The organism is Pseudomonas sp. LB1P83 (assembly GCF_054897885.1).
This window is the reverse complement of sequence record NZ_CM142709.1, coordinates 1828301-2278720: the sequence shown is the minus strand read 5'-3', so window position 1 is coordinate 2278720 and position 450420 is coordinate 1828301. Positions and strand designations below refer to the sequence as shown.

The 450420-nt window shown below is 58.5% G+C and carries 444 protein-coding genes, 10 tRNA genes and 8 pseudogenes (2 of these 462 only partly in view); 228 read left to right on the top strand and 234 right to left on the bottom strand.

The features are described 5' to 3' along the window. On the bottom strand, nt 1-183 hold the 5' portion of the coding sequence (locus ACYZTY_RS10625) for a DUF4287 domain-containing protein (protein WP_461958430.1). It extends 33 nt beyond the left edge of the window; the window shows 183 of its 216 coding nt (coding positions 1-183); it begins with the start codon at nt 181-183; the stop codon falls past the left edge of the window. Between the two features lie 226 nt (nt 184-409). Between ACYZTY_RS10625 and ACYZTY_RS10620 the strand changes: the two genes are divergently transcribed. After that, the gene (locus ACYZTY_RS10620) at nt 410-808 is read left to right on the top strand and encodes a carbohydrate-binding module family 20 domain-containing protein (protein WP_461958429.1); all 399 of its coding nucleotides are present in this window, start codon (nt 410-412) and stop codon (nt 806-808) included. Between the two features lie 98 nt (nt 809-906). On the opposite strand, the gene ACYZTY_RS10615 is transcribed toward ACYZTY_RS10620, so the two are convergent. Then, nucleotides 907-1797: a LysR family transcriptional regulator gene (locus ACYZTY_RS10615; protein WP_461958428.1), complete on the bottom strand. Its 891-nt coding sequence runs from the start codon at nt 1795-1797 to the stop codon at nt 907-909. A gap of 133 nt (nt 1798-1930) precedes the next feature. On the opposite strand from ACYZTY_RS10615, the gene ACYZTY_RS10610 reads away from it, so the two are divergent. The 3 genes from ACYZTY_RS10610 (at nt 1931) to lldD (ending at nt 6786) form a co-directional block, all read left to right on the top strand. After that, entirely contained in the window at nt 1931-3577 is a 1647-nt protein-coding gene (locus ACYZTY_RS10610; protein ID WP_461958427.1) for a GMC family oxidoreductase, read from the top strand. Between the two features lie 203 nt (nt 3578-3780). Then, nucleotides 3781-5403, top strand: a complete 1623-nt coding sequence (locus ACYZTY_RS10605; protein ID WP_461958426.1) for an MFS transporter — start codon at nt 3781-3783, stop codon at nt 5401-5403. 234 nt (nt 5404-5637) lie between these two features. Then, nucleotides 5638-6786, top strand: a complete 1149-nt coding sequence (gene lldD, locus ACYZTY_RS10600) for an FMN-dependent L-lactate dehydrogenase LldD (protein WP_461958425.1) — start codon at nt 5638-5640, stop codon at nt 6784-6786. 159 nt (nt 6787-6945) lie between these two features. On the opposite strand, the gene ACYZTY_RS10595 is transcribed toward lldD, so the two are convergent. Continuing rightward, the gene (locus ACYZTY_RS10595; protein WP_461958424.1) at nt 6946-7314 is read right to left on the bottom strand and encodes a DUF427 domain-containing protein; all 369 of its coding nucleotides are present in this window, start codon (nt 7312-7314) and stop codon (nt 6946-6948) included. Between the two features lie 282 nt (nt 7315-7596). On the opposite strand from ACYZTY_RS10595, the gene ACYZTY_RS10590 reads away from it, so the two are divergent. From ACYZTY_RS10590 to ACYZTY_RS10570, 5 genes are all read left to right on the top strand, one after another. Beyond that, a complete protein-coding gene (locus ACYZTY_RS10590; protein ID WP_461958423.1) occupies nt 7597-9546 on the top strand; it encodes a DNA topoisomerase III in 1950 nt (649 codons plus the stop codon). A gap of 116 nt (nt 9547-9662) precedes the next feature. After that, nucleotides 9663-10292 carry a glutathione S-transferase family protein gene (locus ACYZTY_RS10585; protein ID WP_461958422.1) on the top strand — a complete coding sequence of 210 codons (630 nt, stop codon included), beginning with the start codon at nt 9663-9665 and terminating at the stop codon, nt 10290-10292. A 49-nt stretch (nt 10293-10341) separates the two neighbouring features. Then, entirely contained in the window at nt 10342-10845 is a 504-nt protein-coding gene (locus tag ACYZTY_RS10580; protein ID WP_461958421.1) for a GNAT family N-acetyltransferase, read from the top strand. Between the two features lie 517 nt (nt 10846-11362). Further along, complete coding sequence (locus ACYZTY_RS10575; RefSeq protein WP_461958420.1) at nt 11363-11692, top strand: hypothetical protein; 330 nt, start codon at nt 11363-11365, stop codon at nt 11690-11692. 132 nt (nt 11693-11824) lie between these two features. After that, nucleotides 11825-12127 carry a hypothetical protein gene (locus ACYZTY_RS10570; protein ID WP_461958419.1) on the top strand — a complete coding sequence of 101 codons (303 nt, stop codon included), beginning with the start codon at nt 11825-11827 and terminating at the stop codon, nt 12125-12127. On the opposite strand, the gene cynR is transcribed toward ACYZTY_RS10570, so the two are convergent. Continuing rightward, on the bottom strand, nt 12113-13009 hold the full coding sequence (cynR, locus tag ACYZTY_RS10565) for a transcriptional regulator CynR (protein ID WP_461958418.1): 897 nt from the start codon (nt 13007-13009) through the stop codon (nt 12113-12115). The two genes, ACYZTY_RS10570 and cynR, sit on opposite strands and share 15 nt — an antisense overlap. A 122-nt stretch (nt 13010-13131) precedes the next feature. Here cynR and cynS point away from each other — a divergent pair, with 122 nt between their 5' ends. Continuing rightward, nucleotides 13132-13599, top strand: coding sequence for a cyanase (gene cynS / locus ACYZTY_RS10560; RefSeq protein ID WP_461958417.1), 468 nt, complete (start codon nt 13132-13134; stop codon nt 13597-13599). A 180-nt stretch (nt 13600-13779) separates the two neighbouring features. Further along, on the top strand, nt 13780-14439 hold the full coding sequence (locus ACYZTY_RS10555) for a carbonic anhydrase (RefSeq protein WP_461958416.1): 660 nt from the start codon (nt 13780-13782) through the stop codon (nt 14437-14439). A gap of 12 nt (nt 14440-14451) precedes the next feature. On the opposite strand, the gene ACYZTY_RS10550 is transcribed toward ACYZTY_RS10555, so the two are convergent. From ACYZTY_RS10550 to glsB, 5 genes are all read right to left on the bottom strand, one after another. After that, nucleotides 14452-16515, bottom strand: a complete 2064-nt coding sequence (locus ACYZTY_RS10550) for a 2Fe-2S iron-sulfur cluster-binding protein (protein ID WP_461958415.1) — start codon at nt 16513-16515, stop codon at nt 14452-14454. A 143-nt stretch (nt 16516-16658) separates the two neighbouring features. Further along, entirely contained in the window at nt 16659-17282 is a 624-nt protein-coding gene (locus tag ACYZTY_RS10545; RefSeq protein ID WP_461958414.1) for a DJ-1/PfpI family protein, read from the bottom strand. A gap of 151 nt (nt 17283-17433) precedes the next feature. Further along, entirely contained in the window at nt 17434-17781 is a 348-nt protein-coding gene (locus ACYZTY_RS10540; protein ID WP_461958413.1) for a BON domain-containing protein, read from the bottom strand. Between the two features lie 75 nt (nt 17782-17856). Next, nucleotides 17857-19359 (bottom strand): aldehyde dehydrogenase family protein, encoded by a 1503-nt coding sequence (locus tag ACYZTY_RS10535; RefSeq protein ID WP_461958412.1) that lies wholly within the window; start codon nt 19357-19359, stop codon nt 17857-17859. Between the two features lie 84 nt (nt 19360-19443). After that, the gene (gene glsB, locus ACYZTY_RS10530; protein ID WP_010459549.1) at nt 19444-20352 is read right to left on the bottom strand and encodes a glutaminase B; all 909 of its coding nucleotides are present in this window, start codon (nt 20350-20352) and stop codon (nt 19444-19446) included. Between the two features lie 364 nt (nt 20353-20716). On the opposite strand from glsB, the gene ACYZTY_RS10525 reads away from it, so the two are divergent. The 4 genes from ACYZTY_RS10525 to ACYZTY_RS10510 are packed head-to-tail and all read left to right on the top strand — an operon-like array spanning nt 20717 to nt 22901. Further along, nucleotides 20717-20920 (top strand): HvfA family oxazolone/thioamide-modified RiPP metallophore, encoded by a 204-nt coding sequence (locus tag ACYZTY_RS10525; RefSeq protein ID WP_461958411.1) that lies wholly within the window; start codon nt 20717-20719, stop codon nt 20918-20920. A gap of 53 nt (nt 20921-20973) precedes the next feature. Continuing rightward, the gene (locus ACYZTY_RS10520) at nt 20974-21489 is read left to right on the top strand and encodes an HvfX family Cu-binding RiPP maturation protein (RefSeq protein ID WP_461958410.1); all 516 of its coding nucleotides are present in this window, start codon (nt 20974-20976) and stop codon (nt 21487-21489) included. Nucleotides 21490-21542: 53 nt separating this feature from the next. Continuing rightward, on the top strand, nt 21543-22166 hold the full coding sequence (locus tag ACYZTY_RS10515) for a glutathione S-transferase family protein (RefSeq protein WP_403096981.1): 624 nt from the start codon (nt 21543-21545) through the stop codon (nt 22164-22166). A gap of 36 nt (nt 22167-22202) precedes the next feature. After that, on the top strand, nt 22203-22901 hold the full coding sequence (locus ACYZTY_RS10510; RefSeq protein ID WP_461958409.1) for a dienelactone hydrolase family protein: 699 nt from the start codon (nt 22203-22205) through the stop codon (nt 22899-22901). 120 nt (nt 22902-23021) lie between these two features. Here ACYZTY_RS10510 and ACYZTY_RS10505 read toward each other — a convergent pair whose 3' ends face one another. The 4 genes and pseudogenes from ACYZTY_RS10505 to ACYZTY_RS10490 all read right to left on the bottom strand — a co-directional run bounded on the left by ACYZTY_RS10505 (nt 23022) and on the right by ACYZTY_RS10490 (nt 25812). Continuing rightward, nucleotides 23022-24272 (bottom strand): NHL repeat-containing protein, encoded by a 1251-nt coding sequence (locus ACYZTY_RS10505; RefSeq protein ID WP_461958408.1) that lies wholly within the window; start codon nt 24270-24272, stop codon nt 23022-23024. A 182-nt stretch (nt 24273-24454) separates the two neighbouring features. Then, a complete protein-coding gene (locus ACYZTY_RS10500) occupies nt 24455-24739 on the bottom strand; it encodes a hypothetical protein (protein WP_461958407.1) in 285 nt (94 codons plus the stop codon). 2 nt (nt 24740-24741) lie between these two features. Next, nucleotides 24742-25158: pseudogene (locus ACYZTY_RS10495) on the bottom strand (nitrilase-related carbon-nitrogen hydrolase); the annotation flags it as partial. A 33-nt stretch (nt 25159-25191) separates the two neighbouring features. Continuing rightward, a complete protein-coding gene (locus tag ACYZTY_RS10490) occupies nt 25192-25812 on the bottom strand; it encodes a cell wall hydrolase (RefSeq protein WP_461958406.1) in 621 nt (206 codons plus the stop codon). A 141-nt stretch (nt 25813-25953) separates the two neighbouring features. On the opposite strand from ACYZTY_RS10490, the gene ACYZTY_RS10485 reads away from it, so the two are divergent. After that, nucleotides 25954-26805, top strand: a complete 852-nt coding sequence (locus tag ACYZTY_RS10485) for a CAP domain-containing protein (protein WP_461958405.1) — start codon at nt 25954-25956, stop codon at nt 26803-26805. 31 nt (nt 26806-26836) lie between these two features. Here ACYZTY_RS10485 and ACYZTY_RS10480 read toward each other — a convergent pair whose 3' ends face one another. Continuing rightward, nucleotides 26837-27073, bottom strand: a complete 237-nt coding sequence (locus ACYZTY_RS10480) for a hypothetical protein (protein WP_461958404.1) — start codon at nt 27071-27073, stop codon at nt 26837-26839. Nucleotides 27074-27590: 517 nt separating this feature from the next. Here ACYZTY_RS10480 and ACYZTY_RS10475 point away from each other — a divergent pair. Next, nucleotides 27591-29354, top strand: a complete 1764-nt coding sequence (locus tag ACYZTY_RS10475) for an L-lactate permease (RefSeq protein WP_461958403.1) — start codon at nt 27591-27593, stop codon at nt 29352-29354. 57 nt (nt 29355-29411) lie between these two features. On the opposite strand, the gene ACYZTY_RS10470 is transcribed toward ACYZTY_RS10475, so the two are convergent. After that, nucleotides 29412-30092, bottom strand: a complete 681-nt coding sequence (locus ACYZTY_RS10470; RefSeq protein WP_461958402.1) for a LysR substrate-binding domain-containing protein — start codon at nt 30090-30092, stop codon at nt 29412-29414. On the opposite strand from ACYZTY_RS10470, the gene ACYZTY_RS10465 reads away from it, so the two are divergent. Together ACYZTY_RS10465 and yghX are read left to right on the top strand one after the other, a co-directional pair. Beyond that, a complete protein-coding gene (locus tag ACYZTY_RS10465) occupies nt 30054-30446 on the top strand; it encodes a LysR substrate-binding domain-containing protein (RefSeq protein ID WP_461958401.1) in 393 nt (130 codons plus the stop codon). The two genes, ACYZTY_RS10470 and ACYZTY_RS10465, sit on opposite strands and share 39 nt — an antisense overlap. Before the next feature lie 59 nt (nt 30447-30505). After that, the gene (yghX, locus tag ACYZTY_RS10460) at nt 30506-31393 is read left to right on the top strand and encodes a YghX family hydrolase (RefSeq protein ID WP_461958400.1); all 888 of its coding nucleotides are present in this window, start codon (nt 30506-30508) and stop codon (nt 31391-31393) included. A gap of 299 nt (nt 31394-31692) precedes the next feature. Here the strand turns inward: yghX and ACYZTY_RS10455 are convergent, their stop codons facing one another. Next, a complete protein-coding gene (locus ACYZTY_RS10455) occupies nt 31693-32481 on the bottom strand; it encodes a DeoR/GlpR family DNA-binding transcription regulator (RefSeq protein ID WP_461958399.1) in 789 nt (262 codons plus the stop codon). Nucleotides 32482-32596: 115 nt separating this feature from the next. On the opposite strand from ACYZTY_RS10455, the gene ACYZTY_RS10450 reads away from it, so the two are divergent. Beyond that, complete coding sequence (locus ACYZTY_RS10450) at nt 32597-33478, top strand: serine hydrolase domain-containing protein (RefSeq protein ID WP_461959293.1); 882 nt, start codon at nt 32597-32599, stop codon at nt 33476-33478. 278 nt (nt 33479-33756) lie between these two features. On the opposite strand, the gene ACYZTY_RS10445 is transcribed toward ACYZTY_RS10450, so the two are convergent. Further along, entirely contained in the window at nt 33757-34425 is a 669-nt protein-coding gene (locus ACYZTY_RS10445; protein WP_461958398.1) for an ATPase, read from the bottom strand. Nucleotides 34426-34749: 324 nt separating this feature from the next. Here ACYZTY_RS10445 and ACYZTY_RS10440 point away from each other — a divergent pair, with 324 nt between their 5' ends. The 4 genes from ACYZTY_RS10440 (at nt 34750) to ACYZTY_RS10425 (ending at nt 39102) form a co-directional block, all read left to right on the top strand. Beyond that, a complete protein-coding gene (locus ACYZTY_RS10440) occupies nt 34750-36426 on the top strand; it encodes an MFS transporter (RefSeq protein ID WP_461958397.1) in 1677 nt (558 codons plus the stop codon). A 116-nt stretch (nt 36427-36542) separates the two neighbouring features. Then, the gene (locus ACYZTY_RS10435; RefSeq protein ID WP_461958396.1) at nt 36543-37448 is read left to right on the top strand and encodes an alpha/beta fold hydrolase; all 906 of its coding nucleotides are present in this window, start codon (nt 36543-36545) and stop codon (nt 37446-37448) included. Nucleotides 37449-37855: 407 nt separating this feature from the next. Further along, nucleotides 37856-38104, top strand: a complete 249-nt coding sequence (locus ACYZTY_RS10430) for a hypothetical protein (RefSeq protein WP_461958395.1) — start codon at nt 37856-37858, stop codon at nt 38102-38104. A gap of 254 nt (nt 38105-38358) precedes the next feature. Beyond that, nucleotides 38359-39102 (top strand): hypothetical protein, encoded by a 744-nt coding sequence (locus ACYZTY_RS10425; RefSeq protein WP_461958394.1) that lies wholly within the window; start codon nt 38359-38361, stop codon nt 39100-39102. A gap of 40 nt (nt 39103-39142) precedes the next feature. Here the strand turns inward: ACYZTY_RS10425 and ACYZTY_RS10420 are convergent, their stop codons facing one another. Together ACYZTY_RS10420 and ACYZTY_RS10415 are read right to left on the bottom strand one after the other, a co-directional pair. Then, the gene (locus ACYZTY_RS10420; RefSeq protein ID WP_461958393.1) at nt 39143-39949 is read right to left on the bottom strand and encodes a hypothetical protein; all 807 of its coding nucleotides are present in this window, start codon (nt 39947-39949) and stop codon (nt 39143-39145) included. 182 nt (nt 39950-40131) lie between these two features. After that, the gene (locus tag ACYZTY_RS10415) at nt 40132-40332 is read right to left on the bottom strand and encodes a YbdD/YjiX family protein (protein WP_131060128.1); all 201 of its coding nucleotides are present in this window, start codon (nt 40330-40332) and stop codon (nt 40132-40134) included. A 241-nt stretch (nt 40333-40573) separates the two neighbouring features. On the opposite strand from ACYZTY_RS10415, the gene ACYZTY_RS10410 reads away from it, so the two are divergent. The 3 genes from ACYZTY_RS10410 (at nt 40574) to ACYZTY_RS10400 (ending at nt 43314) form a co-directional block, all read left to right on the top strand. Beyond that, nucleotides 40574-41632 (top strand): IS110 family RNA-guided transposase, encoded by a 1059-nt coding sequence (locus ACYZTY_RS10410; protein ID WP_461959292.1) that lies wholly within the window; start codon nt 40574-40576, stop codon nt 41630-41632. 588 nt (nt 41633-42220) lie between these two features. After that, entirely contained in the window at nt 42221-42826 is a 606-nt protein-coding gene (locus tag ACYZTY_RS10405; protein WP_109629716.1) for an SCO family protein, read from the top strand. Further along, nucleotides 42826-43314, top strand: a complete 489-nt coding sequence (locus ACYZTY_RS10400) for a copper chaperone PCu(A)C (RefSeq protein WP_461958392.1) — start codon at nt 42826-42828, stop codon at nt 43312-43314. The genes ACYZTY_RS10405 and ACYZTY_RS10400 overlap by 1 nt, the downstream gene beginning before the upstream one ends. A gap of 28 nt (nt 43315-43342) precedes the next feature. On the opposite strand, the gene ACYZTY_RS10395 is transcribed toward ACYZTY_RS10400, so the two are convergent. Then, on the bottom strand, nt 43343-44326 hold the full coding sequence (locus ACYZTY_RS10395; RefSeq protein WP_461958391.1) for a GlxA family transcriptional regulator: 984 nt from the start codon (nt 44324-44326) through the stop codon (nt 43343-43345). Nucleotides 44327-44604: 278 nt separating this feature from the next. Here ACYZTY_RS10395 and ACYZTY_RS10390 point away from each other — a divergent pair, with 278 nt between their 5' ends. The 7 genes from ACYZTY_RS10390 (at nt 44605) to ACYZTY_RS10360 (ending at nt 51536) form a co-directional block, all read left to right on the top strand. Further along, entirely contained in the window at nt 44605-45915 is a 1311-nt protein-coding gene (locus tag ACYZTY_RS10390) for a flavin-containing monooxygenase (RefSeq protein ID WP_461958390.1), read from the top strand. Between the two features lie 24 nt (nt 45916-45939). Then, nucleotides 45940-46356, top strand: coding sequence for a RidA family protein (locus ACYZTY_RS10385; RefSeq protein WP_461958389.1), 417 nt, complete (start codon nt 45940-45942; stop codon nt 46354-46356). A 157-nt stretch (nt 46357-46513) separates the two neighbouring features. Continuing rightward, a complete protein-coding gene (locus ACYZTY_RS10380) occupies nt 46514-47191 on the top strand; it encodes a DUF1028 domain-containing protein (RefSeq protein ID WP_461958388.1) in 678 nt (225 codons plus the stop codon). After that, the gene (argE, locus tag ACYZTY_RS10375; RefSeq protein ID WP_461958387.1) at nt 47188-48339 is read left to right on the top strand and encodes an acetylornithine deacetylase; all 1152 of its coding nucleotides are present in this window, start codon (nt 47188-47190) and stop codon (nt 48337-48339) included. The genes ACYZTY_RS10380 and argE overlap by 4 nt, the downstream gene beginning before the upstream one ends. 421 nt (nt 48340-48760) lie before the next feature. Beyond that, nucleotides 48761-50176, top strand: a complete 1416-nt coding sequence (locus ACYZTY_RS10370; protein ID WP_461958386.1) for a purine-cytosine permease family protein — start codon at nt 48761-48763, stop codon at nt 50174-50176. Between the two features lie 173 nt (nt 50177-50349). Further along, nucleotides 50350-50568, top strand: a complete 219-nt coding sequence (locus ACYZTY_RS10365) for a PLD nuclease N-terminal domain-containing protein (protein ID WP_131062273.1) — start codon at nt 50350-50352, stop codon at nt 50566-50568. Nucleotides 50569-51245: 677 nt separating this feature from the next. Next, a complete protein-coding gene (locus ACYZTY_RS10360) occupies nt 51246-51536 on the top strand; it encodes a fructose-bisphosphate aldolase (protein WP_461958385.1) in 291 nt (96 codons plus the stop codon). Between the two features lie 188 nt (nt 51537-51724). Here ACYZTY_RS10360 and ACYZTY_RS10355 read toward each other — a convergent pair whose 3' ends face one another. Further along, nucleotides 51725-52090: a hypothetical protein gene (locus ACYZTY_RS10355; RefSeq protein WP_461958384.1), complete on the bottom strand. Its 366-nt coding sequence runs from the start codon at nt 52088-52090 to the stop codon at nt 51725-51727. A 543-nt stretch (nt 52091-52633) separates the two neighbouring features. Further along, entirely contained in the window at nt 52634-52882 is a 249-nt protein-coding gene (locus ACYZTY_RS10350) for a hypothetical protein (protein ID WP_461958383.1), read from the bottom strand. A gap of 443 nt (nt 52883-53325) precedes the next feature. On the opposite strand from ACYZTY_RS10350, the gene ACYZTY_RS10345 reads away from it, so the two are divergent. The 3 genes from ACYZTY_RS10345 (at nt 53326) to ACYZTY_RS10335 (ending at nt 54802) form a co-directional block, all read left to right on the top strand. Further along, on the top strand, nt 53326-53676 hold the full coding sequence (locus ACYZTY_RS10345) for a DUF6152 family protein (RefSeq protein WP_461958382.1): 351 nt from the start codon (nt 53326-53328) through the stop codon (nt 53674-53676). Beyond that, nucleotides 53676-54188, top strand: a complete 513-nt coding sequence (locus tag ACYZTY_RS10340) for a DUF6644 family protein (RefSeq protein ID WP_461958381.1) — start codon at nt 53676-53678, stop codon at nt 54186-54188. The genes ACYZTY_RS10345 and ACYZTY_RS10340 overlap by 1 nt, the downstream gene beginning before the upstream one ends. Before the next feature lie 95 nt (nt 54189-54283). Then, on the top strand, nt 54284-54802 hold the full coding sequence (locus ACYZTY_RS10335; protein WP_461958380.1) for a hypothetical protein: 519 nt from the start codon (nt 54284-54286) through the stop codon (nt 54800-54802). A 154-nt stretch (nt 54803-54956) separates the two neighbouring features. Here ACYZTY_RS10335 and ACYZTY_RS10330 read toward each other — a convergent pair whose 3' ends face one another. The 5 genes from ACYZTY_RS10330 to ACYZTY_RS10310 all read right to left on the bottom strand — a co-directional run bounded on the left by ACYZTY_RS10330 (nt 54957) and on the right by ACYZTY_RS10310 (nt 60934). Then, nucleotides 54957-55403: an NUDIX hydrolase gene (locus ACYZTY_RS10330; RefSeq protein WP_461958379.1), complete on the bottom strand. Its 447-nt coding sequence runs from the start codon at nt 55401-55403 to the stop codon at nt 54957-54959. Nucleotides 55404-55517: 114 nt separating this feature from the next. Continuing rightward, entirely contained in the window at nt 55518-56066 is a 549-nt protein-coding gene (locus ACYZTY_RS10325) for a cupin domain-containing protein (RefSeq protein ID WP_007946335.1), read from the bottom strand. Between the two features lie 463 nt (nt 56067-56529). Beyond that, complete coding sequence (locus ACYZTY_RS10320; RefSeq protein ID WP_461958378.1) at nt 56530-57813, bottom strand: NAD(P)/FAD-dependent oxidoreductase; 1284 nt, start codon at nt 57811-57813, stop codon at nt 56530-56532. A 52-nt stretch (nt 57814-57865) separates the two neighbouring features. Continuing rightward, nucleotides 57866-59356: an aldehyde dehydrogenase gene (locus tag ACYZTY_RS10315; RefSeq protein ID WP_461958377.1), complete on the bottom strand. Its 1491-nt coding sequence runs from the start codon at nt 59354-59356 to the stop codon at nt 57866-57868. Between the two features lie 201 nt (nt 59357-59557). Further along, a complete protein-coding gene (locus ACYZTY_RS10310) occupies nt 59558-60934 on the bottom strand; it encodes a glutamine synthetase family protein (RefSeq protein WP_461958376.1) in 1377 nt (458 codons plus the stop codon). 280 nt (nt 60935-61214) lie between these two features. Between ACYZTY_RS10310 and ACYZTY_RS10305 the strand changes: the two genes are divergently transcribed. The 5 genes from ACYZTY_RS10305 (at nt 61215) to ACYZTY_RS10285 (ending at nt 66573) form a co-directional block, all read left to right on the top strand. Beyond that, nucleotides 61215-61976, top strand: a complete 762-nt coding sequence (locus tag ACYZTY_RS10305) for a gamma-glutamyl-gamma-aminobutyrate hydrolase family protein (RefSeq protein WP_461958375.1) — start codon at nt 61215-61217, stop codon at nt 61974-61976. A gap of 347 nt (nt 61977-62323) precedes the next feature. Beyond that, nucleotides 62324-63466 carry a polyamine ABC transporter ATP-binding protein gene (gene potA, locus ACYZTY_RS10300; RefSeq protein WP_131062288.1) on the top strand — a complete coding sequence of 381 codons (1143 nt, stop codon included), beginning with the start codon at nt 62324-62326 and terminating at the stop codon, nt 63464-63466. Between the two features lie 29 nt (nt 63467-63495). Next, nucleotides 63496-64377 carry an ABC transporter permease subunit gene (locus ACYZTY_RS10295; RefSeq protein WP_461959291.1) on the top strand — a complete coding sequence of 294 codons (882 nt, stop codon included), beginning with the start codon at nt 63496-63498 and terminating at the stop codon, nt 64375-64377. After that, a complete protein-coding gene (locus ACYZTY_RS10290; protein ID WP_461958374.1) occupies nt 64374-65258 on the top strand; it encodes an ABC transporter permease subunit in 885 nt (294 codons plus the stop codon). Before ACYZTY_RS10295 ends, ACYZTY_RS10290 begins: the two co-directional genes overlap by 4 nt. A 217-nt stretch (nt 65259-65475) precedes the next feature. Next, on the top strand, nt 65476-66573 hold the full coding sequence (locus tag ACYZTY_RS10285) for a polyamine ABC transporter substrate-binding protein (protein ID WP_461958373.1): 1098 nt from the start codon (nt 65476-65478) through the stop codon (nt 66571-66573). Nucleotides 66574-66826: 253 nt separating this feature from the next. Here ACYZTY_RS10285 and thpR read toward each other — a convergent pair whose 3' ends face one another. After that, a complete protein-coding gene (gene thpR / locus ACYZTY_RS10280) occupies nt 66827-67366 on the bottom strand; it encodes an RNA 2',3'-cyclic phosphodiesterase (RefSeq protein WP_461958372.1) in 540 nt (179 codons plus the stop codon). A gap of 61 nt (nt 67367-67427) precedes the next feature. Here thpR and ACYZTY_RS10275 point away from each other — a divergent pair, with 61 nt between their 5' ends. After that, nucleotides 67428-67622: a hypothetical protein gene (locus ACYZTY_RS10275; RefSeq protein ID WP_131062293.1), complete on the top strand. Its 195-nt coding sequence runs from the start codon at nt 67428-67430 to the stop codon at nt 67620-67622. Between the two features lie 14 nt (nt 67623-67636). On the opposite strand, the gene ACYZTY_RS10270 is transcribed toward ACYZTY_RS10275, so the two are convergent. After that, nucleotides 67637-67990: a DUF1428 domain-containing protein gene (locus ACYZTY_RS10270; RefSeq protein ID WP_461958371.1), complete on the bottom strand. Its 354-nt coding sequence runs from the start codon at nt 67988-67990 to the stop codon at nt 67637-67639. 16 nt (nt 67991-68006) lie between these two features. Then, entirely contained in the window at nt 68007-69074 is a 1068-nt protein-coding gene (locus tag ACYZTY_RS10265) for a hypothetical protein (protein WP_461958370.1), read from the bottom strand. Nucleotides 69075-69477: 403 nt separating this feature from the next. Between ACYZTY_RS10265 and ACYZTY_RS10260 the strand changes: the two genes are divergently transcribed. Beyond that, entirely contained in the window at nt 69478-69747 is a 270-nt protein-coding gene (locus tag ACYZTY_RS10260; protein WP_461958369.1) for a hypothetical protein, read from the top strand. Here the strand turns inward: ACYZTY_RS10260 and ACYZTY_RS10255 are convergent. The 3 genes from ACYZTY_RS10255 to ACYZTY_RS10245 form a co-directional block, all read right to left on the bottom strand. Beyond that, complete coding sequence (locus ACYZTY_RS10255; RefSeq protein WP_461958368.1) at nt 69744-70382, bottom strand: Vgb family protein; 639 nt, start codon at nt 70380-70382, stop codon at nt 69744-69746. The genes ACYZTY_RS10260 and ACYZTY_RS10255 overlap by 4 nt on opposite strands. Before the next feature lie 35 nt (nt 70383-70417). Continuing rightward, nucleotides 70418-71644 (bottom strand): helix-turn-helix domain-containing protein, encoded by a 1227-nt coding sequence (locus tag ACYZTY_RS10250; protein WP_461958367.1) that lies wholly within the window; start codon nt 71642-71644, stop codon nt 70418-70420. A gap of 212 nt (nt 71645-71856) precedes the next feature. After that, the gene (locus tag ACYZTY_RS10245; protein ID WP_461958366.1) at nt 71857-72687 is read right to left on the bottom strand and encodes an AraC family transcriptional regulator; all 831 of its coding nucleotides are present in this window, start codon (nt 72685-72687) and stop codon (nt 71857-71859) included. A 135-nt stretch (nt 72688-72822) separates the two neighbouring features. Here ACYZTY_RS10245 and ACYZTY_RS10240 point away from each other — a divergent pair, with 135 nt between their 5' ends. The 3 genes from ACYZTY_RS10240 to ACYZTY_RS10230 all read left to right on the top strand — a co-directional run bounded on the left by ACYZTY_RS10240 (nt 72823) and on the right by ACYZTY_RS10230 (nt 74202). After that, on the top strand, nt 72823-73341 hold the full coding sequence (locus ACYZTY_RS10240) for a carboxymuconolactone decarboxylase family protein (protein ID WP_461958365.1): 519 nt from the start codon (nt 72823-72825) through the stop codon (nt 73339-73341). A gap of 30 nt (nt 73342-73371) precedes the next feature. Next, entirely contained in the window at nt 73372-73623 is a 252-nt protein-coding gene (gene grxC, locus ACYZTY_RS10235; protein WP_461958364.1) for a glutaredoxin 3, read from the top strand. 147 nt (nt 73624-73770) lie between these two features. Next, nucleotides 73771-74202, top strand: coding sequence for a nuclear transport factor 2 family protein (locus ACYZTY_RS10230; protein WP_461958363.1), 432 nt, complete (start codon nt 73771-73773; stop codon nt 74200-74202). Nucleotides 74203-74255: 53 nt separating this feature from the next. On the opposite strand, the gene ACYZTY_RS10225 is transcribed toward ACYZTY_RS10230, so the two are convergent. Beyond that, on the bottom strand, nt 74256-75458 hold the full coding sequence (locus ACYZTY_RS10225; RefSeq protein ID WP_461958362.1) for an NAD(P)/FAD-dependent oxidoreductase: 1203 nt from the start codon (nt 75456-75458) through the stop codon (nt 74256-74258). A gap of 245 nt (nt 75459-75703) precedes the next feature. On the opposite strand from ACYZTY_RS10225, the gene ACYZTY_RS10220 reads away from it, so the two are divergent. The 5 genes from ACYZTY_RS10220 (at nt 75704) to ACYZTY_RS10200 (ending at nt 78589) form a co-directional block, all read left to right on the top strand. Further along, a complete protein-coding gene (locus ACYZTY_RS10220; RefSeq protein WP_461958361.1) occupies nt 75704-76273 on the top strand; it encodes an RrF2 family transcriptional regulator in 570 nt (189 codons plus the stop codon). A 33-nt stretch (nt 76274-76306) separates the two neighbouring features. Continuing rightward, nucleotides 76307-76708 carry a hypothetical protein gene (locus ACYZTY_RS10215; RefSeq protein ID WP_461958360.1) on the top strand — a complete coding sequence of 134 codons (402 nt, stop codon included), beginning with the start codon at nt 76307-76309 and terminating at the stop codon, nt 76706-76708. A 10-nt stretch (nt 76709-76718) separates the two neighbouring features. Then, a complete protein-coding gene (locus ACYZTY_RS10210) occupies nt 76719-77258 on the top strand; it encodes an HD domain-containing protein (RefSeq protein WP_461958359.1) in 540 nt (179 codons plus the stop codon). A gap of 193 nt (nt 77259-77451) precedes the next feature. Further along, entirely contained in the window at nt 77452-77730 is a 279-nt protein-coding gene (locus tag ACYZTY_RS10205; protein ID WP_461958358.1) for a DUF3303 domain-containing protein, read from the top strand. A 184-nt stretch (nt 77731-77914) separates the two neighbouring features. After that, a complete protein-coding gene (locus ACYZTY_RS10200; protein ID WP_461958357.1) occupies nt 77915-78589 on the top strand; it encodes a DUF3313 domain-containing protein in 675 nt (224 codons plus the stop codon). 216 nt (nt 78590-78805) lie between these two features. Here ACYZTY_RS10200 and ligD read toward each other — a convergent pair whose 3' ends face one another. Genes ligD through ACYZTY_RS10185 form a run of 3 tightly spaced genes read right to left on the bottom strand, consistent with a single transcriptional unit; the run spans nt 78806 to nt 83790 of the window. Further along, on the bottom strand, nt 78806-81406 hold the full coding sequence (gene ligD / locus ACYZTY_RS10195) for a DNA ligase D (protein ID WP_461958356.1): 2601 nt from the start codon (nt 81404-81406) through the stop codon (nt 78806-78808). Beyond that, nucleotides 81403-82395, bottom strand: coding sequence for a methyltransferase (locus tag ACYZTY_RS10190; protein WP_461958355.1), 993 nt, complete (start codon nt 82393-82395; stop codon nt 81403-81405). The genes ligD and ACYZTY_RS10190 overlap by 4 nt, the downstream gene beginning before the upstream one ends. A 9-nt stretch (nt 82396-82404) precedes the next feature. After that, nucleotides 82405-83790, bottom strand: coding sequence for an iron-containing redox enzyme family protein (locus ACYZTY_RS10185; RefSeq protein ID WP_461958354.1), 1386 nt, complete (start codon nt 83788-83790; stop codon nt 82405-82407). Between the two features lie 192 nt (nt 83791-83982). Here ACYZTY_RS10185 and ACYZTY_RS10180 point away from each other — a divergent pair, with 192 nt between their 5' ends. After that, nucleotides 83983-84429 carry a cupin domain-containing protein gene (locus ACYZTY_RS10180; protein WP_461958353.1) on the top strand — a complete coding sequence of 149 codons (447 nt, stop codon included), beginning with the start codon at nt 83983-83985 and terminating at the stop codon, nt 84427-84429. 156 nt (nt 84430-84585) lie between these two features. On the opposite strand, the gene ACYZTY_RS10175 is transcribed toward ACYZTY_RS10180, so the two are convergent. Further along, on the bottom strand, nt 84586-85305 hold the full coding sequence (locus ACYZTY_RS10175; RefSeq protein ID WP_461958352.1) for a tellurite resistance TerB family protein: 720 nt from the start codon (nt 85303-85305) through the stop codon (nt 84586-84588). Nucleotides 85306-85574: 269 nt separating this feature from the next. On the opposite strand from ACYZTY_RS10175, the gene pcsA reads away from it, so the two are divergent. The 5 genes and pseudogenes from pcsA to ACYZTY_RS10150 all read left to right on the top strand — a co-directional run bounded on the left by pcsA (nt 85575) and on the right by ACYZTY_RS10150 (nt 89319). Next, on the top strand, nt 85575-86297 hold the full coding sequence (pcsA, locus tag ACYZTY_RS10170) for a phosphatidylcholine synthase (protein ID WP_094471814.1): 723 nt from the start codon (nt 85575-85577) through the stop codon (nt 86295-86297). Between the two features lie 6 nt (nt 86298-86303). Further along, nucleotides 86304-86690: a DUF488 domain-containing protein gene (locus tag ACYZTY_RS10165; protein WP_461958351.1), complete on the top strand. Its 387-nt coding sequence runs from the start codon at nt 86304-86306 to the stop codon at nt 86688-86690. Nucleotides 86691-86925: 235 nt separating this feature from the next. Next, nucleotides 86926-87549, top strand: a complete 624-nt coding sequence (locus tag ACYZTY_RS10160; protein ID WP_461958350.1) for a GTP-binding protein — start codon at nt 86926-86928, stop codon at nt 87547-87549. Nucleotides 87550-88018: 469 nt separating this feature from the next. Next, a pseudogene (locus ACYZTY_RS10155) lies at nt 88019-88342 on the top strand (GNAT family N-acetyltransferase); the annotation flags it as partial. Between the two features lie 50 nt (nt 88343-88392). Further along, on the top strand, nt 88393-89319 hold the full coding sequence (locus ACYZTY_RS10150) for a universal stress protein (RefSeq protein WP_461958349.1): 927 nt from the start codon (nt 88393-88395) through the stop codon (nt 89317-89319). A gap of 135 nt (nt 89320-89454) precedes the next feature. On the opposite strand, the gene ACYZTY_RS10145 is transcribed toward ACYZTY_RS10150, so the two are convergent. Together ACYZTY_RS10145 and ACYZTY_RS10140 are read right to left on the bottom strand one after the other, a co-directional pair. Then, the gene (locus tag ACYZTY_RS10145) at nt 89455-90267 is read right to left on the bottom strand and encodes a class I SAM-dependent methyltransferase (RefSeq protein WP_461958348.1); all 813 of its coding nucleotides are present in this window, start codon (nt 90265-90267) and stop codon (nt 89455-89457) included. Between the two features lie 36 nt (nt 90268-90303). Continuing rightward, on the bottom strand, nt 90304-90573 hold the full coding sequence (locus ACYZTY_RS10140; RefSeq protein ID WP_461958347.1) for a DUF4242 domain-containing protein: 270 nt from the start codon (nt 90571-90573) through the stop codon (nt 90304-90306). A 179-nt stretch (nt 90574-90752) separates the two neighbouring features. On the opposite strand from ACYZTY_RS10140, the gene ACYZTY_RS10135 reads away from it, so the two are divergent. Further along, nucleotides 90753-91745 (top strand): AraC family transcriptional regulator, encoded by a 993-nt coding sequence (locus ACYZTY_RS10135; RefSeq protein WP_461958346.1) that lies wholly within the window; start codon nt 90753-90755, stop codon nt 91743-91745. Between the two features lie 9 nt (nt 91746-91754). Here the strand turns inward: ACYZTY_RS10135 and ACYZTY_RS10130 are convergent, their stop codons facing one another. The 3 genes from ACYZTY_RS10130 to ACYZTY_RS10120 form a co-directional block, all read right to left on the bottom strand. Beyond that, entirely contained in the window at nt 91755-92963 is a 1209-nt protein-coding gene (locus tag ACYZTY_RS10130; RefSeq protein ID WP_461958345.1) for a cytochrome c biogenesis protein DipZ, read from the bottom strand. Nucleotides 92964-93133: 170 nt separating this feature from the next. Continuing rightward, nucleotides 93134-93346 (bottom strand): hypothetical protein, encoded by a 213-nt coding sequence (locus ACYZTY_RS10125; RefSeq protein WP_461958344.1) that lies wholly within the window; start codon nt 93344-93346, stop codon nt 93134-93136. A 48-nt stretch (nt 93347-93394) separates the two neighbouring features. Next, nucleotides 93395-93661 (bottom strand): DUF2790 domain-containing protein, encoded by a 267-nt coding sequence (locus tag ACYZTY_RS10120; protein ID WP_461958343.1) that lies wholly within the window; start codon nt 93659-93661, stop codon nt 93395-93397. A gap of 307 nt (nt 93662-93968) precedes the next feature. Here ACYZTY_RS10120 and ACYZTY_RS10115 point away from each other — a divergent pair, with 307 nt between their 5' ends. From ACYZTY_RS10115 to ACYZTY_RS10095, 5 genes are all read left to right on the top strand, one after another. After that, on the top strand, nt 93969-94709 hold the full coding sequence (locus ACYZTY_RS10115) for a response regulator (RefSeq protein WP_461958342.1): 741 nt from the start codon (nt 93969-93971) through the stop codon (nt 94707-94709). After that, entirely contained in the window at nt 94706-96001 is a 1296-nt protein-coding gene (locus tag ACYZTY_RS10110; RefSeq protein ID WP_461958341.1) for an ATP-binding protein, read from the top strand. The genes ACYZTY_RS10115 and ACYZTY_RS10110 overlap by 4 nt, the downstream gene beginning before the upstream one ends. Nucleotides 96002-96199: 198 nt before the next feature. Next, a complete protein-coding gene (locus ACYZTY_RS10105; RefSeq protein WP_461958340.1) occupies nt 96200-96832 on the top strand; it encodes a CDP-alcohol phosphatidyltransferase family protein in 633 nt (210 codons plus the stop codon). Continuing rightward, nucleotides 96819-97418, top strand: coding sequence for a lysophospholipid acyltransferase family protein (locus ACYZTY_RS10100; protein WP_461958339.1), 600 nt, complete (start codon nt 96819-96821; stop codon nt 97416-97418). Before ACYZTY_RS10105 ends, ACYZTY_RS10100 begins: the two co-directional genes overlap by 14 nt. Then, on the top strand, nt 97415-98362 hold the full coding sequence (locus tag ACYZTY_RS10095) for a phosphatidate cytidylyltransferase (RefSeq protein WP_461958338.1): 948 nt from the start codon (nt 97415-97417) through the stop codon (nt 98360-98362). The genes ACYZTY_RS10100 and ACYZTY_RS10095 overlap by 4 nt, the downstream gene beginning before the upstream one ends. A 136-nt stretch (nt 98363-98498) precedes the next feature. On the opposite strand, the gene ACYZTY_RS10090 is transcribed toward ACYZTY_RS10095, so the two are convergent. The 3 genes from ACYZTY_RS10090 to ACYZTY_RS10080 form a co-directional block, all read right to left on the bottom strand. Next, on the bottom strand, nt 98499-99257 hold the full coding sequence (locus ACYZTY_RS10090) for an HvfC family RiPP maturation protein (protein ID WP_461958337.1): 759 nt from the start codon (nt 99255-99257) through the stop codon (nt 98499-98501). Further along, nucleotides 99250-100089 carry an HvfB family MNIO-type RiPP peptide maturase gene (locus tag ACYZTY_RS10085; protein WP_461958336.1) on the bottom strand — a complete coding sequence of 280 codons (840 nt, stop codon included), beginning with the start codon at nt 100087-100089 and terminating at the stop codon, nt 99250-99252. The genes ACYZTY_RS10090 and ACYZTY_RS10085 overlap by 8 nt, the downstream gene beginning before the upstream one ends. Before the next feature lie 144 nt (nt 100090-100233). Further along, the gene (locus tag ACYZTY_RS10080; RefSeq protein ID WP_461958335.1) at nt 100234-101568 is read right to left on the bottom strand and encodes an acetamidase/formamidase family protein; all 1335 of its coding nucleotides are present in this window, start codon (nt 101566-101568) and stop codon (nt 100234-100236) included. Nucleotides 101569-102047: 479 nt separating this feature from the next. Here ACYZTY_RS10080 and ACYZTY_RS10075 point away from each other — a divergent pair, with 479 nt between their 5' ends. Both ACYZTY_RS10075 and ACYZTY_RS10070 read left to right on the top strand, forming a co-directional pair. Next, nucleotides 102048-103094 (top strand): class I SAM-dependent methyltransferase, encoded by a 1047-nt coding sequence (locus tag ACYZTY_RS10075; RefSeq protein ID WP_461958334.1) that lies wholly within the window; start codon nt 102048-102050, stop codon nt 103092-103094. 131 nt (nt 103095-103225) lie between these two features. Beyond that, nucleotides 103226-104056, top strand: a complete 831-nt coding sequence (locus ACYZTY_RS10070; protein WP_461958333.1) for an NAD-dependent protein deacetylase — start codon at nt 103226-103228, stop codon at nt 104054-104056. 115 nt (nt 104057-104171) lie between these two features. Here ACYZTY_RS10070 and ACYZTY_RS10065 read toward each other — a convergent pair whose 3' ends face one another. Next, on the bottom strand, nt 104172-105074 hold the full coding sequence (locus tag ACYZTY_RS10065; protein ID WP_461958332.1) for a LysR substrate-binding domain-containing protein: 903 nt from the start codon (nt 105072-105074) through the stop codon (nt 104172-104174). Nucleotides 105075-105362: 288 nt separating this feature from the next. Here ACYZTY_RS10065 and ACYZTY_RS10060 point away from each other — a divergent pair, with 288 nt between their 5' ends. From ACYZTY_RS10060 to ACYZTY_RS10050, 3 genes are read left to right on the top strand one after another with little or no spacing between them, the layout of a single operon-like run. Next, nucleotides 105363-106061, top strand: coding sequence for a CoA transferase subunit A (locus tag ACYZTY_RS10060; protein ID WP_131063187.1), 699 nt, complete (start codon nt 105363-105365; stop codon nt 106059-106061). Between the two features lie 33 nt (nt 106062-106094). After that, nucleotides 106095-106760 (top strand): CoA transferase subunit B, encoded by a 666-nt coding sequence (locus tag ACYZTY_RS10055; RefSeq protein ID WP_461958331.1) that lies wholly within the window; start codon nt 106095-106097, stop codon nt 106758-106760. An 11-nt stretch (nt 106761-106771) separates the two neighbouring features. Then, the gene (locus tag ACYZTY_RS10050; protein ID WP_461958330.1) at nt 106772-107953 is read left to right on the top strand and encodes an acetyl-CoA C-acetyltransferase; all 1182 of its coding nucleotides are present in this window, start codon (nt 106772-106774) and stop codon (nt 107951-107953) included. Between the two features lie 263 nt (nt 107954-108216). Here ACYZTY_RS10050 and ACYZTY_RS10045 read toward each other — a convergent pair whose 3' ends face one another. Then, complete coding sequence (locus ACYZTY_RS10045) at nt 108217-108819, bottom strand: NADPH-dependent F420 reductase (RefSeq protein WP_461958329.1); 603 nt, start codon at nt 108817-108819, stop codon at nt 108217-108219. Between the two features lie 113 nt (nt 108820-108932). Between ACYZTY_RS10045 and ACYZTY_RS10040 the strand changes: the two genes are divergently transcribed. Beyond that, entirely contained in the window at nt 108933-109826 is an 894-nt protein-coding gene (locus ACYZTY_RS10040; RefSeq protein WP_461958328.1) for a LysR family transcriptional regulator, read from the top strand. Nucleotides 109827-109941: 115 nt separating this feature from the next. On the opposite strand, the gene ACYZTY_RS10035 is transcribed toward ACYZTY_RS10040, so the two are convergent. The 3 genes from ACYZTY_RS10035 to ACYZTY_RS10025 all read right to left on the bottom strand — a co-directional run bounded on the left by ACYZTY_RS10035 (nt 109942) and on the right by ACYZTY_RS10025 (nt 112408). Next, nucleotides 109942-111261, bottom strand: coding sequence for an Nramp family divalent metal transporter (locus ACYZTY_RS10035; protein WP_461958327.1), 1320 nt, complete (start codon nt 111259-111261; stop codon nt 109942-109944). A 78-nt stretch (nt 111262-111339) separates the two neighbouring features. Continuing rightward, nucleotides 111340-111864 carry a DUF3833 domain-containing protein gene (locus ACYZTY_RS10030; protein ID WP_461958326.1) on the bottom strand — a complete coding sequence of 175 codons (525 nt, stop codon included), beginning with the start codon at nt 111862-111864 and terminating at the stop codon, nt 111340-111342. 10 nt (nt 111865-111874) lie between these two features. After that, nucleotides 111875-112408 carry a chalcone isomerase family protein gene (locus ACYZTY_RS10025; protein WP_461958325.1) on the bottom strand — a complete coding sequence of 178 codons (534 nt, stop codon included), beginning with the start codon at nt 112406-112408 and terminating at the stop codon, nt 111875-111877. 163 nt (nt 112409-112571) lie between these two features. On the opposite strand from ACYZTY_RS10025, the gene ACYZTY_RS10020 reads away from it, so the two are divergent. The 4 genes from ACYZTY_RS10020 to ACYZTY_RS10005 all read left to right on the top strand — a co-directional run bounded on the left by ACYZTY_RS10020 (nt 112572) and on the right by ACYZTY_RS10005 (nt 115925). Continuing rightward, a complete protein-coding gene (locus ACYZTY_RS10020) occupies nt 112572-113366 on the top strand; it encodes a hypothetical protein (RefSeq protein ID WP_461958324.1) in 795 nt (264 codons plus the stop codon). A 56-nt stretch (nt 113367-113422) separates the two neighbouring features. Next, a complete protein-coding gene (gene yddG / locus ACYZTY_RS10015) occupies nt 113423-114346 on the top strand; it encodes an aromatic amino acid exporter YddG (protein ID WP_461958323.1) in 924 nt (307 codons plus the stop codon). 81 nt (nt 114347-114427) lie between these two features. Next, on the top strand, nt 114428-115099 hold the full coding sequence (locus ACYZTY_RS10010) for a glutathione S-transferase family protein (RefSeq protein ID WP_461958322.1): 672 nt from the start codon (nt 114428-114430) through the stop codon (nt 115097-115099). Between the two features lie 238 nt (nt 115100-115337). Continuing rightward, nucleotides 115338-115925, top strand: coding sequence for a DcrB/PsbP domain-containing protein (locus tag ACYZTY_RS10005; protein WP_461958321.1), 588 nt, complete (start codon nt 115338-115340; stop codon nt 115923-115925). A gap of 3 nt (nt 115926-115928) precedes the next feature. Here ACYZTY_RS10005 and ACYZTY_RS10000 read toward each other — a convergent pair whose 3' ends face one another. The 3 genes from ACYZTY_RS10000 to ACYZTY_RS09990 all read right to left on the bottom strand — a co-directional run bounded on the left by ACYZTY_RS10000 (nt 115929) and on the right by ACYZTY_RS09990 (nt 118936). After that, nucleotides 115929-116645, bottom strand: a complete 717-nt coding sequence (locus tag ACYZTY_RS10000; protein WP_461958320.1) for an alpha/beta hydrolase — start codon at nt 116643-116645, stop codon at nt 115929-115931. Between the two features lie 194 nt (nt 116646-116839). Further along, a complete protein-coding gene (locus ACYZTY_RS09995) occupies nt 116840-117952 on the bottom strand; it encodes a succinylglutamate desuccinylase/aspartoacylase family protein (RefSeq protein ID WP_461958319.1) in 1113 nt (370 codons plus the stop codon). A 204-nt stretch (nt 117953-118156) separates the two neighbouring features. Next, complete coding sequence (locus tag ACYZTY_RS09990) at nt 118157-118936, bottom strand: ABC transporter substrate-binding protein (protein ID WP_461958318.1); 780 nt, start codon at nt 118934-118936, stop codon at nt 118157-118159. Nucleotides 118937-119182: 246 nt separating this feature from the next. On the opposite strand from ACYZTY_RS09990, the gene ACYZTY_RS09985 reads away from it, so the two are divergent. Then, entirely contained in the window at nt 119183-119818 is a 636-nt protein-coding gene (locus ACYZTY_RS09985) for a type 1 glutamine amidotransferase (RefSeq protein WP_461958317.1), read from the top strand. A 104-nt stretch (nt 119819-119922) separates the two neighbouring features. On the opposite strand, the gene ACYZTY_RS09980 is transcribed toward ACYZTY_RS09985, so the two are convergent. Then, complete coding sequence (locus ACYZTY_RS09980; RefSeq protein WP_461958316.1) at nt 119923-120357, bottom strand: rhodanese-like domain-containing protein; 435 nt, start codon at nt 120355-120357, stop codon at nt 119923-119925. A gap of 102 nt (nt 120358-120459) precedes the next feature. Between ACYZTY_RS09980 and ftrA the strand changes: the two genes are divergently transcribed. Beyond that, nucleotides 120460-121434: a transcriptional regulator FtrA gene (gene ftrA, locus ACYZTY_RS09975; RefSeq protein ID WP_461958315.1), complete on the top strand. Its 975-nt coding sequence runs from the start codon at nt 120460-120462 to the stop codon at nt 121432-121434. A gap of 136 nt (nt 121435-121570) precedes the next feature. Here the strand turns inward: ftrA and cobF are convergent, their stop codons facing one another. Continuing rightward, entirely contained in the window at nt 121571-122326 is a 756-nt protein-coding gene (gene cobF, locus ACYZTY_RS09970; RefSeq protein WP_461958314.1) for a precorrin-6A synthase (deacetylating), read from the bottom strand. Beyond that, the gene (locus tag ACYZTY_RS09965) at nt 122326-122886 is read right to left on the bottom strand and encodes a histidine phosphatase family protein (protein WP_461958313.1); all 561 of its coding nucleotides are present in this window, start codon (nt 122884-122886) and stop codon (nt 122326-122328) included. Before ACYZTY_RS09965 ends, cobF begins: the two co-directional genes overlap by 1 nt. 341 nt (nt 122887-123227) lie before the next feature. On the opposite strand from ACYZTY_RS09965, the gene ACYZTY_RS09960 reads away from it, so the two are divergent. The 8 genes from ACYZTY_RS09960 to ACYZTY_RS09925 all read left to right on the top strand — a co-directional run bounded on the left by ACYZTY_RS09960 (nt 123228) and on the right by ACYZTY_RS09925 (nt 131663). Beyond that, nucleotides 123228-124082: a MurR/RpiR family transcriptional regulator gene (locus tag ACYZTY_RS09960; RefSeq protein ID WP_461958312.1), complete on the top strand. Its 855-nt coding sequence runs from the start codon at nt 123228-123230 to the stop codon at nt 124080-124082. 2 nt (nt 124083-124084) lie between these two features. After that, nucleotides 124085-124729 (top strand): cysteine hydrolase family protein, encoded by a 645-nt coding sequence (locus ACYZTY_RS09955; protein WP_461958311.1) that lies wholly within the window; start codon nt 124085-124087, stop codon nt 124727-124729. Further along, nucleotides 124726-126057 carry a glutamine synthetase family protein gene (locus ACYZTY_RS09950; protein ID WP_461958310.1) on the top strand — a complete coding sequence of 444 codons (1332 nt, stop codon included), beginning with the start codon at nt 124726-124728 and terminating at the stop codon, nt 126055-126057. The genes ACYZTY_RS09955 and ACYZTY_RS09950 overlap by 4 nt, the downstream gene beginning before the upstream one ends. Continuing rightward, nucleotides 126041-126793 (top strand): N-formylglutamate amidohydrolase, encoded by a 753-nt coding sequence (locus tag ACYZTY_RS09945; RefSeq protein ID WP_461958309.1) that lies wholly within the window; start codon nt 126041-126043, stop codon nt 126791-126793. The genes ACYZTY_RS09950 and ACYZTY_RS09945 overlap by 17 nt, the downstream gene beginning before the upstream one ends. A gap of 57 nt (nt 126794-126850) precedes the next feature. Further along, nucleotides 126851-128200: an APC family permease gene (locus ACYZTY_RS09940; RefSeq protein WP_461958308.1), complete on the top strand. Its 1350-nt coding sequence runs from the start codon at nt 126851-126853 to the stop codon at nt 128198-128200. Nucleotides 128201-128319: 119 nt separating this feature from the next. Next, nucleotides 128320-129336: an arginine N-succinyltransferase gene (locus ACYZTY_RS09935; protein ID WP_461958307.1), complete on the top strand. Its 1017-nt coding sequence runs from the start codon at nt 128320-128322 to the stop codon at nt 129334-129336. Nucleotides 129337-129397: 61 nt separating this feature from the next. Beyond that, nucleotides 129398-130432: an arginine N-succinyltransferase gene (gene astA / locus ACYZTY_RS09930; RefSeq protein WP_461958306.1), complete on the top strand. Its 1035-nt coding sequence runs from the start codon at nt 129398-129400 to the stop codon at nt 130430-130432. A gap of 361 nt (nt 130433-130793) precedes the next feature. Beyond that, nucleotides 130794-131663, top strand: coding sequence for an isocitrate lyase/PEP mutase family protein (locus ACYZTY_RS09925; protein ID WP_461958305.1), 870 nt, complete (start codon nt 130794-130796; stop codon nt 131661-131663). Nucleotides 131664-131826: 163 nt separating this feature from the next. Here the strand turns inward: ACYZTY_RS09925 and ACYZTY_RS09920 are convergent, their stop codons facing one another. Together ACYZTY_RS09920 and ACYZTY_RS09915 are read right to left on the bottom strand one after the other, a co-directional pair. Further along, complete coding sequence (locus tag ACYZTY_RS09920; RefSeq protein WP_461958304.1) at nt 131827-132129, bottom strand: hypothetical protein; 303 nt, start codon at nt 132127-132129, stop codon at nt 131827-131829. A gap of 561 nt (nt 132130-132690) precedes the next feature. After that, entirely contained in the window at nt 132691-133764 is a 1074-nt protein-coding gene (locus ACYZTY_RS09915) for a diguanylate cyclase (protein ID WP_461958303.1), read from the bottom strand. Between the two features lie 280 nt (nt 133765-134044). Between ACYZTY_RS09915 and ACYZTY_RS09910 the strand changes: the two genes are divergently transcribed. From ACYZTY_RS09910 to hglS, 3 genes are all read left to right on the top strand, one after another. Further along, nucleotides 134045-135499: a flavin-containing monooxygenase gene (locus ACYZTY_RS09910; protein WP_461958302.1), complete on the top strand. Its 1455-nt coding sequence runs from the start codon at nt 134045-134047 to the stop codon at nt 135497-135499. 22 nt (nt 135500-135521) lie between these two features. Further along, nucleotides 135522-136469 carry an alpha/beta fold hydrolase gene (locus ACYZTY_RS09905; RefSeq protein WP_461958301.1) on the top strand — a complete coding sequence of 316 codons (948 nt, stop codon included), beginning with the start codon at nt 135522-135524 and terminating at the stop codon, nt 136467-136469. A gap of 221 nt (nt 136470-136690) precedes the next feature. Further along, nucleotides 136691-138076: a 2-oxoadipate dioxygenase/decarboxylase HglS gene (gene hglS / locus ACYZTY_RS09900; RefSeq protein WP_461958300.1), complete on the top strand. Its 1386-nt coding sequence runs from the start codon at nt 136691-136693 to the stop codon at nt 138074-138076. A gap of 172 nt (nt 138077-138248) precedes the next feature. Here hglS and ACYZTY_RS09895 read toward each other — a convergent pair whose 3' ends face one another. Beyond that, nucleotides 138249-138926 carry a type 1 glutamine amidotransferase domain-containing protein gene (locus ACYZTY_RS09895; RefSeq protein WP_461958299.1) on the bottom strand — a complete coding sequence of 226 codons (678 nt, stop codon included), beginning with the start codon at nt 138924-138926 and terminating at the stop codon, nt 138249-138251. Nucleotides 138927-139340: 414 nt separating this feature from the next. On the opposite strand from ACYZTY_RS09895, the gene ACYZTY_RS09890 reads away from it, so the two are divergent. From ACYZTY_RS09890 to ACYZTY_RS09845, 10 genes are all read left to right on the top strand, one after another. Further along, nucleotides 139341-139856, top strand: a complete 516-nt coding sequence (locus ACYZTY_RS09890; RefSeq protein WP_033058787.1) for an Hcp family type VI secretion system effector — start codon at nt 139341-139343, stop codon at nt 139854-139856. A 131-nt stretch (nt 139857-139987) separates the two neighbouring features. Continuing rightward, nucleotides 139988-142030 (top strand): type VI secretion system Vgr family protein, encoded by a 2043-nt coding sequence (locus ACYZTY_RS09885; protein WP_461958298.1) that lies wholly within the window; start codon nt 139988-139990, stop codon nt 142028-142030. After that, complete coding sequence (locus ACYZTY_RS09880) at nt 141975-142760, top strand: DUF4123 domain-containing protein (protein WP_461958297.1); 786 nt, start codon at nt 141975-141977, stop codon at nt 142758-142760. Before ACYZTY_RS09885 ends, ACYZTY_RS09880 begins: the two co-directional genes overlap by 56 nt. Further along, nucleotides 142757-147736, top strand: coding sequence for an RHS repeat-associated core domain-containing protein (locus ACYZTY_RS09875; protein ID WP_461958296.1), 4980 nt, complete (start codon nt 142757-142759; stop codon nt 147734-147736). Before ACYZTY_RS09880 ends, ACYZTY_RS09875 begins: the two co-directional genes overlap by 4 nt. Next, the gene (locus ACYZTY_RS09870; protein WP_461958295.1) at nt 147733-148203 is read left to right on the top strand and encodes a hypothetical protein; all 471 of its coding nucleotides are present in this window, start codon (nt 147733-147735) and stop codon (nt 148201-148203) included. Before ACYZTY_RS09875 ends, ACYZTY_RS09870 begins: the two co-directional genes overlap by 4 nt. Before the next feature lie 165 nt (nt 148204-148368). Next, on the top strand, nt 148369-148839 hold the full coding sequence (locus tag ACYZTY_RS09865) for a hypothetical protein (RefSeq protein WP_461958294.1): 471 nt from the start codon (nt 148369-148371) through the stop codon (nt 148837-148839). A gap of 82 nt (nt 148840-148921) precedes the next feature. After that, entirely contained in the window at nt 148922-149392 is a 471-nt protein-coding gene (locus ACYZTY_RS09860) for a hypothetical protein (protein ID WP_461958293.1), read from the top strand. Nucleotides 149393-149450: 58 nt separating this feature from the next. Continuing rightward, the gene (locus ACYZTY_RS09855) at nt 149451-150053 is read left to right on the top strand and encodes a hypothetical protein (protein WP_461958292.1); all 603 of its coding nucleotides are present in this window, start codon (nt 149451-149453) and stop codon (nt 150051-150053) included. Nucleotides 150054-150460: 407 nt separating this feature from the next. Then, nucleotides 150461-150838: a DUF6124 family protein gene (locus ACYZTY_RS09850; protein WP_461958291.1), complete on the top strand. Its 378-nt coding sequence runs from the start codon at nt 150461-150463 to the stop codon at nt 150836-150838. A 17-nt stretch (nt 150839-150855) separates the two neighbouring features. Next, a complete protein-coding gene (locus tag ACYZTY_RS09845; protein ID WP_461958290.1) occupies nt 150856-151122 on the top strand; it encodes a hypothetical protein in 267 nt (88 codons plus the stop codon). Nucleotides 151123-151161: 39 nt separating this feature from the next. On the opposite strand, the pseudogene ACYZTY_RS09840 reads toward ACYZTY_RS09845, so the two are convergent. The 9 genes and pseudogenes from ACYZTY_RS09840 to ACYZTY_RS09800 form a co-directional block, all read right to left on the bottom strand. Beyond that, nucleotides 151162-151983 (bottom strand): annotated as a pseudogene (locus ACYZTY_RS09840) (VanW family protein). A gap of 351 nt (nt 151984-152334) precedes the next feature. Further along, nucleotides 152335-152919 (bottom strand): hypothetical protein, encoded by a 585-nt coding sequence (locus ACYZTY_RS09835; protein ID WP_461958289.1) that lies wholly within the window; start codon nt 152917-152919, stop codon nt 152335-152337. Nucleotides 152920-153006: 87 nt separating this feature from the next. Beyond that, nucleotides 153007-153180, bottom strand: coding sequence for a hypothetical protein (locus ACYZTY_RS09830; protein WP_461958288.1), 174 nt, complete (start codon nt 153178-153180; stop codon nt 153007-153009). A gap of 11 nt (nt 153181-153191) precedes the next feature. Beyond that, entirely contained in the window at nt 153192-153434 is a 243-nt protein-coding gene (locus ACYZTY_RS09825; protein WP_109632873.1) for a hypothetical protein, read from the bottom strand. A 125-nt stretch (nt 153435-153559) separates the two neighbouring features. Then, a complete protein-coding gene (locus ACYZTY_RS09820) occupies nt 153560-154615 on the bottom strand; it encodes a lipocalin-like domain-containing protein (protein ID WP_461958287.1) in 1056 nt (351 codons plus the stop codon). Next, nucleotides 154605-157076 carry an FtsX-like permease family protein gene (locus ACYZTY_RS09815; protein WP_461958286.1) on the bottom strand — a complete coding sequence of 824 codons (2472 nt, stop codon included), beginning with the start codon at nt 157074-157076 and terminating at the stop codon, nt 154605-154607. The genes ACYZTY_RS09820 and ACYZTY_RS09815 overlap by 11 nt, the downstream gene beginning before the upstream one ends. 1 nt (nt 157077) lies before the next feature. After that, a complete protein-coding gene (locus ACYZTY_RS09810; RefSeq protein ID WP_461958285.1) occupies nt 157078-157746 on the bottom strand; it encodes an ABC transporter ATP-binding protein in 669 nt (222 codons plus the stop codon). A 166-nt stretch (nt 157747-157912) separates the two neighbouring features. Next, a complete protein-coding gene (locus ACYZTY_RS09805; protein ID WP_461958284.1) occupies nt 157913-159355 on the bottom strand; it encodes an alpha/beta hydrolase family protein in 1443 nt (480 codons plus the stop codon). Between the two features lie 44 nt (nt 159356-159399). Beyond that, complete coding sequence (locus tag ACYZTY_RS09800) at nt 159400-161103, bottom strand: sulfatase-like hydrolase/transferase (RefSeq protein ID WP_461958283.1); 1704 nt, start codon at nt 161101-161103, stop codon at nt 159400-159402. A 388-nt stretch (nt 161104-161491) separates the two neighbouring features. Between ACYZTY_RS09800 and ACYZTY_RS09795 the strand changes: the two genes are divergently transcribed. The 17 genes from ACYZTY_RS09795 (at nt 161492) to ACYZTY_RS09715 (ending at nt 180292) form a co-directional block, all read left to right on the top strand. Beyond that, nucleotides 161492-162844 (top strand): UDP-glucose dehydrogenase family protein, encoded by a 1353-nt coding sequence (locus tag ACYZTY_RS09795; protein WP_461958282.1) that lies wholly within the window; start codon nt 161492-161494, stop codon nt 162842-162844. Beyond that, nucleotides 162841-163899, top strand: coding sequence for an NAD-dependent epimerase (locus ACYZTY_RS09790; RefSeq protein WP_461958281.1), 1059 nt, complete (start codon nt 162841-162843; stop codon nt 163897-163899). Before ACYZTY_RS09795 ends, ACYZTY_RS09790 begins: the two co-directional genes overlap by 4 nt. Next, nucleotides 163896-164642, top strand: coding sequence for a sugar transferase (locus tag ACYZTY_RS09785; RefSeq protein WP_461958280.1), 747 nt, complete (start codon nt 163896-163898; stop codon nt 164640-164642). The genes ACYZTY_RS09790 and ACYZTY_RS09785 overlap by 4 nt, the downstream gene beginning before the upstream one ends. Beyond that, nucleotides 164643-165290, top strand: coding sequence for a CpsD/CapB family tyrosine-protein kinase (locus ACYZTY_RS09780; protein WP_461958279.1), 648 nt, complete (start codon nt 164643-164645; stop codon nt 165288-165290). It begins immediately after the preceding gene. A 22-nt stretch (nt 165291-165312) separates the two neighbouring features. Next, entirely contained in the window at nt 165313-166338 is a 1026-nt protein-coding gene (locus ACYZTY_RS09775; RefSeq protein ID WP_461958278.1) for a polysaccharide biosynthesis/export family protein, read from the top strand. A gap of 17 nt (nt 166339-166355) precedes the next feature. Continuing rightward, nucleotides 166356-167948, top strand: a complete 1593-nt coding sequence (locus tag ACYZTY_RS09770) for a GumC family protein (protein ID WP_461958277.1) — start codon at nt 166356-166358, stop codon at nt 167946-167948. Continuing rightward, nucleotides 167945-169033, top strand: a complete 1089-nt coding sequence (locus tag ACYZTY_RS09765; RefSeq protein ID WP_461958276.1) for a glycosyltransferase family 4 protein — start codon at nt 167945-167947, stop codon at nt 169031-169033. The genes ACYZTY_RS09770 and ACYZTY_RS09765 overlap by 4 nt, the downstream gene beginning before the upstream one ends. Then, nucleotides 169030-170397, top strand: coding sequence for an O-antigen ligase family protein (locus ACYZTY_RS09760; RefSeq protein ID WP_461958275.1), 1368 nt, complete (start codon nt 169030-169032; stop codon nt 170395-170397). Before ACYZTY_RS09765 ends, ACYZTY_RS09760 begins: the two co-directional genes overlap by 4 nt. Then, complete coding sequence (locus ACYZTY_RS09755) at nt 170394-171362, top strand: glycosyltransferase family 2 protein (RefSeq protein WP_461958274.1); 969 nt, start codon at nt 170394-170396, stop codon at nt 171360-171362. Before ACYZTY_RS09760 ends, ACYZTY_RS09755 begins: the two co-directional genes overlap by 4 nt. Further along, the gene (locus ACYZTY_RS09750; RefSeq protein WP_461958273.1) at nt 171355-172491 is read left to right on the top strand and encodes a glycosyltransferase; all 1137 of its coding nucleotides are present in this window, start codon (nt 171355-171357) and stop codon (nt 172489-172491) included. The genes ACYZTY_RS09755 and ACYZTY_RS09750 overlap by 8 nt, the downstream gene beginning before the upstream one ends. A 12-nt stretch (nt 172492-172503) precedes the next feature. Continuing rightward, entirely contained in the window at nt 172504-173505 is a 1002-nt protein-coding gene (locus ACYZTY_RS09745; RefSeq protein ID WP_461958272.1) for a polysaccharide deacetylase family protein, read from the top strand. Continuing rightward, the gene (locus ACYZTY_RS09740) at nt 173502-174806 is read left to right on the top strand and encodes a lipopolysaccharide biosynthesis protein (RefSeq protein ID WP_461958271.1); all 1305 of its coding nucleotides are present in this window, start codon (nt 173502-173504) and stop codon (nt 174804-174806) included. The genes ACYZTY_RS09745 and ACYZTY_RS09740 overlap by 4 nt, the downstream gene beginning before the upstream one ends. Further along, nucleotides 174803-176722, top strand: a complete 1920-nt coding sequence (locus ACYZTY_RS09735) for a hypothetical protein (protein ID WP_461958270.1) — start codon at nt 174803-174805, stop codon at nt 176720-176722. Before ACYZTY_RS09740 ends, ACYZTY_RS09735 begins: the two co-directional genes overlap by 4 nt. 86 nt (nt 176723-176808) lie before the next feature. Further along, complete coding sequence (locus ACYZTY_RS09730) at nt 176809-177498, top strand: N-acetyltransferase (protein ID WP_461958269.1); 690 nt, start codon at nt 176809-176811, stop codon at nt 177496-177498. Nucleotides 177499-177502: 4 nt separating this feature from the next. Continuing rightward, entirely contained in the window at nt 177503-178720 is a 1218-nt protein-coding gene (locus ACYZTY_RS09725) for a GNAT family N-acetyltransferase (RefSeq protein WP_461958268.1), read from the top strand. Then, nucleotides 178692-179483, top strand: coding sequence for a ChbG/HpnK family deacetylase (locus tag ACYZTY_RS09720; RefSeq protein ID WP_461958267.1), 792 nt, complete (start codon nt 178692-178694; stop codon nt 179481-179483). Before ACYZTY_RS09725 ends, ACYZTY_RS09720 begins: the two co-directional genes overlap by 29 nt. A gap of 116 nt (nt 179484-179599) precedes the next feature. Continuing rightward, entirely contained in the window at nt 179600-180292 is a 693-nt protein-coding gene (locus ACYZTY_RS09715) for a GNAT family N-acetyltransferase (protein ID WP_461958266.1), read from the top strand. A 698-nt stretch (nt 180293-180990) separates the two neighbouring features. Here ACYZTY_RS09715 and ACYZTY_RS09710 read toward each other — a convergent pair. Further along, complete coding sequence (locus tag ACYZTY_RS09710; RefSeq protein ID WP_461958265.1) at nt 180991-181797, bottom strand: class I SAM-dependent methyltransferase; 807 nt, start codon at nt 181795-181797, stop codon at nt 180991-180993. Nucleotides 181798-181976: 179 nt separating this feature from the next. Here ACYZTY_RS09710 and ACYZTY_RS09705 point away from each other — a divergent pair, with 179 nt between their 5' ends. Next, on the top strand, nt 181977-182363 hold the full coding sequence (locus ACYZTY_RS09705; protein WP_461958264.1) for a hypothetical protein: 387 nt from the start codon (nt 181977-181979) through the stop codon (nt 182361-182363). 3 nt (nt 182364-182366) lie between these two features. Here ACYZTY_RS09705 and ACYZTY_RS09700 read toward each other — a convergent pair whose 3' ends face one another. The 5 genes and pseudogenes from ACYZTY_RS09700 to ACYZTY_RS09680 all read right to left on the bottom strand — a co-directional run bounded on the left by ACYZTY_RS09700 (nt 182367) and on the right by ACYZTY_RS09680 (nt 188280). Further along, nucleotides 182367-183794: a sigma-54-dependent transcriptional regulator gene (locus ACYZTY_RS09700; RefSeq protein WP_461958263.1), complete on the bottom strand. Its 1428-nt coding sequence runs from the start codon at nt 183792-183794 to the stop codon at nt 182367-182369. Next, nucleotides 183763-185256, bottom strand: a complete 1494-nt coding sequence (locus tag ACYZTY_RS09695; protein ID WP_461958262.1) for a sensor histidine kinase — start codon at nt 185254-185256, stop codon at nt 183763-183765. The genes ACYZTY_RS09700 and ACYZTY_RS09695 overlap by 32 nt, the downstream gene beginning before the upstream one ends. A 102-nt stretch (nt 185257-185358) precedes the next feature. Next, complete coding sequence (locus tag ACYZTY_RS09690) at nt 185359-186390, bottom strand: SCO family protein (protein ID WP_461958261.1); 1032 nt, start codon at nt 186388-186390, stop codon at nt 185359-185361. A 23-nt stretch (nt 186391-186413) separates the two neighbouring features. Further along, nucleotides 186414-186602: pseudogene (locus ACYZTY_RS09685) on the bottom strand (hypothetical protein); the annotation flags it as partial. Nucleotides 186603-186831: 229 nt separating this feature from the next. After that, a complete protein-coding gene (locus tag ACYZTY_RS09680) occupies nt 186832-188280 on the bottom strand; it encodes an ATP-binding protein (RefSeq protein WP_461958260.1) in 1449 nt (482 codons plus the stop codon). Between the two features lie 292 nt (nt 188281-188572). On the opposite strand from ACYZTY_RS09680, the gene ACYZTY_RS09675 reads away from it, so the two are divergent. The 6 genes from ACYZTY_RS09675 to ACYZTY_RS09650 all read left to right on the top strand — a co-directional run bounded on the left by ACYZTY_RS09675 (nt 188573) and on the right by ACYZTY_RS09650 (nt 196387). Continuing rightward, nucleotides 188573-189919, top strand: a complete 1347-nt coding sequence (locus tag ACYZTY_RS09675) for a hypothetical protein (RefSeq protein ID WP_461958259.1) — start codon at nt 188573-188575, stop codon at nt 189917-189919. Nucleotides 189920-189954: 35 nt separating this feature from the next. Continuing rightward, nucleotides 189955-192201 (top strand): Ig-like domain-containing protein, encoded by a 2247-nt coding sequence (locus ACYZTY_RS09670; protein ID WP_461958258.1) that lies wholly within the window; start codon nt 189955-189957, stop codon nt 192199-192201. Nucleotides 192202-192261: 60 nt separating this feature from the next. After that, nucleotides 192262-192723, top strand: a complete 462-nt coding sequence (locus ACYZTY_RS09665; protein WP_461958257.1) for a curlin — start codon at nt 192262-192264, stop codon at nt 192721-192723. A gap of 27 nt (nt 192724-192750) precedes the next feature. Beyond that, nucleotides 192751-194199, top strand: a complete 1449-nt coding sequence (locus ACYZTY_RS09660) for a curlin (protein ID WP_461958256.1) — start codon at nt 192751-192753, stop codon at nt 194197-194199. A 470-nt stretch (nt 194200-194669) separates the two neighbouring features. Beyond that, a complete protein-coding gene (locus ACYZTY_RS09655) occupies nt 194670-196010 on the top strand; it encodes a hypothetical protein (RefSeq protein WP_461958255.1) in 1341 nt (446 codons plus the stop codon). Beyond that, nucleotides 196007-196387 (top strand): hypothetical protein, encoded by a 381-nt coding sequence (locus tag ACYZTY_RS09650; RefSeq protein WP_461958254.1) that lies wholly within the window; start codon nt 196007-196009, stop codon nt 196385-196387. The genes ACYZTY_RS09655 and ACYZTY_RS09650 overlap by 4 nt, the downstream gene beginning before the upstream one ends. Before the next feature lie 732 nt (nt 196388-197119). On the opposite strand, the gene ACYZTY_RS09645 is transcribed toward ACYZTY_RS09650, so the two are convergent. The 20 genes from ACYZTY_RS09645 to ACYZTY_RS09550 all read right to left on the bottom strand — a co-directional run bounded on the left by ACYZTY_RS09645 (nt 197120) and on the right by ACYZTY_RS09550 (nt 219767). Then, the gene (locus tag ACYZTY_RS09645) at nt 197120-197986 is read right to left on the bottom strand and encodes a CsgG/HfaB family protein (RefSeq protein WP_461958253.1); all 867 of its coding nucleotides are present in this window, start codon (nt 197984-197986) and stop codon (nt 197120-197122) included. A 31-nt stretch (nt 197987-198017) separates the two neighbouring features. Continuing rightward, nucleotides 198018-198437: a curli assembly protein CsgF gene (locus ACYZTY_RS09640; protein WP_461958252.1), complete on the bottom strand. Its 420-nt coding sequence runs from the start codon at nt 198435-198437 to the stop codon at nt 198018-198020. Further along, the gene (csgE, locus tag ACYZTY_RS09635; protein ID WP_461959290.1) at nt 198434-198781 is read right to left on the bottom strand and encodes a curli production assembly/transport protein CsgE; all 348 of its coding nucleotides are present in this window, start codon (nt 198779-198781) and stop codon (nt 198434-198436) included. The genes ACYZTY_RS09640 and csgE overlap by 4 nt, the downstream gene beginning before the upstream one ends. Nucleotides 198782-198825: 44 nt before the next feature. Then, a complete protein-coding gene (locus ACYZTY_RS09630) occupies nt 198826-199365 on the bottom strand; it encodes a type II secretion system protein (protein WP_461958251.1) in 540 nt (179 codons plus the stop codon). Then, nucleotides 199340-199714 (bottom strand): type II secretion system protein, encoded by a 375-nt coding sequence (locus ACYZTY_RS09625; RefSeq protein ID WP_042932745.1) that lies wholly within the window; start codon nt 199712-199714, stop codon nt 199340-199342. Before ACYZTY_RS09625 ends, ACYZTY_RS09630 begins: the two co-directional genes overlap by 26 nt. A 4-nt stretch (nt 199715-199718) precedes the next feature. Then, on the bottom strand, nt 199719-200192 hold the full coding sequence (locus ACYZTY_RS09620; RefSeq protein WP_461958250.1) for a type II secretion system protein: 474 nt from the start codon (nt 200190-200192) through the stop codon (nt 199719-199721). A 2-nt stretch (nt 200193-200194) separates the two neighbouring features. Beyond that, the gene (locus ACYZTY_RS09615) at nt 200195-202045 is read right to left on the bottom strand and encodes a secretin N-terminal domain-containing protein (RefSeq protein WP_461958249.1); all 1851 of its coding nucleotides are present in this window, start codon (nt 202043-202045) and stop codon (nt 200195-200197) included. Further along, the gene (locus ACYZTY_RS09610) at nt 202042-202560 is read right to left on the bottom strand and encodes a hypothetical protein (protein WP_461959289.1); all 519 of its coding nucleotides are present in this window, start codon (nt 202558-202560) and stop codon (nt 202042-202044) included. The genes ACYZTY_RS09615 and ACYZTY_RS09610 overlap by 4 nt, the downstream gene beginning before the upstream one ends. Next, the gene (locus ACYZTY_RS09605; protein ID WP_461958248.1) at nt 202560-203108 is read right to left on the bottom strand and encodes a GspMb/PilO family protein; all 549 of its coding nucleotides are present in this window, start codon (nt 203106-203108) and stop codon (nt 202560-202562) included. Before ACYZTY_RS09605 ends, ACYZTY_RS09610 begins: the two co-directional genes overlap by 1 nt. Then, entirely contained in the window at nt 203095-203640 is a 546-nt protein-coding gene (locus ACYZTY_RS09600) for a PilN domain-containing protein (RefSeq protein ID WP_461958247.1), read from the bottom strand. The genes ACYZTY_RS09605 and ACYZTY_RS09600 overlap by 14 nt, the downstream gene beginning before the upstream one ends. A gap of 1 nt (nt 203641) precedes the next feature. Next, nucleotides 203642-204445, bottom strand: coding sequence for a hypothetical protein (locus ACYZTY_RS09595; RefSeq protein WP_461958246.1), 804 nt, complete (start codon nt 204443-204445; stop codon nt 203642-203644). Next, nucleotides 204426-206132, bottom strand: coding sequence for a GspE/PulE family protein (locus ACYZTY_RS09590; RefSeq protein ID WP_461958245.1), 1707 nt, complete (start codon nt 206130-206132; stop codon nt 204426-204428). Before ACYZTY_RS09590 ends, ACYZTY_RS09595 begins: the two co-directional genes overlap by 20 nt. A gap of 84 nt (nt 206133-206216) precedes the next feature. Then, nucleotides 206217-206750 (bottom strand): response regulator, encoded by a 534-nt coding sequence (locus tag ACYZTY_RS09585; protein ID WP_461958244.1) that lies wholly within the window; start codon nt 206748-206750, stop codon nt 206217-206219. 218 nt (nt 206751-206968) lie between these two features. Then, nucleotides 206969-207922, bottom strand: a complete 954-nt coding sequence (locus ACYZTY_RS09580; protein ID WP_461958243.1) for a peptidylprolyl isomerase — start codon at nt 207920-207922, stop codon at nt 206969-206971. A gap of 14 nt (nt 207923-207936) precedes the next feature. Continuing rightward, a complete protein-coding gene (locus tag ACYZTY_RS09575; RefSeq protein ID WP_461958242.1) occupies nt 207937-209505 on the bottom strand; it encodes a cytochrome c/ABC transporter substrate-binding protein in 1569 nt (522 codons plus the stop codon). A 9-nt stretch (nt 209506-209514) separates the two neighbouring features. Continuing rightward, nucleotides 209515-210135 carry an SCO family protein gene (locus tag ACYZTY_RS09570; RefSeq protein WP_461958241.1) on the bottom strand — a complete coding sequence of 207 codons (621 nt, stop codon included), beginning with the start codon at nt 210133-210135 and terminating at the stop codon, nt 209515-209517. Continuing rightward, nucleotides 210132-210788 carry an SCO family protein gene (locus ACYZTY_RS09565; protein WP_461958240.1) on the bottom strand — a complete coding sequence of 219 codons (657 nt, stop codon included), beginning with the start codon at nt 210786-210788 and terminating at the stop codon, nt 210132-210134. Before ACYZTY_RS09565 ends, ACYZTY_RS09570 begins: the two co-directional genes overlap by 4 nt. A 13-nt stretch (nt 210789-210801) precedes the next feature. After that, the gene (locus ACYZTY_RS09560; RefSeq protein WP_461958239.1) at nt 210802-212754 is read right to left on the bottom strand and encodes a cytochrome D1 domain-containing protein; all 1953 of its coding nucleotides are present in this window, start codon (nt 212752-212754) and stop codon (nt 210802-210804) included. Between the two features lie 196 nt (nt 212755-212950). Continuing rightward, entirely contained in the window at nt 212951-218785 is a 5835-nt protein-coding gene (gene mnxG, locus ACYZTY_RS09555; RefSeq protein ID WP_461958238.1) for a manganese-oxidizing multicopper oxidase MnxG, read from the bottom strand. 373 nt (nt 218786-219158) lie between these two features. Beyond that, nucleotides 219159-219767 carry a lytic transglycosylase domain-containing protein gene (locus ACYZTY_RS09550; RefSeq protein ID WP_461958237.1) on the bottom strand — a complete coding sequence of 203 codons (609 nt, stop codon included), beginning with the start codon at nt 219765-219767 and terminating at the stop codon, nt 219159-219161. Nucleotides 219768-219961: 194 nt separating this feature from the next. Here ACYZTY_RS09550 and gspG point away from each other — a divergent pair, with 194 nt between their 5' ends. The 3 genes from gspG (at nt 219962) to ACYZTY_RS09535 (ending at nt 222425) form a co-directional block, all read left to right on the top strand. Beyond that, a complete protein-coding gene (gspG, locus tag ACYZTY_RS09545; RefSeq protein WP_094471703.1) occupies nt 219962-220396 on the top strand; it encodes a type II secretion system major pseudopilin GspG in 435 nt (144 codons plus the stop codon). A gap of 14 nt (nt 220397-220410) precedes the next feature. Further along, nucleotides 220411-221598, top strand: coding sequence for a type II secretion system F family protein (locus ACYZTY_RS09540; protein ID WP_461958236.1), 1188 nt, complete (start codon nt 220411-220413; stop codon nt 221596-221598). Between the two features lie 149 nt (nt 221599-221747). Beyond that, nucleotides 221748-222425 carry a hypothetical protein gene (locus tag ACYZTY_RS09535; protein WP_461958235.1) on the top strand — a complete coding sequence of 226 codons (678 nt, stop codon included), beginning with the start codon at nt 221748-221750 and terminating at the stop codon, nt 222423-222425. A 137-nt stretch (nt 222426-222562) separates the two neighbouring features. Here ACYZTY_RS09535 and ACYZTY_RS09530 read toward each other — a convergent pair whose 3' ends face one another. Beyond that, nucleotides 222563-223459 (bottom strand): LysR family transcriptional regulator, encoded by an 897-nt coding sequence (locus ACYZTY_RS09530; protein ID WP_461958234.1) that lies wholly within the window; start codon nt 223457-223459, stop codon nt 222563-222565. 264 nt (nt 223460-223723) lie between these two features. On the opposite strand from ACYZTY_RS09530, the gene ACYZTY_RS09525 reads away from it, so the two are divergent. After that, nucleotides 223724-224743, top strand: a complete 1020-nt coding sequence (locus tag ACYZTY_RS09525) for an alpha/beta hydrolase (RefSeq protein WP_461958233.1) — start codon at nt 223724-223726, stop codon at nt 224741-224743. 232 nt (nt 224744-224975) lie between these two features. Further along, nucleotides 224976-226409 (top strand): mechanosensitive ion channel domain-containing protein, encoded by a 1434-nt coding sequence (locus ACYZTY_RS09520; RefSeq protein ID WP_461958232.1) that lies wholly within the window; start codon nt 224976-224978, stop codon nt 226407-226409. Between the two features lie 160 nt (nt 226410-226569). Here ACYZTY_RS09520 and ycaC read toward each other — a convergent pair whose 3' ends face one another. From ycaC to ACYZTY_RS09480, 8 genes and pseudogenes are all read right to left on the bottom strand, one after another. After that, nucleotides 226570-227196: an isochorismate family cysteine hydrolase YcaC gene (gene ycaC / locus ACYZTY_RS09515; RefSeq protein WP_461958231.1), complete on the bottom strand. Its 627-nt coding sequence runs from the start codon at nt 227194-227196 to the stop codon at nt 226570-226572. Nucleotides 227197-227264: 68 nt separating this feature from the next. Further along, nucleotides 227265-229103 (bottom strand): amidohydrolase, encoded by a 1839-nt coding sequence (locus tag ACYZTY_RS09510; RefSeq protein ID WP_461958230.1) that lies wholly within the window; start codon nt 229101-229103, stop codon nt 227265-227267. After that, nucleotides 229100-229693, bottom strand: coding sequence for an antibiotic biosynthesis monooxygenase (locus ACYZTY_RS09505; protein ID WP_461958229.1), 594 nt, complete (start codon nt 229691-229693; stop codon nt 229100-229102). Before ACYZTY_RS09505 ends, ACYZTY_RS09510 begins: the two co-directional genes overlap by 4 nt. Then, the gene (locus tag ACYZTY_RS09500; RefSeq protein ID WP_461958228.1) at nt 229686-230102 is read right to left on the bottom strand and encodes a DoxX family protein; all 417 of its coding nucleotides are present in this window, start codon (nt 230100-230102) and stop codon (nt 229686-229688) included. Before ACYZTY_RS09500 ends, ACYZTY_RS09505 begins: the two co-directional genes overlap by 8 nt. Nucleotides 230103-230437: 335 nt before the next feature. After that, nucleotides 230438-232189 carry a hypothetical protein gene (locus ACYZTY_RS09495; protein ID WP_461958227.1) on the bottom strand — a complete coding sequence of 584 codons (1752 nt, stop codon included), beginning with the start codon at nt 232187-232189 and terminating at the stop codon, nt 230438-230440. 177 nt (nt 232190-232366) lie between these two features. Then, a complete protein-coding gene (locus ACYZTY_RS09490; protein WP_461958226.1) occupies nt 232367-232726 on the bottom strand; it encodes a DUF6124 family protein in 360 nt (119 codons plus the stop codon). A gap of 1480 nt (nt 232727-234206) precedes the next feature. Continuing rightward, on the bottom strand, nt 234207-235127 hold the full coding sequence (locus ACYZTY_RS09485; protein WP_438661716.1) for a LysR family transcriptional regulator: 921 nt from the start codon (nt 235125-235127) through the stop codon (nt 234207-234209). A gap of 34 nt (nt 235128-235161) precedes the next feature. Continuing rightward, nucleotides 235162-235341 (bottom strand): annotated as a pseudogene (locus ACYZTY_RS09480) (MBL fold metallo-hydrolase); the annotation flags it as partial. A gap of 241 nt (nt 235342-235582) precedes the next feature. Here ACYZTY_RS09480 and ACYZTY_RS09475 point away from each other — a divergent pair. Then, nucleotides 235583-236020, top strand: coding sequence for a helix-turn-helix domain-containing protein (locus ACYZTY_RS09475; protein ID WP_461958225.1), 438 nt, complete (start codon nt 235583-235585; stop codon nt 236018-236020). Between the two features lie 300 nt (nt 236021-236320). On the opposite strand, the gene ACYZTY_RS09470 is transcribed toward ACYZTY_RS09475, so the two are convergent. The 3 genes from ACYZTY_RS09470 to ACYZTY_RS09460 all read right to left on the bottom strand — a co-directional run bounded on the left by ACYZTY_RS09470 (nt 236321) and on the right by ACYZTY_RS09460 (nt 239270). Continuing rightward, nucleotides 236321-237763 (bottom strand): catalase, encoded by a 1443-nt coding sequence (locus tag ACYZTY_RS09470; protein WP_461958224.1) that lies wholly within the window; start codon nt 237761-237763, stop codon nt 236321-236323. A 75-nt stretch (nt 237764-237838) separates the two neighbouring features. After that, nucleotides 237839-238663 (bottom strand): alpha/beta fold hydrolase, encoded by an 825-nt coding sequence (locus ACYZTY_RS09465; protein ID WP_461958223.1) that lies wholly within the window; start codon nt 238661-238663, stop codon nt 237839-237841. Nucleotides 238664-238694: 31 nt separating this feature from the next. After that, complete coding sequence (locus ACYZTY_RS09460) at nt 238695-239270, bottom strand: flavodoxin family protein (RefSeq protein ID WP_461958222.1); 576 nt, start codon at nt 239268-239270, stop codon at nt 238695-238697. Between the two features lie 476 nt (nt 239271-239746). Between ACYZTY_RS09460 and ACYZTY_RS09455 the strand changes: the two genes are divergently transcribed. Beyond that, nucleotides 239747-242551: an ATP-binding protein gene (locus ACYZTY_RS09455; RefSeq protein WP_461958221.1), complete on the top strand. Its 2805-nt coding sequence runs from the start codon at nt 239747-239749 to the stop codon at nt 242549-242551. On the opposite strand, the gene ACYZTY_RS09450 is transcribed toward ACYZTY_RS09455, so the two are convergent. Together ACYZTY_RS09450 and ACYZTY_RS09445 are read right to left on the bottom strand one after the other, a co-directional pair. After that, on the bottom strand, nt 242516-243997 hold the full coding sequence (locus ACYZTY_RS09450) for an ATP-binding protein (RefSeq protein ID WP_461958220.1): 1482 nt from the start codon (nt 243995-243997) through the stop codon (nt 242516-242518). The two genes, ACYZTY_RS09455 and ACYZTY_RS09450, sit on opposite strands and share 36 nt — an antisense overlap. 185 nt (nt 243998-244182) lie before the next feature. After that, the gene (locus ACYZTY_RS09445; RefSeq protein WP_461958219.1) at nt 244183-245133 is read right to left on the bottom strand and encodes a GlxA family transcriptional regulator; all 951 of its coding nucleotides are present in this window, start codon (nt 245131-245133) and stop codon (nt 244183-244185) included. Between the two features lie 351 nt (nt 245134-245484). Between ACYZTY_RS09445 and ACYZTY_RS09440 the strand changes: the two genes are divergently transcribed. Together ACYZTY_RS09440 and ACYZTY_RS09435 are read left to right on the top strand one after the other, a co-directional pair. After that, nucleotides 245485-246207: a pirin family protein gene (locus ACYZTY_RS09440; RefSeq protein WP_461958218.1), complete on the top strand. Its 723-nt coding sequence runs from the start codon at nt 245485-245487 to the stop codon at nt 246205-246207. 284 nt (nt 246208-246491) lie between these two features. Further along, nucleotides 246492-247445 carry an alpha/beta hydrolase gene (locus ACYZTY_RS09435; protein ID WP_461958217.1) on the top strand — a complete coding sequence of 318 codons (954 nt, stop codon included), beginning with the start codon at nt 246492-246494 and terminating at the stop codon, nt 247443-247445. On the opposite strand, the gene ACYZTY_RS09430 is transcribed toward ACYZTY_RS09435, so the two are convergent. Both ACYZTY_RS09430 and ACYZTY_RS09425 read right to left on the bottom strand, forming a co-directional pair. Beyond that, complete coding sequence (locus ACYZTY_RS09430; RefSeq protein WP_461958216.1) at nt 247417-249231, bottom strand: ABC transporter ATP-binding protein; 1815 nt, start codon at nt 249229-249231, stop codon at nt 247417-247419. The two genes, ACYZTY_RS09435 and ACYZTY_RS09430, sit on opposite strands and share 29 nt — an antisense overlap. A 166-nt stretch (nt 249232-249397) precedes the next feature. Next, entirely contained in the window at nt 249398-249682 is a 285-nt protein-coding gene (locus ACYZTY_RS09425; protein WP_461958215.1) for a DUF6124 family protein, read from the bottom strand. Nucleotides 249683-249877: 195 nt separating this feature from the next. On the opposite strand from ACYZTY_RS09425, the gene ACYZTY_RS09420 reads away from it, so the two are divergent. Together ACYZTY_RS09420 and ACYZTY_RS09415 are read left to right on the top strand one after the other, a co-directional pair. Continuing rightward, a complete protein-coding gene (locus ACYZTY_RS09420) occupies nt 249878-250228 on the top strand; it encodes a hypothetical protein (protein WP_461958214.1) in 351 nt (116 codons plus the stop codon). Between the two features lie 789 nt (nt 250229-251017). Then, complete coding sequence (locus ACYZTY_RS09415) at nt 251018-251380, top strand: DUF6124 family protein (protein ID WP_461958213.1); 363 nt, start codon at nt 251018-251020, stop codon at nt 251378-251380. A 77-nt stretch (nt 251381-251457) separates the two neighbouring features. Here ACYZTY_RS09415 and ACYZTY_RS09410 read toward each other — a convergent pair whose 3' ends face one another. Then, on the bottom strand, nt 251458-252489 hold the full coding sequence (locus ACYZTY_RS09410) for an AraC family transcriptional regulator (protein ID WP_461958212.1): 1032 nt from the start codon (nt 252487-252489) through the stop codon (nt 251458-251460). A gap of 165 nt (nt 252490-252654) precedes the next feature. Between ACYZTY_RS09410 and ACYZTY_RS09405 the strand changes: the two genes are divergently transcribed. The 6 genes from ACYZTY_RS09405 to ACYZTY_RS09380 all read left to right on the top strand — a co-directional run bounded on the left by ACYZTY_RS09405 (nt 252655) and on the right by ACYZTY_RS09380 (nt 257387). Continuing rightward, complete coding sequence (locus ACYZTY_RS09405) at nt 252655-253506, top strand: 3-hydroxybutyryl-CoA dehydrogenase (protein ID WP_461958211.1); 852 nt, start codon at nt 252655-252657, stop codon at nt 253504-253506. Continuing rightward, on the top strand, nt 253493-254098 hold the full coding sequence (locus tag ACYZTY_RS09400; protein WP_461958210.1) for a TetR/AcrR family transcriptional regulator: 606 nt from the start codon (nt 253493-253495) through the stop codon (nt 254096-254098). The genes ACYZTY_RS09405 and ACYZTY_RS09400 overlap by 14 nt, the downstream gene beginning before the upstream one ends. 335 nt (nt 254099-254433) lie before the next feature. Next, nucleotides 254434-255225 carry a HipA family kinase gene (locus tag ACYZTY_RS09395; RefSeq protein ID WP_461958209.1) on the top strand — a complete coding sequence of 264 codons (792 nt, stop codon included), beginning with the start codon at nt 254434-254436 and terminating at the stop codon, nt 255223-255225. 4 nt (nt 255226-255229) lie between these two features. Beyond that, nucleotides 255230-256114, top strand: coding sequence for a hypothetical protein (locus tag ACYZTY_RS09390; protein ID WP_461958208.1), 885 nt, complete (start codon nt 255230-255232; stop codon nt 256112-256114). Between the two features lie 311 nt (nt 256115-256425). Continuing rightward, on the top strand, nt 256426-256839 hold the full coding sequence (locus tag ACYZTY_RS09385; protein WP_461958207.1) for a VOC family protein: 414 nt from the start codon (nt 256426-256428) through the stop codon (nt 256837-256839). 119 nt (nt 256840-256958) lie between these two features. Then, on the top strand, nt 256959-257387 hold the full coding sequence (locus ACYZTY_RS09380) for a hypothetical protein (RefSeq protein ID WP_461958206.1): 429 nt from the start codon (nt 256959-256961) through the stop codon (nt 257385-257387). 104 nt (nt 257388-257491) lie between these two features. Here ACYZTY_RS09380 and ACYZTY_RS09375 read toward each other — a convergent pair whose 3' ends face one another. From ACYZTY_RS09375 to ACYZTY_RS09365, 3 genes are all read right to left on the bottom strand, one after another. Further along, a complete protein-coding gene (locus tag ACYZTY_RS09375) occupies nt 257492-258718 on the bottom strand; it encodes an RtcB family protein (protein WP_461959288.1) in 1227 nt (408 codons plus the stop codon). Nucleotides 258719-258734: 16 nt separating this feature from the next. Then, the gene (locus ACYZTY_RS09370) at nt 258735-259754 is read right to left on the bottom strand and encodes an ABC transporter substrate-binding protein (RefSeq protein WP_461958205.1); all 1020 of its coding nucleotides are present in this window, start codon (nt 259752-259754) and stop codon (nt 258735-258737) included. A gap of 245 nt (nt 259755-259999) precedes the next feature. Beyond that, the gene (locus tag ACYZTY_RS09365) at nt 260000-260215 is read right to left on the bottom strand and encodes a TOBE domain-containing protein (protein ID WP_008145745.1); all 216 of its coding nucleotides are present in this window, start codon (nt 260213-260215) and stop codon (nt 260000-260002) included. 287 nt (nt 260216-260502) lie between these two features. Between ACYZTY_RS09365 and ACYZTY_RS09360 the strand changes: the two genes are divergently transcribed. Together ACYZTY_RS09360 and ACYZTY_RS09355 are read left to right on the top strand one after the other, a co-directional pair. Further along, a complete protein-coding gene (locus ACYZTY_RS09360) occupies nt 260503-260664 on the top strand; it encodes a hypothetical protein (RefSeq protein WP_461958204.1) in 162 nt (53 codons plus the stop codon). Between the two features lie 53 nt (nt 260665-260717). Next, complete coding sequence (locus ACYZTY_RS09355) at nt 260718-261308, top strand: helix-turn-helix domain-containing protein (RefSeq protein WP_461959287.1); 591 nt, start codon at nt 260718-260720, stop codon at nt 261306-261308. A 179-nt stretch (nt 261309-261487) separates the two neighbouring features. Here the strand turns inward: ACYZTY_RS09355 and ACYZTY_RS09350 are convergent, their stop codons facing one another. From ACYZTY_RS09350 to ACYZTY_RS09340, 3 genes are all read right to left on the bottom strand, one after another. Beyond that, nucleotides 261488-261997, bottom strand: coding sequence for a hypothetical protein (locus ACYZTY_RS09350; protein ID WP_461958203.1), 510 nt, complete (start codon nt 261995-261997; stop codon nt 261488-261490). A gap of 276 nt (nt 261998-262273) precedes the next feature. After that, nucleotides 262274-263680, bottom strand: coding sequence for a ComEC/Rec2 family competence protein (locus ACYZTY_RS09345; RefSeq protein WP_461958202.1), 1407 nt, complete (start codon nt 263678-263680; stop codon nt 262274-262276). Between the two features lie 43 nt (nt 263681-263723). After that, on the bottom strand, nt 263724-265679 hold the full coding sequence (locus ACYZTY_RS09340; protein WP_461958201.1) for a hypothetical protein: 1956 nt from the start codon (nt 265677-265679) through the stop codon (nt 263724-263726). 259 nt (nt 265680-265938) lie between these two features. On the opposite strand from ACYZTY_RS09340, the gene ACYZTY_RS09335 reads away from it, so the two are divergent. The 3 genes from ACYZTY_RS09335 (at nt 265939) to ACYZTY_RS09325 (ending at nt 267536) form a co-directional block, all read left to right on the top strand. Next, entirely contained in the window at nt 265939-266139 is a 201-nt protein-coding gene (locus ACYZTY_RS09335; protein ID WP_461958200.1) for a hypothetical protein, read from the top strand. Nucleotides 266140-266303: 164 nt separating this feature from the next. Further along, on the top strand, nt 266304-267011 hold the full coding sequence (locus tag ACYZTY_RS09330; RefSeq protein WP_461958199.1) for a metallophosphoesterase: 708 nt from the start codon (nt 266304-266306) through the stop codon (nt 267009-267011). Nucleotides 267012-267185: 174 nt separating this feature from the next. After that, nucleotides 267186-267536, top strand: coding sequence for a hypothetical protein (locus ACYZTY_RS09325; protein WP_461958198.1), 351 nt, complete (start codon nt 267186-267188; stop codon nt 267534-267536). A gap of 60 nt (nt 267537-267596) precedes the next feature. Here ACYZTY_RS09325 and ACYZTY_RS09320 read toward each other — a convergent pair whose 3' ends face one another. Continuing rightward, entirely contained in the window at nt 267597-267803 is a 207-nt protein-coding gene (locus ACYZTY_RS09320; RefSeq protein WP_461959286.1) for a hypothetical protein, read from the bottom strand. A 300-nt stretch (nt 267804-268103) separates the two neighbouring features. Next, the gene (locus tag ACYZTY_RS09315) at nt 268104-268526 is read right to left on the bottom strand and encodes an RDD family protein (protein ID WP_461958197.1); all 423 of its coding nucleotides are present in this window, start codon (nt 268524-268526) and stop codon (nt 268104-268106) included. 231 nt (nt 268527-268757) lie between these two features. Here ACYZTY_RS09315 and ACYZTY_RS09310 point away from each other — a divergent pair. Then, a pseudogene (locus ACYZTY_RS09310) lies at nt 268758-268996 on the top strand (tyrosine-type recombinase/integrase); the annotation flags it as partial. 241 nt (nt 268997-269237) lie between these two features. Here ACYZTY_RS09310 and ACYZTY_RS09305 read toward each other — a convergent pair. The 4 genes from ACYZTY_RS09305 to ACYZTY_RS09290 form a co-directional block, all read right to left on the bottom strand. Next, the gene (locus tag ACYZTY_RS09305; RefSeq protein ID WP_461958196.1) at nt 269238-269612 is read right to left on the bottom strand and encodes a hypothetical protein; all 375 of its coding nucleotides are present in this window, start codon (nt 269610-269612) and stop codon (nt 269238-269240) included. A 179-nt stretch (nt 269613-269791) separates the two neighbouring features. Next, nucleotides 269792-270046: a hypothetical protein gene (locus tag ACYZTY_RS09300; protein ID WP_461958195.1), complete on the bottom strand. Its 255-nt coding sequence runs from the start codon at nt 270044-270046 to the stop codon at nt 269792-269794. 76 nt (nt 270047-270122) lie between these two features. After that, a complete protein-coding gene (locus tag ACYZTY_RS09295; protein WP_461958194.1) occupies nt 270123-270305 on the bottom strand; it encodes a hypothetical protein in 183 nt (60 codons plus the stop codon). Nucleotides 270306-270378: 73 nt separating this feature from the next. Continuing rightward, a complete protein-coding gene (locus ACYZTY_RS09290; protein ID WP_461958193.1) occupies nt 270379-270960 on the bottom strand; it encodes a hypothetical protein in 582 nt (193 codons plus the stop codon). 383 nt (nt 270961-271343) lie between these two features. Between ACYZTY_RS09290 and ACYZTY_RS09285 the strand changes: the two are divergent. Continuing rightward, nucleotides 271344-271549, top strand: a pseudogene (locus ACYZTY_RS09285) (tyrosine-type recombinase/integrase); the annotation flags it as partial. Between the two features lie 899 nt (nt 271550-272448). After that, nucleotides 272449-272838 carry a hypothetical protein gene (locus ACYZTY_RS09280; protein ID WP_461958192.1) on the top strand — a complete coding sequence of 130 codons (390 nt, stop codon included), beginning with the start codon at nt 272449-272451 and terminating at the stop codon, nt 272836-272838. On the opposite strand, the gene ACYZTY_RS09275 is transcribed toward ACYZTY_RS09280, so the two are convergent. Genes ACYZTY_RS09275 through ACYZTY_RS09265 form a run of 3 tightly spaced genes read right to left on the bottom strand, consistent with a single transcriptional unit; the run spans nt 272814 to nt 273930 of the window. Continuing rightward, nucleotides 272814-273326 (bottom strand): lysis protein, encoded by a 513-nt coding sequence (locus tag ACYZTY_RS09275; RefSeq protein ID WP_461958191.1) that lies wholly within the window; start codon nt 273324-273326, stop codon nt 272814-272816. The genes ACYZTY_RS09280 and ACYZTY_RS09275 overlap by 25 nt on opposite strands. Next, complete coding sequence (locus ACYZTY_RS09270) at nt 273323-273721, bottom strand: cell wall hydrolase (RefSeq protein ID WP_461959285.1); 399 nt, start codon at nt 273719-273721, stop codon at nt 273323-273325. The genes ACYZTY_RS09275 and ACYZTY_RS09270 overlap by 4 nt, the downstream gene beginning before the upstream one ends. Before the next feature lie 26 nt (nt 273722-273747). Beyond that, on the bottom strand, nt 273748-273930 hold the full coding sequence (locus ACYZTY_RS09265) for a hypothetical protein (RefSeq protein WP_461958190.1): 183 nt from the start codon (nt 273928-273930) through the stop codon (nt 273748-273750). Nucleotides 273931-273943: 13 nt separating this feature from the next. Between ACYZTY_RS09265 and ACYZTY_RS09260 the strand changes: the two genes are divergently transcribed. Continuing rightward, the gene (locus tag ACYZTY_RS09260; protein WP_461958189.1) at nt 273944-275878 is read left to right on the top strand and encodes an acyltransferase family protein; all 1935 of its coding nucleotides are present in this window, start codon (nt 273944-273946) and stop codon (nt 275876-275878) included. 16 nt (nt 275879-275894) lie between these two features. Here ACYZTY_RS09260 and ACYZTY_RS09255 read toward each other — a convergent pair whose 3' ends face one another. From ACYZTY_RS09255 to ACYZTY_RS09245, 3 genes are all read right to left on the bottom strand, one after another. Next, entirely contained in the window at nt 275895-276365 is a 471-nt protein-coding gene (locus tag ACYZTY_RS09255; RefSeq protein WP_461958188.1) for a tail fiber assembly protein, read from the bottom strand. 905 nt (nt 276366-277270) lie between these two features. After that, entirely contained in the window at nt 277271-277861 is a 591-nt protein-coding gene (locus ACYZTY_RS09250) for a YmfQ family protein (protein WP_461958187.1), read from the bottom strand. Nucleotides 277862-277869: 8 nt separating this feature from the next. Then, nucleotides 277870-278370, bottom strand: a complete 501-nt coding sequence (locus ACYZTY_RS09245) for a baseplate J/gp47 family protein (protein WP_461958186.1) — start codon at nt 278368-278370, stop codon at nt 277870-277872. Here ACYZTY_RS09245 and ACYZTY_RS09240 point away from each other — a divergent pair. Genes ACYZTY_RS09240 through ACYZTY_RS09220 form a run of 5 tightly spaced genes read left to right on the top strand, consistent with a single transcriptional unit; the run spans nt 278337 to nt 281130 of the window. Continuing rightward, entirely contained in the window at nt 278337-279242 is a 906-nt protein-coding gene (locus ACYZTY_RS09240) for a DNA-methyltransferase (RefSeq protein ID WP_461959284.1), read from the top strand. The genes ACYZTY_RS09245 and ACYZTY_RS09240 overlap by 34 nt on opposite strands. Nucleotides 279243-279297: 55 nt before the next feature. Beyond that, complete coding sequence (locus ACYZTY_RS09235; protein ID WP_461958185.1) at nt 279298-279543, top strand: hypothetical protein; 246 nt, start codon at nt 279298-279300, stop codon at nt 279541-279543. A 37-nt stretch (nt 279544-279580) separates the two neighbouring features. Beyond that, entirely contained in the window at nt 279581-279787 is a 207-nt protein-coding gene (locus ACYZTY_RS09230) for a hypothetical protein (RefSeq protein WP_461958184.1), read from the top strand. Between the two features lie 18 nt (nt 279788-279805). Further along, on the top strand, nt 279806-280018 hold the full coding sequence (locus ACYZTY_RS09225; RefSeq protein WP_461958183.1) for a hypothetical protein: 213 nt from the start codon (nt 279806-279808) through the stop codon (nt 280016-280018). Continuing rightward, nucleotides 280018-281130, top strand: a complete 1113-nt coding sequence (locus tag ACYZTY_RS09220) for a phage integrase Arm DNA-binding domain-containing protein (RefSeq protein ID WP_461959283.1) — start codon at nt 280018-280020, stop codon at nt 281128-281130. Before ACYZTY_RS09225 ends, ACYZTY_RS09220 begins: the two co-directional genes overlap by 1 nt. Nucleotides 281131-281208: 78 nt before the next feature. Here ACYZTY_RS09220 and ACYZTY_RS09215 read toward each other — a convergent pair. The 9 genes from ACYZTY_RS09215 to thrS all read right to left on the bottom strand — a co-directional run bounded on the left by ACYZTY_RS09215 (nt 281209) and on the right by thrS (nt 288664). Beyond that, nucleotides 281209-281285: transfer RNA gene (locus ACYZTY_RS09215), tRNA-Pro, on the bottom strand. Between the two features lie 89 nt (nt 281286-281374). Continuing rightward, nucleotides 281375-281731, bottom strand: coding sequence for a MerR family transcriptional regulator (locus ACYZTY_RS09210; protein ID WP_003179985.1), 357 nt, complete (start codon nt 281729-281731; stop codon nt 281375-281377). After that, nucleotides 281712-282014 carry an integration host factor subunit alpha gene (gene ihfA / locus ACYZTY_RS09205; RefSeq protein ID WP_002553164.1) on the bottom strand — a complete coding sequence of 101 codons (303 nt, stop codon included), beginning with the start codon at nt 282012-282014 and terminating at the stop codon, nt 281712-281714. The genes ACYZTY_RS09210 and ihfA overlap by 20 nt, the downstream gene beginning before the upstream one ends. 3 nt (nt 282015-282017) lie before the next feature. Beyond that, on the bottom strand, nt 282018-284399 hold the full coding sequence (pheT, locus tag ACYZTY_RS09200; protein WP_461958182.1) for a phenylalanine--tRNA ligase subunit beta: 2382 nt from the start codon (nt 284397-284399) through the stop codon (nt 282018-282020). A gap of 26 nt (nt 284400-284425) precedes the next feature. Further along, nucleotides 284426-285442: a phenylalanine--tRNA ligase subunit alpha gene (pheS, locus tag ACYZTY_RS09195; RefSeq protein WP_007905876.1), complete on the bottom strand. Its 1017-nt coding sequence runs from the start codon at nt 285440-285442 to the stop codon at nt 284426-284428. Nucleotides 285443-285551: 109 nt separating this feature from the next. Further along, nucleotides 285552-285908 (bottom strand): 50S ribosomal protein L20, encoded by a 357-nt coding sequence (gene rplT / locus ACYZTY_RS09190; protein WP_007905879.1) that lies wholly within the window; start codon nt 285906-285908, stop codon nt 285552-285554. Nucleotides 285909-285935: 27 nt separating this feature from the next. Next, nucleotides 285936-286130 carry a 50S ribosomal protein L35 gene (gene rpmI, locus ACYZTY_RS09185; protein ID WP_008145659.1) on the bottom strand — a complete coding sequence of 65 codons (195 nt, stop codon included), beginning with the start codon at nt 286128-286130 and terminating at the stop codon, nt 285936-285938. Nucleotides 286131-286190: 60 nt separating this feature from the next. Beyond that, nucleotides 286191-286742 (bottom strand): translation initiation factor IF-3, encoded by a 552-nt coding sequence (gene infC / locus ACYZTY_RS09180; RefSeq protein WP_176469887.1) that lies wholly within the window; start codon nt 286740-286742, stop codon nt 286191-286193. Next, nucleotides 286742-288664 (bottom strand): threonine--tRNA ligase, encoded by a 1923-nt coding sequence (thrS, locus tag ACYZTY_RS09175; protein ID WP_010455934.1) that lies wholly within the window; start codon nt 288662-288664, stop codon nt 286742-286744. Before thrS ends, infC begins: the two co-directional genes overlap by 1 nt. Nucleotides 288665-289037: 373 nt before the next feature. On the opposite strand from thrS, the gene ACYZTY_RS09170 reads away from it, so the two are divergent. Together ACYZTY_RS09170 and ACYZTY_RS09165 are read left to right on the top strand one after the other, a co-directional pair. Next, entirely contained in the window at nt 289038-289340 is a 303-nt protein-coding gene (locus ACYZTY_RS09170) for a hypothetical protein (protein WP_461958181.1), read from the top strand. A 292-nt stretch (nt 289341-289632) separates the two neighbouring features. After that, on the top strand, nt 289633-289845 hold the full coding sequence (locus ACYZTY_RS09165; RefSeq protein WP_007905882.1) for a cold-shock protein: 213 nt from the start codon (nt 289633-289635) through the stop codon (nt 289843-289845). Nucleotides 289846-289917: 72 nt separating this feature from the next. On the opposite strand, the gene ACYZTY_RS09160 is transcribed toward ACYZTY_RS09165, so the two are convergent. After that, a complete protein-coding gene (locus ACYZTY_RS09160; protein ID WP_461958180.1) occupies nt 289918-290238 on the bottom strand; it encodes an I78 family peptidase inhibitor in 321 nt (106 codons plus the stop codon). 167 nt (nt 290239-290405) lie between these two features. Beyond that, the gene (locus ACYZTY_RS09155) at nt 290406-290711 is read right to left on the bottom strand and encodes a hypothetical protein (RefSeq protein WP_461958179.1); all 306 of its coding nucleotides are present in this window, start codon (nt 290709-290711) and stop codon (nt 290406-290408) included. Between the two features lie 133 nt (nt 290712-290844). Here ACYZTY_RS09155 and ACYZTY_RS09150 point away from each other — a divergent pair, with 133 nt between their 5' ends. Further along, a complete protein-coding gene (locus ACYZTY_RS09150) occupies nt 290845-291054 on the top strand; it encodes a hypothetical protein (protein ID WP_461958178.1) in 210 nt (69 codons plus the stop codon). Between the two features lie 36 nt (nt 291055-291090). On the opposite strand, the gene ACYZTY_RS09145 is transcribed toward ACYZTY_RS09150, so the two are convergent. From ACYZTY_RS09145 to ACYZTY_RS09110, 8 genes are all read right to left on the bottom strand, one after another. Continuing rightward, nucleotides 291091-292119 (bottom strand): nucleoside hydrolase, encoded by a 1029-nt coding sequence (locus ACYZTY_RS09145; protein WP_461958177.1) that lies wholly within the window; start codon nt 292117-292119, stop codon nt 291091-291093. A gap of 44 nt (nt 292120-292163) precedes the next feature. Further along, nucleotides 292164-292568, bottom strand: a complete 405-nt coding sequence (gene rbsD / locus ACYZTY_RS09140; RefSeq protein ID WP_461958176.1) for a D-ribose pyranase — start codon at nt 292566-292568, stop codon at nt 292164-292166. Continuing rightward, nucleotides 292565-293482 (bottom strand): ribokinase, encoded by a 918-nt coding sequence (gene rbsK / locus ACYZTY_RS09135; RefSeq protein ID WP_461958175.1) that lies wholly within the window; start codon nt 293480-293482, stop codon nt 292565-292567. The genes rbsD and rbsK overlap by 4 nt, the downstream gene beginning before the upstream one ends. 24 nt (nt 293483-293506) lie before the next feature. Continuing rightward, the gene (locus tag ACYZTY_RS09130) at nt 293507-294526 is read right to left on the bottom strand and encodes a LacI family DNA-binding transcriptional regulator (protein WP_461958174.1); all 1020 of its coding nucleotides are present in this window, start codon (nt 294524-294526) and stop codon (nt 293507-293509) included. 3 nt (nt 294527-294529) lie between these two features. Beyond that, on the bottom strand, nt 294530-295507 hold the full coding sequence (locus ACYZTY_RS09125) for an ABC transporter permease (RefSeq protein ID WP_010455954.1): 978 nt from the start codon (nt 295505-295507) through the stop codon (nt 294530-294532). Beyond that, nucleotides 295504-297057, bottom strand: a complete 1554-nt coding sequence (locus ACYZTY_RS09120) for a sugar ABC transporter ATP-binding protein (RefSeq protein WP_461958173.1) — start codon at nt 297055-297057, stop codon at nt 295504-295506. Before ACYZTY_RS09120 ends, ACYZTY_RS09125 begins: the two co-directional genes overlap by 4 nt. Before the next feature lie 55 nt (nt 297058-297112). Further along, nucleotides 297113-298069 carry a substrate-binding domain-containing protein gene (locus tag ACYZTY_RS09115; protein ID WP_461958172.1) on the bottom strand — a complete coding sequence of 319 codons (957 nt, stop codon included), beginning with the start codon at nt 298067-298069 and terminating at the stop codon, nt 297113-297115. Between the two features lie 188 nt (nt 298070-298257). Further along, on the bottom strand, nt 298258-298707 hold the full coding sequence (locus ACYZTY_RS09110) for a hypothetical protein (protein WP_461958171.1): 450 nt from the start codon (nt 298705-298707) through the stop codon (nt 298258-298260). A gap of 345 nt (nt 298708-299052) precedes the next feature. Here ACYZTY_RS09110 and ACYZTY_RS09105 point away from each other — a divergent pair, with 345 nt between their 5' ends. The 3 genes from ACYZTY_RS09105 (at nt 299053) to ACYZTY_RS09095 (ending at nt 301294) form a co-directional block, all read left to right on the top strand. After that, the gene (locus ACYZTY_RS09105) at nt 299053-300141 is read left to right on the top strand and encodes an asparaginase (protein WP_461958170.1); all 1089 of its coding nucleotides are present in this window, start codon (nt 299053-299055) and stop codon (nt 300139-300141) included. Nucleotides 300142-300309: 168 nt separating this feature from the next. After that, nucleotides 300310-300600, top strand: coding sequence for a DUF1654 domain-containing protein (locus ACYZTY_RS09100; protein WP_461958169.1), 291 nt, complete (start codon nt 300310-300312; stop codon nt 300598-300600). A 4-nt stretch (nt 300601-300604) separates the two neighbouring features. Continuing rightward, the gene (locus tag ACYZTY_RS09095) at nt 300605-301294 is read left to right on the top strand and encodes an endonuclease (protein WP_461958168.1); all 690 of its coding nucleotides are present in this window, start codon (nt 300605-300607) and stop codon (nt 301292-301294) included. A 56-nt stretch (nt 301295-301350) separates the two neighbouring features. Here ACYZTY_RS09095 and ACYZTY_RS09090 read toward each other — a convergent pair whose 3' ends face one another. Further along, nucleotides 301351-302262, bottom strand: coding sequence for a siderophore-interacting protein (locus ACYZTY_RS09090; RefSeq protein ID WP_461958167.1), 912 nt, complete (start codon nt 302260-302262; stop codon nt 301351-301353). A 100-nt stretch (nt 302263-302362) separates the two neighbouring features. Further along, nucleotides 302363-302728, bottom strand: coding sequence for an SPOR domain-containing protein (locus tag ACYZTY_RS09085; RefSeq protein ID WP_461958166.1), 366 nt, complete (start codon nt 302726-302728; stop codon nt 302363-302365). A 250-nt stretch (nt 302729-302978) separates the two neighbouring features. Between ACYZTY_RS09085 and csrA the strand changes: the two genes are divergently transcribed. Beyond that, nucleotides 302979-303173 carry a carbon storage regulator CsrA gene (csrA, locus tag ACYZTY_RS09080; RefSeq protein ID WP_007938114.1) on the top strand — a complete coding sequence of 65 codons (195 nt, stop codon included), beginning with the start codon at nt 302979-302981 and terminating at the stop codon, nt 303171-303173. Nucleotides 303174-303367: 194 nt separating this feature from the next. Here csrA and ACYZTY_RS09075 read toward each other — a convergent pair whose 3' ends face one another. From ACYZTY_RS09075 to ACYZTY_RS09060, 4 genes are all read right to left on the bottom strand, one after another. After that, nucleotides 303368-303823, bottom strand: a complete 456-nt coding sequence (locus ACYZTY_RS09075; RefSeq protein WP_461958165.1) for a DUF2214 family protein — start codon at nt 303821-303823, stop codon at nt 303368-303370. A gap of 648 nt (nt 303824-304471) precedes the next feature. After that, nucleotides 304472-304666 (bottom strand): hypothetical protein, encoded by a 195-nt coding sequence (locus ACYZTY_RS09070; RefSeq protein ID WP_461958164.1) that lies wholly within the window; start codon nt 304664-304666, stop codon nt 304472-304474. Nucleotides 304667-304806: 140 nt separating this feature from the next. Next, nucleotides 304807-305187 carry a hypothetical protein gene (locus ACYZTY_RS09065; protein WP_461958163.1) on the bottom strand — a complete coding sequence of 127 codons (381 nt, stop codon included), beginning with the start codon at nt 305185-305187 and terminating at the stop codon, nt 304807-304809. 262 nt (nt 305188-305449) lie between these two features. Continuing rightward, nucleotides 305450-305526: transfer RNA gene (locus ACYZTY_RS09060), tRNA-Val, on the bottom strand. A gap of 183 nt (nt 305527-305709) precedes the next feature. On the opposite strand from ACYZTY_RS09060, the gene ACYZTY_RS09055 reads away from it, so the two are divergent. Further along, the gene (locus ACYZTY_RS09055; protein WP_461958162.1) at nt 305710-306993 is read left to right on the top strand and encodes an NAD(P)/FAD-dependent oxidoreductase; all 1284 of its coding nucleotides are present in this window, start codon (nt 305710-305712) and stop codon (nt 306991-306993) included. Nucleotides 306994-307308: 315 nt separating this feature from the next. On the opposite strand, the gene ACYZTY_RS09050 is transcribed toward ACYZTY_RS09055, so the two are convergent. The 22 genes from ACYZTY_RS09050 to leuC all read right to left on the bottom strand — a co-directional run bounded on the left by ACYZTY_RS09050 (nt 307309) and on the right by leuC (nt 330915). Continuing rightward, complete coding sequence (locus ACYZTY_RS09050; protein ID WP_461958161.1) at nt 307309-309732, bottom strand: TonB-dependent siderophore receptor; 2424 nt, start codon at nt 309730-309732, stop codon at nt 307309-307311. Between the two features lie 67 nt (nt 309733-309799). After that, complete coding sequence (locus tag ACYZTY_RS09045) at nt 309800-310750, bottom strand: FecR domain-containing protein (protein ID WP_461958160.1); 951 nt, start codon at nt 310748-310750, stop codon at nt 309800-309802. Next, nucleotides 310747-311256 (bottom strand): sigma-70 family RNA polymerase sigma factor, encoded by a 510-nt coding sequence (locus ACYZTY_RS09040; RefSeq protein WP_461958159.1) that lies wholly within the window; start codon nt 311254-311256, stop codon nt 310747-310749. Before ACYZTY_RS09040 ends, ACYZTY_RS09045 begins: the two co-directional genes overlap by 4 nt. Nucleotides 311257-311504: 248 nt before the next feature. Next, nucleotides 311505-311581, bottom strand: a tRNA-Asp gene (locus ACYZTY_RS09035). A 105-nt stretch (nt 311582-311686) separates the two neighbouring features. Beyond that, nucleotides 311687-311763, bottom strand: a tRNA-Asp gene (locus tag ACYZTY_RS09030). A 55-nt stretch (nt 311764-311818) separates the two neighbouring features. After that, a tRNA-Val gene (locus tag ACYZTY_RS09025) sits at nt 311819-311894 on the bottom strand. A gap of 179 nt (nt 311895-312073) precedes the next feature. Then, nucleotides 312074-312847 (bottom strand): SDR family oxidoreductase, encoded by a 774-nt coding sequence (locus ACYZTY_RS09020; protein ID WP_461958158.1) that lies wholly within the window; start codon nt 312845-312847, stop codon nt 312074-312076. Continuing rightward, entirely contained in the window at nt 312844-314055 is a 1212-nt protein-coding gene (locus ACYZTY_RS09015) for an O-succinylhomoserine sulfhydrylase (protein WP_461958157.1), read from the bottom strand. Before ACYZTY_RS09015 ends, ACYZTY_RS09020 begins: the two co-directional genes overlap by 4 nt. 176 nt (nt 314056-314231) lie before the next feature. Beyond that, the gene (purF, locus tag ACYZTY_RS09010; RefSeq protein WP_007935163.1) at nt 314232-315737 is read right to left on the bottom strand and encodes an amidophosphoribosyltransferase; all 1506 of its coding nucleotides are present in this window, start codon (nt 315735-315737) and stop codon (nt 314232-314234) included. A 41-nt stretch (nt 315738-315778) separates the two neighbouring features. Next, complete coding sequence (locus tag ACYZTY_RS09005; RefSeq protein WP_109633196.1) at nt 315779-316339, bottom strand: CvpA family protein; 561 nt, start codon at nt 316337-316339, stop codon at nt 315779-315781. Nucleotides 316340-316613: 274 nt separating this feature from the next. Further along, on the bottom strand, nt 316614-317303 hold the full coding sequence (locus ACYZTY_RS09000; RefSeq protein ID WP_461958156.1) for an SPOR domain-containing protein: 690 nt from the start codon (nt 317301-317303) through the stop codon (nt 316614-316616). Next, complete coding sequence (gene folC, locus ACYZTY_RS08995) at nt 317287-318594, bottom strand: bifunctional tetrahydrofolate synthase/dihydrofolate synthase (RefSeq protein WP_461958155.1); 1308 nt, start codon at nt 318592-318594, stop codon at nt 317287-317289. Before folC ends, ACYZTY_RS09000 begins: the two co-directional genes overlap by 17 nt. Then, a complete protein-coding gene (gene accD, locus ACYZTY_RS08990; RefSeq protein ID WP_461958154.1) occupies nt 318591-319511 on the bottom strand; it encodes an acetyl-CoA carboxylase, carboxyltransferase subunit beta in 921 nt (306 codons plus the stop codon). The genes folC and accD overlap by 4 nt, the downstream gene beginning before the upstream one ends. A 209-nt stretch (nt 319512-319720) precedes the next feature. After that, on the bottom strand, nt 319721-320344 hold the full coding sequence (locus ACYZTY_RS08985) for a phosphoribosylanthranilate isomerase (RefSeq protein WP_461958153.1): 624 nt from the start codon (nt 320342-320344) through the stop codon (nt 319721-319723). Nucleotides 320345-320407: 63 nt separating this feature from the next. Then, entirely contained in the window at nt 320408-321262 is an 855-nt protein-coding gene (truA, locus tag ACYZTY_RS08980) for a tRNA pseudouridine(38-40) synthase TruA (protein ID WP_461958152.1), read from the bottom strand. A 221-nt stretch (nt 321263-321483) separates the two neighbouring features. Further along, entirely contained in the window at nt 321484-324126 is a 2643-nt protein-coding gene (locus tag ACYZTY_RS08975) for a FimV/HubP family polar landmark protein (RefSeq protein WP_461958151.1), read from the bottom strand. Between the two features lie 208 nt (nt 324127-324334). Next, entirely contained in the window at nt 324335-325345 is a 1011-nt protein-coding gene (locus tag ACYZTY_RS08970; protein WP_461958150.1) for an aspartate-semialdehyde dehydrogenase, read from the bottom strand. A gap of 250 nt (nt 325346-325595) precedes the next feature. Next, the gene (asd, locus tag ACYZTY_RS08965) at nt 325596-326708 is read right to left on the bottom strand and encodes an aspartate-semialdehyde dehydrogenase (protein ID WP_461958149.1); all 1113 of its coding nucleotides are present in this window, start codon (nt 326706-326708) and stop codon (nt 325596-325598) included. Nucleotides 326709-326777: 69 nt separating this feature from the next. Next, complete coding sequence (leuB, locus tag ACYZTY_RS08960) at nt 326778-327860, bottom strand: 3-isopropylmalate dehydrogenase (RefSeq protein ID WP_461958148.1); 1083 nt, start codon at nt 327858-327860, stop codon at nt 326778-326780. A 51-nt stretch (nt 327861-327911) separates the two neighbouring features. After that, nucleotides 327912-328679 carry a class I SAM-dependent methyltransferase gene (locus ACYZTY_RS08955; protein WP_461958147.1) on the bottom strand — a complete coding sequence of 256 codons (768 nt, stop codon included), beginning with the start codon at nt 328677-328679 and terminating at the stop codon, nt 327912-327914. Nucleotides 328680-328840: 161 nt separating this feature from the next. Then, on the bottom strand, nt 328841-329485 hold the full coding sequence (gene leuD, locus ACYZTY_RS08950; protein ID WP_461958146.1) for a 3-isopropylmalate dehydratase small subunit: 645 nt from the start codon (nt 329483-329485) through the stop codon (nt 328841-328843). Nucleotides 329486-329496: 11 nt separating this feature from the next. After that, the gene (gene leuC / locus ACYZTY_RS08945) at nt 329497-330915 is read right to left on the bottom strand and encodes a 3-isopropylmalate dehydratase large subunit (protein WP_461958145.1); all 1419 of its coding nucleotides are present in this window, start codon (nt 330913-330915) and stop codon (nt 329497-329499) included. Between the two features lie 148 nt (nt 330916-331063). Between leuC and ACYZTY_RS08940 the strand changes: the two genes are divergently transcribed. Together ACYZTY_RS08940 and ACYZTY_RS08935 are read left to right on the top strand one after the other, a co-directional pair. Beyond that, a complete protein-coding gene (locus tag ACYZTY_RS08940) occupies nt 331064-331954 on the top strand; it encodes a LysR family transcriptional regulator (RefSeq protein ID WP_131059534.1) in 891 nt (296 codons plus the stop codon). 69 nt (nt 331955-332023) lie between these two features. Then, a complete protein-coding gene (locus ACYZTY_RS08935) occupies nt 332024-335302 on the top strand; it encodes a PAS domain S-box protein (protein ID WP_461958144.1) in 3279 nt (1092 codons plus the stop codon). Nucleotides 335303-335534: 232 nt separating this feature from the next. On the opposite strand, the gene ACYZTY_RS08930 is transcribed toward ACYZTY_RS08935, so the two are convergent. The 10 genes from ACYZTY_RS08930 to gltX form a co-directional block, all read right to left on the bottom strand. Beyond that, a complete protein-coding gene (locus ACYZTY_RS08930; RefSeq protein WP_131059532.1) occupies nt 335535-335978 on the bottom strand; it encodes an Hsp20 family protein in 444 nt (147 codons plus the stop codon). A gap of 120 nt (nt 335979-336098) precedes the next feature. Then, nucleotides 336099-337058 (bottom strand): tRNA dihydrouridine synthase, encoded by a 960-nt coding sequence (locus tag ACYZTY_RS08925; RefSeq protein ID WP_461958143.1) that lies wholly within the window; start codon nt 337056-337058, stop codon nt 336099-336101. A gap of 196 nt (nt 337059-337254) precedes the next feature. After that, complete coding sequence (locus tag ACYZTY_RS08920; RefSeq protein WP_461958142.1) at nt 337255-337692, bottom strand: acyl-CoA thioesterase; 438 nt, start codon at nt 337690-337692, stop codon at nt 337255-337257. A gap of 48 nt (nt 337693-337740) precedes the next feature. Beyond that, nucleotides 337741-338574 (bottom strand): alpha/beta fold hydrolase, encoded by an 834-nt coding sequence (locus ACYZTY_RS08915; RefSeq protein WP_461958141.1) that lies wholly within the window; start codon nt 338572-338574, stop codon nt 337741-337743. Between the two features lie 31 nt (nt 338575-338605). Next, nucleotides 338606-339145, bottom strand: coding sequence for a TetR/AcrR family transcriptional regulator (locus ACYZTY_RS08910; protein ID WP_008028313.1), 540 nt, complete (start codon nt 339143-339145; stop codon nt 338606-338608). Nucleotides 339146-339328: 183 nt separating this feature from the next. Beyond that, a tRNA-Glu gene (locus ACYZTY_RS08905) sits at nt 339329-339404 on the bottom strand. Between the two features lie 80 nt (nt 339405-339484). Beyond that, nucleotides 339485-339560: transfer RNA gene (locus ACYZTY_RS08900), tRNA-Ala, on the bottom strand. A 53-nt stretch (nt 339561-339613) separates the two neighbouring features. Next, a tRNA-Glu gene (locus ACYZTY_RS08895) sits at nt 339614-339689 on the bottom strand. 79 nt (nt 339690-339768) lie between these two features. Then, nucleotides 339769-339844: transfer RNA gene (locus ACYZTY_RS08890), tRNA-Ala, on the bottom strand. Nucleotides 339845-340083: 239 nt separating this feature from the next. Then, nucleotides 340084-341565, bottom strand: coding sequence for a glutamate--tRNA ligase (gene gltX, locus ACYZTY_RS08885; RefSeq protein WP_109633228.1), 1482 nt, complete (start codon nt 341563-341565; stop codon nt 340084-340086). A gap of 220 nt (nt 341566-341785) precedes the next feature. Here gltX and ACYZTY_RS08880 point away from each other — a divergent pair, with 220 nt between their 5' ends. Together ACYZTY_RS08880 and ACYZTY_RS08875 are read left to right on the top strand one after the other, a co-directional pair. Beyond that, nucleotides 341786-342835: an HlyD family secretion protein gene (locus ACYZTY_RS08880; protein ID WP_461958140.1), complete on the top strand. Its 1050-nt coding sequence runs from the start codon at nt 341786-341788 to the stop codon at nt 342833-342835. After that, the gene (locus ACYZTY_RS08875; RefSeq protein ID WP_461958139.1) at nt 342825-344375 is read left to right on the top strand and encodes an MDR family MFS transporter; all 1551 of its coding nucleotides are present in this window, start codon (nt 342825-342827) and stop codon (nt 344373-344375) included. Before ACYZTY_RS08880 ends, ACYZTY_RS08875 begins: the two co-directional genes overlap by 11 nt. 131 nt (nt 344376-344506) lie before the next feature. Here ACYZTY_RS08875 and uvrB read toward each other — a convergent pair whose 3' ends face one another. Then, on the bottom strand, nt 344507-346522 hold the full coding sequence (uvrB, locus tag ACYZTY_RS08870) for an excinuclease ABC subunit UvrB (protein ID WP_461958138.1): 2016 nt from the start codon (nt 346520-346522) through the stop codon (nt 344507-344509). Between the two features lie 351 nt (nt 346523-346873). On the opposite strand from uvrB, the gene ACYZTY_RS08865 reads away from it, so the two are divergent. After that, entirely contained in the window at nt 346874-348070 is a 1197-nt protein-coding gene (locus tag ACYZTY_RS08865; RefSeq protein ID WP_461958137.1) for an amino acid aminotransferase, read from the top strand. 130 nt (nt 348071-348200) lie between these two features. On the opposite strand, the gene ACYZTY_RS08860 is transcribed toward ACYZTY_RS08865, so the two are convergent. Continuing rightward, nucleotides 348201-349196, bottom strand: a complete 996-nt coding sequence (locus ACYZTY_RS08860; RefSeq protein WP_461954766.1) for an IS110 family RNA-guided transposase — start codon at nt 349194-349196, stop codon at nt 348201-348203. A gap of 389 nt (nt 349197-349585) precedes the next feature. Here ACYZTY_RS08860 and ACYZTY_RS08855 point away from each other — a divergent pair, with 389 nt between their 5' ends. Beyond that, nucleotides 349586-349795, top strand: coding sequence for a hypothetical protein (locus ACYZTY_RS08855; protein ID WP_461958136.1), 210 nt, complete (start codon nt 349586-349588; stop codon nt 349793-349795). Here ACYZTY_RS08855 and ACYZTY_RS08850 read toward each other — a convergent pair. Beyond that, entirely contained in the window at nt 349792-350022 is a 231-nt protein-coding gene (locus ACYZTY_RS08850; protein WP_461958135.1) for a hypothetical protein, read from the bottom strand. The genes ACYZTY_RS08855 and ACYZTY_RS08850 overlap by 4 nt on opposite strands. Nucleotides 350023-350249: 227 nt before the next feature. Between ACYZTY_RS08850 and ACYZTY_RS08845 the strand changes: the two genes are divergently transcribed. Next, nucleotides 350250-350325: transfer RNA gene (locus ACYZTY_RS08845), tRNA-Asn, on the top strand. A 138-nt stretch (nt 350326-350463) separates the two neighbouring features. Further along, nucleotides 350464-350892: pseudogene (locus tag ACYZTY_RS08840) on the top strand (transposase); the annotation flags it as partial. Nucleotides 350893-350920: 28 nt separating this feature from the next. Here the strand turns inward: ACYZTY_RS08840 and ACYZTY_RS08835 are convergent. Then, the gene (locus ACYZTY_RS08835; RefSeq protein ID WP_461958134.1) at nt 350921-351664 is read right to left on the bottom strand and encodes a YkgJ family cysteine cluster protein; all 744 of its coding nucleotides are present in this window, start codon (nt 351662-351664) and stop codon (nt 350921-350923) included. A 338-nt stretch (nt 351665-352002) separates the two neighbouring features. Next, nucleotides 352003-353121 (bottom strand): NADH:flavin oxidoreductase, encoded by a 1119-nt coding sequence (locus ACYZTY_RS08830; protein WP_461958133.1) that lies wholly within the window; start codon nt 353119-353121, stop codon nt 352003-352005. Between the two features lie 102 nt (nt 353122-353223). Between ACYZTY_RS08830 and ACYZTY_RS08825 the strand changes: the two genes are divergently transcribed. After that, nucleotides 353224-353595 carry a winged helix-turn-helix transcriptional regulator gene (locus ACYZTY_RS08825; RefSeq protein ID WP_461958132.1) on the top strand — a complete coding sequence of 124 codons (372 nt, stop codon included), beginning with the start codon at nt 353224-353226 and terminating at the stop codon, nt 353593-353595. A 118-nt stretch (nt 353596-353713) separates the two neighbouring features. Here ACYZTY_RS08825 and ACYZTY_RS08820 read toward each other — a convergent pair whose 3' ends face one another. The 4 genes from ACYZTY_RS08820 to ACYZTY_RS08805 all read right to left on the bottom strand — a co-directional run bounded on the left by ACYZTY_RS08820 (nt 353714) and on the right by ACYZTY_RS08805 (nt 359229). Continuing rightward, a complete protein-coding gene (locus tag ACYZTY_RS08820) occupies nt 353714-356800 on the bottom strand; it encodes an efflux RND transporter permease subunit (protein WP_461958131.1) in 3087 nt (1028 codons plus the stop codon). Beyond that, on the bottom strand, nt 356797-357918 hold the full coding sequence (locus ACYZTY_RS08815; protein ID WP_461958130.1) for an efflux RND transporter periplasmic adaptor subunit: 1122 nt from the start codon (nt 357916-357918) through the stop codon (nt 356797-356799). Before ACYZTY_RS08815 ends, ACYZTY_RS08820 begins: the two co-directional genes overlap by 4 nt. A gap of 177 nt (nt 357919-358095) precedes the next feature. Next, entirely contained in the window at nt 358096-358716 is a 621-nt protein-coding gene (locus tag ACYZTY_RS08810) for a TetR/AcrR family transcriptional regulator (RefSeq protein WP_461958129.1), read from the bottom strand. A 129-nt stretch (nt 358717-358845) separates the two neighbouring features. After that, nucleotides 358846-359229: a winged helix-turn-helix transcriptional regulator gene (locus ACYZTY_RS08805; protein WP_461959282.1), complete on the bottom strand. Its 384-nt coding sequence runs from the start codon at nt 359227-359229 to the stop codon at nt 358846-358848. Nucleotides 359230-359330: 101 nt separating this feature from the next. Here ACYZTY_RS08805 and ACYZTY_RS08800 point away from each other — a divergent pair, with 101 nt between their 5' ends. Beyond that, nucleotides 359331-360080: an NADPH-dependent F420 reductase gene (locus ACYZTY_RS08800; protein ID WP_461958128.1), complete on the top strand. Its 750-nt coding sequence runs from the start codon at nt 359331-359333 to the stop codon at nt 360078-360080. Between the two features lie 134 nt (nt 360081-360214). Here ACYZTY_RS08800 and ACYZTY_RS08795 read toward each other — a convergent pair whose 3' ends face one another. Next, the gene (locus tag ACYZTY_RS08795) at nt 360215-361735 is read right to left on the bottom strand and encodes a nucleobase:cation symporter-2 family protein (protein ID WP_461958127.1); all 1521 of its coding nucleotides are present in this window, start codon (nt 361733-361735) and stop codon (nt 360215-360217) included. A gap of 255 nt (nt 361736-361990) precedes the next feature. Here ACYZTY_RS08795 and ACYZTY_RS08790 point away from each other — a divergent pair, with 255 nt between their 5' ends. Further along, the gene (locus ACYZTY_RS08790; protein ID WP_461958126.1) at nt 361991-362272 is read left to right on the top strand and encodes a BrnT family toxin; all 282 of its coding nucleotides are present in this window, start codon (nt 361991-361993) and stop codon (nt 362270-362272) included. A 3-nt stretch (nt 362273-362275) separates the two neighbouring features. After that, a complete protein-coding gene (locus tag ACYZTY_RS08785) occupies nt 362276-362608 on the top strand; it encodes a BrnA antitoxin family protein (RefSeq protein ID WP_461958125.1) in 333 nt (110 codons plus the stop codon). An 81-nt stretch (nt 362609-362689) separates the two neighbouring features. Here the strand turns inward: ACYZTY_RS08785 and ACYZTY_RS08780 are convergent, their stop codons facing one another. The 3 genes from ACYZTY_RS08780 to ACYZTY_RS08770 all read right to left on the bottom strand — a co-directional run bounded on the left by ACYZTY_RS08780 (nt 362690) and on the right by ACYZTY_RS08770 (nt 367094). Further along, the gene (locus tag ACYZTY_RS08780) at nt 362690-363517 is read right to left on the bottom strand and encodes an arylamine N-acetyltransferase family protein (protein WP_461958124.1); all 828 of its coding nucleotides are present in this window, start codon (nt 363515-363517) and stop codon (nt 362690-362692) included. A 112-nt stretch (nt 363518-363629) separates the two neighbouring features. Next, nucleotides 363630-364424 carry an exodeoxyribonuclease III gene (locus tag ACYZTY_RS08775; RefSeq protein WP_461958123.1) on the bottom strand — a complete coding sequence of 265 codons (795 nt, stop codon included), beginning with the start codon at nt 364422-364424 and terminating at the stop codon, nt 363630-363632. A gap of 99 nt (nt 364425-364523) precedes the next feature. Continuing rightward, complete coding sequence (locus tag ACYZTY_RS08770; RefSeq protein WP_461958122.1) at nt 364524-367094, bottom strand: bifunctional diguanylate cyclase/phosphodiesterase; 2571 nt, start codon at nt 367092-367094, stop codon at nt 364524-364526. 169 nt (nt 367095-367263) lie between these two features. Here ACYZTY_RS08770 and ACYZTY_RS08765 point away from each other — a divergent pair, with 169 nt between their 5' ends. Further along, nucleotides 367264-367848, top strand: coding sequence for a GNAT family N-acetyltransferase (locus ACYZTY_RS08765; RefSeq protein ID WP_461959281.1), 585 nt, complete (start codon nt 367264-367266; stop codon nt 367846-367848). 231 nt (nt 367849-368079) lie between these two features. Beyond that, nucleotides 368080-368418: a hypothetical protein gene (locus ACYZTY_RS08760; RefSeq protein WP_461959280.1), complete on the top strand. Its 339-nt coding sequence runs from the start codon at nt 368080-368082 to the stop codon at nt 368416-368418. Nucleotides 368419-368485: 67 nt separating this feature from the next. On the opposite strand, the gene ACYZTY_RS08755 is transcribed toward ACYZTY_RS08760, so the two are convergent. The 4 genes from ACYZTY_RS08755 to ACYZTY_RS08740 form a co-directional block, all read right to left on the bottom strand. Beyond that, nucleotides 368486-369049, bottom strand: a complete 564-nt coding sequence (locus ACYZTY_RS08755) for a DUF1254 domain-containing protein (RefSeq protein WP_461958121.1) — start codon at nt 369047-369049, stop codon at nt 368486-368488. A gap of 150 nt (nt 369050-369199) precedes the next feature. Beyond that, nucleotides 369200-370771, bottom strand: coding sequence for a sensor domain-containing diguanylate cyclase (locus tag ACYZTY_RS08750; RefSeq protein WP_461958120.1), 1572 nt, complete (start codon nt 370769-370771; stop codon nt 369200-369202). Nucleotides 370772-370831: 60 nt separating this feature from the next. Continuing rightward, nucleotides 370832-371629, bottom strand: a complete 798-nt coding sequence (locus ACYZTY_RS08745) for an aldolase (RefSeq protein WP_461958119.1) — start codon at nt 371627-371629, stop codon at nt 370832-370834. 19 nt (nt 371630-371648) lie between these two features. Beyond that, complete coding sequence (locus tag ACYZTY_RS08740) at nt 371649-372353, bottom strand: haloacid dehalogenase type II (RefSeq protein ID WP_461958118.1); 705 nt, start codon at nt 372351-372353, stop codon at nt 371649-371651. 108 nt (nt 372354-372461) lie between these two features. On the opposite strand from ACYZTY_RS08740, the gene ACYZTY_RS08735 reads away from it, so the two are divergent. Further along, entirely contained in the window at nt 372462-373310 is an 849-nt protein-coding gene (locus ACYZTY_RS08735; protein WP_461958117.1) for a LysR substrate-binding domain-containing protein, read from the top strand. 111 nt (nt 373311-373421) lie between these two features. After that, the gene (locus tag ACYZTY_RS08730; RefSeq protein ID WP_461958116.1) at nt 373422-373889 is read left to right on the top strand and encodes a hypothetical protein; all 468 of its coding nucleotides are present in this window, start codon (nt 373422-373424) and stop codon (nt 373887-373889) included. A gap of 57 nt (nt 373890-373946) precedes the next feature. Here ACYZTY_RS08730 and ACYZTY_RS08725 read toward each other — a convergent pair whose 3' ends face one another. Next, entirely contained in the window at nt 373947-375698 is a 1752-nt protein-coding gene (locus ACYZTY_RS08725; RefSeq protein ID WP_461958115.1) for a L,D-transpeptidase family protein, read from the bottom strand. Between the two features lie 81 nt (nt 375699-375779). On the opposite strand from ACYZTY_RS08725, the gene ACYZTY_RS08720 reads away from it, so the two are divergent. The 5 genes from ACYZTY_RS08720 (at nt 375780) to ACYZTY_RS08700 (ending at nt 380656) form a co-directional block, all read left to right on the top strand. Then, nucleotides 375780-376484 carry a murein L,D-transpeptidase catalytic domain family protein gene (locus tag ACYZTY_RS08720; RefSeq protein ID WP_461958114.1) on the top strand — a complete coding sequence of 235 codons (705 nt, stop codon included), beginning with the start codon at nt 375780-375782 and terminating at the stop codon, nt 376482-376484. A gap of 145 nt (nt 376485-376629) precedes the next feature. Further along, nucleotides 376630-377448: an alpha/beta fold hydrolase gene (locus ACYZTY_RS08715; RefSeq protein ID WP_461958113.1), complete on the top strand. Its 819-nt coding sequence runs from the start codon at nt 376630-376632 to the stop codon at nt 377446-377448. Continuing rightward, nucleotides 377435-378616 carry a PAS domain-containing sensor histidine kinase gene (locus tag ACYZTY_RS08710; RefSeq protein WP_461958112.1) on the top strand — a complete coding sequence of 394 codons (1182 nt, stop codon included), beginning with the start codon at nt 377435-377437 and terminating at the stop codon, nt 378614-378616. Before ACYZTY_RS08715 ends, ACYZTY_RS08710 begins: the two co-directional genes overlap by 14 nt. Before the next feature lie 47 nt (nt 378617-378663). After that, on the top strand, nt 378664-379449 hold the full coding sequence (locus tag ACYZTY_RS08705; protein ID WP_461958111.1) for a transporter substrate-binding domain-containing protein: 786 nt from the start codon (nt 378664-378666) through the stop codon (nt 379447-379449). Nucleotides 379450-379597: 148 nt separating this feature from the next. Further along, on the top strand, nt 379598-380656 hold the full coding sequence (locus ACYZTY_RS08700; protein WP_461959279.1) for an IS110 family RNA-guided transposase: 1059 nt from the start codon (nt 379598-379600) through the stop codon (nt 380654-380656). A gap of 366 nt (nt 380657-381022) precedes the next feature. Here ACYZTY_RS08700 and ACYZTY_RS08695 read toward each other — a convergent pair whose 3' ends face one another. Further along, nucleotides 381023-381223 (bottom strand): hypothetical protein, encoded by a 201-nt coding sequence (locus ACYZTY_RS08695; RefSeq protein ID WP_461958110.1) that lies wholly within the window; start codon nt 381221-381223, stop codon nt 381023-381025. Between the two features lie 477 nt (nt 381224-381700). Between ACYZTY_RS08695 and ACYZTY_RS08690 the strand changes: the two genes are divergently transcribed. From ACYZTY_RS08690 to ACYZTY_RS08675, 4 genes are all read left to right on the top strand, one after another. Next, nucleotides 381701-381970, top strand: a complete 270-nt coding sequence (locus ACYZTY_RS08690) for a hypothetical protein (RefSeq protein WP_008151340.1) — start codon at nt 381701-381703, stop codon at nt 381968-381970. 563 nt (nt 381971-382533) lie between these two features. After that, nucleotides 382534-382740 carry a hypothetical protein gene (locus ACYZTY_RS08685; protein WP_461958109.1) on the top strand — a complete coding sequence of 69 codons (207 nt, stop codon included), beginning with the start codon at nt 382534-382536 and terminating at the stop codon, nt 382738-382740. A gap of 133 nt (nt 382741-382873) precedes the next feature. Further along, nucleotides 382874-383809 (top strand): hypothetical protein, encoded by a 936-nt coding sequence (locus ACYZTY_RS08680; RefSeq protein WP_461958108.1) that lies wholly within the window; start codon nt 382874-382876, stop codon nt 383807-383809. A 166-nt stretch (nt 383810-383975) separates the two neighbouring features. Then, nucleotides 383976-384854, top strand: coding sequence for a hypothetical protein (locus tag ACYZTY_RS08675; protein WP_461958107.1), 879 nt, complete (start codon nt 383976-383978; stop codon nt 384852-384854). A 463-nt stretch (nt 384855-385317) separates the two neighbouring features. On the opposite strand, the gene ACYZTY_RS08670 is transcribed toward ACYZTY_RS08675, so the two are convergent. Both ACYZTY_RS08670 and ACYZTY_RS08665 read right to left on the bottom strand, forming a co-directional pair. Then, entirely contained in the window at nt 385318-386040 is a 723-nt protein-coding gene (locus ACYZTY_RS08670) for a hypothetical protein (RefSeq protein ID WP_461958106.1), read from the bottom strand. A gap of 48 nt (nt 386041-386088) precedes the next feature. Continuing rightward, nucleotides 386089-386952 (bottom strand): DUF7946 domain-containing protein, encoded by an 864-nt coding sequence (locus ACYZTY_RS08665; protein ID WP_461958105.1) that lies wholly within the window; start codon nt 386950-386952, stop codon nt 386089-386091. A gap of 1087 nt (nt 386953-388039) precedes the next feature. On the opposite strand from ACYZTY_RS08665, the gene ACYZTY_RS08660 reads away from it, so the two are divergent. Both ACYZTY_RS08660 and ACYZTY_RS08655 read left to right on the top strand, forming a co-directional pair. Beyond that, the gene (locus ACYZTY_RS08660; protein ID WP_461958104.1) at nt 388040-388633 is read left to right on the top strand and encodes a hypothetical protein; all 594 of its coding nucleotides are present in this window, start codon (nt 388040-388042) and stop codon (nt 388631-388633) included. Nucleotides 388634-388638: 5 nt separating this feature from the next. Beyond that, entirely contained in the window at nt 388639-389754 is a 1116-nt protein-coding gene (locus ACYZTY_RS08655) for a helix-turn-helix domain-containing protein (protein WP_461958103.1), read from the top strand. Between the two features lie 64 nt (nt 389755-389818). Here ACYZTY_RS08655 and ACYZTY_RS08650 read toward each other — a convergent pair whose 3' ends face one another. Both ACYZTY_RS08650 and ACYZTY_RS08645 read right to left on the bottom strand, forming a co-directional pair. Continuing rightward, a complete protein-coding gene (locus tag ACYZTY_RS08650) occupies nt 389819-390781 on the bottom strand; it encodes a phage portal protein (RefSeq protein WP_461959278.1) in 963 nt (320 codons plus the stop codon). Between the two features lie 65 nt (nt 390782-390846). After that, nucleotides 390847-392604, bottom strand: coding sequence for a terminase ATPase subunit family protein (locus ACYZTY_RS08645; RefSeq protein ID WP_461959277.1), 1758 nt, complete (start codon nt 392602-392604; stop codon nt 390847-390849). A gap of 140 nt (nt 392605-392744) precedes the next feature. Here ACYZTY_RS08645 and ACYZTY_RS08640 point away from each other — a divergent pair, with 140 nt between their 5' ends. The 10 genes from ACYZTY_RS08640 to ACYZTY_RS08595 all read left to right on the top strand — a co-directional run bounded on the left by ACYZTY_RS08640 (nt 392745) and on the right by ACYZTY_RS08595 (nt 399402). Next, nucleotides 392745-393575: a GPO family capsid scaffolding protein gene (locus ACYZTY_RS08640; RefSeq protein ID WP_461958102.1), complete on the top strand. Its 831-nt coding sequence runs from the start codon at nt 392745-392747 to the stop codon at nt 393573-393575. A 30-nt stretch (nt 393576-393605) separates the two neighbouring features. Further along, nucleotides 393606-394616: a phage major capsid protein, P2 family gene (locus ACYZTY_RS08635; protein WP_461958101.1), complete on the top strand. Its 1011-nt coding sequence runs from the start codon at nt 393606-393608 to the stop codon at nt 394614-394616. Between the two features lie 11 nt (nt 394617-394627). Then, nucleotides 394628-395326, top strand: coding sequence for a phage terminase small subunit (locus tag ACYZTY_RS08630; protein WP_461958100.1), 699 nt, complete (start codon nt 394628-394630; stop codon nt 395324-395326). A gap of 103 nt (nt 395327-395429) precedes the next feature. Beyond that, nucleotides 395430-395891, top strand: a complete 462-nt coding sequence (locus ACYZTY_RS08625; RefSeq protein ID WP_461958099.1) for a head completion/stabilization protein — start codon at nt 395430-395432, stop codon at nt 395889-395891. After that, entirely contained in the window at nt 395891-396103 is a 213-nt protein-coding gene (locus ACYZTY_RS08620; protein ID WP_461958098.1) for a tail protein X, read from the top strand. The genes ACYZTY_RS08625 and ACYZTY_RS08620 overlap by 1 nt, the downstream gene beginning before the upstream one ends. 50 nt (nt 396104-396153) lie before the next feature. Next, a complete protein-coding gene (locus ACYZTY_RS08615; protein ID WP_461958097.1) occupies nt 396154-396468 on the top strand; it encodes a phage holin, lambda family in 315 nt (104 codons plus the stop codon). Next, nucleotides 396465-397307, top strand: a complete 843-nt coding sequence (locus ACYZTY_RS08610; RefSeq protein WP_461958096.1) for an N-acetylmuramidase domain-containing protein — start codon at nt 396465-396467, stop codon at nt 397305-397307. The genes ACYZTY_RS08615 and ACYZTY_RS08610 overlap by 4 nt, the downstream gene beginning before the upstream one ends. Before the next feature lie 45 nt (nt 397308-397352). Then, nucleotides 397353-397829 carry a phage tail protein gene (locus ACYZTY_RS08605; protein WP_461958095.1) on the top strand — a complete coding sequence of 159 codons (477 nt, stop codon included), beginning with the start codon at nt 397353-397355 and terminating at the stop codon, nt 397827-397829. Further along, the gene (locus ACYZTY_RS08600) at nt 397826-398284 is read left to right on the top strand and encodes a phage virion morphogenesis protein (RefSeq protein ID WP_461958094.1); all 459 of its coding nucleotides are present in this window, start codon (nt 397826-397828) and stop codon (nt 398282-398284) included. Before ACYZTY_RS08605 ends, ACYZTY_RS08600 begins: the two co-directional genes overlap by 4 nt. Nucleotides 398285-398355: 71 nt before the next feature. Continuing rightward, nucleotides 398356-399402, top strand: a complete 1047-nt coding sequence (locus ACYZTY_RS08595) for a restriction endonuclease (protein ID WP_461958093.1) — start codon at nt 398356-398358, stop codon at nt 399400-399402. A gap of 119 nt (nt 399403-399521) precedes the next feature. On the opposite strand, the gene ACYZTY_RS08590 is transcribed toward ACYZTY_RS08595, so the two are convergent. Beyond that, the gene (locus ACYZTY_RS08590) at nt 399522-400220 is read right to left on the bottom strand and encodes a DUF2971 domain-containing protein (RefSeq protein ID WP_461958092.1); all 699 of its coding nucleotides are present in this window, start codon (nt 400218-400220) and stop codon (nt 399522-399524) included. A gap of 113 nt (nt 400221-400333) precedes the next feature. On the opposite strand from ACYZTY_RS08590, the gene ACYZTY_RS08585 reads away from it, so the two are divergent. From ACYZTY_RS08585 to ACYZTY_RS08525, 13 genes are all read left to right on the top strand, one after another. Further along, nucleotides 400334-400906 (top strand): phage baseplate assembly protein V, encoded by a 573-nt coding sequence (locus ACYZTY_RS08585; RefSeq protein ID WP_461958091.1) that lies wholly within the window; start codon nt 400334-400336, stop codon nt 400904-400906. Continuing rightward, the gene (locus ACYZTY_RS08580; RefSeq protein WP_461958090.1) at nt 400903-401247 is read left to right on the top strand and encodes a GPW/gp25 family protein; all 345 of its coding nucleotides are present in this window, start codon (nt 400903-400905) and stop codon (nt 401245-401247) included. The genes ACYZTY_RS08585 and ACYZTY_RS08580 overlap by 4 nt, the downstream gene beginning before the upstream one ends. Beyond that, nucleotides 401244-402161, top strand: a complete 918-nt coding sequence (locus ACYZTY_RS08575; protein ID WP_461958089.1) for a baseplate assembly protein — start codon at nt 401244-401246, stop codon at nt 402159-402161. The genes ACYZTY_RS08580 and ACYZTY_RS08575 overlap by 4 nt, the downstream gene beginning before the upstream one ends. Further along, the gene (locus ACYZTY_RS08570; protein WP_461958088.1) at nt 402154-402777 is read left to right on the top strand and encodes a phage tail protein I; all 624 of its coding nucleotides are present in this window, start codon (nt 402154-402156) and stop codon (nt 402775-402777) included. Before ACYZTY_RS08575 ends, ACYZTY_RS08570 begins: the two co-directional genes overlap by 8 nt. After that, nucleotides 402770-404269: a phage tail protein gene (locus ACYZTY_RS08565; RefSeq protein WP_461958087.1), complete on the top strand. Its 1500-nt coding sequence runs from the start codon at nt 402770-402772 to the stop codon at nt 404267-404269. The genes ACYZTY_RS08570 and ACYZTY_RS08565 overlap by 8 nt, the downstream gene beginning before the upstream one ends. A 7-nt stretch (nt 404270-404276) precedes the next feature. Then, nucleotides 404277-404840 (top strand): tail fiber assembly protein, encoded by a 564-nt coding sequence (locus tag ACYZTY_RS08560; protein WP_461959276.1) that lies wholly within the window; start codon nt 404277-404279, stop codon nt 404838-404840. 103 nt (nt 404841-404943) lie between these two features. Next, on the top strand, nt 404944-406113 hold the full coding sequence (locus tag ACYZTY_RS08555) for a phage tail sheath protein (RefSeq protein ID WP_461958086.1): 1170 nt from the start codon (nt 404944-404946) through the stop codon (nt 406111-406113). A gap of 15 nt (nt 406114-406128) precedes the next feature. Beyond that, nucleotides 406129-406644, top strand: a complete 516-nt coding sequence (locus ACYZTY_RS08550; protein ID WP_461958085.1) for a phage major tail tube protein — start codon at nt 406129-406131, stop codon at nt 406642-406644. A gap of 27 nt (nt 406645-406671) precedes the next feature. Then, on the top strand, nt 406672-407001 hold the full coding sequence (locus ACYZTY_RS08545) for a phage tail assembly protein (protein ID WP_461958084.1): 330 nt from the start codon (nt 406672-406674) through the stop codon (nt 406999-407001). An 8-nt stretch (nt 407002-407009) separates the two neighbouring features. Then, nucleotides 407010-407129 carry a GpE family phage tail protein gene (locus tag ACYZTY_RS08540; protein WP_111450164.1) on the top strand — a complete coding sequence of 40 codons (120 nt, stop codon included), beginning with the start codon at nt 407010-407012 and terminating at the stop codon, nt 407127-407129. Continuing rightward, nucleotides 407119-410037 carry a phage tail tape measure protein gene (locus ACYZTY_RS08535; RefSeq protein ID WP_461958083.1) on the top strand — a complete coding sequence of 973 codons (2919 nt, stop codon included), beginning with the start codon at nt 407119-407121 and terminating at the stop codon, nt 410035-410037. The genes ACYZTY_RS08540 and ACYZTY_RS08535 overlap by 11 nt, the downstream gene beginning before the upstream one ends. A 5-nt stretch (nt 410038-410042) precedes the next feature. Next, complete coding sequence (locus ACYZTY_RS08530) at nt 410043-410483, top strand: phage tail protein (protein ID WP_461958082.1); 441 nt, start codon at nt 410043-410045, stop codon at nt 410481-410483. Further along, a complete protein-coding gene (locus ACYZTY_RS08525; protein ID WP_461958081.1) occupies nt 410480-411760 on the top strand; it encodes a phage late control D family protein in 1281 nt (426 codons plus the stop codon). The genes ACYZTY_RS08530 and ACYZTY_RS08525 overlap by 4 nt, the downstream gene beginning before the upstream one ends. Nucleotides 411761-412054: 294 nt before the next feature. Here ACYZTY_RS08525 and ACYZTY_RS08520 read toward each other — a convergent pair whose 3' ends face one another. Then, entirely contained in the window at nt 412055-412264 is a 210-nt protein-coding gene (locus ACYZTY_RS08520) for an RNA-binding protein (RefSeq protein ID WP_461958080.1), read from the bottom strand. Nucleotides 412265-412405: 141 nt separating this feature from the next. On the opposite strand from ACYZTY_RS08520, the gene ACYZTY_RS08515 reads away from it, so the two are divergent. After that, nucleotides 412406-412606 carry a Com family DNA-binding transcriptional regulator gene (locus tag ACYZTY_RS08515; RefSeq protein WP_258667936.1) on the top strand — a complete coding sequence of 67 codons (201 nt, stop codon included), beginning with the start codon at nt 412406-412408 and terminating at the stop codon, nt 412604-412606. Further along, entirely contained in the window at nt 412567-413418 is an 852-nt protein-coding gene (locus ACYZTY_RS08510; RefSeq protein WP_461958079.1) for a DNA cytosine methyltransferase, read from the top strand. The genes ACYZTY_RS08515 and ACYZTY_RS08510 overlap by 40 nt, the downstream gene beginning before the upstream one ends. 618 nt (nt 413419-414036) lie before the next feature. Here the strand turns inward: ACYZTY_RS08510 and ACYZTY_RS08505 are convergent. The 3 genes from ACYZTY_RS08505 to ACYZTY_RS08495 all read right to left on the bottom strand — a co-directional run bounded on the left by ACYZTY_RS08505 (nt 414037) and on the right by ACYZTY_RS08495 (nt 415934). Further along, entirely contained in the window at nt 414037-415161 is a 1125-nt protein-coding gene (locus ACYZTY_RS08505) for a hypothetical protein (protein ID WP_461958078.1), read from the bottom strand. A 215-nt stretch (nt 415162-415376) separates the two neighbouring features. Next, nucleotides 415377-415673, bottom strand: a complete 297-nt coding sequence (locus tag ACYZTY_RS08500) for a hypothetical protein (RefSeq protein WP_461958077.1) — start codon at nt 415671-415673, stop codon at nt 415377-415379. Nucleotides 415674-415682: 9 nt separating this feature from the next. Continuing rightward, a complete protein-coding gene (locus ACYZTY_RS08495) occupies nt 415683-415934 on the bottom strand; it encodes a hypothetical protein (protein WP_461958076.1) in 252 nt (83 codons plus the stop codon). Between the two features lie 1856 nt (nt 415935-417790). On the opposite strand from ACYZTY_RS08495, the gene ACYZTY_RS08490 reads away from it, so the two are divergent. After that, the gene (locus ACYZTY_RS08490; protein WP_461958075.1) at nt 417791-418084 is read left to right on the top strand and encodes a DUF3077 domain-containing protein; all 294 of its coding nucleotides are present in this window, start codon (nt 417791-417793) and stop codon (nt 418082-418084) included. A 107-nt stretch (nt 418085-418191) separates the two neighbouring features. Here ACYZTY_RS08490 and ACYZTY_RS08485 read toward each other — a convergent pair whose 3' ends face one another. Together ACYZTY_RS08485 and ACYZTY_RS08480 are read right to left on the bottom strand one after the other, a co-directional pair. After that, the gene (locus ACYZTY_RS08485; RefSeq protein WP_461958074.1) at nt 418192-418356 is read right to left on the bottom strand and encodes a hypothetical protein; all 165 of its coding nucleotides are present in this window, start codon (nt 418354-418356) and stop codon (nt 418192-418194) included. Nucleotides 418357-418456: 100 nt separating this feature from the next. Beyond that, the gene (locus ACYZTY_RS08480; RefSeq protein ID WP_461958073.1) at nt 418457-418804 is read right to left on the bottom strand and encodes a helix-turn-helix domain-containing protein; all 348 of its coding nucleotides are present in this window, start codon (nt 418802-418804) and stop codon (nt 418457-418459) included. A gap of 103 nt (nt 418805-418907) precedes the next feature. Between ACYZTY_RS08480 and ACYZTY_RS08475 the strand changes: the two genes are divergently transcribed. The 6 genes from ACYZTY_RS08475 (at nt 418908) to ACYZTY_RS08450 (ending at nt 423007) form a co-directional block, all read left to right on the top strand. Beyond that, nucleotides 418908-419105, top strand: a complete 198-nt coding sequence (locus ACYZTY_RS08475) for a DNA-binding protein (protein WP_258668307.1) — start codon at nt 418908-418910, stop codon at nt 419103-419105. A 49-nt stretch (nt 419106-419154) separates the two neighbouring features. Beyond that, nucleotides 419155-419445 carry an Ogr/Delta-like zinc finger protein gene (locus ACYZTY_RS08470; protein ID WP_461958072.1) on the top strand — a complete coding sequence of 97 codons (291 nt, stop codon included), beginning with the start codon at nt 419155-419157 and terminating at the stop codon, nt 419443-419445. After that, complete coding sequence (locus ACYZTY_RS08465; protein WP_461958071.1) at nt 419442-419657, top strand: hypothetical protein; 216 nt, start codon at nt 419442-419444, stop codon at nt 419655-419657. Before ACYZTY_RS08470 ends, ACYZTY_RS08465 begins: the two co-directional genes overlap by 4 nt. An 85-nt stretch (nt 419658-419742) precedes the next feature. Continuing rightward, nucleotides 419743-419976, top strand: a complete 234-nt coding sequence (locus tag ACYZTY_RS08460) for a hypothetical protein (protein WP_461958070.1) — start codon at nt 419743-419745, stop codon at nt 419974-419976. 2 nt (nt 419977-419978) lie between these two features. Next, a complete protein-coding gene (locus tag ACYZTY_RS08455) occupies nt 419979-422702 on the top strand; it encodes a toprim domain-containing protein (RefSeq protein WP_461958069.1) in 2724 nt (907 codons plus the stop codon). Between the two features lie 29 nt (nt 422703-422731). Continuing rightward, nucleotides 422732-423007 (top strand): pyocin activator PrtN family protein, encoded by a 276-nt coding sequence (locus tag ACYZTY_RS08450; RefSeq protein WP_461958068.1) that lies wholly within the window; start codon nt 422732-422734, stop codon nt 423005-423007. A gap of 1 nt (nt 423008) precedes the next feature. Here ACYZTY_RS08450 and ACYZTY_RS08445 read toward each other — a convergent pair whose 3' ends face one another. Continuing rightward, the gene (locus ACYZTY_RS08445; RefSeq protein ID WP_461959275.1) at nt 423009-424133 is read right to left on the bottom strand and encodes a site-specific integrase; all 1125 of its coding nucleotides are present in this window, start codon (nt 424131-424133) and stop codon (nt 423009-423011) included. Nucleotides 424134-424234: 101 nt separating this feature from the next. Between ACYZTY_RS08445 and dusA the strand changes: the two genes are divergently transcribed. Beyond that, nucleotides 424235-425245: a tRNA dihydrouridine(20/20a) synthase DusA gene (gene dusA, locus ACYZTY_RS08440; RefSeq protein ID WP_461958067.1), complete on the top strand. Its 1011-nt coding sequence runs from the start codon at nt 424235-424237 to the stop codon at nt 425243-425245. A gap of 59 nt (nt 425246-425304) precedes the next feature. On the opposite strand, the gene ACYZTY_RS08435 is transcribed toward dusA, so the two are convergent. Further along, nucleotides 425305-426138 (bottom strand): undecaprenyl-diphosphate phosphatase, encoded by an 834-nt coding sequence (locus ACYZTY_RS08435; RefSeq protein ID WP_461958066.1) that lies wholly within the window; start codon nt 426136-426138, stop codon nt 425305-425307. A gap of 502 nt (nt 426139-426640) precedes the next feature. Here ACYZTY_RS08435 and ACYZTY_RS08430 point away from each other — a divergent pair. The 4 genes from ACYZTY_RS08430 (at nt 426641) to ACYZTY_RS08415 (ending at nt 430638) form a co-directional block, all read left to right on the top strand. After that, nucleotides 426641-427381: a winged helix-turn-helix domain-containing protein gene (locus ACYZTY_RS08430; protein WP_461958065.1), complete on the top strand. Its 741-nt coding sequence runs from the start codon at nt 426641-426643 to the stop codon at nt 427379-427381. Between the two features lie 28 nt (nt 427382-427409). Next, complete coding sequence (locus tag ACYZTY_RS08425) at nt 427410-428162, top strand: EAL domain-containing protein (protein WP_461958064.1); 753 nt, start codon at nt 427410-427412, stop codon at nt 428160-428162. Between the two features lie 32 nt (nt 428163-428194). Further along, nucleotides 428195-428887, top strand: coding sequence for a winged helix-turn-helix domain-containing protein (locus ACYZTY_RS08420; protein WP_461958063.1), 693 nt, complete (start codon nt 428195-428197; stop codon nt 428885-428887). Between the two features lie 356 nt (nt 428888-429243). Continuing rightward, on the top strand, nt 429244-430638 hold the full coding sequence (locus ACYZTY_RS08415; RefSeq protein ID WP_461958062.1) for an undecaprenyl-phosphate glucose phosphotransferase: 1395 nt from the start codon (nt 429244-429246) through the stop codon (nt 430636-430638). Nucleotides 430639-430908: 270 nt separating this feature from the next. Here ACYZTY_RS08415 and ACYZTY_RS08410 read toward each other — a convergent pair whose 3' ends face one another. The 6 genes from ACYZTY_RS08410 to galE all read right to left on the bottom strand — a co-directional run bounded on the left by ACYZTY_RS08410 (nt 430909) and on the right by galE (nt 437020). Beyond that, nucleotides 430909-432987, bottom strand: coding sequence for a YjbH domain-containing protein (locus ACYZTY_RS08410; protein ID WP_461958061.1), 2079 nt, complete (start codon nt 432985-432987; stop codon nt 430909-430911). Beyond that, nucleotides 432984-433745: a capsule biosynthesis GfcC family protein gene (locus ACYZTY_RS08405; protein ID WP_461958060.1), complete on the bottom strand. Its 762-nt coding sequence runs from the start codon at nt 433743-433745 to the stop codon at nt 432984-432986. Before ACYZTY_RS08405 ends, ACYZTY_RS08410 begins: the two co-directional genes overlap by 4 nt. Next, nucleotides 433742-434407, bottom strand: a complete 666-nt coding sequence (locus tag ACYZTY_RS08400; RefSeq protein ID WP_461958059.1) for a YjbF family lipoprotein — start codon at nt 434405-434407, stop codon at nt 433742-433744. Before ACYZTY_RS08400 ends, ACYZTY_RS08405 begins: the two co-directional genes overlap by 4 nt. A 14-nt stretch (nt 434408-434421) precedes the next feature. Further along, nucleotides 434422-435531, bottom strand: a complete 1110-nt coding sequence (locus ACYZTY_RS08395; RefSeq protein WP_461958058.1) for a polysaccharide biosynthesis/export family protein — start codon at nt 435529-435531, stop codon at nt 434422-434424. Nucleotides 435532-435618: 87 nt separating this feature from the next. Beyond that, nucleotides 435619-435861 carry a hypothetical protein gene (locus ACYZTY_RS08390; protein WP_461958057.1) on the bottom strand — a complete coding sequence of 81 codons (243 nt, stop codon included), beginning with the start codon at nt 435859-435861 and terminating at the stop codon, nt 435619-435621. A gap of 142 nt (nt 435862-436003) precedes the next feature. Further along, on the bottom strand, nt 436004-437020 hold the full coding sequence (galE, locus tag ACYZTY_RS08385; protein WP_461958056.1) for a UDP-glucose 4-epimerase GalE: 1017 nt from the start codon (nt 437018-437020) through the stop codon (nt 436004-436006). A 304-nt stretch (nt 437021-437324) separates the two neighbouring features. On the opposite strand from galE, the gene galU reads away from it, so the two are divergent. Continuing rightward, a complete protein-coding gene (gene galU / locus ACYZTY_RS08380) occupies nt 437325-438158 on the top strand; it encodes a UTP--glucose-1-phosphate uridylyltransferase GalU (RefSeq protein ID WP_090182155.1) in 834 nt (277 codons plus the stop codon). Nucleotides 438159-438186: 28 nt separating this feature from the next. Next, nucleotides 438187-438594: a mannose-1-phosphate guanylyltransferase gene (locus ACYZTY_RS08375; protein ID WP_461958055.1), complete on the top strand. Its 408-nt coding sequence runs from the start codon at nt 438187-438189 to the stop codon at nt 438592-438594. 4 nt (nt 438595-438598) lie between these two features. Here ACYZTY_RS08375 and ACYZTY_RS08370 read toward each other — a convergent pair whose 3' ends face one another. The 8 genes from ACYZTY_RS08370 to ACYZTY_RS08335 form a co-directional block, all read right to left on the bottom strand. Continuing rightward, nucleotides 438599-439750 (bottom strand): SGNH/GDSL hydrolase family protein, encoded by a 1152-nt coding sequence (locus ACYZTY_RS08370; protein WP_461958054.1) that lies wholly within the window; start codon nt 439748-439750, stop codon nt 438599-438601. A 43-nt stretch (nt 439751-439793) separates the two neighbouring features. Then, nucleotides 439794-440831 carry an acyltransferase family protein gene (locus ACYZTY_RS08365; RefSeq protein ID WP_461958053.1) on the bottom strand — a complete coding sequence of 346 codons (1038 nt, stop codon included), beginning with the start codon at nt 440829-440831 and terminating at the stop codon, nt 439794-439796. A gap of 12 nt (nt 440832-440843) precedes the next feature. Further along, nucleotides 440844-441947, bottom strand: coding sequence for a hypothetical protein (locus ACYZTY_RS08360; protein ID WP_461959274.1), 1104 nt, complete (start codon nt 441945-441947; stop codon nt 440844-440846). Beyond that, nucleotides 441947-443167, bottom strand: coding sequence for an MATE family efflux transporter (locus ACYZTY_RS08355; protein ID WP_461958052.1), 1221 nt, complete (start codon nt 443165-443167; stop codon nt 441947-441949). The genes ACYZTY_RS08360 and ACYZTY_RS08355 overlap by 1 nt, the downstream gene beginning before the upstream one ends. Then, the gene (locus ACYZTY_RS08350; RefSeq protein WP_461958051.1) at nt 443164-444276 is read right to left on the bottom strand and encodes a polysaccharide pyruvyl transferase family protein; all 1113 of its coding nucleotides are present in this window, start codon (nt 444274-444276) and stop codon (nt 443164-443166) included. Before ACYZTY_RS08350 ends, ACYZTY_RS08355 begins: the two co-directional genes overlap by 4 nt. A gap of 14 nt (nt 444277-444290) precedes the next feature. Beyond that, the gene (locus tag ACYZTY_RS08345) at nt 444291-445373 is read right to left on the bottom strand and encodes a glycosyltransferase (RefSeq protein ID WP_461958050.1); all 1083 of its coding nucleotides are present in this window, start codon (nt 445371-445373) and stop codon (nt 444291-444293) included. 105 nt (nt 445374-445478) lie between these two features. Further along, nucleotides 445479-447707 (bottom strand): polysaccharide biosynthesis tyrosine autokinase, encoded by a 2229-nt coding sequence (locus ACYZTY_RS08340; protein WP_461959273.1) that lies wholly within the window; start codon nt 447705-447707, stop codon nt 445479-445481. 44 nt (nt 447708-447751) lie between these two features. Then, a complete protein-coding gene (locus ACYZTY_RS08335; RefSeq protein ID WP_461958049.1) occupies nt 447752-448192 on the bottom strand; it encodes a low molecular weight protein-tyrosine-phosphatase in 441 nt (146 codons plus the stop codon). A gap of 316 nt (nt 448193-448508) precedes the next feature. On the opposite strand from ACYZTY_RS08335, the gene ACYZTY_RS08330 reads away from it, so the two are divergent. Next, a complete protein-coding gene (locus tag ACYZTY_RS08330; RefSeq protein ID WP_461958048.1) occupies nt 448509-449465 on the top strand; it encodes a glycosyl hydrolase family 5 in 957 nt (318 codons plus the stop codon). An 8-nt stretch (nt 449466-449473) separates the two neighbouring features. Here ACYZTY_RS08330 and ACYZTY_RS08325 read toward each other — a convergent pair whose 3' ends face one another. Then, nucleotides 449474-449857 carry a hypothetical protein gene (locus ACYZTY_RS08325; protein ID WP_461958047.1) on the bottom strand — a complete coding sequence of 128 codons (384 nt, stop codon included), beginning with the start codon at nt 449855-449857 and terminating at the stop codon, nt 449474-449476. Between the two features lie 340 nt (nt 449858-450197). On the opposite strand from ACYZTY_RS08325, the gene tal reads away from it, so the two are divergent. Further along, nucleotides 450198-450420, top strand: partial view of a transaldolase gene (tal, locus tag ACYZTY_RS08320; protein WP_461958046.1) — the 5' end (the start) only. The gene runs 704 nt beyond the window's last position; 223 of the gene's 927 nt are visible here — the first part of the coding sequence; it begins with the start codon at nt 450198-450200; its stop codon lies off the right edge, out of view.

Here is a 450420-nt window from a genome sequence, read left to right as displayed (position 1 = left end):
CAACGCATTCGCATGCCCATGCCCCATACCGTGCTCAACCTTCAGCAAAGCCACCATTTCCATATGCTTCTTGCCGCTCACTGTCCCGAGCAGATCCAGCCAGTGGCTGATGGGCTGGCCATACTTTGTCTCGATTGACGGGAAATACGACGCCGGGCCTTTCACTTTTGTCTCTTCGCTCATGCTGCAAGCTCCCTTGTTCGCGACGAAGTGTCGGTGGACGCTCCTTGTCTTCACCCAACGATTGAAGGTCAGGACGGCTGTGTAGTCCAGTGGGAACAAGCGCTCGGTTAACAAGCAACGATGGAAGCTATCGCGAAGTGCTCTAACGAACTGTCAGTTCTTACAGGTCACTTTCAGTTTGGCTGCAGATACGCTGCGTCCACTGGAATGAATTGAGGTGTTCATCATGTGTCGTAATCGTTATTTATTGCCGCTGGGCGTTAGCTTGTTGGTGATGCTGCCGGTGTTCCGCGATGCCCAAGGTGTCCAGTGGACGCCCTTAACGGACGAAGTGAACTTTCAGTGCGACAACGGCATCACGACGAAGGGTTACAGCGTGTACGTTGTCGGCAACCATCCGAAGCTAGGGAACTGGGATCCGGCCAAGGCTGTGAAGCTCGATCCTGTTGCGTACCCTACATGGACCGGCAGGGTAGAGTTCCCAGGCGCGGACGACGGCAAAGATGTGGAGTGGAAGTGTATTGTGCGCAACGAGAACATACCGACCGATGTGCAGAAGTGGCAGGGCAATCCCAACAACATTGTTAAGTTGACTTTCAGAACAACGAGTATCGGCATGCTCTGAGACGTGAGCGGCCGGGAACCTATGAAGAGCAAGCGCAAGATCAAAAGATCGCAGCCTCGTTTCACTCGACAGCTCCTACAGGGGATTGCGTAGACCGGTTAGGTTGGGCCTAGCAGTAAGGTTTGCTCGCGCTCACACAACTCCACCACGTAATCCCACATCACCCGCAGCCTTACCGACTTGTGCAGCTCCCGCCGCGTGCTGATCCAGTAACTGCGCTCGATGCTCTCATCGGGAAACAACGGCACCAGCTCCGGATCGGCGCTGGCCATGTAGCACGGCAGCACCGCGATCCCCAACCCCGAACGCGCCGCTTGTTGCTGGGCGATGACGCTGGTGCTGTGGAACACCACTTGCGGGTTGCGGCAGAAGCTGTTGAGGAACATCAGTTCCTGGCTGAACAGCAAGTCGTCGACGTAGCCGATCCAGGCGTGGCGGCCGAGGTCTTCGCGGCTGTGCAGCGGGGGTGCCTTGTCGAGGTAGGCCTGGCTGGCGTAGAGCGCCAGTCGATAGTCGGTGAGTTTGCGTGTGACCAGCATGTCAGCGGCCGGGCGTTCGAGGTGGATGCTGATTTCGGCTTCGCGGTTGAGGATGCTGACGAAGCGCGGCACGGCCACCAGTTCCACTTCCAGTCCCGGGTAGCGCTCGAACAGACCATTCATGCGGCTGGCGAGGAACATGATGCCCAGCCCTTCGGTGACGCCGACGCGGATTTTGCCCAGTGGCGCGGTAGATTGGGTGATTTCTTCCTGCGCCAGCAACGCGACGTTTTCCATGGCTTCGGCGTGTTTGAGCAGCGCTTCGCCGGCCGGGGTCAGTTCGTAGCCCTGGGCGTGCTGGACGAATAGCGCAGTGCCGAGGCTCTTTTCGATGGCCTCGATGTGCCGGGCGACGGTGGCGTGGGTGGTGTTCAAACGGCGCGCGGCGGTGAGCAAACGCCCGCTGCGCTGCAACTCGAGAAAAAACCGCAGGTCATTCCAGTCGAACATGAGTCGTCCTTGGGTCTACGCTGGGTGAGGCGCTGTCTGAAAACGCACAGCGGCTGCGCAAAAACTAACATTCTTTTGACGAAAGCTAACAACTAGGATGACCGACAACAAGAACAACAATACGAGGTCAGGGATGCAGACTTCCCTTGATGAATTCGACTACATCGTGGTCGGCGCCGGGCCGGCCGGTTGTTTGCTGGCCAATCGGCTGTCGGCCAACCCGCAACACCGCGTATTGCTGCTCGAAGCCGGCGGCCGCGATAACTATGCGTGGATTCACATCCCCGTGGGTTACCTGTTCTGCATCGGCAACCCGCGCACCGACTGGTGCTTCAAGACCGAAGCGCAACCCGGCCTGCAAGGTCGCGCGTTGAGTTATCCGCGCGGCAAAGTGCTGGGCGGCTGTTCCTCAATCAACGGCATGATCTACATGCGTGGCCAGGCCGGCGACTTTGACGGCTGGGCCGCCGACGGCAATCCAGGCTGGAGCTGGAACGACGTCCTGCCGCTGTTCAAGAAAAGCGAAAACCATTTTGCCGGCGACTCGGAGTTTCACGGCGCCGCAGGGGAATGGCGGATCGAGCGTCAACGGCTGTCGTGGCCGATTCTGGATGCGTTTCGCAGCGCTGCCGAGCAAAGCGGCATCGCCAGCATCGATGATTTCAACCAGGGCGATAACGAAGGCTGCGGCTATTTCCAGGTCAATCAGAAGGCCGGGATTCGCTGGAACGCGGCCAAGGCGTTTCTCAAACCGATCCGCAATCGCGCCAATCTCACCGTGCTGACCGATGTCGAAGTGGACCGCGTGCTGCTGGAAAACGGCCGCGCATCGGCGGTCAGCACGCGATATCAAGGTCAGGCGAAAACCTTCAAGGCGCGCAAGGAAATCGTGTTGTGCGCAGGCTCCGTCGGTTCGCCGAGCATCCTGCAACGCTCCGGGATCGGCCCTCGCCCGCTGCTTGAGAAACTGGGCATCGGTGTGGCCCATGAGCTGCCCGGTGTGGGCGGTAATCTGCAGGATCACCTGCAACTGCGGCTGATCTACAAACTGGAAAACGCGCGCACCCTCAACCAGATCGCCGGCAGCGTGTGGGGCAAGATGGGCATGGGCCTGCGTTATCTGTATGACCGTAGCGGCCCGCTGTCGATGGCGCCGAGTCAGCTCGGGGCGTTTGCCCGGTCAGGTCCGGAACAGACCTCGGCCAATCTTGAATACCACGTGCAGCCGTTGTCGCTGGAACGCTTCGGCGAACCGCTGCACGCCTTCCCTGCTTTTACGGCGTCGGTTTGCGATCTGAGACCACAGAGCCGTGGTCGCGTGGAAATCCGTTCTGCTGATCCGCAGGAAGCGCCGTTGATTCAGCCCAATTACTTGAGTCATCCGGAGGATTTGCGGGTAGCCGCTGATGCCATTCGCCTGACCCGACGCATCGTTGCAGCGCCGGCCTTGCAAGCGTTCAAACCGGTCGAGTATTTGCCCGGTGACAGCTTGCAGAGTGAAGAGGAACTGCACGAAGCCGCGGCGCGGATTGGCACGACGATTTTCCATCCGGTGGGGACCTGTCGGATGGGCAATGATGTGGATGCGGTGGTGGATGCCGAGTTGTGTGTTCACGGGATTCCTGGTCTGCGCGTTGCTGATGCTTCGATCATGCCGCGCATTACCTCGGGCAATACGTGTTCGCCTACGCTGATGATTGCCGAAAAAGCTGCACAACTGATCCTCAACCCCAACACAAGGAACATCACCCCGGAGAAGGAACTGCTGACTAACGCCTGAATCACACCCGTAGGAGCGAACGGTGCGGCGATCCGACTTGCCCGCGAAGAACGATGACGCGGTGTATCAGGTCTGACGCCTTCGCGAGCAAGCTTCGCTCCTACAGATTGATATTCACCCCGCTTTATGGATGCGCGGCACCCGCCTACAAGGCCGGCGCCGACAGTGGAACAACAAAAACAATCACTGTGAGGGATACCGATATGTCAGAACATGTTCAGCCGCTGGATGCCGCGCGCAGCGTCGACACCAGCCCAGACACCCGCAAAGTCATCTTCGCGTCGTCACTCGGGACAGTTTTCGAGTGGTACGACTTTTTCCTCTACGGCGCCCTCGCGGCGGTGATCAGCAAACAGTTTTTCGCCGGGGTCAACGACACCACGGCGTTCATCTTTGCGCTGATGGCCTTCGCTGCCGGTTTCATCGTGAGGCCATTCGGCGCGTTGGTGTTCGGACGGCTGGGAGACATGATCGGGCGTAAATACACCTTCCTCGCGACCATCGTCCTCATGGGCGTGGCGACCTTTTGCGTCGGGCTACTACCGACTTACGCAAGCATCGGCATCGCCGCGCCGATCATCCTCGTGGTGCTTCGCATGCTGCAGGGCCTGGCCCTGGGCGGTGAGTACGGCGGCGCCGCGACGTATGTCGCCGAACACGCGCCGATGGGTAAACGCGGCTTCCACACCAGCTGGATTCAGTCCACTGCGACCCTCGGCCTGTTGCTGTCGCTGCTGGTCGTACTGGGTTGCCGCTACTTCACCGGTGACCAGTTTGAAGTCTGGGGCTGGCGGATTCCGTTCCTGTTTTCGATCGTTCTGCTGGGCATCTCGACCTGGATTCGCCTGAGCCTGCACGAGTCGCCGGCCTTCGTGAAAATGAAAGAGGAAGGCAAGCTCTGCAAGTCGCCACTGCGTGATTCCTTCGGCAAATGGGAAAACCTCAAAGTCGTACTGATTGCGCTGTTCAGCATCAACGCCGGGCAAGCCGTCACCTTCTATGCGGCGCAGTTCTACGTGCTGTTTTTTCTCACCCAGTTCCTGAAGATGGACCCGGCGCTGGCCAACAGTCTGCTGATTGTCAGCGTGATTATCGGCGCGCCGTTCTTCATCTTTTTTGGCTGGCTGTCGGACAAGATCGGGCGCAAACCGATACTGATGATTGGCCTGCTGCTGGCCACCGCGCTGTACTTCCCGATTTTCAAATCCATCGCCCACTACGCCAACCCGGCCATCGACCAAGCCAGCCGTCAGGCACCGATCACCGTGCTGGCGGACCCGGCCACTTGCACGTTCCAGTTCGATCCGGTGGGCAAGGCGAAATTTGACAGCCCGTGCGACAAGGTCAAAACCTTCCTGGTCAAACAGGGCCTGCCTTACAGCAGCGAAGCCGCGCCGGCCGGTAGCGGCGTGCAGGTCAGCGTCGGTGACGTGAAGCTTGATGGCTTCGACGAAGCGGCCCTGCGCGGTGCGGTGACCCTGGCGGGGTATCCGTCACAAGCCGATACGCAACAGGTCAACAAGGCCATGATCGTAGCGCTGATGGTGGTGCTGATCATCATTTCCGCCATGTGCTACGGCCCGCTGGCGGCGCTGATGGTCGAACTGTTCCCGACCCGCATCCGCTACACCTCAATGTCCCTGCCCTACCACATCGGCAACGGCTGGTTCGGCGGCTTCCTGCCGACGGTGTCGTTTGCATTGGTGGTGTATACCGGGGACATCTTCTATGGGCTGTGGTACCCGGTGGTGATTACCGCGGTGAGTCTGGTGGTGGGGATGATCTGTTTGCGTGAGACGAAAAACGTGGATCTCGATAAAAACTGAGCCCACCACAATCCCCTGAGACCTCTGTGGCCTCTGTGGCCTCTGTGGCCTCTGTGGCGAGGGAGCTTGCTCCCGCTGGGTGGCGAAGTCACCCCAATCCAGCCAACTCGATTGATCTGACACACCGAGGCGGCTGTTTTGGGCCTGCTGCGCAGGCCAGCGGGAGCAAGCTCCCTCGCCACAGGTTAAGCTCAACGACATCGGCAGCCCCGCCATTTCACAGACCGAGGCACCATGATCATTTCATCCGCATCCGACTACCGCGAGGCAGCACGTCGCAAACTCCCGCGTTTTTTGTTCGATTACATCGATGGCGGCGCTTATGCAGAGCATACGCTGAGGGCCAACAGCGCCGATCTCGCAGGCATCAGCCTGCGTCAGCGCATTCTGAAAAACGTCGAAACCCTTAGCCTGGAAACCACCCTCTTCGATCAACCGCTTTCAATGCCCGTCATCCTGGCGCCAGTCGGCCTGACGGGCATGTTCGCCCGCCGAGGTGAAGTGCAGGCGGTCAAGGCAGCGCAAAACAAAGGCATTCCCCTGTGCCTTTCAACCGTGTCGGTGTGTTCGATCGAGGAAGTCGCGGCGCAGAGCCAGCAATCCATCTGGTTTCAGCTGTACGTGCTCAAAGACCGGGGCTTCATGAAAAACGCCCTGGAGCGTGCGAAGGCCGCCGGGGTAAAAAACCTGGTGTTCACCGTCGACATGCCCACGCCCGGCGCCCGATACCGGGACGCGCATTCCGGCATGTCAGGTCCTTTTGCATCTTCGCGGCGAATGCTTCAGGCCATGACCCGGCCCGACTGGGCGTTCAATGTCGGCGTCATGGGCCGTCCACACGACCTGGGCAACATCTCGAAGTACCTGGGCAAAGCCGTCACGCTCGAAGATTACATGGGCTGGCTGGCCAATAATTTCGACCCTTCGATCAGCTGGAGCGATCTGGAGTGGATTCGTGATTTCTGGAAAGGCCCGATGATCATCAAAGGCATCCTCGACCCTCAGGATGCCAGGGACGCAGTCAGCTTTGGCGCGGATGGCATCGTGGTGTCGAACCACGGCGGGCGGCAGCTCGACGGCGTACTCTCCACCGCCAAGGCCTTGCCGCCGATCATGCAGGCGGTGGGAAATGATCTGACGGTGCTGGTCGACTCGGGTATTCGCTCGGGGCTTGATGTCGTGCGGATGCTGGCGCTCGGTGCGAAAGGCGTATTGCTGGGGCGATCCATGGCCTATGCACTGGCGGCCGATGGTCAACGCGGAGTTGAGAATATGCTGGATATTTTCGCCAAGGAAATGCGCGTGGCCATGACGCTGACCGGAGTGACTTCGATTGGCCAGATTGATGAATCGACGCTGATCGAAGCGGTACGAATGGGCTGAATACTGACGCTGAAAACGCCCCTATTCCCTGTAGGAGCTGTCGAGTGAAACGAGGCTGCGATCTTTTGATCTTGTTTTTACAAAAGCAAAGTCAAAAGATCGCAGCCTCGTTTCACTCGACAGCTGCTACAGGGGGCCGCCGTGGCATTTTCGCGGGCCTCACTCAACGTCTTTGAGCACCTCAAACGTGACTTGATCGGGATAGTACGCCACATAGCCGCGTATCTGATCGACCGACACTTTAGGCTTTTCATAGCGCCACACCGCGTTAGCGCCCTCATGCCCCGGGATTTGCAGACTGTAATAAGTGGCGTCGCCCTTGTACGGGCAATAGGTCGTGTGATCGGTACGGGCATAATACTGTTCGGCAATGTCCTCCCATGGAACGTAGTAGACCGGAGGATAATTGGCCTCGAGCAGCACCAGTGCGCGCGAGGATGCAGCCACCTGAATACCGTGAAACTTCACCAGCAGGATGCCTGGCTGCTCCGCGATGGTGATGACAGGACTGGGACCGTTGCTTTTCATGGAATACGTTCCTCATGACGGTGATGGACCTGTGGGAGCGTGCGGCGCGGCGATCCGACTTGCCCGCGATGGGTCGCGCAGCAGCCCCAAAACCTGAGACCACGACTGTCAGGTATAACCCAAAATTCGCCGACACGACGGCCCCGCAGCCGAACGGGCCGTTTTACCTGCCGCAAACAAACGCAACAGCTTTGCTGTACATCCATACAGATAAAGATTGATCCATTGCTCAGCACCGGCCATTCTGTGCACCTCTTGCACATTTGATGAACGACGGTGGTTATGCAGCTGTACCTCTGTGAAAAACCTTCCCAGGCCAAAGACATCGCGGCAGTACTCGGCGCCAAGCGTCGGGGCGACGGTTGCTGGCTGGGAACGGATGTCACGGTGACCTGGTGCATCGGCCATCTGCTGGAAACCGCACCGCCGGATGCCTATGACGCGCGCTACAAGCGCTGGGTGCTGGCGGATCTGCCGATCATTCCGGAAAAATGGAAGATGACGGTCAAACCGCGCACGGCCAGCCAGTACAAGGCGGTCAAACGCTTGCTCGGCGAGGCGGATGAGCTGGTGATTGCCACCGACGCCGACCGTGAGGGCGAGATGATTGCCCGGGAATTGGTCGAGCATTGCCGCTATCGCGGGCCGATCCGGCGACTGTGGCTGTCGGCGCTGGATGATGCGTCGATCCGCAAGGCGCTGGCGGCGCTCAAACCGGGTGTCGAGACCTTCAGCCTCTATCATTCGGCGCTGGGACGCTCCCGGGCCGACTGGTTGATCGGAATGAACATGAGTCGGCTGTTCACGCTGCTGGGGCGACAGTCCGGCTATCAGGGCGTGTTGCCGGTGGGCCGGGTGCAGACACCGACCTTGCGGCTGGTGGTGGATCGCGACCGCAGCATTGCCGACTTCGTGCCGGTCGCGTATTGGGCCATCGACGTGCAACTGTTGCACGACGGCACGGCGTTCACCGCCCAGTGGCGCGCGGTATCCGACGTCTGTGACGATCAGGATCGCTGCCTGAATCAGGCGCTGGCCCAGCAAGCGGCCGCCGCCATCAGCAGCGCGGCGAGTGCCCGGGTGATCAAGCTGCGCACCGAGCGGATGCGTGAAGTCGCGCCGTTGCCGTTCGACTTGGGCACTTTGCAGGAAGTCTGCTCGAAGAAGCTCGGGCTCGGCGCCCAGGAAACCCTCGACATCGCCCAGGCGCTCTACGAAACCCACAAGGTCATCACCTACCCGCGCAGCGATTGCGGTTTCCTGCCGTTGAGTCAGCACAGCGAAGCCCCGGGCATTCTCGCCGCGCTCCGGCAGGCCGATCCATCGCTGAACGCCTTGAACGATCACCTGGAGCCACAGCGCCGCTCACGCGCCTGGAACGATGCCAAGGTCACGGCTCACCACGGCATCATCCCGACGGCGGCGGCCAAGCATCTTGATCGACTGGTGGGCAAGCAGCGCGCGGTCTACACCCTGATCCGCGCGCGCTATCTGGCGCAGTTTCTGCCCAACCATGAATACGACCGAACCCAGGCTGACTTCGATTGCGCCGGTGAAGCCTTGCGTGCCGTCGGCAAGCAGATCGTCGAGCCCGGCTGGAAACGTGCCCTGCCCGAAGCGCTCGCCCCGGCGAAGGGTCGCGAGGCACCGGCACCGCAAACACTGCCGGCATTGGCCGAAGGGTGTGACTGCAAGGTGGCCGATGTAAAGCTCAAGGACCTCTGGACTCAACCGCCCAAGCCGTTCACGGAAGGCGACCTGATCAAAGCGATGAAGAACGTCGCCAAACTGGTGGAAGACCCGCTGCTCAAACAGAAGCTCAAGGACACCACCGGCATTGGCACCGAAGCCACCCGCGCCTCGATCATCCAGGGCCTGCTCGACCGCGGTTATCTGATCAAGAACGGCAAAGCCCTGGCTGCGACCCCGGCCGCCTTCAGCCTGATCGATGCAGTGCCGCGCGCCATTGCCGACCCCGGCACCACGGCCATCTGGGAACAGGCGCTGGACATGGTGCAAAGTGGCGACATGAGCCTGGAAGAATTCGTCACAAAACAGGCCGCGTGGATGAGCAAACAAGTTGCCCGTTGCGCCGGTCTGAGCCTGACCATCAGTGGGCCAGCGAGCCCGGCCGGTCGGGGTGCTGCACCATGGAAAAACAAACGAAAGCCGGCCAAGCGCAAGCCGTCGACGGGCGTCAAACGCGCCGCAAAACCGGCAAGCAAAGCTTGATGGCACTTCGAATGGGCAGTGATGGTCTAGTGTTCTTCAAGCTTGGCGATGGCCCCATTCTCTGAAAAGACAACGCAGCCTCGTTTCACTCGACAGCTGCTACAGGAATCTTGTTTATGATTATCGTGCACCACCTGAACAACTCCCGCTCCCAACGGATTCTCTGGCTGCTTGAAGAGCTGGCAATTCCTTATGAACTGAAACGCTATCAGCGCGACCCGAAAACCAATCTTGCACCGCCGGAATTGAAAGCGATCAACGCCCTGGGCAAATCGCCGGTCATTGAGGATGGCGCGCAGAAACTGATCGAGTCCTCCGCGATCATCGACTACCTGATCCGCCGCCATGGCCAGGGGCGCCTGCAACCCGATCCGTCGACCCCCGCCTACGACGAATACGTCCAGTGGCTGCACTTCGCCGAAGGCTCGGCCATGCTGCCGCTGATGTTGAACCTGTACGTCGGGCGTCTGGGTGAGGCCGGTGCACCGCTGCATCCGCGCATCAACTCGGAAGTGGCGAACTACCTCGGCTACCTCGACACGGCATTGAGTCAATCCGATTACCTGCTCGGTGATGAATTCAGCGCTGCGGATATCCAGATGAGCTTTATCGGCGAGATCGCCCGGGCTCAGGGCAAACTGGGCAACTACCCTCATGTAGCGGCCTGGGTACAACGCTTTCAGGCACGCCCTGCTTACGCTGCTGCGTTGAAGACAGGTGGGACGTACGACTTCGCGCCCCACTGAGTGATCCCGAAAGGGCCACGGATGGCCCTGCGATCTGGAGCGAGCCAGCATGCCTTCGATAGAACTGCACGTCGCACACCGCGATGAACTGGAAACGATCGAAAACCTGATGCAGTTCTACATGCACGACTTCAGCGAGTGGCTGCCACTGAAACTCGACGAGAACGGGTTCTACAATATCCAGCCAAAACTGGATTACTGGCGCAACCCCGCGACCCGCCCGTTTCTGATCAAGGTGGAGGGTGAGCTCGCGGGATTCGTGACCGTGGACGGCGACGTTCATATCGAGGGTGCCGAGCACAACATCGGCTACTTGTTTATCAGTCGGCGCTTTCGTGGCCAAGGTGTCGCGAAGTTTGTCGTTTCCACCCTCTTGAGCCGGTTCCCCGGTCAATGGCAGATTTTCCACATCGACGCGAACCCGCCTGCACGGCGGTTCTGGGCCAGGGTGATGCCCCAGCTCGCGGGTGATGAATTCACCCTGCATCAGCGACCGGTAGATGGTTATCCCTGCACCTTTTACCGCTTCCAAAGCCCGCAGCCATCGTCCTGACTGGCACGTTGTGGCTCCTCTTTTTAATTCCAAAGCGCTTTGTCCGACAATATGTAGTGACTGAAAATAATCACTACATAACGGTTGACGCCTCCGATTTGCCCTTGCATGATGCAGACATCTCCCCGATCGGGAGTACAGCAACATGTTTGAGCAAGCTCGTCTGACCGCCGAGCTGTTTTCCCGGATACACGCTGCCCACAAGGCAGATTGAAGAAGCTGACCTGGCCCGAACGTCCAGTACAAGGACGAGAAGCGCTGGCGATCAATCCTCATGAAGCTTGTGGCCGACCCTCAAAAGTCGGCGGTGGCCTCCAGGTTTTCGCTGCTTCTCTTCGTTGTGACGCTATTGCGTAGCAGTTATTCAACACGACTACATGCAACAGACGCGAGACCCCGTTGAATTGACGGCCGACCGCTGACGTCCTGGTTTCGGTGCCAGGGATCAACTAACCGATGGGCTACCTGTATTAGCGAATCAACTTTGAAAGATCACCAAATGGTCAAGGGGCATATTATGAATCTGAACAATCAACCTACTATCGATGAACTGGCTGGTATCTTCGCTGCGCAAAAAGACAGCCATGACAGCCACATTCTGTGGATCAGCAAGTCGGGTCAGGTGCATATGGACTGCCTGTCGCCGCACGCCCACGAAACCGAGTTCGACCAGAACAACCAGAACCTGCTTGCCCGACTGAAGATGTACCGTCGCGGCCAGGGCTACGTCGGCAAGAAAGCCGCGGCCGACAAGGACTTCATTGGTCATGTTCTGCAAACGCTGAAACAGGCGTGGGCCTCGATGCAGAACCAGAATGAAGTTCGGGTGATTGACCGGTTCTACTGATACCCCCGCGGCTAATCAATAAAAAAAAGGCCCCGCTCGTAGTATCGAGCGGGGCCTTTTTTTGTTTGTCTCGTGCCCAGCAAATACAGCTATTGTTAAGCGTATTCGCTGCTGTGCCCATGGAGACTTGCGATGAACAATACCCTGACATTCCTGCTGTTACTGGCCACCGCAAATATTGCTCAAGCAAACAGTGTCGAAGGCGTTCCTTCATTCGATGTGGAATGCCCCGGGAAAATCATCATTCACGCGGATCAGGACGGTCCGGTGTTGATCAACAACAAAGAAGCCGACACCAAAGCCATCAGCGAACGCCGCTTCGAAGCCAAGGGATCAGGCGTGACGATTTCAATCGTTCTCGCCGATGACGACTCAGTGACCGTGAGTTCCACGGGCAAGGCCCCCTATGGCGTCTGCCAATCACTGGACGACTGACTCCGTCGCCCCCGTGCCCAACACCAGATTCATGAACGCCACAGACGCCGCGCTGTGATAGTTGTTCTTGCGCCGAAGCAGCGCCGCCCCGCGCGTAGGCGCTTCCCCCAGCAATGGAATTTTGCGCAGTGCCCGGTCCTGGGTGGCGATGGGCTCCGGAAGGATCGTGGCGATGGCCGTATGCCGAATCACCTCCAGCAACGTGCTCACCGAGTTCACCTCGATCACCACCTTCGGCGTGATCTGCTCCTGAGCAAAATACTCATTGATGCGCGTGCGGGTGACGAAGTCCGCGGCCAGCAGCGCAAAATCCAGTTGCGCCACCTCTTCAGCGGACAGCGCGACCTTGCGTTCATATAGCGGGTGATCCCGCCCCACCATCACCCCCAGGGTTTCGGTAAACGCCGGGATCGACTCAATGTCGGCATTTCTGACCTGGGTAAACGCGATGGCGATGTCCAGCGAGTCATCCGCCAGCCCCGCCTCGATGTCATCCATCGACAACTCGAAAATTTGCAGGTGGATGTTGGGAAACCGCGCCACGTAGTCGCGCACCAACGGCCCTACCAGATACGCCATGAACGTCGGTGTCATGGCCAGGCGCAAGGAGCCGCGCGACAAGTCCTTCACGTCATGCAGCGCCCGCTTGCCGGCTTCCAGTTCCACCAATACTCGACGTGCGCACTCGATGTAGGCCTCGCCCGCATCGGTCGGTTTGACCGTGCGCGAAGTGCGGTCGAACAGGCTCACGCCCAGGGTTTCTTCCAACTGGCGGATTTGCTGGGACAGGGTCGGTTGTGAAACGTGCAGCGCCTCGGCGGCGCGGGTGAAGCCGCCGTGGTCGGCAACCGCCAGCAGATAACGCAGATGTCGCAGCAGCATGGGGCACACCATCTATAGGCAGGACTTATGCTCAGCATTGTATATCGGTCTTGGACGCTATGGATCAATCGGCAGAAGATTGCTTCACACCCAAGCAACACAACCCCGACAGGAGAAAAACCATGCAACAGTCCCACGCTTACAACGACCCAAGTCTGGCCCTGACCACGTCGATTCTCGATGCCAAGGCCCGCAAAAATCTTTCCTGGCAGGACCTGACTGACGGCACCGGCCTGGGCCTGGCCTACGTCACCGCCGCCCTGCTCGGCCAGCATCCGCTGCCGGAATCCGCCGCCAAAGTGATTGGCGAAAAACTGGACCTGGACGCCGACGCCGTGGCCCGCCTGCAAATCATCCCGCTGCGCGGCAGCCTCTCGGGTGTACCAACCGATCCGACCATCTACCGTTTCTACGAGATGATCCAAATCTACGGCACCACCTTGAAAGCCCTGGTTCATGAGCAGTTTGGTGACGGCATCATCAGCGCGATCAACTTCAAGCTCGACATGAAGAAAGTCGAGGATCCAGAAGGCGGCCACCGCGCTGTGATCACCCTTGATGGCAAGTTCCTGCCACTGCGTCCTTTCTAACCGATCTGAACACGCGCAATTCCCTGTAGCAGCTGTTGAGCAACGCGAGGCAGCGTCCGAGCCGGGGTCGCGCTCGACCGAAGTCTTCGCAGCCCCATGCGACTGCTCCGCAGTCGGACGCAGCCTCGCGTTGCTCGACAGCTGCTACAGGGCAACCATCCGATTCAAGAGGACATCACCATGAAAGCGCTCATCGAAGGTTTTTTGAAGTTCCAGAAAGAAGCGTTCCCGCAACGCACCGATCTGTTCAAACACCTGGCCACCACCCAACATCCCGGCACGTTGTTCATCACCTGCTCTGACAGTCGCGTAGTGCCTGAACTACTGACCCAGCAAGAGCCCGGTGAATTGTTTGTGATCCGCAACGCCGGCAATATCGTGCCCTCCTACAGTCCCCACCCGGGCGGCGTCTCGGCCACGGTCGAATACGCGGTCGCGGTACTGGGCGTCACGGACATTGTGATCTGCGGCCACTCGGATTGCGGCGCCATGACCGCCGTCGCCAAGTGCAAATGCATGGATCACCTGCCGGCCGTCAGCGGCTGGTTGCAACACGCCGAATCGGCCAAGGTCATCAACGAGTCCCGCCCTCACGCCGATGACGCGGCGAAGGTGAGTTCGATGGTCCGCGAGAACGTCATCGCGCAACTGGCCAATATCCAGACGCACCCGAGCGTGCGCCTGGCCCAGGAAAAAGGTCAGCTGAACCTGCATGGCTGGGTCTACGACATTGAGACCGGTTCGGTCGACGCCCTGGAGGCCGGCAGCCGCGCGTTCGTGTCGCTCGCCGAACACCCGACCACCTGCGCCGTTTACGGCAAAGCCGTTGAAGCCGCTTGATGGGTGACAGCACTAGATCTCCAACACCAAGGGCTCATCACCCTTGGCCGGCACCGCGCAGCAGATCAATACTTCCCCTGGCGCCGGCAGCTCGGCGGGCATGTTCAGATAATGCACTTGTCCGCTGAGCAACCGGGTCCGGCACGTCCCGCACGAGCCGCCACGGCAACTGAAGTCCGGATTCAAGCCACGGCTTTCAGCCAGTTCCAGCAAACTCCCGCCACCCGGCTCCCAGCGTGCCTCCTTGGCCGACGCTGAAAACACCACTTTCACCGAACTGTCCGCTGCCGGTACTTGTGCCGGCGCAGGGCTCAGTTGGTCGCGCAGACGCACCAGCGTGGAAGGACCGAATGTCTCCGCATGAATGCGCTCATCTCCGATGCGCAGGGCCCGCAAGCTGTCGTAAATCCCTTGAGTAAAAGCACCGGGCCCGCACAGGTAGAAATCGTAATCGTCCAGCGGCAGCAACGCCTTGAGCAACTCGATGTCGACTCGCCCCGCCACCTCGAAATCCTCACCTTCCCGGGCATGGTCCTCGGGTTGGCTGAGCAGACGCAGCGCCCGTACCGAGTCCTTGGCACGGGTGGCCAGTTCGTATAACTCCTCGCGAAACCCAAGCTCAGCAAGGCTGCGGGCACTTTGAATAAACCAGGTCGGTCGAGTGCGGCGGATGCGTTCGCCTTCGTAGATCACCTCGCGCAGCATCGACAACAAGGGCGTCACGCCGACACCCGCGGCCAGCAGCACCAGCGGCCGACGCTCATCCGCTTTCACCGTGAACCGACCCTGTGGCGCGCGGGCTTCGATCAGATCGCCCTCGCGGACACGCTCGTGCAGATGCGATGAAATCAGCCCGTCACGCTTGACGCTGATGCGGAAAAAACTGTCCGACGGCGCGCTCGACAGGCTGTAAGTGCGCACCAACGGCGCCTGCCCCTCGGCCAGGCAAAAACGCACGGGCAAATGCTGCCCGGCCTCGAAGCGCGGCAAGCCGGCGTCGTCGGTTGGCTCCAGGTAAAACGAACGGATGCTGGTGCTTTCTTCAACGATACGGGCCACACGCAGCAATCGCCATTGATCGCGCAGGGCATCGGCCTGCAATCGACCCTCAGCCTGCTGCCAACTGCCGGTCATCAGGCTGTTGGGGGAGAATCCTTCAAATTGCCAGCGCAGCGACAGCACGCCGGCGCGACGCACGACATGCTCCACCGTCATTCGCCAAAGCCGTTCGGCGCCCTGGAACGCCGCTATTTCAGGACCCTCCAGGATAATCTCGGTGCGCCCCGCGACTTGCAGCACATCACCCGACTCGAAGTCGACAAACAGCAGCCCGACCCGTGGATTGAGCAGCAGATTGCCCAAGGTATTGAAGTGCAGATTGCCGGCGAAATCCGGGATCGTCAGCACGTTGCCCTCGACTCGCACGAAGCCTGCGTTGCCGCCTCGATGCGAGACATCCACCGAGCGCTTTTTCGGGTCGCCATCGAGGTCTACGTAGCTGGTAAGGAAAAAGGTATCGGCGTTGCCAATGGTCGTCCGGGCGGCATCGTCCAGTTCATCGAAACGCTCGACGGCCACAGCAGATGAAGGGCGGCCCAACGTGCCAGGGTCGACGGCACGTAGCTGAATGTATTGTGGGCAATTGCCAAAGGCGTGCTCGACGGCAACCGCAAAACCGCCTTGGGTGGCGGTGCTGATGCGGCCATTCATTCGGTTGCGGCGGCGGGTTTTCAGATCGATACCGAGCAGCCCCACCGAGGCGCCCGCCGTGAGCGCGGGCCTGACGGGATCGCCCTCGGCGGGCAGGCGTTCGAGTTGCAACTGGTGGGGATCCGGCGAATGCGCAAATCCGGGCGGCCCTTCAATCAGGGTCGCCCACGGCACGCCTTGCTCATCAACGGCGCCCACCAACAGATACGGCAGTTGCGCGTAGAACAGTTGATGCTGCTCGGGCAGATAATCGCGCACCACCTTGCGCCCGAAGACTTCCATGCGCTCGGCCACACCGACGCTTTCCTGTAGCTGCCGCTCGCCCGCATGCCAAGGTGACGCGCCCTGCTCTTGCGACTGATTCATGACGACCTCTACGCCTTGGTAAACAGGTGTCTTTCGCCCGCAAGCCTGCGCTGGCTTTTGTGGCTCAGGCGTTGAAGCGTAGTTCGCCGTGTCGGACTATGGCGGTTCGTCGGATGTACGGAGCAGATGAAGGGTGTGCCGGATCAAGGTACTTGCGGCGTTTCATACCACTGGCGAGACGGGGTCGGAAAACGCATTTTCTGGCGGATATTGGCTGCGTTCGACGCGCTGGTCAGGTGTTCCAGCAGCACGAAGGCGACTTCCGTAGCAGTGCCGGGGCCACTTGAGGTGATGATGCGGCCATCAACCACCACGGGCCAGTCGACAAAACGGGCACCGGATTCAACCAGCTGGTTTTTGCGCTTGCCACCCACCTGGTGATAGGTCGTCGCGTCTTTGCCTTTCAGCACCCCGGCAACGCCCAGGCACACCGACGACACGCAGACACTGGCGACGATTTTATCGGCCGCGACAAAGTGCCGGATGACCTCCAGAAATGGCTCGCTCAAGGCCTCTTCATAAAAGCCCGATGGTTCAAATCCGCCGGGCAAGGCCAAGGCATCGAAGCTGCCCAGGTCAACTTCGCTCAACAAATGAGCCGGATTGAGGGACAGCCCGAAGGTCGTCATGATCTGCGGCCGAAGGCCGGCATTGATCAATTCCACGGGTTGGTCGCCAAGCAGATTGGCCCAACCGAGCACATCGGTGAAAGCCGCCATTTCCAGCGGCTCGACACCGTTGGCCAACAACATGAGGACGCGTTTCATCGGGTAAACCTCTCAGGGATCGGCAGATAGTCCGCCTTTGCTTCACATGAGAGAACACCCAAAAAACGCAATCCATTGTTGCTTGAGCTGAAATGCCCGCGTCGAGGCGCTCCCGGTGGACGGGAGCGCCATACTCACAAGGTCGCCCTGATCAATGGTCGTCCTGGTCAGACGATGATGGCCGACGTTCGGAGGTTTCTTCGGCGTTGGGAGGAACTGGATTACTGCCAGGCGTGAACACGTGGGTCAGCAATTCCCGGGCATCGATTTCGACGACACCCGGCACCGAGCGGGCCAGCGCAACCGCCTGCTCGCACTGCTTATGGGTGTTGACTCGCCCGCTCAATGCCACCGTACCCGCCAGGGTTTTGACATGGATTTGCAGGCCGAGGGTGGTGTCGGCCAATGCCAGGGCCGACTTCACCCTGGCGGTAATCCACGTGTCGTGCGCGACCATTTCCAGATCGTGGGAGTAATGCTGAAAAGAATGAAGTTTCATGGCGCAGCCCTCACTCAAAACACAGACGCAAACACACCTTAATTATAGTGCGCTCGCTGCCTGTGTCCGGAATGCTCAGCGTTTGACCGACAGGTCCGTCTGGGTCATGCGACTGCGAACGGTAAACACCCCGTCTCCCGACAGAATGGCGCTGCGGGCAAACAGCCGACCGCTCTCCCAGTTCGAAAGCCCCAGTTCCGGCTTGTTCAGCGCGTACTGTCCATCGACCCAGCGGGTAATCCCGTTACCCACAAACGGTGCGTTGACCGCGTTGTAGAAACGTTCGTGCGCCGCCCCGTCTTCACTGATCAGCGACACGGTGAACTGCGGGCTGTAGCGATTGAACAAGGCGATGGCGCTGTCCAGGTCATCGACGATTTTGAGGCTGACTTCCGGGGTTTCTTCCCATTCCCACTCGCGGCCCAACTGATCCTCGGGCAACGGTTCGGCCAGCGCCTCGGTCTGGTAGCCTTCAGCGCGATAAACCTCAACGCTGCCGGTTTGCCATTCACTCGGCAACCACGGCTCGCTGCCCTCGACGATGTGCAATTTGCAGCCTTGGCCCCGAGCGGTGCCGGCCTGTTGCAGTGCGTCGAGAAACAGCGGCACCAGTTCAGCGGCGCGGTCGCGCTGGATCAGGCAGACGTTCAGGGTGTTGCAGACTTTGCGGTCCAGCGAATTGCGCACCACGGCGGCGAAGCGCTTGGCGTCGGCATCCTTGTCGGCGATCAGCCAGGCGCCACCGGTGCCGTGCAGGCTGACGGCGGTGCCAGCCTGTTGGGCGATGCTGCCCAGTTGGCTGACCGCACGGCCCGAACCACGGGCCACGGCCAGGGACAAACGGCGGTCGGCGAACATCGCCCAGCCGGCGGCGTGATTGACGCTTTCCACCAAAGACACGGCGCCGGTCGGCAATCCGGCGTCGTTAAGCGCCGGGTTCAGTGCGTGAGTGACGATGGCCTGAGCGGTGCCCAACGCATCGCTGCCGATGCGCAGCACGGCGGTGTTCCCGGTGCGCAATACACCGGCGGCGTCGGCGAACACATTCGGCCGGCCTTCGAACACGAACGCGACGATGCCCAGTGGTGACACCACTTGCTCGACTTTCCAGCCGTCGTGTTCGACGCAACTGATGACCTTGCCGCGAGTCGCCGCCGCATCACGCCAGGCTCGCAGGCCGGCGATCATGTCGCGGCGCATGCGTTCATCGGCCAACAGTCGTGTGGTCGAACGCCCGCGGGCCTTGGCGCGCTCAATGTCAGCCAGGTTGGCGGCTTCAATCAAGGCCCAGCACTCAGCGTTTTCCAAACGCTGGGCAAAGAGATCGAAGAAGGCGCTGATCGCCTGGTCCGAGACGCTGGACAGCGCGGTGAACGCCGCTTCGGCGCGTTCGATGGCGACGGCCGCCGCTTGCTGGTCAGCCACCGGGATCAGCAACAACTCGCCGCTGACCTGCTCCACCAGCAAATGGTCCCCGGGCTGAAAGCGCGCGGCCAGTTCGGGGCTGACGACAGTGACACGATTACCGGCAAAAGGGATCGGCGTGCCAGCGACTAGACGTTCGAGCGCAAGAGACATGAAGCGGTTTCACCATGCAGGGGGCGGCTGGAAAATGTATAGGAAAATCCAGGGAGCGTCATTAACCGCGCGGGGTTGAACGCCTTAGAACACCGACCAGCCAATCCGCTGACTCAACAATTCCAGCGCCGCCATCCCGGCCAGGGAGTTACCGGCGGCATTCAATTCCGGGGACCAGACGCACACCGTGAACTGCCCCGGCACCACCGCGACAATCCCTCCGCCGACGCCGCTCTTGCCCGGCAAACCGACGCGATAGGCAAAATTGCCGGCTTCGTCGTACAGGCCGCTGGTGGCCATGATCGAGTTGACCTGCTGGGTCTGGCGGGCGGTGAGGATCTGTTCGCCGCTGTGTTTGCAGAACCCGTCGTTGGCCAGGAAGCAGAACGCCCGCGCCAGGTCCACGCAATTCATGCGCACCGCACAGTGGCTGAAGTAGCTGCGCAACACGGCTTCGACGTCGTTGTGAAAGTTGCCGAACGACTGCATCAGGTACGCCATGGCCGCGTTACGCGCGCGGTGCTGATATTCGGATTCGGCGACCTTGCCGTCCACCATGACCTGCGGGTTGCCGGACAGCCGACGGACAAAATCGCGCATCGACAACGCGGGCGCGGCAAAGCGTGACTGATTGATGTCGCAGATCACCAGGGCTCCGGCGTTGATGAACGGATTGCGCGGGCGGCCGCGCTCGAATTCCAGTTGCACCAGCGAGTTGAACGGTTGACCGGAAGGCTCGTGACCGAGGCGCTCCCAGATCGCTTCGCCAGAATGATCGATGGCCTGCACCAGGCTGAACACCTTGGAAATGCTCTGCACCGAGAACGGCGTGTCGGCATCGCCCGCGCAATACAACTCGCCGTCGTTGCCATACACGGCAATGCCCAACTGATTGGCCGGCACCGTGCCGAGGGCCGGAATGTAGTCAGCCACCTTGCCCTGACCGATCAGCGGCCGGACGGCGTCAAGGATCTCGTTCAACAGCGCTTGCATGCCGGGTTCCGAAGTCTCGCCCCGTGGGATTGCGGGGACACGGAGGCTAGACGCTGTTGGTTAGTGGCGGATCACAGTTTTGTAGGATCCGCGGAGATCGAGCGGATGCCCCTGTAGGAGCCAGGCTTGCCGGCGAAGGCGATTTCAAGTCTGCCTTCGCCGGCGAGCCTGGCTCCTACAGAGTGGGGTCGATGGAGTATCCGTGCTGTGTATCGGAGTGTGTACAGACCCGCCTGCGACACACCCTGCCCATAAAACCCCGCGCAAAAGACACATCGCAGATACACCCGGTTGATGAAATGTGCCTGTCGATTGGCCAAGCCGATCAAAGCGCTCAACTCACTCAACGCTACGGAGTATCACCATGTTCAAGCTCTCGACTTCTTCCCTGACCCTCGGCCTGATCATCGCAGGCGGCCTGGCCCTGTCCAACGTGGCTTCGGCCTCCGAATCCGAAGCGTTCAGCATGAAACAACTGGCCCACGGCTACAGCCAGGCCCAGGCAGACACCGCGGAAAAACCGGCGGAAGGCAAATGCGGCGAAGGCAAGTGCGGCGCCGGCGAGTAACCCTCTGCGCGGGGCACCTTGCCCCGCCTCTTGTCTGAACGGAGATCAAGCCCATGAACACCTCACTCTCATCGGCCGTGAAAGGCCTGCACCTGAATCTCGACCGTGCCGGTAGCTGGCTCGCGCCTTTGACGCTGCGACTGTTCATTGCCTGGGAATTCTTCGAGTCGGGCCTGGAAAAATGGAACGGCGACAACTGGTTCGCCGACATTCAGGACGCCTTCCCGTTTCCGTTCAACCACGTGTCGGCCACGCTCAACTGGGAACTGTCGATGTGGGCCGAGCTGATCTGCGCCCTGGCCATTCTGGTGGGCCTTGGCACGCGGGTGTCGGCCATTATTCTGATTGTCGTGACCATTGTCGCGACCGCCGCCGTTCACTGGCCGGCCGATTGGTCTACATTGAGTGAGCTTGCTCAGGGCTACTCCATCAGCAACAAAGGTCACGGCAACTTCAAACTGCCGCTGATCTACCTCGCCGCCCTTATGCCGTTGCTGCTCTCGGGTGCCGGCAAGCTCAGCCTGGATGCACTGTTGGCTCGTTTCGCCTGGCGTCGCAATAACCGTTGATCGGCCAGAGTCTTCATCGCGTCCTCCACTTCCATAAGAACGGAGCAATCGCCATGAGCCTCACTCTCTACGGTTTTGACGGCAGTACGTATGTGCGCACAGTGAAGATGCTGCTTGCGGAAAAAGGTGCGGATTTCGACCAGTTGCAGGTCAATGTGATGAAAGGCGAACCGCACCTGCCCGAACACCTGGCACGCCATCCGTTCGGCAAGGTGCCGGTCATCGATCACGACGGTTTCCGCATTATCGAAACCGACGCAATCGTGGCGTACCTTGACGAAGTCCTGCCGGGGCCTTCGCTGACACCTGACAATGCCCACGACCGTGCCCGCACACATATGGTCATGGGAATTTACGACTCCTACGGCTACGGTGCGCTAGGCTCGGTGTTCGGCTATCACTTGTTCCCCGACTTTATCGGCGGGAAGAACGAAGAATCGCGCCGTAAAGGCATCGAGACCTCAAAAATGGTTCTGCGTGAATTGATGAAAATCAAAGGCTCCGACCCATTCGTCGCCGGTCAGGATCCGAGCCTGGGTGACTTTTACCTGGCACCGGCCTGTGCTTACATGGCGATGACGCCGGATGCACCGCAGGTGTTTGCCGTCAACGGCTTTGATGACTGGTGGAAACGGATTCAGGCATTGCCCAGCTTTCAGGCCACACCACCGCAATAAGCTTCCCCCCTCTCACTTGTGTAGACAGGAGCCACCATGAGCGTGACCACCCAATGGATCGAGATCGACAGCCCCGACGGTAAATTCGGCGCTTACCTGGCGATTCCGCATACCCGCAAAGGCCCCGGGATCGTGCTGATCCAGGAGATCTTCGGCGTGAATGAACACATCCGCTCGGTCGCGGAGCAATACGCCGCCGATGGTTACCTGGTGATTGCGCCGGACCTGTTCTGGCGCAACGGCCAGCGCATCGAATTGACCTACGACGAAGCCGGCTGGAAACGCGCCGTCGAATTGATGAACGCCACGGACATCGACAAGGCGCAGGCCGACATCAAACTGGCCATCGACGCGCTCGATGCGCAGCCTGGCCTGGACGGCGGCATCGCTTCCATCGGTTATTGCTTTGGCGGCTTGCTGTCCTACCTCACCGCCGCCAACGGGCTGGTGGAAGTGGCCGTTGCCTACTACGGCGGCGGGATCCAGAACTATCTGGACCGCGCCGATGAAATCGAGGTGCCGCTGCTGATGCACTTCGGTGAACAGGACAGCCACATTTCACTGGAAGCCGTGGAGAAAATCGCCGAGCGTTTCGATAACAACGATAACGTGGAAATTGTCGTGTACCCGGAGGCCGAACATGGCTTCAACTGCTCCCATCGCGACAGCTACAACCAGCGTGCAGCGGCTGAGGCGCATGGCAATACGTTGATCTTTTTGGGTCAGGAACTGTAAAGGTCGACGCTAATGCAAAAGGCACCTTCATCTGCCGATGAAGGTGCCTTTTTTGTTTGCAGCCGGTTTTGCCGCCACAGTTGTGGCAGACGGCCCCTAGGTTGCTGTGACACCGCAGATTCAGCCGTGATAACGACTCACTGACGGTTCATTTGTTTTCCGCCCGGCGACGATAATTTGAGTGCCTGCCTGGACGCCCATGCTTGTCGTTTGATTAGGGGTGTGTTCGTCGTTCGGATTGCTGATCCCCGTAGATGAGAAGGTTGTGTCAACGAGTCCGTACTTGGTTATACGGCCGACGACGCACAGGCGCGCATCTACCTCCCCCGCTGCGACAATCGAGTCGTTTGAATCGATATCTGCCGACCGCCACTGCAGTTTTCTAAACGACATCTTTGTGATGACAGCCTTCGAGCCATTAAATGTCTCGTCATCTGTTCCATTGCTGTGTGTTCTTACTATCCACCCACATTCGCCATTTGAAATCGCACCGACGGCGACGGGTTTATCGTCGGATTGCAGGAGGATTTGATTCAGTCTGATAGGCCCGTCGATTGACTTGAATACAGTGATGCCGTCTTCTTTCCCAAATGAGCGGTCTGGCTGGCCAGTCGATGTATAGCCGGCCAAAAAACCTTGATCCGGAGTGGATCCTGCCAAAATAATCCTGCCATCGGCTTGTGTAACCACACCGACAGTTGAGGTATTTTGATTGTCGTGACGGAAGAAAACATAACCTAGACCGCCCAGGTTTTTGTCCAGGGTTCCCTGCATTGTCAGTTGAATCAGCAAGCCCCAATGTCGGTATGGCCCAGGCGCGCTGTTGTTAACCGAGATGAGGATCTTACCGTTCTTCGTTTCAGTGACCGCCAAGGTATCAGTAGCACTCGTTTGCAGCGTATTCGAGGAAATTGCCTCGTTTGCTTGTGGTGCGGATTCCTCGAATTTGAACTTCCCAAAAACCAGGTTCGGAGATCCATTGGCATGAAATAGTGCCGCAGCCGGGAAATTCGGGGCTAAAGAGGTGTCCCGAACGTGTCCTGTCACCAGGATTTGATCGTTGTCGATGATGGTCAGCCCGCTGGGTGTTGAGAGACTTGAAGCGGCACCGAACCGGTCCTCTGAATAACCCGTTGCAGTGGGCCCGAATGTAGTGTCCAGCTCGCCTGTTTTGTTTAGCCGGAAAAGTTTGAACATGTCCGTGCTGGTACTGATGACTCCGATGATCTTGCCCTGATTAACACCTTCAGCTTTCAAGACAACCATGGCCTTTACTTCCGATCCCTCCAGCGACCGGGTTCCATAGGCACCAAAGGTGAAATCCAGCTTGCCAGGTTCATCCAATGGCTGAGAATCGTTTTGAGAAAGCATGGGGGGACCTCCGTGGTCTGAGTTCCCGTGCAAAGCACAGGTGTGAGTCATTCAGCCTGCGTCAATGCAATCGGTAAACTGTCAGAGTTGACAGTTGGCGTATGGCCATCACTGAAAAAGTCTGCCCCTAAAAACGCAAAAAGCCCCGCCATTCAAATGGCGAGGCTTCTATTTTTCAGCGCTTACTTGATCAACATCCCCAGCGGACTCAGCGGCCCGATCGGCATCAGTTCGAAGGTCAGCAAATCAACCTCTCCCAGCGGCAATGCCTTGAGTAAACGATCAGCCTCCTCGACCGAATCAACGGTCATCAGGAAGATCACCCCCGCTTCGTTGTCGCGCATCCAGAATTGTTCCATCTTGCCGTCCAGGTACAACTGCAAGGTGGCGGGCACTTCAGCGGGCAGGTAAGCCACACGCTGTTCGGCGGTCAGGGGTTTGAGTGTTCCGATGGCCATGACTTTCATGATCACACCTCTTCCGTTTGCGCAGAGACAGCCAGTTTCGGCTGATCGTTGCGTTCGTGGACATGGCGATGAGGCGTGCGGTCGATGTTGAGGCTCAGTATTTCCGGACGGCTGTAGTGTCCGCGGCCGTCCATCTGACGCTTGCGGATTTCGATCTGGAACAGGTCGATGTCAGCGATGACTTCGCCCTCGCCTTCGGTCAGTGCGCCGACGACTTCACCTTGAGGATCGATGATCGCGGTGTAGCAACCGCCGGAGATCGGGCCGATCTCGCAACCGGTGTCGGCCATGATTTGCGCCTGCTGTTCCGGGTACAACCACGCCATCGAGTTCACCGCGAAACAAGCCGATTCCAGGGCATGCATGCGGATGCTGACTTCCATCTGGCGGGTGAACAGCGGGCCTGCGAACAGCATGGGCGTTCCATCGAACGCCCTAAAACACAGGACCTTCTACTTCGCCGCCCCATCACGCGGCTTGTAAAACCGAAACATCCCGGTTTCAGCCGTTTTGATGTACTCCTTGGCCCAGTCCGGTTTCACCGTGCGGTCATGGAAATACATCGCGCCACGGGTGAGATCCGGCAGCTGTTTGTTCAGCGCCTTGCGCGCGATTTCCTTGGCCAGGGCATATTGGGTTTCTTCCTGGACCGTGTCCGGGCGGCCGTCGCACCACCACGAAAACTGGCAGCTCCTGGTTTCGGAACCTTGCTTGACCACCGCGCACACCGTGTCCGGAAAACCTTCGTGGCCCAGACGGTTCATCACCACGTTGGCGACCGCTTGCATGTCGGTGGTGTCCTTGCCTTTGGCCTCCCAGTAGATGGAGCGGGCCATGCAGGTGATGGCGTCGTCCAACGGGGACTTACCAGCCGGATCGACGGCCTGGACTTCGGATTGGGTGATCGCCTCGGATTTGGGAACGGGCACGTCGCTGCCCTTCTCTGCGGCTTTGTGCTCAAGCACTTGGGCCTTGTCTTCGGCTACTTCTTTTTTTTGCTGCTGGTCGTCGGCGATGGCCTGACCGGTAAGAAAGGTCATGGCGAGAATTGCTGCTATCCATTTAACGGACATGGTGGAAACACTCTGGGAGGCGTCGGGATTGAGTGTAGTAGCCAAATCATGTCAGAAGGCTGGCAATAATGTGCAAAAAGCCATTGCCTTGGACGGGGTGAGTTCGCGCATTATGGGTGCGGTCAGTTAAAGGGGATTTCCATGCGCGTTCCGTCATCCGTTTTACGTGTTGCCGCGTTGTCATTGGGTCTGGTGTTCACCGCTACGGCGATGGCTACCGAAGAAACGCAATTGGTCGAATCGATCAACGTTTACCGCAGCCAGTCGCAACGCTGCGCCGGTCAGGCGTCACCAGAATTGCCACCGCTGACGAGCGATTCGCGTCTGGTTTTATCACCCAGCGGGCCCGTCGATTTGCAGCAGGCGATGGCCCGGGCGTCGTACCCGATTGTCAACGTGCAGGCGATCACCTTGTCTGGACCGCGTGATGCGCAGTCCGCCATAACGGCGATCAAGGAGAGTTTCTGCCAGGTGGTGCTGAACCCGCAGTTCATCGACGTCGGTGTCAGCCACGAGGGCCGCGACTGGCGCATTGTGCTCGCGCGACCGCTGCTAACCGCGCGCCTGGGCGACGCCGCAACTGAAGGCCAGAAGCTTCTGGAGATGCTCAACACCGCCCGCGCACAACCTCGTCAGTGCGGTGGTCAACCGTTTGCCGCGACCACTCCGCTGGCTTGGAACGCGACGTTGGCGGCCGCGGCCGAAGCGCATACCCGGTCGATGGCCAATAACAACTTCTTCGACCACAAGGACCGCGACGGCCGCACCCCGGGTGATCGCGCCGAGCTGGCGGGTTACAACTATCAGGACGTCGGCGAGAACATCGCCGCCGGGCAAGACACCCCGCGCAAAGTCGTCGATGGCTGGCTGGACAGCGCCGGGCATTGCGCCAACCTGATGAACCCGAAATTCCGCGAACTGGGTGCGGCCTATGCGGTTGATCCAAAGAGTGACGCCGGGATTTACTGGACAGCCATGTTCGGCACGCCGTAAGGGCGATGGACAGAGCGGTGATTCACCGCTCTTACAACGTATGTTGGCTGTCGCCGATTTTTTTGGCTTTATCGATTGCCCACTCCAACGCTGCCTCCATGTCCAGCATATGAGGGGACGGGCGATTGTCCTCCTCAATGACCGAGCCGTCCGGCCGGTAAACTCCGATGAACATCTTCAGGGAACCGTCCCTCTCTATCTCGGCTCTCACCTCGATCCTGCATCCGTTGGAAAGCGTTTCCTTGTGTTCCTCATGGCGTTCAGTCATCGCTGCATTCCTCTCGTCGGTGATAGCCGAGTAACGGGTTAACCGGGAATAACCCCCTTCTGTGCAAGCCGTTTCAACGCGTTGATCATGATCAACTCATTGTTGACGACTTCGGTAAAACCCGCACGCCGAATCTTGTTCATGTCGCTAATCCTGTCGAGGGCCCGCCCACCCGATTGAAATTGAATCCGGGTACTTGTAGCACCTGTAGCACCTGTAGCAGCTGCCGAGCAGCGCGAGGCTGCGTTCGGCTGCGCAGCAGTCGTCAAACCTGCGCACACGGTTTACCTGATAGACCGCAGTGCCTTATTTCACGACTGCTGCGCAGCCGAACGCAGCCTCGCGCTGCTCGGCAGCTGCTACATGGGTTACGCGCCGGGATGGTGATGAGTCTTATCTTGCGGCGGGGATTGCCCGCGACGAACCTCCCGGGACAGCGGCGTAATGCCACCTATACTCCATTCCACCAACCCCGCCCGGGGTCTGCACTACCAACAATAAAAAGCAGAGGTGGAACATGGTCTGGCAGCAAATCTACGATCCCTTCGGTAACCCGGTGCTCTCAACCATCATGGCGGCAGTGCCGGTGGTGGTGATGCTGGCATCCCTGGCGTTCTTTCATATCAAGGCGCATCTGGCGGCCTTGCTGGCCCTTGGCTCGGCGCTATTGATCGCAATCTTTGCCTTCGGCATGCCCGCTAACATGGCCGGTTCGGCAGCACTCTACGGTGCCGCCAACGGCCTGTTGCCGATTGGCTGGATTGTGCTCAACATCATCTTCCTGCACCGGCTGACCACCGAAAACGGCTCGTTCAAAGTGTTGCAGGATTCCCTCGCGCGCATCACCGACGATCGACGTCTGCAACTGCTGCTGATTGCCTTCTGCTTCGGCGCTTTCTTCGAAGGGGCTGCCGGGTTTGGCACGCCGGTGGCGGTGACCGGGGCGATTCTGATCGGGTTGGGCTTCTCGCCGCTGGCCGCCTCCGGCCTGGCATTGATTGCCAACACCGCGCCCGTGGCATTCGGTGCGCTGGGCACGCCCATCATTACGCTGGCCAAGGTGACCGGCCTGGATGAAATGGAACTGTCGATGATGGTCGGCCGGCAACTGCCGTTCTTCTCGGTGCTCGTACCGTTCTGGTTGATCTGGGCCTTTGCCGGCTGGCGCAAGATGCTGGAAATCTGGCCGGCCATTCTCGTCGCCGGGGTCAGTTTCGCCGTGCCGCAATTCCTGGTCTCCAACTACCACGGGCCGATGCTGGTGGACGTGATCGCTGCGTTGATCTCCATGGCGTGCCTGACCGGTTTCCTCAAAGTCTGGAAACCGGCCACGATCCACACCTCGGCCGCCCTGTCCGGACGCGTCGACAACTCGAAAATCGAAGAGGAGCATCAACATAAACCCGAAGCCAGTGCGACCTTTGCCAGCGATGCCAAACCGGCCGTAATGCGCGCGTGGATGCCGTGGATCATCCTTACGGTCTTCGTCTTCGCCTGGGGCACCCAGGGCTTCAAAAACATGTTCGACACCCGCCCCGCAATCGATCCGCAAACCAACTCGGCCAAGCTCGACCCTCAAGGCAAACCGATGCGCGAAGCGAACCCCATTTTCGCCCCGGTCGTGACCTTCACCACCATTCACCAGCAGATCGAGAAGGTGCCACCCGTGGTGCCTGCGGCTAAAACCGAAGAGGCGGTGTACAAATTCACCTGGTTCACCAGCACCGGCAGCGGCATCCTCTTGGCGGCGATCCTCGGCGGATTGCTGATGGGGTATTCCATCCCGCAACTGATCCACCAATACCTGCGAACATTGTGGGTGGTGCGTTACTCACTCATCACGATTGTGGCCATGCTTGCGCTCGGCTTCCTCACTCGCTACTCGGGCCTCGACGCCACCATGGGCCTGGCCTTCGCCGCAACAGGCATCTTCTACCCCATGTTCGGCACCCTCCTCGGCTGGCTCGGTGTAGCCTTGACCGGCTCCGACACGGCTTCCAACGTACTGTTCGGCGGCTTGCAACGGGTGACCGCCGAACAATTGGGGATCAGCCCGGTGTTGATGGCCGCCGCCAACAGTTCCGGTGGGGTCATGGGCAAGATGGTCGACGCCCAGTCGATCGTCGTCGCGTCCACGGCTACCCGTTGGTACGGGCATGAAGGTGAGATTCTGCGTTATGTGTTCTTCCACTCGATTGTGCTGGCAATTCTGGTCGGTGGATTGGTGACGTTGCAGGCGTACGTGGCGCCGTTCAGCAGTATGGTGGTGGGCGGACACTAGACATCAATCGGTCATAACCCGGGCAAGCCGCCCGGGTTATGGCTTGCAACGCGCGAATCAGGTCAGACTGCCCCCCGACATCAACCCTTCCGTCAGCAACGACACCAACGGCTGAACAAGATGCTGAGTACGAACATCATCGCCAATCACCGCCACTTCGGTGCTGGGCAAGGTCGGTAACTTTTCCGAGGGTTCCAGTATCCGCATCCCTTCCTGCAAAAACGACGTCCCCAACGCTGTAATCCCCAACCCACCGGCAACGGCCGCTTGAACGCCCATCAAATTGCTGGCCAGGCACGCTGATGCCCATTCCCGCCCGACCGTAGCCAACGCCTCGATCATGATGGCCCGGTACGCGCAGGGTGGTCGCATCATCACCAGGCGCACCGGTTTCGACGATTCGATTTGGTAATCCTTCGCGGCAATCCACACCAGCGGCTCGCGCCAGATGACTCGGCCTCGCGTTGTGCCGGAACTGAATTTTCTCTTGGAGATGACCACGTCCAGCAACCCTGTTTCGTAGTCAGTGAGCAGGTCGTCGCTCAGGCCCGTGGTCAGTTCCAGTTGAATGTCCGGATACAGCTTGGTGAAGCGTGACAGCAGCTTGGGCAACTGGGTCGGCACGAGGTTTTCCGAGATCCCCAGGCGCAGCAGATTGACGGTGGCCGGCGCCTTGATGTCCCGCATGAAGGTGTCGAAATGCACCATCATCCGGCGCGCGCCCACCAGCAGTTCCACCTGTATGGCTCGACGGATTATTTATCCAGAACGGCCCCGGAGGATTTGGCCTTCATCGCCTACGACGAGACCATGGAACAAACTCCGCAACAGGTGTGGCTCAAGCAGCAAGCGGGTGATCGACCGATCCTGCTGCGCAGCAATGATTTGAACATCCAGGCGACCATTGCCCAGGCAGGCGCCGGCGTTGCTGCATTGCCGTACTTTCTTGGCGAGCACTACGGCTTGCAAGCGATGGAGACCGTGGGCGCGGGCCTTGCGCGTGAAGTGTGGCTGGTGGTCCACAGCGACATCCGGCACACGCCGTCGGTGCAGGCGGTGATGAGTTTCCTGGCGTCCTGCTTCGAAAACTGAATCAGTGCGCCAAACACTGCTTTACTGATTCAGACCCTGAACCAACGGGAAGCGCCCCCATGGACCGTCTCACCGCCAAAGACTTCGCCCCGGAACTGCTTGAGCTCTACGACTACTACGCCCACGGCAAGATCAACCGACGTGAGTTTCTTGATCGAGCGGCGCTGTTCACCTTGGGCGGATTGACGGCCAGTGCCCTCCTCGCTTCCCTGAGCCCAAACTACGCGCTCGCCGAACAGGTTGAATTTACCGACCCGGACATTCTCGCCGAGTACATTTCCTATCCCTCGCCCAAGGGCCACGGCAATGTCCGCGGTTACCTGGTGCGCCCGACCAAAGCCACCGGCAAAGTGCCGGCGGTGCTGGTCGTGCATGAAAACCGTGGGCTCAATCCTTACATCGAGGACGTTGCCCGGCGCGTCGCCAAGGCAGGGTTTATTGCACTCGCCCCCGACGGCCTGAGTTCGGTGGGCGGCTATCCTGGCAACGACGAAAAAGGCAAGGAACTACAGGCGGCCGTCGATCCCGAAAAGCTGATGAATGACTTCTTCGCCGCCATTGAGTGGTTGATGAAAAATGACAAGACCACGGGAAAAGTCGGCATCACCGGGTTCTGTTATGGCGGAGGCGTTTCCAATGCGGCGGCGGTGGCCTATCCGGAACTGGCGGCGGCCGTGCCCTTTTATGGCCGTCAGCCGAACGCCGAAGATGTGCCGAAAATCAAGGCGCCGCTGCTGCTGCATTACGCCGAACTGGACAAGGGCATCAATGAAGGATGGCCGGCCTATGAGAAGGCGTTGAAAGCGTCGGGCAAAACCTACGAGGCGTTCATTTACGCAGGCTGCAATCACGGTTTTCATAACGACTCAACGCCTCGCTACGATGAGGCCGCTGCGAAACTGGCGTGGGACAGGACAGTGGCGTGGTTCAACAAATACCTGGTTTAGGTTCAAAAGATCGCAGCCTCGTGTCACTCGACAGCGCCTACACCGGTGTTTGTGGTGCTTGTAGCAGCTGTCGAGTGAAACGAGGCTGCGATTTTTGGGGTTGTGTGCAGGTCTGGGCTACGCAGCTATCAATTGCTTCGATCTTTTAAATCATGAAGCCGAATTTTTTATTTCTCAGTGGCGAGTTCAGGATGGCGCCACCTCTGATAATTCGGGCGAAAGCTTCATGAACATCAATTTTGCGTTTGCGTGCTTGATCGTGGTGTCGTTTGCGATTGCGCTGGGACATGGCTGATCGCTCAGGCGTCCGCTTGCACCACTTCGATTCCCAGCTTGCGATAGTCGTCGATGTCGCCCGACGCCACGTGACGTTCGGTAATCAGAGTGTGCAAACGTGAGCACGGCACGACGATGTACGGTTCCACCGCACCCAGTTTGTCCGCCGTGGTGACGGCGATCACTTGCGAGGCACTGTCAAACAGCGCCTGCTTCACTGGCACCTCATCAAAATGCAGCGAGCTGATGCCGACCTCCGGATGAATCGCACAAACCCCGGTAAACAGCACGTCCGCCTTGATGCCTTGCAACAAGCGCACGGTCTCGTGACCGCTGACCGACATCGTCGCCAGGTTAAGTTGCCCACCCGCCAGAATCACCTTGATGCCTGGGTATTGCGCGAGGGTAATCGCGGTCAACGGCGATGTGGTGATGGCAGTGATGGAAATATTCGAAGGCAAGGACCGGGCGATCTGCAACGTTGTGCTTCCCGAATCGAACATCACGATCTGACCGTCCCGGACGTGCCGCACGGCGAGCTGTGCGAGGTGCACTTTCACCTCGTCGGTTTCACCCACCCGAGTCAGGAAATCCTTGCCGGTGTCCTTGGGACGAGGCAACGCGCCACCGTGGACGCGTTGCACCAGGCCGGCGCTGTGCAGCTCCGACAGATCGCGGCGAATGGTGTCTTCCGAAACGGCGAAATGCTGGCTCAGTTCCGAGGCCATGACCTTGCCGTCGCGTTCGAGGATCAGGAGGATTTTTTGTCGGCGGACGGAAGGCAGTTCGGTTGCCGAATGCTGATCTTGCATGTTTATGCCTGATTTTGCGTGTTTGTGCGAGATTAGCCAAAGCGTTGCACAAACACAATCGCGGTTTTGTTTTCTGGCAAACTGCCCCGGCGCCTCCATCCAGATCAGTCTCCCCATGCATTTCGCCCTTGTCTCAAACGGTTCACTCCTCACGCCTGAGCAGCCCGACGTAACGGTGCCGTGGTGGAGTTTCACCAAGACGGTGCTCGCCGCCGCGGCGCTGTCGTTAGTGCCTGATGGATTGATCGGTCTGGATGATGCGGTACCTGAAGGCCCGTTCACGTTGCGTCAACTGCTGCGGCATGAAGCCGGACTGGCGGATTACAGTGAGCTCGCCGACTACCACGCCGCCGTTGCCCTCCATGAGACACCTTGGTCCGCCGCTGACATGCTGCAACGGCTTGATGCTGCCCGGTTGCGATATGCACCGGGAGACGGCTGGAGATACTCGAACGTGGGTTACCTGTTCATCGCCAGACTCATTGAGCGCGTGACAGGCCTCGCGCTTGAGGACGCACTGACGCAACGCGTGTTTTCGCCTCTCGGTTTATCGCGCGTGCGCCTCGCAACAACGCGGGCCGATCTGGAGGGCGTGAACATGGGAGCTGCCTCGACATACGACCCGGGCTGGGTCTATCACGGTTTGCTGCTCGGTTCGCTTGATGACGCGGCCCTGTGTCTGGATCGTCTGTTGGGCGGGCCGCTGTTGCCGCAATCACTGCTGCGAGAGATGCAAACGGCACGCACGCTGGGCGGGCCGATTGCTGGACGTCCCTGGATTGCTCCGGGTTACGGTCTCGGCCTGATGCAGGGCACGGTGGAGGGCGGCTTGAGCTTAAGTGGTCACACTGGTGCAGGACCGGGCAGCACCGTCGCGGTTTACCGCTGCGTTGATGGCGACAGCACAGCGAGTTGCGCGGTCTTTTGTGAAAGTGGCGAGGAAGGCGCTGTGGAAGCCGAGGTCGTGCGCCATCTGAAGAGCGTGGCGCTTAAATAAAACTGCGAATCATCTGGCCGGCCTCCCTCACAGTGGGCAGATACCTCAATGTGGGAAGCACACAAAACCTGTGGCGAGGGAGCTTGCTCCCGCTGGGTCGCAAAGCGGCCCCAAAACCTACGACCGCGTTCATTCAGGCAAACCGCGTGCACAGGATTTACGACTGCTGCGCAGCCGAACGGGAGCAAGCTCCCTCGCCACAGGTGCGGGGTCGGTCAGACCGATGTGTGGAACTCGCCACAGGGTTTGGTGGATTAATGGATCACTTTGAATGTGCGTCAGTTGCTGGCGACTTGCGCCCCATTACCGGACGTCACCAGTGCCTTCAGCGACGCATCAAACTGCTTCAGCGCATTCACCTGCACCACGTTTTGCTGGTCAATCTGCGCGGCAATCTCCGGGGCGGCTTTGCCATGCACCCAGACCGAAGGCATCTGCTGTTCACGTGAACCTTCAGCCTTGCCAATGTACTGCAAGTTCGAATCGTAGAACTTGGCCAGGAACCGCGCTTCGACCTGGTTGTTGCGCTTGGACACCAGACGACTGTAGGTGTCCAGCATCACCACCACATCCGGGTGGGCTTGCACCACCGCGTCGAGATTGTCGTAGACGGTCACTGAAGCGAATTGTTTTTGCAGCGAGCCCATCAGCCAGTTGATCGCCAGTTTCGGATCGGAGCTGTTGACGAAGGCGTTGCTGATGCGCGAATCCAGCGCCGGGTTCTTCGCGCCGTTCAGCGCGACAGAATGGTACTGCTCAAGGTATTCGATCGTGTTGAGGGTGTTTTCGCTGTAGAGCACGCCCACCGATTGGGTGTGCTGCAAGCTGGCGGGGCTGTCGCCCATCGGCAGAAAATGGCAGGACGGGTCAGCCGCGTAGGCCGGCACGGTGGCGGCAACACTGCCGGTCAATACGGCGACAAGGGCCAGCAAGGTAGAGATTCTCATCGCGCAGGTTCCTTCAGAGGCGACTTTGGTATGACGCTATCCTCCTCTCATGACAATAAAACTGAACTTGCATTCCTTGATGGTGATTATTGATTAAACGAATGGTTGCAACGTAAAGAGTCCGGCCTGGGATCGAGCGTGATGGCGAGTGGAAATCTGCGCGAAGCCGATTATGCTTCATGAATCCTTGCAGTGATGCGAGGCCGTAAGCCTGTGTGCATGTTTCGCGCAATCCGAAATCCGACGACATCAGCCCAAGGGCCTGGGTGCGGCAAAAAAGTAATGGGGTACTCCGGCCTATAACAAGAACGACGGAGAAGACTCATGGCCGCAATCGACAACACCTCCACGAGCAGCGCGCCCCACCACGGGATCACCAAGGAAGAGCGCAAGGTCATTTTTGCCTCGTCCCTGGGCACCGTGTTCGAGTGGTACGACTTTTACCTTTACGGCTCCCTGGCCGCGATCATCGCCAAGCACTTCTTCGCTGGCGTCAATGAGACAACGTCCTTCATCTTCGCGCTGCTCGCGTTCGCTGCAGGCTTCGCGGTGCGTCCTTTCGGCGCGATCGTGTTCGGCCGACTGGGCGACATGATCGGGCGCAAACACACCTTCCTCATCACCATTGTGATAATGGGTATCTCCACCGCCATCGTGGGCTTTCTACCCGGCTACGCGACCATCGGCGTGGCGGCGCCGATCATCCTGATCACCTTGCGCCTGTTGCAAGGCCTGGCCCTGGGCGGCGAGTACGGCGGCGCGGCGACCTACGTCGCCGAGCATGCGCCGAAAGGCAAGCGCGGCTATTTCACCTCGTGGATTCAAACCACGGCGACCCTCGGCCTGTTCCTGTCGTTGCTGGTAATCCTTGCCTGCCGCACGATCCTCGGCACCGAAGCCTTCGAGGCCTGGGGCTGGCGGATTCCGTTCCTGCTGTCGATCCTGCTGCTGATTGTCTCGGTATACATCCGCTTACAGCTCAGCGAGTCGCCGGTGTTCCTGAAAATGAAGGCTGAAGGCAAGTCCTCCAAGGCGCCGCTGACCGAATCCTTCGCCCGCTGGGACAACCTCAAAATCGTGATCATGGCCCTGCTCGGCGGCACCGCCGGCCAGGCCGTCGTCTGGTACACCGGGCAGTTCTATGCGCTGTTCTTTCTGCTGCAAACTTTGAAGATTGACCCGCAGACTGCCAACTTGCTGATTGCCGGCTCGCTGCTGATCGGCACGCCGTTCTTCGTCATCTTCGGCAGCCTGTCCGACCGCATCGGTCGCAAAGGGATCATCATGGCCGGCTGCATTATCGCAGCGCTGACCTACTTCCCGATCTTCCATGCGTTGACCCAATACGGAAACCCCGACGTGTTCGTCGCGCAGGAGAAGAACCCGGTCACGGTGATCGCCGATCCCGACCAGTGTTCGTTCCAGTTCGACCCGGTGGGCAAGGCCAAATTCACTAGCTCCTGCGACCTCGCCAAGACCGTGCTGGCGAAGCGGGCCATCCCGTACAAGAACGAGAAGGCCGAGCCTGGCACAGTCGCGCAGGTGCGCATCGGCGACAAGGTGATCCAGAGCTTCGAGGGCACCGGCATGCCGGCCGCCGACTTCAAAGCCAAGAACGATGCCTTCACCGCCTCCCTCGTCTCCTCGCTCAAAGAAGCCGGCTACCCCGAGAAAGCCGACCCGGCCAAGACCAACTACCCGATGGTGTTGTTACTCCTGACCATCCTCGTGATTTACGTGACCATGGTCTACGGCCCGATCGCCGCCTGGCTGGTGGAACTCTTCCCGGCGCGCATCCGCTACACCTCGATGTCGCTGCCCTACCACATCGGCAACGGCTGGTTCGGCGGCTTCCTGCCGACGGTGGCGTTCGCCATGGTGGCGGCCACGGGTGATATCTACTACGGCCTCTGGTACCCGATCGTCATCGCCGTGATGACGGCCGTTCTTGGCATATGCTTCATGCCGGAAACCAAGGACCGGGAGATTCATCACACCTGAGATCGGCACTCGCCCTCTCGTGCGAGCGGGAGGGCACGCCTTCTACGGATCAAACGGTCTACGCTCATCCACATTGCTTCGGGGTTCCTTCCCCGGGTACTGATGGGGGCACCGTGATGATCCGTATCCTGTTGAGCGCTTTTATGCTGGCACTGAGCATCCCGGCCCATGCGGGGGTGATGTCCTTTCCTGCCGGTTTTCATGTTCAGGACATCCCTGTCGATGGCGCGACAATTCATGTGCGCGTCGGCGGCAAAGGCCCCGCCGTGGTGATGCTGCATGGCTTCGGCGACACCGGCGACATGTGGGCGCCACTGGCAGCCGATCTGGCCAAGGACCACACCGTCGTGGTGCCGGATCTGCGAGGCATGGGCTTGTCGTCGATCCCGGACGGCGGCTACGACAAGAAAACCCAGGCGGGTGACATTCGTGGCGTGCTGGCAGCGTTGAAGATCGAACACGCGGTGGTCATCGGCCACGACATCGGCACCATGGTCGCCTTCGCCTACGCCTCGCGTTATCCGCAGCTGACGGATCGCCTGGTGGTGATGGACGCTCCCGTGCCGGGCATTCCACCCTGGAACGACATCGTTCGCTCACCGATGTTGTGGCACTTCGACTTTGGCGGAGCGGACGCCGAACGCCTGGTCGCCGGTCGCGAGCGCATCTACCTGGACCGCTTCTGGAACGAGTTCGCCGGTGACCCGACCAAGGTCGATGAAGCGACCCGTCAGCACTACGCCAAGCTCTACGCCCGCCCCGGCGCCATGCACGCGGCCTTCGCGCAGTTCCGCAGCATTCGTCAGGACGCGGTGGACAACGAAGCGTCGATGAAGACAAAACTGACGATGCCGGTGCTGGCCATCGGCGGTGAGAAATCCTTTGGAAATAACGAAGCAATCGTGATGCGCAACGCGGCGGACACGGTGACGGAAGTGGTGATCCCGGGGGCGGGACATTGGCTAATGGAAGAAGCGCCGACGCAGACCATCAAGGCAATTCGCGAGTTTATTGCGCCGTAGAGCCGCAACTCGACCTCTGTAGCAGCTGCCGAGCAGCGCGAGGCTGCGTTCGGCTCGGTCCGCGCTCGGGCGCAGCAGTCGTAAATCCAGCACACGCGGTTTACCTGACAGACCGCAGTGCCTGATTTCACGACTGCTGCGCCCGAGCGCGGACCGAGCCGAACGCAGCCTCGCGCTGCTCGGCAGCTGCTACAGGGTTCGAGGCAGATCCATGGTTTATGTCGCTGGCTGATACGTCGCCGTTACATTGCTCTGTTCGCTGTATCCGCGTTGTTACCTTACCGACCGTGTTGTCACTTCTGCGGTGCGCGGCAGGCCAATAGAGTATTGGCTTCGGTATATGGGCGGGGACGAAAAACGTGCCGGCCTGCAGTCCGCCGATCCCCCATCACGGAAGAGGTGACATCATGAGTTTCGTAACTGTTGAAAAAAACCAGAGCAGTGCCCCGTCGGAAGCCGACATGATAAAGGCCATGACCGACTCTGGCGGTAAACCCGGGGACGTCACCGGGAACAATGCGGCCCGGAAACTGACTTACACCGGCACGGTCAATCACACTACTTATGAGAACAACCTGATCAACATTGCCAAAGGCAAACGAACCAGCTGGAACTTCGTCTGGGCCGACGCGAAAGTGAGTAGCCCGGCTGCATAAGGCTGATGTGGGGCGGTCGCACGGCCGCCCCGCTGTTCCACCTCGCAATATCCCTTGATACAACCCGGTTACGCAGCCTGTTACCTTGCCGATTCAACCGACCTCCCCGCTGTAACGCCAAGACACTTCGCCGCCCTGAATCTTGCGCCTACTGTGAAGCCGTCAATGTGTTTAGAGAGTGCTACCCGATCACTTGTCGGATTCGCTGCCCGCTGCGCATTGATTGCCCAACACAACCAAGGAAGAGGAAAGCCATGAGTAAGTCGAGCGCTGTAAGCAATCAAGCTCTGCAACTTCACAATGATGTGCAAGAGGCCTTCAAGTCATTCCAAAGTCTCGCCCCAACGAGCCTGAAAACGTCGGACTACAGCAAGGTGTTGACGTCGACCCTGGCGGCCACTCAAAAGTCGGTGACGATCGAAATCGCACCCGATGACCTGACCCTGCTCAAGCAGTCAGGCTACAAGCTGTGCTTTGCCAAGAAAGTCGGTAACGAAGCCTATAACGTTGTCTGGCAGTCTTACGACAAATACCTGAGCAACAATGGTTTCAGCTGGACACCTCAATACCAGTTATTCGGGTCCAATACTTTTCAGGCGGACGTGACGGTGAAGGTCTCGACCAACATCGTCACGATTGGTCTGGGGCAACAATCGATACTCAGCCCGGAAGGCTTGCTGGGCAATGCGGTGACCGGCGGCCCAGACATTTCCATCACCCTGGATAACGAATACGGCCCGATCCACCCCGGCATTAACCAGTTGTCGGTCGGCATCGACGGCAAGCAGGTCAGCACCCCGATCTACGTCGCCACGAACCAGGTGGTTACCGGCAATACCGTTCTGACCCCGGTCGAGACCATTCTCGTGTGGTTCGAACAGAACGTGCAGACCAGCACCATGTTCAGCACTTCGCGGTCCAAGGCCATCGAAATCGACCTGACCGTCGTTAACGATGCAACCCGCCTCTACGAAGACGGTGCATGGAAAACCGTGTAATCGTCGCATCGAGGGGCAACCTCGCGGTTGCCCCCTCTACTCAGGAAACATCACCGCCGCCCCGGGCGAAATAGCCCGTCAACGACCGACAAATAGATTCCGCCAAGTCTTCCTGAGTCGCGATGCCATAAGGTCGATTGCGATCGAACTGCTCTGACCAGCGGATTCGCCCCTGGGCGACATCAATCAGGCGCACCGATGCCCGGACACGGCTCGGCTCCACCCGCACGCTGCCTTCAAGGGAATAGTTACCGCGCCCGGCCCGCACAACGTCCAGCGCTTTCAAGCGGGTGCGCGGCACCTTCATCAACACGTGGTTGCCATGGCTTTGCGTCTGCTCGAACGATTCGAACAGCCGGCAGCTCAACTCTTCACACAAGCCCCGGGTAAAGTCATCGCCGTCGCTGGTGATGCAGGTAAACGGCTGAATCTGCAGGACCGGATGGCGAGTAGCGATGCTTTTGGGTCTGAGCCGCTGGTAAGCCAGCCGATAACAACCGGCCGGGATGCTCAGACGTACCGGGTCTTGCTGACCCAGGGTGGCGTAATGAGCCGCAAGCTTGCGCCGCAACCGGCCCACCTGGACGCGCACCACCGGATCGTCACCCGTGCAGTAAACCGCCGGGTCACGGCGAAATACCGCAATGCCGATGGCGTGCTCGGTGAGCGCAATAGTGGGAAATTGAAGGTCGTGATCGACCAGGAAACGCAGCAGACTGCCCATTCGCCTGGACTTTGCAAATACCGGACTGGCCAGCAACAGCGCCAGCACCCGCTCTATTTCTTCACGATCGAGTGGCTCGGGAACACCCTCGGCACTCGTATTGCCTACGTGCTTGATCACCATTGCCTGCCTCCGTGCAGGTTACCGACAATCGATCGCCACCCCTGTTGAAGTGGATAATGTCGTACTCCATGGCCACGCTAAACGCCCGATCCCGAAAAGGCTCGGACGCTGCAACGTCGAAGCTTAGCAGCCGTAACGCAATGGCGAAGATATTGTGCTGATGGCCGCGTTGCGAGCGGTTTTCAGCAGCAACGCGTCGTGCATTGCTTGCCGCCGTAGCGGGCTTCCTGACGCTCACGAAGAAACGCCGAATGGCTCATGACCGGTTCTTCCGGGTGTTTGAGCGCCATCTGGGCGACGTAGTTGTCGTAATCGGGGACGCCGATCATCAAACGCGCGCCCTGGCTGAGAAGTCGGGCGGCTTGCTGCAGTTTATGGAACATGACAACGCTCTCATTGTGGTTGGGGACAGGGCCATGAAAGCGCACTTTTGTATCTGGAATGTGTCGAGCCGCACTGAGTTTAAAACCGTCGTTGAGCCCCAACGCGATCCCCTGTAATTGGATGGACTCGCCCAAGCCGAGGCGTCAATGCGCCACGGTGGCAGTCTAAACAGCCAACGACAGCGAGGGCGAGTCCATGAAAAAGCATACTTCGATTGATCAATCCCTGTCTTCTTCCGATTTGTCGGCCTGCACAACCGTGGCGATCGATCTGGCCAAGCAGGTCTTTCAGGTCGCCGGTGAAGACGTCCTCGGCCAGGTGCACTACGAGCAACGGATCAAGTCGCGCGAGGCGTTTTATGAGTTTCTACGCCAGTTGCCGCCTCATGTCGTGGTTCTGATGGAGACCGGTCCGGGTGCTCAAGCCTGGGCCCGGCAGCTGCAAGACCAAGGCAATCTGGCGCGGATTCTTCCAGCCCGTTTGGTGGCCACACATCGTAGCGGGCCTAAAAATGATCGCAACGATGCGCTGGCGATTCTGCGCGCTGGTCGCGATGAAAAGATCTACGCAGTGCCGGTCAAAAGCGTTGCGGCGCTGGCAATGCAGGCGTTGCATCGGGCCCGCCAAGGCTATGTGCGTCGACGCACGGCGGTGAGCAATCAGATGCGCGGCCTGCTGCTCGAGCACGGCGTGGCCTTGGCGCAAGGTGACGTTGCGATCAGCCAGAAAATTCCGCGGGTCCTGGAAGATGCCACCCAGCCGGTGCCGGGCCTGCTGCGTGAACTGATCGACGAACTGTTGGCCGAGTGGCGCCATTTGGGCGAGCGCATCAGCGTGCTGACGGGGCGCCTGGAAGTGGCTGCCAACGCCGACATGACGGCGAAGCGACTGATGACTGTGCGCGGCATCGGCCCAGTTACTGCCACGGCACTGGTGGCCAAGGAAACCAAGCCTGAGCGATTTCCCAACGCCCGCAAGTTTGCCGCGTACTTTGGCATGGTGCCTGACCAGCACAGCAGCGGGCAGACGATCCGGCTGGGGGACATGACCAAGCGAGGTGATGTTTATTTACGCAGCCTGATGATCCAAGGAGCCCATGCAGTGCTGCAACAACTACGACCTGATTCCCAGCAACCCGATGACCGCCGCTTGTTGCGCTGGATGAGCCGGCTGGGCCGTAAGGAGGCTGCGATCAGGCTAGCCAACCGCAACCTGCGAATCGTCTGGGTGCTTCTACAGAATGACCAGACTTATCGTCGCCAGGCTGGTGATGGCCAGCAAGCGACGATGAGCCACTGAGCGACAGAGTTCTGCCACCGAGGTACTAACTGTCCGGCCCTTTGCTGAAAAAAAATTGACCCCAGGTAAGACCGGCGTGGATTGATGCCTAAGCTGCTACTGGCCTTTGAGGCCTGACCGTAATCGGCATACCACGAGCTCTTCCAATTTTGGCCAGAAGCCGAAGACGGCTTCCACGAACAGGCCTTATACATAGATGCAACGGGGCGGCGGTTTTTCAAAAGCGGGTAGACAGTGGGGGCGAGTCCATACATAGCAGCTGGCGAAGGCTCGGGCCGCGTTCGGACGTTCGGCTGCGTAGCAGTCGTAAAATCAGACAATGCGATATGTCAGGTACACCGTGCACTCTGGATTTACGACTGCTGCGCAGCCGAACGCAGGCTTCGCCAGCTGCTACAAGGGTTTGCGTTATGGCTGGGAGGTCAGTGGCCTGATCCGTAGTTTTTTGCGCTTCCTGCACCTGTACCAAAACCACCCCTCGTCCAACAATGAGCGAAGCACGGTCACAGTTTGTTAATATCCACGCGTTTTTTCGTCTGATGCATCAGGCGCTGCAGATTTCACGTCGCAACACAGGAATGTTTTTCCATGAGTACGTTGTTTACCCGTCGCACGGTCCTGCGCGGTATGGGCTTGTTGGGTCTTGGCCTGCTCGCCGGCTGCGATGACAGCCCCAAACTGTCGTTCAAATACGGCAAGGACCTCAGCGACAAGATCATGGGACGTACCTTCAAGCTGAAAGACGCCCAGGGCGAAACGAAGATGCTCACCAGCTATCGCGGCCTGATGCCGATGGTGTTCTTCGGTTTCACCCAGTGCCCGGCGGTCTGCCCGACAACGCTGGCCCGTGCGGCCCAGGCTAAAAAACTGATGGGACGCGACGGCGAGAAGCTGCAGGTGATCTTCATCACCCTCGACCCCGAACGCGACACACCGCAAATGCTCGATGCCTACGTCAAGTCATTCGACCCGAGTTTCGAGGCGTTGCACGGCACGCTGGAAGAAACCGCCGCCACCGCCAAAGAGTTCGGCGTGTTCTTCGAAAAGATCCCGAGCGGTTCGACCTACACCCTTTCCCACACCGCGACCAGTTACGTCTTCGACTCCCGGGGCAACCTGCGCCTGGGGCTGTCCGCGTCCCTTACGGCTAAAGAGTGCGCAGAAGACCTGCTCACCGTCATGGAAGTCTGCTAATGAATTCGATCTGCGCAAATACCGCTTTCTCGCGACGTGCCAAACAACTGGTCCTGGGCTGCGCCCTGATCGGCATGGCCTGGCAAGTATCCGCTCAAACCAAAGTGGATGACGCCTGGGTTCGCGCGACCGTTGCCGGCCAGCCATCCACCGGCGCGTTCATGACCGTGCAATCCGACAGCGACAGCAAGCTGCTCAGCGTACAGTCGCCTGTCGCCAAGACCGTGCAAATCCACCAATCAACCATGAAAGACGATGTGATGAGCATGCGTCAGGTCGAGTCCGTCGCACTGCCTGCCGGCAAGCCGGTGAGTTTTGATCCCCACGGCTACCACGTAATGCTGATGGACCTGACGGCGCAGGTGAAGGAAGGCGATAAAGTCCCCCTGACCCTGATCGTGGAAAACGCCAAGGGCGAGAAAGAGACGATTGAAGTGCAGGCCGAAGCCCGGGCACTTGGCATGGCTGACCACAGCAAGATGCATTAACGGTCGGTTTTCAGTGGACGAGCGACTCTTATTTGACGAGTCGCTTTTCCTTGGAAGGTCTGTAGCCGAAATACGAGCTGTAGCACTTGCTGAAATGGCTCGGTGACACAAAACCACACGCCACCAGCACGTCCACCTGGGACAGCTCCGTATGCTGGAGCAACCGCCGCGCTTCGGTAATCCGCAATTCCATGTAATACCGTTGCGGTGTGGTGCCCAGTTGCTCCTTGAACAACCGCTCGAGTTGTCGACGGGAACGGCCGGCGTAAACCGCCAATTGCTCTAACTCCAACGGTTCTTCGAGGTTGGCATCCATCAGCTTCACCACCTCGCGCAGCGGCGCGCTCACACAGACATTTTCCGTCGGCTTGATGCGCCGGTAGCGGGACTCCTCGAATGCCAGGATGTCCTCAATCCCCTCGACAAGCGCTTTGCCGTACAGCCCTTTGATCCAGTCCAGCGCCATGTGGAATGCGCCGGAAGGACTGGACGCCGTCAGTCGGTCTCGATCAATGATGTAGGGCTCACTGCTGACCTGCGTCGCCTTGCAGAAATCCGCGAGCGCGGGGCGATGCTCGGGGTGAATCGCGCAACGGTAACCGTCCAGCAAACCGGCCTTCCCCAGGAACCACGCACCATTCCACAACCCCGCCAGGCTGACGCCCTGGTCCGACGCAGTCTTCAACAGACTGATTAACCCGTCGCCGGCCTTGAGTTCTGTCCTGTAGCCGCCGCAAATCACCAGCAGGTCCAGCGCTTTGATCGCTGCACAATCGATGCGCGCATCGGGTCGAATGACCAGGCCCAGATCGCTGACGACCTCGCCATCGTTCAAGCCGAAGGTGCGGGAAGAAAACGAGTCAGGTCGTAGCAGATTGGCCGTGATCACCGTATCCAGCGCCTGGGTGAATGCGGGCAGGGAGAAATGTTCGAGCAGCAGGAATCCGGCACGGACCGTTTGCAGGGTCCCATCGGGGTGTTCATTCAGATAGCGAAGGTTCTTGCCCTTCATGCCTCCGCTAAATTGGCGTCGTTCGATCAATGCTCGCCCCACTCCATTACGTTACCGAACCGGTTGTCTGTTGCCTTGATAAGGCGCCATGTTACCCCGCAGCGCCACTATGGCGTATCCACGCGCCTTGATGGAACGCCAGATAGCGCTCTGCCTCAGTTATTTATACTCAAATGCCAGCTTAATAATATTTTACCGATACCAGGGTCATCCCTAGTCTTGAGCCCAAGAAATGGCAGGCCGTTCGCGACCTAACTCCAACTTCGAAGGGTATTGAGATGACCACTGAAAAAATAAAAACAGATACGCTGATTGTTGGCGCCGGTCAGGCTGGCGTGGCCATGAGTGAACACTTGAGCAAACTAGGCGTGCCGCACCTGGTGCTGGAGCGCAATCGCATTGCCGAGCGCTGGCGCACCGGGCGCTGGGATTCGCTGGTGGCGAATGGTCCGGCGTGGCATGACCGGTTCCCTGGTCTTGATTTTGACGACCTCAGCCCCGACGAATTTGCGCCGAAAGAACGCGTCGCCGATTACTTCGAAGCCTACGCCAAGAAATTCAACGCGCCGATCCGCACCGGCGTCGATGTGCTGAAAGTCGAGCGCAATGTCGGTCGCCCGGGCTTCACCATTGAGACCTCTGAAGGCTTGATCGAAGCCAACCGCGTGGTGGCGGCCACCGGGCCTTTCCAGCGTCCGGTCATCCCGCCGATTGCTCCGAAAGATCAGCCGTTCATGCAGATCCACTCGGCCGACTACCGTAACCCGGCGCAACTGCCTGAAGGCGCGGTGCTGGTAGTCGGCGCCGGTTCGTCCGGCGTGCAGATCGCGGATGAATTGCAGCGCGCCGGCAAGAAGGTTTACCTCTCCGTCGGCGCCCACGACCGCCCTCCTCGCGCTTACCGCAACCGTGATTTCTGCTGGTGGCTGGGTGTGCTGGGCGAATGGGATCAGGCGGCGATGAAACCGGGACGGGAACACGTGACCATCGCGGTCAGCGGCGCCCATGGCGGTCGCACGGTGGACTTCCGTGGCTTGGCCCATCGCGGCATGACGCTGGTGGGTTTGACTCAATCGTTCAACGGTGGCGTGGCGACGTTCCAGGCGAATCTGGCCGACAACCTCGCACGTGGCGATGAGAACTATCTGGCGCTGCTGAATGCTGCCGATGCCTACATCGAACGCAATGGCCTCGACCTTCCGGAAGAACCTGAAGCGCGGCACGTGTTCCCGGACCCGGAGTGCGTCACCCAGCCGATTCTTGAACTCGACCTGGCAAAGGCTGGCGTGACCTCGATCATCTGGGCCACCGGTTTTGCCACGGATTACAGCTGGCTCAAGGTTGATGCTTTCGACGACAACGGCAAGCCGCAGCATCAACGCGGTGTGTCGAGCGAGGCTGGCGTGTATTTCCTTGGTCTGCCGTGGCAGTCCCGTCGCGGCTCTTCGTTCATCTGGGGTGTCTGGCATGACGCCAAGTACGTGGCTGATCACATCGCCATTCAGCGCTCGTATCTCGACTACCACGACGCGGCGCAACGCGAGGCGGAACAGGCCCCGGTCGCCCATAAAACCACGGTCAGTGCTTAAGCCTTTCCTTTTCAGGAGCTTCATATGTCCACGCCAACCCATACCCGTATTCGCATGTTCAACACCAAGGAAACCTACCCGAACCAGACCCTGGACAACGACTTGTGCCAAGCAGTCCGCGCCGGCAATACGGTTTATGTTCGTGGCCAGGTCGGGACTGATTTCGAGGGCAGACTGGTGGGTCTGGGTGACCCGCGCGCGCAAACCGAACAAGCCATGCGCAACGTCAAGCAGTTGCTGGAAGAGGCTGGCAGTGACCTGAGCCACATCGTGAAAACCACGACTTACCTGATTGACCCGCGGTATCGCGAACCGGTGTATCAGGAAGTGGGCAAGTGGTTGAAAGGCGTGTTTCCGATCTCGACCGGGTTGGTGGTTTCCGCACTCGGACAGCCGCAGTGGTTGATGGAGATTGATGTGATTGCGGTGATTCCTGAGTAAGCAGGTAAGACCCAGTCGCGGCCTTCGCGAGCAAGCTTCGCTCCTACGTTAGATCTCGATTTCATGCACGACCCCGATCCTCTGTAGGAGCGAAGCTTGCTCGCGAAGAGGCCCGCCCAGACACCTCATTCGCCAAGGCAAACCAAGGAGCAAAACCATGACCTTCTCCATCGCCGCCCGTTGCCCCGAAACCGGTCAGTTCGGCATTGCGATCAGTTCCTCCAGCATCGCCGTCGGCGCCCGCTGCCCGTGGCTGCTGCCGGGTGTCGGCGCCGTCTCCACACAAAACATCACCCTGCCGTCGTTAGGCCCGGAAGTCCTCGCCCTCCTGGAGCAAGGCCTCGCCCCTGCCGAGGCGCTGGACAAAGTCCTGACCCGCAACGGCTACAGCCAATACCGGCAGATCACCGCCATCGACCACCTCGGCCAGACCGCCCATTTCAGCGGCGCGCAAACCCTTGGCAACCACAACGCCGTGTCCGGCGAACAATGCGTCGCCGCCGGCAACATGCTCGCCGACCGCGCAGTGATCGAGGCCATGGTCGAAGCATTCGAACACGGCGAAGGCCAACTCGCCGACCGCTTGCTTGCCGCGATGAAAGCCGCCATCGCCGCCGGTGGCGAAGCCGGGCCAGTGCATTCGGCGGCGATGGCGGTGGTCGGCGAACTGACGTGGCCGATCATCAATCTGCGGGTCGATTGGGCTGACGAAAATCCAATCGGCCAGTTGGAAAAACTCTGGGACGCCTATCGCCCACAAGTCCAGGACTACATCGACCGCGCGCTCGCCCCCGACAAATCCCCCGGCTACGGCGTCGCCGGAGACGACCGATGAGCACCAGCCGTGATTTGCTGCAAACCCTGGTGGCGTTCGACACCACGAGCCGCGAATCAAACCTGCACCTGATCGAGTTCGTCCGTGACTACCTCGCGGGCTTCGACGTGCCGTGCGAACTGATCTACAACGAGCAGCGCAGCAAGGCCAATCTGTTCGCCACCATTGGCCCGGCGGATCGGCCGGGCATCGTGCTGTCGGGGCACACCGACGTGGTGCCCGTCGATGGCCAGCCGTGGACCGTTGCGCCGTTCGAACTCACCGAGCGCGATGGCAAGCTGTATGGGCGTGGCACGGCGGACATGAAAGGCTACATCGCTTGCGTGCTGGCGTTGTTGCCGTCGCTGGTGAAGTGCACCCTGCGGCTGCCGGTGCACATCGCGCTGTCCTACGACGAGGAAGTCGGTTGCCTCGGCGTGCGCTTGTTGCTGACGGAGCTGGAACAGCGACCGATTAAACCGATGCTGTGCATTATTGGCGAGCCGACCGAACTGAAACCGGTGCTCGGGCATAAAGGCAAACTGGCGATGCGCTGTGACATTCATGGTGAAGCGTGCCATTCGGCGTATGCGCCGCTTGGGGTTAACGCGATTGAATACGCCGCTGAATTGATCGGTGAACTGGGACGGATCGGTCATCGACTGAAAGCGCCCGAGCATCACGATGCGCGGTTTGATCCGCCGTTCAGCACCGTGCAGACCGGGGTGATTTGCGGTGGTAAAGCGTTGAACATCGTGCCCGCTGATTGCCGCTTCGATTTCGAAATCCGTGCGTTGCCTTCGTATGACCCGAGTGAGGTTGCGCAGGAGCTGAAGGCTTATGCGGACCAGCAAGTTTTACCGCGCATGCGTGCGGTAAGTGAACAGAGCGAGATTCGATTTAGCCAGTTGTCGGCGTACCCCGGTTTGGCGACTGATGCGCACAGCGAAGCGGCCGAGTTGATCGCCATGTTCTGCGGCTCCCGAGAATTCGGTACCGTGGCCTTCGGCACCGAGGGCGGCCTGTTCGACGCCGCCGGAATTCCCACCGTCGTCTGCGGCCCCGGCAGCATGGACCAGGGCCATAAACCCGACGAATTCGTCAGCCTCGATCAGTTGAATGGCTGTGATGAAATGCTGCAACGAATGCTCTCATCTATCTCTGGCTGACACGTAACCTGTAGGAGCGAGGCTTGCCCGCGAAGGCGGTCTGACTTTCAACATCTACGTTGACTGACACACCGTCTTCGCGGGCAAGCCTCGCTCCTACAAGTTGCGTGGTGTTTTGACGATCCGTCTGATTCGCGAAGGAATTTGAACACTCAAAAATCCCTGTGGGAGTGAGCCTGCTCGCGATAGCGGTCTGTCAGCCAAATCAATTTTGACTGACAGACCGCTATCGCGAGCAGGCTCACTCCTACAGGTTTTTCACCTTCCTACTGACCCATTTTTTTTAACGTCTATACCCACAATCTTACTCATTTATCTATCCGCCCCCACCGCACATCATCCACTCCAACAAGAAAAGCGTCGCCCCCGCGCGGCGCTCACCGAAGTACGTCCACGTACTCAAATTGCCTTGGAGTCCGTCATGGTTACCACAGCAACAACCACCGCCCCGCTCATCGAAAAACACACCATCGGCTACGTGCCGCCCGAAGATCGCCATGGCAAAACCCGCGACCTCTTTACTCTCTGGTTCGGCGGCAACATCGCCCCGCTGCCCATCGTCACCGGCGCCCTCGGCGTGCAGATGTTCCACCTCAACCTGGTCTGGGGCATCGTCGCTATTCTCGTCGGACACCTGGTCGGCGGCGTGCTGATGGCGCTGCATTCCGCGCAAGGCCCGCAGATGGGTATCCCGCAAATGATCCAGAGCCGTGCCCAGTTCGGCTCCCTCGGCGCACTGCTGGTGGTGCTGATCGCCGGCATCATGTACATCGGTTTCTTCGCCTCCAACATCGTCCTCGCCGGCAAGTCCCTGCACGGCGTCGTCGACAGCGTCCCGGTGCCCGTGGGCATTGTCATCGGCGCCCTCGGTTCCGGCATCATCGGCATCATCGGCTACCGCTTCATCCACGTGCTCAACCGCATCGGCACCTGGGTCCTCGGCGCCGGCATCGTGCTGGGTTTCGGCTACATCTTCACCCACGTGCAGACCGCCGACTTCCTCACCCGCGGTAGCTTCAATATCTCCGGTTGGCTGGCCACCGTGTCCCTCGCCGCGCTCTGGCAAATCGCCTTCGCGCCCTACGTCTCCGACTACTCGCGCTACCTGCCCGCCAACGTGCCCGTCGCCGCAACGTTCTGGACCACTTACCTCGGCACCGTCCTCGGCTCCAGCCTCTCGTTCATCTTCGGCGCCGTCGCCGTCCTCGCCACACCCGTCGGCATGGACACCATGGACGCCGTCAAACTCGCCACCGGCTCCATCGGCCCGCTGATGCTCGTGCTGTTCCTGCTCAGCGTCATCAGCCACAACGCCCTCAACCTCTACGGCGCCGTGCTGTCGCTGATCACCCTGATCCAGACCTTCGCCTACCGCTGGATCCCCACCGCCAAAAGCCGCGCCATCCTCTCGATCATCATCCTCGCCGCCTGCTGCTTCGCCGCCGTCGGCGCCTCCGCCAACTTCATCGGCCACTTCGTCGACATGGTGCTGGTGCTGCTCGTCGTGCTGGTGCCCTGGACCGCGATCAACCTGATCGACTTCTATGCGATTCACAAAGGTCAGTACGATATCAATTCGATCTTCAAAGTCGATGGCGGCATCTATGGCCGCTACAACCCGCAGGCGCTGTTGGCGTATGCGATCGGGATCGCGGTGCAGATTCCGTTTATGAACACGCCGCTGTATGTCGGGCCGATTTCGGAACACATCAACGGCGCGGATTTGTCCTGGCTGGTCGGTCTGCTGATCACTTCGCCGCTCTACTACTGGCTGGCCAACCGCGACACCGCCTACAAACGTCGCCTCTCCACCGGAAAACTGGCCAACTCGATCTAACTAAATCCCAATTCCCCTGTAGGAGTGAGCCTGCTCGCGATGAGTCCCTGACAGCCAATACTAATTTGACTGACAGACCACCATCGCGAGCACCCCCTCCTTACATCTCCCAAAATTAAATTAACCCTGCCCACCACGACTCACCTAACAGAAAGACTATCTGGAGGGTGACCATGCAAATCGAAACAATCTGGATCGTACTGACCGCAGCTCTTTTGCTGATCGAGCTATGGGCCATCAACCGAGTGCGCAAAGCCCAAGGCAAATCGAGCAACAAACTCCTGTGGATCGTAGTGATCGTGTTTGTGCCGCTGATTGGGGTGGTGGCGTGGGCATTGGCCGGACCGAAGCACACTGAACACAATCCGCATTCGCCGCAGGCTGGACAATGACGTCGGATGGTCCGCGATAACGATTTGGAAACTGCACAATTCAAAATGACAAAGCCCCGATGATTCGGGGCTTTGTTGTTTCTGGCCATCTGATCAGCACGTGAGCCACCGAAACCAAAATCCTTTGATTTTTCACATCCGAAAATCATGTAGGAAACCACCCTCCGTGGCGAGGGAGCTTGCTCCCGCTGGGCGGCGAAGCCGCCCCAAAACCCACCAAACTTTTAAACATACCCACATCTCGTAGCAGCTGGCGAAGCCTGCGTTCGGCTGCGCAGCAGCCGCAAATCCAGCACGCAAGGTCCACCTGACACTAAACAACCTCTGAACTCACGTCAGCTGCACAGCCAAACGCAGTCTCCCCCATCAGCCATAAAACTCGGATTTACGTCCTACACCCCCGTTTGCAGACACTCAAATCGCCCCCTATATTCGACCCGTCGCTGACCGCAGTTAGCGACAGGGTTTCGCAGCCCTCAAGATTGACACCAAAGTACCGTCAGGCATGATGCAGCCGGCTCCGGCTGCATAATGTTTCATGGCGGTTGTGCGTGGGAGACCTTCGGGTCTGCCGGGTTTGGTGTGGGTCTCCGGTCTGCGAACCCGCGCACAGCTGCCACCCAATTTGTTTCGCAGCAGAAAGGTGGCAATTCTTCTTTTTTGTGAGGACTTACACCATGACAACTCAACAACCGCCCCGCCGCTTCACCCCAATGTCCCAACTCGCCACCGACCACCCCGTCCTGCTCATCGACTACGACGCCCCACTGCGTGAACTCCACAACTGCCTCAGCGAACGCCTCAACGCCGTCCTCAAATACCTCAACCTCATGGCCTGCACCAGCCTCCCCGACTACGCCGAACACGACATCAACACCGTCACCAACATCGCCCGGATCATGGTCCAGGATGTGAGCGATGTGTTTCGGGTGATTGAACAGAGAGCATTTGATACGCCGAAGGCGTAGCCAACATTTCAACCTCAAAAAAACCCGCATTGATGCGGGTTTTTATGCCTATATATTTTCTTTAAGATACTTTTATTTTTTTGAAAACAATTTTCTCGCAGAATAGTTCGAGACCAGTCAATTGCGATCTTGCCACGTCCCAAACCAATAAGTCTTTCACCTTTCCAGTAAAAAAACTCCCGCTTTGGCTAACCCGCCTGAGTAGTGAATTTATTTACATTTGCAAACTCATTAGCATACCGTGCCACGTCAGCCAAAGTAACACACTCTCTAATCCTATCTTCATCAGGGTGGTTGGCATTAAACTGATACTCAAGCATAGAGACAATCATCATAATCAACTCGTCATACAACTCCGCAGACTCAGAAGAAATCGATTTTAATTCACATAGTTTGTTTTGCACAGCTACAAACTCCGGTGAATCTGGTTCTATTCTATCCTCCTTGAAAGAATAATCCCCGTTGAGATGCGCCTTTGTTTTCAGGTAGAAATATGGAAGATTTTCCAGCATATGATGTAGCATGTAAGCGTATTGCGTTTCAGAGGCTGACATTTTAAAACTCCTTTATTGGATATAACTCGCCTATCGAAACCCACTACCAAGGAACTAAATTACATACTCGCCATGCAACTCAATCTCCTTCTCTTGACAAGTGAAATATAAATGGAGTGAATCATTACGACCACTGTAAAATCTGACAGTTTTTTATATTAATTTGCGATAACTCATCAGCGCATTACGAGAAAACAACGAACCTAAATCAGCCCCCTTTTCATCCGTTTTCATACTTGGTCGCCGTTCGAGAGCGCATTTACATAGACCAGTTCTAGGACGAGTACGCGGGCGATCCCAGCAAGGTGGATGAAGAAGCCCGCAAGCATTACGCCACGCGCGAATAAGAAAATGACAGAAAAGGTGACAGATCTATTTAATTAAAGTAAGAAAAGGTGACAGTAAGAAAAGGTGACAGATCTATTTAATTAAATAGATCTGTCACCTTTTTCGCTGGTCACCTTTTTCGCTGAAAACCACTTAAAAAACAGAAAAACAAACATGTAATTCAAATAGATCTGTCACCTTTTCCTGTGCTTTTTTTCAAACAGCCGATTTTTCGATGGATACCAACTCATTCATATTGAACTCCACATCATAGTTCCCACTGCCAGGATGATACATCATTACGGTGAATTTTCGCTTCGACACATTGTATGTCTGAAGTAGCCCCTGATGGGAAGTAGGTTCATTACCTGCAGACATCTTGAATTTACACTTATTGCCCACGCCCACAGCACTGAAGATCTTTTCAACATTGGCCTCGGACACAGTCTCTTTATTATCGTGCATAAATATAACTCCTTTAATGCAATCTAGCTCCCACCAATATTGCCGTCTAGCAGCTTGTTAATAATTATCTTGTCTGATTTTAAAATAGATTACACCTGTCAAACCTGACAGGTATCTAGAACTGTTAGCGATAAAAACTAAAAATCGTCTTTCGTCAGGGTTTTAAGAGACAAAGGACAGAGGACAGAGGACAGAGGACAGACAAAGGGGACACCCATAGCCGTAAAAAGGTGACAGATCTGAATGGCACTTACTTAACCATCTTCGGATGCCCGTTTTTCCTGACCTCCACCCTTGCTGCGGCTGATTTTTACCGGCACTGCGGTTTCGTGGGCCCTCCCCACGTCACGAATTTGTACTATTTTTATAGACTCTCTGGATTGACCTGTTCCTGATCAGAACAGGCTGACGGTCATCAATGATCCGTAACAGGAGGTCGCATCATGAAGCGCTTGCTGGGGTCCCTTGGATTCTCATCGTTACTGGTGGCATCGGCGGTGTTCGCTCATCACGGCTGGAGTGAGTACGACTCGAGCAAACCCCTGCAGCTGGACGGAACGATCGAGGAGTCCGGTTATTCCCACCCGCATGGGTTCGTTCGCCTGAAGACCGACGACAAGACCTGGAACGTCATACTGGCGCCACCCTCGCGCATGGAAAACCGTGGTCTTTCCAGGGAAATGCTGACTGTCGGCAAGCGGGCTATGGTGGTTGGCTATCAGAACCGGAACAACCCCGATGAACTGCGTGCAGAACGCATCACGGTCGACAACAAAACCACTGAGTTACGCTGATGCAGACAACCAGCGCCAGCGGTGGATCGGGTCCGGGAGGCTGGCTGGACTATGTGGGTGACTCGCAACTCGGGTCGGCCATGCGAAGCGAGTTATGGCTGTATCCGATAGTCGAGGTGGTTCACATCCTTGGTTTCGTGGTGCTTGTCGGCTCTGTCGTCATGTTCGATCTGCGGGTTCTCGGGCTGTCGAGAGGTCTTCCGGTGATGGCACTGGCTCGCCACCTCCTGAGGTGGGGAGTCGTTGCCCTGTTATTGATCGTCCCGGCTGGGCTGATGATGTTTTCAGCCCATCCACACGACTTCGCATCCAACGGCGTTTTTATTCTGAAGCTTTGCTTGATCGGTATTGCGGGCCTCAATGCGGCTCTTTTTCACGTGGGTGTCTTCCGCTCAGTAGATAGATGGAACACCGACACCGCGGCGCCTGGAATAGCGAAAATCCAGGCGATTTTTTCGATTATGTTATGGATCAGCGTGGTGCTTTGCGGCCGACTGCTGGCCTATACCTGAATGAAAAAATTAAAAAAAGGGACCCGATCTATTTTTCCACTTCCAACAAATAGTATTAGAGTGCCCACCTCAAACCGCTACGGACAGAAACTCCCATGAAACCGTTGTACTCAGGCTCGCTCCTGCTTCTGATTACGGGTTGCTCGCCGATCCCGCAATACGAAACTCCTGCCAATGCCCCCCAAGCGCAGATTCGCAGTGAAATGGACGCAATGATCAATCGTCGCAACTACCTGACCCTTAGCGCAGCACCGGCCACAGCCTGCAAGTACGGAAGGTCGGTACCCGTAACACCCCCTCGGGAACTATTCTCGGTCAGCGGTGGGCACCCTTCGAAACCCGAAGGTTTTCGAGCTATCGAAGCGGGTAAACCGATCCACCTGGTGCTGGAGGGCGGAGCCAGTGGCAACCGCAGATGCACGGTCGATTTTGTCAGTGAGTTCATGCCGGGCGCCCGCTATGTGATCAAGGGCGGCATCACCGATGGCCCCAATGTCATGAGCGGCTGCCAGCTCAACATCGTTGATCTGGATTCCGGAGCTCGACTCTTTCAAGCTAAGCAGTCACCGGCCAACGGCTGTGCTCTGGATCGGTTATCACTGCCGACGCCTTGAGCGCGCTAACTGATTGAGCGCTGTCATCTATTCCGTTACTGATCGTCGTGCCCTCAACGGCGCCGGCATCAGCGTTTGTCATTTTCGTTCCTTGAAAAGTGATCGCATCCTGGCGATTGATAAGCTAAACAGCGGCATGTCTAATGACCAAACATCAGTCCAGCAGCGCAACCTTCTTCAGCAGCTCGTACAACCCGGCAGGAACCAACGGCGTATCGCCAGTAATACTGTCGAGCGGCAGCCACTTTGCAATAAAGGCAGCACCATCGCTTTCGTGAGCGTTCAAGTGGGGCCGTGCATAGACGCTGGTATCCACGAATTTCGCATCGTAGACCTGCACGATTTCGTGCCCGGGCGTGCCGGCATACGTGAAGATGTTTTCGAGCGTGCCGAGCAAGCGAACATCGGTGATGGATAAACCGAGCTCTTCATCGACTTCACGCAGCACGGCTTGGGCGCTGGTTTCGCCAAACTCGATTCCGCCACCGACTGGGCGCAAGAATGGCTTTCCAGTAATGGGGTCGTACGCTTCGTTGACCAGAATCTTGCCATCGTGATGGAAGATGCAGAGTGCGAGGGGGCGGATGCGGTGTGCGGTCATGATGTGAAGTCCATTTACTTTAGAAAAACGCTGAAACAGCTGCTTCCATTCAGTAAGGGTGTCGTCTGCGGACGCAGCCTTCGGCAGCTGCTACAGGGTTGCGTCCGTTTTGGATTAGAAGTTGGCCGGCGTGTTGGCGCTGATGATTTCTGCTTCATCCTGGCCGATATTGCGAAACTTGTGCGGCAGCGTTGTCGGGAAGTAGTAGCCATCGCCGGCGTTGAGGACACTGATCTGCCCATCAACCGTCAGCTCAACCGTCCCCCGCGTAACCAACCCACACTCCTCCCCTTCCGAATGCACAATCGGCTCCTCCCCCGAACTCGCCCCCGGCGCGTATTGCTCGCGCAACAAGCGCATCTGCCGACTCGGCACCGACGCGCCAATCAGCAACAACCGCAACCCATGACGACCGAGATCCGGTTGTTCATTGGCGCGAAACACGTATTGATGTTCACGCGGTGGCTGGTCAAAGGTAAAGAAATCCGCCAAAGACATAGGAATGCCTTCGAGCAGTTTTTTAAGCGAGCTAACGGAAGGACTGACGCGATTCTGTTCGATCAGGGAGATGGTGGCATTGGTGACGCCGCTACGCCGGGCCAGCTCGCGCTGGGACAGTTTGTAGCTTTCGCGTACTAATTTGAGTCGTGAGCCCGTGTCCATGACAGCCTTATGCGAGAAATACTTAAGGGTTATGGGGGTGGATGGCGGGCGACTTTTGGCCGCGAAAGTACCGCTTCCCTGTCCCGGAAATGTGAAAGGCGGGTATTAAATCACGTTTGGTGGTGTTGCTCAGCAGGATCGATAAATGGCTGGGTAAAAAGGTTGTTGGGCGGTGATGGCAGCGAGTTCAGTGGTGCGAATTGTGGGAGTGAATCTGCCTGTGATGGGGTGTGTCAGCCAAAATCCATGGTGGCTGATAGGGCCTCATCGCGAGCAGGCTCACTCCCACAGGTGGGTCCCGGTCGATCACACATTCTGTGTACTCCATAGATCTACTGTGGGAGTGAGCCTGCTCGCGATGGCGGTGTGTCAGCTACATCAATGGTGGCTGATGTGGCCTCATCGCGAGCAGGCTCGCTCCCACATTTTTGATCGATGGTGTGAGCAGAGCCTGTGTCGGGGCTTAGATCCCGAAGCGATCGCGCAGTGCGTAATACGCGGCGCCCATGGCGGTGAGCGGGGCCTGGAAGGTGCGGCCGCCGAGCATTGGCATGTGCGGTAATGAGGCGAACGCGTCGAAGCGTTCGGCGTCGCCGCGGATCATTTCCGAGATCAGTTTGCCGGCCAGGTGCGAGCAGGTGACGCCGTGGCCGCTGTAGCCTTGCATGTAGTAGGCGTTTTTCTCGATGCGGCCGAATTGCGGCATGCGTGACATGGTCAGCAGGAAGTTGCCGGTCCAGCGGTAGTCGATCTTCACGTCCTTCAGTTGCGGGAAGGTCTTGAGGATTTTCGGTTTGATCAGTTGCTCGATGTCATCCGGTTCGCGGGCGCCGTAGACCACGCCACCACCGTACAGCAGGCGGTTGTCGGCGGTGAGGCGGTAGTAGTCGAGCAGGTAGTTGCAGTCTTCGACGCAGTAGTTGTTTTTGATCAGGCTGCGCGCGACTTTCTCGGACAACGGTTCGGTGACGACGATTTGCGAGCCACACGGCATGCTTTTGCGCGTGACGCGGTTGTCGAGGTCTTGCGGCAGGTAGGCGTTGCCGGCGATCAGCAGGTACTTGGCGCGGACCAAGCCTTTGGCGGTGCGCACGGTGATCGGTTCGCCATAGGTGATTTCCACCGCGGCCGATTGCTCGTAGATTTTGCCACCGAGGCCGATGATGGCCGAGGCTTCGCCGAGGGCCAGGTTCAGCGGGTGGATGTGGCCGCCCTGCATGTCGAGCAGGCCGCCGACGTAGTTGTCGCAACCGACTTCGCGCTTGATGTCGGCCGCGTCGAGCATCTTCAGGTTTTTGTTGCCGTAGCGTTCCCAGCTGCTTTTCTGCTCGGCCAGGCCTTTGAGTTGCTTTTTGTTCAGCGCGGCGAAGATGCCGCCCGGTTTGTAGTCGCACTGGATGTCGTAATGTTGTATGCGCTGACGGATGATGTCGGCGCCTTCGAAGATCATGCTGCCGAGGACTTCGGCGGTCTTGTCGCCATAGCGCTCTTCGATCACATCGACGTCGCGGCTGTAGGAGTTGACCAGTTGACCGCCGTTGCGACCGCTGGCGCCGAAGCCGACTTTGGCGGCTTCGAGCACGGTCACGCTGTAGCCCGCTTCGCAAAGGAACAGGGCCGAGGACAAACCGGTGTAGCCGGCGCCGATCACGCAGACGTCGCAATCGACCGCTTGTTCCAATACCGGGAAGTCGCCGGTGAAGTTGCGGGTGGCGGCGTAGTAGCTGTTTACATGTGCTTGTTTCATACGTTTCTCCGATGATCGTCGGCAAGTACCGACGACCGCCGCTGTAGAGGTGTTAGAGCTTGATCCAGGTCGCTTTGAGTTCGGTGTATTTGTCGAACGCGTGTAGCGATTTGTCCCGACCGTTACCCGACTGCTTGTACCCGCCGAACGGCGCGGTCATGTCGCCGCCGTCGTACTGGTTGACCCAGACGCTGCCGGCGCGCAAGCCACGGGCGAAGGTGTGGGCCTTGCTCAGGTTGCTGGTCCAGACGCCTGCGGCCAGGCCGAAGATGCTGTCGTTGGCGATGGCCAAGGCTTCTTCAGCGGTGTCGAAGGTGATCAGCGACAGCACCGGGCCGAAGATTTCTTCGCGGGCGATGGTCATGGCGTTGGTCACGCCGTCGAAAATCGCCGGCACCACGTACAGGCCACCGGTGGCTTCGAGGGTGCGGCTGCCGCCCGCAATCAGTTGCGCGCCCTGGTCTTTGCCGACCTGGATGTAGCGCAACACGTTGTCCAGTTGACGCTGATCGACGACCGCGCCGACCGTGGTTTCCGGGTCCAGCGCGTGGCCCGGTTTCCAGGCTTGCAGCGCTTCCACCAGCAGCGGAATGAACTGCTCGCGGATCGAGCGCTCCACCAGCAAACGCGAACCGGCGGTGCAGACTTCGCCCTGGTTGAAGGCAATCGCACCGGCCGCCGCTTGTGCTGCCGCGCGCAAATCCGGCGCGTCGGCGAACACCACGTTCGGGCTCTTCCCCCCTGCTTCGAGCCAGACGCGTTTCATGTTGCTTTGCCCGGCGTAGATCAGCAGTTGCTTGGCAATCGCGGTCGAGCCGGTGAAGGCCAAAACATCGACATCCATGTGCAACGCCAACGCCTTGCCGACGGTGTGACCGTAGCCCGGCAGGACGTTGAACACGCCTTTCGGGATGCCGGCATCCAGCGCCAACTGGGCGATGCGGATGGCGGTCAGTGGCGACTTTTCCGAAGGTTTGAGGATGAACGAGTTGCCGGCGGCGAGGGCCGGGGCGAACTTCCAGCTGGCCATGATCAGCGGGAAGTTCCACGGCACGATGGCGGCGACCACACCCGCTGGTTCGCGAGTGATGAGGCCGAGTTGGTCGTGCGGCGTGGCGGCGACTTCGTCGTAGATTTTGTCGATGGCCTCGGCGCTCCAGCGGATCGCGTTGGCGGTCGCCGGGATGTCGATGCTCATCGAATCGTTGATCGGTTTGCCCATGTCGAGGGTTTCGAGCAGGGCGAGTTCCTCTTGGTTGGCCAGGATCAGGTCGGCGAAGCGGATCAGAATGCGCTTGCGCTCGGCCGGGGCAAGGTTGGCCCAGATGCCGGAATCGAAGGTGCGGCGTGCAACGGCCACGGCTTCGTTAGCATCGGCTTCGTCGGTGCTGGCGACGTTGGCCAGGAAACGGCCGTCGACCGGGCTGATGCATTCGAAGGTGTCACCGCTGAGTGCCGGGCGGTATTGGCCGTCGATGAATGCGCGGCTTTCGATGGATAAGGACTGGAAGCGTTGTTCCCAGTCGCTGCGGGTGTTTGTCATTGTTGTGACTCGACGCAGAGGAATAAATAGTGGGACTGAATGCCGCTCAACCAGAAAGTTGAAATGCAGCCCCCTGTAGGAGTGAGCCTGCTCGCGATAGCGGTGAATCAGGCGACATCAAGATGACTGATACGCCGCTATCGCGAGCAGGCTCACTCCTACAGTTGATCGGTTTTTCAGCCTGGAACCGGGTTCAAGCCATCAAACCGTATGCAAATACCAGTTGTACTCAAGGTCGGAGATGGAGTTCTCGAACTCGGCCAGCTCGCTTTCCTTGCACGCCACGAACACGTCGATGTACAGCGGATCGATGTATTTGGCCATGACTTCGCTGTCGTCCAGCTCGCGCAGTGCATCGCGCAGGTTGTTCGGCAGGCTCTGCTCGTTTTGTTCGTAGCTGTTGCCTTCCACCGGGGCACCCGGCTCGATTTTGTTGGTCAGGCCGTGGTGAATACCGGCCAGCACCGACGCCATCAGCAAGTACGGGTTGGCATCGGCGCCCGCTACGCGGTGTTCGATGCGCACCGAGTCCGACGAACCGGTCGGCACACGTACCGCAACGGTACGGTTGTCGATGCCCCAGCTCGGCGAGTTAGGCACGTAGAACTGCGCGCCGAAACGACGGTACGAGTTGACGTTCGGGCACAAGAAGGCCATCTGCGCCGGCAGGGTCTCGAGCACACCGCCGATCGCGTGTCGCAGGGCGGCGTTCTGCTCGGGATCCTCGCTGGCAAAGATGTTGTTACCTTCTTTGTCGAGAATCGAAATGTGTACGTGCAAACCGTTGCCCGCCTGGCCCGGATACGGCTTGGCCATAAACGTGGTGTCCATCTCGTGGTCGTAGGCGATGTTCTTCACCAGACGCTTGAGCAACACCGCGTAGTCGCAGGCCTTGATCGGGTCGTTGACGTGATGCAGGTTCACTTCGAACTGCGCCGGGGCGCTTTCCTTGACGATGGCGTCGGCAGGAATGCCCTGCTCTTTCGCGCCTTCGAGGATGTCTTGCAGGCAGTCGACGTATTCGTCGAGGTCGTCGATCAGGTAGACCTGGGTCGACACCGGACGCTTGCCCGATACCGGCGAACGCGGTGACTGCGGACGACCGTTCACGTTGTCCTGGTCAATCAGGTAGAACTCCAGCTCGAACGCCGCGCAGATGGTCAGGCCCAGATCGTCGAACTTGCGCACGATGTTGGCCAGCACTTCGCGTGGATCGGCAAAGAACGGCTCGCCTTCCAGTTCGTGCATGGTCATCAGCAACTGAGCGGTCGGGCGCTTCTGCCACGGCTCAATGCTCAGGGTGCCAGGGATGGGAAAGCAGATCCGGTCCGAGTCGCCGATGTCCAGACCCAGCCCGGTGCTTTCCACCGTGGAGCCGTTGATGTCCAGAGCAAACAGTGACGCCGGGAGGTTGATGCCTTTTTCGTAAACCTTATGAAGACTGGTGCGCTCGATGCGCTTGCCGCGCACCACACCGTTCATATCCGCAATCAGAAGGTCGACGTACAAAACCTCAGGATATTTCTTAAGGAATGCGTTTGCTTCGTTGAGTTGAACGGTACGCAGAGGGACCGACATGATGCACCTATTAGCTGTTAATTATTATGTTCACTACCTTGTTGCGAGCCCAGTCAACCCGAACGGCAAAGTGAAGTCAATAGCGAACACTTGACCTCTCAACCTTTATTTTCGGGCCTTTTATGGGCACGAGAGTGCCAATCAAGTCCTGCGCACCGCGTAAACCCTCAGGATCGGACGTACGGCGTTTAGAATTTTTTACATGAGAGTTGTTAATTAAAATCAACAAGGCTAAGCTCCGGAAAAGCTCGTTCAAGTGTGAAACTTCGAGGTGATAAAAATGGCATTCAAGCCATTGATCGGCATTACTGCATGCGTCAAACAGATTGGCCTGCACCCCTACCACGTCAGCGGCGACAAGTATTTGCGTGCTGTCAGCGTCGCGGCTTTGGGGCTGCCTGTGATCATTCCTTCCTTAGGCGAACTGACTGAAATCGATGATGTGCTCGCGCATCTCGACGGTCTGCTGCTGACCGGCTCACCCTCGAATGTGGAACCTTTCCACTATCAAGGCCCGGCCAGTGCCCCCGGCACGGATCACGATCCGGCGCGGGACGCCACCACCCTTCCTTTATTGCGTGCAGCCATTGCGGCGGGCGTTCCCGTGCTCGGCATCTGCCGCGGCTTCCAGGAAATGAACGTGGCCTTCGGCGGCAGCCTGCATCAGAAGGTGCATGAACTGCCCGGCATGCTCGATCACCGGGAAGCCGACAGTCCAGAGCTCGCGGTGCAATACGCTCCGGCGCATGCGGTGACGGTGCAACCGGGTGGCGTATTCGAAGCGCTGGAGTTGCCGGCCGAGTTCAGGGTCAATTCGATTCACAGCCAGGGCATTGATCGATTGGCGCCGGGCTTGCGCTCGGAAGCCATCGCGCCGGACGGTTTGATCGAGGCGATTTCCGTAGAACACAGCCCGACCTTTGCCGTCGGTGTGCAATGGCACCCGGAATGGCAGGTCCTGTCGAACCCGCCTTACTTGAGTATTTTCCAGGCGTTCGGCGATGCGTGCCGGCGACGGGCCGCGTTGCGTAAAACCCGCTGACCTAAAACACGAATTTACTGCCCCCGCGAGTCAGGCGGGCGTGCCTTTGCGCGTCCGTGACTTGCGAAACAACACACTGCAATAACAACAAGTACGACCCCGGCAGCCAGGACGGCGGCGCCGAATAAGCCCGAGCGGTATGGATCAGGCGAGCGCAACTTCTTGTAGGAGCGAGGCTTGCCCGCGAAGGCGGAGTGTCAGTCGACATCATCGTTGCCTGATACACCGCCTTCGCGGGCAAGCCTCGCTCCTACAAGGGAACGCGCCAACCGAATGCCCCGGGCTTGCAATCCACTCTTAAGTCAGGCCGCGTTGGCCCGACGACTGAAACCTGTTGGGAGTTTCACATGGCAAACGCCTCCAGCATCTACAGGAAGGCTCTTGAAGGTCACCAGACATCGAAAAAGGTGCTGGTGAAAGTCGACCGCGTCACCAAGAAATTCGACGAAACCTGCGCAGTAGACGATGTCTCGCTTGAGATCCATCAAGGCGAAATCTTCGCCCTGCTCGGCGGTTCCGGCTCTGGTAAATCGACCCTGCTGCGCATGCTCGCCGGCTTCGAGCGCCCGACCGAAGGGCGGATTTTCCTCGACGGCGTCGACATCACCGACATGCCGCCGTACGAACGGCCGATCAACATGATGTTCCAGTCGTACGCCTTGTTCCCGCACATGACCGTCGCCCAGAACATCGCCTTCGGCCTCAAGCAGGACCGTTTGCCCGCCAGCGAAATCGACGCCCGCGTTGAAGAGATGCTGCGCCTGGTGCACATGACCCAGTACGCCAAACGCAAACCCCATCAGTTGTCTGGCGGCCAACGTCAGCGCGTGGCCCTCGCCCGCTCCCTGGCCAAACGTCCGAAGCTGCTGCTGCTCGACGAACCGATGGGCGCACTGGATAAAAAGCTGCGTTCGCAAATGCAACTGGAGTTGGTCGAGATCATCGAGCGGGTCGGCGTGACCTGCGTGATGGTGACCCACGACCAGGAAGAGGCCATGACCATGGCCCAGCGCATTGCGATCATGCACCTGGGCTGGATCGCGCAGATCGGCAGCCCGGTCGACATCTATGAAGCACCGGTCAGCCGCATGGTCTGCGAGTTCATCGGCAACGTGAACGCCTTCGAAGGCACCGTTGTGGAAGACCTTGAAGGTCACGCGATCATTCACAGCCCGGACCTGGAGCAGAAGATTTACGTCGGTCACGGCGTCAGCACCTCGGTGCAGGACAAGTCGATCACCTACGCGATCCGCCCGGAAAAAATGCTGGTCAGCACCCTCAAGCCGGACACCCGCTACAACTGGTCCGAAGGCAAAGTGCATGACATCGCCTACCTTGGCGGTCACTCGGTGTTTTACGTCGAGCTGCCTGGCGGCAAGGTCGTGCAATCGTTCATGGCCAACGCCGAACGCCGTGGCGCCCGTCCGACCTGGGACGACAAAGTCTACGTGTGGTGGGAAGACGACAGCGGCGTGGTACTGCGCTCATGAAAACACTCAATCAGCAGTTCATGCGGCTGATGCCGAGTGGTCGAAAGCTCGTCATCGGGATTCCGTTCCTGTGGCTTTGCCTGTTTTTCCTGTTGCCGTTCTTCCTGGTGATGAAGATCAGCTTCTCGGAAGCGGCGCTGGCCATTCCTCCTTACTCCGAGATCTACACCTTCGCCGAGCAGAAATTCCAGCTGCTGCTGAACCTCGGCAACTACTCGCTGCTGACCCAGGATGAGCTGTATATCTCGGCCTACTTCGGCTCGTTGAAGGTCGCGTTTTTAAGCACGCTAATGTGCCTGGTGATCGGTTTCCCGATGGCCTACGCGATCACCAAGGCGAACAAGGAAACGCAAAACGTTCTGCTGTTGCTGATCATGATGCCGACCTGGACCGCGATTCTGATCCGTGTTTATGCGTGGATGGGCATCCTCAGCAACAACGGTTTGCTCAACGGTTTTTTGATGTGGACCGGGCTGACGGATCACCCGATCGAGATCCTCAACACCAACACGGCCGTCTATATAGGGGTTGTTTACGCCTACTTGCCGTTCATGGTGTTGCCGCTGTACGCCAACCTGGTCAAGCACGATCAGAGCCTGCTGGAAGCCGCGTCGGACCTGGGTTCGAGCAATTTCAACAACTTCTGGAAAATCACCGTGCCGCTGGCCAAGAACGGGATCATTGCAGGCGCAATGCTGGTGTTCATTCCGGTGGTCGGTGAGTTCGTGATTCCGGAGCTGCTGGGTGGTCCGGAGACGCTGATGATCGGACGTGTGCTGTGGCAAGAGTTCTTCAACAACCGCGACTGGCCGGTGGCGTCTGCCCTGGCGGTGGTGATGCTGTTGATCCTGATTGTGCCGATTCTGCTGTTCAACCGCAGCCAGGCCAAAGAGATGGAGGCACGGGGATGAAACGCTTCGGATTTTCAAAGTTCATGCTGGTTTTCGGCCTGTCGTTTATCTACCTGCCGATGTTGATTCTGGTGATCTACTCGTTCAACGCCTCGAAACTGGTGACGGTGTGGGGCGGCTGGTCGTTCAAGTGGTACGCCGGTTTGCTCGACAACACGCAACTGATGGGCTCGGTGGTGCGCTCGCTGGAAATCGCCTGCTACACCGCGATTGCAGCGGTCGCATTGGGGACACTGGCAGCGTTTGTGCTGACTCGCGTGACACGCTTTAAGGGTCGTACGCTGTTTGGTGGTTTGGTGACGGCGCCGTTGGTGATGCCGGAAGTGATTACCGGTCTGTCGTTGTTGCTGCTGTTTGTGGCGATGGCGCAGTTGATCGGCTGGCCGATGGAGCGTGGCATCGTCACGATCTGGATCGCCCACACCACGTTCTGCGCGGCGTATGTGGCGGTGGTGGTCTCGGCGCGTTTGCGTGAGCTGGACCTGTCCATCGAAGAAGCGGCCATGGACCTCGGGGCAAAGCCGTTCAAGGTGTTTTTCCTGATCACCATTCCGATGATCGCGCCTTCACTGGCGGCCGGCGGCATGATGTCGTTTGCCTTGTCGCTGGATGACCTGGTACTGGCGAGTTTCGTGTCTGGCCCGGGTTCGACGACCTTGCCGATGGAAGTGTTCTCGGCGGTGCGTCTGGGTGTGAAGCCCGAGATCAACGCCGTGGCCAGTCTGATTCTGTTGGCCGTTTCGATTGTGACGTTCATGGTCTGGTACTTCAGCCGCCGCGCCGAAGCCACCCGCAAACGTGCGATTCAGGAAGCGATGGACCAGACTGCCAACGAATCGTGGCAGCAACCTAAAAAGCAGATGGTAGAAGCGACAGCCTAAGGGCCGGCAGCACGCACACTTTGTAGCAGCTGGCGAAGCCTGCGTTCGGCTGCGAAGCAGTCGTAAAACCTGCGAATTCAATCTTCCTGAAAGAACCGCAGTGTCTGAATTCACGACTGCTTCGCAGCCGAACGCAGGCTTCGCCAGCTGCTACAAGGGGTGCGCGAAGGCTGCAATTGTTTTGCGTACTTGAATAAAAAAGAATGGAGTTGTACCGATGAAAATGTTTGGCAGGACTCTGCTGACACTGTCCTTATTGGGCGCGATTGCCACGGCTGCCCAGGCCAATGACAAGGTTCTGCGCGTCTATAACTGGTCCGATTACATCGCCCCGGACACGGTCAAGAAGTTCGAAGACGAGACCGGTATTCGCGTGACCTACGATGTGTTCGACAGCAATGAAACCCTTGAGGCACGCCTGCTCGCGGGCAAATCCGGCTACGACATCGTCGTGCCGTCCAACAGTTTCCTGGCCAAACAGATCAAGGCCGGCGTCTATCAGGAACTGGACAAGTCGAAGCTGTCGAACTGGAAAAACCTCAACCCGGTGCTGCTGAAAAACGCTTCCGCGAGCGACCCGAATAACGGCCACGCCTTCCCGTACATGTGGGGGTCGATCGGCATTGGCTTCAACCCGGCCAAGGTCAAGGAAGTGCTAGGCGCCAACGCACCGACCAACTCCTGGGACCTGCTGTTCAAACCGGAAAACGCGGAAAAACTCAAAGCCTGCGGCATCAGCTTCCTCGACTCGCCGACGGAAATGCTCCCGGCAGCCCTGCACTACCTGGGTTACCCGGTGAACTCGCAGGACAAGGGGCAGATCGCTGAGGCTGAAGCGCTGTTCATGAAGATTCGTCCTTCGGTGGCGTATTTCCATTCGTCGAAATACATCTCCGACCTGGCTAACGGCAACATCTGCGTCGCGGTCGGTTACTCCGGCGATGTGCTGCAAGCCAAGGCTCGCGCTCAGGAAGCGGGCGACAAGGTGAAGATCGACTACAGCATTCCGAAAGAAGGCGCCGGCAGTTTCTACGACATGGTCGCCATTCCACAGGACGCGGCGAACGTGGAAAACGCCTACCTGTTCATGAACTTTCTGATGCGCCCGGACATCATCGCCGAGATCACCAACAACATCGGCTACAGCAATGCCAACGCGGCAGCCACGCCATTGGTGGATGAGGCGATCCGGGATGATCCGGGGTCGTATCCGCCGCAAGACGTGATGGCGACGTTGTATGCCATTCCGGACATGCCGATCGGCGTTCAGCGGGTGATGACCCGGGGCTGGACGCGGGTGAAGCTCGGGAAGTAATTGCGCGCGCCCTTTGTAGGAGCGAGGCTTGCCCGCGAAGGCGGTGTGCCAGTCACCATCAATGTTGAATGTGATGGCCTCTTCGCGGGCAAGCCTCGCTCCTACGGGGACGTAGGCATGACACAAATATTGGGGTTTTACCTGTTTTCCGTTCACGCAGCGCCTTACCACCGCTGCACGCCTCTCTGACGAACGGCCTCACCTGGCTTCCTCGGTTCAGGTGAATTCGGGCGCCCTCCTCGGGCGCCTTTTTTTATGCGGGGACGAGCGGCCATTCGGCCAGCGCCCGATACCGCCCCTTATGGGATTCAAACAAGACAAAGCGATCGGCCCGCAGGAAAAACTCGGGTGGCGTCGCGGACTCAGGCACCGGCACTCGATAGTCGCGCATCAAGGTCAGGTGCGGTCGAAACTCCTTGGGTGCGTCCTCAAAGCCGAACGGCAACATCGCCTGCTCCAGCGCGTACACCAGACGCAGCAACTCCGGTGGTGCCTGCTCCGGCGCCAGCACCAGAACCCCTGCCCTGCGCCAGACATCCATTCGATCCAGCGCCAGCCTCAACGGCGCACCCGGCACCCGAACCTTTGCCGCCGCCGTGCAAATTTCGCCAATTTGCGCCACCGCCACAGCCCCCAAAAACAACAACGTCAGGTGAAAGTTTTCCGCCGGCACCGGGCGCCCGCTGCGCAGCTCCAGTGCGCTGCGCCATTGGGCAATGGCCTTGCGTTGCTCGGGCGGGCAATTGAGTGCGAAAAACAGCCTTTTGAGCGGTTCATGGGATTCGTCAGTCATGCCTGGCAGCTCCTGACATGCACGTTATAGTTGAACCAGCCGAATTCAACGGGAGGGGGCCATGCGAGCAATCATCAGCAAAGAGCCATGGTGGGCGATGCCACCGAAACCGGGTCAGGATGAGTCCGAGCTGGAATGGGGCTGGCTGGTTCACTATAGCGAAGGTGAGCCGCGCTTCGAGTTCGTGAGAGAACGGCCGACGGACAGTGAGATCCGTAACCGCAAAAGTTGCAGGATCACCCCGTCAGCGGAGTGATCCTTTCGTCTGGATCAGGCCTTCACGATCACCTCGAAACCACCAAAGACCAGGCGCTGGCCATCGAATGGCATCGGATTGACGTCCGGCTGCATCCGCGGATCGTTCATGAGTTTGTCCATGCCCGCATTACGGGTGGCCTTGTCGGGCCAGATGATCCAGCTGAACACCACGGTTTCGTCTTCCTTGAGTTTCACCGCCATGGGAAACGAAGTCACCTTGCCGTCCGGCACATCGTCGCCCCAGCACTCAGTGACGCTGAGCGCGCCGCTTTCCTTGAAAATGACGGCGGCGGTTTCGGCGTGTTTCTTGAATTTCTCGCGATTGGCGGTGGGTACGGCAGCGAGGAAGCCATCAACGTAGGACATGGTGTTTCTCCTTCGGTTATGGAACGGTCTGCTGGCTAGTCGATTCCGTGGGGCTCCAATCGACAGCGCCATTGCCCGAACTGACCGGCGGTACGTCGGCACTCCCCGCCAGATTGCCCTCGATTTGCGCCGCCAGGTAAAACGTTCCCGCCATCACGCCGGTGGTCGGGTTCTGCACCAGCTTCATCCAGGCCTTGTCGAACGTATTGCCCAGGCTGCTGCGAATCAGCGCCTCGCTGTCCGGCCGGTCGGCGGCCTGAATCATCGCGCGGATCCCCGCCACCCCGACCGTAATCAGCCCTCCCGCCAGTCGTCCCGCCGCTGCCGCCACTGCACTGGCCGCCCCTCGAGGTGCCATTTCGGCTTCCATCCGCTGGCTGGCACGCTTGGCCACCGGCGCCATCGCCGTGTCGGTCGACCCAACACCCTTGTCGCCGCCAGCCTTGTGAATCTTTTCGATCAACGCCGCGTAGGCCGGTAATGTATTCAGCGGTTGGGTATGCACGACCTGATACAACGACGCGTCGCGAGCCGGCGGCGGTCCCAATGCAATCGCGGGAATTTTCTGGAGGCGGCCGTTGAGCTGGGCCATCGGCACGCCGTGGCGCTGGGAGATTTTCTGTAGTTCTTCTTGGAGGATGTCCACGTAGAAGGCCGTTGCCAGGCCGAGAATCGCGTCAGGATCGATCTCCACCGCCACCGGCGCCAGCACCCGCTTCTGGTATTGCTCCAGCAGATAGGCGGCCAGGCGCTTGGCCGAGGCATCCTGCTCGCCCGCGGCGCTGAGGGAGTACCAGCTGACCTTCATCGACAGCCATTCCTGGGTCCAGTAACTGCTGAACCAAGGAATGAAGTTCTCTTCGGTCAGTTGGTAGACGCGAGTACGCCAGTAATCCATGGCACCGCGGGCGTAGATTTTGGTCTGCTCGGTGGCCGATTTCGACGCCGCGACAATCTCCTGATCCACTTGGCGCCAAGTACTCTCGGCCACCACCACAATCGGCACCACCACTGGGGCACGAACGGGCGTGGCGCATCCCGCCAACACCACCATCACGGCGACGATCAGCGAACGCAGGTTCAAGATCGCGGTTTCCTACAGTGATCCCCGGACGGAATGTCCGGTGTTCGAAAAGCCTATTTATTTGAGTATAGGTGGCGGGGTTTGTTCGCTTGGGGTTGATGGACGGCTTATGGCCTCATCGCGAGCAGGCTCGCTCCTACATTGGATTGCGGTGAACTCGACATTGTAGGAGCGAGCCTGCTCGCGGTGGGGTCCTGAATATCACCATCATCTTTATCGATATTCACCATCGCGACGAATGCCTTCCGCAAAAAAACCACCAGGCGCACGATCACCCCATCCCAAGGCAAAACCCCACACCGGAGGGGCAAATCATGTTGATCCATCTCCTGACCTGCCTGGCCCTGACGGCCATTACCCTGACTGTTTTTTCCTACATTGTCCTCGCCGAGGAGCGCAGATCATGATCCACGCCATTACCCTCTCCGTGAGCTTCCCGGTGTTCGGCAATAACCTCTATTCCCAGGAATTCGTCTCTCGTAAAACACTGTCGCTGGTGTTCGACAAAAAATTCGAGGCATTGCTGATACCGGCAGCCGCGAACCACTTCAACAACGAAGTGGTCGGGCTCAACGATCAGTTCCGGTTTCTCAATGACGTATTGGTTGAACATCTGCTAGAGATCGAGCTAGCCCAGAGCACACCCCGCTCTTCGCGTCAGTTCACGTTTTAGGATGAGGCGGGCCGACGAACGGCCCTCACCTTCCCACTGTTCCCACCACCACAGAAAAACCGGTCCGCACCGTCGGATTCAAGCCCCGATACGCCGACACCGGCCGGCAGCTTGAGGCTTTGCAGCACCTCGCCGGTCTTCGGATCCACGCGCCGCAATTCGCCCTCCTCTTCTTCCCATGTGCCGTGCCAAAGCGCGCCCTCAACCCAGGTCACGCCGGTGACGAAGCGGTTGGATTCGATCGTGCGCAGAATCTTGCCGTTGTCGGGGTCGATCTGGTGGATCTTGCGCTCCCGATACTGACCCACCCACAGCGTGCCTTCGGCCCACGCGAGCCCTGAGTCGCCCCCGCCGCCGGGCGCCGGAATGGTGCCGAGTACCCGGCCGTTCGCAGGATCGATCTTCTGAATGCGATCCTCAGCGATCTGGAACAGGTGCTGGCCGTCAAAGGCTGTGCCCGCATGGGCAGCGACATCGATGGAGCGCAGCGTCTTGCCGCTGGCCGGGTCGAGGGCGTTGAGTTTTTCTCCGGAGGCGAACCAGACGTGCTGACCGTCATAAGAAACGCCATGCACGCTGTCGACGCCCGGAAAGGGTCCGTATTCGCGGATGATTTCGGCAGATGATTGCTTCATAGTTGCATCCTCTTCGTTGGGGGGTGGAATGGATCCTAGTCACCCGACACCCAAGCTGTGAGTAACAAAGTCGTCGCGAATCCCGGCAGCGGCGGCGTCATCCAGCGCCGGGCCCGCCCGCGACCAAACGCCTGCACTTTTCCGGCGGTGGTCAGCGCGTCGAGCGAACGCTGCACGGTGCGCTGACTGGCTTTCAGCGCCAAGGCGAGCGCCGAACTCGACCACGACTCACCGTCTGCCAGAAAGGCGAGCAGCGCCGCCTGCGGCTCTTCGACGGGCCGCGCCAACACCACAACGTCGTCAGCAATCTGTGGTTGCAGCGCAAACCCGCGCTGGGTCGCACTGACACCGGCCAGAGGTTTCAGCGCCGCGCGAAGCCGACCGATTTCGACCCGCAGCCGCGCGCGATGGGACTCGTCGGTGAGCTTCAAGCGAAAGGCCTGGGTGATGAGTGTTTCCCTTGCCACATCCCCGGGCCAGGCTTCGGCCAACGCCCGCACGAGGGTAAACAACACCGGGCGTCTGGCCAGGGACACTGACATTCCAGCACCGCGCACGCCGTATCGGCACGCGTCCACCACCAGGGATGTCGACCCGAGCAGCGCTTCCACTTCATCCAGCAACAGTGGGCGCTCCTCGCCACGGGCAATCAATCGTGCGGCGGGGGTGTTGAGGACTTGAGCGGCGTGTTCGACCTCGGCGGTCAGCGCGGGAATAGCGGCGTCGGACGCAGCACGATGAGCCCTTTCGAGGGCAGAGCGCGCCCTTTTTGTTTCGAGTCGCCGCACGGCGATCCCCGCCACCACCAGTTCATGAACGGCGCGCAGTGCCGGCGGCAGTGGCGCAGGGTCAAGCTCGGCGAGCATCCCTTCGACCTCATCAAGACTTCCGATCAACAGCAAACGTCGAATCTGCAAATACCGCGCATGGGCCGCATTCGGGCCATCGCCATGGGCCTCCAGCGTCACTCGTGCCGCTTCGAGCGCCTTCACCGGCCAGCCCAGATCCCGTGAAGCCAGGGCGATTTCGGCCTCGGCGACCACGCACCGCGCACGGGCCAAAGGTGCTTTCTGACCGAAGGTGCGTGCGGCTCTGCGCACCAATTCCTTTGCCCGAACCAGATCGCCCAACTGCGCCATGGCGATGCCGCGAAGCGCCAGCGCCAGCGCCGGTGCATCGTCGCGCAGGGCAACCCGGTTCAGCGCCCCGAGGGGATCACCCGCTGCGAGTGCGTGCGCTGCAGCGGTGATCAGCGAGTCCATTTGAAATGCGCCACACGTGCCACTCCCACCGTTCGATACCCGTTGATGAGTCTATCTCACGCCAACAAAACAGCCCGCGGGTTAAGCGCATCCCCTGTAGGAGCGAGCCTGCTCGCGATGGCGGTGGATCAGTCACCATCACTATTGAATGTGATGACGCCATCGCGAGCAGGCTCGCTCCTACAGGGGTTGCGCTGAGCCGGCTGGCGTGGTCATCGCGGGCGCTTTGCCTCCTGCACCCATTCGCGCGGGCTGGTGCCGGTTTTACGCCGAAAAGCCCGGGCCAGCGCCGAGGGGCTTTCGTAGCCGACTTCATCGGCGATCAGCGCAATCGACTTGCCTTCACGCAAGCGTTTCTGCGCCAGGCTGATCCGCCAGCTCACCAGGTAGTCGACCGGCGTCTGTCCCACCACCGAGCGAAAGTACTCGGCGAAACTGGCGCGGGACATATTGGCCGCCGCCGACAGTTCAGCCACGGTCCAGGCCTTACCGGGCGAGTCGTGCATCAAGCTCAAGGGGCGCGCAAGGCGCGGATCGGCGAGGCCAGCCATCATCCCGGGCGTCTGATCACGGCTGGTCAGAATGTGCCGCAACAACTGAATCACCAGCAGTTCGAACAGCCGGTCCATCATCGCTTCGCGACCACAAACACCACCGAACGCCTCGCTGAAGAGCCAGTCCAGCGTACCGGCCAGGGTCGGGATGCTGTCGAGCTTGAGCACCAGGTATTCAGGCAGCGCGGCCGCCAGGGCATTGCCCGACCCGCCGTCGAATTCCAGGGTGGCGCACACCAGTTGAGTGCCCGACGCTTCGCTGGCGAACAACCGATGACGATAAGGTCGCGGGAAGAAAATCAGCGTCGGCTCGCTGAGCTGCAGGTCTCGCTCATCGGCCAGTTTGAGCGTCAGTTCGCCGGCCTGAAGCAAATGCAGGTGCCCGGTGGCCTGATCGCCATCGAAAGCCGTGGCGCCACAAAAATCCCCGCTGTGGAAGGTTCCGGCACTGACACCGAAATGCGTAAGCAACGTGGACAAGCGATCCATGGTACGACTCCCGGGGGACATTTCTGGACGATCTGTCGCATATCCTCGACGATTTGCACCCTAACGACCAGCGTCGATCAATAGCATAGACCCCGTACCCAGCGCATACCGCGCTTGAATCTACGGAGCATCACCATGAGCCGCATCACCGCCCTGAGTCTTGAACACGCCACCGACACCACCCGTCCGCTGCTGGAAGGCGTACAGAAAAAAATCGGCTTCTTGCCCAACGTCTTCAAGACGCTGGCCCATGCCCCCGCCGTGCTGGCTGCCTATCTGCAACAGTCGGTGGCCCTGGGCAAAACGTCCCTGACCGCCCCTGAAAAAGAAGCCATTTCCCTGGCAACTTCTCAGGTCAACGGTTGCGACTACTGCCTGGCGGCGCATACCGTGTTCGCCGGTAAGGCCGGGCTGTCCGCACAAGACATCCTTAGCGCTCGACACGGCCAACTCAATGCCTTCGCCACGCTTGCCCGGCAAATCACCGAAAGCCGTGGCCATTTGAGCAACGAGCAAATTGAAGCAGCGCGTGCAGCCGGTATCACCGACGCCAAGATCATCGAGGTGGTCGCCCACATTGCCTCGCAGACCCTGACCAACTACCTCAACAATCTGGCCCTGACCGAGATCGACTTCCCTGCGATCGACGCTTGAACCGGATCTCCAATCTGAGGAGTGCATGCCATGAGTACCGTGACGCTTTACACCACTGACACCTGCCCTTACTGCCGCAATGCCAAGGCGTTGCTGGCCAGCAAAGGCATCGCCACCCGGGAAATAAACGTTCAGTCGGACCCCGGCAAATTTCAGGAAATGCTCACCCGCAGCGGCCGTCGCAGCGTGCCGCAAATATTTATCGGTGACACCCACGTCGGAGGCTTCGACGACCTGGCCAAACTGGACCGCCAAGGTGCCTTGATGTCGATGCTGGCCTGAAGCTGTGATCCAAAGTCCCTTCCCTCTTCCTGGCCAGACTTCTATCACCCCATAGAAGTCTGGCCAGGTCGTTTTGCCACTATTCAATTAATTTCTGGTAGGTTGTACGATGACCGACGAGTCATCCATAACAACAAGGAAATACCCATGAAGAAAGTCAAATTGCTGATCGGTTTTTTGTGCCTGTTCAGTGGCTACGTAGCGGCAGCCCCTGTACCGGGCGAGAAGGATGTCGCGAACGCGGTGGACCATCTGACGCAAGCCATGCTCAACAAGAACATCCCCGAACTGAAAGCGTTGACCGCTGAAAACCTTACCTACGGCCACTCCAGCGGTAAGGTCCAGAACAAGAAAGACTTCATCGCCGATATCGAAACGGGAAAGAGCGCCTTCAAAACCCTGGAAATGCAGAACCAGACCATCACCGTTTCGGGTGATGTCGCGTTGGTCCGGCACCATTTCTCGGCACAGGCGATCAAGGGCACCGAGCTGGTCCCGACTGAAATCGAGAACTTCCAGATTTGGCAAAAGAAGGCTGGCAAATGGCTGCTGGTAGGCCGACAAGCCTTCCGCATCTGAATAACAAAAATCCCGCCCAGGAACACCTGAGCGGGATTTTTTATGCCGACATTTTAGGCAATCGGGATCAGCGGATCAGCCGCTGCCCATGCCGTTTCGCGATTGGCCGCCGGTGGGTAGATCCACACGGTGTTGATCTGGGTTTTCAGCGACTTGCCCTCCTCCTTGACCAGTTTGACCTGGCGATCCCAACCCTCGGTGTAGACCGCGCCCCAGGCGCCCAAATCCAGGCAAGTCACGTATTTCGGCTGACTGTATGGCGTCGGGTCCACGCCGAGGATCTGCGCCGCGACGTTGTTGCCTGCATGCCGGCCCAGGACGATGGCGTGTTGGCACGTCATCAGGGCGTAGTTACCGATGTCATCAGACGCGGCGTAAGCCACATCGCCCGTGGCGAAAATGTCGTCCTGGCCGATGACTTTCAGATGCGCGTCGACGTGCAGGCGGCCGAGGTGATCGCGTTCGGCCGGGATCTGCTCGGTCAGCGAGCTTGCCCGTACACCGGTGGTCCAGACCACGGTCTTGGCGTCGATGCGTTGGCCATCGGCCAAGGTGACACCGTTTTCATCGACGGCAACCACCGACGATTTCAAGCGCCACTGCACGCCCAGCTCAGTGCTGGCTTCGGCGATCGACTGGGCGATTTCAGTGCCCATGGACGCACCGACTTTTTCACCGCGATCGACAATGATCACTTCTATGTCGGCCTTGTCACCGAGGATGGCTCGCAGACGCGCCGGCATTTCAGTCGCCGTTTCAATCCCGGTGAAACCGCCACCGGCCACCACTACGGTGTTGCGGGCTTTGCTGTCTGGCAGGTTGGCCAGGGATTTCAGATGATTTTCCAGGCGGACGGCTTGTTCGATCTGGTCCACGTCGAAGGCATATTTGGCCACGCCGGGAGTGTTGGGCAACGCCAGGCCGCTGCCGGTGGCCAGAACGAGTTTGTCGTAGCTGCACACCTGCTTGGTACCCGATGCATCGGTGTAGCCGACGTGTTTCTTCTGCACGTCGATGGTTTCTGCGGCGCCCTTGATGAACTTCACACCGACGGCATCGAACAGTTCACCGATGGGTGCGGCCAGCTGATGAGCATTCGGCTCGTAGAAACGCGGACGTACGCGCAGCTCGGCCTGAGGCGCCAGTACCGTGACTTCCACGTCGTTGTGATTATGGATATCGAACAGGCGCGTGGCGCTCAATGCCGTCCACATGCCACCGAAACCTGCGCCGATTACCAGAATGTGCTGTTTCATTGTTTCACTCCGAAGAAGACCAAAGACTGAACCCGTCGCCGAGCTGACAACGGCGACTATAGTGATCCGAGTTGCGATAAGCAACGACCTTCTATCGATGGTTACCATCAGAAATCCAGATACCCCAGAAAGCTCTGATCTATAAGCAGAACAGGACAGCCAGACGATTTAACCCATGCCAATGGTTCGTTGCACCTCTGAACATCGGCTGGTAATATTGGCGACTCATTCAGTCGGAGATAACCATGTCTCTTTACAGTGCAGGCGTTGAATACGGCATTCATTGCCTGCTTTTTCTGGTAGGCGATTACGGCGATAGCCGTGAGGCGAGCGTGCGCGACCTCGCTGAGCTGCAAGGCGTGCCGCTGGATTACCTGGCGAAAATCTTCACCAAGCTGGCCAAGGCCAAACTGGTGGTGGCGACCGAAGGCGTGCGCGGCGGGTTCAAGCTGGCGCGGCCGGCTGACGAAATCAGCGTGCTGGATATCGTCAACGCCATCGATGGCCAGAAGCTGATCTTCGATTGCCGTGATATCCGCGGCCGTTGTGCGCTGTTTGACGGCTCCCCGCCGACTTGGGCCGTGGAAGGTCATTGCTCGGTGCACGCGGTCATGATGACTGCGCAACAACGTATGGAAGACGCCCTCGCCCAGCAGACCATTCTCGACCTGGCCCGCAGGGTCGGACGTAAAGCCCCGGCCGAGTTCGGCGCCCAAGTGGACACGTGGATGAATGATCGGCGGGAAAAGAAAACCGTGACCGGCACTCAGCCCGATGGTGAACAGATCATCCCGGTGACCGATATTTCCGACTGACGATTCGTCAGGGGCGCTCTATGATTAAGGCCCATGACGACCTCTGCTCCGATCCGCTCACCCTGCCCGCCCGGCGCCTGCATCTGCGGGCGAGACCCGTTGCTGGAAACACCGGGGGCGGATGTGCGCATCCTGTTTCTGACCCGGCAGGAAGAAAAGCGCCTGCTCGATCGTCTGGAAAACCTGCAAAGCCTGGCTGACCTCGAACGTTTGCAAAACCGCATGTACGAACAATTGGGCATCCGCGTGGACATCGTCCCCAGCTTCAACGAAGTACGCACCATGCGCGGCATCAGCATCACCCTCGGCGAATTGCCCGGCCTGTGCCGCAAAACCCGCCAGTCAATCCCGGCCGCCATCCGCCGCAGCCTCGAGAAGCGCCCAGAGATTGCCTACGAGATTCTCAACGCCAACGACCTGTTGCGCGACGCCTGAGGTCAGCCCCATGAACCTCGTTCTCGAATTCCCCGTGACAGACGAAATCCTGACGTCCTACGCCTTGGCAATCGGCGCTGATCTGCCGGGTTATCGCAATCACATTTATCGGGTGCTGAACTTCTATAGCGCGATCAGCGGCATTGCAGGCCTGCCGTCCGAGGCCGTGCAAATCGCGGCGGCGTTTCATGACCTGGGCATCTGGACGGATGGCACCATCGATTATCTGGAACCCTCGGTTCGCCTGGCCACGGACTATCTCGCCAACCAGCAACTGTCGCACCTGAATGAAGAAGTGACCGCGCTGATTCTGGAGCACCACAAAGTGCGGCCCTACGTGGCCGACCATGCGCTCAGCGTCGAGCCCTTCCGGCGCGCCGATGTCATTGATGTGTCCCTCGGGCTGATGACCTTCGGCCTGCCACGGGCTTACATCAAAACCGTGAAGTCAGCGCTGCCCAACCAAGGCTTTCACGGGATGCTGCTGAGGCAAACCGCGCGGCAATTCCTGCGCTCACCGCTCAAGCCGCTGCCCATGTTTCGCTGGTGAAACAGGCGTCGACGGCGGCGCCATTCAATCGTTGAAAAGGCCACTTAACAGGATCAGCGGTCGTACGCAGACGGCCCGGCGCTGCTATGCCTTCACATGGGGCAAGTATCTGTAGACACAGCGTCACCGTGGTCCCGGCGCCAACCCGGTGCGCACAGACAAACAGGTGCCAATCCGTTGAAGGAGGTGGCAAATGTTATTCATCGTCAGTTGGTCGATCAATCCGGAAAACCGCAACAAGGCAATCGAGCGTTTTCTCAAGACCGGGGCCGTACCACCCGCCGGCGTCAAGATGCTCGGGCGCTGGCATGCCGTTGGCGGTTCAAGCGGTTTTGGCGTGGCAGAAGCCAGTGATCTGGTGCAGATACAAAAGTGGGTGCTGGAGTGGAACGACGTCATGAAGATGGAGGTTAAGGCGGCACTGACCGATGAACAGATGGCGCCGTTGTTGGCGGGCACGGTCGGTAAGTAATCGTCATCGGGCGGCGGGCAGTGCTCGCCGCCTCATGCGAGCGCCCGGCGAACTGTGCATGACTGACTGGAAATTTCTGCGGGCGAACCTACGCTCATCGCGAAGGATCCGGTTTTCAGCCAGGGTTTTCTTGCCTGGACTGGCCGGGCCAACCCTGCGCTGACCCCCACGGAGTAGATAGCATATGAACCTGTCGCAGAAACTGTTCATCGGCGCTGCACTTGCCAGCCTGTTGCTCGGCGGGTGCACCTCGAAAATCACCGAAAAAGACCAGTACTCAGGCTTCCTGTCCAACTACAACAACTTGCAGCAAGTCACCACCACCAGCGGCGAGACCGCCATGCGCTGGGTGAGTCCGTCGTGGAATCCGGATGCCTACAACACCGTTGCGTTCAACAAGCTGGAACTGTACCCGGCGCCGCAGCCCAACGAGCGGGTCAATCGGCAAACCCTGGATGAATTGCAAAGCTACATGTCCAACAAGGCCAAAGGTGTGCTGGGGCAGAAATACAAGGTCGTATCGAGCGCAAAAGCAGCGCCGGCCGGTTCGAAAACCCTGATCATGCGCTCGGCGATCACCGGGGTGAACGCCGAAAACGAAGGGATGAAATGGTATGAAGTGGTGCCTGTCGCGGCCGTGGTCGGTGGTGTTTCCGCTGCCAGCGGGCATCGGGATCAGGACACCACTCTATTCATCGAGGCCGAGTTTATCGATGCGAGCAACAACCAGACCGTGGCCAAGGTTGTGCGCAAGGTGTTTGGCAGCACCCTGGAAAACGCCAGCCAGAAGATCACGGCCAAAGACTTCAAGGTCGCGATCGACAAACTGACCAGCGATTTGCAGGCGTTTATCCGGTAGCAATGCACCCTGCAGCTGCCTTGTGGCGAGGGGATTTATCCCCGTTCGGCGACGAAGTCGTCGTAAAACCTGAACGCACGGTCTACCTAATGCACCGCGTCGTCTGAGTTCACGACTGCTTCGCAGCCGAACGGGGCGGTGCGACGTTTCGCTAAATCCCCTCGCCACAACGCGTTGCTCGGCAGCTGCTACAAAGGATGCGGTTAACCAAGGGGGCTATTTTTTCATGCCCACCCGCCGACGCATGTCGGCGGTGATCGATTGCCGGGTTTTCTTCAGATCCGCCCAAGGCTCATCACCCACTTCGGCCAGTCGCTCGTGCACGTTGTGGATGTTCCACTGATTACCGCCCTTCAATTCCGCCACCTCCTCACGAAAGACCGGCACCGACACCGGCATCCCTTCGCGGGTGCGCGCGGCGTAGGCGCAAATGGTCGTGGCGCCCAGACCGTTACGCAGGTAATCGATGAAAATCCGCCCGACACGATTCTTCGGCCCCGACACTGCGGAAAAACGCTCCGGCAGCAACTTGGCCATGTGGCTGACAATCGCATGGCTGAAGTCCTTCACCTCATCCCAACCCAACTTGCGAGTCAGCGGCACCACTAGGTGAATCCCCTTGCCGCCGCTGGTCTTGAGGAAGGACTTGAGCCCGAGTTCATCGAGCACCGACAGGGTCAACTGGGTCGCTTCGACCATGCTTTTCCACGGCAGCGCCGGGTCCGGGTCGAGGTCGAGGACGAAGCGGTCAGGTTTATCAAGGTTGTCCGAGGTGGCGTTCCAGGTATGCAGCTCCACAGTGCTCATCTGCACGGCGCCAATCAGCGCTTCGGCGCTGTTGATGATCATCACCGGTTGACCGGTGACGTCCTTGTCCAGCGTGGTGATCCCGGGAATGGCCAGGCGCTCGGCGTTCTTCTGAAAGAACAGATCGCCGGCAATGCCGTCCGGGGCGCGCACCAACGCCACTGGCCGATCCTTGAGCTCGGGCAAAATCCACTCGGCTACGCTGGCGTAATACTCCGCCAGTTGCACTTTGGTGGTGCCGCTGCTGGCGTCGATCACCCGGTCCGGGTGAGTAATGCGCACCTTGCCCGCACCGAGGCCGATTTGTGAGGGCGCGGGCGCTGCCTTGGCCGGTTTCTTTTTCGCCGCGGCGGCCGGTTTGTCAGCGACGGCTTTTTTGCTGGTCTGGGCTTTCACGGCTTTCGGACGCTCCTCGGTGATGTCTTCGGCGGGTTTGTCATCGCGCAAGCCATGGAACACCGCATGGCGCACCGAACCCTCCTTGGTCATCTCGGCGAACGCGACTTCTGCGAGCAAGACAGGTTTGAGCCAATGCACACCCTTGGCTTCAAAACCGGTCGGCGGATTGGCCACCGCAGGCTTTTTCGCCTGCAACGGTTTCAGCTGTTCGTAGATGTGCTTGAGGGTGTTCTCGTTAAAACCGGTGCCGACCTTGCCGGCGTAACGCAACTCGCCGCTGTCACGGTCATGCAGGCCCAGCAGCAACGCACCAAAGGCATTGCGCGCACCTTTCGGATCGGTATAGCCGACCACGACGAATTCCTGCCGATGTTTGCACTTGAGCTTGATCCAGTCACTGCTGCGCCGGGACACGTAAGGCGAGCCCAGGCGCTTGCCGATCAGCCCTTCCATCTGCATCTGACAGGCGCTGTTGAGCAAGGCTTCCGGTTCTTCGCCGAACGCGTCGGAGAAGCGCAGCAGCGGATCTTTATTGGGTTTGAGCACCGTCGCCAGCGCGACCCGTCGCTCCTCGACCGGCACCTCGCGCAGGTCCACGCCATTGAGGTAAGGCATGTCGAACAGGTAGTAAACAATGTTGCCGCTGCGATTGGACTCGAAGGCATTTTGCAGCGCCTGAAAGTCCGGCACGCCCTGCTCGTCGGCCACCACCATTTCACCGTCGAGCCAGGCGGATTCGAGGCCCAGCGACGCCAGTGCCTCGGCCTGTTTCGGCAGTTTGTGGGTCCAGTCGTGGCCGTTGCGGGTGAAGAGTTTCACCTCGTCGTGGTCGATGCGGGCCATGATCCGATAGCCGTCGAACTTGATCTCATAGCTCCACTCGCCCTGCGGGGCTTTCTCCACCAGCGTCGCCAGTTCGGGTTTGAGCTGGGCGGGCAGTTTGGCTTTGTGAGCGCCGGTGAGTTGGGCTGACTGCTCCTTCGGCGTGACCTTGCGCGCCGGCTTCTTCACCGGTTTGGGTTTGTCGGCGGTCTTCGCCTTCTTGGGGAGAATGGTCCGGTCACTGAGCACGCTGTCCGGCTCGGCGACGACCACGTCGTAATCGCTTTCGGGTTTGGCCGCACTGTCCTGATGCTTGATCAGAAACCACTGCTCCTGCTTGCCCGGCATGTGGGTGCGCACCAGATTCCACAGGCCGCCGAGTTTCTCGCCTTGCAGCTCGAACTTGAGCTTGCCCTTGGCATAGGCCTTGGCCGGATCTTCCTGCGGGATCCACACGCCACGGTCCCAGACGATCACGTCACCGGCGCCGTAATGTCCTTCAGGAATGCTGCCCTCGAACGTGGCGTAATCGATCGGATGGTCTTCAACGTGGACCGCCAGGCGCTTGACCTTGGGGTCCAGCGAAGGGCCTTTCGGCACCGCCCAGCTCTTCAACGCGCCATCGAGCTCCAGGCGAAAGTCATAGTGCAACCGCGAGGCATCGTGCTTCTGGATACAGAACTGCAAGGCATGGTCTTTCGCGGTTTTTTTGGCTGACCGTTTCGCCGCCGGCTCAGAGGTCGCCGAGAAATCGCGCATGCGGTTGTAATCGTCCAGGTTCTTGCTCATGGCGCACCTGCTGACTCAACGCTTCCCCCAATGCCGGGGCCGATGCGCGTAACGATCAGGGCCACCACCGCAATCCGCTCGACCCGTTGATAGCCTGGGGTCAGCAGTTCTTCACCAAACACGTCGGGATCGAGTTCGCGATAAGTCCAGCCGAACAGGGGCGATTCCAGACGCGGAATCAGTGCCTCCAGAAACGGATCCCGGCCCTCGATCATTGCCACCCCGGTGTACAACACCAAGGAGCCACCGGGCGCAAGGCGATACAACGCCTGCTCGACAATGCGTAAAGACAATTGCGCGCCCAACTCGCCGCCGCCATGGCGATAAGCTCGCTCGGCGGGGTCTGCCATGTACGGTGGATTGGCGACGATCAGATCGAAATGGCCGTCGACGTCCTGCAGCACATCGCTGGCTTCGACGGTGACATTGGAGACTTCGGCAAGTGCCGCGTTGACGGCCGTCAGGCGCAGCGCCGCTGGATTGATATCGACGGCCAGCACTTCGGCCTCATGGCGCGCGCGGGCAATCACGATCGCCCCGACACCTGCGCCGCAGCCAATGTCCACGGCGCGCCGGATCGGTGCAAAAGTTTGTTGCAGGTGGGCATGAATCAGCTGCGCGAAACGGTAAGTGTCCGGGCCGAAGAACACCGCATCCGCCGCATCCGTGGGGAACCCCGAGTGCACGAACAGCAGATCATCCAGGCTGGACCAACGCACACGGCTTTTCAGTCGGCCGTTACTTTCTTGAAGGACGCCCTCCTGCTGCAACTGCCGCTGCTCGTCCGTCGACAACAGGCCAGGTTCGAACGAGCGCGACCAGCCGAACACATCGCGCAGGGTCCGGGCGGTTTGCCCGAAGGCACGATCATTAACCCGCTGGTGGGTTAGCGGCGTCGGGGTGATAAAGCGGTAGCCATCGGCCTGCAAGCGGCGCCCCAGTTGCACCAGTGCCAGATCGGCAGCGTCCAGTTGCTCTTCCTGATTCATGCAGTGCTCCTATCGCAGGCGGGATTTGAGTTCGATAAACCGTCGCGTGGCCATCAGGCCGGCCGGATGGGAATGTCGATGGGCCGACAGCCACGGGATTAACACCGGCATCTGCTCGTGCGCGGTGAGCCCGTCCAGCGCGGTTTGCAGGCTCTGGATATCCGGGTCGTTGTCGGACAGCGTCGGTTCGGTCGCGACACTCGTGCCCCGGCGAACCGCTGTGGGTGGGCGTTCAGGCGTCCAGTCGCCAGCGATCCAGTCATGCAGCAGCTGTTTTTCATAAGGGCTGAACACGCCGAACATGGCGGCGCCGTCCCCCTCGATCAACTGCCAGAAACGGCTGGCTTGAGGGTCCTGCTGACGTTTGATCCAGCCTTTGTTTTCCATTGCAGCGAGGAAACCGGGCAACTGTTCCGGTGACGACAGCCATTGGTTGACGGTCTTGCCTTCAAAGCGGCAGTAGTCGGAATGCATGTGCTGGCCGAACGGGCGCTTGCGCTCAAGCATGTTGAGCAACTCGGCGTCGAGGTCGAACGATTCGATGATTGCGCGACTGCCCTGCCCCAGATCGTTGAGCCGATAACCCAACGCGATCCGGCGCAGAAAGTCTTCACGATCGCCTTCCACCGGCAGCAGTTGCAGCACCGACTGCACAGCTTTGTGCGCGTGGCCGGTGCTGGCATTGTCGATGGTCACATGCAGGGTGAAGTAATACGGATCGATGCCCAATTCGCTGAGCTCATAGGCGCTGATCAGCAAATGCAGTGGCAGTTGTTCGTAGCCAAGATTGTAGCCGATCACCTCAGGCAGAAACTCGTCGGCGGATTCACCCAGCGCCAGTTGTATCGCGCCTTGCAGGTAGTGCTCGTCGGCGATCACCCCGGTGTCTTGCAAGCCATGTTCGGCCAGCAGTTTGCGGTAAATCACCACATGATTCTGCGCGGGGTTGCCGTCGCCCAGTTCCTCCAGATAAGTGCAAATCAGCCCTTCGAAACGCGGGTCGCGCCAGTGGCGCAGGAGGCCAAACAGCCAGGCGCCGTCGACCAGTTTGGTCGGGGCAACGGCTTGCAGGAAGAACAGCGCGTGCGCCTTGTTGGTGAAGAACTGGCGCGGCCCGCCTGCCTTGCGTTGCTGCAGGTAGTCAGCGTATTGGCGAGCAACATCGACGCTGTGCTGTTCAACGAAAGATTGCAGCGCCGACAGGTCCGTCGGCATCTCCTGAGGCAGGTCGGTGGCATGTTCGAGCTGCGCCTCAAGAAAGGTTCGGGCGAGTGTGCGCCGTTGCTCGGGGTCGTCGCCAAGCAGCAAATGTTCATAGGCCTGTCTCAGGCTTCCGGCGGCCGGGATCGGGTGTTCGTCGGCAGGCCGCGATTCAAGTCGTGTCAGGGCAGTCATAGGCGCATCTCTCGGTCTGAGGCCAGTGGCAGGACGCTCAATCAAGACGTCTCTACTTCAGAAGAGCGATTTGCCCGGAAAAAAATTCAATCGGCGTTGAAATTGCCCTGACGGACGGGCCTGGGTGGCGGAGTCCAGCCGGCGCGACAGGCATATACTCAGCGGGTGTTTACTCATCTTCGGAGAGCAATCATGCGAACGGTGCACGTCATCGAGCAATCGCCGGCGCCGGTGAACGTCGTAGGTGAGGCGATCACGATCCTCGCGGGCGGCGATCTGAGCAAACCCTTTGAAATGCATATTCAGGAAGGCGTGCAAGGCGGAGGGCCGCCACCGCACTTTCATCCGTGGGATGAAGCGTTTTACGTGGTCGACGGTCAGGTCGAAGTGACCGTGGCGGGCAAGTCCACCACCGTCTCCGCCGGGGGTTACGTGCATATTCCCGGGGGCGCCATCCATGCCTACAAGAACATCAGCCCTACCGCGAAGATGATTGGCGTGGTGTCCGACCCGCGTGGCGGGCAGTTTTTTGCGGCCGTGCATCAATTAAGAGTGCCGGAGGATTTGCCCCGGATACTCGAGATTGCCGAGGCGCACGGGGTTATCTTCCTGATCCCGAAATCCCCGCCAACTTTGTAGCAGCTGCCGAGCTGCGCGAGGCTCCGTTCGGCGACGAAGTCGTCGTGAAATCAGGCCTCGCGGTGCACCAGGATGACCGCATGCGCAGGTTTTACGACGACTTCGTCGCCGAACGCAGCCTCGCGTTGCTCGGCAGCTGCTACAAGTCGGTGGTCACTATGCAACACCACCCTTGGCCTGCTGCTCCAGATGCACTTGCAAATCCGGTTCAATCTTAAGCGCGGCCGCCAGTTCATCCAGATAGTTGCGCTCGGCCTCCTGCTGATCGTCCACCAGCATCACACTGGCAAGATACATTTCCGCCGCCATGCCTGGATCCGTCGCCGACTGCGCCACATCAGCAGCATCCAGTGGCCGGGCAACTTCATCATCCAGCCATTGCTGCAGTTCCGGGTCATCGGTGTGGCGTCCGATTTCGGTACTGATCATCTGCTTCTCGGAATCGTCGATCCGGCCATCGGCCTTCGCTGCAGCTATTAATGCGCGCAGGACTGCATGGCTGTGGTCCTCGACTTCCGGGCCGGATAAAAGATCGACGGTGCGCGGTGCCTCTTGCGGCGCAGCAGCCTGATTGCGTTGCCACGCCTGATACGCCTGAAAGGCCATCATCCCGAGCGACGCCAGGGCCGCGTAGTTGGTGCCACCCCCCGAGCGGGTCTGGGTCGAGCCGCCCATGGGTGAGCCGCCGCCCAACAGACCACCGAGCAACCCACCCAAACCGCCACCGCCCGCGCTTGAGCCGGCGCCACCGCCCAACAGGCCGCCAAGCAATCCGCCCAGACCGCCGCCGATGCCTCCCTGAGCGGATGCGCCACCCTGTTGCGCCCCGGAGCCCTGGCCCCGCAGAAGTTGTTCGAGCAAATCGCTGGTGTTCATGACGACGTCCTCATCGATGGGAGTGACCCGGTCAGGCAACAATAGTCCTCGCTACTAAATGCGCCACCACCGTTTGGCCTGAAGCACCTTATTTAAGTGAACATCAGTACGGATTAATCCAGAGTATTTCTTGCCGGCCCAGCTAAGATTCACAGACGGTGAACCTTATTCCCGGATTTCCGGTCGATACCTGCAACCGAACCGGTTTGCCGCCGCCCTCGATGATGAGGGTGATGACTGGCTTGCTTCACTTTTTGGAGAACGCCCCCGTGATATCCACCCTACACATCGCCAGGCTCAAAGCATGGGGCGCCCATGGTTTTACCGCCACCGGCGTGGTCACTGCCTTCCTCGCCACCCTCGCCTTGCTGGAAAACCAGGCCACCAACTGCCTGCTGTGGCTGGGCGTGGCCCTGATCGTCGATGGGCTGGACGGTGCCTTGGCGCGCAAGGTCAATGTGCAATCGGTGCTGCCCAGTTTCGATGGATCGATCCTCGATCTGGTGATCGACTACCTGACGTATGTGTTCATCCCCGCGCTGTTCATCTATCGCTACATCCCGTTGCCGGACTACACATTGCTGCTGACCGTGTCGCTGATTCTGGTCTCGTCGCTGTTTTGCTTCTGCAACGTCAACATGAAAAGCAAGGACAACTACTTCCAGGGCTTCCCCGCCGCGTGGAACGTGGTTGCCCTGTGCCTGTACATCATCGCTCCGTCGCCATGGATTACCTTCCTGACCGTCATCGGCCTGGCCTTGCTGACCGTGACGCGCATGAAGTTCCTGCACCCCTTCCGCGTGCGCAAGTTCATGCCGATCAACATCGCCGTGACGGCCATCTGGTTGCTGTGCAGCTTGTCGCTGGTGGTCAACCATCCGGTCATCAACCCGATGGTGATGGGGCTTTGGCTGCTGATGTCGGCTTACTTCCTGGGGATCTGCATCTGGCGCACCGCCATGGAGTGGTTTGACGGATCGCGTCACAAGTAGCCCGGCATGGCCATCCATATCGTACGACTCGGCTCACCCCGCTCGACCGATGAAGGCCTTCGGATCGGCACGGTACGCCGCCCGCCTCGCGGTGTACCGAAGGCCGAGTTTGCCAGCCGGGACTTTTATGATGTGTGGCAACCGCTGCTTTCGCCGAGTGCGGAGCTGGTGGCCGAAGCCAAAGCGGCCGAGGATGAGAAAGCCTGGGAGGCGTTCAGGCGCAAGTTCAAGGCTGAAATGAACCATCCCGCGCCCAATCAGTTGCTGGATCTGCTGGCCGCCCTTTCCCATCAAACGTCGCTGGCGGTTGGTTGCTACTGCGAAGAAGAAGCGCATTGCCATCGGTCAGTGTTGCGGGAACTGCTGGAAGCACGCGGAGCGCAGATCGCTTAGCTCCCACAGTTGAACGTATCAATTAGCAGATCTTAGACTCAAGCACTATTTTATTATTCTGAGCCGCAATAAAAACCGCTCCAAAGAGTTCAACTAGCTAATCTCATAGTCGACATCTTTATTAACGTCAACTGTCAACTATTACAGGTGCGCGTCTGCTAGCCAAACCTGTAGCCTCCACCATGAACCAGCACTCTGATTTCCGCCTTAAATTTAAATTGAGGAGCTAACATTCATGAACACCCCTAACTCAGAACTTAATAACATTTCCGGTACTGTATATGTCTTTGGTGACAAATCTACCGTCAATAATCTTACCGATGCGCTGAGGTGTGTATGCTCCAAAGCTTCGGTTTGGCCAGGTTTGACTCCCAATAATATCGATAGCCCCCCAGAAAAAAGAGCACGTGACATCACCATTAACACTGCTCACGCTGAACACAAGTCGTCCGAGCGTCACTACGCACACGTTGACGCCCCAACTCACGCTAGCTACGTAACCAGCATGATTGACGGTCCTGCCCGGGAGGATGGCGCTATCTTGGCTGTCGCGGCCACTGATGGTCCGATGCAATTCCGCAAGCACATCCTGTCGTCCCGCCAGGCTGGCATTTCGAACCTCGTTGTATTCGTGAACAATACTACAAATGTTGACGACGAAAACCAGCTGGCGTTTTTGATGACATTGCGAAACGAGCTGGATATTAATGGTTACTCGGGTAGCGACACTCCGGTCATCATCGGTTCAGCGCTGATGGCGTTGGAGGGTCAAGACAACAATCAGATGGGCACTACAGCCGTTAAGAAGTTGGTCGAGACGATGGATACTTATATTCGGACGTCTGAACATGCTGATTGACAAGCTGCTCCTGACACCGGCCGTGGACGTGTTCTCGATCTCTGGTCGCGATATTGTTATGACAGATCGTGTTGAGCGTGGCATTTAAAAGTAAGGGACGAAAATGAGGTTGTTGGTATTCGTGACACAGTCAAAACTACTGACCGACGTAGAGTATCCCGCAAGTGGAAGTCATAGATGGTGGTAGTCATCAAGGACGGATATACCTCTAAAACTCGCCATTCAAACTTCACGATTGGGTATGTCACTGCGAGGTCGAGGTGCAGTGCCACACGCTCCGTGTTGCGCAAACTGCTGGAAGTACGACGCCAAGGTTGTTTAGCTATAAATAACACCAGAAATCCTTGTGGGAGCGAGCTTGCTCGCGATAGCAGACTGTCAGTCGACATTTAAATCGACAGGTAGTCAGTCATCGCGAGCAAGCTCGCTCCCAAAGGTTTTTTGGGTGTTCAAGGGATTGAGTTACCAATTTGTCGCAACTATCGATCACCACGTAGTCGCCACCGCGAGTCTTGATTGCGATGTCGTGAGCAGCGTATTTGTCGACCCCGCCCATCAAGAGCGCGGACTCGGCCGGCAATTGATGGCAATGATCGAAACCCTCGCCACCGAGGCGAACATCGAGGTATTGCGCGTCCCCTCCTCCATCACCGCGCAAGCCTTCTACTCCAAACTGGGCTTTCGAAAGGTCCGCGATGAATTCCACGGTGCCGAGCGCACCATCATCATGGAACTGCGCCTTCCCCGGGCCGCCGGACGGGACGTTGATCATGGTCAATACTTAAGGGATTGAATGGCTATTGAATGACCGCTGTCTCTTCGTTCACCCACGGGAGGTTTGCCATGTCTGGTCAATCACGCTTCATGCTGGTCGCCTCGCCACTGATGGAGCACAGCCCCGCCTTCGACCGGGCCGCGGCGCTGGCCAAGGCCGAAGACGCGGCGTTGCACATCGTGGCTTTCGATTATCTGGAAGGCCTGGCGACCGCCAGCCTGGTCAACGAAAAGGCCCTGGAGCAGATGCGTCTGGGCTACGTCGATCGACACCGCCAGTGGCTCGAAGAACAGGCCCGGCCCTTGCGCAAGATCGGCGTGCACGTCACCACTGAGGTGGCGTGGGTCGAACGCCCGCTGGAAGAAATCCTGATTCACCTCAAAGAGCAGCCGATGGACGTGCTGATCAAGGCACTGGAGCACGAATCGTTGCTGTCGCGGCTGTTGTTTACCCCGCTCGACGTGCACCTGCTGCGCGAATGCCCGGTACCGCTGCATTTCGTCAGCCATGCCGTTCACGCCCTGCCACGCAGGATCGTCGCGGCGGTCGACCCTTTCCATCGCGACGATCACTACAAAACGTTCAATGACCGGATCCTGCACGAAGCGGCGAAACTGGCGAGTGCCTGTAACGCCGAACTGGATGTGGTCTATGCCTATGACCTTTCATCCATCAGCGCGGACGAGTTCGGCTTCGACAATGGTTCGGCGTTTTTCAATTCCGGCAAGGCCAAGACCCTGTTCGACTACCAGGAAGACGCCTTCAACGAATTGGCCGAACGCAACGGCATCGCGCCCGAGCAACGGCACATGATCATGGGCAACCCGGCCAAGGTGCTGACCCGTTATGCCGATGCGTATGACGTCGACGTGATTGTCATGGGCCGGGTCGGCCATCGCGGTTTGGGCCGGTTGATTGGCAGCACGGTGGAGCATCTTCTGTACAAAATGCCGTGCAGTGTGTGGGTGGTGTACACCGAGCGGGTGGATGAGTGACCCTCTTTCAGACACCGCAAAGCCCCTGTAGGAGTGAGCCTGCTCGCGATAGCGGTCTATCAGTCAATATCTACATCGACTGATAGACCGCTATCGCGAGCAGGCTCACTCCTACAGGGGTTTTGTGTTGTTGGTTCAGCGTCGGGTGATTACCACTTCCAGGTATTCACTCGGCACCACCAACGATTTTTCTCCCGCCCTGTTCATCCGGTTGATCAGTTCGGTCAGGTCGCTTTCAAAGGCCTGGGCACCGTCGGGAGGCAGCGCTGCGAAGGCCTTGTGGAGTGGGCCGTACCAGTTGCGAAAAGTGTCAATGAAGTGCGCCGCCGAGCGGTAGCGGAAGTTGAAGGTCCGCCGCGTCACCTGCACCAGGAAGCTGCGTTCATCGAACTGCGAGTGCAACCAGGCTTCGTTTCCCCAATTTGAGGGCGGTTGCGCGCCGGCCGGTGGCGGCATGTGCTGGCCCAGGGTCTTGAACATCTGGCCGACAAAGCCTTCAGGCGTCCAGTTGGCCAGGCCGATCCGGCCGCCGGGGCGACAGACGCGCGCCAGTTCCGCGGCGGCTTTGGGCTGGTCCGGCGTAAACATCACACCGAAGGTCGAGAGCACGGCATCGAAGCTCGCGTCTTCGAACGGCAGTGCCTCGGCATCGGCGACCTGGAAGGTCACGTCCAGGCGTTCTGCCCGGGCCCGGTCTTCGCCGCGTTCCAGCAGCGCGGGGACGTAATCGGTGGAAGTGACGTTGCAGCCACGGCGTGCGGCGGCCAGCGTCGCATTGCCGTTGCCGGCGGCCACGTCCAGCACACGCTCGTCGCAGAGCAAGTCACAGGCTTCGGCCAGTTGCTCGCCGACAATCTGCAGGGTGGTGCCGATCACGGCATAGTCGCCGCTGGCCCAGGAGGCCATCTGGCGGTTTTTCAAGGCAGTGAGATCAATGGGGGTACTCATTAAGTCAGCTCCGTAGGGTTGGAACGCTGCCCCGGCTTATTCCGCCGTGGTCGGATCGATGATGTTCATGACTTGAGAAATGCGGTTGGCCGGGAAACCGCTCTGCCTGGCGTGCTCCTGAATCAGCGCTTCGCTGGGCGAGATGTACACGCAGTACAACTTGTCGCCCGTGACATAACTCTGAAGCCACTGCACCTCCGGTAGCTCGCGCAACGCCCGGCAGGACTTTTGCGAAGCGGCTTTCAAATCCCTTTCTGACAGTGTTCCAGCACCTGGAATCTCGCGTTCTATGACGAACTTCGGCATAGCAACCTCTCATTCTTGTTATGGATGACAGGGTCGGCAGTGGCCCTGTAGGCAAACTATCGCTCCGCTGCACGCCTGCGTCCTGCCCGATCGTCGGGCAACACTACCCGATCGTCCGGAGAATTCACGTTTGGCGCAGACGCGCTCACAATCAGGAAGCCCTCCGCACGGAAACCACCATGGACGCCCTGTCCCAAACCCTGCGCGTCGTCCGCCTGGTCGGTGCGATTTTCATCAATGCCAGGTTCACTGCGCCCTGGTGCTACCAGTCGCCCAGCGCCGACACGGCGGCACCGTTTCTGGAGCCTGGCGCAGAGCGGGTGGTGATCTTTCACTTGATCACCGAAGGCGAGTGCTATGTCGAAATGGGCAACGATCCGCCGCTGCGGCTGACGGCCGGCGATGTGGTGGTGTTCCCTCAGGGCGACGCCCATCGCATGAGCTCTCAACCCGGATTAACGCCGGTCACCGGCAAGCGCCTGGACGTGGTGCTGGCACGCCGTCCCCGGCAACTGAGCTATGGCGGTGGCGGCGCGGTGACGCGGCTGGTGTGCGGTTATCTGGCGTGCGATACGCGGTTGGCGGGCATGTTGCTGACGGGGTTGCCGGCCGTGGTCCGGGTCAATGTGCGCGGCTCGAATGCCGGCATCTGGCTGGAATCTTCAGTCCGTTATGCGCTGGCCGAAGCGCGCTCGCCCAGGCCGGGCGGCGAAGGTGTGCTGGCGAAACTGGCCGAAGTGTTGTTCATCGAGGTGTTGCGCCTGTACATGAACGAGCACGGTGAAGGCCGGACCGGTTGGCTCGCAGGTGTGGGCGACCGGATCGTCGGCGCTGCCCTGAATGCGTTGCACAAAAAACCCTGTCACGCCTGGACGCTGGATGAACTGGCGCGGACCGCTGGCACGTCAAGGTCGGTGTTGGCGGAACGCTTCGCGCAACTGGTGGGGAGTTCGCCGATGCAGTACCTGACGCAGTGGCGGATGTTGCTGGCGGCCAACCTGTTACGCAGCAGTAACAGTTCGTTGATGCGGATTGCCGAAGAGGTGGGTTACCAGACCGACACGGCGTTCAGCCGGGCCTTTCGTCGAGAGTACGGCGCGCCACCAGCGGCGTGGCGGCGCAATCAGGAGAAAAAACCAATGGCCCACGGCGCGCAGCCAGTGAGCCATTGATTTCGAGGGTTACGCGGCAGGTGCCTTGGCCTCTTCCAGCAGTTGCTGAATCATTTTCTCCTGGGTTTCGTAGGCGCCTTCACCAAAGTGGGTGTAACGCACCTGGCCCTTGGCGTCGATCAGGTAGTGAGCGGGCCAGTACTGGTTGTCGAAGGCGCGCCAGATCGCGTAGTTGTTGTCGATGGCCACCGGGTAGGTAATGCCGAGCTTTTTCACCTGATCCTTGACGTTGTCGATGATGCGCTCGTAACCGTATTCAGGGGTGTGGACGCCGACGACCACCAGGCCATCCTTCTCGTATTTCTTCGCCCAGTCCTTCACGTACGGCAAGGTATGCAGGCAGTTGATGCAGTCGTAAGTCCAGAAGTCCACCAGCACCACTTTGCCTTTGAGCGAGTCATTGCTCAGCGCTGGCGAGTTGAGCCACTGGACGGCACCGGACAGCGACGGCATGGCGCCTTGGGCGTTGTCCATGGAGTCGGCCTTGACCTTGCTGACGAAGTAGTCGACGACCTTCGGCACGGTTTCCAGCACACCTTTTTCGAGGCTGCTGACGCCTTCGGACGAGGTGCCGGCGAGCAGTGTCCTGTCGGCACCGGTGGAAATCACCGCCACGGTGGCCAGTACCGCTACACCGGCACCACGACGCAGCCAACCGGTGACCGGGATCGACGCTTTCAAGCGATTGACCAGGCCGCGACCGAAGAAGATCAAGGTGCCCAGGGACAACGCGCTGCCCAGGCCGTACGCCAGCAGCAACAGGCTGGTCTGGGCGTTGGCGCCTTGCAGCATGGCACCGGTGAGGATCACGCCGAGGATCGGGCCGGCACACGGTGCCCAGAGCAGACCCGTGGCCACGCCAATCATGACCGAACCCAGCGGGCCGGACATTTTGCGGGTGTCGGGGTCGAGGCGATTGCCCAGCGCCACGAACGGACGGGCCATCCAGTCTCCGACCCGGGCGGAAATCAGCGACAGGGCGAACAGCGCCATCACGATCAGGGCGACATGGCGACCGGTGTTGTTGGCTTGCACTACCCATTCGCTGCTGACCACCGCCAGGCTGGAGATCAGGGCGAAGGTCAGGACCATCCCGCCAAGGGTGAGCAGGATGGATGAACGCGTGCGCTTGACCCCGGCGAACAGGAACGGCACGACCGGGAGGATGCAGGGGCTGAGGACGGTCAATATGCCGCCCAGGAAAGCGATGAGAAACATGGTAATCACCTTGAAATAGAGAGGGACGACACACCACCGATCCCCTGTAGGAGTGAGCCTGCTCGCGATGGCGGCGTGTCAGTCGAATCAGTGTTACCTGACACACCGCCATCGCGAGCAGGCTCACTCCTACATTGGAATTGTGATGGGCTCAAAACAGTACTTGGGCTTCAGACCGTCTGGTTATCCAGCTGCTGGCCCTGCGGCGTACGGCTTGCACCGTCCTGTGCCAGGAAGGCATGTCCGCTCTGCTCCGCCACCGGCGTCAGTTGGAAGCAAGTCGCGCTGCCACAGCTTTTCTGTTCAACAGCGGCATTGGCATGGGCAGCAGCGCCGGCTACGGAGAAGGCAACAGCGGTCAAAAAGCGGGTGACGTTGTTCATGGTGTTCTTCCTGTTTCAATGGGGGTTGGCGATCGGTCAGCGAAGGACTCAGTTGTCCGAGTTGCAGCCGTCGGCAAATTTGCGGTAATCCAGCACCTGGGTCTTGTGCTGGGAATCCAGGTAGGTCAGCTTGGCATTCACAATCCCGCAGGAAGGCGCGGCGTCTTCTTTCACCGACACCACTTTCTTGATGTCCAGGTGGGTGCCGTAGGTGTAGGTTTTGGCGGTGACATCGGCGGCTTCGGCGCGGGCCGACAAGGTGCAGATGTTCAGGGCGGCAAACAGGCAAGCGGCGTAGATGGCTTTGGTGTTCATGGTATTTTCCTCAAGGCTTCAATGGGTAGGTCGTTCAATTGAGCCGAGGCGTTCTGGTTTGCCTCGATGGAACCCATTAGAAGCTCGCGAGGTATCTCGTCTGTGTCGAAAACAGCCGCGTGTAAATCGGTACGTATCAAAGTCGGCCCCTGATACAGAGCGATACAAAACCGCTGGAAAAGCGCATTTTTTACGTTTGCGTGTATCCGCCGCCACGCCAGATACACTGCAATACAAAGGGGGGCGGGCGAGCGGGCCAAGGCTCGATAGACTGCGCAACATCCCCCATTGATAGAGGCTTGGCCCCATGGAACACGTCGATCACATTCTCATCGTGGACGATGACCGCGAGATCCGGGAACTGGTAGGCAACTACCTCAAGAAGAACGGCCTGCGCACCACGGTCGTCGCCGACGGGCGTCAGATGCGCACCTTCCTTGACTCCACGCCGGTGGACCTGATCGTGCTCGACATCATGATGCCGGGCGACGACGGCCTGATGCTCTGCCGCGAGCTGCGCGCCGGCAAACACAAGGCCACGCCAGTACTGATGCTCACTGCCCGCAACGACGAAACCGACCGCATCATCGGCCTGGAAATGGGCGCCGACGATTACCTGGTCAAACCGTTCGCCGCTCGTGAACTGCTCGCACGAATCAACGCCGTACTGCGTCGCACGCGGATGCTGCCGCCGAACCTGGTGGTCACCGAAAGCGGTCGCCTGCTGGCGTTCGGGCGCTGGCGCCTGGACACCTCGGCGCGGCACTTGCTGGATGAAGACGGCACCATGGTCGCGCTCAGCGGCGCGGAATATCGATTGCTGCGGGTGTTCCTCGATCACCCTCAGCGGGTGCTCAATCGTGACCAGCTGCTCAACCTGACCCAGGGCCGCGACGCCGATCTGTTTGACCGTTCCATCGACTTGCTGGTGAGCCGCTTGCGCCAGCGTTTGCTGGACGATGCCCGCGAACCGGCCTACATCAAAACCGTGCGCAGCGAGGGCTATGTGTTTTCCCTGCCGGTGGAAGTGCTCGGTGCGCCGTCATGAACCTTTCGCTTCGTTGGCCCCGCACCCTCGCCTCGCGATTGTCACTGATCTTTCTGATCGGCCTGATCCTGGCCCAGGCGTTGTCCTTCGGCGCGCAGTATTACGAGCGTTACGAAAGCGCGAAAAACACCATGCTCGGCAACCTGGAAACCGACGTCTCGACGTCCATTGCGATCCTCGACCGTTTGCCGGCGGAAGAACGCATGAGCTGGCTGCAACAACTGAACCGCCGCAACTACCGTTATTTGCTGGACGAAGGCTCACCGGGCGTGGCCATGAGCGATACGCCCATCGCGATGACCTCGATCAAAGACGCCATCGGCAAGGATTACCCGATGACCGTGACTGACATTCCCGGCGAGCAGAAACACTTTCAGGTCCACCTGAAACTCGCGGATGGCAGCCCGGTGACCATCGACGTGAGGCCATCGATGATACCGTTGTCGCCGTGGTTGCCCATCGTCTTGCTGGGTCAGTTGGCGCTGATGATTCTCTGCACCTGGCTGGCCGTGCGAATCGCCATCCGCCCCCTCACCCGCCTTGCCGAGGCGGTGGACAACCTTGATCCCAACACCCACGCGGTGCACCTGGACGAAAAAGGCCCGACCGAAGTCGCCCATGCCGCCATCGCCTTCAATTCGATGCAGGCGCGCATCGCCGCGTACCTGAAGGAGCGCATGCAACTGCTGGCAGCGATTTCCCACGACCTGCAAACCCCAATCACCCGCATGAAACTGCGCGCCGAATTCATGGACGACTCCAGCGAGAAAGACAAACTGTGGAACGATCTCGGCGAGATGGAGCATCTGGTGCGCGAAGGCGTGGCCTATGCCCGCAGCGTTCACGGCGCCACCGAAGAGAGCCGCCGCACCGACCTGGATTCGTTCCTCGACAGCCTGGTGTTTGACTATCAGGACGTGGGCAAAGACGTGCAGCTCAGTGGCAAATGTGGCGCGGTGATCGATATCCGGCCGCATGCCTTGCGGCGGATCCTGGTGAACCTGACGGATAACGCACTGAAGTTCGCCGGGGCCGCTGAACTGTGGGTGGAAGCGAAAAATGGTGGCCTCTCGGTGAAGGTCATGGATCGCGGACCGGGGATAGCCGAAGAGGAATTGGCCCACGTAATGGAACCGTTTTACCGGGTAGAGAATTCGCGCAACCGCAGCACCGGCGGAACCGGTCTGGGGCTGGCGATTGCACAGCAATTGGCGTTGGCGCTCGGGGGATCGTTGACGTTGAGCAATCGTGAGGGCGGCGGGCTCTGCGCGGAGCTTCGGTTGCCGGTTTAGCTTCTGTAGGAGCGAGCGGTGCGGCGATCCGACTTGCCCGCGAAGGCCGTTACGCGGTTCCACTTGAGAACCGAGTCATCGTTCTTCGCGGGCAAGCCTCGCTCCTACAAACGGCCCAAAGGCGAAAGAAAGCCTTTATATTGTCGGACACAGTCGCGCGCACCCGACAGCAACCGACACTTATAGGGATATTGGCAAATGGATGACAACCGAAGGCCCATCAAGACGCGCTCTGCGGGCTGGGCGAAACACATCACCGACCTTCTGGTGAAAAGAGACATCTCCCCCAATCAGATCTCCGTCGCCAGCATCGCCTTTGCGCTCGCCGGGGCGGTGGCACTGAATATCGATAACGGTCTTGTCGGCTCGCTCCTCTGCGCCGTGGGCATTCAATTGCGCCTGCTGTGCAATCTTTTCGACGGAATGGTGGCGATCGAGGGCGGCAAGAAATCCGACATCGGCAGCCTCTACAACGAATTCCCCGACCGCATCGCCGACAGCCTGCTGATCGTCGCGCTGGGGTATGCCATCGGCTACGCCGATCTCGGCTGGTTCGCTGCGCTGGCCGCGGCGCTGACGGCGTATGTCAGGGTGTTCGGCGGTTCGATTGGTCTGAAGCAGAGCTTCATGGGCCCCATGGCCAAACAGCACAGAATGGCCGTGATGACCGCTAGCCTTGTGTTGAATGCCGTCGAAGCCACCGTTTATGGCACTCACTACGTGCTGTTGATCGCGCTAATCATCATCGCAGCCGGCTCCGCTGCGACCTGCGTCACGCGAACCCTGGCCATCTCGCGCCAACTGAAGGGGAATCACCATGTGGATCAGTAACGCGCTGATTTCTGTTCTTCGATTCCTCATAGGCGTCACCGCCCGCTGGGAAAGCCCACCGGACCTGACACGCCAGCGCATCTATTTCGCCAATCACTCCAGCCACATGGACACCTTGGCAATCATCGCCGCCCTGCCACCGGAAGCACGGGTGAACGTGAAACCGGTCGCGGCGGCTGACTACTGGGGAAAGAACCGGTTTCTGTCGTACATCTCGCAGAAAGGCTTGAATGCGGTGCTGATCGATCGTAACCCCGCACCCGGCGTCAACGTGCTGGAGCCGATTTTCGATGTGGTGCGCGCCGGCCATTCGATCATCATCTTTCCGGAAGGCACGCGCGGCAGCGAGGCGTTGCCCGGCCCTTTCAAATCGGGTCTGTTCCGCTTGGCCGAGACGTTCCCCGAGGTGGACCTGGTGCCCATCTACCTGGAAAACCTGCATCGCTCCATGCCAAAAGGCAAACACGTGCCGCTGCCCATTATCTGCACGATCCGTATCGGCGACCCGCTGCAACGGATCAGCGGCGAGGAAAAACAGGTGTTTCTGGATCGGGCGCGTAATGCGATTGTGAGGTTGTCGGAATGAATCTTGATGAAAAGTTTTTGTGGTTCTTCGGCGCCATTGCCGGCCTGTTGGCCATCGCTTCGATCATCGGCCGGATACTGGCCAAGCGCGCTACGACAGAAGGCTCGATCTCGACCATCGAAAACCTCAATCAGCGCGTAAATGCCTGGTGGGGGATGGTGATCATCTTCTTCGTCTCCTACCTGCTGGGCGGGAACGCGACGGTCATTCTGTTTGGCTTCATTTCCCTGTTCGCGCTCCGGGAATTCATCACCCTGACGCCGACCCGGCCTGGCGACCACAACGCGCTGTTTTCGGCGTTTTTCATTCTGATCCCGCTGCAATACGTACTGATCGGCACGCATTGGTATTCGCTGTTCACGCTGTTGATTCCGGTGTACGCCTTCCTGCTGTTGCCGGCGATTGCGGTGCTGAGCCAGGACACCGACGCCTTCCTGGAACGGGCGGCCAAGATCCAGTGGGGGGTGATGATTTGCGTCTACTGCATCAGCCACGCGCCGGCCCTGTTGCTGCTGGATCTGGAAGGTTTCAAGGGACAGAACGCGCTGCTGCTGTTCTATCTGGTCTTCGTCGTCCAGTTGAGTGATGTGTTGCAGTACGTGTTCGGCAAACTCTTCGGCAAGCACAAGGTTGCGCCGCTGGTGAGTCCGTCGAAAACGGTGGAAGGACTGGTGGGTGGCGGTCTGTCGGCCACGCTGATTGGCGGGTGCATGTTCTGGATGACGCCGTTCAGTTTTTGGCAGTCGCTGCTGATGTCGCTGGTGATCGTGGTGATGGGTTTTCTGGGTGGGCTGGTCATGTCGGCCATTAAACGCAGCCTGAGTGCGAAGGACTGGGGGACCATGATTAAAGGTCATGGCGGCATGCTTGATCGGATGGACTCGATTTGCTTTGCGGCGCCGATATTCTTTCACCTGACGCGGTATTTTTTCTCCGTCCAATAAACACCGGGTAACCCTGTAGGAGTGAGCCTGCTCGCGATAGCGGTGGGTCAGTCGACATCAGTGTCGGATGTGATTCAGTCATCGCGAGCAGGCTCGCTCCTACAGGGACAAGTGGTGGTTGGGAGATTGGGGTGGGTCAGGCTTTTATGCCGACCACCCCTTCCCCATGCATCTGCCGCAACAACGCCGCCCCGCTCTCCATAAATTCTGACGACCCGGTGGTCCCCGCCTCCGCCGCCAATCCTTCCAGTTGCGAGCGCCCATCCAGCTCTGGAAATTCCTCGATCCGCTGTAACAACCGCCATGCCAACGGGCTCAGCTCGGAAAATTTCACACTCCAGTCTTCGGCCCGACGCACCAGCAATAACGTGGGTTGAGGCGGTGCAACGCCTGGCTGATGATCCGGCCCCACCAACTGCACCGGCCACGCATACGCCAATGGCCAGGCCAGCGGCGAAATCTGCAACGGTCGATCCAGCAAAAACCCGGCATCGCTGGCGGGCAATGGCGCAGCCTCGGATTGCTGCAAGGCCATCTCGACCCATTCGTAATGCGCCAGTTCCACCATGAAAGGCGGCCACACGCCCTCGCTCAACGCTTGCGGCCCGGAGGCCAGGAACTCGACAAACTCTTGGGCGATTTCGCCGAATTTCGGCGTGTGCGCACGGTAGTCCCGCAGGAAGATTCGCACCAGCGAACGCCAGCGTTCATCTCCAAGAATCTTGATCAGCACCGGAAAGGTCCCGCTGAGCAACGCCGACAGGTTGGCGAAAATCAGGTCGCGGTAAACCTGTGCCCGCGCCACATCCATTCCGGCCGGCGGCGCGCAGTGATCGGGATCGCGCAGGTACAGACCCAGGGTGGATTGCTGTTGATGCAACGAGTGCTTATCCACGGTTCACCCCCTCGGCCTGCAAACGGCGAATGGTCTGCAATTCGGCCACCAGTTCAGAGAACGCCGGAAAGTTGAAATCCCGCTCCAGCAACGTCGGCTGCGCGCCGAAACGTGCGTACGCTTGCGCCAGCATCGACCAGACCACCGGTTTCACCGACGCGCCATGGGTGTCGATTTTCAACGTATCGGACTCATCGAAGTGCCCGGCCACGTGCATCGCCACCACCCGGCCCGAATCAATGTTCGCCAGAAAGGTCTGCGGATCGAACCCATGATTGATCGAGTTGACGTAGACATTGTTGACGTCCAGCAACAGGTCGCAATCGGCTTCACGCAGTACCGCATTGGTGAACGTCACTTCGTCCATGTCCTGCTGGGGCGCGGCGTAGTAGGACACGTTTTCCACCGCCAGGCGCCGACCGAGAATGTCCTGAGCCTGGCGAATTCGCGCGGACACGTGATGCACCGCTTCTTCGGTAAATGGCAGCGGCAACAGGTCGTAAAGGTGACCGTCATCGCTGCAATAACTCAGGTGCTCGCTGTACAGCGGCACGTTGTATTGATCGAGGAACACGCGGACTTCCTGGAGAAATCCGACGTCCAGCGGCGAAGGTCCACCCAACGACAGGGACAAGCCGTGACAGGACAACGGAAAACGCTCAGCCAGGGCGCGCAACGCATGGCCATGGGCACCGCCGATGCCGATCCAGTTTTCCGGCGCGACTTCCAGAAAGTCGAAATCGCTGGTACGGGCGGCCTCAAGGTCCTTCATTAAACCGCGACGCAGGCCAAGCCCGACGGTCGCTTTCGCTGAGGTGATGGGGGTCTGCATGGTGTCGGTCTCAAGGGTTGCCAGTACGGAATCACAGTTAACCGAAGTGCTGTATCGGGTCTGTGTTCCGGTCCGGCGGTAAATCGCAGCGGTTGTATCGCCGGCGGGTCTGTACACACTTCGGTACAGACCCTTCGGCAGGCGTTACGCCAGGTCGTATTTCTCGCGCACCAGATGGCCGATGCCGATGCGATCGAGCACGTTCATCGGGCACAGGAAGGTCACGCGCACCGTGCCCGGCAAGCGGCTGATGTCGATTGAGCCGGTGATGGTCGCGCGGTTGAGCACTTCGTCATACGGCAGGCCGGTGACCGACGCGGCGCGTTTCAAGCCGTTCTCCACCGCGACGTTGAGATTCTCGCCGCTGCCGATAAAGGTGATCGGGCCGCTCTGCTCGATCTCGGTCTGACCCCAACGCTCGCCCAGTTCGCGGACTTTCTGCCGCTGTTCGGCACTCATCGGCCGGGCCATCGGTGGCAGATCGTCGAGGTTTTGCAACAGGATCGGCCCTTCCAGCGTGAGGTTTTTCACCACCTCCACCACGACCTCGGTTTCCCCGGAGCAATCGGTGGCGTGCCCGGCGATCTCGCCGTTGCCTTGCTGGGCGTGCATATCGCCCATGTACACACCGGCCCCCGGCACTTTCACCGGGCAGATCAAGACGCAGCCTTCGCGAATCGAGTTGGTGTCCATATGGCCATCGGTCTTGGCCGCGTGCAGTTCTTCGCGGGTCATGCCGAAACGGTGTGGCGCGTTGATCAGGTATTGGCCGAAGTCGGCGCAGTTGTGCGAGTCGGGCAAGTCACGGGACGGCGTGGTACCGATGTTGCCGAGGAACGGCCGCATGTGCGCGGCAACGCCGGGGATGTCGGCGCGGGCCAGGGACAGGATCGAATGCTGGGCCGCGAACTCGGGCAGCGCCGACATTTCGGAAGCATTGCCGGCCAGTTGGTTGGCAATCTCCTGATTGACCGTCAGGCTGACCTGGTTTTGCGCATCGAACACGATCACGTAGCCATGGCTGAAGCGAAACGCGCTGACCTCGGCGCCACAGTTATTACAACGAATCGACTCTTCGCCAATGCCTTCGACATGGCTGGCCGGGTGGTCGGTGCCGCACTTGGAGCAGAATTTGGCGACGAACGGGTCGCCGTTGTAGCGCCCCTCAACAAAGCTCATGACCCCGGACGACGTCGCCAGCGAGGTGACGCGCATGCTTTTGATCTTGATTGCCACCGCATCGCCGATTTCTGCACCGGCGATGGCCACCGGTTGCGTCACTTCGTGGCCGCCCTCGAAGGCCGGCGTGATCATCGGGCCCCAGCAGCCCGGCGGTGTGCCGGTAATCAGCGTGCCGCCGTCGGCGAGCGGCCCGAGCATCGGCTGGCTTGGGCCGATGATGCCTTGGGTGTAGTGATCGACGCGCAAGCGATTGACGGGTGTTGATTTCAAGGTGGGTTCAGACAGGAGCGATGTCATTGTGTCCCCTTGTCCGCAGACGGTGCGGAACGGTATCAGGAGCGAAACGGCCGCCTGCTGCGACGGCCATGAAGTTGCGGCGACCGCCCTTTTTTCGGGGCGCCGGACAGCCTTCGCAGTTCATCGCAGGTTTGTATCTCGTCTGTGTTCGGCAGTGCCCCGGAATTGGGGGAAACTGTATCGAGGAGGGGTTTGGATACAGTGGGATACACGCAGTACCACTGGCATCGGTGCGCCGCAGTGCCGGGGGCGGTCGAGTGAATACAATTCCCAAAAACACCACCAATCCCTGTAGGAGTGAGCCTGCCGGGGGGATGTGGGCTTTCGTCGCTCCAGGCCGTGGCGCATGGGGCTCGTACTAAACTTACTGCACGCGGGACGTGCAGAGCGTCCTGTTCATTCCCACGACCACCGCCCAGGGGTGAACGCCTCGAAAAACAAGGCCTCTGGACGGTGATCCTGTTGAAGGAGCACACGTGATGGACGAGGCCAGACTCAATGATTTCATGGGCAAACTGGTGAACGACATGGGCGGCGCGGCGATGCTCGCCAACGTCATCCTGGGCGAAGAGCTCGGCCTGTACCGGGCAATGGCCGACAGTCAGCCAATCACCCCTGAAGCACTCGCTGACAAGACCGGCTGCAACCCCCGCCTGCTGCGTGAATGGCTCAGCGCCCACGCCGCTTCCGGTTATATGGAACATGAGGGCGGCCAGTTCCGCCTGCCCGAAGAGCAAGCCCTGGCCTTGGCCATCGAAGACTCACCGGTCTATATCGCGGGCGGTGTCGGGGTGGTCGCGTCGTTTTTCCATGACAAGGACAAACTGGTCAATGCCATGCGCGGCAACGGCGCCTTGGCCTGGGGCGATCACCATCCGTGCATGTTCAGCGGCACGGAGCGGTTCTTCCGGCCCGGCTACAAGGCGCACCTGATCGCCGAATGGCTGCCGGCCCTCGACGGCGTGGTCGCCAAACTGCAGGCTGGCGCCAAAGTCGCCGACATCGGCTGCGGCCATGGTGCTTCCACCGTGATCATGGCCCAGGCATTCCCGGACTCGCGGTTCGTCGGTTTCGACTACCACGCACCGTCCATCACCGTCGCCACCCAGCGCGCCGAAGAAGGTGGCGTTTCCGAGCGCGCGCGGTTCTTCCAGGGCACCGCAAAAAGCTTCCCCGGCGACGACTATGACCTGGTCTGCTACTTCGACTGCCTGCACGACATGGGCGACCCGGTGGGCGCGGCAAAACACGCTTATGAGTCGCTGAAAGCGGACGGCACGGTGCTGCTGGTGGAACCGTTCGCCAACGACTCGCTGGACGACAACGTCACCCCGGTTGGCCGACTGTTCTATGCCGCCTCGACCTTCATTTGCACACCGAACTCGCTGTCCCAAGAGGTCGGCCTGGGGCTCGGCGCTCAGGCCGGTGAGGCGCGGTTGCGCAAGGTCTTCACCGAGGCGGGGTTCAAGAGTTTCCGGCGGGCCACGGAAACGCCGTTCAACCTGATTCTGGAGGCGCGTAAATAATCCGTGGACCTGTGGCGCATGGCTTGCACGTGATGGCGTTTTTGAAATCGCCTTCGCCGGCAAGCCGTGCTCCTACAGGGTGATCGGCGATGCTACTCTGCAGACACTCAAGGCCCTGCGGAGTGTTGAACATGCTCGACGAACAACTCGATCGGCTCCAGCAGCTGATGGCCGATCAACCGTTTGTGGTGCTGACCGGCGCCGGCATCAGCACTCCGTCGGGCATACCGGACTACCGCGACAACCAGGGCGTGCGCCGCGGCCGGCAACCAATGATGTATCAGGAATTTCTGTCGGCCCCGGAATCACGCCGACGCTATTGGGCGCGGGCGATGCTCGGCTGGCCGCGCGTGCGCCAGGCTCAGCCGAACGTGGCCCACGAAGCCTTGGCCAGTTTGCAAAGTACCCGGCAGATCAGCGGGCTGATCACCCAGAACGTCGACACCCTGCACGACCAGGCCGGCAGCCATGATGTGATCGAACTCCATGGCAGCCTGCACCGGGTGCTGTGCCTGGACTGCGGGCAGCGCAGCGAGCGGGATTCGATTCAGCAATTGATGGAAGCGCAGAACCCCTACCTGGCCGGAGTCGAAGCAGTGCAGGCGCCGGATGGCGATACGCTGCTGGATGCAGCGTTCGAGGCTCGGTTTCAAGTGCCGCAGTGTCCGCATTGCGCGGGTGAGCGGATGAAGCCGGATGTGGTGTTTTTTGGCGAGAATGTCGCGCAGGTGACGGCGGCCAAGGCAATGGCTGCGGTGGAACAGGCTGCGGGGTTGTTGGTCGTGGGGTCGTCGCTGATGGCGTATTCGGCGTTTCGGTTGTGTCGGGTGGTGGCGGATCAGGGGAAGCCGTTGATGGCGATCAATTTGGGCAAGACCCGGGCGGATGAGCTTCTTGATCTGAAGATTGAGGCTTCGTGCGAACAGCTTTTGCCCTTACTGGCCCAGCGCCTCTCCTCCTGATCACCCAAAAACCCTGTAGGAGTGAGCCTGCTCGCGATAGCGGTGTATCAGGCAAAAATGGTGCTGACTGACACTCCGCTATCGCGAGCAGGCTCACTCCTACAGGGGATTGTGATCAGGGCATCGAAATTCGTTGGCCGAGGTTTTCGGCTTTGAGGATATCGAACAACGCCTGCGCCGCCGCCGACAGTTCCACCCCTGGCTTGGTCAACACGCCAATCGCCCGCTCCACCACCGGGTCGCGCAAGGTAATGCACCGCGCGCCCAACTCGCGCATCTGCCCGGCGCACAACGCTGGAACGGCGCTGACGCCCAACCCGCTGGCGACCATTCGCCCGACCGTCGCCAGCTGATGGCTCTCGAACTCCACTGGCAACTTCATCCCTCGCGCCTGCAAGTGCTCTTCCAGCATCACCCGCACTGTCGACGGGCGTTGCAAGGTAATGAACGGTTCCTTGAGCAAGGTTTGCCAATCGATGTCTTGCAGTTCGGCAAAGGGAGAATCGTCCGGCACCACGGCAACAAAACGGTCCCTGTACAACGGCGTGAATTCCAGCGATGAACTCTGCGTCGGTTCAAACGCCACGCCCAACTCCACCTGCCGGTCGCGCACCATTTCCAGCACCTGTTCGTTGATCACGTCGTTCACCGTGACGTTGACTTTGGGATAACGGGCGCGAAAGGTCTTGAGGATCGGCGGCAGCAGATTGCCGGCAAATGAGGGCATCGCCGCCAGGGTCACGCGCCCGCGCTGAAGGGTGAAACGCTGGCGCAGTTCATCCTCGGCGTTGTCCCAGTCCGCAATCAACCGGCGCGCCAGTGGCACCAGGGATTCGCCTTCGGCCGTCAACGCCACATTGCGCGTGTTGCGGGTGAACAATCGCCCGCCCAGCCCCTCCTCCAGGGCCTTGATGGTCAGGCTCAAGGCCGATTGCGACAGGTGCAACCGCTCGCACGCCACGGCGAAACTCAAACTCTGGGCCACGGCCAGGAATGCGCGGATCTGCTTGACGGTCATGCGCGGTCTCTCCAAGGTCACTACAGTAATTCAACGTAAACGCACGCTCCCTGTAGGAGCTGTCGAGTGAAACGAGGCTGCGATCTTTTGATCTTGTTTTTTAAGATCAAAGTCAAAAGATCGCAGCCTCGTTTCACTCGACAGCTCCTACAGGCTCCTATGGCCTCACATTGGTGAGTTTTATCTATCAATCAACCTTAAAAATCAACTTAACAAATTAATTTGTCAGCGCGACACTCACTTCCACTACGGCTAGCCAGCCGCCCACAAAGAATAAAAGAGGTGCATATGGCAGGTTTCGACAAGCGCGTGAGTTCCTACGAGGAAGCTCTGGCAGGTCTTGAAGACGGCATGACCGTGATCGCCGGTGGCTTCGGCCTGTGCGGGATCCCGGAAAACCTGATCGCCGAGATCAAGCGCAAAGGCACCCGTGACCTCACCGTGGTTTCCAACAATTGCGGCGTCGACGGTTTCGGCCTCGGTGTGCTGCTGGAAGACCGCCAGATCAAAAAAGTAGTGGCCTCCTACGTTGGCGAGAACAAACTGTTTGAAGACCAACTGCTCAAAGGCGAAATCGAAGTCGTCCTGACCCCGCAAGGCACCCTCGCCGAAAAAATGCGCGCAGGCGGTGCCGGCATCCCTGCTTTCTTCACCGCCACCGGCGTCGGCACGCCCGTTGCCGATGGCAAGGAAGTGCGCGAATTCCATGGCCGCCAGTACCTGATGGAAGAATCCATCACCGGTGACTTCGCCATCGTCAAAGGCTGGAAAGCCGACCATTTCGGCAACGTGATTTATCGCCACACCGCCCAGAACTTCAACCCGCTGGCCGCCACTGCCGGCAAGATCACCGTGGTCGAAGTCGAAGAAATCGTCGAACCCGGCGAGCTGGACCCGTCGCAGATCCACACCCCTGGCATCTACGTCGACCGGGTCATTTGCGGCACGTTCGAGAAGCGCATCGAACAGCGCACCGTGCGTAAGTGATCTCCAGCCCCCGGACCTGAAGGAAAAACAACAATGGCACTTTCCCGCGAACAAATGGCTCAACGCGTCGCCCGCGAAATGCAGGACGGCTTTTACGTGAACCTGGGCATCGGCATTCCGACCCTCGTCGCCAACTACATCCCTGAAGGCATGGAAGTCATGCTGCAGTCGGAAAACGGCTTGCTCGGCATGGGTCCTTTTCCTACTGAAGAAACCATCGATGCCGACATGATCAACGCCGGCAAGCAAACCGTGACCGCGCGTATCGGCGCTTCGATCTTTTCCTCGGCCGAGTCCTTCGCGATGATTCGCGGTGGTCACGTCGACCTGACCGTGCTCGGTGCGTTTGAAGTCGACGCGCAAGGCAACATCGCCTCGTGGATGATCCCCGGCAAGCTGGTCAAGGGCATGGGCGGCGCGATGGACCTGGTGGCCGGTGCAGACAACATCATCGTCATCATGACCCACGCGTCCAAGGACGGTGAGTCCAAGCTCCTGTCCAAATGCAGCCTGCCGCTGACCGGCGCCGGGTGCATCAAGCGTGTGCTGACCGACCTGGCTTATCTTGAAATCGAAAACGGCGCGTTCATTCTCAAAGAACGTGCGCCGGGCGTCAGCGTCGAAGAGATTGTCGCCAAGACCGCCGGTAAACTGATCGTGCCGGATCACGTTCCGGAAATGCAGTTCGCTGCCCAGTGAGGAATCATTCCATGCAAGAAGTCGTCATTGTCGCCGCCACCCGTACTGCCATCGGCAGTTTCCAGGGTTCGCTGGCCAGTGTTTCCGCGGTTGACCTCGGCGCTGCGGTGATCCGCCAGCTGCTGGCGCAAACCGGCCTGGACGTTGCTGAAGTCGATGAAGTGATCATGGGCCAGGTATTGACCGCCGGTGCCGGGCAAAACCCTGCGCGACAGTCGGCGATCAAGGCCGGCCTGCCGTTTACCGTGCCGGCCATGACCCTGAACAAGGTCTGCGGCTCGGGCCTCAAAGCCCTGCACCTGGCCACCCAGGCGATTCGCTGCGGCGACGCCGACGTGATCATTGCCGGCGGCCAGGAAAACATGAGCCTGTCCAACTACGTCATGCCCGGTGCGCGCACCGGTCTGCGCATGGGTCACGCGCAAATCGTCGACACCATGATCAGCGACGGCCTGTGGGATGCGTTCAACGATTACCACATGGGCATCACCGCCGAGAACCTGGCGGAGAAGTACAGCCTGACCCGCGAGCAACAGGACGCCTTCGCCGCGGCCTCGCAGCAGAAAGCCACGGCCGCCATCGAAGCCGGGCGTTTTGTTGATGAGATCACACCGATCCTGATTCCTCAGCGCAAGGGTGATCCACTGTCCTTCGCCACCGATGAGCAGCCGCGCGCCGGCACCACCGCCGAAGCGCTAGGCAAACTGAAACCGGCCTTCAAGAAGGACGGTTCGGTGACCGCCGGTAACGCCTCGTCCCTGAACGACGGCGCCGCCGCCGTGATCCTGATGAGCGCCGACAAAGCCAAGGCCCTGGGCCTGCCAGTGCTGGCGAAAATCGCTGCTTACGCCAACGCGGGCGTCGACCCGGCAATCATGGGCATCGGCCCGGTATCGGCTACTCGTCGCTGCCTGAGCAAGGCCGGCTGGTCCATCGACCAACTGGACCTGATCGAAGCCAACGAAGCCTTCGCCGCGCAATCCCTGGCGGTGGCCAAGGACCTGGAATGGGACTTGAACAAGGTCAACGTCAACGGCGGCGCCATTGCCCTGGGCCATCCGATCGGTGCGTCGGGCTGCCGGGTGCTGGTGACCTTGCTGCACGAAATGATCAAGCGTGACGCCAAGAAAGGCCTCGCCACCTTGTGCATCGGTGGTGGTCAGGGTGTAGCGCTGGCGATCGAGCGGGCGTAAAGCGTTCAACGGACTGTGCGGGGACCCACGAAGAACCGCGCGGTCTGGTAACACCCCCGGTGCGACTCATGTCGCACCGGGTCCTACAGTTCACACATCTTTGCTGCGCCGCTTACTGTGTAGCAGCTGGCGAAGCCTGCGTTCGGCTGCGCAGCAGTCGTGAAACCTGAGTACATGGTCTTTCTGACACACCGCATTGCCTGATTTTACGACTGCTGCGCAGCCGAACGCAGGCTTCGCCAGCTGCTACACGGGCCGTGTTGTCAGGCAAATTTCACCAGGTTCAGCGTGGGCAACGGCCCGCCCGGAAACTGCGCCAGTCGCGCGCCGACACTCAATTCTCCAAGGTCAATTCCGAAGAAACCCAATCGCTCGGTCAACCCGATCACTTGAGCTTTCGCCTCGGCATCGTCGCCAGACACAAACAGCACCCGCTGACCGCCCTCCGCCGCCGGATCGCTTTCCAGCAAACGCGCCGCCAGATGATTGAACGCCTTGACCACTCGCGCTCCAGGCACCCACTGGGCAAACACTTCGCTCGACATCCGCCCATTCAGATCAACCGCTTTGAACAACGGCGCCTCGATCGAATTGTTCGCGTCGATGACGATCCGCCCACCGAAATCCGGCAGGCCGGCCAACGCGACCGGCAGCTTCGACCAGTTGACCGCCACCAGCACGATCGCTTGTGCAGCAGCTTCTTCGCGGGTGCCGGCGCGTGCCGTCGGCCCGAGTTCTTGCACCAGCGCGGCCAGGCTTTCGGGGCCACGGCTGTTGGCGATCACGATTTCAATGCCTTTGCGTGAAAGCGCCCGGGCAAAGGCTGAGCCGATGGCGCCGGCACCGATGATTCCAATGGTGTTCATGAGTGTTCACTCCGAGTGGGTTGTCGTTGGCGTGAATACTGCGCTTGCCATTAGGACTTGATTAGACGGTAATGCCTTGAATGATTTTCAAGCCTTGCTATCAGGTGTCAGCCATGGAAACCCTCGCCAACCTAGAGTCTTTCGTTCGCAGCGCCGAGACCGGCAGCTTTTCTGCGGCGGCACGTTTGCTCGCGCTGACACCCGCCGCCGTCAGCCGCAACGTGGCGATGCTGGAAAGAAACATCGGCGTGCGACTGTTCCAGCGCTCGACCCGCAAGCTGTCACTGACCGAGGCTGGCGAACGTTTTCTGGCGAACATCGGCGGCAATCTGCAGGCGTTGCAGTCGGCGATCAGCGCGGTGAGCAGCGATCAAGGTGAACCTGCCGGGGTGCTCAAGGTCAGCCTGGCGCCGACGTTTGGCATCGGTCATGTGCTGCCGTTGCTGCCGGAATTCCTCAAGCGATATCCGCTGATCAAACCGGAATGGCACTTCGAAAACCGTCAGGTGGACCTGATTGCCGAGGGGTATGACGCGGCCATCGGCGGCGGTTTCGAGTTGACGCCCGGGGTCATCTCTCGAACATTGGCGGCGGCGGATGTCGTGGCCGTGGCTTCACCGGGCTACCTCGCGCAACACAGCCTGCTCGACAGCCCGGCAGACCTGGCCCGATTGAATGGCATCGTGATGCGCGGCACCCGAACCGGACGGATCCGGCAGTGGGTCATGCAGGATGGCGCGGGCAATGAGGCGCAGGCGATTCTCAACGAAAATATTGTCCTCAACGACCCGGCCGCCATGCGTGAGGCGGCGATCCTCGGTCTGGGTGTATCGCTGCTGGTGTTACCGGACGTAGCCGCGAATATCCAGCGCGGCGAACTGGTGCGCCTGCTCCCCGATTGGCATGCCGACGCGGGGCCGATTTCGTTGTACTACCCGAGCCGCACGTTGATGCCGGCGAAGACCCGGGTGTTTATTGATTTTGTGGTTGATGCATTTCAGAAATAGACCGCGTCATCGTTCATCGTCGGATCGCCGCCCGGAGCAGGCTCACTCCCACAGGTTTGATGTACGACACAAATCCACTGTAGGAGTGAGCCTGCTCGCGAAGAGGCCAGCCCAGTCACCCGAGAAACTGAAAGATCAACCAGCTATTCGCCCCACTGATCACCACAAACAACCCCCACGCCAACACCCGCGTCGGCCAGCGATTCACCAGCGCCCCCATCAGCCTGTGATCGTTGGTCATGCGAATCAGCGGATACAACGCAAACGGCAACTGCAAACTCAACACCACCTGACTCAACACCAGCAACTTGCCGATCGCGTTATCACCCATCAGCCAGACCCCGATAAACGCCGGGATCAGCGCCAGCCCCCGGGTAATCAGCCGCCGTTGCCAGCAGGGAATCCGCAGGTTCAGATAGCCCTCCATGATCACCTGCCCCGCGATGGTCCCGGTAAAGGTCGAGCTCTGCCCCGAAGCGAGCAACGCGACCCCGAACAACACGCTGGCCAAGGCGCCGCCCACCAGCGGATCGAGCAAATGATAGGCGTCCTGAATGTCCACCACATCGGTGTGTCCGCTCTTGTGAAACGCCGCTGCTGCGAGGATCAGGATCGCCGCATTGACCAACAGCGCCAACGCCAGGGAGCCAATGGTATCGATCCGCGCCAGCTTGACCGCGTCCTGCTTGCTGGCCAGGTCCTTGCCGATCATTCGGGTCTGTACGATCGAGGTGTGCAGGTACAAGTTATGCGGCATCACCGTGGCCCCGAGAATGCCGATGGCCAGGTACAGCGGCGCGGCATCGCCAAGGGCCGACAGGGACGGGGTAAAACCACGGGCGACGTCCGGCCAGTAAGGCTTGATCAACAGCAACTCGACGAAGAAACACACGCCGATGGTGCTCACCAGCACCAGCATGATCGCCTCCAGTCGGCGGAAACCCCGGTTTTGCAGGGCCAGCACCAACAGCGTGTCAAACGCGGTCAGCGCGATGCCGACGGTCAGCGAACAGCCCAGCAGCAGATGGAAGGCCAGCGCGCAGCCGAGCACTTCCGCCAGATCGGTGGCGATGATCGAGATTTCCGCCAGCACCCATTGAGTCCGAGCGGTGCGCGTGCTGTAGCGCTCCCGGGACAGTTGCGCCAGGTCGCGGCCGGTGGCGATGCCCAGGCGCGAACACAGACACTGCACCACCATCCCCGCCAGACTCGCCAGCAGCACCACGAACAACAGGCTGTAACCAAACCGCGAACCCGCCTCGATGGCGGTCGCCCAGTTACCCGGGTCCATGTAGCCGATGGACACCAGCAAACCGGGACCGGCAAAGCGCAGCACCCGCTTGAAGAACGACGCGCGCGGGTCAACGGCAACGCTGCCGGCCACTTCCGGAGGGCAAAACGGCGCTGTGGCGACTTTGGGCAAACTGAATTTCACGCACACATCCGTCGACAGGTGGAAAAAGCGCAGCTTAGACGTTTCAGCCTGTGCGCCCAAGGGGCAAATGCCCGAGGATCAGGCGCCGTGTCGGCGGAAGAACAACGTCACCTGGCCTAACTCAACGCCGAACTTGGTCATGGCGGAGCGGTTGGCCATGGTGTTTTCGTCCAGCAAGTACATCCAGTCATCGAAATGCACCTGGTAGACCTTGCCGTCCACCGGCAGGCTGAGTTCATAGCGCCAGTGCAAAGCGTTGCCGGCTACCTCACCGCGAGATTCCCCGACCACATCGCCGGCCGTGCCGCGCCAACGGCCTGGACCGTCAGGGTACAACGTCCAGACGCGGGTCTGTTTCGTGCCGTCGCTGTAGGTAAAGGCTTCATGCATGATCAGGTTCTGGCCGTCCATTCGACTGTTGATCAATACATGAAAACGCTTGATCACCTCGCCCGAGCGTTTCTGGAACATTCCCCAGCCATCCACTCGCCCGACGAAGAACCCGGGCAGATCGAGCTTGGGGGTTTGCTCGCTGTAGCGCTCCACATCAACGCTGCAACCGGCCAGGCAGACGAACAACACCAGTAGCAGTTTCTTCAGCATGTCATGCACCTCAAGGATTGGCGCTGCCCAGCAACTGCTGGCGCAACTCGGGATTACGCGTACGTGGGTCGAGCCAGATAGCGAAAAAGGCCCGAGCGAATTGCGGGTCTTTCACTTCGTGTTGCGGCTGCTGGCCGACAAAGAACCGCGCGCCCTGTCCCGGCAGATAAATGCCAGTAATGCGGGTGCCGGCTTTTACATCGACGAACGACTGTTGCATCTGCACCTTCCAGCGCTCGAGCTGCTCGGTGCTGACCGAGGCGCCGGACAATCGCTTGATTTCATCGACACTGGCCTGCACCAGATCATCGCGGGAAATGCTGCGTTGATAGATCAGTTCCAGGGCAAACGGCTGGTCCAGCGCCAATGGCCGTGCCGCACTCCAGAGCCGGGCGTTGTAGACATCAAACCCAAACACCCGAAACTCGCCGGCGCCTATGATCTGCGCGCCGGGCAATGCCTCCTGCCAATTGGCCAAGGCCTGGGTGCCTAACAATCCCAGCAACAACACACTGTGGTGCAGGCGAAATCGGGGGCTGTTCATCGCGTTGTTCTCACCGTGGGCATTTACTAAAAACTTATACGCAAAGTATATGTTTGTACAATTATTTTGCCGCGCGCTTTGTATACAAAATCCATTAATTTCTAGAGCAATCCAACGTCCGCGGTGCTAACGTTGGCGCCTCACTCGGGTCGGAGACGCGTGCGTGTTGATGCTCAAACTGCTGGTGATTCCTGGTTTTCTGTTGCTGATTTCCCTCGCGGGCAAACGCTGGGGCCCAAGCGTGGCCGGTTGGCTGTCGGGGTTGCCGGTGGTGGTGGGGCCGATTCTGTTCTTCCTTGCCATCGAGCAAGGCGAAGTGTTCGCCGCTCAGTCCGCGACAGCGGCGTTGTCGGCGATGTTCGCGATGATTGCCTTCTGCGTGACCTACGCCCAGGTTGCTCAACGGGCGGAATGGCCATGGGCGTTGACGATTTCACTGCTGGTCTGGGCCGCCGTGGCCGTGGTGCTCTCGCTGATTCCGCCCTCGCTGGTGTTCTCGACGGTCGCTGCCGCCATCGCGCTGCTGGCCGCGCCTTACCTGTTTCCCAGCGTGCAACCCATCGTTTCCGGCCCGGCGCCGAAGTCCGACAAACTGCTGCTGCGGATGATTGCCGGCGCCCTGCTCACCCTCGCAGTGACGTTACTCGCCAGCACCGTCGGCGAAGGCTGGAGCGGTTTGCTTGCGGTGTTCCCGGTGCTCGGCAGCGTGATGGCGGTGTTTTCCCAGCAAACCCGCGGTCCGGCGTTTACGGCCGCATTGCTGCGGGCGACGGCGACCGGCATGTATTCGTTCGCGGCGTTTTGCCTGGTGTTGGCGCTGGCATTGCCCGAGATGGGCATGAGCGCGTTTGCGCTGGGTGTCGGGGTGTCCGTGGGGTTGCTGGGGATCACCCGCCGCTTGTTGGCGCGACCGGTCAACCCGACGACCGCGGCTGGACGATCAGCGATCAAACGCTAAGCTCCTTCACATCCAGAGGGCCAGGATGTCGCCCGCTACGTGCTGAAGGAACAGACATGAGCCTCACAACGTCCCTCGTCCGTACTCCCCACTCAGCCACAGCCGTTGGTGTGATCGCGATATTTCTCTGGTCCTGCCTGGCGCTGTTGACCACCCTCACCGAAGGCATTCCGCCCTTTGAATTACTGACGCTGAGCTTCGGCATAGCGTTTGTGGCGAGCCTGGTGATTCTGGGTCGACGCGGGATCGCCGGCTTCAGCAGCTGGCGACAGCCCTGGGCCGTGTGGGCGACCGGGTTCGTGGGCATTTTCGTTTATCACGCGCTGTATTTTTTCGCGCTCAAAGTCGCCCCGGCGGCCGAAGCCAGCCTGATCAACTACCTGTGGCCGCTGTTGCTGGTGCTGCTCTCAGCGCTTTCGGCCGGGGAAAAGCTGCACAAGCGGCAAATGCTCGGCGCGCTGCTGGGTCTGGCCGGCACCGCGTTCATCATGCAGCAACACGGCCCGGAGGCTGGCGCAACGATGCCCGTCGCCGGTTATCTCGCAGCATTCGGCTGTGCGCTGATCTGGGCCGGTTATTCAGTGATCAACCGGCGGTTCAATGACGTGCCCAGCAGCATCATCGGCGGGATCTGCGGTATGTCGGCCGTGTCCGGCCTGATCTGTCACCTGGCGTTCGAAACCACGGTGCGGCCTGATCCCGGCCAATGGGCAGCGATTGTGGTGCTCGGCCTCGGGCCGGTCGGTTTGGCATTTCTTGCCTGGGACCACGCCACCAAACACGGCAACCTGGCGACGCTAGGGGCGCTTTCCTACCTGGCGCCGTTGATTTCAACATTATTGCTGATCGTCGTGGGACGCAGCCATGCCGGTCCGATCCTGATCGTGCCGGCAGTGTTAATTATTGCCGGTGCGGTGATCGCAACGTCGCGAGCAAGTGATAAAGCCCCCACAACACGTTCGATAATCCAGAACGAGTAGAGCAAAAACCTCGTACGTCAATCGAACAGGTTTGCCCCACCATCAGCCTCAGTTCCTAACCCACTGACTGAGGCCTACACCATGAAGTTCTTTTTCCACCCTTCGCCAAACCCGATGAAAGTTGCCCTGCTGCTTGAAGAACTGCAAACGCCTTACGAATTGATTGGCGTTGACACCTTCAAGGGCGAGCAACATTTGCCAGCCTTTTTGGCGATCAACCCGAACGCCAAGGTTCCAGCCCTGGTCGACGGCGACGCCACCGTGTTCGACTCTCAGGCCATCCTGCTGCACCTGGCGCAAAAACATCAGCGTTTCCTGCCGACCTCCGTCACAGGCCAGGCCGAGCTCCTGTCATGGTTGATGTTCATCGCCACCGGGCTGTCGCCATTCTCGGGTCAAGCCGTGCATTTCCTGCACCACGCACCGGAAGACCTGGCCTACGCGAAAAATCGCTACCTCAAGGAAGTCGAACGCCACTACCGCGTGCTCGACCAGCGCCTGGCCGATCATCAATACCTGGCCGGCGACACCTACAGCATCGCCGACATGGCGCTGTGGGGCTGGGCGAGCTACGCGCCGTACATCCTCGGCGAGAACGGTCTGGCGGCCTACCCGAACGTCAAGCGTCTGTTCGATGAAATCAGCGCCCGCCCGGCGGCCCAACGTGCGCAGGGTTTGAAAGAGAAACTGGTGCTGAAGGCCGAGTTCGACGAAGAAACCCGTCGTAACCTGTTTCCGCAGAATCAGGACTGACACCGCTGTCGGTGTAGCAGCTGTCGAGCCTGCGAGGCTGCGTTCGGCTGCGAAGCAGTCGTGAAATCAGGCGCCGTGGTTTTTCAGGAAAACCTCGTATACCGACTTCACGACTGCTTCGCAGCCGAACGCAGCCTCGCAGGCTCGGCAGCTGCTACAGGCCGGTTTTCGGGAGCTGCTACAAATCGTGTTCCATGGGATGATTGCGGCGAATGCGCGATCATCCCTGGAGTTTCCGATGTCATTGTTGAGTAAAAAAGCCGCTGTCCTGTTACTGACGGCGGCCGCCAGCCTGGGGGCTTTGAATGCCTATGCCGCCAAGGCCACTGCCAGCGACAAAGCGCCTGCACAAGAGGTGTCGATGCTTGGCGGCAAGTTCAAATTCACCCTGCCCAAAGGCTTTATCGCCAACCCGTTGCCTGCCGGAGACGCGGCCACCGGCACCGCCGGGGCAACGGGCACCATGTACACCAATGAGACCACTAAAACCGTGGTGATTGCGGCCGAAAACACCATCCCTGGCGGCGCCAACGTCAAGGACAACGACGGTCAGTTCCTCGACTCCGCAGCGGCCGACTTCGCCACCGAGCAAGCCAAGGCGCTGCCGGACTTCACCAAACTCAGCGAAAAAAGCCTGACCCAGAAAGGCACCGGCCTGGGGCTGCGGCAGATCGACAGCACCGCCACCCAGGGCGGCGGCAAAACCCTCGACACCACGCTGATGGCCGCGTCCAACACGCGCATGGCGATCGTCCAGGTGATTTCCCGCCTCAGCGACAATGGCGGCCACGAGACGCTGGTCAAGCAGATCGTCACCGGCAAGTAAGACTTACGGGTTGAGGCGTTGCAACCAGGCGCTCAGATCCTGCATTTCGGTGGCACTGATGCTGTGACCGACGCCTGGATAGGCGTGAAATTCAGGCTGGAGTGACAGGCTCTGCAACAGGCTGTTGGCCTCGGTGCCGTCGATGTAAGGCAAGCGTTTGTCTACCGTGCCATGACCAATGAAAATCGCCAGCTTCTGGCGTTTTTCATCCGGTTTGAGCTCGGATTTCAGCACCGGCAGAATCCGCCCGCTCAGCGCCGCAATCCCGCCCACCGCCTCGGGGTGACGCAACGCCACCTCATAGGACATGATCGCGCCCTGGCTGAAACCCACCAGAAACACCTTGTCGGGTTCGGTGTGATATTTCTTCGCGGCCTGGGCGATGAAATTCAGCAGCACCTGGCCGCTGGCCTTCAGATCATCGGTTTCACCGTTGTAGGCAGCGTTGCCCTTCTCGCGAAACCACTTGTAACTACCCTCCTCCATCACCATCGGCGCTCGCACAGACAGGAAGTTGTACTGCGCCGGTAACTCATCCTTGATGCCGAACAGATCCTCCTCATTACTGCCGTAACCGTGGAGGAAAATCACCAACGGCTGGTGGCGGGATTCGGGGTTGGCCTGCTCCAGGTACTTGAGCGGCAGATCGGTGTGCAGCGGGGTTTCAGCGTGGACGGTGGCGCAGGCCAGCAACGTCAGCAGAGCGAGAAACTTCAACATAAACCTTCCTTCATGGAGCGCAGGATTCGGGTGTGAGCCTAACACCATGAAGCTTGCTGGAGGACTATGATCGTTCCCACGCTCTGCGTGGGAATGCCTCAACGGACGCTCCGCGTTCGGCTGTAAAAGGGACGCGGAGCGTCCCGGGCTGCATTCCCACGCGGAGCGTGGGAACGATCAAGAAGATTTCGCAGTTAATCGTTAATCAGTTTCCCAACCCGAATCGGCTCACGCCCCGCCACCTTTGCCTGCCACGTTCCCGGCTGCGTATACCGCCCGCGATCAATCGCAAACAACACGCCGCTGGTGCCGGCGCGCACGGTAGTCACGCGGTCGCTCAGCGGATCAACCACCTCAAACAGCGCATCGCCCTTCTCCACCCACTCACCGGAATCACGCAGGAAACTCACCACCCCGTGATGCGGCGCGAACAGGTATTCGGTGCCCTCGAACGGCATGCCTTCACAGCACTCGCTCGGCGCCGCAGGCCAGGTGCCGCTGATGAAGCCCTGCTCGGCGAGGAACCCGAGAATCGCCTCGCAGTTGGCCTGGGCCTGATCGACCCGGGTGTCGCCCATGCTGCCCAGCTCCAGCGTCGTCGCAAGGTTGGCCGGCGGAATCGCCGCCTCGGGGAAGGCCCGTGCCAGGCGCAACCACGGCGACGAACAGGATTCATCGAAGGAACTGCCGCCGGAATCTTCACAGAGCAACGCCACCCCGGCCTTCAGGCGCGCCGCCAGGGATTGCCACTGCGGCCAGTGTTGCGGCAACGCATACAGATGAATCGCTGCGTCGAAATCGCAATGCAGATCCAGGGTGATGTCGGCTTCGCACGCGTGGCGCAACAGCAAGCGGTGCATGGCTTCCAGCTGCGAGGCTGGGGCCGGCAGGTCGTCCAGGACCCGGCCCATGGCTTGGCGAATCAGCGCGATGTTGGCTTGCGCATCGTTACCCAATTGGTCGCCAATCAACTCGGCCACCGGGGCGCTGAGTTCGACGAAGGAGCGGTTGAAGTTCTTGCCGCTGCCCAGTTCGAAGCGGCCCATGTGGCTGCCTTGCAGGTGCTGGTCAAGGCCGATCGGATTGGCCACCGGCACCAGTTCGATCACGCCCTGCAACTGGCCCTGGGTTTCGAGTTCAGCCAGGCGCTTCTTCAGTTCCCAGGCCGTGCGCATGCCGGGCAACTCGTCGGCGTGCAGGCTGGCCTGGATGTAGACCTTGCGAGTACCGGCGCCATAACGAAACACGCTGAGGGTGCGTTCGGTGCCCAGATGGCTCCAGGGCAGTGAATGGTCGATGCGTTGCATGGAAACTCCTGAGTGTCTGAGCGGCGAAAATCACCTGTAGGAGTGAGCCTGCTCGCGATGGCGGTGTGTCAGACAGCAAATTTTCCACTGAAAAATCGCTATCGCGAGCAGGCTCACTCCTACAATGGATCTCATTTCAACAGAGAGAGCGCATAAAAAAAGTGGCAACCGCGTCAACGGTTGCCACTTTTTTGCACGGCGTGATTACTGGCCGTAAACGTCAAAGTCGAAGTACTTGTCTTGCACTTGCTTGTACTTGCCGTTGGCGCGGATTTCGGTGATGGCGGTGTTGAATTTGTCCGCCAGCTCGGTATCACCCTTGCGCACAGCAATACCGGCGCCGCCGCCGAAGTACTTGGCGTCTTCGTAAGTCGGGCCGACGAAAGCGAAACCTTTACCGGCGTCGGTTTTCAGGAAACCGTCGTCCAGGTTGACCGAGTCGGCCAGCAGCGCGTCAACGCGGCCAGAGACCATGTCCAGGTTGGCTTCCTGCTGGGAGCCGTAGCGAACCAGGTTGATACCGGCCGGCACCAGCACTTCAGTGGCAAAGCGGTCGTGGGTACTGGCGCGCAGCACACCGACTTTCTTGCCTTTGAGCTCGGTCAGCGGGTCCTTGATGTCGGTACCGGCCTTCATCACGAAGCGCGCCGGGGTGTGGTAGTACTTGATGGTGAAATCGACGTTCTTTTTGCGATCGTCAGTGATGGTCATGGACGACAGGATCGCGTCGATTTTCTTCACTTTCAGTGCCGGGATCAGGCCGTCGAACTCTTGCTCGACCCAAGTGCACTTCACTTTCATCTGCTCGCACAGCGCGTCGCCGATATCGACGTCGAAACCGGTGAGTTTGCCGTCAGGGGTTTTCATCGAGAATGGCGGGTAACCGGCTTCGATGCCGATGCGGATCGGCTTGGCGTCATCGGCCACAGCGGTCAGGGACAACATCGACAGTGCCAGGGCACCAAACATCACTAGCTTCTTCATTTATAACTCCTGTGTGCGGAGGCTTTTATTGGCAGCTTTCGAATGACTTTCGGTCGGTGAAGACCTAAGTGGCCGGCAGTCTAGAGCGGCTTTCAGAGGGCAAATTGTGTTTAAGCGACAAATACTTATAGAAAAGTGGCCGACCCATTCAAAGCCCTTGAAGCGTGCGCCAAGGCGGTGCAAGGACTGTAGGACAAGTCCTTTTTTCAGACAAAACCTACACGCAAAAACGACAAGAGAGCACCGATGCCCACACTGAATCTGATCCAGCACCACCCCGCTGAAGGTCCTGGCGCCATTGCCGATTGGGCAGCGTCCCGAGGGGTGACGCTGAACGTCTTTCGCGCCGACCTCGGCCAACTGCCGCCGGTGAGTGCGGCGCCCGTGATTGTGTTGGGTGGGCCTTATGAATCCAATGCCGGGCCGGCGTGGCTGGACGCGGAACGGCAGTGGCTAGCGGCAAGCCTGGATCAGGGCGCGGCGGTGTTTGCCATTTGCCTGGGGGCGCAGCTGCTGGCGCTGAGTCTGGGCGGGAAGGTGCGGCGGATGGATCGAACCGAAACCGGCTGGACCACGGTGACGTTCGTCGATGGCCAGATGCTGAAGGTGCTGGAGTGGCACGAAGACGCGTTCGAACTGCCGCCCGATGCGCAACTGCTGGCCAGCAGTGATCAGTGTGAACAGCAGATGTATCGGGTCGGGCCGACTCGGGTGGGATTGCAGTTTCATCCGGAGTGGAATGCGGAGTCGGTGGCGATGCTTAATGAACACTTTGACGAAGAATCACCGCTGCCCCGGGGGGAACAGGACAGCGCCGCCTACGCAGCCGTGAATGACTGGTTACAGGCGACATTGGATGGGTGGTGGGCAGCGGCGGATTAAGATCAAAAGATCGCAGCCTCGTTTCACTCGACAGCTCCTACAGGGGATCGCGTAGACCTGTAGCAGCTGTCGAGTGAAACGAGGCTGCGATCTTTTTGACTACATCAACATTCGCAACCGATCACGGTGGTGGCAGACCGTTGCACCACCACACTCAACTCCAACCCCTCATCCAGCCACCCGGTCACGCCGCCGATCATCTCCTTGACCGGGTAACCCAGCGCCGCCAGTTTCACCGCTGCCTTGTGCACACCGTTACAGTGCGGCCCGGCGCAATAGACCACGAACAAGGTGGATGTCGGGTAGTCCGCCAGGCCCTCGGCGGTGAGCAGGCGCCCCGGTATGTTGATCGCACCCGGCACATGCCCGCGTTCGAATGCCGACGGTCCACGCACGTCCACCAGGACAAAATCCACCTCGCCGGCCTCTTGGCTGCCGTACACGTCGGAACAATCGGTTTCAAAGGTCAGACGGTTGCTGAAGTGCATCAGGGCAATGGCCGAAGGTGCTGCGGGAATGGCACGGACCAGGCTGGTCATGGGCTGTACTCCAAAGTCTTGAGTGGGTGTGAGAAGACTTTATCCGCCCGACGCTTGCGGCTACAGTGGCGGACAAGACACTCACCGGGAACTTTCCGCCATATGCAGCCCAACCCTGGATTGGTCGCGATTCTGGCTTACGACGGCCTCTGTACCTTCGAATTTGGCATCGCCGTGGAGATCTTTGGTCTGGCGCGGCCGGAGTTCGACTTCCCTTGGTATGAGCACCGTATCGTGGCAGTGGATCAGGGCCCGATGCGCGCCATGGGCGGCATTCAGGTCCTGGCCGATGGCGGCATGGAACTGCTTGAAGACGCCCGCACCCTCATCATTCCCGGCTGGCGCGACCGCACCGCGCCGGTGCCGGAACACTTGCTCGCCGCCCTGCGCCAGGCCCATGCGCGGGGTGCGCGGTTACTGTCGATCTGCTCCGGCGTGTTTGTGCTCGCGGCGACCGGCCTGCTGGACGGTCACGGCGCTACCACGCATTGGCGCTACGCCGCAGAGTTGGCCGAACGTTTTCCGAACATTCTGGTGGACCCGGACGTGCTCTACGTTGATTCCGGACAGTTGATCACCTCGGCCGGCAGCGCGGCAGGTATTGACGCGTGCCTGCACCTGGTGGCGCGGGATTTCGGCACTCAAGTCGCCAACTCGGTGGCGCGGCGCCTGGTGATGTCGCCGCAACGTACCGGCGGGCAGGCGCAGTTTATTCCTACGCCCGTCAGTCCAACGCCGCGCAGCGATTTGTCCCGCGTCATGCAGTGGGCGCGTGAGCGCTTGCATGAACCGCTGGAGGTTCGCGAACTGGCGAGTGAGGCGGCGATGAGTGAACGGACCTTTCTGCGCCGGTTTACTGAGGCCACTGGCATGCCGCCCAAAGCGTGGTTGCAGCATGAGCGGCTGGCGCGGGCGAGGGAGTTGCTGGAGAGCACGAGTCAGAACACCGATCAGATTGCCGACCAGTGCGGTTATCGCTCGGTGGAGAGTTTTCGCGTGGCGTTTCGAGGGGTGGTGGGTGTGCCGCCGTCGGTGTATCGGGAGCGGTTTGGGCGTGGGATAAAAGCAATAATTTGAGGTGTATTTGAGGGCCCCATCGCGAGCAGGCTCACTCCCACATTTGATCGGTGCTGGTCGCAAAATTTGTGTTCACAACAGATCCAATGTGGGAGTGAGCCTGCTCGCGATGACGTCAGCCCAGACACCGCAGCCCTCAAGGCTTACGCAACAAATAGGTATCCATAATCCACCCATTGGCCACCCGCGCCGCCTTGCGCACCCGCTCAATCTCATCCGCCACGTCTTTGAGCTTGCCGCTGATCAAAATCTCATCCGGCGTTCCCAAGTAAGCCCCCCAGTAAATCTCCGTCTCCGGATCCGCCACCTGATGGTAGGAATCCTCGGCATCGAGCATCACCACCAGGCTATCGGCATCGCTCACCTGCCCCGCCGCGAGCCGTCGGCCGGTGGTGATTTCAATCGAGCGGCCGATGCGATTCAGCGGCACCTTATGCTGCGCCGCCAGTGCCTGAACGCTGGTGATGCCGGGGATCACTTCATACTCGAACGCACAGCGGCCCGAGGCGAGGATCGCCTGCAAAATCCTCAGGGTGCTGTCGTACAGCGCCGGATCGCCCCACACCAGAAAACCGCCGCACTGGTCGTCGGAGATTTCCTCATTGATCAGCCGTTCAAAGGTTTGCTGCTTGGCGAGATTCAGATCTTCGACACTGGTCTTGTAGTCCACATCCCCGCGTTCGCGCTCCGGGCTGTGAACTTCGACGAAGCGATAGTCGTGATCGGTGATGTAGCGCTCGCAGATCTCACGGCGCAGGTCGATCAGCTTGTCTTTGCTCTGGCCCTTGTCCATCAGGAAAAACACGTCGACGAGGTTCAGCGCCTTCACCGCCTGCATCGTGATGTAGTCGGGGTTGCCGGCGCCGATGCCGATGACCAGAAGCTTTTTCATCAAATGACTCCTTCAAGCAAACGCAGGCGCCAGCGGCCAGTGAACCGCAACTCGATGGCCGACAATGGCTCGACGTCGATCAGGTTGAACGCCGCCGCCTGCAACACCTGCGTCAATGCGGCGCGAATGACAAAAGGATGGGTGATGGCAAGGATATGCCCCGGTGTTGTCTCAAGGGACTTGAGCCACTGCGCCACGCGCTCACCCAGTTGCATGACCGACTCACCGCCATGCGGCGCAGAGGCCGGGTCGTCGAGCCAGGCTTGCAGCGCCTCGGGCTCGGTCTTTTGCAAGTGATCGATCCGCGCTCCGTTCCAGCGTCCGAAGTCGCAATCCCTCAGCGCCGAGACGATTTCAACGTCATCGCCAAACAACTCGGCTGTCTGCTGCGTGCGCAACTCCGGCCCACAGAGCACACGTGGCACGCGCTCGAACTGGCTGCAACGCGATCCCTTCGCCGAATGCCCATAAAATTCCAACGGCTCATTCGTAGGAAACGTCGCCAATTTTTGTGCGACGGTTCGAGCGTGGCACATCAGGGTCAAACGGGTTGCCTGCACGGATTATCACCCTGTCGATGAAATGGTAAACGGCACAACGCCGCAAACAATGACGCAATTGTGCCGCAAGACGCTTGATCCAGGGCGTTTCGTTTAAATTGGCAACGACGGAATGCTTACTCATTCAACCCTTGAAATTCGGCAATCTCCGACAGCCTTGCGGGCGATGGACTACAAGGCCGGTCGACTTCCGTGTAGCCCCCAGCGCACGGGCATTTCGCCTCATTTTTGACGCTGGAAAAACCATGGAAAAATTCACTAGACATGTAGCATGCGCTACATAAATACTGTTTTAGCAATTTATGAAACAAAACCGACACACCCATCCAGCAGGAGCCCGGATGCCCTCTCTCAGAGACCTGATCACCGATCCCGGCCTGGACCTTACGCCGTCGGAACGCAAAGTCATTCGTGCCTTGCTGGACCAGTACCCGCGTAACGGGCTGGGACCGATGTCACGTTTGGCCGAACATGCCGGTGTCAGCGACCCCACCATCGTGCGACTGGTAAAAAAACTGGGTTTCAGCGGTTACGCCGATTTTCAGGATGCCCTGCTCAGCGACATGGACCATCGCCTTCGGTCCCCCAGCACCCTGTTGCAGCTTCGCTCTCAGCTTCAGAAAGGCGACGCATGGAGTCATTACCTGGCGGACACCCATCGGGCGCTGGTGGATACCCATGCCCTGACCCAACCCGAAGATGTGCGGATACTGGTGGAATGGCTGCTCGATACCCGCCATCAGGTTCATTGCTTTGGCGGGCGCTTCAGCAGCTTTCTCGCCAACTATTTGCTCAACCATTTGCGCCTCCTGCGCCCGGGCTGTTTCACCCTGGAAGACAACGCGCAACTGCCGGACAGACTGTTCGACGTGCAGCGTCAGGACGTGGTGCTGGTGTTCGACTATCGCCGTTACCAATCACAAGCCCTGCGCGTGGCCAATGCGGCGAAAAGTCGATATGCCCGAGTGGTGTTGTTCACTGACATCTATGCTTCACCGCTGCGGGAAATGGCCGACCTGATTATCAGCGCGCCGGTGGAATCGGTGTCGGCCTTCGACACCTTGGTCCCGGCGCTGGCCCAGGTCGAGGCGCTGATTGCCTGCCTGACCCTGCGCAGTCCGGAGCTGGCCGATCGCCTGGAAGGCATCGATGCCCTGCGGACCGACTTCGACACCCACCTGCTGGAGGATAAATAAGGATGTTCACGCTCCCCCACCACTCGCCCCGGGACTTACCGTTCACTGCCGATCACACCGCGCTGTTGCTGGTGGACATGCAGCGTGCCTGGCTCGAACCGCAGTTCGACCCGCACCTCAACGGACCGGACGGCGAATACTTCCTGACTCGCGCCCACATGCAGGTGGTGCCCAATCAACGCCGGCTGCTCAGCGCTTTCCGCAGCGCGCGGCAAAACGTGCTGCACACGATCATCGAAAGCCTGACTGCCGATGGCCGCGACCGCTCGCTGGACCACAAACTCTCGGACATGCACTTGCCCAAGGGCAGTGCGCCGGCGCGGATCATCGACGACCTGACACCGACAGAAAACGAAATCGTCCTGCCCAAGACCTCCTCCGGGGTGTTCAACTCCACCAACATTGACTACGTGCTGCGCAACCTTGAGACGCGGCATCTGATCATCGCCGGCATCGTCACCGACCAGTGCGTGGACATGGCCGTGCGTGACGCTGCGGACCGTGGCTACCTGGTAACGCTGGTGGAGGATGCCTGTGCGACCTACACACCCGAGCGTCATCAAGCCTGCCTGAACGCGATCAAGGGTTACTGCTGGATCACCGACACCCAGACCGTGCTCGGCCGGTTGCAGGAGATGCAACCATGAGCGAACGCCTGTCGCCGCTGCCCATGACCACCATTGTCACCACCGACTTGATCGGCGTGACGCGCGGACGCTCGTTTCCGACGGACGAACTTGAACACTATCTGGCGACGGGCTGCGGCTGGGTGCCGGCCAACAGTGCCCTGACCCCGCAAGACATCATCGCCTCCACCAATCCGTGGGGCGCTTATGGCGACTTGCGCCTGATTCCCGACCTGAGCAGCCGGGTAACGGTCAGCAATGGCCCGGATACCACGGCCCCGGCGCTGGACTTCATCCACGGCGACATTCGTGAAACCGATGGCCGCCCGTGGGGGGCCTGTCCGCGAACGTTGTTGCGCAATGAAGTGGAGCGGTATCGCGCCGAACTGGGCTTGCAGGTCAATGCCGCGTTCGAACATGAATTCAACCTGAGCAGCGACGCGGCTGATCAGCTGGCGTTCTCCCTTGAGGCCCAGCGTCAGGGTGCCGAGTTCGGTGGCTGGCTGCTCAGTGCCCTGCGCGCCGGCGGCGTCGAACCGGAAATGTTCCTGCCCGAATACGGCAAGCATCAATACGAAATCACCTGCCGCCCCACCCTCGGTGTGGCAGCGGCGGACCGCGCAGTGAACGTGCGCGAGATCACCCGCGAAATCGCCCGGCAGATGGGCCTGGACGTGAGCTTCGCGCCCAAGACCTCCGAGCATGCTGTGTGCAACGGCGTCCATCTGCATGTCAGCCTGCTGGACCTGGACGGTCAACCGCTGATGTACGACGCCGGCACCCTCAATGGCCTGTCGACCCTCGGCCAGCACTGGGCCGCCGGCATCCTGCATTATTTGCCGGCACTCTGCGCGTTTACTGCGCCGACACCGGTGTCCTACGAGCGTTTGCAACCGCATCACTGGAGCGCCTCCTACGCCTGCCTCGGCCAGCGCAACCGCGAAGCGGCGCTGCGGATCTGCCCGACGGTGAGCCTGGGCGGCAAATCCGTGGCGGCGCAATACAACCTGGAGTTTCGCGCCATGGACGCCACGGCTTCGCCGCACCTGGCCATGGCCGCACTGCTGATCGCCGGTCGCCTGGGCATCGAGCAACGCCTGGTCTTGAACGCGATCACCGATGAAGTCCCTGACTCCTTGAATGAAGAACAACGCCACGCCCGAGGCATCATCGCCCTGCCCGCTTCCCTTGCGCAGGCGCTCGAGTGCCTGCGCAACAGCGAGGCGCTGATCGAAGCCTTGCCGAGCGCGTTGATGGACACTTACTTCGCCCTTAAAACCGAGGAACTGACGCTGACGGAACAGCTGTCGCCCACCGAACGCTGTGAGCACTATGCACGCCTGTACTGAACCCGCTGAACTCGGTCTTTTTACCGAGCCTGCGTACACCCTGAGCCGCGAAGACTCAGAGCACCCGTTGATTCTGGTGTGCGAACACGCCAGCCGCTTTATCCCGGCCGGGTTAAATGACCTGGGCCTGAGTCATGAAGCGGCGCGCGAGCATATCGCCTGGGACATTGGCGCACTGGCACTGGCTGAGGGCCTGTCCCGGGCAATTGGGGCAACATTGCTGGCGGCCAATTACTCACGGCTGTTGATTGACCTCAACCGCCCGCGCCATGCCCCGGACAGCATCCCGTCGCAGAGCGAGATTTATCAGATACCGGGTAACCGGGATCTGGACGAGGCGACGCGCGATTACCGCCGCGAATGCCTGTTCAAACCGTTTCATGCCCGGCTGCAAACCTTGATCGACCAGCGAGTCGCACAAGGGCGGCCGGTTCGGGTCGTCGGCATTCACAGCTTCACCCCGGTTTTCCACGGCCAGCCGCGCGCGCTGGAAGTCGGCGTGCTGTTTCGTGAAGCCAAGGGCTACGCCCAACGCTTGATTGACGGGTTGAACCGGCATCCATTGAAGGTCGCCGGCAATGAACCGTACAAAATCAACCCGCTGGGCGACATGACCGTGCCGGTGCACGGCGATGCACGGGGACTCGAGTCGGTATTGATCGAGGTGCGCAACGATCTGCTGCGCACCCCTGAAAATGTCAATCGCTGGACCGCTTACCTGGCACCGCTGTTGTAAAAGAATCGCGTCAAACTCGCAGCTCGTGGCTGCTTTCATCCCAAGGAGTAGGGCTTCATGGAAATAGAAGAATTCGGCTACAAGCAGGAGTTGAAACGTAGCCTGTCGCTGACCGACCTGGTGGTGTACGGGATGATCTTCATGATCCCCATCGCCCCGTTCGGTGTGTACGGTTACGTCAACGCCGAAGCGCCAGGGATGGTGCCGCTGGCCTACATCATCGGCATGGTTGCGATGCTGTTCACGGCCCTGAGTTACGGCAGCATGGCGCGGGCCTTTCCGATTGCGGGTTCGGTGTATTCCTACGCGCAACGCGGCCTCAATCCGCATGTCGGGTTTATCGCCGGTTGGTTGATGCTGCTCGATTACCTGCTGATTCCGCCGCTGCTCTACGTGTACGCGGCCATGGCGTTGAATCACCTGTACCCGGACATCCCCAAAGTCGGTTTCATCCTGGCGTTTCTGGTCAGCGCAACCTTCGTCAACCTGCGGGGCATCACCTTCACCGCCCGCATGAACATTGTGTTTCTGCTGGCGCAACTGGTGGTGCTGGGGATCTTCCTGTTCTACGCCTGGAATGCGCTGCACAGCGGCGGCGGCAACGGTCAACTGACCCTGGCGCCGCTGTACAACCCCGACACCTTCAATTTCGCTTTGCTGATGCAAGCCGTGTCGATTGCGGTGCTGTCCTTCCTCGGCTTCGATGCGATCTCCACCCTCGCCGAAGAAATCAAGGGCGACCCGGGCCGTAGCGTCGGCAAGGCGGCGCTGATCACCCTGTTGGTAATGGGCGTGATCTTCGTCGTGCAGACCTGGATTGCCACTGACCTGGCGGCCGGCATGGGCTTCACCTCTACCGACACCGCGTTTTATGAAATCGCCGAAATCGCCGCCGGCAGTTGGCTGGCAACCCTGACCGGCGTGGCCACGGCCCTGGCCTGGGGCGTAGCGGTGGCCATCACTTCGCAAGCGGCGGTATCGCGCCTGCTGTTCGGCATGGCCCGGGACGGCAAACTGCCGAAGGTGCTGGCCAAGGTTCACCCCAAACACAACACCCCTTACCTGAGCATCTACCTGGTGGCCGTGCTGTCGCTGGTGATCTGCTACCTGTTCATCAACTCGGTGGACACCCTCACCTCGCTGGTGAACTTCGGCGCGTTGAGCGGATTCATGTTGCTGCACCTGACCGTCATCAATTACTACTGGCGTCGGCAGAAGTCCGGTCAGGTGATCCGTCACCTGATCTGCCCGGTGATTGGCTTCATCATCGTCGCCGCCATCATGTACAACATGGGCGTCGATGCACAAAAACTCGGCCTGATCTGGATTGCCCTCGGCCTGGTGTATCTGTTTTTCCTCAACAAGCTGGGCGCCAGCACGGTATTGCCCGACCCGAGCAACGGCTGACAAGAAAAAGAGCGGCGTCTGACAACAAATCAGGCGACCGCCGATTTAATGCGTGGAAACCGACAGTGATAGTCAGGTTCGGTACACATCGCCGAACCCTTTGATACAGGAGTACATCCATGCTGGTCTTACGCCCAGTCGAGTTAACCGACCTGCCCCAGTTACAGCAACTGGCGCGCGACAGTCTGGTCGGTGTCACGTCCTTGCCGGACGACACGGAGCGCCTGCGGCTGAGGATTCTCGACTCCAGCGCCTCGTTCGAGAGTGACGTGGAGGTTAATGGCCCGGAGAACTATTTCTTCGTGCTGGAGGATCTCGCGGCCCGGCGTCTGGTGGGCTGCTCGGAAATCCTTGCCACCGCCGGCTTCAACGAGCCGTTCTACAGCTTGCGCAACCGTCACTTCACCAGCGCCTCCCGGGAGCTGAACATCGAGCACGGTGTGCCGGCATTGTCGTTGTGCCAGGACCTCAGCGCCCACACCTTGCTGCGCGGCTTTCATATCGACACGGCGCTAGTTCGCACGCGGTTTTCAGAGTTGCTGTCCCGGGCGCGTCTGTTGTTCATCGCCGCCCATTCGCAGCGCTTTGCGGAAGCGGTGATCACCGAGATCGTCGGTTACAGCAGCGATGAAGGGCAATCACCATTCTGGGATGCACTGGGCAAGCATTTCTTCGACCTGCCCTACGCCGAGGCCGAGCGGCTCTGTGGTCTGGAGAGCCGGACCTTCCTCGCCGAACTGATGCCGCACTACCCGATTTACGTGCCGATGCTGCCCCAGGCTGCACAGGATTGCATCGGCCGGATCCACCCCGATGGCCAGGAAGCCTTCGATATTCTTGAGCGCGAGGGATTTGAAACCAACAGCTACATCGACCTGTTCGACGCTGGCCCGACGCTGTATGCACGGACCTCGAATATCCTCTCCATCGCCCAAAGCCAGACCGGCACGGCGCAACTGGCTTCACCCATCGATGGGTGTGGCAGCTACCTGGTGAGCAACGATGCGCTCAGGGATTATCGCGCTATCGTCGCCGAGCTGAATGTCCAGACCGGGCAACCGGTCGGGTTGAGCGCCGAGATGTGCGCGGCCCTGAACGTCACCGATGGCAGCCCGATCCGGCTGATTGCCCTGTGAGCATCACCCGGCCCCGTGCCCAACGACAGCGCCCGAACGGGCGCGAAGAAGGAGCTGCATCATGATTGTCCGCCCGGTTCGCATCACCGACCTGCCCGCCCTGATGGATCTGGTGCAACAGGCCGGCCCCGGGTTCACCACCCTGCCGGCCAACGAAGAACGCCTGACGCACCGGGTGCGCTGGGCTCAGCGGACCTTCGCCGAGCAGGTCGAGCGTGCGGATGCCGATTACCTGTTCGTGCTGGAAGATGACGATCAGCAAGTGGTCGGCATCAGTGCGTTGGCCGGTGCCGTTGGCCTGCGTGAACCCTGGTACAACTATCGGGTCGGGCTGACGGTCAGTTCGTCGCCGGACCTGGGCATTCAGCGGCAGATTCCGACGCTGTTCCTGAACAACGAAATGACCGGCCAATCGGAAATCTGCTCGCTGTTTCTGCGGCCCGATCAGCGCCATGGCAGTAACGGTCGGCTGCTGTCCCTGGCGCGCCTGTTGTTCGTTGCCGAATTCCGGCACCTGTTCGGCGACAAGCTCATCGCCGAACTGCGCGGCAGCGCTGACGAACAGGGCTGTTCACCGTTCTGGGACAGCCTGGGCCGGCACTTCTTCAAAATGGATTTCAGCCACGCCGATCACCTGTCGGGGCTGGGCAGCAAATCGTTCATCGCCGAACTGATGCCACGCCAACCGCTCTACACCTGCCTGCTCACCGAACAGGCCCAGGCCGTCATCGGCAAGGCACACCCGAACACGGAACCGGCGCTGAAGATTCTCAAGGCCGAGGGTTTTGTTCATCAGGGCTACATCGACATCTTCGACGCAGGCCCGGTGATCGAAGCCCCGATCGCGAGAATCCGCACCGTGCGCGACAGCCAGCCGCTGGTATTGGCCATTGGCACGCCTGACGAGCAGGCCCCGGTGTGGCTGATCCACAACCGCCGCCTGGAAAACTGCCGTATCACTACCGCCCAGGCCAGGCTTGTGGGCAACAGCCTGATCGTCGACCGACTCACGGCGAAACGCCTGCAACTGCAACCGGGTAATTCTGTGCGAGCGGTGCTGCTGCCCAATCAACAGCGGCAGGCTGTGGCGGCCTGATCATAATCTGAAACCTTCCCCACCCTGTGGCGAGGGAGCTTGTCGGAACGCCGCCCCGTCCCGCTGGGCTGCGAAGCGGCCCCAAAAACTGCCACCACTTTTTTCCAGACATACCGCGCCCAGCGTTTTACGACTGCTGCGCAGCCGAACGGGAGCAAGCTCCCTCGCCACAGGTAAATCCCCTTACCTCAGCCACCCCCTCACCACAGACAAGCCCCCTAGCCACACGAGTCAGCATCAATCCGAGCCACCCCACAAAATTCGTCATCATCTTCCCCTCGTCCGCGTGATAGCCTTTTGTTCCTTCGGCGTTGACACCTTTGCTCAAGCCTTTCCATTCCTTTGTATTGGTGGAACTCATATGTCCAGGCTTTCTCATCAAGATTTGCGCCGTAATTTCCGTGAGCTGTTTGCTTCCAACGCCTGCTACCACACGGCGTCGGTCTTCGACCCGATGTCGGCCCGCATTGCCGCTGACCTGGGGTTTGAAGTGGGTATCCTCGGTGGTTCGGTCGCCTCGTTGCAGGTGCTGGGCGCCCCCGACTTTGCCTTGATCACCCTCAGTGAGTTCGCCGAACAGGCTACGCGCATCGGCCGTGTGGCCCAATTGCCGGTCATCGCCGACGCTGATCACGGCTACGGCAACGCGCTCAACGTGATGCGCACCATCGTCGAACTGGAACGCGCCGGCGTGGCCGCCCTGACCATCGAAGACACCCTGCTGCCGGCGCAATTCGGCCGCAAATCCACCGACCTGATCGGCGTTGCAGAAGGCGTCGGCAAGATTCGCGCGGCCCTGGAAGCCCGGGTCGACTCGGAAATGGCGATCATCGCGCGTACCAACGCCGGGATCTTGCCGGTCCAGGAAATCATCAGCCGCACCCAGCAATACCAGAAAGCCGGTGCGGACGGGATTTGCATGGTAGGTGTTCGTGACTTCGATCACCTCGAACAGATTGCCGAACACCTGACCGTGCCACTGATGTTGGTGACCTACGGCAACCCGGCGCTGCGCGATGACAAACGCCTGGCTGAACTGGGCGTGCGGGTGACCATTGATGGTCATGGCGCGTACTTCGCGGCGATCAAGGCGACGTACGACAGCTTGCGCGAACAGCGGCAGATCTTTACCCAGGCATCGGATTTGAGCGCTACCGAGCTGACTCACACGTATACGCAGCCTGAGGAATACATCCGCTGGGCGGAAGAGTTTATGAGTGTGAAGGAATAGCGGTCAGCTGACGTATTTGTAGCGACTGCAATGGCCTCTTCGCGAGCAGACTCGCTCCACATTAAATCTCAGTCGATCATAGGACTTGTGTTCACAGGAGATCCAATGTGGGAGTGAGCCGGCTCCGGGCGGCGTTCCGACGATAGCGTCAGCTCAAACACCGCTATATTGCGGTTTTAAACCCCTCCTCCCGCTGCAACGCCCGCGCCTGAATCACCCCCAGAATCGCGCACCCTTCGCGCATCAGCAGATGCACCGCGCCGGTTACGCGCGTCAAATCACAATCGGAAATACCTTTGAGGCCGAGGGAGGACAAGGTGTCTGCCAGATCGCGAACCACGGTAAAGCGATGCGCGGCGCAGGCGGCGAGGTCACTGAGTTCTTTGTGGGTATTGATGAAGAGCACCGGGGTTTCGGCGTCGTAGGTGTCGATGGGGAGGTAACGGGGTATTACTTGGTCGGACATGGGTGAAACTCCTGTAGTTAGAGCAACCACCATTCGCGGCCAAGCGAAAAAGGTGGCAGCCGTACGCGGGTTGGCCGACCGGGCTACAGGACCCCGGCACACCCGGAGGTGTCCCGCGCACAGCCGCCATAACACAATGTTTCAGACGTTAATCGCCTGAACGGTGTCGGGTTAGCTGGCGTTCCTGTATCCGACCGGCCAAGGTCGTTCGCGAAGTTTTCCGCGAGTCCGAACTATAGGGGGCGATGCTGGAACGCGGCAACAGGGTACGTTGTAGGAAACGTCTTGGAAAGTTGTGCGCAACTTAATCATCGGTCCCCCACGCGGTAGGAACGCAATTTCACCAACACCGAATATCCCTGTGGCGAGGGGATTTATCCCCGTTCGGCTGCGCAGCAGTCGTAATTCGCTGAACGTGGTGCGGCTGAAAAAACGCGATAGTAGATTTTGGGGCCGCTTCGCAGCCCAACGGGGATGAATCCCCTCGCCACAGGTTCTCGCTCGACTGATGATTGTCTTAAGTGAACAGCATTACGCTCCTACAGGGGACTTTTGCAGGCCTCAGACCGGGTCGAGCAGTTCGTGTCGGGGCTGGCCGTCGACGCGGCAGATAACGCGGTTGCGGCCGGTGCTCTTGGCTTCGTAGAGCGCCTGGTCTGCATCGTTGAGCCACAGGGTGGCGTCGGTGTGGGCCGGGTTGAACGCCGCCAGGCCAATGCTCAGGCTGACTTTCAGCGCCGGGTCCTGCTCGTAGCCCAGGGAGGCGAAGCGATCACGCAAGGCATCCATGGCTGTCGCCGCGCTATCGAGGGGCAAGTCCGGGAGGAGCACGCAGAATTCGTCACCGCCATAGCGCCCCGCCACGTCAGTCGCCCGCAGGTTCTGCTTGAGCATTTTGCTCAGCTGCCGCAGCACGATGTCCCCGGCGACGTGGCCGTAGGTGTCATTGATTATTTTGAAATGGTCGATGTCGATCAACGCAATCGCCCCGCCCTGCTGCTGGCGTTGGCAGCGCTGGAATTCAACTTCGAGCTGATCTTTCCAGGCGCCATGGTTCAGCAGGCCGGTGAGGCTGTCGGTTCGGCTCAGGGCCAGCAGTTCGCGTTTGTGTCGGCCAAGGGTGGTGGCCTGGCGAAAGCAGATCCAGCCCAGCGCGAGTGGATACAAAATCAGCAGCGGTAAGCAGGCATACAGTTGCAACGCTCTGGTTTGCGCGAAGAAGACCGGTGTGAAAATCAGCAGGCCGACACCGATCCCGAGAATCTGTGCGACCGTGCCCACCAGCAGGAAACGCAAACCGCCAATGGCCACATTGTTCATGGCCATCATGGACAGCGTCGCTGCGCTCGGCAGCGGATTGAATTGCATGGCGGCGACCCAGAAGCCGCCGAGAAAGGCATCGACCAGGATGTTGCGGTGTTCGGCGTGAAAGGGCACCTTCGCCCGACGCGCCCATTGATAGGCAACGTGCGGCCAGATCACGCCATTGAATAGCATCAGCGCCCAGACCCACGGCGCCGGATTCAGCGGATACATCGCCGCGCCCACGCACAACAGCCCCAAGGCCAGACCCAGGGTTCGCGATGTATAGAGCCTCCTGGCCAATGAAAGTCCTTTTCCTCCCGTTTTTCCCATAGGGGCCTCTGCGCCACAGAACGGAACCTGACACCACAAGGGTTGCGGGTGTGCTGGGAGTCTATCAGGGCAACGTTAAATAGCCATCACCGGCGGGCAGCCTGAAGACAATGCAGTCTGTAGGAGCGAAGCTTGCTCGCGAAGAACGATGACGCGGTTTTGCCTGATATACCGCAGCGCCCCATTCGCGAGCAAGCTTCGCTCCCACAGGTTATGTGTGCAATGTTTGGGCTATACATGAAGGGAGGATTGGATAAACAACGATTAAAAAAGGAGGCCCATGCAGACCTTTCAAGTGTTGATCATCGGCAGCGGTTTTGGCGGTCAGTGCGCGGCGATCAATTTGCTCAAGGCAGGCATCGACGATTTTCGCCTGCTGGAACGACGGGACTTCTTTGGCGGCACCTGGTGCCAGAACACCTACCCCGGCGCGGCCGTCGATGTGCCTTCGCCGCTCTACTCACTGTCCTTTGCCCCTTACCGCTGGACGCAAATGTTCGCCGAACAGGCTGAGCTGCACCACTACACCCAGTACGTGGTGGAGCACTTCGGCCTGCGGGACAAGGTCGAACTGGAGGCTAATGTCGAGCGCATCGAGTGGGACGCCGAAGGCCAACGCTGGGCAGTGCATACCGGCGCCAAAGGCACGTTTTACGCCCAGTTCCTGATCAACGCGACGGGGCCGCTGAGCCAACCCGTCGTCCCACACTTTGAAGGGCAAGAACGCTTTAAGGGCAAGACTTTTCACACAAACAACTGGGATCACACCTTCGACTATCAGCACAAACGCGTCGCCATCGTCGGCAGCGGCGCCAGTGCGGCGCAGGTCATTCCGGCCATTGCCCCCGACGTCGAACACCTGCATGTGTTCCAGCGCACGCCGCACTGGGTATTGCCGCGCGCCGACCGCACCTTCGGACCTTTCCAGCGTTGGCTGCTGGGCCTCAAACCGGCGTACAAACTGCTGCGCTGGATGCTCTACTGGCAGTTCGAAACCCGTGTCATCGCCTTCAAATACTCGAGACCGGCCATCCGCCTGGTCCAGCAACACGCCCTGCGCTTCCTCAAACGCCAGGTGCCCGACCCCGAATTACGCCGCAAACTGACACCGGACTTCACCATCGGCTGCAAGCGAGTGATTGTCTCAAGCACCCTTTACCCGGCGCTCGGCCGCAGCAACGTGACGCTGCACAGCCGCGAGCAGGGCATCGCGTCCATCGACGAAACCGGCATCGTCACCCAGGACAGTCAGCACATCGACCTGGACCTGATCGTCTGGTCCACCGGGTACGACGCCACCGACGGGGTGATTTCCTACCCGGTCACCGGCAAAAACGGCACCCGGCTCAAAGACGTCTGGGCGCAGTACCCGCGGGCTTACCTGGGCACCAGCCTGCCGGACTTTCCGAACCTGTTTATCGTCACCGGGCCCAACACCGGCATCGGCCACACCTCGGCGCTGTTCATCATCGAATCGCAGATGAATTACATCCTCGACTGCATCCGCACGCTGAAAGAACACGGTTTGCGCAGCATCGAAGTGCGCCCCGAGGCAGAACGTACCTACACTGAGATGATCCACCGCGAAATGGAGCGCACCGTGTGGAAGTCCGGAGGTTGCCACAGTTGGTATCAAAGCAAGAGCGGTCATGTGATTGCCATGTTTCCGGGGTTCAGTTTCAGCTACCACCGGTTGACCCGGGCACTGAAACCCGCTGACCACATTTTGTCCTGATCACGTAAAAGGAAGATGCCTGATGCTTGTGTTGGTTGTCCTTATCGCGGTTTTTGTAGCCTGGAGCTGGCTGAGTTACCCAGCCATCGGTTACTGGCTCTATGACCTGAATATGGCCATGGAAGCCAAGCTGTATCGGCTGCACAAAATCGTCGTACCCATCTCGGAGATGACCGTCTCGACCTGGCAAGGCGGTCCGTACGAAGCGTCCAGCAGTGTGCTGATGCTGCACGGCTTCAGTGCCGACAAGAACGTCTGGCTGCGCTTCGCACGACACTTTGTCGGCAACTATCGGGTGATCATCCCCGACATCGCCGGTCATGGCGAAACCGGGTTCAAGGCCGGTGGCGGCTACGACATCCCCCTGCAGGCCAAGCGGATGATCCAGTTGCTGGACGTTTGCGGGGTCGAGAAAGTCCATGTGATCGGCAACTCGATGGGCGGCTACATCGCGGCGTGGCTGGCGGCGACTTACCCGGACCGGATTGCCTCCGTCGCCCTGATCGATCCGGCCGGCGTCACTTCTCCCGAGCCCAGCGACCTGGAGCGACATTTGGCCAAGGGTCACAACCCGTTTTTGATTCATTCACGGGAGGAGTTCCAGCGCTTCTACGCCATGACCATGGCCGAGCCGCCTTGGGTGCCCGGCGTGGTGCTGGACGCCATCGCGCAGCGTTATGAACAGACTCGCGATGAGCTGGAAGAAATCTTCAACGACTTCCGTGCCAGCCCGCCGATGGAGCCCAAACTGCCCGACATCAAGTGCCCGGCGCTGTTGCTGTGGGGGCACAAGGACCGTCTGATCGACGTCAGCAGCGTGGCGGTGTGGAGTAAAGGCATCGCTGATTTGCGCGTGGACATCTGGGATCACAGTGGCCATATGCCGATGGTCGAACAACCGGCCAATACCGCGCGGTTGTACCGGGAATTCCTCGGATCGCTGCGCTCGGAAAGCCGTTCTCATCTGTAATCCCTCACTAATCCTGTAGGAGCGAGGCTTGCCCGCGAAGCTTTTTGGCGCCTTCAAAGGCCCCTTCGCGGGCAAGCCTCGCTCCTACAAGGGTTGTGGGCAGCCAATATTGCGTCAGTCCTTGGCAGAATGAAGTCCGTCAGAAACTTCGTTTGTCGGCGTTGCAGAAGGCTGCGATCTTTTCCCGCATCCTTTACGTCTCCCGCGCCAGGAACTTTTTCATGAGCCATCCAAGCTTCGTCAGCCCTGACCTGATCCGCCAACGCTTCTCCAAAGCGATGTCCGACATGTACCGCGAAGAAGTGCCGCTGTACGGAGCGCTGATGAAGTTGGTGGAGCAGACCAACCGTCACGTGCTGGACAGCGATCCGCAGGTCGCCCGCCAACTGAACAGCACCGGCGAAATCGAGCGGCTGGACCTGGAGCGTCACGGCGCGATCCGCGTCGGCACCGCTAACGAACTGGCCACCCTCGCCCGCCTGTTCGCGGTGATGGGCATGCACCCCGTCGGCTATTACGACCTGACCCCGGCCGGCGTTCCCGTGCATTCCACGGCATTCCGCGCCGTGCACGAAGCTTCATTGCAAGTCAGCCCGTTCCGGGTGTTCACCTCACTGCTGCGCCTGGAACTGATCGAAGACCTGGAACTGCGAGCCTTCGCCCAATCGGTGCTGGATAAACGCCAGATCTTCACCCCGGCAGCGCTTGCACTGATCAAGCGTGCCGAAGCCGAGGGCGGTCTTACCGAACAAGAAGCCCAGGATTTCGTCGAACAGGCGCTGGAAACCTTTCGCTGGCACCACAGCGCCACGGTTACCGCCGAGCAGTACCAGAAACTCGCCGCACAGCATCGACTGATCGCCGACGTGGTCGCGTTCAAGGGCCCGCACATCAATCACTTGACGCCGCGCACCCTGGACATCGACATCGTCCAGGCGCAAATGCCCACCCATGGCATCACGCCCAAAGCCGTGATCGAAGGCCCGCCCTGCCGTCAGTGCCCGATCCTGCTGCGCCAGACCAGCTTCAAGGCGCTGGACGAGCCGATCGCCTTCACCGATCAAGCCGAGACGCGCGGCAGCCACAGCGCACGCTTCGGTGAAATCGAACAGCGCGGCGCAGCGCTCACGCCAAAAGGCCGGGCACTTTACGATCGCCTGCTCAACGCTGCCCGTGATGAGTTGAAGGATTTCCCCAACGAGGCCAATGCCGCACGTTACAACGCGCTGATGACGCAGCACTTCAGCGAATTCCCTGACACCTACGAAGGCATGCGCCAACAGGAACTGGCGTACTTTCGCTACTTCGTCACGGAAAAAGGTCTGGCGGCGGATGAGCTGAAATCGTTGCCGCTGGAAGATTTGCTCAGCGGCGGCTATTTGCGGGTTGAACCGTTGGTGTATGAGGATTTTCTGCCGGTGAGCGCGGCGGGGATCTTCCAGTCGAACCTTGGGGATGCGGCGCAGGTAAATTATGGCGTGCATTCGAACCAGCAAGCGTTTGAACAGGCGCTGGGGCGCTCGACCATTGATGAATTGGGACTGTATGCCGAGACGCAGAGACGCTCGATCGAGCAATGTTTTGCCGCGTTGAACCCCGCTACCTAAGGCGCCGCGGACCTGTAGCAGCTGTCGAGCAGCGCGAGGCAGCGTTCGGCTGCGCAGCAGTCGTGAAACCTGAGTTTGCGGTCTTCCTGAAACACCGCATCGCCTGATTTCACGACTGCTTCGCAGCCGAACGCTGCCTCGCGCTGCTCGGCAGCTGCTACAGGTCCAGTGTTTAGGCTAGTTTCTTCAACAACGCCTCAGCCGCAGCCTCGGACGATGCCGGGTTTTGCCCGGTGATCAGCAAGCCATCGGTGAGCACATAACTCGCCCAATCCGCGCCCTTGGAATACTCCCCACCCTTCTCCTTCAGCATGTCCTCCACCAGAAACGGCACGACATCCGTCAGTTGCACCGCCTCTTCTTCAGTGTTGGTAAACCCCGTCACGCGCTTGCCTTTGACCAGTGGCTGGCCATCGGCACCTTTGACGTGACGCAACACACCCGGCGCATGGCAGACCGCTGCGACCGGTTTTCCTGCCTTGATAAACGCCTCGATCAGCGAGATCGAATAGCGGTCTTCGGCCAGGTCCCACAGCGGACCATGACCGCCGGGATAAAAAACGGCGTCGTAATCGTCGGGCCTTACGGTACTCAGCACAGCGGTGGAAGCCAGTGCTGACTGGGCCGCGGAGTCTTTGCGAAAGCGATCGGTGGCAGCGGTTTGCGCGTCCGGCTCGTCGCTTTTCGGGTCCAGCGGCGGCTGACCACCCTTGGGGGAGACCAGGGTCAATTGAGCGCCGGCATCCTTGAAAGCGAAATACGGTGCGGCGAATTCTTCCAGCCAGAAGCCGGTTTTCTTACCCGTGTTACCCAATTGATTGTGGGACGTTAAAACCATCAGGATTTTCATGTCGTTCTCACTCCACTTCGGGGTTGTTCGGACGCTCGACGGCGCTGTTTTTATGGACCACTCGGCCCGTCGATTCGTTGCACCGGATGCCAGGTGCCTTTGAGTGATGGCGCAAAGCCTTGCTGCGCAAGAAGTTGCGCACTGCTCGCGCCAAAAGCCCCTAAAGGATCGCTGATCGCCCGGCCTGTCAGGCCTTCCAGCCGAGTGCGCAAGTTCTTGCGCAGTGCTGCGCAAGAACTTGCGCATATTCAGGCGACAGCGCTTTTAGAAATATTCGCCGCCCTCTAAAAAAAGCCTCAACACCTTGATTTACATGGTCTTGTCCGTTTCTGGCACGGACCTTGATAACAATCAGGCACCCACCGGGCGATACCGCCTCCCGGGCACCCTAAATTTTTAGCAAGGAGCACATCCATGGCTACACCAGCGTACATGTCCGTCACTGGCGAGAAACAAGGTCTGATCACTGCCGGCGCATTCACCGCCGACTCGGTTGGCAACACCTACCAGGAAGGTCACGAAGACCAGGTCATGGTTCAGGCTTTCAGCCACGACGTGATCATCCCGCGTGACCCACAGTCCGGCCAACCAACCGGTCAGCGCGTACACAAGCCAGTCGTGATCACCAAGGTCTACGACAAGGCTTCGCCACTGCTGCAGGCGGCTCTGACCTCCGGTGAGCGCATGAGCGAGATCGTTATCCAGTGGTACCGCACTTCGGCTCAAGGTACCCAAGAGCACTACTACACCACCAAACTGGAAGACGCGATCATCGTCGCCATCAACAACAAAATGCACAACTGCCAGGATCCGTCGAACTCCCACTTCACGCACCTGGAAGAAGTACAGTTCACCTACCGCAAAATCACCTGGACCCATGAAGTATCCGGTACTTCGGGTTCCGATGACTGGCGTCTGCCGGTCGCCTAAATCAGGCCGACCGTCTCAAGCATCGGCCAGCTCTGCTGGTCGATGTTGTTTACGCCCTTCCAGAATTTTCGCGTCCGCAAGCGCCCTGCCCGGGTGTAGCGTACGCCGCTGCACTGCACAAGGAACAAGGGATGTTCGCGCCGGCCAATCAAACTCACTTTGCCCTGACCATCGAAGGTCTTTCCAGCGACTTCCAGGTCCTTTCCCTGCAAGGTCGGGAAGCCATCAGCCAGCCTTTTGTGTTTGAGGTGGAATTGGTCAGTGAACAGCCGTCGCTGGACCTCGAGACCCTGCTGCACAAACCGGCCTTTTTGCAGCTCTCGCCTGACGGCAGCGGCATCCATGGCCAGATCTATCGCGCCGCCCAGGGTGATTCCGGCAAACGCCTGACCCGCTACGCGGTGACCCTTCGCCCGCAATTGTCCTACCTCGCGCACCGCATCAACCAACGCATCTTCCAGAACCTCAGCGTGCCGAAAATCATCGGCACGGTCCTTGAAGAGCACGGCATCCAAAGCAACGCCTATGAATTCAAAGTCGGGGCGATTTATCCCGAGCGCATTTACTGCGTTCAGTACGATGAGTCGGACCTGCAATTCATCCAGCGCCTGTGCGAGGAAGAAGGTATCCACTACCACTTCCAGCACAGCGCCACGGCCCACAAACTGGTGTTCGGCGATGACCAGACGGTGTTCCCGAAACTCGCCCCCGTGGCCTATCAGCAAGACTCCGGCATGGTCGCCAACGACCCGGTGATCAAGCGCTTCGACCTGCGCCTGGAAACCCGTACCAGCCGCACCACCCGCCGCGACTACGACTTCGAAAAACCGCGCATCACCCTCGAAAGCGAAAACCGCGGCGACGCCCTGCCCGACCTCGAAGACTACGACTACCCCGGTCGCTTCATCGACCGCGAGCGCGGCAAACACCTGGCCAAGCGCAACCTGGAACGCCACCGCAGCGACTTCCAACAGGCCGAAGGCAAAAGCGATCAGCCGTTGCTGGTCAGCGGCCATTTCCTGGCCCTGACCCAACACCCGAAAGCCAAATGGAACGACCTGTGGCTGTTGACTGAAGTCCTTCACGAAGGCAAACAGCCGCAAGTGCTGGAAGAGTCGGTGACCAGCGACACCACCAGCCTCAAAGGCGATTTCCACCAGGGTTACCGCAACCGCTTCCAGGCCACGCCATGGGACGTGCCGAACCGCCCGCCGCTGACGCAAAAGAAGCCGCGCATACTCGGCAGCCAAAGCGCCGTGGTCACCGGGCCCAAGGGTGAAGAGATCCACTGCGACCAGTACGGCCGCGTCAAAGTGCAATTCCACTGGGACCGCGAAGGCCAGGCCGACGACAAGACCAGTTGCTGGCTGCGTGTCTCCTCCGCCTGGGCCGGCGCCCACTACGGCGGCATCGCCATCCCGCGGATCGGCATGGAAGTGCTCGTCACCTTCCTCGAAGGCGACCCCGACCAACCGCTGATCAGCGGCTGCCTGTACCACAAGGAAAACGTCGTCCCGTACCCGCTGCCGGCGAACAAAACTCGCAGCACCTTCAAAACCCTGAGTTCCAAGGGCGGCGGAGGCTTCAACGAACTGCGCATCGAAGACAAAAAAGGCCAGGAGCAAATCTTCCTGCACGCCCAGCGCGACTGGGACGAAAACGTCGAACACGACCAGAAAATCCGCGTCGGCAACGAACGCCACGACACCGTCGAGAAAAACAGCTACAGCGAATTCAAGGCCGAAGAACACCACACCGTCTACGCCGACCGCAAAGTCGAAGCCCGGGCGAACGACCACCTGACCGTGGGCATGAACCAGCACATCAAGATCGGCACCGGGCAATTCATCGACGCAGGCCAGGAAATCCACCTGAGCAGCGGCATGAAAGTCGTGCTCGAAGCCGGCAGTGAACTGACCCTGATCGGCGGCGGCAGCTTCATCAAGATCGATGCCGGCGGCGTGACCCTGAGCGGGCCGGTGATCAACATGAATTCCGGCGGTGGGCCGGGTAGCGGGACTGGCGCTGCACCACTGATGCCCGGTGTGCTGAAACAGGCGGATGCGGACAAGGCTGGCGCGGTGCTGACCCCGGCGCAGATCAATACGCTGAAACGTAATGCGCCGTTTTGTGAAGAATGCGAGAAGTGCAAGGCAGGTGCTTGTGCGATCTGATCTGTTGACTCCGCAGGCTTGGCTTGCTGACAAACCGTTGCAGGCAGGTGAACGCCTATACCTGATCGTCAGTGCTGCCAGCGATGCCGAACCGCTGAAGGCCTACTACCAGCAAGAGATGGCACCAGAACTGATACCTATCTGGGGTGGCACGCCTTACGCCGATTGGCAGCCAGTCATGCCCTATCTCGCCGAGCTGAAGCCAAACGCCGGTTTTTTGCAATGGATTACCGAAACCGATGCCCAGGATTGGGGTTGGCTGGCGGTGTCCACCAGCACGGCGGACGTGGTGTTTGAACATCTGCGCAGTTTGACTCAAGTACGCATGCCTGATGGAACAGAGGTGTTTTTCCGGTTCTGGGATGGGCGACATATTTACCCGATTCTTGAAGGTCTGGGTGCCAGCGCTGGCGAGGTGCTGCCCGTGTTCGACCGTTACTTGATCAACGGGCAGAGCCTGACGGTGGGACCAAGGTCCGTACCTCCGGCGAAGAAATGGCCGTGGTGGGAAGTGCCACAGAAGCTGCTCGATACGCTGGCGGAAAAAGACCACACCACCGTCGTCGACAACCTGATGCAGTGGCTGGGCGAAGACTGCCCGGAGCTGTTCTTCGCTTTCCCTGAAAGTAACTTGCGCCACAAGGTCGAGCGCTTCGTTCGCCAACAACCCAATACAGAAGATATGGCAGAGCGTCTTGCTGCTCAGCTGACAAAGGAAGTCACGTCATGAATACCCCGATTGGTACCTTGGTCCTGCGCGTGCTGGACGCCAAAACGCCTGACGTGAACCTGATTCTCAAAGACTTCAAAAACTGCCTGAGCGATTACAAGGAGTGGGCGGACGGTTTTCTCACTGGCTGGGCACTCGATGTCGACCAGACATTCAAAGTCGGCAATGAAGTCAGCGTCACCAAACGCAAGACCAAAACCGGTGCGGTCGAGACCTACGCAACCTGCCCCCTGGCGGGCGACTTCACCCTGATCCACATGTTCGAATCGGCGCGCTTCGTCCCCATCGGCAACACGCCAGTGAAACTGGAGCCCGTCACCAAAGGCACGCTCTACGACGACGTCACCGGCCCTGCCATTGAAACAACCATCGGTCCCAGCGGCATCAAGGTGATCGACGGCTGCAAGAAAGGCCAGATGTACCGCATCACCTTTTTCCCCAACGTTTCCCAGAGCAACGTCAAAGCGCTCTACGACTCCTATCAGGGCGTAATCGGCAATCTTGAAGGCTGGTTGCAAAGCGAGTGGTCGGGCAAGTTTCAGCCACAGTGGGCCAGCTACTCGGCGGCCGACCGCATGGGCCGTTCGGTCATCCTGTTGAAACAAGCGATGGATGGCCTGGAAAAAGCGTTGCTCAGGCTGTGGGACGACATCAAAAGCCTGTTCGAACTGCTCGCACATCCGAAGGAAAACCTCGAAAAGCTGCGTAAATACCTGTCGGATGTCGAGATCGACAAGCTCTATGCCGCCTCCAAGGAGTCTATTGCTTCAGGCCTGTTGATCCTCAGTGATGAACCCCTGATGTTCATCTACGTTTCGGCAATTGTTGCCTGGGTCGGCATGCTGCCTCCACAGGTCATTGTTGACGTAGTGACGGCGATTGCAGCGGAGTTCCTGATCAACGTGGTGCTAGGCATTTGCCTCACCGGTGGTGCGGGGATCGCTGTGCGGGTTGGCACCAAGGCGATGTCTACCGTCAAGTCCGGTACAGCCATCAAGTACCTCGAAGAACTGGCCGCGAAACTAATGACGTTGAGCGGCAAACACAGCCTGCCGGCACACGCTGAAGTGTCGAAACCGTTGATTGCCAGCGCCAAGAATGTGCCGATGAAGCCGACCAAGACGGCGGCGATTAAAATCGACGAGGCTGCCGCCAACGGGTCTAAAAGTCAGGTGCCGAAAACCGCCGATACGCCAAAGCAGGAAGTGAAAGATGCTTCTTCGTTTCCGCGTGGCAAGAAAGAAAAACAGACCACCCTCACCCCCAAGGAAAAGGTCGACGACGTTTCGACGCAGTCGAAGACGCCCGACGATAAAAGCGCCACCTGCGCCAAGAAAACCTGTACCAATGGTTGCCCCGTGTCGATGGTCACGGGCGAAGAGCTGCTGACCCTGACCGATGGCGAGCTCGGTGGTTTGTTGCCCTTCAGCTGGACGCGCCTCTATCGCACCAGCGCCGCAGAAATCGATTGCGGCCTCGGCTACGGCTGGAGCCATGCCTTGGCCCAACGTGTCGACATCCACGAAGACGAAGTCATCTGGACCGACCACGAGAACCGTGTCACCACGTTCCCGCTGCCAAGCGTGCAGCGTCCGGCGATCACCAACAGCCTCTCGGAAGCGGCCATTTTCATCGGTGACGACCCTTCCGAACTGGTGCTCACGCAGGCCGGCGAACGCAAGCAGTTCTACCACTTCCGCTACAACAGCAAGGGCGCCACGCTAATCGCCATCAGCGACGATTACGGCAATCGCCTGCACATTACCCGTGACATCCACGGGCGAATCAAGCGTGTGGATAACGGTGCCGGTCGCGCCCTCCTCGTGCGTTATGACCGCAAGCACATCGTCGCCATCGACTATCAGCAGTTCAGCCCGGCGGACAATCTGGAAGATGCCTGGAGCACCGTTCAGACCCTGGTCACCTATGGCTACGACGCCCAGCATCGCCTGATCGAAGCCCGAAACGCAGCGGGCGAGGCAGAACGCTACGCCTACAACGATCAAAACGTCATTCTTGAGCGCCAACTGGCTGGTGGCGCGAGCTTCTACTGGGAATGGGAAAAGGAAGGCAAGTCGGCACGCTGCATCCATCACTGGGCGAGCTTCTCGCAGATGGACGCGCACTACGCCTGGGATGACAAGGGCAGCGTCACGGTTACCAACGCCGACGGCAGCGAAGAAATCTACACCCACGACGATCAGGCCCGACTGGTCGCCAAGGTTGACCCGGATGGTGCCGAACACCTCAAGGCCTACGATGACAAAGGCCGGCTGATTGCCGAAAAAGATCCACTCGGCGCAGTCACCGAGTACCAGTACAACGAAGCCGGCCGACTGGTCGCAGTGATTCCACCGGAAGACGCCCCCACCACTTACGAGTACTACCACGGCTTCGTACGAGTAGTGAATCGTGGTCCGGCCACCTGGACCTACTGGCGCAACGATCAGGGCGATATCACCGAACAAATCGACCCGGACGGCAACTCGACCCACTACAGCTACAACCGCCAGGGCCGTCTGCTGGAGATCCGTCATCCTGATGGCAGCCGCCACCAACTGGGCTGGAACAACCTTGGCCAACTGCTCGAAGAACAGCTGCCGGACGGCGGCCAGCGCAAGTATCGCTACGACGCGTTGGGCCGACAGATCACACGCCAGGACGAAAGCGGCGCGATCACCCACTATCAATGGGACGCTGCCAACCGCCTCGCGCAAATCACCCTGCCCGGCGGTGCAACCCGTGCGTTCACCTATAACGCTTACGGCAAAGTCACCGCCGAACGCGATGAACTGGGCCGCGTCACCCGTTACGAGTATGCGGATAACCTGCATCTGGTCAGCCGCCGCATCAACCCGGACGGCAGCCAACTACGTTACCACTACGACAACTCGCGCCTGTTGCTCAGCGAGATCGAAAACGAACGTGGCGAGCACTACCACCTCGATTACTACCCTAACGGCCTGATCCAGCAGGAAACCGGCTTCGACGGTCGCCGCACCGCCTACGAATACGATCTCAACGGCCAATTGCTGAAGAAAACCGAATTTGGCGACGACGGCAGCGAACTGGTTACCGAGTACCAGCGCGACGCCGCTGGCCGCTTGCTGGTTAAAACCTTGGCCGATGGCGAAGAAATTCACTACAGCTACGACGCACTGGGTCGCCTGGTAAACGTCGACGACGGCCAGTGGCCTCTCGCCTACGAATACGACCTGCAAGACCGCCTGATCACCGAACACCAGGGCTGGGGCACCACGCGTTACGAGTACGACAAACTCGGCCAACTGAGCCACTGCCGCCTCCCCGACGGCAGCAAACTCGACTACCGCCACCAATCCGGCGGTCGCCTGAGCAGCATCGACCTCAACGGCTCGCGCCTAACCACTCACCAGTTCAGCGCCGGCCGCGAGCAGCAACGTCAACAAGGCCTGCTACTCAGCCAATACCAGTACGACGAACAAGGCCGACTGCAAGCCCACACGGTGGGTCAGCAAGATCGCAACCTGTTCCAGCGGCGCTACGCCTACGATGCCAATGGCAATCTCGCGGGCATCGACGACAGCCGCAAAGGCAATCGTAGCTACCACTACGACCCGCTCGACCGACTGATCAACGTCCGTGGCAGCACCCCGGAAAGCTTTGCCCACGACCCGGCAGGCAACCTCCTGGGCCAGGGCGACCAGCCAACCGCAAACCTGGCCAACGTCAAAGGCAATCGCCTGCTCATGCAAGGCGACCGCCACTACGACTACGACGCCTACGGCAACCTGGCGCGCGAACGTCGAGGCACCGGACAGAAACTCGTCACCGAATACCGTTACGACTGCCAACACCGCCTGATCGGCGTCAGCCTCCCCGGCGGCAGTAATGCAACCTACAAATACGACGCCTTTGGCCGCCGCATCGCCAAAACCGTCGATGGCCACACCACGCAATTCCTGTGGCAAGGCGAACGCCTCATCGCCGAAAGCGCCGACAACCGCTATCGCAGCTACATCTACGAACCGGGCACCTTCCGCCCATTGGCCATGCTCGACGGCGAAGGCCCGCTCAAAGCCGAGCCGTTCTACTACCAACTCGACCACCTCGGCACCCCGCAGGAACTCACCGACTACAGCGGTGAGATCATGTGGTCGGCCAAGTACCGCGCTTATGGCAACCTTGCTGCGTTGGATGTCTCTGAAATCGACAACCCGCTGCGGTTTCAGGGGCAGTACTTCGATGCGGAGACAGGCTTACATTACAACCGGCATCGCTACTACAATCCCGGGACCGGACGGTATCTGACGCCGGATCCGATCAAGCTTGCGGGTGGGTTGAACAACTACCAGTACGTGCCTAACCCTACGGGGTGGGTGGATCCGTTGGGGTTGGATACATGTCCAGGCGGTGATGCATGCAAACCACCCAACAACTCTGCAAATGCGACAAAGCCCGAAGGCTTGCCGATGACGCAGGAAAAATTTGATGAAATCATCGACCTTGATAAAACTAAGCGACCCGATGACCCCGGTGACTATCTGCCAGCGAGCTACATTAATGCGCACCGAGAGCTATTCACAAAGGAAGGCGGCTCGTTTGTAGTAATCGAAAAATGGATTACAGGTACTAGATTCCCTAGTCTTCCCGAGCGCAAATTCGTTGGTTTATCGTCTGAAATGGATAAGGTTGTGGGTAAGTACAAGTCATCCAAAAACGACTGGCGGGTACTCAGCGATGAACTTAATCTGGGCGCGGATGACCTTTCCGATACTGCGATTTATCTTGTTCGTGTAAAACCGGGAGATGCGCGATTCAAGTTCGAAATGCCGAATGGAAAAGAAAATGGTGCCTATCCAAAAGAATGGGTCCCCGGTGGAGCAACGAAAAGCGGGACTAAAGAGGCAGCCCTAATAGGCTCTGAAAAAATCCAACACAACAAAAATGTTGATGAATTACTAAGCCAATTTGAGGACTGGGAGAAACTCCAATGAAAACTAAATTTCAGATCGCGCTGGAAAACAACGAGCCGGCAGAGTTCTTCAAAGGTCAAGGGCAATATTTTTCCCGAGATCCTGACTGGGGAGACCACCTCTACATCAACAACTGGCAGGGGCTCTGCGGGCACCTTAAACTGAAAGACAACCCAAATGAAATACTGCTTGAAGTATTCAGTAAATACTTAATATCGCTGAAAAACACCTATGAAGATGCGGACTCCTTACTACTAAACATCAGTTGCTACTACTCAATGCGAAAAGACACACCTTTCATGTCCGCCGATGGTTTTGATTTGGTATCAAACCTTAACGAACCAAACAAAAAAATAATCGGAGATCTGTTTAGAATACTTCGTAGTGAGTACGCCAAAAAAAACGTCGGCAAACCCGTGATAAGTCTCGATCAATTCCTGTCTGAAATCAAAACAAACGGCTGTAAAGTTGACTTAGAAAAACTGTAGAACGTAAAGCAGCAAGCGAGGGAAATTGGAGGCCATCTGCTATTTTTTTGGAGAGCAACCAAACTCGAACCAAAAGAAATAGCTTTAATTGGATCAGAGCGTATTACCCATGACAGGCGGGTGGGGACGTTGTTGAAAAACTTAGACGGGCGGAAAACAATTCCAATGCAAACCACGTTCGAAACTGCCTTAGATCAACATGAGATCTCCGAATTCTTCAAAGGAAAGGGTATCTACTTTGCTAGAGGATCCGACTGGGGTGATCATCTATATGTAAGCAACTGGGCAGAAATGTGCGGCGTACTTGAAACCCAGAAAGCTGCGCAGAGCTTATTGTCGACTATATTTGAAGAGTACGCGAGATACCTCAATGAAAATTACGAAGACGCTGAAGGTCTACTTTCAAACATAACAGCATATTGCATAACAAGACAAAAATTCCCATTTCTATCCGCCGACAACTACGACCTGATCAAGAGTCTCGACAACAAAAGCAAAGAAAATATAGGCCGCCTATTTAGACTTTTAAGAAAAGAGCACGATATAAAAACCAAAGATCTACAAATGCTTTCGTTCGAACAACGACTTCAAAAACTAAAAAGCAACGGCTGCTCCATTGATCTTGAAAATCTTTAAATGACAGAAATTTTCCCTCCTTTTTTTTAAAATCAGTCCCCTCTTTAACCGAAGCCAATTTTTATGAGTGGGAACATCTTCAATGATCAGCAACTTTGAAAAAGCATTAAACAGAGATGAAATCCCAGACTATTTCAGAGGATCCGGCATCTATTTCACAAGAGATCCCGACTGGGGTAATCAACTACACATCATCAACTGGCAAGGGCTTTGCAGCTTTCTCGAGACACAAAAAAATCCCGTGTCTATTCTAAAAATCGCGTTTGAAAAATACGTAATTACCGTAAAAAACAGTCTAGAGGACGCAAACGACCTTCTCGAAAATATAGGCTGCTATTTTTATATGCGGAAAAAGGACCCAGCCTTATCGGAAAATGGATTTGACCTAATCCGGGATATATCCAGCAATGAAAAACTGAAAATATCTAAATGCATGGAATACCTGCGCCAACAAATAAACAAAACGACGAACGCACAGGACATCGGAGTTTACAACAGTCGACTATCAAAGCTAATTAATGATGGCGGACCAACCGATCTAGAGAATCTTTAACGATAAAGACCTCCGAAAAAAACGATTAATAGATTTATTTCATGATGGGAGCCTACCGATGCATTACCCCGAACTGAAAAATGCGATTCATCGTGCCGGTTTCACCATTACCGAATTCTCGGACCAGAGAGCATTTTTCGGCTGTTGGTCACTCACTGTCGAAGGTTATGGACATAGCTACTTGATCGTCAACGAAGGACGTGAGGGTTGGATGATGTTCTATCTTAAGGAAACGGGTAGGGCATTTATTGAGCTGGATAAAAAAGAATCGACCTGGATGGACAACGCGGACAGGGCGACCCAATGCCTTATCTGGCTTTCCGGCTCCCGCCCACCTCAGGAGTGCAAGATCCGAAATTATTACGTAATTGCCGAAAAGGACCTTGTACCGGAGCTCGCCCATAGTTCTGAGTGGCCAAAGTTGATCGGGTATTGCTACGCCGATAACTATTTTCTTTTTTTTGAAGGCAAGGGACATGGGTTGGGCGGATCTGCTGTCCCAGCTCACAAGGCGAATAATGCTGAATGGTTGCAACTTTTCGCTGCGTTAAATGCAGAGTGGTTCTTGGAGTTGCTAGAAACGTCCAGGTTCGCGTCGGAAGAGGCATTTACCTTGGCGTTGACCGCACAGATTGGGTTGCTTGAAGTTCGAGAATTTTAAAAACCATTTAGTTTTGGCGCAGGTTTATATCTGCTTCGACCTATTTGAAAGAAAACAGATCCGTCCCCTTTGATTTCAATACATCTGACAGGCACGTCGGAGATTTCCTGCAAGCTACGGCGTATATTCGAACTTGCGCTCAGCTTCCCATGTCGATAACCTTCGACAGTCGCTGCATATTAGTGACCGGTTTTGACAGACCGAACGTTATCAAGGCATGCAAGTGCCGTCATGTGAACAGTTGGCACTTTTTTTATGCCCGCCGTTCCGTATTATGGCGGCTGTGCGTGGGGCACCTTCGGGTGCGCCGGGTTCCTTGATCCTCGGTCTGTCAACCCGCGCACAGCTGCCACCCTTCTTGTTTGACAGCGAGTAGTGGTAGCTCCATTTGATCAAGGAGATTCACTATGAAAAAGATCACCCCAAATCCCCCTGGACTCTCGGATTCGTCGGCCCCTCTAGACCCGATAGAACTCAGCAAAGCCACCCAACTCGCCGTCAGCACCCGTCTCCGCGACCCAAAAAGCCCTGACCCCGTCAGCCACGTTTTTACCATCCTCCCCAACATCGACACCGAAACCCTGCTAAGCCACGCCTGCGAGACCCTCACTTCACTCAACGTCCTCACCACTGACTTGGCCTGTGAACTTGAGGGTTCACACCGCAGCCTCGCGCTGTCGATTCAACAATTGGCCGTACTGGGCGAGCTGCTGGTAAACCGAGCGCTGGACAACCTCGATCCACCCGGCGAGGCGTCCGACGCTCCGTCGGGCACTGAGTCTTGAGAGAAGGAGAATCAGCCATGGCTCGATACATGCCGATCACCGGCATCGACTGCATGATCCCTTCCCTGCTGATTGATGCTGAGGCTCCCCTCGACGTGTTGCATGACACGGCAGCACATCGAATCCGCAGCGTGACCCAACTGCTGGAAACAATGGCACTGAACGAATCGCTGACCGGCGACGCCACGCTATTGCGGGACTTCGCTCAGGTAATTGCAACTCAACTACGCGACGGCTGCGATTTGCTGGATGTCATCGGTCGACGATTACAGGCACAAACTTAAACAAACAAAAAACGGGCGATCTTATGATCGCCCGTTTTTTTATGCATTCACCGCCAACAAACCTTCCTCAACCTCATACTTAACAACCACCCGATTCTTATAAAGCCGTTCATCCTCCAACACCTCACTCCCCTGCCCCTTACTCCTCACCTCCCGCCATATCTCGTTCTCCCGAAACACCCGCCCGCCCTCGCGCAGAAACCGATGCCCAACCTGATAAACGTGATACCGATACTCCCTCACCCGGTCACACAACAACTCCCCTTCCAACTGCTGATCCCCAACATTCAATTTCAACTGAAAATGCCGATCCGTCGGGTTATGCAGTACCAAATCTATGTAGTTGTAAAAAATCACCGCCCCGGAGCCGAATGGCAACACTCGCCCGTCATCAGGAAACGGATCGAAGCTGTGGTTTGACCGTTCAACCACCACCAGCGGCGAGTGAATGGCCATCCAGTGAATCAGGTTGCTCAGTTGGCAGATGCCGCCGCCGATGCCGCTGCGTGCTTCACCAAATGACAGCTCCATGCCTTCGACGTAACCGCGTTTGCGGGTCGGTCGGCCCACCAGTCGGCAGAAGGAGAATTATTCGCCGGGCGCGATGACTATGCCGTTTATTGATGACACGGCCAGTTTGAGGTTGATGACTTTGTTGTGTTGCAGCGCAATATCGGAGTTACCGAGCCTTCGGATCAGCTTGGAGGTGTGTTTGAGGTAGCGAAAGGGCAAGCGGGATTCGGCGTTGATCGAAACGGCGTACTGCCGGCTGGAGAAGCGCCAGGCTATTTGCCGAAACAGTCTTTTTTGCCACACGCGCAGCCAGTAGAGGGCCGGGTGATAAAGGGAGAGTGGTTTCATCCGTGTCAGAACGGCGGCGGCCGTTTTCATCCTTGATGTGAAAAGTGCCGCGCATCTTAACGTATTGCTGCAGGTGCGTATCGAACTCGGAGGTGTTCGCCCAGTGTAATGGCCTCGGCAATCCCTGCACTGGTAAAGAGCCCTGCCACTGGGCGAACGGGAAGTATTTTAATTGAAGTCGGGAAAGTTGTCCGTATACATAATCATGAAATTTATCGATACAACATTAATTAAATGTCGTTTCAAATATGATTTGTACGACAACAAAAAAACTCACCAGTTAGACCGTTAAAACTGATTGTTCTTATACAAAAAAGTTGTACAAGAACAATCAATATATAGAGTTAATACTCAGCTTTTGTGTTTGCTGGTCACTGTCAGTATGTCGGTGTAGGTCACTACGACACTTTGTCCAACTTTCAGGTCTTTCAGTTTTGCTTGAACTTCGGGCCTTACGACGTCAATGGTCTTGGACTGGCCGGCAGGATTTTCGAAGGTCACCTGGTTTTTCTTCAAATCGATTTTGGTGATTTTTAGCTGAACCTGCACCTGGCGGTAGGCTTCGCCGCCCGGGTTGTCGCTGCCAGGGGCGGCACGGACTTCGCCGGAACGCTCGACAGTGCCTGGCAGGCCTTTGTCGACATCCGTGTCGAGGTAGGCGGCGACGGAGCTGGTGACCTCGATGTCGACCCGATCGCCGACTTTCAGTTTGTCGAGGTTTTTCGCTTTGTCGGTCAGTTGCACATGAACCTGGCGACCTTCCGGCCCTTCAAGGACGACTTGGTGATTCGCCGCATCGACCGAGATAACTTTGGTCGTGACCTGATCCGCTTCCACAACGGCAGACAGCGGAATGTCCGCAGCCATGGCGCCAAGGCTGGTGGCAGACAGCAAGGTAGCGAGGGTGATGGCTTTAGTCAGTGCGTGGAGTTTCATAAGCAATACTTTCCCTGTGAATTGGTGGCAGCAGACGGCTCTGGCGCGTGGGTCAGCGTCGACTGTGCAAATCAGCATAGACGCTGATCAGGGAGTGTTCGCAGTTTCTTGCGCGGTGGATTCGCCGCTTTCAGTGCCCTTGCCGCTTTCCTTGCGCCGGGTCGGGTCGGTGGGGCGCAGGGCGTCGTTGTCGCGCTCGACTTCGCCGGGAGGTCGCGGTTCGTCGGGGTGTTTTGCGGTGTTGGGTGATGGGGGTTTCATGATGGTTCTCCTCAGGCTTCGGGATCATCAACTTCCTGGGCGACGTTCACCGCGGGCGAGTCTTTGTGGGATTGCTCGGCCTTGGCCTTCAAGGCCTGCCATTGCTCTAGGTCGATGGCACCCTGCCCCAGCAAGTCGTCGGCCACCCGCAGCAGTTCGCTGTAATGGGCGTCGGGGGATTGCTGCCAGTAGGCCTTGTCTTCGAACAGGCGCTGCCAGGCATCGAGGTCGGGTGGTTTTAGGTCTTCGCTCATGAGTGAGCTCCTGCGAGGCGTTCGTACGGTAGAGGTCTGCGCGGCGTTTGGAGTTCCAGGGGATTTGGTGGGAGGCAGGATCAAAAGATCGCAGCCTCGTTTCACTCGACAGCTGCTACAGGGGGTTAGTAGCCGGTCATTTCGAGGTAGCCGGTGCCGCCGTTGAATTGCACCGGGCCTTCCCAGTAAGGAATGCGCAAATCCATCCAGGCATTGGGGTTGAGCGCGGTGATGGAGATGTCGAGGTGTTTGGCGGGGATTTTGATCGACCAGCGCACCGGCATGTCACGCCCGGCGACTGTGGCGGTGTCTTGCGGTGTGAGGCTGATGTCGGTGGCGTGCAATAACTGGGTCTGGCCCTGGGCGTCGATCCAGGTGCCGGTGAGGTAAGGCGCGCCGTCCTTTTGCCGCATGCGGTAAAGCATGACCTGTTCGCCGCTGTCCAGGTGCAGCGAAAACCAGTCCCAGCCTGTTTGATTGACGGTCAGTGGCTGGCTGCTCCACTCGCGGTCGAGCCAGGCCGGACCGCTGACCTGATAAGTCTTGCCATCGATTTCCAGCGCGCCACTGGCCTGGAAAAACGGTTGGCTGTAGTAATACGACGCCTGCCCTTGTTCGGATTTCTGACTGAAACCCTTGTCACCCTGAAGCACCAACGGACGGGTGGACGTCAGCCGTAATTGGTAGCTGAAGCCCTTGTCCCGAGCGCTGAGTTGAAGATCCGCCAAGGCCTCGGAGCCCTGACTGCTGAAGCGCCAGTCGTCGATCCAGGCATTGAACGGCGCGAGACTCACCCCCGCCTGACCAACGCCGCCACGGGCATAGCGTTCGGCCGCGTGGTGGGCCGTTGCCGACGTCACGGCCGCGTGCCCCAGCCAAAGGGTCTGATTACCCCATCCAGGCTGCTCCGAAACAGCTTTCAACGCACTGCGAAACAACGTCCATTGCACACCAAATTCGCGACCCTGATCGTCCTTGAGATTGGCCGTGACGTACCACCATTCGATGCGAAAACCGTCATGCGGCCCATGATCGGTCGGGAAGCTGAAGACCCGACCGGGCACCACCGGAGTAAACGCGGATGCCTCACCGCCGAGCCCGGCGAAGCCTTTATCGTCTGGCGTCGAGTTGTCGCAGCCACTCAACATCGCCAATAGCAACACAGCGACCTTAATCCTCATGCGCAAACGTCCTCAACAGGTCGGCCGGTTGCGTGCGATACAGCGAATACAGCGGCCACGCCGACGCCAGCAAGGTCGCAAGCAACGCCAGCCCCATCAACTGCAACAGCTGCAGCGGAAACACCCGCAGCGGCAATCGCCAGCCAAACGCTTGCACGTTGATCACCGTGTCCAGGCACCACGCCAACGCGATCCCCAGCGGTAAGGCCAGCACCAGCGTCAGCACCGCCAGCAACCAGGTCTGCCCAAGGTTGAGCAGCATCAATTGCCGTCGCGTCACGCCCAGCGCCCACAGCGGCGCGAGTTGCCCGAGGCGGCTCTGGCTCTGGGTCAGCAGGCTGATGAACAGCGCCACACCGGCAACGGCCAGGGTCAGGCTGTTAAGCGCGGCGGTGGCGGCGAAGGTGCGTTCGAACACTTGCGTGGACCATCCCTTGAGCCGCGCCTGATCGACGATTCGGCTGTCGTCCAGGGTGAAGCGTGTTTGCAGCGCTTTGAGGAATGGCGGAATCAATGCCGGCTCGATGCGCAGGTTGAAACGATTGGGCGTGAGCTGCGGCCACCCGCGCAGCAGATGGTTGCCGTTCACCAGAATGTGGCCCTTGGGATTGCCGTAGTCAGCGTAGATCCCGACGATCCGTGGCGACCACGGGCCGCCCGGCGTAGGAATGGTCAGGTGATCGCCGAGCCGCACGTTCAAGCGCCGGGCCAGTTGTTCGCTGAGCATCAGGGCATCGTCCTTGGCCAAGCGGTCCCAAGGGTTGTCGCCCAAGGCTTCCAGCAGCGGCCAATGTTGGCGATAGGTCGGGTGATCGATCACACCGAAGACGTCCGCCGGCCAGCCTTGCAACTGGATCGACACTTGCCAGTTGGGCAGCACGGCTGTCAATGAAGGCTGCTGTTTCAGCCAAGTGTGCAGTTCGCGGGACTGGGCCGGGTTTTGCGGATTGATGTAGAGCTCGGCGGTCAGGCGTTGTTCGAGCCAGTCGCTGAAGGTTTCGCGAAAACCGGCGGTCATGCTGCCGGCGCCGATGTTCGCCGCCAGTGCCAACAGCAGCGCCATCAGCGCCAGGCTCAGCGCTGGAAGTTGCTGACGGCAGTCGGCGAGAAACCATTGGCCGAGCACCGAATGACTGCGGCTCAACGCCAGGTTCAACACGATATTCAGCACCACCGGCAAGGCCAGTGCGGCACCGATCAACAGCGCCGCCATCAGCACAAAACCACTGGCCAGGCTGTCGCCCCAGAACAAGGCGATGAGCGCAATGACAGCGGCCAGTGCCGCGACCCAACCCTGACGCCGTAACCAGCGCGCGTGAGCCTGATGCCAGGCTTGCGGATCGGCCAGGGCCAGCAAGGGCAAACTCGCCGCCCGCAACAAACTGCTGGCTCCGGCCAGCAGCGCGCCGAGCAAACTCAAGCCCACTCCACTGAACCACCACCATGGGCTGAGGCTCAACTGCCCGGCCACTTCGGCGCCATACAAACCGCGCAGACTGGCGGCCACATCCGGCAACAGCACACTGGCCAGCAGGTAGCCGCTGGCGACGCCGGCAATGCCGCCGATCAGCGCCAATGCCCCGAGTTCAACCGCCAGACACGTAATCAACATACGAGCACTGACCCCGCAAGCACGCAGGGTTCTGAGCAATCCCCGGCGTTGCTCCAGCGCCAGCCCGATCGCGGCGTGAACGATGAACAAACCCACCACGAAGGACAGAAAGCCCAAGGCATCGAGGTTCAGATGAAAGCTTTCAGTCAGCCGCGACAGATTGTTTTCTTCCCCGCTGGTCTTGAGCTGCAACTGGCCTTTGTATTGATCGGGTAATGCTGCACTGAAATCCTGGGGCAACAATAGGCGCGACAGTTGCTCCGGCAGACCGAGAATCTGCTGGGCGAAGCCAATGTCCACCAGCAACATGCCGGGGGCCATGTCGGTCTGAACCTGCAGCGGCGGCAATGCCACACCGCTCGCGCTCAGCGGCTGTTCACCCTCATGCAGACCCAACGTCTGCAAAGTCTGCGGAGAAATCCAGGTGCGGCCCGGCGGGGTGAAAAACTCGACAATCTGCTCGATCGCCAACGATCGCCCCGCCACCGCCGAACCGGCCGGCAGCGACACCGGTTCGATGCCCATCAGCTGCAAACGCTGGTCTTCATTGCCCTTGAGCGTCACCCGCCCTTGCAACACGGGCGATACCGGCCAGCCCGCGCGGCGCAGGTCGACAAACACTTGCTGGGAAAACGTCGCGCCACTGGGTGCGCTGAGACTGGCCTGGGGTTCGCCGCCGATCAACTGGCTGGCTCGGGCATAGCTTTCCCGCGCCTGGCTGTTCAACGCCTCAACGCCAGACAGAAGGCTGGTGGCGAGCCAGAGCCCGGTCAGCACACTGAAAAATTGCACCGGGTGCTGCCGCCAATGGCTGAGCAGCGCCCGCAGCGTTTCGCCAAAGACTCGCACTTCAGCGCTCGTCCGCGCCAGCCAGACGGCCGCGGTGCAGCACTACTTTTTCCGCCAAACGTGCTGCCACGTGGGGGCTGTGAGTGACCATCAACAAGGTGGTCGGGCTGTCGTCGAGCAATTCCAGCAGCAACTTCAATACCTCATCGCTGGTGGCTTCATCGAGGCTGCCGGTCGGCTCGTCGGCCAGGAGCAATTTCGGCTGCGACGCCAGGGCGCGGCCCAACGCGACGCGCTGCTGTTGCCCGCCGGAGAGCTGCTCCGGATAACGCCGCAGCAAATCACCCAACCCCAATCGCCGCACCAGATGCGCCTGCCAGCGCGGGTCATGGCGCCCCGCCAGTCGCGCCTGAAACGCCAGATTGTCCTCGACCCGCAGGCTGCCAATCAGGTTGAACTGCTGGAACACCAAGCCGATTTCGGTCCGACGCCAGTTGGCCAGTTGCCCTTCGTTCATCTGCTCCAGCCGATGTTCGCCACTGCGGATGCTGCCCTGATCGACCTTGTCCAGCCCGGCGATCAAGTGCAGCAAGGTGCTCTTGCCGCTGCCCGACTCGCCCATCAGCGCCAGGCTGTTGCCGGGTTTCAATGTCAGGTCGACACCTTGCAGCACCGGCAGTGGACCTTGCGGAGTGGCGTAGCTTTTGAAGACGCCTTGGACCTGAAGCATGGGCAAGCCTGTTTGATGAACGTGGGGCAAGGATAGCGGCCTTGCATGGTTTTTGTCCGTTGCGGATTGCTGCCCTCACCGGGCGCCGCCCTCTGTTGCAGAGGTTCTGCAATACGTTTCGTTAGATCAACCACGCGACGGGCTTCGTCGATGAAGGAGCAGCGCACTATTCATGAGCAAACAGCGCTGAACACTCTTCTCCGACAAAGCGCTTTGGTTGTGCCTGCCAAAACGCCTCTTTCCAAAAGAAGTAGTCATCGAACTCGCCATGTTTCTGTGGCCACTGGCATTTTTCGCCTATCGGAAATCGCGTCAGGTGGACGCGTGCTCGCAGCGAGACCGTGCCGTTCTGCAATGGAAATACATCCTCTGCAAGTCGGGTGATATTCCACCATGAGCCTGCAGTACGATCCTTATAGGAATTGACTTCGCCAAAGGTAAAATCGATCCAGTTCAGCAAACTGCCGCGCGGGGCAAAATCATAAAAAGTGTTTTCGCCAATCTCCCGATAGGGGTCCAGACTGAGGTTCCAGAACTGCGCAGACTTGTGGACCTGTAGCCAAGGGCTGACCACATTCTCAAGGTCCTTGATTTTTGCTGCTGCCCCCATGAACACCAGATTGCGAATGTTCAAGTCACCATGCCTGGCAAGTACATTGACCGCCACAATTGCCCCCATACTGTGACCGATCAAATCAATTTCGCTGCCTTTAAGTGAGGGATCGGCCTCATAACGTTTCAAGAACGTAGTGACCGCAGTGTCGGCATAGCGGGGAGCATCCAATTTAATACTGTCGGCTTCGCCTGCCATATCCCCCTCAAAAGCCGAACTTTTGGATAACACCAGATCGGTACGTCGTAACATCCCATCCCAAGACCCGGTTCCAAACCCATCTACGAAGGGAGCCGCCAAGACCTTGATGGGGTTCCAGACGGTGTAATAATCACTTCCTACGCCCACATAAGGCGGCCGGTTGATAACCGCAAAACCTTCAGCCTTCAACAGTTTCGCCCTTGCCTGATAATCGACTTCCGCCTCTGTATGCACTGATTTGGTCACAACCAATGGGTCGGTGACTTCTTTGAACATCGACGACGGAATTCGAACAATGGAACGCCCTACGTCCTCCAACAATACAAACGGTGCACTGATCGGGCCCAGAATCGGCCGATTCAAACCTTTTCTGATTTTGACCAGATGGTCCCAGTAGTTTGTCATGAAGCCCGAATCCCAACCGATGAAGACCGGGTAGAGATCGTCTTTCATCATAAGTGCGGTGTACTGGGTGGCGCGCCGGGTTGCAGCCTCGAACTCATTCAAACCGCCATGAATGAACAGAACCAGCTTCAGTTTTGGGTTTTCGCTTTTGTGCTTTTTGAAGTCCGTCAATATTGCATTGGCATAGAGAGCTTCTTCGTCATGAATTGCTTTGGGGTCAGAAGACGTCGCGATGGGTTCCCCGGTCCTGGGATCAAGCAGGTTTCCATATCCATCGATATAGATTGTGTGGAATTTCGCTGACTGAGGATCCGGGGCACGCGCTGTTTGCTGGCTAGCACATCCGGCGATCATCAACAGGGTGCATCCAATCAATAGGGCAACTTTCATCGAGTGCTCTCCTGAAAAGCGATCAGTCCATTTTTGTGTCGCTCTCATTGCCCCGTCACAAGCCCCGTCTGCGTCTCAACGTTTCCCGGCGTCACAATGCTCTTCAGGTCAATATGCTTCCACTCAGGCTTGGCCCCCAGCCGCGCATTGAACCGGTAGTTGAACGTAAAATCGTCCGCCGTCGGCACGCTCAACGGCTTGCCATAAACCGCCTCGATCCCCGCCAGGTCATACCCCATCAACTGCAACAGCGTCGGGAAGATGTTGTAGTGACTCGACCGGTCCTTGTTCGCGGTCAGCGCCTTCTGCCAATCCAGTGTGCGCAACTGATCCCCCTGAATCACCACCAATGGCACCAGGCCCTCCTCCTGCACCGGATCACCGCCACAGTGCAAATTCAACCCGGGGTTGCCCCGCTCATGAAGGTCTTGCCCATGGTCCGAGGTGTAAATCAGCAGGGCATTGCTCATCTCGGCCTTGGTAAAAACCCGTGAGAAAAACTCCCCGACGTTCCACAGCAACGTGTTCTTGTAGGCATTGCGGTACAGCACCCAATCATCCGGCTGACCGTTGAAGCCATCCCGCGTGCCGGTGTCCGCGATCTCGACAAACTGCCCCCGGGGCAACGTCGGACGGTACGCCATGAACGCGTCCGGGTACTTGTCGTGCACCGGGAAATGCGCGCCCACCTTATTAATCACCACTAACTCGGGTTTGCCGTCGTTGAGCAAGTCGATCAGTTTCGCCGCTGCCGCCATGTCGCGTTCGCGCACGCTGGTCTGGTCGAATTGCACAAACTCGTCGATGTCCTTTTTCTCGGCCTCGTTCATCAGGTTCTGCAAGTTGCCGCCGGTGCGCTGGGCATCGATATAGACGGTGCGCAGGCCGGCCTTCTTCGCGTACTGCCAGATCGACGGCATCGTGCTGTTAATGCGCATGTAGTCGCCGCGGGTGCCGCCATAGCGCAGGGTGATGTTGGTGTCGGCGCTGCAATTGGCAATGGAGGCGGCGTAACCGTAATTGAATATCTCGACGCCGGGGCGCGGTTCCTTGAGGTTGCTGTGCACACCGAACGGCGCGTTGATGTCCAGGTAGTTGCCGGAAATGCTTTCGTCGATGATCAGCACGATGTCGTGGCCCGGCGGTGAGTCGTTGCGCGCCAGGCTCACCGGCTCGCGCGGGCCGACGGTGTTGTGCAGGGCTTCATAGGTAAACAGGTTCAGATAGGCCAACGGCGTGTACATGATCGGCAGGCCACGGGCGCCCTCGCCGGCGCGCACGAACAACACCGCACTGAGCAGCAGCACCCCGAGTACCGGCGCCGCCACCAGCAGCGCACCGGGCAGCGGCATGCGTCGACGCGGCTTGAGCCCTATGCCGAACAGCAGCAGCAAGCCGGCGACCACCCCGCTAATGATTGCGTCGCGGTATTGGTACGCCGCCTCTTGGATGAACCCGCCGGAGTACACCAGCGACACGAAGCTGCTGTACGTCAGGTAGTCGGCCGTGACGCGGGTATAGACGTCGAAAAACACCGCCGAGACAAACATCGCCAAGGCAAACACATGACGGATCAGTGTCTGGCGAACGTAGGCGGTCATGAAAAGCGCCACCGTCAGCGCAATAAACATCCCGCCAAACAGCAGCACCGGGAAGCCGATACCCATCGCGTTCAGGCGTTCCAGGTAATAGTCGTAATTCTTAACTAAATAGAGAACTAAGAGCAGTTCTTTGAGGTATCGAATCATAGTATTTCCGATGCTCGCGGCCGTCCGTTGGCCAATAGATTGTCGGCCATTTTTTGACACTAGCACCGGGCCATCAAAGCGCAAGAAATGTTGGGTTTTTCGACAAAGCGTCAAAAAAACGTTGACTCAAATCTGACACACTCAGGTGGCTACAACCCTTGTGTTTCAAGCCCTACGACCGTTTATCGTTTTGTTCGAAATGTGAAAAACCCGTCAAAACCGCGGCAAATCCAGCTGCGGCAAGCACTTGATGGCAAAACGCCCCGAAAATGGGTCTGTTATAGCAAAGCAACATGTCATTTTGCTGACACGTTTTCCCAGCGCTGGGCTATACCCCTTTTGACAGTCTTATTTCAGTTCTTTCAACCGTCTTACGAGGCACGCCAATATGGACGTGAGCGTATTTGGTACGGGCTACGTTGGCCTGATACAAGCAGCGGCACTGGCCGACGTCGGACATCGTGTCTTATGTGTCGACATTGATCCGAACAAGATCAAGCAACTGCAACAAGCCGTGCCGCCGATCAGCGAACCTGGGCTATCCAGCGCGCTGGAAGAAAACATCAAGGGCGGTCGTTTGCTGTTCACGACCCAGGCCAGCGATGCGGTCGAACACGCCGAGCTGATTTTCATCGCCGTCGGCACGCCCGCCGATGAAGACGGTTCGGCCGACCTCAGCCACGTCCTAAATGTGGCCCGCCAGATCGCCAGTTACATGGAGGCCGATCGCACACTGATCATCAAGTCCACCGTGCCGGTCGGCACCGCGGACCAGGTAGCCGCCACCGCCAACGAAGAACTGCATCGCTGTGGCAAGAGCGTCCTGAAGGTGCGGGTGGTGTCCAACCCCGAGTTTCTCAAGGAAGGCAGTGCCCTCGCCGATTGCATGCGCCCGGACCGGATCATCGTCGGCACCGACGACGACGAAGCCCGCGGCCAGCTGAGCGAGCTCTACGCGCCGTTCTGCCGCAACCGTGAAAAGATCATGTTCATGGACAACCGCAGCGCCGAGCTGACCAAGTACGCGGCCAACGCGATGCTCGCCACGCGCATCAGTTTCATGAATGAACTGGCCAACCTCACCGAACTGCTAGGGGCCGATATCGAAGCGGTGCGCAAAGGCATCGGTTCCGACCCACGCATCGGTTACCACTTCATCTACCCCGGTTGCGGCTTCGGTGGCTCGTGCTTCCCCAAGGACCTGCGCGCCCTGCTCCATACCGCCGAACACAACGGCATGCCGTTGCGTCTGCTGCGCAGCGTCACTGACGTCAACGACAGTCAGCGCCACATCCTCTTCAGCAAACTGAAAGCGCAATTCCCCAACGGGCTGGCCGGCAAATCCATCGCAATCTGGGGCCTCGCGTTCAAGCCCAACACCGATGACATGCGCGAAGCCCCCAGCCGTTACCTGATGGAAGCGCTGTGGGCCGAAGGCGCGAGCGTGCAGGCTTATGACCCGGAAGCCATGTCTGAATGCCGGCGCATTTACGGCTACCGCAATAACTTGCACCTGTGCGCCACCCGCGACGACACCCTGGAAGACGCCGACGCCTTGGTGATCTGCACCGAATGGAAGAACTTCCGCGTGGTCGACTTCGACCTGCTAGCGAGCAAATTGCGCTCGCGGGTGATCGTCGACGGTCGCAACCTCTACAACCCGGAACAAGTGGCGGCGGCCGGTTTGCACTACAGCGGCATCGGCCTGCGGCACATCGTTCCCGAGGCGCCGCGACCATGAAGATTCTCGTCACCGGAGCAGCCGGTTTCATTGGTGCCCACTGCGTATTGCGGCTGATCCGCGAGGGGCACGACGTGTGCGGGCTGGATAATTTCAACGACTACTACGACCCGCAACTCAAACACGATCGCGTGGATTGGGTGCAGGAGCAGGTTGGCAATTTCCAGCTCGCGACGGTTGACCTGGCTGACGGTCCGGCCATCGAGGCCCTGTTTGTCCGTGAAAAACCCGAAGTGGTGATTCACCTCGCGGCGCAGGCCGGGGTGCGTTACTCCCTGGAAAACCCTCGGGCGTACCTCGACAGCAATTTGAACGGGTTCCTCAACATTCTCGAAAGCTGCCGCAACCACCCGGTCAAGCACCTGATCTACGCCTCGTCCAGCTCGGTGTACGGCGCCAACCAGCACACGCCCTACTCGGTGAAGGACGGCGTCAACCACCCGCTGTCGCTGTACGCCGCGACCAAGAAAGCCAACGAGCTGATGGCCCACAGCTACAGCCATCTGTTCGGCATTCCCTGCACCGGCCTGCGTTTTTTCACCGTGTACGGGCCCTGGGGTCGGCCCGACATGTCGCCGATCCAGTTTGCCCGGGCGATTGCCGAAGGTCAGCCGTTGAAGTTGTTCAACTACGGCGAACACCAGCGCGACTTCACCTACATCGACGACATCATCGAAAGCATCGCCCGCCTGATCGAACGTCCACCGCAGGCCAACGCCGAATGGGACCGTGAACAACCGGACCCGGCCAGCAGCATGGCGCCGTGGCGGATCTACAACATCGGCGGCCAGCACCCGGTGGAACTCAAGGATTACCTGGCGCTGCTGGAAAAACACCTCGGACAAAAAGCCCTCGTCGAGTTGCTGCCTTTGCAGCCGGGCGATGTGCTCAACACCTGCGCCGATGCCAGTGACCTGGCCCGGGCAACCGGATTTCAGCCTTGTATCGAGCTGGATGAGGGACTCGGGCGCTTTATCGCCTGGTTCCGCGATTACTACCCACTGCCTATCGCCCACGCGCCGCTAGCGGCTGAACTTCAGCGGAGGATTCTATGACTGGACATGAAAAAACGGTGCCCGTGCAACAGATGCGCCGAGACAAGCGCCTCGACCCGGAGCACCGAATGCGCCTCGATACCGCGATCCATATGCAAGGTCGCGGCTGGATGACCGGTCGTGACGGCGGCCGGCCCTGGACGCTGTCGCGCACCAACCGCGTGGTCGCCTGCTTCGGTGCGCTGCTGATCCTGCTGCTGATCTCGCCCATCCTGCTGGGCCTGGCACTGGCGATCAAATTCAGCAGCCCGGGACCGGTGATGTTCGTGCAGAAACGCACCGGCTACCGCGGTCGCAAGTTCGGAATGTTCAAGTTTCGCACCATGGTGGCCAACGCCGAGGAGCTCAAAGAGTCCCTGCGTCACCTGAACAAACACGGTGCCGACGCCATCGATTTCAAGATCGACAAGGATCCGCGCATCACCGGCATCGGCGGTTTCCTGCGGCGCAGCAGCCTGGATGAGCTGCCCAACCTGTTCAACGTGGTGACGGGCGACATGCGCCTGGTGGGCCCGCGCCCAACCTCGTTCAACGCCTACCGCTACAAGGACAATCACCTTGCACGCCTGAGCATCTACCCCGGCATGACCGGCCTGTGGCAGATCTCCGGACGCAGCAATATCGACTTCGACCAGCGCGTTGAGTTGGACCTCAGCTATATCGCCGAGCAGAGCCTGTTGCTTGATCTGAAGATCCTGTTGAAAACCCCCTTCAAAGTGTTCAGCGGCCACGGAGCGAGTTAAATGGACGGTTCATCAGCCAAAAGCCTAAGCATTGCCAACCCGAGCGAGTCCAATCTGACTTCGACCGTGCTCGATCTTGATCTGCGGATCCTGTTCCTGACCGCCGCCAACCCCGGCGCTGGCACCACCACCAGTGCCCTGGCGCTGGCCAGCCAACTGGCGCAAATGAGCAGCGGCGAAGTGCTGCTGGTCGATGCCAGCCATTCGGCGACCAACCTCACCCAGCAGTTGGGGCTGACTAAAGAGCGCGGTTTTCGCGACCTGCTGTTCAACACCCAGAACCCGCCACTGCTGCAGGACTGCGTGGTGAACGTTTCCAGCCTGCCCTTCCACATCCTGCCCAACGGCCGGTTCGTGCGCGGCACCGAACACCTGACACCCGAACGCCTGGGCCCATTGCTCGATCAGCTCGGCAGTCAGTATCGCTTTGTGGTGATCGACGGCGACGCGGTGTATTCCGCCGCCGACACCATGATCATCAGCACCCAGGTGGACGGCGTGATCATGGTCGTGCGCTCTGAAGACACGCGCTGGGAAGTGGCCCAGGCGGCCGTTCAGCGCTTGACCCAGGCCGGCGCGAAACTGGTCGGCAGCGTCTTCAACCGGCGCAAGTACTACATGCCGAAGTGGCTGTACAAAAACCTGTAAGCAACCAGAAAGGGATGACGACATGAACGCCAAAATGCTTGTCCTGCTGTTGCTGCCGCTTGCAGGTTGCTCCAGCACTTCCGAAACCCAGACCATGCCGGTGAATATCCTCACGGCCGCACCGGCCAACGCCCAGGCCACCGACATGCCCAAGATCGAACAGACCTTGCGGCCACAGGATGTGCTGGACGTGATCTTCCACATCAGCACCAGCGGCTCAGACGCCTACCGCATCCAGTCCGGTGACCAGATCGGCCTGAACTTCACCGCCGCCAGCCAGCTCAACGGCAATCAACTGGTGCTGCCCGACGGCACCATTGAACTGCCGGGCGCCAACACCTCGGTGAAAATCGCCGGGCTGACGTCCGAACAGGCGCGTGAGGAAATCCAGCGCGCCTACCAGCGCAAACAGCTGTTCCAGCCTAACCGCAACCAGCTGTCCGTGCAGGTCATCAGCCCCCTGAGCAACGAGTCCAACCTCAAAAGTGCCCTGAACCACCCCGCGACCGGCATGAGCCGGGAGATCACCGTGGGCACCGACGGTTATGCCAGCTTCCCGGAAATCGGCGCCGTGCCGCTGCAAGGCATGACCGTCAATCAACTGGAAACCTTCCTCAACCAACGCTACGCGAAGCTGCCGGGGCGGATGACCGTCGACGTGCTGCTGAAGTCCACGGCGGGTAACGAAATCTATGTGCTGGGCGAAGTGGGCCAACCGGGTTCCTACCCGATCCGCCGGCCGGTCTCGGTGCTCGAAGCACTGACCCTGGCCCGTGGCAGCAACACCAAGGCGCGGCTCGATTCGGTGATGATCATGCGCCGCAATGGCAACCAGGTGCAGGCCGTGCGTTACGACGTCGAGAAAGCATTGGCCGGCGATGCGTCGCAGATTGCGTACCTGCAACCGGACGACATGCTCTATGTGCCGAAGACCAAACTGGCCAGCGCCGGTGAGCTCGCACGGCAATTGGCAGACGTGGTGTTGTTCCAGGGCGTGGGCTTCAGCTTCGGCTACCGCGTCGACAACAAAGACAGTGACAGCAACTAACTCTCAGGTGACCGACCATGAATCCAAAGGAAAACTACCTGCACGAGTTCTTCAGGATCTTCTTCGCCAACAAGCAGTTGGTGAAGCGAGTCTTCCTGGTCTTTGCAGTGATCGCGCTGGTCTTGCCGTTGGTGCTCAAACAGAGCTTCGATATCACCGCCCAGGTGATCGTGCAGTCCAAAAAACTCTCCCAGGGAGACGCCACGACGTCCCTCAACCAGGAGAATGCCTCGTTCATTCCCCCGTCCCTGGCGGACATGGAAACCGAGAGCAATATCCTGCGCTCGCCGGCGTTGATCCGGCAGACCATCAGCGAGTTGCGCGACAAGGGTGAGTACACACCCACCCCTGGCGTGTTCAACAAACTGGTGACCCAGCCGTTCAAACAGTACGTGACCACCCCGCTGCGCGAATACGTGATCAACCCGGTGAAAGCCACTCTTGGCCTGGAAACCGATCCGGTGCGCGACACGGTGCTGGATGCACTGACCCAAGAGGCGATGGACAGTCTGAAAATCGAGACCCTGCCTGGCTCCAACGTGATCTCCATCATCTACAGCTTTGACAATCCGGCCCAAGGCACCAAGTTTGTCGCAACCTTGCTGCAGAACTACCTGACCAGCCGTCAGGAACTGCAATCAATCGACTTGCCACAATCGTTCTACGAAACCAAAAAGAAGCAGTACCAAGTGCGGCTCGATGGCCTGGAAGGCACTCGGCTGGCCTTGCTTGAAGAAGTCGGCTCGTCCGATCCAAAGGAAGAAATCACCTTCCGCCTCAACGCCATCAACACCGAGGAGCAAGCACTCAACCTGTACCGCGACCGCCTGCTGCAAAGCCAACGCTGGCTCGACTACCTGAAAACCAGCCTGGCCGCTGCCAGCAACTCCAAACTCAACGACTACACCTTCCCCTACACCTTCACCACCACCGTGGACAACGTGGCGTTCGAAGATCGCGAGATCAAACAGATGGGTGAGGCCCTGACCACTCAGGTCAGCCGCTACATGAACGACCTGGCGATCTTCCAGCCAAGCAGCGAGCCGATGTTGCTGACCCGCGAGCAAATCGCCCGCACCCGTCAGCAGTTTCTGAAAGTGGTCAGCAACCGGATTCAGGAGCGCACCACCGACCTGGCCGTTGTCGCTTCAGTGATCAACCAGAAAACCGCGCGCATTGCCGAGTTCAAAGACCGCATCCACCAGTTGCAGAAAACCCAGAGCAAGCTGCGGCAGATGGACACCGAGATCAACGGCTTGCACGCGGCGTTCTCGACGTACGCCCAGCGCTTCGCCGAAAGCAGCACCTCTCGCTCGCTGGACAACGACCTGTCCAACGCACGGGTACTCAGCCCGCCGTATGAGCCTACCGAAGCCGCGTTCCCGAAACCGATGCTGATCATTCCGTTCGGCTTATTCACCGGTCTCTTGCTGGCGATTGCCCTGGTCTACGTGCGTGAGTTCTTCGATCACCGTTTCAAACACCCAGCGCAAATCACCCATGAACTGGGCTTGCCGGTGCTGTTGGTGATCAACGATCAAAACGTGGAACCGACCAATCCGCACAGCAACTGGTCCGTGCCTGGACTTGTGCACTGGGTGCGCAATTGAACGCGCCGCTCATCCCCTCCCTGCCGATCATTCATTTGCTCAGCAGCGGCGGCTTCTACGGGGCTGAGCGGATGCTGCTGGACCATTGCCTGGCGACGCCGGGGCAGCACCAGGTGCTGTTTCTCGATGCGCCGCCAGACCTGATCGCACGGTTTCGCCAGGCGGGGGTCGACTGCCGGGATTGCGCGGGGCTGGGGTCATTGCTCGCGCATTTGCGCCAGCGCCGGGCGGAACGGCCGTTGATCAATACGCACAACTTCAAGGGCCTGTTGTTTGGCTGGGTGGGCGCAACGTTGTTGCGCCTGCCGCTGGTGATTACGCAACACGGTTTTACCCCGCGCAGCCGCAAGCAGAAGTTCTACACCTGGCTGAGCCTGCAACTGTGCCGCACCGCCTCGGTGAATCGCGTGGTTTGCGTAGCCGAAAGCATCGCCGTGCTGTGCCGCCAGGCCAGTGTCCGTGCGGAAAAGCTGCAAGTGATTCCCAATGGTTTACCGGCGGCCACCGGACTGCTGCCGCACAGCGTGGACCGCCAGCGTTGGCTGGCCGGTTACGTCGGGCGGCTGAGCAGTGAAAAGGGCCCGGACTTTTTTCTCGATGCGCTGATTCCACTCTGTCAGCAACACCCGCAACTGGACGCCGTGATGCTCGGCGACGGCCCGGAACGGAACACGCTGCTGGCGCGCATCAACGAAGCAGGTTTGCAAGACCGCATCACCCTGCCGGGTTACCAGACCGACATGGGTAAGTGGTGGCAGCAACTCGATGCGCTGGTGATCAGCTCGCGCACCGAAGGCACGCCGATGATTCTGCTCGAAGCGATGCAAGCCGGGGTCCCGGTGGTGGCGTTTGGCGTCGGCGGGATTCCTGATGTGCTGCAAGACCGGCACAACGGCCTGTTGGCGACACCCGCCGACAGCGCCGCCCTCGCCCGCCAGATCGGTTCGTTGTTGACTGAACCGGCCATGGCGAGCCAGCTGATCGACAACGCAAAACGTACGCAATTGGACCGTTACGACCTCAAGGCCCTGGCCGAACGGTGGTCGCAACTTTATCTCCGTACTGCACGGGAGGCACGCGCGTGATCTTTCCGCTCTCGATCGTCAGTTTGTTTGGCCTGGTCTGCCTCGGTTTGCTGGCCAGCCCTTATCCGTATCTGGCGCCGGGGGCGGTGCTGGGCCTGGTCGGTGTCGCGCTGCTTTATCGCAAACCCGCCTGGGGCTTGCTCGGGATCGCGGCACTGATACCGTTCGAAGGTTTCTTCAAGGACAGTTCGCTGTCGGGCACCAAGTTCCTCGGCGTCTCACTGGCCGTGATCCTGATGCTGCAACTGGCCATCCACCAGCTCCCGTCCGAGCGCCTGCGCAGCAACATCTGGCGCTACCTGATCTGGTTCATGGTTTTGTACCTGCTGAGCGTGATCAACACCGACAACATGGGCATGTCGATGGGGCACCTGCGGGAGCTAAGCGTTGGCCTGATTCTGTTTGTGATCACCCTGCTGATCGGCCGCGAGCTGAACATGGACCTGTTCGCCAAATTGGTCACCCTCAGTGTCACGGCAACCTGCGTGCTGGCGGTGTTCTCCAGCAAGTATCAGGACCAGGGTCGCGCCGCAGGTCTGCTGGAAGACCCGAACGCCTTTGCCATGCTGATCGCCTTCGCCGTGCCACTCGCCTTGCTGCTGGTGGTCCGCAGCCCACACTTTTTGCATCGGTTGTTCTGGGTCGGGTGCTGCATTTTGCTGCTGGGCGGCATGACCAAGACCGAATCCCGTTCGGGGCTGGTGGTGCTGTTCCTCAGCCTGATGATTGGCGCCTGGCACTACCGCGCCGAGCTGAAACGCATCCGTCCACGGCATCTGGGCTTTGCCATGCTGGGCCTGGTGATCGTGATTCCGCTGGCCCTTTATGCGATGCCGAAGGGTTACATCGAGCGCATACAGTCGTTAAGCATTTTGAGCGCCGGCGCCAAGAGTCAGGACCAATCCCTCGGCCGTCGCGCCTCATACATTGTGGTCGGCAGCCAGATGATCCGCGAGAATCCGCTGCTGGGCACCGGCCCCGGGACGTTCCCGCTGCACTACGCCACCACCGGGTATGCCAAGGCGTTTTCGGCTAACCGCAAAATCGGCGACTTGTACCGCCGCGCCCACAACACCTACCTGGAAATCTTCAGTGAACTGGGGATTCCCGCCGGCCTGCTGTTTGTCGGCATGCTCGCCCTCGGCTTGTACAACCTGGTCCGCGCCCGCCGTGCGTGGATGCAGCGACGCAACCGCGAACAAGCGGATTTGCTGACGCACCTGAGCATGAGTTTTCTGTCGCTGACCCTGTTTTTGATGTTCCTCAGCGCACCCAACCAGAAGTACGTGTGGATCATGCTCGCCCTGACCAGCGTGCTGCGTTTGAAAGCCGAAGAAAGCCCACTCGTGGAGGCCAAGGCATGACCCGCATCAGCATTGTCATTCCGATGTACAACGAAGCCCCACACATCGCCCGGACCCTGCTGGCGGCGCAACGCGCCGCCATCGCCGCCGGAGTGCAATGTGAACTGATCGTGGCCGACAACGGCTCCGAGGATCAGGGCCCGCACATTGCCCGGCAAATGGGCGCACAAGTGCTGGTGCTGCCGGGCTTGCTGATCGGCGCCTTGCGCAACCGCGGCGCCGCCGTCGCCACCGGCAAATGGCTGGCCTTCCTTGATGCCGATATCGAAGTGCCCGAGGATTGGCTCACGCTGTTGTTGAGAATCGAGCCTGCGGTTCACGTCGACGTCCTAGGACTGGATTTGCACACCCCGGCGCAAGCCCCCTGGTATGCCGATGCCTGGCAACGCCGCCTGTTGCGCCCCAGTGCGGAAACGGTGCAAACCGTACGCTGGCTGCCCAGCGCCAACCTGCTGATGCGTCGCCATTGGTTCGACACGGTCGGGGGTTTCAATGAAAGCCTGCGTACCGGCGAGGACAAGGACTTCACCATGCGACTTTCCCACGCCGGTGCGCGCCTGCTGTCGGTCAACCAGAGCGTTGCCTTGCATTGGGGTTATGAGGCCAGCTGGCGCGAATGGATGGGCAAGGAATTCTGGCGTCAGGGCAGTCACCTGCAGTTACTGCGCAGCAACGGCATGAGCCTGCGTCTGCTGCGCTTCCCGATGCTGTCGATAGCCGCCTGGGTGCTGGACATTGCGGCGCTTTTTGCCCTGCTCAACGGCCAGGTTCATCTGACGCTGTTCTTCTTGCTGGTGACCAGTCTGCCCGCGCTCGCCCTGAGCATGCGCCAGAGCATGAAACACCGCGACCTGGGCCTGACGCTGCAACTCTGGGGCCTGCATTGGGTGCGTCTGCAACTGGCCGGTGCCGCGTTCATCCTCAGTCTTTGTCAATGGAATGCCAGGAGGCCGGCCCGTGGCTGAATTCATTTTCTGGTTGTGCCTGTTGCTGCCGGTTTACGCCTATATCGGTTATCCGCTGCTGTTGACGCTGCTGGCGCCGTTGTTTGCTTCGCGGCGCCATGCGCCGCCGGAACCGATGAACATCAGCATCGTGATTGCCGCGCACAACGAAGCGCGGCACATCGAACACAAGCTGCGCACCTTGCTCGCTCAGGATTATCAGCCGGCCTCGCTGCAGATCATTCTCGCCAGCGACGGTTCGACCGACGACACCGTGGCCTGCGCACGCAAGGTCATCGACCCGCGCATCACTATTCTCGACCTGCCCCGCCAGGGGAAGGCCGCGACCCTGAATGCCGGCGTTGCGTTGAGCACCTGCGATATTCTGGTGTTCACCGATGCCGACAACCAATGGTCCCGCGACACCCTCGGTAACCTGCTTGCGCCCCTGTGCGATCCCCAGGTCGGCGCGTGCGCCGGGCACATGGTGATCCCGGTCACCGGCGGTGGCCTGAGCATCGGCGACAGCCTCTATCGGCATTACGAAGGCTGGCTGCGCAGGGTGGAAAACCGCACCGGCTGCATGGTCTCCGCCGACGGTGCCTTGCTCGCTCTGCGCCGCGAGTTGTTCCAGGACATCCCGGCCGAGGTCAACGATGACTTCTTCATCAGCACCTGCGCACCGGTGGCGTTCAAGCGAATTGTCTATGTGCCCGAGGCGCAGGTGGTCGACCAGGGCGTCGATGAAGCGGACAAACAGTTCCGTCGTCGTCAGCGGGTCACCGTCGGTGGCTTGCAAAGCCTGGCCCAGCGCAGCGAGCTGCTCAATCCGCTGAAACATGGCTTGTATTCGATTGCCTTGATCAGCCACAAGTTGATCCGCCGACTGGCGCCGATCCTGTTGCTGCCGCTGTTACTGAGCAATTTCTGGCTGTGGGAGGAACACGGATTCTATCGCCTGAGCCTGGTCGCACAGCTGCTCGGTTACGCCGTGGCCATTGCCGGCCTGCTGGATTCCAAACACCGTTTGCCCAAACCCTTTCGCCTCGCCGCGTTCCTGCTGGTGACCCTGGCCGGGATGAGTATCGGTCTGTGGCAGTTCCTGCGGGGGCAGCGGTACGCCCAGTGGAACCCCGAGCAAAACCGTTGAGAGGACTGTGCCATGGCGATCAAACAATTATTAAAACGCACCAGTGGCTGGCTATACCTCAACTCGTCGGTGGGGCGCACTCAACTGCAAGGTGCCGGCGTGATCCTGATGTTGCACCGGGTGCTGGCCAGTGACCAAGCCGCCGAACTGCCCCACCGCAACGAACTGTGCGTCGGGCCGAAAGCCTTTGAACACTTGCTGGTGTGGCTGAAAAAACACTTCGACTGCGTGTCGTTGATGGACATCCTGCAACCCGGCACGGTGAGATCGGATCGGCCGAAAATCACCCTGACCTTTGACGACGGCTGGCGTGACAACGCGGTGAACGCTTTCCCGCTGCTGCAAAAATACCAAGTGCCGGCGAGCATTTTTCTCTCCACCGACTTCATCGGCAGCCGCCAGCGGTTCTGGTGGGAAAGCATCGGTGAAACCCTCTGGGGCAGCCACGGTGAACGGGCCCGGATGCAATTGATCGGCTGCCTTAAACAGGTCGGTCGGCCGTTGCCGGTGCCTTTCGATGAACTGGATGTGGAGCCTCGCAGCCTGGCCTTGCTGCATTTTCTGCACAGCCTGAAAACCCTCAGCCCTGCTGACCTGAATCGACTGACCGATGAGTGCCCGGACGAGTCATTGCCCCAGGCGCTGGACTGGCATCAGGTGCGCGCGCTGGAAGCCTCGGGGCTGGTGCGGTTCGGCCCGCACGGCGCCAGCCATTCGATTCTCACCGGCCTTGATGATCAGCGTTTGCACGAGGAACTGAGCCGCAGCCGCAACGCCTTGCAAAACAGCTGCAACCGGCCTCTGCCGGTCTACTGCTACCCCAACGGAGACAATGATGCGCGGGTGCGCGAACAACTGGCCGACCATGATTTCCCGTTCGCCCTGGGCACAGGCACCGGGATTTATCGGGGCACCGAAGATCCCTTGAACTTGCCACGCTTTGGCGTCAGCCAACGGGTGGCGCGCAATCCGCAGCTGCTGTCCTGGCGCCTGTACCGCGGGGCACGCGCATGAGCCGCAACCGTTACCTCAAGCATCTGGCCCTGAGCATGGGCACCAAACTGGCGATGATCGGTTTGCGGCTGATGCGCAACGTGCTGCTCGCCCGAATCCTCGGGCCGAGCGAACGAGGCTTGTTTGCCCTGCTCAGCACCCTGCCTGACTTGATCAGCGCTGCCACCAGTGGCGGGCTGAATTCGGCGGTGGGTTTTCAGGCGGCCAAACAGCGGCCCATGGGTTTGCTGCTGAGTCAGGTGCTGGTGTTTGGTTGCCTGCTGGCGGGTCTGTTGACCTTGCTGGTGGTCGCGCTGGTGCGCGAGTTCGGCAACGAACTCGACATCACCACGCAATTGGGCCTGCTCGCCTGGCTGTTGCTGCTGGCGGTGCCGCTGACCGTGCTCAAAAGCGGACTGCTGACGCTGCACAACGCATCCGGCGGCGTGGTGGCCTTCAATGCGTTGCGCCTGATGGAATCGCTGGTGCCACTGCTGTTGTTTCTCGCCTTGTTCTGGATGTGGAAAGACGCCGCGCTGGAAGCGGCGCTGATCAGTTGGCTGTCCGGCATTAGCCTGGTGGTGCTGGCGGGCTGGTTCTGGCTCAAACGTGCCCAGCCCCTGAAATTGCAATGGGACCGCGCCAGTCAGAACGAGCTGCTGCGTTACAGCGCCCGCAGCCATCCGGACCTGTTGTTCCAGCAAGTGATCCTGCGCTCCGATTACCTGTTCATCGGCGCGCTGCTCGGCAGCACCGCACTCGGTCATTACGCCATGGCCAGCGCCGCCGCCGAGTTGCTGCTGATCGTCCCGGAAGCCGTGACCACGCCGCTGATGAAACGCCTGCTGCAACAGGAAGAAGGCATCGACAAAGTCACGCCCCTGGCCCTGCGCCTGACCGCCACGGTGATGCTCGGCGCCTGCGTGACCATGGCCGTGATCGGCGAATGGCTGATCGTGACGCTGTTCGGCGTGGCCTATCAGCCCGCCTATCCCGCCTTGTTGGCGCTGCTGCCGGGCCTGCTCGGCCTGTGCTACGCGAGCATCCTGCGCCTGGACTTGCTGGGTAAAAACCGCCCCGGCACGATTTCGCTGTTGATGGGCCTCGGCGCCTTGCTCAATTTGGCGCTGAACCTGGTGTTGATTCCGGCTTACGGGATTGTCGGTGCGGCGGCGGCATCCTCCATTGCCTACGTAGCGGTGACGCTTGCGCTGCTGGTGATGTACTGCCGATTGAGCGGTGTACCGGTCTGGCAAACCCTGATCATCCTGCCCAGCGATGTAGCGCCGATGCTGCACATGCTGCAAAGGAAGTCGGCATGAAAGGCCTGGCCCTGCTGTTGAGTCTGGGCCTTTCGCTGAGCGCCCACGCGGCGCCCATGCGTTGGGCCGATATTCGCGACGGCAGCCTGTACCTGCAACCGGACCGCCCCGACACCTTGACCATTCGCTGGGCACCGGCGTGGCAGGCGGATGCCAACGAAGAACGCCTGTACCTGCTCGATGGCCAAGGCAAACTTCAGGGCGAGCGCCTGATCGCCGCCAGTGAATCGCGCGGCAGTCAGAGCTGGCCGCTGGCGCCGAGTGCCTCCAGCTATCAACTGGAAATTCCGGGCTACAGCTTCCGTCGCTACCGGGTAGAACACGACGACCGCACGGTGGCGCTGTTCGCCCCGGCCAAGGTGCATTTCAGCGCCGAAACCCACAATGGCGATGAGCTGTATTTCAAGGTGGCGCCGGGTGAACACGCGGTGCTGGCCGGCAAGTTCCACGGTGGCGTCAGTGCCCTGCAAGCGCAGCGCGTGGGCGACGGCAAACAAGTGGCGCTGGCGCTGAAACCGTATCGCGGCTATTGGCAGTTCGACAAGGTCGAGTTGCCCGTCGCCACCGAGCCACAGGTCTGGCGCCTGCGCCTGCAAGGCAGCGGCAAAGTGGCGTTCTGGCTCGATGGCACCGCCAACCTCTTCGCCCAGAACCCGCAGCAGCTCAAACCCCTGCGCGAGGACGATGGCCAGACCCGGTTGACGCTGCACCCGAAAGTGCTGGGGCCGACCCCGAACCTGGCCATTGCCCTGCCCTACGTCAAGGTGCCGGAGTCGAGTTATGCGGTGCTCGATGCACTCAAGCCACAGGCGGGGACTTATTACAGTTTCGTCGACATCACGGCGAAGAACCCGCACTACGAAGACGCTTTCCGCAAGTTGTATCAGGATCGCTTCGGCATCACCCAAGACATCACGCTGTTGGCCGGGAGCCAGCGTCAGGCTGACCTGCGCGCCGACACCATGAGCAACGCCGGGCTTGATGCCTGGCTCGCGACGACCCGTGCCCTCGGCGGCAAAGGCACGCACTACATTGGTTTCGCTGACGAGCCGAACCTTAACTACCCGGACTACGCCAACTACCAAAGCATCTTCAACAGCATGGCCCGGCAAGTGCGCAGCAATCCCGCCAACGCGAAAGCCGGCGTGCGCATCGCCATGCCTGCCAGTTCGCGGTTGGTCAACGGCCCGTTTGCCGACAACGCCGCCGACAAGCGCGGCATCGATTGGGCCACGCGCTTGCTGGCCGAATCCGGCGACAACATCGATGCCCTGGCCTGGCACGAATGGATGATTCGCGACCTGCTGGCGACTCGGGTCTACCGTGACAGCGTGCGCCGTGCCGCCGAGCTGGTCGGTCTCGACGCCCAAGGTCGGCCGCGCAAAGCGTTGCTGCTGGACCAGACCAACATGTCCAGCGGTTCCAGCCTCAGCCCTTACGATCAGGAAACCGACTTCGCTTCGTTGTGGTGGGCTTCAGTCGTCATCAACTCGTCCCAGGATGGCTTGCTGGAGATGCTCGGCTGGTTCCAGGCCGCCGACGAGCCGAACTACCCCAAAGGCATGTTGCGCGTGCTCGGCGAGAACTCCTTCGAACTCAAGCCCGTGGGCATGGCCCAGCAGTTCATCCGCGAGCATTGGCTGCGCGACGTGATGAGTCTGGAGAATGACGCTTTCGAGGTCGACGTGCTGGCCATGGCCGAGGACCTCAAACGCAGTTTGCTGGGGGTCAACAAAGGCACGCGCTTGCAGCGTGTGGCCCTGACCGGGGCGCAGTGCCCGATGGCCAACGGTTCATTGCGCTATTTCGGTGCCGACAACCGTGCCCGCGACGCGCCATTTGATTGCAAGGACGGTCGCGTCAGCTTCGAGCTGCCAGGACGGACCCTGTTTACCCTTAGCTGGAGCACCTCATGAATTGCCACGAATTGAATAGCGACGCCGGTCATTGGCCGGGCCTCGCATTACTCCACTTACGGCCCGTGCCGTCAGGAGTCAATACCATGAGCGTTTTGCAGAGACTCAGCCGCCACATCAAACAAAAAGGCTTGCGCGCCACCCTCAAGAAAATCTGGAAGCACTACGTGTTTTCCCACGAAGAACTGTTGTGGATGGAGCGCGACCTGGTCAGTCCGGTGCCGCCGAATAAACTGCGGCCCTACCCGCCGCTGCGCCTGGAGACCATCACCGAGCAAAACGCGGTGGCGTTCACCCGTCACTTTGGCGATCGCGTGGAAACCATGGCCGAACTGGCCCGCGAGGGTCATACCGGGCACATGTACCTGGACGAAAACGGCGATACCGTGGCCTTCATCTGGGGCAGCGCGCGCAACTATCACGACCGTCATTACTACCGCTGCTGGTTCCCGGTGAAGGAAGGCGAGTTCTTTGAATTTGGCGGCGAGCAGATCCGCGCCTACTGGGGCACGCTGTTGTCGCTGGACCTTCAGTTGAACCTTTGGAAGGCCATGCAGGCAAAAGGCTGCAACACAGTGGTGGATGTCTGCGAGTTCCACAATATCCCGGCCCTCAAGCTGCACATTCGCATGGGGTATGAGGAACAAGGGCGGATCATGAACGTCTACGAGCTGTTTGGCCGCTGGCGCTTCTTCCGCGAAACCCATTACAGCGGCTCACGCCTGGATGCCTTGCGCAAACCGGCCCGTGAACCTGCCCCGGCAGCGGTGACCTGACCCTATGGCAGCACGATTCGAATGGCGCACTTCACTGTGCGCCGCTGACTTTCCGGCAACGGCTTATGAAGCGTTGCGTCTGCGAGTGACGGACCACACGCCGTTCAACACCCTGGCCTGGATGCGCGCGTCCGAACAGACACTGACCACCGGGCAACGCTTGCACGTGTTGCTCGGCTGGCATGGCAAGGAACTGGTCTTGTGCTTGCCGTTGGTGGCCTGCGTCGAACGTTTCGGAAGGCTGCCGTTTCGCGTGCTGCATCACCTGGGCTATCCCCTCGCCGACCGCCTCGCGCTCCTCGCAAAAACGGACTCGGAGAATATCCGCAAGGCACTGATCGAGATCCGTCGACAGCTGCCCCATGCCCTGCTGCAACTCAACGAGTTGTCGGAACCTGTCGGCGAAGAAAGCGCACTGACCGAGTGGATGACCCACAGTTCGACCGGTGAGCGACGCCTCAGCTGTCGGGTGCCGGTGCACGTGATCAGCGACGCGGACCACCAGGAAGTCTCCGGCGACCCGCGCTACAAACTGCGCCGCGCGCGCAAACGCATCGCGGCGTGTGGCGCCCAGGTTCGGCGGATCACGCCCGACGCGTCGACCATGGGCCCGTTGTTGCAGGCCATCGGTGAAGTCGAAGCGGTCAGTTGGAAAGGTGATGAAGGCGTCGGAATTTTCGCCGACGAACGCCACCGACAATGGATGGACCGTGCCTTCACCGCCCTCGCCGAACAGGGCCTGGTGCGGGTCGTGGTGCTGGAACTGGACGGGCGCTGCATCAGCTACCGTCTCGGATTGCTGGAGCAGGGCCGACTGTACGATTACAACCTGGCATTCCTGCCGCAATACGCCGATCTGGGCAGCGGTCGGGTGCTGCTCGATGAATGGATTCGCTGGGGGCTGGACGAACACTGGCGCTGGATCGATGCCTCGCGGGTGAGCCTGGAAAACTCCAACCATCAACTGCACGAACGCATGACCGGGCAACTGGAACACTGGCGCTGGAGTTTTTACTCCTGGCGCCCCAGCGGTCTTGCGTTGGGCCTGGCCCTGAGACTTTGGCAGTGGCTCAAACCCGTGCTGCAGAAACGGCGAGCCAAACGTGCCGCAGCGGCCGTTGCCGCCGCACCGGCCCCCGTCGCCGCGGTGATTAAAGCGGCGCCGCCAACCGACAACAACAGGGAGAGCGAACATGCCTCGCCAAGTCATAGTCAACGCTGACGATTTCGGTCTCAGCCCATGCGAAAACGCCGTGATCCTCGGTGCGTTCCAGGCCGGGGTGATCAGCTCCGCCACGGCCATGGCCAATATGCCGGCCTTCGAAGCGGCCTGCGTCATGGCCCAGCACCCGTTGCTCAAGGATCGGATCGGCCTGCATTTCAACCTCACCTACGGGCGCCCCTTGAGTCAGTCGATTCTGGCTCGATCGAACTTCTGCGACCGCAACGGGGTATTCGATCTCAACCTGCCCCGCCACCGCTTCTGGCTTAGCCGCCGGGACCGCGACGCGGTGCTGGAGGAACTCAAGGCCCAATGGCAACGCTGCGTGGACAACGGCGTACGGCCCAGCCACATCGACTCCCATCAGCACGTGCACAACATCTGGCCCATCGGTGAAATCGTCGCGCGCTTCGCCGCGAGCCAAGGGGTGGCCGTGCGCCTTGCGCGCAATCTGGGGCAAAACCTGAGCTTGCCCAAACGCGTATTCAAGACGTTGCTCAATAGTCGCTTGCAGAGTCTGGCCGGTGTAACTGCCGATTATGTGTGCACTCCGGTGGACCTGCGCAACGACGCCATGCCGACCGACGGTGTGCTGGAAATCGTGGCCCATCCGACTCAGCTCGGCGCCGATTTCGGCGATGCCTATTTGCGTTCAGAAGAGTCGCTGCCCCTTGTGCTAGAGCGGCGCCTTCAAGGTGTTCCACGGGTTTCCTATGGCGCTTTGAACACCCATCTAATGACGGGTGAAGCAGCGCTCGAATGAGTTACATAGGTTGCAACATATTCAAAACTGGCGCTTTGACATGAACCAGCAACCTTGATCTATACCCATCAAAAAAACGTTTCCACCACACCCTGGCTTAGGCTAAGGAGAGCGTCATGAGCATCATCGAAAAGCTTCGCGAACGCATAAAACAAAAGGGCCTGAGCCGCACGTTCAACACACTGTGGAAACGCTACGTGTTCTTCCACTGGGAGCTTTTATGGATGGAACGCGACCTGATCAGCCCGGTAGCGCCGCACAAACTGCGTCCCTATTCGAGTGTCCGCCAAGTGACCATTACCCCGGAAAACGCCATCGCTTTCAGCAAGCATTTTGGTGACCGCGTCGAGACCATGGCCGAACTCGCCACCGAGGGTCACACCGGGCACATGTATCTGGACGAAGAAGGCCACGCTGTTGCGTTCATCTGGGGCAGCACCCGCGACTACCACGACCGTCACTATTACGGCTGCTGGTTCCCGGTCAAACCTGGTGAGTTCTTCGAGTTCGGCGGCGAAATGACCCGCCCCTACTTCGGCACCAGCCTGTCGGTGGATGCTCAGGTAGACCTCTGGGCGGCAATGGCGGCCCAGGGCTGCCACAAGGTGGTGGACGTCTGCGAAACCCACAACATCCCTGCCCTGAAGCTGCACATCCGCATGGGCTATCACGAACAGGGTCGGGTCACCCACGTCTACGGCCTGTTCGGCCGCTGGCGCTTCTACCGCGAAACCCGCTACACCGGCTCAAGGCTTGATCCGCTGCGCAAACCGGGACGGCCGGTGGTGACGGCGGCGGCGAACGCCTGATTTCTGATAGACAGACCGAGTTGCTGCCATCGCGAGCAGGCTCACTCCCACAGTAAATCTCCAGCGCACACAGCATTTGTGTTCGACGGGATTCAAATGTAGGAGTGAGCCTGCTCGCGATGGCGGGGGCACATTCAGCATTGATGTGACTGAAAAATTGCTTTCGCGGGCAAGCCTCGCTCCTACAGGGGATCTCCAGCGCACACGGGAGTTGTGTTCGACGACGATCCAATGTGGGAGTGAGCCTGCTCGCGATGGCGGTGGGACATTCAGCATTGATGTGACTGAAAAATTGCTATGGCGAGCAAGCTCGCTCTCACAGTAGATCTTCAGCGCACACAGCATTTGTGTTCGACGGAATTCAAATGTGGGAGTGAGCCTGCTCGCGATGGCGGTGGGATATTCAGCATTGATGTGACTGAAAAATTGCTTTCGCGGGCAAGCCTCGCTCCTACAGGGGATCTCCAGCGCACACAGATTTTGTGTTCGACGACGATCCAATGTGGGAGTGAGCCTGCTCGCGATGGCGGTGGGACATTCAGCATTGATGTGCCTGATAAATTGCTTTCGCGGGCAAGCCTCGCTCCTACAGGGGATCTCCAGCGCACACGGATTTGTGTTCGCCGGGATTCAAATGTGGGAGCGAGCTTGCTCCGGGCGGCGTTCCGACGATGGCGTCAGTGGGAGCAACTCAGTTCTCAGCGCTTCACCACCACCAACGTAAAACACAACGGCAACTGCGCCGTCTGTTTCTCATACCGGTCATAGAGTTCCTCGCGGTTGGAATGCGGGTACTCCTTGAAGTGGCTGATCTGCAGCCCCGCCTCGATGGCGCCGGTGAAGATGGCGCCCAGGGTGTGGACGAACCAGTAGGACGGAGCGGCCGGCTGCTCGACTTTGCCTTCATATACAATCGGCTGATCCTGAACGAACGGCTCGCTGCGAAAGTAAGAGCTGTCCAGGCGATAAGGATCGGCAGCTTCGGGGACGACCATTTCCAGGAAGGGATGGGTTTCGTACACCACCAGCGCACCGCCAGGCTTGAGGGTCTGCGCGACATGGCGAAAGAATTCGCCGATGTCTGGCATCCAGTTCAAAACGCCGATGGTGATCAGCGCCACGTCGAAGCGCTCATGAAGCTCGGTCGGCAAGTGATGAATGTCGGTCTCGATGAATTCGGGCTCATGCGGCGAGCGGGACGCCAGCTCTCGCGCCTGATCAAGAAACGCCTCGGACTGATCCACGCCCACCACGCTGCGCGCGCCCAGCGCAAACAGCGAAATACTTTCCCGCCCGTTGTTGCAGCCCAGTTGCACCACGTCCTTGCCATCGACGCCAACCTGCTCCAGCAAACCGCGAAGTGTGTCGTCGATGCAGCAAAAATCACGCTGACTGACCGCCTTCACCAGGGCCAGCCAAACGGGGGTGTCTTTGTGGTGTCGGGCGGAATCGTTCCAGGCATCGCGGTTGCTGGCGATGGCGTTTTCTTTGGTCGGCATTTCCATTGCTCACTCCAGAATTCAGCTGTTTGTTGACCGGCACGAGTCTAGATCAGGGCTCTGAAAAACCCCATTGGGCGTTTGTTGGAATGTTGTAAGCCGGGCGCCGCGAACGCGTGCCCGTACGGCAGCTATAGTTAATGGCCTTGGGGAAGCGCAGGAAAACCGATTTCACAGGTGTTGCCATGAAAACAACTGATCTGACGCTGATGTTCGCACTTAGCCTGACCGCCATCACCGGCGCCCAGGCGGACGACACGCTGACACCCACCACCGATTACAGCAGCAACTTCAATTACTACGGCGCCGACCAGCCCTTCGCCCACCCGGTGCCGCCCTCCCTGAGCACGGTGCCGCCTCGGTCATACATCCCGACGGCCCCTCAGGATTTCATCCCGATTGCCAGCCAGCATGAGTTCTACGACTCAGTTTTGCCGACGGTCGCGGATGCCTCCGTTCGAGTATTCATCCGTTCCTACGATCCGGAACGCGGTGTTTACGTCAACGAAGAAGTCCTCGACCCCCGGTGCGTACTCGAATGCCTCAGCCGTCAGGGGGCGACGTTGCAATAAGGCTCACCACTGGCGTCTGTCCGGGCGTGCGAGGCCGAGCTTCTCGATCCGGTAACGCAGCATGTCGCGGCTCAGGCCCAGCAGCCGTGCGGACTTGGTGACGTTCCAGTCGGTCTTGTCGAGCATCTTGCGCACCATGTCGCGCTCGACTTCCGGCAGGTTCATCGACTCGGTGCCGTTGTACACCGGACGCGGCTCGTGGTGCTGTGCTTCCTGCAGGATGATCGGGTCATCCACCAGGCTCAGGCACACGTTCAACTGATGGACCGCAATCGTATCGCTCTGCGCCAGCAGCACGGTTTGCTCAAGCATGTTGCGCAATTCACGCACGTTGCCCGGCCAGCTGTAGCTGAGCAGCAATTCTTCAGCCTGGTCGCTGAAATGCAGGTTCGGTTTGCCATAGCGTTTGCCGTGGATCGCCAGGAAGTGCCGGGCCAGCAGCAAGATGTCTGCGCCGCGGGCATACAGGCGCGGAACCTTGATCGAAATAATGCGCAAACGGAAGAACAGGTCTCGACGAAATTTACCCTGTTGCACCATTTGTTCGAGGTTGCAGTTGGTCGCGCTGATCACCCGCAAATCGACCTTGCGCTCCTTCACCGAACCGACCCGGCGAATGGTGCGGTCTTCCAGCAGCTTCAGCAATTTGGCTTGCAGCAGCAGATCCATTTCACCGATTTCGTCGAGAAACAGCGTACCGCCATCGGCCGCTTCCACCAGGCCAACACGACGGTCCTTGGCGTCGGTGAAGGCGCCCTTCTCGTGGCCGAACAGTTCCGACTCCACCAGATTGGACGGGATCGACGCGCAGTTGAATTCGATGAACGGACCTTTGCTGCGCGGACCGTCGAAGTGCAGCGCCCGGGCCACCAATTCCTTGCCGGTACCGGTCTCGCCTTCCACCAGCACCGGCGGCAGGTCGGTATTGGCCATGCGTCGCTCGGCGTCGAGCAATTGGGCGATGGTGTTTTTCAGGTATTGCATCGGAGCCGATTCGCCGATCAATGCCTGTACGCCTGACTTTTGCGCCTCGCGCTCCTGATAAAACGACAGAGTGCGCTCCATTCGATCGGTGGCCAGGGCCTTGTCCAGCAGCAGCTTGAGCTCCGGCAAGGCCACTGGCTTGGTGACGTAATGAAAAGCGCCCTCTTTCATCGCCACCACGGCGTCTTCGACGTTGCCGTAGCCGGTCATCATGATCACTTTCAGATCCGGCGCGCTGATGCGCAGCTTCTGGATCAGGTCGTGACCGCTCATGCCCGGCAGCGAGTTATCGGTCAACACCACATCAGGGGTGAACGTACCCAGTTTTTTCAACGCCTCTTCAGCCGAGTGGCAGACCGTCACCTCGAAGTCTTTGCGCTCCAGGTAGGTCTGAATATTCTCGGCCAGGAGTTCATCATCCTCGACCAGCAGTATGCTGTGCTCCATATTCCCCTCCCGTTGCCACTTTAAAATTGAGACAGACGCGGGTTCCTTCCTGCTCCTGGCTGGTCAGTTCGACCGAGCCTTCGAAACGCTCCATTATTCGTTTGACGAGGGCCAGGCCAACGCCCAACCCTCCCTGTTTGGTGGTGAAAAACGGCTTGAAGACCATCTGTTGCTGCTGCTTGGTCATGCCTTTGCCGGTATCGCTCAAGGTCATGAGCATCTGGCCAGATCGGGGTTGTTCAATATCGATGCTGAGCATGCCGCCCTTGGGCATGGCCTCCAGGGCGTTGGCAAACAGGCTATTAAGAATCTGCGTGAGCAGCACCTGTTGGCTGACGACCGGTGGACAGGTTTGCGGTGTGAAGCGCACTTCCACGTTCGAGCGTTTGATCAGTGCGTCGAAAGCGCTCAGGGTGTCATCGATGGCCAGCACCAGGTCCACCGTTTCGGACTCGTCGTTCATGGGCCGCAACGACACCAGCAACTCGCGGACCCAGCGCGACATGCGATCGACCTGGCTGATGATGTCGCCGATGTTCTTTTGTGCATTCTGGCTGGCGATTTCCTGGGCCAGTTCGGCGCTGGAGCGAATGTTCGCCAGCGGATTGCGCAGGCTGTGGGCGACCGCCGAGGACATTTCACCCAGGGCGACAAAGGTCTCGTTAGTGATCAGTTGTTTCTGCTGGCTCTGCAGCAACATGGACGCGCGCCGCACAATCCAGAACAACCCAAGGTAGATGACCAGACCACCGACCAGGGTCGCCAGCCAGATTGCCCTGAAGCCACGCTGAATGCGCTCTACCAGATCCACCGGCTCCTTGTAGATCTCGACCATGGCGATGACTTTGCTTTTGTCGGCATTGAACATCGGGATGTAGTTTTCGATGAACAGGTGCTCGGGCTCACGCAGCAGTTTCTGCTCTGGACGCTCGTCGTCGATCTCGTGGTAACTGGTGGACACCGCTTCCTTCATTTCAAAGGATTCGTCGAGTTCATCATCGTCTTCGATGCGCACACCGATCAGCTCCGGGTTGGTCGACCAGACCACGGTGCGATCCAGGGCATACACGTTGGCTAACAGAATGTCCGGCAGATGCTCCACATGATCGAGAAACTCGCCGCGCGAAGACGCACGGGCTGTCGGAAGGACGTCGGGATAAGCGTTGTCATCGCGCGGGTCGAGCATTTCACCCATGGTTCTGACCGGATTGATCGAGGCATGGCGGATTTCCGCATCGCCGATGGCCTGAACGAATTGCGCGGTGAGCATGGAGTCGCGTTCGATGCTTTCGGTGACCACAAAGCGCGTGGAAATGTAGCCGAGCCCCAACGCCACGGCGGCAATGATGAAAAAGCTGCCCAAGGAAAACCAGCGCAGCAGATTGAACTGTCCGCCCCGGCACGGCTTCCCTGCTGCCGGTGTGTCCGGCGCAGGCATTTTTTGTTGTTCCAGCGTCTGCATGGGAGTGTCCTGGAGACTTGCCTCAAGCCTTTTAAGCCGTATCTGGGATCAGTGTAGGTGGCATTGATCGGGGTTGACGGCCTCACTGATAGTATTTCGCCGCTATTGCACCTGCGCCGCTTGCAGCGGTTGTTGACGATCGGTTTCTTCCTGCAAAAATCCCATAATTGACTGCGCCGCGTTCTCGTCCAGACGCAGGTTGGGCATCGGGATTCTGTCGAAACGTTCAAACAGCTCCACCGCGATCGGGTCCTTTTCAGCGAGCATTCGGTCCGGTTCACGAATCCAGCGACTGAGCCAGACCGGGTCACGCCGGCGAGTCACGCCGATCAGGTCCGGGCCGATGCTGCGCAGACCGATGCCCTGCCCGTCCAGCGGCCCCAGGCTGTGGCACGACGCGCAACGGGTGCGAAACAGCTCCTCTCCATTGCTAGGCGGGCGAATCTCGGGCGCATCGGCGTAACTTTCTCCAACGCTGGGCTTCTTCCAGTTCTGCAAGGTGTTGGCCAACTGATCGGCGAGGATCCACGGGTTCTCGAACGGCGAGGCTTTCATCCAGCGACCCGTGGACTGATTGCCGACGATCAGGCTCAGGTTGTGGTCTTTGCTGCGTCCGTTGTCGACGCCTTCGATGAACAGCCCGAGTTTTTTGCGCAGATCGGTGACGTCTTCGAATTCGCCGGTCAGAAACTTCCAGCCCGGCCCGACCTTGAAGCGTTGCGCGTAAGCCTTCAGCACCTCGGGCGTGTCGCTGAGTGGGTCGATGCTGATGGAGTAGAAGAAAATATCCTGGCCGACCCGGTCGCCCAGCAACGTTTGCACCTGACGCAGGCGCGCGGTTTCCAACGGGCAGGAGTCGCTGCACGAAGTAAATATGAAATTGATCACCACCACCTTGTCCTTGATCAAATCATCGAAGAACCGCACCTGCCGACCGTCCTGATCGGTCAGCAAGGTGTTTGGGAAGTAATCGCCGCCCCAGGGTGTCGCCGATTCCGTTGGCGCCAGTACCCCTTCGCGAGCGAGCAGCACCAGACTGACCAACAGGCAAGTGACCAGGACCAGAATCAGGTGCATGCCCAAGGCGCGGGAGCGCGGGGTATGCGCGGGTGTGTCGGCTCCCCTGCGTTTCATTTTTTCACCGTCACTTGTGGGCCGAAGGTCAGCCCCGGCTGACGCATAAAGGCGTCGAGTTTTTCCGGGCTGAATTCTTCAAACAGCACCCGCTGCCGAGTGAACGGCTGAGTGCCAAACAACGGGCTCGGCTTGGCGTTGGTGGGGTAATTGAAACGGGTCTTCAGAGTCGCTGTGCCCGGCGTCATAGTGAGCAGGACGCTCAGAGGCATTATCAGGCTGAACCATTTGAAGGGGCGCCGCGCTTTTCTGTCCATCACCAGCCGCCTCGAAGTCGTGAAGGAGGTAGTGGTGGTTTTGCAAGGACCTCGCCAGATCTGTAACAGATTTGCACAAGAGCAATAACACTAATAAAACAATGGCTTATCAACACCAATGCGCCATGATCGGAGAAACGACTGGGGCCTGGCACCCGCTAACGGGGAAAGTTCATACCCATTGTCAGGGAATCCGTTTGAACGACAGACGGACGCTAGTGCCCTCACCTTCACGACTGCCCAGAGTCACCGCGCCACCAAAACGCTCCATGATCCGCTTCACCAGCACCAGCCCGACGCCCAGCCCACCCTGCTTGGTGGTGAAGAAAGGCCGGAACGCCATGCTTCGCTGTTCTTCGTTCATGCCCTTGCCGGTGTCGCTCACAACCACGCTGATTCCCCGGATATCGGTCGGCTCCAGGGTGATGGTCAGGGTGCCGCCCTGGTCCATTGCTTCCACGGCATTGGCCAGCAAACTGTTGAGGATCTGCGTGAGTTGCACCTGCTGGCTCAACACCATCGGCGTCTCCTGCGGCTCGAACACCACCTGCACCCCGGCCTTGGCAATCTGATGCTCGAAGGCCATAAGGCTGTCATGCAACGCCGCCACCAGGTTCACCGGCTCGGCTTCATCGTTGAGCGGGCGTAACGACTGCAGCAATTCCCTGACCCACTTCGACATGCGATCCACCTGACCGATGATGTCGTTGATGTTCTTGTGGGCCGGGCCACTGTCGAACTCCAGGGCCAGCTCGGCGCTGGAGCGGATGGTCGCTAACGGATTGCGCAGGCTGTGGGCAACCGCCGATGACATTTCCCCGAGCGCGACAAAGGTTTCATTGGTGATCAGTTGTTTTTGTTGGGTCTCCAGGAGGATCGCCGCTCGCCGCACGATCCAGTACAGCCCCAGGTAGATCAGTCCGCCGCCCAGGGCCGTGGCCAGCCAGATCAGCACCAGGCCGCGCTCCATGCGGTCGATCAGGTCCCTGGGTTCCTTGTAGATCTCAACCATCGCCGTGACGGTATCGCCATCGGCATCGAACAGCGGAATGTAGTTCTCAATAAAGATGTAGTCCGGCGGCGTGACGAACTTCTGCTCCATGCGCCCCTTGTCCACGTTGTGATAACTGGCCGACACCGGCGTCTTGGAAGAAAAAGCCTGGTCGAGGTCTTCGTCGGCATGGATCGTGGTGCCCATCAGTGCCGGGTTGGTGGACCAGATCACCATGCGGTCAGGGGCATAAATGTTGGCCAGGATCACGTCGGGCAAGTGCTCGATATGGTCGAGGAATTCCCCACGGGCACTGGCCCGGGCCAGTGGATCAACGTCGGGAAAGTCTTTGTCCTTGCGCGGGTCCAGCAGCTCGCCCATGGTCCGTACGTTGGGGATCGAGACATGCCGAACCTCGGCCGAGGCAATTGCTTGAACAAATTGGGACGTGAGCAACGCATCGCGCTGCACACTTTCGGTAATCACAAAGCGCGTGGACACCGCGCCCAGCGCGACCGCCACCGAGCCGATCACCGCCATGCTGATGAGCGAGAACCAGCGCAGCAGATTGAACGGCTGTTTGCGCGAGCTCAAGCGGACATCGCCCTCTTCTTTCTGGAGGGTTGTGGTCTGAACATTCATGGTCGTTGTTCCCGGAAACTCCCTATAGGGTTATAGCCCACTGTCTGGTGTTTGCCCGACTTTGGGTTTTGTCCCTCCCACCAATTCCCCGCACACCCCAAAGCCCCCACCTACCCCCAATGCTGGGGACAGTCGCCCGCTCGCGCCCTCGGCGCCGCGAAACCGTTTGCGCGCTACACGCCTTTCACTGCGGGCCTCTGCCGGTTGTTTTGAAAGATTGGTATGGAAGTTGCCAAAGCCTCCTCGACTGACCCATCCCTACGGGGCAGGTACTTCGATAGAGGGAATACTCATGCACCCTTTACTGTCCAAAACGGCGGCCGCCCTGGTCGTCAGCGCTTTAGCCCAAGGTGTTGCCCAGGCAGCGCTGTTTGCCGTAGACCCCGGCCCCTATGTGCCAGACAACGGCTCGTTCGCCGCCTGGTATCAGGACAGCCATGGTCGAACCCTCGACTTGTGCCTGTCCAAGGCAGTCAGCTCCAGGGTTGCCGGTGCACCCGGTGCGCCGGCCTACATGTGCCTGTTGAATCCGACCCCCGGGGTTTTCGACGACGCGCAGCCCATCGTTTTCCCGACCAACTTTCCCGATGAGTCGTTCTGGTTCACCGGTGACGGCTCAATCGTCGATGCCGCACGGGGCATCGACCTGTCCTATGTCAGCGCCGTGGAAGCCGCCTTCGCCGCTGAAGAACCGGTAGAAGGCGACCAGGTCAGTTTCGGCCGCATCCGCATTCGGGTGGACGTGCCCACCGCCGGTGTCTACACCATCACCCACCCCTACGGCGTCGACATCTTTGACGTTCCCGCCGGTGGGACTCGCGCCATCAACATGACCCGCGACATCGGCATCGGCACGCCGAAAACCTACGACGGCGCCCTCAAGAGTGACATCGGCCCGTTCCTGCGCAGCGTCAACGGCCCCTACACCGAAACCAACCCGGTCACCGGTTCGGCCGAACGATTCGTTGGCGATCCGAATCTGGAAGAAGCCTTCACCGGCAGCCCTTTCAATACCAACTACATTCGCATCGAAGGGCCTAACGGTCTGGACTTGCGCACGACGGTCATGGCCATTTCCGGCAAGTTGTCGACCGTGGTCCGGCCAACGCCGATGATCACCGAGCGCAGCACTTACTCGCGCAAGACCGGTGAAAGCGCACCGGTGGCGCAGCAGGATGTGTTCGTCATGGCGCCGCCGCCACCGGCCACCGTGACCCTGGACAGCAACAGCCCGGTGCTGAACCTGACCGAGGCTGATACCTCCGGCCGCTGGTACGCCCAGTCCGCAACCAACCCGACGTTGCCAAGCAACCTCGTGGTGACCGCCGACAACCACCTGGCCATTCCCACCAGCACACCGACCACGCTGTCGATGCCATTGACGGACCTGGTGGTGATCCAGACCGCCCAGTACAGCTTGAGCACTGCGCAAATCACGGTAGTGGCTTCGACCAGCGATGAAACCTCGCCGCCGGTACTCACCGCCACCACCGGCACCGGTGTCGCCATCGGCGCCCTGAGTGGCGATGGCGCAGTGAAATCCCTGGCGACCGGCATCTCGCCGATTCCACCGGCCAAGGTTCGAGTGACGTCATCCAATGGCGGCAGCGATATCGAAGAAGTGGTCATCGTGCAATGAACGCACACATGCCCAGATCCTCATCAGGAGGCATCATGAACAAATTGCCACGCCTGGCGCTCAACGCCCTGGGACTGACTCTATCGTTGTCCGGGAGTGCTTTCGCGCAGCTCGCTGCCGTCGACCCCGGCCCCTACACCTTTGCCACCGGGAAATTCCCGATGTGGTACCAGGACAACAATCTGCTGTCGCTGGAACTGTGCCAGTCGCGGGCGACCAGCTCGCGGTCGCCTGGCGCACCTGGCGCGCCCTCCTACATGTGCATCCTGAATCCGGAACCCGGGGTTTTCGACGACACCCAGCCAATGGTTTTTCCGGATAACTGGCCACCGGAAGCGTTCTGGTACCTCGCCGAGACCACCATCGCCGATGTCGGAGGCTATGGCGTGGACGCCTACGTGGCCGCGATCGAAGCGGCATTCACGTCCGAAAACCCTGTCGACGGCGATCAGGCAAGCTTCGCGCGGATTCGTCTGCGGGTGAACGTGCCTGTCGCCGGGACCTACACCATCACCCACCCGTACGGCGTGGAAACGGTCAACGTCACCACGCCGGGCCGTCGGGCGATCAACATCACCCGCGACATCGGCATCGGCGTACCGGGTGATTTCAGCGGTGCTCTCAATGGTCAAATCGGGCCATTCCTGAGCAGCGTCAACGGTCCGTACACCGAAGTGAACCCGGACACCGGTTCCACCGAGACTTACGTCGGCGATCCGAACCTCACCGAAGCGGTCACCGGCAGCCCGTTCAATAATAACTTCCTGCGTGTGCAGGGGCCTGCCGGGACCATCGAGACCAACCTCTTTACCGTGTCGGGCAAAGTCCTCGACAACCGTGCGCAAACCCCGGTTGAAATTGGCCGCGCCACTTACCGCCGCACCTCTTCAGGCCCGGGCACCAGCAGTACCCGGGTCGAAGTGTTTGGCAAATCGGCCAACGGTTCGAGCCTGTGCTTCCGCGAAACCGTGGCCCTTGTGCCCGGACCACCGCAGACGCCCTGCCTGACCAGCATGCTCGGCGACAACACCGGCCTGTTCTTCGGCCAGCGCCTGACGGGTGCCACCGTGCCTCCGGTCGTGGTGGTCACCGCTACCAACCCGGCCGGCACCACCCGGCCTACGGCAGTCTCGAGCAAGCTCACCGACCTGGTGAAAATCCAGACCGCTCGCTACAACTGGAGCAATCACAGCCTGCTGATCGAGGCCACCTCCACGGATGAAGTGGCGGTGCCGGACATGGTCGCGCAGGGTTACGGACGTCTGTCGAAAACCGGCACCCTGCAAAAAATCACCGTCGCCGACCTGACTCAGCCACCGGCGTCCGTCACGGTCAAATCCGCCGCTGGCGGCAGTGATACCGAGCTTGTCGTAGTCGTCGGGGCTGCACCGGATACCGGCGAGAACCAGGCGCCGCTCTCCGTCGCCGACACCGGCAGCACCAGCTTCGGCGTGCCGCTGACCCTCAACCTGCTGGCCAACGACAGTGACCCTGACGGCAACACGCCGCTGAGCATCACCGCGCTGACCCCACCGGCTGACGGGCAAGGCACCGTGGCATTGAGCGGCACGGCAGCGGTGATCTACACCCCGCCTGCCGTGGTCAATGCACCGCTGACAGCGACCTTCACCTACAAGGCTCAAGACGTCAAAGGCCTGGCCTCGACCGCTCCGGCGACCGTGACCATCACCGTGGCGCCTAACCAGTCTCCGGTGGCCGTCGCCGACAGCATCGCAACCCTGGGTGTGGCAATTCCGATCAACGTGCTGGCCAACGACACCGATCCGGAAGGCAACGTGCCGCTCACCGTCGCCAGCCTGACCCCACCGGCAGCCGGTCGCGGCACCGTCACCACTGACGGCACCGTCATCACCTACACCCCACCGGCCACGGTCACCACGGCCTTCACCACCACCTTCACCTACATCGCCCGGGACAGCTTCGGCGCCCTGTCGACACCGGCGACGGTCACGGTGCAAGTCTCGCCAAGGCCTGCTGCGGAAACCTTCGCAGTGACCACGGCCACGGTGTCGGCCCGCTCCAACAACCGCTTCACCTGGGACTTTGCGGGCACCTCATCGGTGATCACCGGCAACACCATCACCGTACAGGTCACCACCCCGACCGGGCTGGTAACCCTGGGCACCACCACCGTGCCGGTGACCGGTCGCTGGCGGTTGACGGTGGGCAACAGCACCACGGTGATCCCGTCCGCTAATCCGACGGCCACCATCCGCTCCTCCCAAGGCACCGTGCGTACCGTGACGGTCACCGCCAACTGAGCCCTCGCCCCGCCCGCCGATTCGGTGGGTGGGGCCGGCCTCTTCCCACAGGACAACGCCATGAAAACGCCGACCGCCGCCCTGCTGTGCCTGCTTCTGCTTTGCAGCAGTGCAGGCGTGCGCGCCGACGATTTGATGGAGAACGACGACCTGGCACCCTCCGCCGACCTCGGCGAGTTGCCTCCACCGGTTGGCCAGCACGCGCTGATCGACCAGAACGGCCAGGCCAACGTGGCGCTGCTGCAACAGAACGGCCAATCGTTGCTCGGCACCATCGTCCAGTCGGGCAGTAATCAGGAAGCCTACATCCTGCAACAAGGCAGCGACCTCATGGCAATGATCACCCAGCAAGGTTCTGGCAACGCCGCCTCAATCACCCAAAACGGTAGCCACAACCGCGCGCAGATTTCCCAGAACGGCAATAACAACGACGCCAGCATCGACCAGGCCGGTACGGGGCTTTCAAGCGCCGTGACCCAGTCGGGAAACGGCATGAGCGTTTCGGTTAAACAATATCGCTAAAGCACTGCACCCCTTGGAGGTTTCATCATGTTCAAACTGACGCCCCTCACCGCCGCCATCCTGGTCATTGTCAGTGCCCAGGCAATGGCCGACGACAGCGTTTCCACCCAGGACCAGTTCGGTACCGCCAACGTTGCCGATGTGAAACAGACCGCGGCCCCGTTCAGTACCGCCACCCAACAGCAACTCGGCCAGGGTAACGATGCCGCGGCGGTGCAAGACAACGCCACCGGCACCATCACTCAGGATCAAGTCGGCGACTACAACGCCGGTTACGGTGAGCAACTGTTTGAGAACGGCGGCCTCATCACCCAGCAACAGGTCGGCAGCGGCAACACCAGCCATGCCAGCCAGTCCATCGGCATGGGCGAAAACCAGGCGCTGCAACAACAGTCGGGCAGCGGCAACTTCTCGTTCATCTATCAGGACAGCCAGGAAGCCACCCAAGGCCAGACCTTCCAGTTCGGTGATAACAACGAGGCCAATATCGAGCAGATTCAACTGGGCATCGCCAACAACGCGACGATCATCCAGTACGGCACCGCCAACTACGGCGCGGCCGAACAGATCGCGCACATGGGCGGCGAGATTGGCATCAACCAGGCCGGCGAAGGCAATTACGCCTATGCCGACCAGCGCGATGGCAACGGCGGCGTCATCACCATCAACCAGTTCGGTGATTTCAACGGCAGTGAGGTCTGGCAAGGCGCACAAACCGCGAGCGAGGCCACCGTCAACCAATACGGGCAAACCAACGAAACCGTGGTCGACCAGAGCTTCGGCCAAAACAACTATGCCCAAGTCTTGCAAGTCGGTGACGTCAACGCCATCTACGCCGACCAGTTCGACTCCGTCGGCTCGGTGCTCGCGCTGTACCAGCAAGGCACCGGCAACGTGCACTTCACCTACCAGAGCGGCGACAGCCATGTGCTGACCGCCACCTCCGTGGGTACCGAAAACAAGGTCTACGCCAGCAACTGGAAAGGCCCGCAACTGGGCGGCCAATTCGGCAGCAACCAGGTTGCAACCGTCACCCAGGCCGGCAACGGCAACATCGCCAGCTTCAAACAGGATGGCGTTGGCCACGTCATGACCACCAACCAGACCGGCAGCGGCAACAAAACCACCATCAGCCAGGCCGACTCCTACAACGAGCTGTACTTCGACCAGAACGGCAGCGACAACATCCTGATCGCCGACCAGCGCGGTACCACCAACCTGGCCCAGGGCACCACCAACGGCACGGGCAACACCACCGAGTTCGACCAGTCGGGCACGGGCAACCAGGCGTTCACCACGCAGCTGTATGGCAGCGACAACCTGATCACCGTCAAACAGGCTGACACCATGAACGTGGCGTACGTGACCCAGGGCGGTACCGGGAACATTGCCAGTGTTGACCAGAGTGGCGTGACCCAGATGGCGAATGTCCAGCAGTTCGGTTCTGACAACCGGGCGACTGTGCTGCAGCAATAATCGCAAGGCATAAAAACCGCGGCCCTTGGGGGAGGGTAGCGGTTTTTTTTTGCCTGATGGAGAGGAGTCTCCTTAAAGTCAGCTCGCCCCCACATTTGATCTCCATGGGACACCGATTTTGTGAACGACAAAAATCCCCTGTAGGAGTGAGCCTGCTCCGGGCGGCGTTCCGACGATGACGGAGTGTCAGCCGACATCAATGCCGAATGAAAATAGGCAATCGCCAGCAGGCTGGCTCCCACAGTTGATCTTTTAGGGACACAGATTTTGTGTACGTCGAGCCCCCCCTGTGGGAGCGTGGCTTGCCCGCGATTGTCCTCTCAATCCAGCCCATCACCTGCTGACTAACCACCCTCCCCCAAACGCCGCCAGGATTTCGGACTTGCCCTACAAGTTTTACCGAATCCTCCGGCATTCACACTTGAGTCCCATCGCCAAAGTGCCCCGTTTCCAAGGATCGGGCACAAAGCGTGACAAAACTCATCCCCCCACACCAACTCGTCGGCGAGCGCGGCCAGGTACTCGACAGCCATCAAGCAGCCGACTCCCTTCGCCAGGCCCTGAACTACCCGTACGACTTACAAGGGTTCGACGACCTGCTCAATGCCGTGGGCGCCAACAGCTCGAACTACATGCAAGCCGCCCACCAGCAAAAACTGCTCAACGCCGTGAGCATTGGCGATTGGGCAATGGTCACGCTTCGCGTCAATCCGGAAAACGGGGGCGGCTCATGGAATGGATTCAAGACCCCACCCGAACCACCCCCGGCGCAACATCGGGTCGAAGATCACGCCTTCACCCAGCCCAAACCGGCGGAGTCAGGATTTCATATTGTTGAAAAGCCCATGAGCCTTGAGTCGCTGGAACGCTCGCTGTATGAGAGCTCGCCAAGCGATGCGCTACGTCGCGGATTTCGTTCGCTCAATCGCCATCTGGGTGAACACGTGAAGCCGGGGCAAATGGTGATCTTCAGCGATTCACGGCACTACATGTGCCGGCGTGAAGAGGCGCAGATGATGATTGCTGCGCAGAAGGTTAACGAGGCGCTCGAAGATCTGAGTGATGAAGAGGCTTCGTTCATGGTTGAGCACCATGAGGTGATTGAGCCGTTTCTGGGAATCTCTTCTGGTGGGCTAGGCGTGGCGACGTTTATGGTCGGTCGTCATTTGGAAGACCTCGGCGATACTCTCAAAGAACTGGAGCGACTACATCAAGAGCAGTACCGACAACACGGTCATTTGCATTCACCAGGCTTTTTTGCCCAACGCAAACGTCTGATGACGAAACTGGACGTTGGCTTCGGACCTCTGGTGCGTAAGGGACTCGGTCTCGCAGATCATCCCAAACTCAAAAGAGCGCTGGGACTTTCATCCCGCAAAACTATTCATCATTGGAGCAAGGCAGGCTCTCCCACGCAGTTGCCGGGTTACGCAACGAACATCCAGGCAGTCTCTCAAGCCGTGAAATACATGAAGGTGGGCGGTTACGTAGCGATTGCTCTGGGTTCAGGTTCAGCGGCAATGAAAATAAGCGAGACTTGCCGTAGTGGTCGCGAGGAAGAATGTCGTCAGGTGAAGTTTGTTGAAGGCTCGAAGTTATCTGGCAATGTGTTGGGCGGCATAGCGGCAGGTCGTCTGGCGCCGATTGTTGCCCCTATAACGTGTGCTGCCATCGGCGCGGGAACCGTCGGTGTAGGTGGACTCGTGTGTATGTTGGTCGTAAGTGGGTTTGTGATCGCAGGCACTGCAGACGGAGGGGCAGTTCTCGGTGAAGTTTCTGGAGAGATGCTTTATCAGGCTACTGCTCCATGACTCAGCATGACTGGGCGTTTTTGACATCCTGCCTGCTCTGGGCAGCAGTGATGCTGATAAACACAGCCGTTTCGGTGTACGTCGCCTACTTCAAAGCGGATGAGTGCCAGGCGCACTTTGTGAGGTCGAATCTGGTCGGGCACCAACGGTTCAGTCCGACAGGCGGTTTCATGAACCGACTAGGAAGTATGGGAATGATCTATTCCCTCTTGGTATTCAATTATCAACGTCGCTTGGATCCCGCCTCAGTTGAAGAAGTGAAGACCTTTCCTGCGTATCTGCGACCTTGGATCGTAGTTCCAGGTCATATCAATCTGTTCTGCGTTGTCTGGATGATTGCAATGTATGGCTGGGCCAAATATGCGGGTCTGGCTTAAAGATTTTTCGTCACGAGACAAACCAGCGCTTCACCACCTATCAATGCATTGCGCAGGAAGGTTCAGCGGCCAGCGTTTGGGCCAAGCGTTCTACAACCACTTCAAATTGCACCGACTTTCTGAGCAGCAGCCATTAGCTGGTTTGTATAAGGCTGATGGGAAGTCGGTACTCAAGATAATTGAGCGAGTATTCACATTCAGCTAATACCTGGTTATGACTGCGAGAAATTGGCCGGCTATCAGGCCACCTTCGCGAGCAGGCTCACTCCTACAGTAAATCGGCGTACACCTTTCGCTCCTCACCACTCAACAGGCCGAGCGTTAGCTCGCCTGCAGCTCTTGATCTTGATCTGCCCGCCCCTTCGGGAGGCCGAGTAGAGGCGTTCATCTGGGGGGTGGGCGCGTAGCGCCGTGCGGCGAAGCCGCACACATCGAGAGGAGGTCGAAGCGAAGCCGACCGGAGGCGATGCCCCCAGATGAATGCCGGAGCGAGGGTACGCCGAGCCTAAGCGAGGGGCCGGACGTTGGGGCGAAGCCTTTTGGTTCCTTTTTGGCGTTTGAAAAAGGGACTCGCTGTAAAAGCGAAACCATAAGCGGCCGTAACCGCAGGAATGGATATGTGCACCTGAAAGAGATTGGTCGGCTACTAGGCCGCCTTCGCGGGCAAGCCTCGCTCCTACAGTTGGACGGCGGTACATTGGGGAACCTGGTCGGCCCGAAGGCCGCCTCGGCTCACTCTTCCTCCCCCTCAGGCACAACCTTGTTCTGAGTCAGGTAACGATCCAGCGTCGCATTGTTATCAGGCGAAGAATTATCCCCTGCCACCTGCCACAAATTCCGCTCGATCCCCTGGGCCAACAGGTGCCCGACGGCCGACTCGATCGCCGACAACACACACAACTGCGCCGGCTCGTTAGTGGTGTAACCCACCTCAGCCTCAAGCAGCTTCTTGAACTCGATAAACTTGAACACCCCGGCACTGCGGCCCACCGAGTAAATCGTCTTGCTGGTCATCACATTCGCCAGCACCTGCCCACTGCGCACATCCACCGCGCGAAGGTTCACCGACACCTGGTCCACCCGATACTCCCGGGAAATATCAATCCCCAGGTACCGCGCCCCTTCCCCGCCACTGCGCACGTTGGTGTCATAGGCGATGATCCCGCCTTCCAGCATCAGATTCGCCGCCTGCAACGGTGGCAACTCGCCCTGAATATTCACCGGTGTATTGGGCTTCTTCTGCGAGGCGCGGATGATCTTGCGCTCGGTCAGCAGGTTCTGCAGGCCTTCCCGTTCCAGCACCACAAACCAGCCACTGGCCTGCAACGCATCCATCAACATGCTCGCCGCGCCTTGGGTCACGCTGGTCGAAAACGAACTGGCGGGGGTCGGTTTGTACTGCCCGGTCTGATCCCGGAAGCCGTACACCACCGCCATCAACCGGCCCTTGGGTCGTGGCATGTTGATCAAGTCGTAATAGGTCGACGCCCGAGGTGTCAGGGTCGGTGACTCGGTGTCCTGCTCGGCCCCCACATTCTCGCGCAGACTGCACCCTTGCAATGCCGCCAACATCAGCCCCAGCGCTATTATTTTTTTCATGTCCATTTCTCCCCATTGACCCGAATCCCCTTCAAGGGGCGAGGCCATTCACCTGGATTTCCGAAATTTCACCGGTCACTCGGTCGGTCACTTCAATGGTCAGTGCACCGGAGTCGTCGACGACGTTGACGATAAAAGCGTCGGTGGACAGGCTCCCGGTATTGCCCGTGGAGATGTTGTCCAGCAACTGCCCCAGCAGCCGCGATTGCAATTGGCTGGTGAAGCGTTCAAGGGCCGAAGTCCCAGCCACCGACGTGCGGTTTTTCAGATCAGGATCGTCGTAGTCGTTTTGCGCCTGGGCGTTGTTCAGCAACCAGGTGCCGTTCAACGGATTGCCGCCGAACGAGGGGTTGATGGGTGTGTAAACCAGCTCCGTGGCGTGCACCAGGCTGCAACTGCCCAGCCCGATCAACCAGAGCCCGAGGTTCCGTGAGACTGTTTTCGTTTTCATAATTCGTCCCTCTCAAGGTCCGTAGTGTCCTGCAACAAGGCTTCCAGCTTGCGCTGGACAATCTGTCCGCGAACCCAGTCGGCGGCGTCATAGGCCTCGTCCTTGAGTTCCACGGTGTTCGGTGGCAGGAAGCGCCGATAAACCAGTCGTTGCTGATATTCCACGGTCACCAGGCTGCCCCAGCGTGCCGAAGGTCGTTCGCGTACCACCAGGTTGAAATCCATCGGGCTGGTGGCGCGCAGGCGTTCACTGAACGAGTAGTAAAAGTCGTGGCCGATGTGCGAGATCGTGTCATCGACGATAAAACCCTTCATTTCGTCCTCCTCGCTGGCGTTCGCGAACATCGCCACGCACGCGAGGATCAGGGCCGACAGCCATTGGCGGCGGTTCATGGCGTCCCCCCCTGAGGCGATGCGGAGTGGCTTTTCGCCGGGCCCGAGGCGCCATCGAGGAAGGCTTTCTCGGCCACGAACTGCCAGTCCTTGTAGCTCGCCATGCCGGTGAAGTCCGACCACTGGCTGGGGAAGTCCGACTGCTTCAGCGGCAGGTCCGTGGACGGACTGTTGAGGCCGGTGATGCGCCCGTCGAACCCGCGCATCAAAGTCCATTCACCACCGCCGATCGGGTCTGGGTACAGCTGGCGAATATGATGTTTGGGCGTCGGAAAACGCTCGTCCTGCAAGAGGTCTTCAAGCTCTTTCGGGTACTGCGCCAGGCCCGGCGAACTGCGGTAATAACTGCGCAATGCCTGGGCGTACTGCGTGCCGACCCACAGCAATTGGCGTTCGCGATCACGGCGCGAGGCGGTCGACCACAACTCGCCGGCACTGGCCAGGCCCATGCCCATCAACATGATCAGAAACAGCACGCCCAGGTAAGTGAACCCGGCCTCATCGGCGGGCTTACCACTCGGAATAAAGGCTGCCATCACGCGCCCTCCCTGTGGCACCGCTTTTGATATCGGCGACCCCGCCCGGTACGCCGTCCGGCGGCGCGACCAGCACCCAGAGGTCCTTGCGCTCGGAAATCGGGTCCATCGGCGGGTTGCGCAGGTAGCGCTGTTCCACCAGTTGCTCCAGGGAATCGGGATAGCGCCCGGTGTCGCCGTAGTAGTGATCCAGTGCTTCGCGCATGGCCGACAGGCTCTGGCGCAGCGTGGTTTCTTTCGAGGCTTCGAGGCTGTTGAAATAGCGTGGCAAGGCGATGGTCATCAGGGTCGCGATGATTGCCATGACCACCATCAGTTCCAGTAGGGTAAAACCCTTTTCCCGACGCATGTTCTCACCACTCCCGGTAGGCAATGCCGTTGAGACCCTTGCCGCGTGCATGGGAGTAAACGTCGAAGACGTCTTCGCCATCCCGCGGGTTTTGAGCCGTGCTGTCGTAAGAGCGCAAGCCCCAGCCACCGTCGTCGTCACGCTTGACCGGCGTCAACGGGTCACGGGGCAAGCGCCGCAGAAAGTAGAACTTGGCACCCTTGGCACTGCGCACATCACGCACGCCTTCCACCAGCACTTGCAGGCTCGGTGGATAGCCGCTGCTGTTCAGCGACTTCTCGATGTAACCGGCGTCGAAGGCGCGCTTGTAAGCGTCAATGGCGTCGCGGATCTGGTACAGCGCCGTGCGCAATTCCTGCTCTTTGCCCCGGCGTACCACGGTCTCGGTCAGCGGCGCGGCCATGCCGGCCAGCAGACCGATCAGGGCCAGCGTCACCACGACTTCAATCAAGGTAAAACCACGTTGCGAGGCGTTCATGATCAAGGCTTTTCGACGACAGCGGTGGTGGAATTGGAAGCAACCGGCCGGTCGATGTGTTCGTTCTGAATCGGCGCTGGCATCCGGCGGTCAGGCGCCTGGATGTGCATGCTGGTTTCGGTGCCGGTCGGGAATTCCATGTCCGACGGGCTCTGGTACGGCAGGTTGCGCACGATCCGCGGGGTGATGGAGAGCACCAGTTCGGACTTGCCGACGGTGTCCTTGTTGCTGCCGAACAAACGGCCAAGACCGGGGATGTCACCAAGGCCCGGAATCTTGTTGCCCGTGGCGCCATGGTCATCGCGCATCAGACCGGCCAGCACCTGGGTTTCGCCGTCATGCAGACGCAGGGTGGTCTGGGCGTTGCGGGTGTCGACCTGAACCGGAATGGTGCCCTGGCGGGTCGGCTCCAGCGGCGTGGCGTTACTGACTTCCAGGGCGATCTTGATCGCCACTTCGTTGTTGAGGTGCACGGTCGGCTGCACTTCGAGCTTCAGACCGACGTCCAGGTAGGTGACGCTTTCGGTGATCACCGGGCCTTGGGTAGACGGCACCGAAGTGGCGCTGATGATCGGCACACGCTGACCGATGTGGATACGCGCCTGCTCACGGTTGCTGACGCGGATCACCGGGCTGGCCAGGGTATTGATGTCGTTGTCCTGGGCGTTGATCTTGGCCTGAGGCGACGGCGAAATGGTGATCCGGCTGGAGTTGATGCCTTTGAGTTGATCGAGCAGGGTCACCGCCGAACCGTCGCTGTTGACCACGCCGAAGGTGTTCGGCCATTGCAGGCCAAGGTCGAGAATCCGCTGCGTGGCGACTTCCATCACCTCCACTTCCAGCACCACTTCCGGGTTGGACTGGTCTTGGGATTGCAGGAGTTTCTCGGCCATGCGCACGGCGTCTTCGCTGTCGCGCATGGTCAGGGTGTTGAGGCGCTCATCGACGAACACGTCACGGGTCTTGAGCATGGTTTTGATCATGTTCAGCGCGGTGTTGGCATCGATGCTGGTGAGGTAGAAGGTGCGCATCACCAGCTCTTGGTAATCCTTGAGCTTCTGCGGTGAGTCGGGGTAGATCAGCAAGGTGTTTTCGTTCACCACTTTCTGATGCAGCTGGTTCTGTTGCAGCAGCAGTTCCACGGCATCTTCGATGCGCACGTCACGCACGAAGATGGTGGCTTTCATGTCCGGGCGCAGGTCCTTGTCGAAGATGAAGTTCAAACCGGCGACCTGGGACAGCACTTCGAAAATGGTTTTCAGGTTGGCATCGCGAAATTCCAGGGTCACCGGCCGGTCGAGACGGGTGCGCAGTTGCGGATAAGGAATCACGTTGCGGCTTTGCACCAGACGGATATTGCTTTGCAGCTCCAGGGCGCCTTCATTCTTGGGGTCCAGTTCGAGGATCTGTTTGACCTGGCGGTCGGCGCCGTAGATGTCGCCGCGACGCAGGTCGCCCCGGGCCAGTTCGAGTTTGTCATCGAGACTGCGCATGTGTTCGAGTTGGCGCAGGGAGTCCTGGGCCCGACGGTTGTTGGGTTCGATGGTCAACACCCGGCTATACGCCATGCGTGCCGACGCGAAATCACGCTGGGCGCGATCCATGTCGCCTTGGGTCAACAACGCCGTCACGGCACGGGCACGGCCGCTGGTCAGGGCGAGGTGCAGTTCGGTGTTGCGAGGGTTTTCCTTGAGCCCTTCCTCGATACGGGCCAGGCCGGCTTCATACTGCCCCGACGCCATCAGGTCGGTCCCCTCCTCTTTGGCAACCTGCGCCGAGCTGCATGCGGCCAGCCCTGCGCACAGGCAAAGGCTCATCAGCGCTCCTAGCGTATTACGGCATGATCTGATCATTGCGTGCTCCCCACAGACAAGGTCTGGGACAAATGCAGAGGCAGGTAGACAAAGCTGAGTTCCACGTCGGAAATCTCCTCGATCCGCCAGGTGTCGTCGATCACATCCCCTTTGCGTACGACGTATATTTTTTCGCCGTTCTGCAAAAACACTTGCAGGTCGGAACGGTCACTCATCTTGCCGACGAACTGGAAAGGCATCGGCGGTACGCTGGGGACTTGCACCACCGGGGTCGGGTTGACGGGTTGTTCAGTGACGCTGGCCAGCGTCGGTGCAGCCTTCCAGCTGCGGGCGGCGAACAGATCGCCGGACGGGCTCAGGTCTTTGATTGCCGCTGGTTTGCCATTGGCTGCCACGGCCGGCAGCGTGCCGCGGGTTTTGCTTTTGGCGGGCGTTGTCGCGGTTGCGACCGAGACATCGCTTTCGTCTGACGGCATGAAGTAATCAGGCCCCCAGGTCAGCGCCGCGGCCACGCCGAAGAACGCCACCCAGCCCACTACGCGTTTGGTATTCATCATGACCTCGACAGGTAAAGGGTCATGCGGATCCGCCCGGTCAGGTCGGTGTCGGCGATCTTTTTGCGCTGGAACTCCACGTCCTCCACCACCACCGCCGGCAACTGGCCGAGCAACGCGTGCAGGAAGCGCCGCAGTTGCGGGTAGCTGCCGCGCACCGGCAGCAGAATCTGATAACGCGCCAGATGGGTCTTGGGGTCGATGCCCAGTGAGTATTCGCCCCGTGCCAGGGTGATGTGTTCCTGGGCCGCCAGCGCGTAGATCTTGTCGATGGCCACGGTGGCTTGCGGCTGCGACGGCAACTTGCTGCGGAAGTCGTCGAGCTGACGTTGCGGCACCACCGGGGCGGCGACACTGCCGTCTTCAACCTTGGCCAGGTATTCGCCGGCTTCACGGGTCTGCTGGCTGAGGGTTTGCAGCGAGTTCCAGTCCGGCATCAGGCCACCCAAGGCCCAGGCCAGCGCCAGCAGCAACATCGCCAGCCCTGCCAGGCCGGGCACGCCCAGGCCTTGCAGGTATTCGTGGACGATCAATCTAGAGATTTGCATCGCCGATCTCCCAGCTAGCCGACAGGTTGAATTGCACCGGTTGTTCCGGTGATTTCACGACGATTTCGTGGCTGAGCAGCGACACATCGGAGAGCTCGTCGCTGGCTTCGAGGCGGCGGTGAAAATCGAGCATCGCTTCCAGGTCCCGAGCCTCGGCGCTGATGCGCACCTGGCCCTTGCGGGCATCCGGGGTCAGGGTCAGCAGCGCGATGTTGTCGCGCGGCATCGCTTCGAGCATGGCGAACAGGCGTTCCCAAGGCCGGCGAAGTTGCTGCGAGACCTTGCGCATTTCCGCCAGGTTCTGGGCTTGTTCGCGGGTTTCGGCCGGGCTCAGGGTGACTTTGCTGCCGGTGTCGCCCGTGAGTTCGCGCTGGGCGTGCTGCAAATGGCCCTGTTGTTGCGAGGCTTGTTCGGCGACGTGCTGCTGAGCGACAAAACAGGTCACGACCAGCACCACGCCGCCCGCCAGCAGGCTCCAGCCCAATGGACCCGAGCGGCGGCGTGGCTGGAAGTCGAGCGTCAGGGGGCGCATGTCAGGCCACCGCCCGGGACATCACGTACAAACAATCGTGTACGGATGTCCGGTCCTCTTCGAGGGTGCGCAGATGCACACCGGGTACGTCGGGCTGCACGTCAATCCGCGCGGGTGCGTGCAGATAAACGTTCAGCGGCCGCTCGCTGGTGGAGGCCTGCAACTGGCTTTCACGGCCGATCAGCGCGGTCAGTGCGGCATCGCTGTCGCTGCTGCCCACCGAGCGCACCGAGGTCCAGCGCCCTTCCCTGGCCAGCAGCAAGACACTGCGCACCGGCTCGGCAACCACGAACAGGAAGTCGCCGGCGTCGAGGCTTTTATCGAAGTGATTGAACGCTGCCATCAGGTAAGGCTGCACCGACTGCAGGCGCAGGCCGCGACCGCTGGCCAGGCTGCGCAGACGCGCCAACAAGTCTTGCGGCAGTGCCGTGGCAATCCGGTCGAAACCCGCAGGTTCCGCCGACAGCACCATGCTCCAGGGTTGAGTCGGTACGCCGTAGAGGTCTTCGAAACACAGTTGGGCAAACCCGAGCAATTCGTCAGGGCTGGTGATTTGTTCGCTCCAGGGCACCAGGCAGAAACGGCTGAAGTGACCGGAGACCACCACGCTCAATTCTGCACCGGCAGGCGCGTGTTCACCCAGCAAGCGGTCGAGGGTTTCGAGGGCGACGGCCCAGGCATGGAAGCCTTCGTCGATAAAGCCGACGCTGCCCAGCCACTGGGTGTCGCCACCCTTGCGCTGGCCCAGGCCGACACCACTGGCGCCGAGCACGGCGACATAACGATCACGAGACAAAAGTGACACGATTGATCTCCTCGAGCGTGGTCCGCCCTTCCTGCACCAGTTCCAGAGCGGACTCGCGCAACAGGCGCAAGCCACGTTTGCAAGCGTGTGCCTTGATCTTCGAAACGGGTTGACGCTCGACGATCATTTGCCGCAGTTCATCATCCAGGTGCAGCAGCTCGGCAATCGCGGTCCGCCCGCGATAACCGGTGCCCCGGCAATGGCCGCAGCCTTTGCCATGGACGAAGTGGTAATGATCGACCTTTTGCGGGTCGAGCCCGGAGAGGCGCAACTCTTCATCGGTCGGGTTGCACGGCGCACTGCAACTGGCGCACACCAGGCGAATCAGCCGCTGAGCCAGCACCGCATTGAGGGCCGAGACGAGGCTGTAAGGGTCGATTTCCATCTGGGTAAAGCGGCCGATCACGTCGAACACGTTGTTGGCGTGAATGGTGGTGAACACCAGGTGCCCGGTCAGGGCCGATTGCACGGCAATCTGCGCGGTATCGGGGTCGCGGATTTCACCGACCATGATCTTGTCCGGGTCATGGCGCAGAATCGAGCGCAGGCCACGGGCAAAGGTCAGGCCTTTCTTTTCATTGACCGGGATTTGCAGGACCCCCGGCAGTTGGTATTCCACCGGGTCTTCAATGGTGATGATCTTGTCCACGCCGTGGTTGATCTCGGTGATCATCGCGTAGAGCGTGGTGGTCTTGCCGCTACCGGTCGGGCCCGTCACCAGCACCATGCCGTAAGGTTCGGCGGCCAGCCGGCGCAGCGCGCGCAGGGTTTCGTCTTCAAAGCCCAGGGCCTGCAATTGCACGCCACTGACTTTGTCCGCCAGGTCCTGTTTGTCGAGGACCCGCAGCACCGCGTCTTCGCCAAAAATGCTCGGCATGATCGACACCCGGAAGTCGATCTGCCGGCCGCTGATGCCGATCTTGAAGCGACCGTCCTGGGGCACGCGTTTTTCGCCGATGTCCAGTTCGGCCATGACTTTGACCCGGGAGATCACCTGCTCGGCGAACTCGCTGCCCTGGATTTTGCTGATGTTGTTCAGCACGCCGTCGATCCGGTACTTGATCACCAGGCCGCTGCCGGTGGTGCCCAGATGGATGTCGCTGGCGTGCATTTTCAGCGCGTCGTAGAGCGTCGAGTTGACCAGTTTGACCACCACGCTGGCGTCTTCGCTGATGCTGGTCAGGGACAGGCTTTGCAGCGTATCGATTTCGACATTGGCGTCGGCCTGGGCGTTGAGCGATTCCACCGCGTGGAAACTCTCTTCGTGACGCGCCAGATAGGCTTTCAGGTCGTCGGCATGCACCAGGTACAGCGGCGCGCCGTGCAGGCAATCATCGATCCAGGCCAGACGCGATGTATCGAAGGGGTCGGCAAACACGCCAATGACCGCATCGTCGTGACGCAGCAGGATGAATTCGCGCTTGAGGCATTGGGCCAGGGTGACCCGGTCGAACACCGGGGTGGCTTGAAACAGGGTGTCGGTGTCGAGCACCGGATAATGCAGGGTAGCGCCGAGGCACTGGATGAAGGGCATGGGGGCCAGTTCGCACAACACCCCGAGGGCTTCCAGAACCCGCTCGCCGGAACTGGTTGCCAAGGCCCGGGCCTGTGCCAGTTGCTCACTGGAAAATCGCGACGGTACACATTCCAACAACGCCGGTTCGACGGCAAGGGGTAGACGGTCCATGGCATGCTCTCCAACGCCGGGGGCTTTGAGCCCTGTCGACGCGGCAGGCCATTACGGCGTATGCCGGAACGTCTTGTCGCGCCACTACTCCCCGGTGAGCAATTGTCCGTCGTCTGGTGCCTTGGAAGTCGATGTACTTCGTCGACGATCTGCCAGCACCCAACTGCCGTCGTACAACTGCAGCGGGAAACTTTCGGTCCTGCTCTGGCGTCGTTCGACGAAACCTTTGGATGGGCTCGCGCCCGGTTTGGCTTCGCGCTTTATCCCCAGAAGGTCGCAGACTGCTCGGGCCAATTCCGCCATTGGAAACGGTTTGAACAGGATATGGCTGACTCCCAGTTGCCGGGCCCGCTCACAGACTTCAGCGGTTGGGTGCCCGGTAATCAGCACAAAATGGCATTTCCTGTTCTGGCGGACGGCAGCGAGCACCTCAAAGCCTTCCATATCGGGCAAGCGGTAATCGAACACCATCACATCGGGTGCAAAACGTTCGACTTCGTCGATTGCCTTGGCACCGTCGTGAGCTATCCGGACTTCCAGTGCTTGCGCCTCGAGATAATTCTTGAGGTTTTCCGCCAGCAGCTGTTCGTCTTCAACAACCAGTACTTTGTTTAACAAGGTGGACTCCTTGAAACCGCAGGTCCGATATTCGTGCCTGGGAGTACGCGCCTTAATTAGGCTAACGCACACTTCATGCCAGACTGAGCGCCGGTTTTCGACCGCTTCATCTCTATGATTTTCATGAAAAAATCTTTTCGTTCAGGAACCCCGTCCCCCAAAGGCGGGGAAGCGCTCGGATTTGCCCTGAAGCTTTCCCCACATTTGGGGGGGACGCTTCAATCATCGTCAATCCGTTCGATACGATTGTTTGATCGCAACTGCGCCAGAACCTGTAGACGAGCCTGATCCTTTTGCTGTCGGGCAAGGTAAGCCCGAACCATTTCAAGCCCCTGAACTTCTGAGACATCGGCCGCCTCCCTGTGGTTCTGCAAGTAAATCAAATGCCAGCCCAGCGGCGTACGCACCGGTGCGCTGACGGCCCCTGGCGCCAGGGCAAATGCCGCTGCTTCGAATTCCGGCATCATGCGCCCACGGGGAAAATAGCCCAGATCCCCGCCTTCGGTGGCGGAAGCATCTTCGGAGCCGGCCCGGGCAACGCTGGCAAAGTCCTCGCCCTGGCCGATTTTCACCCGCATCTCCTCTAAGCGTAGCCGTGCTGCTTCAACTGTGGCGGCATCGGCTCCCTGAGGCACTTTGACCAGGATGTGCCGCGCCTGGATTTGCTCTGGCGTGCTCATTTCGGCGCGATGTTCCTCGTAGAACGTGCGGACTTGTTTTTCGTCCGGTTCAACCACCTGGACCAGGTCGGCAAACACCTTTTGTGCCGCGAGTTCACGGCGCGTGTAATCGATATAGGTGGCTTCGTCGAAACCGGCGTCTTCGAGCCGGCGGGCGAACACCTCGGCACCACCGATCGCTTGCCGCGTCTGCTCGACCTGGCTTTGCACCACTTCATCGCTGATCTCCACCCCGCGCTTGCGTGCCTCCTGCCACAGCAACTCCTTGTCGATCAGGGCATCCAGCGCTTTCTTGCGCAATTGCTTGTACGCCGTGGGGTTGCGAATGCTGCCCACCGCCCGGCCCTGGTCCTCCAGGTACTCGGCGAAATAACGCTCCAGTCGGAACTCGGAAATGACCTCGCCGTTGACTCGCGCGGCGGCCGGGCCATTGCTGGCGAGCGCCACGGGGCCCCACAGCGTCAGCAGTATCAGCAGAGTCTTGAGTTTCATCATCAGGCCTCCCGTCAGGGTGTCGCGGCAATGGGTTTGTACGGTGCGACCAGATAGAAGCGCTGGTCGGGCAAATCTACGGTGACGATATGGGCACCGCTCAAGCCCAGTCGGCGACCCGGACCGAAGCTGATCAGCGGAGTCAGCCCGGTGTCGAAATCGTGCAACCCTTCCAGGGCGCTGATGAGCTTCTCGCGGCTGGCGTCGCGCCCGGCCTGTTTCATGCCTTCGCTTATCAGCAGCATCGAACTGTAGGCGCCGACTTGCAGCACCGCGTGCTCACCGCCCAGCCCCTGGTTCTTGCGCAATTGCGTCAAGGCCAGGCGCCCGGCCAGCGTCCAGTCATTGGGCACAAACGGGTAGGCCAGAAACACCCGCCGGGAAAAACCACTGGGCAGTTGAAACAGGTCGCCTGCCACCTGATTCGACGCGGCGAACAGGTAAGGCACCTGCCCTGCCGATTGCAAGCGCTCGGCGAGGCGACTGAAACCGACGCCGCTGCCCAGATAAAAAACTGATCGCGAGCCCAGCGGCAGCTCGTCCTGTGCCGAGTTGAAGGCTTGCAGGCGCACTTGCTGCCAGGCGCGATCTTGCAGGTACTGGCCGAGGTTCTGCGCCGCCAGTCGCTGGCTCGGCTCATCCGGGTAGACAATCAGCGTCGGCCCCTGGAGCAAGCGCAAATTGGCGGCACCGTAGTCAGCCAGGGCGATCAGCTGTTCACGCAGCCCGGACAGCGGTTCGAATATCTGCCGGCTGGCCTGGGCCATGCCCTGCAACGAGAGTGGACCGATCAGCGGAATGCCGGCGCGTTCCAGCCGTGTGGCCAGCTCTGTGTCGAGCGCAGGTGCCAGCGGCGCGATCAGGGCGAACACCTGTTCCTGGTCGATCAAGCGGTCCAGCGCCCGTTCGGCACTGGCGCGGTCCGGGCCCGGATCGAGGATGGTCAGGCGCAATTGCCGGCCATGAATCCCGCCCGCCTCGTTGATCCGCGCCACGCTGCCCTTGAGTACCGCGGCGACCGTGGCGCCCTCCTCGCTCAACGGTCCCTGGCTCGGCAACAAAGTGCCCAGGTGCAAACTGTCGACGGTCAACCCGGGATCGCGGTCCTCGGCCACGCGCTTGAGGTAGGCAGTGAGGTTGCGCTGATCATTCATCGACAGCACGAAACGCGGCATCGCCGGGTCCAGCCGATTGTTCGCCGAATCACGCCCCTCCTGGATCGCCCGTGCCAGTGTGCCCTCGGTGTAGGCCGGGTAATTGCGACCATTGACTTGCTGCTGACCGTAATTGCTGGAAAGGCGCGACCAGCTGATGTCCGGCGGCCGTACCCCGCCTTCGGGACGCCCCTGAGCATCGGCGCCATGGCAATTGGCGCACGGCAGGCTGGTGGCGGGCAGCAGCATACCTGCTGCCCCGACCCTGGCCATGATCGGCTCGCCGCTCCCGGACACACCCTCGCGATACAGCCGCTTACCGGCGCTTTCGCTGGGGCTCAGCGGCAACGCATTGGCGGCAAGGTTGATGCCGACAAGCAGTAGCAGGCCGAGGACGAGGACGAGGACGAGGACGAGGGCAGTTTTCATGGCGCGGGCTCAACGACCGGCCACGGGCATTGTCAGCAACTGCAAGCGCTGGGCAATGGCGGCGGCCGGTGCGTCGGGACGGATTTTGCTCCAGCGCTTGTTGGCCACGTCACCGACGATCAACTGCGTTGAGTGCTGCTCGGGGGTCGGCACAATCTGGCCGATGCGCCCCAGTACAAGGTCCATCTGCGCCTTGTCACCAGTGAGAAAAAGCCAGTGGGGGCCATCGACGCCCTGCTTCAAGGTGTAAGCCTTGAGTACCGCCGGCGTATCGCGCAGCGGATCACTGGTAAGGGAGATAAAGGTAATGCCATCGGCCTTGTCGCCCAGCACCTCACGGACTTCCTTGAGCTTGCGGGTGATCAGCGGGCAGGCATCGTTGCAACTGGTGAAAATCACGTTCAGCAGCACCACGCGGTTTTGCAGCGCATCACTGTAGAAGCGCAGCGTGTTGCCGTTCTGGTCCTGCAACGGTGTGTCGGTGAACCAGGTTTGCGCATCCCGCGTGCCGCTGGCCGATTGCGCGGCGGCCACCGCCGGCGCCGGCTCCTGGTGTCCTTCGTGGGAAAACGCCATAAAACTGATCACGCAAAAACTCATCGTCAGGAAGATCAAAACGAGGGCTTTCATGGCTGGTGCTCCATGGCAATGGCTGTGTGTTTGGCGTGGGCATTACGCTGGCCGCTGAGTTTCTCGACTTCACGTGTGAGCACTGCCGGGTCGGTAAAACCGTAATAGCGCGTCCAGTGGCGGCTGTTGCCGTCCCCCACCAGAATCAGCGGTTGATGGCTTTTGAAATCACCGCTGAAGGAGCCGAGGCCCTTGAGGGTTTCGTTGATCGACTGCGAGCTGCCGGTCAGCCAGCTCCAGCCCGGGCCTTTCTGGAAGTTGCGGGCGTAGTCGTTCAGGCGCTTGGCGTCATCGCGCTGAGGGTCGATGCTGATCGACACCAACTGCACCTCGTCGCCGACCCGGGCACCGAGTTGTTTCTGCACCTTGCCCATGATCGAGGACACCACCGGGCACACCGTGGTGCAACTGGTGTAGATGAAACTCATGACCACGATCTTGTTGGTCACCAGATCCTTTTCCAGACGCACCGGCTTGCCGTTCTGGTCCACCAGTGCCACGTCAGCGAATTTGACCTGGGCACTCTCTGAACTGGCGCTTTTGGCCGGCATGTCGTGCCCAGCATGCTCATCCGCCGAGTGCGCCAGGGCTTGGCCGATGCCGACGGCCAACAGGCAGAACGTCAGCAGTCCACGGTGTGCGAATCGATTCATGTCGGTTTCCTCTTCAGTGGGCATCGCCGGGCAACACCCGAACGCTGGCAAAGGTCTTGTCATCGAAACTCGCGCCAAGGGACGCCGCGCGCACGTGCAGGTACCAGGCGCCGTTCTGGTCGAGGGTCACCGGGGCTTCGTAGATGCCGTTGCCCACTTCAAGGGCGGCGACGTGCTGGGCGCGGGAAGTCGGGGCGCGGAAGTAGCGCACCTGAACGTCCTTGACCCCGCTGCGCTGTGCCTTCTGGTGGCCCTGGACGATGCGAAACCGCACGGTGTAGGGGCTGCCGAGGGCGGCGGTGGATTTGTCGAGCATGAACTCGACTTTTGGCACGCCGGGGAGTTTTGCGAGGTTCTTGTCCGGTTCAACCAGCGCCGTGAAGCAATGGATGATGTTCGGTTGGTTAAGCAGGAACGCCACATCAAAACGCCCGGCGACCGGCAGCTTGATCCGCGAACTGTAGAGCCCGGGCTCGATTTCGCGCAGGCTGCGGTCGATGACCATCGCCGCCCGTGCCACCTGCCCGCGATTGGGGTAACCGGACATCGGCGCGTTCATGCCTTCGGCGTAGAAGTAGGTGGTGTTGTCCACCGGGTTGACCACGAACACCGCGTTGTCGTCCCGCGACACCGCCAGGCTCGAAGCCAGCGGCAGATCACCGGCCAGCCGTGGCGCCTGAGGCCCGGCTTCGAAGCCCTGGCTGATCGGCGTGCGGCCTGCACCCAACGACGAAAGGTTGATCATCGTGACCTTGGCCGAGGCCAGTCCACGTACGTAGGCGTAGGCCTTGGTGAACACCACTTGATAGGGTTCGGCGGACACGTCCAGCTCATGGATCATCGAGTCGGTGGCCGCGTCGATCACTGCTGCCTGGTTTTCCAGGGTGTTGAGGACGATGCCGAAACGCCCGTCCGCGCTGAACCCCATCGGCCCCAGGCCCTGTTTCATCTTGATCACCCGCCGTACCGCGAGGCTGGCGCTATCGACCACGGTCACGGTGCCGTCCTTGCCGTCGGCGACATACACCGCCTGGGACAGTGGCGAGTACGCCACCGACAGCGGGTGCGAACCGGTCTTGAGTTGTTTGCTGATGGTCAGGCTGGCGATGTCGATGATGCTCAGCGTGCCGTCGTCGCGGTTGCTGACGAAAGCAAAACGACTGTCTTTGCTGAAGGTGATTTCGTGGTGCCCGGCACCCGTTGCCAGGTGTTTGAGCGGCTTGAGGCTGCGGGTGTCGATCACCGTGACGCCGGACTGCTCGGCGGTCTGGGCATTGTTGCCGACCCACAGCAGACGCTCGTCCGGCTGCAAGGCCACGCGCACCGGGTTGCTGCCGGCGGCGACCGAATCGATCATTTTGAATTGCTCGCTGTCGATCACCGCCACTTCATCGGCCGTCGGCATGGAGACAAACACCCGTTTATTGTCTTTGGACGTGGTCCAGTCCATCGGCGGTTTTTTGATGTCGATCCGCGCCATGGTGCTGGTGATACCGCCCACCGACACCGACGGATCGACCACCGAGACGCTGGCGTCGCGGTTCATCACTAGAAGGAAGTAGCTATTCAAATCGAGCATCGGCCGCGCACCGATGCTCGATTTCAGGAAGACCCCGACCCGGGCTTTGCAGCTTTGCTCCCGGCCCTGGGCCTTGTCGGCGGCGACGGTTTCCGGGTCCAGCCAGGCGCCGGGGTTGACGCCCGACAACGGCTGGCCCGAGGCACTGTCACTGATGCGGAACTGCACGTCGGCAAACTCGCCTTCACGCAACACGCCATCCGCGGCCAGTGGCTTGACCTCAAGCGCCACCGAAATCCCGTCACGGGAGAGGTTCTGACTGCTCCAGGTGTCCGGCAGCGCGACTTCGCTCAGCAGGTTGGGCGGCGCGGTGCGCCAGACGCCAAAACTGATCAGCCCGAGCCCGACGGCCAGCACGCAAACGGCGAATCCGATAGTCCTGTTCATCACACTCTCCCCTTACAGATCTGTGCCTGCCTTCGAACACGGCCCCTGTGGCGAGGGAGCTTGCTCCCGCTGGACTGCGCAGCAGTCCCATTTTCAGGGCCGCTTCGCGCTGGAGCGCCAGCCCGGCCCAGCGGGAGCAAGCTCCCTCGCCACAGATCACTCATCGCTCGTTCTTTCTCTTTACTGGCTAGTGCCCCTACGGTGCCGGTGCCGGCTCAGGTTCATTGGTCACCCGCAGCAACCCCCAAAGCCCGGCGGTGTTGCCGTAGGCGCCGTAATCGCGGTACAGGTAGTCGCCCGGTATGGCGTTGCTGCCCCCGGCGCTCGGGTGCATGAAGCTGAAGTGCGCCGCCGGCAGGATGCTTTCGCGGGCACCGATGTACATCGACATCGGGTTGTAGCCGAACCGCACCGACCCCACCCCAGGCGTGGCCAGCGGATAACCACCGGTATCGCTTTTCTCCGACTGGAACGGGTTGACCGACCAGACGTGACCGTCCAGTTGGAAGGTCGTGCCGCGACTGCCACCGCTCGGCATCATGATGTGGGTGCGGAACGGTTGCCCCGGTTTCACATACAGCACCGGTGTCTGCGGATCGCCCCCGATCAGCGCATTGCTATACGCCATATGGGCGTTAGGCACGTCACCGTAACCGGCACCGTCGGCGTGTCCGAACGGCGCATCCGGCGCCAACCCGAAGCGGAACCAGATCGGCTCGGCCTTGTAGTTGATGGCCATGCTCGAGTTGTCCTGTGGATCGGTCGGTACACCGAAGCCTTCGGCGGCAATGCCTTCCACCGGCCGACCGTTGGCCCAGCGGATGTTCAACGCTTTCTGCCAGACCATCGCAAAGTCGCGGTAAGTGGTCTGCCCTGGCGCCGTGACCGTTGCGTTGGTTTTACGCGCATCCTCAACCCAGGTTGCGCCGATCGGCAGGATCGTCATCGCCCCACCCAAGCCTTTCTGCGGTTGTTTGATGAGGTCCGCCGGGGTGATATTCAGTCCGCCGAACTCCACCGCCGTGGCGTTGATGTTGTCGACACTGCGGCCCAGTTGCGTGACCGGTTTGCCTTCACGCTCGAGGTGCCCGGCGTAGTACTGATAAGTACGGGTCGGGTACGCGCCGCTGTTGCCGATGCGCGGTGGCACGGTCTGGGTCGGGTTGGCGCCGACGTTGGTGCCGTCGGATTTGGTGATGTCGTAGGCCAGCAGTTGCGCGTGCAGACCCACGTGGCTCGACGGCCGCAGCAGGTTATTGGTGAAGATGGTCGAGCCCTGGCCATTGTTGCGATCCCGTTTGACCAGCCCTTGCATCACGGCCGTCTGGGTCAGGTCGGGCATGACCACAGGCAAGCGGTTTTCCAGGGTGACGTTGATGCAATCACCCGCCGCTGCGCGCAATACCAGCGGTTCGACAGGAACGCCGGCTTTCAGCTTGCCGGTGGCCGGATCGAGGTCGGATTTGCGCACGTACAGGATCGCAGTCGGATCGTGCAACGGGCCGCTTTGACCGCCGACGGTGATGGTTTCGCCATCTTCAGGATCGACCACGGTGACCTGCGGGATGTTCACCGGCCGCGAGTTAAACACCAGGGTGCCACCCGCGGGATTCAACGGCCCTCCCACGTGTTGCCCGATGCCGGCCGGATCGCCGATGGTCAGGTTCAACGGATTGCGCAGGATGTCGTTGGCCAGCGCCGCAACCACTTCATAGTTACGTTGCACGGTCGGCCGGGTGCCGATGCCGTTAGGGTTGGCACTGATCCGTGGGCAGGAACCCTCGAATGCCACGGTATTACGCATGCCCGCCGGCTTGGGATTGTTTGGCACGGCGAACAGATCGCTGCGCTGGGCCGTGTAGTTGCGCATCACGCCCCAGATACCGTTCCAGTAACCTTCAATCGAAGCGTCCATCGAGTACAGGTAATCCCCCGTGGTCGCCGCCGAACTGGAGAGCATCGAGACCGGCGCATTGAAGCCCATCTGTTCGGAGATACCGACCATCTGCGACGCGCGCCAGCCGGAGTTGGAGCTGTTGCCGAAGCCGGAACCGCTTTGCAGCCATTTCACGCCGTGCAGGGTCACGTTGTGCTCTTCTTCGTGACCGCCGGCATGCACCCGCAGCCGCACGTTGTCACCAGTGTAGGTGCGCAACATCGGGGTGAACGGGTCACCCGGTTCCGCACCGCCACGGTTGACGTGCGGCGGGAACAGCGTGGTGCCGCCGGTTGGGCCGGTGGCCGCGGTGACCAGGTTAGGCGCCAGGTTCATCGCCGGGATGGCACGGTCGGTACGGCTTTGCATGGCGTACGCCAGGTCGCCGCCGAGGCCGTCGGCCTGCATGCCGCGCTTGCCGTCCGGGCCGACCTTGTTCGGGTCGTACACCCGCAGGGCCAGCGGTTCGTTGCGGTAATTGACCACAAACATGCCGGGGTCATCGACCGAGATCGCCTGTGGGCATGGCCGAGTTGGACAACCCGGCACCATGCCGCCCTGCACTTCGATGATGCCATCGAGCAAGGTGCTGGCGTTGTTGCGCACCGGCGGGTTGATGGCGTAACGGAAGCTGTCGGCGGTGGCCGGGAAGGCTTGCGGATCAGGCACGCCGTTCGGGCCGGCGCCCACATACACACCGGCTTCATAGGCGTGCTGGAAGTCGCTGTATTCGAGGAAGAACTCACGGAAGCTGTCGTTCTTGCCGTCGCCGTCGATGTCCCCGGTGGACACCACCGCTTGCCACGAAGTTGGCCCGCCGTCCTGGCGTGCGCCGCTGTACAACGGCTCGCCGGTTTCAGCGTGGAACCAGGTGGAACCGGCCGGTTCAGCCAGCACGGTGGCGTACAGGCCAATCTGTTGGTGAGTCGATGGGCCGAGGTGGTCGTGGGTGAAAATGGTCCCCAGGCCACGGTCGACACCTTTGGTGTTCACTACCGGATCGACAAACCAGCGCTGCATTGCCGTGCGCGCCCCGACCCAATCCGCCCGGCCAAATTGGCCGAAGTAGGGGTGATTTTTGGCTTTCGGACAGGCCGGCGTGCCATCACGCGGGTCGGTGCCTTCGCATTGGTTGAACTCGCGAATGGCGCGGATGCGTTCTTGCACAGCCCCCGGGGAAAGCACGCCGTCTTCGTAGTTCCAGCCGTTGGCCGAACCGTCGGCGGCCGTCAGGTCCCATTTCGGCAGGTGAATGTGCTGGCCGATCACGTCGGTCGGCGTGCGCACTTGATAGTCGTCCATTTCATAGGTGGCCGGCACCAGGTTGGTTTGCTGGTATTGCACACAGTCGAAGGTGTTCATGCGCATCACCAAAGGCTCTGGCGGACGCTGCTTGGTGATGACTGGCCAGGCGTCTTCCCACAGGGCCAGAATGCGCGCTTGCGGGAAGTGGTAGCCGACCTTGTTGTACACCGCATCGAACTGGATGTTCGCCGCTTTGTAGACCCGTGGACGGTCGGCGGTAAAGGCCGAGGAGCCGGTGTAGGACATGCCGTCGATGCGCTCGCCGCTGGCAAACTCGCCGGTGCCGGCGCTGCTGGTCAGGCGTTTTTGCCGGTCGTCCATGCACGGTTCGTAGTACGGCGCGCCGGCAATCGGCAAGGCGCCGTTGGTGCGGAAGGCCTTCGCCACGATTTGATTTCCGGGCAGCACGGCAAAGCTTGGGTGGTCTTTTTTGGCGTGGAAGGCCATGGCCGCCTGTTCGACTTCGGTGCCCTCTTCCGGCATGTAGATCGGTTTGGCGCGGGTCACTTCCTTGGAGAAATCCAGCGACGTGGTAATGGTGTTCGCCACGCCACCGGCGGAGAAACCGTCCAGGGAATGCCGCCCCAGGCCGCCGTCCCAACCACCGGACGAAGCCGGGTCGAGGTTGGCCCACAAGGCGTTGCCGCTGGTTTTCAACGACTGAGCCTTGGCCGCGTCGAGCATGTCCAGCGGTGGGGTCGGCGGACGTTGTCCGACCGACGTTTCCATGCCGCCGATCCAGAACGGATAACCAGGGTTTTTCAGGCTGCCGTCGGCATTGCGGTTGGCTTCGCTGCGATCCACCAGGGCCAGGGAACCGATGGCTTGGGCGCCGCCGCTGCCGCTGTGATGTTCGCCGTCGTCATCATCGTCGTCATCGTCGTCATCGTTAGCGGCGACCAGGGTTTCGCCGATTTTCGGCACCACCGCGACCTTGCCTGGCATCGGCGCCATGGCTTTGCCCGGCAGCGGCACGACGGCAGGAATCGGTGTACCGGCAATGATCTCGCCATCGGGCAAGGCCCGGGCGCCCGCTGCCGGTTTGCCGCTGCGCAATGCGTAGGGTTCGCTGTGGTAACCGTCGGTGCCTTGTTGCGAGACTTCGAGTTTGGTGCCTTCTTCAAACACGTCGTGGACCCGCCACATGCTCCACATGCCCTGGGCGAAGTGCGGGTAGAAGTGGCAGTGGTAGATCGCATCACCGGCGACGCGGTTGCGGTTACCCGAACCACCGTTGGCGATTTCATAGGTGTAGCCGGCGCCCGGGCCGATGCCTTGGGCATCCACATAGTCGGAGTTGTCGTCGTTGGGGTTGAACAGCCACTGATGGCCGTGCAGGTGGAAGATGTGCTGCTCATGACCGTTGTGGGTGTTGCGGAATTTGACGAAGTCGCCAATGTAGCTGTGGTTGACGTTCGACGGTTCGGCCGGATACAGCGCCATGGTCGCCTTGACCCCGATCTGATCGGCGTTTGGCACCTGGCCTGGAAGAATGCCTTCGAGGCCGGCGTTGGCCGGTACGTCCACCAGCATCGCCACGTCGCCGACGGTGTGCGAACTGAGGAAAAATTCTTCATAGGCGCAGGACAGGCAATCGTGCATCGGCCCGACGCCCAAACGGTTGGCCACCACCTCGGCGCCCATGCCACCGGAGCCGTAGTTGATCATGAACGAGTCGCGGGTAGGCTCCAGCACGTGGGCCATCACCGGGTCAGCCCAATAAGCGGGGAATGCCTGGGTCGCGGCGGTTTCATCCTGGAACTGCGAGGCGAAATCGCGGAACGGTTCCAGCCGATTCGGGATCGCCGGGTTGCGTTTGCCGACGGCTTCCAGCGGATAGGTCGAAGGCGAGAAGCTGCCGTCGGCGTTGCTGCCCATGACAATCGCGTCGCTTTCGCTGGAAATGATTTCATTGCCGTCGACCATGTTGATGATCGGCGTGCCAGCCTTGCCTTCACGGATCCACGGTTGGCGCTGCGGGTAGCGCGCCTGGTAATCGACGATCGGTTGACCGGCCGGGGTGCGACCGGCGCTGGCCAGGCGCATCTCTTCTTCAGTCACGGTGTTGCGATAACTGCGGCCACCCTTGGGTACCACCACAACCTGGCCGAACAGGCCGTTGGCAACGTTGCCCGCATCGCCTTCACCACCGAACGTCGCGCCACGGCTGCTGGCGGCGAATGCACCTTCGCGCTCAGCGAACAACGTGTAGGAACGGGTACCGCCCGGGGCGACCAGCGAATTGCCGTTGCGCCCGGTGTACGAGGCGATGTCGTCGATGCTGTTGACCGCTTGCAGGCCATTGACCTGGAAGCCGACATGACGGTCAGCGACCTGCTCATCGACTTTGAAGTCGTCTGCTTCACCGATTGCGACTTCACCCTCGATCTCGCCTTCTTCTTCCTCGCCATCGTCATGCGAACCTGGGTTGGCCTGGTACGCCAGCAGGTTCTGCAGGTTGATGGTCAGGCAATCGCCAGCGGCCACACGCAACACCAAGGGGCGCGGACGCTTGTCGGGCCGCAGCGAGACTTTGCCCGGCACTGCCGCGCCGCCCTGGGCCAGCGACACATTGTGGTCGTCGACCACGTCGCGGCGCAGGGCGAACATCATGCCGTTGACGTTTTGTGCGCCGAGGCGGTTGAACATCAGCGGCTGATCCAGCGCCACAACGTTCGCCACCAGATTGCGCTCGCAGCGCAAGGCTGCTTCAGCCAGCTCGATGCCAAACATCGACACCACTAACAGCGCACATTTAAACAAGGACGAAGCGTACGGTTTGCCGGTCATGATCACGGGCCTCGCTGTGGGTGCTCACAGGGAATAATTCTCGACAAATCCCTTTGAGCAATCCGCATGCCATAAAAAATTCAGTTATTTTTCAGCCGCTTACAGCAACGATTTAATAACTCGGGGGATATACCCCATTTATTCCCCACTTTTCCGGGTGGACGAGACTGCATTCGATCTGTAGCAGCTGCCGAGCCTGCGAGGCTGCGTTCGGCTGCGAAGCAGTCGTAAAACCTGAACGCGAGGTATTCCTGATACACCGCATCGCTGGATCTCACGACTGCTTCGCAGCCGAACGCAGCCTCGCAAGCTCGACAGCTGCTACAGGGCGCGTTGTCCCCACTGTTGGGGAAACTTGCCCCAGGCTCGCCCATCACAACGGCGCATCCATGGCCAGGCCCTGCAAGCGGCGGTATTGGCGTAATACGCTGGGCACATAACGCTGGGTTTCGGCGAACGGCGGGATCACTCCGCCACGACTCAGCACCGCTTGTGGCCCGGCGTTGTAGGCGGCTACGGCGAGGGCGATGTCGTTGTCGAACAGGGTCATCAGGCGCTTGAGGTATTTGGCCCCGCCCTGGATGTTGGCTTTCGGGTCATAGACGTTTTTCACCCCCATCTCGCGCGCGGTATCGGGCATCAATTGCATCAGCCCACCGGCCCCTTTGGGGGAGGTCGCATCCGAGTTGTAGCGGGACTCTTCGCGGATAACGGCGTGCAACAACGCCGCCGGTAATTCATTGGCCGTGGCGGCCGCCGAAACCAGCTCCGCATAAGGCTGTCTGGCAATCATCTGGGGCTGCTGATCGAGGCCGACCAGCGAGGATTGGGGCTCGTGAATGACCCGTTCATAGGTGCGGCCGGGACGGTGAACATTGGACAGTACGTAGCTGCCCTTGGCGTCCACGGAAACGAATACATCGGCCTGTGCGACGCTCGTCAGCAGTAAACAGCCGAGCAGTCCTGTGGTGAGTGTTTTCATTATTTGCCTCCCCTGCCCGGCCCCGAAAAATGGGGGTAATGCCCCAATGGCCGGTAGTAAACAAGCCATACGCAAGCACTGTGCCGAAAGCGCAAAGGCCCGGAATACAGGGGTTACAGCGGAATGACCGGGGGTGTGCATGGCAATTGCATAGGCCTTCACGGCGACCCTTCTGCCGACTGTGTGAGGTCATCATGAATCAGCGTTTGCGTTCCGCCCCGCGTACTCAAAGCGGGTTCACCCTGCTCGAACTGTTGGTGGTGCTGGTGGTGCTGGGGCTGTTGGCCGGCATCGTCGCGCCGAAGTATTTCGCCCAACTGGGCCGCTCCGAAGTGAAGGTGGCCAAGGCGCAAATCGAAGGCCTGGGCAAGGCGCTGGATCTGTACCGCCTGGAGGTCGGCCATTACCCGTCGACAGAACAGGGTTTGCAGGCACTGGTCACTGCGCCCAGCGATGAAACCAAATGGACCGGTCCTTACTTGCAGAAAAAACTGCCGCAGGATCCGTGGGGCCGTAACTACAACTATCGCTACCCCGGCGAAAACGGCGAATACGATCTGCTGTCCATGGGCAAGGATGGACAACCCGGCGGCGAAGGTGAAAACGCCGAAGTCACCAGCTGGCAATGACGGGGGTGGCGACCATGCGCTTTCATCTCAAGGCAGTGGGCAAGGCCGGGGTGGTCTCGATGACCGTCGAGGCCCAAGGGGACAGCGAAGCCCGGCGCATCGTCGAAGACCAGGGCTTGCGGGTGGTCAGCCTGCACGTCGAGCGACACTGGCGTGCGTTGCGTTTACACAAACGCGAGACCTTCAATCTGGTGTTGTTCAGCCAGGAACTGACCACCTTGCTCAATGCCGGCCTGCCGTTGATCGATGCGCTGGAAAGCCTGGCGGAAAAAGAGAACGCACCACAGGCCCGTAAAACCTTGAGCGAACTGGTGCGCCTGCTTTATGAAGGCAAATCGTTCTCCCAGGCATTGGCCCAGCTGTCGGCGGTGTTCCCGCCGCTCTACGTGGCGCTGGTGCAGTCCAGCGAAAAAACCGGCGCCGTTGGCGATGCCTTGGGCCGCTATGTCAGCTATCGCCAGCGCATGGACGAGGTCCGGCAAAAAATCGTCAGTGCTTCAATCTACCCCCTGCTGTTGCTGGTGGTGGGCGGCGGCGTGGTGTTGTTTTTGATGGGTTACGTGGTGCCGCGCTTCAGCCTGGTGTTCGAAGGGCTGGGGTCAAACCTGCCGTGGCTGTCGCAAGTGCTGATGAGCTGCGGGATGTTCCTGCACGCCCACCAGGGTGAATTCTTCGGCGGGTTGGCGGCGATTGTCGTCGCCCTCGGCTTCCTCCAACGCCAACCGGCCTTTCGCCGGGGCGTCGACCGTGTGATCGAAAAACTCCCGGCGGTCCATCAACGCATTTTCATGTACGAACTGGCGCGCTTCTATCGCTCCCTGGGGATCCTGCTGCAGGGCGGCATCCCCCTCGTCACCGCCATGGGCATGGTTCGCGGCCTGCTCACCCCCGCCTCCCGCGTGCGTCTGGACCAGGCCTGCGAGCGGGTGCGCGAGGGGCAATCGCTGTCGACCGCACTGGAACTCAATCACTTGGTGACCCCGGTGTCCCTGCGCTTGCTGCGTGCGGGGGAGCAGTCCGGCAACCTCGGGCAGATGATGGAGCGCAGCGCCGACTTCTACGACGAAGAAATCAGCCGCTGGATCGAATGGTTCGTGCGGCTGTTCGAACCCTTGCTCATGACCTTCATCGGCCTGCTGATCGGGGTCATCGTGATCCTGATGTACATCCCGATTTTCGAGCTGGCCTCGAGTATTCACTGACCTTTGGAACGGGGTCGAGTTGTACCGTTCATCGCACATCGATGCTGCAACTGAATTAATCAGCTCGCTGTGGTGTTCACCCATTGAATCGAGCAGCAAGTTGCATTGTTCATCAACGTTCCAACCCGAATTAGAAGACGGAGAACGACATGCACATCAACAAGCTTTTACTTGCAGTAGCTATTGGCGCAGTTCTGTCGGCGTCTACCGTATTGATTCCGGACAGCCTGTCCGGAGTGTCGAGTGCCCAGGCTAAGGACGGTGGTAGTGGCGGCGGTGGATCTGGAGGCGGTGGGGGCGGATCTGGCGGTGGCGGCAATGGCGGCGGTGGCGGTGGATCCGGTGGTGGCGGTAATGGCGGCGGTGGATCCGGCGGTGGCGGCAATGGCGGCGGCAGTGGTGGAAGCGGTGGCGGCGGCAATGGCGGTGGTCACGGCGGAAGCGGTAGTGGCGGCAACAGTGGTAGTGGCGGCAACAGTGGCAGCGGCGGCAATAGCGGCAGCGGTCACAGCGGCAGCGACCATGGCTCGGGACATTCCGGCAACTCAGCCTCTTCCTCCTCCGGTCGCAGCGGCACTCACGCCGAACCGGGTGACGATCATGGCGTTCATCGTTCCGGTGAAGTTGGCGACGATCACGGTGTGCATCGTTCCGGTGAAATCGGCGATGACCACGGCGTGCATCAAGCAGGTGAAGTCGGCCACAATCGCGGCGTGCATCGCGCCGGTGAGATCGGCGACGACAACGGCGTGCATCGTTCCGGTGAGATCGGAGATGACCACGGCGTGCATGTGGGCGGCGAGCCAGGCGATGACAAAAGGTCCTGACAGACACTGATCCCCAAAACTCCCACAAAACCCCTGTAGGAGCGAGGCTTGCCCGCGAAAGCGTCATCAGCCTCTCCGCCAAAACCGAGGTGAGCCCTTCGCGGGCAAGCCTGCTCCTACAGGGGAAACGGTGAGCCTTACAACCCACCCTCGACCCGATCCAGCCGCTCGCGCAAAAACTCGATCAGCGCCTGCACCGGCCGCGAACTCTGGCGGTGCTGGGGATACACCGCCGACAACGTCAGCGGCTGCGGACGAAACTCATCCAGCACCGGCACCAGCCGGCCCTCCTTCAGCGCCGAACCGACAATGAACGTCGGCAAATACGTAATGCCCATCCCGGCCACCGCCGCATCCTTGAGCAACTCACCGTTGTTGACCCGCATCCTGCCCGTCACGTTGACGGTCAGCGGCTTGCCCTGCCCTTCGAAACGCCATTGCACCTGGCGCCCATGGCCGTACGGCAAGCAGTCATGGCTGTGCAAGTCTTCGGGTTTGAGCGGCGTGCCGCGCTCGGCCAGGTAAGCCGGGCTGGCGCAGTACACGCGCTGGATGGAGGCGATGCGGCGGGCGATCAGTGTCGAGTCTTCCAGAATCCCGATGCGCAACGCCAGGTCGTACCCCTCGCTGAGCAAGTCCACCGGCCGATCGCTCAAGTCCACTTCCACCGTGACATCGCGATAGCGCTGCAAGAACAGCGGCAGCAGGCAACCCAAGTGCGCCAGCGCAAACGACAACGGCGCGCTCACGCGAATGGTGCCGCGCGGCTCGGTGGTCTGGCCGGCGATGCCCTGCTCCACTTGCTCGACTTCACCGAGCAGGCGTAGCGCCGACTCGTAATAACTCTGGCCCAGCGGTGTGACGTCCAGCCGCCGCGTGGAGCGATTGAGCAAGCGCACGCCCAGACGCTCTTCGAGCTGCATCAGGCGACGGCTGACAAATTGCTTCGACAGGCCCAATTGATCGGCTGCCGAGGTGAAGCTGCCGGAGTCCATGACCTGGCAAAAAATACGCATATCTTCGAACGGGTTCATTGTCACGCCTTGGTTGACAGTCAAACACTTTATAGCCGCTTTTTCCCTTGGTGGCACCCTATTAATCTGTGTCCACGGTGCAGCGACAGCCGCTGCTTCCAAACCCAAACCCAAACCCAAACCCAATACCTGTAGGAGCTGTCGAGTGAAACGAGGCTGCGATCTTTTGATCTTGTTTTAAATAATCAAAGTCAAAGAATCGCAGCCTCGTTTCACTCGACAGCTGCTACAGGGACCGAACACACAATTAAAAAGGAATTAAGCATGAACCTCGTCAACAAAACCCTGACCGCATCCCTCCTTGCCCTCTCCATCGGCAACGCATTCGCCGCCGGCAGCCCGGGTGTCGAACACAACACCCAGGCCTTCCTCGAAGCGCTCGCCGCCGGGGGTGGCAAGCCGCTTGAGCAATTGAGCCCGAAGGAGGCCCGTGCGGTGCTGACCGGTGCGCAAAATTCGGTGAAGGTTGATCTGTCAGGTGTGGACGTCAGCGACCGTGCGATCAAGGTCGACGGGCAAACCATCAACCTGAAAATCGTCCGGCCGGCCAAGGTCAAAGGTGAATTGCCGGTGTTTATGTTCTTCCACGGTGGCGGTTGGGTGCTGGGCGATTACCCGACTCACCAGCGTCTGATCCACGATTTGGTGGTCGGCTCCGGCGCCGTCGCGGTGTATGTCGATTACACGCCATCGCCGGAAGCGCACTACCCGACCGCGATCAACCAGGCCTACGCCGCGACCCGCTGGGTGGCCGAGCATGGCAAGGACATCGGCGTCGATGGCAAACGCCTGGCGGTGGCCGGCAACAGCGTCGGCGGCAACATGGCGGCGGTCGTGGCGTTGATGGCCAAGGAACAGAAAACCCCGGCGCTGCGCTTCCAGCTGTTGATGTGGCCGGTGACCAATGCGCAGTTCGACAGCGGCTCGTACCAGCAATTTGCTGAAGGCCATTTCCTGACCAAGGGCATGATGAACTGGTTCTGGGACAGCTACACCACGGACAAATCCGAGCGTGCGCAGATCCATGCCTCGCCGCTGCAAGCCAGTGCCGAACAGCTCAAAGGCTTGCCTGCCGCCCTGGTGCAAACCGCCGAGTTCGACGTGTTGCGTGACGAAGGTGAAGCCTACGCCCGTCACCTCGACGCGGCCGGTGTGCCGGTCACGGCGGTGCGTTACAACGGCATGATCCACGACTTCGGCCTGCTCAACCCGCTGAGCAAGATTGCGGAAGTGAAGGCGGCGGTTCGCCAGGCGGCACTGGAACTCAAGACTCACTTGAACTGAGTCCCTCCCCCTCGCCACACAGCAATGTGTGGCGAAGCTGCTTGCCCTTGTAGCAGCTGTCGAGCACCGCGAGGCAGCGTTCGGCTGCGAAGCAGTCGTGAAATCAGGCAATGCGGTTTGTCAGGAAGACCGCGTATTCAGGTTTCACGACTGCTGCGCAGCCGAACGCTGCCTCGCGGTGCTCGACAGCTGCTACATGAATCGAAAGCGTTCTTTTAGTCGGAGTTTCCCCATGTCCTTTGTCCTCGCCCACCTGCTGTCCTGGAGTGCCCTGCTGCTGGTGATTGACGCCGCGCTCTGGCACCTCGCGCCGTTCAAGCATCGCGTCACGCGGGTTGGCGTGCGCCTCGCGTTGTTTGTGATGTTCAGCACGCTGGTGATCAATGCCGGTGTGAGCCCGTTGCAGGCGCCGCTGTTGGCCGAGGATCGTGTCGCACAGTTGGGCGCCACGGCGTTGGGGATTCTCTGGTGGTTGTACGCCGCGCGGGTGCTCACCGAAGTTATCGGCCTGGTGCTGATGCGTCGCATCGGTCACAGCGGTCGCCTGTTGCAGGACGTCATCGGCGCGCTGGTGTTTCTGATCGCCATCGTCGCGGCGGCCGGATATGTGCTGGAGTTGCCGGTGAAAGGCTTGCTGGCGACATCCGGCGTCGTGGCCATCGTTGTCGGTCTGGCGTTGCAAAGCACCTTGAGTGATGTGTTTTCCGGGATCGTACTGAACACCACCAAACCGTATCAGGTGGACGACTGGATCATGATCGATGGCGTCGAGGGCAAAGTGCTCGACATCGACTGGCGCGCCACCCATATGCTGACCAGCGCTGGCAGCACGGCTGTGGTGCCGAACTCGGTGGCGGCCAAGGCGAAGATCGTCAATCTCAGTCGGCCGAACAACATGCACGGCGTGTCGATCAGCATTCAAGTGCCCAACCACATTCGCCCGCGTCGGGTGCTGGATGCGCTTGAGCGCACCCTTCAGGGCAGCAGCAGTTTACTGCTCACCCCGGCGCCGAAAACGGTGCTCAAAGAGGCCGGCGAAACCATGTCCGAGTACGTGGCCAGCGGGTTTATCGCCGAGCTCGGCAAGAAAAGCGAAGTGCGCAATCAGCTGTTCGACCTGGCGCATCGGCACCTCGAAGCGGCGGGGATTTCCAGGCAGATCGATGGTGTGATCGAACCGACAACCCGTGCGCGGGCATTGCTCGACGAAGTGAAGATCTTCCGTTCCCTGAGTGAAGATGAGCGCGATCAAATGGCTCAGTCGATGGTGGCGCAGCAATACGCGGCCGGCCAAGTGGTGCTGGAATTGGGCGAAGTGCCGGACAGCCTGATGGTGATCGCCACGGGTGTGGTCAGTGCGACCGTGCCGGACGGCGCCGGGCAAACCGAAGCGGGTCGCATGGGGCCGAGTGAGGTGATGGGTGAACAAAGCATTCTCACCGACACACCGTCTCAGGCCACCTTCACCACCTTGACCTCGTGCATCATTTACCGGATCGACAAAACCCTGACCCGTGGTTGCATGGAGCGACAGGTTGAAGTGGGTCGGGCGTTGAACAAGCTACAGGCGGTAAGGCAACAGAACAGCCGGTTGGCGTTGATGGCTAAACCGGTGCAAATCAAGAAAGGAGGATTTCTCAGCTGGCTGCAAAAACGTCAGGCTTAAAACATAACCCTGTAGGAGCGAGGCTTGCCCGCGAAGAACGATCACGCGGTCGACCAGATACACCGAGTCGCCTGGTTCGCGGGCAAGCCTCGCTCCTACACGAGTCTTGTGCCCCAGGTGAAAAAATGCCCGCAGATCGCGGGCATTTTGGCGGCAGAGCTTATTTCGACGTCAGCACCGAGTAGCTGTTCATCAAATTGCGATAGTTCGGAATGCGCGGCGACAGCAGGTTTGCCAAGCCTTCCATGTCGTTGCGCCAGTCGCCCTGCAGCTCGCACGCCACCGAGAACCAGTTCACCAATTGTGCACCGGCCGCGGCCATGCGGGCCCAGGCCGCTTGCTGCACGGTTTCGTTGAAGGTGCCCGAAGCGTCGGTTACCACAAACACTTCAAAACCTTCCGCCAGCGCCGACAGCGTCGGGAACGTTACGCAAACGTCGGTCACTACACCCGCGATGATCAGTTGCTTGCGACCGGTGGCTTTAACGGCGTTGACGAAATCCTCGTTGTCCCAGGCATTGATCTGGCCAGGGCGCGGGATGTATGGCGCGTCCGGGAACAGCTCTTTGAGCTCCGGCACCATCGGGCCGTTCGGGCCGTTTTCGAAACTGGTGGTGAGGATGGTCGGCAGTTTGAAGAACTTCGCCACGTCCGCGAGGGCCAGCACGTTGTTCTTGAATTCGTTCGGCGAGAAATCCTGGACCAGCGAAATCAGGCCAGTCTGGTGGTCGACCAACAGGACAACGGCATCGTCTTTGTTCAGGCGTTTGTACGGAACGTTGCTCATGTGAAACTCCTCGATGGATGGGTATTACGCAAGGCGCCGACGCGGTGCATCGGCGCTTGATGTGATCGTCAGAACGCGAAGCACGAACAGCCGAACGCGCCCCAGAAACCCGCAAAATCGCTGACCGGCGCGTTGGATAAACGCGCCTTTTCATGGCTGTGGGAATGCACGCCGCACGGCCCGCTGCAATGGTGAACCTGCGCCTGCATCGGCGACGTCGGACGCCAGTGACCCGGGACCTTGACCACCGGCGACCAGTCCGGCAGCACCGGCACGCTGGCCGGTCCGAGTTTTTCGAAATCACCGGCGGCGTACACCACCTTGCCGCCGACCACGGTCAACACCGATTCGATCCACTTGATCGCTTCTTCATCGACGCTGAAAAAGTCTGCGCTCAGGGCCGCGACGTCCGCCAGTTGGCCGACCTTGATCATGCCTTTCTTGCCCTGCTCCGAAGAGAACCAGGCGCTGCCGTGGGTGAACAGCTCCAGCGCGGTTTGTCGGGACAGGCCCTCGGCGTGCAGTTCCAGGCCACCGACGGTGCGACCGCTGACCATCCAGTACAACGAAGTCCACGGGTTGTAGCTGGACACGCGCGTGGCATCGGTGCCGGCGCCGACCGGTACGCCTTCGGCCAACATGCGCTTGATCGGCGGTGTGGCTTCGGCCGCTTTGGCGCCGTAACGCTCGACAAAATATTCGCCCTGAAACGCCATGCGATCCTGAATCGCGATACCGCCACCCAGCGCCCTCACCCGCTCAATGTTCTGCGGGGTGATGGTTTCAGCGTGATCGAAAAACCACGGCAAACCGTTGAACGGAATGTCGCGATTGACCTTCTCGAACACGTCGAGCATGCGGCTGATGGATTCGTTGTACGTGGCGTGCAAACGGAACGGCCAGCGCTGCTCGACGAGGTGGCGAACCACCGGTTCCAACTCGTCTTCCATGGTTTGCGGCAGGTCAGGACGCGGCTCGAGGAAGTCCTCGAAATCCGCCGCCGAAAACACCAGCATTTCCCCGGCGCCGTTGTGTCGCAGGTAATCGTCGCCCTGATGCAGGGTCACGCTGCTGGTCCAGTTCTTGAAGTCGGTCAGTTCTTCTTTCGGCTTCTGCGTAAACAAGTTGTAGGCGATACGAATAGTCAGCTGCTGGTCCTTGGCCAACTGCTCGATCACCTGGTAATCGTCCGGATAATTCTGGAAACCGCCGCCGGCATCAATGGCGCTGGTCAGGCCGAGGCGATTGAGTTCGCGCATGAACTGGCGGGTCGAGTTGACCTGATATTCCAGCGGCAACTTCGGCCCCTTGGCCAGCGTCGAGTACAAAATCATCGCGTTGGGACGCGCCACCAGCATGCCGGTCGGCTCACCGTTGCTATCGCGCACAATCTCGCCACCCGGCGGATTCGGCGTGTTGCGGGTATAACCGGCCACGCGCAATGCGGCGCGGTTGAGCAAGGCACGGTCGTACAAATGCAGGACAAACACCGGGGTGTCCGGCGCGGCCTGATTGAGTTCTTCGAGGGTCGGCATGCGCTTTTCGGCGAACTGGAATTCGTTCCAGCCACCGACCACCCGCACCCATTGCGGCGTGGGCGTGCGATCGGCCTGGTCCTTGAGCATGCGCAAGGCATCGACCACCGACGGCACGCCTTCCCAACGCAGTTCGAGGTTGTAATTCAGTCCGCCACGGATCAGGTGCAAGTGCGAGTCGTTGAGGCCGGGAATGACACAACGCCCCTTGAGGTCGATGACCTGCGTGCCCGACCCGCGCAGGGCCATGGCGTCGGCATCGGTGCCGACCGCGACGAAGCGACCTTCGCTGATCGCCACCGCACTGGCGCGTGGGTTTTCACGGTCAACGGTATGGAATTGGCCATTGAATAAAATCAGATCGGCGTTCATCGCGTTTCCTTGGACTGAGGGGAATGGGACAGCCAGGGCGCGAACAACCGCGTTGCCATCGGCATGAACAGGTACACCACCGAGACGACGATGGTCAGCGTGATCAGGAATGTGGCGACCACGTAATTGGACAGGATGGCGTTGAGTTGCAACAGCGGGCCCCAGAGCAGCGGCACCAGCAAGGTGTGCGGCAGAATCACCAGCAACGTCACCACCGCCTGCTTCCAACGTGGTGGCGGCGGCGAAGCGGCGTCGGCTTGCGGCGCGAACCAGAACTCATTGACCGGGTTGACCTCGGTCTGGTCGCCATCGGCGAGCATCGGCGTGGCTTCGTTGACCAACTCCAGGCGTTGCGGCGAATCGAGCCAGTGCTGCATCGCATCGGTGGTGCAAAACCGCAGCACGCAGGTGTACATGTCCAGGCCGGCGTTTTTACCGCGCATCACGTCCACGCCCAAATGCCCTTCCTGCTGCCCGGCGATGCTGACAATGTTGCGCAACCAGGCTTCGTAAGGCACTTCAAAACCGGCCTTGACCCGGTGCTTGATCACCAGGGTCACGACTTCCTCGAAACGATTGGATTCAGGCATAACGCAAAGCTCCGGCGAATCGGACATTGAGCGCCAGCCGTCCCGGCCCGGCGATAAAGAGGCTGGTGAATAGAATCAACAGCAGCCAGCCGAACTGCCCTTCTTCGAGGCTCCATTGCGGATGCACAATCAGCAGCGCGACCAGCAGCAAACTCAGAACCGGCAAACATGCCAATCGCACCAACACCCCTGCAATGATCAGCAACGGGCACAATACCTCGGCAAAAATCGCCAGCATCAGCGTGACGTTCGCACCCACGTGAAAAGGGTCTTCGATGACTTGCAGTTGAGCGCTGTAGTTAAGCAGCTTCGGCAAACCGTGCACCCACAGCAGAAACACACCGCCACTGACCCGCAGAAAAAGCAGTCCGAGATCCAGGGCCCGTTCATCCCATTGCGACGTATTCATGGGCTACCTTGCACAAATGAAAAACTACCGGCGTCGTTGCGCCGGGACTTCATTTGATAGTGCCGGTGTGGGGGCGGTAAAAATTGGATGGGTGTGCTCTTTTGTGGATGAGCCCGGCGGTACGATCCACCGCTGACCCCTTGTGGGAGTGAGCCTGCTCGCGATGGCGGTGGGTCAACCAACATCACGTTTAATGACACACCGCCATCGCGAGCAGGCTCACTCCCACAAGGGGTTGTGTTTACTCGAAGGTTTGTGACAAGCACAAAAAACGGCCTCGACCGAGACCGTTCGTTTCAAGAGATCGAGACCTTGGGCAATGATGCCGGCGCTGATTAAGGAGTGGCCCGAACGGTATATTCACGGGCATCAAAGACCACCGCCGTCGCGGGATCCCGGATCTGATCCAGATTGACCCTGAAGCGAATGGACAACTTGCTGCCATCTCTCAAGTGCCGCAGATAGCTGTACGCAATGGGAGTGCTGTAGCTGTTGGCCGTGACCCAACCTCTATGAACAGAGTTGCGCGAACCTATCCACACGGTGAGATTGTGACTGCCACCGCTGGGGTTCTCACCCTCCAGATCCAGCCAGATACTCTGCCCGGTAGCAATATGCGGCCAACCGCCAAACAGAAGAGTCGCGCCGGCCATGACATCTTTCAGATCCAGCACGGTCGTGCCGTTCGCCTGGGTAATGACCGGAGCAACGAGCGCGGTTGCCGGGATCGCCAGTACGTTAAGGGGAAACGGTTGTGAGGTCACCGGAAGCGATGCACCGCGTGTGTAGGTGAAGGTAACCACAACTCTTTTACGCTCGCTGAACGCCACCAATGAAACGGGCAGCGCAATTTTTATGGGGCGAGTGCTGCCAGCCAAAACTGGTGTTGTCGTGTGCGAACCTGCTTCTGGCGTGCCTGCCGCGGCGATCCATTGCACAGTGATGATGTCGTTGGCCTCGCTCTCGTAATCCAGGATTACTGTCAGACTTTGCGTAGCCGCAAGAGGATTCAGGTTGGTATTATCGGGCGCCTCTTCGATCGACAGTTGCCGATCTTTCAACGTCACGTTGATCGTCCACGAATTGGATACCTCTTCGTCGCCGTACAAGGCTTTAGCCTTTAACTCGTGCGATCCATTACTCAGTCCGGTGACGTGGAATTCCCAACTGCCGGAATCGGCAGTGACTGTGCCTTGGGAAATTTGCCCGTCAAAAATTTCCACCGCTTCACCCGCCATGGCGGTGCCTTCTACCGTCACGCTGCCGTGCTCGGTGTCCCCCCCATCAGCAATGTCCTGATCGAGTGGATCTTTCACAGACAAAATCACCGGGGGTATCGATGCGTTCGTTCTGACGATGTAGTTTCGTGGCGCAAACTTCAGAGCCGTCTCAACCGGGCTCCCATCCAGAGTCGCCATCAACTCCACTATCAGTATGCTGCCCCCCCTGAGCCCCTTGAGCGGTGCGGCATCATGGTTTTGCGCGTGAAGGCCTCTAAGGATAAAAGACTGATCGACTACGGTGCTCGGCCAGTACAGGACGTCGAAAGCGCTGCCGTTGGCGTTAGTGCCTCTGAGCCGCAGACAGAATTTTTGATCGTAAGCAATCAGAGGCCATCCGTTTATCCGCAGGGTGAACTCGGTCAGATTATTCACATCCAGCACCAGACCTTCACCAGCGTTGTCCGCCTGCAGAATAACCGGTCTGGGCAAATCGCCCTGTGCCAGTGGCAGCACATATAAAATCAAGGGCTGTGAGGTTCTGGGCTCTGAGTCGCCGCTGATAACGGTGTAGGTCAGCGTTACCGTTCGGCCCAGATTGTAAGTCACCAGCGAATTGGGGATTCGAAGCTCCATGGGACGTGTGTTTCCGACCTGAACGAGGCCCGAGGTGTATGAACCCTCAGCTGGAGTGTTCGGCGCCCCCTGCCACCTCACGCTGATCCGGTCCGTGGGTTGCATTTCATAGTTCACAACGACAGTAAGGGTATGCCTGACCGGTACGGGACTCAGGAGGGTGAAAGCTGGGTTTTCCTTGATGTACGGGGGCGGCAGGTCGTTGGTGAGTAAGGTAGATGGATTGTTCATCATTCGTTCTCTGTGCGGGATTGACCTCGCGCCCCCTTTTGGGGTGCTGGCCTATCTCACACCGGACAGCGAACATCCGCTACTGTCAGAACTTACAGGTCGACGGCTTTTACAGACGAGTGGCAACTATGCCAGGCAAAAAAAACGGCCCCTGCCGAGGCCGTTTTTAATCAGAAGCTACCGTGGATCAATACCGTCCAGCGCTCGATTCACCGCCAGCTCGGCCAGCATGATGACCTGCTGTATGCCCAGCATCGTATGCCGCTGCGGCCCCTCCAGATGCCCCGCAAAATCACTGGCCAGAACCCTCGCCGACGCCAGGGATTCGCAAGCGTGGGCCAACAGGCTTTCGTTATCGATATCGGGGGCGACAATGAACATTGCGCTGGGCTTGCGGATGACGGGGGTTTTCAGGGCAGACGGATTGAGGTAGTGATCCAGCGCGCGGTCGGCGGCTTCGTTGAGTTTTTTTGGATCGAGGGGATCGTAGGGGGAAACGTCGTCGGTTTCCGGGGGATTGGGTGTGGCTTTGAACATGGTGAATCTCCTTTGGAAAATCGCACCACCAGAACCTGTCGCTAAACAAGTAAGGGTGGCGACTGTATGCAGGTTAGCGAACCGGTCAAAGGCACCCGGTAGACCCTAAGGTCTCCCGCATACAGCCACCATAACGTAATTGCAGACGTCAAAAGCCGGCAACAAAGTCTGGAGCACAGATGCACTTTGAATAGTCCGAGTCGCTAAACCCGACCGCTGATTGGCAGCGATGCGGAAACGATAAAGACCAGGGTCAAAGCGCACAAGCCGGCGGATTCTGGCGCAGTCGTAGGCAACGGCGCAAGGATCTGTAGCTTTCAGGACGTAACCTTAAACACCATTAAACACAGCCCTCGAATCAACGCACATTCCCCTGTGGGAGCAAGCCTGCTCGCGATTGCGGTGCGCCATTCAACATTGATGTTGGCTGATAATCCGTCATCGCGAGCAGGCTCACTCCCACAGGGAATGAAGTGTGCCTGCAAGAGGCCGGCCGGCTGTCAGGCCGCCTTCGCGGGCAAGCCAGCGCCCACAATGAATGATGTGTGCCTGCAAGAGACTGGTCGGCTGTCAGGCCGCCTTCGCAGGCAAACCAGCTCCCACAAGGAATGATGCGTACCTGCAAGAGACTGGTCGGCTGTCAGACCGCCTTCGCAGGCAAACCAGCTCCCACAAGGAATGATGCGTACCTGCAAGAGACTGGTCGGCTGTCAGGCCGCCTTCGCAGGCAAGCCAGCTCCCACAAGGAATGATGCGTACCTGCAAGAGACTGGTCGGCTGTCAGACCGCCTTCGCAGGCAAACCAGCTCCCACAAGGAATGATGCGTACCTGCAAGAGACTGGTCGGCTGTCAGGCCGCCTTCGCAGGCAAGCCAGCTCCCACAGGGATTGTGGGCACACGCAGAAACCAGGTCGGCTGTCAGGCCGCCTTCGCGGGCAAGCCTCGCTCCTACAATAAATCGGCGTACACGCTTCGCTTCTCACCACCCAACAGGCCGAGCGTTAGCTCGCCTGCAGCTCTTGATCTGGCCCTGCCCGCCCCTTCGGGAGGCCGAGTGGAGGCGTTCATCTGGGGGTAGGCGCGTAGCGCCGTGCGGCGAAGCCGCACACATCGAGAGGAGGTCGAAGCGAAGCCGACCGGAGGCGATGCCCCCAGATGAATGCCGGAGCGAGGGTACGCCGAGCCTAGGCGAGGGGCCGGACGTTGGGGCGAAGCCTTTTGGTTCCTTTTTGGCGTTTGAAAAAGGGACTCGCCGTAAGGGCGAAACCATAAGTGGCCGTTACCGCAGGAATGGATATGTACACCTCAAAGAGATTGGTCGGCTACTAGGCCGCCATCGCGAGCAGGCTCACTCCCACAGTGGAATGGTGTATACCTGCAAGAGATTAGTCGGCTGTGAGGCCGCCTTCGCGGGCAAGCCTCGCTCCTACAGGAGATCGGGCACAGGCGGGAATGTGGTCGGCCCGGAGGCCGCCACGTTCAAGCCGAAACCGGCAAAGGCCTCGACATGAACTCACTGATCCGCGACCGCAACCACCGCTCCGCCGGATCATTGTCATGCACCCCACTCCACGCCATCGACAACTGCGCCGCATCAATGGGAAACGGCGGATCCTCCGCCCGCAACGCACACCCTTCAACCAGCGCACACGCCGCATAATCCGGCACGGTAGCAATCATCTCAGTCCCGGCCAGCAACGCACGCAACCCGCTGAACTGCGGCACACCCAACACCACACGGCGACTGCGACCGACCTTGGCCAGATCCAGATCGATATTGCCGCTCAAGTCCCCGGAGAACGACACCATCGCATGCGGCCGTTCGCAATACTCGTCGAGCGTCAGCGTCCCCGGTCGCTTGTCCCCGCGCAGCACTTTGCAGGGAATGTCCCGCAACTTCTTGCACTTGGCATTCGCCGGTAAATCCGTGGTGTAACTCACCCCCACGGAAATCTCTCCCGAAGCCAGCAACGCGGGCATCAGCAGATAATTGGCACGACGCACCACCACCACGATCCCCGGCGCCTCTTCCTGCAATTGCCGCAACAACGGCGGAAACAAACCGAACTCCGCGTCGTCCGACAGCCCAATGCGGAACACATCGCAACTGGTCGTCGGATCGAATTCCTTGGCGCGACTGACCGCCCCGGAAATCACATCCATCGCCGGTTGCAGCTCCTTGAGAATCGCCAGCGCCCGCCCCGTCGGCTCCATGCCGCGGCCATTACGCAGCAACAACGGATCGTCGAACAGATCCCGTAACCGCCCCAGCGCCGCACTCACCGCCGGCTGCCCCATGAACAGTTTTTCGGCCACACGGGTCAGGTTCTTTTCGAACATCAACGCTTCGAAAATCACCAGCAGGTTCATGTCGACGCGACGCAGATCGTTACGGTTCACAGGCACGATTCCTTTGTGTGTTCAGCCGAGGACTTTACTCGATCAACGGCACTTTGGCCGCACGTTTGTAAGGACCATATTCGACCGGCACCCACTGGAAGTGCTTGCCCTGCGCCGCGATGTGGCCGATGCCCTGAAACGGCAAGTTTGCCGCCGTCACCCAGCTATTGCTCGCCGCCGCATCATTGAACACTTTCGCGCGGCTCTTGATCGCGAGCCCCAGCGCACAAACCAGGGAATGTTTCATGCCGTCGCCCTTGATCGAGTCAGAAAAGCGGCGATGTAAAACGTCGCCCGATGACGACGATTGTGCACGTGGGGTGGCCATGGAAATTGCAGCAGTGTGCTGAGTTGGCGCTGTAGTCACCCCTGCGCACCGATGGAATTAACAACGTTTAACTCGCCTGCCAGAGCCCTGCGCCCAAGAATGAAGCTCACCGACACGGACATCTGTCATGGCCTCTTCTCAGCAAAACCTCGCCTGCGCGGCAGTCACTGAAACGCGAAAGAAAACCACTGGCGGCCTGACCCCGTGGCGCGAAAGCCTGGCCAAGCAACTGATCCTCGAACGCCTTGGTGAAACCGTTGAAGTGACCGAACTGGCCCGCGCCTGTGCCCTTTCGCGCAGTCATTTCTCCCGCGCGTTCAAGTGCAGCACCGGGCTCTCGCCCCAGGACTGGATTCGCGACCAACGCATCGCCCGCGCCAAGCAGCTGATCCAGAGTACCGACCTGACACTGACGCAAATCAGCCTCGAGTGTGGCTTCTGCGATCAGGCGCATTTCTGCCACATCTTCACCCGCAGCGAAGGGATCAACCCGTTTGCGTGGCGCTGCCGCACCGTGCGCTCCCTGCCCCACCGCCCCGCCTGCACCGCTCAACTCCACACCTAATAAAGTAACACCGCACGGCCCTGTAGCAGCTGTCGAGCCTGCGAGGCTGCGTTCGGCTGCGCAGCAGTCGTAAAATCAGCCAACGCGGTGTTCGGGTAAACCGCGTCATCAGGTTTTACGACTGCTTCGCAGCCGAACGCAGCCTCGCAAGCTCGACAGCTGCTACAGACCCGAACACAGCCTCGCAAGCTCGACAGCTGCTACAGACCCGAACGCAGCCTCGCAGGCTCGACAGCTGCTACAGGGCCGAACGCAAACCCGACAGCTGCTACAAAGCCTTGCGCCGCTACATGGGGTGCGTCAACCCAACGGGGACAGGCGTTCCAACGCCTCAGCCACGCCAAACCCGTACGCCGGATCAGCCTTGGTGCAGTTGTCGATATGACGCTGACGAATCGCCTGCGGCACGCCGTTCATGGCCCGTGCGGTGTTGTCGAACAGCAGCTGTTTGCGCACCGGATCGAGCAGGCGGAACAGGTTCCCCGGCTGCTCGTAATGGTCTTCTTCCAGCCGATGATCGTAGTGCTGCGCGAAGCCTTCCAGCGGCAGCGGCGGTTCGGCCAGTTCCGGTGAGTCCTGCCACTCGCCCACGCTGTTCGGGAAGTAACTGGCGGTGCCACCGAGGTTGCCGTCGGTGCGCATGGCGCCGTCGCGGTGGTAGCTGTGGGCCGGGCAGCGTGGCGCGTTGACCGGGATGTGGTTGAAATTCACACCCAGGCGATAGCGCTGCGCATCGCCATAGGAAAACAGCCGCGCCTGAAGCATGCGGTCCGGCGAGAAGCTCACGCCCGGCACCACGTTGGCCGGCGAGAACGCCGCTTGTTCGATTTCGGCGAAGTGGTTTTCGGCGTTGCGGTTGAGCTCCATGATGCCGACTTCGATCAGCGGAAACTCGCCATGCGGCCAGACTTTGGTCAGGTCGAACGGGTTATGCCGATAGTTGAGCGCCTGCTGTTCTTCCATCACCTGGATGCACAGTTTCCAGCGCGGGAAATGGCCCTGCTCGATGACTTCGTACAGGTCCCGCAGATTGCTTTCGCGGTCCTTGCCGACCACCGCTGCAGCCTCGGCGTCCGAGAGGTTTTCGATGCCTTGCTGGCAGACAAAGTGAAACTTCACCCACACCCGCTGGTTGTCGCGGTCGATCAGGCTGAAGGTGTGGCTGCCGAAGCCGTGCATGTGGCGGAAACTGGTGGGAATCCCGCGATCACTCATGACGATCGTCACCTGGTGCAGCGCCTCGGGCAGCAGGCTCCAGAAATCCCAGTTGCTGGTGGCGTTGCGCAGGCCGGTGCGCGGGTCGCGCTTGACCACGTGATTGAGGTCGGAGAAACGCAGCGGGTCGCGGAAGAAAAATACCGGCGTGTTGTTGCCGACAATGTCCCAGTTGCCTTCGTCGGTGTAGAACTTCACCGCGAAACCACGGATGTCGCGCTCGGCATCTGCCGCGCCGCGCTCGCCGGCCACCGAGGAAAAGCGCACGAACAGCGGCGTTTCCTTGCCCACTGAGCTGAAGATATTGGCTTTGGTGTAGCGAGTGATGTCATTGGTGACGGTGAAGGTGCCGTAGGCGCCCGCGCCCTTGGCGTGCATGCGTCGCTCGGGGATCAGTTCGCGGTCGAAGTGGGCGAGTTTTTCCAGCAACCAGATGTCTTGCAAGAGCGCCGGCCCACGAGGGCCGGCGGTCTGGATATTGAGGTTGTCGACCACCGGGGCGCCGGTGGCATTAGTAAGCTTTTTCATGAACAAGTTCTCGATGGCTTGCTGCTCTCATCAGGAGCGAAAACCGGCGCGGATCTACGCCCGCGCCGGGGCACATCAACCCTTGAGGAACGCCAGCAGATCGGCGTTGAGCTGATCCTTGTGGGTATCAGTCAAGCCGTGAGGGGCGCCCGGGTAGACCTTCAGCGTAGACCCCTTGACCAGTTTTGCTGAGGCGATGCCCGCCGCCTCGATCGGCACCACCTGGTCCGCGTCGCCGTGCACCACCAGCGTCGGGATGTCGAATTTTTTCAGGTCTTCGGTGAAGTCGGTTTCGGAGAATGCCTTGATGCAGTCATAAGCGTTCTTGTGGCCGGCCATCATGCCTTGCAGCCAGAACCAGTCGATCATGCCTTGGGACGGCTTGGCGTCCGGTTTGTTGAAGCCGAAGAACGGCCCGCTGGCGAGGTCGATGTACAGTTGCGAACGGTCGACCAGGGACGCCTGGCGAATGCCGTCGAATACCTCGATTGGCAGACCGCCGGGGTTGGCTTCGGTCTTGAGCATCAGCGGTGGCACCGATGAAATCAGCCCTGCCTTGGCCACGCGACCGGTGCCATGGCGACCGATATAGCGCGCCACTTCGCCGCCGCCGGTGGAGAAGCCAAACAGCACGGCATCCTTGAGGTCCAGCAACTCGATCAACTGCGCCAGGTCATCGGCGTAGGTGTCCATGTCGTTGCCGGTCCACGGCTGGCTGGAGCGGCCATGACCGCGACGGTCGTGGGCGATCACCCGGTAGCCTTTGGAGGCCAGGAAGATCATCTGCGATTCCCAGCTGTCGGCGTTCAATGGCCAGCCGTGGCTGAAGACGATGGGTTGGCCGGTGCCCCAGTCCTTGTAGTAGATCTCGGTGCCGTCTCGGGTCGTGAACGTACTCATGCGATGTCTCCTTAGCGAGTGTTGGGGTGGGTCAAACCGGTGGAGGGGCCATGCGTTCGGCCAGACGCGCCACCCGCTCGCCCAGATGCGCGGCGGTGCAGCGATCTTCGGGAGGTGGGGCAAGGTCCGGTGTCTGTTCGACATTCGACTGGGCCATGGCGCCGAGCGAGCTGCCCAGGCGATTCATTTGCCCATCGAAGGCGCCCGTGCTGGAGCGCGCCGGCAGCAGGTCGAGGCCGACCCAGATCATCGAATGCTGCGCGGCGAACACAGCCATCTGCAGCAAGGTGTTGAGTTTGTCGCCGCACAGGCAGCCGGAATTGGTGAAGCCGGCGGCCAGTTTGTCGCGCCACGGCTGGGCGAGGTAGAACGCCGCTGTCGCTTCCATGAAGCTTTTGAACGGTGCCGACGCGCTGCCCATGTAGGTCGGAGCGCCGAAGATGATGGCGTCGGCGCTGTGCAGCCGATCCCAGTGCTGGTCCACTTCGTCGACCGGAATCAGCAGGCAGGTGCTGCCCACGTGCCGTTCCACACCCTGGGCCACGGCTTCGGCCATGACCCGGGTATGCCCGTAGCCACTGTGATAGACCACCACCACGTTGCTCATCCCGGTGTCCTCATGACAAGTTGATCCTTTTGCTACGCCGCCACCCCTCTGTAGGAGCGAGCCTGCTCGCGATGGCGGCGGCACATTCAACATTGATACAAGCTGATCCACCGCTATCGCGAGCAGGCTCACTCCTACAGGTTGCGCGGTACATTCAAAACAGATGCAAGCAGATCCACCGCCATCGCGAGCAGGCTCGCTCCCACAAGACCGGCGGAGGTTGAAGCAGTAGAGTTTTGGGCGTAGACCAGACGCAGGACGAGTTAAACGTTGTTAATTTTCATTGGCGCGCCAAAAGCCTCAACACCTGCTTTGCTACGATTGCACCCAATAAACACGGCACCGGCCAGTGGCGCCGGGTACAGGCAGTCGCCGCGAACACCCGACAGTCACCCGAACCCTCGTTGCGTTGATGGAAAAACCTGAGGAATATGCTCGAAAACCGCGTACTAGACGGATGCAAGCAGGAGCAACATTTGACCCTTTCCCCCGAGCAGGCCATCCATTTCGGCCCCTACCGGATCTATCCCGGACAACGCCTGGTGCTGGAGGCCGACCAGCCCCTGCGCCTGGGTCGGCGCGCCATGGACATTCTGTTGATCCTGCTGGAGCACGCCGGAAACGTGGTCAGCAAACAGCAACTGATCGCCGGGATCTGGCCCAACAGCGTAGTCGAAGATATCAACCTGCGCGTGCACATGGCGGCGCTGCGTAAAGCCCTCGGTGACGGCCAGGCCGGCCAGCGCTATATCGTCACCGTTGCCCAGCGCGGCTACAGTTTTGTCGCACCGTTCTCGCTGGAATCGATCGAGCAACCGCTCGCGAGCGAAAGCATCGAGCCGAACACCCATAACCTGCCCATCCGTCGCACGCGCATGATCGGTCGCCAATTACTGGTCGACAGCCTGGTCACCCAACTGTCACGCCAACGCTTCATCACCCTCGTCGGCCCCGGCGGCATCGGCAAGACCACCGTGGCGCTGCGCGTCGCCGAACTGTTGATCGGCCGTTATCGGGACGGCATTCGCCTGCTGGATCTGGCGCCGATCAATGACCCGACGTTGATCACCGCACATCTGGCCACGCTGCTGGATTTGTCTCTGCACGGCGCCGAACCGATGAGCAGCCTTGCAGCGTGCCTGCGCGAGCGGCAGATGCTGCTGGTGATCGATAACTGCGAGCATCTGCTCGACGGCGTCGCGCTGCTCTGCGAAAGTATCCTGCGCGCCGCGCCACACGTGCACATCCTGGCCACCAGCCGCGAGAGCCTGCGGGCCGAAGGTGAGTTCGTCCAGCGTCTCGAATCCCTCGATTGCCCGCCCCCCATCGCGGTGCTGGATCGTGCCCAGGCGCTGACCTTTTCCGCACTGCAATTGTTCGTCGAGCGCGCCATGGCCAGCCATGACAGTTTCGAGTTGAGCGATGACGATCTGCCGCTGTTGATTGAAATCTGCCACCGCCTGGACGGCATCCCGCTGGCCATTGAACTGGCGGCCGCGCAGGTCGGCAATTTTGGTCTGGGCGGTTTGCTCACGCAGCTGCAAGGCAGCTTTCGTCTGCTGACCCAGGGCTGTCCATCGGCGCTAGGCCGACACCAGACCCTGCGCGCCACACTCGACTGGAGTTTCGAACTGCTGAACGCCTGCGAGCAAACCTGCCTGCGCCGACTGAGCGTGTTCAGGGGCGGCTTCACGCTGGAGTCCGCGGCAGCCGTGATCGTCGGCGACCACATCGAGCCCGGCGTGGTGTTCGGCTCGATCACGCAACTGGTGGCCAAGTCGTTGCTGAACGTGGAAGTGGGCGACAAAGAAGTGTTCTACCGCTTGCTCGATACCACCCGCAGCTACGCCCTTGAAAAACTCGACCAGACCGTGGATCTGCCGGACACGCGAAAACGTCACGCCGAGCGTTGCCTGGCCTTGATGCATCAGGCTCAAACTGACTGGGAGCTGATCCCCACTGACCTGTGGATAGAGCGTTACGCCCGCAGCCTGGATGACATTCGTTCGGCCCTCGACTGGGGCTTGAACGCTCAAGGTCCGCAGGCGCTGGCGATCCGCTTGACCGCGACCTCGACGCCACTCTGGCAGGAGCTGTCGCTGCTCAAGGAACATGGCGTCTATGTGCGCAAAGCGCTGGCCTTGCTCGAGACGGCGCCCGAGCCCTGCCCTCACCTGCAAATGACCCTCAAGCTGGCCCTCGGCAATTCCTGCTACCACACCCAGGGCGGCACGGCTGAAACCATCGCCGCGTTCGTCAGCGCCAGAACTTTGGCCAGGCATAACAACGACGTGGCCGGTCAGTTGCGGGCGGTGTCCGGGCACATGGCGGTCAACCTCAGTTGCGGCCATTACCAAATGGCGCTGGAGCAGAGCCAATTGTTCGACCGCCTGGGCGCGCCGGGTGACGCCGTGCTGTCGCTGAGCACGCACCGCTTGCGTGTACTGGCCCTGCACTTTGCCGGCGATCAGGGACTGGCCCGGGTGAACGCCGAACAGGTCATCCAGCGCATGGCCCAGAGCGGGCACCTCAACCGCTTCACCCACGGTTTTGGCGTGCAATACGATCAGAGCGTGGCCGCCCTGACGATTCTGGCGCGCATCCTCTGGCTGCAAGGTCAACCGGAACAAGCCTGGCGCACCGCCCGCCAGGCACTGGACATCGCGATTCAGATCAACCACGGCACCTCCATTTGCTACACCCTGGCGCTGTCCGGCTGCCTGATCGCTCACTACAACGGCGATACCCGTACAGCTCGTGAACTCTTGCGCCTGCTGCTGGAGCAATCACAGAAACACTCGGTGCTGCTGTTCTACACTTGGGCCCGGCACTATGCGCAGGTGATCGACCGCACCGAGGCGCACTTGCCTCTTCAGCCAGGCGTCGGGCTGATCAAGGACATCATGGTCACGCTGGACAGCGGTTTCGTCGATGACGCCCTGATGCAACGGGCCGACTCCGGTACGGCAGGCTGGAGCACGGCGGAAGTTCTGCGGGCCCGGGCTGATGCGCTGCTGGCCGAGGATTGCCCACTGAAAACCGAAGAGGCTGAGGCGGTGTTGATCAGGGCTTTAAATGTGGCAAAACATCAGGGCGCACTGGCCTGGGAACTGCGCAGCGCCACCTCGCTGGCGCAACTGTGGCAGCGCAAGGGTTTGCATCAGCAAGCCCACGAGCTGCTGGCGCCGATCTACAACCGCTTCACGGAAGGTTTTGCCACGCCGGACTTGAGCAAAGTCCGTCGTTTACTCGACGAGCTCCATGGGCAACTGCACGCCTGAGACCCAGCGCGCACGGCTGATGTAATGCGAGTAGCGCCGCTCGAACGTACGCAGGTGGCCGCTGTGCTCGAGCTTCTCCAAGGCATAGGTGCGCGTGGTGTTGAGAAAGCGATATCGGGTAATGCCGTTGACCTGATCCATCGAGAGCAACGACTTGGCCACCAGGCGCTGCACCAGCGCCGCGAGATGATTGGGCTTGAGCACCTCGCAACTGCTCACGCCAATCGCGGCATCGAGGGTGAAGGACATTTTGAATACCGAGAGCCGCTGCAACACGGTTTGTTCCAACCCGCTCAGCCGTTCATAGCTCCAGTCCAGCGCGGCCTTGAGGGTCTGATGCCGGGGCACTGCCGTGCGCCGGCCCTGGGTCAGTAGCTGAAAGCAGTTATCCAGCTGAGCTTGCAAACCGACCAACGCCAGCGCATCGATCTGTGCCGCCGCCAGTTCAATGGCCAGTGGCAAACCATCGAGCCGCCGACAGATTTCACGCACAGCCTTGAGGTCCTGATCGCGCAAGGCAAACCCTTGTTGGCGAGCGCGAGCGCGACTGACAAACAGCTGCACCGCCGAATAGCCCATGACCTCGGCCACGCTGTGCAGTGCCGAAGCGGACGGCACCGCCAGAGATGGCAAGCGCTGGACCGTTTCCCCCGTTGCCAGCAGCGGTTCGCGGCTGGTGACGAGGATCGACAGCCGAGGCGCCGACGCCAGCAAATCCTCGACCAATGTGCGGCAGCATTCCAGCAAGTGTTCGCAGTTATCGAACACCAGCAACGTATGCCGATGCGCCAACACGTCCAGTGTCGTGCCAACCTCCAGTTCAAGGCTCTGAGTCAGATGATCGACCACTCGCGCGGGGTCATCGAGCGCCGCGAAATCAACCAGCCACACGCCGTCTTCATAGTGCTGCAACAGCAGTTCGGCGACGCGCAAAGCCACGGTGGTCTTGCCAATGCCACCGGGACCGACGAGGGTCATGAGACGCCGTACCGGCAACTGCCGGACCAGACTGCCGACAATCGAATCCCGACCGGTCACAGGCGTGAGCCTTGCTGGCAGGTTGTGCTGATGTTTTTGCACCTCGATCGACACCAGCGTGCCCGCAGGCACCCGCTCCACCGGGGCGATAAAGCTGTAGCCGCGCTGGGGAATATTAATGATATAGCGCTGGCCGTTCTGCCCGTCACCGAGGGCCCGACGCAGGGCTGCAATGTGCACGCGCAGGTTGATTTCTTCGACCACCGACGTCGGCCAGACGTGGGCAATCAACTCGTCCTTGCTGACCACATGGCCGGCGTGCTCGACCAGCACCTGAAGGATATCCAGGGCCCGACCGCCCATGCGCAGCGGCCGATCGCCGTCCAAAATCAGCCGTTGCCGCAGGTGGAATGCGTAGGGGCCGAACCGCAGCACCGTATCGCTGTTTAAATCGCTGAGGCTGTTCATGCACGTGTGCGTGCTGAAAACCTGGCCCGGCTCACAGTGCGCAAATATCCATCGCACCCGCCCTCCAGGCTCCCGCACCTCCATTGCAAAGAGTTCACGGCTATCTTGGCAGGCCTCGGTGACGGTACAACTACCACGGTGGGAGCGCCACGGCCATTGCGGTGCGCGCAACGGCCAAGAACGCTCTAGCTGAACTGTTCGCGGTACTGCGTGGGGGTCAGACCAAGCTTTTCAGCGAACAGAAAGCGCATGTGCCGCACGCTGCCGAAGCCACTTTTGAAGGCCACGGTCTTGAGCGGCAAGTCGCTGGTTTCCAGCAGGTTCCTGGCGCAGTCGATGCGTGCGCTTTGCAGAAATTCCATGGGCGTCATGTTTACGTCCCGGGCAAACATCCGGGCGAAGTGCCGCGTGCTCATGTTCGCCAGGCTGGCCATGCGTTCAATGCTGAAAGCTTCATCGAGGTGTTCCAGCACATGGTTTTGCACGCGGGTGATCGGCGTCTCATGCGGTGCGACGGTGGCCATCAACGGGCTGAACTGCGCTTGCCCGCCCTGGCGCTTCATCACCACCAGCAACACCTTGGCCACGTCCTGGGCGACTTTCTTGCCGTGGTCTTCGGCGACCACCGACAGGGCCAGGTCGATGCCGGCGGTGACGCCGCCGGAGGTGATGAGGTTGCGGTCCTGAACGAAAATCTGGTCGGTCTCGACTGTCGCCTTGGGGAAGCCTTTGATCAGCCGCTCGGTGTAATGCCAGTGGGTGGTGACGCGATAGCCGTCCAGCAGCCCGGCATGCCCCAGTACAAACGCGCCGGTGCAGATCGAGCCGTAGCGCTCGGCGCGACCGACAGCGTCTTTGAGCCAACACAGCAGCGGCGGATGTTTTTCGTTGTAGGCCCCCGGACCGCCCGGCACCAGCAACAAGTCATACGGATGATCGGCCTGATCGATGTGCAGGTCGGTCTGCACGCTGACGCCATTTGACGCGCGCAGCGCGCCATGCTCGGTGCCGATGGTCGACAGCTCGTAACGGTCATCCGCTGCGAGGTATCGATTGGCGATGGAAAACACTTCCATGGGCCCGGCCATGTCGAGCAGCAGAAAGTCCGGAAACAACACCATAGCCACGGTTTTCATGGGTTCAAAATCACTTAAGTCAAAAGAAATTCCATCCGCCAAACACCTAATCCCTGTAGGAGCGAGGCTTGCCCGCGAAGGCGTCATCACATTCAACATTGATACTGACTGACACGCCGCCTTCGCGGGCAAGCCTCGCTCCTACAGGGGCTTTGTGTCCGGCATCGAGTAGTGCTGTGCATTATGGCCAATGTGCGGCGCCGGCGTCGGAGAAGAATACGTTATGGCACGCCTGCCACTGTCAACCTGAGAGAGACAGTATTTCAATTTCCATCTACTTATTGCATCCACCAGTAACCATTAACCTTCTCCTCACTCGGACGAATCAACGTCCCCACAGGAGATTTCATCATGCTGACCCTTCGCAAAGCCTCCGATCGCGGCGCCGCCAATCACGGTTGGCTGAAGTCGTTCCACACCTTCTCCTTCGCCAACTACCGCAACCCGAAAGAGCAGGGATTTTCAGACCTGCTGGTGATCAACGATGACCGCGTGGCGGCCGGTAAAGGTTTCGGTCAGCACCCGCACCGCGACATGGAAATTTTCTCGTACGTGCTCGAAGGTGCGCTGGAACACAAGGACACCCTGGGCACCGGTTCGGTGATCCGCCCCGGTGACGTGCAATTGATGAGCGCCGGCAGCGGCGTGGCGCACAGCGAATACAACCATTCGGCCACGCGGCCGGTGCACTTCCTGCAAATCTGGATCGTGCCGGACGTCAGCGGCGCCAAACCGCGTTATCAGCAAGAGCACTTCAGCACCCAGAAAAAACGCGGGCGCCTGCAACTGATCATCTCCCCCGACGGGGCCAAGGGTTCGCTGAAGGTGCGTCAGGACGCACGGGTGTATGCCGCGCTGATCGACGGCAAGGAAAGCGCCACGCTGGAACTGGCCGCCAACCGCTACGCCTATGTGCACGTGGCCCGCGGCAGCGTCGAACTCAACGGCGTGCATTTGCAGGAAGGTGATGGTGTGCGGGTGCGTGATGAGCAGGCGCTGGCGTTGAGCAACGGTGTGGATGCCGAAGTGCTGGTGTTCGACCTGCGCCCGCAGGAACTGCCGGAAATGCCATAAGACGGCGAGCACAAAGCTTGAAGCGAGGGGCATTACTGTGGGAGCGAGTTTGCTCCGGGCGGCGATCCGACGATAGCGGCCTGACATTCAACATCTTTGTTGAAAGTTAATCAGCAATCGTCGGATCGCCGCCCGGAGCAAGCTCGCTCCCACAGGAGTACGCGGGCCAGTAAGTCATCGCCCGGCACTCAGCCGGGCTCTTCATACGATTGTCGAATTTATCCCCACCTCCCCCACGCTTCTGTTAAAACCCGAACTTTCCTTTTCATCCTCAGGCCCTCTGCATGTTTTCAAACCTGATGAGCCGCATCAGCCGACGCTGGCTGCCCTGGCTGTGCATGGCCGCGCTGGTCGTCGGCTTGCCCGTGGGTTGTGGCGTACTCAAATACAAAGAGCGCGAGCTGCTGTTCCGCATAGAGCCGGGGACCGCCGGCTGGTATCGCGGTTTGCCGCAGGACGTTCAGGAATTCGATATCAAGCCTGCCAGCTTCAAGGCCGGGCAAAACCTGCATGCCTGGTGGTGGCCGGCAGCGCGTCGCGATGCGCCGTCGATCCTGTATTTGCACGGCGTGCGCTGGAACCTGACCGGCCATGCGTTCCGCATCGAGCAATTGCGGGCGATGGGTTATTCGGTGCTGGCGATCGACTACCGCGGCTTCGGCCAGAGCAAGGGTGATCTGCCATCGGAAGCCAGCGTTTACGAAGATGCCCGCGTCGCCTGGGAACGCTTCAAGGCGATGCAACCGGACGCCAACAAACGCCTGATCTACGGCCATTCCCTGGGCGGCGCGGTGGCCATCGACCTCGCGGCAGACCTGGCGGCGCAAGCGAAAAAGGACCACAGCGCGATACCGGTACGCGGTCTGGTAATCGAGTCCACCTTCACGTCGCTGGGCGATGCGGTGGCGCAAGTGGCCGACAGCAACCTGCCGGTGAAATGGCTGCCGGTGCGCTGGCTGCTGTCGCAGAAATTCGATTCCATCGACAAGATCGTCGACATCGACATGCCGTTATTGGTGGTCCATGGCCTGGCCGATCCGTTCATGCCCTCGCGGTTCAGCCAGCAGTTGTTCAATGCTGCCAGCGAACCCAAGCGCCTGTTGCTGGTGCCCGGCGGTACGCACAACAACAGCATGAGCCTGGGCGGCAGCCAATACCGCCAGGCACTCGAAGGCCTGATGAAATCAAAACCACCACAGATCGCCGGGCCTAGCGATACCCCCGGGCTTGCAGGTTGAACAACTGCGCATAGCGCCCGCCCGCTGCCACCAGACTGTCGTGATCGCCGCGCTCAAGGATCGCCCCCTGATCCAGCACGATGATGTGGTCCGCATTGCGCACGCTGGAAAACCGGTGGGAAATCAGCAACGTCATACGGCCTTCAGTGTGCTCGCTGAAATGCTCGAACACCGCCGCTTCCGCGGCCGGGTCGAGTGCCGAGGTCGGCTCGTCCAGAATCAGGATATCGGCGTTGCGGCGCATGTAAGCGCGGGACAAGGCGATCTTCTGCCACTGCCCGCCCGATAACTCCTGGCCACCGGCAAACCAGCGTCCCAACTGCGTGGCGTAACCACGATCAAGCCCCTCGATGAACAGCGCGGCCATGCCTTCGGCGGCCGCTTCTTTCCAGCGCTGCTCATCGTTGAACGCCAGCGTATCGCCGACGCCGATGTTCTCGCCGACGGAAAACTGGTAGCGAATGTAATCCTGAAAAATCACCCCGATGCGCCGGCGCAGCGCGTCTTCTTCCCACGTCTGCAAATCGCTGCCGTCGAGCAGGATGCGGCCGTGATCGGGGCGATACAAACGGGTCAGCAACTTGATCAGCGTGGTCTTGCCCGAACCGTTCTCCCCCACCAGCGCCAGGCTGCGCCCTGGCACCAGGTGCAAGTCGATGCCCTCCAGAGCGGCCCGACTCGCCCCCGGATAACGAAAACCAACGTTCTCGAATCGCAAACCATCACCGGGCACCGCCCCGACTGTGAGATGCCCAGCATCGGCCACCACCGGTTCGGCCAGGTATTCGTAAAGGCTCGACAGATACAGACCATCCTCGTAGAGACCGCTGATGGCGCTCAAACTGCTGCTTACCGCCGTCTGCCCCTGCTTGAACAGCACCAGGTACATGGTCATCTGTCCGAGGCTGATCTGGCCGTGAACGGTATCGACCACCACCCACGCATAAGCCAGGTAAAACGCGGCGGTGCCCAGCAAGCCCAGGACAAATCCCCAACCATCCCGGCGCAAGGTCAGCCGTCGGTCCTCGGCATACAGACGGGCAAACGTCTCGCGGTAACGCTGCAATAGCAACGGCGCGAAGCCGAACAGCTTGACCTCTTTGATATAACCCTCATGGGAGAGCAGTGTCTCGATATAGCTCTGTTGCCGACTCTCCGGCGCCCGGCGCGTGAACAGCCTGAACGCATCCCCGGAAAAATGCGCTTCGGCGAAAAACACCGGCAACGCGCCCACCACCAGCAATACCAGCGCCCACGGCGAAAAATGCACCAACAGCACGCCGAAGCTGATCAACACGATCAGGTTCTGGATCAGCCCCAACGACTTCATCACCAGCGCCAACGGCCGCGTCGACGCTTCGCGCCGCACCCGCACCAACTTGTCGTAGAACTCCGAGTTCTCGAACTGCACCAGCGACAACGTCTGGGCCTTCTCCAGAATCATCGTGTTGACCTTCTGCCCCAACTGCACCCGCAACAACGACTGCTGAACCGACAGCGCCCGCTGCGTCCCGGACAGCAGCGCCAGCACGCCGGCCTCGAACAACACGTAACGCACCACCGGCCACAACGGCGCACTGCCCTGCTGCGCGTGTAATTGCATGGCGAAGACCACTGCATCGACGATGCGTTGGCCCAGCCAGGCGGCCAGGGCCGGGAGGACACCGGCGATCAGGGTGGCCAGGACCAGGCCGAGGAAGAGACCGCGAGAGGTGCCCCAGACCAGGAGCAAGGCGCGTCGGGCTTGGTCGAGTAGTGAGGTGATGCGGGAAAGGGCCGCAGGCATGGATTGATGGACTCGGCAGAGGAAGTCGCTGAACACAACAAAGACGTCATGGTACTTCAGCCAGAAATTCCACAGGCGAGAACCACCTGTGGCGAGGGGATTCATCCCCGTTGGGCTGCGCAGCAGCCCCAAATGGTACCGCTGCACAGCTCAAAGCGTTACCGACTTACCTGGGCAAATCAATCTTATCCAACACCCGGTTCGCCGTGATCTCCGCCATCATGATGCTGTTGGAAATACCCAGCAGGGCATAACGCGACTCACCCTCCAGATGATCCACCATCTCGTCGACCACCCACGTCATCCCTCGCTCATCACAAGCATCACCGAAAGCGTCAATTTGTTCCTGAGCAAACTCATCGCTGGAGGAACCTTGTTCAGCGGCAAATGCTGCTAAGACCTCGCACGAGGTCCGACAAAACAAGGGGTTTTCGGGGGCTCCGGCATCCACCAATTACCAAAAATATAACTATTACTGAGTGCCTCAGCGACCGCTGATCAAAAAGTCGCTTTACCTGTTATTTCTGACAGTAGACGGGTCGATTAATGAAGTGGCTTGATGTAACCGCACGGCAATGGCCAGCGGGAAACCAATGACCATGTACGTGAACAGTCCACTTATTAATCAAATATAAGGATATATCTCATGAAAGCAGATACCCAATCCAGCACCCCATCCTTCGCAGATGCGAGACCCCTTGGCGCGGGGGATGAATCCTTCATTCACGATCTTCATGCATTGCTAGAACGGCATGGTAATACCCAGCGTTTTGGAATTTTCTTGCTGCATAATCATTTCGCAATAAAGGGGGATGAAATTATGCTGGAAAGCAACGATCCTGCCGCCCGCACTCTTCATATGGAAGTCGTCAAGCGTACGGACTTGCCAGAAGGTAAGTTCACCAGTTGGCGCATGGGCGGCACCCAGCCTTCAGATAAAGAAGGGGGGCTCAATGAGGTAGAGGCACTTACCTTCTGTGGACGTCCTTGCTATTAGGCACCTTGAGTTGTGGAGCGGCCCCTTGTAACTGAGGACACGGAGACACGCCGTAAGCGGCCAGACATTCCGACTTACAACTATGTTAGTCATTCAGATAACGCCTCAATGCAACCCAGCGTTTGAGACTGTATCCAAGGCCTTGGTGATGGCTATTTCCGTTCCACCACATGAGGCCTTTTTTCTGCCGCTGCCCCACTCAGACGCGGTGTCGTGGCGCTGGCGGCTGGATCGAATGCGAACGTTGCGCATAGCTTTAACGACAGGGCGACCCCATCCGCCGTTGACCGATACGGCATCACCTACCAAAACCTCAATTCAAAAAGCACCACATCACCGCGCACGCCCTGCAAGATTTAAGCGGGCGGCAGGTGCGTCCGCGCCGCAACACGCCCGGAAAAATGTCGGACGCTTCCTCAGATTTCGGAAGGCCTTCACGCGTTTAACGATGCGCGTTTAAAGACACTCGGTGTTACGTCCCGAAGGCTACAAATCCTTGCGCCGTTACCTACGGTTAAGACAGAATCCGCCGGCTTGTGCGCCTTGCCCCTGGCCTCTATTGTTTCCCTGCCACTGCTCATCAGTGGTCGGGTTTAGTAGCCCAGTATCTAGCAAGGTGCATTAGCACCTATCAATCAGGTATTCATTTGCCTGCACTTGATGGTGGCTGTGCGCAGGGCGCTTTCGGGCGCGCCGGATTGCTAGGTCCCCGGTCTACTAACCTGCGAACAGCCGCCACCCTTATGTTTAGTAGCAAGAGGGTTGCGGCCTCATTAAAGGACTTAGCTTATGTTCAAAGTTACACCCAATCCGCCGGAAACCGATCCGGCATCCCCGTACGAAACTGTCGACTCAAAAAAACTCAATGAGGCCGCCGAGCGCGCCCTCGATTTCTATCTCAATCCGGCAGCGCTCATGAACAACACTCCACGCAAACCGAGCACTATTTTTATGATCGCGCCAGACATCGACCATGAAACCTTGCTGGTTCAAACGTGTGAGAACTTGGCATCGGCCAGTGTCATGGCCGGCGATGTGGCGGCATTGGTTGAAGGCCCCCATCGGCATACCCTGTTGGCGCTTCAGCAGGTCATCATGCTGGGGGAACTGGCGGCGAACCGAATGCTGGACAACTTCGTTCCACCTAAGTAGTCACTCTTCCCTTAGCGAGGACTTGTTCCTCGCTAAGGGAAGGCGAAGCCATGATGTCCGCTGCCTGACTCGACATCTCAACTTTCGAAAGCCTCTCCCACTCCCTTTTGAAAACGCGCCCGATACCGCCCCGGACTCTCCCCCGTCCACTTCTTGAACGCCCGATGAAACGCACTCGGCTCCTGAAAACCCAGCTGCTCGGCAATGTCGCTGATACTCGCCCGGCTCTCGCGCAACTGCTCAAACGCCACCCCGCGCCGCACTTCGTCCTTGATCTCCTGATACGAACAGCCTTCCCGCTCGAGTTTGCGGCGGAAGGTGCTGGGGCTCAGGTGCTGCTCGAGGGCAAACGCCTGCAAGGTCGGCCATTGGCTGTAATGGCTGTTGCGCAGGCGCTGATGGACTTGTGATGCGAGGCCATGCTGGTTACGGAAACGGATCACCAGCCATTGCGGCGCGGTGCGCAGGAATACTTTCAGTGAGGCCAGGTCCTGGACCACCGGGAGGCGCAGGTAGTGGCTGGCGAATTCGATTTCGGTGCGTTCGGCGCCGAAGGTCAGGTTGGGGCCCCAGAGCAATCGGTCATCGCTGAGGGGAACGCGCTCATGGCGAAAATCTGCGCGGTCAATGGGGATGCGCCGCCCGCCCAGCCAGCACAACAGGCTGATCATCAACACCAGAAACGTCTCTTCACCGAAACGGCTGGCGTCTTCGTTTTGCGCGTGGGTGTCGAGGCTGATGATGGCGCGTTTACCGCGCACGGTCAGCGTGCCGCGAAAGTCGCGCAGGAACAGCGCGAAGTTGGCCAGGCACTGGCGCATGGCTTTGTGCAGGTCGGGTTCCTGGATCAAGGCGCGGCAGATCAGCGCGAAGCTGCCGGGTGGCATGCCGTGGGAGTCGAGGCGGAAAAATTCGTCGTCCAGCGTGCGGATCTGAATCAGCCACAGCGCGGCAAACGCGCTCGCCGGCACTCGTGCGGTCGGCTGCTCGATCAACGCCGGGTCGATGCCCGCCTCTTCAAGCGCAGCCCGCGAGCGCTGCGGATTGTCGCCTTGCCCATGGATCATCGCCTGCACGAAGTAGGCCGCCACCGAGTCCTTTTCCCGCATTTGAACGCTTCTCTCCCCATCGCCCGAATGGCAAAAAACACCAGCACCGTTGAACAGTTGCGGCATAGGACAACCGCCCTGCCGGTTCTAGACTCGCGGCCAATAGTACGCCTTCGGCCGTTGCGGCGGCCAAGGTATCGCAAGGTTGATTGGAAGGACGGGGACATGAATCTGCAAAACATTGGCGTGATCGGCGCAGGCACTATGGGCAACGGCATTGCACAAGTCTGTGCGCTGGCCGGCTTCAACGTGACCTTGATCGACATCTCCGAGAGTGCCCTGCAAAAGGCGCTGGCCACCGTCGGCAGGAACCTCGACCGGCAGATTGCCAAGGAAACCCTGACCGAAGCGCAAAAGCTCGACGCCCTCGCCAGGATCCGCACCAGCACCGAGTACAGCAGCCTGCAGAACGTGCAACTGGTGATCGAAGCCGCCACCGAAAACCTCGACCTGAAACTGCGCGTGCTGCAACAGATCGCTGCACAGGTCAGCGCCGAGTGTGTGATCGCCTCCAACACCTCGTCGCTGTCGATTACACAACTCGCCGCCAGCGTCAGCCAGCCTGAGCGTTTCATCGGCCTGCACTTCTTCAACCCGGTGCCGGTGATGGGCCTGATCGAAGTGATCCGCGGCCTACAAACCAGCGATGCAACCCACGCCCTGGCGCTGGACATGGCCACCACCCTCGGCAAAACCGCGATCACCGCCGGCAACCGCCCGGGCTTCGTGGTCAACCGCATTCTGGTGCCGATGATCAACGAGGCGATTCTGGTGTTCCAGGAAGGCCTGGCCAGCGCCGAAGACATCGACGCCGGCATGCGGCTGGGCTGCAACCAGCCGATCGGCCCGTTGGCGTTGGCGGACCTGATTGGTCTGGACACCGTGCTGGCGATTCTCGAAGCGTTCTACGACGGCTTCAACGACAGCAAATACCGCCCCGCTCCGCTGCTCAAGGAAATGGTCGCCGCCGGCTACCTGGGACGCAAGACAGGACGTGGCTTCCATGCCTATGCCTGAGCGTTGCTCGCGCTTCGCCGAGTACCGGGACAAAGTGCTGGAGTTGTTCGCCAGCAAAGGGTTCGGGCAGGTCGGCATGCGTGAGCTGGCAACCTGCCTGGGGCGGTCCCCAGGCTCGTTGTATCACCATTACCCGAGCAAGCAGCACTTGCTGCTCGACCTGATCGAGGAGTTCTACGAAGAACTGCTGTCGACCCTCGGGCGCATCGATCAAAAGGCTTCGACGAAACGCGACAAACTGCCCAACCTGATCCGCGCACACCTGAATCTGCACCGGGAAATGCCGTGGCATTTTCGCCTGGCGGAGCGCGACAGCGGCTGCCTGAACGAAGAGCAACAAGCGCGTGTTCGCCAGCTGCGCGAGCAATACGAACGCACGTTGCTGAAGATGCTCGGCGCCCCGTCCCGTCTCGGCGAACAGGGTTTGATGGCTGCCGGACACGCCATCGCCAACTTGCTCAACAGCGCGCCCGGCTGGCTGGCGCAGCATCCGCTGGAGGAAACGCAGCGCGATGAGTTACTGGAAAACCTGGTGACCGGCGCTGTCGAACGTTTGCTGCGCCCATCAGCTGCCGCCCGTGCGGTGGCCTGAGGACCGCATTACTTCAGTGGCAACGCTGACCACTCCGGTTAGGCCTTCGCCACATCACTGCCGGACTTCTCCATATGCGTGCCTATGGCCGTGGATGGTCGACCGCGAAAAATTGTGACCTGAAGTGAACGTACATTGCCATACGACCTAACCTCCTACATTCTCCCTCTAAGCCAGAAAGCCGCGAGCGAGTTCCATTCCCTGTTTCGATAGCTTGATGACTTGCCATGGAAATCCGCCCCTCAACTGCAGGCAGAAGCCAACGCATCAGGGGATTTACTTAAAAATAAAGGTCGCTGATCAAAAGTCAGGCGACAAGGGAAACGTAGAAAAGGATGTCGATCTCAAATCTGGAAGTATTGGACATTCCGCTGGGACTTTTCCTACAGGGGGACCCCGTCGATGATCCGGATATCAAGGGTCAGCACCCGCTGTTCTACGGGACAATCACGGGACTGAAGGGATACAAACGCGACCTCCATGCCTATGTAAAATTCCTTCCAGCGGAGCGCTTGTTCGCAGAAACGATGAGCGCCACAATCGGTCGGTATTTTGGCCTCCCGATTCCCCTCACCGCGCTTGTCATCGCAAGAGGCGAGTCACTCGGGCGAGGACCAGGCAAGTGCATTGCCCTCGCCAGCATCGACACAAATGCCATTCCTGTCAGTCGTGCTATCAAATTCGACAAAGTCTCGCACCTCCTGAACAAATGGTCTCATCTTCACGCAGCAATCGTATTTGACGAGCTAGTCGCCAACACGGATAGAAATCTGCGGAATTTGCTCGTCGGTGCCGACGGTGCAATCTGGCTGATTGACCATGAAGAAGCCTTAGCGTCACCCGTGTCCGAAGCCGGAAAAAACATCCAGAATCGCTTGCTGCAAATGGTGATCGGTGAGGTCACCGTTTTCGAGCGTCACCTGTCTGCCAAAAAGCTCAAGAACAGCTCTGCCCCCATATACGACGCAGATTTCCGAAAATATGCGGCAGCTAGCCAGCCGGAGTATTGCCAGGTATCTGTTGAGCACGTTGACCGGGTGGTGGAATTCCTTGAGTCCCGAGTCCATCATATGAGCGTGCTAATGGATAGCGCGCTTGGTGTTAAACAAAACAGTTTGGCGATCTAACAAGATGCTTCCAGATCTTTCTGACTTCCCAAGTTTTCCAAAGTATGAGGCCGATTGGGCTCCCATTTACCTTGAGCCCATCGTCCAATCGGGAGAACGCCTGACAATCGCGGTTGTTGCGAAATCGAGCACCGGCGTCGACGGTTGCCTGGCAATTAGTGAAAAAGCATTAAAGTGCCTGTATGGAGCGTCTGCGACAGGAATGCGGCAAATGATGGAGATGGCTCTTAACAGAGCCCTTGAGTTCGCGGAGAACGGCTTTGAGGGTAAGTTTTCAGCAGGTATCCACGGGGTTTCCGTTGGGAAAATCCGAAAAGGTCTAGGTGTGAACATGAAGCATATTCTTCAGCAGGCGTGCAGCCTCACATCAAGCCTCTCCTCAGTTCATTCCGACGCGATTGAAGAAGAAGATGCCGAAGACGATCCGATCGTTTACGAACAGAATCTGGGTCAGCTTCGCTCCGACATACAAGAGCGTGTCCTTGGAATATTGCCGAGGCTACGGGACCGATTCAACCTTCCACTCCACACCCAAGCGATGCAGGGATCCCGCGGGAGTTTATTTTTTTCCGGGAATAAAATGGTCGCTAGCCTGGCAAAAATAAAACCCTCCAAGCAGATTAGCCGCCATGTAGATGGCGCAAAGAGTCGCTTGTGGGATCTCCACTTTGTGAAACACAAAATCGCCGATGCGCCTCAAGACAAATGCACCCTTTTCATCTGGACGCCAAAGTCACTTGATCGATTCGATCGAGCGCTAATTACCGAATATGAGCAAAGTCTCGAAGATCTTCAGCGCCAAAGCTTGGAGGACGGAATTGAGCCCCGTGTGTTTTTTGGAGCCGAGGAAGCGGCCAAAGCAATCATCGACTATGAGTGTGCTGCTTAATCAATTATTGAAACACCACAAATAGGCAAACCATCAGCTTAGCTACCCCTCCGGGTATGTTATTGCCACATGCGCAATAGCTTGTCCCGTTGGGCAGACGAAGTATGCATGCGGCTACCGAGAGCATGTAGTGCTGCTGGAGCTACTTAGACTTCGGCGTCGTCCTGCATCAATGAAGCAATAAGCACCACCCCTCCCATAGAAAAACCGTCTAAACAAATCCTGCACAACCCCGCATCTAACGCTTTGCTACTTGGAGTCAATTCAAAGGCAAATGAGGGCCTCCAGTCCCTCGGTTACCGGGAGCAAACATGAAAATCAATCCCTACCTCATCTTCAACGGCGACTGCAAAGCCGCCTTCACCTTCTATGCGCAAGCCCTGCAAGGCCAGATCGAAATGATGATGACCTTCGGCGAAAGCCCGGCGCGGGAGCACTTTCCCGCGGATTACCACAACCTGATCATCCACACCCGTCTGGCGGTGGGTGATCAGGCGATCATGGGGTCGGACACCACACCTGATCGCCCCACTGATGACATGAGCGGGTGTTCGGTCTCGCTGAATGTCGACAGCATTGCCGAAGCCGAGCGCGTCTTTGGCGCCTTGTCGGAAGACGGCAGCGTGCAAATGCCACTGGAAGCGACGTTCTGGGCGGCGCGCTTCGGGATGCTGGTGGACCGGTTCGGTGTGTCGTGGATGGTGAACTGCGAAAAGGATCAGTGACTGTTCGGGCATGAAGAAGCCCGACCTGAAAGGGCTGGGCTTTCTGGAAACTCCCGGGCCGTCTGCTACCGTCAACAGGCCACCCCGCATAGCAGCGGCCCCTTCGGAGGAAACCCACCATGCCTGCTCATGACGCGCTCTGGTCCACCCGTTTGAAACTGTCGCTGCTGGCGGCAGGGCTCGCCGCCGCCCTGCTGGCGCTCAATGGTTGCGCCACCGTCGATGCGCGGACCACCGCTTATGTGGGCGTCGAGCATCCCGCGCCGACAATGGCCAGCGAAGTCGTGGTGTTGCGCACCGAACCGCTTCGTCCGCACATTCGATTGGGTGAAGTGCTGATCGATGCGAGTGTCGACCCCGCGCCGCCCATCACCGAGGTAGAAGCAAAACTGCGGGATGAGTCGGCCAAGCTCGGGGGCGATGCCGTGGTGGTGGTCTACGACCATATCCAGCCGATGGGCGCCTATGTCAACGGGCCGCTGTGGGCTCGCGATGTGAGAACCATCGAGGGGCGCAAACTCAAAGGGATCGTGATCAAGTATCGGTAGATCAAGAGATCGCAGCCTCGTTTCACTCGACAGCTGCTACAGGGAACACGCATTTCCATGTAGCAGCTGTCGAGTGAAACGAGGCTGCGATCCTTGCGCCGCGCCTATCCCTTTACGCACACCACCTGACGCAAGGTGTGCAGCACTTCCACCAGCTCGCGCTGGGCGTGCATGACGTGGTCGATGTTTTTGTAGGCCATCGGTATCTCATCGATCACCGACGCATCCTTGCGGCACTCGACGTGGGCGGTGGCGCGGATCTGGTCTTCGACGGTGAACAGGCTTTTCGCTTTGGTGCGGCTCATAATGCGGCCGGCGCCGTGGCTGCAAGAGCAGAACGATTGTTCGTTGCCGAGCCCGCGGACGATGAAACTCTTCGCGCCCATCGATCCCGGAATGATCCCCAACTCGCCCTTCTGCGCCGACACTGCGCCCTTGCGGGTGACCAGAATATCCTGACCAAAATGCCGCTCTTTCTGCACGTAGTTGTGGTGGCAGTTCACAGCCTCCAGGGCGACTTCAAACGGTTTGCTGATCACTTTGCGTGTCGCCTGAATCACCGATTGCATCATCAATGTACGGTTCTGTTTGGCGAAATCCTGGGCCCAACCAACGGCCTCGACGTAATCATCAAAATGCCGGCTGCCTTCCTCGAAGTAGGCCAGGTCACGGTCCGGCAGATTGGCGATGTGTTGGCGCATGTCGGCCTGAGCCAGTTGAATGAACAGATTGCCGATGGCGTTGCCGACCCCGCGTGAACCGCTGTGCAGCATGAACCAGACCCGGTTGGTTTCATCGAGGCACACCTCGATGAAATGGTTACCGCTGCCCAACGTGCCCAAGTGCCCGCGATTGTTGGTGCTGGCGAGTTTCGGGTATTTGTCGGTGATCGCCTTGAACCGTGGGTTCAAGGCAGCCCAGGCAAGATCGGCCTGTTTCGGAACGCTGTCCCAGGCACCTTTGTCCCGGACGCCACGACCGACCGTGCGGCCATGGGGCACCGATTTCTCTATCGCGCAGCGCAAACCATGCAGGTTGTCCGGCAAATCAGCGGCGGTCAGCGACGTACGCGCGGCGATCATGCCGCAGCCGATATCCACGCCGACAGCGGCCGGAATGATCGCGCCCACGGTAGGAATCACACTGCCAATGGTCGAGCCCTTGCCCAGGTGCACGTCGGGCATCACCGCCAGGTGTTTGAAGATAAACGGCATCTTCGCGGTGTTGATCAATTGCTGCCTGGCTTCGTTTTCTACCGGGACGCCTTCGGTCCAGAGTTTGATCGGTTTGCCGTTGGCGACTTCCAGTAGTTGGTAGCTCTGCTTTTGCATGATGTCCGGTTTTTTCTCAACTGCCTGCACCGCCATGTGCTTCCTCAAAGAAGTAATCTTTCCAGCTGTCAGCCTTGTTTTTCAGCACGCCAAGCGACTGCAGTTGCTCGGCGTAGATAAAGGTGCGCTGTGGCACCACGGTAAAGTCGATCTCGGGGTCTGCGACAATTTTCTCTACCAATGGCAAGGATAGTTTCGATTGCTCCACCCGGATATAGGTCTGGGCGGCCGCCGGCTTGTCGGCCTTGATGATTTTCTCGGCCTCGGCCAGCGCCGCGTAAAACGCTTTGTAGGTTTTCGGGTTTTCGTCGTGGAATTTCTCGGTGGTGTACAGCACGTTAAACGTGGCCTGGCCACCCAAAACGTCGTAGGAACTCAGCACCTTGTGCACGTTGGGACTTTGCAGTTCCTGGTACTGGAACGGCGGGCTGGAAAAGTGTGAGTTGATTTCAGAACCGCCAGCAATCAACGCCGACGTCGCATCCGGATGCGCGAGGCTGATCGAGATGTCGTCAAACTTTTTGAAGTTCTCAGCGCCGAACTGCTTGGCCGTTTCGATCTGCAACGTGCGCGACTGGAAACCTACCCCCGCCGCCGGTACGGCGATGCGATCCTTTTCAGAGAAGTCCTTGAGGCTCTTCACATTCGGATTGTTAGTCAGCAGGTAGTTGGGCATAGAACCCAGCGACGCGATGGCCTTGACGTTTTGCTTGCCCTTGGTCCGGTCCCAGATCGTCAGCATCGGCGGCACCCCGGCCGACACCACATCCAGCGCACCGGCCAGCAGCGCCTCGTTCATCGCCGTGGCACCGGAGATGCTGTTCCAGTCGACCTTGATGTCGAGGCCCTGCTCCTTGCCATGTTTCTCGATGAGCTGCTGATCGCGCACCACATCCAGAATCAGGTAACCGATGCCAAATTGCTGGGCAATGCTGATTTTGCCTTCGGCCTGAACACCGCCGCTGAGTAACGCACTCATCGCCGCCACGGAGGCTGCCAACAGGGTCAACGGGGAGCGCTTGAAAGGAGTCGCCATGAAAACCTCAATGTGATTGGAAGGACAATCGCAGACAAAAAAATAGCGGCTGAGGCCGCTAATGCCAGTAAGTCAAAACGCAGAACCTGTGGGAGCGTGGCTTGCCCGCGAAGAACGATGACGCGCAATACCTGAAAAACCGCGGTGCATTCTTCGCGGGCAAGCCACGCTCCCACAGGATTTTCGTCGCTCGTGACTTACCGGCATTAGCCGAGGCTGCAGATGTTGAATTTCGAACGGGCTCTTCAGAGCTTGGCGATGGAGACCTCGGTGGATTTGACGAAGGCAATCACCTCGCTGCCCACTTTCAATTCAAGGTCGCGCACCGAGCGAGTGGTAATCACCGAAGTGACAATGCCGGATGCGGTTTGCACGTCGATTTCGGACACCACTTCGCCCGTCACTATTTCCTTGATGACGCCTTTGAACTGGTTGCGGACGTTGATCGCTTTGATGGTCATGTTGAGGCTTCCTGTCTGGTGTCGGACACATCCGCATGGATGCGCAGGCCTTCAAAGTGCACCACCCGAACCAACAACAAAAGGAATATATAATTATCTATTTATATCTTAATAGAATATCAAAGTGCGCTTGCATGCTGTGCCATCGGCTACAGGAACCGGGTCAATCCTTTTCTCGCCATAAGATCCAAAAAGAATTAATAAATAAAAAATCAGTATTTATCGTTATATGAATATCCGCGTACTCTCACTTCATCCCGTCATTCATCACCACAGTGAAGTGCCCTATGAATCCGACTGAAAACCTCATCGACTTCGCCAGCTACCGCAAACGCAAACAGGCTCAGCAACGGGCACGGGCCATGTGGGAAATGTATGCACGCAACGCCGGTCTTCAGGCCTTTCAGTGGGTGCAGGCATACCAGGCGACCGAGACACGTCAGGCGTGAACGCGAACGAACCCTCGCGCTTTCTGGCGAGCGCCGACGAACCCGTGCTGGATTTGAACAACCTGGAACAACTCGAAGAAGACCCGATCTGCGAACGGGTCGCGCAGAACCTGCAACGTCTGCGAGGCAAGCGTCATCTGTCCCTCGATGCCCTGGCCCGACAATGTGGTGTGAGCCGGGCCATGCTCGCTCAGATCGAATCCGGACGCAGCGTGCCCTCGATCAAGGTGCTGTGCAAAATCGCCAAGGGCCTGAAGGTGTCGGTGGCGGCGTTTCTTGAACATCGGGCCTTCGAAGGCGTGGCGGTGCTGTCGGCCAGCCAGAGCAAACGCCTGGTCAGTGCCAGCGGCGCGTTCGTCAGCCGCGCGCTGTTCCCGTTCGACGTGGCACGCCAATCAGAGTTTTACGAATTGCGCCTGAGCCCCCTGGGTGAGGACGTCTCCGAGGGTCATGGTCCCGGCGTTCAGGAAAACCTGGTGGTGTCTCAAGGCGTTCTGGAAATTAGCGTCAATGACGAGCGTTACCTGCTGTCCACCGGCGACTCGATTCTGTTTTACGCCGACCAGCCCCACCGCTATCGCAACCCTGCCGACAGTGAAGCGGTGGCATATCTGGTGGTCACGTACCCGGAACGCCTGGACTGAACAACAGCCCCCTGTAGGAGTGAGCCTGCTCGCGATAGCGGTGTGTCAATCGGCATCGTTGTTACCTGACACACCGCTATCGCGAGCAGGCTCACTCCTACAGGGGCTGCGGTGTCTACGGAAATGAAAAAGCCCCCGAGGCCACAGGGCCGCGGGGGCTTTTTTTGTGCTGTCCGGGATCAGCAGGTGCAGCACATCAGCGGCATGCCATTGCAGCTCATCATCATCGGCATGCTGCAGTCGTTCATCATTTTCATCATCAGGGTGCAGCAGTTTTTCATCATGTCCATGTTCATGCCGGCCATCGGCATGATTTTGCACATCATGCAGTCGGCCATCAGAGTGCATTCCATCACGCACTTCATCGATGGCATCGGCATGCCCATCATCGGCATTGGCATCATGGTGCTCATCATCGGCATGGCCATGCTCGCCTGGGACATGCACATCATGCTCATGTTGCCGCAATGCATCATCATCGGCATGCCGCAGTTCATCATCATCTGCATCATTTCAGCGCTGTTCTTGAACATGGCCATGTCCATGCCAGCGGCCGGCATCATTTTGCACATCATGCCGTCGTCCATCATTTCGCAGCTCATGGTCGCCATCATCATCGGCATGCCCATCATCGGCATCATCGGCATGTTGGCGTTCATCGGCATTTGCATCTGCATGGCGTTCATCATGGTGTGGCTCCCTGAAGGATGGATAGTTGGACAAAGCTGATGGAGCGGATTCTAAGCAATGGCCCACGCACAACAAGATGACGATCAAACAGCTGGAATGAATGCTGGAGCAGCGTTAACGGGATCAACAGGACACTAGCGTCCGTCACAACGAACGTGCGGCTTTTACGACAGATGTCAGATGAGTCACAACGTATTTTCCAAGGTTATGGATATGCGAGCCAAGCCTATATAAATAACCGAAGGAAATAATCGTTCTAAACAGCGTCATGTATTTCAATAAGGGATCAATAACTCCACCCACAACTCATCCGGGGCATAACTCAGCCTGGCCGGGTTGTTCGGGTCTGTCGGTGAATCATCGAAGGCTTTGATTTCGCTTGCGGGTTGACCATCCCCTGAAACAACCCGCTGTCGGGTACGTTGTTGCAGGGCACTCAGCAGCTCCGGATAGGGCATTTTCCAGTCTTTGCCTTTCGCAACATCGGCATCCACCGGGATCATCGCCACCAGCCGGGGATCGAGCATTTTCTCCAACCCTGCCGCACGAGCGGTGGCGTTGTGACTGCAGTGGTGACCGACTTTGTAGAGCGTGACCCGCGCGAGGATGTCGTCGCGGGTCAGCGGCGCGGGCTTTCCTGCCACCCCCTCTTTGGGATAGGTCTGGTCGCCCCAGGACATCCAGTTGCCCACCTGGGCATCACCGGGAAAGAGCAGGATCTGTCCGTCGGGCAGTTCGAAAGCCAGGACCAGGCTCGTGTTGTTGGTATCCGAGTCCATCTTCAAGGCCAGCGTCTCCGCCCCGTCCAGCCATTCGTCTTCAATGCAGCGCCATTGGTTTTCGCTGCTGAAATAGCGCTGCTCGACACTGGCCGAATCGTCATCCTCCCCGCTATGGGTCTCGGAATCGCTTTGCGCCTTTGCGTATGTACGCTGATAAGGAGGGGCAAACGGGATATCGGCACCGGTTGGAAGCACACCTTTGAGCAGGAGTGTCCGCGCCTCCAATGCCATGGCTTCGTCGAGGCTGGTCATGTAGACCTCTTTACCCGCCCCTGCGCTCGGCAAATCCTTGCGCAATCGATCTTCGGATCTCGGCGGCCCCATGACGTAAGCCTTGAGCGTTTCGATGGCGGTCGGTCGCACCACATCTCCGGGCTCCAGGTACCGGATTGCATTCGATCCGGCCTTGGCTTTGAGCTTTTCGATGGTCGTGCGCTTGTCCTTGTTGGCAGCAGCGGCAAGCGGCTCGATAAATGCCGACAGGCCATGCACCGTCTTGATTCGCGAATCCTCGTGCAATGCGGTACCTCGCCCACTCAGGCCGACAACACCGGCCAACGCCATTTTTGCCTTTTTGAAGCGAGCATGCAGCGCTACGGCCTGGGCATCATTGAGGTTCTCGGTCCAGGCCAGCCAGAGTTCACCGATGCGAAAATCATCACCCAAAAAACGCGCTTGCTCATAGAGGAAACCGCTCGTGTGGTCATGATGCTCGTGGGTCACCACCACCAGGTCCAGCAAGCCGCCCGTGGTCTTGTGAATGTCGTCGACGATGCGCGCCATCTTCAGCTTGCCGTCCTTCGCCCCTTGAAGCACGCCACAGTCGATCAATACATGACGAGTGACTCCGGCCTCCAGGTAGCGAAGCAGAAAACAGTCACCGAGAATTCCTCGGTACATTCGAATCGCTACCTTTCCCTGCAAATCAGCCTGGGTCATGGCGTCACACTCCACGGTGGGTCATGGCAAAGGGGTTGTCATCCGGGCTCGGCTGTCGATAGGTCAGGGCGAGACCGTCATTGTCGGTTTGCAGGAAACGTCGCTGGGCGTCCAGACGCTCATCGTCATTGATGCGCTTGCGGATCACGTAGCGCAGGCTGCCATCACGCAGGTCAATGATCAGTGTCGCGCCGCCTCGAAACGTGAAGTCATAAGGGCTGTGACCTTCATCGCGGGTGGGTTGCAAATCTTCTTTACGTTGTTGCTCGACATCGAAGTAGCCGCGACGGCGTTGAGTAATCTCGACGACCAGTTGCCGAAGATCCTGCCCGTCCGGTCCTGCCCTGCGACACGTTCGGACCGAGTGCACTTCCACGGCCGGTTGAACGCCATCCCCTCCGATGAACAATGACCCTTGCATCCTTGCTGCATCCGGATGGGCCGCGAAGTAAATCCCTAATGCCTTCTCCCATTCAGCGTCGTGATCTGACTCTTCCATCAGCCAGCTCCACACAACTTGTCGATTGTGCTCTGACTGGAGATACGCATTGCCCCGCAAGTATTGTGGCGTGAGATCAAGCGATCCCCCCGGCCACTTCCGATTCGGTTTCGCGGGTGCTTTGAAGTCGAGCAGGTCATCGGCCGTCAGTTGAAGTTCGTCTGTCTGATAACCCTTGAGTGATTCCCAAAGCAGGCTGTCCGGCGCCAGCGACAAACACTTGTCCGGAAAAATGCCGCGTCGGCGAAAGGCCTGGATCACTGCCAGGCGATAGTGCATGCGGTCATCTGGCACAAGGTCGTTATCGGCCGTGACGATCGCCCGCAGAAATTCACCAAAGTGCACATCCACCGGCGGCAAATAGTCCAGGGCACGAATGCACATGCGCAGTACATGATCGGCAGACTTAACGGCTTCGCGGGTCAGGCGTGCGATCAGTTCTGTCGACAGGTTTGCCGTCGACGTCTTGTCATGCCCTGCCAGCCGAAAAAGATCGGTCGTGCGTTGCTCGTAAATGGTGATGAATGCGTCGAAAACAGCGGCGACCAGGATCGCGCCCCGCTCATGCGGTTCGCTCAACCGCGAAAGGCGTGTCGGGTCCGGCAAGCCGTCCCGGCCTTTCTCGTCGATGGCTTCGCGCAATGCCGCATAACGTCCCGAAGCCTCACCGAACTGGCGAGCCAAACCACTCAACCAGGAACGCTCACTCAAGTTGCCACGGCGTGCCTCCAGCTGACTCGACACAACTTCCGGCAGGGTGAAATGCATCAACAGCGCAACGATATCGGCAAAGGCTTCATGAAACGCCAAACTATCGACGCTGGTCGACTCGACGTAACGACGGTGCAGGCCGTCCAGAATGGCATGGGTTGTTTCATGCGCAACAATGTCGTGGGACAGCGCCGTGAATATCCAGCCGCCCGGTAAGTTCACCCCGGCGTCACTCAGCGAAGCTTTGAAATAACCGAACAACAGCGCCTTTTTCGCCGGACTGTAATAGGCATTGGCCTCGCGCAACGCGTGGGGATAGATACGTAATCGTCGTACATAGACATGAGTCGGTTTGTTGCGCTCATCGTCGATAACCCTGGGTGACCAGAACACCTTGCGGCCCAGTGCGCGCTCAAACAATTTGATGGTTTTCATCGCGACGGCGAAGACCATCTGCTGATGGAAACGCGGATCACCCTCAGAAGGCGCGATGCCATCCTGGGCCAGCAAATACGGGTTATTCAAATCGACCGGTTTGTAGAACTGGCCGCTGGTGGGATCAACATCGATGACTTCCAGATACTCGTTTACAGGTCCCGGCAACAGATCGGTTTCCCAACGCTGCTCCCAAGGCAATTCGATGGTGGCGTGGTTGATCCCGACCGTTTCCATTTGAGTCGAGGCTTGCGGGTCGAATGCATAGACCCTCAGCTTGCGCATTGGCGGTGGCGGGTAGTCGGACTTATCCACTGCGGATCTCCTTGTCTGACGAACTAGCGATAGAGCGGCCGCCCCAGTGGCATAAGGTCTAGTCGGCGGGAGGCACCGGGTCAAGTTGATGGCTTTTTTGTCCGCGACAACCATTCGTCGAATATCAAAACCTGGCGCGTAACCGGCGGCCCTGTCTGGCGTAGGGATTGCACAAGCCGGTCTTGCAGCCGCAGAACGACGTAATTCTGACGCGGCGAGAATCTAATTAACGCTTGGTCAGTCCCCCCGGAGATGTAACGTGTCAACTCTCAATGAAATCGCAGCGAACCACGCGAGAATGGCTATGGCAAAGGCAGAAGAGTCGACCGGGCTGAGTGAGCGACACCTTCAAATCGTCGGTAGCGTCGAAATCCGCACCCCTGATGAACAACCGCACGTTCCACTGCATTTCATCACCGTGGCGCAGGACAACCACCTCGCCCAGGCGGCTGGCTACTAACGCTGACCCTGACGAAAAAAACCCGGCGCAATGCCGGGTTTTTCTTTGGCTCTTTGTGATCGACCCAGAGCCCTGGCACTAAGTCTTGCCCGCGATTTGCGCCGAGGCGGCCTAAACTCAACTGACCAAGAGCTCGCCGGCAATTGGCGGATGAGGCACTGCCCATGTTCGAAATCTCAGAGGTCACGCGCGTAAAACGCTTCGCCGCTAACACTGTCGGTCGAGATTTCGCCGTCGGCGACATTCATGGCCATTTCACCCGGTTGCAGGCTGCTCTGGAAGCAGACAGGTTCAACGTTTTGGTCGATCGCCTGTTCAGCGTTGGCGACTTGATTGACCGCGGGCCCGAATGCCCTGATGCGCTCGATTGGCTGGACAAGCCGTGGTTCCACGCAGTGTGCGGCAACCATGACGACTACGTGGTTCACTTCGATACCTGCGACGTCGATAGCTGGATCTACAACGGCGGCTTATGGTTTGCCGGCCTATCGCTGTCCGTGCAGAAAGTATTCGCGGCGAAGTTCGCCGAGCTGCCTATCGCCATCGAAGTCGAAACAGCACAAGGCCTGATTGGCATCGTGCATGCCGATTGCCCATTTGCATCATGGGAGCAGCTGCGTGAGGAACTGACATCGCCAGAGAGCAGTCAGCGCTTGAGGCAGGTGCAGCACCGCTGCATGTGGTCGCGAAGTCGGCTCGATCAATGGGAGATGCAGGGCGTTGAGGGCCTGCGCGCAATGATCGTTGGGCATACACCGATACGTAAACCGGTCAGGCTAGGCAATGTGATTCATATCGACACCGCTGGATGGAAGCCGGATGTGGGTTACTTCACCCTTTTGAATCTCGAAACGCTTGAAGCTGCGTCTTGATGGGCGCCAATGTACTAGCCGCGCAAAAGTCTTACACGTAAAAAACGATAGCACCTGTGCTCACGTAGCGAGGCTTTTCGGGCTTTTTCATACCTACCGCTCGTCCTGGCATCAGCACGTTCAGTTTCTGCGCTCTTCCAATGCATATATCCACTCGTATGGTAGGCGCAAACGATGAACAGCAAAATTGCCGCTCTTATGCTCGCGGGACTCTTGTCGATCTGCTCGCTCTACTCGCTCGCGGCCGAGAAGAACACGGAAGACGCTACCATCCCACCGAGTGCTCTTCCGGGGCGTAACCAAGGGGGTGAGTCCAACAAGGAAAAGGCTGACAAAAAGGGTGAGGAGGCTGCGGGTTCCAACTCCGGCGCGGAGTCGGTGGAAATGGACAAAGACGCCGCTACTTCAAGTGACTCGGGGAATGAGGAAACAAAGCCGAGCAGTAGGCAAGTAGCCCTTATGCGGGTTTTCGTAAGGCTGAATATTAGCGAGGCTGTCGAAAAGGTCGGACAGAAGTTCACGTAGCCACATCAAATATCTGCGTTCGCCCGACCTTCAACTCGGTCGCCGGTTGATTCGTCCGTATTAATGGAGAGTCACAACCCTGCGACTTTCCCCAATCCTGATTCGGTCCAGCGCTCGGTTTAGAGAATCCAAGGCATCGAGGAGGGCTTTCGCCTCAACTTCCCGGCCATCGCCCCAAAGGCGTTCTGCCAATTTGTTCAGGGCTTGGATGGAGCGCTCAATTTCAGCAGCAGTCGCTGCTTTGCTTTCCGGCTGTTTCTTCAGCATTGAGTAACCCTTCTGCCGGTCGGTGCTTGCCTTCAGTTGCCAGCTCAAGAGTATCAGCCACTCGAACACATTTGATCTGATCCGTTGAGCTTATAAAGCCAACCACGGCTGTCTTTCCGCCCTGGTGCAGCTAATCGCGATCATACGCCGGTAGATTGCTATGGCCCTCGAAGGATCCCGAGACTGGGACAGAGACGAAAAACTGCTCGTATCGCCAGGCAACAGCATCACCGCCACCGCGCCTATCAAAATCTGCATGATTCTTCCTCGTCCTGAAACGAGTGACCATTGCATTCATCTTTACTTGGAGCGAATCACGATCGTCGATGCGAGCATGTCGCCCAATCGTTTCCGTGATCCAAAAAAAATGAATATCCAGTCAAAAATACTCAGGAAAGGCGTTGTGATGTTTCGCATGAAAGATTGATAGAGATTACAGCTGAGGTAGCTGCGCTCATCAATCACTGACATGCCCAACAACTTTTTGCCAAGGCTTTGGCCGTTCGGCATTGCATCGGAAAACAGGTAATACGCCACGCCTGAGCCGAGAGCGAGCGCGCCAACCACAGTAGACGGCAAGCCAACAAAATCGGCTGATCGCCCTATGAAAAAAAAGAGAAATACAGTGATTATGGAGTCAATCATTTGTCCTCCCCATCGACGCCCCAGACCGGCCAGGTTTTTGGGCTTCTGATACTCGCCTTGGGTATTGCTGACTTCCATGCGCTGCCACTCCGTTGGTATATGGATCAGAGAATATCGGCACCGCCCACAAAACATTTAGTGGCCCCCAAACCGAAGCGCTGAAAAACCCTGGGTCGAAGTATCAAGCCCGCCTGCACGAATCCCCAACAACGCCCCGCCACCCTCCGTAAGAGCCTCCTGCCTCCACGCAACGGATGTCTCAGTCCTTCACCTGCAAGCCCAAGGTCCGTGATTGCGCCAATTTCGGCGGTTTACCCTTACAACGGTATCGCGATGCATCGAATGAACGATTCAGCCTGGAAGAAGGCGCGGGTGAGAGCGGCGAAACGCTGGCAGGAAGAAAACCTTTGCCCCACTCATCTGGGAAGGTGCATGACTTGAAGCATACGTATGTCCGTCGCCTCCGAGCTGCAGGCGCCACCAAGGAGGACCGGAAGGCCTTGCTGGGCCACAAGAACGGCAGCATCACCTGTTACTATTTGGGCGCTGCAGGCATCGCTTCGACTCCATTCGAGGGAATGTAAGCGTAGCAAGGAAAACTCCGAAGCGATCAGGAATCGAAAACAAAGAAAAGCCCGCGTGGGGAGCGCGGGCTAAAGGCTTCATTAGGAGCTGAAATCACAATAGGCTGCAGCCCGTGAAAAACTCGTGAAAGCGCAGAACTAAAAAGCCCGGCACTAGGCCGGGCTGCACTCGATGATGGATGCTTATGTTGGTACCCCCAAGGCATTACCCCTCACAAGCAGTCGGATCTTCATAGACTTCGCACCAGGCAGCCTTCATCAGCGGCTTGCACTCCGCGTCATACTTTCCCCTTAGCTTGGCAGTGCTAGCCGGGGTCATCGGTCCTGGGATCTCCTCGCCTATATCCACCATTTTTTGCGCAACGGCGTCCTGGGCTTCTTGGGTATCGCCGGCGCGTTTCAAAAGTGCATAGAAAGCTTTTGACGACTGTTTGCGGCTTATGTCGGGCTGGTCGCCAACAACCGACAGCAATTCATAGTAGGCCGCACAGTGAATGCCCTTCTCATTTGAAGCATAGGCTAGGGCAATAGACGAAGCGCTGCAGCAGAGGACAGCCAGTAGCCAAGAAATTCTGATCATTACCTTCTTCCATTAAATGAGCTGAGCAAAGTGCGCAGCCATAGTATCGGCGAGAAGGTGAGGGTCTAGCGTGCGGGAGAGGGGGCAGTCAAAAAAGCCCGGTACTGGGCCGGGCTGGACCGACTTTTTAGATATCGGAATGAACGTCGAGCTGTCGTGGATTTGGATCAACCACATGCCTACTCAGTTTTCGCCCGCACAATCCTTCCCGTCTTCACCTCGTCAGCGTGGCGGCAGATCTTTTCTTGCTCAGCTTTCAGTAGAGCCGAGATCTTCATAAGCGCAACGGCTTCATCGGGGGATTTGCTGCGGCCGGCCATGCTGGTCAATTCGGCGACTGACCAGCCGATGACTGCAGTCGCGTCCTCGAGTTCGTAAAACAGCTCATGTTGCGCAGTTCTGGGGCCGTCGAGCCCTTGTATTAGATCAGCCATCTATTTGAGCGTCCTGCTTATTGTGCCGGCCTTGATCTCATCGGCGTACGCAGTCTGCCGATCCTTTATTTATTGCTTATTGGTGCCGTGCCCACGCCGACAAAATCGCAACTTCAAAGACAGCCACCAGGATGAGGAAAATCACAAATCCCCGTGAAAACACGCGCTTTCTGCGCGCCGGGGTGTAATCGTTGCTGAGCTGAAACAATTGGCACAGCAAATCAAATAGCTTGTACAGGAACTCAAACAGTTCGGACATGACGCTTTGCGCTAGAGCTAGTCACGATGAAGTTCACTTGTGAAGGCATGGTGCGCTTCCGGTCCATCCCGTGCTAAAGGCAGGGGTTGAAGAATTCAAGAATGGGTGTTCTGGAGATGACGGGGATGGTAGTGCCAGGGACCGTCCCAGCACCGTAAGCCACACGGTCTGTACCCTTGATAAAACCACCCTCAATGCCGGTGAATGATTTCCGATCGGACACTACCATCCGATTCAGGATCAGCTTCTTTTTCGCGAAATCGGTTTTTACGTCGGGCCATTGGAGCCAGAATTCGTACGCCTTTTCTCGGGTGAACAGAAGGAAATTCGGCGCTTTTTCTATGCCTTCACTTAAGTGAGCGCACATTACTTCCGTCGGTTTGATACGCATGAGGGGGCGATATTTTTTCCCTGCGTATTCGGTAACCAGGAGGTCAGTTTGTGTTAGTACCACCAAAGCATCCGAGCGGTGGCAAGGTACAGAATCTCCATAGAGGTGCTCGCACCATGCCATTTCAACGATCGTGACGATATCGCTTGGATTGAGACGAAGGTCGCGCTCAAGGTTGGCTCGGTCTGCCGGTTGTTCGTAAGGGATATGGCCGCAGCCAGTGAGAGCCAAGCAGATCGTGGCGATTGTTATTGCGAACCGCATCTGTGCGTCCTTGCCTTAGGAAAAGATTGGTTTCGCGCCCGCTCAGCACGAATACATCACCGACCAGAACAAGTACTGGTCTGAAGTTCGGTGAAGCTGTTGCCGCCGTCCGAGCCCAGGACTAGGCGCGCCCTTATCACCCGTACAGCTTTTTAACGGCGCGAAATTTATCACCATTGAATGGCCACTACGAGCAGCCATGACTGGTTTTTATAATTTCTGAATTAGCATTCATTAAATTATCAATCTGTATTGATATTTTATTTAGCTTTTGCTGATTTTTCATCACTCCTCATTTGCCTCACGGCGAACCCAGAGCCATCACCATTTTGCGAAAGCCAATAACGCGGCGGGACTTTGCTCGCCTTGGAGAAACTGAGTCTTGGCGAGCCTTAATACGAGTGCCGGAGCTTGAACGAGCGTGTTTCTGATTCCGTCAGGGTTTGGCGGTCAGCACGAAAAGGCGGGGGTGAAGAATGGTGATGAAAGGCTGGTGGTGCTGAACAGGGTTGCGATGTCGGTGATCGACGGTCAGCGCGGCCTGCATCATGATCTGTTTTTCCCTTATAGGCAGCCGGACCAGTTTGGGCCTACAGCGATTCGCTTGGACATTTGATCGGAGCGGCAGACAAAGTGTAAGCCACCGATTCGCGAGGACCGGCACTGACCATCTTGAGGAGGAAAGCGGGATGATCCCCCGCAAAAGTCCCTACGCGTAAAAAAGCCGAACTAGCTAGAGTTCGGCTAAGTTACTGATAAATATGGTCGGGACGGAGTGATTCGAACACTCGACCCCTAGCACCCCATGCTGGGGACTGTAGAGACCCAAGCAATTGTTTTATAAGGATAACAGGCCTATTTGGCACTCGCAAAACATCCGCTTTTTCGTGCTTATGCAAACGGAAACTCGCGGCCTGCAGAGGTGGTTTTGCGCAGCTTTTCGGGTGGAAATTCGAGGCCATCTGAGCTCTCCCCCTGTTGATGTGCCACTCAATAGCCATCATAGTAAAGGTCGGCTCTCTTCTTATTGGCGAATCCAATGTTTACGTTTTACCTGGCGATCGTTCTCTCTCTAATCTGGATGGCGCTCTGGTTTGCCGTCCCCCCAAGCCGCCGCGCTATCACCAATATCATCTGCTCGATTTTACTTGTCGGGACAATCGCAGGCTTAACAGTGACCAGGCTCTAACACCCCCGCGTGGTGGTGGTGCGGCGTATCTGGACCACCACCATGTCAAGGTGACCCCGAAACCCATGTAAGCTATTGATCACTAAGGAAAACGAGGTGATTTATACGGGGTCTAAAACCGCCTCGTCACCCTATAAGAATCAATAACTTAGCGTTGTATATTCCTACAGTGTTCCCCCCATTCCCGGCGTCCTGCCGACCGAACAGCCTCCAAAATCCTACAGCTCGTCGCCGCACCCTCGCCCAACCGCCTCGCCTAGATTACTGTATATCCAAACAGTACTGACAAGGCGTCACTCGTGGAACCGTATGATATCGAAGACACCAGCTACTGGCTGGGCTCACCCACTGAGCTGGAAACCTGCCGTCAGTTCCTGCGCATGACTGAGAACGAGGTGCAGGAACTGACCCTGCAATTGCGCAAGGCCCGCGAAGACATCTTCGGCCTGGTGCAAATGCATGCGGAAGTATCCAAGGAGCGGGATCAGTTGCGGACCGAATTGACCAGGGCAAAGACGGAGCTTGCGGATTCAAACCGTAGAGCCGCCGATATAGAGACGAAAAGCAACTGGGAGCTGATGGCCAACAGCAGGCACATCAGTGAACTCACCCTCAGGATTCGCGAACTCGCCGGTGAGAAACCGTTCGATAGCCCTTTCCCCCATCAGCGAGACACCTCCCTCACGTAAGCCTGGCAAGCAGCCAGCGCGATCAATCCTTGGTCACCGGCATCGGTGATGGCGACAATTCGTTGAGCATGCGCTGGGTCAAGTTGGGCACGCGCTCTTCCATAAACCACGCCGCCGGCGGCGGTACCGGTTGGCACTGAGCAACCACCGGCTGGATCCTCGGTAAGGAGGACTGACAGCCGCAGATCAGAAGTAGCCAGGCGATCGCGCAGGCGATCCTGCTTCGTTTGAGCATCGCTAAGTTCCTTGTAATGGGTTTGTTCGCTGGCAGCCAGACGCTGCTCGAGCGCCAGGCGCTTGTCCTGATCGATGCGCACCTGGGCGGCAGCCGCCTTGCTGATAGCGTCCAGGTCGTAATGATGTAGGCCGGCCTGCTCGGCGAGCTGCTTGCCGTAGCGCCAGTCCTGAATCCTCCAGACACCACCAGCAGTCAGCAGCAATAGCGCCAGCACGCCTGCTAGCGCCAACTTCCATGCCGCGGGACTCATGGCACATCCTTAAAGAAAACGTGGTGGCCAAGCTTCAGTGTTTGTTTCGCTCCCACAGTCCAGGTCGGAGCCTTCGGCATGGTGGTCGCGTAATAGTGAGTTGCTCCACCGGTAGGATCGGGCTCGGCACCGGACATCACCACGTCGGCGGCCTTTTGCGCCCGGGCGAACTCAGCGGCAGGGATCGGCTTGCTCCCACAGAGGTACAAGTAGTTCGGATCGTTTTTGTTCCAGCAGCTGAATTGGTACGGCTTCAGGCACACACCGGCATAGCCCTCTCCCCACCACGACTTAGCCTTGCCATCGCTCACGCGGTTTCGGATGGTCCAAGCGACGGCGATCTGCCCCGCCAGATTTTCGCCGCGCGCCTCTCCCCACAGCGTGCGGGCAAGGATGTCTCAATCGTTGTTAATTTCAGTCATTACTTTTCTCCAAGCACAAAAAAACCGGCTTTAGCACCGGAGCTCAAGAGGATCTGCAGCTGTTGCTGAGCTGTGATGGGTATGGCTTTTCCGAAATAAATAAACGCAGTGCGGCGAGATGTCGCCCGTGAACTTTCGATCAGGTACGATACGCGCGCCCTGGAGTCAGGCTTGAACCACATGGAGCTACGCCCGATGTCATCTGTTGCCAGCCCACAATTAAGCTCGCGAAAACAAACGCCGCATCACTTAAAATACCGATCGGATATCGACGGGCTCCGCGCTATCGCAGTTTTGAGCGTAGTAATTTTCCATCTGGGACTTGGCTTGTTCCCCGGCGGCTTCGTTGGCGTGGATGTCTTCTTTGTAATATCTGGGTTCTTGATCAGCAAGATCATCTATACAGAAACTGCATCAGGTTCTTTTTCTATAGCTAATTTCTATGTCAGGCGAGCTCGTCGCATTCTGCCAGGGCTATTATCGGTACTTGTGGTTTGTTCGATTTGTGCTGGGTATCTTCTTTACCCAAGCGAGCTTGTGAGCTATGCAAAATCTGTAATTTCGACTGCACTCTTTTCGGCAAACATATATTTCTACGCGACATTGAATTACTTCGGCCCTTCAGCGGGAGAGATTCCCTTACTACATCTATGGTCGCTTGGCGTGGAAGAGCAGTTTTACATCCTGTTCCCAATCCTTGCCATTGTCATGGCCGCATCGCCGACGCGCAATCTTCGGATTGTTATTTTCTCGCTTCTGGCTGCATCCGTCGCCTCGTCAGTATGGCTACTGTCGAGGGACCCGTCCGCAGCGTTCTACCTGCTGCCGTTCAGGGCTTTCGAAATGCTAATTGGTAGCGCTCTTGCGCTGCCTGGACGCGGCGTCTCGTTGAGCAAGTCATCCTCTGCTCTGGTTTGCGCCGCCGGCTTGACGTGTATCTGTGTAGCGGTATTCGGCTATGACAAGGCAACGCTGTTCCCTGGCCTCGCCGCACTGCTCCCATGCATCGGGGCGGTGTTGATCATCTATGCCGGCGAGCAGAAAAACGCACTATCCCAAAGGGTACTAGGGAATGAATTTCTTGCGTCCATCGGCAAAATTTCCTATTCGCTTTATTTGGTCCATTGGCCTGTTATCGTTTTCGGCAAAAGGGCATTCCCGTACGCTGACCAGTACACATTCGCGGCGTCAGCATTTGCAGTCTCGTTGCTCCTTGCGTACCTAAATTTCCGATATATCGAGCAGCCGTTCAGGGGGCGTAGCTCTATACAGCGCCCAGCAAAAGTCCTTGGCGTATCCTTTGCAGCGCTTGCGTCTGTAATGTTTATTTCAGGGCTGACCGTTTACAAGGGCGGGTTTGTTGGAGGGATTGACCACCGCGTCCAAAAGGTTCTGTCGTACCTCAGTTATGATGCAAGCGGCCCATACAAGACAGGAACTTGCTTCCAAACCTCTGAGCAAGATCCTCAAGAGGTTGATATTTCTTCTTGCTTACCTAAAGAAAGCAGTAAAAAAATAATGTTGTGGGGCGATAGCCATGCAGCTCAGTACATACCTGGGCTAACACGCACTTTGGAGTCTAGAGGTTATTCCCTTGGATTTTTAACTGCTCAATCATGCCCACCAATCATGGGCGTCACAGTTTTATCCAATCCAAGATGCGGCGCTTTCAATGAGATGGCTTTGCCGGTAATTCTCAATGAGAAGCCAGAAATTATTATTATGTCGGCCAACTGGGTTACCAATCAGGTAACCATGAACTTATTAGAAAAAACAATAAAGCAGCTTTCGGATACAGGAATCAAATTAGTATTGCTTGGCGAGTCCCCCCTCTACAAACAGAATGTCCCTGCAATCATTGCCGAAAAAATAAAATCTGGAAACACTGATTTCACTGCACCAGAGCTGCTAGTACATCTTTTTCTTGATCACTCGCAGAGAGTTATGTCACGCAGATTTGCAAACAGGACAGATGTTAAATACATATATGTAATGAACATACTCTGCCCTGACAATAAATGCCCCTTAACGACGCCCAACGGAACTCCTACTGCCTTCGATATCGCTCACCTAACCAAGGAAGGATCCGAGGTGTTCGCGGAGAAGCTGACGCCGTTAATTTTGGATTAACAGGATAAATTCAAATTTATACCGCTGGAGCGAGTGGCCATCCTGGAGTTGCCACGCTCACATCGACAACCTGAAGAGCCCGATAATATGCCTGCCAAGCTCTGGCTTTAACAGTTTCGTCATCGGTGGCGTCCCCCAGTTGAAGTGACACGAGGATTGGCGCCATTGCTTGCGATGCCTGCGTCATGAGCGCAGACCGCTGCGTCTCGTTGGCGGCTTGGATCTCTTCAGGTGACGGCTGGTAAGGAACAGGCGCCGAAAAGGTCGTGCCGTCGAACGTCCAACGATACTGCGGGCTCGGATCAAGATTAGTGATGTCGTGCAAGGTTTCAACAAACCAGCTGGGGAAACGGATTTCGATAGGCTTTTCCAGTCCGATCCGACTCGAATCTCCTTCGGTCCAAAATGGCCCCTCGTCGTCGAACAATTCCGGGGTGATGATTTCTTGGACAATACCGCTTTCGACGCGTGCGTAAGTCTTAAACATTATGCGTCCTCCCAGATAGTTGCTTCTCCCGCAGCCCCAAGGCCGCCGGCTTTGTTTACGCCAACAGATGCACCGTTTGCAGCACCAGAGCCGCCAGAACCAGGAGAAACACCGTTATTACCAGCCGTCCCCGTAGTTGGAGCACCACTTACTGGCGCCCCACCTCCGCCAAGCACGGATCCTCCGCCGGCGCCGCCCAGCGGCGTAGGGCTATAGAACCCGAAGCCGCCGGTATGACCGTTTGCGTTTAGCTCGCCACCCGAGCCTACCCCGCCGGCGGTTATACCAAATGGGATGCCGGAAGCTGAGGCAGTAGTAGCGGTGGAACCACCGGCGCCACCTGTCGCGATAATCAGGCTACCGATAGAAGTCGTACCGCCAGCCGTAGAGCCTGTCGAGATATCGGAAAGCCCACCGTTCCCTACAGCTATCGAAACCCCATTAAATGATGCGATTGGGGCAGTCTTAGCTGCCCAGCCACCGCCCCCGCCACCTGGTGCAGCTGACACTGCGCCCGCCCCAGTAGCGCCAGCAACACCTCCCCCTCCCCCACCACCAATGACTTCGCCAACTCCGAAAGTTGCATTAGGATGCTTGACGAAGGTCGAGCCCACGTTAGCGAAAGCAGCACCGTCTACCGACGCTTGTAACACCCCTGCGTTTTTCCGATAGACCGTGGTTCGTAGCAGTCGCCCAGGTGTAGTTTTTCCGATTGAATCCAGAAGATCGGCAGCACGGCCTTTCGTCGGTGTAATGCCCGCAGCGACCAACACCGCAATGATATTTTCCTGAACGTCGTTCGCCCAGTCGTCCGTGACCATCGTGGCCTGAATGCCAGCAACTGGGTCGCCATCCGTGAACCTGTTATCTACCGTGGCGCCTGGCCCATCAATTCTGTGCATGCGTCAATCTCCATAAGCGAAGAGCGCGACCGTGTGCGCTGGTTTCAACTGATTAATTTTGCATTCGAGGGTGTCATTACCCCAGGTGCGCAACCGCTCCCCCACGGCCGACTGGCCAACGCGGAAGCTGGTTACTGAAACCTCAGGCGCCCTAATGAGCCAGGTGAATGCCCAGGGGCCATTGGTGAGCAAATCACCAGCGCGCGAGCGACCGACTCTGAAAGACCGGAACGTCTCGATCGTTACCGTGTATCCGAGAGATGCAGCCAACTCAATGAAGTAGGCAGCTGACTGGCCCCCAGTGCTTGTGAGCTTCGCAAGAAGCGCGTTGCGTCGGCCCTGCAACGTCTCCTCCAGAGTGCCGGAACACTTGTCAGGAAGACCGGCGACCCGCTCCCAATCAGGAAGCAGCTCCAAGGACGTTACTGGGTTCACCTCTAGCGGCAAAACACTCCCCCGTGCATCCACGCGCGCCAGCTCCAGCGACATTCCGTCGAGCAGGTCATGGAGAGTTGATCCGGGATCACGGGGGAAAGCCTGGCCAGGTGGAAGCAGCGATTTCAGCTGCTCCCTGTATTCAGCAGCTGTTGGCATTGCGCCTCCTAAAAGCTGGAGAAAGTAACGGTGCCGAGAGTCGCCATGTGGCCAGCAGCGTGCGTCACGTCAGCGGTTGGCGTGACGATCTGGTTATTGTCTTCACCAGTCGCCAGCGATACAGCTTCGCGTAGCCGACTGATCAGAATCGTCCCACCAGGTGCGGAGTCGCGATCGATCAGGTCTGCCAACTCGGCGAGCACGGCATTCTGTACAGCGGTGGTGTTCGGCGCGATCTTGATGGTCATGACCAGTGGGTCGGCGACTGGCGCTGCGACGAAAACTTCTGCTGTCACCGGAGCGCGAGCCTCGATGTAAGCCTGAACCTCGGCCACCTTTGCGGGGCTCGGGATGATGCTCACATCCTCGTCACACACGAACAGGACAGTTACGGTGCCTGCGCCCATCTGTAGCGGGTAAACCCATACCCGGGTGACGCCCGCCACCTCAAGCGCCCACTGTTCGTAGTCAGAAGCTGCGTCGAGTACTCCGCGACGACGGCACGGCATGGGTGAACATGGGCGATAGCTATGCATCAATAGCTGGCGGGTATGCCCCAGACGGTTCGGCGGGCAAGCGCGACATCGTTTCAAAGACGACCAGAGGCGCTGTTCGCCGTGGCCATAGAAGAAAGCCGCACGAAGGATTCAAACAAAAGGACTTGATGGGCATGCCTTGGCGCTTGGCTTTCGCCCTACAGGAAGACGGCTGGTACCTACGTCAGGACATCATCTGGCACAAGCCGAACCCGATGCCTGAGAGCGTAAGGGACCGCTGCACCAAGGCCCACGAATACATTTTCCTGTTGAGTAAGTCGCCGAAGTACTACTACGACCAGTCGGCGATCCTCGAACCCTGCTCACCAAATACCCATAACCGCCTCTCGCAGGACGTACTCGCGCAGATCGGCAGCGACCGAGCAAACGGCGGCGCCAAGAGCAACGGGAACATGAAAGCAGTTGCCAGAAAGTCGAATGGCGTCGGCTGGGGTCATGGTACCGACGGCGAGGAACGCCACCGTGGCCGGATCAAGGACAACGAGTCGATGAACGCTGCCCTTGCCGTAATGCCCAGCGAACGAAACAAGCGAACTGTGTGGACCGTACCGACGCACAGCTTCAAAGGTTCCCACTTCGCGACCTTCCCGCCTGACCTAATCCGGCCATGCGTTTTGGCCGGTGCACCCCGTGGCGGTGTGGTGCTGGACCCGTTCGGCGGTGCCGGTACCACCGCGGTGGTTGCGATGCAGGAAGGCCGCAAGTCAATTCTGTGCGAACTCAACCCCGACTATGCAGCCATGGCTGAACGCCGGATCGCGGCGGCCTGGCTCGACGGCGCGGCGCAGATGGACGTGTTTCACGATTCAGCGCCAGCCGCATAACCCCAAACCTTACAACTCAACCAGCCTGCCGGTGTACGGCGGGCGAGGAATCCTCATGCCTCTCGAAAACATGCCCGTCATGAAGGGCGTCAATATCAAATCAATCCCAATGCGCTTGCTCATGCCCTACGAAGAACAGGGGCTTCGCAATCACAACCAATCTCTGCAACGCCTTGCCGAACGCGGCGGCATGGACTCAACCGAGATTTTAGGGATGGTGCGAGGGCTGCGCTGGAGCCAACTCAAAGTCCGGCCGGACGACGAGGCTGAACTCATCAAGTGGGTCGCCAGTAAATCCTAACCACCTTCTGCCGCCACGCGCGGCATGGAGCATCGCTATGTCCGCAGCAAAACTCTTCGAACTGCTCATGTGCGGCCTGGCCTACCTGGTTCTGTCCGGGCTCTGGTTCTGTTTGGCAGCACCCTGGCTGCTGAACGACGGTGCAACTGCATCGCTGTTCACCCTCAAAATCGGCGCGGCCATCTGGATCTGCGCCACCGCCTGCATCGTCATTCACGTCATTCAGAAAGCGCGGCCGGCGTAGCCCGGCAAGGAGGCAACCATGAAAAGAGAACTCATCAAAATCAGCGAACTCCAGCGCCGGCGCTGGGGCGAGAACGGAACGCCGCAATGCCCACAAGCCATCCGCAACCACATCCGAAACGGTGTGGTCCCCGGGGAGCAGATCGGGAAACTCTGGTACGTTGACTGGGCAGCGTTCAACAGGTCGAACGGCAACGAACTGGTCGCGATGGTATTGAAAGGAGCTGCATGATGGTCCCACGGCCGCGCAACAAGGCGAACAAGAGTCTCCCGCAGAACCTGTATTTCGATTCGCGGCGCTCGACTTATCGCTACCGGCGGCCTACCGACGGTAAGTGGTTCCAGTTTGGCAGCGATCGAATCAAGGCAATCGATGCCGCGAAGCAGTTGAACCTGGAATTCATGCGCGGCGCTGACCTAATCGGCGCCGTGATGGGCAGCTCATCAGAATCATTTGCCGGCTTCCTCGACACCTACGAACGTGACGTTCTGCCACCACGCGAGCTGGCCAAAGGAACGCTGGGCCTTTACGCCGTGCACTTCCGGCGCTTCCGCAAGCAGTTCGAGGGCAAAGCTGTAGATCAGATAACCATTCGCATGGTCGCGGAGATGCTGGACGCGCTCACCCCGCGCACGGCGAACCAGTGCCGGGCGCTGCTGATTGACATCTTCAATCACGCAGCGTCCAAAGGACTGTGCCCGGACAACCCGGCGGCCAGCACTATCAACCGGATCGAGAAGAAGCAGCGCAAACGCCACACGGTGGAAGGACTGAAAGCCATCCGGGAGAAGTCGCCGGCTTGGCTGCAGAACGCAATCGACCTGGCGTTGATCACTGCCCAGCGACGGACAGACATTCTCGATATGCGTTTTGATGGAAGTCGGGAGGGTTACCTGTACGTGGTGCAGAAGAAGACGGCCAAAGCCAGTGACGCGGCATGGATACGGTTTCTGATAACGCCGGAGTTGCAGGCGGTCATCAGCCGATGCCGTGACGATGTCGTATCGCCCTACCTGGTGCACCGGAAGCCCGAGCGCCGGAAACAGAAACAGGCGCAAACCAAGGATCACTGGACAAAGGTTGAGGAGAGGTATTTGACGCGAGCATTCAAGGAGGCCAAGGAGGCGGCGAACTGCTACGCGGGATGGAAGGAAGAGGAGATGCCGGGCTTCCACGAAGTGCGAGCGCTGTCGCTGCACCTGTACAAGAAAGCCGGAAAGGATGGACAGAAAATCGCCGGGCATGCGCGCGAGGGCATGACCAGAAACTACAAGCGGGTCCACGAGGAAATCGTCTGGTCTGAAGCAATTCCGGACCTGAATATCAGCGAAATCACCGGATAGTTTTGCGCCAGTTTTGCGCAGACACAAAAAAACCGATCTAGATGATCGGCTTAAGTGTCTGATTTAACTCAGGAATAATGGTCGGGACGGAGTGATTCGAACACTCGACCCCTAGCACCCCATGCTAGTGCGCTACCGGACTGCGCTACGCCCCGACTAGGCGTGAAACTCGTTCCTCTCCTCGAAGAACGCTCAAGAATATATCGCAAGCATTTGAAAACTGGAAGTATTCAAACGCAGGAAATTATTTCTTGAGGACAACCAACACATCTTCCAACTCAGCAATCATCTGCCGAATCATCTGCTTGTATTGAGTGGTGTCGTCTTTGGCTTCATCACCGGACAAACGCAAGCGCGCGCCGCCGATGGTGAACCCTTGATCGTAAAGAAGCGCGCGGATCTGCCGGATCATCAGCACGTCTTGTCGCTGATAATACCGGCGGTTTCCGCGGCGTTTGACGGGGTTGAGTTGAGGAAACTCCTGCTCCCAATAGCGCAGCACGTGTGGTTTTACCGCACACAGCTCGCTGACTTCACCAATGGTGAAGTAGCGTTTGCCTGGGATGACGGGTAGCTCGTCGTTATGACTTGGTTCCAGCATAAGCCTCAACTCGGGCCTTCAACTTCTGCCCTGGACGAAAGGTGACCACACGGCGAGCCGTGATCGGGATTTCTTCACCCGTTTTCGGATTGCGGCCAGGCCGCTGGCGTTTGTCCCGAAGGTCGAAATTGCCGAAACCGGACAATTTGACTTGTTCGTTGTCTTCAAGAGCGTGCCTGATTTCTTCAAAAAACAGTTCGACCAATTCCTTGGCCTCCCGTTTATTCAGGCCCAGCTCTTCATACAGACGTTCCGCCATCTCAGCTTTCGTCAGAGCCCCCATACGTCACTTCCTTAACGTGGCGTTCAACCTTTGTTCGAGCGAGGTGAGGATGTTTTGCGTCGTGGTATTCACCTCATCGTCATTAAGAGTGCGCGATGGATGCTGCCAGGTCAAGCCGACTGCAAGGCTTTTTCTATCAGGATCAATGCCTTTACCCTGATACACGTCAAATAGCCTGAGGTCTGTGAGCCATTCGCCTGCATTTTCACGGATTACGTCCAGTACGGCACTGGCCGCAACGTCCGTGGCCGCAATCAAAGCCAAGTCACGACGCACTTCAGGAAAGCGTGATAACTCCTGGAATTTAGGCATTTTCCCCAATGCTACTTCGGCCAGAACCAGCTCGAAGACGAAAACCGGGCGGTCGAGACCTAGGGTTTTCGACAATTCAGGGTGGATAGCGCCGACAAAACCGACCAGGCGACCTTCACGTTCGATGCGCGCGGTTTGACCCGGGTGCAACGCAGGGTGTTTGCCCGGCACGAACGTGAACGAATCCAGTGCACCTGCAAAGCCCAGCACCGCTTCCACGTCGGCTTTGACGTCGAAGAAATCCACGACATCGCGACCCTGAGCCCAGCCTTCCGGCAGACGGCTACCGCAAACAACACCCGCCAGCATCGGCTCTTGCTTCAGGCCTTCCAGCTGACCGACAAAACGCAGCCCGCTTTCGAACAGACGGACGCGGTCTTGTTGACGGTTCAGGTTGTGCTGAAGCGCCTTGACCAGACCAGGCCACAGGGACGAGCGCATGGCCGCCATGTCGTTCGAGATCGGGTTGGCCAGCAGCAGCGGCTCGACACCCGGATTAAACAACTCGAATTGTTTCGGATCGATGAAGCTGTAGGTGATCGCTTCCTGATAACCACGCGCCACCAGCAGACGACGCAACTCAGGCAGATCGCTGCGCGCTTCAGCCTTGGCTTGCGGTGCCAGGCGAGCTTGTGGGTAACGTACCGGCAGACGGTTGTAACCGTACAGACGAGCCAGTTCTTCGATCAGATCGACTTCCAGGCTGATGTCGAAGCGATGGCTTGGCACTTCAACGCGCCACTGCCCTTCCCCATCGGCAGAAATTTTCAGACCCAGGCCGCTGAGCAGACGCTCGACTTCGGTCGACTCCATTTCCATGCCCAGCATCTGAGTGATGCGTTGCGCACGCAGCGTAACCGGTGCAATCGACGGCAGATGCTGCTCGCTGACGGTTTCGATGATCGGGCCAGCTTCGCCGCCAGTGATTTCCAGCAGCAGGCCAGTGGCGCGCTCCATGGCTTCACGGGCCAGTTGCCAGTCCACGCCACGCTCGTAGCGGTGCGAAGCATCGGTGTGCAGGCCATAGGAACGGGCCTTGCCAGCGACGGCGATCTGGTCGAAGAACGCACTTTCAAGGAATACGTCGCGAGTGGTCGCGGTGTTGACGCCGCTGTGCTCGCCGCCCATGACGCCGGCGATTGCCAAGGCGCGGGTGTGGTCGGCAATCACCAGCGTATCGCTACGCAGGCTGACTTCCTGACCGTCGAGCAGTACCAGCTTCTCGCCTTCTTCGGCCATGCGCACGCGGATGCCGCCATTGATTTCGGCGAGATCGAATGCGTGCAGCGGTTGGCCCAGCTCCAGCATCACGTAGTTGGTGATGTCGACGGCAGCGTCGATGCTGCGCACGTCGCCACGACGCAGGCGCTCGACCATCCACAGCGGCGTCGGCTTGGTCAGGTCGACGTTACGGATCACACGGCCCAGGTAACGCGGGCAAGCGGCTGGCGCCAGTACTTCGATCGAACGCACTTCATCGTGCACGGCTGGCACGACAGCCACCACCGGACGGGTGACTTCAGCGTCATACAGCGCGCCGACTTCACGAGCCAGACCGGCCAGGGACAGGCAGTCGCCGCGGTTCGGGGTCAGGTCGACCTCGATGCTGGCGTCGTCCAGACTCAGGTACTCACGAATGTCCAGACCGACCGGCGCATCCGCCGGCAACTCCATCAGGCCGTCGTTGCCTTCGCCGACTTGCAGCTCGGCTTGCGAGCACAGCATGCCGTTGGACTCAACGCCTCGCAGCTTGGCTTTCTTGATCTTGAAGTCGCCCGGCAGTTCGGCACCGATCATGGCGAACGGGATCTTCAGGCCCGGGCGCACGTTTGGCGCACCGCACACGACCTGGAAGGTCTCCGAGCCATTGCTGACCTGGCAAACGCGCAACTTGTCGGCGTCCGGGTGTTGCTCGGTGCTCAGCACTTCGCCCACGACCACACCACTGAATTCACCGGCGGCCAGCGTAACGCTATCAACCTCAAGACCGGCCATCGACAGACGAGCAACCAGCTCGTCGCGACTTACCTGCGGGCTTACCCAGCCACGCAGCCATTGTTCACTGAATTTCATCCTGCTCTCCTAAGAATTCGTTACGACTAGCGAAATTGCGCGAGGAACCGCAAGTCGTTGTCGAAGAACAGACGCAAGTCGTTCACGCCGTAACGCAGCATGGCCAGACGCTCAACGCCCATGCCGAAGGCAAAGCCCGAGAACTCTTCCGGGTCGATCCCGGACATACGCAGCACATTCGGGTGGACCATGCCGCAGCCCATCACTTCCAGCCAGCCAGTCTGCTTGCAGACACGGCAGCCTTTACCGCTGCACATCACGCATTCCATGTCGACTTCAGCGGATGGCTCGGTGAACGGGAAATACGAAGGACGGAAACGCACGGCCAGTTCTTTTTCGAAGAACACGCGCAGGAACTCTTCGATGGTCCCTTTGAGGTCGGCGAAGTTGATATCGCGATCGACCAGCAGGCCTTCGACCTGGTGGAACATCGGCGAGTGGGTGATATCGGAGTCGCTGCGGTACACACGGCCTGGGCAGACGATGCGGATCGGCGGTTGTTTCGATTCCATGGTGCGGACCTGTACCGGCGAGGTATGGGTGCGCAGCAACATGTTGGCATTGAAATAGAAGGTGTCATGCATCGACCGGGCCGGGTGATGGCCTGGGATGTTGAGCGCTTCGAAGTTGTGGTAATCGTCTTCGACCTCAGGGCCTTCGGCAATGCCGTAGCCGATGTGGGTGAAGAATTGCTCGATTCGTTCCAGAGTACGGGTGACCGGATGCAGACCACCCGAGGTCTGACCGCGGCCAGGCAGGGTCACATCAATGGACTCGGCAGACAGTTTGGCGGCTAGATCAGCCTCTTCAAACAGTGCCTTGCGGGCATTGAGAACCTCTGTGACACGCTCCTTGGCAACGTTGATCAGGGCGCCGACTTGCGGACGCTCTTCTGCCGGCAAATTCCCCAGGGTCTTCATCACCTGAGTCAATTCGCCCTTCTTGCCAAGGTAGTGAACCCGGATTTGCTCCAGGGCATTGATATCTTCAGCGCTTTGCACAGCCTCTAGTGCTTGAGAGACGAGCGCATCCAGGTTTTCCATGTACAGACTCCAGATACAAAATAGGGGAAGAGCTTGAAGGCTCTTCCCCTATTTATGACGTTTAACACCTGGCCCCACAGAGGTGAGGCCGGGTGACTGTCGGGGGTACTTAAGCCAAGGTGGCTTTAGCTTTCTCGACAATCGCAGCAAACGCCGCTTTTTCGTTCACTGCCAGATCAGCCAGAACCTTACGGTCGATCTCGATGGACGCTTTTTTCAGGCCGGCGATGAAACGGCTGTAGGACAGACCGTTGATACGTGCACCAGCGTTGATACGAGCGATCCACAGAGCGCGGAACTGACGTTTTTTCTGACGACGGTCACGGTAGGCGTATTGGCCTGCCTTGATTACCGCTTGCTTGGCAACACGGAATACGCGCGAGCGAGCGCCGTAGTAGCCTTTAGCAAGTTTCAGAATTTTTTTGTGACGTTTACGGGCAATGACGCCACGCTTTACACGAGCCATGAGTTACTTCCTCTATTCTTGACTAAATTAACGAAGGCGCAGCATGCGCTCGACTTTTGCCACGTCACACGGTGCCAGCAAGCTGCTACCGCGCAGTTGACGCTTACGCTTGGTCGACATTTTAGTCAGGATGTGGCTCTTGAAAGCGTGCTTGTGCTTGATACCGTTAGCAGTTTTCAGAAACCGCTTAGCAGCACCACTTTTCGTTTTCATTTTTGGCATGTTCGGATACTCCGCATTCAGTTGATAAACATAATCAGAAGGCCTGCCGTGCCCTGATGATTACTTCTTCTTTTTCGGGGCGATGACCATGATCAGCTGGCGTCCTTCCATCTTAGGATGCTGTTCGACCGAACCGTACTCGAGCAAGTCACCTTCAACTCGCTTGAGGAGTTCCATCCCCAGCTCCTGGTGGGCCATCTCACGGCCGCGGAATCGCAAGGATACCTTGGCCCTGTCCCCATCACTCAGGAAACGTACCAGGTTGCGCAGTTTTACCTGGTAATCCCCTTCCTCCGTCCCTGGACGAAACTTGATTTCTTTAACCTGAATCTGCTTCTGGTTTTTCTTGGCCGCGGCAACCTGCTTCTTCTTCTCGAAGATCGATTTGCCGTAGTCCATCAGTTTGCAAACAGGGGGTACTGCATCGGCGGAAATTTCCACCAGATCCAGTTTGGCCTCTTCAGCCTTAAGAAGCGCGTCTTCAATTGACACAATCCCAAGCTGTTCACCTTCAGCCCCAATTAACCGAACCTCGCGTGCCGAGATATTCTCGTTGATCGGGGCTTTCGGTGCAGCTCGTTTATCTTGTCTCATTTCACGCTTAATAGTAATTACTCCGAATCTGGGCGACCACGCCGGGAAACCGCTTGCGCGAGAAACTCAGCGAACTGGGCGACGGGCATCGAGCCCAGGTCAGCACCTTCACGAGTACGCACAGCGACAGTCTGCATCTCGACTTCCCGATCTCCGATAACCAAGAGATAGGGAACCTTGAGCAAAGTATGCTCGCGGATTTTAAAGCCGATCTTTTCATTTCTCAAGTCAGACTTGGCACGAAATCCGCTTTCATTGAGGGTTTTTTCAACCTCGGCGGCAAAATCGGCCTGTTTATCAGTGATATTCATGATCACTGCCTGGGTCGGAGCCAGCCACGCAGGGAATGCACCCTCGTAGTGCTCGATCAGGATTCCGACGAAACGTTCGAAGGATCCGAGGATCGCCCGGTGCAACATAACCGGGTGCTTGCGACTGTTGTCTTCGGAGACGTATTCGGCTCCCAAACGGACAGGCAGGTTAAAATCGAGCTGAAGGGTACCACACTGCCAGACACGGCCAAGGCAATCTTTCAGCGAGAACTCGATCTTCGGACCGTAGAACGCACCCTCGCCCGGCTGCAGATCGTACGGCAAGCCAGCGCTATCAAGGGCTGCAGCCAGTGCAGCTTCGGCGCGATCCCACAGCTCGTCGGAACCCACGCGTTTTTCCGGACGAGTGGACAGCTTCATTTCGACGTCTTTGAAGCCGAAGTCGGCATAAACGTCCATGGTCAGCTTGATGAACGCGGCGGATTCGGCCTGCATCTGCTCTTCGGTACAGAAGATGTGGGCGTCGTCCTGAGTGAATGCGCGCACACGCATGATGCCGTGCAGCGCACCCGATGGCTCGTTACGGTGGCATGCACCGAATTCGGCCAGGCGCATCGGCAACTCGCGGTAGCTTTTCAGGCCCTGATTGAACACTTGCACGTGGCAAGGGCAATTCATTGGCTTGATCGCGTAGTCGCGGTTTTCCGACTGAGTGGTGAACATGTTGTCGGCGTAGTTGGCCCAGTGCCCGGATTTCTCCCACAGGCTGCGGTCAACAACCTGAGGCGTCTTGATCTCCAGGTAACCGTTGTCGCGTTGAACCTTGCGCATGTACTGCTCGAGCACCTGGTACAAAGTCCAGCCGTTCGGGTGCCAGAACACCATGCCCGGGGACTCTTCCTGGGTGTGGAACAGGCCCAGGCGCTTGCCGATCTTGCGGTGATCGCGCTTTTCAGCCTCTTCGATGCGCTGGATGTAAGCCGCCAGCTGCTTCTTGTCCGCCCAAGCGGTGCCGTAAACGCGCTGCAACTGCTCATTCTTGGCATCGCCACGCCAGTAGGCGCCGGACAACTTGGTCAGCTTGAAGGATTTCAGGAAGCGCGTGTTTGGCACGTGCGGACCGCGGCACATGTCGACGTATTCTTCGTGATAGTACAGACCCATGGCCTGCTCGTTCGGCATGTCCTCGACCAGGCGCAGCTTGTAGTCTTCGCCACGGGCCTTGAACACTTCGATCACTTCGGCGCGCGGAGTGACTTTCTTGATCACGTCGTAATCTTTTTCGATCAGCTGCTGCATGCGCTGTTCGATCGCGGCCAGGTCGTCCGGAGTGAAAGGACGCTCGAAGGCGATGTCGTAATAAAAGCCTTCATCGATGACCGGGCCGATGACCATCTTGGCGGTCGGATACAGCTGCTTGACCGCGTGGCCAACCAGGTGGGCGCAAGAGTGGCGAATGATCTCCAGCCCCTCTTCATCCTTTGGCGTAATGATTTGCAGCGTGGAATCGCTGTCGATGATGTCGCTGGCGTCAACCAGCTTGCCATTGACCTTGCCGGCCACGGTGGCCTTGGCCAGACCTGCACCAATGGATGCGGCGACCTCGGCTACGGAAACCGGGTGATCGAATGAACGTTGACTGCCGTCGGGAAGAGTAATAGTTGGCATGGCGCCTCCTCTCCTAGTGGTGACCCCTACCAAAGGTCACGTGGGTTGGGATGAGCCAGTACAAGATCCGATCCAGGCCATTCAATGACGAACGCCTGCCTTACAGCGGCAGGAGCCTTGCGGCCAACCGGAAAACCGAACCAGAGTGACTGGGATTCAAATCAGGGTTATTCGCGCAATTGCCGCTACCGGGACTGAAGGTCATCCGGAGCCTGCAAACGCCCGAGCGAGGCATGCTAGCACAGATGAACGGTCGTCGATGCAACGAGGCTTTGTGCTGGGGCAAATCATGCAATTTATGCCAGAGTGCTGAACTTGAACCCCGCTTTACCCCTCAGATAACAAGACATTGACCCACAAGGAGCATCCCAGCATGCGTCTGAATCGTTTGTTCGCAGTCGTCGCCCCCATCGTTCTGCTGCTGCCACTGGCCGCCCACGCCGATTGGCCGAAGGGCGAGCGTGAGAAATACATGGCTCAGTGCACAGAAGCGGCCACTCCGCAGATCGGTGCTGCCGCAGCGAAGGCTCACTGCGCTTGCGGAGCCGATGCCATCAAGTCGTACCCTGCCAAAGACATCCAGTCCCTGATGGATAACACGGCCAATGACGCACTGAAACAAAAAGCACTGACCCAAATCTCGTCATGCAAAGCCGATAACAAGGCAAAAAAATAAGCCCGACTGAGGGATTTTTACGTCTGCCACAACAGTAAAAACGCTCTGAAAACTGCTTTTTCGTACAATTTATGCAGGTTTTACAGGTTTTTTTATCGTCTTTACTTTCGGCTGAAAGCCTTGTAAAACGGGGCTTTCAGCTACATCAAGCAGCAAACTGAACGCGACTGCAGGGCAAACAGCACGTCCGGGGGGCTCCCAAAGCGAACATTTCGACTATGATACCCCGGTGTGCCCAGTTGGCCTGAGCAGCACAGCACTACTGAAAATATATGTTTCTTGGAGATACACCATGTCTAATCGCCAAACCGGCACCGTTAAATGGTTCAACGATGAAAAAGGCTTCGGCTTCATCACTCCTCAAGGTGGCGGTGACGACCTGTTCGTACACTTCAAAGCTATCGAAAGCGACGGTTTCAAAAGCCTGAAAGAAGGCCAAACCGTTTCCTTCGTGGCTGAGAAAGGCCAAAAGGGTATGCAAGCTGCACAAGTCCGCGCTGAGTAATTTTCAGCCGCACTAAAAAAACCCCGTCCATGTGACGGGGTTTTTTATGAGCGAAGCAAAAGTTTGAAGTGATCAGCCGCAGTTGACGCGGGTAACCACTCGGCTGGCATCGGTATTCAGGTTCAGGCGATCAGAACGGTATTCCAGCGTCACCATATCGTTAGGCGACAGGAACCGGGCATTCTGTGCACCTGCGCGGGTACGTGCCTGCTCCAGCAGTGCAGGCGAAGCTGCTTTGCCAATGGTGAATTCGGCCGCCTTAGCCTCGCAACGGCTGTGGCCAGTGTCAGTCGTCGTAACAGGGTCTGTCGCCGATTCCGACGTCGTACTGCTGCAACCCGCCAGCAGCGTGACAGCGAACAAAGTACCCAATGACGCGAACTTCCAAGGCATGAAGCCTCCTTTTTTCCAATAGTTAAGCTGAGATCTTGCGACCGCCAATCCGGCATTTGGTTTCGAGGCGAGAGCCATCACCCTGCCCTGGATCCGCACGAGCGGCGAGTTTGCCTGAGCGTCACCCTGCCGTTCATCACTCAATCGTGACTGAATATGAACAGTCCTCAATAGACGTCGATGTAATCATAGGGCGGGTTCGGCCAGTTTTCTTTCAGCGCATTGAAAATCTGCATGACCCAGACTTCGTCGCTGGCCGCGACCAATCCTACGTATCCGGAACCCTTGGCCCACGTCTCCAGGCGAAACAGTAGCCCGTTGATATCGGTGCCGCCCACAACGCCCGATGAAATGTAGGCGATGCCGCCCTTGGTCACTCGCAGCTGCGTGTGCTCATCATCACTGGCAGAGGCCAGCAGCTGGCGCACCGCCTCAAGGGTCAAGCCGTCGGGCGTGTTCAAATCGATCTGCACAGCGTGGTCCTTGAAAAATTCGTCAAAGACCAAGTGTCGCATAGCCCTCTTCTCATGCCTAAGTCGGAGTGCCAAACGCCGCGAAAAATGGTTAACTCGGCACTCAGACTTTTCCGACTTCACGAGCGCCATCATGACCACCGTAAGCATCGACGCCAACATCACCGTCAAGTGGCCACAGGGCCACAGCTCTTACAGCCCGGGCAGCCCGGAAGAGTTGGCAATCATTGGTATCGATCTGCTGGTCAAGGCACTGGGCACTGACGCAGCCCATTCATTCATCAAGCAGGTTTTCGAGAGATATCCCGCCGACCTGAAAGACGCAGTGGAAACCGAAAGATAGTAAAAACCCGCAGGCTGACACCTGCGGGCATGCGGCTTACTTCAAACGAGCAAGACGCTGGGTCAGCAGGTCGAAGAAACCCTGAGCGTCGCCGCTCTCAACCCAGAACGCGTTCTTCGGCGCTTTCAGGCCGTCATACCAGTCGACAATGGTTTGACCGAAGGTTGGTCCTTCGCGGCTATCAACGACCACGTTGACCGAACGACCGGTGAACAATTCAGGCTTGAGCAGGTAAGCAATGACGGTTGCGTCATGCACCGGGCCACCGGGAATACCGTAGTGCTCCATGTCGCCTTTGACGTACTCATTGAGAATATCGCCCACCAGCTTACTGGCATTGTTGTTGATCGCTGCGATCTGCTTCAGGCGCGCGTCACTGGTGAGGATCTTGTGGGTCACGTCCAACGGCAGATACGTCAGCTTCACGCCGCTTTTGAGCACTACTTCCGCAGCCTGCGGGTCAGCGAACAGATTGAATTCAGCCACCGGGGTAATGTTGCCACCGTTGAAGTGCGCGCCCCCCATGATCACCACTTCCTTGATGCCCTGAACGATTTCAGGTTCCTGGATCAGCGCCAGGGCCAGGTTGGTCTGTGGCCCCAGCATGGCGATGGTGATGCTATGAGGCTTGGCGGCCTTCAAGGTATCGATCAGGTAATTGACTGCATTGCCTTCGGCCAATCCTTTTTTCGGCTCGTGCACAGTGACGCCCGACAGACCTTCCTTGCCATGGATGTTTTCCGCATAGATCGGCGTGCGCATTAACGGTTTCGGTGCGCCCGCGTACACCGGCACCTCCTCGCGCCCCGCCCATTCACGGGCCAGTCGAGCATTTCGCGAAGTCTTGTCCAGACGCACGTTGCCGGCAACGGTGGTCAGCGCACGAATGTTCAGCTCTTCAGGCGACGCTAACGCAAACAGCAAGGCAACGACGTCGTCGGCACCGGGATCGGTGTCGATGATCAAATCGGTCTTTTCCGCCGCCTGGGCGCTCGTTGCAGTAATCAGGGACAAAAGCAGCAGACTCCGGAGCAGGTGGTGCAGTTTCTGAGCATAGCGGTGCATATCGCACTCCTTGTGCGTGGGGAAACAAATGTGTGTACAGCGCGTTAGAACGTCACCCCCGATACCAGCACGATGTTGCAGTACGGCGCACATTCGCCTGTACGAACAATCGCTCGCGCCTGTCGGCTGAGGACTTTGAACTGGTCATGGCTGAGCAGCTCACGCCGGCCCAGCACACCTTTGGCATTCAGCTCATCCAGCGAGCTCAACGCGGGTGGTTGTTTGTCCAGAATTTCCTGCGCCAGCACATGGCGCTCAACCTGCATTTCGCTGAGAACGACCTTTAAAGTGCTGACGAAATCCGGAATACCCTGGGTCAGGGCCAGGTCGATCAGTTCGACGCCCGGCGGGACCGGCAGGCCGGCATCGCCGATCACGACCATGTCGCCGTGACCAAGAGACGCGATCAGCCGAGACAGCGCGACGTTGAGCAAAGGTGTCTTTTTCATGGTGCTTTGAACGCCTGTACATCGGACAAGGTGGGAATCGAGGGTTGCGCGCCGGCACGGGTGACCGACAGCGCTGCGGCGACCTGGCCGAAACGGATCGCTTCAGCTTCAGTCTTGCCGGACGCCAGTGCGGCGGCGAACCCGCCGACGAAAGTGTCGCCAGCCGCCGTGGTATCGACAGCCTTCACTTTCGGCGCCGGGAAATGTTCGAAGCCTGTGCCGTTGGCGAACATCGATCCTTGAGCGCCAAGGGTGATGATGACCTTGCCGGCGCCCAACGCGATCAAACGGGTTGCGGCAGTTTCGGCGGTTTCAAGGGAGTCCACCGGCAAACCGCTGAGGGCCGAGGCTTCGCTTTCATTGGGAATCAGATAATCGATGGACGCATACCAATCGGCCGGCAGCGGGCGACTGGCCGGCGCCGGGTTGAGGATCACGATTTTGCCCAGCTCACGTCCGCGCTTGAGGGCATGTCCCACCGTGGCATCCGGCACTTCCAGCTGACAAATGATCACGTCCGCCGCCTGCAATACCGCATCGAACTGGTCGATGACTTGTGGTGTCAGCGCACCGTTGGCACCGGCGACGATCACGATTGCGTTCTGACTGTTGTCATCGACCACAATCAAGGCCACGCCGCTGGAGCCTTCGACCGTGCTGACTGCCTGGCAGTCGATCTGCTCGGCCCACAGTGCCCCGCACAATTCTTCACCGTAAGCATCGCTGCCGACACAACCGACCATCGACACCTGCGCCCCCAGCCGTGCCGCGGCGACCGCCTGGTTCGCGCCCTTGCCGCCGGAAACTGTGGCAAACGACTCGCCGATAAGCGTCTCACCGCCACGGGGCAACCGTGGAGCCCGGGTCACCAGGTCCATGTTCAGGCTGCCTATCACCACTACTTTTGCTGGCATACATCACTACTCGTCAATTCGGTTTCAGCGGTATTCATCGAACACACCGGCGAGCGGTGCAGTCGATTCTCGCAGGACAATACTGGGCGTCACGATCCGTTGATCAGTGGCCATGGCGGGTGTTGCGATCCGTCGTAACAAAACCTCGGCCGCCATCTCACCGAGTTGCAGGATCGACTGGCCCACGGTGGTCAGCGCCGGGTAGACATAACGGCTCATCTGGATATCGTCGAAGCCGATCACCGACAGCTCGGTCGGAACACGAACATTGCGCTCGGCCGCTGCTCGCAGCACACCGATACCGATCATGTCGTTGCCGGCGAAGATCGCGCTGGGTGGGTTCTTTTCCAACAGAATCGCGGCGGCGTTGTAACCGCCAGTGCTGGTGAAGTCACTTTCGAGCATACGCTCGGGATGCACTTCGACGCCCGCCTCCTGCAAGGCGCGGCAATATCCGGCCAGACGCATCTGCGCCACGCTGGTGCCCGCCGGGCCGCCAATGGTGGCAATGTCCCGGTGGCCCAGCTCCAGCAAATGCCGGGTAGCCAGATAGGCGCCGTATTCGTGGTCGATACGCACCAGATCGGCATTCACACCTTCCAGACTACGGTCGACGATCACCATCGGCGTGCGCACCCCGGCAAGACCTTCCGCCAGCCCCGCGTCACCGCCGGCCGAGGCCACGATCAACCCGTCGACGCGCTTTTCCAGCAGCACGCGCAGGTAACTGCGCTGTTTGTCCGGGTTATCGTCGGAGTTGCAGAGGATCACGCAATAGCCGTTGCGTTCGCAGTAATCCTCGATGCCTCGGGCCAGTTCGGCGAAGTACGGGTTGAGGCTGTTCGGCACCAGCAAACCGATGGTCGCCGTGGTTTTAGCTTTCAATGAACGGGCCACGGCGCTCGGCACGTAGTCCAGGGTTTTGATCGCTGCCTCGACTTTGATCCGCACCTCTTCGCTGACCGGTCGGGTCTTGTTCACCACGTGGGAAACCGTGGTGTAGGAAATCCCTGCGAGTGCCGCCACATCCTTGATCGTTGCCATGACTCAGGTCCGCCGGCTTGCGCGCTGACTGCGATAAGTATCCAGCACCACCGCCACCACGATCACCGCGCCGGTGATGATGCGTTTGGTCGGCTCGGTCGCGCCGATCTGCGCCAGGCCTGCCGCCAGTACCGATATGATCAACACCCCGAAGAACGTACTGATTACCGAACCACGGCCGCCCATCAGACTGGTACCGCCGATCACCACGGCGGCGATCACTTGCAGCTCCAGTCCGGAGCCGGCATTCGGATCCGCCGCTTCCAGACGGGAAATCTGGAACAGCGCGGCAATACCGGCCAGCAGCCCCATCAGACTGAAAACCAGAATCTTGTAGGGTTTTGGATTGATCCCTGCCAGACGCACCGCCTCTTCGTTGGTGCCGATGCCGATCAGGTAGCGACCGAACACGGTACGGGTCAACACAGCCTGAGCGATGATGATGATCAACAAGGCAATGATGAACGACGGCGAAATGCCGAAGGCGATCGGGTTGGACAGCCAGGCGAAGGCGTCACCGATGTAAGCCGTGCGCGAGCCGGTCATCTGGTAGGCCACGCCACGGGCCATTTCCAGCACGCCGAGGGACACGATGAACGAAGGGATTCGCCACGCCACGGTGATCGATCCGGTAATGGTCCCGGCCAAGGCAGCAATCGCCATCCCGAGCAGCGCGGCAGGCAGGACGCTCCAGCCCCAGCCGAGAATCGCCACGCTGACGGCCGACGCCGCGAGCGCCAAAACCGAGCCGACCGACAGGTCGATACCACCGATGATCAGCACGAACGTCATGCCGACCGCCAGCACCATCAAATCGGGGATCTGGTTGGCCAGGGTGCTGAACGTGTCGTAAGACAGGAAGTGGCTGCTCAATACCGAGAACAGCGCAACCATCGCCAGCAAGGCACCGGCCAGGCCCAGATAGGTGCCCAGACCGTAGAAATTGCCACTACGTTTGCCGGCGGAAGATGCAGTTTTCATGAAAGGTCCCTAGGCGCTGCTTCGTTGAGCAACGCATCACGTTTTTGGTAGCCGGCGAACGCGGCGGCAAGCAAATCATCCTGGGTCCAGCTGTCGCGCTCGAAGGTGTCGATCAGACGCCCCGCTGACAACACGCCGATCCGGTCGCAGATCAGCATCAACTCACGCAGGTCGCTGGACACCACCACCAGCGCTTTGCCCTGACGGGTCAGCTCACCGAGCAGTGCATAAATGTCGAACTTGGCGCCCACATCGATGCCGCGGGTCGGCTCATCGAACAGCATCACCGAACAGTCGCGCTCCAGCCAACGGCCGATCACGACTTTCTGCTGGTTGCCACCCGACAGCTCGGACACCAACTGCGTCGGGCTCGAACTGCGGATGCGCATGGCGTCGATCTGACGCTGAGCCAGGGACATTTCGTCAGCGTTATTGACGACACCGCCACTGGAAATCACCGGCATGTTGCCCAACGCGATGTTGGCGCTGATCGACTGGGTGAGCAGCAGGCCTTCACCTTTGCGGTCCTCGGTGATCAGGGCGATGCCGTGGCCGACCGCATCAGCCGGCGAACGAATACTCACCACTTGAGCGGGAGAACCCAGCGCAACGGTGCCGCTGTCCGCGGTGTCGGCACCGAAGATCAGGCGCAGCAACTCGGTGCGCCCTGCCCCGATCAATCCGGAGATCCCGTAGATCTCGCCTGCGCGAACTTCGAAGGATACGTCGCGAACTTTGTCCGATCGGGTCAGCCCTTTGACCGTCAGGGCGGGAGCGCCAATCTTGCGCGGCCCCAGGTCGATGTGTTCACCGAGTTCACGACCCACCATCAGAGTGACCAATTGCTCGCTGTTGTAATTGGCCATCGGCTCGACGCAGACCAGGTTGCCATCGCGCAACACCGCAATGCGCTGGGCGACCCGCGCCAGCTCTTCGAGGCGGTGGGAGATATAGATGATCGACACGCCGCGAGCCTGCAAGCGGGTGATCTGCTCGAACAGCATTTCGACTTCGCGGGCGGTGAGCATCGCGGTCGGTTCGTCGAGGATCAGCACATGGCAATCGCCGATCAGGTTGCGCGCGATCTCGACCATTTGTTGGTGACCGATGCCGAGTTCGCCGACCAGGGTGTCCGGGTCGATCGCGTCGAGCCCGACCTGAGCCATGGCCTCGATCGCGGCCTTGCGCAATTGCTTGCGGCTGATCCAGCCGCCATTGCTGGGCAAGTTGTCGAGAAACAGGTTTTCCGCCACCGACAGGGTCGGCAACAGATTGAGTTCTTGCATGACCATGCGGATGCCCAGGTCTTCGGCCTGGGTACGACTGCCAGGGCGGTAATCCTGCCCCTGGAATTGCATCTGGCCGGTGGTCGGCGTGACCAGTCCGCCAATGATTTTGGACAGCGTGCTTTTGCCGGCGCCGTTCTCGCCGGTCAGCGCCAGCACTTCACCGCGCATCAGCGTCAGGTCAATGCCGGTCAGGACGGGTTGAGCGTAGGTCTTGCCGATGCCGCTGACCGAGAGGACAGCGTTCGGGGCGGAAACTGACATAAAACTCTCCATGTGCTCGCCGGGACGGGCGAGCACCGTTGTGTCGCCAGAAGGGTTACTTGGTGACCAGCTCTACTGGAGTTTCGATCACGCCATTGGTGCCGCTGTCGACCTTCTCGCCCTTGATGATTTTCAGCGCAGTCTCGATACCGAACACGGCTTGCCTGGCGGCAAACTGGTCAGCGGTCGCCAGGACCCGGCCGTCTTTCAACATTGGCTTGATGGCGTTGATATTGTCGTAACCGACCACTTGCACCTTGCCCGCCTTGCCTGCCGCACGCACGGCGGACACTGCACCGACGGCCATGCTGTCGTTACCGGCCAGCAGGGCTTTGACATCCGGGTATTCGCTGAGAATCGAGGCGGCAACCTTGTTGCCCTTGTCGATCTCCCAGTCACCGGACTGCAACGAAACAACCTTGATCTGCGCCGCTTCCATCGCGTCTTTGAAGCCTGCGGTGCGGGCCTGGGCGTTGGTAGTCGTGGACACGCCTTCGATGATGCCGACTTCGTCACCGGCCTTCAGTTGCTTGGCCAGATACTCACCGACCAGACGCGCACCTTTACGGTTATCCGGGCCTACGAACGGGACGGTGATGTTCTTGCTTTTGACCACGGCCGGGTCCAACTGGTTATCGATGTTGATCACGGTGATACCGGCATCGATGGCTTTCTTGATCACCGGAACCATGGCCTTGGAGTCAGCCGGCGCGATGACCAGCGCATTGACCTTGGCCAGAATCATTTGCTCGACGATGCGCGTCTGGCCAGCGGTATCCGTTTCGTCCTTGATGCCGTTGGAGATCAGTTCGAAATCGCCGGAATGGTCTTTCTGATACGCCTTGGCACCGTCTTCCATGGTCAGGAAGAACTCGTTGGCCAGGGATTTCATGACCAGCGCGACTTTGGGTTTTTCAGGGGTCTCGGCGAATGCCGAAGAGACAGGCAGCGCGGCGGATGCGGCAGCCAGCATAGCGACAGCAAGAAGACGTCCAGCGAATGGCAGCTTCATGGGTTCACTCCGATCTTATGATTATTGTGAGCAACGCTTGCGCTGGCGGAGGCTTCATTGCGTCCGTCAATGGTTCGAGCCATCGCGAACAGCGCGCAAACGTTTGCGTAGACCGAACTATGCGAACCCTGCTGTGATTTGTCAACGACCTGTTTTGTGTCCGGGTTGGCAAAAACCAACCCTCCACGTTAAGCCGTCGTGCTGATCAGCCCGCCGGTGCTGGAGTCTTTGGCCAGTTCTTTCACCAGATTGCCGGACACTTGCGCCAACGCGCCATTGGTTTCAGCGATCTGCCCCTGGATCGACATGACGGCGGTGGCTTTGGCTTCCTCGTTTGGATAGGACGCTGCCTGAGCGGCGGCCAATTGCTGCTGTTGTTCGCGCAGCTGCTGTTGCAGTTCCTGCATGCGTTTGAGCAGCACCTGCACCGCGATACTTTGACTGCTTTTGCTCTCGGATTTGCTCTCGGATTTGCTTTCAGCCTGAGCAGCGCCACCGGTTCTGACCTGGTTTTCTTCTTTTCCAGTCTGCTGCGTCGACGCGTCTTCCGTCGCTTCGCTCAAGGCATTGATCGTCGACGGGGACTTGCCACCGATGGTGATTGCGCCCGCATTTGGAAAACCGACAGAAAAAGACATGTGAACTCCCGAAAAAAAATCCTTGAAGGGGCATCGACCTGTGCGCGGGTTTCTTTAGCACTGATTTTCTTTCTGGCAAGGTGAAAGGTTCACCAGAGGTCGTAGGCCTTTTCGGAGAGCCGAACGCGAATCCTCAACTTATTCGGAAACCCGGACGCGAGGCTGTTCAATACCGATAACCCATTGGATAAATATTGATATAAATCATCATGTTAAAAGTTTCTCTCATTCAACGTATGGCTGGTACAGATCCTGCTCTTCACCTATACCCCAGGCGTTCAGATCTGCCTGGGGCGTATCTAGATGAACTTGCATCAGCACCGTCTCACTACTAGAGAGAAAATAATGAAATCTGCCTTCAACACCTTTATTCCGGGCGCTTTGGCCCTAATGCTGCTCCTGCCTACTGCCCTTCAGGCAAAAGAAGTCGAAACCCAACAGAAACTGGCCAACGTGGTGATCCTCGCTACCGGCGGCACTATCGCCGGCGCTGGCGCGAGCGCCGCTAACAGCGCGACCTACCAGGCGGCGAAAGTCGGTATCGAACAGCTGATCGCCGGGGTTCCGGAACTCAGCCAACTGGCCAACGTTCGCGGCGAACAGGTCATGCAGATCGCCTCGGAAAGCATCACCAACGACAACCTGCTGCAACTGGGTCGTCGCGTCGCCGAACTGGCCGACAGCAAAGACGTCGATGGCATCGTGATCACCCACGGCACCGACACCCTGGAAGAAACCGCCTACTTCCTGAACCTGGTGGAAAAAACCGACAAGCCGATCATCGTCGTCGGCTCCATGCGCCCCGGCACCGCAATGTCGGCTGACGGCATGCTCAACCTGTACAACGCCGTCGCCGTCGCCAGCAGCAAAGAGGCGCGCGGCAAAGGCGTTTTGGTGACCATGAACGACGAGATCCAGTCGGGTCGCGACGTCAGCAAAATGATCAACATCAAAACCGAGGCGTTCAAAAGTGCCTGGGGCCCACTCGGCATGGTGGTTGAAGGCAAATCCTACTGGTTCCGTCTACCGGCCAAGCGCCACACCATGGACTCGGAATTCGACATCAAAACCATCAAGAGCCTGCCTGACGTCGAAATCGCCTATTCCTACGGTAACGTCAGCGACACAGCCTACAAGGCACTGGCTCAGTCGGGCGCCAAAGCGATCATCCACGCCGGCACCGGCAACGGTTCGGTCTCTTCGCGTGTGGTCCCTGCCCTGCAAGCCCTGCGCAAGGACGGCGTGCAAATCATTCGTTCGTCCCACGTCAATGCCGGCGGTTTTGTCCTGCGTAACGCCGAACAGCCTGACGACAAGTACGACTGGGTCGTGGCGCATGACCTGAACCCGCAGAAAGCCCGCATCCTGGCCATGGTCGCTCTGACCAAGACCAACGACAGCAAAGAGCTGCAGCGGATGTTCTGGGAATACTGATTCACCCTCGCCCGACCGATTCCGGCCGGGCACTGCATTCACCACTCGCCAGCCTTGGCGAGTGGTTCACGCCCTTCCGATATTCCGATAAAAATTTTCCCTTCCTCCTACACCAAACGGAAAAAACTGCTGTCAGAGGATTTTCTTGAATTTTAAGCAGTTGCGAAAATGCCTACAGTTAAATACTGTATGCACGTACAGCTTAATAAGGATAATCCCGTGGCCACTACCTCTGCCTCTCCTGACACCTATGAACGCATGGGCATGCGCGTTCAGAAAATCATCAATTCCCCCACCGCTCAGAAAGCCAAAGCCGCACTGATCTTCCGTCTACCAGACGAACCTGTGGATGAGTGGGAGCAATTGCTCGAAGAAATCGATGAGAACGACAACGTCACCCTCGCCTATCGCGACGATGGCGGTGTGCAGATTTTCTGGGTTGTGCCGAAGGAAGATTGAGTCAATGAGTGTCCGCTGGTTTGCCTTGCTGTTTCTGTTCATTACCCTCGGCGCCCAGGCTGGCGCCCCACGCACCTTCAGCGAAGCCAAGAAAGTCGCCTGGAAGTTATACGCGCCGCAATCCACCGAGTTCTATTGCGGCTGCAAATACACCGGCAACAAGGTCAACCTTGCGGCGTGTGGGTATGTGCCGCGCAAGAATGCCAAGCGCGCCGCCCGCATTGAGTGGGAGCACATTGTTCCGGCCTGGCAGATTGGCCATCAGCGCCAGTGCTGGCAGGAGGGTGGACGCAAGAACTGCACGCGGTACGATCCGACCTATCAAAAGGCCGAGGCCGATCTGCACAACCTGGTGCCGAGCATCGGCGAGGTGAATGGCGATCGCAGCAACTTCAGTTTTGGATGGCTGCCAGTGCAATCGGGTCAATATGGCTCGTGCCTGACCCAGGTCGACTTCAAGGCGAAGAAGGTCATGCCCCGCCCTTCCATTCGCGGCATGATCGCACGGACGTATTTCTACATGAGCAAACAGTATGGTTTGCGCCTGTCAAAACAGGATCGCCAACTGTACGACGCGTGGAACAAGACCTATCCGGTGGAAGCCTGGGAACGTCAGCGCAACCAGAGCGTGGCGTGCGTGATGGGTCGCGGCAACGAGTTTGTCGGGCCCGTGGACATGAAAGCCTGCGGCTGATCGACCGCAGAAAAACAAAAGGCCTCGGGGGTAATACCCGAGGCCTTTTTTCGTTTCTATCCGCCGCTTTTGTTGTAGCGCCAGTAGCCCATCAGATTGAGTGACTCCCTAGCGATGCCGCGCTCCTTGATCAAGTACTTGCGCAGGCTCATCACGGCCACCGTTTCACCGGCGATCCAGCCGTAGAAACCCTCACAGGCCGAGTCGGACGTCTCCCAGAGAATCTCTTCGTCGACATCGACTTCCGCCAGTTCCACCGTTTCGTGAGCCAGCGAGGAAGTGACCGGCAGCTCCGCTCGATGGACCGCTTCGACCATCAGCGTACCTGCTGCCCTGTCAATGGAATGATCCCGGACCAGCCACTGCACGGACAGACCCGGCCACTCAGGCACCGGCAATGCGTCTTCCGCACTGTCCACCTCGAAAAATGCCTGAGTGGTCGGCGGCTCGGCCAGGGCGGCCATCTCGTCCAGAATGCCGAGAGCAGCGGGCAATGCAGTGGCATCGGCCACCAGCAACAGATGCTTGAGCCTGTGCGGAGGCTTCCACTCGAAACCTCCCGCGTCTTGCGCTGAAAACTGGCGATCAGGTGCAACGATCTGGATAGTCTCGCCCGCCACCGCACGAATCGCCCAACGAGAGGCCGGACCGGTTTCACCGTGCAAAACGAAATCAATGTCCACTTCGCCTTGCTCGGCCCGCAAATGTCGAATGGTGTAAGTGCGCATCGCCGGACGCTGGGCGACCGGCATTGAACGGTAGCGCGCATGCCAATTCTGGTCATGAGCCAGTCTGGCAGGCGACCCATCCTCGGCCGGGAAGAACAGTTTTACCCGCTGATCCGGCGCCCATGTGGCCATTTCGGTGACCATCGGACCGGCCAGGGTCACGCGCATCAAATGAGGACTGAGGTTTGTTTTGCGCGCAAGGATCGCGTCGAAGATTTTGTAAGGGGTGGCGGAGGCCATGGAGAGCTCCTTCTGGGAATCGACAGTGACTACGCTTAGAGACGAGTCAATGTGGATCCCCTTTAAGGTGCTTCGGCAAAAGGCCCCTTGAAAAGAATCGTTACTGGACGACGGGATGCTCAAGCACCAGCGCTTCGATGTTCTGTTTCTTTGCCTTGGTTAGCGCCGCAGTCACCTCGGCCTGTTTGGCCTCCGCCTCGGCTTTCGAATTGAACGGCCCGAGCAGAATACGAGCCTTGCCGTTTTCCATGACAATGCTGGAAACAAAGCTGTGCTCAATCAACCAGCCGCTTAGATCGCTGACAGCCTGGGGTGTTTGGCCTCGTACTTCGAGGTCCCATTGCGGACCGGTGGCTGCCGCAGGTGCGGAAACGACTGCCGGTTTCGGCTTTTGAGCGTCAACGCCCTTGCCTGCATCGCACCCAACCAACGCCAGTACCGCCATTAACAAGACCATTTTGCGCACAACGTGTCCCTCTGAATGCTGAAAGCGGCGATTTTAACATTCATGAATACTTCCCGAGTGCCGCAAAATGGGCGCAAAACAACGAGAATGATGGTTGCGGCCTCTGTATAGTTACGCCTTGGGAATTAATGCAGCATCTGCGCGTCAGAAAGAGGCACCCAAACCGTGAGACTTCGCACTAATCTATACATACCACCGACCTCTGCACTGTTCGAATCAGGTGCCCTACAAAGCAATCAAGGAGAAGACCATGCTGATACTCACCCGCAAAGTCGGTGAAAGCATAAATATCGGTGACGACATTACGATCACCATTCTGGGCGTGAGCGGCCAGCAAGTCCGGATCGGCATCAACGCGCCGAAAGACGTCGCAGTGCATCGCGAAGAAATCTACCAACGCATTCAGGCTGGCCTGACCGCTCCAGACAAGCCACAAACTCCCTGAATCCTGTTGCAGTCAGTAGCCAGCCCGTTCAACCATGGACAACGGCTGGCTAAAGATTCAAGCGCCGTATTGCCATCCGCTGATTCCTTCGCCCCATCCTGCCAAAGACGTGAAGCCGATATTAACGGCACGTCACCAGCCCTGGCTGTCAGACGTTTCGGATTAACCCCGAGGAAGAGTGTGATCAGACTCGGCTAACCAAACGTCACGGCGCGCGCCATGCCCGTGGCAGCTACGACCATCAGCAACACCAGCAACCCTTCGACATGACTGATGCGTGCAAACAGCTTCGCGCGCCCGGTATCGATTGCCGCGCCACGGCTAAGTGCAATCCGCCATTTGATCAACGTGATCATCGGCGCAACTTCTAGCAGCAGGATTAGAACGAAGAGCGTCATCTTGAGATGGAACAATGGCTGGTGAAGGTAGTAATCAGTACCTTTTTCGTACCCGCCGAAGGCACGCATCCCACCGGTGACCAGAAGGATGACGGCAGAGATGCCCCACAGGTTATCGGCCATCAGCACACGGCGAGCCTCCCCCGCCCCGGCGGCCAGACGGCTAAATGCCGTCCCCCGCGTCAGTACAGCCCAGAACCCCAAGGCTAAAGCCAGCAGGTGAATTGCCGCAAGCGACCAATGAACCAGCATCGATAGACTCCCATCAGACCGAGTTTGAGTTTGGCCAGTCAGTAGTAGTCCAAAAAACCGGGGTTCGCCCAAATGGCATTTCGTGCGCTCCTCATAGCAGCAACACGGCATCCGCGGTTTGTTCAGAGTAAGGGAGCATAATTGAAGCTGTCCTTTTGATGTTCGAGTGAACCAGGACAAATTTCAGGCAAAAAAAAATCCCAAGCAGCTGATGGACGCTTGGGACTTAAAAATGCATAAACCGTGGTGGTGAACGCGGGGCGATAATAGCCCAACAGCTCACTTGTAACAATATATTTTAGATCACTGTCTGGTTAAAAATAATCGTAACTTGTTAAATATCCACAATATTTTTATGGTTCCTAGACGAAAACCTAGCTGCGCTCAAAGCATCAAGTGCCAAAACAGCAAGCCTGGAAACAGCCTCCGAAACATAACGTTACAGACCGTCTAGACGCCATCACACGCTTCAAAAATGCCTCGCCACTTCTGACTGATGCCCTCAGCAAAGGCACGTTGAAGATAGTGGGCGGCGTCTATCGCCTGGCGAGCGGCAAAGTAGACCTGATCGCTTGACTCATAACGCGCACATCCCCCGTCATTGAGGTGGCCGAATGCGAAGAGCCCAGCGCGATGGCTGGGCTCTGGTTATTTTCGGTTTTCCATCATCTTGTCGGCAAGCGCCTTGGCCCTTCCGATCAACAGGTTCTGCCTGTCTTCGTGAGTAGCCCCTCCTACAACCGGTGCCGTCAGATTGCTTTCCGCAATCAACGCAGCGCAGAAGTATTGATCCCAAACGGCCCTGTCTTCAGATGCCTGTTTGTTCATTTGGTCGGCGATCATATGCGGCTCCTTTTGGTGAGGTAGCACCGCCAGTTTACGCCTGAATTGCAGGTTTCCACGTCGCTGAAAACACCTTGCGGCTGCCTTATGTTTTGCGGGCAGGAACAGGCGAACGAAGCCAAGGACACGATTGATCAATCTTACTTTTTGAACCAGTAATCCGCTCGCTTCCCCGGGTTAGCCACGATTTCATCGCATTTAGCCGAGTATTTATTGATCAGATTCGACCATTTCGCGGCGTCACCATTGACCTCTTCAAGCATTGATTTGATCGCCTTTTCCGTCTTGGCTCGAGTCACGTTCTCATCCGTGATTTCCTTGGAAAAGGCTAAAGCACTGACCGCTGCCTGTTTCTTCTGCTCAGCCAGTTCCGGTTGCGCCCGAACAGACCTTGCCGAAACCAGATAGAACCCGGCGCAGTCAGTAAGCTCATCCGAAAAACTGTTTATCGCAGGATCGGTCTCGAACGCAGACGCCGAGCCCAGCGCAAACAACAACACAAAAAGAATGTATCGACCCACAGCGGAGCGTCCTTTCAACGGCTTGAGATGTATGGGCTTTGTAACACACCCCAAAACGGACGGCACTAATTCCCCTTTCAAATTCAGCCGCTTAAAGCAGGCATCGAAGGTTCATTGATTCGATGAGCAGATCTGCCAGGGGGGGAGGCCCCGAGTTGGAGTTTGAGCGAGGTTTTACAAGAGCTTTGCGAATCGCAGGCAACAAAAAAGGGCCCACCTTTCGGTGGGCCCTTCCAGACCGCCCAGCAGAGCGGATTTTGTTTGGTAGGCGCGATTGGACTCGAACCAACGACCCCCACCATGTCAAGGTGGTGCTCTAACCAACTGAGCTACGTGCCTGCTGTGAGGCGGCATTCTACGGAATTCCGGAGGGGTGTCAACACCTTTTTTCGAGCTAACCCTATGAATATGCAAAATATTTAATTTCGCGGTGGCGAAGAAGATTTTCCGGTGGCTGGCGGTCGATTTTTAACTCGGGTAGGATCGATGCACTCGTAAAATATATTAAACAGAGGCAGCCGGATGGCGAACACCCCCTACCCCGAATCCTATTACGCTGCGTCGGCCAATGCGGTTCCGCCGCGTCCGGCCTTGCAGGATGACGTAGAGACTGATGTCTGTGTGATCGGCGCCGGCTACACCGGGTTGTCCTGCGCCCTGTTTCTGCTGGAAAACGGCTTCAAGGTCACGGTACTGGAAGCCGCCAAGGTGGGTTTCGGCGCGTCGGGTCGTAACGGCGGCCAGATCGTTAACAGTTATAGCCGTGACATTGATGTGATCGAGCGCAGCGTCGGTCCCAAGCAGGCTCAGTTGTTGGGGCAGATGGCGTTTGAGGGCGGGCGGATCATTCGTGAGCGGGTCGCCAAATATAATATCCAGTGCGACTTGAAGGATGGCGGCGTGTTCGCTGCCATTACCGCCAAGCAGATGGGCCATCTTGAATCGCAGAAACGCCTGTGGGAACGTTTTGGCCATACGCAGCTTGAGTTGCTGGATCAAAAGCGCATTCGTGAAGTGGTGGCCTGCGATCAATACGTCGGCGGCATGCTCGACATGAGCGGCGGGCACATTCATCCGCTGAACCTGGCGTTGGGCGAAGCGGCGGCGGTCGAGTCGCTGGGCGGCACGATTTATGAGCAGTCTCCGGCGGTACGCATCGAGCGCGGCGCGAATCCGGTGGTGCATACGCCACAAGGCAAGGTCAGGGCCAGGTTCATTATCGTTGCCGGCAATGCTTATCTCGGCAATCTGGTGCCGGAGCTGGCGGCCAAGTCGATGCCTTGCGGGACTCAGGTCATCACCACCGAGCCTTTGGGCGATGAGTTGGCCAAGCGCCTGCTGCCGCAGGATTACTGCGTCGAGGACTGCAATTATCTGCTCGATTACTACCGGCTGACCGGCGACAAACGCCTGGTCTTCGGCGGCGGCGTGGTTTATGGGGCGCGGGATCCGGCGAACATCGAAGCGATCATCCGGCCGAAAATGCTCAAAGCGTTTCCTGAGCTCAAGGACGTGAAGATCGATTACGCCTGGACCGGCAATTTCCTGCTGACTCTGTCGCGCCTTCCTCAGGTCGGACGGATTGGCGACAACATCTACTATTCCCAAGGTTGCAGCGGCCACGGCGTGACGTACACGCACCTGGCGGGCAAGGTGCTGGCCGAAGCGCTGCGTGGTCAGGCCGAGCGTTTCGACGCGTTTGCCGACCTGCCGCACTACCCTTTCCCCGGCGGACAATTGCTGCGCACACCGTTTGCAGCGTTGGGCGCGTGGTACTACGGACTGCGAGACAAGTTCGGGTACTAACCGACACTACAACGATTTTGTGGGAGCGAGCCTGCTCGCGATGAGGCCGTCACTTTCAACATCAATGCTGCCTGTCAGTCCGTTATCGTGAGCAAGCTCGCTCCCACAGGGGAAATGGTGTCTCCCCAGAGAGGGAATGATGTTTAGAGCCGTTCCCGTGGATCTCAAGTCTCACAGAAGCCCTTTTTGACGATGCAAATGGCTGTGTTGACAGTGCAAAGCTGACCGAATGATCAAATCAGCACGACATTGCGTCGTGATAACTCAATCATCAGCCACTTAAGCAGACCTTCATTCGCCTGTAGCTGGACCGATTCAGAAATCGACCGTCGCCGAAAGCAGGTAAGTCCGTGGCGTCGAAAGCGTCAACCCGGGCTCGCTGTCATCCGAGGCGCCGGCTGAACTCCAGTAGCGCTTGTCCGCCACGTTCTCGATATTGGCGCGCAACGTGATGTTCTTTTCCTCGACCTTGAACGCGTAGCGTGCGCCCACGTCGAAACGCTCCCAGGAATCGATTTCCTTGTTGTTGGATTGGTCCAGGTACTGCGAGCTGGAATAGATGCCGCGGCTGGTGAGGGTCAGGCCCTCTAAAGTCGGCACATCCCACTCGGCGCCCAGGTTGACGTTATATTTCGGGGTGGCCGGCGCGCGGTTGCCGTCGAAGGTGCCATTGGCAGTGTTGGTCAACTCGCTGTCGATGTACATGACACCGCCGAGCAGGCGGAAACCATCGAGCGGCTCACCGAATACACTCAGTTCCACACCCGTGTTCTCACGCTTGCCGTTCGGGCCGAACACGCGTGTCGTGGCGTTGGTCTCATACGCTGGCTGCTTGATCCGGAACACGGCGGCAGTCACGGCAAATGCACCCGCGTCATACTTGGCGCCAACCTCGACCTGGCGGCTGATGAACGGTGGGAAGATTTCGTCCTCGTTCACCGAGGTTGACGGCGCGATCTTGCCCTGGCTCAGACCTTCCATGTAGTTGGCGTACAGCGACAGCTTATCGGTCGCCTTGAACAGGATGCCGCCCGACGGCGAAACCTTTTCCTCATCGTAGGCGGTGTCGCCTTTGACGTTATCCGACCAGTCGTCAACCTTGACCCGCTGCCAGCGGGCGCCGAGGGTCAACAGCAACTGATCATCGAAGAAGCCCAGGGTGTCGGACAACGCTACGCCACTGAAGCGGTTCTCGGTATAGACCTTCGCATCCTGTCGCGTGGGTCTGAGCGGCGTTGGTGTTTCCACCGGGTTGTAGAGGTTGCTGGGGGCCGCCGCGTAACGAGCACCGCCATTCTCGAAGTCCATGTAGAAATAGCTGGCGGCCAGGTTGACCTCATGGCTCACCGGGCCGGTATGGAACCAGTTGCGCACCCCAGCCGTGGCCGTCCGGACATTTTCGTCGCGGGTGAAATCACGTGGCTGAACACTGAAATCGCCTGCGTTGTTGGTGACTGCAACGGCATGCCGGAGAAAGTCATGGTTGCTTTTGCGCGCGCCCACACCGCCGTACAGCATGACGGAATCGTTGACATCGAATTCACCGTTCACCGTTCCGAACGTGTCGTTGGTGCTCGCCTTGCTCCACGGCTGCGCATAGTTGTGGCGCACATCGCTGGCACGCGGAACCTGCGCGTTGGCGTTGACCTGCACGCGCTCCTGCGGGGCGTCGGTATCACGCTCGGTGCGCCCGATGTCCGTCGAAAGCCGCAAGCGTTCACCACGAAAATCCAGGCCCAGCACGGCCATCTCGCGGTCGACATTCTGGTGGTCCCAATCGGTGTCGCCGGACTGTTTTACGCCGTTGAAACGAAGACCGAACTTGTTGTCCTCACCAAAGCGCCGGCCGACATCCACGGCACCGCCGACCTGGCTGTCGGAGGCGTAGCTGCCGGTGAACGAAGTGATGGGCTTATCGGTTGCGCGCTTGGGTACCACGTTGATCCCGCCGCCCACGCTGCCCCTCGGCGAGATGCCGTTGATCAGCTGGCTCGGCCCCTTGAGGACGTCGACGCGGTCGGCCATTTCCATGTCGATCGTGTAGGTCGGCAGGACGCCGTAGAGACCGTTATAGGCAACATCACTGTTGAACAGACTGAGCCCGCGAATGGTGAACTGTTCATAACGCCCGCCCGCCGGGTTGGTGGCGCGAACCGAGGGATCGTTGGCGATCAAGTCGCCCAAGGTACGCGCCTGCTGGTTTTTGACCACCTCGCTGGTGTAGGTGGTCATGCTGAACGGCGTTTCCATAAAGTCTTTCGAACCCAGCAAGCCTTGCGAACCACGGCGCGCGACCTGGCCGCCGGCGTACGGATCGCCGTCCACCGGGTCGATGGCACCGAGAATCGAGGTAGCGCCCAGTTGCAGGCCGCTGCCTTCTGGGGCCGGGGTCAGGATGTAGGCCTGCTCGCCCACCGGTTGCAGTTGCAGACCGGAACCCTGCAACAACCGGGCAAAGCCGTCCTCCACTGCGTATTCGCCGGAAAGGCCAGGGCTGTTGCGACCGCTCACCAGCGCCGGGTCCACGGACAGGTTGACCCCGGCCAGCCCGGCGAAACGGGTCAGCGCTGCGCTGAGGCTGCCGGCCGGCACCTGATAACTGCGTCGAGGCGCGTCTTCGGCCCAACCGGCGGTGATGAACAACGGACAGGCACTGAGGCTCAGCAACAGACTCAAGTGCATTAACGGGCGCAGGCGGGATGAAGCCAAACGCGGACTGGACGGGAACACTGCGGGCATTGAAGAAGCTCTCTTATTTCGTTCACTTGCCTTGAATGACAAGCGACGCGAAAAAAGGGGACACACTTCAAACACTATTTTTACGCGGGAGCAGCGTTACCCAATAACGCGTACGCGAATGCACCTCCAACGGCAGGCTGGCCGCCAGCAGCGCCAGGATACGATCGGTGTCTTCCAGACGAAAACTGCCGGTGACACGCAGGGATTCCAGCTCCGGCTCCCAGCGCAACACGCCCGGGCGATAAGTGCTGAGTTCGCGCAAAAAATCCCCCAGCGGCTGGTTCTGCGCCATCAACACACCGTCGCGCCAGCCTGGGGCGAGCACGTCGAATGGCTCCACAGCGCCGGCACCCGCGGCCTGAAGGTTGATTTGCTGGCCTGCGCGCAACGAAAAGACCGGTCCGTGCAAAGGCTGCAACTGCACCGCGCCGTTGAGCACCGATACCTTGCACCCCGTCTGCCACTGACGAACACACACTTCGCTTTGACTGATGACCAGCTGGCCGAAGTGCGTCTGGATCGTCAGCGGCGAAGTGCCGGGGACTTTCAGGGCTATCTCGCCCTCGACAAGCTTGAGAAGCCGGTTGTTCAGATCGATATCGACGGCGCTCGCGGTGTTCAATTGCAGCAAGCTGCCATCGGCCAACTGGACTTTCTTGCCGTCCCCGGTCGCCGTCCGTAGGTCGGCGCTCCAGACATCCAACGGCAACTGCCGACTGATCAGCCAGGCGGCCGGCACCAACGCCACCGCGCCGACGGCGCGCTTGAGCACGGTGCGCCGGCTCGGCTGCGGTCGATCCAGACTGGCCATCGCCAGTGCTGACGGCAGGTCGGTGAAGCGCTGGCGCAAGAGTTGCGCTTTCTGCCATGCCTGTTCGTGGCTGGAATGGCTGTCGCGCCAGCTCTGCAATTCGGCTCGGTCTCGCTCATTGGCGGTGCCCGACTCCATGAGCGCCAGCCACTGTGCGGCAGCCCGTATCGCTTGGCGGGCGTCGGCCGAAGGGGCTGAGCCGATCACAGATCCACCAGCAGGCAGTGCTCATAGGCTTGGGCCATGTAGCGCTTGATCGTGCGCTCCGAGACTTGCAGGCGCTCGGCAATTTCTTGATAACCCAAGCCTTCCAGTTGACTCCAGAGAAACGCCCGTCGTACCGGGGTCGGCAATCCATCGAGCAATTCGTCGAGGGCTTGCAAGGTTTCCAGCAGGATCCAGCGCTGCTCAGGGGATGGCACACAGTCTTCTGGCAGCAGCGCCAGTGCATTGAGGTAAGCCTGCTCCAGGCTGCGACGCTTGTAGAAGTTGGTCAGCAGCCGTTTGCCCACGGTCGCCAGATAGGCGCGGGGTTCTTGCAGGTCAGCAATGCGCTGGGAGCTGGCGAGCAAGCGCACGAAGGTGTCCTGACTCAGGTCCGCAGCATCGTGACCATTGCTCATGCGTCGTTTCAACCAGCTTTCGAGCCAGCCGCGATGGTCGCGGTACAAATCGTGGAAGGTTTGCTCCTCCGGCATCGCTGCATCACTCATTCAAAGAAGCCCTGTGCCAGGAGTTATCGTAAATGAGAGTGATTCTAATTAATGTCGGACGTGTGAAGGAAGCCCTTTATGCATCGGCCGAGCAGAAAGGCTTGATTGGAAGGGTATGAAAGAAGGAAAAGCCAAATCGCAGACACAAAAAACCCCGGTCTTTCGACCAGGGTCTTTGCTATCGACTCGAAGACTGCCAACGGCTTTCTTCGTAGCTCCAAGGCGTTCAGTGGGCCTTGAAGCAGATATGGCGCAGCGGACGGGACTCGAACCCGCGACCCCCGGCGTGACAGGCCGGTATTCTAACCGACTGAACTACCGCTGCGTATCGCTTTGGACTTGCGTCCAAGTAACTCGTCTGATTGAAAGCTCCGAGACTTTTCAGTCTCTCTTTCAATCTCGAATCAGGGCAAGCCTGACTCGGAAAATATGGCGCAGCGGACGGGACTCGAACCCGCGACCCCCGGCGTGACAGGCCGGTATTCTAACCGACTGAACTACCGCTGCGCGTCGGTGGAGGCTTTTAACAGCTTCCATCTTGCTTTCGCAAGACTCTCGGATTTGGTGGGTGATGACGGGATCGAACCGCCGACATTCTGCTTGTAAGGCAGACGCTCTCCCAGCTGAGCTAATCACCCGTTTGCATCTCCGAGGCCGCGAAATTTACGCAGGTAGCGAACCTAAGTCAATAGCAGGATTGAAGTTTTTTCAAAACAGCTTCAAGTCACAAGCTTCAAGCGGCAAGTAAAAGCAGGATTGCGTATTCAGGGCACGGGCTCGAATTTACTTGCCGCTTGCGGCTTGAGGCTTGCAGCTTCTACTTGTAGACCATCTTCTTGGTCATGCCGCCATCGACCACAAACTCCTGGCCCGTGACGAAACCGGCATTCTTCGACAGTAGCCACGCCACCATCGCCGCGACGTCTTCGACGGTCCCTACCCTGCCCGCCGGATGCTGGGCATGGTCAGCCTCGGTCAGGGGCTCGGCACGCCTTGCCGCCGGGTCTCGCGCATCGATCCAGCCGGGGCTGACCGCGTTGACGCGAATTTCCGGCCCAAGGCTGATGGCCAACGCGTGAGTCAGGGCCAACAGACCGCCCTTGCTCGCCGCGTAAGCCTCTGTGTCCGGTTCGGACTGCGCAGCGCGGGTCGAGGCCAGGTTGACGATCGCACCGCTGTGAGCGCGCAGGTACGGCGCGCAGTGCTTGGCCAACAGCATCGGCCCACTCAGATTGACCGCCAGCACCCGATTCCAGTAAGCCAGATCGAGGCTTTCCAGAGTGATGTTGTGCGGGTCGGCAATCGCCGCGTTACACACCAGCGCATCCAGACGCCCGAACTGCCCCAACACCTCGGCGACGCCCAACGCCACTTGCCCCTCATTCGAGACGTCCATGGCGATGAACCAGGCGTTTTCGCCCAGCACCTTCGTCACTTTCGAACCGCGTTCTCGATCAAGGTCAGTCAGTACCACCTGCCAGCCTTCGCTGATCAGCCAGGCCGCAATCCCCAGCCCGATGCCGCGTGCGGCACCGGTGACCAGTGCAACGCGGCCATGGGTGCCCGTACCCGGCGTCGACAACTCGATCACAAGGCAGCCAACCCGCGCGCCAGATCGGTTTGCAGGTCAGCCACATCTTCCAGACCAACCGCGACGCGGATCAGGCTGTCACGAATGCCTGCCGCTTCACGCTCTTGCGGCGCCAAACGGCCGTGGGAGGTGGTGCTCGGGTGCGTGATGGTGGTTTTGCTGTCGCCCAGGTTGGCGGTGATCGAAATCAGACGGGTCGCGTCGATAAAGCGCCAGGCGCCCTCTTTGCCACCCTTGACCTCGAAACTCACCACTGCGCCGAAACCCTTCTGCTGACGCAGGGCCAGTTCGTGCTGCGGATGGCTCTTGAGGCCGGCGTAATGGACTTTCTCGATGCCGTCCTGCTGCTCCAGCCACTCGGCCAGTTGCTGGGCGTTGGCGCAATGCGCCTTCATCCGCAGACTCAGGGTTTCCAGGCCCTTGAGGAAGATCCAGGCGTTGAACGGGCTCAGGGTCGGCCCGGCGGTGCGCAGGAACCCCACCACTTCTTTCATCTGCTCGCTGCGACCGGCGACAACGCCGCCCATGCAACGACCCTGGCCGTCGATGAACTTGGTGGCCGAATGCACGACGATGTCCGCGCCCATCTTCAGCGGCTGTTGCAACGCAGGGGTGCAGAAGCAGTTGTCGACCACCAGCATCGCGCCTTTGGCGTGAGCGATTTTCGACAGTTCGGCGATGTCCACCAGTTCGGCCAATGGATTGGACGGTGACTCGACGAACAGCAATTTGGTGTTGGCCTTGATCGCCGCGTCCCAACCGGACAAGTCCGCCAGAGGCACGTAATCGACTTCGATGCCGAAACGCTTGAAGTACTTCTCGAACAGGCTGATGGTCGAACCGAACACGCTTCGCGAGACCAGTACATGGTCGCCGGCACTGCACAGGCTCATCACCACCGCCATGATCGCGGCCATGCCGGTCGCGGTGGCTACGGCTTGTTCGGCGCTTTCCAGCGCGGCGATGCGCTCTTCAAACGCGCGCACGGTCGGGTTGGTGTAGCGAGAGTAAACGTTGCCCGGCACTTCACCGGCAAAACGTGCCGCTGCGTCGGCAGCGGTACGGAAGACATAGCTGGAAGTGAAGAACATCGGATCACCGTGTTCGCCTTCCGGCGTGCGGTGCTGACCGGCGCGTACGGCCAGGGTATCGAACGCTACGCCTTCGAGGTCGCTGTCCAGCCGACCGGCATCCCAATCCTGACTCATGCTGTCACTCCTTGCCTTGCTCGGTAATAGATACAAAACCGGCCTGGAGGCATGACACCTTGTAGGAGCGAGGCTTGCCCGCGAAGCTTTTAGCGTCCTCAAGGGACCCTTCGCGGGCAAGCCTCGCTCCTACAGACCGGTCATTACAGACAGGTCGTTACTAGGCCGGTCGTTACTCAGTTGTTGTACAGATCGATGATCGCGCTGACTGCCTGCGTCTTGACCTTGGAGGCATCGTTACGTGCCTGCTCGATCTTGTTCAGGTACGCCTCGTCGACGTCGCCGGTCACGTACTGGCCATCGAACACGGCGCAATCGAACTTGTCGATCTTGATCTTGCCGCCACCGACCGCTTCGATCAAGTCAGGCAGGTCCTGATAGATCAACCAGTCAGCGCCGATCAGGTCAGCCACGTCCTGGGTCGAACGGTTGTGGGCGATCAGTTCGTGGGCGCTTGGCATGTCGATGCCGTAGACGTTCGGGTAGCGAACGGCCGGGGCTGCGGAGCAGAAGTAGACGTTTTTCGCGCCGGCTTCACGGGCCATCTGGATGATCTGCTTGCACGTGGTGCCGCGAACGATCGAGTCATCCACCAGCATCACGTTCTTGCCGCGGAATTCCAGCTCGATGGCGTTGAGCTTCTGGCGTACTGATTTTTTCCGCGCAGCCTGGCCCGGCATGATGAAGGTCCGGCCGATGTAGCGGTTCTTCACGAAGCCTTCGCGGAACTTGACGCCCAAGTGGTTCGCCAGCTCCAAGGCCGCGGTGCGGCTGGTGTCTGGAATCGGGATGACCACGTCGATGTCGTGATCCGGACGCTCGCGCAGGATCTTCTCGGCGAGTTTCTCACCCATGCGCAGACGCGCCTTGTAGACCGACACGCCGTCGATGATCGAGTCCGGACGCGCCAGGTAGACGTGTTCGAAGATGCACGGGGTCAGGGACGGGTTGGTCGCGCACTGACGAGTGTGCAGCTTGCCGTCTTCGGTGATGTAGACCGCTTCGCCCGGTGCCAGGTCGCGAATCAGGGTAAAACCGAGCACGTCCAGGGAAACGCTTTCGGAGGCGATCATGTACTCGACGCCTTCATCCGTGTGACGCTGGCCGAAGACGATCGGGCGGATGCCGTGCGGGTCGCGGAAACCGACGATGCCGTAACCGGTCACCATCGCCACGACTGCGTAACCACCGACGCAACGGTTGTGCACGTCAGTGACGGCAGCGAACACGTCTTCTTCGGTCGGCTGCAACTTGCCGCGCTGGGCCAGTTCGTGTGCGAACACGTTGAGCAGCACTTCCGAATCGGAGTTGGTGTTGACGTGGCGCAGGTCAGATTCGTAAATCTCCTTGGCCAGCTGTTCAACGTTGGTCAGGTTACCGTTGTGCGCCAGGGTAATGCCGTAAGGCGAGTTGACGTAAAACGGTTGAGCTTCGGCCGAAGTCGAGCTGCCCGCGGTCGGGTAACGCACATGGCCAATGCCCATGTGGCCGACCAGGCGCTGCATGTGACGCTGATGGAACACGTCACGCACCAGGCCATTGTCCTTGCGCAGGAATAACCGGCCATCATGGCTGGTCACGATACCGGCAGCGTCCTGGCCGCGGTGCTGGAGGACGGTTAGCGCGTCATACAGCGCCTGATTGACGTTCGACTTACCGACGATACCGACGATGCCACACATGCGACGCAACCCCTACTTAATGGATCTGAACTGAACACAACTCACTGAGGCGTTTTGGCCATCGGCAAGAGGTGCTCCTTGAACGGTATCTCAGCGGGTACGCTGATACCGCTGGCAAGCCACTGACTGCTCCACCCGAGGATCAGGTTTTTGGACCAGTCGGCAACCAATAGAAATTTTGGCACGAGCTGTGATTGTTGCCACCACCCGTCCTGCTGTACCGGCCCCAGGCTCAACAGCCCGACCGCCACGACCACCAGCAACACGCCACGCGCGGCGCCGAAGGCCATGCCGAGGAATCGATCGGTCCCGGACAACCCGGTGACGCGAACCAACTCGCCGATAAGATAATTGATCATTGCGCCTACGATTAAAGTGGCGACAAACATGATGGCACAGCCCGTGATCACACGAGCCGATGGCGTTTCGATGTATCCGGCGAGGTACTCGGACAATGCACCACCGAACATCCAGGCGACGACTCCTGCGATGATCCAGGTCACCAGCGATAATGCTTCTTTGACGAAGCCGCGGCTCAGACTGATCAATGCGGAGATGGCGACGATTGCAACGATCGCCCAGTCAACCCAGGTAAATGGCACAGTGCAGCCTACAGACGGATAAGGCGGCGCATTTTAGCAGAGCGCATGGCTATCGGTAAGCTGCGATTGTCAGTGCATTTCAAATCGGGGCGATAGTTTTAAGTGACACCGGCCCCTATAGCAACTGGCGAAGCCTGCGTCCGGCTGCGCAGCAGCCGTAAAACCAGGCAACTCGGTGTTTCTGACATACCGTGCAAGCAGGGTTTACGGCCGCTTCGCAGCCGGACGCAGCCTCGCAGGCTCGGCAGCTGCTACAGAGATTTGAGCATCATTATCAGCCACGCTCAGGCTGGAAACGCACCACAAAACCCTTGAGGTTCTTCTGGCGGCCCAACAAGTCACGCAGACGGTCGGCTTCTGCGCGTTCGATCAGCGGTCCGACAAACACCCGGTTCTTGCCATCTGCCGTACGGATGTAGGCGTTATAACCCTGACTGCGCAGGTCTTTTTGCAGGCTTTCGGCACTTGCACGGCTCGACAGGCTGGCCAGTTGCACTGACCAGCTGACCGACAGACCATTGGCATCGACGCGGCTTTGAGTCGTATCAGGTTTGCCCGGTGCGGCAGAAATTGGCTGAGACGGCGCTGTTGAAGGCTTGGCTGCCAAAGCAGGCACCGGAGCTGGTGCGGCCGGCTTGGCGACTGGTGCAGGTGCAGGTGCAGGCGCCACTGGCGCACTCGGTGCAGCGGGTGCAATCGGTGTCGACGGCGCTGCTTCCTGCTGAGCGATTTCGTCATCACTCGGCACCGGTTCTTGAGGCAGCGCTTGCGGCTCAGGCACCACTACCGGCTCGACCTGCACTTGCGGCACCGACGGTGCTTGCGGTGCAGTCGGGGCTTCGACCGTCACTTGACGCTGCTCATCCTGACGGGAAAACAGCATCGGCAGAAAAATAACCGCCAGCGCCACCAGAACCAGGGCGCCAACCATGCGCTGTTTGTATGCCTTATCCAGCAATGCCATTTGCCGCTTCCTCCGTGGAGCGCCGGGCCAGCCATTCAAGGGCCTCGGCGACACAATAAAATGATCCGAACAACAGAATCTCGTCGTCGCTCGTCGCTAGCGCGCACTGCCCTTCCAGGGCGGCGGCCACGCTGTCATAGGACGTTACCGCGGCGCCAAGGTTCTGCAACGCCGCCTGCAAATCGGCAACCGGGCGCGCACGTGATGAATCCAGCGGCGCGACAGCCCATTGCTGGACACTAGCATTCAATTCACTGACAACACCATCCAGATCCTTGTCCGCCAGCAATCCGAACACCGCCAGACGTTTGCCGACCGGCGGACGGCTGGCCAGACGGCGCGCCAGATACTCGGCCGCATGCGGGTTATGACCCACATCCAGCAACAGGTTCAGGCGCTTGCCCTGCCAGTCGAACTGACGGCGATCGAGACGACCGACCACCCGCGTCGCTTTCAGAGCATCAATAATCTGCGCATCTACCCAAGGCAGACCGAGCAACAGGTAAGCCTGCAAGGCCAGTGCAGCGTTTTCCATCGGCAGGTCGAGCAACGGCAGATCACGCAACTCAACCGCACGCCCGTGAGCATCTACCCCGCGCCACTGCCAGTTTTGATCGGTGATACCGAGATCAAAATCGCGGCCACGCAGGAAAAACGGGCAATTGAGCTCGCGCGCTTTATCCAGCAGAGGTTGCGGAGGATTCAGGTCGCCACAGAGCGCAGGCGCGCCCTGACGGAAGATGCCGGCCTTTTCATAAGCCACGGATTCACGGGTATCACCCAGGTAATCGGCGTGATCGACACCGATGCTGGTGACCAGCGCCATGTCGGCATCGACCACGTTGACCGTGTCCAGGCGCCCACCGAGGCCGACTTCCAGCACCACGGCATCAAGCCCTGCCTGCTGGAACAGCCAGAACGCCGCCAGGGTGCCCATTTCGAAGTACGTCAGGGACGTTTCGCCACGGCCCGCCTCGACCGCGGCAAAGGCTTCGCACAGCTCGGCGTCAGTCGCTTCGACGCCGTTGACCTGCACCCGCTCGTTGTAACGCAGCAGGTGCGGAGAATTGTAGACACCGACGTTCAGGCCCTGCGCCCGCAGCAGCGAAGCCACGAATGCGCAGGTAGAACCCTTGCCGTTGGTGCCGGTGACCGTGATCACCCGAGGCGCCGGCTTGCCCAGTCCCATGCGGGACGCTACCTGTTGCGAGCGCTCAAGGCCCATGTCGATGGCCGAAGGGTGCAACTGCTCGAGGTAGGCGAGCCACTCGCCAAGGGTACGTTCGGTCATAGGTTGGCAGGTACCGGTGGAACCACGATCGGCTCGATGGGTGCGGCGACGAATTTCGGCGTCGGCAGGCCCATCATTTGTGCCAGCAGGTTGCCCAGGCGCGGACGCAGCTCCTGACGGTGAACGATCAAGTCGATCGCGCCGTGTTCCAGCAGGAACTCACTGCGCTGGAAGCCTTCCGGCAGTTTTTCGCGAACGGTTTGCTCGATAACGCGCGGACCGGCGAAACCGATCAGGGCTTTCGGCTCACCGACAATCACATCGCCGAGCATTGCCAGACTGGCGGAAACGCCGCCGTAGACCGGGTCGGTCAGCACGGAGATGAACGGAATGCCTTCTTCACGCAGACGCGCCAACACCGCGGAGGTCTTGGCCATTTGCATCAGGGAAATCAGGGCTTCCTGCATCCGCGCACCACCGGAGGCGGCGAAGCAGATCATCGGGCAACGGTTTTCCAGCGCGTAGTTGGCGGCGCGGACAAAACGCTCACCAACGATGGCGCCCATCGATCCGCCCATGAAGGAAAACTCGAAGGCCGAGACCACCACCGGCATGCCCAGCAGGGTGCCACTCATGGAGATCAGTGCATCTTTTTCGCCGGTCTGCTTCTGGGCAGCGGTCAGGCGGTCCTTGTACTTCTTGCCGTCGCGGAATTTCAGACGGTCAACCGGCTCCAGGTCCGCGCCCAGTTCGTTACGGCCTTCGGCGTCGAGGAAGATGTCGATGCGCGCGCGGGCGCCGATACGCATGTGGTGGTTGCACTTGGGGCAAACGTCCAGGGTCTTTTCCAGCTCCGGACGGTACAGCACAGCCTCGCAAGACGGGCATTTGTGCCACAGACCTTCAGGCACCGAGCTCTTCTTGACCTCGGAACGCATGATCGAAGGGATCAGTTTGTCTACTAACCAGTTGCTCATGCTTTCTTTCTCCAGTACCGGCGGCCCGAACGCTCTGGTTCGCAGCCCCGCGTATGCCCTTGAGCTAAATTCATGTGTGTGGCGATGATCGGTGGATGGCCGGGTCGGTGAAGCGTGACCTGCGTACAACCCATCAATCCTCAGCCGTGCCTGCTTTGTGCAGCGCAGTGCATTTTGGGACGGCGGCAGTCTGCCAGCCGTCACATCAACTACGTGCTACTACGTACAGCCTTGATGAATGCCTGAATCTTTGCGTGATCCTTGATGCCCTTGCTCGCCTCTACCCCACCGCTGACGTCCACCGCGTAAGGCCGGACCCGGGCGATTGCCTGCGCCACGTTATCCGGAGTCAGGCCGCCAGCGAGGATGATCGGCTTGCTCAGACCTTGCGGTATCAGAGACCAGTCGAACGCTTCACCGGTTCCGCCAGGTACGCCTTCAACGTAGGCATCGAGCAGAATACCGCTGGCGCTTGGAAACGCATCGCATGCCGCCGCAATATCGTCGCCGGCCTTGACCCGCAGCGCCTTGATGTACGGGCGGTGCCAGCCTTCACAATCGTCAGCGGTTTCGTCGCCATGGAACTGCAACAGGTCCAGCGGCACGGCGTCGAGCAGTTCGCCCAACTCGCAGCGACTGGTGTTGACGAACAACCCCACGGTGGTCACGAACGGCGGCAGCGCCTTGATAATCTCGCGCGCCTGCTGGAACGTCACCGCCCGCGGGCTCTTGGGATAAAACACGAACCCGATGGCATCCGCACCGGCCTCGACCGCCGCCAACGCATCTTCTATGCGGGTAATCCCACAAATCTTGCTGCGAACGGCTGACATGTCGATAAAACCTCAGGGCAAATCCGAGAAAGTCCCGGATGGTAACAAATGCGTTCGAGGGCGTCAGCCGTCAAGTTCAGAGAAGCCAGTGAGGAAGTGTGGGCCGATGTAACGCTCGGGCAATTCGAACTCGTCGCGATACTCGACCTGCACCAGATACAGACCGAACGGATGCGCCGTCACCCCGCCCGAACGACGGATCCGGCTTTCCAGCACTTCCTTCATCCACTCCACCGGGCGCTCACCGGCACCGATGGTCATCAATACACCGGCGATATTGCGCACCATGTGGTGCAGGAAGGCGCTGGCGCGAATATCCAGCACGATCATCTTGCCGTGGCGCGTGACACGCAGGTGATGCAATTCCTTGATCGGCGACTTGGCCTGGCACTGACCGGCGCGGAAAGCGCTGAAATCATGAGTACCGACCAGATACTGGGCCGCCTCGGCCATGCGCTCGACGTCAAGCGGACGGTGGTTCCAGGTGATTTCTTCGTTCAGGTGCGCCGGGCGGATCTGATCGTTGTAGATCACGTAGCGATAGCGACGGGCGATGGCCTTGAAGCGCGCATGAAAATGCGCCGGCATGACCTTGGCCCAGCTGACGCTGACATCGTGAGGCAAGTTGATATTGGCGCCCATGACCCAGGCCTTCATCGAACGCTCGACCTGCGTATCGAAATGCACCACCTGGCCGCAGGCATGCACGCCAGCGTCCGTGCGCCCGGCGCAGAGTAGCGACACCGGTGAGTCGGCGACTTTCGACAAGGCCTTTTCGAGGGTTTCCTGCACGGTAAGCACGCCGGAGGCCTGGCGCTGCCAGCCGCGATAACGCGAGCCTTTGTATTCAACGCCCAGCGCGATCCGGAAAAAGCCGTCGGCCGCCAGTTCGGCGGCCGGGTTATCTATATTTGCCAAGGAGTAACAGCCTGCTGATAAGCGCAAAGGCGGGCATTATAAGGCCGCTGCACCGGGACGCCAGAGGCGCTTCATTTTTGAGGCCTGTCGGGGCGGGACTTGTGCCGGCACTGAGGGCCTCATCGCGAGCAAGCTCGCTCCCACATGGGTATTGCGTTGAATGCGCAAACGAAAACGGCAGCCCCAATGGGCTGCCGCTTTGTTTATTGCCTACCGATCACTCAAGCCAGATGCGAAAGCATCTCCTTGGCTTCGCTCTTCTGGCCAGCATTCCCCTCGGCTACCACCTCATTGAGGATGTCCCGAGCGCCGTCGTTGTCGCCCATGTCGATGTAGGCCTGGGCCAGATCGAGTTTGGTGGCGACTTCATCGGTACCGGAGAGGAAGTCGAAATCCGGCTCATCCGCCGCAGAAGCCATCGCGTCTTCGGCGGTAAAGGTCGGCTCGCCCATGCTCTGGGACAGACGATCCAGTTCGGCGTTGACGTCTTCCAGCTCAGCGGCGAAAGCGTCCGGTTCGGTAGGGGCAATGGCGGCGGCGGTGTCCATTTCATCGGCCAGCGACAAGTCGAAATCGGCCGGCAACTCCAGGTCATCCTGCGGAACTTCAGGTTTCACAGGCTCGACTGACAAGTCCTTCACGCCTTCGTCCAGATCCAGCAGGAAGTCGTCTTCAGCGAGGATTGCCGGCGATGGGTCTGCACCCAGATCCATGTCCAGATCGAAGTCCGACAGGTCGTCGAGGTTTTCCTTGATTTCGGTCTGTTCCTTCAACACCGACTCAAAACTCAGGTCGTCGTCGAGCGGGAATTCTTCAAGGTCAGCCGCCGATTCCGGCTCGGGTGCAACCACCGCCGGAGAAGCGGCTTCAAGATCGTCCAGGCTTAGATCGAAGGCGCTGTCAAAGTCGTCATCGGCAGGGGCTGGCGCTTCCGGCTCGTCCAGCAGCAGGTCTTTGACGTACTGCGCGTCCAGCTCGGCGGCGATGGCGGCAGCGGCGAGACCACCGGTAGCCGCGATAACCATCGCGGGGAAACGGGTTTTAAGCTGTTCGACCTGGGCGAAGTTGTCACCGTTGGCCACCAGCTGGCGCTCCTGGGCAACAAATGCATCGCGATCGCCCTGCTGACCGTAGACCTCCATCAGCTTCAGGCGCAGGTCGCTGCGCTGCGGTTCTTGTTTGATGCCGTCTTCGAGCAACGCGGCAGCCTGGTTCAAACGACCGGCGGCAATGTGCGACTGAGCCTTGGTCAGTACATCGTCATCGCGCTCGGCAGCCGGCGATATCAGTGGTGCGGCGATTGGTGGCGTGACCACCACCGGAGCAATCACGGGAGCAGGTGCAGGCACCGGCGCTGGCGCAGGAGTCGGCGCCGTAGCGAGTTTCACGCTCGGCGGCGGAACTTCCAGGCCTTCGAAGCTGCTTTCCGGCAGGTCCTGCTCGGCGGAGAACTCCTTCTCCTCTTCCAGGGCACGCGCCATGCGCAGGTGTTTCTCGGCTTCTTGCTGCGCTTTGCGGCGACGTGCCAGCAACAGCAGCAACAGCAGCAGAACCACTGCACCGCCGCCCACCAGACCCAGCAGGACCGGATTGGTCAGCAGCTCGTTGAATTTCTGGTCGTCGGAGGCGACTGGCGTCGGCTCGACGGGTGGCTCGGCAGGCGCTGGCGCGACTTCAGGTGCCGCCGCCTCTGGTGCAGGCGCTACCGGAGCAGGAGCCACTTCCGTCGGCGCTGCTGCAGGGTGGGCTGCCAACTCCGCGGACATTGCCGGAGCGGTGGCTGCCGCAGCCGGCGCATCAGCAGCGCCTTCGGCCTGCAACTTGGCCAGTTGATTGTTTTTCAGCTCGATCAGGCGTTGCAGCTTTTCCATCTGACTTTGCAGATCGGTCATTCGGCTTTTCAGTTCGGCATTGTCACGACGGGTCGTGTCGAGGCTTTCCTGGGTGACGGCCAGTTTGTTGCCCAAGGCTTTGGCATCGCCTGCAGCGCCTTTGCCACGGGCTTTGTCGGTTTCGGCAGAGACCAGGCTCAGATTGTCTTTCGCCGTTTGCGACGGAGCAGCGTCAGCGCGGCCGCGCTTGGTGGCATCGAGTTGCTGCTGGCCGGTGCCGGGCTTCGCCACATAACGACGACCCTGGCGCCACGCGGTGTTCTGTGCAGCGACTTCAGCGATGGCCTTGGGTTGCGGCAGGTTGGTGCTCTGGGCCTGATCGGGCATGCGCAGCACCTGGCCGATTTTCAGGCGGTTGATGTTGCCGTCGATAAAGGCATCGGGGTTCAGCGCCTGGATAGCCAGCATGGTTTGCTGAACCGACCCGCCATTACGCGCCTTCGCGGCGATTTCCCACAGGGTATCGCGCGGCGTGGTGGTGTATTGGGTCGGCTTGGTGGCGCCGGTCACCGGCGCAGTGACCGTTTGGGTCGGCGCAGGCTGCGCAGCCGCTTCAGCGGTCTGCGGGGAGAATTTGGACGGATCGAGCAGCACGCTGTAATCGCGCAGCAGTCGACCGTTGGGCCACATCACTTGAACCAGGAATTTCACCATCGGCTCGGACAACGGCTTGCTGGACGTCACACGCAGGATGCTCTTACCACTGGCGTTGAGCACGGGCGTGAAGGTCAGGTCGTTGAGAAACGCCTGGCGATCGACACCGGCCTTGGCGAAATCTTCGGGCGAAGCCAGGCTCGGCACCACTTCCGCGGCGGTGAGGTCCTTGACGTCGAGCAGCTCGATTTCCGCCACCAGAGGTTGGTTCAGCGTCGACTTCAGGGTCAACTCCCCGAGCCCGAGGGCATGCGCCATACCGGAGGACAGCGCCGAGGCGGCCGCTATTGCTAACACCAGTTTGCGAACTTGAACCATAGCCTCATCCTTTGTTTGAACATTCCTCGGCCAGCGAGAAGGTGTTGATAGCCGCTGCCGTAAGGCATTGCGCGCGGCGACGAAGGGTCGTCACGCGCGATCATTTCATTCATGCCCCGGAAAGCCCCGCAGGGTGGCTCGCCATCAGCGATCCGGCCAAGCATAACGCTCGACCGGACTCATTCGAAAAATTGTTGCCAAGTATCTTTTACAGCAGGTCTTTTATCAACAATTCAGCCACCTGCACAGCATTGAGCGCGGCGCCTTTGCGTACGTTATCTGACGTCAGCCACACATTAAGTTCCGACGGGTCGTCGATACCCTGGCGAACCCGACCAACGTAGACCACGTCCTGCCCGACCGCATCGCCTACCGCAGTCGGGTAATCGCCGGCTTCCACCAGCTCGATGCCCGGCGCGTCTTCCAGCGCCGCGTTGACTTTTGCAAGGTCGACAGCGCTCGTGGACTGCAAGGTCACGCTAAAGCTATCGCCAAAAAACACCGGGGCTTGAATGCAAGTGACGGAAATCTTTAATAAAGGCAGGGCCATGACCTGACGCAGCTCACGCACCAGGCGTTTTTCCAGCAGCGTGTGACCCTGCTCATCAGGCTTGCCGACCTGAGCCAGCAGGTTGAACGCCATTTGCCGATCGAAGAAGGTCGGCTCCAGCGGGCGCACATTGAGCAGCTCGGCGGTTTGCCGGGCCAGCTCAGTCACTGCTTCGCGGCCCTGGGCGGACACGGCCAGGCTGGCGGTCAGGTTGATGCGTTGCAGGTCAAGCAAACCGAGCAACGGCGCCAACACCACGGCCAGCGTCGTCGCCGACGGGCTTGGGCTGCTGACCTGGAATGGTTTTTTCAAACCGGCGAGGATTTCGGCGTTGGCTTCCGGTACCACTTGCGGCGCCTGATCGGCCGGCAAGGCGCCGGACAGGTCGATCAGCGAGCAGCCGGCGGCGGTGGCGCGCGAGGCGAAACTCAGGGTTACCGCCGGGCCGGCGGCGAAGAACACCAGCTGGACTTTGCTGAAATCGAATTCGTCGACTTCACGCACCCGCACGTTCTTGCCGCGAAACGGCACCGAATGCCCGGCGGATTCGCTGCTGGCCAGCAGGTGTAGGTTGCCGACCGGGAAGTCGCGTTCTTCGAGAATCTGCACGAGCGTTTCGCCGACAGTACCGGTGGCGCCGATCACGGCAATATCAAGGGACTGGCTCATGGTTCTACCTCTGGCGAAACGGGGGGAGCGGCACTTTACCGGGTGGGGGGCATGCAGGCAATTCGGCTGGGGATTTGCGGTGCCTGTACCGGCCTCTTCGCGGGCAAGCCTCGCTCCTACAGGTTTTGTGGACGCCCGGATCCCTTGTAGGAGCGAGGCTTGCCCGCGAAGAGGCCCTCACTGACGACACACCGGGCAAAAAAAACCCGCACCTCTTTCAAGGCGCGGGTTCTTTCGTTACTTCAATCAATCAACGCTCAAGCAGGATCCGCAGCATGCGACGCAGCGGTTCGGCCGCGCCCCACAGCAGTTGGTCGCCGACGGTGAACGCGCCGACGTACTGCGTGCCCATGTTCAGCTTGCGCAGACGGCCAACCGGTACGTTCAGGGTGCCGGTGACTTTCGTCGGGCTCAGTTCCTGAATGCTGATGTCGCGGTTGTTCGGCACCAGTTTGACCCAAGGGTTGTGCTGGCTGATCAGCCCTTCGATGTCGGCGATCGGCACGTCTTTGTTCAGCTTGATGGTCAGCGCCTGGCTGTGGCAGCGCATGGCGCCGATGCGCACGCAGATGCCATCGACCGGGATCGGGCTCTTGAAGCGACCGAGGATCTTGTTGGTCTCGGCCTGGGCCTTCCACTCTTCGCGGCTCTGGCCGTTCGGCAGTTCCTTGTCGATCCACGGGATCAGGCTGCCGGCCAGCGGCACACCGAAGTTTTCAGTCGGGTACGCGTCGCTGCGCATGGCTTCGGCGACACGACGGTCGATGTCGAGGATCGCGCTGGCCGGGTCGGCCAGTTGATCGGCGACAGCGGCGTGGGTCGCGCCCATTTGCTTGATCAGTTCACGCATGTTCTGCGCGCCGGCACCGGAGGCCGCCTGATAGGTCATGGCGCTCATCCACTCGACCAGACCGGCTTCGAACAGCCCGCCCAGGCCCATCAGCATCAGGCTGACGGTGCAGTTGCCGCCGATGTAGTTCTTGGTGCCCGCGTCGAGCTGCTGGTCGATGACCTTGCGGTTCACCGGGTCCAGCACGATCACCGCGTCATCCTGCATGCGCAGGCTGGAAGCGGCGTCGATCCAGTAACCCTGCCAGCCGGCTTCGCGCAGTTTCGGGAAGACTTCGCTGGTGTAGTCGCCACCCTGGCAGGTCAGAATCACGTCGAGGGTTTTCAGCTCTTCAATGCTGTAAGCGTCCTTGAGCGGAGCAATGTCCTTACCCACGGACGGGCCTTGTCCACCGACATTGGAAGTGGTGAAAAACACCGGCTCAATAAGATCGAAATCCTGCTCTTCCAGCATCCGCTGCATGAGCACGGAACCGACCATACCGCGCCAACCGATCAGACCTACACGTTTCATCGCAACTACACCTTCTTTAAAAAGTGGGCCGCTGCTTTCGAAGTTGAAAGTGGCAGCGGGCCCGAGAGATTACAGATTCCGCAGCGCGGCGACTACTGCGTCACCCATTTCCTGCGTACCGACTTTAGTGCAACCGTTCGACCAGATGTCACCTGTGCGCAGGCCCTGGTCCAAAACCAGACTGACGGCCTTCTCGATGGCATCGGCGGCGTCCTGCAGATTGAAGCTGTAACGTAGCATCATCGACACCGACAAAATGGTCGCCAACGGGTTGGCAATGCCCTTGCCGGCGATGTCCGGCGCCGAACCGTGGCACGGCTCGTACATGCCTTTGTTGTTGGTATCCAGGGATGCCGACGGCAGCATGCCGATGGAACCGGTAAGCATCGACGCCTGGTCGGACAGGATGTCGCCAAACAGGTTGTCGGTGACGATCACGTCGAATTGCTTCGGTGCGCGCACCAGCTGCATGGCGGCGTTATCGACGTACATGTGGCTCAGTTCGACTTCCGGGTAATCCTTGGCCACTTGCTCGACGATTTCACGCCACAGTTGGCTGGACGCCAGTACGTTGGCCTTGTCCACCGAGCACAGCTTTTTGCCGCGCACCATGGCCATGTCGAAGCCGACACGGGCGATGCGGCGGATTTCGCTTTCGCTGTACGGCAGCGTGTCGTAAGCCTGACGCTCGCCGTTTTCCAGGGTGCGGGTACCGCGTGGCGCGCCGAAGTAGATGCCGCCGGTCAGTTCACGGACGATCAGGATGTCCAGGCCAGCCACGATTTCAGGCTTCAGACTCGAGGCTTCAGCCAGTTGCGGGTACAGGATCGCCGGGCGCAGGTTGCCGAACAGGCCCAGTTGCGCACGAATTTTCAGCAGGCCGCGCTCAGGGCGGATGTCACGTTCGATGGTGTCCCATTTCGGGCCGCCCACGGCGCCCAGCAATACCGCGTCGGCAGCGCGTGCGCGAGCCAGGGTTTCGTCGGCCAGCGGCACGCCGTGCTTGTCGATGGCGGCGCCACCGATCACGTCGTGGCTCAGCTCGAAGCCCAGGCTGTACTTGTCGTTGGCCAGCTCCAGCACCTTGACCGCTTCGGCCATGATTTCCGGGCCAATACCGTCGCCTGGGAGAATCAGAATCTGCTTGCTCATGCTTTCCTCATGTCATCAGTCGGCATACCCGTAGGCATGCCCGGAAAAATTCTATCGTTCGGCCATCAGTACCAGCACATCTGTACTGAACGAACCATCGGCCTCAATCTCAAAATAATCGCGTACTTCATTGCCCATCGACTGCTGCAACTCGCGGATCGCCGCGCGCATCACTTGCGGTGTGCGCATGCGCTCGACCCAGCTGTTGTACTCCAGACGCAACCGTTGACGCGTGGTGCTGCGGGTATGCAACCCCGCCTCGCTGACCTGGCGCAACCACTCGCCGGCGGAATAATCGCGCACATGGCTGGTGTCGCGCAGCACTTCGACGCTTTGCAGGTAAGTGTCGAACAACGGACTGCCCGGTGACAACACGTCGATGAACGCCGCCACCCCGCCCGGCTTCAGCACCCGGCGCACTTCGCGCAAGGCCAGGCCGAGATCGCTCCAATGGTGCGCCGAGTAACGGCTGAACACGAAGTCGAATTCACCATCAGAGAACGGCAAGCGCTCGGCGGCACCGAGGACCGTGGTCACATTGCTTAAACCACGGTCGACAGCGGCTGCGTCGACCACGTCGAGCATCTGCTGGGACAGGTCGTAGGCCACGACCTCCTTGACCAGCGAGGCCACGTGAAAACTGACGTGACCGGCGCCGCAACCCAGGTCCAGCACCCGTGCATCGCCCTTCCCGACCAGTTCGGCCTGTAGCAACGCGAATTCGGTGCCTTGAGCGTGTACGGCGCTGCTCAGATAGGCCGCGGCCTGTTCACCGAATTGCTTTTGGACTACCTGAGCGTGCTGGGCGGTGCTGGTCATGGGACTTCCTTTTTTAGGGTGAGTCTTGTGGTGTCTGGGCGGGCTTCTTCGCGGGCAAGCCTCGCTCCTACAAGGGCGAGGCTAGCTCTCGATCCTGGGTTCGACTCGATCCTGTAGGAGCGAGGCTTGCCCGCGAAGGCGTCATCACGCCTTACGCAAAATCACGCGTCGCGAAACAACCACGGCTGGCTAGCCCGATGCTTGGCCTCAAACGTCGCAATCGCTTCATGGTCCATCAACGTCAGGCCAATATCATCCAGACCATTGAGCAAGCAGTGCTTGCGAAACGCATCAATCTCAAACCGCAACACCTTGCCATCAGGGCGGGTCACGGTCTGGGCCTGCAGATCCACCTGCAACTGATAACCCGGAGTCGATTCAACCTGCTCGAACAGCTCATCTACTTCCGCATCGCTCAAGATGATCGGCAGCAAGCCGTTCTTGAAGCTGTTGTTGAAGAAGATGTCGGCGTAGCTCGGCGCGATGATGCTGCGGAAACCGTATTCTTCCAGGGCCCACGGCGCGTGTTCGCGGCTCGAACCGCAACCGAAGTTCTCACGGGCCAGCAACACGCTGGCACCTTGATAACGCTCGGCGTTGAGCACGAAATCCTTGTTCAACGGACGCTTGGAGTTGTCCTGATACGGCTGCCCGACATCCAGGTAGCGCCACTCATCGAACAGGTTCGGGCCGAAACCCGTGCGCTTGATCGACTTCAAGAACTGCTTCGGGATGATCTGGTCGGTGTCGACGTTGGCACGATCCAGAGGCGCGACAAGACCAGTGTGCTGGGTAAAAGCTTTCATGCTGCGCTCCTTTAGATCAATTCACGGACGTCGACGAAACGACCGTTCACCGCGGCGGCGGCGGCCATGGCCGGGCTCACGAGGTGGGTACGACCACCGGCGCCCTGACGGCCTTCGAAGTTGCGGTTGGAGGTCGACGCGCAATGCTCGCCCGACTCCAAACGGTCCGGGTTCATTGCAAGGCACATCGAGCAACCCGGCTCACGCCATTCAAAACCAGCGTCGAGGAAAATCTTGTCCAGGCCTTCCGATTCCGCCTGCGCCTTCACCAGACCCGAGCCCGGCACCACGATGGCCTGCTTGATGGTCGAAGCGACTTTGCGGCCCTTGGCGATCACGGCGGCAGCGCGTAAATCTTCGATCCGCGAGTTGGTGCAGGAGCCGATGAATACGCGGTCGAGCTGGATATCGGTGATCGCCTGATTGGCGGTCAACCCCATGTACTTCAAGGCGCGTTCGATGGAGCCACGCTTGACCAGGTCCATTTCCTTCGCAGGGTCCGGCACGTTCTGATCCACGGCCAGCACCATCTCAGGCGAAGTGCCCCAGCTGACTTGCGGTTTGATTTGGGTCGCATCGAGCTCGACGATGGTGTCGAATATGGCGTCTTTATCAGTCACCAGGTCTTTCCAGGCTTCGACCGCCAAGTCCCATTCCGCGCCTTTCGGGGCGAAAGGACGGCCCTTCACGTAAGCCACGGTTTTCTCGTCAGCGGCCACCAGACCTACGCGAGCGCCGGCCTCGATGGACATGTTGCAGATGGTCATGCGGCCTTCGACCGACAGATCACGAATCGCGCTTCCGGCGAACTCGATGGCATGGCCGTTACCGCCGGCGGTGCCGATCTTGCCGATCACAGCGAGGACGATGTCCTTGGCCGTCACGCCGAACGGCAATTTGCCTTCGACCGAGACCAGCATATTCTTCATCTTTTTGGCGACCAGGCACTGAGTGGCGAGCACGTGCTCGACCTCGGAAGTGCCGATACCGTGAGCCAGAGCACCAAACGCGCCGTGGGTCGAGGTGTGGGAGTCGCCGCAGACCACGGTCATGCCCGGCAAGGTTGCGCCCTGCTCCGGGCCGATGACGTGGACGATACCTTGGCGCACGTCGTTCATCTTGAACTCGACGATGCCGTATTCATCACAGTTGTCATCGAGGGTCTGAACCTGCAAACGCGAGACCTCGTCGGCAATGGCTTCGATGCCGCCCTTGCGCTCCGGGGTGGTCGGTACGTTGTGGTCCGGGGTCGCGATGTTGGCATCGATGCGCCAAGGCTTGCGCCCGGCCAGACGCAGGCCTTCAAAGGCTTGCGGCGACGTCACTTCGTGGATGATGTGACGATCGATATAAATCAGCGCGGAGCCATCGTCGCGCTGTTTGACCAAGTGCGAATCCCAGAGCTTGTCGTAGAGCGTTTTGCCGGCCATCAGACGTTTTCCTCATCAGCTTGTTTCTATGCCCCGGGCTTTGACGATTTCAATAACCCTTTGGCTTGTGAGGTCGATCTTAGGGGGTTACATTAAATAACTCAAATTCATATTTTTTATGCTTTGGATAACCAACTGGAATACATGAATGGATCTGGCCAACCTCAATGCCTTTATCGCGATTGCCGAGACCGGAAGCTTCTCCGGCGCGGGAGAACGCCTGCACCTGACGCAGCCAGCGATCAGCAAGCGAATCGCCGGGCTGGAGCAGCAATTGAAGGTGCGACTGTTCGATCGCCTGGGCCGTGAAGTCGGCCTGACCGAGGCCGGTCGCGCCCTGTTGCCGCGGGCTTATCAGATTCTCAATGTGCTGGATGACACCCGCCGCGCCCTGACCAACCTGACCGGCGAAGTAACCGGCCGCTTAACGCTGGCCACCAGTCACCACATTGGCTTGCACCGTTTACCGCCCCTATTAAGGGAGTTCACCCGACGCTACCCACAAGTGGCGCTGGATATTCAGTTCCTCGATTCAGAAGTGGCCTACGAAGAAATCCTCCATGGCCGCGCCGAACTGGCCGTCATCACCCTGGCGCCGGAGCCCCACGCACTGGTCAAGGCCACGCCGGTGTGGGACGACCCGCTGGATTTCGTGGTCGCCCCGGAGCATTCACTGGTCAGCAACGGCGCAGTCAGCCTGGCGGACATCGCCCTGCATCCGGCGGTGTTCCCCGGCGGCAACACCTTTACTCACCACATCGTCCATCGGCTGTTCGAAGCCCAAGGGCTGACGCCGAACATCGCCATGAGCACGAATTATCTGGAAACCATCAAGATGATGGTGTCGATCGGCCTGGCCTGGAGCGTTTTGCCGCGCACGATGCTGGATGATCAGGTTGCGCGAATACCTTTGCCGGGCATACAACTGACTCGCCAGCTAGGCTATATCCTGCACACCGAACGGACGCTGTCGAATGCGGCACGGGCCTTCATGGCTCTGCTGGATGCACAAATCGATCTGCCAGGGACTCAAGGCTAAGCTGTGCTACTGCTATAGAGCCGTGAACTCCTGTGCCTAACGCCCAATTCAGCCCAAGGCTTGCTGCCAATGCCGAAATCTGTTGACCGTATTCCGCCGATGCCGCGTATACAGGCGCTTGACCCGAAACGGTCCGAGCAGAGCTGGGAAAGCGCACCGCAGTTGCTGGCCGCTCTCAATGGCGCGCGTCTGGGCGCCTGGTATTGGGACATCGAGCGCGGGCAGATCAGCTGGTCGCGGGGCACTCAGGCGTTGTTCGGCTTCGATCCCCGGCAACCGTTGCCGGCCGATCTGGAATACCTCGACTTGCTGCCCCCGGAGGATCGGGCAAAAACCATCCGCGCCTTTCATGCCGTGATTGCCGGCGCCCCGCTGGAACACGCGATGCACCACCGTATCCGCTGGCCCGATGGCAGCCTGCACTGGCTGGAGATCAACGGCAGCCTGCTGCCGGACAAGCACGGCCGGCCACGGATGATTGGAGTCATCCGCGAAATCACCCACCAGCGCCAGCGGGAACAGGCGCTGAGCAGCTCGGAAAAACGCTTTGCCACGCTGTTTCACCTGTGCCCGAACATGGTGTTGCTGACCCGCCAGGAAGATGGCCTGATTACCGAAGCCAACCAGTATTTCGAAAGCCTGTTCGGCTGGCCGGTGCAGGACGCGATTGGCCGAACCACCGTCGAACTGGGCCTGTGGGTGCACCCGGAACAACGGGTCGAGCTGGTCAAGGCGACCAAGGCCAAGGGTGAGCTGATCAGCATGGAGGTGCAGTTTCGCGCCAGCAATGGCCAGATCCACGACGGCATCCTCAGCGCACAGAAAGTCGAACTCGAAGGCCAGCCGTACCTGCTGAGCACTTTCCTCGACACCACTGAACGCAAAGCCGCCGAACACGCGCTGAAAGACAGCCAGGAACGCCTCGACCTGGCGCTGGATTCGGCGCAGCTCGGCACCTGGGACTGGCACATCCCCAGCGGCATGCTGTACGGCTCGGCGCGGGCCGCGCAGTTGCACGGGCTGGAGGCCATACCCTTCCACGAGTCCTTCGACGCGTTTTTCGAAGGTGTGCCCTATGAAGAGCGCGGCACCATGCGCGACGCTTACCGCAGCCTGCGCGAAGGACCGGCCGGCAATTATCAACTGACCTATCGCGTGCAACTGGCGGACGGCAGTTCACGCTACCTGGAAAGCCGCGCCCGCCTCTATCGCGATGAAAACGGCGCGCCGCTGCGCATGGCCGGCACCCTCTTGGACATCACCGACCAGGTCGAACGTGAGCTGCTGCTGGTGGCCTCGGAAGAGAAATTCGCCACGCTGTTCCAGGTCAGCCCGGACCCGATCTGCCTCACGCGCCAGGACACCGGCCAGTTTATCGAGATCAACTCAAGCTTCACCCAAACCTTTGGCTGGAGCGCCGACGAGGTGATTGGTCGCAGCGCCGACGAGATTGGCCTGTGGGACGCTTCGGCAAAAAGTCTGCAACGGATCGAACAGGTCATCCGCGAACAGAGCCTGAACAATGTAGCGATCGTCGCCCAGCACAAAGACGGGCAATCCCTGACCTGCGTGATTTCCAGCCGGCAGATCAGCGTCGGCGAACAACCGTGCATCGTCACCACCCTGCGCGACATCACCCAGCAGCAACGTTCCGAAGCAGCATTGAAGGCCAGTGAAGAGAAGTTTGCCAAGGCGTTCCACTCGAGCCCCGACGCGATCACCATCACCGAGCGCGATACCGGGCGCTACCTGGAGGTCAACGATGGTTTCTGCCGCCTGACCGGTTACCGCGCCGACGAAGTGGTCGGCCGCACGGTGTATCAGGTCGGCATCTGGGCCGAAGAGAAACAACGCTCGGCGCTTCTGGCCGAACTGCAACTCAAGGGCCGCGTGCACCACCAGGAAATGCTCGGCCGCAATAAACGCGGCGAGTTGCTGACCGTCGAAGTCTCGGTGGAGCCGATCACCCTCAACGAGACCGCGTGCCTGTTGCTGACCGCCCGGGACGTCAGCCTGCTGAAGAATGCCGAAGCACAGATCCGTCACCTGGCCTACCACGACCCACTGACCAACCTGCCGAACCGTGCGCTGTTGATGGATCGCCTGAGCCAGCAGATCGCCCTGCTCAAGCGCCACAACCTGCGCGGCGCGTTGCTGTTCCTCGACCTCGATCACTTCAAGCACATCAACGATTCCCTCGGCCACCCGGTCGGCGACACGGTGTTGAAAATCATCACCGCTCGCCTTGAAGCCAGCGTGCGCATGGAAGACACCGTGGCGCGGCTGGGTGGCGACGAGTTTGTGGTGTTGCTCAGCGGTCTTGAGGGTTCGCGCAACGAAGTCAGCGCGCAGGTCCGGGACCTGGCGGACACGTTGCGGGAACTGTTGTCGGAGCCGATGTTCCTCGACGGCCAGCGCCTGCAAGTGACGCCGAGCATCGGCATCGCGCTGATTCCCGACCACGGCTCGACGCCGACCGACCTGCTCAAACGTGCCGACATCGCGCTTTACCGCGCCAAGGACTCGGGCCGCAACACCGCGCAGATGTACCACAACACCATGCAGAAGGCCGCCAGCGAGCGCCTGCGCATGGAAACCGATCTGCGCCTGGCCCTTTCCCGGGGCGAGTTTCGTGTGCATTACCAACCTCAGGTCGACGCCCGGGGCAACCGCATTGTCGGCGCCGAGGCGCTGGTGCGCTGGGACCATCCGGAACTCGGCCCGCAATCGCCAACCGAGTTCATCAAGGTGTTGGAGGACAGCGGGCTGATTCTGGAAGTCGGCACCTGGATCGTCGACGAGGCCTGCGCGGCCTTCAAAAAACTGATCACAAAAGGCTTGATCAACCCGCTCAGCTTCAGCCTGTGCGTCAACATCAGCCCGAGGCAATTTCGTCAAAACGATTTCGTCGAACGCATCGAACACAGCCTCAGCAGCCACGGCCTGCCCTGCTCGCTGCTGAAACTGGAAATCACCGAAGGCATCGTCATCCAGAACCTGGAAGACACCATCAACAAAATGCGCAGCCTGAAAAAACTCGGCGTGAGTTTTGCGATGGACGACTTCGGCACCGGTTACTCCTCGCTGACCTACCTCAAGCGCCTGCCCGTCGACACGCTGAAAATCGACCAGTCGTTCATCCGCGATGCCACCACCGACCCCAACGACGCCGAAATCATCCGCGCCATCGTGGCCATGGCCCGCAGCCTGGAATTGAAAGTGATCGCCGAAGGGGTGGAGACGCCGGAGCAGCTGGAATTTTTGCAGGGGCTGGGGTGCCATTTCTATCAGGGGTATCTGCACAGCCGGCCGTTGCCGGTTGAGGAGTTCCAGAAACTCTTGAAATGAATCAGACCGTGTAGCAGCTGACGAGCAACGCGAGGCTGCGTTCGGCTGCGAAGCAGTCGTGAATCCAGATACCGCGGTGTTTCAGTTAAAACTCAATTGCAGGTTTTACGACTGCTTCGCAGCCGAACGCAGCCTCGCCTTGCTCGGCAGCTGCTACAAGTCGTGCGCCGAGCGCGAGATGATTGGTACAAAAAAAGGGCGCCAATGGCGCCCTTTTCATTGCTCTGGATTGTTACTGCAGAGCTGGTTTTTGCGTCCCGTTGATCGGGATGCGTTTGGCTTTCGCCTCTTCCGGCACGATGCGCAGCAGGTCGATGCTCAGCAGACCGTTGCGCAGGTCAGCGGCCTTGATCTCGATGTGATCGGCCAGGCGGAACGACAGCTTGAACGCACGCTGGGCGATGCCTTGGTGCAGGAAGGTCACGCCTTCAGTCGCGTCACGTTTGCCGCCACTGATGGTCAGCACTCCCTTCTCGACTTGCAGGTCCAGGTCTTCCTCCTGGAAACCGGCCGCGGCCACGACAATGCGGTATTGGTCATCACCGTGTTTTTCAACGTTGTAAGGTGGGTAGGTGCTGCCCGGCTCGTTGCGCAGGGCGGTTTCGAACAGGTCGTTGAAACGGTCGAAGCCTACCGAGGAACGGAACAGTGGGGCCAGGGAAAATGCAGTAGTCATGGTTCAAATCTCCTGAAAACAATCAGCAAGGTTTTTTGTCTCCGCGACCCGAATTCGGCATCGCGTAATCCCTAGATAGGGATCGCTGATTGCTTTTCAAGAGATGACTTGCAGATTTTTTCAGGCCGCTTCAGCCACCTGAAGACCCAGCAAACGCGAGACCTGATCCAGCTCGGTTTCACGACGCAGGACGGTAAACAGCTCGACCGCCTCAGGATAATTGCGGGTCAGCATTGCCAGCCATTGCTTCAAACGACCCGGCGATTGACGTGCTGTCATCTGCGCCTTGGCTTGCAGCCAGAAGTCCTGAATCAGCGGCAGCAACTCTGCCCACGTCATCTCGATCACTTCTTCACCGGCTCGTGCCGCTGCGATTTGCCGTGCAAGGTCCGGACGCGAAACCAGGCCGCGACCGAGCATGATGTCTTCCACTCCGCTGATTTCCCGGCAACGGCGCCAGTCTTCAACGCTCCAGATATCACCATTGGCGAACACGGGGACCTTGACCACTTCCTGCACGCGAGGGATCCATTCCCAATGAGCAGGCGGCTTGTAACCGTCGGTTTTGGTCCGCGCGTGAACCACGATGTGCGCCGCGCCGCCTTCGGCCAGCGCTGTTGCGCAGACCAGCGAACCGTCCGGGCTGTCGAAACCCAGACGCATTTTTGCCGTGACCGGGATGTGCGCAGGCACCGCACGGCGCACGTGTTCAACGATTTGGTTGAGCAGTTCAGGTTCTTTAAGCAGGACGGCGCCGCCACGGGACTTGTTGACGGTCTTGGCCGGGCAGCCGAAGTTCAGGTCGATGACTTCGGAACCCAATTCACAGGCCAGCGCGGCGTTTTCTGCCAGGCACACCGGATCGGAACCGAGCAACTGCACCCGCAGCGGCACGCCGGACGCTGTGCGGGCGCCGGTCAACAATTCCGGGCCGAACTTGTGGTAATAGGCAGGCGTGAGCAGTTGATCGTTGATCCGAATGAACTCGGTCACGCACCAATCGATACCGCCCACACGGGTCAGCACGTCCCGCAGGATGTTGTCGACCAACCCCTCCATGGGCGCCAAAGCAATTTGCATGAAAAACACACTCAACGAAAAACGTGCGGCAGTTTACTGGTTTCGGCACTGAGAGGGTATTTCGTCAGACCGGACGGTGTTGATTGTCGGGACGCCTTCGCGGGCAAGCCTCGCTCCTACAGGTTTTGTGTCGTTCCCATAATGGGTGAACGACACAAAACCTGTGGGAGCGAGGCTTGCCCGCGAAGGGGTCAACTCAGATCTCGACTTGCAACGCAGGGCCGTAGCCTTCGATGAACTCGGCAGGCATGCGCTTGGGCTTGCCCGTCGACAGTTCGATGCAGACGAAGGTGGTTTGCGCACGCAACAACGTGGTGTTGTCGCTCGGGCGCTTCAACTGAAAGTAGCGGGTCATTTTCAGGCGCTGATCCCAATCGACAATCCAGGTTGCCAACTGCAACCCGTCGCCTTCATAGGCGGCGGCCAGGTAGTCAATTTCGTGCCGAACCACCGCCATCGCCCGGTCAAGCCGACGGTATTCGACCAGGTCCAGGCCCAGCCGCTGCGAGTGGCGCCAGGCACAGCGTTCGAGCCAGGTCACGTACACCGCGTTGTTCGCGTGCCCCAGCCCGTCGATGTCCTCGGCGCCGACTTCCAGATCAATGATAAACGGCGTTGCCCGATCCCAGCCCATGCCCCACTCCCGGTCAGATGATGTCGACCGGGGCAGTGTAACGGATGCTCAGGCCGATTGGCGCGAATGCAGACTGCGACCGGCCAGCAGTGACAGCACGCCATCAATCACCCGAGGATCCGCCAGCACGCGCTGATGTCCGCCCTCTTCCAGGCGTAACAGCCGGCTGTCGAACCAGGCCTCGTTGATCAACTGGGATTCCTTGACCGAAACAAAGCAGTCATCTTCGGCGTGAACAATCAACCCCGGCATATCGAGCTGATAGTGCGCGACATCCAGCGTCGCAGCGCGCATGCCGACGTCTTTCTCGACCTGACGAATGAACGCCGAACGCGCTTTGGGCGGCAGTCGTACATAACGGGCAAAACCGCGTAACACGCCGAGAATCCGCGCCGGCGCGGCGATGGTCACCAAGGTTTCAGTGCGCAAGCCCAGCTGCACGGCGAGCATCGCACTGGCGCCGCCCATGGAATGACCGATGACCGCTTGCAGCGGCGGCAACTCGGCAGCTGCTTCGAGCATGGCTCTGGCAAACAGCACGACATTCGCTTCGCTACCCGGTGAGCGGCCATGGGCCGGACCGTCCAGCGCGACGACCGTGTAACCGGCATCGACCAGCGCCGTGATGAGACTCGCAAACTGCGTCGGCCGGCCCTCCCAACCGTGCATCAGCAACACGGCCGGACCTTGCCCCCAGCGCAGCGCCGAGAGGCCGAAGCGCAAGGTGATTCGTTCGGATTTTGCCAGCAGCGGCAGTTCCCAATCACGCGGCGGCAGATCCCGCGGCGTCATGAACGCCAGTCGCATTTTACTCGCGACCAGTTTCGGCGCGAACCAGCCCAAGGTGCCATTAACGCCACGAACCCACTTCAACGTGCTCATCGCTCTCACTCCTCAGGCCAACGCCTTCAGGTCATAGCACCGCCGACTTGGCGGCGCGCAGCAATCGATCGGACAACTCTCCTGGCCCCAGCGCCCGTGCCAGAGCCAGACCACCGACCATCAACGCCATGTCGGCCAAGGCTTTGTCGGTGTCTTCCGGGCTGGCCGCCAACTGCGCGACCATCATTTCCACATGCTCATTCAACGCCACGCGAAACGCGTCCGGCAGGCGACCCAGTTCACCAACAGACGCCGGGATCGGGCACGCAGACTCAGAAGAATCACGGTGTTTGCGCGACAGATAAAACGCAGCCACCAACGCGCGACGTTCTTCGCCGGTCAATTCGGCGTCCATGTCGGCGATCAAGCCACGGCGGTGACCGAGCAGTTGCTTGAACGCTTCCAGCATCATTGCGTCCTTGCTTTCGAAGTGTGCATAGAAGCCGCCAACCGTAAGGCCGGCTGCCCCCATCACTTCGCCCACGCTCGGTTCGGCCGGGCCACGCTGAATCAGCGCTGCGCTGGCGGCCTTGAGAATGCGTTCGCGGGTTTGAGCTTTTTTATCGTTCATCGTTGCCTCCGAATATTACGACTAGAATATTATTCTCATAATAATTTTCCGCAAGTCGTGGATGTGACCGCTGGTCTGAAGAACAGTTTGAAAGAAATAGGGGGATTGGCCAAACGCCAGACAAACAAAAGGGCCATTCAATAATTGAATGACCCTTATAAAATCCCGCAGAGCGGGTAATCGTGGCGTCCCCTAGGGGACTCGAACCCCTGTTACCGCCGTGAAAGGGCGGTGTCCTAGGCCACTAGACGAAGGGGACGCAAAACCTTCTATACAACTGATCAGTGCTGAGAGCTGATCGATTCAAGGCCGGTGTGGCCAGACCTTGAACTGTAAAATTGGTGGAGCTAAACGGGATCGAACCGTTGACCTCTTGCATGCCATGCAAGCGCTCTCCCAGCTGAGCTATAGCCCCGGATTTTTCGCCTCGCGGCGGAGCGACATCTTGCAACATCGCTTCTGTAAAACTGGCGTCCCCTAGGGGACTCGAACCCCTGTTACCGCCGTGAAAGGGCGGTGTCCTAGGCCACTAGACGAAGGGGACGCAAACCCTTCTATACAACAGATCAACGCTGAGTGTTGATCGCTTCAAGGCCGGTGTGGCCAGACCTTAAAGTGTAAATTGGTGGAGCTAGACGGGATCGAACCGTCGACCTCTTGCATGCCATGCAAGCGCTCTCCCAGCTGAGCTATAGCCCCTCATCGCTGAGGACGGGGCGAATCTTAATGGCGCTTCGGAAAGCTGTCAAACTTATTTTTAACAATTTCCAAAATTTTTTGTCGCCATAACAATCACTTACCGCTCTCCCCCCATAAATCCGGGGTGTACCTACATCTGTAGGAGCCAGGCTTGCCGGCGAATGAGGCACCTCGGTGTGTCTGACACACCGCATCATCGTTCTTCGCGAGCAAGCAACGCTCCTACAGAATCGTATTGATCAGGCGATGTTGCCCAGGAGTTTTTCCCACTCCTTGTTTTCCTTCTTCGACACGCCGCCCAGCAGGTCGATGGCCTGGCGCAGGCGGAAACGGGTCAAGTCCGGACCAAGGATTTCCATCGCATCAAGCACCGATACCGAACTGGCCTGGCCCGTGATCGCGGCGAACATCAGCGGCATGGCGTCACGCAGCTTCAGCTCCAAGGATTCGACCACCGCCTGGATCGTCGCGGTAATGCTGTCCTTCTCCCACTGACGCAGGCTTTCCAGCTTCCACAGAATCAGTTGCATCAGCTGACGCACCTGATCGCCCGAAAGCTTCTTCGATTCGAACAGCTTGGCATCCGGGTTCACGCCACCGGCAAAGAAGAATCCGGCCAGCGGTGCAACCTGGCTGAAGGTCTCGACGCGGCCCTGTACATGTGGCGCGATCTTCATCATGTATTCAGGGTTGAGTGCCCAGGTTTGCAGACGCGAGGCGAACTCTTCCACCGGCAGATCACGCAACCACTGGCCATTGAGCCAGGACAGTTTCTCGATATCGAAAATCGGCCCGCCGAGGGATACACGGCTCAGGTCGAAGTGGTCGACCATTTCCTGCAACGAGAACTTCTCGCGCTCGTCCGGCATCGACCAGCCCATGCGGCCGAGGTAGTTGAGCATCGCTTCCGGCATGAAGCCCATGCGCTCGTAGAACGTCACCGAGGTCGGGTTCTTGCGCTTGGACAGCTTGCTCTTGTCCGGGTTACGCAACAGCGGCATGTAGCACAGCTCCGGTTGTTCCCAGCCAAAGTACTCATACAGCAGGATCAGTTTCGGCGCCGATGGCAGCCACTCTTCACCGCGCAGAACGTGGGTGATGCCCATCAGGTGATCGTCGACCACGTTGGCCAGGAAGTACGTCGGCAGGCCGTCGGTCTTCATCAGCACTTGCATGTCCATGCGATCCCACGGGATCTCGACGTCGCCACGCAGCATGTCCGGCACCACACAAACGCCTTCGCTCGGCACTTTCATGCGGATCACGTGTGGCTCGCCAGCGGCCAGACGGCGTGCGACTTCTTCTTTCGACAGCAGCAGCGCACGGCCGTCGTAACGCGGGGTTTCGCCGCGGGCCATTTGCTCGGCGCGCATCTGGTCCAGTTCTTCCGCGGTGCAGAAGCACGGGAAGGCATGGCCCATCTCGACCAGTTGCTGGCAGTACTTCTGATAGATGTCACCGCGCTCGCTTTGACGGTACGGGCCGTGCGGGCCACCAACGTCCGGGCCTTCGCTCCAGTCGATACCCAACCAGCGCAAGGCGTCGAAAATCTGCTGTTCGGACTCGCGGGTCGAGCGCAATTGGTCGGTATCTTCGATCCGCAGGATGAACTCACCGCCATGCTGCTTGGCAAAGCAGTAGTTGAACAAAGCGATGTAAGCGGTACCTACGTGGGGGTCCCCGGTAGGCGATGGCGCGATGCGCGTGCGGACGGTGGTCATGGCAAGTCTCGAAATGAAGATAAAACAAAGGGCGAATGGTAACAGGCGACAGCCGCCCGGCTCCAGTCAGCAGGGCATTTAAGCCAAGGTTGCGTCTACAACGGGCCTGAGCGGCGATGAATGATGGATTATCAGCCGATGGCATTTACCCACTATCGACTGTATGCCAGATTCACCTGCTGATAACTTTCCTTACAATTTCTCGACTACAGTCTGCCCCATGCCTGCCCAACTCAAGCGTCGCCTGTTTATTTTTCTGTTGATCGTCCTGCTGATTGCCGGGGGCTTTTTTGCCCAATGGTTTTTCAACGGACGGTTTTATGAAAGCACCGACAACGCCTATGTCCAGGGCGAGATCACCCGTGTCTCCAGCCAATTGGGCGCGCGCATCGATCAGGTGCTGGTACAGGACAACCAGCACGTCGAGAAAGGCCAATTGCTGATCAAGCTCGAAGGCGATGACTTTCACCTCGCCGTCGACCGCGCCAACGCCACCCTCGCCACCCGCCAGGCCGAACGCCTGCAAGCCCAGAGCAAACTGACCCAGCAAGCCAGCCTGATCGCCGCCAGCGAGGCGCAAGTCGCTTCCAGCCAGGCCAGCCTCGGGCGTTCGCAGATCGACTTGTCTCGAGCGCAAACCTTGCGCAAACCGGGCTACGTGTCGGAAGAACGAGTGACCACCCTCTCCGCCGACAACCACATTGCCCGCTCGCAGGTGACCAAGGCCCAGGCCGACGCACAAAGTCAGCGCCAGCAAGTGAACTCCCTGAGCGCCGAGATCAAACGCCTCGACGCCATGATCGCCAACGCCAAGACCGACCTCGCCCAGGCCGAACTGAACCTGACCCGCAGCGAAATCCACGCGCCCATCAGCGGCTTGATCGGCCAGCGCGCGGCTCGCGAAGGCCAATACGTACAGGCCGGTGCTTATCTGATGTCGATCGTCCCGGACCAGGACATCTGGATTCAGGCCAACTTCAAGGAAACCCAGATCGGCCACATGCAGCCCGGCCAAAAGGCCAAGCTGACCTTCGACGCGTACAGCGACACGCCGATCGATGCGCGGGTCGACAGCCTGTTCGCAGCCTCGGGCGCGCAGTTCAGCCTGTTGCCACCGGACAATGCCACGGGCAACTTCACCAAAGTCGTACAACGGATTCCGGTCAAACTGACCTTCGCCGCGGACAACCCGCTGCACGGCAAGATTCGCCCGGGCATGTCGGTCACCGCCAAAGTGAACATCCAAGACGCCCCTGACGATGGCCGGTGATCAACTGATCCGCCCAGTCGGCGAACCGACCCGCAGGGACTGGATTGCGGTGATGAGCGTGATGCTCGGCGCCTTCATGGCCGTGCTGGATATCCAGATCACCAACTCGTCGCTCAAGGATATTCAGGGCGCGCTGTCGGCGACGCTGGAAGAAGGCTCGTGGATTTCCACCTCCTACCTGGTCGCGGAAATCATCATGATCCCGCTGACCGCGTGGCTGGTGCAGCTGCTGTCGGCGCGACGCCTGGCGGTGTGGGTTTCACTGGGATTCCTCGCCGCCTCCCTGCTCTGTTCCATGGCCTGGAGCCTGGAGAGCATGATCATCTTCCGGGCGTTACAGGGCTTTACCGGCGGCGCGCTGATCCCGCTGGCGTTCACCCTCACCCTGATCAAACTCCCGGAACATCACCGCGCAAAAGGCATGGCGATGTTTGCCATGACCGCGACGTTCGCGCCCTCCATCGGCCCGACGCTGGGCGGCTGGCTGACGGAAAACTGGGGGTGGGAATACATCTTCTACATCAACATCCCACCGGGCCTGATCATGATCGCCGGCCTGATGTACGGCCTGGAGAAGAAAGAAGCGCACTGGGAACTGCTCAAAAGCACCGACTACATGGGCATCCTCACGCTCGGCGTCGGCCTCGGTTGTTTGCAGGTGTTTCTGGAGGAAGGCCACCGCAAGGACTGGCTGGAGTCGAACCTGATCGTGACCCTGGGCAGCATCGCGCTGGTCAGTCTGATCACGTTTGTGATCGTGCAGTTTTCCAAGCCCAATCCGCTGATCAATCTCGGCATCCTGGGCAATCGAAACTTTGGTTTATCGAGTATTTCCAGCCTCGGGATGGGCGTCGGCTTGTACGGCTCGATTTTCCTGTTGCCGCTGTACCTGGCGCAGATCCAGAACTACAACGCTTTGCAGATCGGCGAAGTAATTATGTGGATGGGCGTGCCGCAGCTGTTTCTGATTCCGCTGGTGCCGAAATTGATGAAATACGTGTCGCCGAAATGGCTGTGCACGCTGGGCTTCGGGCTGTTCGGGTTGGCGAGTTTTTCTTCGGGGGTGCTGAACCCGGACTTTGCCGGGCCGCAGTTCAATCAGATCCAGATCATCCGCGCACTGGGCCAGCCGCTGATCATGGTGACCATTTCGCTGATCGCCACCGCCTACATCCTGCCGCAGGACGCGGGGTCGGCGTCGAGCCTGTTCAACATCCTGCGTAACCTCGGCGGCGCGATTGGCATCGCCCTCCTCGCCACGCTGCTGGATGCGCGGACCAAGACGTACTTTGATTATTTGCGTGAATCCATCGTGCCGAGCAATCCGCAGGTGGCGGAACGGATGGCGTCGATGACGGACCGGTTTGGCAGTGAGACGGCGGCGCTGGGCAAGTTGAGCGAGATTGCGCATCAGCAGGCGTCGATCATGGCTTATAACGATGCGTTTCACTTTGTCGGGATTGCGTTGGGGATCAGCATGATTGCGGTGTTGTTGACCAAGGCGTTGCCGGCGGGGCTTAAGGCTGGTGAGGCACATTAAGACCGAGTCGCCCCCTTCGCGGGCAAGCCTCGCTCCTACAGGGTTTTGCGTCGATCACCCATTTTGTGAGCGACGCAAAACTGTAGGAGCGAGGCTTGCCCGCGAAGAGGCCAGTTCAGGCACCGCAAATCTCAGACAGTAATCAACCGTTCCCGCAACTTGGTAATTTCATCACGCATCTGCGCCGCAGCTTCGAATTCCAGGTCGCGGGCGAGCTGGTACATCTTCTCTTCCAGCGCCTTGATACGCTTGGCGACTTCCCCCGGCGAACGCAATTCGGCTTCGTACTTGGCGCTCTCTTCAGCGGCCTTGGCCATGCCTTTGCGTTTCTTGCTGCGCGAACCCGGCACGGTGGCGCCTTCCATGATGTCGGCCACGTCCTTGAACACACCCTTCGGGGTGATGCCGTTGGCCAGGTTGAAGGCGATCTGCTTGTCGCGACGGCGCTCGGTCTCGCCGATCGCCCGCTCCATGGAACCAGTGATGCGATCCGCGTAGAGAATCGCCCGGCCATTGAGGTTACGCGCTGCTCGGCCAATGGTCTGGATCAACGAGCGCTCGGAGCGCAGGAAGCCTTCCTTGTCCGCATCGAGGATCGCCACCAACGAGACTTCTGGCATGTCCAGGCCTTCACGCAGCAGGTTGATCCCCACCAGCACATCGAAGGTGCCCAGACGCAAATCGCGGATGATTTCCACCCGCTCCACGGTGTCGATGTCCGAGTGCAGGTAACGCACGCGCACGCCGTGGTCGGCCAGGTAATCGGTCAAGTCTTCGGACATGCGTTTGGTCAGGGTCGTGACCAGCACCCGCTCTTCCAGCGCCACGCGCTTGCCGATTTCGGAAAGCAAATCGTCGACCTGGGTCAGCGCCGGGCGGATTTCGATTTGCGGGTCCACCAGGCCGGTCGGGCGCACCAGTTGCTCGACCACGCGACCGGCGTGTTCCGCCTCGTAATTGCCCGGCGTGGCCGAAACAAAGATCGTCTGCGGGCTGATGTTTTCGAACTCGTCGAAACGCATCGGTCGGTTATCCAGCGCTGACGGCAGGCGGAATCCGTATTCCACCAGTGTTTCTTTACGGGACCGGTCGCCCTTATACATGGCGCCGACCTGCGGCACGCTGACGTGGGATTCGTCGATCACCAGCAAGGCATCGGCCGGCAGGTAATCAAACAAAGTCGGCGGTGCCTGCCCGGAATCACGGCCCGAAAGATAGCGCGAGTAGTTTTCGATGCCGTTGCAATAACCCAGCTCGAGGATCATCTCCAGGTCGAAACGGGTGCGCTGCTCAAGGCGCTGGGCTTCAACGAGTTTATTGTTGGAGCGCAGGTAATCCAGGCGCTCCTGCAACTCGACCTTGATCCCTTCGACGGCACCCAGCAGAGTTTCCCGTGGCGTCACGTAGTGGCTTTTCGGATAGAAGGTGAAGCGCGGCAACTGACGGGTCACTTCGCCAGTCAACGGATCGAACGCGGAAATCTTCTCGACTTCATCGTCGAAGAGTTCGATGCGGATCGCTTCAAAGTCGGATTCCGCCGGATGGATATCGATCACATCGCCGCGCACCCGGAACGTCGCCCGGGCAAAATCCATGTCGTTGCGGGTGTATTGCAGGTCTGCCAGGCGGCGCAGCAACGCGCGCTGATCAAGCTTGTCGCCGCGATCCACGTGCAGAACCATCTTCAAATAGGTTTCCGGACTGCCCAAACCGTAGATGCACGAGACTGTGGTGACGATGATCGCGTCTTTGCGCTCCAGCAGCGCCTTGGTCGCTGAAAGTCGCATCTGCTCGATGTGATCGTTGATCGAGGCGTCTTTCTCGATGAAGGTGTCCGACGAAGGCACGTAGGCTTCGGGCTGGTAGTAGTCGTAGTAGGAAACGAAGTACTCGACGGCGTTGTTCGGGAAAAACGCCTTGAACTCACCGTACAACTGCGCGGCCAGGGTCTTGTTCGGCGCCAGCACCAGGGTCGGACGCTGCACCTGGGCGATCACGTTGGCGATGCTGAAGGTCTTGCCCGACCCGGTCACACCGAGCAACGTCTGGTGCGCCAGCCCGGCTTCGATGCCCTCGACCATCAGGCGGATGGCTTCCGGCTGATCGCCGGCGGGCTCGAAGCGGGTGACTAGCTGGAATTCAGACATGCATACCTCTCGATTCTCGAAGCAGGGTATCGCGCCAGCGCGGTCAAAGCGGCAGCAACGAGAAAGGCCGCAAACGACGCACGTCGCCCGAGGAAAAAACTGGATTGTGCTCAATGTGGTGCCGATTGCCCGCGCTTTCAAGGCAAACGTCCTACATCCCGTGAAGTCTTTGACGCAGACATTCGACTAACGGTCGAAAAATAATCGAAAAAACTTAGCCGAAAAGCCGAATCGTCTGTCGCCATCAATCGCAGATGGCCTCTATACTAGCTCCCCGTTTGTGCACCGCTCTAGTGCATTCGGCTGGAGCGCGACACGTCCCTCCACACTCCATTCAGAGCCGCCGCAAAAATGAGCCTGTTCTCCGCTGTCGAAATGGCACCACGCGATCCAATCCTGGGCCTCAACGAAGCATTCAACGCCGATACACGTACCACCAAGGTCAACCTGGGGGTCGGTGTTTACTGCAACGAGGAGGGGCGAATTCCACTCCTGCGCGCCGTTGTCGAAGCCGAGACGATTCGCGTCGCTCAACACGCTTCCCGTGGCTACTTGCCGATCGATGGCATCGCTGCTTACGACCAGGCTGTGCAGAAACTGCTGTTCGGCAATGACTCGCCGCTGATTGCTGCTGGCCGCGTCATCACCACCCAGGCCGTTGGCGGCACTGGCGCACTGAAAATCGGTGCCGACTTCCTCAAGCAACTGCTGCCGAACGCCATCGTGGCGATCAGCGACCCGAGCTGGGAAAACCACCGCGCCCTGTTCGAAACCGCGGGTTTCCCGGTGCAGAACTACCGCTACTACGACGCCGCGACCCACGACGTTAACCGTGCCGGCCTGCTCGAAGACCTGAACGCCCTGCCGTCCGGCTCCATCGTTGTGCTGCACGCCTGCTGCCACAACCCGACCGGCGTGGACCTCAGCCCGGCGGACTGGAAAAACGTCCTGGACGTGGTGAAAGCCAAAGGTCACGTACCGTTCCTCGACATGGCCTACCAGGGCTTTGGCGATGGCATCGACGAAGACGCCGCTGCCGTGCGTCTGTTCGCTGAGTCGGGCCTGACGTTCTTCGTCTCCAGCTCGTTCTCCAAATCCTTCTCGCTGTACGGCGAGCGCGTTGGCGCCCTGTCGATCGTCAGCGAATCGAAAGAAGAAAGCGCGCGCGTGCTGTCGCAAGTCAAACGCGTGATCCGCACCAACTACTCCAACCCGCCGACCCACGGTGCAAGCATCGTCGCTGCTGTGCTGAACAGTCCGGAACTGCGCGCCCAGTGGGAAGAAGAACTGGCGGAAATGCGCCTGCGGATTCGCGGCATGCGCATTCAAATGGTCGACCTGCTGGCGAAAAACGCGCCGCAGCGTGATTTCAGCTTCGTCGGTCGTCAGCGCGGCATGTTCTCCTACTCTGGCCTGACCGTTGAGCAAGTCACCCGCTTGCGCACCGAGTTCGGCATCTACGCCTTGGACACCGGCCGCATCTGCGTGGCGGCTTTGAACCAGAGCAACATCGACGCGGTGACCAAGGCCATCGTTGCGGTGATCTGAGTCTCGCGCGGTACGAAAAACGGGAAGCCTTGGGGCTTCCCGTTTTTATTTGTCGCAGATAAGTGTCAAAGCGCTATCGGCGCCCTCTAAACTCCACACAACGATGCACCTGTAGATACTCTGTTCACGGTCAAGCTTTCGCGAGATGTTTTTCGCTAAAAAGCTTGGCCGTATTAAATTCTTCTCCAGAACGCATGCATGCCCATAACCCGGTCAGGTATTTGCGCATCACTGCTCCGATGGCCTGCATTTTCTTCTTGCCGCGGGCTACCAGCGCCTCGTAAAAGGCTTTCACATTCTCATCACAGCGAATTGCCGTCATTGCCGGCATGAACATCGCTGCACGTAAATACGCGTTGCCGCATTTGGACATTCGGCCTGGCCGGTTCACGCTGGTGCCTGACTGGGTCAACCTTACATCGAGTCCTGCATAACGGCTTACCTGCGCCGATTTAAGCGTCACAGGAAGTGTCGTCAACTCAGCCAGTGCTGCGATGGCCGAGGCCTCTCCCACGCCGGGTGCAGCCATCATGCAGCGAAACTGCAAGCTCAGATCTGGGCATTTGGCGATGGCCTCGCGAGCGGCCTTCTTCAAACGATCAATCCGTGTGTCTAGCGCTGCAATCGCATCTTTTTCATCCTCGATCAGCAGCTCAACACTCGTTTCCGTCGCTTGTAGTGCGTGCAACTCATTCTTGGCTCGGGTCCGATGGCCAATCAGCCGGTTGATATGGCGACCAATAGCACGCAGCATCAGTTGATCTGCAGTAGGTGGCACCCACAGTCTAGGCGCCATACGTTCGCCATACTCGGCCAGCAACTGAGCATCAATCTGGTCAGTTTTGCTGTTTTGCAGCATCAGCTTGGCAAAGTTATGGAAGCTTTTGGGGTTGATCACCGAGACCGGTAAGCCGGCGGCATGCAACTCTATCGCCAGGTCCAGGTAGTAAATGCCGGTGGCCTCCATGACCACGCTCAGCGGTTTGAGGCCCAACATCTTGGTCACGGCAGCCTTACGCCCCTTGGGTGTGTGCTGAATGTCCCACTGGCCTGATGTTTTACCGTTCTGCCGCCATCCCATAGCAGATGTGCGGGCACCAATGTCTATGCCGACATGAGTATTCATGCTTTTCACTTCCCTGACTTTCGGTAAGATTGCTCCTGGTTCCCCCGACCTCGAACTTCATGCCACTGCAACCTTGTAATGCGAAGTCCGACTTGTCGGCTTCTCGATACTCTTCGTGGTGGGCAATGAGGCGGGGGGGCCTCTCTACAGACAAGGTCAGGAGTAAATCCTGCCTTTAGGAGCGATCGACCTCCCCCAGAAACACACTTGATGTTGTATGAGTCCTTGAGCGTAACCTCTCTCGTTGGAATCAGGGTCAACATACAAGGAGCGAGCGGGCGGCGATCCGACTTGCCCGCGAAGCTTTGAGCGTCAGAGAGGACGCCTTCGCGGGCAAGCCTCGCTCCTACAGATTATGTGTACACCTGAGAATTCTGAAGAGAGCCCACATGAAAAACGATGACCTGCGCGCTGAGCGCGATGACTTGGACGACTTGAATGATTTCGCCCCCCGCGCCCCGGCCAAACGCGGTAACAACCTGGTGCTGCAAGTGGCTGCTGGCGTATTTCTCGGCGGCCTGGCCCTGTGGCTGGTGCAACTGGCCGCCACGATGCTGTACGCCAAACTGATGCTCGCCACGGTGACGTTCGGCGGTTAAGCCAGTTCGGACGCACGCTGACTGGCGGCGTCGTCATAGGCGACGTAGAGCGATTCAGCGACCTGACTCTTGATCGCTTTTGCGCTTTCCAGACCGAGGACGAAGCCTTCAGCCTTGCCGCCCGCGCGGTTCAAATCGTCAGCGGTGCTGGCCTGAGCGATTGCGTCGAACAGCTTCTCGGCGTGCGGGCCGACACCTTTGGGCAGGCTGATCTGAGCGATGCTCATGCGAACACCCCGTTGTTTTGAAGGGTGAGGATTGGGTGATTCATGGCACGTACCTTTTCGGCGAATGGCCGGCAGCGCGTGTAACCACTTCCGGGCGGCCATGGTAGACCTCTGAGGCGATTCTGGTAACCGCCCATGGCCGATAAACCACCGTCCGTCTCGATGAATCCGTCACGTTGTTAACAGACGCTTGACTTCTCTTTTTGAATCAGTAACATACGCGCTATTCCGCGATAGCTCAGTTGGTAGAGCAAGTGACTGTTAATCACTGGGTCCCTGGTTCGAGTCCAGGTCGTGGAGCCATACAAGGTTCCAGAGAAGGCTTCCAAAATCTCTGAAACCCCTGAAAAACCCGCCTTCTCAGACTGTGTGAAAACCTAGCAATCTGCGCGGGGATCCAAGAAAATGCTCCGTATCGAAAGATACGGAGCATTTTTCGTTATGGCCTACATCCAAGGAGAGTCCCGCAGCCAGACCTGCCTGTTCCCGGTCTCGCTGGAAGAGTTGATCCCCGAGGATCACCTCGTTCGTGTGATCGACACCTACGTCGCGAAGCTTGATCTTGTGCGCCTGGGTTTCGATAAAGCCTTACCAAAAGGTACCGGGCGCCCCTCTTACGATCCCGCCGATCAGCTCAAGCTGTTCCTCTATGGTTATTTCCAGCGGATTCGCTCATCCCGGCGGCTCGAAGCCGAGTGCCAGCGCAGTATCGAAGTGATGTCGTTGATCAACCGGTTCAAACCCGACTTCAAGACCATCGCCGACTTCCGTAAAAACAACAAAGCTGCCTTTATCGCGACCTGTCGCGCCTTCGTCCAGTTTTGCCGCACGGTAGGTCTCATCGCGGGCGAGCTGGTGGCCATCGATGGGTATAGATGAAGTACGAGCTGCCCAAAATCTATAGACCATGAAAGATGTAGTCAGTCTGCATTCGAAGATCCAGTTCAACACCTGCCCGCTGTAGTTGGTCGTGCAGCTCGGCCTTGTCGACCCGTACTTTCCAGGGTAGGTTTGCCGGAACGCTGACACCGGAATCAACGAGGTTGATTGCTTGCTGTAATCGTGCGCGATCAGGCAAGTAAACGGCCAGTGCGTCACCTTTCCAAGAAGCAACATTCAGCCCCATAGCCGCGCACACTGCAATTTTGGCTTGGGCATCGTCCCGGTCAGTTTGTCGGGAACGTTGAACCTGGTCCTTTAGAATCGGATCGACTATCCGGTCAGAGCACAAGACTTCCCCGACCTCCCAAACTTCCGGCGGGCAAACCTTATTTTTTGGATGCATCGCTATAAACGGATTGATTTCCATCGGAAAGATTCGACATACCAGCGGCCGCTCTTCATAGATACCGCAGCGGTTGTCTTCACCGAGGCTTGGACACTGCGTCAGCGCATTGCCCGCCAGGACCGCAATCACCTGTATCCGCGCTTCTCCGCTAACGACCGCCACCGCACGTTGCACACTGTGGGTGTAATGCTCCACCTGAGGCCAAACTGACTCGTCAAAAGCTTCGAGTATTACGGCTACATCACCGCCCCGATTAAGCCATTCCCTTGCTTCGTTAAGGGTTAGAGGAATAAGACGTCCTTTGCAGCAAATTCCGCAACCGTTACATGCAAACCGTATAGCGTTGTTATTCATGGCAAGCACTCTCCAAATGCGAGGGCACTGCTCCCAAAAATCAATACACATCTGTAATCAGAATGCGATTCGGCATTGGGAATTAAACGTAGAAAAAAGGCGGCTGAAACATAGACAGTCCGGACGAAGACTGATCCGCGAAACATAGATTAAAACTACCGCTCACACATCATCGCTGCCAACTTCGCCGCACAACTCTCTCCTATAATTTTCAGTGCAAAGTTTCTAACTAAGTCCAATCACGCCTTGCTAAGTTGCTCATGACGACTGCAGTCGAGCGGCCCACTAACTGGCGAGGGGCCGCTGCCTGAAACGCGTAATGCAACGAGCCTATGGTCTTAAACCAATTCGCCTAAAGATGCGGGGTTGAATCCGTTCAAATCTGCATAGTCGCCATTTTCGACCTTTTTTACCCAATCATGGTCACTGAGCAGGACGCGACCAACAGCGATCAGATCAAACTCTTCGCGCTCCATGCGCTCGACGAGGTGGTCCAGGCTCGCAGGAGCTGACCCCTTGCCGGCGAAAGCATTCGTCACGTCGTTATCCAGGCCAACCGAACCAACGCTGATGGTCGCGGCCCCCGTCACTTTCTTCGCCCAGCCCGCGCAGTTCAGACCGTTTTCGCCGTCAATCTCGGGGAATTCAGGTTCCCAGAAGCGGCGCTGCGAGCAGTGCAAGACGTCGACACCCGCCTCAACCAGCGGCAGCAGCCAGTCTTCCATCACCGCCGGCGTTTCAGCGACGCGGACCTCGAAGTCCTGCTGCTTCCACTGGCTGACGCGCATGATGATCGGGAATTCAGGGCCGACCGCCTGACGAACAGCAGTGACGATCTCGCTGGCGAAGCGCGAGCGTTCCTTGATCGTCGGTCCGCCGTAACGGTCGGTGCGCTGATTGGTACCGGACCAGAAGAACTGGTCGATCAAATAGCCATGGGCGCCATGGATCTCGACGGTATCGAAGCCCAGGTGTTTGGCATCTGCTGCAGCCTTGGCGAATGCTGCGACCGTGTCTGCAATGTCCTCCTCGCTCATCGCAACGCCGCGCAGGTCACCTGGCGAATCGAGGCCAGATGGGCTTTCCACTGACGCGTCAGGCTCCCAGCCGTTGATGTAACGCGCGGCACCCGTGTGCCAGATCTGCGGTGCCATGCGGCCGCCAGCGTTGTGGACCGCATCGATCACGTTCTTCCACCCGGCCAGCGCCGCTTCGCCGTGGAAAAAAGGGATGCCGGAATCGTTACGTGACGCAGGGCGATCAATGACGGTCCCTTCCGAAAGGATCAGCCCAACACGCCCCTCCGCTCGACGTTGGTAATAGGCAGCGTTCGCTTCACCCGGTATGCCTTCAGGTGCGAAGAGCCGCGTCATCGGAGCCATGACGATCCGGTTTTTCAATTCTAGCGATCGGATGGAAAAGGGACGGAACAAAATGTTGGTATCAGGGTTTGACATTGATATGGACTCCATTGCGTTTGGAGGGCATATAAGTATATTTTGTAAACTAAATGTCAATTAGGCACCTTAAGTAGCCTAGGTATATCAGAGGAAACCCCAGTGCTCGAATTACAGCCGCAATGCTTCTCGTCGGACTGCCCTAGCCGGGTGCTGTTTGATCAAATCGCAGACAAGTGGTCCATGATGGTTCTGGCCGTGCTCGATGACGGACCACAGCGCTTTAACGCCGTCAGGCGTCGATTGGAGGGGGTGACACAGAAGGCACTCACACAGTGCCTCCGGCGGCTAGAGCGCAATGGTCTGGTCTCGCGACAGGTCATCTCGTTTTCGCCCGTGGCGGTGCAATATGAGATCACACCGCTTGGCCGAACCTTGCAGCAGCCGTTTCGCGAATTGCACAAATGGACGCTCGTCAAATTGCCCGAGGTCGAAGCGGCTCGGTTGCAGTTTGACGAGGTGGCGGCACGATGACGGTGCAAGCAGGTTTGTGCTGACTCGCCTGCGAGGGGCTGCTGCATTGGCGACTGCACTATTGAATCGTGCGTTCTGGTTCACGGCCGTCAGATTCGGGTACAACTGCACTCAGGTATCAAGCAACATGAGTGTTCGCTGCAAGCTCATGCGCGGGCTCAGGCTTGATCTTGAACCAGAGGGCGTACATTGCTGGCAGGAACATCAGGGTCAGCACGGTGCCGGCAAACGTACCGCCAATCAAGGTGTAGGCCAACGTTCCCCAGAACACCGAATGGGTCAGCGGAATGAACGCCAGCATCGCCGCCAACGCCGTGAGAATCACGGGCCTCGCACGCTGCACAGTGGCTTCGACCACGGCGTCGTAAGGTGACAGGCCGGCTTGCTCATTGGAGTGAATCTGGCCGATGAGGATCAGCGTGTTGCGCATCAGAATCCCTGACAAGGCAATCAGTCCCACCAAGGCGTTGATCCCGAACGGCTGCTGGAACAGCAGGAGAATTGGCACCACACCAATCAGGCCCAAAGGCGCGGTGGCGAACACCATCATCATTGCCGACATCGAGCGCACCTGAATAATGATGGTCAGCAACATCAGCGCGATCATGATCGGGAACAACGGCAGCAATGCCTTGTTCGCTTTACCCGACTCCTCGATCGAGCCGGCAAACTCAATCCGGTAGCCCGCCGGCAGTTTTTCGATGATGGGCTGCAACTGCGTTATCAAGGCGTTGGAGACATCGGGAGGTTGAAGACCTTCAGCCACGTCACCGCGCACAGTTATCGTCGGCGTACGATCACGACGTCGCAGAATGGGCTCTTCCATGCGCACATCCACCGTCCCTACCTGGGACAGCGACACGCGCTGCCCTTGGGCGCCGGTCAGCGTGAAGGCGGCAATTTTCGACGGATCCAGACGCGTCTCTCCCGCCGAGCGAGCGACCACCTGAACCGAACGAATGTCCTCACGCACCTCGGTGACAGGCACCCCCGTGAGCAGGAATTGCAGCTGTTGCGCGACATCGGTCGAGGTCAAGCCGAATGCTTGCAGGCGATCCTGATCCAGCGTGAGATGAAGTGCCGGCGCACGCTCACCCAAGTCGGTGTTGACGGTCCTCATCATGGGGCTGGCGGTCATGACCTCACGCACCTGCGCGGCGATATCCCGCAACACCGCGGGGTCGGCGCCCATCACCCGAAAGGCCACCGGATACGGCGAATAAGGACCAAATACCAACTGCGTCACCCGCACCCTGGCTTCAGGCGCCAAGCCATCGGCTGCGGCTTGCCTGAGGCGGAGCTTGAGCGCCTCGCGCTCTTGCTGACTCGCGGTCAGGACGACGATTTTTGCGAAGGATGGATCGGGTAGCTCAGGGGCCATCGCCAAATAGAAGCGCGGCGCGCCCTGGCCAATGTAAGCGGTGACGATCTTGGCTTCCGACTGCTGAGCCAACCACGCCTCGACCTTGGCCGCGGCCACATCAGTCTGTTCGATAGAGGTGCCGTGAGGCATCTGCACCTCAACCAGCACCTCCGGTCGGTCGGACGCTGGAAAGAACTGCTTCTTGACCACGCCCATGCCCAGAATCGCAACAAAAAACAAGCCCATCACAGATGCAGCCACCAGGCCTTTACTGCGGATTACACCGCCCAGCAGGCGCCTGAAGCGCTGGTAGTTCGGAGTACCGTAAATCGCGGTATGCCCGCCTTCAGGCACCTTGATCTGCGGCAGCAGTTTGACGCCCAGGTAAGGGGTGAACACCACGGCCACCACCCAGGAAGTGATCAGCGCGATGCCAACGATCCAGAACATGTTCGCGGTGTACTCACCGGCGGTCGACTTGGCAAAACCGTTGGGCATAAAGCCGATCGCCGTCACCAACGTCCCCGACAACATCGGCGCGGCCGTGTGGCTCCAGGCATAAGCGGAGGCCTTGATTCGGTCGTAGCCCTCCTCCATCTTCACCACCATCATTTCAATGGCAATGATTGCATCGTCCACCAGCAGTCCCAGCGCCAGAATCAACGACCCCAGAGTAATTCGATCGAAGTCCTTGCCCGTGGCCGCCATGACAATGAACACGGCGGCCAGGGTCAGCGGTACCGCCGCGGCAACCACAACGCCGACACGCCAGCCCATGCTGAGAAAACACACCAGCAGCACCACGCCCAGGGCAGCAAAAAACTTCACCATGAACTCGTTGACGGATGCGCCGATATTCACTGCCTGATCCGTGACCTTGGTCAGGCTCATGCCCAAAGGCATCTGCTCATTGATCGCTGTTGCCTCAGCGTCCAGCGACTTCCCCAAATCCAGACCGTTCCAGCCATCGCGCATGACCACGCCGAGCAACAATGCGGGCTCACCATTGTTGCGTACCAGGAACGTCGCAGGGTCCTCATAACCGCGCTTGACCTCAGCCACATCCGACAACTTCAGGGTTCTGCCCTGCACCGTCAGTGGGGTATTGCGAATCTTCTGCAGGTCATCAAACGCGCCATCCAGACGGATGAACACCTGTGGGCCCTTCGCTTCAACTGAGCCAGCCGGCGTTATCATGTTCTGCGTGTTCAACGCACTGAAGATGTCTCGAGCGGAAATGCCCAGTGTCGCCAGACGCTCGTAGGACAGCTCGACAAAAATGCGCTCGGCCTGTTCACCGATGATGTTGACCTTCTTCACACCCGCCACATGCAGCAGACGCTGGCGCAAACTCTCGGCTTCGCGCACCAACAGTCGTTGCGGCTCGCCCTTGGCCTTGAGCGCATAGAGCGCGAAGGTGACATCGGAATACTCATCATTGACCATCGGGCCGATCACCCCAGACGGCAATCCCTTCTGCTCATCCAGGATTTTCTTGCGCGCCTGGTAAAACTCCTCCTGGACAGCTGAGGGCGGCGTGCTATCGAGCAGATAAACCGTGGTGAATGCCAAGCCGGGCCGGGTAAAGGTCTCGGTCCGGTCGTACCAACGCAGTTCCTGCATGCGTTTTTCCAGCTTTTCTACCACCTGGTCCTGGATCTCCTGGGCCGTCGCCCCTGGCCAGGCGGTGACCACCGTCATTTGTTTAATGGTGAATGCGGGGTCTTCCGCACGCCCCAGTTTGAAGAAGGCGTACAACCCACCCACAGAAATCAGCAGGATCAAAAACAGGGTGATTGAGCGCTCGCGTACCGCCAGCGCCGAAAGATTGAAGCCGCTCATCGACTCACCTCAACCACCGTTTTTTGCGTGGCACCGGCAAGTTCAGTCCTGACCTTCTCTCCCTCATTCAATAAGTGCGCACCCAATGCGACGACACGATCACCCACCTGGAGATCACCCGCCACGCGCACGCTGGCCTCGTTATTCAGGCTGAGAACCTTGATCGGGCGCCATACCACATGCTGCGGTTCTCCCTCAACCACCCAGACACCCGGGCCTTTACCCGCGTCGTAGAGGGCCCCCATGGGCACCTGTACTTCCTTGGCGTCAGCAACATCCGTGTCAGCGATAACCACTGAGATCGTCGAACCCAGGGTGGCGTTGGAGAGCGCCCCCTCCAGCACATAACGCGCTTCAAACGTTCGGGTCTGTCGGTCGGCAGAGTCGGACAACTGGCGTAAACGCGCTTTACCTGCAGTCTGGTGCTGACCGTATAGCTCAACCGTCCCCGAAGATCCCAAAGCAGGGCGTAACGTCTCGGGCAACTGGATCACCGCCTCGCGCTGCCCTGAGTGGGCAACACGCACCACCACCTGACCTGCGCCAATCACCTGCCCCGGCTCAGCCAAGGTGTCCACCACAACCCCATCAGCATCAGCCAATAACGTCGAGTAACCGGTCGCGTTTTTCGCCACATCAGCCTGGGCTTGAGCAGCGTTGAGTTGGGCTTTCGCCGAGTCGGCAGCCGCTTTGAACCCTGCGTATGCTGAAGCAGATACCGCTCCGACGGACACCAAATCACGGTAGCGACGCTCATCATCGGAGGCCTGCCGGGATCGGGCCGTAGCGGCCAGCACCGCTTCCTGCTGCGCCCTCGCGGTCAGCGTCAGGTCGTTGGCATCGATGCGCATGAGTGGCTGCCCCCGTTTGACACTCTGCCCAGAGTCCACCAAGCGCTCCAGGACTTTCCCTGGCACCCGAAAACCGAGATCACTCTGAACTCGAGCCGCGACGATACCTGTGAATACCCGTGCAGCAGGCGTGGAGGGTTGAACCACGCCGATGCGCACCAAGGGCACTTGAAGACGAGGATCGGCAGGCACGGCCTCGTTGCAGGCCACCAAGGCAAACGGCAACAAGACAATGAAAATGAGTGACAGGCGGTGGCACTGGATCATAAAGACCTCTCGGTAGCGGATGCGCCATGCTTATTCAAGTGACCAATTATGTCAATAGTCACTACCGAGACGAATGAACATCGCCCACTTGATCAGGAGCAAAGCAGAGAGGCTTGATATCTGGTTTTTCAGGCGCACACGCTGATACGGATGCGCATCGCATCCGTCAGCAGAGGTTTAGGGCATCAGGCTGCGCAGAACAAGATTGGAGATGAGAGAAGGGGCTTCTTCAACAACATCGAGGTTGTACTGCAATAGCAGAGGATTGATGAAGGGTCGCAGAGCGAGATGAATCGCTTCTACTGTCTCGTCCAACGGTGTCTTGCGTTCAAACTCGCCGAGTTCTCGCCCCTCACGCACGATTTGCAACACGAAGTTCTTGATCTGAGCGTCATAGACTTGCGAGCTGGGCCAGCGCTCCGACGCGGAGAACGCTGCGATGTCATAGAGTTTACGGTCGTTAAAGAACAGGCTCACACCTGTAGCGATTAAGGTTTTGACCAATCGACGAAAACGCTCAGTCGGCGAGATGCCGTCTACGTTGATGGCCTGCTCCACTGCCGCAACGATTTCAGTCAGGCAATTTGTACAAATTGCGTTACCAATCGCCTGCTTGGATTCAAAGAACTTGTAGATGTATGCCTTGGAAAAACCGATGGCCTTGGCTAGGTCAGAAACTGTTGTTTTGCCGTAACCGTACTGACTGAAATGCTCGTTGGCCGCCGCGACAATCTGGTCTCGAATGTCGTGATCGACTGGGCCTCGGGCGCTGGGCGAAGAAACTGATGGCTGATTCATGCGAGCAGCTTACTCATCCCAAAGGTGGTTGACAACTTGTGACCGAATTGTAATTTAGTCAACGATCGACCCTTTCGCAGGCATCCGTGCCCCCCCCTCCACTGAGGGGCACGGCGTGCCTGAGAGGCACTATGGGGCATCGGTTTTGGCACGCTCTTCATGGTGCAAGTGCCGAAGTTCGGCCCAGTCGATGAGCGCAGTCATCGTCGGGGCAAGTGCATGACCGAGTTCTGTCAGGGCGTACTCCACCCGTGGAGGCACTTCTGGATAAACGGTTCGATAAACGATGTCGTCTTGTTGCAGCCCCTTTAACTGTTGGATCAGCATCTTCTGCGTGACGTCAGGAATCAGTTTCTCCAGTTCGGAGAACCGAAGCGGCTGGCCCTTGGCGGCCATCAACTCATTGATGATGACGATCTTCCACTTCCCCTCCAGCACGCGAAGCGTGGCGTTTATGGCAGCGGACCATGCCTGCCGCCGTATTGGGTTCTCACATTCCCACTCACGATCCATCATTACTTACCTTTGGGTGGGTTACAGACAAAAACGTTGGTTCTTGCGAATTTTGCAGCATCGATAATACCGTAGCCGAACTTTGAATCTCTGGACGAACCATGAAAATCGCTATCGTTGGAATCGGATCTATTGGCGGAAACCTTGCTCGTCGGCTCGCCGCTGCTGGCCATCAAGTCTGCGTGGCCAACTCCCGCGGCAAAGCTGCCGTGAGCAGCTTTGCAAGAGAGGCCGGCGTCACCCCTGAAGACCTCAAAGGCGCAATAGCGGGCGCCAATGCTGTGATACTTGCCATCCCTCTGCCTGCAATGGCAACGCTTCCAGAAGACCTGCTATCCGAACTACCCTCCTCGGTTCCAGTGGTCGACACCAGCAACTACTACCCTGGCCTGAGAGACGAGCGGATTCCCGCATTGGAATCGGGTCAAACGGAAAGCGTCTGGGTCAGCGAGCAGATTGGCCGACCAGTCATCAAGGCATTCAATAATCTCCTGGCTTACTCGCTGGAGAATCTTGGTCAGCCGAAAGGGACAGAAGGCCGTCTGGGCGTCGCCGTCGCTGGCGACGATGCCAATCAAAAAACGCTCGTGATGCAGCTCGTTGATGACGTTGGCTTCGATCCGGTGGACAGCGCAAACCTTGAGGATTCATGGCGGCAACAGCCATGCACTCCCGCGTACTGCTGCGATTACACCGCGGCTCAAATGCGTCCGGCGCTGGCCGCAGCAGTAAAAGGAGCCGCAGCGCCGAAACGAGAGGAGTTTAATGCGCGCTTGCCTGAACTCTTCGCCAGTAATCCTTCCCACGCTGACGTGGTGGCATTTAACCGAAGATTCAATGCGGTCGACTGAGATCCTCGTCACCGGTCCATTCGTTAGCCGCAGTTAACGACTCAGGGGCTTTTTTGTGGGCGATGGCAAATCGTCGCCCAATGAAAAAGGGCCGATCTGTCCCCAGATCGGCCCTTTTTCACGCCTCAAAGCAATCAGACATGCTCGCTGCTTTTACTCAGCACTTTCGGTGCGCCGTGACCGTGATCCGCGTCCACTTCAACCACCGGCACTTCCTTGCCGTCGCAGTCACGCAGTTTGCCTTCGCTGAAGTAATCCCCTTCACGCAACGCCGCCAGGTCCTGGTAACGCAGCACCCGCTCAGTACCGGCCGCAAACACCGATTGCTGATCCGAGTTGCCGGCGGTGATGTGGTTGAAGGTCAGGTTGAGCACGATGGCCATGATCGCCGAGGAACTGATGCCCGAGTGGAAGATGGTCGCGAACCAGCTTGGGAAGTGATCGTAGAAGTTCGGCGCGGCGATCGGGATCATGCCGAAGCCGATGGAGGTGGCAACGATGATCAGGTTGACGTTGTTGCGGTAATCAACCTTGGACAACGTGCGAATGCCACTGGCCGCCACGGTGCCGAACAGCACGATACCAGCGCCACCCAGTACCGAGGTCGGTACTGCGGCGATGACCCGGCCCATGAACGGCAGTAGACCGAGTATCACCAGGAACAAGCCGCCGGTGGCGACCACGAAACGACTCTTGATGCCGGTCACGGCCACCAGCCCGACGTTCTGGGCGAAGGCGCTTTGGGTGAAGGAGCCGAAGATCGGCGCGATCATGCTCGACAGCATGTCGGCGCGCAGGCCATTGCCCAGGCGTTTGGAGTCAACCTTGGTGTCGATGATTTCACCGACGGCGAGGATGTCCGCCGAGGTTTCCACCAGGGTCACCATGACCACGATGCACATCGACAGGATCGCGGCGAAGTGGAACGTCGGCATGCCGAAGTGGAACGGCGTCGGGAAGCCGAACATCGGGCCTTGCGTGACCGACGAAAAGTCCGCCATGCCGAGGAACACCGCGATGATCGTGCCGATGACCATTGCCAGCAGGATCGACAACCGGGAGATGGTCGCGCTGCCGATCTTGCTCAACAGCAGGACCAGCACCAGCGTCACCGCCGCCAGACCGATGTTCGCCATGCTGCCGAAGTCCGGGGCATGGCTATTGCCGCCCATGGCCCAGCGTGCGGCTACTGGCATCAGCGTCAGGCCGATGGTGGTGATCACAATGCCCGTCACCAGCGGCGGGAAGAACTTGGTAATTCGCGAGAACACCGGCGTGATCAGCAAACCGATCAACGACGCGGCAATCACCGCCCCGAGAATCGACTGAAAGCCGCCCTCCCCGCCGCTGCTGACGATCGCCACCATCGTCGCAACACCCGAGAACGACACGCCCTGTACCAGCGGCAACTGACACCCGAAAAACGGTAAACCGAGGGTTTGCAGTAATGTCGCCAAGCCCCCCGCAAACAATGAAGCAGCAATCAACAAACCGATGTCCGCCGGCGAGAGACCAGCCGCCTGGCCGATGATCAAAGGCACCGCGACGATGCCGCCGTACATGGTCAGAACATGTTGCAGGCCGTAAGCCATATTCGCGCCGACCCCGAGGTTTTCGTCCTCAGGCCGTTGGTGTGAAACATGGGGCGTTTTCATGGTTGGGGGGTTCCCTGGTTTTTTGTTATGCGCACACTGTATGCAAGACTCAGGACAAATGTCTATAGAGTTGTATACAACTCACCAGTCAGATTATGGACATGTGTCCATGCTGCCCTTTGGCTGCGCGGTTTCCCCCTCCAAAAAATCTTGAAATACATCCGGCGTTCGCCTTCTCCCCTGCCCGCTAGTCTTTTGCATTCCAAGCGACCGCCGGCACGGACGCCTCTCGCTTATACATATAAAGTATGCATAATGAAGTCATTCGAAATTCAGTATCACAAGGCAAAAAACGCGGCCAACAAACTAAAGCACCAAGGCATTAGCCTCGCCGAAACAGAAGCTGTGTTTTATGACGAACGAGCACTGACGATTCAGGACGACCATCATGATGAGCAGCGGTGGATCATCATGGGGATGGATGCCAAGGCTCTTTTACTGGTCGTTGCGTACACCTATCGCGATCCGAATTTCGTTCGAATCATTTCCGCGCGCATCGCTAACAAAAACGAGCGTCGCCGCTATATGGAGGATTGACCGATGAAAGACGAATACGACTTCAGCAATGCCAAACGTGGAGCGGTTGCCTCCAGCAAGGGTAAAACCCGAATTACCATCATGCTCGATGATGTCGTCATCGAAGCGGCACGCGCCTTGGCTGAGAGCGAGGGGTATGGCTACCAGACGGTGATCAACAACACCTTGCGCCAGACGTTGCTCAGCAACAGAGAAAAAACTGCCGGGCACGATCAGTACGCCGCAGTTGCGAATGCCGGACATTTCAAAGAAGGCGTGACAGCTTCTGAACTGAAGAGCCTGGAGAAAAAGCTGTCAGAGGTGTTGAGTGAAATCCATCGTGTGATTGAGCCTTGAGTGTGTCCAGGTTCACACCCAAGCAAGGCCCGAGGGCGCACGAAGGGCAGGTGTATTGACTCTGCCCTTTCGACGCCACGGCTATGTTGCTTGAATCAACCGCCCAAGTACCCGCTTCAACCCCGCATGCTCCGGCACCCGAATCCCGAACTCCCCCTGCAGCAACCCAATCAATTCCTCCACATCCGTCACCTGCCGCCGTTCGCTGTCGGCACCCACCCGATGAATCGCAAAACTGCCGTTGTTCAACGTACGCCTCCAGCCGTCCCCGGTACGCGCGACCATCAGTTGTTTGGCAAACGACGACTCGGGATTGGTCGAGACGTACCAGTTGCCGACAGCGTAATCGATGTCTTCCTGGCGTTGCAGGTCGAAGATGTACATCGGCCGCCACTCGCCGCTTACGTTGGCGCGCAGCGTGTAGCCGTCCTCATGGCGTTCGATCCGATACGGTTCGTGGGGCGTGAGCTGTGCAGCATCGGTGTCGAGCATGAGCGGTGCGGTGGGCACCATGCCGCCGAAACCGACGTCGGTGATGTAGCGCACGCCGTCCAGAGTCACCAGGCTCAGGCGGTGCGTGCGGGCAGTCCATGCGCCTTCGGGCTGGCCCATGACAACTCGGCCGGTGATGCCGCGTGCATCGAAGCCCAACGCCTGAAGCAACGCCAGAAACGCGTAGTTGAGTTCGTAGCAATAACCACCACGCCCCTCGTGCAGAATTTTCTGTTCGATGGATGGCAGGTCGACGAGTACCGGCTCGCCGGACAGCGTGGTGAGGTTTTCGAACGGAAAAGCCCCGGTGTGGCGTACCTGAAGTTGGCGCAGGGTGTCCAGGGTCGGCGCCGGGGGCGCGTCGAAACCCAGGCGTTGCAGGTATAACGCAGGGTTCGTCAGGCGTGGCTCGCTCATTGCTCGGTCCTTATGCATGGGGCCGCGGATCTCTCCGCCGATGGGCGCCATGTATAAGGGATAAAGCGGTCCGACTGACAATTGATTTAGCCAATCGCCCACCCTCTGAACATCAACACCGTTTGCGCGAACTCAAGCGAATCCACGTCGGCGCGTGATCGCTGGCGTGCGGTTCGTTGCGAACCCAGGCATCGACCCCGGCCTCATGCAAATAGGGACTCAACGCCGGGTTGAGCAACAGATGATCGATGCGCAACCCCGAGTTTTTCTGCCAGTGCTGCCTGAAATAATCCCAGAAGGTGTAGAGCCGATCCTCCGGGTACAAATGACGCAGGGAATCGGTCCAGCCCTGCTCCAGCAAGCGCTGGTAACACTCGCGACTTTCCGGTTGCAGCAAGGCGTCCTTGAGCCAGGAGCGCGGGTTGTAGATGTCCAGGTCGGTGGGCACCACGTTGTAGTCGCCCGCCAGCACCACCGGGTGCTCGCTGCTTTGGAGGTCCTTGACATAGGCGATCAGCCGCTCGAACCATGCCAGTTTGTAGTCGAACTTCGGCCCGGGTTGCGGATTGCCGTTGGGCAAATACAGGCAGCCCACCAGAATCCCGTGTACCGCGGCTTCCAGGTAGCGGCTATGGGTGTCGGTATCGTCACCTGGCAGACCGCGCCGGCTCTCCAACGGTTGCGCATCACGGGCCAGAATCGCCACCCCGTTCCACGACGACTGACCTTGCCAGATTGCGCCGTAGCCAACGGCTTCAAGCTCGGCGGCAGGGAATGCGCTGTCGACCGACTTGAGCTCCTGCAAGCAGGCAATGTCCGGTTTTTCCCGCTCAAGCCAGGCCAGCAGATTCGGCAGCCGGGCACGCATGCCGTTGACGTTGAAGGTGGCGATTTTCAGATTTTTCATGGACCGAGGCTCGCAACGGATGGACGGTATCCAGTTGTGACCGAGGTGCGTGATGGCAGTTGCCACGACAAACGAAACAGGCGACTAAAGGTCCCCCCATTACACCGGATGCTCGTCATGCGATGCCTTGAGCAACGGCAACAGCGCCTGATTTTCCATAGGCCGGCTGAGGTAGAAACCCTGCACTTCATGGCACTCGTCAGAGATCAGGAAGTCCAGTTGCTCCAGTGTCTCGACGCCTTCTGCGGTCACGGTCAGGCCCATGGCCTTGCCCAGGTTGATGATCGCCTGCACCACCGCGCGGTCGTTACCGGCGCTGCTCATGGACGAGATGAAACGCTTGTCGATCTTGATCCCGTCGAACGGATACGTGCGCAGGTAACCCAGTGAAGAATAACCGGTGCCGAAGTCGTCCATGTTCAGCCGCACACCCAGCTCCTTCAATGCATTCATGGTCGCGAGAGCCCCGTCGACGTCGTTTAGCATCACGTTTTCGGTGATCTCCAGCTCCAGTCGACTGGCCGGCAAACGGGTGTGGATCAACGCTTCCCTGACATCCTCCACCACGTCACTGCGCACGAACTGCACAGGCGACAGGTTGACCGACACCATCAGCTCACCTGGCCAGGTCAGTGCCGTCTCGCAAGCTTCACGTAAAACCCAACGCCCCAATGGCACGATCAGGTCGGTCTGCTCGGCCAACGGAATAAACGAGTCGGGGCTTAGCAATCCCTGCACCGGATGCTGCCAGCGCAGCAACGCTTCGACCGAAACGATCTGCTTGCCATCAACGTGATAGCGCGGCTGATAGTGCATGACAAACTCGTTGTTCTTGATCGCCAGGCGCAGGTCGTTTTCCAGTTTGCGGCGATGCTGGATCTGATCGTTCATGTGCGGCGCAAAATAGCGCCAGGTCTTCTTGCCGTCGGATTTGGCCTGATACAGCGCGATGTCGGCACACCGGATCAGTTCCTCCGGCATATGCCCCTGACGCCGGCTCAAGGCGATGCCGATGCTCGCGCCGATGTGCAATGTGTGATGGTCATAGTGGATCGGCTGGTGCAGGCTTTCGAGGATACGTTCGCAAATCCGGTCGATTTCCGTGTGGATGTCCATGCCATTGAGCACCAGCACAAACTCGTCGCCGCCCAGTCGCGCGACCAGATCGATGTCCCGAGTGCACTCACGCAACCGGGTGGCCACCTCCAGCAATACCGCATCGCCGGCCGGGTGGCCGAGGGAATCATTGATCGGCTTGAAGTTGTCCAGATCAATCATCAACAACGTCAGCGGCGCCGAATGCTCTTTCAGCACCAAAGCCTCTTCGAGGTAACGCGCCAGCTTGTTGCGATTGGGCAGGCCGGTCAGCGCGTCGTGCAACGACAGATGCTGGATCTGCGCATGGGCGGCAACTTCATCGGTGATGTCACTGGCCGTGCCGCGGTAACCCAGCACCGCGCCTTTGCTATGGATCGGTCGTGCCGAAACCCGGCAAACACGTTGCTGCCCGGATTGATCGCGATAGGAACAACGCAGGTGGCTGACGTTGTGTTCTTCGTTGAGCCTGTTCAGCCACAGTGACAACGGCGTGGTGTCGCAATACAACAACTGCTCGATATCCTGCCCCAGCCATTGCTGATCGGAAAAACCGGTAACGGCGCCGAAGCGCCCTGACAGATACGTGATGCGATGCTTGTCGTCGATTTCCCAGATCCAGTCGGAAGCGGCCTCAGCCACGGCACGAAAACGCTCTTCACTGGCCTCCAGTGCCTGGTTCGACAAATCCAGCTTGATGTAACTGGCATCCACATGCCCCGACGCGCGCAACACATAACGAAAGAAGTAAGCCGTCAACAACGCCAGAATCAACAGCGCGCCGCCCAGTGGCGGCAGCAGTGACCAAAGCAGCTGATGGCCAGGCTGTTGGAGCCGCGAGACCAGGCTATAACCGGTGCCTGGGAGTGCAACCGCGGGCTGACCGAGGGCGAGGGCGGTGTCAGGCGCGAGGCTCAAGTCATGCAAACCGTAATCGGCACTCAGGGCGCTAAGCTTTTCCGGACTCAATTGATCGACGAACACCAGCACCGAGGTGCTTTGGGGATCGACCGCAGGTCTTTCGTCATTCGGCACGATCGCCGCAGCCGTCAGTAGTGCGGGCTGGCCCTCAAACAGCGTGAAGCGGCTGACGGGGACGAGCAGGCTTTCTTGCCCCTGAACCTCCTTGATCAATGCAGCCATCGATATCGAAAGACGGGCCGCCGCATCATCCTGCACCTGAAGGCCACGCACCGTGGCGTATTTGGTTCGCTGGTGATCGACCACCAACACACTGTCGTAGTGGTCCATGGTGTACAAGGTTTTACCCATGTTCTGCTCGACATAAGCCCACTGCACATCGACTTCACCGTTGAGACGGTCGTAGGCGGTCGTCCAGGTTGCATAACTGGCGACGTAGTTTTTCGAAGCACTGATGCGGTTTTCCAGCGCGCGCTGGGTGTAGAACGTGGTCTTTGCCAGGTCCTGGGCATCGAGCCGGCCGGCAATGTTGAACAACGCAACGAGGGCGATCAGCACCCCCAGTACAAATACCAACCCGACGGACCAGACCAGGTTCCGTGTGATCGGCGTATGGCGCCCGGGGGCAGCGGTGGTCGTGGCGGTCAATTCCATGCATGGGATCCTGTAATCGAATGCCTGATCGGGTGCATGACAGGCAAGCGTCCATTGACCATAGCAGCCATGGTCCGTCATCGCGCCACGACTATTGCCAATCGACAGCCGCTACCCTGTAATGGCGCGCATCACCCGCGAACCTTTTTATGCCGAGAACACCTCGCTCATGGACACTCTGGAAGGTCAACGAATCACCCTGCGCGCCCTGCAAACCAGCGATGCCGATGCGCTGGTCAACGCCGCGCGGGATGGCGAGTTGTGGAACCTGACGGTCACCGTCGTCCCCTCCCCGACCACCGTCGACAGCTACTTGAAAAAAGCCCTCGACGGTCGCGATGCGGGAACGGTCCTGCCCTTCGTGATCGTGCTCAAGGACACCGGCGAGGTCATTGGTTCGACACGCTTCTGGAAAATCGACCGCCTCAACCGCAAGCTCGAAATCGGCAGCAGCTGGATCTCTGCGCGCTGGCAGAAAACGTTCGTCAACACCGAGGCCAAATACCTGATGTTGCGTTACGCCTTCGACGTGCTGGACTGCGTACGGGTGCAATTCACCACCGATGAAAACAACCAGAAGTCGCGCAACGCGATCTTGCGGCTCGGCGCGCAACAGGAAGGCATCGTGCGCCACGAACGGATCATGCCGGACGGACGCAAGCGCAACTCGGTGCGGTTCAGCATCATCGACGAGGAGTGGCCGCTGGTGCGGGAAAAGCTTGAGAAAAAACTGACTGAATACAGCCTTCGCTGACAACTCTATTTACTGTGGGAGCGGGCTTGCTCGCGAAGGCGGCGGATCAGTCAACACTGATGTCGCCTGACACACCGCCATCACGAGCAGGCTCACTCCTACATGTGACGGAAGTTGCACACACTGTCTGTGATCGGCACAACATACATCGACCATTCGTCATCCCGCCAACACCCACCGCTCTCTCCGTCACACCATCAGCAGGTAACGACTCAGCTTTGGAGACGTGCACTGATGAACATCAAACTCACCACCCTGTTGCTAATCGGTTTGCTGACCGCGACAACAGGGGCCACTTACGCAGCCTCCGGCGATAACGCCGACGCGACCGAGACCAGATCCAGGCCTGGCGGCGGCTCGATCATGGCGCCCAACAATTATCCGGACCCGTCTTCGGGCCGATACACCTCCGACCGTGGCAAAGGCGGATATGGCTCATCGAGAGAGGGCAATGGTGGCAACGCCGGGAACAGCGGCTCGGGTGCGGGCGGTGGCACGGGCGCTGCTGGCGGTGGGACCGGCGGTGCAGGAGGCGGGACCGGCAGCTGGACACGCAGAAGCAACCAATGATGGAGATCGTCGGCTGCTTTCTATCGAGTGTGCTTGACGTAATGGCTAACGCCCGAGGTGTCAGCGCTCACCGACCCGCCGTGACCACACGAGCATGGATAGCAACCGGCTCGGCTCTTTTGCCGATCTGCGACAACGGCGTCACGGTGTAGCCCGCCTGAATCCTGTTCACCGTCGCATAGTCCACCGCCCCGCCGACGTCAGTGCGACCGACGACCCAGACGAAGGGCGTGGGCGCCGGCAAATGATTCAGCCCAGCCGGCACCGGCCCGGTCCATCCCGGTGGCGTCACCACAAACTCACTGGCCTGTGTACCCGTCGCATACCCGCCCGGAGTGGCGAACACATCGCTCCATATGTCGAGCATTGGCAACACATAAAAACGCCCGGCAGTGTCCGGCGCGGTAATCACCAGCGGCCCCTTGGTCAAATCGAGCCAGGCGATGGAATACAACGTGTCGACGTTCGACTGCACCACGGCTTTGAAATCTTCGGAGGGGTACTGCGGCACAGTCACAAAGGCATTGGCTTCTTGCGGCGTGACGTTCGATTGAGCCTTGCTGACCAGCGGAAAGACAGCGCAGGCTGCAAGGGTTAGAGCAACGGCTGTCAATGCTTGAGGTATCAACATTTTGGCGATCGTCCGTGCTGTGGGGAGATCTGCCGGGTTCGACAGAGCTACCGGAACTCTAGACGATCAAAACAGACGGAACTGACAGAAAGACAGACGGACGGACGGACGAGTGACTGTTGCAGGCCTGAAACAACTGCACGAAATGCCTTAACGGTCGGAGCGCATCAGCGCCTCCACGCCGCCCTCCATCGACAACACCGCCGCACGGTTTCGACCCGAATGCTTGGCCTGATACAACGCCGCATCCGCTCGCTCGATGAACACTTCGATGCTGTCACGCCCGGTCGGCACAAATGCGTAGCAGCCAAGGCTGACGGTCACGTAACCCGTGGGTGAACCGCTGTGGGTGATGTTCTTGTCCATGACGCTGCGGCGGATCTGCTCGGCAATCACCAGCGCGCCGTGAAGGTCGGTGTCGGGCAGCAACACCGCAAATTCCTCACCGCCATAACGCACCGCCAGATCGGCTTTGCGGTGGCAGCAACCCTTGACCGCACGCGCCACTTCCGCCAGGCAATGGTCCCCCGCCACGTGGCCGTAAGCATCGTTGTAGCGTTTGAAATAATCGATATCGAGCATGATCAAGCCCAGCGAACTCGACTGCCGGGCGCCCCGGCCAAACTCGATGTCCAGCGCCTGCTCGAACAGCCGGCGATTGGCCAGGCCTGTCAGGCTGTCGTGCGTCGCGATCAGCTTCAGTGCTTCTTTTGCCCTGCGCAAATCAGCCTCGACCTGCACGCCGACGCGCACCTGGCGAACGAACACCCAACCGAACAGGCCCACACCCAACACCACAAGGGCAACGATGACGCTGGATTGAAACGCTGTCTCGTACCATTCCTTGAGAATCGAATCCCTGGACGATGCTGCCGAGACCACCAACGGATAGGCGTCGAGCTGACGGTAGCCGTACAAACGCACAACCCCATCGACCACCGAGCTGATCATCGCGTTGCCGGCGGGCGCGCTGGGCAAGTATTTCTGAAAGATTTCGCCCTTGGCCAGGGACGTGCCGATCAGCGATTCCACAAACGGCCTTCGCGCCAGCAACGTTCCGTCGGTCAACGCCAAAAACATAGAGCCGTTGTCATCGATGCTGAAGCTTTTGAAGAACTGATCGAAGTAGGCCATTTTGATTCCGGCCAACACCACGCCCTGGAAATTGCCGTTCTTGTCGCTCACCCGTTTCGATACCGGAATGATCCACTCGCCATTCTCCCGACTGCGAAGCGCCGGCCCGATGTGCGCGAGGGTGGACACGTTCTGCTGGTGGAACTTGAAGTACTCCCGATCCGACACGCCTGGACCGCGGTTCAAATCCTCGAACGAGGTCACGACCCACTGCCCTTGCTTGTCGAACAGAAATATTCCGTGCAATTGATCCAGCGCCTGCACCCGCCGGGCGAAGGTTTTCTGCAAGCGAGGTTTCTGTGCCGCGCCGTAGCCATCGGCCTGAATCCAGTCCACCAGACTGGTCAACACCAGGTCGGCTTTCATGAAGGTGTCTTCGGCCTGCTGAGCCATGGCACGCGCCAGGTTCGACGACGAGACTTGCGCGACGTCCAAGGCGTGACGGCGCGATTGCTCCAGCTGCAGGTAAAGCAGACCACAGAGACAGAGGCACACCGTCGCAATAAACAGCACCGCTGCCTTGAGCAGAGATAACCGTTTCAAAGCGCCGCCCGGGTTTTCGTGCGGATCTTGAGTGAGGATAGGCAAAAGCTCGTCCTGTAAGGGCAAGGCATGGGCGAAGGCCCAAAGCCCTTATTTTTTGTGAGCTTAGTCTACGCGGGGGTTGAGGGGCAATTGTCCTTTGGATAGCCGCCTCATCGCACTGTACAAATGCGCCCGCGCGCTTTCGGCATCGCCCAGGCGCATTTGCTCGTAGGCCCGTTGGGCAATGTCATGGGGCACCGGCTTGAGTTCGCGCTGGGTCGCCATTGCCATCAGCTGCACTTGCGCGGCACGTTCCAGGTAATACAAATCATCCCAGGCTTGGGCGATGGTCGGCCCGGCGACGATGACGCCGTGATTCTTGAGAAACAGGATGTCGGCGCTGCCCATGACACTGGCAATCCGGTCACCTTCAGATTCATCGAGGGCCAGGCCGTTGTAGTCCTCGTCCACCGCCGTGCGGCCGTAAAATTTCAGCGCCGTCTGCCCCAACCACAACAGCGGCGGCCCCTGCAGCAAACACAATGCCGTGGCGTGAGGCATGTGGGTGTGAAACGCCACTTTCACCCTCGGCAGCTGTTTGTGCAGTCGGGCATGGATGTAAAACGCGGTCGCCTCGGGCTGCCCTTCGCCGTCCACGACATTGCCGTGGAAGTCGCACACCAGCAAATTCTGCGCCGTCACCTCGGCGAACGCATACCCGTAGGGATTCACAAAAAACAGATCATCCCGACCCGGCACCATCGCCGAAAAATGGTTGCAGATGCCCTCCTCCAGGCCATGCAACGCGGCCAGTTGAAAACACGCGGCCAACTCCGTACGGACGGTGATGACGGCTTGCGAATCCAGGTTGAGATCGGCATAACGCGCGGAACGCGAACTGCCTGCAAGGGTGTGTGCCATGGCGAAGTCTCCGTGTTTTTTACCAGCCGAGAGAAGTAAACAAGGGCACGACCTGATCCAGCGTGCTCAATATCGCATCGGGCTGGTAGTCCGGCAGCAATTGCCGACCCGTGCCGCGGTCGATCCACACGCAGCGAAAGTGCATGTCCCGGGCGGCGGTGTGATCCAGCATCGGGCTGGCGCAGATGTGTACCACTTGATCACGGCTGACACCGAGCTGCTCATGAGCGTAGTCAAACAACCGCGGATTCGGCTTGTAAGCCCCTGCCTGTTGCGCGGTGATGACCCGGTCGATATGCCCACCGAGCTGCGCGACGTTGCCGGCGATGATGTCGTCGTCGGTGTTGGAGACGATGCACAGCTTGAAACCCATCGCCTTGAGTTTCGCGAGTGTCTCGATCACTTCAGGGAACGGCGGCATCCGTGGAATCGCCCCGGCCAACCGCTGACTGTCTTCGGGCAGGCTCGCCAGCCCCAACTCCTCCAGCGCGAGATGCAACCCGAGCGTGCTCAGTTGGCGAAACGAACGATGCGGCGGAATCTGCTCCAGCCGGTGTTCATGCCGGTCGTAGACCTCGATCAGGCGATCGGCTTCAACGGTGTGATCGCCCCTGTCGCGCAAGATCTCGGCGACCACGGCCTTGAGGCCTTCATCCCATTGGATCAACGTGCCGTAGCAATCGAAGGTCAGCCATTCGGGGCGGGAGGTGTTTTTGAGCGTCATGTTTACATCCTCTGAAGGGTGATCTTCAGATTACGAGCCCGTGGTGATAGTGTGAAATTAAATTAATATCGACTCGTCAGTTGAAAATTAAATATCAAGGAGACCGCCATGCTCGATCTTGAATTGCTCAAGACCTTCGTCTGTGTGGTCGATGAAGGCAGCTTCACCCGCGCCGCCGAGCGCGTGCATCGAACCCAATCCACCGTGAGCCAGCAGGTTCGCAAGCTGGAAGAGTTGGTCGGTCATCCCCTGCTGCTGCGCGACCGGACTGGCCAGAACATCAACCTCACCGAACATGGCGAACTGCTGATTCACTATGCCCGGCGCCTGTTGGCCCTGTCCTCTGAAGCGGTTGAAGCGCTGGCCAGCGATCTCGATCTGGAAATCCTGCGCATCGGCGTGCCGGAGGACTTCGATGCGCGACGCATGGCGCTGATCCTTGCCGGCTTCAATCGCGCGCGCCCGCAAGCCCGGCTGGAAACCGTCAGCGGCATGAGCACTGATCTGAAGCAGAAACTCGCATCAGGCGAGATCGACATCGCCCTGGTCAAACGCGAACCGGACAGCGGACCGAGCTGGGCGGCGTGGCCGGAAGTGCTGGTTTGGGTCAAAGGTGCGGGGGTGGACTCGGCCAACGGCGTGTTGCCATTGGCGTTGTTTCCGCAGGGATGCATTTACCGGCAGCGGGCGATCCGCTTGCTGGACGTGGCGCAGCGTCCCTGGCGGGTTGCGTTTGGTAGCCACAGTTTGACCGGGATTCAGGCGGCGGTGGCTTCAGGGTTGGGGGTTTCCGTACTGCCGGCGTCGGCGGTGCTGCCTGAGCACAGCGTGTGCACTGATCTGCCGGAGTTGCCGCCGACGGAGTTGGCGTTGATCAGTCGGGAGGGAGCGTTGACGGGGTTGCAGCGGGATTTGGTGGAGTTTTTGCGGGGGGAGTTGGCGATCTTGGGCAATTGACTGTTGAGTAGAAATGATTTGTCACGCTTGTGTCGCCGACATGACGCAGGGCAAAGCCTGGATGGCGTTGAAGGAGCTACGATTACTCGTACATCACGACAGGGAATCGAAATGAGTAAGGCAGACGAGCTCGCGACGAAGTTGAAACAAACCCGGCATACCAGTGCGGATCAGGTGATCGATAGCTGGCCCGGCCAAGTTTATGGGCTGTATGAGCAGATCGAGGCATGGTTGCTGCCACTGATTGAGGTGGGTCTGATCCTGCGGCGCAATCCCACGCATGTCTTCGAGTGCGATTCAGAGGGTGCGACTTTCGATTACGCGATCGACCAGTTGCTGATCGAAGGCAATGACCACAGCATCACCTTCGACCCTGTTGCGCGCTTCACCGAAGATGGCGCGGGGCGCGTCGAGATCCACTCGAGAGGTAAAGAACTCGCGCTGCTGCGCACGGTGGACGAGCATGGCGAGACGCATTGGTGGCTGCAGGCGATTGAGCAGGCCGGACAGCAACTGGATGCGGTTGCGTTGACCGAGCACAACCTGCTGGCGGTGGTGCAAGAGGGGCTGGAGCTTTAGAGAGACTGAACCCAGAACCGGGAAAGGGGGCGGACTTATTAAATCAAGCCCACTCCCCTACTGCCGCGCCGGCCCCGCCGCTACCACCGATCCCACCGCCGAATGCAAATCCAGCACTGGCACCGGCGACGGCCGGTTCAACGCCCGTAATACCGGCGCATCGTAGCCATACACATCAGGCTTGAACGCCACCCGCCCGTCGCTGCCCAAATCCACCGTCCAGTAAGCCAGCAACACCGGCACTTTCACCGGCAGCCGAATATTCTCGGTCTTGCCGTTGGCCAGCTGCTTTTGAATGCCCTCGCTGTTCCAGCGCACCGGGTCATTGAACAATAACTCCACCAGTTTCAGCGGATTCTCTACCCGTATGCAGCCCGAGCTGGTCGCGCGGACGGTTTTGGCAAACAACTCGCGGTGCGGCGTGTCGTGCAGGTAGATCGCATAGTCGTTGGGAAAGCGGATGACCACTTGGCCCAGCGAGCTGTCGGGCCCGGCATCCTGACGCAGGGTGAGGCCGCGGGGGTTAGTCCAGTCGACGGTCGACGGATCGAGCACATTGCCTTCGCGATCAAGCACTCGTATCCGGTTGGCCGCGAGGTAGCCGGGATTGCTCTGAACCTTCGGCAGCATATCTTCCTTGAGGATCGTTGGCGGCACCGTCCAGGTCGGGTTAAACGTGATGTAGGTAATCTGCGCCTGGAAGATCGGCGTATTGCGAGCCGTTTTACCGACCTGCACCCGGGATCGCCAGATCGGTAGGCCATCGCGGTACATAGCCACCTTATAGCCGGCGATATCGACGATGACGAACGTGCCCTGGAGTTTGTAGAGCAGCCAGCGCGCCCGCTCCATATTCACCCGGACTTGATCGATTCGCGCATCCACAGGCACATTCAATGCCGCCAGTGTTGTCGCCCCGGCCATGCCGTCCGCACCAAGGTATTGCTCGTTTTGATACTTTTTCACCGCTGCGGTGACGGCGCCGTCGTACTTCGTGCCGTGGATCAATCGCGGATCGAGAAAACCCGCCGCGACCATCCGTGCGCGCAACTGCGCGACGGCCGGTTCGTCCATGCCAGGTTTGAGTGAATGGTCGACAACCACTTTCGGCCAACCGCCCCGGTCCCGGATACCGCGCAATTGCGCCAGGGCCTGACGCAAACCGACGTACACCGCTTCTTGTGGCGGCGCTTGGGCAAACGCCTTGGCCACGTCGTGATTGTCGAGCGCAGCAAAGAAGGCATTGACGTCATCGCGTGGATCGACACCGTTCGAATCAAAGTTCCAGTGAATGTCGAGCCGCGAAGGATCAACCTTGCCGCGGCGCAACTGCAGCAACGCGGTGATAAACGTATGCGTGGTCGCCAAATCAAAAGCTGCCCGCTGCTCGGCCGTTACCGGGGTCGTCTGCATTGTGGTCCGGGACCGGACCAATTCATCGATATGAAAATCCGCCGGGGTCAGACCATCGGCCTCAGTCGCGTTCAGGCTGGCGATCAATTGCTCGACATCGCTGTCATTCGCCCACGCCGCGCGATAGTCACGATGCGTATAAAAATCCATGACCAGACGACTGACATCTACCCGCCGGTGACGGGGGCCAGTGAGCAGCGGTGGAAACGCGGATTTCAGCGGCTCAAGCGAGACCTGGATCGCTTGCCCGACGTTATCGTCCGCTGCCGCCTCGATTATGGAGGTTGGCGCAGTTGTGGGCTCAATCGGCGAAGTTCCCGCGAGCGCTGTGCCGCTGATCAGAAAGCCCATAAAAAATACGCGGCTTATGACGAATAACCTTGTTAAAAGCACCATGAATAATCCTTAATCCCCCGCATTCAACGTCTGGCCTTCAACGCACTGCTAGACTCGAACTTAACATGATGAGACATCTATATGGCGCCACTACGTTTTGGCTATCTATTATCGGCCCTGCTACTGACCGCAATGTCCGTACCGTCAGCCTACGCCGATTCGCTCGCGGCAGCCCTCATCAAAGCGGCTCCGAAGGCTAACGCCAACGTCATCAACCTCGCCGTTCGCGCCTCGCAATGCAGCATCGCTCAAGGCAAAGCGCCAGCCCAAAGGCTTGCGGTCATCGACTATTCTCTGCCTTCGACCGAACAGCGCCTCTGGGTGTTCGATTTAAAGAAGCGCAAATTGCTGTTTCATGAACTGGTGGCTCACGGTCGAAACAGCGGCGAGAACATGGCAGTCAACTTCTCCAACCAAAACGAAAGCTTCGCTACCAGTCTCGGCTTGTACCGCACACAGTCAAGTTATGTCGGGCAGAACGGTTACTCGCTGCGCATGGAGGGCTTGGAGCCGGGTTTCAATGACAACGCGTTTGACCGGGCAATCGTGATTCATGGTGCGCCTTACGTGAGTCCGGTCCTGGCCCGTGCGAATGGGCGGATTGGCCGGAGCCTCGGTTGCCCGGCGGTACGGCCGGCGGTAGCTCGTCGGCTGATTGATTCGATGAAGGGTGGGCAGCTGTTGTTCTCTTATTATCCGGATCAGCGCTGGTTGAAGTCTTCTTCGTATATCAATTGTGGCAGCGGCACCGTGGCGTCAACGTCCAAGACAACTGTCCGCAAATGAACATCGTGTGAAACTGCCTGCATATTACAGAGGGCGCCTCATCAGGGCGCCCTCTTTCCATGTAGCAACGCGTGACCTGATGCCTGCGACTATCTAAACTCCCACGGATGCCAAAAATACATTTGGCCCGCCCGGGGAAACACGCATGGACCTTCAACATCGCAACAACGTAAAAGTGATGGGTGACGGTCCGGCAACGCTGATCTTCTCCCATGGCTTCGGCTGCGATCAAACCATGTGGCGCTATCTTGTCGACAACTTTATGGGTCGTTTCAAAGTCGTTCTGTATGACTTGGTCGGTGCTGGGCAGTCGGATCTCAGCGCCTACGACAAAGAAAAATACAATTCACTGGCCGGATATGCCCAAGACCTGGGCGAAATAATCGATCAGTTCGCCACCGGCCCGGTGATTCTGGTGGGGCACTCCGTGAGCGGCATGATCGGTGTCCTGGCGGATCGCCAGTCCCCCGGCAAAATCGCCGCCCACGTCATGATCGGTCCTTCGCCTTGTTACATCGATTCCGACGACTATGTGGGCGGATTCAAACTCGAAGACATCCACTCGCTGCTCGACACCCTCGACAGCAACTACCTCGGCTGGTCCAGCACGATGGCTCCAGTGATCATGGGCGCGCCCGGGCAACCGGCGCTCGGCGAAGAACTCACCAACAGTTTCTGCCGCACCGAACCCGAGATCGCCAAGCAGTTCGCGCGGGTAACGTTCATGTCGGACAACCGCAAAGACGTCGCAGGCCTGACCACGCCGACCCTGATTCTGCAATCCACCGACGACCTCATCGCGCCCGTGGCCGTGGGTGAATACCTGCACGCAGCACTCCCCAACAGCACGCTCTGCCTGGTGACCAACGTCGGCCATTGCCCGCACATGAGCGCGCCGAGCGCCTGCTCCGAAGCCATGGACCGTTTCCTGTCGCCATGGGTGGACGCGCATGTCGACCGATGAACCGCCACTGCCCGACCCGCAGACGCTATTCGAAGGTGCACCATGCGGCTTGGTGGTAACGAAAGAAGACGGCACGATCCTGCGCAGCAATCAGACGTTCAGCAACTGGATCGGCTTCGATGCCCAGGCGTTGATCGGCCGGCGTTTTCAGGACCTGCTGACCATGGGCGGACGCATTTTTCATCAAACCCACTGGGCGCCACTGATGCAAATGCAAGGCTCGGTAGCCGAGGTGAAACTCGATCTGGTTCACCAGGACAAACGGATCGTCACCATGCTGCTCAACGGCGTGAGACGCGAGCACGCCAGCAGTGCGTTTTATGAACTGGCGCTGTTCGGCACCACCGACCGCGACAAGTACGAGCGCGAACTGCTCAACGCCCGAAAACTCGCGGAGGAGCTTTTATCCAAGAAAACCGCCGCCGATGCCGCCCTTCTCGAAGCCCAGACCCAACTGAACCTGGCCTACGAAAAAGCCAAACGCCGCGCCTCCTTCGCCGAACAAATGGTCGCCATCGTCAGCCACGACCTGAAAACCCCTCTGACCGCGATCAAAATGGCCTCCGACATCCTCGCCCGAGGACAGCGCACCGCCAAAGAAACCAAGATGCTCGGCCACATCAGCCAATCAGCGGAACGTGCACAACGCATGATCGCCGACCTGCTGGACTTCGCGCTGGCCAGAGTCGGACGTGGAATCGGTATTTCTCCTACATCGCTGGACTTGCATTCCTTCGTCAGTCAGAGCGTCGACGAACTGCGCGTTGCGTTTCCTGAGGCGAAGTTGTTTCACCAGTCAATTGGCACCGGTAGCGCTCATCTGGATGCGGACCGGGTCCAGCAAATCATTGGCAACCTCGTCGCCAATAGCGTGGCTTATGGCGATTTGCAGCAGCCGATTACCATTACTTCACGGCTGATGGATGATCAGGCGGTTGTGTCGGTACAAAACCATGGGCCGGTTATTCCGGAGTCGTTGATGGCGATTCTGTTTGAACCGATGACTCGTGGTACAGAGACCGACAGTAATGTTCGCAGTGTTGGCCTTGGGTTGTTTATCGTCAGGGAAATCGCCAAGGCGCATGGCGGGGATGTTTCGGTGAATTCGAGTCTGGAGGGCGGGACGGTGTTTAGTGTTTATTTTCCGTTGGGGGCCGCCGCGCTCTAAGCGCTACGCCAAGAACTGATCAAGTACATTAAGGAAGCCGGATAACAATGAAAAACCTGAAAAGCACAATCATGCTCGGTGGCCTGCTCGCCCTATCGTTTGCCGCTCAGGCAGAGCCATCCCATCTCGACAGCGTCATCCAGCAAGGCCAACTGCGCGTTTGCATAACCGGCGACTACAAACCCTATACCTTCAAAGCCGAGGACGGCGAATACTCCGGCATCGACATCGCCATGGCCCGCTCGCTGGCGGAAAGCCTGGGTGTCAAAGTCGAGTGGGTGCAAACCACCTGGAAAACACTGATGCCCGACATGCTGGCCGGCAAGTGCGACATCGGCGTCGGCGGTATCTCGGTCACCCTGGAGCGCCAGAAAAAAGCCTTCTTCAGCACCAAACTGGACGTCGACGGCAAAATCCCGTTAGTGCGCTGCGAAGATCAGGCGCTGTACCAGACCGTCGAACAAATCAACCAACCTTCAGTTCGCTTGGTCGAACCGGCTGGCGGCACTAACGAAGCGTTTGTTCACGCGTTTCTGCCCAACGCGCAACTGAGCCTTCACGACAACGTGACGATCTTTCAGGAGTTGCTGGATAAAAAGGCTGACGTGATGATTACCGATGCGTCGGAGGCGTTGTATCAACAGAAACTTAAACCCGGGCTGTGTGCGGTTAATCCGAGCCAGTTTATGCAGTACGGTGAGAAGGCTTACTTGCTGCCTCGTGATGATATGACCTGGAAGTTGTATGTCGATCAGTGGCTGCACTTGGCCAAGGTGACCGGCAACTATCAGAACGTTTTGGGCCAGTGGATAGCAACGCCTGCTCCCAAATAACCGCTACAACCACGATTCATGTAATTGGATGGACTCGCCCAAGCCGAGGCGTCAATGCGCCACGATGGCAGTCTAAACAGCCAACGACAGCGAGGGCGAGTCCATGAAAAAGCATACTTCGATTGATCAATCCCTGTCTTCTTCCGATTTGTCGGCCTGCACAACCGTGGCGATCGATCTGGCCAAGCAGGTCTTTCAGGTCGCCGGTGAAGACGTCCTCGGCCAGGTGCACTACGAGCAGCGGATCATGTCGCGCGAGGCGTTTTATGAGTTTCTACGCCAGTTGCCGCCTCATGTCGTGGTTCTGATGGAGACCGGTCCGGGTGCTCAAGCCTGGGCCCGGCAGCTGCAAGACCAAGGCAATCTGGCGCGGATTCTTCCAGCCCGTTTGGTGGCCACACATCGCAGCGGGCCTAAAAATGATCGCAACGATGCGCTGGCGATTCTGCGGGCTGGTCGCGATGAAAAGATCTACGCAGTGCCGGTCAAAAGCGTTGCGGCGCTGGCAATGCAGGCGTTGCATCGCGCCCGCCAAGGCTATGTGCGTCGACGCACGGCGGTGAGCAATCAGATGCGCGGCCTGCTGCTCGAGCATGGCGTGGCCTTGGCGCAGGGCGATGTTGCGATCAGCCAGAAAATTCCGCGGGTACTGGAAGATGCCACCCAGCCGGTGCCGGGCGTGCTGCGTGAACTGATCGACGAACTGTTGGCCGAGTGGCGCCATTTGGGCGAACGCATCAGCGTGCTGACGGGGCGTCTGGAAGTGGCCGCCAACGCCGACATGACGGCGAAGCGACTGATGACTGTGCGCGGCATCGGCCCAGTCACTGCCACGGCACTGGTGGCCAAGGAAACCAAGCCTGAGCGATTTCCCAATGCCCGCAAGTTTGCCGCGTACTTTGGCATGGTGCCTGACCAGCACAGCAGCGGGCAGACGGTCCGGCTGGGGGGCATGACCAAGCGAGGCGATGTTTATTTACGCAGCCTGATGATCCAGGGAGCCCATGCGGTACTGCAACAACTACGACCTGATTCCCAGCAACCCGATGACCGCCGCTTGTTGCGCTGGATGAGCCGACTGGGCCGTAAGGAGGCTGCGGTCAGGTTGGCCAACCGCAACCTGCGAATCGTCTGGGTGCTTCTACAGAATGACCAGACTTATCGTCGCCAGGCTGGTGATGGCCAGCAAGCGACGATGAGCCACTGAGCGACAGAGTTCTGCCACCGAGGTACTAACTGTCCAGCCCTTTGCTGAAAAAAAATTGACCCCAGGTAAGACCGGCGTGGATTGATGCCTTAGCTGCTACTGGCCTTCGAGGCCTGACTGTAATCGGCATACCACGAGCTCTTCCAATTTTGGCCAGAAGCCGAAGACGGCTTCCTCGAATAGGCCTAATACATAGATGCAACGGGGCGGCGGTTTTTCAAAAGCGGGTAGACAGTGGGGGCGAGTCCATACATAGCAGCTGGCGAAGCCTGCGTCCGGCTGCGAAGCAGTCGCAAAATCAGCACCCACGGTGCATCAGATAACAACGCGCCCCGGAGGAAACAGCTTCCGCCGGGGCGTTACGCGTTAATCGTCGTGCAACAACCCCGAACTGTACTCGCTAAAACTGCTACCGATCGCACTCCCGCCAAGGTTCAACTTGTTGGCGCCATGGCCATCGAACGACTGGCAGCCTTCTGAAAAACAGGTGTTGGTGCTGACACCTGAGCAAGCGCTTAACAGCAAAGCACTGGTGATCATCACGGCTTTGAAGAGGTTCGAGATCATTTTTCAGTTTCCTGGGGGTTGGAAGCGCGGCGACCTTAGCTTAGGTAGTCATCCTATTCCGCGGGACTGCCGGGAATTATGAAACTTTGCTGGGCGACAGCGTTTGTTCAGGTAGTGATTGCTTGAGGAAAAAAGGGAGTTCCCCAGACAAACTGTTAAAAGAGCAACGTCCTACACGACTCTGGGAATTGTCCGTACACTTGTCCATTGCTGTGCTTTTGTCACGAGGTCTATAGTCCACCCAACGCCAAAATGGCGTGTCGGGTTTGGCGACTCGATGGCAATTGAACTGAAACCTTCGAGCATTTTCGGAGCGTTTCGGAACGCACTTAGCTGCCTGTTTTATGGTGGCTGTGCGCGGGAGACCTTAGGGTCTGCCGGTTTCTCCATTGCCCGGTTCGCCAACCCGCGTACGGCTACCACCCATTCGTTTGGCGACGACTGAGTAGTAGTTTTCTCAAATTAATGGAGCTTCACATGAAAGAATTTATGGCTTTAACCAGTAACGCAGACGACCTTCCCTCGCTGTATGTAAACACCACCCAACCGCTGCACTCTCTGCTTAGCACCGCACGCTACCGAATTGGTGCGGTAACGCAGATCCTGGAAAACCTCGCGATGCGCGGCGACATCACCACGGATTCGGTGATACTCAGCGACTTCGCAATGCTTTGCTGTATACCGTTGCGCGATGGCTGTGATGTTCTAGATGTCGTTGCCAGACGTATGGATGCAGAACCGTCCTGACGTAACAAAGGGGCGCCCTTCCCGGACGCCCCGTTGGCCCATTTCTCTGAATGCTCGACTTCCTTCACTCATACGCGCTAACGAACTGCTGCAAGACTCGCCTAAAGGCCCGCAAACCCAATCCTGATAAATGCCCCCAACACCTGGGCTCCTCTCCCACCCCACCGACTCAATCCTGATAAACTCCCCCACCTCCCAGCCACACCGATTCCAGATCCCACAATGCCCCCAATCACCGCCACACCCGCCCCGCTCTCCCGCCGCTTCTCCGTCGCGCCCATGATGGATTGGACTTACTTATCGCCCCACGCCATAAAATAAAGGCCGAGATGGCAGTCAAAAAACCTCCGTACCAATTTCGTACCAGCAATATTCACCCATCATTAAATTCCACCTCCTCTCTTACCCTCTGTAGCAAATTTTAAGCAACCGTTTTTGGCTCCAATCCCGAGCACTGTCGTGACTGTCAAATATCTTGGTGCATTGGCGCCCGGCCTCCATGAATCCACCCGATCCATTAATTTTTCAAGCTGCTACGCTTTCCTCTTTACGGAGGTTTCGCGATGGCAAATACGGACCTGTGCCCTTCTCTGCTGTACAAAATCAATGAAAATCAGCTCGCCCTGGATGCCGCAATTTTGGAACTCTCAAATTGGGTCGAGCAGCGGGGAGCCGCGGATATCGCAGAAAAGCGCAGCGCGCTGGAGGCGATCGACCGCAACGAGGAGTTCATCAAGATGACGCTTGCAGTGATGATGACGCCGGAGTGATGGCTATCGTCAAAAGCAGTCATTGCGTGCCTATGAAACCATTGTCAATTCAGTTTATTTTTTCCAGTAGAAGGGTCACCCGATCATTTAAATGACAGAATGCCCGCCTCAATTTTTTCAAGGGAAGGTTAAAATGTCAGAGCGCTTTTTCTTTTATTGTGATGAATCCGGGGCAAAAGGATATGCGAACCAACAGGAGTCCTTTCCCGGCGAGACCGGAGTCTTCGCTGGTATATTGTTTCCCGAGCAGCTTCATGCTGACCTCTCGGAAAAATTCGATGCCATCGCCCGGCACTTCAAACCAGCACAAGGCAAGCTGCATATAGCCGACCTGCCCCAAGAGCAAAAAGGAGCCTTAAGGCAGGCACTGTTCAACGAGATCCAAGCAGCAGGACTTCCTTGTTTCTGGTACGCGATTCATGTTGCTGGCCTGAATGATTATTACACTCAGCAGACTGAGAGGCTTCGGAATCATAGAGCTGCCGTGGAAGCCCGGCGAACCAGTCCGGCTCGCGTCAAGACCGGTAGCGTTCGCGAAGAGCCACCGTCGATGCATGTGGAGCTTTTTTCGGGCCTCCATGCTCACATCGTAGCGTTCCTTCTTGAGCGTGGGTGTAACAATGTAGACTTAGAGATTCGAACTGATCAAGTGGATAGCCCCCTTGCCAAACAGTTTGAAAATGTGGCTGCAGAACTACTTAAGACAGATCCAGACGTCACCGAAACCACCGGGTTTGACACTCTGATGCAACAAGTCGTGCATGGTCAAATTACTACCAGCGTGCAATACCCGGCCGAAATGGAAATTCCTCCGGTAGTTCGCAGTCTGAGCATTAAACCTATCGATGATAGTGATGGGCTGATATTAGCGGCCGACGTTTTGGCAAACAGCCTGAACTATCACTTCAAATGTCGCACGGAAAACCAACTGTATTATCCTCTTAACGATCCAGACGCAGTTGCGGGCCATCCATTATTCGAACACCTGGATGCGTTCAACAATTGGGGGACAGGAGATCTTATCGGTGACAGACTGTACAGGCACCCAAAAGCCCCTGCATTAGACTGAAATTCATATACGCGTCTAACATAGACGGCGCCTACTGTTTTCAGTAGGCGCTTTGTCGGACATAACCTCATATTTTGGTCTTATTCTGGCCAAAAAATCTATCCAAAGATGGCCTTTGGCGACGTTCAGTAACCCTCTATAAACCCCTCACAACAAGGAACTCGTTATGCAAAATCACATCTTGATTATTGACGAATCCGGAGCGAAAGGTTATTCGAAGAATGCTGAAAAGCATCCAAGAGAGTTTGGAGTAATGTCAGGCTTTCTATTGCCTGAAGAGTACATGGACATTACAAGGCGCCATCTAGATTTAAAGATTGGTGCCGTTGAGATCGAGGGAAAACTTCATATAACAAACCAAAAACCTGAGCTTCAAGAGAAGCTAAGAAATGTTATTTTCGATTTCTTCAAAAATGAGTCTATTCCTTGGATATTTGAGGCTGTATCCACTCAGGGTTTATATGAGTCGGAATTTTCTGAGGGTAGAGGCGGGAGCGGGAATAGGAAAGAGTTACTGCACTCAAAAATATTCATGGGAATAGTTCTCAAAGCATTTGCCATGCTTGACAAGGCTCGCGACGAAGGAGTCAAGCTGACAATTATCAGTGACAATATTGACCGCGGAGTCATAAAACAATTTAAAACCGAAATAGCACAATTTATTTGCATGCTGAAGGGGGACACTATCGAAGAAACTTCAAAGATGAGCGTAAGAACTCCGGAGGGAATTGTAAAAAAAACCCTGATTACCAGGGTTCCGCCCCCCCAAGGCATTCCGAGATTTAAAAAAATTGAGCTGGATATAATTTGTGAAAACTCGTCATTAACATTCGCTGCCGACATCCTGGCAAACAGCGCTTATTACCACATAAATCAGAAACTAAATATCAGTCCAAACACAAAACTCAACTCAAAACAAGCAATTTCGTCCCACCCTTTAGCCTCCTTAACCTACATGTTGTATGATGAAAACAATGAAGAATATCTAAACGTTAATGATGTGGTTTTTAGACGGACCCTTCAGGACACACCTGAGCCTGACTGACGCTTTTATGCAAACGCTCAAAGGCTGCTTCGGGTCGAATGCGATTGCTCGGTATTTTCGGAGATAGACAGAGAGGTGGATAGGGATTCGAACCCTTTGGGATGGCTTTCCAGACCGCTGGAGGCCGGTAAAATAAGGGCTTCCACCATACTCTTGAAGCCTGGAGCGGTTCAGGGCGGCCCTGATTTTGCCCTAAATCTGCCCTAAATTTTCTATGCCTGAACGAGTCAAAATTCCTGAATACGAGGGGTCAATAACACGCAGCCTCTGGGAAGAAGGGGGATGGTCACACGCATCCGGTGAACGAGAGAATAGGTGTGGTCACGAGCCGTGACCATGATGGATTGGACGCACTAACCGCTGTCGTTGCAATGGCTCATTGCCTGGATGTAAGCATGCCAATAAAATCAGAAGTTACCGAACACCGCTCTGATGAAAAACACGTGAACCTTAAAACAGCCAATCACTTTCTCTCAAATGCAACATCCTTCCCTAGTTCGACCAGCTGAATACGCCCAACCTTAATCCCACTAACACACCCAATTAAAAATTTAGAGTTGACATTGCCAAACAAGTAACACGACTCACTTTTATACTGCTCACCTATCGCCTTGGCAAACTTAATATCACCACTAACAATCGAATCCGCCCAAACCTTCCCAATATACACTGGAGTAACATACAATGAGAAAATTGCCCCCACCAAAAAACATATCACAACCCTGACACCAAACAACTTATTTACAACAACTTCAAACACAGAATATGAAATCAAAACACCAGAAACCAAATAAAGACTATAAGAAATAAATGTTGAAAATTTATAACTTTCAAACCACCCCTGCGCCCACCCACCCGAAGGCATAAACTTCAAATAGATCAGAAACAACGAAACAATTATAAAGGTCAGTATTTTTACGACAACCCAGTTTTTTGATGAGAAAATATAGGCACTGGCAGAAGCAGTTACTCCAACCATTGCCAAAGGCTCAAGCCCGGCACGGATGATGTCTTGGGTTACGACAAAATCAATTATCCAGCCAGCATCTATAGAGTTGTACATTGACATCAACTTTACAAAACCAGCTATATAAGCGAATACAGAAAGCCCGACAATAGCGCTACCGAGCTTACTTAAGACCTCAAGGAGGTTCCCTGGGGCTGGGGTAACGCTCACATTATTCATGGCAGCTCCGAAAAAATGCGCCGACCAACGTTGGTCAGCGCGTACAAACTAAATATTACCAATCCATTCGACGCCATAAACTTTAAAACGTTTTAACTCACCTCTACCCGTCAGAACTCTCGCTGCATTTAACACTATTTTCCCATCCAACCCTCTATTCCTGTCATGGCTAGACTTTGTAAGAAACTCTTTTTCCCCCGGACTTACTTCGGTATCCAAATCGAATGGAACAGTGCGATCCAACTCATCTACAAACACCCGACCATAGCCGCTCAAAATATTGTACTTTGTAACGTTACCAATAATCCCTTCTTCCGCTTCGCCTTCCTCCCGTATATTAACATACGCCATAGTTGTATGATCCAGTCTGATCATTTCTCCAACTCTAGGTCGAGAAATAGATATTTCCATATCAACCGCATTCTGAATGGGGCGATGTAACGAGGCCATCGGGGACTCGAGCGCAACGCCTATTTCTCCGATAAGAGGCTCGACTCGACTTTCGAGACGCTTTACAAAAGGTGTTTCAGGCTCGTGCGAGCCTCCTAGCGCCTCCGACCAAGTCCATTTCAGGAAATCCCAGAATGCAGCTGTTATTACACTAGCACCAATAAACTGGACAACAGGATCGGTGAATACAATAGTTACTAACTCTTCGAAACTTCCGTTTTTTGGTGGATGAAGGAAAACCTTAGCACCAGCAACGCGCTCAGCTCGTTTTCGGATTTGACCCTCATTTATAAATGCATGAGTGGTAACGGATAGAGCCCTCGCCAAGCCATGCGTCGAAACGCTGGCATCATAAATATCAAGAAGCCCTCGATCGGCGCTTGCACCACTATACGAAATTTTGAAATTAAGCTCTTTCACCTTTACCTCACATCCCTGAGTATTGAAGTAGCAGTAGGCCACTACGCCCTGCTGGCGCATACTGTAGCCTCGAAAAGCTCAAAGGCACAGAGCTCCCATCGCCGAAATATCATAGCCCTTATACTCAAGAGGACATGGTTGAAGTCATCCCCTGCTTGTCGAGCTTCCTAAAGCGACAAGCTTCCCAAGCTGATAACGAGGGCTCGACTCCCTTCCCCCGCTCCACTATTTTCAAGACTTCCATCGGTGCAGAAGCCTGACTGCTCAAGACTGGAGCCAGTTTGTCTGTTGGTGCGTTTGAGCATAAACTCACGCAGGTATACAGAGCGCCGCGAGTTTTCGGGAAAGCCCTCGGAAACGGGTAACTTCGGTAAGACACTCCCCAATCATACGTCAAAGCCTTGATTTTATTGGCCTTCGAAGACATTGAGCAAAGTAATTTTTAAGTAATGTGGAAGTAAGATAATTACTATTAACAAAGTAATTTCTACTTTTCCAGCCCCCTATAAATCAAGCACTTAAGCTCACATCACCTTTCTTATTACTCAACATTACCTTCTGAAGTAATCCAGCAAAGCCAATAAATACGGGGCTTTCATAGGTGCCGTTGCTCTCGATTTTGCGCGTTACCTTTTTCCGATAGCGCTCCTCGGAATCGGTGCTAACCCGGGCGATGTGCGCAGGGTGCACCCTGGACTATGGTAGCCGCCACGCCACTTTCACTACTCCACGCAGGGATTCGCAGGCTATTGAACCTGCACAAACACCACGGAAGCGCCCTGCCTTGGCCACGTTCAGCTTGGTGCAGAAGTGCAGATAAAAAGACCCATTTAGACCGCGGGCGAGGTGGGGGGACGACGGCGCGCGCCAAGTCAGCAACTCACATCACGCACTAGTAGCACGACACCGCCACCCACCTTCTTTTTCGCTCAACATTGAGACGGAGAGCCATTGGTATTTAAGCCGTCAGGTTGGAGGAGACGTAGAATGCCGGGATTCAAGCGGTGTGATGGCAGGTAGCTTCATACAGCGATCAGTAGCCCAAAAATTGCTTTGAAAGCTGGTTGACAGAAGTCATTTTTTGCCCGATTCTTTGGTTGACAAAACCCGACTTTTGCCAGGAAGCGCTATGACTTTTAAGCATCCCTCTTCGTTCTATTCAGAACTGTCCAATGAGCGCCTGGCAAAAATTGCCGAACCGCTGCTCGACATCCGCTATAGCACCCTTCAAGAAATGGCATCCCCTCTGGATGATTCGTATACGCAAGAAACTGCTGTGTTTGGCCGTTCTCGAAACCTGCTCATCCATTTGTGTACCAGCGGCAAGTACCAATGGTTGAGCCTTGCCAACGCCGGCATGGACGTAACGTTCAGAATTGGTAACGTTCCTTGCCGATTTTTCCGAGATGATCCAGAGAGTCCCGAAAAACCTGGCTTCTTCAAACGTAATGGCGCAGACGATCTATTTTCGATCGATGAGAGCGCACCTGTTATGTGGCGCTTCGTAGTTGAAAAGGCATTGACAGAAGAGGACGAGGATCGAGTTTTCTTCATTGGATACAACGCTTTCCAAGAAAAGGTGTCTCAGTGGGCATACGGCGCTTCTGGTCCTGTACTGCATACTGTGGACAGCGACACTCCAGCTTCGAAAGAGCTACAACCGGCTGAGGTTGGTGTCCGCGAAGATTCCATTGATAAGAGCGATAAAGCTCAAACTGAGTGATTTAGATGAATGCCGTTTTCGACGGAGCATCTCTCAGACTAGCCCGCGTATTCAGCGGGCTAGCTCTTGAAGAGGTAGCAGAAAGGGTTGGCAAAACACGCCAATACCTTCACAAGCTTGAGACAGGCCAAGGAACGCCTACAGAACAACTGATGGGCGACCTTGCCGAAGCTTTAGATGTGGAAACTGGTTTCTTCGCCTCCAGATCTTACAGACTGAACGAGGATCAGTTCCATTTCAGAAAACTGATGACCACCAAATCCACCATTAAGCAGGTAGCAATCGCCAGAGGTGAAATGATTGACTCTCTGATCAAATTCCTTGATCAAGAGCTGCGGCTGCCTCAAGTCAATATTCCTAGCCTGCCGAACTCGCACACCTTTGATGAGATTGAGCGAGCAGCAGAATATTGCCGCAAAGAGTGGGATTTGGGATTAGGTCCGATTGCCAACATGACCCGGCTCGTAGAAAATCTGGGAGCAGTTGTAACCACTTTCCAAGGAGTATCCAAAGAAATCGATGCTCTTTCGGTATCAGTCGAGCGGCCATTTATTGTTCGTAACGCTGCCAAAGAAAGCGCGTGCCGACAACGCTTTGACATTGCTCACGAGCTAGGTCATTTGGTTATGCACGAAGGAGTGGTAACCGGCGATAGAGTTACTGAGAACCAAGCCAACAGATTCGCAAGTGCTTTGCTTTTACCTCGATCCATGATGGCAAAGCTTTTTCCGCGTCCAACTGGAACACGACTTGACTGGAAAGGCATAAGAGACTTTAAGCTCACCTGGAAAGTGAGTAAAGCCGGCATCCTGTATAGAGCAAGGCAGCTCGATCTCATCACTGAGAGCCAGTATAAAACGGGGGTAATCACCCTGCGAAAATATGGCGAGACCAATGGAGAGAGAGAGGACAGCTTAGTAGCCCAAGAGCCACCTGAAATGCTTGCCCGGTCGCTGTTCATCCTAGCGGAGAAAAAAGGGATCAATGCCCTTGAGATAGCTAAAGCCTTACACGTAAAACCTGCCTTCCTTCAGGAATTAGCAGGGTTGGAGTCAATAGTCCTTTCCCCTCCACCTCAGGTCCGAGTCCAATCCCCAACGCACCTACGTCTGGTCAAATAAGTCCCACAAAGTCCGGCCACTGCCGGACTTTCTGTATTAGACCTGGATAGAACACGCACCAGGTTTATTGCGCAATGCCCGCGGGAATCTCGTATGGTTTGAAGTGCACAATCTCCTCTCCAGCCCAATCATTCAGCTGCAACATTCGCGACTGAATGGGCTCCAGTTCGTTTGCCGCATAGATCTGCGCCGCCTCTCTGATCGATCCAAAGCCCCCCGCGTTCTGCGGCACGATGCCCATCAACTGCGGAGGAATCCGCAGGCTGGCCAGCACGTCATCTCGGGTCTGGTTCTTGATCGAGTTAAACTCGTCCTTGGCGGCCACTTCGCTGACTGGTATCAGTTGAATGCCGTCCTTCTTGCCTGATGGCGAATATACAAAGAGGTTACGGAAATTCCCCGGTCCCTTGGAATCCTTGAGCGCCTTGCGCAGGGCATCGATATCGGTCTCCGTCTGCGCGGCATCGGTCATGTACAAAATGAAGCCCGCATGACTGCCGTTTTCGTAGTACTTGCGACGGAACAAAGTGGCTGACTCATTAAGCAACGCCGACTGCAACGCACTGATCCACTCCGGCAGTCCATAAATCTCCTGGTGTAGATCCGCCTCCCGTAGATGAAAAATGCTTCCAAATTCGAACGCATGTTCATCCTTCCACCCTCGCACTTGGTAATACCGCCCTTCCGGCCCCACACGCATGTACTTCGCCAGAGGCGGCACCAATTGCCGCGTGTTGCCAAGCATCGACTGCCGTGCCTCAAGGTAACCGTTGCCCAAACACAAAAAGTCCAACGCAAACTGCTCAAACGCCGCCCTCGACAACAACGGGTGCGGGATAAACGTCTTACTGAGCAAGTTGCGCTTGAACATCAACCCCGAATGCAAATGCACGCTGGCCCCAACCGACCGCGCCAGACCATCCAACGACAACGGCGGCTCATACCACCGCCCGTTAAACCAGCACTCCAAGTAATCGAATACCTCCCTGCCACCCAGCACCGGCGTAGGCTCGCCGAAAGAAAACATCTGGGTCCCGGCACCGGTAGTAGGTGTGGCAGCGGGCAGCGTCTGGTTGGCCAGTTGTTCCGTCATCAATAAATCTCCATCCGCCCAGTATTGGCAGCCGTCTGCCCTTCAAGCGGTTCATTGTGCAATGCATGAAAAAGCGCCCACGCCAGATCGGCGTGGCCGGTGGTGTCGTTGCGCCCAGCGGTATAGGTGTACTGACGCCCACCAGCAGTGACGGTCTTACGAATCGCCATCAGCGACTGCGCCATATCAGTCCAGCCCGCATCAAACTCCAGCCGCCCCTTGTGAATCACGTCGTAGGCCTTAAGCACCAACCGCGTTTTTACTTCGGGCGAGTAACTGAAAGTGGTCACGGCCGGGAAGAACTGGCGAACCAACTGCGCCACACCACTACCCAGCCCGGTGACATCGATACCGATGTAAGTCACCCAGTACCGATCGCACACACCCTTGATAAAAGACGCCTGCGCAGCGAAATCCATCCCCCGAAACTGATGCCGCTCAAGCACACGAAATTTGCCACCCGGCACCAACGGCGGCGCGACCACCACCAGCCCCGAACAGTCACCCGTCTCCGCCGGGTCATACCCCACCCACACCTGCCGGTCGCCAAACGGCCGCATGGCGAAAGGTTTGTAGTCCTCAGCCCACTCAACCCAGCTATCGACCATGCACGACTGCAACAACGCCAGCGGAAAGATGCTCGCCCCATCGTCGACAAACTCACACATCAACAAATTGGCGTAGGCCTCAGGACTGTATTCGCGGCGCAGCTCTTCGATGTCAAACAGATCACAACCGCCCCGTTCCGCATCAAGGATCGTGACGATCTGCCGCCACAACCGGTCCTCACAAAACCGCCCCTGCTGGAGCGAACCGTGAGACACGTCCACCTTCGTGTGCTGTGCCGCGGGCTTGCCCTTGTTAAACCGCTCGCCCGTCCAGAAGGTGTACGCCTCATGGGCCATGCTGGACGGCGTCGAGAAGTAGGTCTTGCGCCACTTCTTGTGCATCGCCATGCCAGAGGCGACTTTGTTCAGCTCCTCAAACTTGAACGTCCAGAAGAACTCATCAAAGTAGAAATTGCCGTGGTACCCCTGTGCGGTACGCGCATTGGTGCCGAGAAAATACAACTCAGCACCGTTGGGCAGGACGATGGGGTCACCAGTCAGATCAACCCCAATCACCTCCCGGGCAAACGCCAGAATGTAGCCGCGAAACAGATAGGCCTGGTTCTTCGAAGCTGACAGGAAAATCTGGTTCCGCCCCGTGTCCAGGGCATCGATAAACGCCTCACGGGCAAAGTAGTAAGTCGCGCCAATCTGCCGACTCTTTAGAATGACGCGGGTGCGCTGGTTGCCAGCCCGATACCAATCCTTCTGATAGTCAAAGCAGCCATCGATAAACGCTTCGCGCAGCAGCTCGATCTGGTCTTCGCTGATATCGTTTTTCGGGGTTTTCTTCTTCGGCCCTTCGTTGCGCTTGGCCAGGTTCGGATTGAGATCGGTCTCGGTACCGCCACCCTGAAAGCGCTGGATGCGTGCCTGCCGCTCAAGTTGCCGGTGCAGTAGATCAATCTCTTTGAAATCGCCGCCGCTCTTACCGTCCTTGAGGATCAGTTGCACCAACCGCGCTTCCAACGCCCCGCCGATGCGCTCGACATTGTCCGCCCGGTCCCAAGCGTCCCGGGCCTTCCAGCTGTGCAGCGTTTTCTCCTTTTCCCCCGTCGCTTCGGCGATCTCGCAGACACGCCACCCCATCCAATACAGAAACTTGGATTGCCGGCGGGGATCGATGGGCAACAGTGCGGTCGTGGTCATGGCCACGATGCTGCCGCCCCAGCCCGCGACTCAGTAGCACCGCCCCATGTACCCTCCCCGCCTACAGTCCCGCCTCATTGCCGCCACCCGCGCGCGACCCGAACATGCCCCTCATTGCAACGCACTGAGAATTCCCCGGCATGAAGAAATTCCGCAGCAACTGGTTCCGCGTCGCCGTCGAGGGCGCGACCTCGGACAAGCGCACCATCAAACGCGACTGGCTGGAACAGGCCGCCAAAAACTTCAACCCGACCACCTACGGCGCCCGCATCTGGCTGGAGCATTTCCGCAGCCTGCTGCCAGACAGCCCGTTCAAGGCATACGGTGATGTCCTCGCCGTGAAGACAGAAGAAATCGACATCAACGGTCAGAAGAAACTGGCGCTGTTCGCCCAAGTCGAGCCGACCGCCGATCTGATCGCCATGAACAAAGCGAAACAGAAGATCTACACCTCGATTGAAATCGACGACAGCTTCGCCGACACCGGTGAGGCCTACATCGTTGGTCTGGCCGTGACCGACTCCCCGGCCAGCCTCGGTACCGACGTACTCGCCTTCTCAGCGCAGAAGCCCGACGTTAGCCCGTTCAAGGACCGGCACTACTCCGCAACCTCGATGTTCACCGAAGCCGTAGAAGCCGAGCTGAAATTCGAAGAGTTCGAAGAAAAACCAAGCCTCGGCGCCCAGCTCTTCAGCAAGGTACAAACCCTGCTCAAAGGCAAACAGGCCAAGGACGACACCGAGTTCGCCCAGCTCGGCCAAGCCGTCGAAACCATCGCCGAACACGTTAAAGACCTGCCCGACCAACTGGCCGTGGAGAAGCAGTTTTCGGCAAGTCTGAAAACCCAACTCGACCAACTGAGCAAAGACTTCACCGAGCTGAAAACCAAACTCTCGACCACCCAAGACCCCAACCAGAAGACACGCCCTCAGGTCACCGGCGACGGTAACCAGATCATGACAGACTGCTGAACCCAGCCCGAGTAACCAAGGACGACCTCCATGCGCAACGACACCCGCAACCTCTTCAACGCTTACCTCGGGCAGTTGACCAAACTGCACGGCGTGCCCGACGTCACCACCAAGTTCGCCACCTCGCCGAGCGTCACCCAGACCTTGGAAACCCGCATGCAGGAATCCAGTCAGTTCCTCAGCGCGATCAACATCTACGGCGTCACCGAGCAGATGGGAGAGAAGATCGGCATGGGCATCGGCGGCCCCAACGCGGGTACCACCGACACCACCCAGAAGGATCGTGAAACCAGCGACATCACCACCCTCGATGATCGCGGCTACTTTTGCTCGCAGACCAACTTCGACACCCACCTGCGGTACAGCAAGCTGGACGCCTGGGCCAAGTTCCCCGACTTTCAGGCGCGCATCCGCGACGCGATCCTGAAGCGCCAGGCACTGGACCGCATCCTGATCGGCTGGAACGGCACCAGCCGCGCCCCTACCTCCAACCCGGCGACCAACCCTCTGCGCCAGGACGTCAACATCGGCTGGCTGCAAAAGATGCGCACCGAAAACGCCGCACGCGTAATGAAGGAAATCAAAGAAGGCACAGACAAGATCGGCATCGGTGCCGGCAAAGACTTCACCAACCTCGACGCCCTGGTGTTCAGCATGGCCGAAGAGTTCATTGCGCCCTGGTATCAGGAAGACCCGGACCTGGTGGTGATCTGCGGTCGCCAACTGCTGGCCGACAAGTACTTCCCGATCATCAACAAAGACAACGCCCCGAGCGAAATGCTGGCCGTCGACATCGTCACCAGTCAGAAGCGCTTGGGCAACTTGCCGGCAGTGCGTGTGCCGTACTTCCCCGCACGCGCGCTGCTGGTCATCAAGCTGGAAAACCTGTCGATCTACTGGCAGGAAGGCAGCCGCCGTCGTACCGTCCTCGACAACGCCAAACGCGACCGCATCGAAAACTACGAGTCAGTCAACGACGCCTACGTCATCGAGGATCTGGAATGCGCGGCCCTCGCTGAAAACATCGAAATCGCATCGTAAGACAGACGACCATGACCAACCCCTGCCGTCATCACTTCCTGCGTGTCACGGCCGCCATTGAGGCGGCCGCGGTCGAGCCCAACCAAACCATGGCCGGCGCCACCGCCTACGAACACCAGCTCAATCAGCTGCTGCAGGATCGCCTGCGCCTGAAACAGATCCAGTCGAATCAAGGCAAAGCCGAACTCAAACGCCAGTTGCTGCCCGACTACGTGCCCTATGTACAAGGTGTCCTAGAGGCTGGCCTGGGTGCCCAGGACGAAGTGATGACCACCGTCATGGTCTGGCGCTTCGATGCCGGTGATTTCAGCGGCGGCCTCGACATCGCCCAGTACGTGCTGAAGTACAAAATGGTCATGCCGGACCGCTTCGCCCGCACCTTGGGTTGCCTCGTCGCAGAAGAAATCGCCACCGCGGCGTTAAGCGCCCAGAAGATCAACGAACCGTTCGACCTGGGCATTCTGCATCGCGCCGCCGAACTGACCGACGCCGAAGACATGCCCGATCAGGCCCGCGCCAAACTGTTCCTCGCCATGGGTCGCGCCACGCTGGAAGGCATAACCGAAGAACTCCCCGGCCAACCCGGTCAAGTACAGGCCGGCATCGACCGGCTGAAAAAAGCCATCGAGCTGCACGACGCCTGCGGTGGCAAAAAGGATCTGGAGCGGGCCGATCGCCTGCTCAACAAACTCGTCGCCACTGGCGGCTAACAGAGCGTCCCCACGCACCCCGCCGGCTCGGGGCGGATCGGCCAGGCCACGCACCTGAACGTGAAGCCCCGACCACCGGCGACCTAACACAGAGTGCAGTTCCATGAGCGGATTCGTAGCGGTCGGCAAAGCACCCGCCGGCCACATCAACACCGACGCTTTCTGGCCATCGATCAATCTCGACGACGTGCGCGGCACGCTGAGGATCGACGCCAGCGTCACCGCGGTCCGACTGGAAACCGCGACCATCTCTGCCGCGATCACTGTTAACCGCGAGTTCGCCGAGTGGCGCCGAAGCAAACAGGCCGAGGGCTACCCCAACCTCGCCGATATCCCGGCCGATCAGGTCGAAGGCGTGTCGCAATACGTCCACCTCTATAAGCGGGCGATCTACGCCGCGACCGGTGCGGAAATCTGCGAACGCTACCGCTCCTACGACAGCACCAACAGCGGCAACCAGAACGCTGACGACCTTACCCCGAGCATCGACGAACTGCGCCGCGACCAGCGCTGGGCCGTGCGCGACTTCCTCGGCCTCGGTCGCACTACGGTGGAGTTGATCTGATGACCGTCACCGTCCGCGCCCAGCAAAACGACACCGTCGATGCCCTCTGCTGGCGACATTACGGCCGCACCGCTGGTGTGACTGAAGCCGTACTCGAAGCCAATCCCGGTCTGGCCGACCACGGACCGACATTGCCCCAAGGCCTCGCCGTGCAAATGCCTGAAACACAAACCGCCGCCCCTCAGCGGCAGATGGTGAACCTGTGGGACTGACCCATTGACACCGTGCCCTAGAACCCACCCTGATCCATGGAAGGAAACACATGCCTGAACGCCCCGACACCTGGGCTTGGCTCGCCGCCTGGCTCGAACACAACTGGCCGACCCTATACGCCGGCCTCCTGTCACTGATCATCGCTGCCCTGCGGATCATGTACGGCGGTGGCACGTTACGCAGCATCGCCATCGAAGCCCCGCTCTGCGGCGCGTTAGCAATGGCGGCAAGCCATGGCCTTCCGTTGCTCGGTGTTTCCGCGTCCACGGCGCCATTTTTCGGTGGCATTATCGGCCTGCTCGGCGTGGAAGGAACCCGCGCAGCAGCCAGGAAATTTTTCATTCGCAAGGAAGCCTCACGATGATTCCATTACGTTACGGTGACCGCTCGCAAGCGGTCCGCCATCTGCAAACCACCCTGAACAATAACGGCGCTCGTTTGATCGTTGACGGGCATTACGGCGACAGCACCGAAGCGGCCGTGCGTGCTTATCAGTTGCGCATCGGTCTGGTGGCCGATGGCATCGCCGGCCACAAAACGCAGGGTGCGCTCGCCGGTAATGACTGCCAGCAACTCCTGAAAAACGCCGACCTGGTCAACGCCGCGCAACGGCTCGACGTGCCGCTGGCAACCCTTTACGCCGTCAACGAAGTCGAATCAAAAGGCCGAGGCTTTCTCGATATCGGCAAGCCGGTGATCCTGTTCGAACGACACATCATGTACCGTCGACTTTCGAAAGTTCGACACGAAAGCGAAAACCACGCCGACCTCAAACGCCGCGCCGATCAACTCGCCGCTGCTCATCCGACCATCGTCAACCCCAAAGCCGGTGGCTACATCGGCGGTAGTGCCGAACATCAGCGGCTGGGCAGCGCTCGCGTGCTTAGCGACATTGCCGCCCTGGAATCCGCGTCATGGGGCGCCTTCCAGATCATGGGCTTTCACTGGGAACGTCTGGGATTCGCCAGCGTGCAGGATTTCGTTGCGGCCATGAGCGCGGATGAGTCGCAGCAGTTCGATGCGTTCGTGCGCTTCATCGAAACGGACCCGGCTTTGTACAAGGAACTGAAGGCACGCAAATGGGCCGAGTTCGCAAAGCTCTACAATGGGCCGGACTATCAGCGAAACCTGTACGACATCAAGCTCCAACGCGCCTACGAACGGCATGAGAGCTGCGGTTGTGGTCAGTTGGTGGCCGCATGATTCGATCCTCCATCGCTTACCCAGACATCAACGCCACAGGCTGCCATGAACAAACCCGATAGCCTGCGCTCTCATCTGTTGAGCACCATTGCCGAACTCAAGCACAACCCTGACCGGTTGCTGATGTTCATCGACAACGGCAAGGTTCGCTGCACTGCCGCAGCGAGCCTGTCGTTCGAATACAGCTTTGATTTGCAGATCATCCTGACAGACTTCGCAGGGCATCCCGACAGCGTTACGTTGCCGATGCTTGGCTGGCTGAGCGTGCATCAATCCGAGCTGCTGGAGAACCTGAACAAGTCCGCGGAAGGCATTCGGTTCGAAGTGGACATCCTCGATAACAGCAAAGTGGACATGAGTTTGACACTGCGGCTGACTGAGCGTGTGGTGGTGGGTAAGGATGACGAAGGCAACACCACCGTTCGCCATTCTAGTGAGCCCCAGCGAATCGCCGCGTTTCTCGACCCAAACTGGGTGCCGAACGCTAATGGTAACGGCAGCGAATGGAGCGTCTCAAAGTGAACAATCATCTGGAAGCGCTGGAAGACTGGGCGTCAGGCCTGCTCGAACAACTCGAACCGGCGTCGCGCAACAGACTGGGCAGAAGCCTTGGTCAAACGTTGCGGCAAAGCCAGCAGCAACGAATCATTGCTCAGCGCAATCCGGATGGCAGTAAGTATGTACGACGGAAAAAACGCTGTTTGCGCGGAGGACAAGGGAGGGTGAAACTAAAGGTGAAGATGCTAAAAAAACTGCGAACAGCCAATTTCATGAAGGCTCATGGTCATGGCGGTGCGATCAGCGTAGGGTTCACTGGGCGAAATGCTCGCATTGCGATGGTCCATCAGTATGGGTTGAGAGATAGTGCAGAACGTGGCGCAGTGAAAACAAAGTACGAAAAGCGCGAAGCTCTGGGGTTTACAGAAGCTGATTTTGACTTGATCAAAGACCATCTGTTCTCACACCTCATACAGTAATAGCGCAAGAAGAGCTGAACAGCATCTTTCATCAATAATTTTAATATCTAAAACTTACTTTTGGCGAGTTTATGGAAAACAGAATAGAAGCCGGTATAATTTTCGAGCAACTGGTAGAAAAAATACTTAAGTACAACAATTTTACAATATTCAAGACCCAGCCATCGCACGCCGATCTTCTAATTAGAAAAAATAGCACAACTTGGGTAGTGGAGATAAAGCACTACAAAACGCAAAGAGCGCAACTTAAACTACTTAGCAATGCCGCAAAACAAATCCGCATAGCAATGGAGAAAAGACCAATTGCTAGAGGAATGCTGGTTGCGTCTTGCATTATAACGCAGGAACAGCGAGCATATTTACGCCAACGGTATGGCATTACCATTATCGATAGGCAAGAGCTTTTTCATCTCGCATCTGACTCACCTGAGCTCATCGAAGAGCTTTACGCAAATTTAGAAATTCACCCAAACGACTTAGCTTCTACGATCGAAGACTTTTATAGCTCGCCAACAGAAATAGAAACAGAAGTTCAGCTAACCCCCCAACCAATTCCAGAGCTAATAAAGCCAAGCCCAGCAGATACTACAGGCACCAAATTATCCGCAGAACTACGCGGTGTTCCACCTGGTAAAGCGCATTGGAATACGTATGAAAAAACATGCGAAAAAATACTTAAATATCTCTTTGAAGACCATTTAGCTGGCTGGAGCGCACAATATAGAACGGACGACGAGCTAAATCGATTTGATTATGTTTGCCGTATAAAGCCCTCTACTGAATTTTGGGATTTTGTACTCCAGCATTTGCAAAGCCGGTACATAATCTTCGAATTCAAAAACTACGAAGACCCTATTAGACAAGGCCAGGTTCTCACGACAGAAAAATACTTATTAGAAAAAGGATTAAGGCGTGTCGCAATCATGTTCACCCGAAAAGGTGCCCATGCCAGTGCGGTAAAAATGACCCAAGGGGCCATGCGAGAATCAGGAAAACTTATAATGATTTTAGACGACAAGCAAATTTGCCGAATGCTTCAAATGAAGGAAAATGGTAGCGACCCTACAGATCTGCTATTTGATATAACTGACAAGTTCCTTCTATCTCTACCCCGTTAAGTCTGACTGAGAATTTACGGGCCAATGCGGGTCGCATTTATACAGCCGCCTGTTACTGCGGCTTTTCATGTATGGCACCACCAAAGGCGCCATGATCGACTGAGCGCCCCATGCCCCATTCAAATATCATCGACATTTATTTCATCTATATGAATTGGGTCTGGCGATCTGTAGAGCGCCGAGCGCTGCACAGTCCCCTTGTAATTGAAATAGCTTTTAAAATAAAACTTAAACGCTTGAATTAGTTCTTCTGGCGCCCTAGGATCCAATAGGATTCGATCAATTAACGCATGAGGCTCAACCGGAATGGTAAAACCTTTTTGATCCTTTGAAGAAACTTCAGACTTGGAATACAAAGTCGCCCTCCACTCATCCTCATGCTCAAATGCATCTCGCTTAATATAAAGAGCGTCTATCGCACGATTAATAAAAAAACTTTCATTTAGATCCGCCGCGATACTTTTTACTTCAATCAGCAAATCAGCCTGAGATTTATATTCAACCTTATCAACTCTAAACCTATAGTTTTTATCCTTTGCTGCATCCTTCAGAGCGGCCCGCAATTTCAAAACTGTAGTGGAGATTCTTACGCCCATTCCATTTTGAGAATAGATTCGCCACATAGCGTCAGAAATTGGTGTGCGGCTCCAACACTGTGCGAAGACCGCATGATTTTTTGAGTGTTTTATGTGATTTTCGTATGGATCTTCCCAAGAACCTGGATTTGCAAAATACAGTTCTTTTTTTTCAAAGATCTGCACAACTTTGGTGAAATCCAGAATCCGATATAGCCGCGCCGAACGTTCCGTTCCTGCCATAAAAACCTCCTGCCCACTTAAGTAACGTAGCTAAAGTTCGCATCGTTTGTAGAGAGAGAGCATACAACGCTCCGAGAGTGTGCTCACTAGAACATGGCGCCACCATCGAAGCCATGAACGACTTAGCCACCCTCGCCCGACTGATCGAAAACCTCATCCGCTACGGCACCATCGCCGAAATTCAGATGAAGCCTCCGCGCGTGCGCGTAGAAACCGGGAAATTGACCACTGGCTGGCTGCCATGGATCGCAGTAGGGGCCGGTGCCGACAAGGAATGGGACCCGCCTACCTTGGGCGAACAGATCATTCTATTCAGTCCGTCCGGTCAGCTCGGCAATGGCGTTGTCCTGGCAGGCATATTTAGCGACCACAGTCCGGCCAACGGCGAACGCGCAGGCCTGCACCGCCGCACCTATCGCGACGGGGCCGTAATTGAGTACGACAGCATCACCCACCGCCTGAACGCAGCGCTGCCCGAAGGAGCTACCAGCAAATTAATCAGCCAAGGCGGCATCCACATCGTCGGCCCGATCACCCATGAGGGCAACTACACCCAGACCGGCAACCAGACCATCACGGGCAAGGTCACAGTCTCGGTGGACGTAGTCGCAGCCAACATCAGCCTGGTCAAACACCCCCACGGCGGCGTCATGTCCGGCAGCGGCATAACAGGCCAACCGCAATGAACCGAGAAACCGGCGCCGCCATTGACCTGGTCGAAAACATCGCCCAGTCCATCACCGACATCCTGACCACCCGCCTCGGCACTCGCATCATGCGCCGCGAGTACGGCAGCTTGTTGCCCGAGCTGGTGGACCAGCCATTCAACGACTTCACCCGGTTGCAGGTCTATGCAGCCACCGTCATGGCCCTGATGCGCTGGGAACCACGCGTCAATCTCAGCCGCGTGCAATTTCACAGCGCCACGTTCGCAGGCCAATCAACCCTGGAGCTTGAGGGCAGCATCGTCGATAACAATGAGACGTTGAGCCTCAGCGTTCCTCTGCAACTGGGAGGCAGCGCATGAACACCTTCGTCGCCATCGACCTGAGCCAGCTCCCGGCACCGGAGATCGTCGAACAGATCGATTACGAACAGATCCTTGCCGAGCGCAAAGCCTATGCCATCAGCCTCTGGCCAGCCGACGAACAAGCGGAAATCGCCGCACGCCTCAGCATGGAATCGGAGCCGCTAACCAAACTGCTCGAGGAGAACGCTTACCGCGAAATGATCTGGCGCCAACGGGTTAATGAGGCATCGGTGGCCAACATGCTGGCGCTGGCCAAGGGCGCCGACCTCGAGAACCTGGCCACCAACTACAACGTCAAACGATTAGTCATTCAGGTCGCCACCCCCTCAGCCATACCGCCGCTGCCAAAGCTAATGGAAAGCGACGACAGCCTGCGCGAACGCGCACAAATGGCTTGGGAAGGTCTCAGCACAGCCGGCCCACGTAACAGCTACATCTTCCACGCACGTTCCGCCGACGGTCGCGCTGCCGATGCCACAGCAGAAAGCCCTAAACCCGCAGAAGCAGTCATCACCGTGCAATCAGCCCTAGGCAATGGCAGCGCCTCAGCCGATCTGCTGGCCACCGTTAAAGCCTACCTCAGCGACGATGACCGCCGTCCGTTAGGGGATCGCCTGACCGTCCAGAGCGCGCAAATCATCAACTACACAATCCGCGCCGAACTTTACCTACTGACCTCGGGACCCGAGTCAGAGCTGATCCTGAAAGCGGCAAAAGAACGGCTATCGAAATTTGTGCATCAACGCCGTCGATTAGGCTTGGAGATTTCCGAATCCATCCTCCACGCCTCGCTGCACGTCGAGGGCGTGCGCAAAGTTGTGCTGGACGATTGGGACGACATCACGGCCACGCCCTACCAGGCGCCCTATTGCACCGACATTGTCCTGTCACTGGGGCTCGATGATGGCTGACCTATCATTGCTCCCGCCCAACGCCACACCACTGGAGCACCAAGCCGCTAGAGCCTTGGCGCAGATCCAGCGCGTACCCATCCCGCTACGCCAACTCTACAACCCAGACCTCTGTCCCGCGCCCTTGCTACCCTATCTGGCTTGGGCTTTCTCGGTAGACCGCTGGGACAGCCAATGGCCCGAATCGGCCAAGCGTTCAGCCATCCACTCCGCCTACTACATCCACTCCCGCAAAGGCACCCTCGGCTCACTGCGCCGCGTCGTCGAGCCGCTGGGCTTTGTGATTGACGTCGTGGAATGGTGGCAGACCCTCCCGCTCGGCCCGCGCGCTACCTTCGCCCTGAACATCAGCGTGTCCGAAACCGGTATCACCGAACAGATGTACCAGGAACTGACCTGGCTCATCGACGACGCCAAGCCCCTCACCCGCCACCTGGTCAGCCTCGACATCATTCTGGAAACCCACGTCGATACTTACTCAACAATTGCACTCGATGACGGCGACGAAATCGATGTGTATCCGTGGGTCAACCCGGACATCGACGTATTCATTCAAGGCTACAGCGGCACCCGCATTTACACCCTCGACGAACTGGACGTGCACCTTCATGGTTGATAAGAACACCCTTTTCGGCGGCATGCTCACCCACCTCGGAGCCGCCAAGAAAACCAACTGCGATGCCCTCGGCATTCCCTGGGAACCGAGCTACATGCTGATCGGTGACGCGGACGACGACGATCCTGTTCCCCATCCATCCCAGACCCAATTGATCAATCAGGTGCATCGCGCTCCGCTTAATCAACTGCGCGTCTCCCCAACCGATCCAAACGTCTTGATAGCCGAAGTGGTGTTGCCACCGGAGGTCGGCGGCTGGTGGATGAGGGAGCTGGCCCTTGAGGATAAGGATGGTGTGTTTTCGGCGGTCGCGAATCTGGCGCCCAGCTACAAACCGCTGCTGTCTCAAGGCACGGGGCGCAACCAGGTGGTGCGGATGCACATCATCACCAATGGCACCGCCAACATTCAGCTCAAAATTGACCCGTCCGTGGTGCTGGCCACCCGCGACTATGTCGATCGCTCGATCAATGCCGGGTCGGTATTCACATTGGTGTCGTCATCGCGAACGTTAACCGCAAAAGAAATGGGGATGGTGTTGATCGATGCCAGCGCGGGTGCACTGACCATTCAACTTCCGTCAGCAGACTCAAAGTTGGGAAAACGCGATGTGATTGTTCACCGCAAAGACAACAGCATCAATCGTCTGGTCATCAAGGCCAAAGGCAAAGACGCCCTGAAATTCCATACTCACTTGAACCCAGCCGGCTACCCCTTCCTGGTGCTGATGGGCGCGGGCGATTGGTGGCATTTGCGCAGTGATGGGGCGGGAAGCTGGTGGCCGGTCGGGCGCTTCGACAACACGCCGCTTGGGCGCCCCGTGTTTGAGACCACGATCGAATTCAGCCCGGGAGGTTACGGCGCCTTGAATGGGCAGCTTTTGAAACGAGACGAATGGCCATGGCTATGGGATCACGCCCAACGATCAGGAATGATTTACCGGGAAAAACAGCGCTCCATGGCAGGCGGATGGAGTATTGGCGACCAGGTTTCCTCGTTTCGCGGTCCGGAAGTGCGGGGCGAGTTTTTCAGAGTGCTCGACGAAGGAAGGCTCGTGGACCAGTCGATAGTCTCTGCGGTGACAAAAGCAGGCAGTACTGAAATGACCGAGGTAAGACATCGCTCGCTGATCGCCTTGGGGATGACTTTAGAGGGGGGTGGTTTTCCAGCCGGCACAACGATCACTTCATTCAAAGACTCCGTGATAGTGGCTTCGCATGCATCAACATCGGATGGACCTGTGGAGCTGAAAGTAATCGGGCGGGTTGCCGGATCATGGGCTCCCGGCACGTTTGAACGTCACACCCACGGCATCTCGTTTGGATCGGGTACTGGAAGCCATGACACTCTTACGCCTCGAATCCTTCCCAGTACCGCAGACCAAGCTTATGTGGTGAGCAGAAACTCGTCACCTTCCTATATCGCTCGCAATGGCGACGCAGAAACCCGTCCCCGCAACGTCGCCTACCCCGGCCGTATCAAAATGATTTGAGGTCTTGATGATTACCTATTTGATTGACGAAGCCGGCGCGCTTTCTGGCCCGGTTACTTTCCCCGCCATTCCGGGTTTCGGCCCGCAACTGCCCGGTAACGCGGTGCAAGTCCCGAAGGTGCTTGTCCCACCAGATTCAGGCAAAACCTGGGCGCTGATAGATGGAGAGACTCAGCAAATGCTCGACCTGCGGGGCACCGTTTTCCGCACCGATAACGGCACGGAACAATCATGGCAACAGTTGGGAAAACTGCCCGAAGGGCTCACAACCCAGCGGTGGCCTGGCGAGCATTTCAAATGGATCGATGGGCAATGGACACTCGACGAATCCGCCCAACGCGCGGCGCTAAGCGCTCAAGTCCTGGACCTTCGAGATAACATGCTGCGTGACGCGCAACTGCGCATTGCCCCCCTTCAATACGCAGAAAAACTGGGCACCGCCACCTCTGAGGAACAGGCCTCACTCATGGACTGGATGCGCTACAGCGTGGAACTCAACCGCATCGAGCAGCAGGACCAATTCCCCAGCACCATCACTTGGCCGATTGAGCCTCGCCAGCAGCGTCGGTAAACGCGCGTTGTCGTCATGCCCCCTACAACCCCGACCGCGCGACGAATTGACCTGCGCGCGGCAGCCTGTGCACTGACTTAACCCTCACCGCACAGGCCGCATCATGTCCGACTACCTACACGGCGTGCGAGTCATCGAACTCAACGATGGCTCACGCCCGATCCGCACCATCCCCACCGCCGTCATCGGCATGGTGTGCACCGCCGACGATGCCGACCCGACGGTCTTTCCCTTCGACACCCCCGTCCTGATCACCAGCGTCCAGACCGCCATCGGCAAAGCCGGTGTAAAAGGCACCCTTGCCGCCAGCTTGCAAGCCATCGCCGACCAGACCAAACCCTACGTCATCGTCGTCCGCGTAAAGGAAGGTCAGGATGAAGCCGAGACCACCAGCGCCTTGATCGGCACCACCACCGACATGGGCAAATACACCGGCATGAAAGCCCTGCTGGCCGCCAAGTCCAGACTTGGCCTAGTGCCGCGCATTCTTGGCGTCCCAGGCTTGGACACCCTACCCGTCGCCACCGCACTCGCGGCCATCGCCCAGCAGTTACGGGCCTTCAGCTACGTCAGTGCATGGGGCTGCAACACCAAGGAAGAAGCCGTCGCCTATCGCAATAATTTCGGCGCACGGGAAGTCATGGTCATCTGGCCCGATTTCCTAAGCTGGGACACCGCCACCAACAAAACCGTCAACGCCACTGCCACCGCTCGCGCCCTCGGGCTCCGTGCCAAGATCGATCAGCAAACCGGCTGGCACAAAACCCTCTCCAACATTGCCGTCAACGGCGTCACCGGCATCAACGCCGACGTGTTCTGGGACCTGCAAAACCCCGCCACCGACGCCAACTACCTCAACGGCCACGAGGTCACCACACTGATCAACGAGGGCGGCATGCGCTTCTGGGGCAGTCGCACCTGCAGCGACGATCCGCTGTTCGCTTTCGAGAGCTACACCCGCACCGCGCAAGTGCTGGCCGACACCATGGCCGGCACGCAGATGTGGGCCATGGACAAGCCCCTGCACGCCTCCTTGGTGCGCGACATGATCGAGGGGGTCAACGCCGAGTTTCGCAGCAAGGTCTCCGCCGGCTATTTGATGGGGGGAAGTTGCTGGTACCCCGAAGACATCAACACCAAGGACACCCTCAAGGCCGGCAAGCTCTGGCTCGATTATGACTACACCCCGGTTCCGCCGCTGGAAGACCTCACCCTGCGCCAGCGCATCACCGATCGCTACCTCATCAACTTCGCCAGCCAGATCAATCGCTAACCGGAGAACTGCGCCATGGCCATGCCGCGCAAACTGAAAAACCTCAACCTGTTCAACGATGCCAACAGCTATGTCGGTGTTGTGAAGTCGGTCGTGCTGCCGCCGCTGGGTCGCAAGATGGAAGCTTATCGCGGTGGCGGTATGAACGGCCCGGTCAAGGCGGACCTGGGCTTCTCCGACGACGGCATTCAGTTCGAATGGAAGACCGGCGGCTTGGATCTGATTTCCCTGCGCCAGTTCGGCGCCGTCAATGCCTCGGGCGTTGCGCTGCGGTTCGCTGGCTCGTTTCAACAAGACGATACCGGCGACGTCAGCGCCGTGGAAGTCGTCCTGCGCGGCCGCCACGAAACCATCGAGATGGGCGACCACGAGCCCGGCGAAGACACCGAACACAGCGTCACCACCACCTGCTCCTACTACAAGCTGATCGTCGACAGCGAAGACATCATCGAAATCGACTTGCTCAACTTCATCGAGAAGGTCAACGGCGTCGATCTGCTCGAAAAGCAACGCGCCGCCATCGGCCTTTAACCTCCCCGTCACCCTCTGGAAGATCCCATGCACACCGACGAAACCACCCAAACGCAGTCCCCCGTAGAAGACAACACCGTCTCCCTCGACGCGCCCATCAAACGCGGCAAGACCACCATCGACGTCATCACGTTGCGCAAGCCTTCTTCGGGCGAACTGCGCGGCGTGCACCTGGTGGAGTTGCTGAACATGGACGTGGCCACCCTGATGAAGATCCTGCCGCGCATCACGACGCCTGGGATCACCGCACCGGAAGTCGCTGGCATGGACCCGGCCGACCTGTTGGCTTGTGGCAGCAAGATTTCCGGTTTTTTGTTGCAGAAATCGGTGAAGACGGACGCCTTCCTCGTTGCATAGAGGACGCCATGGCTGACCTCGCGGTGGTCTTTCACTGGGCGCCGGCTGATATGGATCAGCTGGGCCTGCAAGAACTCATGGAATGGCGCGAGCGCGCCAGGGTGCGGAGCGTCGCCGATGGCGAATGACTTAAAACTTCGGGTGCTGCTCAGTGCCATCGACAAGGCGACTCGCCCACTCAAGGCCATCAACCACGGCAGCATCGGCGCCGCCCGCGCGCTGAAAGAGGCGCGCGACAGCCTCAAGGCACTCAACGCGCAACAGAAAGACATCAGCGCATGGCGCACACAACGTGCAGCAGCCGAGCAAACCGAACAGGCCCTGGGTGCCGCGCGTGACAAGGTCAAGGCGCTCAGCCAGCAGTTTTCGGCCATGGGCGCTCCCACGAAAGCCATGTCGAAAGACTTTCGCGCGGCCATGCGGGAGGCGCAGAAGCTCAAACAGCAGCATCAACTCAGCAGTGAACAGCTTCAAAGCCTGCGCGGCCGATTGAACGCTGCCGGCATCAGCACCAAAAACCTCGGCGACCATGAGCGTCAGTTGCGAGAGCAGGTTCGCGCAACCAACAACAGCATCAGCGAACAAACCAAACGTCTGGCGACACTGGGCGCTCAACAAAGACGACTGGCGGCGGCTCGCGCGACCTTCGATAAATCCAAAAATTTCGCCAGCGACTTGGCTGGAAAAGGTGCAGCCGCCACCGCTGGCGGTAGTGCGACTTTGTACGCAGGCGCAAAGATGCTCGCGCCCGGCATCGACTTCGACGCCAGCATGAGCAAAGTGCAGGCGATCTCTCGGCTTGATAAAAACGCTGAGGAGTTGGGAGCGTTGCGCAAACAGGCCCGCGAATTGGGTGGTAAAACCCAATTCACAGCCGGCCAGGCGGCGGACGCTCAAGGCTTCCTTGGCATGGCCGGTTTCGATCCTACGGCGACCAAAGCGGCGATGCCGGGAATGCTCGATCTCGCGGCCGCTGGCGGTGCCGATCTGGCACAGACTGCAGACATCGCCTCAAACATCCTGTCCGGACTCGGCATGAGTGCCGGCCAAATGGGCAAACTGGGCGATGTGTTGGTGGGCACTTTCACCCGCTCCAACACCAACCTGCAGATGCTCGGCGACACAATGAAGTACGCCGCCCCCATGGCGAAAACCTACGGCATTGAGCTGGAGGTGGCCGCCGCCATGGCGGGCAAACTGGGTGACGCAGGTTTGCAAGGCAGCATGGGCGGTACCGCGCTCAGCTCAATCATGAACCGTCTGGCCGCCCCGCCCAAGGCAGCGGAAAAGGCCTTGGAACAACTGAACATCACCACCGCCGACGCCCACGGGAATTTGCGAAACCTGCCGGACATTCTCAACGAGATCTACGACAAAACCAAAGACCTGGGCACCGCCTCAAAAGGTGGACTGTTTAAAGCCATCGCGGGTGAAGAAGCGGTCAAAGGCATGGCCCAACTGGTGGAGCAAGCCGGCACTGGGGAATTGCAAAAGCTCATCGTGAGTCTGCGGCAAAGCCAGGGCGAAGCTTCGCGAACGGCAAGCGTCATGGCCGATAACCTCAAGGGTGATCTGAAGACTCTAAGCAGTGCCTGGGAGGATCTCGGTATCGAGCTGCAAACCCAGCAGGATGGGCCGTTGCGCGGGCTGATTCAGTCCGTCTCGGAGGTCATTCGCGGCATAAAAAGCTGGGCCAACGAAAACCCGAACCTCGCTGCCGGACTCGTCAAAGCCATCGCCATCATCGCCGCACTGGCCATCGCCCTTGGCGGGTTGTTGATGGTGGCGGCCAGCGTACTGTTGCCGTTTGCCGCGTTACGTTTGATGTTCGCTTTGATGGGCATACGACTGCCCGGTTTGATCAGCCTGTTGTGGAAGCTCGGCCGGTTCGTGCTGCCCTTCGTTGGCAAAGCACTGCTCATGCTTGGCCGCGCACTGATGCTCAATCCCATCGGGTTGGCGATCACCGCCATCGCCGGGGCGGCTTACCTGATCTACCAAAACTGGGAGGCGGTGAAGGCGTACTTCACCGATGCCTGGAAGGAAATTAAAGCCGGGTTCAACGACGGTACCAGCGGCATCCTCAAAACCTTGGCCAACTTCAGCCCGATCGGATTGCTCTACCGAGCCTTCTCGGCGGTGATGAAATACCTGGGCATCGAACTGCCCAGCCGCTTTACCGAGTTCGGCGGGATGATCATCGACGGTCTGGTCAACGGGCTGAGGGCAGGCTTCGGCAAGCTCAAAGACGTGATGGGCGAGATCAGCGATTCAACCATTGGCTGGTTCAAGGAAAAGCTCGGCATCCAGAGCCCTTCGCGGGTTTTTGCCGAACTGGGTGGTTTCACCATGGCGGGGCTCACCCAAGGGTTGGAGCGCAGCCAGCATGAGCCTATCGGTGCGATGGTCGAGACGGCTCAGCGAATCATGGCCATCGCAAGAGCGGGCACGCTCACGCAAAGCCTCAATACGTCACCGTCAACAGTAAGAACCGATAGCCGCACTTCGCTCTCGGACGGCTCCATCACAGCCCCCCACTCACAGGGATTGCTGCGTCACCTGAGCGCCCCCCTTGAGGCGATGGCAGAGATGAATCAGCGCATCACAGCCACCGCGCGAGCATTCACATTCACGCAAAGCAACGACCCGTCGCCGTCGACAGGGAGACCCGATAACCGTCCGCTGCGTCAGGACGGTTTCACCATGCCAAACCCCACCCAAGGATTGCAACGTCGCCAGACTCTACCCATCGATGCGATAGCCGAAATGAGTCAGCGACTCATCGCCACCGCGAAAGCTCTCAGGCTACCGCAACGCACTGACCCGTCGCGTCCCGTATGGAATATCGATAACCGCCCTGCGCTTAAACCCGCTGCGCCACCGGCTTTCGACAGCCACGACAGTTACGAAATCAACATCCACACCACACCGGGTATGGATGCGCTGGCGATCGGTCGCGCAGTACGAGCAGAGCTGACCCGCGTCCAGTACGAGAAAGATGCCCGTCAGCGCAGCCGACTGGCCGACCTGGAGTAATCCCCATGATGCTTGCCCTGGGCATGTTCGTCTTCAGCCTCTCCACCGCGGCTTATCAAACACTGCAACGCCAGACCGAATGGCGCCATGCCAGCAACTCGCGTGTCGGAGCGGCCCCGGCACGGCAATTTGTGGGACGCGGTGACGACGCCATCACCCTCCCCGGCGTCATCCTCCCCGAGCTGGCCGGCACCACGCTCAGCCTGGATGCCCTTCGCCTCATGGCCAACACCGGCAAGGCGTGGCCCATGGTGGAAGGCAGCGGCCGCATCTACGGCCTGTGGGTGATCGACAGCTTGAGCGAAACCAAGACGGTGTTTTTCCGCGACGGCACACCACGCCGGATCGAATTCAACCTCAGCCTCAAGCGAATTGACGACGACAGCATTGACCTGATTGGTGCCGGGACAAGCGTGGGCGTCAGCATCATGAGGAACTTGCTGTGATCGATGCAGCGCTCTCACGGGTGACCGGTTTCTTGAACGAAGCCGCCGAACGCTTTCAGCGTAACGCCACTTATCCCATACCGGCGATCCGCATCACTGTCGATGACAAAGACATCGCCCCAGCGATCATCCCTCGATTGATCAGCCTCGATCTGATGGACAACCTTGGGATCGAGGCCGACCAATTGACCATTACCCTCAGCGACCACGACGGTCTGCTGGCGATTCCACCCAAAGGCGCAATCATTCGTTTCTGGCTCGGCTGGAGCGATACCGGCCTGGTGGACAAAGGCACCTACACCGTCGATGAAACCGAACACAGCGGCGCCCCGGACGTGCTGCATATCCGCGCTCGATCTGCGGACTTTCGTAAAAGCCTGAAGACCAAACGCGAACGCAGCTGGAGCAACACCACCCTCGGCGACGTCCTCGGCGACATCGCCTTGGGCAACGGTCTGACCGCAACCATCGCCGCCGCCCTCAAAGGCTTGCCCATCCTGCAGCTCGACCAGGCCAACGAATCCGACGCCAACCTGATCAGCCGTATCGGTGAGGAGTTCGACGCGGTGGTCACCATCAAGGCCGGCTGCCTGCTGTGCTTGCCGGCGGGCGGTGGCAAGACCGCCAGCGGAACCGAGCTGCCGCACATCAACCTCACCCGCGCCGACGGTGACCAACACCGCTACCTACAAGCCGACCGCGACAGCTACGACGGCGTGCGCGCCTATTTCTACGACGTGAACAGCGCCAAGAAACAGGAAGCCATTGCCGGCAGCGGCGAAAACTTCAAGGACCTGCGCCACTCCTACAGCGACCACCAGTCCGCCCTGCGTGCTGCCCGGGCTGAGTTCAATCGCCTGCAACGCGGGAGCGCCACGCTCAGTTACACGCTGGCAATGGGGCGTCCGGATCTGATTCCGGAACTCACTTACACACTCCAGGGAGTGAAGGACGAGATCGATGAAATCATCTGGTACGGCGGGAACGTGCAACACACCCTCAGTGCGGACAACGGCTACACCGTCAGCCTTGCGCTGGAGAGCAAGCTACCGGATGACAGCGTAGAGAACCTGGTCGACGAGAACAACAGTGACTTTACCGGTGTCATTGCCCACTACCGCGACAAGAAGACCGGAAAGGAGAAGACGTTATCGGCTGGGGATCAGAGCAAGCCGAAGCGGTTACGATGGTTGTACGCCACAGAGAAAGCGGCGAAGCGGGCGGTCGATCGGGAGTGGAGGCGGATGCAAGCAGAACAGAAAGAGCCCGGTGGATGATAGTGACCGAGTCACATCGCAGCATGGTTGAACTTGGCGCGCAAAAAAAAAGGGGCCAATACCAACACCGTCCGATGCCGGTGAGTTTGTAGCCCACGCGAGGTCTGGCACGACACCGGCCAGCAATCAAGTTAAACATCGGCTACAAGAATTGACGGATGTTTTGAACATCATTCAGTTCTACCGCAAAAAAATCCAACATGACTTCAAATGAATTTTACAACTTATCACTATTACATTATCAAAAAAAAAACCGAATGTTACCGAAGACCAAACACTTTTCGGCAAAAGAGACTATTTCAACGCCAGGGTTGCATCATAAACGTCGTCATCATAATACAAATACGAGCGAGATCCATTTTCTAAATTCACTAAAGCGGTCTTCTTCGCCCTATCGAAGATCACCGTTTTAACTTTTACGCCTGGTTCTCTTTCTATGATTTCCTTGATCGTTTGCTCGCTGCCTGTAGCTGGCACGTTCACAAACTTAATTTCATTACTCATATTTATCTCTCCTCTTCATTTTTAGCACAATGCATTGCTATCTTTAACGCGCAATCGACACTTGCCAACTGTAAGAAATAACAGTTTTTTAGATCCAATCGAAATTACGACTCTAGCCGAATCGCAAAACTGGAAAAACAAATGCAAGACATACGTTGCGGCCACTGCTGCCGCAAACTCGCCGCAGCCAGCGGCTTCATTGAATTACAGATCAAGTGCCCGCGTTGCCGGACACTGAACCACTTGAAGGCCCAGAGCCTCCCTCAAGCGTGCCGCGAGCATCCAGAACAACGAGTTCATGAATGCAGCAACCCACCCTTGGCAGCCTGTTCGCAGGCATAGGAGGCTTTGATGTCGGATTTGAAAACGCCGGTTACCGCAGCACCTGGCAAGTTGAACTCAACCCGGTCAACCGGGCTGTGCTTGCCGATCGATTTCCCCATGCACGCCAATTCGAAGACGTGCGCCAATGCGGCGCCCACAACCTGTCCCCCGTCGATGTCCTCACTGCCGGCTTCCCCTGCCAGGACATCAGCGTCGCCGGACAACGGGAGAGCAACCGAGACAACCGCGGACTGCGTGGCGAACGCAGCGGCCTGTTTTGGGAAGTCATACGAATCCTCAAAGAAACACAACCTCGCTGGGTGGTCCTTGAGAACGTCGTTAACCTGCTCGCTGTCAACGATAGCCAAGACTTTGAAACAGTCATCCGGGCCCTTGCGGACTGCGGGTATGTGGGATTTTGGCGAGTGCTTAATGCTCAATATTTCGGAGTCCCCCAGCAACGTCGCCGAGTATTCCTGGTCGCCGGTTATCGACGAATGCCCCCCTTCGAGTTCCTGGCTGACGCCGCGCCAGTGGACGCAATACCTCCAGCGTCTCAATCGATCCAGTGGCCACGCCCCGCGGATGCCTGGGCTGCCAATACTCTATTGGCCAGCAAGGCCGGCTCCCAAATCACTCTGGGCTGTACCACTTTCGTCGCTCACGCGAACGGATGGGATAAGATGGCTGAGCGGCAGCGAGCGGCTGAGGATGATGGGTTTTGCCTCGGACTGGATGCGGCCAACCTTGCAGAGGCTTTCGCTGCCGGAAACGCCGTTGTTACGCAAGTGGCGGAGTGGATCGGTAGGAAGTTGATAGCAGTAGGCTGAGATCAACTGCACAGGCGCGTTGAGGACAAGTCAGCAACGCGCAGTGCAGTGCAGATAAGTCCACTCACCGCGAGATTCGATATCGGTCATTCTGTATGGGTCGAGTTTTCAACGAATCACCGACATCCACTCCCACACGCGCTCCAATTCATCGGTGACATCCAGAACACATTCACACTTCGGGGTGCCGCTGAACAAATGTCCCTTGCGAGGGCGCCGTAGCTTCGTTGTAATCAAAATTTTCTATCCATTCGCCGCTCAGACCGCGCCAGCCGATCATCGTCGCAACGTCTTTAATCGTGTCGACATTTATTTCGTAGATCCCGTAAACCTACTGGATTTCGCTATAGGACGTAGGGCATGAGAAGTTCCTTTTCATGGCTAAGACACAGCGCCGCAGGGAGGTGCTTTTATCAAAAGACGCCTGTGCGATCTGTAGGACGGCTCCTGATTGTCATGACTCCAAGCTGTCCAATTGGTAAAAAAATCCGAATACTCTGGTCGCTGTAATTTTCTTTAGATCAAAAACCCGCCCCTTCCGAAGCTGAAGTGGCGCTCATTAACGAAATCACATCTCGACTACAGCCTGTTTGTTTAGATTGTATTCTCCGAGTGTAATCACTTTACATCTTTTGCGCGAAGTATTGCATCCAGTGAAGCCCCAACTCCTGCATCAACAACTATAGAATCCTCTTCGCTTCTATGCCCCCAAATTCCGGCAACGGCCGAGCCGATTATTCCGTGACCGCTCTGTGTTGCGCCGACCCCGTGAACAAACCCTCTTACACCCACCTTTCTTGTAGAGGTAGGCCATGAGATAGTTTGGGGCGACTCACTAGCCTTGAGCCTATCCATATCTTCTTTCAGTTGTTTTATTATCCCTTGCGATTTTGCATCCTGTTTTTTCATGGCATCTAATTCATTCAATCTGTCCGCTATATCAGCCATAGCTGCATCACGTTCACTGAGAGCCCGCTCTCTTGCCTCTATCGCCTGATTTTTTTGCTCTTCCGATTCACTTAAAACTTGAGTCAAATTTTTAACAAACGACCCCATTTCGTCGGCGCTTCCAGCCAAGCCATTAAAAAGATCTAAAAACACTTTTATTTGTTCGTTTTTAGAGTGATCTGGATATTTCACCCTGTGATCAATCTCACTCCAGCCTTCTTGAAATATAGTTCTAACTTGAATTTCGGCTTTTAATACTTTCTTTTCCGGCTGACTTTGCACAATATAATGTATTGATCTATACCCATCATCATGTATCTTGGCTATTCCACCCCTATCTACAATAGCAGCAATTGGCTCATCACCCTTTCGGATATACATAACCACAGGTTCACATGTTTCCCAGACGTGACAAATCGACGAATCAATATCGATACACTCATCTTTAAAAAGATGGAGCGCTCTAACACCGATCAAGTCGGTCACTACATCCAAGTAATCTTCCACATTTACTGTAGCCCACTTTTCCTTAACAGGCTCATCTAACTTTTTGCGAATGATTTTCTTTAATAGGTGATTAGTGTCTTTTATTCTCCAACGAACCGAATGAACACCTTCAAAAGTCCGAATTCGAGAAGAAATCTGCTCAGCCGCACTCGTTAGGGCAGGGAGTTGAGCATTAAAATCGTTCGCGATAAGGCATAGTTGCTCCCAGTCGGCTTGGGACTTGTCCCATTCTGCAGCCGTAATGCCCGCTTCTTTTAAAAAAGTACCTAAATCCATTTCGAACTTCATAGATTGCAACCTCAATTCGTATTTTCCCTGCGCCTTTGGTTCGACAACTGCCCCTAAGCTTGCATTGGTATGCAATACCTATCCGGTGCCGATCATAGCAGCACAATGCAATCATGCTAGGGTACGCTCGTGCCTACGATTCTTCGCCCGTATGCACATAGACTGGACGATTGAGTTTGCTTAGATAAATCCACCGCTCCACCAGAAAATCTCGGCTACCTCTCTCGACACCACCAAGACTGTGCGTATGCGCAACCGTCGATGTACTCAATTCCGCTCAGAACAAAACCCGTAACCCCCATCCCCGCAAGAGTTGCGTCTAGCAGTGCCGGCAATGGATCAGGGTCCAGCGGCATGCCCACTTCCACCCGCGCGACATTCGTAGCGCGACCCAACTCCTTACTGACTGCCGAATTGACCATGACATTGCCCCTTATCGCGGGGTATCGACGCCGTGCCTTAGCGTCGAGTGCGATGCCGCGAGATCTCATCGGGGTGACTAGTAGGTGCATGTGGAGGCCCTACTCGTCGCTATTGATGTCGAGCATTGATTCGATGGCAAAGGCCAGCGCCCCGTCTGCCAGCTCAAGCAGATCGCAGAGGTCGCCGCTATCAATCAGCTTTTTTTCGTGCAGCACATGAGCTTTAGTCAGCAAAGCCCTGTGGTGAGCGCCTGGCTGGGCGAATAGCGCGGTCTTATCGGCAAGCATGGCTTGCCAGTGGGATAAATCATTTTCGACGACGGGGACTGCCGCTGTGGTTGAGGTTTTCATCAAATCGGACTCCGGACCAAATACTGTACGCATAACCAGTATATTCAGAATCTACGGATGTCACCTACAGACCCCGACGAAGTGTCCTACTCACATCAAAAAGCAATGAAGGATAAATCCTACTTATGACAGTTATTTTAGAGCAAAAAAAAAGCCCGTCTCAGCCGAAACTGAAACGGGCTTCCCCCGCCTTAACGACCGTTACTTCAGGTCGTCAAAGTGGTCTCGCAGGAACTCGTAAAAGCGAAACGCTTTCAACAATCTCCATACGAGGCTCAGCGTACGCAGCAAAAGCTTCATACGTTTTGGCCTCCAGGTTGGGGGCCAAACCTCCAGCGCACTTACCGGATCACGCGTGCCTTCGGGAAGACACACCAGCGTATCCCACGAGGCGGCCGGTTGAGTTCCCTCCGAACCATCATCCCGGCACGGGGTGCAAAACCGTGTCAGAGGGGACGAAACTGTTACGCCACCGGCCAAACCTCATCGCTGCACTGGCGTGCGAGCGACGGCATATTAACCTAGAACTTCAAACGCGGCAGTTGGAAATGTCTGATATTGGGGGCGTCTAAGCAATGGATTGCTTTGTTTTTGTAAAACGTTATTTCTGTCAGAGTCTGTCGAGCCGACTTCATCGACGAATCGCGGTTTCGTTACCTTCAGTTTCCGTTAACCGAAGCTGGTAAAATACGTTGCAAGGATGTGTAAAGATTAATACCATGACGCCTACACCAGCGTCTCCCATGAGAAGCACTAAGCCCCAGTCGCAAGCTGTGGCTACAAAAAACCGCCCCGCAAAGGCGGTTTTTTTACGCCTGTGGTTTGAGTACTGGTTATGCGCTCTGCGCTTCGGACGGCGCTGCCATCGCTGCGCAGTGGATTGATTGCGAGCCCCCACTGGCTTCAAATCTTCCAGTGGCGAGATCCTCAGAAGGCAACAAACGTTGCAAGGTTGAGCGATGATTAATAAGATGGGCCAACGCCAGTGATGTCCGTGAGACGTACTAAGCTCCAGCCGCAAGCTGAGGCTTACAGAAGAACCGCCCTGCAAAGGCGGTTTTTTTTCGCCCTGTGTTTGAGCCTTTGTACTTATTGCTGGACTCCGGCCTGTGCTGCCACCTCGTTGTGCAGTGGATCGATGAGGGCCTGAGGCGAGTCGAACGTTTGCCCTCACCCGATGTTGGCAAGATACGTTGCAAGGATCAGCAAAGATTCATAGCATGAGACCCAATCCAATGTTTTCCGTGAGATGCACCAAGTCCCAGCCGCAAACTGGGGCTTACAAAAGAACCGCCCCGCAAAGGCGGTTTTTTTTCGCCTGTCGTTTGGGTCATGGTCATGTGCGTGGGGTTCGGCCCACCTGGCTCACTTTTCCATTCCAAGCGGTATTCTTTCAGAATATTGGGTGGCTTCATGTCGAAGTTGTAGGCAAAATCTGAGAGTTGCGTAAGGGGGTACGCTTGCTGTGCTTTAGAGCCAGTCACCACCTTGTTGAGCTTATTTTGTCGGGCTACTCTCCAAACGTCGCTGCACATTCAGCGACCGGGCTTGGAAACCCGACAAGTCACGCAGCAGCATCCCCATAACTATTAATGGCAGTTTTTTATGCCTGCAATGTTGTGTTATGGCGGCTGTGCGTGGGACGTCTTCGGGCGTGCCGGTTTCCTTGACTCCCGGTTTCCAACCTGCGCTCAGCTGCCACCCTTCGCTTGGAACGAAAGTGGTAGCTCCTCATGTCAAGGAGTTAGACACATGCACACCGTAAATCCGTACAAACTCAGCGTTACCTCTCACCGCACCAAGCTGCGTAATGCTGCCTCACTTAGCCTCCCTTCCGTCATGAATGGAGGTGACAAATGAGCGAGTCAATCGAAGCTAAAACCATCGGTTTCACCCCCTGCATCTACTGCAACGACAAGGCGCTGTTCCACGTCAGCGCGGGCGTTCCTGTCGACGCAGCCTTGGCCATGGCATCCGATCTGCTGTTCTTGGCCAAAGCGCTTTCAAAAGACGCGGCTTATGATCGAGAAACCGACCGTTTTTCGTGGGCCGCGCACTATTTGACGGCTCTGGGGAAGGCGGTGATTGATGATGTGGTCAAAGCCGTTACGCCACGGCCTGTCAGAGCGAGCATGAAAGTCGCCAAATAGTAGTAAACGAGTCGCGCATAAAAAACCCGGCGAATAGCCGGGTTCTTTTAAGAGTACTTGGTGCAGTCAAACACTATTTAACCGGCTTCCCTATTGCCCTATACCGGTCAGAGCGCTGCCAGCGTTTGCGCGATACGCAGGATATAGCCCTGATCTGCCTCAGGCACTTCTCTGTACCATGTAAGAAGTTTCCACTCATCTTGTGTTAGCTCAGAATTTTCGCTATTGGCGTTAGCCATGCGAATGTTCTCTTTATCATCCTGATCCAACATGCACACTACTCCGTTAAGTGATTGCAGGCGCAACGTTACTTAGGAGCGTGAAAAATCAAAACCGAAATCCGTCGTAACGAATGTTTTAAATATCGACGAGTTATTTCTTGGCGTTTGAAAGGCAGGTGACTTCGGACATGGCGCCGACAATGCGATGCACAGCTTTTTGGTCATAATCAGAAAGGGTTCTGAATTGCTGAATCAGCCGCTCTTCGGCCTCGTCCAGTCCTTCAGCCGCACGCAGCACACGCCCGCCAGTCAAGACGTACAGCACGTCAACACCGGCCGCAGCCACGGCTGAGAGATAGACGGAATCAGCGTTTCGCTCGCCTTTTTCGTAGCTGCCCTGGGTATTGCGAGTGATGCCCCCCAGTTGCGCAAAGGCTTCTTGGTTTAGCCCTAGTCGCGTCCTTTCTTCACGCAGGCGCTCACCTACGGCAACGTCCAAGTGTTCTGTAGATGCACAACTTTTCAAGCTTTCATCCTTTACAGGCCAAAATGTTTGGGCATAATGGCGAAAAATTCAACCCGGATGCCCACGAATGGACACTATGCCCGCCCCTCTAACCACCGAGCAAGCCCGAGCAGCACTTGATCGAAAAGGAATCAGCCTCGCCGAGTTCTCTCGCCAACACGCGCTAAACAGCAACTTGGTCAGCGACTTGTTAAATGGACGGAAAAAGGGACGCCGTGGCCAGGCGCATCGAGCGGCTGTGTTGCTGGGCATCAAGGAAGGCACCATTGATTAATGAGGCAGACGCACTACCCCGTTTTTAGAACAGCGCAAGGATGCATTTAGTGAGCACTTACAAACTGGTTTGCCCTCATTGCCACTCACGCATGCGGATACGCACCAGCGAAGGGACCCATATTTTTCTTCGCGTCGCTTACCTGCAATGCACCAATGAAGCCTGCGGCTGGTCGGTACGCGCCGAGTTCGAAATGACCCATGAGATGAGCCCAAGCGGTATGGCCAACCCCACCGTCAAGCTCCCACTGGCTGACACGGCACTGCGTCGTGAAGCCATGAAACACGCCAGCGATCAGCTGGAACTGCTGCCTAACCAAGGACCGGAGACCGCACCATGACCCGTACGCCAGATTCTATTCAGGATTACCGCACCAGCATGCAGGAAGCCGCTCGTGCGTATCTGCTGCGTCACCAGGCGCAATACCTGTCCGACTCTGATCAACTTTTCGAAAGCTGCGTACGCCATTTGATCGTGGCCCTTGAAGTACCCACCAACACCGCAACAAAGCTGGTGCACTTGGCGTGGAGTGAGATCCAGGCAGCCGCCTGATAAACCCGTGTAACCCCCAACTCAACACACCTCAGCACTTGCCCAATTGGGTATGGGTGAGGTGCGCCAAAAATTTGAGGCAAGCATGGACAACGACGTGGACATCTTCACCACCCTGCCCCGGGAACACGCAATGATTCTGCTTGAGACGCTTCGCGCGGAATACGCGGACCAGTTCAATGCGCACTGGCACGAGGAGCGTTTTAACGCTGTGCCCGAACATTTGCGGCATGACTCACTGATCGCAACCTTTCCGATGATGGCCGCGCAGAAACGGTTAATCGGCGCGCTCTCGTTCAGCCTCGGCCGAAGGTGCTGATCGTGAATGAGCTATCAAACACGCTTCGCGCCGAGGTGCTGCAACGCCTGGCCAATGACTACGGCCTGAAAAAACGCCTTAGCACTGACTATTTACGCGGTGGCACATGCCCAGCGTGTGGCAAAAAAGAGTTGTACACCCGCAGCTCCAGTCCGTGGTTAATCATCTGTGGCCGCGAGAGCAAGTGCGGGCAGCGCTGGCACCTGAAGGAGATCTATGACGACCTGTTTGACGACTGGAGCAAGCGCGCGCCCTCCTCTGATCAGTTCCCCTCCGCGACGGCCCGGGCTTATCTGGAATTTGCTCGAGGCTTTCGCTTTGAATTGATCCAGGGTTGGTTTACCCAAGACAGTTATTACTCCGACGAATTGAATGCTGGTAGCGCGACCGTGCGTTTTGCCCTGGACAAGGGTGGTTACTGGGAGCGGCTGATCGATCGACCGCACCGTTTTGGCAAAATGAAAGCCCGGTTTCAAATGGGTGAGAGCTACCGAGGCACCTGGTGGTGCCCTCCCTGTGTTGAGTTGCTTGAGGTCAAAGAGCTGTGGATTGTCGAAGGCATCTTCGATGCGATTGCCTTGGCCCACCACGGCATTGCGGCCGTGTCAGCCATGTCCTCCAATGTGTTCCCCGAAACCTCGCTCAAAGAGCTCTCTCGCCACCGCGGTGGAAAGCTCCCCAAACTGGTCTGGGCACTGGACAACGAACCCGGCGCTCATCGCTATACAAAGCGCTGGGTCCGCGAAGCACGTGCCCTGGGTTACACCTGCGACGCGGCGCAGATCCCGCAACCCGACAACCGTAAGATCGATTGGAACGACCTGCACCAGCGCTGGCAATTCATCGAAGACAGCGAGCAACGCACCGAGCAAGTCGAACAAGACCTCAGGACCGCACGCCACCACGGCGCCCTGCTGATCGCCGAAAGCGCCGCCGAGAAAGGCGTGCTGATGTACGAATGGCGTGAAAGCCATGAGTTTCACTTTGGGTACGAGAACCGCCTTTATTGGTTCAAGATGGACCTGGATAAATTCAACAAGGCTATGCAGGCGCTGGATTCATCCGATCGCCATGAGGACCAGCAGCTCAACGACAAGCAGCGCCGAGCCAAAGCGTTGCGCCAGTGCGGCGGCGTTGTGGAAATCGCGAACTGCTACCCGCAGGCCTTGTACTTCCAGCGCAATGACGTCACCGATGAGTCCTGGTACTACTACCGCATCGACTTCCCTCATGACGGCGGCAGCGTCAAAAACACCTTCACCGGTGGCCAGGTTGCAGCTGCCAGCGAGTTCAAAAAACGCCTGTTGAGCATGGCCGCCGGTGCGGTGTTCACCGGCAGCGGCAAGCAGCTCGACAAGATCCTCAAAGACCAGCTGTACGGCCTGAAAACCGTCGAGACGATCGATTACGTGGGTTACAGCAAGGAATACGGTGCCTATGTATTCGGCGATGTGGCCATGCGCAATGGGCTGGTTTGCGAGGTGAACAAGGAGGACTTTTTCGAGTTTGGAAAGCTGCGGCTCAAGACGCTGCAGAAGTCGATCAAGATGCATATTCAGCGGGATCACAAGCAGTACCGGACTGACTGGCTCCCGATGCTCTGGCTGTGCTTTGGCGCCAAGGGAATCGTTGCCTTGGCGTTCTGGTTCGGCTCTCTGTTCGCCGAACAGATACGGGCCAAGTACAAATCCTTTCCGTTCCTGGAGGTTACGGGCGAAGCCGGCGCCGGCAAAACCACGCTGCTGACTTTTCTCTGGAAATTGCTGGGCCGGGAACACGAAGGGTTTGATCCGTCGAAATCGACCCGCGCCGGCCGGCAGCGAGCCATGGGCCAAGTGTCGAACATGCCGGTGGTGCTGATCGAGGGCGATCGCAATGAACCGGATAAGGCACATGCCAAAAGCTTCGATTGGGATGAGCTCAAAGACTTCTTCGGCGGCGGCACGCTCGGCACTAAGGGCATGAAAACCAGCGGCAACGAAACGTATGAACCGCCGTTTCGCGGCGCCATTGCCATCAGCCAGAATGCCGACGTGAGCGCATCTGAAGCGATCCTCACCCGAATCATCAAATCGCACTTTGCCCGGCCGGAAGTCACCACCGAGAGCCGCGCAGCCGCTGACAATCTCAACGTGATTCCAGTCGAGCAGCTGAGCCATTTTCTGGTGCTGGCGGTTCGCGCAGAACCCCAGGTCTTGGCGAAATTCGCCGAGCGCGTACTGGTGCATGAACAGCGGCTTAGACAGATCAAAGAAATACGCGTGGAGCGGATCGTCAAAAACCACAGCCAGATGATGGCCCTGGTCGATTGCCTGTGCCTGATCTGCCCCTTGGATGAGAACCAGGTGGTGACGACTTACCAGCAGCTCACCGCCATGGCACTGGAGCGACAATCTGCGATCAGCGCTGACCATCCTCTGGTGGCTGAATTCTGGGAGGTTTACGAATACCTCGAAAGCCTGGGCGAAGGTCCGCAGGTCAATCACAGCATTGACCCGAAACTCATCGCCATCAACCTTAACGAGTTTGCCGAACTGGCCGGCGAGCATCGGCAGAACCTTGCTGACCTTAAGACCCTGCGCACGCTTCTGGTAAACAGCCGCAGCCACAAGTGGCTGGAAACCAACAAGGCAACCTACAGCGCAGTCCGTGCTGCACAAGCAGCGAATAACTCGATGACCAAGAAACCAACCACGGTGCGCTGCTGGGTGTTCCAGAAGGCGTAACCACTTTATTCAGTTGAAGGAGCAACGCAATGAGAACTCTGTTCGTCCTCATGGCTCAATACGACGGCCAAGTGGTCATTCCACTCGACCGCGTCTGCAAGGACTACTTCACCCACCTCACCACTGACATGTTTCAGCGCAAGGTGATGGCAGGACAAATTAAAATTCCGATCACACGAATGGAGGCGAGTCAGAAGACCGCCAGAGGCGTGCACATTAACGATCTTGCGGAGTATCTGGATATGCAGCGCGCCGCTGCGATTAAAGAGAGCAATCAACTGACCAGCGCGCTTAGGTGGAGCTGACTTACTTCAACACTCTGGCGCCCAGTGCCACCGGCGCCAGCAAGATTTTATCCTTCCATTTCCAGTTCACATAGGCATCGCCTCGGCCACGCAAATGGGTGTAGCGGCGCATTGAGTTCCAGTCTCTATGCCCTGAAACACTTGCCACCCGAGGGATGTCCCAGTCCATTTCGAACAGCCGGCTCACGCCTTCGTGCCGCAGGTCATGAAAGTTCAGGTCTTCTATTTCAAGAAACTGGCAGGCCCTTGTCCAGGACGCAGATATTGACCCGGCATCATAAGGAAAGATTTCGGGCCGCTCTTTGGGCATTGTTTGAAGAATGGCCCAGGCTTCTGGAGGTAAATGGCACCAAACGTCATTGCCGATCTTCTGGCCAGGATTTTTCATATCGCGAACCAGCACCCGATGGCCGACCTCATCCAGATCGGCCCATTTAATCCGTGTAATTTCTTCTTGGCGGCGCGTGGAGAACAGCGCGAAGCCGGCTACTTTAAGCATATTGATAGCCGTCGGACGGCGGTCTTGTATGCCCTGAAAGTGCGTCAGCAGTCGATGCAGTTCATCCAATGTAGGACGGCGGTCACGTTCGCGACTGCGCATGTTGTAGCCCAGTTTTTTCAGTACCTTTCGGGCATCACTCATCGCCTGCGAATCGACTTCATACCCCCAGGCAGGACGAGCCACTGAAAGCACCGCCCCCAGGTGCGACAGATCATTACCGACCGTCTGCGGTTTAACGTCTCCGCCCTCTTTACTCATGCGCCACAGCGCATACTCCACCAACTTCTGGCTGCTGATGTCTTTGTCGTTGAGCTTGCCAAAATAGGACTCGCCGATGGCATTGAGCGTGGCGAGCTTGGTTTTACCCAGCGGCCGCACTTTCTTCATTTCAGCCAGGTAGCGCTCGATCATCTCCTTGACCGTCGCGCCCGTGCGGTTTGCTCGCTCGATAGCGCCTGGTTGATCCAGTTCGGTTTCGCGATTTCGAACCCAGGCCTTGGCGGCCTCTTTTCGGGCGAAGGTCTGGCTCTCTTGGTAAACTTGGGCACCGTCGCGAAACAGGCGTATCTGTGCCGTGTAGCTGACGCTGCCGTCGGTGCGTTTCCTTGCTCTGATCGTGGCCATGGTCACCTGGTACAATTGCAAAATAGACTGGTACATTGTACCAAGCACTGGTACAAAACGCCGTTTTACCCCCGAAAATAGCCTCAAAAACGTAGAGCGAAATGATACAGAATCTTGCTGCAAGCCCAGTAAATACAAGCTCTGCGCTGTCTCGGCGGTTTAGCGTGGCCCCCATGATGGATTGGACCGATCGCCACTGCCGTTTCTTCCTACGCCTACTCTCCAAACACGCCCTCCTCTACACCGAAATGGTCACCACCGGCGCGCTCCTCAATGGCGATCACGACCGCTTCCTCCGTCACAACGAAGCCGAACACCCGCTCGCCCTGCAACTTGGCGGCAGCGTTCCACTGGACCTGGCCGCCTGCGCCCGCATGGCCCAGGACCACGGTTACGACGAGGTGAATCTAAACGTCGGCTGCCCAAGTGACCGGGTGCAGAACAATATGATTGGTGCGTGCCTGATGGGGCATCCGCAGTTGGTGGCGGATTGTGTGAAGGCGATGCGCGATGCGGTGTCGATTCCGGTGACGGTGAAGCATCGGATCGGGATTAATGGGCGGGACAGTTACGAGGAATTGTGTGATTTCGTCGGCACGGTTCGGGATGCCGGGTGCACGAGTTTTACGGTGCATGCGCGGATTGCGATTCTGGAGGGGTTGTCGCCGAAGGAGAACCGTGACATTCCGCCTTTGCGTTATGACGTGGCGGCGCGGTTGAAGGCGGATTTTCCGGAGTTGGAGATTATTCTTAACGGCGGGATCAAGACGCTGGAGGCCTGTCACGCTCATTTGCAGACGTTTGACGGCGTGATGTTGGGTCGTGAGGCGTATCACAATCCTTATGTGATGGCTGAGGTTGATCAGCAGCTGTTCGGCAGTACAGCGCCGGTGATCAGTCGGGCCGAGGCGCTGGCGCAGTTGCGGCCTTATATAGCGGCGCATATTGAAGCGGGTGGTTCGATGCACCATATCACCCGGCATGTGCTGGGGCTGGGCACCGGGTTTCCGGGGGCGCGCAAGTTTCGGCAGTTGTTGTCGGTGGATATTCACAAGGCTAAAGAGCCTTTGGCGTTGCTGGATCAGGCGGCGGAGTTGCTTGAAGGTCGTTAATGGTCAGCGCTTTATCGAAGTAAATACCAGGCTGGTGGGTCCGCAGCCTGGTTCAAATGTCAGAGCGCTGCCGCTTCAGTCCAGTTCACCCAACCAAACACCCAAGTAGCCAGGATCACCAGGCCGAATGCAATTCGGTACCAGGCGAATGCGGCGTAACTGTGGCTGGCGATAAACTTGAGCAAGCCGCGTACGGCGATCATGGCGAAAAAGAACGCCGTGACGAAGCCCAGGGCAAAGACTGGCAGGTCGCCGGCCTGGAACAGCTCGCGATACTTGTAGCCTGAGTAGACGGCGGCACCGACCATGGTCGGCATGGCCAGGAAAAACGAAAACTCGGTGGCCGCCTTGCGCGAAAGTCCAAACAGCAACCCACCGATAATGGTCGATCCAGAGCGTGAGGTGCCCGGTATCATCGCCAGGCATTGAGCGAAACCGACCTTCAGAGCGTCGGTCCAGCGCATGTCGTCAATATGGTCGACATACACCACATATTCCCGCCGCTCAGCCCACAACATGATGATGCCGCCCACCATCAATGCCACCGCCACGGTGATTGGGTTAAACAGATACTCATGAATCTTATCGGCGAACAGTACGCCCAAGACAACGGCTGGCATAAAACCGATCAGTAAGTTCAAGGTAAAACGTTGCGCATTCCGTTGGGTGGGCAGGCCTGTGAAGATCTCGAGAATCTTGCGCCGAAACTCCCAGACAACGGCCAGGATTGCGCCCAGTTGAATAATGATATTGAAGGCCATGGCACGCTCACCGCCGAAGCCGAGCAGGTCCGCAACAATGATTTGGTGCCCTGTGCTTGATATGGGCAAAAACTCTGTCAGCCCTTCCACCAAGCCTAAAATCAATACCGTTACGGTAGTCCAAAAATCCATTAACCCTCCCCTCATCGACAACAGAAGATCCACTGCCGTGCTTTTAATTTATCGCTAACGGGTAAGTAAAACGCATTCGATTCAGCATTAGAACCCAACGTTAGCAAATGTCCATAACCGCAACTAACAAATTCGATGTTATACAGAGGCAAACAGAAGATAGTTATGAGCTCAGGAAAAGCACTAAGTAGCACGTCAAGTAGCCAAGTGCTGATAATTCATAACATTCAATAAACAAAAATAAACAGCGGCAGCATTAGCCAGCGTCACAGCGTATTGATCTGGAAAAGCGGGACATTGCGGCAAAAGATGGCACAATGACACTCTCGTGCCAGCTGGCACACCACGCGCCAGGAGCGCTAAGAATCTCGCCAGATTGGCCAGCAATGTTAAAAAAATTGTGACGCCTGCTTGAAAAATCCGTGAAATGTTACCAATTGTCAGTCACAAATGAGAATCGGTGCTTTAACATCCAAATGTCAGCACCCAGCCGAGTCAATGCATGATGCTTACAGGGAAATTAACGAATACCAGCCACAGCCACGCAAAGGAGGTGACAGGTATTCTCACCATTGGGCGGACCCATAGTTTAGCTGAGGGTTTCAAGACATTAGTAACAAGTCGTGTAGCGCATGATATACCCGTTGACACCATGTGCTACAACAACTTGTTTAAGAAAAACAAGGACTCCCATTCATACCGTGCAGTATTCATTATCATTGACAGCCCTCAGGCGTTTGATGAAAGCCTCGCGCTGGTGGAAAATATGCGCGCCGATAACCAGGCCCTTATTATTTTTGTAGCGATCACCGGCAGAGGCACCTACAACAAGATGAAATACTATCTTGCGGGGGCCGACCATTGCATTAAATTCAATACACATCCAGAAGATAACCCGGACGCACTTTCCGAGTTTTTTAGTAGCGCAGAATGGCACAAGCAACACAATTTGCTCTTGGACCCAACGCGTATGTGCCTGATTGGAGACTATAAGAAGCTGGATGTATCGTTTCCAGAAATGAAAATTCTTGAAGCGTTTACTGAAACAAGAAATCAAATATTGAGCCATGATGAAATCGCCAGAATCATGGGGCTGAATATAACGTTTTATGACCCAAGGGCCTTGGAAAAATCTATCAGCCGCCTTCGCGGAAAGATAAAAGGCATGTATGGCACCAACGCCATTCAAAGTATTCGTGGGCATGGATATCGTCTTGTCAGGGGTCTGATCTCGACCACCTGAAGATTAATATGCAGGGAGTTATTGCATTATGAACGCAACGATGAGCGCGTCATACACCTATCGTGCGAGTCATTACCTGTCTCGACAATTGATCCTCACTCGCGATGACTGCCCATTTGGCAGCGAGATCAGAATACAGTTTGACGACAGTCAGGCTGATGCATCCTTTGCTGCTCCCATGCAGCAGATGAATGGCATTTACAGTGAAATTCTCATGCAGACGCGGCTGATTGCCTTTTCGCTAAAAGATCACAATATCTCTAGCGAAAACAAATACTTAAGCCGTAGATTCGTTTGCGTTGGGCAGTCAGATCTCGCCGATTCCGCACTCACGCAAGAATTAATACAATCCAGCGATGCGCTGCGTGGTTTTGGCCAGACACTGGTTATCGCTTTCAATGAGCTACCCCTTTCGGCGGTCAGCTTCATTGATAAAAAGAAAATCCTCAACAATGTCTATCTGTTGAAAGATCACGGCGTAGAAATCGCGTTCGACGGCTATAACATCGATGAACAAAGTATCGAGATATTTACAACCCTGAATCTTTTCGACTATATAAAGATTCCCCTTTCAGCCCTAGACTTGAGCCTTAAACTGACGGGCAACCCCGATTTATTCAATCGACTCCACGAACGCATGACCATGCTGACTCACACCACCAAAGTCGTCTTCATAGCTGACAGAGTCGAGCATGCTGCTAGCCATATACTGGCACGCGCGTTGCCTTTTGATTACTTTCAAGGGAGCCATTACTCCCCTGCCGACAACCTCTTAAATTAAAAAATCCGAGTGTGCCACTTCAGGAGAGAGACATGGAAAGCACTACACCCCTCCCCAGAAAATATTTTGTCGTCGTTACTCATAGCCCGGCATTACAACTTGAGCTTGAGGCTTTACTCTCGAGTGAGCGATATAACTCATTCGGTACATCACAGGCAAAGATGTTTGTCGAAGGTGTAGCCCTGCCCTCATCCGCCCCTAAGCTCATGGAATTTATTTCCCCTCACCTGGACAGAACTGTCCCTCCTGTTATCAGACATGATACACAGCGCATACTCTCGACATTCGAATCCGAGTGGCGAGCAGCCCTGTCCGATACGCGGTTCAATAACATCTCCTCACTTGCAGATGAAAGTCGGGATGATGCCCGGGATTACCTCTGCAACGTGACAGCCAGATCTCACTATCCCTTTGCAGAAGCCTGGCGATTGAGCAATGTCAATGGCGCTTTGATTAGAGATGACGTCGAGATTGTCTTGACTGGTCTGGAGGCAGCGCTTGTCAAAAAGATGCTGCACCATGATGATCGCGTAGTCAGCAAAGATGATCTTATTCGGAGTATCGGCAGAGAACCGGAGCATTATCGAGGTCTGGAGATGTGCCTGAGCCGACTGCAGGAAAAGTTTAAAAACGCCAGTAATGGCGAACGCCTTTTCCGCGCGGTCAGGAATCGAGGCTATTGCCTGATTCAAAAGATAATACGGGGAAAAGCCTCATCTGAGTAAATGAGATGACCACGATGGTAGTGCATACAAAAACAACAAAGCACCCCACCATTTTACCTTCCCGCACAGCAATCCCCCTCAAATTCCCCGCCAGTCCCCTTCCCTAAAACCAACTTACATTCTCGACTATTTCTAACACCTCGCCGCCCCAACATATTTGTCAGATAAACTAACCACTCGTTAAAAGTCGTCAGACAGCTTTCAGCCCCATCAATTAATCTATTCACTGACGAGCGCGCCACACAGAGGCGTTTCGCCCGTTAACGTTTTACCCTCTTATAAAAATAATAATACTTGTTACATCAACTTGGCTCTTGTCTGTCGACGCGCGAATGGACGTATTTTGGGGATATCGCATGGTTAACAATCTTCGTATCAATCGAAATACCCACCTCAAAGGATTGACCTTCTGGGGACAATGGGCACTGGGTCAGGGCTTTGTTGTTGCCCTGTTGTTTCTATTGGTTTATTACCAGACCGGAACGGTAGAGTTCTATTATCGAGTGTGTGCAATTCTGACGGTACTTGCCTCGGTGCCCGCTTATACATGGTGCGGCGTCTATGCAAAGAAAGATAACTACCTGGAGGGATTGGGACGTTTGTTGATGGGCTGGACAATGACCCTTGCGGCATTGGCCTGCGTGGCGTTCATCTGCAAGGCGGATGAACTGTTTTCTCGTCAACTGATCTTGGTATGGGCAGCCTGCGGTTACATCGGGCAGGCACTGTTGTACGTTCCGCTGCACGGCTTCTCGCAATACTATCAACGCTCACTTCAAAGCGAGCATAAAACCCTGATCGTCGGTACGGGTGAGTTAGCGTTGGGACTCGCCAGGAAGCTGCGTAGCCTCGAACACTTCCCTTTGGTGGGGTTGGTCAGCACCGACACCACGCTCCCGCTGGCGATGGGCTCACCGCCGATCGTAGGCCCGCAAGAGCAATTGCTGGAGTTGATCAAGGCCCATGACATCCGACGTTTGTACATCACGCTGCCCTTGAGTGAAGCGGCAAAAATCGAGGCCATGTACATCGATTTGCTGGGTGCCAACGTCGATGTGGTCTGGGTGCCGGACTTGAACAGCCTGACGCTGCTCAATCACTCGGTCAGGGTCGTGGACGGCTTGCCGGCGATCTACCTGAATGAAAGTCCGTTGACCAGCCAGCCGACCGCGGCACTGAGTAAAAGCCTGCTGGAAAAGAGCGTGGCGCTGTTGGCCATTGTCCTTCTAAGCCCGGTCCTGTTGCTTATAGCCCTTGCCGTCAAATTCAACTCCCCGGGCCCGGTGTTCTTCAAGCAGGACCGTCACGGCTGGAATGGCAAGGTGATCCAGGTCTGGAAGTTCCGCTCGATGCGCGTGCACGATGACAAGGAGGTGAAGCAGGCCAGCCGTAACGATTCTCGGATTACCGCGGTTGGACGCTTTATCCGCCGCACGTCACTCGATGAGCTGCCGCAACTGATCAACGTGCTGCAAGGCCATATGGCCCTGGTCGGGCCACGTCCGCACGCTGTAGCGCACAACGATTACTACTCCGGGAAAATTCTCGCCTACATGGCGCGTCACCGAATCAAACCGGGGATTACCGGACTGGCTCAAATCAACGGTTGCCGCGGCGAGACCGACACCATCGACAAAATGCAAAAGCGTGTGGAGATTGACCTTACGTACATCAATAACTGGTCGTTGTGGCTGGATCTGAAGATTCTGGTGAAGACACCCTTCACCTTGCTGTCAAAAGACATTTACTGATGGCTTAGTGTTTAACACGGGCAAAATAACAAGGGGACGCAAGTCCCCTTTTTCGTGGGCATCTACCAAGCTCTAGTGGCCACTCACGACCCCATCAGAAACCACCAATAGAACGATCAGCAGCCTCAGGGGAGCGATGTCCGCTCCCCGGCTTACCGTTGCAAGTGTGTTGGGATAACGCAGAGAACTCTGCGCAGGAAGGGGTTCACTACAAGACCGGTTGACCGCATAGCGATCTACAGCGCTAATCGCCCCGTAAATCGCCCGCCTTCACTCAGTGATCTTGTCAAAGTTGCGGTAGAACAAATCGCTGTCACGGCTATCGGTCATCGAGTGCAGCCAATAGCTGCGATTGAGCCGTGCACCACCGTCCCGGGTCAGCGGCGACCAGACGATATTGGCGCGACGCAGGGTCGACATGCTCATCAGTTCGTCGAAAGGAATGGAGATGTAGATGCCTTTGTCGAAACTGCCTTCGCCGTATTCCGCTTTTGTCGCGGTGGTGAGCGTGGCCCAGGCACCGAATCGCACACCGTTGCGGAACTCCCGCGACAGGTCGACTGTGGCGCCCCAATCCCGCGCCAGGTAACGGCCGACACTGACGGCTGCCTGGGTATCGAAAGGCAAATCGGTATAGCCGGTGATGTGGCCGGTTACGGTCGAGTAATCACGCAAGCCAAAGCCCTGATTAAACTCGCGCTGACGCACGTAGTTCAAATCTGCGCCTACCGACCAGCGCTCGCCCGCTGGACGGAACAGCACCTCACCACCAACACCGGCAAACATCGACTCCAGATAGCCGCCGTAAACCATGCCATACAGGTCTTTATCCAATTGCTCGGCGTGGCTGACCTGGAACGTGGGCATGGTGACGTCAGAGGTCGTCAGGTACTTGCGCAGGTCCGTCCGCACCCGGGGCAAGCCACTCGGTGCGTCGTAGGTAAAGTTGTCATAGTTGTTCACCAGATTGGCGCTGAGCAGGCCGCTCCACCAGGTATTACGCGTGAAGCGATACTCGGCGTCCGCATCGGCGCTTAACTGATAGAGCAAGCCATCAGGGCCACCGACGTTCTGTTTATAGCCCAGCCCGATGCCGTAGTTGAATGGATCGCGCGCCGCGGTATAGAGCGTGGTTTCGGTGTGCGGCATCGCCCCGTTGACCTCGGTGGTACGGTGCAACGTTTGCAGCGGTTCCTCGTTGTTGACCACCTCGCGAAAGGTTTCGCGCGGCACGCTGGTTTCTTCAAGCGGCATGTCGTAGCGCTTGTTCACCAGGGTAAACCAGTCGATATCGTCGTTAACGCTGTTGTCCAGAATCCGGCTGGCGCGGCCGACGGCTTTTGCCGAATGGAAATAATTCGTCTGCTCGCCGTACACAAATAACTCGGGGCCGCGCTGAGTGATGCGCTCGACTTTGTAACCCGCATTTTTCTGCAAGCGTTGCGACACGTTGGCCCAGTTGACCTGATCCGGTGGCGTGGCGGGTGCCTGCGCCGGTAGACGCTCCGCTGGCGGGTCGTAAGTCTTGGCCGGTGTCTTGCGACTGACGAAGTTGGTGTGCAGGGTGATGCCGAACATCGCGGTATTGCCGCGTTCCCAACCCGCGCTGAGATCCACCGAGTCGGTCAGCTTGAACACCGCGCCGAGGTTGATGGGCGAGTCTTGCTTGATGGCGTTGTCTTTCGGCTCGTTTTTGTAGTCGTTGCCTTCGTACTCGAGCTTAAGGCTAAGCGGCTCCCAGGGTGTCTGGTAGGTCACGCCGCCAAACAGTGAAGGTCGTCCACGGAAGTAGGCATTGGTGTTGACGTCACCGGTGCCCTCGCCGTCGGGCCGGGTGTTGAAGCGATCAGCCGCCCAACCCAACGGGTTGTCGAAATCGCCTCGATTGCCGATGTATCCCCAGGCAATACCCGCGCTGAAATCAAAGTCGTCATAGCGTTTGTTGGCGACCAGGAATTCGCTGGAAAACAGGCCGGTACCACCGACGTCGCGAAAGCCCAGAGCCAGTTCAGGCGCCCAGTGGCTTTCTTGCCACAGGCGTACTTTGAGGTCCACGGCCTTGTCTTTGTAACTCTGGTCGCCACTCAACGACTCGGGGCCATACCTGCGGTTGGTGATCGCGGTGTAGCGAAACGAGCCTTCCAGCCATTCAAACGGCTGCAACGAAACGCTGTAACGGGTGTAGGGATCGGTTCGACTGGCATTCACACTCAACTCGCCGGCCGGGGCCATGCGGGCAGTCGGTGTCTGCATCAAACCTACACCGCCGAAATCACTTTGAGTCAATCGCGGCTCTGCGTGAGCCAAACCACAAGGCAACAACAGCACTGCTGCAAAACGTAAATTCAAGGAACCACCTCAGCCAGTTGCGTGGCAAGAAATTCGGCCAACTGCTGATTCAGTTCAGGTATAGGCGGATTAAGATCATCGGTTTTGACAGGGACCAGAATTTTGCTGCCCGCTGCAGGCACGTGCCCGCTTTCACGATTCCACGGCGCAATGCCGACCCGGCGGGTGACGCCATCGGGCTGAATGATCCAGAGGTAATCGGCGTCGGCATCGGCCAGCGGTGAACACCCTTGCAGGTAATCACGGGCCTCCTGCAGCGGGCGATAGGCGAGCCTGCACGGTTCGGCGACAGCGCCCAGCACTTCAACCACATCGGAACGCATCGGGTAGATCAGGCTGTCGCCGTCATCGAGGCGGAAGTTGCGGGCGAACCCGACCTCTACCGCGACCGGATCGAGCACGGCCACTTGGCGCCCGGTGACCGGCAAGCGGCTGAATTGCTCGTACAACCGCAACGCCAGTGCCGCCCGGCTGGGACGATCGAAGAGCAATGCGGTGCGTTGCAGCACCTTCAAATCGAACAAGACCCCGGTTTTTAGCCGAGTCTGCTGTTCGAGCAAGGGTTGTCGCAGCCAGGCCGCCGCCAGCCAGTAGCCTTCAGGGTTGGGTTGCGTCTCACGCATCACGTCCAGCACGCGCCCCCCGGGTTGCAGTTCAACCTGTCCCGGATTGCGCACATCGCCGCTGACGGTGACCGCCGCGCTCACGCCGCTGGAAATCAACAACAGGCACGTCCATAACGCCTTGGGAAACTTCAACGGACAGCCCTGCGTTCAGAGGTCAACTGCACGATTTTCACCCGCAGCTGCCCAGTCAGTTGCTGCTCACTCTGGAGGATGAAACCGTTATCCGGATCGACCCAATAATGATTGGTCGCGCGCAGGCCAATCGCCGGTGCCTCTATCTGCTCATCGACACGCAACACAGCGTATTCCTTGTTCAGGATCCTGATGGTTTCAATAGGCTTTCGGGTGAAGCGACTGCTCACGGCAACGCCCACTTCGTAACCCCGATAGAGATCGATGAAGCGCTGGCTGGTGTAGCCATCGGGCAACCGGTGAAGGCCTTGCTTGAACGGCGATTGCGCTTCGATGCGCGTCCCGTCCAGGTCACCCTCGAAGCCCAGTCCGACAGTGCGAACCGCCAGGCCGTCGCGCAGCAACAGCACCTGCTTGCCGGACGCGACCCAGTACTGCAAGTCGCCTCGCTCACGCACCATCGCCAACACCCCTTCGCCGGAAGGGGTGGTCAACTTGAGTTGGGGATACTGAACTTCGGCCACTTGCGCCGGGGTCAATTCCAGGTCGTCGGGCCCGGTGGCCACGGCTTTGAAGTTCGCCAATGTGGCCCTCATCAGAGGATTACATCCACACAACAGCAAGGCCGCCATCAAGCAGACGCTAACTTTCAACGTTCTCACAGTGGGACCAGACCTTATCTGCTGTTGGCTTCACTTAAGTTGTTTTGTGCCGCTGCGCCCATGCCGAGAATCGAGGCCGATGGCACCAATTGACTGATGAAGCGGTTCCAGCGGGTGACGTTGGCAGGGCCTACGTAAACAATGTCCTGGGGACGAACATCGAAGTGAGTGGCGAGCGCCATGGCCGAAGGCGACTCGGCTTGCAGCTGATAGATTTTGGCGGGTTCGACATCGAGGTTTTCCACACCCCGGATGACGTACACGGCATTGCCGTTCGAGGTGGTCTGGTTCAACCCCCCTACCGAACCAATGACGTCGGAAAGATTCATGGTGCGGGTCTTGAACGTCAACGCGCGCGGCTGGTTGACCTCGCCCATCACGTAAATCTTTTTGTTGTCGTTGTATGGCAAGTACAACTGATCGCCGCCTCTGAGGTAGACCTTCTGCAACTCGGCATTCTGTTGATTGAGCGCATCGAGGTTCAGTGGATAAACCCGCCCGTTTCGCGTCAACAGCAACCCGGACAAGTCAGCATTCAAAGGGTCAACACCGGCAGAACCCAAAGCTTCAACCACATTCAGCGGGTTGGTGGAAATTGCTTGCGGGCCTGCTTTCAATACAGCGCCCGACACCACCACTTTCTGACTGGCAAAGCGCAATACCGCGACATCGACTTGCGGGTCCGAGATGAAGGTCGACAACTTCTCGGCGATATCGGATCGCAGTTGCTGGATGGTCTTTCCGGCAGCCTGGACTTCTTTGATGTAGGGGTAGTAGAGCGTGCCATCGGAACGCACAAGTCGGCCGTTGGCATCGATCTGCTGTTGCGCGCCTGAAGGTGCGGTCAGCTCGGGGTGATCCCATACCGTGATGTACAAGACATCGTTGTTACCAATGCGGTACTCGTCCGGTGTGGTCAACAATTCCCGGGGCAGTGACTCATGTATCTGAGTGGCCCTGTCCATGGCGATGAGCTTGGGAGTAATCGGAATAAGCTCAACCCGACTGTTTTCGTTGGCGCCTTCGCGAGTGATATCGCTGGTGCTCATATGTTGACCCGGCGAAAACATACAACCTTGCAAAGCAATACTTGCCAGCATTAAAAAAGGAACACTACGAATCATAATGGCACTACGCTATTCAAGGGCAAACACAAAACAAGATTGCCCAGTTGTTAGCCGGGCAATCTTGTGTGACACCTGCGGTATTTCTCAGTTTGTGCCGGTGGTCCCGGTAGTGCCAGTAGTACCGGTACTTCCTGTGGTTCCGCCATTGGAACTTCCACCGCTGCTGGAGACAGCCACGACACCTGAAACCAGCGCGGTGCTGGCCAGTGCAGCTTGTGCCGCCGTTACATCACCCAGCACTTTAGTATCCAGCGAGAGCGGTGCTTCTACAGCGAGCGCCCAACTGCTCACCGTGGACAGCGCGGCAATTAGCATCATCTTTTTCATATCAAACTCCTTCCTGCGTGTTCTTTATATCTACGGACTTGCGGGATGTGTTTCCAGTCAATTTTCCCGACCATAATTAACATCGCAGCCTGATATAACAGTTCAGCAGAAAAACCGGCTGCTGAAGGCACACCTTCAAGCCTTACTCGAGGTAGCCTTTGGGATGGTTCGATTGCCAACGCCAGGTGTCCGCCATCATCTCCTGCAAATTCCGCGTGGCCTTCCAGCCCAGCTCCTTCGCCGCTTTGGAGGGATCGGCCCAACACTCGGCGACATCGCCGGAACGTCGCGGCATCACGCGATAAGGCACTGGCCGCCCCGAAGCCTGCTCGAATGCCCGCAGCACCTCCAGAACGCTGTAACCGTCGCCCGTGCCCAGGTTCCAGATATTGATTCCGGTACGCGTCGAGATCGACTGCAACGCCTTGAGATGCCCGTCCGCCAGATCCACCACGTGGATGTAGTCGCGCACGCCGGTGCCATCGACGGTGGGGTAATCGTCACCAAATATTGACAGTTCCTGCAAACTGCCGACGGCAACCTGGCTGATGTAAGGCACCAGGTTGTTGGGTATTCCGCTGGGATCTTCCCCCAGATGCCCACTGGCGTGAGCGCCGATCGGGTTGAAATAACGCAACAGCGCGATACTCCATCTCGGCTCTGCCGCACACAGATCATGCAGCACGTTTTCGATGATCAGCTTGGATTGCCCGTAAGGATTGGTGGGTGTGCCTGTAGGAAAATCTTCACGAATCGGCATCTGCTCAGGCGCGCCGTACACCGTGGCCGATGAACTGAACACCAACCGGAACACCCCGGCCGCGGACATCGCCTGGCACAGGGTAATGCTCCCGCACACGTTGGTTTCGTAATACTCAAGCGGCTTGCGCACGCTCTCGCCTACGGCTTTGAGCCCGGCAAAATGCAGGACAGCGTCGATGGAATGCGCCTGAAAAATCCGGTCCAGCAGTGCACGGTCGCACACATCCCCGTGAATCATTAATGCTGATTTACCGCAGATGGATTCAATCGCGTGCAGGGACGCGTCAGAGCTGTTGCAAAGGTTGTCCAGAACAACGACGTCGAAGCCCGCCTCAAGCAGCGCAAGTGTGGTGTGAGAACCGATATAACCGGTTCCACCCGTTACCAGAATCTTCATAAAGCGGTCCATAGTGGGGTATTGAGGTGTTCAATGGCGTGAAATGTTTAAATGCGAACATCACGAATTGAAGCCAATAACTTATTAGCACTTCAGAACAAACAACACTATTGATAGACGCCGACTAAAATTAACCAAACACCGTCAGACCCGACAACTAATAACATTTACCCCACTCTGCACATGCTATTAATTGCCATCAAATCTTGTCTAAGGTATTAAAGTACAACCTCAGTAATACATCAAAACCCACAACCACACTCTTTTTGTGTGGCTGTGGACAATGACTTTCCAGGATATATCTATGATTCGTAAATGCTTGTTCCCCGCCGCTGGTTATGGCACGCGCTTCTTGCCTGCAACAAAAGCCATGCCGAAGGAAATGCTGCCGATCGTCAACAAGCCTTTAATCCAGTACGCCGTTGAAGAGGCCCGGGACGCCGGTTTGCAACACATGGCGATTGTGACCGGTCGGGGCAAACGTGCACTGGAAGACCATTTCGATATCAGCTATGAACTGGAACACCAGATTCGCGGCACCGAGAAGGAAAAGTTTCTGGCCGGCACGCGAGAGCTGATTGAAACCTGCACGTTCGCCTACACCCGCCAGGTCGAAATGAAAGGCCTGGGCCACGCGATTCTCAGCGGTCGTCCCTTGATCGGCGACGAACCTTTTGCCGTGGTGCTGGCGGATGACTTGTGCCTGAACCTGCAAGGCGACGGCGTGTTGGCGCAGATGATCAAGCTCTACAAAAAATTCCGCTGCTCGATCGTGGCCATTCAAGAAGTCCCCCGTGATCAGACACACAAATACGGCGTGATCGCCGGCGAGTTGATTTCCGAAGGGATCTATCGGGTCAACAGCATGGTCGAGAAACCGGCCCCCGAGGACGCACCGTCCAACCTGGCAATCATTGGCCGCTACATTCTGACCCCCGATATTTTTGATCTGATCGCTGACACCCAACCGGGCAAGGGCGGCGAAATCCAGATCACCGACGCGCTGATGAAGCAGGCGCAAAATGGCTGCGTACTGGCCTACAAGTTCGAAGGCCTGCGCTTTGATTGCGGTGGTGCGGAAGGCTATATCGACGCCACCAACTTTTGTTATGAGCAACTGTATCTCAACGGTCTTTAACCCGACTCATTCACCCAGGCAGGCCACTATGACCATTGCAAAACGCTCGGTAGACATCGAACAGAAAGCGAGCAACTTCGGGGTGATGGCCTGGCTGTCAAAAAATCCGTCGTTATCTTCCAGCTCTGCTGCCTGGTTTGGCACAACCTTGTTGGTTGAGCGTATCGGGGTGTTCCCCTCTTCGGGCGATATCTATCGCCCGGTCAGGGACCCCTTTGCGCTCTTGACCCACTTGAACAGCCTGTACGTCCACCAGGCCCTGGATATCGATGAACGCGACGGGCTTAAAGTGATTTTCAACGATTGGCGATTCCGGGTTCGCGTCCGCTATAGCGACCCGGCCATCGTCATCAATGTTGAAACCCGATGTGATCCTGACTTGATGCCTCTGAAAACCGCAGAGTTACTGAGCCATCTGGAACACTTTGAACGGTGAATGATTACTTCAAAGCGGAACCGCATTTACCCGGTACTTCACTGACACCACCGACCATCAGGCGATACAAGTAATCCGCGATAAGCCGACCGCCCGAACCCGGGATGGGGTGTATTTTGTCCGGGCCGATCATGGGTGTCGGCCCGTCATTGGCGTAGCGTTTGAAGTCGGGACCGAACGTACACTGCAAACTCGCATACGCGATGTTTTCCGAACGTGCCCAAGGTTCAAGCACCTGAGCGTACTCCGTCATCGGATAGGCACTTGCGCGCGTAGTGTCCTGACGCAGGATCACGTTGATACTCGCCGCCGGATGAACGTCGCGAATCATCCGCACCAGGCCTTTCATGTTCTCCAGATAGTCCTTGGGCTTAACGCCAAATCCCTGATCATTACCGCCTAACATGATCAGGTAAACGTCCGCCGGTATCTTCGAAACGACGCCCTTCCATTGGGTTTGCCATGGGCGGTCGCTTTTATAAAAGTCACCGGAGGCTGCGCCGGAAGCGGCGAGTTTGGAGACCCTGACACCGCCCTGATTATTGGCCAGCCACAACCCGAACAACGTCGGCGAGCCTTTCACCACTTCAAGCCTTAACGCCCATTCATCATTGGCGGGGGCACTTAGTTGTATTTCCTGAACCCCTCCACCGGCCATGGTCAAAGGATGCCAAGTGTCTGAGGGTGTCCACCGATAGCGCATCTCACTGGTTTTTCCATCGCCCAGGTAGAGCAATTTGGCGTGGGCAATGGACGTATTGATGGCAGCCGTTTCGGTGGAATCCAGCTCAAGATAAGCGCCCACTTGCCCGGTAACGGTGCGGCTGTCCGGACTCGCCTGGCCAAGGCTGGAAACATCCCAATCCCCACCGAAGTACTTTTTGTTGCTGCGGGTGTATTTGAAATTCGTACCGCCAAGCGCGGCACCGTGATTGAACCCGACATAGCCAGGCCCGGCGAAACCAAAATCTTTCGCCAGGTGCTGAGTGAGTTCATTGAGATAAAAGTCCTGCCCGGCGCTGTAGCTGTCGCCAATCACCGAGATGGCCAGCACCTCCCCCGCTTTACCCTTGGACATCCCGGCAAGCCGATCGCGCGAACTTCTTACTTCGCTCACCGGAGCCGGAACGGGTCGCACATCTTCGACATAGTCCATTGGCTCATCCTTCTATCTATCAGCCAGTAGGCTGAATCGGCGCTCAGGTTTGAGACACCTTAAACCCTGTCTCTGGAGTCTTTTTGTTACTTGCACGTTCGCCCAAAAACAGAACAGAAGTAATGGCAAAACGGCTGAAAACATTCGATAACAGCACGGGCCCCAACAATCCGCACAGCACACCGCCCACGACCAGGATGCTTTCGTCTATAACACCCAACCGACCCAAGGCGAACCGTGAACTGGCGGCAAACAGCACGTGAAAGAGGAAAATGGCGTAAGAGTATCCGCCGAGCCAGATCAGTGCTTTCGAGCGCATGTCACTCGACAGTAGCGCGACACAGGACGTACAGCCAACGAGCAAACCGACAAGACTTCGGCGATCGACAATGAGTTCGCGATCCACGGCGGCAATGTAAAGCAGCGCAACCGATATCAAGACGAACACGACCGGCCCGATCACTCTCAGCGATCGCTTTAAAGCACTGACATTTTCGTGGCAAATCATCCCTGTCACGAAGAACGGCAGCAAATAGACGGCACCATTGATGCCAAACGCATCGACGGGAAAGGCCGGCAGCAAGAACACCACCGCCGAAAACAAAAACAGCAGGTACAGCCGCGTCGCCGTCTGCAACAGACCGCGCCACTGCAGAAAACCGACAAACATGAAGATGATGAAAACCGCCTGCAAAAACCAGAAATGGTTCACCGGCACGTAAAACGACAACAAGGCATCGATTAAACCGAGGTCCTTGTTCACACCCGGCCCCACAACCTGCAGCACCGAAAACGGGATACCGACAAAAAACAGAGGCACGATCAACCTTCTCACCTTGCCAACGCAGTAAGCGGAGAAGTCATTGCCTCTGATTTTGTAAATCGAATAGATATAGCCCGATATAAAGGTGAACAACGGCATCCTGACGTACACCATCGAATCCGCCAAAACCCGAAACGGTGATCCCAGGTCTATTTTCAGTCCACCGCCCAAGGGCCCTATCACGTGATAGAGCACCAGCAGCAGACACGCCAAGCCTCTGAGCGTTTCGATTTCCAACGATTTTTTCTTGCTTTGCATAGACCACAAACCTCAGCGCAAGACGCTTGATTCAACCGGCTCAGGTTTTCTTGAGCGCAACTGCAACCCCAGCCCCAGAAACAGCACCGGAACCACCATGGAGAAATGTCGGGCAAACGAGCCGAAGTCGGGCTCGAACAAACCCTGCACCAATAAAAAGGACAGTGGGATCGCAATCAGCTCTTTGACTTTCGGCGCGATGATTGCGCCCTTGTAGTGACTCGACGTCATCATTTTGAACATCAACAACGAGGTCATCATCATCAGAACGACGAAGATGATCTGCCCCAGACCGGAGAGAAGTATCAGCTCCACCGGAAAAGACAGCCTGAAGAATATGCTCATCGAGTCCACGGCTTGCGAGACAAAGTCACCGCCGCTAAACCACGACACGATCAATGACTTTGACCCCTCTTCACCCAAGGTGCGCTGTTCGTTGTTACTGGCTCGGATGGATGAGACCGAATAGCCGACCAGCAACTGAATGGCCGTGGCGATCACCAGATAGAACATGAACAACATCACGAAAAAACTGAAACGCGATACGTGCTTCTTCATCACGCACACACCGACCCAGACCAGCGAGAACAAAATCCAGTAGGGCCGAATCAGCACGCCGTAAAACAGCGCAGACAGAAAAAAGCCCGCTCGGTATCGTTTCGAAAAGGAGAAAAACAGAATGGCGATCACCGCCACAGAAACAATGATTTCCTTGGTCAGGTTATCCAGAAAAAACGACCTGACCACACCCCACAGGCACAAGGTCAGAAACAACGTTATCGGTATTCTTTTGAAGATGAAGACCGGGATAGACGTCAGAAACAGGTTGCACAGCATCCCGTAGGCCCACGCATTGGTCAGGTTGATACCGGTGGGGCGCAACAAGTAGGCCGAGCACTCGTAAGATGACCGGTCTGGTGAAAACGGATTCCAGAAATTGCAGTTGTCGGAACGAACGTAAGACGACCACAAGGTCATTGCATCAGGACCAGGGTCGCGGTGCATCAGCAGCGGCATCGCGATAGACAGAAAAAGCCCACACAGCAGAATCAGGAATGAAATGGGCGAGTCGAGTTTTCTCCCGCGAAACTCTATGGACGGTAGAGAGATTGCCATTACAAGCTCCCCTTCGCCCGGGCGAACCTGGTCAACAAAGCAATGACGACCAACTGCACCGTAATCGAAAAGACATTGCCCCACGCCGCGCCATAAATTGAATAGTGCTTGATGAGCAAGTAGCTGACAGGCAATGAAATCACCAGACAAATTGCCGCACTGGCTAATGAAACCCGACTGTTCTTGGAGGCAATAAGACCGCCCCATACGATGTCGCCGACGGCGCGCAGGGCAAAAGAGAAAATCAGGATCGCTAGAATCCGGTTATCGGGGCGCGGGACAGTCGCGGCCACATAATCAAGCAGGACGTTAAAGAAGACATAAATCAGCACAGCCACCGCGCAGGAAACTATGAGAGAACGCAGCACCCATTGATTCACGAATAGCTGCCGGACCGTCAGCGCTTGCTGGTTATCTTTATAGCGCTTGGCGAGCACGGGAATGCCCACCACGGCAACGACGGCGTAGGACAGCGCTTGCAACGTGTTGGCGGCAGACCAGGAATACACGTACTTGCCGAGGCTGGCATACGGTTCCATGTCCAGAATAAGAAAACGTTCAGCGTACTGACTTAATGCGATCAGCCCGCCTCCCAGATAAAAGGGCAGCCCTGCTCTCCAGACAGAAACCGTGGTGACGGCACTGACTTCCCGCCCCTTGTGAACGTTAACCACAATGAAGTAACCGGCCACGATCACCAGAAGGTTGGTCACTGCCCATAACCAAAGAACACTGGCGATGGTGGACACCACGCCCGCCATCAGTCCGCCAACGGCAAGGAGCGCCCAGAGGCCGGTTTTGATAAAGAACAACAATGCGCCCCAGTTGGCTTTTTGTGCGGAAAAGACAAACGAGTTTATTTCGAAGGAAAGGTGCTCGGTGAGCAGCAAAAGCGTGACGCACGCGATCAACGCGGCACTTGCCTCAACATCGCTGAACAGTGAGTAGAGGGCAACCGTGACCACCGATAACACCAAGCCAACGGCCAGGTACAGAACAAGTACTCTATCAACGACAAGCTTCGTACTGCCCCCCACGCTGATCAGCCGATTGATTTCAGAGCTGAACCCGACGCTGTAAAACTTCGAGGCTATCAAGGAGGCGGCCACCACTACGCCGTAAAAACCCAATGCGTCATAACCCAAGTAATGAGTGATGGCCAACACCAGCAGAAACTTCGCACCTAATGCACCTCCCCGTAGCAACAGCCGAAATATCATCGAACAATCCCTTTGATGATATTGTCCATCAGCTCCGTTTTGGCTTCGATTTCCTTGCAGGTGTCCGTCAGTTTTTTACCGAACCTGGACAACGCATTCGGGGCGTAAACGGTGTCGATGATGGTGTCGACATTGATATCTCCACCGTTGATCACCCAGTCTTCCACGCCCATATCCTGATAGGCGCCAAAGCCTTTGCGTTCATAGCTGATATGGAACGCCGGCACGCCTGCGAGGAGAGACTCAATGGCTCCGTGCAACCGTACGGAAATGACCAGGTCGGGCTGATACTTGGACAGGGTTGCCTTCAAGGGCAAGAGGTCCTCGGTGATACCGAGTTCCCGATAGAACGCCCCGTCATCGTTGCCACGGACGGCGCTTTGGACCGCGCAGACCACTTTGCTCTTGGCCCTTAGTCGCTTCAACAGAAGCTTCAGGTTGGCAACGTAGGCGACTTTCTTCTCTTTGCTCCATTCCGGTGGCTTGCGTAGAACCACGCAGACCACAGCCGGCGATGCCGCACAGCGGGTGAACTTGGGTTGCACCAATATCTTCTTCGCCAACGCCTGGACCGCCAGGTCTGGCGCTCGATAGACATTGGCATTGGATTCGAAAATGGCCGACGACCTGTTATCCCGGACAAACACCGCATCGGCACTGGCGTAGTGTTCAACGATCGCGCTGCTCTCACCGTGGAACGGGCCGATACTTTGCGGCAGGTAAACCGACGGCACCTTGCTCAAAATCGCCGTTTCGAGCTGTTTGGCGTGACCCAGTTTCAACTTGATGTGTTCAAAGGCGCTTTTTGAGCGCATGTACCCGCCGCCCACCCCGACGATCAGATCACTGGTGCTCAAGAGGTCGACGAGTGGCGCGTAAGACTGTTTAAGGAACACCGCTTCTTTCACGCGCCCCAGTCCTTTCGCCGCCATGACCGGCGCGTCATACCGCTGATAGGGAAGATAACTAAATGATTGGGGGTCTGACGCAACGACGTTGATTAACGTGTCAGCACCAAAGTTTCGCAGCACCAAGGCAATTGCCAAATCCACGAGAAGGCCATCACCCGAATTTGACGCACTGTAGCCATGCAAAATAGTTACGTTCATATCTTGATATCTACTTAATAAGTTTGAGCGGAATACACGTCATAGGTCTGCTGGATCATCAGCGTTGCGCTGAACCGCTCGCGCACCCGTTTGCGGCTTTCAGTACCGAGTTCCAGCAACTTTTGTTTCTTGATATTCACCAGGATATTGGCGAGCGCTTGGTGATCGCCCGTCGAAAATATGTAGCCCGTGATGTCGTGCGTCACCAGTTCAGGCAGGGATGTACAGTCACTGGCAATAACGGGCACGCCCATGGCCATTCCCTCAAGAGGAACCATGGCAAAACCTTCCCAGCGACTCGGGACAATCAGGGCGTCTGCCGTTTTATAGAGGGCATTCACTTCGGCCGGGGTTACCCAAGGCAGGTATTCAACGCCGTTAATGACGGGGCGCTCGACCGGTTCCTCATTGACCGCACTGCCGACAACCGTCAGTTTCAAGTCGGTGCGCTCGACGTCAGTGAACGCCTTGAGCAAAACATCAAAACCTTTCTGGTAGTCCAGTCGGCCCACAAACAAAAGCTGAATATCCGTACGCTGACTGGACAGGCTCTCGTCGTTTTTATAATGAATACCGTTGTAGATCAGTCTCATACGGTGGCGATCAATGCCAAACGAAGCCGCTTTATCCAGCTCATACTGGCTGACACAGACAATGACATCCGTCACTTTTTGCAAAACCCGCTCAATCAACGAATACACTTTCTGTTTGGCGGGAGAACTTTCCATCAAGAACGAAAACGCATGCGGGCAGTAGATAATTTTGGGTGACCGCCAAGGACGCATAACCAGGCAAACACATCGGCCAATAACTCCGGAAAATGTACTGTGCAAGTGCACGACATCAGGTTTTTCCTTGAAGATCACACGGACAAGTTGCCAGGCAAACCGCAGAAGGGAGACAACATCTCTCTTGTTTCTGGAGAAAGTCCTGATGTCCTTTTCATCAATGCCATGCAGTTCTTTTTTTTGGTCGAACGGGATCAAATAGACCAGTTCATACTGCTGGACGTCGCCCTCAGGCGGGGTCGATATCGTCCGGATGACCGTTGCGACGCCACCTTTAATCGTTTCCGCCACGTGTAGTATTTTTTTCACAATTCACCCAACTCCATGAACGTATTCGCAGGCAAACGAGACCGAAGAGTGGTCAACGATCGTCAACCGACTCTCAATCCAATGACTTGGCAGATAGAACTCACATCACGACTTGTCAGAGGCGTACTCATAGTTGTAATAGCCATAACTGCCATTACCGTAATAGCTGGACGCTCGTTTCTCGACGCCGTTAAAAATCGCGCCTTTAAGTTCGATACCGTTTTGCGCAAACCGACGAATAGTCAATTCGATCTCTTTGGCAGGATTTACACCGAAGCGAGTCACGATCAGATTAATCGCGGCTTCACGCCCAACGATTGCAGCATCTGTTACGGCCAGAAGAGGTGGCGTGTCGATGATCACCACGTCGTAGCGTTCACTCAGTTCTGCCAGGAGTTCTCTGAAGTTGGCATGCATCAACAGCTCTGACGGGTTAGGCGGTACCTGTCCACGACTGATGAAATGCAAGTTATCGACTTCGAGTGTATTGATCGCTTGCTCAATGCTGCAGCGCTTGGTCAACAGATCGGACAAGCCGTTACTGATCGGAGTAGCCAACGTCTTGTGCAGATGACCTTTGCGCATATCGCCATCGATCAGTACGACTCTCTGCCCGCTTTGAGCAATGACCGCGGCCAGGTTAGAGGAGACAAACGTCTTGCCGACCTGGGGGCTCGGACCGGAAATCATGATCCGGTTATTGGTCGCATCCAGCCCCGCAAAATGCAGACAGGTTCGCAGGCTGCGTATCGATTCGATGGACAGGTCAGTAGGGTTACGCAGCGCTAATAGAAACGCCTGGTGGCTGGCACTATCGCCCAAGCGGACTTTTTTACTGTCCTCTTCCTGTTGCAGGGCGCTGTAAGGAATGGAGGCGTAGACGGGCAGTCCAAGTTGTTCGATGGCTTCTGGCCCCTCGAGTCCTCTGCTCAGCGATTTACGCACTAACACCAAGGCAACACCGACAAACCCGCCCAGAAAAGTCGCAATCAGTATGATCAGCGCTTTGCGGGGTTTGACCGGGGATGTGGTATCGACATCCGCCGTGTCAATCAACCGCGCATTGCCGACCGCCCCGGCCCTGACGATGTCCAGTTCCTGGGATTTGTTCAGCAGTTGGGTGTAGATCTGTGTCGCCACTTCCACATCACGGGTCAGGTTCAACAGTTCCTGTTGTGTAGCCGGAAGCCCCTGGACCTTTTTTTCCAACCCCTGTCGCTGTTTATTCAAATCCCCCATCTGAGCCATCAAGGCGCGGTAGGCCGGGTGCTCTCGGGTGAACTTTCGATCCATGTCCGCTTGCTGGAGTTTCAGGTCCGAGATGCGCGTATCCAGCACCACCATCTGTTCCAGGACAGACTTGGTTTCAAGCGAGATATTTACCGTGTTTCCGCGGGTTTGATAGCTGTTCAGCGCGTTACTGGCTTTGACCAGATCGTCTTTGACTTGCGGGAGTTGTGCTTGCAGGAACTCCAGGCTCTGGGCGGCCTCGGCAGAAGTGCGTTGCACATTCTGCTGCACATACAGTCTTGAGACCTTGTTGAGAATCTTCACCGCCAGGGCGTAGTCGGTGCTGGCCAGGGCCAGACTTATAATGCCCGACTCTTTACCCTGCTCGGAAACCTCGAGGGCGTCCTGGTAATTCTGAATGGTGACAATGCGAGGATTGCGTACGACTTCAAATTGGGTGCCTGGATTCGCGGCCATGCTCGCGACGAGCACCTCGACACCGTCCTGCACGATGGCTTCGCCTGTGGCGCCGGCGGCCAACAAACCGCCATTGTCATCGTAGAGCTTGAATCGATTCCGCTCTTCGGCAACCAGCATCAATTTCTTGCCCAACAACTCATTGGGCAGGTTGAGCTGTTCAATATCAAGGCGTTCGCCGCCCCATGCATAACTGTTCATGCCGAAACGCGGCGGTGAAACATTTTCTGTGGGGGTACTTTTATATCGCCGCGCAAGAAAGCCGCCGACAACCGGAAAGGTAGTGGGCGTTACCACGATATCAAGGCGCAGATCATCGACTGTTTTACCGATGACCGCGCGGGACTTGATAATGCCGATCTCGGTAGCCGCCGGTGATTGCCCACCGAGCATGCTGCTGATATCCGAGAAACCCAGCATGTCGTTCTTTTTCGGTTCGACCTGTACCAGAGCGTTCGCCAGATACACTGGCGGCGATAAGATCGAATACGCGGCACCGGTCACCATGAACGCCCCGGTGATGGCACCGATCAACCATTTATGATCAATCAATGTGCCTAATAAACCGAGCAGATCAATCTCGTCTCTCTCTTTATCCCGGGTGCTGACTACTGACGGTAACTGCATAAGGTCTATTCTTTTACCATTATTACTAATCTGAAAATCATCCATCAACGTCTGAGGCGCTGCGCCCATGAGCAAACGGCATCTTCAATCAATGCATGGGCATGGACAAAAGCAGCTTTTCCTTGACGATACGGGTCCTTTATTTCGCGTTCACTCTGCCATTTGCCCAGAAGAAACACTTTGCCCCTGGCGTGCGATGCAATCTTTAGTACGCCCTGTACATGCTCTTTTTCCATGACCAGAATGAGGTCTGATTCATTAACGATGTCGGGGGTAATCTGACGCGATTTAAACGCTGGCGCTTCGTGACCCTGTTCTTCAAGAACCAGAAGTGCGTCGGGCTCCATAGACTCACCCACCCGCGCGTTCAATCCCGCGGAGGTCACTGAGATACCTGAAGGTTGCAGCGCATGGCGAAGCAACAGTTCAGCGGTAGGACTTCGGCAAATATTGCCGACGCAAACCACAAGAATTTTTCTGAACAAGGCTACTCTTCCCGTGTAGTGTCGAATCGGCCAACGTATAGCGAGGAGTCGAGTGAACCGATTAGATCGTCCCGCATTCAGAGATGGATCCAGCATGCAAACACAAGTGTATTAAATACCACGACACATAAAAAACGCCCAACCAGAAAACCGGACCATAAATAACACTCGCGATCTGGAAGTTATTTATCCGACAAAAATTAACAATGAAGGGAATGACATAGAGGATTAATGATATCGCTGTACTAACTGGCTAATGCTATTTTGACCCTGGCCCATGCCAGGACGACATACTGACTCAACAGGAAATACCGATATGCGTTTTCGACTGATTGCCACTTCAACGCTGTTTATACTTGGCGCACTCAGCCCCGCTTACGCCAGCCAGGCTTTTTCAGCGCTGGCGCAAGACAACAAGACAATAGGCGTTCAGGTGAAGATTCAAAATTTCTCAGCCGCCGACGCCCATCAGATCAAAGCCTCAGGGTTCGGATTCGTACGCTTTGGCGTATGGACGAACAGCCTGGGCACCCCGGCGTATCAACACCAGATCAATGAAGCCTTCGCTGCTGCCAAATCCGCCGACCTGCCGGTATTGATGACCGTTCGCTCAACCAAGGCGTTAACCCACAAAACGCAAACCAGCGGCGGCGATCTCGCCGCCGCGGGAGAGTCCTTCGCGAACTCGGTCATCGGCCTGGAAAAAGCCTTCAGCACGCAACTGGTCGCCATTGAAATCTGGAATGAACCTGACTTGCCAAAATACTGGCCAACTCAGGACTTTGAAGTAACGTTTGTGCCTTTCATGAGCGCCGTGTGCAACGCATTACAACAGCGGGATCATTCAACCCCACTAATCGGGTTTGGGTTCGCAAAGGCACCAACCAAAGACTCCAAGGCGACCGTTGCACTGACTAAAATCATTAAGGACTATCCACAATGCCTCAGTGCGGTCTCCTACCATCCCTATGGCATGTCGGGCACCGAGATCAGCAGTGCTCAAGCGTTTATCCTCGATAACTTCCATGTACCGGGGGTCATTACCGAATGGGGAGTGCCATCGCTCAGTTCCATCGGGGGCACCGCCGGACAAGCATCACGCATTACAAGATTCATCTCGGATGTGAAAAAACTGAATATACCGCTGACGTCACTTTATGAATGGAAAAACAGCGATTCAGGCAGCAACGATCGTGAGCGAAGTTTCGGATTAATGTCATCTGATGGAAAATCAAAACCTGCGCAAACGGCCGTCAAAACGTTACTGAAGTAGCGCCCCCCCTAACAGGGGCTTTTATTCATCCACTCGGCATAACTCGCGGTGTCCATTGCCAACGACTCTTCCACCAGGACCTCGAACAATACGGCTTGCGCTTCAAAGCGCAGGTCATGTCCGGACTTCTGGGAGTTGTTCATTTGATCCATCAATACGCGAGTGACTTGACTGGGCATGCTGCATTTCACTCGTTTCAGCCAGTCGGGAATTTTCTTTGCGGCTTTCACCCTTCCCATCTCCACCAGCCCACTCATATTGTCCGGGTGGTTCCTCTTTGAAGCAGCCATCAGTTCTTCAAACACTTCGGTCAATTTCTTCAAGACATAACCGAGGATAAAGTCATCGAAGGCCTCCACAATTCCAGACACCCGCTCCCCTTGTGAAGTCATTTCCCCATCCAATACCTACATTTATCGGTGCCACATTACACGCCATCCGAGATGCACTATTTGACATCTTATAACGGCTGAACTTGACCATTTCTAACAGCCACAGGCACCCGAATGTAGACATGGCAGCGCTGGCGCCGCAGTTGCCAGTGAGGCGTCAACGATCAGTTGCTTTGAACCTGCGCCCCGATTTGGCATCGTATCTATCGATACCCGCGCCCCGCCTTTCAAACATCCGTTCTCCGGTTGTTGCCAACGGGGCCATCGATACGTACATGCGCCCTTGAGTGGCTGTCAGCGCTCGGGTAATGTCATTAGACCCATAGGACAGAGCACGCCCATGACTTCCAAGCTGGAACAACTCAAACAAATGACCACCGTCGTTGCCGACACCGGCGACTTCGAAGCTATCGCTCGTGTAAAACCCGTCGACGCTACCACCAACCCTTCCCTGCTGCTGAAAGCGGCGGCCATTCCCGGTTATGCCGAGCTGCTGAACGCCTGCGTTCACGACTGCAAGGGCGATGTGGGCCTGGCCAGCGACCGTTTTGGCGTAGCGGTAG

Bases quoted from the DNA above. Each gene is read 5' to 3' on its own strand.
- ACYZTY_RS10585 (WP_461958422.1), top strand. From the start codon at position 9,663: ATGATTATCGTGCACCACCTGAACAACTCCCGCTCCCAACGGATTCTC.
- ACYZTY_RS08795 (WP_461958127.1), bottom strand. From the start codon at position 361,735: ATGAAAACGCCCCATGTTTCACACCAACGGCCTGAGGACGAAAACCTC.
- ACYZTY_RS08820 (WP_461958131.1), bottom strand. From the start codon at position 356,800: ATGAGCGGCTTCAATCTTTCGGCGCTGGCGGTACGCGAGCGCTCAATC.
- ACYZTY_RS10080 (WP_461958335.1), bottom strand. From the start codon at position 101,568: ATGACATCGCTCCTGTCTGAACCCACCTTGAAATCAACACCCGTCAAT.
- ACYZTY_RS08790 (WP_461958126.1), top strand. From the start codon at position 361,991: ATGAAGTCATTCGAAATTCAGTATCACAAGGCAAAAAACGCGGCCAAC.
- ACYZTY_RS08570 (WP_461958088.1), top strand. From the start codon at position 402,154: ATGGCTGACCTATCATTGCTCCCGCCCAACGCCACACCACTGGAGCAC.
- ACYZTY_RS09885 (WP_461958298.1), top strand. From the start codon at position 139,988: ATGTTCGCGCCGGCCAATCAAACTCACTTTGCCCTGACCATCGAAGGT.
- ACYZTY_RS10575 (WP_461958420.1), top strand. From the start codon at position 11,363: ATGAATCTGAACAATCAACCTACTATCGATGAACTGGCTGGTATCTTC.
- ACYZTY_RS09275 (WP_461958191.1), bottom strand. From the start codon at position 273,326: ATGAGTCCCGCGGCATGGAAGTTGGCGCTAGCAGGCGTGCTGGCGCTA.
- ACYZTY_RS10045 (WP_461958329.1), bottom strand. From the start codon at position 108,819: ATGAACACCATTGGAATCATCGGTGCCGGCGCCATCGGCTCAGCCTTT.
- ACYZTY_RS10180 (WP_461958353.1), top strand. From the start codon at position 83,983: ATGCGAACGGTGCACGTCATCGAGCAATCGCCGGCGCCGGTGAACGTC.
- ACYZTY_RS09710 (WP_461958265.1), bottom strand. From the start codon at position 181,797: ATGGAAATGCCGACCAAAGAAAACGCCATCGCCAGCAACCGCGATGCC.
- ACYZTY_RS10220 (WP_461958361.1), top strand. From the start codon at position 75,704: ATGTCTCTTTACAGTGCAGGCGTTGAATACGGCATTCATTGCCTGCTT.
- ACYZTY_RS08865 (WP_461958137.1), top strand. From the start codon at position 346,874: ATGAGCCTGTTCTCCGCTGTCGAAATGGCACCACGCGATCCAATCCTG.
- ACYZTY_RS09990 (WP_461958318.1), bottom strand. From the start codon at position 118,936: ATGAAGAAGCTAGTGATGTTTGGTGCCCTGGCACTGTCGATGTTGTCC.
- ACYZTY_RS09850 (WP_461958291.1), top strand. From the start codon at position 150,461: ATGAAAAAGATCACCCCAAATCCCCCTGGACTCTCGGATTCGTCGGCC.
- ACYZTY_RS10000 (WP_461958320.1), bottom strand. From the start codon at position 116,645: ATGTTGAAGTTTCTCGCTCTGCTGACGTTGCTGGCCTGCGCCACCGTC.
- lldD (WP_461958425.1), top strand. From the start codon at position 5,638: ATGATCATTTCATCCGCATCCGACTACCGCGAGGCAGCACGTCGCAAA.
- csgE (WP_461959290.1), bottom strand. From the start codon at position 198,781: ATGTTCGCGAACGCCAGCGAGGAGGACGAAATGAAGGGTTTTATCGTC.
- ACYZTY_RS09895 (WP_461958299.1), bottom strand. From the start codon at position 138,926: ATGAAAATCCTGATGGTTTTAACGTCCCACAATCAATTGGGTAACACG.
- ACYZTY_RS10050 (WP_461958330.1), top strand. From the start codon at position 106,772: ATGCAAGAAGTCGTCATTGTCGCCGCCACCCGTACTGCCATCGGCAGT.
- ACYZTY_RS10610 (WP_461958427.1), top strand. From the start codon at position 1,931: ATGCAGACTTCCCTTGATGAATTCGACTACATCGTGGTCGGCGCCGGG.
- ACYZTY_RS08680 (WP_461958108.1), top strand. From the start codon at position 382,874: ATGTCAGAGCGCTTTTTCTTTTATTGTGATGAATCCGGGGCAAAAGGA.
- ACYZTY_RS08515 (WP_258667936.1), top strand. From the start codon at position 412,406: ATGCAAGACATACGTTGCGGCCACTGCTGCCGCAAACTCGCCGCAGCC.
- ACYZTY_RS09660 (WP_461958256.1), top strand. From the start codon at position 192,751: ATGTTCAAACTGACGCCCCTCACCGCCGCCATCCTGGTCATTGTCAGT.
- ACYZTY_RS08910 (WP_008028313.1), bottom strand. From the start codon at position 339,145: ATGAACGATAAAAAAGCTCAAACCCGCGAACGCATTCTCAAGGCCGCC.
- dusA (WP_461958067.1), top strand. From the start codon at position 424,235: ATGATACAGAATCTTGCTGCAAGCCCAGTAAATACAAGCTCTGCGCTG.
- ACYZTY_RS09395 (WP_461958209.1), top strand. From the start codon at position 254,434: ATGTCGATCTCAAATCTGGAAGTATTGGACATTCCGCTGGGACTTTTC.
- ACYZTY_RS09315 (WP_461958197.1), bottom strand. From the start codon at position 268,526: ATGGAAGTCAGCAATACCCAAGGCGAGTATCAGAAGCCCAAAAACCTG.
- ACYZTY_RS08530 (WP_461958082.1), top strand. From the start codon at position 410,043: ATGATGCTTGCCCTGGGCATGTTCGTCTTCAGCCTCTCCACCGCGGCT.
- ihfA (WP_002553164.1), bottom strand. From the start codon at position 282,014: ATGGGGGCTCTGACGAAAGCTGAGATGGCGGAACGTCTGTATGAAGAG.
- ACYZTY_RS09725 (WP_461958268.1), top strand. From the start codon at position 177,503: ATGGCAGCACGATTCGAATGGCGCACTTCACTGTGCGCCGCTGACTTT.
- ACYZTY_RS09170 (WP_461958181.1), top strand. From the start codon at position 289,038: ATGCGTCTGAATCGTTTGTTCGCAGTCGTCGCCCCCATCGTTCTGCTG.
- ACYZTY_RS08595 (WP_461958093.1), top strand. From the start codon at position 398,356: ATGGAAAACAGAATAGAAGCCGGTATAATTTTCGAGCAACTGGTAGAA.
- ACYZTY_RS09160 (WP_461958180.1), bottom strand. From the start codon at position 290,238: ATGCCTTGGAAGTTCGCGTCATTGGGTACTTTGTTCGCTGTCACGCTG.
- ACYZTY_RS10475 (WP_461958403.1), top strand. From the start codon at position 27,591: ATGGTCTGGCAGCAAATCTACGATCCCTTCGGTAACCCGGTGCTCTCA.
- ycaC (WP_461958231.1), bottom strand. From the start codon at position 227,196: ATGAGCAACGTTCCGTACAAACGCCTGAACAAAGACGATGCCGTTGTC.
- ACYZTY_RS10435 (WP_461958396.1), top strand. From the start codon at position 36,543: ATGATCCGTATCCTGTTGAGCGCTTTTATGCTGGCACTGAGCATCCCG.
- ACYZTY_RS10500 (WP_461958407.1), bottom strand. From the start codon at position 24,739: ATGAAAGTCATGGCCATCGGAACACTCAAACCCCTGACCGCCGAACAG.
- ACYZTY_RS08695 (WP_461958110.1), bottom strand. From the start codon at position 381,223: ATGATCTCGAACCTCTTCAAAGCCGTGATGATCACCAGTGCTTTGCTG.
- ACYZTY_RS08705 (WP_461958111.1), top strand. From the start codon at position 378,664: ATGAAAAACCTGAAAAGCACAATCATGCTCGGTGGCCTGCTCGCCCTA.
- ftrA (WP_461958315.1), top strand. From the start codon at position 120,460: ATGCAGCCCAACCCTGGATTGGTCGCGATTCTGGCTTACGACGGCCTC.
- ACYZTY_RS08730 (WP_461958116.1), top strand. From the start codon at position 373,422: ATGAGTAAGGCAGACGAGCTCGCGACGAAGTTGAAACAAACCCGGCAT.
- ACYZTY_RS08375 (WP_461958055.1), top strand. From the start codon at position 438,187: ATGACCATTGCAAAACGCTCGGTAGACATCGAACAGAAAGCGAGCAAC.
- ACYZTY_RS08550 (WP_461958085.1), top strand. From the start codon at position 406,129: ATGGCCATGCCGCGCAAACTGAAAAACCTCAACCTGTTCAACGATGCC.
- ACYZTY_RS08780 (WP_461958124.1), bottom strand. From the start codon at position 363,517: ATGAGCGAGCCACGCCTGACGAACCCTGCGTTATACCTGCAACGCCTG.
- ACYZTY_RS09745 (WP_461958272.1), top strand. From the start codon at position 172,504: ATGGCGATCAAACAATTATTAAAACGCACCAGTGGCTGGCTATACCTC.
- ACYZTY_RS09940 (WP_461958308.1), top strand. From the start codon at position 126,851: ATGGAAATAGAAGAATTCGGCTACAAGCAGGAGTTGAAACGTAGCCTG.
- ACYZTY_RS10420 (WP_461958393.1), bottom strand. From the start codon at position 39,949: ATGGTGATCAAGCACGTAGGCAATACGAGTGCCGAGGGTGTTCCCGAG.
- ACYZTY_RS08510 (WP_461958079.1), top strand. From the start codon at position 412,567: ATGCAGCAACCCACCCTTGGCAGCCTGTTCGCAGGCATAGGAGGCTTT.
- ACYZTY_RS09690 (WP_461958261.1), bottom strand. From the start codon at position 186,390: ATGAAACGCAGGGGAGCCGACACACCCGCGCATACCCCGCGCTCCCGC.
- ACYZTY_RS09235 (WP_461958185.1), top strand. From the start codon at position 279,298: ATGCCTCTCGAAAACATGCCCGTCATGAAGGGCGTCAATATCAAATCA.
- ACYZTY_RS09785 (WP_461958280.1), top strand. From the start codon at position 163,896: ATGACTGGACATGAAAAAACGGTGCCCGTGCAACAGATGCGCCGAGAC.
- ACYZTY_RS09560 (WP_461958239.1), bottom strand. From the start codon at position 212,754: ATGAACAGGACTATCGGATTCGCCGTTTGCGTGCTGGCCGTCGGGCTC.
- ACYZTY_RS09925 (WP_461958305.1), top strand. From the start codon at position 130,794: ATGTCCAGGCTTTCTCATCAAGATTTGCGCCGTAATTTCCGTGAGCTG.
- ACYZTY_RS10040 (WP_461958328.1), top strand. From the start codon at position 108,933: ATGGAAACCCTCGCCAACCTAGAGTCTTTCGTTCGCAGCGCCGAGACC.
- ACYZTY_RS09665 (WP_461958257.1), top strand. From the start codon at position 192,262: ATGAAAACGCCGACCGCCGCCCTGCTGTGCCTGCTTCTGCTTTGCAGC.
- ACYZTY_RS10395 (WP_461958391.1), bottom strand. From the start codon at position 44,326: ATGAAGGGCAAGAACCTTCGCTATCTGAATGAACACCCCGATGGGACC.
- ACYZTY_RS10595 (WP_461958424.1), bottom strand. From the start codon at position 7,314: ATGAAAAGCAACGGTCCCAGTCCTGTCATCACCATCGCGGAGCAGCCA.
- ACYZTY_RS09225 (WP_461958183.1), top strand. From the start codon at position 279,806: ATGAAAAGAGAACTCATCAAAATCAGCGAACTCCAGCGCCGGCGCTGG.
- ACYZTY_RS10535 (WP_461958412.1), bottom strand. From the start codon at position 19,359: ATGTCTCTTGCGCTCGAACGTCTAGTCGCTGGCACGCCGATCCCTTTT.
- ACYZTY_RS09955 (WP_461958311.1), top strand. From the start codon at position 124,085: ATGTTCACGCTCCCCCACCACTCGCCCCGGGACTTACCGTTCACTGCC.
- ACYZTY_RS09740 (WP_461958271.1), top strand. From the start codon at position 173,502: ATGAGCCGCAACCGTTACCTCAAGCATCTGGCCCTGAGCATGGGCACC.
- ACYZTY_RS08855 (WP_461958136.1), top strand. From the start codon at position 349,586: ATGAAAAACGATGACCTGCGCGCTGAGCGCGATGACTTGGACGACTTG.
- glsB (WP_010459549.1), bottom strand. From the start codon at position 20,352: ATGCAAGCGCTGTTGAACGAGATCCTTGACGCCGTCCGGCCGCTGATC.
- ACYZTY_RS08360 (WP_461959274.1), bottom strand. From the start codon at position 441,947: ATGGCAATCTCTCTACCGTCCATAGAGTTTCGCGGGAGAAAACTCGAC.
- ACYZTY_RS08610 (WP_461958096.1), top strand. From the start codon at position 396,465: ATGATTCCATTACGTTACGGTGACCGCTCGCAAGCGGTCCGCCATCTG.
- ACYZTY_RS08765 (WP_461959281.1), top strand. From the start codon at position 367,264: ATGGACACTCTGGAAGGTCAACGAATCACCCTGCGCGCCCTGCAAACC.
- ACYZTY_RS09380 (WP_461958206.1), top strand. From the start codon at position 256,959: ATGCCTGCTCATGACGCGCTCTGGTCCACCCGTTTGAAACTGTCGCTG.
- galE (WP_461958056.1), bottom strand. From the start codon at position 437,020: ATGAAGATTCTGGTAACGGGTGGAACCGGTTATATCGGTTCTCACACC.
- ACYZTY_RS10325 (WP_007946335.1), bottom strand. From the start codon at position 56,066: ATGGACACGGGCTCACGACTCAAATTAGTACGCGAAAGCTACAAACTG.
- ACYZTY_RS10310 (WP_461958376.1), bottom strand. From the start codon at position 60,934: ATGTCGGTCCCTCTGCGTACCGTTCAACTCAACGAAGCAAACGCATTC.
- cynS (WP_461958417.1), top strand. From the start codon at position 13,132: ATGCAACAGTCCCACGCTTACAACGACCCAAGTCTGGCCCTGACCACG.
- ACYZTY_RS09730 (WP_461958269.1), top strand. From the start codon at position 176,809: ATGAGCGTTTTGCAGAGACTCAGCCGCCACATCAAACAAAAAGGCTTG.
- ACYZTY_RS10255 (WP_461958368.1), bottom strand. From the start codon at position 70,382: ATGAAGCAATCATCTGCCGAAATCATCCGCGAATACGGACCCTTTCCG.
- ACYZTY_RS09720 (WP_461958267.1), top strand. From the start codon at position 178,692: ATGCCTCGCCAAGTCATAGTCAACGCTGACGATTTCGGTCTCAGCCCA.
- ACYZTY_RS08925 (WP_461958143.1), bottom strand. From the start codon at position 337,058: ATGCAAATTGCTTTGGCGCCCATGGAGGGGTTGGTCGACAACATCCTG.
- ACYZTY_RS09110 (WP_461958171.1), bottom strand. From the start codon at position 298,707: ATGTCTTTTTCTGTCGGTTTTCCAAATGCGGGCGCAATCACCATCGGT.
- yddG (WP_461958323.1), top strand. From the start codon at position 113,423: ATGAGCCTCACAACGTCCCTCGTCCGTACTCCCCACTCAGCCACAGCC.
- ACYZTY_RS10305 (WP_461958375.1), top strand. From the start codon at position 61,215: ATGGCATTCAAGCCATTGATCGGCATTACTGCATGCGTCAAACAGATT.
- ACYZTY_RS09000 (WP_461958156.1), bottom strand. From the start codon at position 317,303: ATGGCATTGCTGGATAAGGCATACAAACAGCGCATGGTTGGCGCCCTG.
- mnxG (WP_461958238.1), bottom strand. From the start codon at position 218,785: ATGACCGGCAAACCGTACGCTTCGTCCTTGTTTAAATGTGCGCTGTTA.
- ACYZTY_RS10590 (WP_461958423.1), top strand. From the start codon at position 7,597: ATGCAGCTGTACCTCTGTGAAAAACCTTCCCAGGCCAAAGACATCGCG.
- ACYZTY_RS09770 (WP_461958277.1), top strand. From the start codon at position 166,356: ATGAATCCAAAGGAAAACTACCTGCACGAGTTCTTCAGGATCTTCTTC.
- ACYZTY_RS10160 (WP_461958350.1), top strand. From the start codon at position 86,926: ATGAACACCCCTAACTCAGAACTTAATAACATTTCCGGTACTGTATAT.
- ACYZTY_RS09420 (WP_461958214.1), top strand. From the start codon at position 249,878: ATGAAAGCAGATACCCAATCCAGCACCCCATCCTTCGCAGATGCGAGA.
- ACYZTY_RS08580 (WP_461958090.1), top strand. From the start codon at position 400,903: ATGAACCGAGAAACCGGCGCCGCCATTGACCTGGTCGAAAACATCGCC.
- ACYZTY_RS09535 (WP_461958235.1), top strand. From the start codon at position 221,748: ATGCACATCAACAAGCTTTTACTTGCAGTAGCTATTGGCGCAGTTCTG.
- ACYZTY_RS09370 (WP_461958205.1), bottom strand. From the start codon at position 259,754: ATGGCGACTCCTTTCAAGCGCTCCCCGTTGACCCTGTTGGCAGCCTCC.
- ACYZTY_RS08425 (WP_461958064.1), top strand. From the start codon at position 427,410: ATGAACGCAACGATGAGCGCGTCATACACCTATCGTGCGAGTCATTAC.
- ACYZTY_RS08465 (WP_461958071.1), top strand. From the start codon at position 419,442: ATGACCCGTACGCCAGATTCTATTCAGGATTACCGCACCAGCATGCAG.
- ACYZTY_RS10100 (WP_461958339.1), top strand. From the start codon at position 96,819: ATGTGGATCAGTAACGCGCTGATTTCTGTTCTTCGATTCCTCATAGGC.
- ACYZTY_RS10555 (WP_461958416.1), top strand. From the start codon at position 13,780: ATGAAAGCGCTCATCGAAGGTTTTTTGAAGTTCCAGAAAGAAGCGTTC.
- ACYZTY_RS08350 (WP_461958051.1), bottom strand. From the start codon at position 444,276: ATGAACGTAACTATTTTGCATGGCTACAGTGCGTCAAATTCGGGTGAT.
- ACYZTY_RS09735 (WP_461958270.1), top strand. From the start codon at position 174,803: ATGAAAGGCCTGGCCCTGCTGTTGAGTCTGGGCCTTTCGCTGAGCGCC.
- ACYZTY_RS10245 (WP_461958366.1), bottom strand. From the start codon at position 72,687: ATGGATCGCTTGTCCACGTTGCTTACGCATTTCGGTGTCAGTGCCGGA.
- ACYZTY_RS09325 (WP_461958198.1), top strand. From the start codon at position 267,186: ATGAACAGCAAAATTGCCGCTCTTATGCTCGCGGGACTCTTGTCGATC.
- ACYZTY_RS09430 (WP_461958216.1), bottom strand. From the start codon at position 249,231: ATGCCTGCGGCCCTTTCCCGCATCACCTCACTACTCGACCAAGCCCGA.
- ACYZTY_RS08725 (WP_461958115.1), bottom strand. From the start codon at position 375,698: ATGGTGCTTTTAACAAGGTTATTCGTCATAAGCCGCGTATTTTTTATG.
- purF (WP_007935163.1), bottom strand. From the start codon at position 315,737: ATGTGTGGCATCGTCGGTATCGTCGGTAAGTCGAACGTCAATCAGGCG.
- ACYZTY_RS09675 (WP_461958259.1), top strand. From the start codon at position 188,573: ATGCACCCTTTACTGTCCAAAACGGCGGCCGCCCTGGTCGTCAGCGCT.
- yghX (WP_461958400.1), top strand. From the start codon at position 30,506: ATGGACCGTCTCACCGCCAAAGACTTCGCCCCGGAACTGCTTGAGCTC.
- leuD (WP_461958146.1), bottom strand. From the start codon at position 329,485: ATGAAAGCTTTTACCCAGCACACTGGTCTTGTCGCGCCTCTGGATCGT.
- ACYZTY_RS09600 (WP_461958247.1), bottom strand. From the start codon at position 203,640: ATGCGCCCCCTGACGCTCGACTTCCAGCCACGCCGCCGCTCGGGTCCA.
- ACYZTY_RS10130 (WP_461958345.1), bottom strand. From the start codon at position 92,963: ATGTTTCTCATCGCTTTCCTGGGCGGCATATTGACCGTCCTCAGCCCC.
- thrS (WP_010455934.1), bottom strand. From the start codon at position 288,664: ATGCCAACTATTACTCTTCCCGACGGCAGTCAACGTTCATTCGATCAC.
- ACYZTY_RS10005 (WP_461958321.1), top strand. From the start codon at position 115,338: ATGTCATTGTTGAGTAAAAAAGCCGCTGTCCTGTTACTGACGGCGGCC.
- ACYZTY_RS10275 (WP_131062293.1), top strand. From the start codon at position 67,428: ATGCGAGCAATCATCAGCAAAGAGCCATGGTGGGCGATGCCACCGAAA.
- ACYZTY_RS09495 (WP_461958227.1), bottom strand. From the start codon at position 232,189: ATGAACAATCCATCTACCTTACTCACCAACGACCTGCCGCCCCCGTAC.
- ACYZTY_RS10030 (WP_461958326.1), bottom strand. From the start codon at position 111,864: ATGCTGAAGAAACTGCTACTGGTGTTGTTCGTCTGCCTGGCCGGTTGC.
- ACYZTY_RS09790 (WP_461958281.1), top strand. From the start codon at position 162,841: ATGAAGATTCTCGTCACCGGAGCAGCCGGTTTCATTGGTGCCCACTGC.
- ACYZTY_RS08785 (WP_461958125.1), top strand. From the start codon at position 362,276: ATGAAAGACGAATACGACTTCAGCAATGCCAAACGTGGAGCGGTTGCC.
- leuB (WP_461958148.1), bottom strand. From the start codon at position 327,860: ATGAGCAAGCAGATTCTGATTCTCCCAGGCGACGGTATTGGCCCGGAA.
- ACYZTY_RS09290 (WP_461958193.1), bottom strand. From the start codon at position 270,960: ATGCGGTTCGCAATAACAATCGCCACGATCTGCTTGGCTCTCACTGGC.
- ACYZTY_RS09260 (WP_461958189.1), top strand. From the start codon at position 273,944: ATGTCATCTGTTGCCAGCCCACAATTAAGCTCGCGAAAACAAACGCCG.
- ACYZTY_RS09695 (WP_461958262.1), bottom strand. From the start codon at position 185,256: ATGCAGACGCTGGAACAACAAAAAATGCCTGCGCCGGACACACCGGCA.
- ACYZTY_RS09490 (WP_461958226.1), bottom strand. From the start codon at position 232,726: ATGTTCAAAGCCACACCCAATCCCCCGGAAACCGACGACGTTTCCCCC.
- ACYZTY_RS09015 (WP_461958157.1), bottom strand. From the start codon at position 314,055: ATGAGTCAGGATTGGGATGCCGGTCGGCTGGACAGCGACCTCGAAGGC.
- ACYZTY_RS10120 (WP_461958343.1), bottom strand. From the start codon at position 93,661: ATGAACACCAAAGCCATCTACGCCGCTTGCCTGTTTGCCGCCCTGAAC.
- ACYZTY_RS08430 (WP_461958065.1), top strand. From the start codon at position 426,641: ATGATGCTTACAGGGAAATTAACGAATACCAGCCACAGCCACGCAAAG.
- ACYZTY_RS09230 (WP_461958184.1), top strand. From the start codon at position 279,581: ATGTCCGCAGCAAAACTCTTCGAACTGCTCATGTGCGGCCTGGCCTAC.
- ACYZTY_RS08715 (WP_461958113.1), top strand. From the start codon at position 376,630: ATGGACCTTCAACATCGCAACAACGTAAAAGTGATGGGTGACGGTCCG.
- ACYZTY_RS08735 (WP_461958117.1), top strand. From the start codon at position 372,462: ATGCTCGATCTTGAATTGCTCAAGACCTTCGTCTGTGTGGTCGATGAA.
- ACYZTY_RS09055 (WP_461958162.1), top strand. From the start codon at position 305,710: ATGGCGAACACCCCCTACCCCGAATCCTATTACGCTGCGTCGGCCAAT.
- ACYZTY_RS09250 (WP_461958187.1), bottom strand. From the start codon at position 277,861: ATGCCAACAGCTGCTGAATACAGGGAGCAGCTGAAATCGCTGCTTCCA.
- ACYZTY_RS09510 (WP_461958230.1), bottom strand. From the start codon at position 229,103: ATGAACGCCGATCTGATTTTATTCAATGGCCAATTCCATACCGTTGAC.
- ACYZTY_RS09640 (WP_461958252.1), bottom strand. From the start codon at position 198,437: ATGAAAACGAAAACAGTCTCACGGAACCTCGGGCTCTGGTTGATCGGG.
- ACYZTY_RS09150 (WP_461958178.1), top strand. From the start codon at position 290,845: ATGACCACCGTAAGCATCGACGCCAACATCACCGTCAAGTGGCCACAG.
- thpR (WP_461958372.1), bottom strand. From the start codon at position 67,366: ATGACTGACGAATCCCATGAACCGCTCAAAAGGCTGTTTTTCGCACTC.
- ACYZTY_RS09145 (WP_461958177.1), bottom strand. From the start codon at position 292,119: ATGCACCGCTATGCTCAGAAACTGCACCACCTGCTCCGGAGTCTGCTG.
- ACYZTY_RS10070 (WP_461958333.1), top strand. From the start codon at position 103,226: ATGCTCGACGAACAACTCGATCGGCTCCAGCAGCTGATGGCCGATCAA.
- ACYZTY_RS09440 (WP_461958218.1), top strand. From the start codon at position 245,485: ATGCTGACCCTTCGCAAAGCCTCCGATCGCGGCGCCGCCAATCACGGT.
- ACYZTY_RS09650 (WP_461958254.1), top strand. From the start codon at position 196,007: ATGACTCAGCATGACTGGGCGTTTTTGACATCCTGCCTGCTCTGGGCA.
- ACYZTY_RS09050 (WP_461958161.1), bottom strand. From the start codon at position 309,732: ATGCCCGCAGTGTTCCCGTCCAGTCCGCGTTTGGCTTCATCCCGCCTG.
- ACYZTY_RS09415 (WP_461958213.1), top strand. From the start codon at position 251,018: ATGTTCAAAGTTACACCCAATCCGCCGGAAACCGATCCGGCATCCCCG.
- rbsK (WP_461958175.1), bottom strand. From the start codon at position 293,482: ATGCCAGCAAAAGTAGTGGTGATAGGCAGCCTGAACATGGACCTGGTG.
- ACYZTY_RS09935 (WP_461958307.1), top strand. From the start codon at position 128,320: ATGCTGGTCTTACGCCCAGTCGAGTTAACCGACCTGCCCCAGTTACAG.
- ACYZTY_RS08415 (WP_461958062.1), top strand. From the start codon at position 429,244: ATGGTTAACAATCTTCGTATCAATCGAAATACCCACCTCAAAGGATTG.
- ACYZTY_RS10105 (WP_461958340.1), top strand. From the start codon at position 96,200: ATGGATGACAACCGAAGGCCCATCAAGACGCGCTCTGCGGGCTGGGCG.
- ACYZTY_RS09950 (WP_461958310.1), top strand. From the start codon at position 124,726: ATGAGCGAACGCCTGTCGCCGCTGCCCATGACCACCATTGTCACCACC.
- ACYZTY_RS09845 (WP_461958290.1), top strand. From the start codon at position 150,856: ATGGCTCGATACATGCCGATCACCGGCATCGACTGCATGATCCCTTCC.
- ACYZTY_RS10490 (WP_461958406.1), bottom strand. From the start codon at position 25,812: ATGTCCGTTAAATGGATAGCAGCAATTCTCGCCATGACCTTTCTTACC.
- ACYZTY_RS09875 (WP_461958296.1), top strand. From the start codon at position 142,757: ATGAATACCCCGATTGGTACCTTGGTCCTGCGCGTGCTGGACGCCAAA.
- ACYZTY_RS09945 (WP_461958309.1), top strand. From the start codon at position 126,041: ATGCACGCCTGTACTGAACCCGCTGAACTCGGTCTTTTTACCGAGCCT.
- ACYZTY_RS10570 (WP_461958419.1), top strand. From the start codon at position 11,825: ATGAACAATACCCTGACATTCCTGCTGTTACTGGCCACCGCAAATATT.
- rbsD (WP_461958176.1), bottom strand. From the start codon at position 292,568: ATGAAAAAGACACCTTTGCTCAACGTCGCGCTGTCTCGGCTGATCGCG.
- ACYZTY_RS08720 (WP_461958114.1), top strand. From the start codon at position 375,780: ATGGCGCCACTACGTTTTGGCTATCTATTATCGGCCCTGCTACTGACC.
- ACYZTY_RS08930 (WP_131059532.1), bottom strand. From the start codon at position 335,978: ATGACTACTGCATTTTCCCTGGCCCCACTGTTCCGTTCCTCGGTAGGC.
- ACYZTY_RS10320 (WP_461958378.1), bottom strand. From the start codon at position 57,813: ATGAAACAAGCACATGTAAACAGCTACTACGCCGCCACCCGCAACTTC.
- ACYZTY_RS09450 (WP_461958220.1), bottom strand. From the start codon at position 243,997: ATGAACAGCCTCAGCGATTTAAACAGCGATACGGTGCTGCGGTTCGGC.
- ACYZTY_RS08545 (WP_461958084.1), top strand. From the start codon at position 406,672: ATGCACACCGACGAAACCACCCAAACGCAGTCCCCCGTAGAAGACAAC.
- ACYZTY_RS09810 (WP_461958285.1), bottom strand. From the start codon at position 157,746: ATGCTTCAGGTCCAAGGCGTCTTCAAAAGCTACGCCACTCCGCAAGGT.
- ACYZTY_RS09620 (WP_461958250.1), bottom strand. From the start codon at position 200,192: ATGAACGCCTCGCAACGTGGTTTTACCTTGATTGAAGTCGTGGTGACG.
- argE (WP_461958387.1), top strand. From the start codon at position 47,188: ATGAGCACCAGCCGTGATTTGCTGCAAACCCTGGTGGCGTTCGACACC.
- ACYZTY_RS09915 (WP_461958303.1), bottom strand. From the start codon at position 133,764: ATGGGAAAAACGGGAGGAAAAGGACTTTCATTGGCCAGGAGGCTCTAT.
- ACYZTY_RS09870 (WP_461958295.1), top strand. From the start codon at position 147,733: ATGAAAACTAAATTTCAGATCGCGCTGGAAAACAACGAGCCGGCAGAG.
- ACYZTY_RS10285 (WP_461958373.1), top strand. From the start codon at position 65,476: ATGAAAATGTTTGGCAGGACTCTGCTGACACTGTCCTTATTGGGCGCG.
- ACYZTY_RS09580 (WP_461958243.1), bottom strand. From the start codon at position 207,922: ATGAAACTCAAGACTCTGCTGATACTGCTGACGCTGTGGGGCCCCGTG.
- ACYZTY_RS09960 (WP_461958312.1), top strand. From the start codon at position 123,228: ATGCCCTCTCTCAGAGACCTGATCACCGATCCCGGCCTGGACCTTACG.
- ACYZTY_RS09520 (WP_461958232.1), top strand. From the start codon at position 224,976: ATGTCCTTTGTCCTCGCCCACCTGCTGTCCTGGAGTGCCCTGCTGCTG.
- ligD (WP_461958356.1), bottom strand. From the start codon at position 81,406: ATGAGCAAGAACCTGGACGATTACAACCGCATGCGCGATTTCTCGGCG.
- ACYZTY_RS10010 (WP_461958322.1), top strand. From the start codon at position 114,428: ATGAAGTTCTTTTTCCACCCTTCGCCAAACCCGATGAAAGTTGCCCTG.
- ACYZTY_RS08935 (WP_461958144.1), top strand. From the start codon at position 332,024: ATGCCGAAATCTGTTGACCGTATTCCGCCGATGCCGCGTATACAGGCG.
- ACYZTY_RS08745 (WP_461958119.1), bottom strand. From the start codon at position 371,629: ATGGCACACACCCTTGCAGGCAGTTCGCGTTCCGCGCGTTATGCCGAT.
- ACYZTY_RS09540 (WP_461958236.1), top strand. From the start codon at position 220,411: ATGCGCTTTCATCTCAAGGCAGTGGGCAAGGCCGGGGTGGTCTCGATG.
- ACYZTY_RS10545 (WP_461958414.1), bottom strand. From the start codon at position 17,282: ATGAAACGCGTCCTCATGTTGTTGGCCAACGGTGTCGAGCCGCTGGAA.
- ACYZTY_RS09090 (WP_461958167.1), bottom strand. From the start codon at position 302,262: ATGGCCTCCGCCACCCCTTACAAAATCTTCGACGCGATCCTTGCGCGC.
- grxC (WP_461958364.1), top strand. From the start codon at position 73,372: ATGAGTACCGTGACGCTTTACACCACTGACACCTGCCCTTACTGCCGC.
- ACYZTY_RS10065 (WP_461958332.1), bottom strand. From the start codon at position 105,074: ATGACCGTCAAGCAGATCCGCGCATTCCTGGCCGTGGCCCAGAGTTTG.
- ACYZTY_RS08535 (WP_461958083.1), top strand. From the start codon at position 407,119: ATGGCGAATGACTTAAAACTTCGGGTGCTGCTCAGTGCCATCGACAAG.
- ACYZTY_RS09880 (WP_461958297.1), top strand. From the start codon at position 141,975: ATGCGCCGTTTTGTGAAGAATGCGAGAAGTGCAAGGCAGGTGCTTGTG.
- rpmI (WP_008145659.1), bottom strand. From the start codon at position 286,130: ATGCCAAAAATGAAAACGAAAAGTGGTGCTGCTAAGCGGTTTCTGAAA.
- ACYZTY_RS10315 (WP_461958377.1), bottom strand. From the start codon at position 59,356: ATGACAAACACCCGCAGCGACTGGGAACAACGCTTCCAGTCCTTATCC.
- ACYZTY_RS09460 (WP_461958222.1), bottom strand. From the start codon at position 239,270: ATGAGCAACGTGGTGGTGGTCTATCACAGTGGCTACGGGCATACCCGG.
- galU (WP_090182155.1), top strand. From the start codon at position 437,325: ATGATTCGTAAATGCTTGTTCCCCGCCGCTGGTTATGGCACGCGCTTC.
- ACYZTY_RS08340 (WP_461959273.1), bottom strand. From the start codon at position 447,707: ATGCAGTTACCGTCAGTAGTCAGCACCCGGGATAAAGAGAGAGACGAG.
- ACYZTY_RS08915 (WP_461958141.1), bottom strand. From the start codon at position 338,574: ATGAGCACGTTGAAGTGGGTTCGTGGCGTTAATGGCACCTTGGGCTGG.
- ACYZTY_RS09830 (WP_461958288.1), bottom strand. From the start codon at position 153,180: ATGAAACCCCCATCACCCAACACCGCAAAACACCCCGACGAACCGCGA.
- ACYZTY_RS10540 (WP_461958413.1), bottom strand. From the start codon at position 17,781: ATGAAACTTCATTCTTTTCAGCATTACTCCCACGATCTGGAAATGGTC.
- ACYZTY_RS09120 (WP_461958173.1), bottom strand. From the start codon at position 297,057: ATGTCAGTTTCCGCCCCGAACGCTGTCCTCTCGGTCAGCGGCATCGGC.
- ACYZTY_RS10450 (WP_461959293.1), top strand. From the start codon at position 32,597: ATGCATTTCGCCCTTGTCTCAAACGGTTCACTCCTCACGCCTGAGCAG.
- ACYZTY_RS08555 (WP_461958086.1), top strand. From the start codon at position 404,944: ATGTCCGACTACCTACACGGCGTGCGAGTCATCGAACTCAACGATGGC.
- ACYZTY_RS10085 (WP_461958336.1), bottom strand. From the start codon at position 100,089: ATGCAGACCCCCATCACCTCAGCGAAAGCGACCGTCGGGCTTGGCCTG.
- ACYZTY_RS08420 (WP_461958063.1), top strand. From the start codon at position 428,195: ATGGAAAGCACTACACCCCTCCCCAGAAAATATTTTGTCGTCGTTACT.
- ACYZTY_RS09590 (WP_461958245.1), bottom strand. From the start codon at position 206,132: ATGGACCGTCTACCCCTTGCCGTCGAACCGGCGTTGTTGGAATGTGTA.
- ACYZTY_RS09610 (WP_461959289.1), bottom strand. From the start codon at position 202,560: ATGAATACCAAACGCGTAGTGGGCTGGGTGGCGTTCTTCGGCGTGGCC.
- ACYZTY_RS08605 (WP_461958095.1), top strand. From the start codon at position 397,353: ATGAACAAACCCGATAGCCTGCGCTCTCATCTGTTGAGCACCATTGCC.
- ACYZTY_RS09550 (WP_461958237.1), bottom strand. From the start codon at position 219,767: ATGAAAACACTCACCACAGGACTGCTCGGCTGTTTACTGCTGACGAGC.
- ACYZTY_RS10140 (WP_461958347.1), bottom strand. From the start codon at position 90,573: ATGCCGAAGTTCGTCATAGAACGCGAGATTCCAGGTGCTGGAACACTG.
- ACYZTY_RS09825 (WP_109632873.1), bottom strand. From the start codon at position 153,434: ATGAGCGAAGACCTAAAACCACCCGACCTCGATGCCTGGCAGCGCCTG.
- ACYZTY_RS08365 (WP_461958053.1), bottom strand. From the start codon at position 440,831: ATGCAAAGCAAGAAAAAATCGTTGGAAATCGAAACGCTCAGAGGCTTG.
- ACYZTY_RS08620 (WP_461958098.1), top strand. From the start codon at position 395,891: ATGACCGTCACCGTCCGCGCCCAGCAAAACGACACCGTCGATGCCCTC.
- ACYZTY_RS08740 (WP_461958118.1), bottom strand. From the start codon at position 372,353: ATGACGCTCAAAAACACCTCCCGCCCCGAATGGCTGACCTTCGATTGC.
- ACYZTY_RS08710 (WP_461958112.1), top strand. From the start codon at position 377,435: ATGTCGACCGATGAACCGCCACTGCCCGACCCGCAGACGCTATTCGAA.
- ACYZTY_RS10415 (WP_131060128.1), bottom strand. From the start codon at position 40,332: ATGTTCCATAAACTGCAGCAAGCCGCCCGACTTCTCAGCCAGGGCGCG.
- ACYZTY_RS10380 (WP_461958388.1), top strand. From the start codon at position 46,514: ATGACCTTCTCCATCGCCGCCCGTTGCCCCGAAACCGGTCAGTTCGGC.
- ACYZTY_RS09800 (WP_461958283.1), bottom strand. From the start codon at position 161,103: ATGATTCGATACCTCAAAGAACTGCTCTTAGTTCTCTATTTAGTTAAG.
- ACYZTY_RS09300 (WP_461958195.1), bottom strand. From the start codon at position 270,046: ATGGCTGATCTAATACAAGGGCTCGACGGCCCCAGAACTGCGCAACAT.
- ACYZTY_RS09860 (WP_461958293.1), top strand. From the start codon at position 148,922: ATGATCAGCAACTTTGAAAAAGCATTAAACAGAGATGAAATCCCAGAC.
- ACYZTY_RS09115 (WP_461958172.1), bottom strand. From the start codon at position 298,069: ATGAAGCTGCCATTCGCTGGACGTCTTCTTGCTGTCGCTATGCTGGCT.
- ACYZTY_RS09890 (WP_033058787.1), top strand. From the start codon at position 139,341: ATGGCTACACCAGCGTACATGTCCGTCACTGGCGAGAAACAAGGTCTG.
- ACYZTY_RS10465 (WP_461958401.1), top strand. From the start codon at position 30,054: ATGCACCATCATCCGGCGCGCGCCCACCAGCAGTTCCACCTGTATGGC.
- ACYZTY_RS08880 (WP_461958140.1), top strand. From the start codon at position 341,786: ATGCCTGCCCAACTCAAGCGTCGCCTGTTTATTTTTCTGTTGATCGTC.
- ACYZTY_RS10355 (WP_461958384.1), bottom strand. From the start codon at position 52,090: ATGTCAGCCTCTGAAACGCAATACGCTTACATGCTACATCATATGCTG.
- ACYZTY_RS10270 (WP_461958371.1), bottom strand. From the start codon at position 67,990: ATGTCCTACGTTGATGGCTTCCTCGCTGCCGTACCCACCGCCAATCGC.
- ACYZTY_RS10615 (WP_461958428.1), bottom strand. From the start codon at position 1,797: ATGTTCGACTGGAATGACCTGCGGTTTTTTCTCGAGTTGCAGCGCAGC.
- ACYZTY_RS08460 (WP_461958070.1), top strand. From the start codon at position 419,743: ATGGACAACGACGTGGACATCTTCACCACCCTGCCCCGGGAACACGCA.
- ACYZTY_RS09445 (WP_461958219.1), bottom strand. From the start codon at position 245,133: ATGAAAACCGTGGCTATGGTGTTGTTTCCGGACTTTCTGCTGCTCGAC.
- ACYZTY_RS09220 (WP_461959283.1), top strand. From the start codon at position 280,018: ATGGTCCCACGGCCGCGCAACAAGGCGAACAAGAGTCTCCCGCAGAAC.
- ACYZTY_RS08685 (WP_461958109.1), top strand. From the start codon at position 382,534: ATGGCAAATACGGACCTGTGCCCTTCTCTGCTGTACAAAATCAATGAA.
- ACYZTY_RS09365 (WP_008145745.1), bottom strand. From the start codon at position 260,215: ATGACCATCAAAGCGATCAACGTCCGCAACCAGTTCAAAGGCGTCATC.
- ACYZTY_RS08485 (WP_461958074.1), bottom strand. From the start codon at position 418,356: ATGTTGGATCAGGATGATAAAGAGAACATTCGCATGGCTAACGCCAAT.
- pheS (WP_007905876.1), bottom strand. From the start codon at position 285,442: ATGGAAAACCTGGATGCGCTCGTCTCTCAAGCACTAGAGGCTGTGCAA.
- uvrB (WP_461958138.1), bottom strand. From the start codon at position 346,522: ATGTCTGAATTCCAGCTAGTCACCCGCTTCGAGCCCGCCGGCGATCAG.
- ACYZTY_RS10125 (WP_461958344.1), bottom strand. From the start codon at position 93,346: ATGAACAACGTCACCCGCTTTTTGACCGCTGTTGCCTTCTCCGTAGCC.
- ACYZTY_RS10335 (WP_461958380.1), top strand. From the start codon at position 54,284: ATGAAACCGTTGTACTCAGGCTCGCTCCTGCTTCTGATTACGGGTTGC.
- ACYZTY_RS09165 (WP_007905882.1), top strand. From the start codon at position 289,633: ATGTCTAATCGCCAAACCGGCACCGTTAAATGGTTCAACGATGAAAAA.
- ACYZTY_RS09985 (WP_461958317.1), top strand. From the start codon at position 119,183: ATGCCCACACTGAATCTGATCCAGCACCACCCCGCTGAAGGTCCTGGC.
- ACYZTY_RS10200 (WP_461958357.1), top strand. From the start codon at position 77,915: ATGAACCTGTCGCAGAAACTGTTCATCGGCGCTGCACTTGCCAGCCTG.
- ACYZTY_RS10330 (WP_461958379.1), bottom strand. From the start codon at position 55,403: ATGACCGCACACCGCATCCGCCCCCTCGCACTCTGCATCTTCCATCAC.
- ACYZTY_RS09410 (WP_461958212.1), bottom strand. From the start codon at position 252,489: ATGCGGGAAAAGGACTCGGTGGCGGCCTACTTCGTGCAGGCGATGATC.
- ACYZTY_RS09265 (WP_461958190.1), bottom strand. From the start codon at position 273,930: ATGTGGTTCAAGCCTGACTCCAGGGCGCGCGTATCGTACCTGATCGAA.
- ACYZTY_RS09565 (WP_461958240.1), bottom strand. From the start codon at position 210,788: ATGAATCGATTCGCACACCGTGGACTGCTGACGTTCTGCCTGTTGGCC.
- ACYZTY_RS08355 (WP_461958052.1), bottom strand. From the start codon at position 443,167: ATGATATTTCGGCTGTTGCTACGGGGAGGTGCATTAGGTGCGAAGTTT.
- ACYZTY_RS10025 (WP_461958325.1), bottom strand. From the start codon at position 112,408: ATGAACAGCCCCCGATTTCGCCTGCACCACAGTGTGTTGTTGCTGGGA.
- ACYZTY_RS08985 (WP_461958153.1), bottom strand. From the start codon at position 320,344: ATGTCAGCCGTTCGCAGCAAGATTTGTGGGATTACCCGCATAGAAGAT.
- ACYZTY_RS08520 (WP_461958080.1), bottom strand. From the start codon at position 412,264: ATGAGTAATGAAATTAAGTTTGTGAACGTGCCAGCTACAGGCAGCGAG.
- ACYZTY_RS10185 (WP_461958354.1), bottom strand. From the start codon at position 83,790: ATGACTGCCCTGACACGACTTGAATCGCGGCCTGCCGACGAACACCCG.
- ACYZTY_RS09505 (WP_461958229.1), bottom strand. From the start codon at position 229,693: ATGCCTGAATCCAATCGTTTCGAGGAAGTCGTGACCCTGGTGATCAAG.
- ACYZTY_RS10400 (WP_461958392.1), top strand. From the start codon at position 42,826: ATGAATTCGATCTGCGCAAATACCGCTTTCTCGCGACGTGCCAAACAA.
- ACYZTY_RS09605 (WP_461958248.1), bottom strand. From the start codon at position 203,108: ATGCAAATCTCTAGATTGATCGTCCACGAATACCTGCAAGGCCTGGGC.
- ACYZTY_RS08755 (WP_461958121.1), bottom strand. From the start codon at position 369,049: ATGTTGATACCTCAAGCATTGACAGCCGTTGCTCTAACCCTTGCAGCC.
- ACYZTY_RS10135 (WP_461958346.1), top strand. From the start codon at position 90,753: ATGGACGCCCTGTCCCAAACCCTGCGCGTCGTCCGCCTGGTCGGTGCG.
- ACYZTY_RS09625 (WP_042932745.1), bottom strand. From the start codon at position 199,714: ATGCGTCGGGAAAAGGGTTTTACCCTACTGGAACTGATGGTGGTCATG.
- cobF (WP_461958314.1), bottom strand. From the start codon at position 122,326: ATGAAAAAGCTTCTGGTCATCGGCATCGGCGCCGGCAACCCCGACTAC.
- ACYZTY_RS09715 (WP_461958266.1), top strand. From the start codon at position 179,600: ATGAGCATCATCGAAAAGCTTCGCGAACGCATAAAACAAAAGGGCCTG.
- ACYZTY_RS08805 (WP_461959282.1), bottom strand. From the start codon at position 359,229: ATGGATCGTGAGTGGGAATGTGAGAACCCAATACGGCGGCAGGCATGG.
- ACYZTY_RS08650 (WP_461959278.1), bottom strand. From the start codon at position 390,781: ATGTTTTCTTTCGGCGAGCCTACGCCGGTGCTGGGTGGCAGGGAGGTA.
- ACYZTY_RS08475 (WP_258668307.1), top strand. From the start codon at position 418,908: ATGCCCGCCCCTCTAACCACCGAGCAAGCCCGAGCAGCACTTGATCGA.
- ACYZTY_RS10405 (WP_109629716.1), top strand. From the start codon at position 42,221: ATGAGTACGTTGTTTACCCGTCGCACGGTCCTGCGCGGTATGGGCTTG.
- ACYZTY_RS08445 (WP_461959275.1), bottom strand. From the start codon at position 424,133: ATGGCCACGATCAGAGCAAGGAAACGCACCGACGGCAGCGTCAGCTAC.
- ACYZTY_RS10230 (WP_461958363.1), top strand. From the start codon at position 73,771: ATGAAGAAAGTCAAATTGCTGATCGGTTTTTTGTGCCTGTTCAGTGGC.
- csrA (WP_007938114.1), top strand. From the start codon at position 302,979: ATGCTGATACTCACCCGCAAAGTCGGTGAAAGCATAAATATCGGTGAC.
- ACYZTY_RS09390 (WP_461958208.1), top strand. From the start codon at position 255,230: ATGCTTCCAGATCTTTCTGACTTCCCAAGTTTTCCAAAGTATGAGGCC.
- ACYZTY_RS08575 (WP_461958089.1), top strand. From the start codon at position 401,244: ATGAACACCTTCGTCGCCATCGACCTGAGCCAGCTCCCGGCACCGGAG.
- ACYZTY_RS09775 (WP_461958278.1), top strand. From the start codon at position 165,313: ATGAACGCCAAAATGCTTGTCCTGCTGTTGCTGCCGCTTGCAGGTTGC.
- ACYZTY_RS08770 (WP_461958122.1), bottom strand. From the start codon at position 367,094: ATGGAATTGACCGCCACGACCACCGCTGCCCCCGGGCGCCATACGCCG.
- hglS (WP_461958300.1), top strand. From the start codon at position 136,691: ATGAGCCATCCAAGCTTCGTCAGCCCTGACCTGATCCGCCAACGCTTC.
- ACYZTY_RS10295 (WP_461959291.1), top strand. From the start codon at position 63,496: ATGCCGAGTGGTCGAAAGCTCGTCATCGGGATTCCGTTCCTGTGGCTT.
- ACYZTY_RS10115 (WP_461958342.1), top strand. From the start codon at position 93,969: ATGGAACACGTCGATCACATTCTCATCGTGGACGATGACCGCGAGATC.
- ACYZTY_RS09375 (WP_461959288.1), bottom strand. From the start codon at position 258,718: ATGCAAAAGCAGAGCTACCAACTACTGGAAGTCGCCAACGGCAAACCG.
- ACYZTY_RS09645 (WP_461958253.1), bottom strand. From the start codon at position 197,986: ATGAAAAAAATAATAGCGCTGGGGCTGATGTTGGCGGCATTGCAAGGG.
- ACYZTY_RS09350 (WP_461958203.1), bottom strand. From the start codon at position 261,997: ATGATGAACGCCATGCAGATGCAAATGCCGATGAACGCCAACATGCCG.
- ACYZTY_RS09905 (WP_461958301.1), top strand. From the start codon at position 135,522: ATGCTTGTGTTGGTTGTCCTTATCGCGGTTTTTGTAGCCTGGAGCTGG.
- ACYZTY_RS10095 (WP_461958338.1), top strand. From the start codon at position 97,415: ATGAATCTTGATGAAAAGTTTTTGTGGTTCTTCGGCGCCATTGCCGGC.
- ACYZTY_RS08830 (WP_461958133.1), bottom strand. From the start codon at position 353,121: ATGTCAAACCCTGATACCAACATTTTGTTCCGTCCCTTTTCCATCCGA.
- ACYZTY_RS10480 (WP_461958404.1), bottom strand. From the start codon at position 27,073: ATGACTGAACGCCATGAGGAACACAAGGAAACGCTTTCCAACGGATGC.
- ACYZTY_RS08540 (WP_111450164.1), top strand. From the start codon at position 407,010: ATGGCTGACCTCGCGGTGGTCTTTCACTGGGCGCCGGCTGATATGGAT.
- ACYZTY_RS09405 (WP_461958211.1), top strand. From the start codon at position 252,655: ATGAATCTGCAAAACATTGGCGTGATCGGCGCAGGCACTATGGGCAAC.
- ACYZTY_RS10520 (WP_461958410.1), top strand. From the start codon at position 20,974: ATGAACACCTCACTCTCATCGGCCGTGAAAGGCCTGCACCTGAATCTC.
- ACYZTY_RS10175 (WP_461958352.1), bottom strand. From the start codon at position 85,305: ATGAACACCAGCGATTTGCTCGAACAACTTCTGCGGGGCCAGGGCTCC.
- ACYZTY_RS09095 (WP_461958168.1), top strand. From the start codon at position 300,605: ATGAGTGTCCGCTGGTTTGCCTTGCTGTTTCTGTTCATTACCCTCGGC.
- ACYZTY_RS09100 (WP_461958169.1), top strand. From the start codon at position 300,310: ATGCCTACAGTTAAATACTGTATGCACGTACAGCTTAATAAGGATAAT.
- gltX (WP_109633228.1), bottom strand. From the start codon at position 341,565: ATGACCACCGTCCGCACGCGCATCGCGCCATCGCCTACCGGGGACCCC.
- ACYZTY_RS09320 (WP_461959286.1), bottom strand. From the start codon at position 267,803: ATGCTGAAGAAACAGCCGGAAAGCAAAGCAGCGACTGCTGCTGAAATT.
- ACYZTY_RS10370 (WP_461958386.1), top strand. From the start codon at position 48,761: ATGGTTACCACAGCAACAACCACCGCCCCGCTCATCGAAAAACACACC.
- ACYZTY_RS09795 (WP_461958282.1), top strand. From the start codon at position 161,492: ATGGACGTGAGCGTATTTGGTACGGGCTACGTTGGCCTGATACAAGCA.
- ACYZTY_RS09305 (WP_461958196.1), bottom strand. From the start codon at position 269,612: ATGATCAGAATTTCTTGGCTACTGGCTGTCCTCTGCTGCAGCGCTTCG.
- ACYZTY_RS08920 (WP_461958142.1), bottom strand. From the start codon at position 337,692: ATGGGCTGGGATCGGGCAACGCCGTTTATCATTGATCTGGAAGTCGGC.
- ACYZTY_RS09920 (WP_461958304.1), bottom strand. From the start codon at position 132,129: ATGTCCGACCAAGTAATACCCCGTTACCTCCCCATCGACACCTACGAC.
- ACYZTY_RS10150 (WP_461958349.1), top strand. From the start codon at position 88,393: ATGTCTGGTCAATCACGCTTCATGCTGGTCGCCTCGCCACTGATGGAG.
- ACYZTY_RS09570 (WP_461958241.1), bottom strand. From the start codon at position 210,135: ATGAAAGCCCTCGTTTTGATCTTCCTGACGATGAGTTTTTGCGTGATC.
- ACYZTY_RS08860 (WP_461954766.1), bottom strand. From the start codon at position 349,196: ATGAATACTCATGTCGGCATAGACATTGGTGCCCGCACATCTGCTATG.
- folC (WP_461958155.1), bottom strand. From the start codon at position 318,594: ATGACCGAACGTACCCTTGGCGAGTGGCTCGCCTACCTCGAGCAGTTG.
- ACYZTY_RS08590 (WP_461958092.1), bottom strand. From the start codon at position 400,220: ATGGCAGGAACGGAACGTTCGGCGCGGCTATATCGGATTCTGGATTTC.
- ACYZTY_RS08505 (WP_461958078.1), bottom strand. From the start codon at position 415,161: ATGAAGTTCGAAATGGATTTAGGTACTTTTTTAAAAGAAGCGGGCATT.
- ACYZTY_RS10360 (WP_461958385.1), top strand. From the start codon at position 51,246: ATGACAACTCAACAACCGCCCCGCCGCTTCACCCCAATGTCCCAACTC.
- ACYZTY_RS08660 (WP_461958104.1), top strand. From the start codon at position 388,040: ATGACTTTTAAGCATCCCTCTTCGTTCTATTCAGAACTGTCCAATGAG.
- ACYZTY_RS10510 (WP_461958409.1), top strand. From the start codon at position 22,203: ATGAGCGTGACCACCCAATGGATCGAGATCGACAGCCCCGACGGTAAA.
- gspG (WP_094471703.1), top strand. From the start codon at position 219,962: ATGAATCAGCGTTTGCGTTCCGCCCCGCGTACTCAAAGCGGGTTCACC.
- ACYZTY_RS10225 (WP_461958362.1), bottom strand. From the start codon at position 75,458: ATGAAACAGCACATTCTGGTAATCGGCGCAGGTTTCGGTGGCATGTGG.
- ACYZTY_RS10505 (WP_461958408.1), bottom strand. From the start codon at position 24,272: ATGCTTTCTCAAAACGATTCTCAGCCATTGGATGAACCTGGCAAGCTG.
- ACYZTY_RS08670 (WP_461958106.1), bottom strand. From the start codon at position 386,040: ATGAATAATGTGAGCGTTACCCCAGCCCCAGGGAACCTCCTTGAGGTC.
- ACYZTY_RS08395 (WP_461958058.1), bottom strand. From the start codon at position 435,531: ATGATTCGTAGTGTTCCTTTTTTAATGCTGGCAAGTATTGCTTTGCAA.
- ACYZTY_RS08875 (WP_461958139.1), top strand. From the start codon at position 342,825: ATGGCCGGTGATCAACTGATCCGCCCAGTCGGCGAACCGACCCGCAGG.
- ACYZTY_RS08635 (WP_461958101.1), top strand. From the start codon at position 393,606: ATGCGCAACGACACCCGCAACCTCTTCAACGCTTACCTCGGGCAGTTG.
- ACYZTY_RS08390 (WP_461958057.1), bottom strand. From the start codon at position 435,861: ATGAAAAAGATGATGCTAATTGCCGCGCTGTCCACGGTGAGCAGTTGG.
- ACYZTY_RS08775 (WP_461958123.1), bottom strand. From the start codon at position 364,424: ATGAAAAATCTGAAAATCGCCACCTTCAACGTCAACGGCATGCGTGCC.
- ACYZTY_RS08975 (WP_461958151.1), bottom strand. From the start codon at position 324,126: ATGGTTCAAGTTCGCAAACTGGTGTTAGCAATAGCGGCCGCCTCGGCG.
- ACYZTY_RS09855 (WP_461958292.1), top strand. From the start codon at position 149,451: ATGCATTACCCCGAACTGAAAAATGCGATTCATCGTGCCGGTTTCACC.
- ACYZTY_RS08955 (WP_461958147.1), bottom strand. From the start codon at position 328,679: ATGACCAGCACCGCCCAGCACGCTCAGGTAGTCCAAAAGCAATTCGGT.
- ACYZTY_RS10345 (WP_461958382.1), top strand. From the start codon at position 53,326: ATGAAGCGCTTGCTGGGGTCCCTTGGATTCTCATCGTTACTGGTGGCA.
- ACYZTY_RS08800 (WP_461958128.1), top strand. From the start codon at position 359,331: ATGAAAATCGCTATCGTTGGAATCGGATCTATTGGCGGAAACCTTGCT.
- ACYZTY_RS09615 (WP_461958249.1), bottom strand. From the start codon at position 202,045: ATGATCAGATCATGCCGTAATACGCTAGGAGCGCTGATGAGCCTTTGC.
- ACYZTY_RS08500 (WP_461958077.1), bottom strand. From the start codon at position 415,673: ATGCACCTACTAGTCACCCCGATGAGATCTCGCGGCATCGCACTCGAC.
- ACYZTY_RS09345 (WP_461958202.1), bottom strand. From the start codon at position 263,680: ATGTACCGAGGAATTCTCGGTGACTGTTTTCTGCTTCGCTACCTGGAG.
- ACYZTY_RS10210 (WP_461958359.1), top strand. From the start codon at position 76,719: ATGAACCTCGTTCTCGAATTCCCCGTGACAGACGAAATCCTGACGTCC.
- ACYZTY_RS09075 (WP_461958165.1), bottom strand. From the start codon at position 303,823: ATGCTGGTTCATTGGTCGCTTGCGGCAATTCACCTGCTGGCTTTAGCC.
- ACYZTY_RS09670 (WP_461958258.1), top strand. From the start codon at position 189,955: ATGAACAAATTGCCACGCCTGGCGCTCAACGCCCTGGGACTGACTCTA.
- cynR (WP_461958418.1), bottom strand. From the start codon at position 13,009: ATGCTGCTGCGACATCTGCGTTATCTGCTGGCGGTTGCCGACCACGGC.
- ACYZTY_RS09755 (WP_461958274.1), top strand. From the start codon at position 170,394: ATGACCCGCATCAGCATTGTCATTCCGATGTACAACGAAGCCCCACAC.
- ACYZTY_RS09470 (WP_461958224.1), bottom strand. From the start codon at position 237,763: ATGAAAAAGCTTACTAATGCCACCGGCGCCCCGGTGGTCGACAACCTC.
- ACYZTY_RS10260 (WP_461958369.1), top strand. From the start codon at position 69,478: ATGATCCACGCCATTACCCTCTCCGTGAGCTTCCCGGTGTTCGGCAAT.
- ACYZTY_RS09040 (WP_461958159.1), bottom strand. From the start codon at position 311,256: ATGAGTGATGCAGCGATGCCGGAGGAGCAAACCTTCCACGATTTGTAC.
- ACYZTY_RS10190 (WP_461958355.1), bottom strand. From the start codon at position 82,395: ATGAATCAGGAAGAGCAACTGGACGCTGCCGATCTGGCACTGGTGCAA.
- ACYZTY_RS09980 (WP_461958316.1), bottom strand. From the start codon at position 120,357: ATGACCAGCCTGGTCCGTGCCATTCCCGCAGCACCTTCGGCCATTGCC.
- ACYZTY_RS09805 (WP_461958284.1), bottom strand. From the start codon at position 159,355: ATGAAAGTTGCCCTATTGATTGGATGCACCCTGTTGATGATCGCCGGA.
- ACYZTY_RS08560 (WP_461959276.1), top strand. From the start codon at position 404,277: ATGATTACCTATTTGATTGACGAAGCCGGCGCGCTTTCTGGCCCGGTT.
- ACYZTY_RS10550 (WP_461958415.1), bottom strand. From the start codon at position 16,515: ATGAATCAGTCGCAAGAGCAGGGCGCGTCACCTTGGCATGCGGGCGAG.
- ACYZTY_RS10455 (WP_461958399.1), bottom strand. From the start codon at position 32,481: ATGCAAGATCAGCATTCGGCAACCGAACTGCCTTCCGTCCGCCGACAA.
- ACYZTY_RS08655 (WP_461958103.1), top strand. From the start codon at position 388,639: ATGAATGCCGTTTTCGACGGAGCATCTCTCAGACTAGCCCGCGTATTC.
- ACYZTY_RS09435 (WP_461958217.1), top strand. From the start codon at position 246,492: ATGTTTTCAAACCTGATGAGCCGCATCAGCCGACGCTGGCTGCCCTGG.
- rplT (WP_007905879.1), bottom strand. From the start codon at position 285,908: ATGGCTCGTGTAAAGCGTGGCGTCATTGCCCGTAAACGTCACAAAAAA.
- ACYZTY_RS08675 (WP_461958107.1), top strand. From the start codon at position 383,976: ATGCAAAATCACATCTTGATTATTGACGAATCCGGAGCGAAAGGTTAT.
- ACYZTY_RS08690 (WP_008151340.1), top strand. From the start codon at position 381,701: ATGAAAGAATTTATGGCTTTAACCAGTAACGCAGACGACCTTCCCTCG.
- ACYZTY_RS09500 (WP_461958228.1), bottom strand. From the start codon at position 230,102: ATGAATACGTCGCAATGGGATGAACGGGCCCTGGATCTCGGACTGCTT.
- ACYZTY_RS08835 (WP_461958134.1), bottom strand. From the start codon at position 351,664: ATGAATAACAACGCTATACGGTTTGCATGTAACGGTTGCGGAATTTGC.
- ACYZTY_RS08435 (WP_461958066.1), bottom strand. From the start codon at position 426,138: ATGGATTTTTGGACTACCGTAACGGTATTGATTTTAGGCTTGGTGGAA.
- ACYZTY_RS08815 (WP_461958130.1), bottom strand. From the start codon at position 357,918: ATGATCCAGTGCCACCGCCTGTCACTCATTTTCATTGTCTTGTTGCCG.
- astA (WP_461958306.1), top strand. From the start codon at position 129,398: ATGATTGTCCGCCCGGTTCGCATCACCGACCTGCCCGCCCTGATGGAT.
- ACYZTY_RS09070 (WP_461958164.1), bottom strand. From the start codon at position 304,666: ATGATCGCCGACCAAATGAACAAACAGGCATCTGAAGACAGGGCCGTT.
- ACYZTY_RS09255 (WP_461958188.1), bottom strand. From the start codon at position 276,365: ATGTTTAAGACTTACGCACGCGTCGAAAGCGGTATTGTCCAAGAAATC.
- ACYZTY_RS10440 (WP_461958397.1), top strand. From the start codon at position 34,750: ATGGCCGCAATCGACAACACCTCCACGAGCAGCGCGCCCCACCACGGG.
- ACYZTY_RS09530 (WP_461958234.1), bottom strand. From the start codon at position 223,459: ATGAACCCGTTCGAAGATATGCGTATTTTTTGCCAGGTCATGGACTCC.
- ACYZTY_RS08495 (WP_461958076.1), bottom strand. From the start codon at position 415,934: ATGAAAACCTCAACCACAGCGGCAGTCCCCGTCGTCGAAAATGATTTA.
- ACYZTY_RS10290 (WP_461958374.1), top strand. From the start codon at position 64,374: ATGAAACGCTTCGGATTTTCAAAGTTCATGCTGGTTTTCGGCCTGTCG.
- ACYZTY_RS09705 (WP_461958264.1), top strand. From the start codon at position 181,977: ATGAAAACAACTGATCTGACGCTGATGTTCGCACTTAGCCTGACCGCC.
- ACYZTY_RS10240 (WP_461958365.1), top strand. From the start codon at position 72,823: ATGAGCCGCATCACCGCCCTGAGTCTTGAACACGCCACCGACACCACC.
- ACYZTY_RS08850 (WP_461958135.1), bottom strand. From the start codon at position 350,022: ATGAGCATCGCTCAGATCAGCCTGCCCAAAGGTGTCGGCCCGCACGCC.
- ACYZTY_RS10485 (WP_461958405.1), top strand. From the start codon at position 25,954: ATGCGCGTTCCGTCATCCGTTTTACGTGTTGCCGCGTTGTCATTGGGT.
- ACYZTY_RS10580 (WP_461958421.1), top strand. From the start codon at position 10,342: ATGCCTTCGATAGAACTGCACGTCGCACACCGCGATGAACTGGAAACG.
- ACYZTY_RS09865 (WP_461958294.1), top strand. From the start codon at position 148,369: ATGCAAACCACGTTCGAAACTGCCTTAGATCAACATGAGATCTCCGAA.
- asd (WP_461958149.1), bottom strand. From the start codon at position 326,708: ATGAAACGTGTAGGTCTGATCGGTTGGCGCGGTATGGTCGGTTCCGTG.
- ACYZTY_RS09130 (WP_461958174.1), bottom strand. From the start codon at position 294,526: ATGGCAACGATCAAGGATGTGGCGGCACTCGCAGGGATTTCCTACACC.
- ACYZTY_RS08490 (WP_461958075.1), top strand. From the start codon at position 417,791: ATGAGCGAGTCAATCGAAGCTAAAACCATCGGTTTCACCCCCTGCATC.
- ACYZTY_RS10365 (WP_131062273.1), top strand. From the start codon at position 50,350: ATGCAAATCGAAACAATCTGGATCGTACTGACCGCAGCTCTTTTGCTG.
- ACYZTY_RS10445 (WP_461958398.1), bottom strand. From the start codon at position 34,425: ATGAGAATCTCTACCTTGCTGGCCCTTGTCGCCGTATTGACCGGCAGT.
- leuC (WP_461958145.1), bottom strand. From the start codon at position 330,915: ATGGCCGGCAAAACGCTCTACGACAAGCTCTGGGATTCGCACTTGGTC.
- ACYZTY_RS10605 (WP_461958426.1), top strand. From the start codon at position 3,781: ATGTCAGAACATGTTCAGCCGCTGGATGCCGCGCGCAGCGTCGACACC.
- ACYZTY_RS10075 (WP_461958334.1), top strand. From the start codon at position 102,048: ATGGACGAGGCCAGACTCAATGATTTCATGGGCAAACTGGTGAACGAC.
- ACYZTY_RS09360 (WP_461958204.1), top strand. From the start codon at position 260,503: ATGAATCCGACTGAAAACCTCATCGACTTCGCCAGCTACCGCAAACGC.
- ACYZTY_RS09465 (WP_461958223.1), bottom strand. From the start codon at position 238,663: ATGAGTACGTTCACGACCCGAGACGGCACCGAGATCTACTACAAGGAC.
- ACYZTY_RS10425 (WP_461958394.1), top strand. From the start codon at position 38,359: ATGAGTAAGTCGAGCGCTGTAAGCAATCAAGCTCTGCAACTTCACAAT.
- ACYZTY_RS09780 (WP_461958279.1), top strand. From the start codon at position 164,643: ATGGACGGTTCATCAGCCAAAAGCCTAAGCATTGCCAACCCGAGCGAG.
- ACYZTY_RS09245 (WP_461958186.1), bottom strand. From the start codon at position 278,370: ATGCCGTGCCGTCGTCGCGGAGTACTCGACGCAGCTTCTGACTACGAA.
- ACYZTY_RS09525 (WP_461958233.1), top strand. From the start codon at position 223,724: ATGAACCTCGTCAACAAAACCCTGACCGCATCCCTCCTTGCCCTCTCC.
- ACYZTY_RS10250 (WP_461958367.1), bottom strand. From the start codon at position 71,644: ATGGACTCGCTGATCACCGCTGCAGCGCACGCACTCGCAGCGGGTGAT.
- ACYZTY_RS09700 (WP_461958263.1), bottom strand. From the start codon at position 183,794: ATGGAGCACAGCATACTGCTGGTCGAGGATGATGAACTCCTGGCCGAG.
- ACYZTY_RS08625 (WP_461958099.1), top strand. From the start codon at position 395,430: ATGAGCGGATTCGTAGCGGTCGGCAAAGCACCCGCCGGCCACATCAAC.
- ACYZTY_RS09630 (WP_461958251.1), bottom strand. From the start codon at position 199,365: ATGGCAGCCTTTATTCCGAGTGGTAAGCCCGCCGATGAGGCCGGGTTC.
- ACYZTY_RS08645 (WP_461959277.1), bottom strand. From the start codon at position 392,604: ATGACCACGACCGCACTGTTGCCCATCGATCCCCGCCGGCAATCCAAG.
- ACYZTY_RS09820 (WP_461958287.1), bottom strand. From the start codon at position 154,615: ATGAGGATTAAGGTCGCTGTGTTGCTATTGGCGATGTTGAGTGGCTGC.
- ACYZTY_RS09475 (WP_461958225.1), top strand. From the start codon at position 235,583: ATGGCCTCTTCTCAGCAAAACCTCGCCTGCGCGGCAGTCACTGAAACG.
- ACYZTY_RS08810 (WP_461958129.1), bottom strand. From the start codon at position 358,716: ATGAATCAGCCATCAGTTTCTTCGCCCAGCGCCCGAGGCCCAGTCGAT.
- ACYZTY_RS10390 (WP_461958390.1), top strand. From the start codon at position 44,605: ATGACCACTGAAAAAATAAAAACAGATACGCTGATTGTTGGCGCCGGT.
- ACYZTY_RS10350 (WP_461958383.1), bottom strand. From the start codon at position 52,882: ATGCACGATAATAAAGAGACTGTGTCCGAGGCCAATGTTGAAAAGATC.
- accD (WP_461958154.1), bottom strand. From the start codon at position 319,511: ATGAGCAACTGGTTAGTAGACAAACTGATCCCTTCGATCATGCGTTCC.
- ACYZTY_RS10620 (WP_461958429.1), top strand. From the start codon at position 410: ATGTGTCGTAATCGTTATTTATTGCCGCTGGGCGTTAGCTTGTTGGTG.
- ACYZTY_RS08940 (WP_131059534.1), top strand. From the start codon at position 331,064: ATGGATCTGGCCAACCTCAATGCCTTTATCGCGATTGCCGAGACCGGA.
- ACYZTY_RS10205 (WP_461958358.1), top strand. From the start codon at position 77,452: ATGTTATTCATCGTCAGTTGGTCGATCAATCCGGAAAACCGCAACAAG.
- ACYZTY_RS10215 (WP_461958360.1), top strand. From the start codon at position 76,307: ATGACGACCTCTGCTCCGATCCGCTCACCCTGCCCGCCCGGCGCCTGC.
- ACYZTY_RS09575 (WP_461958242.1), bottom strand. From the start codon at position 209,505: ATGAAAACTGCCCTCGTCCTCGTCCTCGTCCTCGTCCTCGGCCTGCTA.
- ACYZTY_RS09330 (WP_461958199.1), top strand. From the start codon at position 266,304: ATGTTCGAAATCTCAGAGGTCACGCGCGTAAAACGCTTCGCCGCTAAC.
- ACYZTY_RS09995 (WP_461958319.1), bottom strand. From the start codon at position 117,952: ATGCAACGCATCGACCATTCACTGCCCTGGAGCCATCTGGGCACCGAA.
- ACYZTY_RS10430 (WP_461958395.1), top strand. From the start codon at position 37,856: ATGAGTTTCGTAACTGTTGAAAAAAACCAGAGCAGTGCCCCGTCGGAA.
- ACYZTY_RS10145 (WP_461958348.1), bottom strand. From the start codon at position 90,267: ATGAGTACCCCCATTGATCTCACTGCCTTGAAAAACCGCCAGATGGCC.
- ACYZTY_RS09105 (WP_461958170.1), top strand. From the start codon at position 299,053: ATGAAATCTGCCTTCAACACCTTTATTCCGGGCGCTTTGGCCCTAATG.
- ACYZTY_RS09385 (WP_461958207.1), top strand. From the start codon at position 256,426: ATGAAAATCAATCCCTACCTCATCTTCAACGGCGACTGCAAAGCCGCC.
- ACYZTY_RS09295 (WP_461958194.1), bottom strand. From the start codon at position 270,305: ATGTCCGAACTGTTTGAGTTCCTGTACAAGCTATTTGATTTGCTGTGC.
- ACYZTY_RS08615 (WP_461958097.1), top strand. From the start codon at position 396,154: ATGCCTGAACGCCCCGACACCTGGGCTTGGCTCGCCGCCTGGCTCGAA.
- ACYZTY_RS08640 (WP_461958102.1), top strand. From the start codon at position 392,745: ATGAAGAAATTCCGCAGCAACTGGTTCCGCGTCGCCGTCGAGGGCGCG.
- ACYZTY_RS10165 (WP_461958351.1), top strand. From the start codon at position 86,304: ATGGCCATCCATATCGTACGACTCGGCTCACCCCGCTCGACCGATGAA.
- ACYZTY_RS10110 (WP_461958341.1), top strand. From the start codon at position 94,706: ATGAACCTTTCGCTTCGTTGGCCCCGCACCCTCGCCTCGCGATTGTCA.
- ACYZTY_RS08330 (WP_461958048.1), top strand. From the start codon at position 448,509: ATGCGTTTTCGACTGATTGCCACTTCAACGCTGTTTATACTTGGCGCA.
- ACYZTY_RS10525 (WP_461958411.1), top strand. From the start codon at position 20,717: ATGTTCAAGCTCTCGACTTCTTCCCTGACCCTCGGCCTGATCATCGCA.
- ACYZTY_RS09210 (WP_003179985.1), bottom strand. From the start codon at position 281,731: ATGCTGGAACCAAGTCATAACGACGAGCTACCCGTCATCCCAGGCAAA.
- ACYZTY_RS10055 (WP_461958331.1), top strand. From the start codon at position 106,095: ATGGCACTTTCCCGCGAACAAATGGCTCAACGCGTCGCCCGCGAAATG.
- ACYZTY_RS10385 (WP_461958389.1), top strand. From the start codon at position 45,940: ATGTCCACGCCAACCCATACCCGTATTCGCATGTTCAACACCAAGGAA.
- ACYZTY_RS09400 (WP_461958210.1), top strand. From the start codon at position 253,493: ATGCCTATGCCTGAGCGTTGCTCGCGCTTCGCCGAGTACCGGGACAAA.
- ACYZTY_RS10515 (WP_403096981.1), top strand. From the start codon at position 21,543: ATGAGCCTCACTCTCTACGGTTTTGACGGCAGTACGTATGTGCGCACA.
- ACYZTY_RS08565 (WP_461958087.1), top strand. From the start codon at position 402,770: ATGGTTGATAAGAACACCCTTTTCGGCGGCATGCTCACCCACCTCGGA.
- ACYZTY_RS10060 (WP_131063187.1), top strand. From the start codon at position 105,363: ATGGCAGGTTTCGACAAGCGCGTGAGTTCCTACGAGGAAGCTCTGGCA.
- ACYZTY_RS09910 (WP_461958302.1), top strand. From the start codon at position 134,045: ATGCAGACCTTTCAAGTGTTGATCATCGGCAGCGGTTTTGGCGGTCAG.
- pheT (WP_461958182.1), bottom strand. From the start codon at position 284,399: ATGAAATTCAGTGAACAATGGCTGCGTGGCTGGGTAAGCCCGCAGGTA.
- ACYZTY_RS08585 (WP_461958091.1), top strand. From the start codon at position 400,334: ATGAACGACTTAGCCACCCTCGCCCGACTGATCGAAAACCTCATCCGC.
- ACYZTY_RS08370 (WP_461958054.1), bottom strand. From the start codon at position 439,750: ATGGACTATGTCGAAGATGTGCGACCCGTTCCGGCTCCGGTGAGCGAA.
- ACYZTY_RS09835 (WP_461958289.1), bottom strand. From the start codon at position 152,919: ATGAAACTCCACGCACTGACTAAAGCCATCACCCTCGCTACCTTGCTG.
- ACYZTY_RS09680 (WP_461958260.1), bottom strand. From the start codon at position 188,280: ATGAATGTTCAGACCACAACCCTCCAGAAAGAAGAGGGCGATGTCCGC.
- potA (WP_131062288.1), top strand. From the start codon at position 62,324: ATGGCAAACGCCTCCAGCATCTACAGGAAGGCTCTTGAAGGTCACCAG.
- ACYZTY_RS10340 (WP_461958381.1), top strand. From the start codon at position 53,676: ATGCAGACAACCAGCGCCAGCGGTGGATCGGGTCCGGGAGGCTGGCTG.
- ACYZTY_RS08630 (WP_461958100.1), top strand. From the start codon at position 394,628: ATGACCAACCCCTGCCGTCATCACTTCCTGCGTGTCACGGCCGCCATT.
- ACYZTY_RS08450 (WP_461958068.1), top strand. From the start codon at position 422,732: ATGAGAACTCTGTTCGTCCTCATGGCTCAATACGACGGCCAAGTGGTC.
- ACYZTY_RS08325 (WP_461958047.1), bottom strand. From the start codon at position 449,857: ATGACTTCACAAGGGGAGCGGGTGTCTGGAATTGTGGAGGCCTTCGAT.
- ACYZTY_RS08970 (WP_461958150.1), bottom strand. From the start codon at position 325,345: ATGAGCCAGTCCCTTGATATTGCCGTGATCGGCGCCACCGGTACTGTC.
- ACYZTY_RS09125 (WP_010455954.1), bottom strand. From the start codon at position 295,507: ATGAAAACTGCATCTTCCGCCGGCAAACGTAGTGGCAATTTCTACGGT.